Genomic DNA, 461,373 nt, shown 5'->3' with positions numbered 1-461,373 from the left:
GCCCGCCACCGTCCCGGTTCCCGTTGGAGTTGGGGCCGCGCCGGCCGGAGTCGCTCATTCGAATACCACGCTTTCGGGTGTTGCCAAACCGCGGGCCCAATCGGCCGACGGCATCATTTTCTTGCCTGCGGGCTGGATCCTGCCCAGTCGCACGGCATGGGAACCGGTGCCCACCAGGAGAGCTTTGCCTTGCACCGTGACGTGGCCGGGCTCGAGGTCGGTGACGTCCGGGTGGAGTTCCACGGGTTCAAGCTTGACCCGTTGACCATCCAAGGTGGTCCAGGCGCCGGGTTCGGGAGTGACACCCCGGGAGCGCCGGGCCAGGGCCAGGGCGGGCTGCTTCCAGTCCAGGCGCCCGTCATCGAGCGTCAGCTTGGGAGCCAGGGAGACATCGCCCTGCTGCGGTTGGGGTGCTGCATGCCCGGCCTCGATGGCCGAAAGTGTTTGGCTCAGGAGGACGGACCCGCTGAGGGAGAGCCGCTCGAGCAGGTCGCCCGCGGTATCGGAACCGCGGACCGTTTCAGTCACTGTCCCAAAGACAGGACCGGTATCCAGGCCTTCCTCGAGCTGGAAGGTGGCGGCCCCGGTGACATCGTCCCCGGCAATGATCGCCCGTTGGACAGGAGCCGCACCCCGCCATGCGGGCAGCAGGGAAAAGTGGAGGTTGACCCAGCCATGGCGGGGAACATCAAGGGCGGCCCTCGGGACAATTCCGCCGTACGCGACAATGGCAGCGACGTCCGGGGCGACCGCCTCAATCGCAGCGGTTGCTGCAGCGTCCACCCTGGCAGCCTTGATGGTGGGGATGCCCAGTTCCGCCGCGCGGGCAGCAACTGGCGACGGCGTCAGGACACGCTTGCGCCCAAGGGGGGCATCCGGTCTGGTGAGGACGGACGCAACGTCAAAACCGGCTTCCACCAGCGCGTTGAGTGACGGCACGGCCACGGCCGGTGTGCCGGCAAAAAGCACCTTCACGCGGTTGCCCCGAAGCTGCCGCCACCAAAGCTCGAGCCGACTGTCCCGGCACGCTTGGACGTGGTCTGTTCGGTCACCGCATGGTAGTTGGCGTTCCGGATCGCACGCAGGGCCGCCTTGCGGTCTTCGCCCTTTAACCGGTCAGTGAAAAGGATGCCGTCCAGGTGGTCCGTCTCGTGCTGGAAAACCCGTGCAAGCATGCCCTCCGCGTCGACTGACACAGGGTTGCCTTCCACGTCCACCCCCGTAACCCGCGTTGCACGATGCCGGCGGACAGGGAATCCAAGCCCGGGAATGGAAAGGCAACCTTCAACCTCGTCGTCCTGGAAGTCATCACTGTTTTCCAGGACCGGGTTGATGACGTGTCCGTCCACGCCACCGATCCGATAGGTAAAGATGCGCTTGCTGATGCCCACCTGGGGGGCAGCAAGGCCGGCGCCCTCAACGTCCTCCATGGTTTCCATCATGTCGGCAACCAGCTTGGCGAGCTCCGGACCGAATTCGGTCACGGGATCCGCGACGGTGCGCAACACCGGATCCCCGATGATTCGGATACTCAAAATTGCCATCTGGTCTCAGTCCTCACGATCGTCAAAGCCGGCCCGGGCCATGAAGGGGCCTACGCCAGTTTAGTGGAGGCAAAAGACCCGGCGCCCTGAAGGGCAATGGCAGGCTCGGGTGTGTACATGGGCGGCGCCACCGGCAGCAGCGCCTGACCCGCCGCCGTGACATCGGCAGACATCTCCCAGACGCGCCGGAGCGCACAAAACTTCCACCAGTGGTGTTTCAGGACATCAGGATTGGCCCGGTGGGGACGGACTTCGGTTTCGCCGATGGCCACTGCCAGCAGCATGGGGTCCTCCCCGTACTTCCAGGACTCCCATTCCCCGGCGACGGGGTCCACCAGGCTTTCTTCGGCCTTCATGCCAGCCACCAACTGCATGACTACTTTGTTGTCCAGCGCCTTGACCGTGCCATCACGGGTGGTCCCCTTGGTCTTGTAATCGATCAAGCAGATGCGGCCGTTGATGCGGGCCACCAGATCAAGGGTGCCCGCGTAACCCACCGAGGTGTTCCACACCGTGATTTCCGGTGCGAGGGGTTCCACCCTGTAGGTGTCCCACCATTCATCAAAGCGTGCAGCGAACGCTTGCTCGCCGTGGGACGCCAGGTCGTCCCGGCATTCCTGCATGCGGTGCGGCCTGCCCAGGGCACGAAGTGCTACCTGTTCGCAGTAGTTGTGGACGCGGTCTCCGCGAGCCGCCGCCTCGTCCCGGTACTGCTCAGCCGCTTTGGAGGCTTTGTTGACCGCCTGGCGGATCCTGGCCGGGCTGCCGAGAAGGGTCGGAAGCTCAGGATCGGCGGCCAGGCTGCTTGCACCCATGTACGAAAACCAACCATCGAGCGCGTGTGCCTGCTGCCCGATGACTGTTGTGATGGATGGTACGGAGAACTGGTCCGAGGTGGACCGGGCATACATCCGGCCGTACTCGGTGGCGTGGGCAAGCAGTGGAGCAGTCATATAAAAACTTTGGCACAGAGGACCGACAGAATTCGCCCCGGCGTTCCGTCAGGCCCCGCCGGAACCCCCTGGCGGATCATGGAGCGCGGGTTCCTCGGCGGCAGGATCAAGCAAGCGGGCGAGACGGTCCTGCGTCATCCGTGCGAGTTTTCCCGCCAGGACGGGCACCGTCCGGGCCAGTTCCTGCAGGGACTCAGGCAACGCCTGCTCCCCACCCCCGTTGGTACCGGCAGGAGCCGCGGGCAAAGGGGGCAGGAGCGGTAACGGCCTCGTATCGGGTAGTTCTTCCACGTCAGCCCTGTGCCATGGAGTGGAAGTTCGTGACGAAAAAACGCCGTACCGCCAAACAGAAAAACCCCGCCGGGACTGTGTAACCAGTTCCGGCGGGGTTTTACGGTGGGCGATACTGGGTTCGAACCAGTGACCTCTTCGGTGTGAACGAAGCGCGCTACCACTGCGCCAATCGCCCGTGTCATCCCGCGCTGTGCGCCGTCTGCATAAAGAAGACTAGCCCACGCCGTCGTGAATGCAAAACGGGCGGCCACGCCCGAATAACAAGAATGGAATTACACGGTCGTCAGAAGCCGGAACCCGCGTCATTGCTGGGATCCGGACTCATACGCCCTCCGGGGAATCTCACCGATTTGGAGTTTCCCGGAACCTCCTATAGAGTTTTTACTCGTCGGAAAGCGATGGAATGCCTGAATGGCGCTCCGGAGCACGGCACTGCGGACGTAGCTCAGCTGGTAGAGCACCACCTTGCCAAGGTGGATGTCGCGAGTTCGAATCTCGTCGTCCGCTCGCAAGGCACTGTCACAGCATGAATTCCCCGGAATCCTGCTAACACGGTGGGTTGGCCGAGAGGCGAGGCAGCGGCCTGCAAAGCCGTATACACGGGTTCGAATCCCGTACCCACCTCGGTGAAAACCATGCTTTCCGGTTTCGATTGGATGCATGGGCGATTGGCGCAGCGGTAGCGCGCTTCCCTGACACGGAAGAGGTCACTGGTTCGATCCCAGTATCGCCCACCAAAACAAGGAAACTTGTTTGTTGTTGAAGGCCCGGCCCAGCCAGGCAAACAACATCTGCGGACGTAGCTCAGCTGGTAGAGCACCACCTTGCCAAGGTGGATGTCGCGAGTTCGAATCTCGTCGTCCGCTCTCCTCCACGAGGACCCCGGGCGATTGGCGCAGCGGTAGCGCGCTTCCCTGACACGGAAGAGGTCACTGGTTCGATCCCAGTATCGCCCACCAGAACAAGGCAACTTGTTTGTTGTTGAAGGCCCGGCCCAGCCAGGCAAACAACATGTGCGGACGTAGCTCAGCTGGTAGAGCACCACCTTGCCAAGGTGGATGTCGCGAGTTCGAATCTCGTCGTCCGCTCCAACTAAGAAAGCAGCTCTTCGGAGCTGCTTTTTTTATGCCCGTTTGCCGACTGAACCAACCGCGGTTCGATTCATTATGGGATGTGACCAATAACCGTTGGAAGAAGTCGCTTTATCTAATGTGATTCGACTCGCATAATGTACTGCGAGCTCATCACCGTTCCACGCCAATGGCAGGAGTACCCATGAATCAACAGACTGCTTCCCAGTCGGTCATGAGGCGGAAGCCCATCGACGACATTGAGGAAGAAAACAAGCACAGTGGCCTTTTCAAAAGCCTTGGCCTCTGGCAACTCACGGCCATCGGCGTCGGCGGAATCATCGGCGTCGGAATCTTTTCGCTCGCCGGCCTGGTAGCGCACGGCGACGAAACCAACCCCGGTGTTGGACCGGCGGTCCTGGTGTCATTCCTGATCGCCGGCCTGGCCTCGGGCGCGGCCGCGCTTTCCTACGCTGAATTCGCCGGAATGATCCCGCGGGCAGGCTCGGCCTACACCTACGGCTATGTGGCCCTGGGGGAAATCATCGGCTGGTTCATCGGCTGGGATCTGCTGCTGGAGTACATTGCGATCGTAGCTGTGGTGGCGATTGGTATTTCCGGATACTTCGACGCCTTCCTGTCCGGCATCGGCATCAACATGCCCACGTGGATGACCTCCACGGCCGACGAGGGCAAGGGCGGCATCATCAACCTTCCTGCCATTTTGGTCTGTCTCCTGGTGACCTGGATCCTGAGCCGCGGAACCAAAGCGTTCGGGCGGTTCGAGCTCGTCGCAGTAGCCATCAAGGTAATCCTGATTCTGTTCATCATCGGCCTGGGCGTTTTCTACATCAATGCCGAGAACTTCAATCCGTTCATGCCCAGTGGCTTCGGTCCGGTCCTCGCAGGTGCGGCCACGGTCTTCTTCGCAGTCTTTGGATACGACGCCATGAGCACAGCGGCGGAGGAAGCCAAGGACGGCAAGAAGCACATGCCCAAGGCGATCATCCTGTCGCTCATCATCGCCATGCTGCTGTACGTGGCAGCAACCTTGGTCCTGACGGGCATGCAGAACTACAAGGACATCGATCCCGCGGCCGGCTTTGCCTCGGCATTCACCGGGGTTGGCTTGCCTGTGATCGCAACCATCATTTCCGTCTTTGCCGTGCTGTCCATCCTGACCGTCATGCTCACCTTCCTCCTCGGCGTAACCCGCGTATGGTTCTCCATGAGCCGTGACGGCCTCCTTCCCGGCTGGTTTGCCAAGACCGACCGCCACGGAACACCGCAGCGCGTCACCTGGATCGCCGGTGTCGCCTCGGCCTTCCTGGCCGGTGTCTTCCCCATCAAGGAAGTGGCTGACCTCACCAACATCGGTATCCTTGCCGCTTTCGTCGTGGTGTGCATCTCGGTCATCATCTTCCGTTACACCAAGCCCGACGCACCCCGCACTTTCCGCCTGCCGCTGATGCCCGTGGTTCCGGCCTTCGGTGTCCTGGCCTCGGCCTTCCTCATGGTGCAGCTGCACTGGGAAACCTGGGCGCGCTTTGGCGTTTGGCTGGTCATCGGCCTGGTTATCTACTTCTTCTATGGGCGCAAGCACTCCTTGATGAATCCGAACAGCCCACGCCATCTGGAATCCGCTAAGCCCTTGGCGTAGTGCACTTTAATTCCTTGGCTGGCCACCCTTCCGGTGCTAGGGTCGAACGCGGAGGAGCGAACTGGCTCCGCGAAGGGAAGGGAGGTGCCCGTGGGATTAATTGACGACCTGAAGGGCAAGGCTCAGGGTCTCATTCAGGGCAACGAAGACGCCATCAGGAATGGCATCGAGAAGGCCGGAAACTTCGTCGACGAGAAGACCGGCGGCAAGTTCGCCGGACAGGTTGACGCAGTACAGAATGCCGCTTCCAACTTCGTGTCCAAGAACGACGGCGAAGCCGGACAGGCTCCCGCCGCGGATGAGCCAAAGCAGCCGTAGCTGCCTGGGCCGCCATACCAGATACGTCAAGGGGGCACCGGTCCCGCCGAGAGGCGACACCGGTGCCCTTGGCGTTTAACGGGCCGGCCGGTGCCAACGGGACGCTGCCCTGTCAGGTACGTTGGAGGTTATGCCTTCCGCCTCGTCGACTGAACAGAACCAGGCCAACCAGAGGACGCCGGGCCCACCGATCGCCGCCGGGATCGTCACTGCACTGGTCGGCTTCACCTCATCCTTTGCCGTGGTGCTGGCAGGCTTGCAGGCTGTTGGGGCCAACCAGGCACAGGCGTCCAGCGGTCTGCTTGCCCTGACGCTGACGTTCGGCCTGGGCATCCTGTGGCTGGCATGGCGGTCGCGGATGCCGGTAACCCTTGCGTGGTCAACACCCGGCGCTGCGCTCCTCGCCTCAGCGGGAACCGTCGACGGCGGGTGGCCCGCTGCGGTCGGTGCTTTCGTGGTAGTGGGCCTCCTCATTGTCCTGACGGGTTTGCTGCCGGCCCTTGGACGGCTCATGGCCTTGATTCCCACGTCGCTGGCCCAGGCGATGCTGGCCGGCGTCCTGCTCCCCCTCTGCCTGGCACCCTTCGAATCCCTCGGCACAGCGCCGCTGCTGGTGGGCCCGGTAGTCGTGTGTTGGCTGGTCCTGATGAAATGCGCACCGCGTTGGGCCGTTCCCGGCGCACTGGTGGTGGCATTGGCCGTGATCGGGATCCACATCGCGGCCAACGGCACCCGCCTCACCGGAGACAGCCTGCTGCCCCGCCTTGAATGGACCAGTCCTGTGTTCACGGTGGAGGCCACCGTGGGAATCGCGCTCCCGCTGTTCATCGTGACCATGGCTTCGCAGAACATCCCCGGGGTAGCGGTCCTCAAATCCTTCGGGTACACCACGCCCTGGCGTTCTTCGATGCTCGTCACGGGCGCGGGAACCCTCGCCGGGGCGCCTTTCGGAGGCCACGCCATCAACCTGGCGGCACTGAGTGCTGCCCTGGCCGCGGGCGAAGAAGCCGGCAAAGACCACGGGCGCCGCTGGATTGCCGCGTTCGTTTCCGGTCTTGCCTATCTGGTCCTCGCGGCGTTTTCAGCCGCCTTGGTCACCTTGGTGGCGGCAGCACCACCGGGCTTGCTCGAAGCTGTTGCAGGACTGGCGCTGCTGGGAACCCTGGCATCCTCGATCTCCTCGGCACTGGCTGTTGCCGAAGACCGGATTCCTGCCTGCATGACGTTTCTGCTCGCGGCTTCAGGGGTGACCTTCGCTGGCATCGGCGCAGCGTTCTGGGCCCTGGCCGGTGGGATCCTGGTCCGCTGGATCCTCAAGGACAGGGAACCACTGACCCGATCCGCGGCCCGCTGAACCCGGCCGCGGTTTTCAGGACGGTTCGTGGTTCTGGCCCTCGCGAGCCAGGGCAGTCAACCTGGAAACGGCCCGGAAGTACTTCTTCATGTAGCCGCCGGCCATCATCTCATCGGTAAAAAGCTTGTCGAAGGGTACGCCGCTGGCCAGGATCGGCACGTCCTTGTCATAAAGCCGGTCGGCCAGGACCACGAACCGCAGGGCAACAGCCTGTTCCGTGATGGTCTCCACATCCCGCCACACAACAGCTTCGATACCTGAGATGAGCTGGCGGTAGCGGCTGGGGTGCACCCCGGCCAGGTGGTCCACCAAGGTGCGGAAGTCATCCACGGCCACCGTCTTGCCCGCGAATTCCGTGTTCATGCGGTGCTTGAGGTCTGCGGTCTTCAGCGGCGCAGGTGCCGCGGGCAGGCCGCGGTGCCGGAAGTCCTCGCCATCAATGCGGACAACATCGAATTGGTCCGCGAGCACCTGGATTTCCCGCTGGAAGTCAACGGCCGCGAAGCGGCCCTCCCCCAAGGAACCCGGCAGGGTGTTGGACGTGGCAGCCAACTTGACGCCGGCGTCGGCGAGTTCCCGCATGAGCCGGGACATCAGCACGGTATCGCCTGGATCGTCGAGTTCGAACTCGTCGATGCAGACCAGTTTGTAGCCGCTGAGCGCCTCGACTGTCTTGCGGAAAGACAGGGCCCCCACCAGGTTGGTGTATTCGACGAAGGTGCCGAAAGCCTTGGGGCCCGGGGATCGGTGCCACAGCGAAGCCAGGAGGTGGGTCTTGCCGACGCCGAAGCCGCCATCCAGGTAGATACCGGCCCTGGTGGCGGGCTTCTTTGCGAAGAATTTCCTGAACAGTCCCCCGCCATCGTCAGCACCCACGGAGTCGGCGAACCCGGACAGGAGCTTCACGGCGTTGGCTTGGCTGGGCTGGGCGGGATCGGGCCGGTAGCTGTCGAACGAGACCTCGCCGAAGCGTGGTGACGGATAGAACCCCTTGAGGAGTTCCTCGACGGAGACTGCCGGCGTGCGGGCAGCCAGTTGTTCGATCTGTACCACGGTGGTCCATTCTTCCGGTAGTGGGTCCCCAGCAAGAATACCGGCATCACGTGGCCGGGAAGCGGCCACGTGACCAAGGCCATGTTTCACCATATGACCGGCCGGGAAGCATCGGATGCTGCCCATGGTTACTGTTGGAAACACGCCGGCCCGCCGAGTGGAAGCTTCCGGGGTCTGGCTCCGTCCGTTGTCAGTGAAAGGCCATCACCATGTCCTACCCCGTTGAACAAAACGAAAAGTTCGCGTCCTACGCGCACCCCGAACGACTTGTGTCCACCGAATGGCTTGCCGCAGCACTTGCAGACGGCGCTCTTGCCGACGGCAAGCTGGTGGTCGTCGAGTCCGACGAGGACGTCCTCCTCTACGAGACCGGGCATATCCCGGGTGCCGTGAAGATCGACTGGCACACGGACCTGAACGATGAAGTCACGCGCGACTACGTCGACGGTGCCGGTTTCGCCGCACTCGCCGCCGCAAAGGGAATTTCCCGCGACAGCACCGTGGTCATCTACGGCGACAAGTCCAACTGGTGGGCCGCCTACGCCCTGTGGGTCTTCACCCTCTTCGGCCACGAGGACGTCCGGCTGCTGGACGGTGGCCGCGACAAGTGGATTGCCGAGGGCCGCGAACTCACCACCGACGTTCCCCAGCCGGCTGTGGGCAACTACCCCGAGGTAGAGCGCAACGACGCCCCCATCCGCGCCTTCAAGGAAGATGTGCTGGCCCACCTGGGCAACCCGCTCATCGACGTCCGCTCGCCGGAGGAATACACGGGCCAGCGCACGCACATGCCTGCCTACCCGGAGGAAGGGGCCCTGCGTGGCGGCCACATCCCCACCGCGGCGTCGGTTCCGTGGGCACGTGCTGCCGCCGAAGACGGTACCTACCGCTCCCGCGAAGAGCTCGAAGCCCTTTACCTGGGCGAGGCGGGACTGACGGAAGGCGACGACGTGGTGGCCTACTGCCGTATCGGCGAGCGTTCCAGCCACACCTGGTTCGCCCTCAAGTACCTGCTGGGCTTCGACTCGGTCCGCAACTACGACGGTTCCTGGACTGAATGGGGCAACGCCGTCCGCGTCCCCATCGTCAAGGGTGCCGAGCGGGGTTCCGTGCCGGCTGAGCTGGTTCGTAACTAGCGTGAATTCTGCGCCGTTGTGCGTAAGCTGGAAGTGATGAGTACGAATACCTTGCCCGCCGCACTGGCGGAAATAGTGGATGACTTCCAGGCACTGACGGAGCCGGAGCGCCTGCAGTTGCTGCTCGAGTTTTCCCGGGGACTGCCGGAACTTCCCGAACGACTCCAGGATCACCCTGAGCTGCTGGAGCAGGTCGTCGAATGCCAGTCGCCCTTGTTCCTGACGATCGAGTCCGAGAAGAACACAGCCAACCCGGACGCCGGGCGCGCCTACCGTTTGTTCTTCAAGGCGCCGCCGGAAGCTCCCACCACCCGTGGATTCGCAGGGGTGCTGCATGAGGGCCTTGACGGCTTGACGGCGCAGGAAATCCTGTCTGTTCCGGACGACATGCCTGAGCTCCTGGGCTTGACCCGGGCCATCACCCCGTTGCGCATGCGCGGGATGACGGCAATGCTTGGACGGATCAAACGGAAAGTAGCGGCTGCCAGCCGCTTGGAAAACTAAAGCCCCGGCCCCCCCGGGCAGGGCGGTGAAGGCAGGACAGCTTCGGCACCATGGCGAAGAAAACAGCGTCACAGGGAACGCCGGCTACAGCAGCACTGACTGCAGCCGGCGTTCCTTTCGTGCTGCACCCCTATGTTCACGATCCTTCGGCAGCCAGTTACGGCATGGAGGCAGCTGATGCCCTGGGCGTGGACCCCTCCAGGGTCTTCAAGACCCTGATGGTGGAGGTCGAGGGCCGCCTGGCCGTGGGGATCGTTCCCGTTGCCGGCACGCTGGACCTGAAGGCGGTAGCCGCTGCCCTCGGTTCGAAGAAGGCCTCGATGGCGGATCCGAAGGCAGCCGAACGCAGGACCGGCTATGTGCTGGGCGGAATCTCCCCCTTGGGCCAACGACAATCCTCCCCCACGGTTTTGGATGCCACGGCACTGGAGTTCGACACCATCCTGGTCTCCGGCGGCCGGCGCGGGCTCGACATCGAACTCGCACCCGCGGACCTGGTCAGGCTGACCAGCGCCGTGACGGCACCGATCGGCAGTGCCAGGAACTAGGCATCAGGCAGGCTGGCCGGCGCTTCCGGGATTGTTTCGCGGCGCCAACATCCGCTGCAGCCAGGACCGGACCAAACGTTCCCACTTCTCCGGGTCCACATTCCACTCCTTCGTGTGGCGCGCTCCATGGAAGGGTTCGAAAGTCACCATCTCCGGGTTCTTCCCGGCCAGGCTCGCAGACGGTTCAAAGGGCACGTAGTCGTCGTCCACGCTATGGATGACCAGGGTGGGGGTGCGGAGTTCGACTGCCCTGGCTTCCCAGTCCATCGCCTTCAGGTCCACCGGTGCCGATAGTCCCGTCAGCCTGCGCCCCAGCGGATGGGTCAGCATGAGTTGTCCGTACCGGCCCACGTTATAGGGAATCCGGTTCATTTGGGCGTGGTGCGCCATCACATTGACCCAGTTGATCACCGGCGCGTCCAGCACCATGGCCCGGATGAGGTGCCGGTACTTGGAAAGGTCGGCGGTCTGCAGCGCGATCGCGCCGCCCATCGACCAGCCGAAGAGCACTATCTCGCGGGCACCGTGCGCCACGGCGTACTCCATGGCGGCCTCTACGTCCCGCCATTCGGTTGAGCCCAGTCCGTAGCGGCCGTCGAGGGCCGATGGTGCCAGCCCGTCATTGCGGTAGGAAATCAGCAGGCTGTCCATGCCCAGTTCCTTGGCCGTCCGGACTGCCCGCAGCCCTTCCAGCCGCGTAGCTCCACGGCCGTGCACCATGATGGCCCATACCGCTGCGGATGCGGCAGCGTCGGCCCGGACCAGCCAGGCAGGTGCGGTACCGCCGTCGACCTTGATTTCGACGTCGTCAGCGGCCACTCCCAGCGCGGCAGGGTCCGGGTAGGTGGCACCGCTCCACCAACCTCGGCGGGCGTCGGCCAGGTTGCCGCTGTACACCTCTTCCACTTCGCGAAGCACGGTCTGCTCTGCCGGGGAATAGGACACAATCCGGCCGATCCGGGCATGTCCCGCACCACCGGCAAAGAACAGGCTGAAGACCCCGTCCACGGTGGTATCAGGGGTTGCCGCGAGGATGACCTGCCGGCCGGTGTCCGACTGGATCACGGCCAGGACTTCCTGGTCCGCGGGCCGCGCCGCGGGCGTAATGACCCGCCGGGCGAAATAGACAGCGAGCGCGGACGAACCTGCTCCAACGAGACCCGCCAGGGTACCACCGGTCACCATGCCTGCAAGGGCCCATTTGGTTCGTACGGACAGTTTGCCTGTTGCAGCTTCACCGGCTGCCGGGGAGTTGGTTGCCATGGTTCCATTCTGTCCGCTCCTGCTCCATGGATCCTGAACGTGGCCACCGCGTGCCGGAACGGACCCGGAAATCACCCGGCGAAACCCTGTGTGGCCGTGTGGTGCGGGACTACGCTGTAGCCATGAGTGATCCGATCGTCATCCTGACCGAAGAGCCCTTGGGGCCTGAAGACCGAGTCAACATCGCCAAACTGGTGGATGGGGGTGACGCCCCCTTGGTGGTTCTGGTTCCAGCCAACACCGAGCGGCATTTACTGGTCGATTTCCTGGAGAACCTGTCGTTGCTGGATGTCGCCAAGGCGTTCAGGGAACTTGGTGCGCATTCGCCGGATCCGGAGGTGGAACGGGCGGAGGCTGCCGAGGCTTTGGCTGCCTCCCTGGCAGCGTTGGAGGGGCTGGGTGGCGGAGTCACCGGTGAAATCGTCGACGGCGGTGCTGTCGCGGGTTTGGTGGCGAAGGTACGGGCGGTGGATGCGGCCCAGGCGGTGGTGGTGACGCGTCCGCACGCGATTGCCGACACGTTCCACACGGACTGGGCCAACAAGGCCCAGGACCAGCTGGGTCTTCCCGTCCTGCACTTGTATGCGGGGTCGGGATTTATCGGCGACTCCTGAGCGTTGCAGTAGTCATGAGCATTCCTGACAACACCAGCAGCACGTCCAGCCTTTCCGTCGTGAAGTCCGATGCCCAGTGGCGCGAGGAGCTGACGCCCGACGAGTACCGGGTTTTGCGCCAGGCCGGTACCGAACGGCCGTACACGGGCGAGTACTGGGACACCCATACCGAAGGCGTCTACCAGTGCCGTGCCTGTGGCAGCGAATTGTTCACCAGCCAGGAAAAGTTTGATTCGCACTGCGGGTGGCCTTCATTCTGGGCTCCCCTTGCCGAGGGCAAGGTGCGCTACCTGCACGACCGCACGCTGGGCATGGACCGTGTGGAGGTGCGCTGCGGCAACTGCGACTCCCATCTGGGGCATGTCTTTGAAGGCGAGGGGTATGACACGCCCACGGACCAGCGCTATTGCATCAACTCCATCTCCCTCCGCTTGGTGGATAAGAGCGCGGACTGATCCAGTGGTGGGCAGCCTTGAGGGGTTGCCCACCCGGATCGTGCCGGGTGCTGGAGCTTAAGGTGGTACTACGAGCACTTTCCCCAAGAGTTGCTTATGCTCACCTAGGTTTTGAATTAGCGATGCTTCTTCCGTTGCTACGCTCACCTCAGAGGTGAAAGACCTTCTGAAAGGACGAGCACATGACCATCACCACCACCGCTGCCTTCCCGCGTGTCACCGCAGACAACGCCGACTGGTCAGCACTCAAAGCAGCAGCCACCGCCCTCCAGGCGCACCAGGAGCAGGACGGCTCCGTGGCCGACCACGCTCTGCACACTGAAGCTTCCGTACTGGTGGCCACCATCTGTGATTCCATCACGGCGCTGGCACCCTCCTTCCCGCACGATGCCCGTTACCTGGAACTTTTGGTGGCGGACTTCGCACGCTGGGAGCAGAATGGCTTTGGCGTCCCCGACTTCCTCGACTCCCTCCAGGCTTTCCAGCCCCAGGAGCAGCGCGTGGATGGCCTCCAGCACCTGGTGGTCTTCCCCATGTACACCCAGAACGGCAGCAGCAAGCGCCTGGTCGAAGCTGTCCTGACCGAGGTCATCTGGCCTGAGTTCATCGGTGGCCTGGAAGCCGGGGCCTACTCCAACAAGCTGTTTGTGCCCATCCGTTTCGTGGATTTCACCCCGGGCTACGACACCAACTCCGCTGTGCTGTTCCCGGAAACCGTCGCCGTGCGCGAAACCCCGTCCTTCACCTGGGGCGCCATTTTCGCCGACCGTGAAGCCGCACGGTTCCGCCGCGTGCTGGACGCTGCCGCATCCACCACCTCCCTTGAACTGCCGGCTGATGCTGCCGAGCTCCTCCAGGACCAGGAACTGACGCAGCGTACGTTTGTCATGTGGGACCTGATCCACGACCGCACGCACATGCGCGGCGACCTGCCGTTCGATCCCTTCATGATCAAGCAGCGCATGCCCTACTTCCTTTACTCCCTGGAAGAGCTGCGGTGCGACCTCACCGCCTTCCGCGAATCCGTGCGGATCGAGAAGGACGAAGAGGCCGATCCCGATGCCCGCAAGCATGCAAAGCTGGTCCAGTACGCAGTGATCTTCGACCGCATCTTCCGCTTTGCCATCACCGGCAGCCGGGTCCGGAACTACGATGGCCTGGGCGGGCAGCTGCTGTTCGCCTGGATGCACCAGCACCATGTCCTGCACTGGACGGACAGCAAGCTCAGCATCGACTGGGATGAGGCCGCAGACGTCGTAGTGGAACTCGGTGCCCGCATCGAAGAGCTCTACTGGCGCTCCATTGACCGCCCCAAGACAGCCCACTGGCTTGCGGCCTATGAACTCATCTCCGGCACCGTGACTCCCCACCCTGCCTCTGTATGGGCCAAGGGCCCGGACGCTCTGCCGCTCGACGGTGCTCCGCGCGGGCTCACGGACCAGGTTCTTGACGACGAATTCCCCCTGTCCATGTTCTACGAAGCCCTGGAGAAGAAAATGCGTCCCGTGATTGAATCCACCACCGGCATTACGGGAGCGGCGGCCGCCTGATGATGCCTTTGAATGTCCTTGTGACCGGCGGCAGCAGCGCCTCGGGTATCGCCACGGCGCGGGCTTTGGGGGCCGCCGGTCACAGGGTGTTCACGGTTGGTTCCGATGACGTGAGGATCAAGGCGGCAGCGGACGAGGCCGGATACGGCGTTACGCCACTGGTTTGCGACCTCGCGGATCCGGACGCCGTCCGGGAACTTGCCGGGACCGTCCGTGGCCTGGGGGTGGAACGGGTGGACGGAGTCATCCACCTCGTCGGCGGCTGGCGGGGAGCTCCGGGAATCGAGGAACAGTCCGACGACGACTGGGACGCGCTGGTTCAGGGCGCGGTGACGACACTGCGCAACGTTTCCCGGGTGTTCTACCGCCAACTTGCCGATTCACCGCAGGGTCGCCTCGCCGTCGTATCCTCCACGAGCGTTGAGGCTCCCGCGGCCGACTCAGCGAACTACGCTGCCGCCAAAGCGGCGGCGGAAGCCTGGACAATGGCCGTCGCCGACGGATTCCGGCGGGAACAGGCCGGCAACAAGGAAAGCCCAACTCCCCAGCACAGCGCGGCCGTCGTCTTCGTGGTCTCCTCGCTGGTTGACGCCGGCATGCGCCGGAGGCAGCCTGAACGCCGGTTCCCCGGCTCCACCGACGTCGAGGAACTGGCCGCGGCCGCCGTCGGGCTTTTCGACCAACCGGCCGCAAACCTCAACGGCCGCCGCATCCTGCTGGCCAAATAGACTTGAAAGCGTGAATGAACAAGTGACCACAACAACCGAGGCCATCCACACTGCCGATACCGCCCAGGGCCGGGGCCCGCTCCACGATCCAGCGGTCCGCGGCTTCGCATCGGACAACTACTCGGGCGTACATCCCGAGATCCTGTCCGCCCTGGCCACCGCAAACGGCGGTCACCAGGTTTCCTACGGGGAGGACGTGTACACGGCCCGCCTCCAGGAGATCCTGGAGCAGCAGTTCGGTTCCGGCATAGAGTGCTTCCCCGTCTTCAACGGCACCGGTGCCAACGTGCTGTCCCTGCAGGCCCTCCTCCCCCGCTGGGGTGCGGTCATTTGCGCGTCGACGGCCCACATCAACATGGACGAAAACGGCGCACCGGAACGCGTCGGCGGCATCAAGCTCCTCCAGGTTCCCACTGAAGACGGCAAGCTGACGCCCGGGCTCATCGACCGTGAAGCCTGGGGATGGGGCGATGAACACCGCGCCCAACCGTTGGTGGTCTCCATTACCCAGACCACGGAACTGGGAACCTGCTACACCCCTTCAGAGGTGCGCGCCATCGCCGACCACGCCCATGCCAAGGGCATGAAGCTGCACATGGACGGCGCCCGCCTGGCCAATGCCGCCGCCCACCTCGGTGTTCCCCTCAGGGCCTTCACCCGGGACGCCGGCGTGGACATCCTGTCCTTCGGCGGGACCAAGAACGGACTGCTCTTCGGCGAGGTGGTGGTCGCCCTCAACCCGGAAGCCGCCGACGGACTGAAGTACCTCCGCAAAATGAACATGCAGCTGGCATCGAAGATGCGCTTCATTTCGGCCCAGTTCATCGCGCTGCTGGAGGACGGACTGTGGCTCCGGTCCGCCACCCATGCCAATGCCATGGCGACGCGCCTCCGCCGCGCCGTGGAGCAGATCGACGGCGTCCAGCCCACCCAGGAAACGCAGTCCAACGGCGTCTTCGCCATCCTTCCGGCCGGCGTGGCTGACCGGCTCCGGTCCAGCTTCGCGTTCTATGACTGGGACGCCGCCCGCGGCGAAGTGCGGTGGATGTGTTCCTTCGACACCACCGAAGAGGACATTGACGCTTTCGTTTCCGCCATCAAGCGGGAGCTTGCCACCACATAACGGGTGGCTTCCGGGGCGGCGAGCCTGCACACAATCGCCGCCCCGGAAGAATAATCTGCGATGGTGAACGACCTCGCCCAGGTCCCCGCGGATTTCCTGTACGCCTTGGGGACACTACGAAAAGCACAATGCCGCAGTGAACTGCGGCTCGACGAAATACCCGCCCCGGCCCGGCTCGCACCCTATGCAGTGGCCCTCGGCGCCGAAGTCTTCCGCCCTACGGCTTCAACACGCCAGGTACCGGTACACGGCCCCGCTGCGAAGGCCTTCGCCAAGAGCCACGCCCCGGCTCCCGGCGACCAGGACGACGACGACGAACTCGCCACCGGGCGCTTCATCCTGCTCCATGACCCGGAAGGATCCGCAGTCTGGGAAGGGGAATTCAGGATCGTCACCTACATCCGCGCCCAAATGGACGCCGAGATGGGCAACGATGAAATGCTCGGTTCCGTAGCCTGGACCTGGCTCGTGGAGGCGCTGGAGAACCACGCGGCCGTCTATCGCGCCGCCGGCGGAACAGCCACGAGGGTCCTTTCTGAAAGCTTCGGCACGCTGTCCGAACGCCCCGACACCATCGACATCGAACTGCGCGCGTCGTGGACCCCTGCCACTGCCGATATCCAGGCCCACCTCGAAGCGTGGTCGGACATGGTCTGCACGTTCGCCGGGCTGCCACCCCTGCCGCCGGGGGTTACGGGACTGCCGAACAGGAGGCTCACGTGAAGTCATCCAATACGCCCCGCTCCAACCCCTCCAGCGGACCTCGGTAAGCTTAAGCCACCATGACCCCTGAAAACCTGGAAAAAACCACAGCCGGCGATCCGGTTGCTGATCCCGATCAACACATCAACGTGGAGGGCTTCGACAGCCCCGTCCCTGCCGTCATTGATCTCGATACGCCCCGCGAGGGCGTGCCCTTGGTGATCGATACCCTCACTGGCCTTGAACGCTGCGCCGCAGCCATCGCCGCGGGCACAGGCCCGGCCGGCGTGGATGCGGAGCGGGCATCCGGCTTCCGCTACGGACAGCGCGCGTTCCTGGTGCAGATCCGCCGCGAAGGCGCCGGCACTTGGCTGATCGACCCCGAACCCTTCGAAAACCTGAACATCATCCAGGATGCCCTTCGCGGTGTTGAATGGATCCTCCACGCCGCAACCCAGGACCTGCCCTGCTTGTCCGAGCTTGGTATGTGGCCTGACAAGCTGTTCGACACCGAACTCGCGGCCCGCCTCGCCGGCCTCCCCCGGGTGGGCCTTGCCGCCGTCATCGAACAGCTCCTTGGCTTTGGACTGGCCAAGGAACACTCGGCCGCGGACTGGTCAACCAGGCCCTTGCCGGAACCATGGCTGCGCTACGCCGCGCTCGACGTCGAGGTTCTCGCCGAACTCCGTGAAGAGCTGATTGAGTTGCTTGAAGCGGACGGCAAGCTCGAATTCGCCGAGCAGGAGTTCGCCGGAATCCTTGCTGCCGGAATAGCACCGCCCCGGGTGGATCCCTGGCGCAAGACCTCCGGCCTGCACCAGATCCGCGACCGCCGCCAATTGGCCGCAGTCCGGGAGCTGTGGCTTGAGCGGGACCAGCTCGCCCGGAAGCGGGACGTCGCGCCCGGGCGCCTGATTCCTGACTCGGCACTCGTAGCTGCAGCCAAGGCCCTTCCCACGACCGTTCCACAGCTCCTGGCCACCAAGGGCTTCCATGGCCGCTCCGCCCAGCGGGAAGCGCCCAGGTGGGTACGGTGCATCACCGCAGCACGGACGCTGACGGAGCTTCCGCCCCTCCACCTGCCTACCAACGCACCTCCCCCACCGCGGGTCTGGGTGGACCGCGATCCCGAGGCCGCTGCCCGGTTGGCTACCGCACGCCCTGCGTTGCAGGAGAAAGCCGACGAGCTCAAACTCCCGGTCGAAAACCTTCTGACGCCCGACTATCTTCGCCGGGTCATGTGGCGCCCACCCGCGGAGATCTCGCTGGAGTCCATCTCCGCCGAACTCAGGGAACTCGGCGCCAGGGAATGGCAGATTGCCTTTGCCGCTCCACTCCTGGTGGAAGCCTGCCTCAACCCGCAGCCACTTCCACCCAAGGAATCCAAAGCCAAAGAGGACCAGGGGTCCGCGGAAGGCAAATAAATGCCAGGCCCGCCACCCGAAGCAATGCTTCAGGTGGCGGGCTTTTGCGTCACGAGGACATCCGGCGGCGCCGCGGACGATCCGGGCGCTTGCAACTCAAAGTTACCCGTGAGTAACATAGCAGCAATGCCAGCCGGTGTTCCCCTGGGACACCGGCACCATGTCTCAACGAGGAGTAGCACATGAGTCCCTCACGCAGCGCCCAGCGGACCATCCGCGACGTCGTGTTCGTCGATGGCGTCCGTACCCCCTTCGGCAAAGCCGGTGAAAAGGGCATCTACGCCGGAACCCGGGCCGACGACCTCGTGGTCAAGTGCATCCGGGAACTGATGCGGCGCAACCCGTCGCTCCCCGCCGACCGCATCGACGACGTCGCCATAGCCGCCACCACCCAGACCGGCGACCAGGGCCTCACCATCGGGCGTACCGCCGCACTTCTGGCCGGGCTCCCCCGCTCGGTGCCCGGCTTCGCGATCGACCGCATGTGCGCCGGTGCCATGACAGCAGTAACGACGACGGCGAGCGGCATCGGCTTCGGCGCCTACGATGTGGTTATCGCCGGGGGCGTGGAACACATGGGCAACCATCCCATGGGCGACGGCGCCGACCCCAACCCCCGCTTCATGTCCGAACGGCTGGTGGATCCGGCCGCCCTGAATATGGGGAACACGGCCGAAAACCTCCATGACCGCTTCCCCGCCATCACCAAGGACCGCGCCGACGCCTACGCAGCTTCGTCGCAGGCCAAGCTCGCGGCAGCCTATTCGCGTGGACAAATCCAACAGGACCTGGTGCCCGTGGCCGCACGCAAGCCTGGCCAGGGATGGACAGTGCACAGCGTCGACGAGCCTCCCCGCCCCGGCACCACCGTTGAAGATCTGGCCGGCCTCCGCACGCCCTTCAGGGCCCACGGCCGGGTCACCGCCGGAAACGCCGCAGGCCTGAACGACGGCGCCACCGCTGCCGTCCTGGCATCGGCCGATGCAGCGGCCGAGTTGGGCCTGCCGGTCCGGATGCGCCTGGTGTCCTACGCTTTTGCCGGCGTGGAACCTGAGGTCATGGGCATCGGCCCGGTGCCCGCCACCGAAAAGGCCCTCAAGCAGGCCGGACTGACCATCGACGACATCGATCTCTTTGAAATCAACGAGGCCTTCGCCGTCCAGGTACTTGGCTTCCTGGACCACTTCGGCATTCGGGACGACGATCCCCGCGTCAACCGCTATGGCGGGGCGATCGCCGTCGGACATCCTCTTGCCTCCTCCGGCGTGAGGCTGATGACGCAACTGGCCCGCCAGTTCCAAGAAGACCCAACCGCCAGGTACGGCATCACCACCATGTGTATCGGGCTGGGCATGGGCGCCACCGTGGTCTGGGAAAACCCCCACCACCCGGACTATGGGGCTGCAGATGCCTCCGCCGACCAAACCACTGAAGGAGCCGCAGCATGAGCGCCAACGACTTCCACCACCTGGCCTCCCTCTTTCCGGACGAAGTGGTGACCCACTCGCTCGTGCAGGACGTCGAGCTCCCGGGCGGCGCCGGAACCTTCGCCTTGATAACCCTCGACAACGGGCTTGACCACACCAAACCCACCACGCTGGGACCCAACACCCTGGTGGAACTGGGTACTGTCCTTGACGGACTGAAGGAAAGGGCGGCACGCGGAGAGATCGTCGGTGTCGGTGTCACCGGCAAGCCGTACTTCCTCGTGGCAGGCGCCGACCTGTCCGCAGTCAAGACGCTGAAGGAACGCACGCATGGACTGTGGATGGCCCAGCTGGGCCATTCCGTCTACGCCACGCTGGCCAACCTCGGTGTCCCGAGTTTCGCGTTCATCAACGGACTCGCGCTGGGAGGGGGCCTGGAGATCGCATTGCAGTCCACCTACCGGACAGTCTCCACAGGTGCCGGTGCCCTGGCCCTGCCTGAGGCGTTCCTGGGGCTCATTCCGGGCTGGGGCGGCGTCTATATCCTTCCCCGCCTGATCGGTCCCGCGAACGCCGTGAAGGTGATGATCGAGAACCCCCTCAGCAACAACCGCACCCTCACCGGTCCCCAGGCGTTTGAACTCGGCATGGCAGACGCCCTGTTTGAACCGGCCGACTTCCTGGAACAGTCGCTGGCCTGGGCGGCGGACGTCATCACGGGCAAGACCCGCCCTGAACGCAGGAACGCCGTTGACCCGTTGGACGACACCGTGGCGGTCGAATGGGCCTCAGCCGTTTCCGCGGGCCGTGCCTTCGTGGAAAGCAAAACCGCCAACGCCGCACCAGCGCCCGGAAAGGTCCTGGACGTCATGGAAGCCAACCGCACCATGGGTCAGGCCGAAGCCGCAGCCCTCGAATGCGAAACACTGGCAGTGCTGATGCAGACGGACGAGTTCCGGTCGACGGTCTATGCGTTCCTGGACCTTGTCCAAAAACGTTCAAAGCGCCCGGCCGGCGCGCCTGACCGCACGTTGGCCAGGCCCGTCACCAAGGTGGGCGTCGTTGGCGCGGGACTGATGGCCAGCCAACTCGCACTCTTGTTTGCCCGCCAACTCAAGGTGCCTGTGGTCATGACGGACATCGACCAAACCAGGGTGGACAAGGGTGTTGGCTACGTTCACGCCGAGGTGGATAAGCTGCTGGCCAAAAAGCGCATCACTCCCGACGCCGCCAACAGGACCAAGGCCCTGGTGACCGGCTCGGTCAGCAAGGAGCCCTTCTCGGATGCCGACTTTGTCATTGAGGCGGTCTTCGAAGAACTCAACGTCAAAAAGCAGGTCTTCGCGGAACTGGAAGCCATCGTCTCTGCCGAATGCATCCTCGCCACCAATACCTCGTCCCTCTCCGTGACTGCCATGGCCGAAGACCTGCGCCATCCGGAACGACTCGTGGGCTTCCACTTCTTCAACCCTGTGGCAGTCATGCCCCTGCTGGAAATCGTCCGTGCCCCCGGAACCGACGATGCCGTGCTGGCCACGGCCTTTGAGCTCGCCAGGAGCCTCAAGAAAACCGCGGTCCTGGTCAAGGATGCTGCCGCGTTCGTGGTCAACAGGATCCTGCTGCGACTCATGGGCGAAGTCATTGCGGCCTTCGACGAAGGGACCCCCGCTGAGGTGGCGGACAATGCCCTGCGTCCCATGGGCCTGCCGATGTCGCCCTTCACCTTGAGTGCGATGGTCGGCCTGCCGGTGGCCCAGCATGTCCAGGAATCCCTGCACCAAGCCTTCGGCGACCGGTTCCCGGTGTCCAGCAACCTGCAAAAATTGATCGACAACGGTGTGCAGTCACTCTGGGCTCCCGGTCCTGACGGGCAGCAGACCATCCCTGCGGAGACCTTGTCCATCATGTCCTTTGGCGACACCCCGTCCACCGCGGAGGAAGTCCTGCGACGCACGCAGGATGCTTTGGCCGAGGAAATTGGGCTGATGCTCAGCGAGGGTGTTGTAGCCGGCCCTGAAGACATCGACCTGTGCATGATCATGGGCGCCGGCTGGCCCATGTTCCTGGGCGGCATCACGCCGTACCTGGACCGGGCAGGCGCCTCCGAGCGCGTCAACGGCAAGCGCTTCCTGGCCCCGGGTGTTGCTTCGGCACCACAGTAAGCGAGAGGCCCGTGCGCGAAGGAAGTCCGCGCACGGGCCGTCGTGCCCTGTGGCTGGTGGCTGGTGCCTGGTGCCTGGTGGAGAAGGAAACTAGAATAGGGCGACCTTGGCCGCCTTCGGGAAGATCCCGTCCAGTTCATCGCGGTCGGCCTGGGTGGGAACCCAGCACACAGCTTCTGCGTTCTCCCGGATCTGCCCGGGACTCGTTGCCCCGGCAATGACACTGCTGACGCCCGGCTGGGCGGCAAGCCAGGAGAACGCCAACTGCAGTTCCGTGATGCCGCGTTCCTTGGCGAACTGTCCGAACTTGCCCAACTGCGCCCAGTCGGCATCATCCACCAGATGGGTGCGTGTATGGCTCAACCGAGTGCCTTCCGGAGCATGGCCCGCGGAATACTTGCCCGTGAGGAGGCCATTGGCCAGGGGGAAGTACGGCAGCACGCCCAGGGAGAACGCCCCGGCAGCCGGAATCACTTCGAGTTCGGCCCGGCGGTCCAGCAGGTTGTAGTGGTTCTGGGTCGAGACGAACCGCGCACCACCCAACTGCCTGGCCACGTACTCCGCTTCCGCGATCTGCCATCCTGCAAAATTCGAGTGTCCGATGTACCGGACTTTTCCGCTGCGCACCAGGTCGTCGAGGGCCGCCAGGGTCTCATCGATCGGCGTCAGGGGGTCCGGGGTGTGGAACTGGTAGAGATCAATCCATTCGGTGTCCAGGCGGCGCAGCGACGCTTCCACGGATTGGATGATGTAACGGCGGGAGCCGCGCGCCCCAAAATCCTTGCCGTTGGCACCATGCATATCCATACCGAACTTCGTACCGATCACCACGTCATCGCGCCTGCCATGAAGCGCCTTGCCCAGCATGATCTCGCTCAGCCCAGGCTCACGGCCATAGACATCGGCGACATCGAAGAAGGTCACACCGGCATCGATCGCGGCATGGACCACGGCATCGGTTGCCTCCTGGGTTTCGGTCGGCGTGTTGGCCCGGCCAAGGTTGTTGCAGCCCAGCCCGACAGCTGAGACCGTGAGGCCTGAGTGGCCAAGGCGTCGATATTCAGTCATGCAGCCAGCCTACAGCGCACTCAACGGTCGATAGTCACCCAGGGCAACGAACTGCGGCCTCACCTGGGCAGGTAGGAAATCCCGGACTCTTCCATGGCGTCCTCCAGCTGCGCTATGGCCACCGGCCCCAGTCCGTGAAGCCTGGATGCCTTGAGCTCACCGAACTCGGCCAACTGCTCCAGAGTCTCTATTCCTTCGTGTGCGAGGGCGCGTCTGGCCGGCGCGGCGAGTCCCTTGGGAAGCGGTGTGTGCCCGGGCCAATTGCTCTTGGAAGACATGGCAGTTCCCTCCTGGCTGCGTAAGGTGGTACTTAGAGAGTAAAGCCCCCACCCTGCCGGGGCGAGTGTTTGACCTTGAAGGCGTCCGGATCGGACGCCGGGGCAGCAGCGATCGTGAGCTTGGTAAAGTCCAGGTCCTCAGCGCGCGCACAGACCTTGATCGCGTTGACGGCCTTGTTCACGTCCGGGCACAGACAGAAGATATTCAAGCGTGAGTTCCCCATGCCGGAACCCTCCACGACACCCAGTCCGCGCCACGCAAGCTCCGCTGTGATGACCTCCTTGGCCTTCTGTTCCAAGTGCCGGTCCCGTTCCGTGCCGTCCTTGCTCTTCAGCGCGAACTGGGCGACCACCCTGAACTGTTCGGATTCTGGAATGACCGTGTAGCCGTCTTCCTCGCACTGGGCTTCGAAGGCAGCAAGGAGGCCCTCGGCAGAGGTGCCTTCCTCCACGGCAGCGGCGTCAGTGGTGCTTTGGTGCCCCACTACGCCGTAATTGATGACGAAATGCTGGTCTGCGTCGTCGAACCAGGCTTCCCGGAAGTGGAGGACCCCCTCCCCATTCCGTTTGTACATACGGATGATCCCGCTCATGTCCGTCCTTTCCTCAGCCATTCGGCGCTGGTGCTGGTCCCGGAAACGTCAAAGGGCGCTGCCTTGGCCTGGACAGCGTCCAGGAGGCCGGCACACTCTGCCCGCATGCTGCGCACCATATCGTCCGGATACGCCATGGTGGGGGAGTGCTCTTCAAATTCGTCTTCGTCGTCAACAAATACGCCGTGGGTTGTGGAACGGATGACGTCCAGGTCCATGTCAATCATGTGGAACTCCGTGACTCCTGGACGGACGCTGTTCCAGCCATGTGCCGTGGCGAGGTCTACGTAGATCCGGTAGTCGCCCGGGTAGGAGTCATCGTAGAACGTGGCCACGAACTCCCCCTGCCGGGGTACCAGCAGGACGCAGTCCGACGCCGTATAAAAAGCGGCACCCGGACGGGAACAGAACTCTCCTGCGCCCTGGAAGATCCACCAACCGTGGATATCCTCACCAAGGTAGCGCCCGGGGACTACCCAGTGCGCCCTGCCATCCCACTTCCGGTTCCGGGCCACCACAAGGTCGCCGGGCTGCAGAATGCCCGGTGCGCGGTCGGCCGTCACAACGTGGGCAGACTGCCGGTAGTGGGATGCTCCTGCCCGGGGAGGGGCCTGGCAAAGGGCACCTTCGTTCCCAAAACCTGGGCTACGACGTCGTGTGCAATCTTCTGGGCTGTCAGCCCTACGCGCTCCAGAACCTGGCTCCGGGAGCCATGGACGAGGAACTCAACCGGCAAACCGACTTCGTTGAGGGCGGTGTCCACACCTGCAGCCCGCATTTCCTGGCGGATGCGGGACCCGACGCCGCCGGCCCGGACGCCATCCTCGATGCAGATCACCAGGCGATGCCGTGCGGCCAGCGCAACAATGGATTTCCTGACGGGCAGGACCCAGCGCGGATCCACCACGGTGGAACTGATCCCCTGGGCGCCGAGCCTGTCCGCGACGTCCAGCGCCAGCTCGGACATGGCGCCCACGCTGACGATCAGGACATCATTCTCGGTGGAACCTTCCGGACGGCGCGCCAGGACATCCACGCCGTCGTGGAGGCGTTCGAGGGCTTCAATCTCGGTACCGACACTGCCCTTGGAGAACCGGACCACGGTGGGGGCATCGTTGATGGCGACAGCCTCCCGCAGTTCCTCCCGCAGGCGCGTGGCGTCACGGGGCGCAGCCAGGTGCAGGCCGGGAACGATCTGGACCATGGCCATATCCCACATGCCATGGTGGCTGGGACCGTCCGGACCCGTAACACCGGCCCGGTCGAGAACAATGGTGACGCCCGCCTTGTGCAGGGCAACGTCCATGAGGAGCTGGTCGAAGGCGCGGTTGAGGAACGTCGCATAGACCGCGACCACCGGATGCAGGCCGCCGTAGGCCATGCCCGCTGCCGAGGTGAGCGCATGCTGCTCGGCGATGCCGACGTCAATAACCCGTTCGGGGTGGCGTTCGGCGAATTTGTGGAGGCCGACAGGAATCAACATGGCGCCGGTGATCCCCACGATGTCGGTCCGTTCATCGGCGATGTCGGCGATTTCCTCGGCAAAGACAGACGTCCAGGAGCGGGCTCCGGGCATTTCCGTGGGCTCGCCGGTTTCCGGATCGATGATTCCCACGGCATGGAACTGGTCGGCTTCGTTGGCCAGCGCGGGTGCGTAACCGTGACCCTTCTCCGTCATGGCATGCACGATCACGGGGCCGCCGTAGGCCTTGGCGGTACTCAGGGCGTGTTCCATGGCCTGCAGGTTATGCCCGTCCACGGGGCCGATGTACTTCATGCCCAGGTCTTCGAACATGCCTTGGGGCGCCCACCAGTCCTTGATGCCCTTCTTCATGGCGTGAAGGCTCTTGTAGGTGAATTGGCCCGCGGGACCGCCGTTCTGGAGCTTCTTCTTCCACCAGTCGAGCATGCCCTCATACGCTGGTGCGGTCCGGAGGGAATCAATGGTGGGACGCAGGGACGCAAGATAGTCTGCAAGGCCTCCCACGGTAGGGGCGTAGGAACGGCCGTTGTCGTTGACCACGATCACCACACGGCGCTTCTTGTCCGCTGCGATGTTGTTGATCGCTTCCCAGGTCATGCCGCCGGTGAGGGCGCCGTCGCCGACAACCGCGACGACGAAGCGGTCGCCTTCGCCGGTGAGCTGCCTGGCCCGGGAGATCCCGTCAGCCCACGACAGTGACGACGATGCGTGGGAACTCTCCACGATGTCGTGGACGGACTCGCCACGGTCAGGGTAACCGGAGAGGCCGCCCTGCTGGCGCAGCGTCGCGAAGTCCTGGCGCCCTGTCAGGAGCTTGTGGACGTAGGACTGGTGCCCGGTATCGAAGACGACACTGTCGCGGGGCGAGTCAAAGATCCTGTGCACGGCAAGGGTAAGTTCCACGACGCCGAGGTTGGGCCCAAGGTGTCCACCCGTGGCGGCCACGTTGGTGATCAGGAAGTTCCTGATTTCCCCGGCCAGTGTTTCCAACTGTTCGTCAGTCAGTGTGGCCAGGTCCTGTGGATCCTTGATGGTTTCCAAGAGTCCCAACGGCGCTCCTTACGGTGGTGGACGTGCTTGTTAACTTTAGCGCGTTGGCCGGGCGCGCGTTTCCGGGGCGACGTGGCCGTGAAAGCGTGCAGCCCCGGCCGGTCGTGTGACCAGCCGGGGCTGCAGGGGTGGTCTCAGGCCACCTTCAGCTCATCCAGGGAGCCAGGTCCCCTTAGGCGGAGATCTGACGCAGGACGTACTGCAGGATGCCACCGTTGCGGTAGTAGTCCGCTTCACCCGGGGTATCGATGCGCAGAACGGCGTCGAAGGACTTGGCCGTTCCGTCCTCGGCAGTTGCCGTGACCTTCAGGGTCTTGGGCGTGGTGCCGTTGTTCAGCTCGGTGACGCCCTCCACGGAGAAGGTCTCCGTGCCGGTCAGGCCGAGGGTAGCTGCCGATTCGCCCGCCGGGAACTGCAGCGGAAGGACGCCCATGCCGATCAGGTTGGAGCGGTGGATGCGCTCGTAGCTTTCGGCGATGACGGCCTTGACGCCCAGGAGTGCGGTGCCCTTGGCAGCCCAGTCACGCGAAGAACCGGAGCCGTATTCCTTGCCCGCCAGGACGACCAACGGGGTTCCGGCAGCCTGGTAGTTCTGGGCTGCGTCGTAAACGTAGGCCTGGGGTCCGCCTTCCTGGGTGAAGTCGCGGGTGAAGCCACCCTCAACGCCGTCCAGGAGCTGGTTCTTGATACGGATGTTGGCGAACGTACCGCGGATCATGACTTCGTGGTTGCCGCGGCGCGAGCCGTAGGAGTTGAAGTCCTTGCGCTCCACGCCGTTGGCCAGCAGGTACTGGCCGGCCGGGGTGTCCGACTTGAACGAGCCTGCCGGTGAGATGTGGTCCGTGGTCACGGAATCGCCCAGCTTGAGGAGCACGCGTGCGCCCTGGATGTCCTTGACGGGATCCGGCTGGGCCTTCATGCCCTCGAAGTATGGCGGCTTCCGGACGTAGGTGGAGTCCTGGTCCCATGCGAAGGTGTCGCCGGCCGGGGTGTCCAGTGCCTGCCAGCGCTCGTCGCCGTCAAAGACGCCTTCGTAGCCCTTGGCGAACATTCCTTCGTCAATCGAGGAGTCGATGACTTCCTGGACCTCGGTGGGGTTGGGCCAGATGTCCTTGAGGAAGACCTCGTTGCCCTCGGAGTCGGTGCCCAGGGCATCGGTGTCGAAGTCGAAGTCCATGGAACCGGCCAGGGCGTAGGCGATGACCAACGGCGGGGATGCCAGGTAGTTCATCTTGACGTCCGGGTTGATGCGGCCTTCAAAGTTGCGGTTGCCCGAAAGCACGGCGGTGACGGAGAGGTCGTTGGCCTGGATGGCCTCGGAGATCTCCTGCTCCAGCGGACCGGAGTTGCCGATACACGTTGCACAGCCATAGCCGACGATGTAGAAGCCGAGCTTCTCCAGGTACGGGGTCAGGCCGGACTTTTCGTAGTAGTCGGTGACGACCTTGGAGCCCGGGGCAACGGAGGTCTTGACCCACGGCTTGGACGTCAGGCCCTTGTTGACGGCGTTGCGTGCCAGCAGGGCTGCGGCCAGCATCACCGAGGGGTTGGACGTGTTGGTGCACGAGGTGATCGACGCAATGGACACCGCGCCGTGATCGAGTTCGAACTCGCGGCCATCGGCGGTCTTGACGTGGACCGGCGCGGACGGACGTCCGTGCGAACCGTTGGCTGCCGACGCAACACGGGCGGTTTCCGTGATGTGCGAATCCGCGTGCGTGAAGGACGGGGCGTCGGAGGCCGGGAAGGACTCGTCGAGGGCCTCGTCCACGCTGCCGTCTTCGATGGCGACGTAGTTGTGGATGTCCTTGCGGAACTGCTCCTTGGCGTCGGTGAGCTCGATGCGGTCCTGGGGACGCTTCGGACCGGAAATGGACGGCACCACGGTGGAGAGGTCCAGTTCCAGGAACTCGGAGAAGCGCAGTTCACGGGAAGGATCGTGCCAGAGGCCCTGCTCCTTGGAGTAGGCCTCGACCAGGGCAAGGTTCTCTTCGGAACGGCCGGTCAGGCGCAGGTAGTCAAGGGTGACGTCGTCGATCGGGAACATGGCGGCCGTGGAGCCGAACTCGGGGCTCATGTTGCCGATGGTGGCGCGGTTGGCCAGCGGCACAGCCGCTACGCCCTCGCCGTAGAATTCCACGAACTTGCCCACGACACCGTGCTTGCGCAGCATTTCAGTGATGGTCAGCACGACGTCCGTTGCGGTGGCACCGGCAGGGATGCTGCCGCTGAGCTTGAAGCCCACGACGCGCGGAATCAGCATGGAGACCGGCTGGCCGAGCATGGCGGCCTCGGCTTCGATGCCGCCGACGCCCCAGCCGAGCACGCCCAGGCCGTTGACCATGGTGGTGTGGGAGTCGGTACCAACACAGGTGTCCGGGTAGGCGCGCAGCACACCGTCAACCTCGCGGGTCATGACGGTGCGGGCCAGGTATTCGATGTTGACCTGGTGGACGATGCCGGTTCCCGGGGGAACTACCTTGAAGTCGTCGAATGCGGTCTGGCCCCAGCGCAGGAACTGGTAACGCTCACCGTTGCGCTGGTATTCGATCTCCATGTTGCGTTCCAGGGCGCCGGCGTTGCCGAAGGCGTCGATCTGGACGGAGTGGTCGATGACCATTTCGGCAGGTGCCAGCGGATTGACGCGCTTGGGGTCGCCGCCGAGTTCCTTGACGGCCTCGCGCATGGTGGCAAGGTCCACGACGCAGGGCACACCGGTGAAGTCCTGCATGATGACGCGTGCCGGGGTGAACTGGATTTCGGTATCGGGCTCCGCATTGGGGTCCCAACCGGCCAGGGCGCGGACGTGGTCAGCCGTAATATTGGCACCATCTTCGGTCCGCAGGAGGTTTTCAAGCAATACCTTGAGGCTGAACGGAAGGCTGTCTGCGCCTTCAACGGAGTTCAACCGGAAAATTTCATAATCGGTGCCGGCTACATTCAGTACGCCTTTGGAACCGAAGCTGTCCACAGTGCTCATGGCAGGACTCCTCTCGCAACAGTTTCATCTTTGTCGCGTGGCTGGCCGCTAGCCAGTTAGGCGCACCTTACTTAGCCGGGCGGCACTCTTTGTTGGTCATCCCGGCACACAGCAACATGATCGCGGAGCGGGACTACTACGCCCATCGTAGTGGCATCGGTCACTTTTCGGCCTCCTGCCCCGCAGTCCGCGGCGTGCAGGGCAGGACGGGCACTCTCCCCTAACGTCCGGGAACCAGGAGACCTACGGTTTCCAGGTGGTGGGTATGCGGGTAGAGATCAAAGGCCCGCAGGGACTCCAGGCGCCAGCCCCCGTTGTGGAAGTAGCCCAGATCACGTGCAAAAGATGCCGGGTCGCACGACACATACGCGATCGCGCGGGGACCGGAAGCCATCAGCTGCTTCACCACGGCCTTGCCCGCACCGGCTCGCGGCGGATCCAGCACCAGGGAATCGAAGGCACGCGGGCGCTGGTGCAACACGCGCTCCACCCGCCCCTGGACGATCTCGACGTGGGCTTGCCCGTGGAGGTTTTTCCGCGCGTCGCGGCTGGTGCCGGGAGCACCCTCCACCGACAACACCGAGCCGGTGACTCCCACGGCATCCGCCAGCGGAGCGGTGAACAGCCCGGCACCGGCGTAGAGGTCGGCCACCGAGGAGCCCGGATGCAGGTAGCCACCGCCGGCCAGATACCCGGTCACCGCCCCGACCAGGGTGTCCGGTGCATCCTTGTGGATCTGCCAGAACCCTTCACCGGTGACCCTGTAGTCATGCCCTGCGGCGGTCTCCTGCACCCAGGTCCGCCCCCGCAGCTGCAGCACCTGGCCTGTGCCGGGATCGAAGCTCGCCACTGACACATCGTGGGGAAGGTGCGAGAGGATACTGTGCAGCCTCTTGGGCGTGGTCCCTTCTTCCGGTGCAAGCAGGATCAACGGCCGCGAACCATTGGCGGGGACTGCTACTTCCACGCGGGCAATTCCGCTGAGATTGACGTCCCAGAGGGCCAAGTGATTGATACCTGCAAGGGCAAGCGGCATCTCCTTGATGGGAACCACCACATCGGAGCGGTGGGCATGCATCCCGAGCCGCCCGCCCGGCGCCACCGCAAAGCCCGCGCGCGTACGCCAACCGAGCCCGCCGTCGTCGTCGGATCCCACCGGTTCCACGACGGTGGCGAGGTCCAGGCCTGCCAGGCGTTTCAGCTGTTCGGCAAGGACTTCGGCCTTCAGGGCCCGCTGCCGGTCCAGCGTGATGTGTCCGAGTTCCGCGCCGCCCACCGGAGGTGTGCCCCGGCGCCATGATGCGGGTGAATCGGCGGGCTTCCAAAAGTGCGGTACGCGGTCGGGCGAGGCTTCCAGGACCTCGACGACGTCGGCACGCCAGAAGCGCGACGACTCACCGGCGTCCGTCAGACGGACGCGGACCTTCTCCCCCGGGATGCCGTGCCGGACGAAGATGACGCGGCCTTCGTGGCGCGCCACGAAGTGGCCGCCGTGGGCGACGGGCCCGACGTCCACCACGAGTTCGCTGCCCGTAGCGTCAGGAGCCACGGGCCCGGTGGCGGAAATGCTGTTGGAAGTCATTGTGTATCCTGCAGTGCCTTTGCTTCTTCGGACGATTTGAGCTGCCACGGAACGCTGGCAACCATCACGCCTGGCTCAAAGTGGAGCCTCGTTTTAATGCGGAGTGCTGTCTGGTTGTGGACCAACTGCTCCCACCACTTGCCCACGACGTATTCGGGGATGTACACCACGATCAGGTCGCGGGGTGAGTCGCGCCGCATGTTCTTGATGTATTCCATGATGGGCGTCACCGTCTCACGGTAAGGGCTGGCCAGAACCGTCAACGGTACAGGAATTTCCAGCTTCTCCCAGTCCCGGACCGTGTGCTCCGTCTCCTCCGGGTTGATGTCCACGGTGATGGCATCCAGGCGTGATGGACGGGAGGCCCGCGCATAGGCCAGTGCCCGGAGCACGGGTTTGCGGACGTGTGAGACCAGGAGGACTGCGTGGACGCGGGTGGGAAGGGCCCGGGGCGAGGAGTCCTCATCCACGGCGAGCTCCTTGGCCACGTTGTCGTAGTGCGCGCGGATGCTCCACATGATCAGGAAGAGCACCAACATGGCCAGGAGGGCGATCCAGGCGCCCTGTTCGAACTTGGTGATGAGCACGATCACCAGCACCAGCGCGGTCATGCCGAAGCCCACCATGTTGATGGTGCGGGACTTGATGATCCGGCGGCGTGCAGCCTTTTCCCGGGCGAGTTTCAGTTCCCTTCCCCAGTGCCGGATCATTCCGAGTTGGCTTGCCGTAAAGGAGATGAAGACGCCGACGATGTAGAGCTGGATCAGCTTGGTGACATCCGCGTCGAAGGACAGGATGAGGACCAGGGCTCCAGCTGCCAGTGCCAGCACACCGTTGCTGAAGGCCAGCCGGTCACCCCTGGTCCGCAACTGGCGGGGAAGGTACCCGTCCTGCGCCAGGATGGACCCCAGGACCGGGAAGCCGTTGAAAGCGGTGTTGGACGCGAAGACGAGGATGGTGCCCGTCGCCGCCACCACTATGTAGAACGGGATGGAACCGGCGCCGAAGATGGTGTCCGCAATCTGGCTGATGGCCGGGTTCTGGATGTAGTCCTCCGGCAGCGGCTTTCCGTCCACCAGGAATTCGGTGGCGGGATCAAGCACAATGTGGACTTTGGTGGCATTGGCAAGGTAGAGGATGCCGGCCAGCATGGACGCGGCAATGACACCCAGCAGGAGCAAGGTGGTGGCAGCGTTCTTGCTCTTGGGCTTGCGGAAGTTCGGCACGCCGTTGCTGATGGCTTCGACACCCGTCAACGCGGCGGCGCCCGACGAGAACGCGCGGAGCAGGAGGAACGCTCCGGCCAGGCCCACCAGCCCTTCGTCAAAGCCTTCCTCCGGCACGATGGTGAAGTTCGCCGACGCCGCCTCACCCAGTTGCCCGGTGGCCGCCTGGTAGATGCCCACCGCGGTCATGCCCAGGATGGAGGCCATGAAAATGTAGGTGGGGACAGCGAAGAGCGTGCCTGCTTCCTTGACCCCGCGCAGGTTCACAAGTGCCAGGATGACCACGCCGATTGTGGCAATGAGTGCCTGCTGCCCGTGGAGGGAAGGCACAGCGGTGGTGAGGTAGGTGGCTGCGGAAGACATGGACACGGCGACCGTCAGCACGTAGTCCACCAGGAGGGCCGAAGCAACCGTCAGGCCGGCGTACTTTCCGAGGTTGACACTGGCGATCTCATAGTCCCCGCCGCCCGAAGGGTACGCGTGGACGTTCTGGCGGTAAGAGGCCACCACTGTGAGCAAGACCACCATGACGGCAATACCGACCCACGGAGAGAAGGCCACGGCGCTGACCCCGGCCAGCGCGAGCGTCAGGAGGATTTCATCCGGAGCATAGGCGACGGACGACAACGCGTCGGAGGCGAAGATCGGCAGTGCGATGCGCTTGGGCAGGAGGGTATGGGACAGCCGGTCGTTCCGGAACGGCCGGCCCACCAAAACCCGCTTGGCGGCATTCAGAATTGTCAGCACTCCGCAAAGCTACTCTGAATCCCCGGGGATGTCATGACGGCAGTCCGCGCGCTCACCACCGGCCACAGGTAAAGTCTTACGCAGCGGGATCGACAACATACATAAGGAGACACGGTGGCCCACTTCGTGATCATGGGTTGCGGCCGTGTTGGCGCAACCCTTGCACACACCCTGGAAGACGCCGGCCACTCCGTGGCCATTATCGACCAGGATGAACGGGCCTTCCGCCGGTTGCGCCACACCTTCACGGGACGCAAAGTCACGGGCATCGGCTTCGACCGGGAGACCCTGAAGCAGGCGGGCGTCGAGGAAGCCTACGCTTTCGCCGCGGTGTCCAGCGGTGACAACTCCAACATCCTGGCCACCCGAGTGGCCCGCGAGACCTTCCATGTGGCCCACGTCGTTGCCCGCATCTACGACCCCGGACGGGCGGAGATCTACCAGCGGCTGGGGATCCCCACGGTTGCCGCCGTTCGGTGGAGCGCGGATCAAGTGCTGCGCCGCATCCTTCCCGAGCAGCATCTGGCCGGCGACTACCGGGAACCCTCCGGCCGGTTGGTCCTGGCCGAAGTGGAACTCCACGAAGGATGGATCGGCCACCTCCTCAGCTCCGTTGAGGCAGCTGCCGGCATCAGGATAGCGTTCCTGACACGCTTCGGTGAAGGGGTCCTCCCCCACCCCGGAACCGCGTACCAGGAAGGCGACACGGTCCACGCCATGCTGAGCCTGGACCGGACGTCCGAAATCAGCCGTATCCTCGCCAAAGCACCCGCCAAGGAGATGTAGTGAAAGTCGTCATTGTTGGCGCGGGCAGCGTTGGCTCGTCCATTGCCAGGGAACTCCTGGCCCATAACCACCAGATCCTGCTCATTGACTTGAAACCGGAAGTCATTGGCCGCAGCGGCCTCCGTGGCGCCAGGTGGCTGGTGGGCGATGCCTGCGAACTCAGCACCCTGCAGGACGCCAACCTGGAGGATGCCGACGTCGTGGTTTCCGCCACGGGTGACGACAAAGTCAACCTGGTGGTCTCGCTCCTGGCCAAGACGGAATTCGGTGTGGGCCGCACGGTGGGCCGGGTCAACAACCCCAAGAACGACTGGATGTTCAACGACTCATGGGGCGTCGACGTCGCGGTGAACACCCCGCAGTTGATGACGGCACTCGTGGAGGAAGCCGTCGAAATCGGCGATATCGTGCGCCTGTTGACGCTCCAGACCGGTGTAGCGTCGATCGTCGAATTCACCGTGCCCCATGATTCGCACGTGATTGGTCAGGTGGTGGGCGACATCGACTGGCCCGAGGACGCGACGCTGGTGGCCATCCTCCGCGATCAGGCACCCATCACTCCCAGCCGGGATGACGTGCTCGACGGCGGCGACGAACTGTTCTTCGTCACGACCATTGCGGCCGAAGACGGCCTGCGTGCACTGCTCTCACCGGCTTCCATGGAGGGCCATGGACCGCGCGAGAGCGCGGGTGACCTGAGTGATCAGGGCGTCGACGACGACGGTTTCGATGGCTGAGGTGCAGGCTTGGTGACAAGCCAGGCAACCCACAGGCCCAGGATATAGAGCGGCGCGCCCATCAGGAGGCGGGTGGTGGCAAGCGCCGTCAATCCTGCTTCCCCCATGAAGTAAAGCGGCACCTGCACCAGAAGGCGCAAGGCAAGGACGCCGACAACGATCCAGGTGCCCAGCTTGTAGGCACGCAGCCGCTCAGGGTCTTTGCGCCACTCCAGCCCCTCGTTGCGCACGAATCCGAACAGGAGGCCGGCCAGCGGCCACTTCAAGGCAATGGACAGAACCATGCCCGCGATGTAGGCGATGTTGGTGAAGAACCCCAGGACGTAGAAATCCTCGGCTTTGCCCGTGGTGTTGGCCAGCCACGCGGAGATGCCCACTCCAACCACACCGGCCAGCGCCTGGGTCAGGGGCCGCTTCTGTATGAGTCGCACCACGGTGAAAATGGCCGCTGCCGCGAGGGCAGCCACAAGCGATACTGTGAGGTCCCTGCCGATGGTGAATGCCACCAGGAATACCAGGCCGGGAAGAATGCTTTCCGCAATGCCCTGGACGCCGCCGGCGGTCTTGAGCATGTCCACATGCCCGGCGCTGTTGCGGTGCAGGCCCGCTTTTTCGGCATAGCCGGCCGCAAGGTCTGCCAGGGCCGGACCGTTGTCCCCCCGTGGAACGCCCCGGTTGGCGTTCTCCTGGTTTGTGTCTTCCGGTGCAGGCTGACCTGCGTCCTTGGGGTTGGGTCCACCGGACACTGTCATGAATGCTCCTGACGGGAAAGAATTTCGTAACGGGGATTGAACATGGCCGGCAGTCCCTCCAAGCGTGTGACCATGCCGTTGAGGCTCAACTGGACCCCCGCTTCAATGCCGGGAACGCGGTTCCGGCCCAGCCAGATGACCCGCAACCGGGCGGGGTGTCCTTTGGCCGCCGTACCGGCAGGTGCCGGCCTGACGTTGTGCTGCAGATCATCGACGACGATCGCCGAAAAGAAGGGTTGGCCGCTGGGTGGCTGGTGGGTCACCGACTCGATGAAACCGGTGCATGACGCGCGTCCACGGGCGGGAAGATCGGACACCCGCGTGTTATGGGCACCGCCGCCGCCGGGCCGGCGACCCAAGGGACTGTCAGCCAATCTGGGTAATCTCCGGGCCACGCTCCGGCTGCTTCAAGGGGACCTCATCCTGCGGCGGGGCGGACTGCTGCGCCCCGCCCTGCCCTGGAACCGCTGCATCCTTGGGCAGCCGCAACTGCAGGAGTTCGCGCGGAGGCATGGGGTTGTCGCCCCGTACCACCACCACCCTGCGGAAGAGCTCCTCCAGACCGGCTGCTGCCTCCCGGTCCAGGGCCGCTTGTCCCCCAAGGACGCCGCGGAGGAACCACCGGGGACCGTCGACTCCCATGAAGCGCGCCGCCCGGAAACCACGGCTGCCGTCGGATGCTTCAGCCGGGAGCTTGGCCACCAGTTCCGTTCCGAAAGGACCGGAGATTTCCTCGGTTTCGCCGCCCTGGCTGGCCACCGACTGGCCGATCTGCTCCCTGATTTCCTCCCAGAGCCCTTCGGAGCGCGGTGCCGCGAACGCCTGGAGCTGCAGGCTGGAGCCGGCAAGGTCCAAGGTGACGGCAACAACCCGTTGGGTGGCTTCTTCAACTTCGAGCCTCAACTGCAGGCCTTCCGCGGGTGCAATCAGCAGGGCGCCGAGGTCCACGTAGCCGTCACGGTCTTCGATTTCGTCGATGTCCCAAGGACCCTTGGCCAGCCGGAGGTCGCCCTTGGCGGGAGACCCGTCCTCGCCGGAGGGGATTGCGTCCGAGGCTTCAACAACGTCCTGCCCGGAAGCAGCAGACGATTCCGCTTGCCCGGCCTTGGACTTCTTACCGCGCCCAAAAAACATTGGGTTGTCTCCTTAGTAGTGGTCTATCCCCAAGTAAACCGCAACCACGGCGTAGTGCTGCAATGCACCGGACGGGGGCGACCCTGCAGTTCCGTGGTCCGTGGATTGTCAGGCGACCGGCGGGTTGAATCCTCCGGTGGAGCCGAAACCGCCCGAGCCGCGCACGGAGTCGGACAGTTGGTCAACAGCGACGAAGCGCGCATACTCCACGCGCTGAATCACCATTTGGGCAATTCTATCGCCGCGCTTGAGCTCGATGGGGTGCTTTTGGTCCGTATTCAGCAGGGTCACTGCGATCTCGCCCCGGTATCCCGCGTCCACGGTGCCGGGGGCGTTCACCACCGTCAGGCCGAACTTGGTTGCCAGCCCGGAACGGGGGTGGATCAGGGCAACGAATCCATCCGGCAGCGCTACTGAAACGCCGGTGGGCACGAGCTTCCTCTCGCCGGGGGCCAGGTAAACATCCTCCCTGGCACGCAGGTCCGCACCGGCGTCTCCGGGGTGGGCATACGAGGGTGCTTCCAACCCGGGGTCAAGCATCTTCAGTTGGACCTCCAGGGTGGGGCTCCCGTAGGCGGCGGCGCCGCCGGCTGCGCCGGCGTCCTGACTGAATACTGCGGTCTCGTTAGTCACAGTTGTCCATTCTACGGGGCGCCTCCCGGGTGGCCGGAAGGCTTGGGCCTCCGCGTACGGATAAGCTGGATCCATGCCTTCGCCAGACCAGTCCCCATCCCTGCCTGCCCGGAACAACCCCTCCGCCAATGAGGTACTGTTCACGGAAAAACTGTGGCCGACCCCATGGGTCTGGATCGTGGTGGTGGGACTTTCGGGTGCCGGGATCCTGATGTTCTCCCCGATCAGTCCGGCAGCGGGAATCATTGCAGCGCTGGTCCTCCTGGCTATCATGGCCACCCTGCTGGTGCTTTCAACGCCGACCATCACGGTCACCCGGGATACCCTGCGGGTGGGGCGGGCCACCATCGACCGCAGGTTCGTGGGTTCCGTTGAGGCGTTCAGGAAGGACGAGGCGACAGCGGAGCGTGGTCCCCGCCTCAACGGGTTGGCGTACATGTGCTTCCGCGGCTGGATCGACGCGGTCGTGAAGATCGAGATCACGGACCCGGCGGACAAAACACCGTATTGGCTGACGTCGTCCCGCAAACCCGACGAACTCGTGGCCGCATTGGCTTCCGGCCGCGCCTAGCCCTCACATTCCGTGCAGTACAGGTGGCCGTCCCGTTCCGTGGCTATCTGTGAGCGGTGCTTTACCAGGAAGCAGTTGAAACAGGTGAACTCGTCAGCCTGGGGCGGCATGACCTGGATCAACAGTTCTTCTCCGGAAAGGTCCGCTCCGGGCAGCTCAAAACCGTCGGCCAGGTCGGTCTCATCCACATCCACCGCCGAAGACTGCTTCCCCGACTGGCGCGTCTTGAGCTCCTCGATGGAGTCCTCGCTGACGTCCTCCTCGGTCTTTCGAGGGGCATCGTAATCCGTGGCCATGGTCCTTCTTCGTCCTCTGCGCTTGCTCCGGATGGGGCTCCGGCTTCTGCGTGATCGTGCAGAAGCCGGTGTATGGGTGTAACGCCGGGCGCCGGAAATTTGTGCCCGGTACCGGCCAGATTGTCCTCTCTTGAACCAGCGATGTCCATAGCCGCAACAGCGGCCGCTCCCAGGTGCTTTCCCGGCATTTTCAGCGGAATATCACGGCACGCCCTTTCTCCTAGTAGGAAAAGGGCAGCGCGGGTGGCAGAGTTTCGAATGTCAGTTGTGCCATGTGGTGGAGGGTGTTATGCAGGATCTACGGCTGGTTGGCGTCCACGACGACGGCGGGCATCTGCTCTTGAGCGGGCCTGGCGGTGCGATGTTCCAGCTACCGATCGACGAAGCCCTGCGTGCTGCTGCCAGCCGGACGCCCGCCCAGGTGGCCGCCCGTGCCCGGATCACCCCCGTGGCCATGTCCCCCCGGGATATCCAGGCAAGGATCCGCAGCGGTGCCACGGCAGCGGAGGTAGCCGAACTTTCCGGCATCCCCCTGTCCAATGTGCAGCGCTACGAAGGTCCGGTCCTGGCCGAGCGTGAATACGTCGCGCAACAGGCACGCAATGTGGAAGTGGCAGCACCTGCTCCCGGCCAGGACGCCTATCGCTCCGCTTTCGGCGACAACCCTGCGACGCTTGGCGATATGGTCGCCCACCGGCTCTCCGCCCATGGCGTTGACCCGTCCACCGTGGAGTGGGATTCGTGGCGCCGTTCGGACGGTTCCTGGACCGTCGTCGCGCGTTTTGAGGTGGCGGCTGCCGCTCACGGCAGCATCGGCGAGGAACCGCCGGCCATGTGGACTTTCAGTCCCCAGCGGAAGTCGCTGCAGAATGCCAACCGATGGGCGCAGCAACTCAGTGAGCTTGAACCCCTGGACGGTCCTGTGCCGGCCCGTCGTCTGGCTGCGGTATCGGACAGGCCTTTCGACTTCGAAACGGACGCTGAGACGGCCGCGCGGACTTCCAGGGAATCGGACAACCTGTTGGAAATGCTGCGGTCGCGCCGCGGCCAGCGCCTCGGCGTGGACGAAGAAGGTGACGACGCCCTGGCGGTGCTGCTCAGCAACGTCCCCGCAGCCCACCCGCGCCCGGGCGACGACGCCCAGCACGCAGCCGGCATCCCGGACGGCGAGGAAGCGGCCAACACTGCTCCCCCTGAGCCGGAGGCACCGCGCAAGGACGCCCGGCCGTCCATGCTGTCCCGCCTCACCTTGGCGCCGCGGCACGTCGAGCAGGATGACGACGGCGACGACGCCCTCAGGCTGCACGAGGGCGTCAGCACCGAAACCCGCGAGATAACGGTTGTTGCCAGCCCCCTGCGGCCGGTTACGACGCTTGCCGGGCGGAAGCCCGAAGATGCTGTGGCAACACCGAACGAGGACAAGGCCGCTGGCCCGGTCCAACGTCCCGGCCTGGATGAATTGCTGGGCGGGTCGGTGACGCCGGCGCCACGCGGTGAGGGTGACGGCGCAACAACAGGCCCGGCCGGACAAGACGAGTCCGACGCCAGGATGGATTCTCCGGTGAAGGACCATGACGCCCCGGTGGAGCGGCAGCCCTCAAGGCCCAAGCGCTCAAGCATTCCCAGCTGGGACGAGATCGTGTTCGGGGCCCGCGGAGACTAAGAGCGCCGAGCGTCTCCGGCGCCTGGCCAGAGGCAGGCGCCGATATCGAACGGCAGCGTCTGGTCGGCGCCCGCCATCAGGTTGGCACCGTGGGCAGTGACCCTGCGCATGTAATGCCGGCGGCACAGGGTTTCGTAGCCGACGACCCGCGGCGGCTGTGCTTCCCGCCCTGCCTCGCCCTCGGTTTCAGGGGCTGCCGAAGACACATCCCCCACCATGACCTGCTCGCCTTCGACGACCATGATGCCGTCAAGGGTTCGTGCATTCTGCGTGGCCCGCCGGCCGCACCAGCACAGGGCTTCGACCTGGAGTACCTGTACCCGGTCCGCCAGCTCGATCAGGCGCTGCGATCCGGGAAACAGCCGGGTCCGGAAGTCCGAGGTGATGCCGAAGGCGAAGACATCCACCTCCATCTCGTCCACCAGCCGGGCCAGTTGTTCCACTTGATCAGCCGAATAGAACTGGGCTTCATCGCAAATGAGATAGTCCACCCGCAGACCGCTGGTACGGCGGACCACCACTTCGTCCCAAAAGTCGGTATGTGCCTCTACTTCGACAGCATCCGTCTTGAGGCCAAGCCTGCTGGAGATCGTCGATTCGCCGGCGCGGTCGTTGCAGCTGAACCTGACTCCGCCCCGGCCCCTGGCCCGGTGGTTATGGTCCATTTGGAGCGCCAGGGTGGACTTGCCGCAGTCCATGGTCCCCGAGAAGAAGACGAGTTCAGCCACGCTTGCCCTTTTTGCCGCCGGCCGTCAAGCACAGCAGGGGAACTTCCCGCTCTGCCTTGGTGAGCGAGCCGTGCTGGCCGACAACCTCCAGGGACGCGGGCCTGGCCCGCCGCGTGTCGAACAGTGCCAGAGTGTCCCTGGCCGCAACCATGACATCACCGATGCGCGGTCCTACGTGCGGGTGGACGTCACCGAACAATCCCGCCCGGACGGCCTGCTCGCGGGTGAAGACCCAGATCCGTTCCCCGAACCGGCGCCGCCAGGCCGAGACCAAGGCGTTCCGGTGTTCTTCGGTGGCGTCGGGTTCCAGATACAGGTGGACCATGCGGGGCTCTCCAGCTGTATGCCGGACGCCGGCCACGAGGCTTTCGTCGGCCGAGTAATCGATCCGCTGCGATGCCGGAACATCCAGCATGCCGTGGTCCCCGGTCAGCAGGATAGTGGTTCCGGCCGGCAGCGTGGCCGAAAGCCGCTTGACGGTGGCATCAAGTTCCTCGAGCTGATGCTCCCACCGCTCCGACTGGCAACCGTAACGGTGCCCCGCCTTGTCGAGCTCGTTGGCGTAAAAGTACATGAGCGAGCGGCCTCCGCCGGCCATGGCGTCAGCTGCGGCAGTGGTCCGGGCATGCAGGGAGTTGCCGCCCGTGAACCTGCTGCCCCGCAACGCGGCCTGGGTCATGGGCGAGTTGCCGAACTGGGGCAGGCTCACCGTGACGACGTCGATTTCTTCGGCCAACTGTTCAAAGACGGTGGCGTGCGGCTGCCACGCCGCCGGATCAACCGAGGAATCCCAGTTGCCCAGGAGATTGACAACCTTGTCCTGCGCCGGGTCAAGGACGTCGTAGCCCACCATGCCGTGCTGGCCGGCCGGCAGGCCGGTGCCCAGGCTCGCCAGGGAAGCGGCCGTGGTACTCGGAAAAGCTGAATCAATCCACGAGGGGACATTCCCCTGGCCGGCAGCCATCACTGAGCGCAGGAACGGCGTGTGGGGGGCTTTTTGCTTCAGCAGATTCCTGCCCAGGCCATCGGCCAACACCACGCAGACGCGCTGGGCGGGAGGAAGGTTGAGATGGTTGGTGAAGCCGGAAATTCCCATGCTGGCCGCAGCACTCGTGAAAACCTCGGCTATCGACTTGCTGCCGAACAGCGGAGGCGCCGGGAGGTCCTGGGCTGTGTCCGGGGCGTCTGCTCCCGCAGCCCCGCTCAACGCTGGTGTCCGCGGCTCAGGCGGTTGCTGAAGACCCCCGACCGGGGACGGGGAGCCGGAATGCTGGCGTGGGGAACCGGCGTGGGACTTGCCGTATTGACGGCGCGGAGCGCGCGGGCGAAGACCTTGGCGTCCTGGACGGCCTGGAGACCGTCGGCCTCGGCGCTGATCCGCAGGACGATGTCTTCCTGGGCGATGGTTCCCGTGTAACCGTGATCCGCCTCGCACTGGGGATCCCCGCAGCTTGCGGGCCCCATGTCCAGACGCTGTCCGCCGGACCAGGCAATGGACAGCGTCAGTTCGCGCACGGGATCCGATGGCTTGTAGTCCTGGGGCTGCGCGTACATGTAGCTGAGCACGACGGAACGGATCTGGGCCACCGGCACCGACTCCGTGGAGATCTGCGCCACGATTTGCTCGCCGGCCTCGTCCAGCTGCTGGTCGTCCACGTGCGTGATCACCAGCATGTCCTCGGTCAGGACCAGGACGGTGATGTGGCGGCGGACCTCGGCGCGGTCGAAGTGGGTTTCCAGATGCACCAGGTGTGACAGGCAGTCCCGGCCATCCAGGGCGTCATTGACCACATCCGCCACCAGCCGGGGGTAGAAACCGGCCTGCTGAAGGGCCTGGTCGAGGCTCTGTCCCTGCGAGCTGTGGTTGTGGGCTGCGTGGTGCCCTGAAGAAGACGGGCGGGACTGAGGCGTCGGGGACTGGGTGCTCATTCCCCCATTTTCACAGATCGGCGTTCGACTTTCCTAACCGCAGGAATGCCCGCGGCGGCGTTCGGCGGGCTACCCGCGCATGGCCCGGCGTGCGCTGTCCGTCCGCTGGGCGGCGTTGCCGATCCACACCTCCGCGCCCAGGATGGTTGCGCCGGCCGGGCCGGCCAGGACGGGATTGAACTCCACGAGCGCGATGCCGGGGTGGTCGTCCTTGAGCTTGGCGAGACGGGCGGCAATATCTTCCAGGGCCGCGACATCAACGGCCGGCAGCCCTTGGTAGCCGAACAATTTGCGGGAAGCGCGGGGCGAGCGGATGACGTCGTGGAGGTCCGCCGCAAACAGCGGAGGAACCCGGTGCGACCAATCGTCCAGGAGATTGACGGCATCGCCGGCAAGGCCGAAGGACAATACCGGACCCAACAGCGGATCTTCCATGGCCCTGAAAGTGCAGGCCTGGCCCACGGGTGCCATGGCCTGCACTTCCAGGGACGGCGATCCGTAGGGTTCCAAAGCACGGCGCATCCGGGCGATGTTTTGGCGCAGGGATCCGGCGTCCTGGATGTCCAGGCGCACGCCTCCCAGATCCAGCCGGTGCCGCAGGGCAGGGTCCGTGGCCTTGAGCACCACGGGCCACCCCACTTTGTCGGCCGCAGCCACGGCTTCGTCGGCTGTGGCGAAACCAATGCTGGGTACCACGGAAATGCCGTAGCCGGCCAGCAGGGCGGCGGCAGCACCGGCGTCGAGCTTTCGCAGTTTCTCGCCGGTGACGCCGGCAAGCATGGCGGCGAGCGCCTGGCGGGTTCCCTCAACGTCGCATCCTTCGGGTTCCACCACCAGTCCCTGGTCCCGGTCACGCCATTGGGCGTAGCGGACGATGGCCGCGAGGGCATTGACCGCCGCTCCGGCGTTGGAGAAGCACGGCAGGAGCGGGCTGCCGGGTTGCCCCACCATCCCCTCCACCTGGACCGAGGGGTCGAGGATCCCGGTGAACGCTGCGACGACCGGTTTGCCGGCCTGGGCGGCGCATTCTGCCAGGACGCCTGCAAGGGCCTCCACCGTCAACCCCCTGGCAGGCAGCAGGGCTGCCACCACCGCATTGACCGATTCGTCCGCGAGGCTTTCCTGCAGGCTTGCGCGCAGTGCGGGAAGAGCCAAGGACATCCCGGCGTCGAGGTCGACTCCGGTCACGAGCCTGGTGACGTCCAGGCCCAGGGGGCCGGCGCTGTCGGCGACCACTTTCCCGAGGGCGACGGAGTTCGAGTACACCGCCACGCCGGGGCCGGTGGGCAGGGCCTGGGACGATACGATCTGGGCGATGTCCATCAGTTGCTCGATGGTGTCGACGCGGATGACGCCGGCCTGGCGCATCATGGCGTCGACGGCTGCCGCCGGGGCCTGCGTGGTCCGCACTTCGTGCCCTGGCGGCAGCCGTAGGCCGGTGACGTCGGATTTTGCCACGATGACCGGTTTGCTGCGCGACAGCCGGCGGGCCAGCCGGGAGAATTTGCGCGGGTTCCCGATCGATTCGAGGTAGAGCCCCACGGCGGAGGTGTCGGCGTCGTCTTCCCAGTACTGCATGGCGTCGTTGCCGGAGACATCGGCCCGGTTTCCGGCGGAAAGGAAGGACGATAAGCCGAGGCGGCGACGGCTGGCGGCGGCGTAGACCGCCACACCTACCGCGGCGGACTGGCTGAACAGGCCAAGACCGCCGCGGGGCGGCATGGACGGTGCCATGGAAGCGTTCAGGGAGACATCCGGGTGGGTGTTCAGGATGCCCAGCGATTCGGGACCGATGACCCTCATGCCGTTGGCGCGCGCCTGGCGAACCAGTTCATGCTGTCGCGACAGGCCCCGGTCGCCGTCGTCCGCGAACCCGGCGGTGGCCACGACGATTCCCTTGACTCCCGCGGCGGCGCAGTCCTCAACCACCTTGGCGACTTCGTCGTAGGGCACCGCGATGATGGCCAGCTGCACGGGTCCGGGGATCTCAGACAACTTGGCGAAGGAGATCATGCCGGCCAGTTCGAAGGCTTCCGGGTTCACGGCGTACACGGGCCCGTTGAATCCGCCTTCGATGATGTGCTCCAGCAGTTGGTAGCCGACTGTTCCCCACTTGCGGCTGGCACCGATGACGGCGATCGACGACGGCGCCAGCAAGTCGCGCACGCTGCGCGCCTCAGCGCGGTGCTCGCGGGATTCCATGACCGCGCGGGACTTTTCCGTGGGATCGATGTTGAACTCGACGCTCACCACACCGTCGTCGAACTGCCGTTTGAGGTCGTAGCCGGCGTCGGCGAACACCATGAGCATCTTGCGGTTCTCGGGCAGGACTTCTGCCGTGAAACGCCGGATCCCGTTCTCGCGGGCGGCGACGGCCAGGTGTTCGAGCAGGATCGAGCCGATGCCGCGGCCCTGGTGGGCGTCGGAGATGTTGAAGGCAACCTCGGCCTCGGCAGGGTCATCCAGACGGTCATAGCGGCCAACACCCATGATTTCGCCGCCGATGGTGATGACAAAGGCCACGCGGTTAACGTGGTCTACTTCGGTGAAGCGCCTGACTTCCTTGCCGGACAGCTTGGGCTTGAAAGAGAAGAACCGCATGTAGATGGAGGCTTGCGATTGTCCGGCATGGAAGGTTTGCAGGGCATCGGCATCCTGGGGGCGGATGGGCCTCAGGTGGGCAGTTCCGCCGTCGCGCAGGACGACATCGGCCTCCCAATATTCCGGATAAATGCCGACGCCGGGCTGTTCCACCATAGGCTTAGCCTAGCCAAAACATCCGCAGTACAGCTTTAAGGATTCACCGACCCCATGGCCCGCAGCCAAACTTCCGCACGCAAAGGCGAGCCGCTCGGCGATTTCACCGAGACGATCGTCGACATCGATGTCACCTCCGAAATGGAAGGCTCCTTCCTGGAGTACGCCTATTCGGTGATTTATTCGCGTGCCTTGCCAGATGCCCGTGACGGCCTCAAACCTGTTCAACGCCGCATCCTCTACATGATGGCGGACATGGGCCTGCGCCCGGACCGCGGCCACGTCAAGAGCGCCCGTGTAGTGGGCGAGGTCATGGGCAAGCTGCACCCGCACGGTGACGCCGCCATTTACGACGCCATGGTGCGTATGGCGCAGGACTTCTCCCTGCGGCTGCCTTTGATTGACGGCCACGGCAACTTCGGCTCGCTCGACGACGGCCCGGCAGCTCCGCGGTACACCGAAGCCCGCCTTGCGGCGGCCGCCCTCACCATGACCGACCACCTCGATGAAGACGTGGTGGATTTCGTCCCCAATTACGACAACCAGCTGACCCAGCCGGATGTCCTCCCGGCCGCGTTTCCCAACCTGTTGGTCAACGGCACCACGGGGATCGCGGTGGGTATGGCCACCAACATGGCGCCGCACAACCTGGTGGAGGTCATCGCCGCCGCGCGCCACCTGATCGCCAATCCCGAGGCAACCCTGGACGACATCATGAAGTTCGTCCCCGGCCCGGACCTCCCCGCGGGTGGCCGCATCGTCGGCCTGGACGGAATCCGGGACGCCTACGCCACTGGCCGTGGCTCTTTCAAGACCAGGGCCAAGGTTGAGGTGGAACAGCTTTCGGCGCGCCGTACCGGGCTGGTGGTGACGGAACTGCCCTACATGGTGGGACCGGAAAAGGTCATCGAAAAGATCAAGGACGCCGTCAACGCCAAGAAGCTGACCGGTATCAGCGATGTCGTTGACCTGACGGACCGGAACCATGGCCTGCGCCTTGTGATCGAACTCAAGAACGGCTTCAACCCGAACGCAGTCCTCCAGCAGCTCTACCGCTATTCGCCGATGGAGGACTCCTTCGGCATCAACAATGTCACGCTGGTGGACGGCCAGCCCCAGACCCTTGGGCTGTTGCAGCTGCTGCAGGTCTACGTGGACCACCGCCTGAACGTGGTCCGCCGCCGTACCGCGTTCCGGCTTGGGAAGAAGAAGGACCGCCTCCACCTCGTGGAGGGCCTGCTGATCGCGATTGTGGACATTGACGAGGTCATCCAGATCATCCGGTCCTCGGATGAAGCCTCGGCTGCCCGTGAGCGATTGATGTCGATTTACGATCTCACGGAGATCCAGGCCAATTACATCCTGGAGCTGCGCCTGCGGCAGTTGACCAAGTATTCGCGCCTGGAGCTGGAGAAGGAGCAGGACGAGCTGCGCCGCGAGATCGAGGCGCTGGAGGCGATCCTCGGGTCCGACCAGTTGCTGCGGGAACTGGTCTCCGGTGAGCTGGCCGAAATCGCCGAAAAGTACGGCACTCCCCGTCGGACCGTGCTGCTTGAGTCCGAAGCCGTGTCCCCCACCGTGGCTGCTTCCCTCGCCGCGCCGGGCCCCAAGGGCAAGGCGGCGCCGCTTCCGCTGGAGATCCCGGACGACCCCTGCTGGGCCCTGCTCAGCGTGTCCGGACAGATCGCCAGGACATCCAACCAGGAACCGCTGGCTGAAGCGGGACCGCGGGCCAAGCACGATGTCTTCCGGTCCGTCGTCAAGACCACTGCACGCGGTGAGATCGGAGCCGTGACATCGCTGGGCCGCATGCTTCGCCTGCAGGTGATGGACATGCCGGTGCTCCCGCCCGTCAGCGGACTGCCCAACCTCGCCGGCGGGGTTCCTGCCAAGGAGTTCATCACCCTGCTGAAGGGAGAGTCCCTGGTGGCCTTCGTCCCGTTGGATGCCGTGCTGGCACTGGGAACGGCCCAGGGCGTGGTGAAGCGGGTCCAGCCGGATTACCCGCTCAACCGTGAGGACTGGGAGATCATCTCGTTGAAGGACAAGGATTCGGTCCTGGCGGTGGAGCCCGCGCAGGATGACGACGTCGATCTCGTCTTTGTGACCAAGCAGGCGCAGCTGCTTCGGTTCAGTGCCGCCAGCGTCCGTCCCCAAGGCCGGACTGCGGGCGGAATGGCGGGGATTAAACTGGCCGCTGGCGATGAAGTCATCCACTTCGGCGCCGTCCGCGCTGACGATCCTGCCGCCGTCGTGGTCACCATTGCCGGTACCCAGGGGGCTTTGCCGGGAACGGCGCCCGGTACGGCGAAAGTGACCGCCTTCGGTGAGTATCCGTCAAAGGGCCGGGCCACCGGGGGCGTGCGCGTGCACCGCTTCCTGAAGGGTGAGGACACGCTGCTGCTGGCCTGGGCGGGCCATGGGCCTGCCAAAGCGTCATCGGCAGCCGGTGTGGCCAGGGCGTTGCCCCACGAACACGGCCGGAGGGACGGTTCGGGGGTGCCGCTGTCGCAACCAGTGGAAGCCATCGGGCCAAGCATGGCGTGGCCCGGGGAGCCTGCTGACGCCTGAGGATCACGCAGGAGGGCCGGCGACGCAGTAGTCGCCGGCCCTCCTGGTGCGGCAGCCTCTGCCGGCTGCCTGCCGGGCTAGCCGGCCTGGTTGATGCTCAGTATGTTCCCTTCCGTGTCCAGGAACCACGCTGCGGCACTTCCGTCGGGCATCCGGGCGATGCCGTTGTCCGTTTTCAGTCCCGGCTGGTCGTAGTCCTCGAACGTGACACCCTTTTCCCGCAGCTCCGCGACACTGGCAGCGACGTCGTCCACCATCCATCCCATCTGGGTATTTTTGGCGCTGCCCGCGTTCGGCGTTTGGTAGATGAAGAAGCCCGTACCGTTTCCGCATCTGTACTGAAGGTTGTCGTCGGCGTCCGGGTTTTCGGGTTCCAGACCGAGTTTCTCGCTGTAGAACGCGCGGGCCCGGCCAAGATCCAGTGCTGGTAAGACAGCACCCACTTGCTGATCCTTGAGCATGATTTTCTCTTTCCGGCTCTCCCCCCGGGACGAACTCTACTCCGCGGCGGGTGTTCCGTCATGGGAAAAAGCCACCCAATTCAGTACTTCCGTCCGCCCCTTGCGGCGATTCGCCTAGACTGGCCGCATGCCGATCATTCCCGACCAAAAAGACTGGACCTGGGTCCTCTCGAAGCCCTGCCCCGAGTGCGGTTTCGACCCCTCCACGGTGACTCCTGCGACGGTCCCCGGCAGCGTGCTCAGCATGCTCCCCAGGTGGCGCGCGGTCCTGCGCCGGGAGGACGCTTCCGTCCGGCCCAATGACCACACGTGGTCACCCCTGGAGTACGCGTGCCATGTCCGCGACGTTTTCAGCATTTTCGACCAACGGCTGAACCTCATGCTCACCCGGGACGATGCCGCCTTCGATAACTGGGACCAGGACAAGGCCGCCGTGGAGGGCGACTACGGGTCTTCCGACCCGGAGGCCGTTTCCGGGGAACTTACCGTTGAGGGTGAGCAGGTCGCAGCGTCCTTTGCCCGCGTGGTGGAGGACGAATGGAACCGCACGGGAACCCGGAGCAACGGATCGGTCTTTACAGTGCTGACGTTTTCCCGCTACTTCCTTCACGATGTAGTCCACCATCTCCATGATGTGGACGGCTAAAGCATCTTCTCCCACGTCATGCTGCGGTTCACTGCCTGGTACCCCATCCCCACGTACAGCTTGAGCGCTCCGGTGGGGTTGGCCGAATCCACGTCAAGCGAAGCCACATCCATGCCGGCGCCGCTGAAGCGACGGAAGGCATCCGCCAGCAGCGCTTGGGCGATGCCACGGCCACGGTAGCCGCGGCGGACACCCAGCAACTCGGTGTAGCCCTCTTTGAAGCCCCTGTCCGCGGCGGCGTCGGGATCAAAGCTTGCGAGCTGGTACCCGGCCACCTCACCCGTTGCGGCGTCCAGGACCACGGCGCTCAGGTCCGGGCGGGCGGTGGGTTCCTCCAGCGTAAACCGCCATGATTCCTCGTCGCGGGGTTCGCTCCCCCAGTGGTCCCTGAACGCGTCGTTGTGGGCCAGGCGTGCAAGCTCGTGGAAGGCCGGTTCGAAGGTCCGCAGCTCAAGTCCAGTATCGAGCCGGGCCTCCGGTGCGGGACCGGAGAGGGGCCGGTGCATTTCGTTGAACCAGCGGACAATCCCGTAGCCCCGGGCCGTGAACAAGGCCGACTGATGGCCGTGCTGCTCTTCGGTCCTGATCCGCAGGCGGGGCGGGGCGGCCACGTATCCGGCAGCGGCGTCGGCCGCGAACCTGAGCCGGGTCAGTGCTTCCTGCCAGGCCAGGACGGCCGAGCCGATGCCCCGGTGCTGCCAGTCCGGATCAACGCATCCCATGGCATTGGCTTTGTCGCCGTCGGGGTTCTTGGTGATCCGGCCGTAGGCACGGGCTGTCCCGCCCTCGTCCAGGCCAAGCAGTGTGTGGGTGCGCGGATCGTTTTTGCCCGACTCCAGCACGTGGACCAGGTCGCCATGCTTCTCGTACCAGACAGGATGCTCGACGGCGGCAGTCCGGGCGATCAGGTCCGCCCAGTTCCGCAGGTCCCCGGCGGTGGCGGCCCGCCATCGAAGTCCCGTGGCGTCAGTGTCAGGAAGGATCGGTTCGTGGCCGTCTAAGAGCATGCCAACAGGCTACTGAGCGGCCGTCCGCCCGGCCAGTTCCGCCGCGCCGCGCGCCGCTGTGCTGATGAGGCCTGCGAGGTCCAGCCTGGCATCGGCAGGATCGATGTCCTGGGGATTGTGCGTCACCAGCACCACCGTCACCTCCCGCAAACCGCGCCGCAAGGCTGACATCATCTCCCGGGCCGAGTCCGCGTCAAGGTGGGCTGTCGGTTCGTCGAGCAGGAGGACGCGGGCACCTGTCAGCAGGGTCCGGGCCATGGCCAGCCGCTGCCGCTCACCGCCGCTCAGCCGCGAGCCTCCGGGTCCTATGCGCGCATCCAGTCCCCCGGGAAGCTTTGCCACCAGGTCGTCCAGGCCAACGTCGGCCAGTGCCTGATGCATCTCATCATCACCGGGCTTGCTGCCCGCCGGCCTGGCCAGCAACAGGTTTCCACGGATGGTGGAATCAAAAAGGTGCGCTTCCTGGGGGCACCAGGCAGCAGTTCCCGTCAGTTTTACGCTCCCTTCGCTGACGGGGAGGAACCCCAGCAGCACGGACAACAGGGTGGACTTCCCCGCGCCTGACGGCCCTGTCACGGCGAGCCATTGTCCGGGCTGCGCCGTTGCCGAGACGCCCGTGAAGACCAACGGTCCGCCAGGCCAACGTGCACCAAGCCCGCTTAACTCAAGTCCCTCCCGACCATCACGGTCCGGTAAAGCCTGCAACCCGGCGTCGTACTCTTCAGAGGCTTCAGCATGTCCGGCGTCCAGGGCACCGGACCCCGCCACACGTCGCAGGACGGCGGTCAGTGCCGGCGCCTGGCGGAGTGCCGGCACGATTCCGGCGTACGGTTCAACGAGGGCAAGCTGCATCAGCACGATGACAGCCACCAGCTCGGGTGCCATAGAGCCGTTGCGCACATCCGGCGCGGCCAGGACGCCCGCCCAAAGGGCGGCCAGGGAACAGGCAAGGACCGTCACCGCCTGCCCGAGCCCTTCGGCCCACGCCGAGCGTTGGGCCGCGGCGGTGGCAGCCCGGTCCTTCCTTCCCAGGGCAGCCAGCACCGGGGCAGCGACGCCATTGGCGGCCAGCCCCGCGCGGGAATCCAGCACGGATGCGACATCACCCAGGACCTCCTGGTGAAGCTGCTGCGCTGACCGGGCCGCGTTGCGGTCTGCCACGACCGCCGCCAGCGGAGCCACCACAAGGCCTGCGGCGGCGGCCACGGCAACGGCGGGCACAGCGGCCGGAAGAACCAGTGCGGTACTGATCAGGGCCGCAACCGCCACCCCCACGGCGGTCAACGGAGGCAGCACCACCCGGGGCAGGAGGTCCCGCAGGGTATCCACGTCGTCAATGATCGCGCCCAGGACGTTGCCGCCCCGCAGGAGCCGCCGCAGGGATAATGCCCGGCGGCTGAGCGATGCCCAAAGCGTCCCGCGCAGTGTGGTCATGGCGGCAAATACGGCGTCGTGGGTAAGCAGCCGCTCGCAATACCGCAGGACGGCGCGGCCGATTCCAAAGAACCTCACCCCGACGATTGCTCCCAGGAGGTACAGGATAGGGGGCTGCTCACTGGCGCGGATAACGAGCCAACCGGACAAACCGGACAGGGCCACCGCGAACAGCGCTGCCAGGATTCCCACGGAGCAAGCGGCTGCAAACTTCCACCGGACGGGGCGCAGGACAGCCCGAAGGCTGTCCAGGCTCCAGGCCGCGGATGCCACCGGTGCAGCCGCTGCTCCCGGCGCGGTCGGCGTGGTAGTGCCGGGACCCGCCGTTTCCAGCCCGGCGGGGCTCCCCCGGGAGCCGCCGCCGCGGGCACGTCAGGTGAAGAACTCCCGCCGAGGTGGACCACGTGGTCTGCGAGCGCACGGGTTGCCGCGTCATGGGCCACCAGGACCACGGTTGCTGTTCCGCGGACTGACTCAATGGCGCGCCGGACCGCTCCGGCAGTCTGCGGGTCAAGGTGTGCCGTAGGTTCATCGAGGAGCAGGACGGTGGTGCCTGCCTCGATGCGGGCAAGGCCACAGGCCACCGCGACCCTGCGCAGCTCTCCCGGGCTGAGTTCGGCGGGATGCTTTCCGGCGAGGTGGCCGGCGGAGGTCTTGTGCAGCACCCTGTCAGCGGCTGCTGCCTTGTCCGGCGCGGCGAGCCCCTCAAGGTACAGCTCGACTTCTTCCCTGACCGTGGTTGCCACCATGGCAGGATGTTGCGGCACCCAGGCCACGGCGGTACCGGGTCCCGGGAGCTCTACAGAGCCGGTCACGGCAGTTCCGCCGCCGTCGCCGATCAGTCCGGCCAGAACCCCCAGCACGGTGCTCTTGCCGACGCCGCTTGCGCCAGCCAGGGCGGTGACCTGGCCCAGCGGGGCGGTGAAGTCCAAGGGCCCGACGGCGGGAGCTGACCGACCGGCGTATGTCACCGCCAGGCCGCGCACCAGGATTCCGCTGGCGGAGGAGCCGGTTGGGCGTGCCGGGCCGTTACTGGAGGGAAGGGGGCGGGCCGGTGGTGTATCCAGCACGGTGTTGGTTGTTTCGAGCGCGGCCCTGCCGTCGTCGCTGGCGTGGTGCGCTGTGCCCAGCTCCCGCAGGGGCAGGTAGCAGTCCGGGGCAAGGATCAAGGCCAGGAGCCCGGCTTCAAGGGGCATGCTTCCGTCAACAAGCCGAACGCCGATGAACACCGCCACCACTGCCACCGAGATGGTTGCGATCAGTTCCAGGGCGAGGGCCGAGAGGAACGCAACGCGGAGTGTCCCCATCGTTTTGACGCGGTACTGTTCGGAAATTTCCTCCAGCGCGGCGCGCTGTTCGACGGCGCGGCCCAGGCCCACCAGCACCGGAAGCCCCTTGGCCAGCTCGAGGATGTGCCCTGACAATTTCCGCAGTGTCGATTGGGCGTCTTTGACGCTGTCTTCGGTGTGCCGGCCGATGATCACCATGAACAGTGGCACCAGGGGCACCGTCAGGACGATCACCACGGCACTGACCCAGTCGGCGAAGAGGATCCTGGCTCCGATGAGCAGCGGGACGGTGGCGCAGTTGACCAGTGCCGGGAGGTACTGGGTGTAGTAGTCGTCCAGGGCGTCCAGTCCGCGCGTGGCGAGGATGGCCAGGCCGCCGTCGTTGATTCCTCCCACGGGTGCCGGTCCGCCGTTGTCCAGGGCACGTTCCAGGAGCCGTGACCGCAGTTCCTCCTTGACCCCGAGCGCTGCCCGCCGGGCCGCGATCCCCTGCCCCCAGACCGTCAAGGAGCGCAGCAGGGCCCCGCCGGCTCCCCACAACAGGAGGCTGTTCCAGTCGCCCGAACCCTCCGTCAGGCCGGCCAGCATCCCGGCGACGGCCTGCGCCATGAGCACCAGGGACAAGGCTTTCAGTGCGGAGAGCAGCCCGATCACATAAAGGGCAGTCCTGGTGGCCGGACCGGACGGGAAGGCGGGTTTCATGGGTCGCTCAGGCTTCCGGCGTGGAAGGGGCGCCGGGGGTGGTCCCGTCCTTGGAGACCAGTACCTTGGCCGCGATGGCCGGTAGGAAGCCGTGCGCCTCCGGGATGTGGGAGGCACTGACCCTGCGGCGGAACACCCAATAGGTCCAGGCCTGGTAGGCGATGACCAGGGGCAGTCCTACCGCGGCGACGATGCTCATGAGCCCCAGGGTGTAGTCCGAGGATGAGGCGTTGGCGATGGTCAGGTTGAAGGCGGGGTCGATGGTGGACGGAATGACCACCGGGAAGGAAGCACCGAAGATCGATGCCGTGGCGCAGACCACGAAGACACCGGTGGCGGCAAAGGCGCGTCCCTCAAATCCGCTGCGGGCGAGTTGCCAGGCAAGGGCCACGGCCACCACACCCGCCCCGGCAACGATCCAGGTCCAGGCCTCACCGCTGATGAGTTGGACTGCGGCCATCCATCCCAGCATGGGAAGGACCGCCACCGGAAGCAGCCGCACGAACCAGCGCCGGGCGCGGTACCGCACGTCGCCGTCGGTCTTCAGCGCCAGGAAAGCCAGGGCGTGGACCAGGGCGAAGGCCACAACGCCCAGGCCGCCGAGCAAAGCGTAGCCGCTGAACCAGTCCAGGGGGCCGCCATCGCGGTCTCCGTTGGCGTTGATCGGCAGGCCCGTGGTGGTCAACGCCAGGGCAGCGCCGATGCCGAACGCAGCCACGAAGGATCCGAGGGCGATCGCCCAGTCCCAGCCGTTGCGCCAGCGGACCGTGTCCACCTTGCCCCGGTATTCGAAGGCCACCGCACGGAAGATGAGTGCCACGAGGACGCACAGGAGCGGCAGGTACAGGGTGGAGAACAGCGACGCGTACCACAGCGGGAAGGCGGCGAAGGTGGCACCGGCCGCCGTCAGGAGCCACACCTCGTTGCCGTCCCATACCGGGCCGATGGTGTTGAGCAGGACCCTGCGGTCGGTGTTGTTGCGGGCAAAAAGCTTCATGAGCATGCCGACACCGAGGTCGAATCCTTCAAGGAAGAGGTAGCCGGTCCACAACACGGCGATCGCAATGAACCAAAGGGTGGGCAACAGTTCCATGGTGGTTTTCCTTAGCTCCTAGTAGGCAAAGGCCAGGACATCGTCGGCCGTGCCGGCGCCGGGAGTGCCGTCGTCATTCTTGTCGTGTTGCTTGTTTGGGGTGTGGGCGAGTTCCGGCATGGCGGATGCCACGCCTCCCCGCACGTACTTGACCAGCAGCTTTACTTCCACCACAAGGAGGACGGCGTAGATTGCCGTCAGCACCACCAGGGAGCCCAGGAGCTCCCCCGCCGTGACGCCGGGCGAGACTGCTGCGGCGGTGAACATGAAGACCTGGTCGATCCCGTTCATGTCCGGGTTGGGTGCCACCACGAATGGTTGGCGGCCCATCTCGGTAAAGATCCAACCTGCGGCGTTGGCGCCAAAGGGAGCAAGGATGCCAAAGACGGCCAGCCGCATGAGCCACCTGGACGCGGGCACCACTCCCTTGCGCGTCACCCAGAGGGCCAGCAGGGCCGCGAAGGCAGCGATGCCGCCGAACCCGATCATCATGCGGAAGCCCCAGTAGGTGACTTCCATGACGGGAACATACTGGATCTCCTGGCCGGCACGGTCACCGTAGAGGGGGTTGTCGGGCAGGTGCGTGCCGTACTTCTCTTGGTATTCACCCAGCAGGCTGTTGACGCCTTTGACCTCGGTGGTGAAGTCGCCTTTCGCCAGGAAGGAGAGGATGCCCGGAACTTCGATGACGGCCACGATGTCGTCGCAGTTGGTGGCACCAAGGTTGCCCACGCTGAGCACGGAAAACCCGGTGCCGTCATGGCAGGCGGCTTCGGCGGCTGCCATTTTCATGGGCTGCTGTTCGAACATGAGCTTGCCCTGCAGGTCCCCGGTGATGGCGGTGCCGGCGAAGGAAATCATCGCCACGACGGCGCCCAGGCGGAGGGATCGCATCCACACCGAGTAGTCGGCTTTGTCCCGGCCGGGGATGTCAGCTACCCCGGGGACCATCTTGCCGTCGGCGCCGACGGTGTCGATGCCGTCATGGCGGCGGCGCCACAGGTGGTACCAAGCGATGCCGAGCAGGAAGGCCCCTGCCACGCCCAGGGCGCCGAAGAGCGTGTGCGGCACGGCCACCATGGCCGTGTTGTTGGTGAACACAGCCCAGGCATCGGTCATGACAGGCCTGCCATCCACCATCTCCACGCCCACCGGGTGCTGCATCCAGGAGTTGGCCACGATGATGAAGTACGCGGAAAAGACTGACCCGAGCACGGCGATCCAGAGGCACGCAAGGTGCACCCCCCGCTTGAGCTGCTTCCAGCCGAAGATCCAGAGTCCCAGGAACGTGGACTCCACAAAGAAGGCCAGGAGCGCCTCAAGGGCCAGCGGGGCCCCGAAGACATCCCCCACGAACCTGCTGTACTCGCTCCAGGCCATGCCGAACTGGAATTCCTGCACGATGCCCGTGGCAACTCCCATGATGAAGTTGATGAGGAACAGCTTGCCCCAGAACTTGGTCATGCGGAGATACTCGGGCTTTCCCGTCCGGTACCAGATCGTCTGGATGACAGCCACCACCAGCCCAAGGCCGATCGTGAGCGGCACCATCATGAAGTGGTAAACGGTTGTGATCCCGAATTGCCAGCGTGCGATTTCCAAAGCGTCCATGGCTGTCCTTAGTCCGGCGGCCGAAGTGCACCTGCACTTAGTTCTACGTTCTGTAGAAAACTCTCTTCTACACAGTGTAGAACATCAGCAGGGGGCACATGCCCATTCTTCACGTGGCGTTACACACCCGCCAGAGCCACCCTCCCTGCCGCGGCACGCCGATCGTTCTACCTCGCGTAGAATGGAAGGCTGAAACGCGGTAGATTTATCGTGGAATGTTGAATCATCGCCTCCCGCCTGCGGTTCTGCGGCGGGAAGCGGAAGGTAGGGACGGAACAGATGGCAAGTCTTGGGGAACTGGAACGGGCAGTCATGGATCTGCTCTGGGCAAGCCAGGAGGCTGCAACCGCCAACACGCTGCGCGATCTCCTGGCGCAGGATTCCGCTGCCGGTGACGGCTCGGAAGGACACCAGGGCAAGGACCTGGCAGTCACCACCGTGCTCACCGTCCTTTCGCGGCTCGAAAAGAAGGGCCTTGTGGAACGCGAGCGCGGCACCAGGCCGCACCGCTACCAGGCAGTCTCCAGCCGCGCGGACCACACGGCAGAACTCATGCACGAAGTCCTGGGCTCCGCCCCTGACCGGGAGGCAGTCCTGGCCCGCTTCATTGGTTCCGTCTCCGAAAGCGAAGCCGCTACCCTGCGCAAACTGCTCGGCTACAATTAGCCACTATGTTCTGGACCTCATACTTCCTGGCGGTCCTGGCAATCATCCTGGCGTGGCCGGTACCTGTCCTGCTCTCGCGCGCGCAGTGGCCGGCACGCTCCCCCTTCACCGCCATGGTCCTCTGGCAGGCCATAGCACTTGCCGGCGGGCTGTCCATGATCGGCGCCATGCTGGTGTACGGACTGGAGCCCATCGGCGATAACCTGATCGCCGGCCTGAAGAGCCTGGCAGGCATGGTCTTCAACAATGAGCCCACCACGGCGTTGGGTTTCTGGCACTTGTTTGCCCTCTCCGCCGCAGCTCTCCTGACAGCGCACCTGGTGTTCACCCTCCTTCTGACGTATTACAAGATCGAGCGCCAGCGCCGGCGGCACCGTGAACTCCTCACCCTCCTGGCCTCTCCGTCCGACGACGGACCTGGAACCGTGGTCATCAACCACGATTCGCCCGTCGCGTACTGCCTGCCTGGCGGTGCCCGCTCCGTCACCGTCCTGTCCGATGGCCTGATGGCCGCACTGGAACCGGCAGAGCTGCGGGCTGTGCTCATTCACGAAAACGCCCACCTCACCCAGCGTCACGATCTCCTGCTCTGGGCGTTCGCAGCATGGCGCCAGGCCCTGCCCTGGTTTCCCACCACCCGCCTTGCCCAGACGGCCGTCAACTCGCTCATCGAGATGCTGGCAGACGATGTCGCCCTGAGGACGGAAAGCAAGGGCACGCTCATCAAGGCGATCGCCATTGTGTCCAGCGGCAACGCCGCTCCCGCCCCGGACGGCCGGTCAGCCGCCGCGGGCCATGCAGCCTTCAGCGGCCAGGCGGCACTCAGCGGAACCGGCGCCGTCGTGGAGGCTACTTCGGTCAGCGCCACCGGCGGGGCCGATTCACCACGGACGACGGCGTCACGCGTCAGCCGCCTCCTCTCCCCCAAGCCGCCACTCGCCACGGGGCTCCGGGCACTGGTCCTGGCAGTTTCAGCCTTGCTGCTCGCCGTGCCAACGGCCCTGTTGATCGTGCCGGGACTGCTGGGCTGAGCTAGGTGAGGGTAGCTTCGTAGACCTGTTCCGCAAACGTCTCCAGGACATCGCTGCATCCGGCCAGTTGCTGTGCGGCGGCACGCGCTTCCGGAAGGGCAAGAACATCGCGTGCCTTCAAGTCCCGGTACCAGCGACGCAGACGCTCGAGGCTTTGTTCTTCTTCTTCGAGTTCGGCCAGCGTGAACTTGCCAAGCATGGTCTCCTTGGCGATCTCCTCCATGAACTTCCCGCAGTCCTTGGAAAATTCCGCCCATTCTTCGGTGCGGGCGGCAGCAAACGCATCACGAAAGTCCACTCCACCGGTACCACGCGGCCGGGCCTCCACGACTGTCATGGACCCGTTACCCTTCAGCAGTTGATGGATGCGCTCAATCCCGGCCTCGAATGCGGGGTGGGCAGGAAGAATCCACGTGCCCGGAGAGATGGGTACAGCTCCGGATTTCCGCAACCCCCGCCAGACGGCCACCCGGTGCCGGGAGGGCTTTGCCGGAACGTGCACCAACAGCAGCAGCCACTGCAATTCGACATCAACCACAACAGTCAATGTAGCAGCTGTTACATTCAGTGGTGTGACTTCCTCTTCCGGCAGCCAGTTACTGCCCTCCATCGGCGACCACCATCGCTGGCCGCTCTATGCTGCCGGCTTTACCACCGCGTTCGGCGCCCATGCAGTAGCTGCCGGGCTGGGGGCCGAAAGCGCGGACATCGGGTTGAGCCTCCTGGGGCTGGGGCTCCTCCTGGCCCTCTATGACGTTGCTGAAGTTTTCCTGAAACCCCTCTTCGGCGCCCTGAGCGACCGCATCGGTCCCAAACCAGTGATCGTTGGAGGCCTCCTTGCCTTCTCGGCAGCATCACTGGTTGGCCTGTGGGCCGACCAGCCGCTCATGCTGGCCGCGGCCCGGCTCGGACAGGGAATGGCAGCATCAGCCTTCTCACCCGCATCCTCGGCGAGTGTGGCCCGACTCGCCGAGGGCAGGACCGGGCGATACTTCGGCCGCTACGGCTCATGGAAGGGCCTCGGCTATGCGATCGGGCCACTCCTGGGAGCATTGGCCATCGTCCTGGGCGGTTTCAGCCTGCTCTTTGCCGTACTCTCCGGACTTGCACTGGCGGTGTCGGTTTGGGCGGTGGTGGCTGTGCCTAAAATGGCTCCGCTTCCGCGCCCCCGCTACACCCTTTTGGACCTCTGGCAGCAAAGCACGCGATGGTCCTTCCTTGGGCCGACCATCGTCCTGGCAGCCGGCACGGGAGCACTCGGTGCCGCTGTCGGATTCCTGCCGGCCCTGGCTGCCAGGGAAGGCCTGGGAACCGTCGGCAGCGTAGCCGCCGTGAGTGTCCTGGCTGTTGCTTCGTCACTGCTCCAGCCCTACGTCGGCAAGCTCAGGGACCGCGCAGTGATCGGCGACCGGGCAGGCATTGTGGCAGGCCTGCTGGCCATTGCGCTGGGCACGGCACTGGCAGCCATCCTGCCGGGAGGGCCGGGCATCTACACTGCAGCAGTCCTCATTGGAGCAGGCATCGGTGTCGCCACGCCGCTGGCCTTTGCCCACCTGGCGGATGCGACACCACCGGAACGACTGGGCAGGACCATGGGATCGGCGGAGTTGGGCCGTGAGCTCGGTGACGCGGGCGGTCCTCTGCTGGTAGGCGGGGTCGCCGTTGCCGTGGGACTGCCGTGGGGGTTGGGTGCCCTGGCGCTGACCGTGGGGGCTGCAGCACTGGCCGCTCCCGGACATGCCGGGCAGGCGGACCAAAGGACGGGCCCCTAGAAAGTCTTCTCAGGCGTCGATGCGTTCACGATCCAGGGTGGAGGCACCGGCAATGATGAATTCCTTCCGCGGCGCCACATCAGAGCCCATGAGGAGATCGAACACCTCTTCGGCCCGCTGCGCGCTCTCGATTCCCACCTTGCGGAGGGTCCGGTGGCGCGGGTCCATGGTGGTCTCAGCCAGTTGCTGGGCGTCCATCTCGCCCAACCCCTTGTAGCGCTGGATGGGCTCCTTGTAGCGCTTTCCTTCCTTGGCCAGGTTGGACAGCAGGACGTGCAGTTCCGCTTCCGAATAGGTGTAGATCATCTCATTGGCCTTTTGGCCGGGGTTGATCACTTCCACGCGGTGGAGCGGCGGAACGGCAGCGAAAACCCGGCCTGCCTCCACCATCGGGCGCATGTAGCGGAAGAACAGGGTCAGCAACAAGGTGCGGATGTGGGCGCCATCGACGTCGGCATCGGTCATCAAGATGACTTTGCCGTACCGGGCGGCATCGATGTCGAAACTCCTGCCCGAACCGGCCCCCACCACCTGGATGAGGGCTGCGCATTCGGCGTTGGAGAGCATGTCCCCGACGGATGCCTTCTGCACGTTCAGGATCTTGCCACGGATGGGCAGCAGGGCCTGGAAGTCGGAAGAGCGTGCCAGTTTGGCTGTTCCCAGCGCAGAGTCGCCCTCCACGATGAACAGTTCCGAACGCGCCACATCGTCGGTGCGGCAGTCGGCAAGCTTGGTGGGCATCGAAGACGTCTCCAGGGCGTTCTTCCGACGCTGGGTCTCCTTGTGGACACGGGCCGAGATGCGTGACTTCATCTCGCTGACAACCTTTTCCAACAACAGCGCCGACTGGGCTTTGTCGTTACGGTTGGCTGAATTGAGCCGGCTGGTGATTTCCTTCTCCACGACCCGGGCAACAATGGCGCGGACCGCGGAGGTTCCCAGGATCTCCTTGGTCTGGCCCTCGAACTGTGGTTCGGCAAGCCGCACCGTCAACACGGCGGTAAGCCCTGCCAGGACATCGTCCTTTTCAATTTTGTCGTTGCCCGCCTTGAGCTTGCGTGCGTTGGCTTCGATGACCTTGCGGAACGTCTTGAGCAGTGCCGCCTCGAAGCCCGCCTGGTGGGTGCCGCCCTTGGGCGTGGCAATGATGTTAACGAAGCTGCGGACCGTCGTGTCGTAGCCGATTCCCCAGCGGAGGGCTATGTCCACTTCGCAGTCCCGTTCAACGTCAGCGATCTTGCTGTGCCCGTTCTCGTCCAGGACGGGTACGGTCTCCTTGAACTTGCCCGAGCCATGCAGGCGCCAAACATCCGTGACACCGGAATCGGAGGCCAGGAACTCCACGAACTCCGAAATGCCGCCGTCATGATGGAAAACTTCTTCATGGACCCCGTTCTCACCCGGGGTACCGGCGAGCCTGCGCTCGTCACGCACGGTGATTTTCAGTCCCGGAACCAGGAAGGATGTCTGCCTTGCCCTGGCCACAAGATCGTCGTACGAGAAGCGGGCATCAGGGGTGAAGATCTGCCGATCGGCCCAGTAACGGACCCGGGTGCCGGTGACACCCCGTTTGGCTTTCCCGACAACATCCAGGACGGAATTCTCAATGAAGGGTTCGAAGGGGGAATTGGGACCGGGCTTGGCACCTGAATCATTGAAACGGCCGGGCTCGCCGCGGCGGAACGACATCTGGTACGTCTTGCTGCCACGGTCCACCTGGACATCCAGACGGCTGGAGAGCGCATTGACCACGGAGGCGCCAACGCCGTGCAGACCGCCCGAGGCCGTGTAGGAACCACCACCGAACTTGCCGCCGGCATGCAGTTTGGTGAACACGACCTCGACGCCGGACAGGCCTGTCTTCGGTTCGACGTCCACCGGGATGCCCCGTCCGTCGTCGTGGATTTCCACCGAGTTGTCCGCATGGAGGATCACCTTGATGTCGTGCCCGAACCCTGCCAGGGCTTCATCCACGGCGTTGTCGATGATTTCCCAGAGACAATGCATCAGGCCGCGCGAGTCAGTGGAGCCGATGTACATGCCAGGGCGCTTGCGGACAGCTTCCAGCCCTTCCAGAACGGAAAGGTGCCGGGCGTTGTATTCAGAACTAGGTGCCACTCGCAGTGCGCTCCTTCGGGGTCTATCTCAAAGTGATGCCGGGGTGTTTGGCCGTCCGGCACGCCAGTGTTTTCAAGGCAAACACAGCCCATACTAGGGTAGCCGCAGGCCCGGCCCGCGCCCGTGTGCCACTCCAGGGCAGGCGCGGGCTGCGTCGTTACGTTACCCACATGTGATACGCGGACAGCGAAAGTGACCCATCCTTGCCATGGTTCACCAACGAATGCTGGTTATATGGATGTACAGAACTACCAAGGAGGCCGACATGACAACAGCAGTTGCAGACCGCACGCTCAACGCAGCCGACAGGTGCGACCGTTGCGGAGCCCAGGCATACGTCCGCGTTGTACTCGAGTCCTCCGGCGGTGAGCTGCTCTTCTGCGCTCACCACGCACGTGCAGTCGAGGCTACGCTTCGGCCCCTGACCTCGGACTGGCACGACGAGACCGAGCGCCTCAACGAGAAGGCCCCGGTCCCCGTTGACTAACTGAGGCCGGCAGGACCGGATCCATCCGGCTGCAGGGTCACGACGTCGAGGGATCGACTACGCGAGCGACCAACGCTTGACCATGAACGAGGCTCCTCCCACAAAGGGAGGAGCCTCGTTTGCTTGTTTGACCAAACAGTCCCCAGGGCACTGGCCGCTGCGTGGGCTTTAAGTGCCACGGCCCGGCCGGAAGATTCCAGCCGGGCCATGGCACTGACGTGCTCGTATTCCTAGTCCAGGTAGTCCCGCAGAACCTGCGACCGCGAAGGGTGCCGGAGCTTGGACATGGTCTTGGATTCGATCTGGCGGATGCGTTCGCGCGTCACTCCGTAGACCTTGCCGATTTCGTCTAAAGTCTTCGGCTGTCCATCGGTCAACCCGAAGCGCATGGCAACGACCCCTGCTTCCCGCTCGGACAAGGTGTCCAGGACGGAATGAAGCTGTTCCTGGAGCAGCGTAAAGCTGACGGCGTCAGCCGGAACAACGGCTTCCGAGTCTTCGATGAGGTCGCCGAATTCGGAGTCGCCGTCCTCACCCAAGGGGGTGTGCAGGGAGATCGGCTCACGGCCGTACTTCTGGACCTCCACGACTTTCTCGGGAGTCATGTCCAGTTCCAGTGCCAGTTCTTCCGGCGTAGGTTCACGGCCGAGGTCCTGGAGCATCTGGCGCTGGACGCGCGCCAGCTTGTTGATGACTTCCACCATGTGTACCGGAATACGGATGGTGCGTGCCTGGTCGGCCATGGCACGGGTAATGGCCTGGCGGATCCACCATGTGGCATAGGTGGAGAACTTGAAGCCCTTGGTGTAGTCGAACTTCTCCACGGCCCGGATGAGGCCGAGGTTGCCTTCCTGGATCAAATCGAGGAACAGCATGCCGCGACCGGTGTAGCGCTTGGCCAGCGACACCACCAGGCGAAGGTTGGCTTCAAGCAGGTGGTTCTTTGCACGCTTGCCGTCGTGGATCACGAACTCGAGTTCACGGCGCAGCTTCGGATCCATGGAGCCGTCGTCGTTGTTGATCTTCTCTTCGGCGAACAGGCCGGCCTCGATGCGGAGCGCGAGGTCGACTTCCTGCTCGGCGTTCAGCAGCGCAACCTTGCCGATCTGCTTCAGGTAGTCCTTGACGGGGTCAGCGGTAGCGCCGGCTGACATAACCTGCTGGACGGGGGCGTCGTCGTCGTCCGCGTCCGAGTAGACGAATCCGGACCCGGTGGGAGCGGGCTTGTCCTTGGGGGCATCGGAGGTGTCATCGGCGTCGTCGTCGCTTACTTCCACTTCTTCAGCGGCAGCAGGGTCGAAGTCCTCATCCTCGACAGTGACGTCGTCGGTGTCTTCATCGACGTCGCCAGGAGCAGCAGCGGATTCTGCTGCGGCCTTGGCGCCCGGCTTGGGTCCACGCTTCTTGGGAGCCGGCTTGTCGGAATTGCCCTCTCCGGGCTTGTTGGCGGCACGGGTTGCCGCCCGCTTTGCCGAAGTGGCCGCCTTCTTTTCCTCAGCGGACAGTTCGGCCTGGGCGGCAAGTTCCTTCTCGACGGAAGACGGGGTCACAGAAAACCTTTCTAGCGGCGGTCTGTGGAATCACCATGTGGGCAACACCACTATGACCCTGTCAAGTCCGCGATCAATTTCAAATGCGATCGCCACCTGCAGAGTCACTCTGTACAACTGCCGGCGTCACTGAAATGTTCCCGCTCACGGAGCCATTCAACGCATTCAAACGCGGACCCAACCGGGTCTCGGCATCCATTGTCTCACGATTTTGTGAGGAGTACGCCTGTTGAAGAAGTCAGGCTTGTAAGCGGTGTCAGATCCCGCAGCTTTTGTGGGTGCCCCAGGCGGACTCCTGGCGCATTGCCCACGGACAGATCGTTCCCTGGCCCATGATCCCGTTCAGGAGTTCGGCCAGGCGGTAGCCAGGCTCCGCGGCGTCCGCTTTGACGAGGCAGGCATGCGCGTGTGAGCCGCTGCCCTTGCACCACGCAATCCAACCTTGCATGGTCAACGCGGCAGCAGCCACGACCCCCTGTTCTTCATCGGCAATGATGCGGGACAGGAGTTGCTGCAGCGCATCCAAACGAGCCCAGTCTGGAAGGCCGGGCTCGATGCCCAGGAGGACTTCACCGTAGGAGTACACCGTCCCATGCTCCTGTTCAGTGCCGCACGGCGCACCCGACTGGACCAACGCGCGTGCGTCCAAGCCGAAATCCGCCGGATCGACCGGCAGGTCAGCGGAGTCGTCCCCGGGAAACAATCCGAAGGCGACGGCGCCTGCCTCGGCAGTCTCCATTCCGGCCGCGGCCATGACCACTACAGCATCACGCCACGCCGGGCGCCTGAGCGTCGCGCGAAGGAAGCCGGCGAGTTTGACGCCTTCCGCAGTCCCGGCGGCGTCATCCAGTGGGCAGCTTGCCGGAAACGCATCCAGCACCTGCGCCCATATGGAGGTGACGGTCCGGAGGCATTCCAGGCTTGTCCAGGCCTCCTCCAGGCAGCCGGCATAGTACTCTTCGGCAGCGAGAATGGCAGGATCCATGGGTGCGCCGCCGGCCATCGGCATGTCTGCGTCCCCTGTGCCCCGGCGGGACCCCGGCCGCGGGCCCACGGCACTGCCCCGGTAGACCATCTCGGCGCTGAGTTGGCTGCTGCGGATCCGGTCCACAGGCAGACCCGGGAAGGGACAGCAGTCTTCGTCCCCGCAGAAGGCGCCGCGCCAATACTCGCTGCCAACGAGCCAGGCATCCCGCACTTCCAGGCCGGCACGTTCCAGGCAGCCTTGGAGTTCGGACAGCAGTGGAAGCGTGCTGGCCAGCACTGTACCGTCCCCCCAGCCGTCATCCGTATACACGGCCAGGACAACCCCTGTGGCAGCCTTATCAGCCCGCAGGCAACTCCGGACATGTGCCGCAAAACCGGCCAAGGCTGCGTCCGACCGGACAGTGGGGAGGTCTACCCTGAGGGTGGCCCCGAGGATTTTTCCCTGCATGGTGATGGCAACAAGGCTGTCTTCAGGCCAATAACCCAGCAGGTGCGGAATGTAGGCGAGGATGTCTTCAGGCTGGCGGATGCTCAGGATCTCTGTGGTGGTCATGTCCCAAGCTTGGGCAACCGCTGTCCTGACCGGCAGGGACCACTTGCCCTATGTGGATAAAGGCGCGCATCAGCGCTCCTGCGTGGCGTCCGGTCTTGAACGGGCGGACCTTCTGCGTTCCACACGATCCCGGCGCTGTCGTGCCAGCGCCACCATGAGGGGCGCAACATGGACGCCCTGCGCGGCCATCTGCTGCCGGACCTTCCGCCGGGACAGGAGGATCAGGACCGTCCCGATGCCCAACAGCACGAACTGAACACTCAGGGCGATCCGGAAGGGTGCCAGTCCGTACAACTGCCCCTGGGAAAATCCCGTGGAATGGAGGATATCCAGCACGAGGCCAATCAGGTAAATGGCCACCAGGGCTGCAATGAATCCACCCACATTGACGATTCCGGTGGCGGTTCCGATGCGGTGTGAGGGGTTGAAGGTGCGGGCGAAGTCGAAGCCGATCATGGAGCCCGGGCCGCCGACAGCCAGCACCACAACCAGAATGACCAGCAGCCACAGGGGCGCCCGGCCCGGAAGCAGGAGAACAGCCGCCCAGGCCAGGGCCGTTGCCATGGTGATCAGCAGCACCATGGCTGAGCGACGCATGGGATGCCGCGACACAAACCTCCCGAAGCCCGGCCCGGAGAGGATCGCCGTGGCGACAAAGACCGCCATCAGGGCAGAAACCGTACCGGCGTCCAGGCCCTGCGCGGAGAGCAGGAACGGGTAGCCCCAGGACATGGCGAACAGGTTGCCGCTGAACTGCACGGTGAAATGGCTCCACAGCCCAAGGCGGGTGCCCGGCTGCTTCCACGCCCGGGCTACCGATACACCGGTTGCCCGCAGGCCTTGCGCAGTCTGGCGCGGTGGGTGTCCCGGAGGTGCGTCCCGCAGCAGGACCGCCACCAGCACCACAGCCAGCACTGACATGGCGGCCAGGGACAGAAACGCGGGTGTCCATCCTGCCGCGTGCAGGAGAAGCGCGAAGGGCACCACGCTGAACAGCTGCCCCAGCTGCCCGCACATGCCCGTCAACTGCGTGACCAGCGGGGCCCGGGCGGGAGCGAACCACAGCGGCACGAGCCTGATGACGGAGATAAAGGTCATGGCGTCACCGGCCCCGACCAGCACCCGCCCCAGCACGCCGCCAGGGACGCTGTCCGCAAAGGCCAGCTGCAATTGGCCCAGGCCCATGAGCGCAGCTCCGCCAGCCACCATGGCCCGGGAGCCGAACCTGTCTACGAGGATCCCTACGGGAATCTGCAGGCCGGCATAAACCAGCAGTTGGAGCACGGTGAAGAAGGAGATGGCTGCCGCGGTTGCATTGAACCGCTCGGTTGCCTCAAGTCCGGCAACACCAAACGACGTGCGCTGGGCCACTGCCACCAGGTACGCGAAGACGCCGATCGTCCAGATGAGCCAGGCGCGGGGTGCGGTCACCCCACAATTATGCCAGCCCCCGCCTCAAATCAGATTTATTGAGTCGAATCCTTGCGGGCCAAATACGCCTCGACCGCCGCGCCGATGTCCTCCGCGTCCGGAAGCTCGTGGTTCTCGTAGGCAAGGAGGGACCTGCGCACGACGCCCTCTGATTTTTCGTCATAACGCGCCTCAAGATTGGACACCACCGCCTGCACTTCCTCCGACGCCTCGATCTGCTCCGCGATCTGGCGCCCCACCTCGCGGCCGGCTTCCCGGAGCCGGTCCGTTGGCAGCATCAACGAGGTTGCTGCTCCCAGGTACTCCAGCCCGGCAACAGCGGCCGTCGGGTATTCGGCTTCAGCGAGGTAGTGCGGTACGTGGATCACATAGCCGGCCACGTTGTGTCCCGCTTCAGTGAGCCGCAGCTCAAGGATGTGTCCGATCGCAGCAGGAACGTCCACCGTGGGTTTCCAGCTTGAAATACCGTCGATGAGCTCGGGGCGGTTTCCATGGACGGTCACCCCGATCGGGCGCGTGTGCGGTACGGGCATGGGGATGGAATGGATCCAGGTCACCAGGTTGACGTCAAGCTTCTCGACGATCCCGACGACGGCCCGCGAGAAACGCTCCCACTGCAGGTCGGGTTCGAAACCGGCCAGCAGCAGGAAAGGCTGGCCCAGCCCATCCGTGAGCTTATAGAGGGCAAGCCGGGGGGCGTGGTAATCCTGCAGGTGGTCCTGCACGAAGCTGATATGGGGCCTCCGCGATCGGTAATCGATCAACTGGTCGGCATCGAACACGGCCACGACTTCGGAGTCGAGCTGGTCCAGCAACTCGGCATTGATCTGCTTGACCACGTGGCCGGCATCGGCAAAACCGGTAAATCCCATGACCATGTTCAATCCCCGCAACCCGGGACTGTGGAAGGTCTCGATGTTGCTGGCGTAAAGCGCCTCGGGGTCCAGGAGGGAGCCGGAAATCCGTTCAAACACGGCATGATCCTTTCACTGTGGCAAAGTTCGTCGCATTCCTGACATGGAGCGGCAGGCTTTCCATGGTGCTGCGTACTGGGTACAACGCGGCGCGGCCAACGGACATTCCTGTCTGTCGTGTGCCGCAGATCTCATTTAATTGCTGTCCGCAGCCTTCAAGAGACTACGATCGAATCGGGCCGACGTCCTCTTGCGACGCTGGGCCTGCAGACCAAGGCCGCCGTCGCAAGAGGACGTCGGGCGCGTACCGGGGCTGGTCCGCCAAACATGCGGTTCCGCCATGCAATGCAGAGAGAAGTGAGGAAACATCCTCGTGGTCAAGACTACTGACATCATCCTCGGCCTTATCGCCAAGGACCTGAAAAAGTCCCCCAGCGACGCCTTGGTGCTTGGCGTTGCCCAGGGCACGAACGGGCCGGAACTCCTTCCCAACCCGCTGAGCGCCAAGGCCGCCGAATCGCTGGCCGCCTCGCTCAAGCTCCTGGGAATCACCGGCGCCCCGGACCAGGTCCACCGCCTTCCCGGCCTGCCCGAGACCGGCTCAGGAGTGCTGGTGCTGGCCGGAACGGGCAAGCTGCAGGACGGAAGCCTGACCGGCGAGGCCCTGCGCCGCGCGGCCGGCTCGGCAGTGCGGCAACTCGCCGGCATCCCGTCAGTAACTCTTGCGCTCCCGACGGCGACCGTCGCCGAGGTCGCCGCTGTCGCCGAGGGCGCCGCCCTGGGGGCCTATTCCTACACGGAACACCGCTCAAGCAAGGACGGCCTGAAGGCACCTGTCGGCAAGGTCCTGATCTCCACGGACGTCGATCCCAAGGCTGCCCAGCCGGGCCTGGACCGGGCCATCGTCCTGGCCCGCGCGGTGAACGCCACCCGGACACTCGTCAACCAGCCTCCGAGCCACCTTTTCCCGGAGTCCTTTGCAGAGTCCGCCAAGGAACTCTCCAAGGGCCTGCCCGTCAAGATCACGGTGTGGGACGAAAAGCGACTGGAAAAGGAAGGCTTCGGCGGCATCCTCGGGGTTGGCAAGGGTTCCACGCGGCAGCCGCGGCTGGTCAAGGTGGAATATGCGCCCGCAAAGGCAACGCAGAAGATCGCCTTGGTGGGCAAGGGGATCACGTTCGACACCGGTGGCATTTCCATCAAACCGGCCCTTGGCATGGGTGACATGAAGAGCGATATGGCCGGCGCCGCCGTCGTTCTTAACACTGTCCTGGCCATCGCCTCACTGAACCTGCCCATCAAGGCAACCGCCTGGCTGTGCATTGCAGAAAACATGCCTTCAGGTGCCGCCCAGCGGCCCGCCGATGTCCTGACCATTTATGGGGGCAAAACCGTGGAAGTCCTCAACACCGACGCTGAGGGCCGCCTGGTCATGGCCGACGGCATCGTGGCCGCCAGCCTGGAAAAGCCTGACGCCATCATCGACGTGGCGACTCTGACCGGGGCGCAGCTTATCGCCCTGGGCCTGCGCACAGCCGGTGTCATGGGCTCGGACTCCGTCACTGCCGCCCTGAAAACCGCCGCGGACCGGGCCGGTGAACTTCTCTGGCCCATGCCCCTTCCGGAAGAACTGCGCCCAAGCCTGGACTCGCAGGTGGCGGACATCGCCAACATCGGCGAACGCAATGGCGGCATGATGACGGCCGCCGTCTTCCTGCGCGAGTTCGTAGGCAAGGATGGCACCGGGGAACAAATTCCCTGGGCTCACATCGACATTGCGGGTCCGTCGTTCAACAACGGCAGCCCCTACGGCTACACCCCCAAGCAGGGCACCGGCTGCACTGTGCGGACCCTGGTGGCGTACGCGGAGGACCTGTTGGCCTCTGCTTCGTAGTGCGGTCATCCCATGCTGCGGGGGCCTTCGGGCAACCTGGCCAAAGGCCCCCGCAACCCCGGAATTATGCGGAAGGTAGCCCTGTGTCACAAGTGAACGTGAGTCTCGACACAAGCGCTCCACAAACGCCGCGCGAGGGTGGAGCATGGGTAGGTGGTTCGCTAAGGTGAACTCGATAGTCACAAATGCAAGAGAACTTACCGGCTGGCATAATCACGGCAGAGCAAGTTCCAAAGACCCGATGACACGCAGGATCGTGTCATCATTCACGCGAGGGAGCGTTTAAGTGGCCGATCAGGCAACTGCGCAAGAATTCGACATCCTGGTACTCGGTGGCGGCAGCGGCGGCTACGCCACGGCCTTGCGGGCCGTACAGCTTGGGTTCACCGTTGGCCTTGTTGAGAAGGCCAAGCTCGGCGGAACCTGCCTGCACAACGGCTGTATCCCCACCAAGGCCCTCCTGCACTCGGCGGAGCTGGCGGACCACGCCCGCGATTCCGCCAAGTACGGCGTTAACGTCACGCTGGACAGCATCGACATGTCGGCTGTGAACGCGTACAAGGACGGCATCATTGCCGGTAAGTTCAAGGGCCTGCAGGGACTCATCAAGTCCAAGGGCATCACCGTGATCGAAGGCGAAGGCAAGCTCCAGGGCACCAACACGGTCGTCGTCAACGGAACCGCCTACACGGGCAAGAACATCGTCCTCGCCACCGGTTCCTACTCGCGTTCGCTCCCTGGCCTGGAAATCGGCGGCAAGGTCATCACCTCGGACCAGGCCCTGACCATGGACTACATCCCCAAGAGCGCCATTGTCCTGGGCGGCGGCGTCATCGGTGTCGAATTCGCCTCCGTCTGGAAGTCCTTCGGTGTGGACGTGACCATCATCGAAGGCCTCCCGTCCCTCGTTCCCAACGAGGACGCCTCCATCGTCAAGAACCTTGAGCGCGCCTTCAAGAAGCGCGGCATCAAGTTCAGCACCGGCATCTTCTTCCAGGGTGTGGAGCAGGACGACAACGGCGTCAAGGTCACCCTCGTTGACGGCCAGACCTTTGAAGCTGACCTCCTGCTCGTCGCAGTGGGCCGTGGCCCCGTCACGGCAAACCTCGGCTACGAAGAAGCCGGGCTCACCATCGACCGCGGCTTCGTCATCACCAACGAACGCCTCCACACGGGCGTCGGCAACATCTACGCCGTAGGCGACATCGTCCCGGGCGTGCAGCTTGCACACCGCGGCTACCAGCAGGGCATCTTCGTCGCCGAGGAAATCGCCGGCCTGAACCCGGCCATTGTCGAGGACATCAACATCCCCAAGGTCACCTACTGCGAGCCTGAGATCGCCACGGTCGGGTACACGGAGAAGGCCGCCAAGGAAAAGTTCGGCGACGACCAGGTCCAGACGCAGGAATACAACCTGGCCGGAAACGGCAAGAGCTCCATCCTGGGCACCGGCGGCATCGTCAAGCTGGTGCGCCAGAAGGACGGCCCGGTCGTCGGCATCCACATGATCGGCTCCCGCATGGGTGAGCAGATCGGCGAAGCCCAGCTGATCGTGAACTGGGAAGCCTACCCGGAGGACGTGGCCCAGCTGGTCCACGCACACCCCACCCAGAACGAATCCCTGGGCGAAGCCCACCTCGCCCTCGCGGGCAAGCCGCTCCACGGCTAAGTCTTCACCCAAGTCACACGGGTCGGGTGCATGCGGCGGAATCTGCCGGCTGCACCCGGCCCGGACCAGCAGAATTCATCCGCATCAAAGATCAATAAGGAGAACGGGGACGACATGTCTGAATCCGTTAACTTGCCCGCCCTCGGTGAGAGTGTCACCGAAGGAACTGTCACCCGCTGGCTCAAGCAGGTTGGTGACCGGGTGGAGATCGACGAGCCGTTGCTCGAGGTTTCAACCGACAAAGTAGACACTGAAATCCCCTCTCCGGTCGCAGGCGTCATCGAAGAAATCCTCGTCGCTGAGGACGAGACGGCCGAGGTTGGCGCTCCCCTGGTACGCATCGGTGATGGCTCCGGCTCAGCCGGCGCTGCCGAAGAAGCACCCGCACCTGCTGCCGAAGCTCCCGCACAGGAAGCAGCTCCTGCCCAGGAAGCTCCTGCCGAGGCACCGGCTCCCCAGGCCGAAGCACCTGCTGCCTCCAGTGGAGAGACCGCTTCGGGCGGAGAAGGCCACGAGGTCACCCTTCCGGCCCTTGGCGAAAGCGTCACCGAAGGCACCGTGACCCGCTGGCTGAAGGCAGTGGGGGACACCGTAGAGGTAGACGAACCGCTGCTTGAGGTCTCCACCGACAAGGTCGACACCGAAATCCCCTCCCCCGTAGCCGGAACCCTGCAGGAAATCCGCGTCAACGAGGACGAGACAGCTGAGGTCGGCTCCGTTCTGGCCATCATCGGTTCCGGAGCCGCTGCGCCTGCTGCAGCTCCGGCGCAGGCCGCGCCTGCCGAGGAGGCTCCCGCAGCCGAGGCACCCGCCGCCGAAGCACCGGCACCCGCCGCAGCTCCTGCCGCTGCCCCCGCACCCGCAGCTGCGCCCGCAGCAGCACCCGCACCCGCAGCAGCACCCGCACCCGCAGCAGCACCCGCTCCGGCCGCTGAGGCCGGCGGTTCTGCCGAGTCCGGCTATGTCACTCCCCTGGTCCGCAAGCTGGCCAACCAGCATGGTGTTGACATCGCATCCGTTTCCGGCACCGGCGTTGGCGGCCGCATCCGCAAGCAGGACGTCCTGGCCGCTGCCGAGGCCAAGCAGGCAGCCGCAGCTCCGGCAGCAGCACCTGCCGCTGCCGCGGCTCCGAAGGCTGCAGCTCCGGTTGTTGCTTCGTCGCTCCGCGGAACTACGGAAAAGGCGCCGCGCATCCGTCAGGTCATTGCCCGCCGCATGCGCGAGTCGCTTGAGGTCTCCACGCAGCTCACGCAGGTGCACGAAGTGGACATGACCAAGATTGCCAAGCTTCGCCTCAAGGCCAAGAACAACTTCCAGGCACAGAACGGCGTCAAGCTGACGTTCCTGCCGTTCATCGCCAAGGCCGTTGCTGAAGCCCTCAAGCAGCACCCCAAGCTGAACGCCGCCTACGACGAGTCCAAGCAGGAAATCACGTACCACAACGCTGAGCACCTGGCGATTGCCGTGGACACCGACAAGGGCCTCCTGGTTCCGGTCATCTCCGACGCCGGCAACTTGAACCTCGCCGGTCTCGCCAGCAAGATCGCCGACGTCGCAGGCCGTACCCGTGACGGCAAGATCGGTCCGGACGAACTCTCCGGCGGTACGTTCAGCATCACCAACATCGGCTCCGTTGGTGCCCTGTTCGACACTCCGATCATCAACCAGCCGCAGGTGGGCATCCTGGGAACCGGTGCAATCGTCAAGCGCGCCGTTGTGGTAGCTGACGAAAACGGTGACGATTCGATCGCCATCCGCTCCATGATGTACCTGTCCCTCACGTACGATCACCGCTTGGTGGACGGCGCAGACGCAGGCCGCTTCCTGCAGACCCTCAAGGCCCGCCTTGAGGAGGGTGCCTTCGAAGCCGACCTCGGCCTCTAAGGATTACCAGCAGTCCTTCGAAGGGCAGGCGAACCGGGAATTCCGGTCGCCTGCCCTTTGTCTTGCCCGCCAGGCGCGTGGCTTTGCTACAGGACGTAGAACCAACTGGATAAGCTGGGGCCATGAGTATTCTCTTCAGCATCCTGGTGTTCCTGCACATCGTCGGCGCGGCCATGATTGTCGGCTACTGGATCGCCACCCTCAAGGAGCCCACGATCCACCCGCGGCAACGTGACGGCGCCTTCCTCCAACTCCTGACGGGCATCGCCATGATGGGTGTCATTCCCATGCTTCCCGACGCAGACCCCAACTACTTCAAGCTCGGCATCAAGTTCGCCATCGGTGTTGCCGTGGCCGTCCTGGCCGTCATCGGTTCACGCAAGGTGAAGAACGGCGAGCCCGTTTCCACCGGGCTGGCCCACGGTGTGGGTGGCCTCGCGTTGATCAACATCGCCATCGCGACGATCTGGAACTAGGGCCTCAACAGCCGCTGATCCGGGGTCATAATCCACCGACAACGGAATGGCCGTGCGGTGCGGGAGGCAACTCCCTAGGATGGAACCCGGTGGCACCTGCCGGTGGCAGGTGCCGACAAATGACGACCCAAAGGAGTGGACATGGCAGCAACACGTACCGCACACACGGTTTGGAACGGGAACCTCATGGAAGGTTCCGGCAACACCACGCTGGACAGCTCAGGCCTTGGCACCTTCGATGTCACCTGGAAGGCCCGCACGGAGCAGGCCGGCGGAAAGACGAGCCCGGAAGAGCTCATTGCCGCAGCCCATTCAGCATGCTTCTCCATGGCATTCAGCCACGCCCTGGCGCAGGCCGGCTACACGCCTGAAGAGGTCCAGACCAAGGCAGACGTGACGTTCGTGCCCGGCACCGGCATCACCAGCAGCCACCTGACCATGTCCGCGACGATCCCGGGCATCTCCGAGGACGAATTCCGCCGCATCTCCGAAGAAGCCAAGACCGGCTGCCCCGTCTCCGGCGCCTTGGCCAGCATCGAGATCACCCTGGACGCCACGCTTAACGCGTAGCGGACAGTTGCGAAAGGCCCCTCGTTCTCCCCCAATGCCGGGGAGAACGAGGGGCCTTTTCCATGCCTGGGATCAGCTTTGCGGCCTGGCGGGAAGCGCAGACGGCCGGACTTTCCTGTAGCCCTCACGCAGCGGCGGCCGGTCTGTAGGAAGTTCCTGGATCATTTCCTTCAGCGCTCCAATGCCGTATTCCAACTGGGGGTCGGTACCGGCAGCGTAAGCATGCGGCGGAAAGAGGACCTCGATGTCAGGTTCCACGCCCCTGTTTTCCACGTCCCAACCGATACCTCCGCTGAACCATGTTGCATACCGCGGCTGCGTCACTCCCGTACCGTCGGCCAGGGCAAACCGGTTGTCGATGCCGACCACGCCGCCCCACGTCCGGGTGCCAATGACCGGACCGATACCCCGCAATTTGGACACCTGCGTAATGATGTCGCCATCGGAACCGGCGAATTCATCGGCCAGGATAACCACCGGTCCACGCGGTGCGTGATGCGGATAGGTGCGCGGTTTCTCCCCGCGCGGCATGCTCCATCCGGTCACCTTCCGGCCGATGAGTTCAGCGACCAGCTGGGAGGTATGGCCGCCGCGGTTGCGGCGGACATCGACGATCAGTCCGTCCAGGGCTGTCTCGGTATCGAGGTCGCGATGCAGTTGCGCCCAGCCATTAGCCATCATGTCGGGAATGTGGAGGTAGCCAAAGCTGCCGCCGGAAGCTTCCCGGACGGTCCGCCGGTTGCCCCGCACCCAGTCCTGGTAGCGCAGCCTCTCCTCGTCCCGGATCGGAATCACCGCCACCCGCCGCTGGACGCCGGCAGAGCTGCCGTGGGCTTCGCCGTTCAGGAGCGTCAATTCAACGGTCCGGCCCGCGGCATCCACCAGCTGCATGGCCGGCGTGAGTTCCGCGGAAAGTTCGACGCCGTCAATCGCCAACAGGACATCGCCCACCTTTGCGTCCGCACCCGGACGGGTCAGGGGCGACGTTGCCTGCGGATCCGAGGATTCGCCGGCGAGGATCCGGGTGATCTCCCACCCCTGGCCACCCCACTGGAGTTCGGCACCAAGCCGGCCCTGACCATTCCGTCCGGGTTCCTTGTCCGGTGCGGGCCGTACATAGGCATGCGAGGTCCCCAGTTCACCGTGGAGCTCCCACAACAGATCCACCAGGTCATCATGCGAGCCCAGCCGGTCCACCACGGGGCGGTAGCGCTTATGGATGGAATCCCAGTCCAGGCCCGCCATGTCCGAGGCCCAGAAGAAGTCCCGCTGCAGGCCCCACGCCTCATCAAAGGCCTGGCCCCAGGTCGACACGGGGTCGAGCATGACCCGGACCCGGTTCAGATCCACCGTGACCAAGTCGCCGGATTCCTCGTCCACCTTGCTGTCCGATGGCACCGACGTGACCTGCTTATCCAGGACATAGACAACCCGTTTGCCGTCACCGGACAGCCGGTAGCTTTCGGCTGCCTTGACCAGCGTCGACTCTTTGCGCTTGGCGAGGTCGTACCGCATCAGTGCGGGGGCCGTCTTTTTGTCCTGCAGGCTTCCTTTACCCTCTCCGGTGACACCGGAGAGTTCAGTGTCAAGCCACAGGAGCGCACCGTCCACCGCCGTCAGGTCGGAGTAGTTGCCCTGCGGAACGGGAACGCTGATGACCCTGTGGGCCAGGCCGTCCGCGTCCACCCGCACCACCGGAGCATCGCTGTCGTCGGTCGACTCCCCTGCCGCCGAAGCGCCCTCGAGGCTGTCCACGGCCGGGCCGAACGGAGACGGAGTATCCGCGGCAAGGGCAACAAGATAGGGCTTGATGGGGCTGGGAAAGGAAAGATCGAAGGAGTGCCCGTCATAGACGGGATCGAAGCTCCGGTTGGACAGGAACGCCAGGAATTTTCCGTCGGGGGTGAACCGGGGCGACTCGTCGCAGAAACGTCCGTCCGTGACATCAACGATGCCGTCCGCGGGATCCGCCGGCCGGGCGAGGCGTAGCTTGCTGCGGGAACCAAAGGACGTCACCGGCTCGGACCAGACCAGCCACTGGGAGTCACCCGACCACGACAGCTGGTCGACGCTGCCCTCACCGATGCTGACCAGCCGGGTCAACTCTCCGGAGGCTGTGTCCGCCACGAACACGTCGCCAAACGTGGTTCCTACGGCGAGCCAACGCCCATCCGGGCTGGCTTCCAGCGCGCTGGTGCGGGTAGGAGCAGGGAACCCGATGCGGAGCTCTGCAGTGTCCTGGTCGGGGGCGGCAGGCATGGCCACAGCAACGCCTGCCCCCGCGGTGTCCGGAGACGGCTGCTCCCCGGCCGCTTGGTCACCGGCTGCGTCCGACGAAGCGGCGGGAACAGCTTGGTGGGCCGCGGCGCCGGGTCCCACCACGTTGGACACGGACACGGGTTTGGGCAGGACTGCACTGTCCTCGTCAGAACCCGGTGCATCGGCCGTTTGTGGCGCATCGACCGCGGGCAGCGGAGCCGGAGCCAGCCTGGCGGCAATCCGTTTGATGTAGAGGGCTTCCGCTCCCCCGTGGTCCGCCACATAGGCGATCCGGCCGTCCCCCACCGGGCGGGGAAGCCGCGCACGGACCCCGGGAGTCGCCTCCACGATCCGGGATGGCCCGTCTTTATGGCGGAGCCAGTGGACCGTCCCATGCGATTCGATGGCACTGGCTGTGCCGGCCAAGTTGGGAACGACGTCGCCCAGGTGGGCGGAAACCTTCAGCGGTGCGGGGCGGCGGGCGGGCGACGCCGAGCCCAGCGTAATGTCCAACTTGGTGGGCTGCGCATCGGCATCGAGGGAAGGCAGGAGCCACAGCTCACCCGCCGACTCGAACACGACCCGCTTCCCGTCAGTGCTGGCGTGCCGGACGTAGAAGTCCTCATGATCGGTGTGGCGCCGCAACCCGGTTCCGTCGGGAAGCACCGAGTACAGGTTGCCGTAGCCTTCGTGGTCCGAAAGGAAAGCGATCCTGCCTTGGATCCATAGGGGGTCTGTCAGGTTACCGTCGATTTCCGGCACGAGGCGCTCGAACTCGCCGTTGCCGTCCGAGTCGATCCACAACTTGCCGGCGGTTCCTCCCCTGTACCGCTTCCACCACGCGGGTTCCCGGGAGAGGACGCTCGCCAGGACAACAGGCCGCTCATCGCCGACTTCGGGGCCGAAAGCCACGGCCTCGACGGGGCCGAAAGGAAGTTCGACGGCTGAGCCACCGTCGAGAGGGAGGCTGTAGGCGTGCGTGTGGCGGCTCTCCGCCTGCTGGAAAGCACTGGTGACCAGGACGTTTCCGGCGGGTGTAAACCCCTTGACACGCGTGGTGCTGTGGCCAAAGTAGCTCAGCTGCCTGTAGCCGCCACCTTCGATGCCTGCCGTCACGACCTCCGGGGAGGTACCACAGACAACCGTCCATACAAGCCGTTGGCCGTCCGGCGTGAAACGCGGATTCCTGGCCGGGAGCTGCTGGGAGGAGACCCGCCAGGCGCGCCCGCCTGAAACGGGTGCAATCCAGACGTCGTCTTCGGCCACGAACGTGACCAGTTCACCGTGCACATGCGGGAAGCGGAGGTAGCTGGAGGAGGTCATTGTTCGATCATAGTCAAGACCCCCGGCGGGAAACTGCGCCGGCATGGTGTTTCCGCCACCTGCGCCGGACATGGTGAGATGGGTCATGCGAATAGTGATGGCCGGAGCTTCAGGAATGATCGGAACCGCCCTGGCTGATGTACTGGCCCGGCGTGGAGACGAGGTGGTCAGGCTGGTCCGACGGCCTGCCAGGAACACCTCCGAACACAGCTGGGACCCGGCTGAAGGCAGGCTGGACGAAGCCGTACTGGCCACCGCGGACGCCGTGGTTAACCTTTCCGGAGCAGGCATCGGGGACCGGCCCTGGACCAGGCACCGGCTCAGCGTCCTGCGGGATTCCCGGCTTCAAGCCACGCGCACGCTCACTTCCGCAATGCACCGGCTTGGGTCGCCGGAACTCACGTTCGTCAGCCAGTCCGCGTCGGGCTACTACGGCGCCTCCCGGAACGGTGTCCTCCGCGAAGACTCGGGCCCCGGAACAGGAGTCCTTGCCAGGCTGTGCATCGAGTGGGAAAACGCGGCCCGCTCAGCCCCTTCGAGCGTCAGGGTGCTGAACCCCCGGACCGGAGTGGTGCTGAGCACCTCGGGCGGGGCACTTGGCCCGCTTCTTCCCCTGCTCAAACTGGGACTGGGCGGCCCTTTTGGACATGGACGCCAGATCTGGCCGTGGATTACGCTGCCCGACCAAGCTTCCGCACTGGCCTTCCTCATCAACTCCCGGCTCGAAGGGCCAGTCAACGTGTGCGCTCCTGAACGGGCCGACGTCAATGCGATCGTCGCCCGGCTGGCCACGGCATTCCACCGGCCGGCTTTCCTCCGGGTCCCGCGACCGGCCCTGCGCCTGGTCCTCGGCGGGCTCGCAGATGAGCTGGTCCTCGCCGACCAACCGATGGAACCGGCCAGGCTCGCAGCGGCAGGCTTCAACTGGCAGCACCCCCGACTTGAGGATGCAATGGACTGGCTGGCTTCCTAGGCCGGGCCGAGGATCTGGAAAATCTTCCACCGTTCCCCATCCTTCACCAGGACGAGCCGCAGGTCCTGGGGTGATCCTTGAGGCCTCTCCTGCACCACGCTGTTCCAGCCGGCCTGCTCCCCATAAGCGGAGACCGTTGCCCTCAGGCCCACCACCATCCGGCCGCTGCCGACCGCCTCCACCAGCCTTACCTCTCCAAGTTCCGTCCTCAGGCCGGTGAGCCGAAGATCCTCCGCCGCCAACTGTGCTGCCAGGATGCCGTCTGCTGCTTCTGCCGGAGAGCCCTGGGCGTTCACTGTCGAGAGCAACCCGTGATTCTGCTCGCGCAGGGCTGTGTCGCGCACCGCCGACAGCGCCCGGACCGCCACCACGGGGTCGTTGGAAGCGAGGGCCTCCAACACGTCCGGCGGCACCGCACCCGGGCTTCCGCCGTCGTGGTGGATCCCGTGAGTTGATGTCGCAGACGATGTCTGCACAGCTCGCGGCCTCTCCTGACCGACTGCCCAGATGGCCACGGAGACGCTGGTCAGGGCCGCCACCAGCAACGCGCCCACCACCAGCGCCAAGCCCAAACCGGCCGGACGCACCCCTCGTCTTCGGTCCGCCCTGCGACCAGCGGGGCCACGGGAAGCACGGGCCGGCATGGACTTTGGCTTGCTGCGCCCAACCGGATCGGCATAGGAGGGGCGGCGCCACCGATTCACGCGACGCAGGGCCAGGATGACCCGGGCAGGCCGGCGCACACGGCCCTCCGGGTTCCGCTGCGTCAACAATTCCGGGATGACGGACGGATGGACCGAGCCAACCAGGTCCACCGGCTCGGCAGCGGCACTGCGGTAGACCGCCGTCGTGAATTCACGGGCGCTGGGACGGACCGCCGGGTCCGGGTCCAGGCCCGCCTCAAGGACGGTCACCAGACCGCGCGGAACTTCCGGAACCAGCAGGGACAGCGGCGGCCGGACCTCCGGTCCTTCCGGAGGTGAACCTGTGAGGCAAAACCAGCCCACGGCTGCCAGTGCATGAATATCCCGCGAAGGACGCAGGAAGCCCTGCTCTTCCGGTTCGGTAACGGTGGAGTCCGCAAAGCCAGGCGTTCCCACGGCCTGCGACGTTGGAGCGTCGCCCACCATGGCCGCAATTCCGAGGTCGCCAAGAAGCGGCTTGCCCTCGGCAGTGAACAGGATATTTCCGGGTGAGACATCCCCATGCACCGTTCCCTGGCCATGGAGGTACTCAAGAACCTGGGCCATGGGCGTCAGGATCGTGACAGTTTCACCGACCCGAAGGCTTCCGCGGGACTGCACCAGCCCAGCAACGGAACCTCCCGCGGCATAGTCCATGAGGAGGACGGGCTTTTCCGTTTCATCCACCTCCTGCTGCACCAGGCCGTGGACTTTGAGCAGATGGTCGTGCTGCACCAACGACATGATCCCGAACTCACGCAGGGCCGCCGCCTCGGCCCGGTACCCCGCATCCGGCGGCACCGTGGAGCGCTCCTCCAGCAGGCACTTGACGGCGAAGCGTGCTTGGTCGGAGTCCCGGACGGCAAGCCACACCGCCGATGATCCCCCTTGGCCGAGTTTTCGCGACAGGGAGAAACCAGGGATGCACGGAACCGGTTCACGGGAATTGTCCTGACTTGCCATATCCAAGGTCTACCGGATGCCGTGGAATCCTGCAGAAGTTATCCACAGGCCATGCTGACCCGCCCCACCGCGCACGTACGGAGCGGGATGCGACTGAGAGGTTCACCACAAAAGCATGGGACCTGTCCAGCGGGGTCTAAGCTTGAACCCATGACTCTTGAGTTTTCACAAGTGGGTCTCGCCCCGGAGTTCGTTGATTATGTGCAGGGCTGGGACCTGCAGCGCGAAATCCACAACGAGGTTGTTGCAGGCGCAAGGAACAGCACCGTACTCCTTCTCGAACACTCCCCGGTGTACACAGCAGGCAAGTTGACGGAAGACCACGAGCGCCCCTTCGACGGCACACCGGTAGTGCCGGTTGACCGCGGCGGCAAGCTGACCTGGCACGGACCAGGCCAATTGATCGCGTACCCGATCCTGAAACTCAAAAACCGTGCAGGAATCCGCGACTACGTCGAGCGCCTCGAAGCGACCATGATCGCCGTCATGGCCGACTACGGAATCAAGGCCGTCAGCGTCAAGGGCCGGGCCGGCGTCTGGGTGCTTGCTGACGACAAAGGACCGGACCGGAAGATCGCCGCCATCGGCATCCGGGTCCTGGACGGCGTCACCATGCATGGAGTCGCCATCAACTGCAGCAATGACCTTGCACCCTACGCCCAGATCATTGCCTGCGGCATCACAGATGCCAGTGTCACCACCATGACACTGGAGACCGGCCGGACCATCAATCCCGCCGACATTGTTGACCGCTTCGTGGAAGAGTTCCGCAAGCACGAAGAAGCACTTGTTTCCGCCCCGGAAGGAGCACTCCAGTGACCCTGGCACCTGAAGGTCGTAAGTTGCTGCGTATCGAGCAGCGTAACGCTGCGGTCCCTGTTGAGCGTAAGCCGGAGTGGATCAAGGCGAAGGTCCAGATGGGGCCGGAGTTTGTCGGGTTGAAGAACCTGGTGAAGAAGGAAGGCCTGCACACGGTCTGTGAGGAGGCCGGGTGCCCGAACATTTTCGAGTGCTGGGAAGACAAGGAAGCGACGTTCCTGATCGGCGGGTCCGAGTGCACCCGGCGCTGTGATTTCTGCCAGATCGATACCGGCAAGCCCTCCCCGCTGGACCGGTTCGAACCCACCAAGGTGGCCCGGTCCGTGCAGGCCATGCAGCTGCGCTATGCGACCGTGACCGGGGTGGCCCGTGACGACCTCGAGGACGAGGGCGTGTGGCTGTATGCCGAAACGGTCCGCAAGATCCATGAACTGAACCCCGGCACCGGGGTGGAGCTGCTGATCCCGGACTTCTCCGGCAAACCCGAACACATCGCCGCGATCTGCGACTCCAAGCCCGAGGTGTTCGCCCACAACGTGGAGACCGTGCCCCGTATTTTCAAGCGCATCCGGCCCGCGTTCCGCTACGAACGCTCCCTGGATGTCATCACGCAGGGCCGGGACCTGGGCATGGTGACCAAGTCCAACCTGATCCTGGGCATGGGCGAAACCCGCGAGGAAATCTCCGAAGCCCTGCGGGACCTGCACGCCGCCGGGTGTGACCTGATCACGATCACCCAGTACCTGCGCCCGTCCGAACGGCACCTGCCCGTGGACCGGTGGGTCAAGCCCCAGGAATTCGTGGACCTCCAGCACGAGGCCGAGGAGATCGGCTTCCTCGGCGTCATGTCCGGTCCGCTGGTGCGTTCCTCCTACCGCGCCGGCCGGCTCTGGGCCACCGCGATGCGCAAAAAGGGCTGGGCCATCCCCGAAGCCCTGGCCCACATCGAGTCCTCCGGCACCACCCGCCAGGAAGCCTCCACCATCCTCGCCGCCCACAGCTAGGCCACGGAACAAACCAGCAGCGCAGAAGGACCGGATGCCGCCGTCATGGCGTCCGGTCCTTCGACATACATCACGTAGAATTAAGGCACTATGGCGAAATCCCCTGATTCCAGCAATTCGACACCTTCTGCCGACGCTCCCAAGCGTGGGCTGTTCCAACGCAAGCCCAAGGAAGCCAAGGCCAAGAAGCCGAGCCAGCTGAAGCAGATCGCTGAAGTCTTCAAGATGACGCGGCGGAATGATCCCCAGGTTGTGTGGATCATGGTGCTGGCATTCCTGGCCGTGGTCGCTGTGGCGTTCCTGATCGGTTTCCTGCTGGAGAACTGGGTCACCGGCTTGATCATCGGTATTCCGCTGGGCCTCCTGGCCGCCGTCTTCATCCTGTCCCGCCGGGCAGAGAAAGCGGCCTTCGCCCAAATCGAAAACCAACCCGGCGCCTCCGGCGCTGCTTTGGGCACGCTCCGCCGCGGTTGGATCACGCAGGACCAGCCGGTGGCAGTCAACCCGCGCACCCAGGATGCAGTCTTCATGGCCATCGGCCGTCCCGGCGTCGTCCTGGTTACCGAAGGTCCGTCCCACCGCGTCAAGGGCCTGGTTGACGGCGAGCGGAAGCGTTTGGCACGCATCCTCCCCAACGTAACGGTCCACGTCCTGCAGTCCGGCCGCGGTGAGGGCCAGATTCCCCTGAACCAACTGGCAAGGACCATGGGCAAGCTCAAGAAGGAGCTCACCAAGGTGGAGGTCAACGCCGTTTCCAAGCGCATCAACTCGCTGGGGAACCGCCTCCCGATCCCCAAGGGCATCGATCCCTACAAGGCACGTCCGGACCGCAAGGCGGCACGCGGACGCTGACCACGGACTTCCTGTACCAAAGGAAAATGCCTCCTTTGCTCTTCGTCAGAGCATAGGAGGCATTTTTGCGTGCCGCGCGTTCCTGCTGCACGCTCTTGGGCGGGTTTCAGAGGCGGATCAGGATGGTGTTCATGGCTTTGTCGTGGAGGCCCCTCTGGTCGGGATCGAAGACGACGGCCGGTATGACCAGGCATAACAGCAACGTGCGGACGACCGCGGCCAACGGACCCGCCGGGCCGCCGCCGAGACGCACCACGTGGATGCCCGCAATCCTGTGGCCGATGCTGTAGCCGAGGGTCCCGATAAGCAGGATCTGTTCCGCGGCGAAAACCGCGAGGGTGGCCCATTGGTTGCCGCCGAACGCGAAATTGCTGATGACCAGGGCAATGGTCCAGTCGATGACGATGCCCAGGATCCGCCGCCCTGCCCGCGCCATGGACCCCGGTCCGGACTCGGGCAGGCCAAGGCGTTCGCCGGGATACTTGGAAATGCCGGACGTGTCCGGCCCGCTCAACCAGGAGCCTATGTCTTTGCGATCAACCACCCATTAAGCCTAGCGGTTGTTGCCCCGCCTGCCCTCGTCCGGCGGACGGGACGTGTCCAGCGTTGATCGGCCTGTGGACCCACATGGACCTGACACCAACAAGCCAACTACCGTTTACACAACAGATGATTCTGTAACCTGCCCGAAACAATACTGACACTCCCGGGAAATGCCGTCTCCCTAAGGTGGTAGGAGTTGCCAGCCACTGCGGCAAGGGGAGATTTTTGCGTCTCCGGGCCTTGGCTTGGGCTGACCCATGCGGCCTACCGGGCCTGTTACTTGATATGCATAAGGAGCATAGATGTTCAAGACTGCGGACGAAGTCCTCCAGTTCATCAAAGACGAAGACGTCAAATTCGTCGATATCCGCTTCACCGACCTTCCGGGCGTCCAGCAGCACTTCAACGTGCCGGCCAAGAGCGTGGACCTCGACTTCTTCGTGCACGGTCAGCTCTTCGACGGCTCTTCCATCCGCGGTTTCCAGGGCATCGCCGAATCCGACATGCAGCTCATCCCGGATGTCACCTCCGCCTTCATCGACACCTTCCGCATCGAGAAGACGCTGGCCCTGAACTTCTCCATCGTGAACCCGCGCACGGGCGACCCGTACCACCGCGACCCCCGCGGCGTAGCCGAGAAGGCAGAGGCCTACCTGGCCTCCACGGGCATCGCAGACACCGCATTCTTCGCTCCCGAAGCCGAATTCTTCGTCTTCGACAACATCCAGTACGAGTCCTCCCCGCAGGGCAGCTTCTACAAGATCGACTCCGAGGAAGCACACTGGAACACCGGCCGCAAGGAAGAGGGCGGCAACCTCGGCTACAAGACCCCGGTCAAGGGTGGCTACTTCCCGGTGTCCCCCACGGACAAGCAGGCCGACCTCCGTGACGCCATGTGTGTCGAGCTGGACAAGGCCGGCCTTGAGGTTGAGCGCTCCCACCACGAAGTCGGTTCCGCCGGCCAGGCTGAAATCAACTACAAGTTCACCACGCTGACCGCAGCTGCTGACGACCTCCAGAAGTTCAAGTACGTCATCAAGAACACCGCTGACGCCTGGGGCAAGTCGGTCACCTTCATGCCCAAGCCCGTCTTCGGCGACAACGGCTCCGGCATGCACTGCCACCAGTCGCTCTGGAACAACGGCGACCCCCTGTTCTACGACGAGAAGGGCTACGCTGGCCTCTCCGACACCGCCCGCTGGTACATCGGCGGCCTGCTGAAGCACGCTTCGGCAGTCCTGGCCTTCACCAACCCGACGGTCAACTCGTACCGCCGCCTGGTCAAGGGTTTTGAAGCTCCGGTCAACATGGTCTACTCGCAGGGTAACCGCTCCGCCGGTATCCGTATCCCGATCACCGGTTCCAACCCGAAGGCCAAGCGCATCGAGTTCCGCGCACCGGACCCCTCGTCCAACCCCTACCTCGCCTTCGCAGCCCAGCTGATGGCCGGTATCGACGGTATCCGCAACCGCATTGAACCGCCGGCTCCGATCGACAAGGACCTCTACGAGCTCCCGGCCGAGGAAGCCAAGGACATCCCCAAGGCTCCGGGTTCGCTGGAAGAAGCACTCGAAGCCCTGCGTGAGGACAACGAGTTCCTGCAGGCCGGCGGCGTCTTCACCCAGGACCTGATCGACACCTGGATCGAGTACAAGTACGAGAACGAGATCCTGCCGCTGTCGCTGCGTCCGAACCCCTACGAGTTCGAGCTCTACTACGGCGTCTAGCATCCGCGGGTCGGGTGCCCGTCTGACGGGGACCTGCAAACGCTGAACGGCACAGACAAGGGCCGGGTTCCAGGTGTTACCTGGAACCCGGCCCTTTCGTTCATGCTGTGGTGGACTCCCGCAGGACTGCGAACCCGCTACTCCTGGTCCTTGGCCTGATCGCGGTCCCGGATATTCCTGCCAAACTCGTCCAGCTTCTCCCGGACAGCCTTGGCCGCGTCCGCCAGGCCCTTTTCCGCGCTGCTGAGCGGGTCGAGTTGCAGGTATACGTCGTGGTCGACCGTCAGGTCGTACTCGTCCTTCAGATGGGTACCGCCGGAAACCCCGTCCAACGACAGGTACACCAGCGCCTCGGTCCGCGCGATACCCGCGATCGTACCGAAGACCACGGTGAAGTCGTTGGGCTGAAAGCTCACCGTCTGGCCTACATGGCGCCGGTCCAACTCTCCGGCCGGAATGGCTTTTTCGGACGGACTTCCGTTGTATTCCATGAACTTCCCCTTCTCATCGAGAACAACTACACAATGAGTCTATAAGGAGACTTATGGATTCGTTGAGCGGGTCAGTGTTCCGTGACGGGGACTGCTTCCTGCCGGCCAAGGGAAGAGCAGTCGGCGCAGAACACCTGCTCCGTTTCCTCCCCACAGCACTGGCAGCGATGGATCAGTGCGGCTGGTTCAACTACATAGGCTGTCATACCGACCATGGTGCCCAGTGGTCCATATCACACACACGAGTAATGTGTACTCGTTTTTCGCTGGGGCCAGCCGCGGGACTACTTGGTTTTCCCCAAGGGAACGGCCGTCTCAAGAGGCACGAACGGCGACGCGGGAGCTGCGCCGGAGGGATCGGCAACGGTGTCAGGGAATGTAGCGAAGCAGCGGCGGCACGCAAAAATGTCACCCCGTCCATGACGGGAACTCCAGTGCGGCCCGGCCTGGGCACAGCGAAAGCAGCCTGCGTCTGAGAAGGCCGCGCCTTCCGGGTCGAGCCTGATTGTCACGGGAGAATAGTAAGCCCGCGGGCACCCGGGGGAACAGACCCGGCCGGCGTCGCCCTACTGCTTCCCGTATTTCTTATGCACCGCCTGCTTGCTTACGCCCAGACACACTGCGATGGCTTCCCAGGAGAGTCCTGCCTGCCTCGCTGCGCGAACCAGCGAAGCTTCCGCCCGGCCTACCTCCTTTTGCAGTTCCGCTACGGCGTACAACGCCTCAGCCGGCCCCATTCCGTCCATTGACCCTACGAGCGTCTTCATACGACCCACCTCCATGGGGTCAACGCTAGTTGACCCTTTTTCGAGGGTCAACCATTGTTGACGCTTCGTGCCGGAAGCCCCTCAAATGCCTTGAACATGGTCCGCTGCGGACCTGCCTTCCCTCCCAGATACCGACCCGTGTCCACAAATCCGGCCTTCCGGTAAGCGGCCTGGGCGGCAGGATTGCGCTCGTTGACGGAAAGTACGACGCCGGCCTGGCCGCCACCCTGCCGCGCCGTCAGCTTTCGCGCTTCCTCAACTGCCGCCACGGCTGCGAGCGTTCCTATCCCCTTGCCTTGCAGCCGGGAGTCGATGAGGAAGCCGCGGAGCAGCCAGGCGGAATCATCGTCATCCCAGCCGGCCAGTGATGCGGCACCGGCCTGGAGGGTCATCACTCCTGCCCCTTTCCCGTTGGCCTCAATGACGTAGGGGTACCGGCTGGCATCCTCCAGCCCGGCCATCATCATCCGCAGCGGCTCTCCGACGAATTCCTGCTGTGCCGCAGCTATCGCCATGCCTGCGACAGTTCCCAACTGCACCGCCCGGGCGTCGTCATCAAGGAGCTTCAGGGGAATCAGCCACACATGAGTATGATCCTGAACGCGTGAAAAACCACTGTTTGCGTCATAATCACGCACGACGAGCTCTCCTGACAGTAGGGTATGGACCAAAGTTCCCTACAACCCGAGGAACCACCCGATGCCCCAGCCTAACGTTATTTTGATCTGCGTCGACGAGTGGCGGGGTGACTGCCTTTCGGCTGCCGGCCACCCCTCTGTGGAGACTCCGCATTTGGACGACCTGGCCAGGAACGGCGTCCGCTTTACGAAGGGCTACTCGGCCACGCCCTCATGCGTACCTGCCAGGGCAGCCCTCTTCACCGGCCAGTCCCAGGAGCGGCATGGCAGGGTCGGGTACCAGGACGGCGTTCCCTTCCACGTGGCCCATCCCGTCACCGTCCAGGGCGAGTTCAGGAAAGCCGGGTACCACACCCAGGCCATCGGCAAGATGCACGTATGGCCTGAACGGTCCCGGCTCGGATTCGATGACGTCATCCTCCACGACGGCTACCTGCACCATGCCAGGCAAACGCACAGACAACATTTCGCCATGTTCGATGACTACGTTCCGTGGCTGAGGCGCCAACATGGCACGGGCCCGGACGCCGAATACTTCGACCACGGCATCAACTGCAATTCCCTGGTGGCCAGGCCATGGGACAAGCCCGAGCACCTGCACCCGAGCCATTGGATCGGGACGCAGGCCATCGAATGGATGCAGCGCCGGGACCCCGTGAAGCCCTTCTTCCTCTACCTCTCCTTCCACCGACCGCACCCACCCTACGATCCACCGTCGTGGGCTTTCGACCAGTACCTCGGCATCCCGGACTACAAACCGGTGGAAGGCAATTGGGAACATCATTGGAATGAATTCCGGCAGGATGGCGATTATCAGGCGAGCCACGGAATGATTCCGGACAGGGTGGTCCACCGCGCCCGGGCCGGATACTACGGTCTGATGGCCCAGATAGACCTGCAGGTCAACAGGATCAAGGAGGCACTGGCCGACTACGGGCTTCATGAGGACACGGTGTTCGCCTTCACCAGCGACCACGGGGAGATGATGGGCGACCACCACATGTTCCGGAAAGCAGTTCCGTATGAAGGTTCGGCCAGGGTGCCGTTCATCATTGCCGATGCAGCGTCCAGGCGCGGTTCAGTCCGCGGTGCCGTGGTGGACCACGTGGCTGAGTTGCGCGACATCATGCCCACGCTCCTCGATCTGGCCGGCCTGCCCATCCCGGAAACCGTGGACGGTAAGTCACTCGCCCCGATCGTCCGGGGCACCAGCACCGGGCCGGTCCGCGAATACCTCCATGGCGAGCACGTGTACTGGGGCCAGAACCTCCACTGGCTGACCGATGGGCACCATAAATATATCTGGGGTTCCGGCCGTGGCACGGAAGAACTGTTCAACCTCGACGACGACCCCCGGGAATGCAACAACCTCGCCGGGCAAGCATCCCACGCCGTTGACATGGACCGCTGGAGGCAGCGCATGGTGGAGGTCCTCCGGGACAGGGAGGAGGGCTTCGTGGTGGACGGCAGGCTCACCGCAGGCAGGCCGGTGGTGACCATGCTGCGGCATACCCGCGCCACCCTCAAGGCCAACGCCAGCGCAGCCGCCGACGCCTGAACGCCGCGGCTCAGGCGTCGTAGAACCGACGTTCGAAGACGGCGCGGGCATGGCGGCTGAGGCGCAGGTAGTCCTCCTCGAACCGGCCCGCCGCGCCGGGCGGGTAACCGCACCAGCGCGCTACCGCCTCGAGGTCCTTCCGCGAGGACGGCAGGACGTCCGATGCGCGCCCCGTCGCAATGACGTTGGCCGACCGGACGCGGCTGGCGAGCCGCCACGCCTGACGCAGCAGGCCGGCGTCGTTCCTGTCCAGAAAGCCAAGCTCTTCGGCAGCCGCCAGCGCCTCCAGCGTGGACGTTGTCCGCAGTTCCGGGTGCTTGTCCGCATGCTGCAGCTGCAGCAACTGGACGAGCCATTCGACATCACTCAAGCCACCACGACCAAGCTTTACGTGCCTGGCCGGGTCCGCACCCCGCGGCAACCGCTCGGATTCAACGCGCGCCTTGATGCGCCGGATTTCCCGGACATCCTGTGGTGACAGGTCCCGGGGATAGCGGATCGGGTCAATCAGTTCCAGGAAGCCGGCCGCCAGTTCATCCGAGCCCGCCATGGGCCGGGCCCGAAGCAGGGCCTGGGCTTCCCAGATCAAGGACCACCGGCGGTAGTACTCAGCGTAGGACTCCAGGGAACGGACCATGGCACCGTTCTTGCCCTCAGGCCGCAGGTCTGCGTCCACCATGAGCACCCGCTCGGCCATGATCGCTGGCTTCAGGGGCTGGGTCAGGAGGCTGGACACCTTGGCGACGATGGCCGCAGCCTGTTCCTGGGCCTCCGCGTCGCTGAAGCCCTCCCTGGCCTGGTGCACGTACATGACATCGGCGTCCGATCCGTACCCGATCTCCCGGCCACCCTGGCGGCCCATGGCCACCACCAGGACGTCCGTTTTCAAGGGACCGGACTGCGCGGCGATCCCCTCAGCCACATGGAGGGCACCGAGAACAGCCGCACGATCGGCCTCCGCCAGCGCCAGGCCAACAGCTTCCTGGTCGAGCAGGCCGGCGCTGTCCGCAATGGCTGTCCTGAGGATCTCGCGCCGCCGGATCAGACGGATGAGCCGCATGGCGCTTTCCGGATCCGGGTGACGCGACAGCTTGGACTGGATTTCCTGCCACTGGGCCGTAAAACCGATGGGCACCAGGTCCTTGTCGCTGCCCAGCCAGGCCACCGATTCGGGGGAAACCTCCAGCAGGTCCGAGATCAGCCTGGAATTGGATAACACCTGGCACAACCGTTCAGCGGCAGCCTGCGAATCCCGGAGCATGCCCAGATACCAGTGCGTCGTGCCCAGGGCTTCGCTGACACGGCGGAAGGCGAGCAGTCCGGCGTCGGGATCAACACCCTCAGCCAGCCAGCCAAGGAGGATCGGCAGCAACTGCCGTTGGAGCGCAGCACGCCTGCTCACGCCGGCCGTCAACGCCTCGATGTGCCGCATGGCGCCCTGGGGGTCGAGGTAGCCCAGCGCCGCAAGGCGCCCCTGGGCGGCCTCGGGGCTCAACCTCGCGTCCTCGCTGCTCAGCTTGGCGGCAGTGTTCAGCAGCGGCCGGTAGAAGATGCGCTCATGGAGCTCCCGCACGGACCGCTTGGTTTTCTGCCAGGTGCCGATCAGTTGGTCCGGCGTTGGACGCTCCAGCGAAAAAGGCCCCAGGACTGCTTTGGCCAGGAACCGCTGGGCATCTTCCGACTCCGGCATGAGGTGGGTCCTGCGCAGCTGGAACAACTGGATGCGGTGCTCCAGCAACCTGAGGTACCGGTAGGCGCCGTCGAAAGCTGCCGCGTCGGTTCGCCCGATGTAACCGCCGGCTGACAGCGCAGCGATCGCGGATGTCGTGTCGCGGCACCGCAGCGACTCGTCGGACTTGCCGTGGACCAACTGCAGCAACTGGACGGTGAATTCGACGTCCCGCAGGCCGCCCCTGCCAAGTTTGATCTGCCGCTGCTCCTCGGCCGCGGGAATATGTTCGGTGACCCGGCGGCGCATTGCCTGGACCGATTCCACAAAACCGTCACGTCCGGCCGAGGCCCACACCAACGGCTCCACGGCTTTCCCGTACCGGGAGCCCAGCTCCCGATCCCCCGCAATGGTCCGCGCTTTGAGGAGCGCCTGGAACTCCCAGCTGTCAGCCCAGCGGTCGTAGTAGCTCAAGTGCGAGGCGAGGGTCCGAACCAAGGGTCCCGACTTGCCTTCCGGGCGGAGGTTCGCGTCGACTTCCCACAGCCCCGGCTCCGGCGCCGGGGATGAGATGGCCCTCGAGATGCCCGAGGCCAGCGCGGTGCCGATGGTTGCCGCGCGTGCATCGTCGAGGTCTTCGGCTTCAATCACGTAAATGACGTCGACGTCGGAAATATAGTTCAGCTCGCGGGCGCCGCACTTGCCCATGCCAATGACGGCAAGCCCGACGGCGGCAACCTCCGATGCTTCGAACTGCGCTGCCGCTTCAGCCCGGGATACGGCCAGGGCAGCCTCGATCGCTGCACCGGCGAGGTCCGCGAGTTCCGCGCCCACGGAAGGCATGAAATCCTGCGGCGATGCGGCACAGAGGTCCTTGATGGCCAGTTGCGTCAGGCCCCGCCTGTACGCTGTCCGGAGTGCGGCATAGGCCGGAGCTCCGGTCAGCCCGGCCACTGGACGCTGAGCCCCGGGTTCGGCCTTCACCGAACGCAGCAAGGACGCGCGGAGTTCCTCGCTGGAGGCCGGCAACGGCTCCGGACTGACCTTGGCATCGAACACATCCAGATGTTCGGGCCGGCGGATGAGGAACTCCCCCAGCGCCTCTGATGCACCGAGGAGCCGGTACAGCGGCTCACTGGAATCCAGGTCGGCACCAGCCAGCGCCGCGAGCCCGGGTTTTTTCTCGATCAGCCGGACCAGCGACTGCAGGGCGGTGTCGGGACTGGCGGCCAGTGACAGGCCCGCGAAAAGCGCCTCCTGGTCCATGCCGTCCAGTTCGCGGGCAGCGAGGAAGCGTTCGGCCTTTTCAAGGTCGCTGAAACCGGCCGCGATGAGCCGACGTGCCAGGCTCACTGATGCCCCTACAGGATGCCGAGGTTGCGCTGCAGCTCGTAAGGCGTGACCTGGAGACGGTAATCCTGCCACTCCGCACGCTTGTTGCGCAGGAAGTGCTCGAAGACCTGCTCACCCAGGATCTCCGCCACGAGGTCGGACTCCTCCATGGCACGGATGGCGTCGTGCAGGCTCGCAGGCAGCGGGGCGTGGCCCATGGCCTTGCGCTCCGCGGTGGTCAGCGACCAGACGTCGTCCTCCGCAGCCGCCGGGAGATCGTAGCCTTCCTCGATGCCCTTCAAGCCGGCGCCCAGGAGGACGGCATAGGCCAGGTACGGGTTGGTGGCGGAGTCGATGCCCCGGTATTCGATCCTCGCCGACTGGCCCTTGCCGGGCTTGTACAGCGGCACCCGCACCAGGGCAGAGCGGTTGTTGTGCCCCCAGCTCAGGTAGCTCGGAGCCTCGCCGCCGCCCCACAGCCGCTTGTACGAGTTCACGAACTGGTTGGTCACGGCCGTGAATTCCGGGGCGTGCCGGAGGATGCCGGCAATGAACTGGCGGGCGGTCTTGGACAGCTGGAATTCAGCACCGGCTTCGAAGAAGGCATTGGTGTCGCCTTCGAAAAGGGAAAAGTGCGTGTGCATGCCCGAGCCCGGGTGGTCCGTAAACGGCTTGGGCATGAAGGTGGCGTACGTCCCCTGCTGCAGGGCGACTTCCTTGATAACGGTGCGGAACGTCATGATGTTGTCCGCCGTCTGCAGGGCATCGGCGTAACGGAGGTCGATCTCGTTCTGGCCCGGTCCACCCTCATGGTGGCTGAACTCCACGGAGATGCCCACGGATTCGAGCATGGTAACGGCCGTACGGCGGAAGTCCTGGGCCACGCCGCCAGGGACGTGATCGAAGTACCCGCCCTCATCCACCGGAACGGGAGCACCGTCGGGGCCCAGATCCTTGGACTTGAGCAGGTAGAACTCGATCTCAGGGTGGGTGTAGCAGGTAAAGCCCATGTCTGCGGCCTTGGCAAGGGTCCTCTTGAGGACATTGCGCGGGTCGGCAGCAGACGGTTCACCGTCAGGAGTCAGCACATCGCAGAACATCCGTGAGGTCTGCTCCGTTTCACCGCGCCACGGCAGGATCTGGAAGGTGGACGGATCCGGCTGCGCAAGCATATCGGACTCGAAGACACGGGCCAGGCCCTCGATTGCGGAACCGTCAAAGCCCAGGCCTTCCTCAAAGGCCCCTTCGACTTCGGCCGGCGCCAGTGCCACGGACTTCAGCGACCCCACGACGTCGGTGAACCACAAGCGCACGAAGCGCACGTCGCGCTCTTCGATCGTCCGCAGAACGAACTCTTGCTGGCGGTCCATGGGGCCTCATTTCCGGTTGGTGTCCACGCCGCAGGTCCCTTCTCCGAAAGCCGCGGCAGCTCAGCCTTCACTCTACTAAGCATTCCCGTGGAATGCCGCCGCAGGAGGGCCGCGTAACACAGCGTTTACAAACAGTGACGCCTGGCACACTGCTGGCAGCGGTCCGCGGCACGGCTTAGGCTCTATCCATGGCCCCGAGCAACTTTCCTGAGTCCAGCACGCCCGCCGAGGTTTCCGCACCGTACGGCACGGGCCCTTCTCCTGCCACGCCGGCACCTGCGGCCGGGGGCGCCAAGCCGGGCGGTCGGGTCCGTATCCACCACCTCCAGCAGGCCAAAGACAACGGAACACGCTTTGCCATGCTCACCGCCTACGAACAGTACACGGCCGAAATCTTCGACCAGGCAGGAATAGAAGTCCTCCTGGTGGGCGACTCCGCCTCCAACAACGTCTTTGGCAACGAGACAAGCCTTCCTGTCACCGTGGACGAACTCCTCCCGCTGTGCCGCGCGGTCAGCCGGTCAGCCAGAAGATCACTGATCGTGGCCGACCTGCCGTTCGGCAGTTATGAAGTCTCGCCCCAGCAGGCGGTCGCCAGCGGCGTGCGGTTCCTCAAGGAAGGCCTTGCCCATGCCGTGAAAATCGAAGGCAGCGCCTACTACGCCGGGACTGTCAAGGCGATGGTCCAGGCCGGCATCCCTGTCATGGCGCACATCGGCTTCACTCCGCAAAGCGAACACTCCCTGGGCGGCTACCGTGTCCAGGGCCGCGGTGACGACGCGCAGCGGCTCATCGATGATGCCCTCGCCCTCCAGGAAGCCGGCGCTTTCAGTGTGTTGATGGAAATGGTTCCGGCGGAGACGGCGGCGGCCGTTGACGCAGCGCTCCGCGTCCCGACCGTGGGCATCGGGGCCGGCAGGGGGACAACGGGCCAGGTGCTGGTATGGCAGGACATGGCGGGATTGCGCGGCGGAAAGATGGCCAGGTTCGTCAAGCAGTACGCCGATCTCCGGACCACGTTGACCGACGCTGCCGCAGCCTACCGTGAAGATGTGCGCTCCGGGCAGTTCCCTGGTCCGGAGCACTCCTTCTAGTCGTCGTCCTGGGCTTCCCAGGCCTCATTGCGCTGCCGGACCTTCTCCAGGGCATGTTCGGCTTCCTCCCTGGTTTTGTACGGGCCAATCAACTGGGACCAGTCCGACATCGCGTCCTCTTCGATCTCGTGCGTCCTGACGTTGTACCAGTACTCCGTCACGTCTCCTCCTCGGTCTTCGGGGCCGGCCCGTAACGTTCGCGGAGCCACGCAACGGCCGGCCCGCATTGTTACTTGCGTCTCTTGAGTGCCTTATATGATCAATCTATGCCTTCTCTTGCTTCAACTGCACCCATCGGCACGCTCACGCCCGGAACCATCAGCCCGCAGCGGCCGGTACCGGCGTCGATCCCCCGCCCTGAGTACGTGGGCAAGAAGGCGCCTGCCAAATTCACCGGCTCCGAGGTCAAGTCGCCGGAGACCATCGAGAAGATCCGTGTGGCCTCCCGTATTGCTGCCCAGGCCATCGTGGAGGTCGGACAACACATCCAACCCGGTGTTACCACGGACCATCTGGACCGGATCGGCCACGAGTTCCTCCTGGACCACAACGCCTATCCCTCCACTCTCGGCTACAGGGGTTTCCCCAAATCCCTGTGCTCGTCCTTGAACGAGGTCATTTGCCACGGCATCCCCGACTCCACGGTGATCCAGGACGGCGACATCCTGAACATCGACATCACCGCCTTCATCGGCGGGGTGCACGGAGACACCAACTACACTTTCCTGGTGGGCGACGTGGATGAAGAGTCCCGTCTTCTGGTTGAGCGTACGCAGGAGTCGCTCAACCGGGCCATCAAGGCCGTGGCCCCGGGCCGCGAGATCAACGTCATCGGCCGTGCCATCCAGTCCTACGCCAAACGCTTCGGCTACGGCGTGGTACGGGATTTCACGGGACACGGTGTCGGCGAGGCCTTCCATACCGGCCTCATCATTCCGCATTACGACGCAGCCCCGGCGTACAACACCGTGATCGAGGCAGGCATGGTCTTCACCATCGAACCCATGCTGACCCTTGGCACCATCGAATGGGACATGTGGGAGGACGACTGGACGGTCGTCACCAGGGACCACAAACGAACGGCCCAATTCGAACACACCTTGCTGGTCACCGAGACCGGCGCGGAAATCCTGACCCTTCCCTGAACTCTTCGGAAGGTCCACCGCAGCTGCAAAGCTGCGCCATGTTCACCCCTCCTGCCATGAACGGAAAACTGCATTGTCCAAAAAGGATGAGAAGACCCACAAGAACGCCCCGCTGATCGGCATCGACATCGGCGGCACCGGCATCAAGGGCGGCATTGTCGACCTGAAAAAGGGCAAGCTGATCGGCGACCGCTTCCGCGTCCCCACGCCCCAGCCGGCCACTCCGGAAGCCGTAGCGGACGTGGTGGCCCAGATCGTGGAGGAACTCTCCCTCCGCCCTGAGGCCCCGGCCGCCGACTCGCCCGTGGGTGTGACGTTCCCGGGTATCATCCAGCACGGCGTGGTCAACTCTGCAGCCAATGTCGACAAATCATGGCTGGCAACGAACATCGACAAGAAGTTCACCGAGCGGCTGGGCCGGCCCGTCGAGGTCATCAACGACGCCGATGCCGCCGGCCTCGCCGAGGCCCGCTACGGCGCCGGGGAAGGCGTCGACGGCACCGTGCTGGTCATCACGTTGGGAACCGGCATCGGTTCTGCCTTCATCTTCAATGGCCAACTGGTTCCCAACGCCGAACTCGGCCACCTGGAGATTGACGGATTCGATGCCGAGACCAAGGCCTCAGCAGTGGCCCGTGAACGTGATGGCCTGAGCTGGGATGAGTACGGAGTCCTCCTCAACCGCTACCTGCAGCACGTTGAGTTCCTGTTTTCCCCCGAGCTGTTCATCATCGGAGGGGGAATCTCCAAGCGCTCCGACGAGTATTTCCCGCACTTGCAGCTGCGGTCACCCATTGTCACCGCCAAGCTCAAGAACGACGCGGGCATTGTGGGCGCCGCACTGGAAGTGGCGCTGCATCACAACCTCGCCAAGTAAGGGACACAGCCGCTGATTTGACGGTGGCGGCCGCGGCTTCCCCTCCGCTGCCGCCACCAGGCTAGAGCTGGCTTCTCTCGGAGCCCTTGGCTTCCTTGGCCCCGGCTGTGGCCTGCGCGCCGGCTTCCTGGCGCAGCAGCGCAATGGCCGACTCGAAGTCCTCCAGTGACTCAAAGGCCTGATAGACACTGGCGAAACGCAGGTAGGCAACCTCGTCCAACTTGCGCAGCGGGCCAAGGATCGCGAGTCCTACCTCATGGGCGTCGATTTCGGCTGCCCCGGAGGAGCGGATATTCTCCTCGACTTCCTGCGCCAGCATGGCGAGATCGTCCTCGGTGACCGGGCGCCCCTGGCATGCCTTCCGGACTCCGCTGATGACCTTGATGCGGCTGAAGGGCTCCCCCACCCCTGAGCGTTTGATCACGGAGAGGCTGGTGGTTTCCACGGTGGTGAAGCGGCGACCACATTCGGGACATTGGCGGCGGCGCCTGATGGAAGAACCGTCGTCGGCCATCCGGCTGTCCACCACGCGTGAGTCAGGATTCCGGCAAAACGGACAATACACGCTGGGCCTCCCTGAAACTGTTCCGGTGTGTCCGCACCCGCTGGGGTCCACGAACGCAAAAGGTGCCGGATTTTTACTTCCGGCACCAGTTTACGGTTGGTATCCAGCTAATGACAAGCGTGTAACTACTACATGTAGTGGTGGCTACCCGCATATGTAGTGGTTACACCAGGTGATCGCCTAGGCGAAGCGGATCCTCACGGCCTCACCGTGTCCCGGCAGGTCCTCAGCCCCGGCCAAACTCACGATGTGGCCGCTGACCTCCTCCAGCGCAGCGCGGTCGTAGTTGATGACCTGTACCGCCCGCAGGAAGGTTGTGACGTTGAGGCCGGAAGAAAAAGCGGCCGTGCCACTCGTGGGCAGCACATGGTTGGAACCGGCGCAGTAGTCGCCCAGGCTCACCGGGCTGTAGTCGCCGACAAAAATGGCGCCGGCATTGCGGATGCGTGCGGCCACCGCCGCGGCGTCCGCGGTCATGATCTCCAGGTGTTCTGCCGCGTAGGCATTGCACACGGCGATTCCCTGTTCCAGGTCATCAACCAGGACAACACCCGATTGCGGACCCGACAGCGCTTCGAAGACACGCGCGCTGTGCCTGGTGGCCGCTGCCTGCCGCCGGAGTTCATCCACGACGGCGTCCGCCAGGTCCCCGGAGTCCGTCACCAGGACGGAGGCCGCCTTGGGATCGTGCTCCGCCTGGCTGATCAGGTCTGCCGCCACCAGAGCGGGCTTGGCTGTGGAATCGGCAAGAATGGCGATTTCGGTGGTCCCGGCCTCCGAGTCGATGCCCACCACGCCCTTGACCAATCGCTTAGCCGTTGCCACAAAGATGTTCCCCGGGCCGGTGACCACATCAACCGGCTCGATGCGAAGCCCGTCCTGTGACCCGGGAACGCCGTAGGCGAACGAGACAATCGCCTGGGCACCGCCGATAGCGTAAACCTCGTCGATTCCCAGCAGGGCTGCAGCGGCCAGGATCGTCGGGTGCGGCAGGCCACCCCATTCCTTCTGCGGCGGGGACGCCAGCGCAATCGACTCAACGCCGGCAGCCACGGCCGGAACGACGTTCATGATGACCGAGGATGCCAGCGGCGCCAAACCGCCAGGGACATACAGGCCGACCCGGCCCACGGGAATCCAATTCTGGCTGACGGCGGCCCCGTCTGCCAGCGGCACCTCAACATTCGCAGGGCGCTGGCGTTCAGCAAACTGCCGGGCACGCTTGATGGACTCCTCCAACGCTGCCCGCACCTCCGGATCGATCCCGGCCAGGGCTTCGGCGAGTGCCTCTGCGGGGACCCGCGGGTGCGACTGGTCAACGCCGTCGAACTTCCTGGCGAGGTCGGTGAGGGCTGCGAAGCCGCGGTTGCGGACATCGGCGATGATGTCCAGGACCTTGCTTTCGGCATCCGCCATCGTTTGATGCTTCGCCCGGGGAACTGCGGCGCGCAGTTCGGCCAGCGAAAGGTGGCGTCCACGGAAATCGATGCTGCGGAAATCCAGGGACGATGCGGCAGGAACGGAAGTGTCCGAAGAAAGAGTCACGCCGCTATTTTACGGGTTTACCCGTAAGAACCCCGAACAACGCCAGGACGAACGTCACGAAGGCCACGGCACCGGGCCACAAGGGAAGAACGGCGTACGACCTGAGCGTGAACCCGTACTCGGCTCCGAGGGCAGGGTCTGGAGCGACGCCCCACACCACGGCGGCCAGCAGCCCCGTCAACCATGCAAGCACCGCACCGGCGGCACCACCGGCCACCGCAAATCCAAACCGTCGTCCTGCGCCTTGGCCTTCCAGCTTTCCATCCAGGGTGAGTCCGGCTGCACACCCGGCCACCAACATGAGGCCGGCCAGGACCAGATCCCGGGGCAGCCAGGAGTCGGGATTCGATGGGTTGCCCAGGTCAGGGTTTCCGGACACCAGATTCAGTCCACCCGGGGCAAGAACCCACCACAGCAAGCCTGCCATGACTCCTGCCGCGGCTTGGACCACGAGCCACAACATGTCCTTGGAGCGAAGCCTTCCCCACCGCTGTTTGGAATCGAAGGTGTGGGCAGCGGGGGCTACGGACTCGGTCATCACCCCACATTAACAAAGGTTTACGTGCCCAAGGGAAAATGCGCAGCGACGTCCCTTCGAGGCATACGCTGGTTGAAAGACGCGCGATTGCCGCCCCACGCCCAGGAGGTCACCCGTGGACAGCGAAACACCCGGTTTCCAGCAGACGTTCAGGGAAATGTTCCGCCGCCATGCTGCCGGGGTGGCCATCATCACGGCCAACCATGACGGCCACCCCTTCGGCTTCACCGCCACATCCGTCGCGTCGCTCTCCGCGGAACCGCCACGCTTCACTTTCAACATGGCGCGAAGCTCCAGCTCCTGGCCCGCAGTGGCCAATGCCCAGTACATCGGGGTCCACATGCTGGGGTCGGAGAACCAGGCCCTGGCCGACCGGTTCGCCCGCACGCGGGACCGCTTCGACGGCGACCACTGGGAGCCAGGGCCGCACGGCGTCCCCATCCTGAAGGATGTGGCCGGGTGGCTGGTGGGCAAAATCCAGATGCGGCTATCGTTCGAGAACAACGCCGTGGTGGTGGTTGAAGTGGTGGGTGGCCAGGTTGGAGGCGTTGCCGCTCCCCTGCTGTACCACAGCGGCGCCTACAGCCAGCCCGCGCCCCTGGACTACGAGATCTGACCACACGGGGGCTGGCCGGTGTACCGCCCGGTCGCTAGTGGTCCAGGCAGGCCGGGCCCAGCAGGACCTTCAGGTCGCCAAAGAGTGAGGGGCTGGGGTTGACGCGCATGTGCACGGGCAGAGCCATGATCTCCATCTTCGTGTCACCCATGAGCTTGAGCCGGACCTCGGAGTTCCCGCGGTGGGTCCGGAGCACATCACGCAGATCCGTGACCACGGCTTCGGTGGCCTTGAACGTCGGAATGGTGATCACCACAGGTCCGTTGACGCTTTCGCTCAGGTCGGGAACGGACAGCTCCATGCAGTTCAGCGTCACGGCGCCGTCATCCCTGCGCTGCAGACGGCCCTTGACCACCACAATGAGGTCCTCGGCCAGGACCGAGGCTATGGGTCCGTAGACCTGTCCGAAGAACATGACCTCCATCGAGCCGCCCAGATCCTCGATCTCGGCCCGCGCATAGGCGTTGCCGCTTGCCTTGGCGATCCTTCGGCTCAACGAGGTGATCATGCCCGCAATGGTGACGATCGCGCCGTCGTGCGGTCCATCCTCGGCGATGATCGAGGTAATGGACTGTTCCGCATGCTGGCTCAGGACGCCCTCGAGTCCTTGCAGCGGGTGGTCGGACACATACAAACCCAGCATGTCGCGTTCAAACGAGAGTTTGTCCTTCTTCTCCCACTCGGGGAGGTCCGGGATCTCGGTGCTCAGCGAGGCCTCGGGCTCCTGGTCCTCAAACCCGGCGAAGAGGTCGAACTGGCCGATGGCCTCGTTCCGCTTCAGCGTGATGACGGAGTCGATGGCTTCTTCATGGATCATGGCCAGTGCACGGCGGTGGTGGCCCAGCGAATCGAAGGCTCCGGCCTTGATGAGGGATTCAATGGTGCGTTTGTTGCACACGATCGCCGGAACCTTCATCAGGAAGTCCTTGAATGAGGTGTACGCGCCTTCGGTCTGCCGGGCGGAGACCATGGCCTCCACGACGTTAACGCCCACGTTCCGGATGGCACCCATGCCGAAGCGGATGTCGTCGCCCACAGGCGTGAAGTTCAGGGAGGATTCATTGACGTCCGGCGGAAGCACCGTGATGCCCATGCGTCGGCATTCATTGAGGTAGATGGCTGACTTGTCCTTATCATCGCCTACCGACGTCAGCAGCGCGGCCATGTACTCGGGCGCATAGTGTGCCTTCAAATAGGCCGTCCAATAGGAGATCACGCCGTAGGCTGCCGAGTGCGCCTTGTTGAAGGCGTAATCGGAGAACGGCAGCAGGATGTCCCACAGCGTTTTGACGGCTTCCATGGAGTAGCCGTTGTCCTGCATGCCCTGGGAGAAGCCGGCGAACTGCTTGTCCAGCTCGGATTTCTTCTTCTTGCCCATGGCACGGCGGAGAATATCTGCCTGGCCCAGCGAGTAGCCCGCAAGCTTCTGGGCCACGGCCATAACCTGTTCCTGGTACACGATCAGGCCGAACGTCCCGCCGAGGATGTCTTCCAGCGGCTCGGCAAGCTCGGGATGGATCGGGACCACGTCCTGGATCCCGTTCTTGCGCAGCGCATAGTCCGTGTGCGCGTTGGCGCCCATCGGGCCGGGACGGTACAGCGCCAGCACTGCGGAGATGTCTTCGAAGTTGTCCGGCTTCATCAGTTTGAGCAGCGACCGCATGGGTCCGCCGTCCAGCTGGAACACGCCGAGGGTGTCTCCGCGGGCGAGGAGTTCGTAGGACGCCGCGTCATCCAGGGCAAGGTTTTCAAGGTCGATGTCGATACCGCGGTTCATTTTGACGTTTTCCAGGGCGTCGGAAATGATCGTCAGGTTCCGCAGCCCCAGGAAGTCCATCTTGATCAGGCCCAGGCCCTCGGACGTGGGGTAATCGAACTGCGTGATGACCTGGCCGTCCTGGAACCGGCGCATGATCGGAATGACGTCGATGATGGGGTCGGAGGACATGATGACGCCGGCCGCGTGGACACCCCACTGCCGCTTCAGCCCCTCGATGCCAAGCGCGGTTTCGAAGACTTTGGCAGCCTCCGGGTCCGTGGCGATCAGTTGCCGGAAGTCACCGGCCTCGCTGTACCGCTTGGCCTCCGGGTTCTGGATGTCCGCCAACGGAATGTCCTTGGCCATCACTGCAGGCGGCAGCGCCTTGGTGAGCTGCTCCCCCATGCTGAAGGGGTAGCCCAGCACCCTGGAAGAGTCTTTCAGCGCCTGTTTGGTCTTGATGGTGCCGTACGTCACGATCATGGCCACGCGCTCATCACCATATTTCCTGGTGACGTAGTCAATGACTTCCGAGCGCCTGCGATCATCGAAGTCGACGTCGAAGTCAGGCATGGACACACGGTCCGGGTTGAGGAAGCGCTCGAAGATCAGGCCGTGCTGCAGCGGATCAAGATCCGTGATGCGCATGGCGTAGGCAACCATTGAACCGGCACCGGAGCCTCGGCCGGGCCCTACCCGGATGCCGTTGTTCTTTGCCCAGTTGATGAAGTCGGCGACGACCAGGAAGTAGCCCGGGAAGCCCATGGAGGTAATGACCTCGAGCTCGTAGTCCGCCTGCTTGCGGACAGTGTCCGGGACGCCCTGGGGATACCGGTAGGCCAGCCCCTTGTCCACTTCCTTGACCAGCCAGGATGTCTCGTCCTCACCGGGCGGGCAGGGGAAACGGGGCATGTAGTTGGCGTCAGTATTGAAGGACACATCGCAGCGCTCGGCAATGAGCAATGTGTTGTCACAGGCTTCCGGGTGGTCCCTGAAGAGCTCCCGCATTTCCTGCGGCGACTTCAGATAGTAGCCGCTGCCGGAGAAGGCGAACCGCGAACCGCCTTGGTCGTAGGTGGGCTCCAGGAGGGTCGACCCGGACTGGATGGCCAACAGTGCCTCGTGGGCTTTGGCATCGTGCTCGTGGGTGTAATGGAGGTCGTTCGTGGCCACGAGGGGAAGGTTGAGATCCTTGGCGAGCCTCAGGAGGTCGCCGGTGACGCGCCGCTCGATGTCCAGCCCATGGTCCATCAGCTCGCAAAAGTAGTTCTCCGCGCCGAATATGTCCCGGAACTCGGCCGCGGCTTCCAGCGCTTCGCGGTATTGGCCCAGGCGCAGCCGGGTCTGAACCTCCCCTGATGGGCAGCCGGTCGTAGCGATAAGACCCTCGGAGTAGGTGTTGAGGAGTTCCCGGTCCAGCCGCGGCCATTTACCGAAGACCGAGTCGAGCGAGGCAATGGAGGATGCCCGGAACAGGTTCCGCATGCCTACGTTGTTGTAACTGAGCAGGGTCATGTGGGTGTACGAACCACCGCCGGAGACATCGTCCTTGCGCTGGCTTTCATCACCCCAGCGCACACGCTCCTTGTCACCGCGTGCCGTCCCCGGCGTAACGTACGCCTCTACGCCGATGATGGGTTTGATGCCTTTGTCAGTTGCCTTCCGCCAGAAGTCGAAGGCGCCGAAAAGGTAGCCGTGGTCCGTCGTGGCCAAAGCGGGCATGCCCAGGCGCTCAGTCTCATCGAAGAGTTCACCCAGGCGGGCCGCTCCATCCAGCATGGAGTATTCGGTATGGGTGTGCAGATGGACGAACGAATCATTGCTGGAACTCACCACGACAGTCTACCGTCCGGGCAGGACGACGCCGTGGATCGGCAAGCCGCGGGCCAGCTTAGGCGGTACCGCTTGCCAGCAGGTCAAGAGCGTACTGGAGGTCGGCTGGATACCCGCTTGTGACTTCCACCCAATCACCGGTCCGCGGGTGGTTGAAGCCCAACTGCCGGGCATGGAGCCATTGGCGGGTGAGCCCCAGGTTGGCAGCGAGGCGGGGATCCGCGCCATACGTGAGATCGCCGGCACAGGGATGCCTGAGCGCCGAGAAATGAACCCGGATCTGGTGCGTGCGGCCTGTCTCCAGATGGACCTCCACCAGGGTGGCTTTTCCGAACGCCTCCAGGACCTCGTAGTGGGTCACAGAGGGCCGCCCGTCCTCGATGACGGCAAACTTCCAGTCATGCCCGGGGTGGCGGCCGATCGGAGCATCGATGGTTCCAACCAGGGGGTCCGGGAGCCCCTGCACCACCGCATGGTAGACCTTGTCCACCGTACGTTCCTTGAAAGCCCGCTTGAGGACCGTGTACGCATCCTCGGTCTTGGCCACCACCATGACCCCGGACGTCCCGACGTCGAGCCGGTGCACGATGCCTGCGCGCTCCGGTGCGCCGGAGGTGGAAATGCGGTAACCGGCACCGGCAAGGCCGCCCACCACCGTGGGACCAACCCAACCTGGCGAAGGGTGTGCAGCCACTCCCACCGGTTTGTCGATGACCACGAAATCGTCATCGTCCAGCAGGATTTTAAGGCCTTCCACAACTTCCTCCACGACTTCCAAGGGATCCGGCCGCTCGGGAACCGTGACATCCAGCACAGAGCCGGAAACGAGCTTTGCTGACTTGCCCAGGGGAACTCCAGCGCTGGTGACATGTCCCCCGGCAATCAGCAGGGCCGCCGCCGAACGGGAAATATCCAGCAGCTTGGCGAGCCCTGCATCCGCCCGGGAACCGGCGAGGTCCTCCGGCACCACTACCCGGTTACTCACCGGAACGCTCCTCCGTTGCGCCTTTCGCGGTCTTTGGTTCGGCAACATGCCGGGTGCCGTCCATCCCGACCCCGCGCAACGTCAGGAGGCAGATGATCACCACACCGGACACGACGGCGGAGTCGGCGATATTGAAGATCGCGAAGTTGGGCAACTGGATGAAGTCCACCACATGGCCCATGGCGAAGGAGGGTTCACGGAACAGGCGGTCGGTCAGGTTGCCCAGCGCGCCACCCAACAGCAGACCAAGGGACAGCGCCCACCAGGCGGAGCCGAGCTTCCGCAGCTGGAAAAGGATCGCTATGGACACCGTGGCCATGACGATCGTGAAGATCCACGTCACGTCCTCGCCGATGGAGAAGGCGGCACCGGAGTTACGGATGTAGTACCAGTGCAGCAGCGGTGGCAGAACCGGGATCCGTTCACCCTCCGTCATGGTGCTCGTCACCCACAGCTTGGTCACTTGGTCGAACGTGTACGCAAAGACAGCAAAGGCAGCAAAAAGCCAGAGCATGGCCGGGCGCCATTTTCGTTGGGCTGGAGGGACGGGCCGTGGCTCGTGGCCGGAAAGTTCGTCGGTCATGGCGCTTTCATTCGTGGAACCTGAAGACTGCTGCTGGGCATTAACAACAAAAGCCGGTGGCCGAGGAGTCCTCAGCCACCGGCTTTCAGAATACTTGCTAAACGTCCGCGGTTGCTTCGCCCACCTCGGGAGCGGCAACGGAACCACGGGCGTCAAGATCGCGCAGCTGGCCTTCGATGTAGGCCTTGAGGCGGGAGCGGTAGTCACGCTCGAAGCCGCGGAGCTGCTCGACCTTGCGTTCCAGGACGGAGCGCTGCTGCTCCAGGGCGCCGAGGATCTTGCGGGACTTCTCCTGGGCGTCGTTCACCAGGCTGGATGCCTCGATCTGCGCCTCGGCGATGATCTTTTCCTTCTGCTGGGCACCATCGGCCACGTGCTTGTCGTGCATCTGCTGCGCCATGGCCAGCAGACCGGCAGCGGACTCTGCAGAAGCGGTGTGGCCGTTGTTGGCGGCCGGTGCCTTGGCAGCAGCGGCGGCAGCCGCAGCCTGCTCGGCTTCCTTCTTCTTGGCAGCCTCAGCAGCCTTGGCCTCGGCTTCAGCCTTGGCCTCTGCTTCCTTGTCCACCTTGACGGGCGCGGGAACCTTCTCGACGACCGGAGCCGCAGCCGTTGCCGCAGGCACTGCCGAACCGGCTTCGCCGAGCTTCTTGCGAAGTTCGTCGTTCTCCTGGTTCAGGCGGCGCAGTTCAACCACGATCTCATCGAGGAAGTCGTCTACCTCGTCCTGGTCGTAGCCTTCGCGGAACTTGGTCGGCTGAAAGCGCTTGTTGACAACGTCTTCTGGCGTCAAAGCCATCTGGTCACCTCGTTGGTCTAGTTAGTCAGGAGGCCTTCCGGCCGTTCAAAACTACGGTACCTAAATATCATCTGGTTCCTCCAATTCAACACCATCGTGTTGATTTGGAGAATTTGCGGTCCGGGGACCCGTGGATGGTCCCGTTTCCGACGGTGGAGCTAGGCCAGGCTGTTGGTCACAGCCATGGCAATGCTGACGGCAATGATGAGGATCAGGAAGCCCAGATCCAACGAAATCCCACCCAGTTGCAGGGGCGGAATCAGACGCCTTAGCCGCCGAAGGGGCGGATCTGTGACCGAGTAGACCACGTGGGCTGTTACCAAGGCCACACCACGGGGACGCCACTGACGGGCAAACATCTGCACCCATTCAAAGATCAGCCTGATGATCAGAGCAATGAAAAACAGCAACAACACAATATAGATAAGGCCGAAAACAATGCCCACGAGTTAGCTCAGATCTCCCACTTGTTCCGGAATGCCGATCGGTCCCTACTATTGCAACACAGATGCCAGGCGGGTTGGCCCGCCTGGCATCCGTGAAAGATCTTTTCAGCTCTGGTTGAAGAAGCTGGCCTGCGACTCGCTGGCCTTCTTGTCGTCCCCGATGACCTCCACATAGGAGGGAGACAGGAGGAAGACTTTGTTGGTAACGCGCTCGATGCTGCCGTGGAGACCAAACACCAGGCCGGCGGAGAAGTCCACCAGTCGCTTGGCGTCGGCCTCGCCCATGTCCGTGACATTCATGATGACCGGGATTCCGTCGCGGAAGCTCTCGCCGATCAGCTTGGCGTCATTGTAGGACCGGGGGTGAACGGTGGTGATCTGCCTCAGGCCGGAGGCGTCTTCGCGGCTTGACGCCGCACGCTTGATGGGTGTCACGGGAGCGCGGTATTCCTCTTCGGCGTCTACTGTGGGCATTTCACGGACAACTTCCCGGACGGGTGCCGGCGCACGGCGCTCTTCCCGTTCCTGCGTCTGGGGGCGTTCTTCGTCTTGGTGGGCGACAGCCTGCTCAGATTCGTAGTGATCATCGCCATCGGCGAGCCCAAGATAGATCATTGTCTTGCGCAGAGCGCCAGCCATGGTGCACTCCTATCGTTTCTGCAGTAGGCGGGCCGCCATGACTTGACGTGTTGGAACCCCGGCCCGTCATTCCAATACTTTGACGCTACCCCACCGCAGGACGCGAACCGAGAATATCGGAGCCAATTCTCAGGTGTGTCGCTCCGGACCCGATGGCGGCTTCCAGGTCCTGGCTCATGCCGGCGGAGACAGCGTCAGCGGACGGGTACTCAGCTCGCAAATCCGCAGAAATACGGGCCAGTTTCCCGAAGGCCGCCTCGGGATCGCCTCCCAGGGGCGCGACCGCCATCAGGCCGGCAAGCACCAGCCCGTCGGCCGCCGTAATCTTTTCCGCCAGGGCCAAGACCTCGGAAGGCTGCGCCCCGCCCCGATGCGCTCCGGCGGAATCGTCCAGATTCACCTGGATGAAGCAGCGGAGGTCAGCGCGGCCGGTCTCTTCCTTCTCCCGACGCACCGCTTTGGCCAAGGCGTCAACGAGCTGTGGGCGGTCTATGGACTGGACGGAATATGCATACTTGGCGACGGTTTTTGCCTTGTTGGTTTGCAGCTGCCCGATAAAGTGCCACCGCACGTCCAGGTCAGCCAGCTCCACGGATTTCGCGGAGGCCTCCTGATCGCGGTTCTCGCCGACGTCACGGACGCCCAATGCAGCCAGCCTGCGGATATCGGCGGCCGGATGGAACTTGGTGACCACGATGAGGGCGGGGACATCGGAACGTCCCGCTGCGGCGGTGGCAGCGGTGATCCGCTGCCGGACAGCCTCAAGCCGCCCGGCGAGTTCGGCCGTGCGGCCATCGTCCGCCGGGCCGTCCACAAGGGCCCGCGTTGCCTTATCCTTGCCGGTCATGTGTCCATACCAATCCTGCGAACCGACCGGTCCGGGAGTCCCGGCGGTAAGAAAAAAGACCCTCGTGTTCCAGGGTGCACTCCCCTGAGTAAAGAACGTCCACGCCCGAGGCTGCCAGTTGCGCACGCACGCCCGCGGGAAGATCCAACGCAGGGGTTCCCCACGATGTCTCCGCCCAGGATTCAGGCACGGCGGCAGACACCTGCTCCCGCAGGGCTGCAGGAACTTCATAGCACCGCCCGCAAATGGACGGGCCAAGCCAGGCTGTGATGTGCCGCGCTCCGAGGTCCCGCATCCTGTCGACAGTGGCAGTCACCACCGCAGAGGCAACCCCGGGACGTCCGGCATGGGCGACCGCAACAGCCGGGGCATCGGTTTCCGTGGACCCCACAAGGACCACGGGCACGCAGTCCGCAACCATCACCGACAAGGGCTGGACCGACCCGCCCGCCGCATCCGCAACGGACACCATGGCGTCGGAAGTAGGACCGGCACCCCAGTGGTTGATCACGGCCACGCTGTTGCCGTGGACCTGGTTCATGTACTGGAAGGTGCGGCCTCCCAGGCCCGCGGCCTGTTCCACCTGCGCCCTGCGCGATGCTACGTCGTCCGGGTTGTCCCCCACGTGAAGGGCCAGGTTCCCGGCGCGTGCGTCCGTGAAGGCAACAGACACGCCGGGACGAACTTCATTGCGCCACCAAAACACCAGGTACTGACTCTCCGGTTGCTTGCTTACTTGAGGAAGTCGGGAACATCGAGGTCGTCAGAGCGGTTGCCCGTCAGGTCCGGCTCCACGACTGCCGGAAGGTCCACGTCGAACCCCGAATCAGCGGGCAAGGCCGCCGGGCGCTGCTGGCCCCAGTTGCTCAGGCCGGCTGCACCGATGCCCGCGGTGGCGTGCTGGGGAGCTGCGGCATTCGACGGAGCCGACGCCGGCGCTGCGGGACGCTCAGCGGCCGGTACCGGGTTCTGGGCAGGACGCGACTGGTCCATGGACGGTGACGTTGCCTTGACGTCGTCGAATCCGGCCGCGATGACCGTGACCCGGGCTTCATCACCCAGGGCGTCGTCAATGACGGCACCGAAGATGATGTTGGCTTCGGGGTGGGCGACTTCCTGGACCAGGCGGGCGGCTTCGTTGATCTCGAAGAGGCCAAGGTCCGAGCCGCCCTGGATGGACAGCAGCACACCGTGGGCGCCGTCAATGGATGCTTCAAGCAGCGGCGAAGCGATGGCAAGTTCCGCAGCCTTGACGGCACGGTCTTCGCCCCGGGCAGAGCCGATACCCATGAGGGCAGAACCCGCCCCCTGCATGACGGACTTGACGTCGGCAAAGTCAAGGTTGATGAGGCCGGGGGTGGTGATCAGGTCGGTGATGCCCTGCACACCGGAGAGCAGGACCTGGTCAGCGGAGCGGAAGGCGTCCAGGACGGAGACGTTGCGGTCGCTGATGGAAAGGAGCCGGTCGTTGGGGATGACGATCAGGGTATCGACTTCGTCGCGGAGGGCATCGATGCCGGCTTCTGCGGATCCTGCGCGGCGGCGGCCTTCGAAGGTGAAGGGACGGGTGACGACGCCGATGGTCAGGGCACCGAGCGAGCGGGCAATGCGCGCCACGACAGGCGCGCCACCGGTGCCGGTGCCACCACCTTCGCCTGCGGTAACAAAGACCATGTCTGCGCCGCGGAGAACTTCCTCGATCTCATCGGCGTGGTCTTCGGCTGCCTGCTTTCCGACCTCGGGGTTGGCGCCGGCTCCAAGGCCGCGGGTGAGCTCCCGGCCGACGTCGAGCTTGACGTCAGCGTCACTCATGAGCAGCGCCTGCGCGTCGGTGTTGATGGCGATGAACTCGACGCCCCGGAGGCCGACTTCGATCATTCGGTTGACTGCGTTCACGCCACCGCCGCCGATGCCGACGACCTTGATGACGGCCAAGTAATTCTGCGGTGCTGCCACGTTTCGTGCCCCTTGCTTGTGTCCTATTGCGAAACTGATCGAGTCCAACTTGAATCCTTGGACCTTAACCCTCTAGTTGAAGGTTATAGTTATGTCAAGTAACTCTACAGCGACGGTATTTCCTCTGCTTCGCACATGCAATGACCGCTTGCGCGTGTCGCTGGAATCCGCGAAATAAGGCGTCCGCCGCACTGAAGCCACCCTCCACAACCACCTATTTGGTGAACGGATGCCGTGGCACGCTCACGTCGTAAATACTGACGGGAACCTTGGGATCCTGCGGCATCTTCAACAATGCCTCCAGGGCCTTTGCCTTGGTTTCCCTGTCGTCGGCATTGCCCCACACTACCGTCTTTCCATCCACAAGTTTCAGCTCCACGGCATCCGGTGACGCGGCCGAAGCCGTGGACATCCTCGCCAGGACGTCCGCAGGCAAGGTGTGCAGGACGGCTGCAATGGCTTTGAACAGCTCGGTATTGGTTGCTGCCGCGCCATCGTCGATCAGGGGCAGGGCCACCGACGCCTGGTCCTGTGTCACTCCGAGCTGGACGCCGTCGACGTCCACCAGCACAAAGGAGCCGCCCTGCTTGAGCAGCGCCACGGGAACCCGCTCGTGGACATGAACCAGCAACTCCGACGGCGGCCTGGCCTCCATGGTTGCCGACCTCACCTGGACCAGCGGCTTCAGCAGGGTATTGATTTCCTCCTCGGTGACCTGCGGAAGGGGCTTGCCTTCCAGATCGCCGAGCGCTTCCTGGACCGCGTCGGGAGTCAGGAGCTTTGTCCCGTCCACCGTCACCGTCCGGACAGCAAGGACAGGAGAATAGACGGCACCGGTGATCAGCAGGGCAACCAAAGCAGTTACGACCGCGGCCGTCCATACCACCAGCCGCCGCTGCCTGCGCGCCTTCGGCTCGGGAAAGGCTATGACGTTGCCGGCCGGCGGAACCGCAGCTTTGGCGGGTTGTTTCGCCCCGGGACGTGGAAAGGACCTCACGGCCTTCGCTTTTGCCTTGGGCGGAGCCTTCCGTTCCGGTTCAACGGAGCGCTCGGCGCTGATCACCCCCTCCTCGGGGGATCCACCCCCGGGCACGGAACTCCGGGAGGCCTGGCCGGGGGTGCCGGTCTTTCCGCCGCCTGCCGCGGCCCGCGGCTTGAACGTTGGCTTGCGGGTACTAGCCACGAAGGGCCTCCACAATCACCGGCCCGTAGGCGGTCACATCGCCCGCCCCGACAGTCAGGACAACATCGCCATCCCGGGCCGCGGCCACGACGCCGGCTACGGCATCATCGGCAGCCACGAGCCTTCCGTTGGAAAGCCGGTTTGCGATCAGGTCGCTGGTGACCCCCGGGATGGGGTCCTCACGGGCGGGATAAATGTCCAGGACAAGGGCCGTGTCCGCCAGGTCCAAGGCAGATGCGAACTCGGCCGCGAACTCACGCGTCCGGGAAAACAGGTGGGGCTGGAAGAGGACATGGACCTTGTTGCCGCCCGCAACGGACCGCGCTGCCGACAGTGCCGCGCGGACTTCGGTTGGATGGTGCGCATAGTCGTCGTACACGCGCACTCCCCCGGCCTGGCCCTTCAGTTCAAACCGCCGGGATGCCCCGGTGAAGTGGCCGAGCGCGGCCGCAGCCTGGTCCGGGGCCACCCCCAACTCCAAGGCCACGGCGAAAGCAGCCGCCGCATTCAGCGCATTGTGGCGGCCGGGAACCTTCAAGTCCAGTGCGTACCGGCCACCGGCGGCCTCTACCGAGACGGAACCCGGGCCGTCGTCCTTAAGCCGCACGGCGGCGTCGTCCGCTGTCCCATACGTGAGCACACGAGTGGTTTCCTTTGCCGCTGTGCGCTCCGCCAGGGCCCGCGCCCCGGGATCATCGGCGCAGGCAAACAGAACACCGTCGGGCGGCAGGAGCGCTGCGAAGTCATCAAACGAGGCGAACACGGCATCGGCCGTACCGTAGTGGTCGAGGTGGTCCGCTTCGACATTGGTGACCACCGCGATGGACGGTTGGTAATTGAGGAAGGAGCCGTCTGATTCATCGGCTTCAGCCACGAAGATGTCCGAGGCGCCATGGGCGGCGTTGACGCCGAGGGCCGGGACGTTGGCACCGATGGCGAAGGACGGATCAAGCCCCGCCTGCTTGAGGAGGACCGCAACCATGGACGTGGTGGTGGATTTGCCGTGGGTTCCGGCGATGGTCACGACCCTGTGCCCGGCCATGGTGGCAGCCAGTGCCTCTGAGCGGTGCAGGACGGGCAGGCCCGCTGCGCGCGCAGCGGACAGTTCCGGATTGTCATCACGGATGGCCGAACCCGCCACCACGGTTTGGGCGTCCTGCAGGTTGCCGGCGTCGTACCCCACGGCGATCCTTGCCCCGGCCGCGGCAAGGTCCTGCATGACAGGAAGGTCCTTGCCGTCCGAACCGCTGACGGGCACGCCGCGGGCCACCATGATCCGGGCAACGGCAGACATGCCCACACCGCCGATACCGATGAAATGGACCCGCCCCAGCGAGCCGAGGGATGCAGTGTTGTGGTGCGTCATGCTGATACCGCTTCCAGTACAAGATCAGCCATCCGCTGATCGGCGTTTCTGATGCCCAGGGCCTCGGACTTCCGGGCCATGTCCTCGAGTCTGCCCGGGTCCGACAACAGGGGGACCACGTGGGACAGGATCCACCCGGGTCCAAGGTCCTTGTCGTCCACCAGCAGCGCTCCCCCGGCGGCGACGAGGGATGCGGCATTGAGCGCCTGCTCGCCATTGCCGACCGGCAGTGGAACGAAGACTGCCGGTACTCCCACAGCCGCGACCTCGCTGACTGTTGCGGCTCCGGCGCGGGCCAGGAGGACATCCGCAGCGGCGTAGACGGTTTCCATGGCGTCCACGTATTCCACCTGCCGGTAGCCTTCCGCGGCCAGGAGGCCACCTTCGGCGTCGCGGACGGCTTTGCCTGTTCCGGTGATGTGCAGCGTCTGGATGCCTGCTTCGGCCAGCGCGGGGAGCGCTGCAGCTATGGACTTGTTGATGCTCAGGGCACCCGACGATCCGCCCGTGACGATCAACGCAGGACGGTCCGTGCGAAGTCCCAGGGACTCCTTGGCAGCTGCTGCCGCCGTGCGGCGGTCAAGGCCGGATACGGCGCGGCGCATGGGCATGCCGACGTGCCGGGCGCCTTTGAGCCTGGTCTCCTTAAACGCCACGGCCACGTGGCTGCTGAACCTTGCACCGACGCGGTTGGCAAGGCCCGGGCGGATATTGGCCTCGTGGATGACGATCGGGATCCTTCGCTGGCGGGCGGCCAGGTACATGGGTGTGCAAACGTAACCCCCCACGCCCACCAGGACATCCGCGGCGGCATCGTCCAGGATGCGTCCCGACTGCTTGATGGCACCCGCCAGGCGGCCGGGGAGCCGGAGCAGGTCAGCTGAGGGCCGTCGGGGAAAGGGCACCCGGTCGATGGTCGCCAGCTCGTAGCCGGCGGCCGGGACCAAGCGGGCCTCAAGACCCGACGGCGTGCCCACGGCCAGGAGGGCAGCATCCGGGCGCTTGGTCTTGATCGCCTCGGCAATGGCCAGCAGCGGACTGACGTGGCCCGCGGTGCCGCCGCCGGCGAGGACAACCGACAGGGGTGCGGATGGCTGGTGCGGAGTTGAAGTCATGAAGTGCTGTTTACGCTTTCGTGGCGGTCTTGGAGGAACGGCGCGGAAGGAAGCGCGGCCGTTGTTGGGGAGGAAGCTGGGCCCGGGCCAAAGACAACACTACGCCCACGCCGCACAATGACATCACCAGGGCGGACCCGCCGGAAGATATGAAGGGCAGCGGTACCCCGATGACCGGGAGGAGCTGTGTGACCACAGCCATGTTCATGCTGGCCTGGCCGAGCAACCACACCATGATGCCACCGGCAAGTGTCCGCTGGAACGGATCAGTTTGGCGGACCACCACACGGAAAATGGCGATCCCAAGAATCGCGAAGAGGGCCAGCACGACGATCGTGCCCACCAGGCCCAGTTCTTCGCCGATGATCGCGAAAATGAAGTCGTTGTGGGCTTCCGGCAGCCAGTTGTACTTCTGCCTGCTCTGCCCCAGCCCCAACCCTGTCCAGCTGCCCTGGGCCAGTCCGTACATGCCGTTGGTCGACTGGTAGCTGAAGTCCGAATCCGCAGTACACGCATCGTTGTCCACGCCCAACCACGCGGTGACACGGCAAATGCGGTTGGGACTGATCGCTGTCATGGCGGCCGCGCCAACAGCACCCAGCAAACCTGCGACGGCCAGCATTTTGGTGGGAACGCCGGCAAAGTAGAGCGTTGCGGCAACGATGGCGGCGATGACGATGACTGTTCCGAGGTCGTTGCCTGCCATCACCAACCCCATGACCAGTCCCGCGCCGGGTATAACGGGGACGATCACATGCATCCACCGGTGCAGGTAGTTCACTTTCCGGGCCAGGACGGCAGCGATCCAGATACACAGCACCAGCTTGGCGATCTCGGAGGGCTGCAAGGTGATGCCGCCGAAGTCGATCCAGTTCTTGTTGCCGTTGACGCGGCGGCCAAACACCTGGACCATCACCAGCAGCACAATGGTTGCTCCAAGGGCCCACCACGACAATTTCTTCATCCAGTTCACGTTGGTGCGCGAGATGACGTACATGCCCACGAGGCCCACCACACCGAACACCGCCTGCTTCAGGGCATCGGCGTACGGCGACTTGCCTTCGGAAATGGCTTCAACGCTCGATGCCGACAGCACCATCATGACGCCAATGGCAGTCAGGGCCAGCGCACAGCCAAGGATGAGGTAGTACGTGGAGTTGTTGGGGGCCTTGCTCTTGCCCTCAAGGCTCTCCCAAAAGCTCCGGACGTGTCCGCGGAGCCCGCTGCGCTGCGTTCGGGCAGCCGGCGAAGCCTTGGCTTTCCCTCCCCCGGGGTTCTTTCCGCGGGTGCGGGTGGGCGTGCTGACCATTGTTACTCCTCGGTGGTCTGTGCCTGCCCTTCCACGAGCTCGCGAACTGCCTGGATGAAAGCATCGCCACGGTGAGCGTAGGAAGAGAACTGATCCATGGATGCAGCCGCCGGAGCCATAAGCACCGTGTCTCCCGGCGCTGCGACGCTGGCTGCCGCCGCCACGGCCTGGGCCATGACGGTCTCGCCATAAATCGGCGAGGACGCGTCACCGGCTGCGGTCTGCACCTTTTCAGTGTCGCCCTTGGGCTGGGCTATCACGGGGACATCCGGCGCGTGTCGCTGGAGGGCTCCTTCCAGGGCCCCTGTGTCCGTACCAATCAGCACCACGGCTTTGAGCCTTGGGGCGTGTTCCTTGACGAGGTCGTCGTAGTTGACGCCCTTGGACAGGCCGCCGGCTATCCACACCACATTGGTGAAAGCCGAGAGTGCTGCCGAGGCCGCATGCGGATTTGTCGCCTTGGAATCGTTGATCCACAGTACGTCGCGGTGCTTTGCCACGAGCTGGATGCGGTGGGCACCAGGCAGGTAGTTGAGCAGGCCCTGCTTGACGGCGGCCGGCTCCACTCCGTAGGCGCGGACAAGGGCAGCCGCGGCCAAGGCGTTGGCCACCATGTGCCGCGGAGCCACCGGTCCGAGGTCGGACATGGCAGCAAGCTCAGCGGCGGAATCCTTGCGCTCGGCAATGAACGCGCGGTCCACCAGCAGACCTTCCACGACGCCAACCATGCTGATGGCGGGCGTATTGGTGGTGAAGGCGACGGCACGGCAGCCTTCCACGACGTCCGCGTTCTCCACCATCCGTTCGGTTTCGATCTGCTCGGCGTTGTAGATGGCAGCCTTCTGCGTGTTCTCGTAAACCTTGGCCTTGTCCGCCAAGTACGATCCGTAGGAACCATGCCAGTCAACGTGGTCCTCGGCAACGTTAAGGCAGACGCTGGCCACCGGCGACAGGGAATGGCTCCAGTGAAGCTGGAAGCTGGAGAGCTCCACGGCAAAAGCGTCATACTCCACCGGGTCCCGCAAGGCATCCAGGATCGGCGTTCCCACATTCCCCACGGCGATGGCCTTCAGCCCCGCCGCCTGCAGCATGGACTCGGTCATGCCAACCGTGGTTGTTTTGCCATTGGTCCCGGTAATGGCAAGCCAGTCCGCCGTCTTGCGGCCGGCCCGCTGCCGCAACCGCCAGGCCAACTCCACATCTCCCCACACTGCGATGTGCTTTCGCTTCGCCGCGGCGAGCAATGCCTGGTCAGGGCGCCACCCTGGGGAGGTGACCACAAGCTCCGGCAGTTCGCCGTCGATGAGCGGCAAACGGCTAACGGCAGCCTCGCCGAGGAGCACGTCCACCGCACCCACAATTTTCAGGGTGTCGGCCTGGGCTTCAGCCTTGGCCGTGGTGGCGGCATCCACCACCACCACCCTGGCCCCGAGTTCGATCAGGGTGTCGGCAGCGGCGAATCCCGAGACACCGATGCCCGTGACCACCACCCGGAGGCCCCTCCAGTCAGCATCCCAGCTGGTGAGGTCCTTGAGGCGGTCAGTTGAAGGAGACGTCGATTCCGGGCCCTGGTTCACAGCAGCACCACCCATTCAGCGTAGAAGATTCCGAGACCTGCGGCGACGAACAGTCCGGCAAGGATCCAGAAACGGACAACGACCGTGACTTCCGCCCAGCCTTTCAACTCAAAGTGATGCTGGAGGGGAGCCATTTTGAAGACCCGCTTGCCCCCGCTGAGCCTGAAGAAACCTACCTGGATGATCACGGACAGGGTGATCAGGACGAAGAGGCCGCCGATGAAGGCGAGCAGGAGTTCGGTGCGGGACAGAATCGCGAAGGCGGCAACGGCGCCGCCGATGGCCAGCGATCCGGTGTCGCCCATGAAGATCTTTGCCGGTGAAGTGTTCCACCAGAGGAAGCCCACCAGGGCCGCGCTGAGGATGGCTGCCAGCAGCGCCAGGTCCATGGGGTCGCGCACCAGGTAGCAGCCGCTGCCCGCCTCACGGGGTGAGCCACAGGCTTGGTTGTTCTGCCAGATGCCCATGATCGTGTACGCGCCGAACACCATGATGGAGGCACCGGCGGCCAAACCGTCCAGGCCGTCGGTGAGGTTCACGCCGTTGGTGGTTGCCGTAATGATCAGGTTGGACCAGATGACAAACAGGATGGCGCCCAACACGGTCCCGCCGAAGGCGAGGTCAAGCCATGGGATGTCCCGGACCAGGGAGATCTGGGTGGAAGCGGGCCGCAGTCCGTCCTCGTTGGGGAACTGCAGGACCAACACCGCGAAGATGATGCCCACGGCTGCCTGCAGGATGAGCTTGGCCCTGGCGTTCAGGCCCAGGCTGCGTTTGTTGGAGATTTTGATGTAGTCGTCCAGGAACCCTACGAAGCCCATTCCCACCATGAGGAAAAGCAGCAACAGGCCGGAGGCCGACGGCCCCGGAGAGCGCGGGTTCATCATCCACATGATCAGGTGCGTGACGAAGTACGCCACCAGCACCGCGGCGACCACCACCGTTCCGCCCATGGTGGGCGTGCCGCGTTTGGTGTGGTGGGACGTAGGTCCGTCGTCCCGGATGAACTGCCCGTAGCTCTTGGCCACCAGGAACCGGATGAACAATGGCGTGCCGATCAAGGCCACCAACAGGGCGACGCCCGCGCCGATCAAAAGTGCAATCACAGGAGCTCGTTCCCTTCGCCTGCGGCATCTCCAGCCGCGTTTTCCCCGGCGGACTGAGCCCGTGGAGCCAATGCTATCCGATCCCCCAAATGCCTCAGGCCTACGCCGTTGGACGATTTGAAGAGGACAAGGTCACCGGGTTGAAGCTCGCGCTGCAGGAGCTCGTAGGCTTCGTCCGCGGTCTCAGTGAACGAGCATTCATCTCCCCAGGAGCCTTCCTGGACAGCGGAAACGTAAAGTGCCCGTGCCTCGCGTCCCACCACCACTAGCCTGGAGATGTTCAGGCGTACTACCTGCGTCCCCACGGCCGTGTGCTCGCGGATGGAGTCCTCCCCCAGCTCAAGCATGGCGCCAAGGACCGCCCAGGTTCGCCGGCCCTGTCCGAGGTCGGCCAGCGTACGAAGGGCTGCCCGCATCGATTCGGGGTTGGCGTTGTAGGCATCGTTGATGACGGTGACTCCGTCAGGACGTTCCGTACGTTCCATGCGCCACCTGCTGGCGGCCGACTGGGTGCTCAGCGACGCTGCAATATCGGACACGGGGATCCCCGCCGCGAAGGCGGCTGCCGCCGCAGCCAGCAGGTTCGTCACATGGTGTCCCCCGATCAGGCGGCTCCGCACCGGAACAGCCGGGCCGCCGTCGGGAAGTACGAGGTCGAAGTCAGGGTGCCCTTGGGAGTTGACCACCACATTGCGGGCTTCAACGTCCTCGTTGGTTCCCGGTGAGGCGGTGAAGCCCAGCACCCGGGCCTTGGTCCGGGACTGCATGGCTGCCACCCGCGGGTCGTCCATGTTGATGACTGCCGTACCGGTTTCGCTCAACGCTTCCACCAGTTCACCCTTGGCCTTGGCAATGTTCCCGATGCCGCCGAATTCACCGGCATGCGCAGAGCCAACCACCAGCACTACACCGATGTCCGGCTTCACCATGTCGGCCAGGTACTTGATGTGGCCGATTCCGGTGGCGCCCATCTCGATCACCAGGAAACGGGTGTCGGCGTCGGCGGCAAATACGGTGAGGGGAACTCCCACTTCGCCGTTGTAGGAGCCCTGCGGTGCCACGGTGGCGCCAGCAGTGGACAACACCCCGGCCAGGAGATCCTTGGTAGTGGTCTTGCCTGCGGAACCGGTGATCCCCACGACAGTGAATTCTTCACTGCGCCGGGCGCGGTCGGCACGGATCCGACGGACGGCCTCTGCCGCGATGGCTCCCATGGCCAGCACAGCGTCATCGACAATAACGGCCGGATACGGTTGGCCTTCGGCGTCGGTGGCCTCACGCTCGGCCAGGACCAGGACGGCGCCCCGGTGGAAGGCTGCGTCGATGAAGTCGTGGCCGTCGGCGTGTTCGCCGGGCTTGGCCACGTACAGGGACCCGGGAACCGCCTCCCGCGAGTCAGTGACGACGGACGTGGGAACAATATCCCCGGCTCCCGTAAGGCGGCCATGGGTGATGTCGGCGATTTCCGCCGCTGTAAGTGCAATCATCTCGGTTCAGGACTCTATCCGCTGGTCCGGGGAAACGCTGAATCCCTTGGATGTCAAGGCGGCCCGGAGTTCCACCCTGTCGTCGAGGGCCAGGTTGACGCCCTTCACCTCTTGCCACACTTCATGGCCCCTCCCGGCAACAAGAATCGTGTCCTTCCCGGTCGCAAGGTCCACTGCCAACCGAATGGCCGTTTCGCGGGGATATGACTCGATGATGTCGGTGCTGAGGCCGTCGGCCTCACGCGCTGCGTGCGCGCCTTGCAGAACCTCCGCACGGATGGACGCGGCGTCCTCGTCGTGGGGATCGTCATCGCTGACGATGACGACGTCGGCCAGGCGCGCCGCGATCGCCCCCATCGTCGGCCGCTTGCCTTGGTCACGCTGCCCTGTGGCACCAAACACGACAATCACGCGGGACCCTTGTTCGGGTGACCTCACTGCCTCCAGTGCCCGGGCCAGGGCATCGGGATTGTGGGCGAAATCAACCACGGCGGCCGGAGCGGTCGACACAAGCTGCATCCGTCCAGGCACGGCCACAGTGAAGGGATCATGGGCATCGAGGGCGGTCTGCAACTCCTCCACGCCGACACCTGAAGCCAGCACCATGATGGTTGCCAGGGCTGCATTGGCCACGTTGAAGTCGCCGGGAAGACCGGTGTGTACCCGGAGCACAGCGCCGTCGCGGTGCCGAAGCTCAAAATCAGTGCCAAGGCCGTTCGGGGTTGGCACTGCCACCTCCCAGTCCGCGCCGCTGCCCGGCACCGAAGCAAGGGTAGTCAGGGGAATGGTGGCCTCGCCGGCCAGGCGGCGACCCCACTCGTCGTCCACGGTAACCACCGCGTGGCGGGCCCGGGCGGAGGTAAAAAGTTCGGCCTTGGTCCGGAAGTATTCCTCCATGCTGCCGTGCAGGTCCAGGTGGTCCTGGGTCAGGTTGGTGAACCCGGCGACGTCGAACTTCACGCCGTCAACCCTGTGGAAGGAGATCGCGTGGGAGGACACCTCCATGGACGCCGCGTCCAGGCCCCGCTCCCTCATCAGGGACAGGAGGGCGTGCACCTCCGTGGACTCCGGCGTGGTGAGCAGGCTCGGGATCGGCGCCCCGCCGGCCAGGATCTCGATGGTTCCGATCAGCCCCGGCGTCTTGCCCAGCGCCCGCAGCAAGGAATTGATGAAGTAGGTGGTGGTGGTCTTGCCGTTGGTTCCGGTCACACCAAAAAGCGTGGGGGCTCCGCCGTCCTTGGGCTGGCTCCTGTAGATCAAGGCTGCCAGATGCCCGACGGCGGCACGCGGCTTGTCGACGATCAGCACCGGTACGGGCTGGTCACCTGCCAAAGCAAGCTGGCGCGCACCGTCGTCGTCCGTCACCACCGCGACAGCACCGGCGTCGACGGCCTGGGCCACGAAGTCCGCGCCGTGCCGCGATGCGCCCGGAAGGGCCATGTAGAGGTCGCCGGACTCCACTGTCCGGGAGTTCAGGGAGATGCCCGTCACTGCAGTGCTGCCATCGGAATCCGGCAGCATGACGCCAAGGCTCGCGGCAATGTCCGCCAGGGGCACGGCAGCCACGGATTCCGGGCGGAAGCCCGCTCCCTCCGCTTCCGGCTGCATGGAGTTGGAAGCGGCCTCATTGTGCTCTGACACGTGGTTCTCCGTTGATGCTCGGTGGAACGACCGGCCTTGGCCAGCAGCGCCAAGTCGGTAGTAATGGTTCTAAAGATCGGCCGAAACAGACGCCCAAAAAGCTTACTTGACGAACTGCGGCAAGCGCGCGGGCGTCCCGGTGGACGGTGCCACGTTGTAGGTGCGCAGCACTTGGGCCATGACCGAACGGAAAACCGGCCCGTTGGTGATGCCGTAGATGCTCCCCTTGGGCCGCTGCAGCACGACCTCAACGATGAACCGGGGGTCGTCCATGGGAGCCATGCCCACCATGGACGCTGTGTAGCCGTCGAATCCCGGCAGACCATCCTCACGGGGAGCCTGGGATGTTCCCGTCTTGGCCCCCACACGGTATCCCTCGATCGCGGCGTCCTTGATCTGGCCCTCCGTCACCGCGCTCTCCAGGATGTCGCGTACTTGCTGTGCCGTTTCCTGGGAGACCACCTGCCGGCTGTCCTTGGCGGGAACCTTCTGTTCCTCACCCTCGGGTGTGATGTAACTGTCGATCAGCCGCGGTTGGAGCATGACGCCGTCGTTGGCGATGCTTTGGTACGCACGGACCGTCTGCAGGGTGGACTGGGAGACGCCTTGTCCGAACAGCACCGTGTACTGCTGGCGGTCGTCCCATTGATCCGGTTTGGCGAGGATGCCGGTGGCTTCGGCGGGCAGTCCGATGTCGGTCTGCTCGCCGATTCCGAACTTCTTTAACCAGTCGTAGCGCTGCTGCTTGGTGAGCCTGCTGCCTGCCATGACGGTGCCGGTGTTCATGGACCACCCGAGAATGCCCGCGAGGGTCCGTTCCTCCGTGCCGTGCTCAAAGGCGTCCGTGAACGTTTGACCGTCGATGGTGTAGGAAGACGGGATGGTGAAGTGGTCCAGGGGGCTGGACTTGCCTTCTTCGATCACGGCGGCGGCAGTAATCATCTTCTCCACGGAACCGGGCTCGTAGGCAGCGGTCACTGCCCTGACACCGCGGTCCTTGGCATCCACTTTTCCGGGGTCGTTTGGATCCGGTGCATTCGTGTCCGCCAAGGCGATCAAATTGCCGGTCTTGGCGTCCATCACCACAATGACGCCCCACTCGGCGTTCAACTTGTTGACTTGGCTTTGGATTGCCTGCTGGGCGAAATACTGGATGTCCGTGTTGATGGTCAGCTTGACGTCCGTGCCGTCCACGGCGGGTGTCAGTTCGTCAGTGGCCACCGGGATGCGGAGGCCGTCGGCTCCGATCTCAAAAACGCGCTTGCCGTCGACGCCCCGCAGGCGTTCATCCTGTGTCTGTTCAATTCCGGCCTGTCCTGTGGTGCCGTCTTGGAGGAAGCCCACTACACCGCCGGCCACGCTGCCGTTGGGATAAACGCGCTTGCTCACCCCCTCTGCCGAGACGCCCGGTACGTGCAGCTTGGAGATCCGGTCCTCCAGCTCGGGCTTCACGTCCTTGGCAACCACGAAGTACTTCTTGTCGCCGGTCAGTGACTGCCTGATCTGGGCAGCGTCGGCTCCCAGGAGCGCCGCCAGCTCCGTGATGCCCTGGTCCCGCGAAATGGTGTCCACTTCCTCAGTGGCCTCGTTGTAGCGTTTGAACTCCGTTGTAGCTGTGTTGAGGACCTGGTCAACCACAATGTTGTAGCGGATCACGCTGCTGGCAAGCACCGTTCCGTTGGCGTCGACGATCTCTCCGCGCTCTGCCGGAAGGCTCTGGGGCCGCAGGCGGCTTTCGAGCGCAGCTTCAGCCATGCCCCCGACATCCAGCCCCTGGACCATGAAGAGCTTGCCGCCGACCACCAGAAGCAACGTCAGCATGATGCCAAGGCCAACCCGGAGGCGCTTCCTCGCCGCCGGCACCTTCGTTTTCTTCGATTTGCCGGGATTCTGCGCCACAGTGATTCCTTGCTGCTGACCTTGCTTCGGTGGATTGATGAACTACTGCCCCGGCTCCTTTTGGGCGGGCGCCGGAACCGATCCGCCGTGCAGTTCCACCGTGGGAGCTGCCGCCGGAGCCGGAGGTGTTGCCGCGGGAACGGACGGAGCCGACGGTTGGGCCGGTTTAAGGTTTTCCAACGGATCCTTGGTAGTTACCGAGGGAACGACGTCAAGCTGGCCTGCCACGGCCGGCGGGGCAATCAAGGCTGAGGGGTTGTCGCCCTTAACAGCAGGGGTTGCCTTGCCGGTCACCGTCATGGTCTCCAGATCAATCTGGCCCTTGACGGTTGACTGGACCATTCCCAATTCTGCAGCCTTGGCGGCAAGATTCTGGGGAGCCTCAAAGTTCTGCTTTTTCTGTGTCAGGTCCTGGTTCTCCTTGTTGAGCGTTGCTGCCTCGGCTTTCAACTGCACCAATTGGTACTGGGCCGTGGAGACCGAAATATTCAGGACGAGGACTGTCAGCAGGGCAAGCGCCAGCACGGAAAAGCACAACACCACGAACGGTGTGCGCTTGCGTCCGGGAGCCGACCTGACGATCGAGAGCGGGGTGCGCGCCTTCTCCGCGGCCGGCTTGGCCACGGGCGACGGCAAGGCCCTTGCGGTGTTTCCTGCCACGGAGGGCAATGTCTTGGCTGCGGCGGTGCTCATGCGACTCTCCTTGGCTTGATGCGCTCTACGGCCCTGAGTCGGGCAGATGCCGCACGGGGGTTTTCGGCTATTTCTGCTGCCGTAGGCACTTCAGTGCCCTTGGTCAGTGTCTTCAGTTCGGGTTTGTGCTCTTCCAGTTCCACCGGGAATCCCAGGGGAGCCGAGGATTTGGACCCGGTCTGGAAGACGGACTTGACGATCTTGTCCTCCAGCGAGTGGTAGGACATCACCACCACCCGCCCACCGAGTGCTGTGGACGCAACTGCTGCAGGAACCGCGCGCTCCAGCACGTCCAGTTCCTCGTTGACCTCGATCCGCAGGGCCTGGAAGGTGCGCTTTGCCGGATGTCCGCCACTCTTGGCCGCACCGGCGGGCACGACGCTGCGGATTTGTTCCACCAACTCACCCGTGGTGGCGAAGGGCTTCAGGTCTCTGGCGGCAACGATCCTGGCGGCGATCCGGCCCGCGAACTTCTCTTCGCCCCACTTGCGGATGATCCGGACCAGTTCTTCCTCGCTGTAGGTGTTAACGACGTCAGCGGCCGTCTGGCCCCGGCTCGTATCCATCCTCATGTCCAGCGGCGCGTCGTAGGAGTAGGCGAAACCACGCTCCCGTTCGTCCAGTTGCAGGGAGGAGACGCCCAGATCCATGAGGATCCCGTGGACTGCCTTGATGCCGAGGTCGGCCAGGACGTCCTCGATCTCGTCGTAGACGGCGTGGACAAGGTCAGTCCGGTCGGAAAACGGCTCCAGCCGGGCCCCGGCCAGCGCCAGCGCCTCCTCGTCGCGGTCTATGCCCACCAGATGGAGGTCCGGAAATCTCTGAAGCATGGCCTCGGAGTGCCCGCCCATGCCCAGGGTGGCATCGATCGCCACGGGCGTTTCGCCGCGACTGCGTGCAGCTTCGAAGCCGGGTGCGAGGAGATTGATGCAGCGGTCTTTCAGGACGGGCACGTGGCGCTCAGATGTGGGCTTTGCCGGATCCTGCTCTTCCACGCTGCCTCCTCTTTCCTCAATCGCTTGCATGGCGTTCTTGAATCGGATCCCCATCCGCGCCTGTCGTCCTGCCGCCTGGCTCCGGGGAAGGTGAGCCAGGGTGGCAGTCCGATGGGCGGCTGGAGGTCCCATCCAAGAACCGGGGCAGCGCCCCCTCTGTCCGGTTATAGGAACCCGGGCAGATTGTCGTCATCGGTTTCCGAGAAGGCTGCTTCCTTCTCGGCGAGGTACTCGTTCCAGGCCTGGGCGTCCCAGATCTCAGCGCGGGTACCGGCACCAATGACCGCCAATTCCCTGTCAAGACCTGCGTAAGCCCGGAGCGCGGGAGGAATGGTCACGCGCCCCTGCTTGTCAGGTACCTCGTCAGAGGCTCCGGACAGGAAAACCCGGATGTAGTCACGAGCCTGCTTGGAGGACAAAGGAGCCTCCCGCATGGATTCGTGGATACGCTCGAATTCCCGCTGGCTGAAGACGTAGATGCAACGCTCCTGGCCCCTGGTGAGGACCAGCCCCTCGGCAAGCTCCTCGCGGAACTTGGCTGGAAGGATGATGCGGCCCTTCTCATCGAGACGCGGGGAATGGGTGCCAAGAAACACCTGCCCACCGCCCCTCAATCAAGGTGCCCGCACATACCCAACGATGCCACTACCCTCTTATGCGCTCCACTTTACTCCACATTGCCCCACAGTCAACGCAGGATCGGGTGTTTCGCCCCCACTCTTGGTGGCATCAAGCCCGGAATCACGCGGATTGCGGCTGCGGGGAGGAAAGTGGGGCACGGGGAGGGCCGCGGGTGGCGAAAAGCTCCACACTGCGGCCCCGGGGAAGGCCGGCGAGGACGGAGGGCGCAGCCAAGGGAGGGAAGTGGAGCAGGTGGAGGAAGGTGGAGCAGGTGGAGGAAGGTGGAGCAGGTGGAGCAGGTGGAGCAGGTGGAGGAAGGTGGAACAGGTGGAGGGAAGTGGCAGGCTCTGGGGGTGGCGTGGTCAAGGACACTGGAGGCCGGGAACGGCCGACCGGTCACGCCCCGTTCAAGTGCTGCTGCGTGTTAAACAAAAAAGACCCGCCTTAAACACAAAAGACCCGGCGCGGGTCTCCAGGGGCAATCAGATCCGAGCAGGCCAAGCTGAGTGGATGCGGGAAGGCATCTTTACCGACGGTACTTAACCTGCGCACGGAAGAAGTGCCTTCCAGCAATGCATCGGCAGGGCGCCCGGGATGGGCGTTGGAATGGGAGCAGGGGCGCTGGACCTTTTCCAGCTTGGGCATCACCACGTTCTGGCTTGGGCGTCACCACGGAACCGTCACCTCGGAACGGTCACCAGGAACAGAGGCTTCGGGCACGGATGAGGAACCGGGGGCACCGGCGTCCTGTCAGCAGTGGGAGTCCGCGCGCAGGCCTGCACGCCGGCTCCGGAGCTTAGGTGTCGTCCCGGCGGCGTTCGTCCCAGCGTTCTTCAAGGTTGCTCATGAAGGAACTCTTGGTCCGCGCCTTGCCTGGCTTTCCGCCGCCGCGGGACTTGCCAAAGGCCGCGCCGCGGAGAGTGGCGAAGTAGACGCCCGCCCCCATGACAACGAAGCCAAGCACGCCCACGAAGATCTGCTGGATCGAGACTCCGACCAGCAAAAGCAGGATGCCGGCAATAGCGCCCAGCACACCGATGATGACATGCCTGGTGGACCAGCTGCGGATGGGATCCGAACCCATGGTGTTGGCAAACTTCGGATCGTCCTCGTGAAGCTGCTTTTCAAGTTGCTCAAGCAGCTTCTGTTCGTGCTCCGAGAGGGGCATCGCGACCTCCTTTAGTCAGCCAGCGTCTGGACGGAACGCGGCCTGTGCGTCTCTTTCCCAAACGATCGGGCGTTGCCAGACGTTCCCGGAAAATCATGACCTTGTGGCAATCATTTTCCCGGGCCGACTGTTCAGGAAACAGCTGTCCAGACGATCTAAATATCTGTACTAATTAGGATAGTTTGTCGCGGGCGGTTCTGAAAGACAGCCGGAAGGCCCCGAAGGGGTGTTATGGGACACGTCACGGACCCTCCTGTGGCTTGCCCGGCTCCAGCAGCCTGGCCGGAAGGAGCGTTTTGGAGCCAAACCGTTCAGCCACCCGGTCCAGAGCCTGTTCAGCGGCCCTCCAGTTGTCGTCCCTGCGGTCGAGGCTGAGTTGCAGGGATGTCTGTCCTGCGTGCTCCAACTGCTCGGCGCGGACACCCACCAGGCGAACAGCCATGGGCCGCGAACCCAACGACTCCAATAACTGGACAGCAACCTGGTAGATCAGCTGCGCACTGTCCATGGGCGTCTGCACGGTCTTGCTGCGTGTCACGGTGGAGAAATCGGCAAAGCGGAGCTTGAGGGCAACAGTCCTGGCAAGCATTCCGGAGCTCCGCAGCCGTGCGGCCGTCCTGTGCGACAACCTGAGCAACTCCCGGTGCAGCAAAGCGTCGTCTGCGGTGTCCGTGGAGAAGGTCTCTTCCGCACCGATGCTCTTTTCGAGCCGGACGGCGGTGACCGGCCTGGGGTCTATCCCCAAGGAGAGCCGGTGGACATGCTCGCCGCCCGCACCCAGGACTTTCCGCAGGGAAGCTACCGGCGTGGCGGCGACGTCCGCCACGGTGCGGATGCCCAAACGGGCGAGGACCTCCGCGGTCTTTCCACCCACCCCCCAGAGCGCGTTCACCGGCAGGCTGTGCAGGTAGGGAACGGTGTGGTCGGCGTCGATCATGAGGATCCCGTCCGGCTTGCACCTCGTGGAGGCGATCTTCGCCACGAACTTGGTGGCGGCGACGCCGACGGATGCCGTGATGCCAAGCTCCTTCCACACCGTTCGTCTGATCAGGTGGCCTATGTCCAGGGGCGGTCCAAGGCGACGGATGGCTCCGCCCACATCAAGGAAGGCCTCGTCCACGCTCAGGGGTTCCACGAGGTCGGTGATCGAGGAGAAGATCTCCATGATCTGCGCGGAGACCTCGTAGTACAGCTTGTGCCGCGGATTGATGATCACTGCCGAGGGGCACCGCCGCATGGCGATCGACATGGGCATGGCCGACTTGACCCCCGTGGCCCTGGCTTCATAGGAGGCAGACAGGACTACGGAGCGTTCGGCCGGGAAGCCCACGATCACCGGCTTGCCGCGCAGATCCGGGCGGTTCCGGAGCTCGACCGAGACGAAGAAAGCGTCCATGTCCACGTGCAGGATGCTTGTTCGGCGGAGCTTCCGGAGGGCGTCTCCGGAGACGGGTGGCACTCCCTGCGCTCCGCCCGACGCGCCACCTGATGCTTCCTGACTCACAACGGCAATACTATGCCCGGTCACTGACTAAACTGGAGGCACAGTCCGGCGTCAGCCAGAGGAAGGATACCCCTGTGAAGCCCTTTCGAACTCCTCCATCCCGAGGTTTCGCCCTGCTCGCAGTGAGCATCGCGGTCGCAGTTTCCGCATGCACACCCTCGCCGGGCGGTTCGGCTGCACCCAGCCCGTCAGGGACCACCAGCACCAACTCTTCCGTGTCCCCTTCCCCGTCCGGCACTGCAACAACGGCTCAAACCACGCCGCCGGAAGGCTCGGCCTCCCCGGTTCCGGGCGCCACCGCAACCGTGGGCGCCTTGGTGCCGGGATTTCCGGAACAACTGATTCCGGTGATGCCCAAAACGTCGGTCCGCTCCAGCAGCGTGGACAAGAACGCTTCCCCCGCCACCGTTGCCCTCGTGGGTACGGTCAAAGCTCCCCCGGAAGGAGTGGTGGACTACTACAAGGCATCCCTCGAAGCTCAGGGGTTCAAGGTTGTTCCGGGCCAGGAAGCTGTGGGAAACGTCACGTCGATCGATTTCATCAGGGGTGACGGCGAGACCGTCAATCTGTCAGTGCGGCAGAAGGAAGGCGTTTCCACGTTCACCATCGGAGCCAATGTGGCCGCCGGGTCCGTCAAGTGACCCGGAACGAACAACTCCACTCGGAGCAGGGCCGGTTCATTGCCGGCGTCTCGGAGGAACTCACAGGATTCCTTGAGGCGCAGCGGGAGCTCATGGCGACGGTGTCCCCCGACGTCGACCCCCTGGTTACCTCCATTTCCACCTTGGTCACCGGCGGGAAACGGTTGCGCGCCCAGCTTTGCTACTGGGGTTGGAGGGGCGCAGGAGGCGCGGCAGGCGATCCCCGCATCTTCACCGCCGGGTGTGCCCTCGAACTCTTCCAGGCCGCAGCCCTGATCCACGACGACATCATCGACCGCTCCGATACACGCCGTGGCGGACCCAGTGTCCACCGTCGCTTCAGCCAGCTTCACGAGGCCAGCGGCTGGGCACTGGACAATGAGCGTTTTGGCCACGCGGCAGCCATCCTCACCGGCGATCTCTGCCTCTCCTTCAGCGAAGAGGCCTTCACCCGCATTGGCAGCCGTGCCGCCGCAGGAACAGACGCCCGCCGCATCTTCAACCTGATGAGGGCAGAGGTCATGGCAGGGCAGTACCTCGACATCCTGGAGGAAGTGGCCGGACCGGTCCGGGATTCCAAAGGCTCGGTCGACCGGGCCAGATCCATCATCAGGTACAAGTCGGCCAAGTACTCCACCGAACACCCGCTGGGGCTGGGTGGCGCCCTTGCCGGGGCCCCGCACGACCTGCTGGACGCTTACTCGCGGTTCTCACTTCCCCTGGGCGAGGCATTCCAGATGCGGGACGACGTCCTGGGTGTCTTTGGCGATCCTGAAACCACTGGAAAGCCGGCCGGGGACGACCTCCGCGAGGGCAAGCGCACCGTCTTGGTGGGGTTCGCACTGAACATGGCCTCCAACGACCAGGCCGCCTACCTCGATGCTGCCCTGGGCAAGCCGGACCTCAGCGAAGAAGAAGTGGGCGACATCCGGCGCATCATGGTGGACTCGGGAGCACTCGACGCCACCGAGTCGCTCATCGCCGATTTGAGCAACGAGGCCTTTGCGGGACTGGAACAGCTTCCCCTTGAGGAATTGCCTCTGACGGCTTTGCGCCACCTGGCGGAGGCCGCGGTGAGCCGCGCGGCCTAAGCAGGCCAGCATTGGAAACATGACGACGGCGGTCAAGAACCGCCGTCGTGCTTGTTAATTTCGGTGGGAGGAAGACCTGTTACCAGGCCAGGGACTGGGCCCGGCGACGGATTTCTGTCTTACGCCCTTCACGCAGCGCATCAATCGGACGTCCGCGGAGTGATTCATCGGCCGTAAACAGCCAGGTGATGAGTTCTTCGTCGTTATAACCGGCGTCGCTGAGGACGGCGATGGTTCCCTTGAGGCTGTCCACCACGTGCCCGTCCTGCAAAAACAGCGCGGGGATCGAGCGGATATTGCGCTCTCCGCGGCGGATGGCCACCAGGGCCCGCTCGTCCAGCAATCCATGGACTTTGGTGACGGTGACGCCCAGCAGTTCGGCGACATCCGGCAACGGCATCCAGTCAGAAACAAGGCTTTCTACATTACTCACGGATCAAGGTTGCCACGCCTGCCTGCCACTCGCCTAGCCGGACGACGACGGCGGTTTGGGCCCTGGCGCCGAAAAGCGCCTTTTGCATTCGCATAATTACCGCCCGGATTTACGAACATGGCGAATTGTTGTGCCGATGGGATAAGTGTGAGAGATTCACATTGATCACTCTTGCACCATTGATAACATCTGTAACATTGGCAACACTGGTAACAGCGGTATCATCCCAACTCCCCCGCTGCCGAGATGAGGACACAATTCCATGACCACGCCCCCCTCGACGAAACGAACCATGAGCATGCCGGTCATAGCGGCAACCACGGCTGCGCTTCCTGCTGTGGTCCTGTCCTCGCTTGCCTTGGCCCAGCCCGCAACAGCCGCGCCGGCCCCACAGCCGCGGAAGATCCCGGCAACCCTGGCAGCCGCCATCCAGGCGCAGGCAACGCAGGCCGGAACCGTTATTCCGGCTCAGGCAGTTGCCTCCGCCCTTCCCGCCGCCCTGCGACCCATGGCCCCCGCGGTGCCGGATACGTACACGATCGTCCGGGGCGACACGGTCAGCGCCATCGCCAAGCGTTTCAACCTTGATACCGGCGAGGTCCTCCAGCTGAACAAACTGACGCCCACCACCTTGATCTACCCCGGACAAACCCTGAAGCTCAAGGGCTCCGCTCCGGCCGCCCCGCAGCAGCCCGCCGCTCCCGCGCCTGCTCCGGCTACCGGAGCCGCCACCTACACTGTGGTCTCCGGGGACACCCTGGGAGCGATCGCTGCACGCCACGGCGTCCCCCTGTCCAGCATCTTCAGCTGGAATGGACTCAACGGCAGCTCCATCATCTATCCCGGACAAAAGATCAAGGTCAGCGGCGGCTCCTCAACTCCGGCAGCGCCGGCACCTGCACCCGCTCCGGCGCCCGCACCCGCACAGCAGGCCGGCTCCGGGACGTACACCATCAAGGCAGGCGACACCCTGAGCTCCATCGCTTCCCGGCATGGGGTCACTTTGTCCGCCCTGATGGCTGCGAACAACAACGTGACTGCCACGACCGTCATCTACCCGGGCCAAAAACTCACCATTCCGGGGACTTCCTCCATCCAGCCGGCCGGTGAGACCAAGCCACTTGTTCCCAGCTCATTCCTCGGCTTCACCTACCCGCCCGCTGTTGTCAGCTCCGCCAATGAGAACAAGGCCCTGCTGAACGCCTCGCCCGTACCCAGCCGCGCTGAAATGAAGACCATCGTGGCGGACACGGCCCGGCGCATGGGGGTCAGCCCGTCCCTGGCACTGGCCTTTGCCGAACAGGAGTCCGGCTTCGACCAGCGTGCAGTCTCTCCCGCGAACGCCATCGGCACCATGCAGGTCATTCCGTCGTCCGGCCAATGGGCCTCCGATCTGGTGGGCCGCAAGCTCAATCTCCTGGACCCCTATGACAACGTGACTGCGGGGGTGGCCATCATCCGTGCCCTCATCGCCACCAGCAAGGACCTGGATACTGCGATCGCCGGTTACTACCAAGGCCAGTACTCGGTCAGCAAGTACGGCATGTATGACGACACCAAGCGCTACGTCGAATCGATCAAGGCCCGCCAGCGCACCTTTGGCTAAGCCGTTTACCTACCCGTGGACGAGGCCCGGATCCGCCTGTGGATTCGGGCCTCTTCCCTGCCTCGATTAGGATCGTAGGGTGCAAGAACCACTGCAGGACCACCTGATCGGGACCACCGTGGACGGCCGCTACGGTGTCCGTTCCCGTCTCGCGCGGGGTGGCATGTCCACCGTCTACCTGGCGACCGACCAGCGCCTTGAGCGGGACGTTGCGCTCAAGGTCCTGCATCCACACCTTGCCAATGACCACACCTTCCTGGAACGCCTCAGCAGGGAGGCGAAAGCCGCCGCGAGCCTCTCCCACCCCCATGTTGTGGGTGTGCTGGACCAGGGGGAAGACGGCCACATCGCATATCTGGTCATGGAGTACGTCAAAGGCCGGACCCTCCGCGATGTCCTGGATGAGCAGGGTGCGCTCCCCCCGCGCCTGGCGCTGGCGCTGATCGATCCCGTCGTGGAAGGCCTGGCGGCTGCGCATGCGGCCGGACTGATCCACCGGGACGTGAAACCGGAGAACGTCCTCATCGCCGATGACGGCCGTATCAAAGTGGGCGATTTCGGGCTGGCACGTGCCGTCACCGCAACCACCAGCACCGGAGCTTTGATAGGGACCGTGGCGTACCTGGCCCCCGAACTGGTCCTCGGCAAGGCAGCAGATGCCCGCAGCGACATTTACTCCGCCGGCATCATGCTCTTTGAAATGCTGACCGGAAAGCAACCCTATGCCGGCGAAACCCCCATCCAGGTCGCCTACCAGCACGTGAACTCAATGGTGCCCCGCCCGTCGGAGGTGGCGCCCGGCCTGGCGCAGGACCTGGACGAACTGGTCCAGTGGTGCACGGCTTCGGATGCCGAAAACCGGCCCGTGGACGGAGCAGCCCTTCTGTCGGAGCTGCGCCATATCCGGACCACGCTCAGTGACGCCCAGTTGGACCTCCGTCAGCCGTCCTACAAGCCGCTTTCCCCCGCCGGTGCCGGCCCCGTAGGGTTTGCTGCCGCCACTCACACTGGCCATGGCGCCCGGCAGACGCAGGAGCACCCTACCGAGGCAATTGCCACCACCGCGTCACCCACGGAGTTCATTTCCCATCAAAGCAACCCCACCACCGTGATGGGCACGGCCGGCGGGACGGGCTACCGGGAGCCCGGCAACCGCATCGCGCTCCCACCCGCCGCTTATGACGAACGCCAGCCAGGCAAGCGCGAACTCAAAAAACTTGAGCGTCAACGCGCCAAGGACCAGGCCCGCGCCGCGGCGACACCTGTCAGGCCCCTGCGTGAAGGCAACCCCCGCCGGCGGGGCCTTATCTGGACCTTGGTCATCGTCATCCTGGCGCTCCTGGCCGGCTCGGCCGGATGGTTCTTCGGTATGGGGCCGGGATCGCCGGGCACCGTCCCCGAGGTCAAGAACAAGACCGTGGCCGAAGCCCAGCAGTTGCTCCGGACAGCAGGGTTCCAGTCCGAGCCACAGGATGTGTTTGACGACGACGTCGAGGCTGGTCTGACGGTCGGAACCCGGCCGGAAGCAGGATCGGTGGTCAGGAAGTTCCAGCCCATCACCCTGTACGTTTCCAAAGGGGCGCAGCTGTTCCCGTTGCCGGACCTCGCCGGGGTGACCCTCGACCAGGCAAAATCTGCGTTGAACGCCGCCGAAATGGCCTTGGGAAACGTCACTGCGGCGTACGACGACAAAGTACCGGCCGGCGTCGTCCTGTCCCAGGACCCGGCCAAAGGCACGGAGGTACGGCACGGCACCCCGGTGGCGCTGGCGGTGTCCAAGGGACCACAGCCCCTTCCCGTCCCGGACGTGCGGGGCTTGCCGCAGGACGCCGCCGTCAAGGCGATCCAGGATGCCGGGCTCAAGGCTGTCATAGCTCCTGAGACCGTCAACGACAAGTCGGTCCCCAAGGGGTCCGTAGTGTCCCAGACGCCTGCCAATGGAACCTTGGTGCGCGGCGAATCCGTCACCCTGACCCTCTCCAAGGGACCCAGGATGGTGAAGGTGCCCAGCTTCATCGGCAAGCAAGCGGACGACGCCGAAAAGGAACTGAAGAAGCTGGGCTTCGAGGTCAGGCTGAACGAGATCCTGGGCGGATTCTTCGGTACCGTCCGCGACCAAAACCCGGTGGACAAGGAAGTTCCAGAAGGTTCCGTCATCACCCTGACGGTGGTCTAGAACGAGCAAAGAGGCGGCCCGGATATCACCGGGCCGCCTCTTTTTTGCGTGGGCGTTTACCGCTTGGCAAGCGCTCCTGCCACGAGGAACGCCATCTCCAGTGACTGCATGTGGTTCAACCGCGGATCACAGACCGACTCGTAGCGGTCCAGGAACGCGTCCTGGTCGATGGGGTCTGCGCCACCCAGGCACTCGGCGACGTCGTCGCCGGTCATCTCGACGTGCAAGCCGCCCGGAACGGTTCCCAGGGAGTGGTGCACCTCGAAGAAGCCGCGGACTTCGTCAATGACGTCGTCGAAGTTCCTCGTCTTGTAGCCGTTGGGCGACGTGACCGTGTTGCCGTGCATGGGATCGGTGACCCAGAGGATCTGCGCACCGGAGTCCGTGACGCGTTCGACGACGGCGGGCAGCTTCTCGCGGATGTTCCGGGCGCCCATCCGGGTGATGAACGTGAGGCGTCCGGGTTCGCGGTTGGGGTCCAGCTTGTCGATCAGGCGCAGGGCGTCATCGCCCGTGGTGGTGGGGCCGAGCTTGACGCCGATCGGGTTGCGCACGCGGGACAGGAAGTCCACGTGGGCGTGGTCGAGTTCGCGGGTGCGCTCCCCGATCCACAGGAAGTGCGCGGAGGTGTCATAAGGCAGGCCAGTACGGGAGTCGATGCGGGTCAGCGCCCGCTCGTAGTCCAGCAGGAGGGCTTCGTGGCTCGCGAAGAACTCGACGCGCTTGAGGGCTTCAAAGTCCGCCCCGCACGAATCCATGAACGAGATAGCGCGGTCAATATCGCGGGCCAGCGACTCGTAGCGCGCATGGGCCGGGTTCTCAGTGAAGCCCTTGTTCCACTGGTGGACCAGGCGAAGGTCCGCGAAGCCACCCTGCGTGAAGGCGCGGATGAGGTTCAGCGTGGAGGCGGAGGTGTGGTACGCCTGCAGCATCCGGCCGGCATCGTGCGCCCGTGATTCGGGGGTGAAATCGTAGCCGTTGACGATGTCTCCGCGGTAGGCAGGAAGCGTGACGCCGTTGCGGGTTTCATCGTTGGAGGAGCGGGGCTTGGCGAACTGGCCTGCCATGCGTCCCATCTTGATGACGGGCATGGCTGCACCGTAGGTGAGGACGACCGCCATCTGCAGGATGGTTTTGACCCTCGCACTGATTTTGTCGGCCGTGGCGGCCTCAAAGGTTTCCGCGCAGTCGCCTCCCTGGAGCAGGAAGGCCTTTCCCTGTGCTGCAGCGGCCAAGCGCTCACGAAGGACATCCACTTCTCCGGCGAAGACCAGGGGCGGGACCACGGAGAGTTCCTTCACCGAGGCCTTGAAAACTTCGGCGTCAGACCACGTGGGCTGCTGGGAGATCGGCAGGTCGCGCCAGGCATCCAGGCCGGGATAGTTCGCAGCGCCGCTCTGGGCGGTGCTGGCGAGGGGGTCTGCTACGGATGGTGCGGTGTTCGCGGTTAGCTCAGTCACCCTACAAGAGTAGTAGCCCCGGCGCCGGTTGGGGCACTGCGGGCGTAACTGATCCGGCCGCAGGCGTCACAGTCACCCGGCTCTGGTTCCGTTGTCCCGGGGCTCGTCCCTGTCATCGGCGATGTCCGTGGCGGCTTCCTGGGCGGCTTCGATTTTCTCTACCGGTTCCGGGCCCTTGCCGGCCAGCCTGGCCTTGACCACCGCGGCGTATTCGTCCACGTATTCCTGGCCGGACAACCGCATCAGCTCGTACATGATTTCGTCGGTGACGGCACGCTGGATGTGCCTGTCTTCCTCCATCCCGTAATAGCGGCTGAAGTCCAAAGGCTGCCCGAAGATCAGGCCGATGCGCCGGATGTTTGGGAGTCGCTTTCCGATGGGCTGGACTTTTTCGGTTCCGATCATCGCCACGGGAACAACCGGCACCCGCGTCTGGAGGGCAAGCTTGGCCACTCCGACCTTGCCGCGGTAGAGCCGGGCGTCCGGGCTGCGGGTCCCCTCCGGGTAGATCCCCAGGAGCCCCCCGGAGTGCAGGACGTCCTTGCCTGCCTGCAGTGACATCTCGGAGGCCGCGCCGCCGGAACGGTCCATCGGGAGCTGGTTGCTCAGCCTGAAAAAGAGCGCTGTGAGCCTGCCCTTGATGCCCTTGCCGGTGAAGTACTCGGACTTCGCCAGGAAAATCACGGGCCGGTTCACCATCAGGGGCAGGAAGATCGAGTCCGAGAAGGACAAATGGTTGGAGGCGAGGATGGCCGGCCCCTGCCCAGGGACATTGTCCAGTCCCTTGACCCATGGCCGGAACAGCAGTTTGACGATGGGACCAAGGAAGATCCTCTTCATGACCCAATAGAACACGGTGGTCCTCCCACGGCGGAGTGCTGGCATATTCCGGGCTACCGGACAGTATTCACTGCAACCCTACTTCAGTGTGAAATGTCAGGAACAGTGACACGATGGTGCCATGACGGAAAGCACTCCTCCCGCAGCGCCGCTCGCCTTCCACCATCCCGGACACGGCAGCAATGCCTCCACCGGCATCGCCATCTGCCACGGATTCACCGGCAGTCCATTGAGCGTGCTGCCGTGGGCTGAGCATTTGGCTGCGCAGGGTTTCGCCGTCTCCGTCCCCTTGCTCCCCGGACACGGCACCAGCTGGCACGACCTGGCGACAACGCGCTGGCAGGACTGGTACCGGACGTTCGAGCGCAGCTACCTTGAGCTGGCCGGACAGACAGAGCACTGCTTTGTGGCCGGGCTTTCCATGGGCGGCGCGGTAGCACTGCGCACGGCGTCCCTGCACGAGGTTTCCGGCCTGGTCCTGGTCAATCCCGGGCTCAGTTTCTATGACCGCCGGGTCCGGTACGTTGGTGCCCTGAAGTACATCATGCGCACCACAACTCCCATCGAGGAGGAGAAACCGACCGCTGCCCCCACCGAGGACGGGGACTACTCCAAGACACCTTTATCATCCGTGCACGAACTCAAGAAGCTGTTCCGGCACGCTGCCCGTGCCCTGCCAAAGGTCCAGGCGCCGGCGTTGGTCTTCAAGTCGGCCGTGGACGGCGTTATTCCCCCCACCTCCCTGGCCTTGATCAAAAAGCACCTGGACCCCTCCCGCCTGGAGGTGGTCACTCTTCCGGAGAGCGGCCATGTTGCCACGCTGGACGTGGACGCGCCCACGATCTTTACAGAATCCACCCACTTCTTCCGCCGTCACGCCGCAGACAGAGTAGCCTCGGAGTCATCATGAAAACACGTCCTGACCCGTCACCCTTCCTCAGCGCCTGGTCCGGTTCGGGGGCCCGCGTGGGTGTGGTGATGTCGCATGGGTTCACGGGGAGCCCGCACAGCGTGCGGCCCTGGGCCGAACATCTGGCGGCAGCAGGCTATGCGGTCCGGCTTCCGCTGCTGCCGGGGCACGGAACCACGTGGCAGGACATGTCCCGTCGTTCCTGGCGGGAATGGCATCACGCGGTGGATGCTGCCTACCGGGAGCTTGCAGCGGAGTGCGACTACGTCTTCGCTGCCGGCCTGTCCATGGGTGGCACCCTCGCCCTGAGGATCGCCGCGACGCGCCCCGTGGCCGGCACGATCGTGGTGAATCCGGGCCTTGTCCTGGACGATCCCCGTGCCGTGATCGTGGCTGCCCTGAAGTACGTCGTGAAGACCACGCCGGCGATCGCCAACGACATCCTCAAACCGGACCAGGACGAGGGCGCCTATGCACGGACCCCAGTGGCAGCAGCGCACCAGTTGAAGCTGATGTACAAGGACACAGCCGCCATCCTCCCCCGCATCAGCTCTCCGGTCCGCGTCTTCAAGTCCACGGTGGACAACGTCATCTCGCAGGCGAGCCTTGATTTTCTCCGCGCGAAGGTCAACGCGCCGGTTGACATCTCCTACCTGAAGAACAGCCATCACGTGGCAACGCTGGACAACGATGCTCCGGAGATCTTTGCGGGCACCGTCCAGTTCATCCACAAGACCATGGCCGCGCTGACCGGCGTCGAGACCTCCCCCGCAAAGGAAACAGCCAGTGAACAGGCCTGACTCCAACTCACCGGACCAGAGCGCCAACAACGACGACGACGATGCGGTCTGGCTGGACCTGGTGGCACGACTGGAAGCTACGGATTCCGGTCCCGGTCCGGGCTCCGCTCCAGATGACGCCACGGCGTCAGATGCGGACGGCACTCCCTCTGCCCCGACGCCGGCGCCGGGTGCCGGTGACCGGCCCAAAGCCTTTCGGGACTTTGACCCGCTGGGCCTGGCTGCCCCGGCAACCACGCCCGCCTCAGCGGAAGCTGCTGCCGTCCCCGCGGAGGAGCAGGGCCGCCCATCCGGGCCACGGGATTTCGAGGTGGACGACGACGATGACGGGTTCGTCCCGGAAGAGCCCCCGAGCCTGGCCGGCACCGAGCCGCTCACCATGCTCGCCTGGCTGGGCGCTGTGGGGGGTCCGCTTGCTTTGCTGTTCACGGCCATGTTCTGGCGTTCGGCGCCTCTGGCTGCCATCCTCGGGATCGTGGCGGCATTCGTGGCCTCGGTGATCTACCTGATCATGCGCCTCCCGCACGAAAAGGACGAGGACGACGACGGCGCCCGCATCTGAGGCGCGGATCCGCACCCCGGCATACCCTTCCGTAGCAGGACCTCCCGGGGTGCTGCCGGCGGCGCGCTGAGGTGCCAGGCGGCGGGGCGTCAGGCGACGCAGGCGTCAGTTGTGGGCCCGGCCGCTGACGCGCGAGAGGTCGGCGGCACCGATCATGCCCGCCCGGGGACCCAGGGCGGCCAGCTCGATCCTGGCCATGGGACGGAAGCCCCGTCCGGTCAGGTTCTTGGCGAAGGCTTCCCTGGCGGGGCCGGCCAGCAGTTCGCCGGCGTCGCACAGCCCTCCCCCGATCACGAACATGCCGGGGTCCAGGGAGGCTGCGAGATTGGCCAGGCCCAGCCCGAGCCATTCGCCTTGGTCGGCCAGGAGTTCCCGGGAGGTGGCATCTCCCGCCAGGGCTAGTGCCGTCACGGCAGCGCCGGTGATGTTGTCGGCCGTGCCACCGGCCTTGGCAAGTAGTGCCCGGCCTTCAGGGGAGTTGGTCCGTACCAGTTGGCGGGCTTCGCGCCCCAGGGCATTGCCGGAGGCATACTGCTCCCAGCACCCGCGGTTGCCGCATTCACAGCGGTGGCCGCCGGGAAAGATGATCTGGTGCCCGAACTCGCCGGCAACCCCGTACCGGCCACGTTCCACGCGACCGTCCAGAACCATGGCCCCGCCAATGCCGGTGCCCAGCGTGATGCAGACCAGCCGGCTCTCCCCTTGCCCGGCGCCGAAACGCCACTCCGCCCAGGCGGCGGCGTCGGCATCATTGGTCAGGAGGACCGGGCGCCGGAGGAGGTTCTGCAGGTTTTCCCGCAGGGGCTCGTTGCGCCAGGCGAGATGCGGACTGAAAAGCACCGTGCCGCCGTCGAGGTCCATCCACCCGGCGGCACCGATGCCGACCGAAGCGATCCTGTGCACGCTGCTGAGCTCTGCGACAAGTTCCACGATGGTTTGCTCCACGGCGCGGGGATCCGAACCCGGAGTCGAACGCCGGGCCTCCGCCAGGACCCTGCCGTCGGCATCGACCACGCCGGCCGCTACCTTGGTGCCGCCGATGTCGATTCCAATGGCCAGGCCCCTCCGACCGAGATGGCTCCTCCTGGCAGCCCAGGGAACGTCCTTCCGGGCGGCGACGGGAGGCTTGGGCCGGGCGCGGAAAGTGGACCGAAGTGGGGGCATCCCAACATCCTATTCGGACCGCCCGCTCCAGACTTCATCCTCCGGCGAAGATGGCGCCAAGTTGCCCGGAACGCCCGCCAATCCGTAAAGTTACCCGCCAGTAGGTGAAATAGGACACACCTCCGCGAGTGGGCATACTAGAGTGGAAGCAGCCCCCTCGTGGCCCGTGGATATCAAAGGAGCTACCGTGCGTGAAATCAGTGTTCCTCCCCTCGTCAATGTCGCCCCTGAAACCAACATCACGGACCTCCTGGTCCGGGAAGCTGCCAAGCCATCCAACCCGGCGCTCTTTGCCAAACTGGACGCCAACGGCCAGTGGCAGGACATCCGTGCCAGCGATTTCCTGGCCGATGTCACCGCACTCGCCAAGGGCCTGATGGCCCATGGCGTAGGAGCCGGCGATCGGGTGGGCATCATGTCCCGGACCCGCTACGAGTGGTCGTTGGTGGACTTCGCGATCTGGCATGCCGGTGCGGTTTCCGTGCCGATCTATGAAACCTCGTCACCGTCGCAGGTCGCCTGGAACCTCGGCGACTCCGGCGCCGTTGCCGCTTTCGGCGAGGCAGCCCATCACGAGGACATCATCAGGCAGGCCGTGGCCGCCGAAGACATTTCTTCCGTGACCAACGTGTGGCAGTTGGAGGGCGCAGGCCTTGACGCCCTGCGTGCCGCCGGAGCCGGCGTCACGGATGAGGAACTCGAAGCCCGCAGGTCCGCCGCCGGTCTCTCGGACCTGGCCACCATCATCTACACCTCGGGAACCACCGGCCGCCCCAAGGGCTGTGAACTGACGCATGGCAACTTTGTGGAATTGTCAGAGAACGCCAGGGCCGCCCTGGGCGAGATCATCAACGAGTCCGCCAAGACCATCATGTTCCTCCCCCTGGCCCACGTATTCGCACGCTTTATCTCCGTGCTGGCCGTGGCCGGCGGTGTCAAGGTGGCGCACACTCCGGACATCAAGAACCTCCTCGCGGACCTCCAAAGCTTCCAGCCCACGTTCATCCTCGCCGTTCCACGCGTCTTCGAGAAGGTCTACAACTCGGCGTTGACCAAGGCCGAAGACGGCGGCAAGGGTGCAATTTTCCACCGGGCCGTGGACACTGCCATCGCGTATTCCAAGGCACGCCAGGCCGGATCGGTGGGCCTGGGCCTCAAGGTCAAGCATGCACTGTTCGACAAACTGGTCTACAGCAAGCTGCGGGCAGCCATGGGCGGCCATGTAGCCCACGCCGTCTCCGGCGGCGGTCCCCTGGGTGAGCGGCTGGGCCATTTCTTCCAGGGCATCGGTCTCCAGATCCTGGAAGGCTACGGCCTGACCGAAACCACGGCGCCGGTGTCGGTCAACACGCCGTCGATGATCCGGATCGGAACGGTAGGTGCACCGCTTCCGGGCAACGCCGTGAAGATCGCCGACGACGGCGAGATCCTGGCCAAGGGCGTGTGCGTCATGCGCGGCTACTACAAGAGGGAAGACCTTACGGACGAGACATTCATCGATGGTTGGTTCCGCACGGGAGACATCGGCGAACTTGACAGCAACGGCTTCCTCAAGATCACCGGACGCAAGAAGGAAATCATCGTGACTGCCGGGGGCAAGAACGTGGTTCCCGCGCAACTCGAGGACCAGATCCGCGCCGACGCGCTCGTTTCCCAGGTCCTGGTGGTCGGAGACAACCGTCCGTTCATCGGCGCCCTGGTCACCCTCGACGAAGAAGCGCTTCCGGGATGGCTGGAACGGCACGGGTTGCCCGCCGGCACGCCCCTGACGGAAGCCACGGGCCACCCCGTGGTCAAGGCCGCGGTCCAGGACCTCATTACCAAAGCCAACCAGTCAGTGTCACAGGCCGAGGCCATCAAGTCCTTCCGGATCGTGCCGTCGGACTTTACCGAGGCCTCCGGCCACCTCACGCCGTCCCTCAAGGTCAAGCGCGCCCAGGTCATGAAGGATTTCGACACCGTGATCGAGGAAATGTACTCCGCTCCCCGGGCTTCCTAGGCTCCTGCAGCCGGGTACCCGCAGCAACAAAAGAACCCCGCCGGGAAACTTCCCGGCGGGGTTCTTTGAGTTCGATCGCTAGCCGATCACCAGCAGCAAGTCGCCACCTTGGACCTGCTCCACGGCGGAGATAGCCAGGCGCGAAACCGTGCCTGCCACCGGAGTGGTGATGGAGGCTTCCATCTTCATGGCCTCGATCGTGGCCACGGTGTCGCCGGCCTTGACCTCGTCGCCAACCTTCACGGTGACCGTGACGGCTCCGGCGAACGGCGCGGCAACCTGCCCCGGCTGCGCGGGATCGGCCTTCTCTGCCGCCTTGACGTTGCTCACCACGGAGCGGTCGCGGACCACCACCGGGCGGGACTGGCCGTTGAGCGTACACATCACGGTGCGCATGCCCTTTTCATCAGCTTCGGAGACGGCTTCCAGCTGCGCGATGAGCCGGACGCCCTTCTCGAGTTCGATGATGTGCTCGGCACCGCGCTGCAGGCCGTACAGGTAGTCACGGGTGTCCAGCACGGAGATGTTTCCGTAGGTCTCGACACTCTTCTGGTAGTCCTTGGTGGGGCCGGCGAAGAGCAGCCGGTTCAACGTCTGCTGGCGGGTCTTGGAGTCCGCCTTCAGCGCTGCACTGTCCTCGGCACTGATTTCGACGTCGCGCACCTTGATGCTGCGGCCTTGGAGGGCCTTGGTACGGAACGGCTCGGGCCAGCCTCCGGGAGGATCACCCAGCTCGCCGGACAGGAATCCGATCACGGAATCGGGGATGTCGTAGTTCTGCGGATTCTCGTTGAAGTCGGCCGGATCGGCATTGAGGCCCACCAAGTGCAGGGCGAGGTCGCCCACCACCTTGGACGACGGCGTCACCTTGACCAGTCGGCCCAGGATGCGGTCAGCCGCCGTGTACATGTCCTCGATCGCTTCGAACTGCTCCCCCAGGCCGAGGGCAATGGCCTGCTGGCGGAGGTTGGACAGCTGTCCACCGGGAATCTCGTGCTTGTAGACACGGCCTGTCGGGCCCGGAAGACCTGACTCGAACGGCGCGTAGACGCGGCGGACGGCTTCCCAGTACGGCTCAAGGGCGCCTACGTTCTCCAGGCTGAGGCCTGTGTCGCGCGGGGTGTTGGCCAAAGCGGCAACGAGCGCGGAAGCTGCCGGCTGGCTCGTGGTGCCGGCCAGCGACGCTGCGGCGACGTCGACGGCGTCGACCCCCGCCTCAACTGCTGCGAGCAGCGTGGCGAGCTGGCCGCCTGCGGTGTCATGGGTGTGCAGGTGGACAGGCAGGTCGAAGCGCTCACGAAGAGCAGAAACAAGCTTGGCCGCGGCAGCCGGACGCAGGAGGCCTGCCATGTCCTTGATGGCAAGGATGTGGGCTCCGGCGTCCACGATCTTCTGCGCGAGGTCCAGGTAGTAGTCAAGCGTGTACAGCTTCTCTTCCGGGTCAAGCAAGTTGCCCGTGTAGCACAGGGCGACCTCTGCAACAGCAGTCCCCGTAGCACGGACGGCGCGGATGGCCGGGGCCATCTGGTTGACGTCGTTGAGGGCGTCGAAGATACGGAAGATATCGATGCCGGTGGCCGCGGCTTCGTTGACGAAGGCTTCCGTGACCTCTTCCGGGTACGGCGTGTAGCCCACCGTATTGCGGCCGCGGAGAAGCATCTGGATGCAAGTGTTGGGCAGGGCCTGGCGCAAAGCAGCCAAGCGGTCCCAGGGATCCTCGCCCAGGAAGCGGAGCGCGACGTCGTACGTTGCACCACCCCAGGCCTCCACGGACAGCAAATCGGGCAACAAAGCCGTCACGGCCGGGCCGGCGGCCACGAGGTCGCGGGTGCGGACGCGCGTTGCCAGGAGCGACTGGTGCGCATCGCGGAACGTGGTGTCCGTAACAGCCAGGGCATCCTGCTCACGCAGGGCCTTGGCGAATCCCTCCGGACCAAGCTGCTGAAGACGCTGGCGTGAACCCGAGGCGGGCACGGGCCCGTCGATGACGGGCAGCTTGCTGGCGGGGTCCGACTGGACCGTCAGTTCACCGTTGGGCTTGTTCACCGTGACATCGGCAAGCCATGTCAGGAGCTTGGTGCCACGGTCAGCCGAGATATGGGACTTGAGCAGTTCCGGGCGCTTGTCGATGAAGTCCGTTGCCACATTCCCGGCATTGAAGTCCGGATCCGCCAGCACAGCCTGGAGGAAGGGGATGTTCGTGGAGACACCACGGATACGGAACTCCGCGAGGCCACGCCGTGCACGGGCGACCGCGGCCGGGTAATCGCGGCCGCGGCAGGTCAGCTTGACCAGCATGGAGTCGAAGTGCGGGCTGATCTCGGCACCGGAATAGACGGTACCGCCGTCGAGCCGTACACCGGCGCCACCAGCGGATCGGTAACCGGTGATCTTTCCAACATCGGGACGGAAGCCATTGGCGGGGTCTTCCGTGGTGATACGGCATTGGAGAGCGGCGCCCTTGATCGAGACGGTCTCCTGGCTCAGGCCAAGGTCGGCCAGGGTCTCGCCGGAAGCGATGCGCATCTGCGCCTGGACCAGGTCCACATCCGTGATTTCCTCCGTCACGGTGTGCTCGACCTGGATGCGGGGGTTCATTTCGATAAAGACGTGCTGTCCGGCACGGGCGCCCTCGGTGTCCACGAGGAACTCGACGGTCCCGGCGTTGACGTAGTTCAGTGCCTTGGCAAATGCCACCGCGTCCCGGTAAAGGGCTTGGCGGATGTTGTCGTCAAGGTTGGGAGCCGGGGCAATCTCAACCACCTTCTGGTGGCGGCGCTGCAGCGAACAGTCGCGTTCAAACAGATGCATGACGTTGCCTTCGGCGTCGGCCAGGATCTGTACCTCGATGTGGCGGGGACGCAGTACGGCCTGCTCGAGGAACATCGTGGGGTCACCAAAGGCCGCATCAGCCTCGCGCATTGCGGACTGCAGGGCCTCCGGGAGCGCCTCGCGGGTTTCAACGCGGCGCATGCCACGGCCGCCGCCGCCCGCGACGGCCTTGGCGAAAATGGGGAAACCGATCTCGTCCGCGGCAGCGATCAGTTCGTCCAGGTCCTTGGACGGCTTGCTCGACTTCAACACGGGAACGCCGGCCTTGCGGGCCGCCTCCAGGGCAGCAACCTTATTGCCGGCCAGCTCCAGCACCTCGGCCGGCGGACCGACGAAGGTGATGCCTTCGGCTTTGGCGGCACGTGCCAGGTCTGGATTCTCCGAGAGGAACCCGTAGCCGGGGTAAATGGCGTCGGCGCCGGCTTCCTTGGCGACGCGGACTACCTCCTCAACGTCCAGATAAGCGCGGACGGGGTGGCCCACCTCGCCGATCAGGTAAGCTTCGTCGGCCTTCTGCCGGTGGATCGAGTTACGATCCTCGTGCGGAAAGACAGCAACGGTCTTGGCGCCCAGTTCATAACCAGCGCGAAACGCCCTGATCGCGATTTCTCCGCGATTGGCCACCAGAATTTTCGAAAACATACTTCTCCTGCATCATTGCGGGTGGATCGGTCGGTGGTCACAGTGTGTAGTCTCGCCAGCATCAAACACAAATCTTTGTGGCAACCATCACAAAGTAATCGTCATGTGCCTTGTATATGCGTGCGCGCGACCCCTCAGCCGTGCTAATACGCAGCATCTTCCCATCTGACCGTGGCGCGTAGAAAGCGGGAAACCGGGGTGGGGCCACTTATGATGTTGAAGGGGCTTCGGCAAGCCCCTGGCTCCGATCCGGGGCGGAAAACAGCGCGATACGGCAACCGGCGTTAGGTTTTGGGTTTTCAAGTGCAAGTAGTCAGCATCAGCAGCCTCAAAGGTGGAGTGGGAAAGACCTCCGTGACAACGGGTCTGGCGTCCGCGGCCCTCGCAGCCGGAATTCCCACCCTGGTGGTGGATCTCGATCCCCACGCTGATGCAACCACCGCGCTGGGGGTACAGCCCGGCAGCCAGCTGGACATAGGCCGCATGCTCAAGAGCCCCCGGAAGGCCAGGCTGACGGAGAATGTGGCCGGCAGCAGTTGGGTCTCCAACGGCTCCAGCGACGGCAAGCTCGACGTCGCAGTCGGGTCTGCGTTCACCGGCATCTACGACCGCCCGGACCTGGGTCGGAGGGACTTACGGCGCCTTTCCGCCGTCCTGGCAGGCACCACCAGCTACGAGCTCGTCCTGGTGGACTGCCCACCCTCCCTCAATGGCCTGACGCGCATGGCCTGGAGTGCCAGCGACCGCGTGGTCCTGGTAGCGGAGCCCGGACTGTTCTCCGTGGCGGGAACAGAACGGACCATGCGTGCGATCCAGCTGTTCCGCCAGGAGTTCGCCCCCAACCTCGCCCCGGCAGGCATTGTTGCCAACCGCGTGCGCACCGGTTCATCGGAACATGCTTTCCGGCTTGCCGAGATGGAATCGATGTTCGGTGAGCTGCTGCTGTCCCCACACATTCCCGAGCAAGCAAACTGGCAGCAGATCCAGGGGGCAGCCCACTCTGTCCACCACTGGCCCGGGGACTCGGCCAAGAACTCGGCAAAGCTCTTTGACGACCTTCTGCAGAATCTGCTGGGGGGCAAGTCCGCCGTACGGGACCGCCGCCAGCGCTGACATACTGCTCCACCAACAAGGAAGCCGCCCCGGTAAGGAGGCGGCTTCTTCGTTTTATGGGTGACCTTCTACGTTTCCAAGCACCAGGCAGTACCTAGCTGATGCGGCGAGCCACCCGTCGCTTGCTCAGTTCGTCGTCGGGAAAGGACTGTTCGGCCGCGTGTTCACTGGGGAGCTCGGCAAGGCTTCCTTCAACTTCCCGCCATACCCGGCCCACCGCGATGCCGAACACACCCTGGCCGCCTTGGACGAGGTCGATGACCTCATCTGCCGAAGTACATTCATAGACGCTGGCGCCGTCGCTCATGAGGGTGATCTGTGCCAGGTCCTCCACTCCCCGCTCGCGAAGGTGCTCAACAGCGGTGCGGATCTGCTGGAGGGAGACGCCGGTGTCCAGGAGCCGCTTGACCACCTTGAGGACGAGGATGTCCCGGAACCCGTACAGGCGCTGCGAACCGGATCCTGCAGCTCCACGGACGGCCGGCTCCACCAGGCCGGTCCGGGCCCAGTAGTCCAGTTGGCGGTACGTAATGCCGGCGGCTTTGCATGCAGTAGGACCGCGGTAACCCGCGTCCTCGTCCAGCACAGGAAGGTCCTCAGTGAAGAGGAGACCTTGGGCGCCGGTAACGGGCGCAGCAATGCCGGTCGAGGCCTGCTTCAGCTCGCCTGCTTCGCCTTTCGGACTCACGTGACCTCCTTGTTGTCAGTTCCCTTGGGGACGGTGCGTGACCACTGCTTACAACGCCGAAATTCAGGCATGTAATTCCCACAAGTCCGCTTTTTCCAGTGTGACTTGCGTGGGCAGTGTATGCAACGGGAACTCGATATGTTCGACGTTAGGCCCGCACGGCCCCGAGGTCAAAGACGTTGGCGCTGAAAAAGTGGCGTGTCGAAAGTTTCACCCTCAACTTTAGGCTTAGGGTGCGCTCAGCCCTCGAAATCTTCCGGTTCCACGTCGTCCAGAAACTCGCGGAACCGCCGCATTTCGCGCTCTTCGTCCACGCTGGCAGCAGGCTCCGAGTCCTCACCTTCATCGTGCTCGGTGATCCGGACCCCGGCCTCTTCCATCACGGCATTGGCGCACCAGATCCGGCACTTGGCCCGCAAGGCCAGGGCCAGCGCATCCGAAGCCCGGGAACTGACCACCGTGCCGTCGTCGAACTGCAGCTGCCCGTAAAAGATGTTGTCTTCCACGGCCACTATGTTCACACTGATGATCGAGTGGCCCAACGACTCGACCACGTCTACCAGGAGGTCATGGGTCATGGGACGCGGCGGTACGACCCCCTGCTGGGCCAGGGCGATCGCACTGGCCTCCGGTGTGCCGATCCATATGGGCACATGCCGCTCCCCCTTCAGTTCCCTGAGCAGGACCAAAGGCTGGTTGGAGGGCAGTTCTATCCGGACACCCACAATTTCGACTTCAATCATCAGCTGTCCATCCGGGAGATACGGTCGTGGACGAGCGCCCTGTGCAGTGTGAGGCAGAGGTCGCTGATTTCCCGGGCGGCCTCGGCTGCGCGGGATTGTGACGCGGCATCCTTGCGGGACATCAGTGGTGCCACCGCCCGTTCCACCAGGCCGAACTCGCGGTCCGCCGCCGCCTGGAACGGGCGAAGGTGCCGGGGTTCCAGCCCGTGCCCCTCCAACTGGACACAGGCGCGGGCTACCTGGAGGGCATGCTCATCGAACTTGCCACCGACGTGGCTGATCAATCCAAAACTCAGCAGCGACTCCAGCAGCGGGACGCTGGCGCCGGATTCGGCCCGCAGCTGCTCCTCACTCAGGGCCCGTGCACGCCCTTGGATCTCGGCCGCCATTTCGGCGGACACTATCCGCGGTGAAACCGTTACGCCGGGCGGAAGGTTGTCCGGACGCTCCCCCCGGTCTATGGCATCCAGATAGTCCTTGATGACCTTCAACGGCAGGTACTGGTCCCGTTGGAGTGCCAGGACAAAGCGCAGGCGTTCCACATCGCTGTCGACGTACTGCCGGTACCCTGCAGGGGTCCGCTTGGGATTGATCAGGCCTTTTTCTTCCAGAAAGCGGATTTTGGACGCAGTCATTCCGGGGAAGTCATCGCTCAGCTGAGCCAGGACTTCCCCGATATTCAGGACCTGCGGTCCGCGACGGTCGGGCTGGGCCATTGCCACAGGCAAGTACCCCGGGGTCAGGCTTGGCCCGCAGGGCGGCGGGAGCTCAGGTAGTAGGTCAACCGGAACTTGCCGATCTGGACCTCGTTCCCGCTCTTCAGCAGCACGCGGTCGACGCGGTCGTGGTTGACATAGGTGCCGTTGAGGCTGCCCATGTCCACGAGCTCAAAACCCGCCGGAGTACGGTGGAACTGCACATGCTTGCGTGAGACAGTGACGTCGTCCAGGAAGATGTCCGCGTCCGGATGCCTGCCCGCCGTGGTGGTATCCGCGTCCAGCAGGAAGCGGGCTCCCGCGTTGGGTCCGCTGTGGGCGATAAGCAACGCCGACTCAGGGGGCAGCGCATCCACGGAGGCCCGCTCTTCGGGTGCCAGCCGGGGCGCAATGCTGGGCTCGTCCCACGTTGGCGTGATGCTGATCGAGGTGGTCTCCGACGTAGGCTGTTCTTCCGCGCCGTTCCCGATATTGGCTTGGTTCTGTTCGCCGCCAACCATGGAATTTCCTCCTCATCCGCCGGCGGTTCCAAACCCCGCCGGCCACTTCCGCCTCCCGGTACCGCCGGGCAAATCGGTAGCTGGCCCGCCTTTCTGCGCTTCCCGCTCGAGGAATTGCCAGGCCGGGCGGGCCAGATAACTTTAGCCTACCTGCTGTTCGTACTCCGATGCACTGAGCAGGGAATCCACTGCTTCACCATCTGCGAGCTTTACTTCAAAAAGCCAGCCGTCGCCGTACGGGTCGGAGTTGATAAGCGCCGGATCCTGGTCCAATGAGTCATTCCGGTTAATAACCTCGCCCGAAAGGGGCGCATAAATGTCACTGACGCTCTTAGTGGATTCAACCTCGCCCACCACCTCATTGCCGGTGATCCTGGTACCAGGCTCAGGCATTTGCGCGTAAACGACGTCTCCCAGTGCATCCTGCGCGAAATCAGTGATGCCTACGCGGACAACACCGTCGGCATCGGGAGCGGAAACCCATTCGTGCTCTGCGGTGTAGGAAAGATCGGCTGGAATATTGCTCATGGGTGGCCTTTCATCGGAACATTTACGGACCTCGACGGCGGCCCGGGCATCCGGCCACCGCTGAAAGTATAGGCATAATTCCCCACCGTGCCGCAGGGTGTGCCGGCTTATCGCACAACACCGTCAACCGCGCCCCAAAGCCGGCAATTCCCTGGCCGGAATTACCCCGCCGCATGAAGCTTCCGCGGAAAGTACCCTGCGCTGGCGGCGCCGCCCGCTCCGCAGATAAAAAAGGGCACTGCCCGCCATGGATGCTTCCACAGCGGGCAGTGCCCTTTTGCCGGCGTGGCGTCGTCAGGCGACGATTGCCTTGCGGGGTTCGCTGTCGGCGTCGGCCGGTACTGCGGAAGACCGACGCCGGGCTGCGGCAGCTGCGGCCACCATCACCAGGAGCGCGGCGACTGTAATGCCGGCGCCCGCCCAAATGGGCGAGGTGTAGCCCAGCCCTGCCGTGATGGTCACCCCACCCAGCCACGCACCCAGGGCATTACCCAGGTTGAAAGCACCAATGTTGGCACCGGAAGCCAGCGTGGGCGCCGTGGAAGCGAAGTGCATGACACGCATCTGCAGGCCGGGCACGGTGGCGAAACCGAAGCCGCCCATCAGGGCCAGTGAGAACAAGCTGGCAATGCTGCTTGAAGCGGTCAGGGCGAAGAAGACCAGCACAGCAACCAGACCGGCGAGGATGACCACCAGTGAAGTATCGATAGCCTTGTCCGCCGCCTTGCCACCCAGGACGTTGCCCACGAAGAGTCCACCGCCGAACAGCACCAACAACCACGGAACAGCGCCTGCGTCAAAGCCCGATACCTCGGTCAAGGTGAATGCGATGTACGTAAAGGCCCCGAACATTCCGCCGAAACCGAGGATCGTCACCAGGATGGACAGCCACACCTGCCCCGAACGGAAGGCACCAAGCTCGCTGCGCAGGCCCTGTGTGGGAGCAGGCCCCGTCGCGGGAACCATGAGGGCAATCCCCAGCAGGGCTACCACGCCGATCACCGTAATGGCCCAAAAAGTGGAACGCCAGCCAAAGTGCTGCCCCAGGAGCGTTCCGAACGGAACCCCCAGGACGTTGGCGGCAGTGAGCCCGGTGAACATGATGGCAATGGCTCCAGCCTTCTTATGGGCGGGGACCATCCCTGCAGCCACGACCGACCCGATGCCGAAGAAGGCGCCGTGGCACAGGGCGGCGATGATACGGCCGATCAGCATGGCTGAGTAGGTATCGGCAACAGCCGAGAGGAAGTTGCCGGCAATGAACAGGACCAGCAGGCCGATCAGGACGGGCTTCCGGGGAAGCCGGGTCACGGCAGCTGTCACCAGAAGGGCACCGACGGTCACGCTCAAGGCGTAGCCGGAGATGAACCAACCGGCCGAGGCTTCGGATACGCGGAAGTCGGCGGCGACCTCGGGCAACAGGCCCATGATCACGAACTCGGTAAGTCCGATGCCGAATCCGCCGAGGGCAAGGGCAATCAACCCTGCAGGCATGGTGAAACTCCTTGGGATACGGGTTCCTCGAAAACTGGAAGTGCGCCCGCCGGAACCGTAGAATAATAGTTGCAGACGCTGCATATATAGTTGCACACGCGTGGTATTTGCGCAAGCAACTACTTTGCGGTCTGCTCACACCACCCACTGAAGGCAGGAGCACAGCACACATGGGCATCAAGGATGACGCCGTGGAAGTACGGGCACAGGGATGGCGCACCCTCGCTGCCCTGCACGGGAGCATCGAAGCGGAACTGGAGAAGGCCCTCCAGGCGTCCAGTGAGCTCTCGGTTGTTGAGTACACCGTGCTGGATGCGCTGAGCCGGCAGGACGGCTGGCACATGCGCATGCAGCAACTGGCCCGGGCCACCGCACTCTCCAGCAGCGCGACCACGCGGCTGGTCAACCGCTTGGAAGACCGCGGACTCCTGACCCGCATCCTGTGCGCCGACGACAGGCGCGGCATCTATACGGAGCTCACCGCGGCAGGACAGAAGCTTCTCCTCGACACCAGGCCCGTCCACGACGAGACCCTGGCGGGCGCCCTTGCGGCCGCGGAGCAGGTTCCCGAACTGGAGCCACTGGTCCGGGCCCTGGGTGCACTGCAGCATGCCTAGGCGCACCACTGGGGCTTAAACGACCAAAGGCCGGAATTCCGTTTCCACGGAATTCCGGCCTTTATGGTCGGGCTGACAGGATTTGAACCTGCGACCCCTTGACCCCCAGTCAAGTGCGCTACCAAGCTGCGCTACAGCCCGCTGGTTCCGCCGTTCTCCGCCTGGGATTTCCTCCCTAAGCAGTCCGGCCGAACCACCTCCAAAAGCTTACACGACGTTGGAGGGTGCTTGTGCCATCAGAGCAAAAGTCTGCTGTGATGCCCGTCTCACTTAACGTTTGCGGCCCCGCTTTTCGCGGACACGCATGCTGACCTCGATTGGAGTTCCTTCAAACCCGAAGGTCTCGCGGAGGCGGCGGGTGATGAAACGGCGGTATCCGGGATCGAGGAAGCCAGTGGTGAACAGCACAAACTTCGGCGGACGGCTGGAAGCCTGGGTGCCGAACAGGATACGGGGCTGCTTGCCACCACGGACCGGGTGCGGGTGTGCTGCCACCAGTTCGCCCAGGAACGCATTGAGGCGGCCGGTGGGAATCCGGCGGTCCCAGCTTTCCAGCGCCCTGTCCAGGGCGGGAACCAGCCGGTCCTTGTGCCAACCGGTCTTGGCCGAGATGTTGACGCGCGGAGCCCAGTCAACGTGCGCCAGGTCCTGCTCGATCTCACGCTCCAGGTAGCGGCGACGTTCATCGTCCAGGAGGTCCCACTTGTTGAATGCCAGGACCAGCGCGCGGCCGGACTCGATGGCCAGTTGCAGGATGCGGACATCCTGCTCGCTGAGGACCTCGTCGACGGCCAGGAGAACGACGGCGACCTCCGCCTTTTCGAGGGCAGCCTGGGTCCGCAGGGAGGCATAAAAGTCCGCGCCTTGTGCCATGTGCTGGCGGCGGCGGATCCCGGCTGTATCCACGAACCGCCAGGTGCGGCCACCGAGTTCGATGAACTCGTCCACGGGGTCGCGGGTGGTGCCCGCCAAGGGATCCACCACCACGCGCTCAGATCCGGCCAGCTTGTTCAGCAGCGAGGACTTGCCAACGTTGGGGCGGCCGATCAGCGCAATGCGACGCGGGCCGCCGGAACGCTCCACGCCCTCGACCTGGGAAAACTCGGGCAGGGTGTCCATCACCTTGTCCAGAAGGTCCGCCACACCACGCCCATGGAGCGCCGAGACGGGATAGGGCTGGCCGAACCCAAGGCCCCACAGGGTTGCCGAGTCGGCCTCCTGTGCAAAGTCATCGACCTTGTTCGCCACCAGGATGACCGGCTTCTTGCTGCGCCGGAGCATCTTCATGACGGCCTCGTCGGTTGCCGTTGCACCGACCGCGGAATCCACCACGAACAACACCGCATCAGCAAGTTCCACGGCCATCTCGGCCTGGTCAGCCACGCGGGCGTGGATGCCCTTGGCATCGTGTTCCCACCCGCCGGTGTCCACGAGCGTGAAGTTGCGCCCGTTCCACCGCGCCGAATACATGACGCGGTCGCGGGTTACGCCCGGGGTATCCTCCACGACGGCCTCGCGGCGGCCCAGGATGCGGTTGACCAGGGTGGACTTGCCGACGTTGGGCCGGCCGATGATGGCCAGCACGGGATCGAGTTTGAGGGGTCCTTCTTCCCCTTCGTCCTCATAGTCACCGCTGAGCAGCGCTGCGTCGTCTTCGTCAAGTTCGTAGTCGTCCAGGCCCGCCCGGAGGGTGGCAGCGCGGAGTTCGGCTTCTTCGTCGTCCAGGGCAGCCAGGTTTTCAGCCACCTGGTCGGTGCCTGCGGGCGTGTATTCGTCGTCGCCGGCTCCGTGGAAGCCGGACTTTTGAGTCGTATCGCTCATTGCACTTTCCTTAGTGGTGGTCTGCCGGCAACCCGGCTACTGCTGGTGGGCGCTGTTGTTGCGCGGCCTCCGCGGGCGCACCCGTGGAAGGAAGGTTTTGGCCGGTGGCCAGGACAGCGTCCCGGACGTGTCCGGCCAGGGCGTCCCGGATCGCCGCGGACGCCCTGTCCATTGAAGCACGGCCCGGTTCGCCCTTCCGGCGCTGGACGCTGAGGGGTTCACCGAAGCTGACGTACAGCTTCCGGCGGGGCCTGGGAACATGGTCACGGTGCTCGGCGCCCTGGCGGGTGCCCAGGATGGCAACAGGGATGACGGTCGCCCCGGAGTTGAGGGCAAGCCACGCGACCCCCGGGCTGATGCTTTCCGCTGAGCCACTCCCCCGGGTACCTTCGGGCAGGATCCCGACGCAACGGCCGGCGTCCAGCAGTTTCTTGCTGGTATGCAGTGCGGCCCGGTCACCGGAGCGGTCCACCGGGATCTGGCCCGACCCACGCAGCACTTTCCCGAGGAATCCCCTGAACATCTCTTTCTTGACCAGGATGTGCATGGGCCGGGGCGACGCTCCGAACATCACGGGACCGTCCAGGAAGCTGATGTGGTTGCCGGCGAAGATGACGGGGCCTGCTGCGGGGATATTGGCCTTGCCCGTGACCACGGTGCGGTACACCACATGGTCAAGGAACCAGCCGACCGGCCGGCTCCAGACGCGGGTCCATGCCGCGGGCACGGCAGGTGGTGAAACAGCGCCCGCCGGCGTTGTCCTAGTCGCCATAGATGACCTTGCTGACGATCGCGAGGGCCGTTTCCACCGTCTCGTCGAAGGTGAGGTCGGAAGAATCCAGTGTCACTACACCGTCGGCAGCCTGCGTGAAGTTAACGACGGTGGAGTCCTTGGCATCGCGGTGGATGACTTGGGCGGTGAGCTGTTCCTTGCTTTGGGTGCCGCCCAACTGGATACCACGACGGCGGAGCCTGGCTTCCTCGCTGGCGGTCAGCAGGATCCGGACTTCGGCATGCGGGGCGACGACGGTGGTGATGTCCCGTCCCTCCACCACCATGCGGTGGTGGTGCTGGTCGATGAACTGCCGCTGGCGGCGGATCAGTTCCGTCCTGGCACCCAGCGTTGTGGCTACGGCGCTCACGGACGCAGAAATCAACGGATCCCTGATTTCTTCGGTGATATCCGTGCCGTCCACGGCCACGTACTCCACTGCCGTACTGGTGCTGATTTCCAGGGGCATGGTTTTGGAAGCCTGTTCAACAGCGGCACCGTCGTGAAGGTCCACACCAGTCTTGAGGCAGTACCACGTCAGGGCACGGTACATGGCACCGGTATCCAGGTAGGCAAGCTTCAGGCGCCGGGCAACTTCCTTGCTGACACTGGACTTGCCGGATCCGGAAGGACCATCGATCGCGATGACCAACGGCTTACCGGGCCGGGCAACTGTTTCCGGACCAAAAAATTCACGTGTCATTACTGCAGTACCCGCCATCCGCGATCGGTCAAGGCTTCAACAAGGAGGTCGTGCTTGCTGGGCAGCACGGAAAGCTCCACCATGCCCACGTTACGGCCTGAGGAGTGGTCCAGGCGGAGGTCTTCCACATTCACGCCGATTTCACCGATCTCCGTCAACAGCCGCGCAATCTGGCCGGGGCGGTCGTCCACCAGGATCGTGAGCCACGAGTACGCCTGCGGGGGTCCGCCATGCTTGCCGGGAATGCGCGCCTGGCCTGCGTTGCCTTCGCTGATCAGCTGGGCAAGGTCAAGGCGCGCCCCTGGGGCAAGCGGTGCTTCGAGGGTCCCGATCAACCGGTTCAGGTCCTCCCGTACGCCATGCAGGATGGTGACCACCTTCTCCGCGTTGCCGCCCAGGATCTGGACCCAGAGGGTAGGGTCGCTGGCGGCGATGCGGGTGGTGTCACGCAGCCCGTTACCGGCCAACGACAACGCATGCAGCGGCGTCCCCTGCAGCCGGCTGGCCAGGAGGGACGACATGATCTGCGGCAGGTGCGATACCAGGGCCACGGCTTCGTCGTGTTCGTCGGCCGTGAACTGGGAGACAATGGCACCCAGGTCTCCCGCGAGCGACCTGGCAAGCTGCAGGGCATCTGCTCCGGTTTCTTCGGAGGGACAAACCACCCACGGCATGGACGTGAAGAGCTCTCCGCGGGCTGCCACTGGCCCCGACTTTTCGCGGCCTGCCATGGGGTGGGTACCAACGTAGCGGGCAAGGTCCACTCCGCGTTCGCGGAGCTGGCCTTGGATGGCCGCCTTGACACTGGCGATATCCACCACCACCGACGCCGGGTAGTCCGCAAGGGCCTTCTCCACGACGTCGGCTGTAACATCCGGCGGAGCCGCTACGACGACAAGCTGCGGCTCCGCGTCCAGCTCAGCCAACGGACGGCCTGCTCCGATATCCACGGCCACGGCCTGGTTGGTGGGCGAAGGGTCGTAAAGGTATACGGGAACGCCGCGCCCGCGCAGGCCAAGGCCAATGCTGGCACCCAGCAAACCCGTACCGAGAACCACCACCGGGCCATCAAGATGGCCGCGGCCGTGGGTGCGGAATGCCGACATGCCCTAGAGCCCCACAGCTGCCATGAGGTGGCCGATCTCCTGGCGGCCGAGGTTGCGGATGCTGCCCTGGCGCTGGTCGCCCAGGCCGATCGGGCCAACCTTGACGCGGACGAGCCGCTCCACCGGGAAGCCCACGGCGTCGAACATACGGCGTACGATCCGGTTCTTGCCGGAGTGCAGCACGACTTCGATCAGGACGTGGCCGGGCGTGGAATCCACCAACCGGAACGAGTCCACGGCGGCGATTCCGTCGTCAAGCTCGACGCCGGACTTCAGCTTGGCTCCGACGCCGTGCGGGAAGGGTCCACGCACCTGGACGAGGTAAGTCTTGGGCACCTCATACGAGGGATGCGTCAAACGGTTGGCGAGCTCGCCGTCGTTGGTCAGCAGCAGCAGGCCCTCGGTGGCGACGTCGAGACGGCCGACGTGGAACAGCCGCTCGCCCTTGTTCTTGTTGTTCTTGAGGAAGTCGCTGATGCACGGACGGCCCTCGGGGTCCTCCATGGTGGAAACAACGCCCTTGGGCTTGTTGAACACCATGTAGACCAGTGTTTCATCGAGTTGGATACGGATGCCGTCCACGTGGATGACCGCCGTTTTGGGATCCACGCGCATACCGAGTTCCGTGGTGACCTGGCCGTCGACTTCCACCCGGCCTTCAAGGATCATTTCCTCGCAGACGCGCCGCGATGCCACACCCGCCTGGGCCATGACCTTCTGGAGGCGCACGCCGTCGGCGTCGTGGAGGTCCGACTGTGGAACGTCCGGTCGGGGGCCGCGGTTGCGGGCCGGCTTGCGTACGGGACCAAGGTTCTGGCCGAACCGCTCGCTGCCGAAGGCACGGGAACCGTTTTGCTTGGTGGGCTTTGGCTTGGGCTTCAAGGCTCCCGGAGTACCGGGGGCCTTCCCGAATCCAGGCTTGTTGGAGCCGGGCTTGCGGAACGGCTTGGCACTCTGGCCACGGCCCTGGTCACCGGACCGTGTGGGGTTGTCGGGATCGAAAGGACGCTCCTCCCGCGGCTTGGCAGAGCGGAAAGACCGGTGTTCCCCCTGATGGAAAGAGCGCTTGCCGGCACCGGTGCGTCCGCTGCCTCCGCCCTTGGAGCCGCCGAAGCCGCCTCCGGTGGAGCGTCCGCCGCCCCTTGCATCATTGTGCCCGGAGCTGTTGCGTCCCGAACCGTTACGTGGTGAACCCTGGCGTCCCGCCTGTGTCATGACCCGTCCTTGTTAAGTGGTGGCCGGCCCTAAGTGCTGCTGTCAACACCAGCCAGCCAGGCAGACATCGTCTGCCCTTTGTTGCTGCGGCACCACGTCGGTGCCCTGTACCTGTCTTTAATTGTCCGTGGTGCCGGGTGGCTTCCTGATGGCCAGGAGTTACATCCGGCTGGCGTCGTAGTACTCGTCGATCCCTTCCAGGCCTGGAAGGTGCGGTGAGAGCCGCGGCAATTCACCAACTGACCCGATTCCCATGCGTTCGAGGAAGTACGAGGTTGTCCTGTACAGAACCGCCCCCGACTCGGGATCGTTTCCCGAATCCTCGATCAAACCGCGCTGGGTCAGGGTCCGGACCACCGAATCCACATTGACGCCACGAATCGCGGAAACCCGTGCCCTGGAGACGGGCTGCCGGTAGGCAATGACCGCAAGGGTCTCCAGCGCCGCCTGGGTGAGCCTGGTGGTCTGACCCTCCAGCACGAACCTTCCCACGATGTCCGCAAACTCCGGACGTGAGTAGATCCGCCACCCTCCGGCGACGTTCCGCAATTCAAAACCCCGGGGTGCTGTGCTGTCAGCGGCTAAGCCGTCAGCGTCCACGTCCGGGGCTTTAACAGTATAGCCGCTATACTCCCGCTGCAGTTCCCCCAGCAAATCCTCGACTACGGCGACCGTAACCTCCAGCCCTGCAGCCAGCTCCTCAGTGGTGGCAGGCTGGTCAATGACCATGAGCACCGCTTCCAGTGCCGCCCGCGCACCACCGGGCAGCACCTCCAAGGCGGCCAAACCGTCTGCTGCACCTTCCGGCTCAGTCATCGGATGCCCTTTCATCAGTGTCCTCGTACTCTTCACTCAGGTGGGAACTGTCCCAGTGGGCATCGTTCCCCGTCCACCGTACCGTCAGCTCCCCCAGGGCGGCGGGCTGCTCGAAAGCAACCACGCGGTCGCGGAACATTTCAAGGAGCGCCAGGAACCGGGCGACCACCACGAGCGTGGTTTCGGCGTCGGCGACCAGTGCACTGAACGACAGCGGCGCGCCGAGCTGCAAACGGTAGCCGATGATTTCCGCCTGTTCCTTGACACTCACCGGCGGCGCGTGGAGGTGGTCCAGGCCGACTTCCGGTGGAGCCGTGTTTTTGGGCTTGAGCGCTGTGGCCGCGAGCTCCGCGAATTGCTCCGGACTGTGCCGCCAGACCAGTTCCGGAAGGAGCGCTGCGAAGTGGGGCTCCAGGGACACCTGCCGCGGATACCTCCGGGATTCCTCTTCCAGGGTTGTCCCCAGCAGGCCGGCGACCTCCTTGAAGGCCTTGTACTGCAGCAGGCGCGCAAACAGGAGGTCCCTGGCCTCCAGCAAGGCGATGTCCTCGGCGTCCTCGACCTCGCCGGCCGGCAACAGGCGGGCCGCTTTGAGGTCCAACAGGGTAGCCGCGATGACCAGGAATTCGCTGGCCTCATCCAGCGCCCATTCCTCGCCCACTTCCTGCAGGCGCCGGATGTACTTGATGAACTCGTCCGTGACCGTGGCCAGGGCAACTTCGGTGATGTCCAGCTTGTGCTTGGAAATCAGGCCCAGCAGAAGATCGAAGGGCCCGGTGAAGTTGGCCAGCCGTACCTCAAAGCCTGGCTTCCGGGGATCGGAGGCACCGCCGTCGGACTCGTCAGCGGACACGGCAGCACCAGGTTCCTGAACCGCGGCAGGCGCGGTGCTTGTCCCCGCCATGTTCGTCCGCTAGGGTGCGCCGCCGCGCGAAATGAGTTCCTTGGCGAGGCGGCGGTAGGCGTCAGCACCGACGTGGTTGCCGGCGTAGCTGGTGATGGGTTCGGCGGCGACGGTCGCATCCGCAAACTTGATGGAGCGCTTGATGACGGTCTCGAAAACCTTGTCGCCAAAGGCTTCCACCAGCCGCGTGATGACTTCGCGGCTGTGCAAGGTGCGGGCGTCGTACATGGTGGCCAGCACGCCGTCGACCTGCAGACGTGGGTTCAGGCGGTCCTGGACCTTCTCGATGGTTTCCACCAGCAACGCCACCGCCCTGAGCGCAAAGAACTCACAGATCAGGGGGATGATGACGCCGTGGGCTGCGGTCAAGGCGTTGACGGTCAGCAGGCCCAACGATGGCTGGCAGTCGATCAGGACGACATCGTATTCGTCCTCAACACTCTTGAGGGCACGGTCCAGGACCTGCTCCCGCGCGACTTCGTTGACGAGCTGCACCTCGGCGGCAGAGAGGTCAATGTTGGCCGGAAGAAGGTCAACGCCGTCCACTCCTGTTTGGTGGATGGCGTCGCGGATGCTGACTTTCCGGTCCATCAGCACGTTGTAGACAGTCAGGTCCAGTTCATGCGGGTTCACGCCCAGTCCCGCCGACAGCGCACCCTGGGGATCAAAATCAACCAGAAGGACGCGGCGGCCGTATTCAGCCAACGCGGCCGCGAGATTGATGGTGGAGGTGGTTTTGCCGACGCCACCCTTCTGGTTCACCATGGCGATGACCCGGGCGGGCCCATGGGAGTCCAGTGGCGCAGGCTCAGGGAAGTCCCGGTGGGGTCGGCCCGTGGGCCCCATGACGGCGTCTTCCAGATCGAGCCCGGTTCCTGCCAAGATAGCTGTTCCCCGTTCGCTGCTCACGTATCCAACCACTCTTTCGACGACGATCTTCCCCTGCCGCTGCTTCCCCAGCCACAGCGTTGCTACCCGACTAGGCTACAGCGCCCGACACGGTAAACCGGGGAACTTGACTTTGTCCCGGATTTGAGCCTTGACCCTCTAGTTGAACTCGAAGGTTGCTTCCGGTGGACGGCAGGCGGAAGGCCAGCGTCCACACGGGACGCCGGCCTTCTACTGCTGCTTTGGCGGATTCTGTTCCGGGCAGGAGACCTTACACGGTGGCCTTTTCCCGCGTGTCCGCTTCCGGAGCCGGAGTTTCCGCACCATGGGCGATCATGGTCTGCTCGTCGAAGGGCTCCTCGCCGGACAGGACCCGGTTGACCTGGGTGGAGTCGATCTCCTTGACCCAGGTGCCGATCAGGACCGTGGCTACGGCGTTTCCGGTGAAGTTGGTCAGAGCGCGGGCCTCCGACATGAAACGGTCGATGCCGACGATCATGCCCACGCCACCCAGCAGTTCGGGCTTGTGCGCCTGGAGGCCTGCCGCCAGGGTCGCCAGGCCGGCACCGGTCACGCCAGCGGCACCCTTGGAAGCGATGATCATGAAGACCAGCAGGGAGATCTGGGCACCGAGGTCCAGTGGCGTACCCATGGCGTTGGCAACGAACAGCGACGCCATGGTCAGGTAGATGGCAGTTCCATCCAGGTTGAAGGAATAGCCGGTGGGAACCGTCACGCCAACCACGGGCTTGGAGACACCCAGGTGTTCCATCTTGGCAATGAGGCGTGGCAGCGCAGCTTCCGAGGAGGACGTCGAGAAGATCAACAGGTATTCACGGGCCAGGTACTTCATGAGCTTGAAGATGTTGACGCCGGACACTGCACGGAGCAGCGTGCCAAGGATGACAACGATGAACAAGGCGCAGGTGATGTAGAAGGCGGCCATCAGGGTGAACATGCTGAGGATGGCCTGGGCGCCGGTAGCACCAACGACGGCGGCAATCGCACCAAAGGCGCCGACCGGAGCGAGCCACATGATCATGATGAGGATACGGAACACCAGGCGCTGGCCGTGTCCGATCGCGTTCAGGATAGGGGCACCCTGGGCCCCCATCTTCTGCAGGGCGAAGCCAACCAGAATAGCTGCCAGGAGCGTGGGCAGGACCGGGATGTCACCGGGGATGATGCCCAGCAGGAAGTCGACCGTGCTGTCAGTGGCGGCCTTCTTGGAGGGATCGTAGGGAGTCAGCTTCAGGCCTTCGCCCGGGTGGATCAGGTTGCCCACCACCAGGCCAATGGCCAGGGCGAAAGTGGACATGGCCACGAAGTACCCCAGGGCCAGACCGCCGACCTTGCCAACCGTGGCGGCCTTGGCGATGGAACCGATGCCCAGGACGATGGTGCAGAAAATAACGGGCGCGATCATCATCTTGATCAGCTTGATGAAGCCATCACCGAGCGGCTTCAGCGACTTTCCGGCTTCGGGGAACATGAGGCCCACCAAGGCACCCAGTACGACGGCCAGGATGACCGCGATGTACAGATAGTGCGACTTGTCGAGACCCTTGCGTCCGCCGGCGGCAACCGTTGCCGACTCTCCTCGTTGAGAGGTCATGGGATTCTCCTTCTGGATACTGTGTAAGGCGCTGCGGTCCTGTACATGTGTCCATGCCGCTGCCCTGTGTGATATCCATCATTGAGCCGTTGGTGACACGCATCACCCTTGCGGTCATATTGGTCATGGGAGGCCCCGTGTTTCACAGCTGGAGTATCGCCCGGCGATTGTTTGCAGCCAATCTGCTCTTCGTCGTGGTGCTCACTGCCGCCTTCGGGACATTCTCGGTCGTCGAAGCCCGCGACCGCGCGTACGACGAAGCCGGCGAGCGCATGCTGGCCGTTGCCATGTCCATCGCCGACAACCCCCTGGTGGCCGAAGCAGCCTCCAGCACTGATCCTTCGGGGGCGCTGCAGCCGTATGCCGTGGAGGTCATGCGGGACGCGGACCTGGACTTCATTACCATCATGTCTCCGGACCGGACACGGTGGACCCATCCCCGGGAAGACGAACTGGGCAAACCGTACATCGGAACCATCGAGCCTGCCCTCCGGGGCGGGACTTTCACGGAAGTGACGGCCGGAACCCTGGGACCGTCGGTGCGCACCATCGCCCCGGTCACGGATGCGAACGGGTCCGTGATAGCCCTCGTTGCAGCCGGCGTGACAGTGCGGACGGTGGATACGGACGTGGCTGAGCGGCTGGCCGTGATCGGCGGCATCGCCGTGATCGTCCTGTTCTTCGGCTCCATCGCGTCATGGTTCCTGGGCCGGTACCTGCGGTCGGTGACGCGGGGCTGGGGGCCCGAACAACTTGCACAGCTGTTTGCCTACTACGAATCGGTCCTGCACTCCGTCCGTGAAGGCGTCATCCTCATCGACACCCAGGGCAAGGCCGTCATGTACAACGACCAGGCCGCTGAGCTGCTGGGCCTGGAGCCCTCCGAGGCGGACCGCTCCCCCGACGCCGCCCCCAAGCTCTCCGACCTGCCGTTCGACGGGAGCCTCAGGGCGCTGTTTGAATCGGGCAGGCCGGCACATGACGAAATCCATCTCACCGGTGAACGGATCCTGGTGGTGAACCAGGCACCGGCCATTGGCCCGGCCGCCCCCCGCAACCGGCAGAAGCCCGCTGTGTACGGGACGGTGGCCACCCTGCGTGACCGGACGGAAATCGAGTCCCTGGGCACGGAGCTGGAGACCATGAAGACACTGTCGGACGCGCTCCGCGCCCAAACCCATGAACACGCCAATCGCCTGCACATGATCGTTTCGCTCCTTGAACTGGGCAGGACGCCCCAGGCCCTGGAGTTTGCCACCAAGGACCTGGAGCTGAGCCAACAACTCACCGACGACATGCTCGCTTCCGTGGATGAACCGGTCCTCAGCGCCCTGATCATGGGAAAGGCCGCGGAAGCCCACGAGCGTGGCGTTGAACTCGTGGTGCGGACTACGGGAACCTCCGGCGTCAGCGGCCTGGAAATCCAGGACCTCGTGACGATCCTCGGCAACCTGCTGGACAACGCCATCGACGCCGCCGCCGCGGGCGAACCTCCGCGCAAAGTGGAGCTCGCCGTGGGAACGGGAGCGTCCGCCGTCGAATTCACCGTCCGTGATTCAGGACCCGGCATCGATCCCGACGCCATCGACGACGTCCTGCAGTATGGTTTCAGCACCAAGTCCGGAGGGCATGGGCATCGGGGCGACCACGGCCGGGGGGTGGGGCTGGCGTTGGTCCGCCAAGCCGTCCAGCGCCTGGACGGTACGATGTCAGTCAGCAATGAGAGCCCGGACAGCGAGGCCCCGGCCTTTGGCGGGGAGCCCTCCGGTACCGGGGAGGCGCCGGCAGTCCTGCACGGCGCACGGTTCCATGTTGTCCTCCCCGCACCGGTCCCCCAGGAAGGGAAAGCATGACCGACATCCGCGTCCTGGTGGTCGAAGACGAGCCCATCGCTTCCGACGCGCACTCTGTTTACGTGGGCAGGCTGGATGGATTTACCTTGGCAGGCACAGCACCCGACGGGCAGTCCGCGCTGCGCCTGCTGGGTGAGTTTGCGGCATCCGGCTCCCCGGTGGACCTGGTGCTGCTCGACATGAACCTCCCTGACCTCCATGGCCTTGATGTAGCACGCCGCATGAGATCGGCCGGCCTCCTCGCGGACATTATCGCCATCACGGCAGTGCGGGAGTTGGGCATCGTCCGCAGCGCCGTCTCCATCGGCGTCGTACAGTACCTGATCAAGCCCTTCACGTATGCCACGTTCGCGGACAAACTCACCAGCTACCGTTCCTTCCGCAGCCGGCTCGCGGGCGCCGGATCGGGTACCTCCAAGGCCGGGGCGTCGCAGAGCGACGTTGACCAGGCCTTCGCGAGCCTTAGGGCACCGACTGAGCTGCCCCTGCCCAAAGGCCTGTCGCCGTCGTCGCTGGAGATGGTGAAGGACCTTGTCCGCGGCAGGCAGGACCCGGTGTCGGCCAGTGAAGTCATGGATCTGTTGGGGATGTCCCGCGTCACCGCGCGGCGCTACCTTGAGTACCTCGCCGACGCCGGCACCGTCACCCGGGCGCCACGCTACGGCACCCCGGGCCGCCCGGAGAACGAGTACGGCTGGAACCGCGGCTAGCTGGCGCCGATGTCCATCCGCTGTCGCGTCCGCTCCCCTGCCTGACCCGGGCCCTCGGCAGTAAGCTGGTTCAGAACGGTGGGATGCCATGCCGGACGTGCCCGAGCTGCTGACTGAAGCCCGCGAAGCCTTCGCCCGCGGGGAGTGGGATGGTGCGCGCCGCCGCTTGGAAGAGGCGGCCGGGTCCCGTCTCCTGGACCTGGTCGACCGCTCATTGCTGGCACGGGCAAGGTGGTGGCAAGGTGATGTTCAGGGCTCGATGTCGCTCGCAGAGGGAATCTTCCAGGAACTGGCAGGACAAGGATTGTCGGCGGAAGCGGCACGTTCTGCGCTGTTGCTTTCCATGCAGTGGGGCTTGCGGGGAAACATCGCTGTCTCGTCGGCCTGGTTGGCCCGCGCCCGGCGGCTCCTGGAACCCCTGCCCGTATCCGTCGACCACGGCTATCTGCTCTACCTGGAAGGCAGCGACGCACTCTACCTTGACGGAATGCCCGCAGCGGCACAGTCAGCTGCTGCCCGGCTGAAGGATATGGCCGGACAGTTCCAGGCACCTGAGCTGGGAAGCTTCGCCTCGTTGCTGTCCGGCTTGAGCCACGTCCGGAACGGCAACACCGCCCAGGGCTTCGTTGATCTGGATGAGGCCCTCCTCCCCGTACTGGCCGGACAGGTACCTGTGGAATGGGCCGGGGACATCTATTGCTCAGTCATCCACCTTTGTTACGAGATGGAAGACTTTGCGAGGATGAGGGCGTGGACTGACGCCTTGGCTGATTGGTGCGCAGCCCTCTCCACCACCTTCATGTACGCCGGGATTGCCAGTGTCCACCAACTGCAGCTTGCCGCTGCCGAAGGCCACTGGAAGCAGGCGGAAGACGGACTGCTGGCGCTCGGCGGGCGCCTGCGCCACGCCCACGGCTGGATCGCAGCTGAGTGCTTCAGCGAGGCTGGTGAGATCCGCCGGCGCCGGGGAGACGCGGAAGGCGCCCGGGCCGCGTTCGATTCCGCCCGCGGCCTGGGGCATGACGGGCAACCGGGCTCCGCACTTCTTTGGTGGGACGCCGGAAGGACGGACCTGGCGCTGGGCGAACTCCGTGCGGCTTTGGCCGAGCGGGAGACGTTGGGGCGGACGTGTCTGCTGCTTCCGTTGGTGGAGCTGCTTGCACCCCTGGACACCGCGTCTGCTGCCTTGTACTGCCTGGAACTGGAAGAAGCCGCTGCCACTTTCGGCACTCCCGGGTTCGTGGCACGTGCAAGGCGCGCCCGGGGTGCTGTGCTGATGGCCCAGCTGCGCTGGGCCCAGGCCTGCGCGGAATTGGATGCAGCTGCGGAGGCCTACCGTAAGCAGCGCCGACGGTATGAGCTTGCCGAAGTGCATGAACACCTGGCCTTGGCCCGTAGGGGTCTTCGGGACGATGACCTTGCCCGGGCGGAAGAGGCCACGGCAGCGGCGATACGTGCGCAGCTTGGCGCGGCCCCGCCTTCCCGCCTGGGTCTTGACCCTGATGTGGGCGGGTTGACACCCCGGGAACTGGAAGTGCTTGCCTGCGTGCTCTCCGGCGCCAGCAACAGGGACATCGCGCACGCGCTGACCATCAGCGAGAAGACGGCGGGCAGGCACCTGGCCAATATCTTCACTAAGATCGGCGTGACATCCAGGACTGCCGCCGCCGCATGGGCGCGCCACCACGGAATCCGGGAACGGCACGCGCCTGAAAGCCCCCGCCCTGCATGATTTTCCCCATGCCGGCCAACCTGCCGTACACAATGCGCCCGATGCGGCCCGGCCCCTCTCCGCCCTACGGTGAAACCAAGGGTTCCGGACGGAAAGGCCGTCCCCCGCCAGCGGAGAACCAGCCATGGGAAGTACCCAGCCTTTTGAAGCCACCCCCGATGCCCGGCCCCGGCCACAGGAGGAGTCCCCAAAGCCTCCATCAGGACCGGAGGAAGCCGCCGGGAGACTCCTGGACATCCTCAACGATTCATCAGCGGCGCTCCTGGTGGTCCTTGGACACCAGACCGGCTTGTTTGAGGTCATGGCGGCGTTGCCCGCGGCTCCCAGCAGGCTTGTGGCGGACGCGGCCGGGCTCGAGGAGCGGTACGTCAGGGAATGGTTGGGCGGCATGGTGTCGGCCGGCTTCATCGACTACCGGCCCGCAGAAGCCACGTATCATCTTCGCCCTGAGTACATTCCACTGGTGACAGGGACAGGAACGGACAACCTGGCCCGCACGCTCCAGTACGTCCCGCTCCTGGGCGCGGTGGGCCCCCAAATCGTGCAGGCGTTCCGTCATGGCGGCGGAACGCTCTACAGCGACTATCCACAGTTCCATCACGTCATGGCTGCGGAGAGCGCCGCGGTGAACGACGCGGCCCTCCTGGACCGGATCATGCCACTGACCGGCCGGGAGGCTGCACTGCGAACGGGAATCTCCGTGGCGGATATTGGTTGCGGCGAGGGTCATGCCATGAACCTGCTGGCAGCGGCATTCCCTTTGAGTTCGTTCACCGGGTTCGACTTTTCCCATGCTGCTTTGGAAGCGGCCGCTGCAGAAGCCACAACGCTCGGACTCACCAACGTACGCTTCGAATACTGCGATGTCGCACGACTCGGGCGGGATCAGGAGTTCGATCTGATAACGGCCTTTGACGCGATCCACGACCAGGCCCAGCCAGGCACGGTCCTGCAGCAGGTGCGGGCCGCCCTGAAACCCGGAGGGACATTCCTCATGGTGGACATCAATGCTTCGAGCAACCTTGAAGAGAACACTTCCCTGCCGTGGGCCACGTTCCTCTACGCCGTCTCGACCTTCCATTGCATGGCGGTTTCGCTGGGGCAGGGCGGAGTCGGGCTGGGCACCGTATGGGGTCGGGAACTGGCTGCGACCATGCTGGCTGAGGCAGGCTTCGCCAACGTTGCCGCCATGTATCTGGACGAGGATCCCTTCAACGTTTACTTCATCGCCGAGTAGCGTTGTATACATAGAGCCCAATTCAAACGGTATGCTGGCCATAATTGGCACCGTTTGTATACACTGATGGCATGCGCGCCAGTGACCGGGCTTACAACGCCCTCAGGGAGGACATCCTCGAATGGCGCCTCCGCCCGGGTACGGTCCTTGCAGAAGTGGAGCAATCGGCCCGGCTCGGCGTCTCACGCACCCCGGTCAGGGAAGCACTGGGCCGTCTCACCGCCGAAGGATTGACGACGGCGGCAGGTGGCCGGGGCGTTGTGGTCACCGATATATCGCTTGAGAGCATCGATGAACTCTTCGAGTTGCGCGAGACGCTGGAGGTGCGGGCTGCCGCCCTTGCAGCGGAGCGTGGCGAGCCTGGCGTCTTCTCCGAACTTCATGCCCAACTGATCCTGGCTCCCGGGCTGCTCAGCGACAACGACCCTGCACGGCACGACTACTACGCCTTGGTGGGCAAGCTTGATGAGGCAATCGACACTGCCGTAGCCAACACCTACCTCGCCCAGGCCATGCGCAGCCTCCGCGTACATTTAGCCCGGGTCCGGCGCCTGGCTGCCGACGACTCCGCACGGCTGTCGGCAGCAGCTGCCGAGCACGCAGCCATTGCCGAGGCGATAGCGGCCGGCAATCCACGGCTTGCCGAAGCCGCCACAACAGTCCACTTGCACCGCAGCCTTACCCATGTCAAGACTGCCCACTTGGCCACAAGAACGTCCCACTAGAAGGAGAACCATGGTCCGGAACCATCATGTCCGTGTTTACAAATCCGAGGAGAACCTGCCCCGTGAGGAGCAGTTGGCCCATAAGATCGCGGTGGTCGCCGCGGATCCCGTGGACGTCACGCCGGAGGTGACGGACATGGTGATTAACCGGATCATCGACAACGCTTCCGTGGCGGTGGCGTCGTTGAACCGGGCACCGATCGTTGCTGCCCGCGCCCAGGCCCTGACCCACGCTCCGAGCACAGGGGGCAAGGGCGCCTCGGTGTTCGGCATTGAGGAGCGGGTCTCTCCGGAGTGGGCTGCCTGGGCCAATGGTGTGGCGGTCCGCGAACTGGACTACCACGACACGTTCCTGGCCGCGGACTACTCGCACCCGGGCGACAACATCCCCCCGATCCTGGCCGTGGCCCAGCACGTGGGCTCCAACGGCGCCGACCTCGTCAGGGCGATCGCCACCGGCTACGAAATCCAGGTGAACCTGGTCAAGGCGATCTGCCTGCACAAACACAAGATCGACCACGTGGCCCACCTCGGCCCGTCCGCCGCTGCGGGTATCGGCACGCTTCTTGGCCTGGATGTGGAGACCATCTTCCAGTCCGTCGGCCAGGCCCTGCACACCACCACCGCCACCCGCCAGTCCCGCAAGGGCGAGATCTCCACCTGGAAGGCCCACGCCCCGGCCTTTGCAGGCAAGATGGCCGTGGAGGCCGCCGACCGGGCCATGCGTGGCCAGACCTCCCCGGTGCCGATCTATGAAGGCGAAGACGGCGTCATCGCGTGGATGCTGGACGGCCCCGAGGCCTCCTACGAAGTTCCGTTGCCGGAGAAGGGCGAGGCCAAGCGGGCGATCCTGGACACCTACACCAAGGAACACTCCGCCGAATACCAAGCACAGGCCTGGATCGACCTCGCCCGCAAGCTCAACCGCGAGCACCCCGAAACCACCAACCCCGCCAACGTGGCCTCCGTGCTGATCAAGACCAGCCACCACACCCACTACGTGATTGGCTCCGGTGCGAACGACCCGCAGAAATACTCCCCCACCGCATCCCGGGAAACCCTGGACCACTCCATCCCGTACATCTTCACCGTCGCATTGCAGGACGGCGTCTGGCACCACGTGGACTCCTACGCCCCCGAACGCGCCGGCCGTCCGGACACGGTTGAACTCTGGCACAAAGTCACCACGGTCGAAGACCCGGAGTGGACCCGCCGGTACCACTCGCTGGACATCGCGGAGAAGGCCTTCGGCGGTTCCGTGGAAATCACCCTGACCGACGGCACGGTCATCACCGACGAGATCGCCGTAGCTGACGCGCACCCCCTCGGTGCCCGGCCGTTCGCCCGTGAACAGTACGTCAACAAGTTCCGCACCCTCGCCGCCGGGCTCGTGGAAGAGGCCGAGATCGAAAGGTTCCTCACCGCCGTCGAACGCGTCACCGAACTCGGACCCGGGGAACTGGACCAGCTCAACATCACCGCCGCCCCCGGCGTGATCGACCTCATCAGCGCTCCCCAGGGACTGTTCTAGATGCTGTACTCCAAAAGCACACCCGAACAGAAGCGGGTCAAACTACGGGAACTGCTCAGCTCCGGGACTGTGCAGCAGTTCCCCGGCGCGTTCAACCCGCTCTCGGCACGACTCATCGAGGAAAAGGGCTTCGCCGGGGTCTACATCTCCGGCGCCGTCCTGGCCAACGACCTCGGCCTGCCCGACATCGGCCTGACAACCCTCACCGAAGTCGCCACAAGGGCAGGGCAGATCGCCCGCATGACGGACCTGCCCTCGATCGTTGACGCCGACACGGGCTTCGGCGAGCCCATGAACGTGGCCCGCACCATCCAGGAACTCGAAAACGCAGGCCTCGCCGGCTGCCACATCGAGGACCAGTTCAACCCCAAACGCTGCGGCCACCTGGACGGCAAGAACGTCGTGGACCTCGACACCGCCACCAAGCGCATCCGCGCCGCCGCCGACGCCCGCCGGGACCCGAACTTCCTCATCATGGCCCGCACCGACATCCGTGCAGTGGAAGGACTGAAGGCCGCGCAGGATCGCGCCAAAGCCCTGGTGGACGCCGGAGCCGACGCGATCTTCCCCGAAGCCATGGCAACCCTGGAGGAGTTCCAGGCCATCCGTGACGCCGTGGACGTGCCCATCCTGGCCAACATGACCGAGTTCGGAAAGAGCGACCTCTTCACGGTGGATCAGCTCCGGAACGTCGGCGTTAACATGGTCATCTACCCGGTCACCCTCCTGCGCATTGCCATGGGCGCTGCAGAGCGTACTCTGGAAACGATCAAGGCTGCGGGGACCCAGGAGACACACGTGCAGGACATGCTCACGCGCGCACGTCTCTATGAGCTCGTGGATTACGAGGCGTATAACCAGTTCGATACCGGCGTTTTCAACTTCCAGGTTCCTGGCGCCCGCCAGTAACCCAACCAGGGGACGCAGGCAACGGCGCTCCCGTAGCCTGCACAAGAACGAAGGAGTTCAGCATGGCAGCTGAAGACATCAAGAAAGGCCTCGCCGGAGTCGTGGTGGACTACACCGCGGTATCCAAGGTCAACCCGGAGACGAACTCCCTGCTGTACCGCGGCTATCCGGTCCAGGAACTGGCCGCCAAGTGCAGTTTCGAAGAAGTGGCGTACCTGTTGTGGAACGGGGAATTGCCCCATGAGGCACAGTTGGCGGAGTTCACCGCCCGCGAGCGCGCCGGACGTGCGCTGGATCCCGTGGTCAAGTCAGTGATCGACACCCTCCCCACCTCTGCACACCCCATGGACGTGTGCCGGACCGCGGCGTCGGTGTTGGGTGCGAGGCACGAGCTTGCCGAGGACTCATCCGTTGAGGCAAACATGAAGAAGGCCGTGGATCTGTGGGCGGCAATGCCTGCGGTAGTGGCCTACGACCAGCGGCGCCGGCGTGGGCAGGAACCGATCGAACCCCGCGATGACCTTGACTACTCGGCCAACTTCCTCTGGATGACCTTCGGCGAAGATCCCGTGGATGAGGTGGTTGAGGCATTCAACGTCTCGATGATCCTGTACGCAGAGCATTCCTTCAACGCCTCCACTTTCACGGCACGGGTGGTGACGTCCACGTTGTCCGACCTGCACTCGGCAGTGACCGCTGCCATCGGTGCGCTCAAGGGCCCACTGCATGGCGGCGCCAACGAAGCCGTCATGCACACCTTCGACGAGATCGGCATCCGCAGCGAAGAAACGCTTGAGGAAGCCGCTGCGCGGGCACGCACCTGGATGGACAACGCCCTGGCGCAGAAGAAAAAGATCATGGGCTTCGGACACCGGGTCTACAAGCACGGCGACTCCCGTGTTCCCACCATGAAGGCCGCCCTGGACAAGATGATCGCCCACTACGGGCGACCTGAACTCCTGGGGCTGTACAACGGGCTGGAACAGGCCATGGACGAGGCCAAGGCCATCAAGCCGAACCTCGACTACCCGGCCGGGCCCACGTACCACCTCATGGGCTTTGACACCCAAACGTTCACGCCGCTCTTCGTGGCCAGCCGCATCACTGGCTGGACGGCCCACATCATGGAACAACTCGGCGCGAACTCGCTGATCCGTCCACTGAGCGAGTACAACGGGCCGGAGGAACGCCACGTACCGTAGGGCGTCCCTGCCGCACGGCAGTACCCACGACGGCGGGCTGGTCACTTCAGGCGACCAACCCGCCGTCGTGATTTAACCCGGACAGGTCGAAGGACGATCAGGCGTGCTCCACCCACGCCGTTGTCCGGACCCCGGCCACGTTCTGGTTGTCCTCAGCCAGGTCAACCGTGACGGCAATCCTTTGTCCCGAAATCATTGCCGGCAGCCAGTGCTCCGCGTCGGCCCACATACGGTCCACGGGGAGGCTGGACACCGGGTGCCACTCCGGTGCGATCTCGTCGCTCTCGGACGGCTCCCCCTGCCACGCACGCGTCAGAAAGACAGTGGTTGCCATGTTCCACTCCGGCCTGGCCGGGAACATGAAATCGACCGTACCGGCGGGAACCAGGTCCCGCGGCTCGACCACCACATGGATCTCCTCCAGCACTTCCCGGCAAGCGGCCTCGATCGCGGTCTCCCCCACCTCCACGTGGCCGCCGACGCCGACTACCTTGCCCCGGCCGAAGCCCGTCTTCTTGGTACCAAGGAGGACGTGTTCGCCGTCCGCACCGTCGCGGAGGAGGAAACAGAGTGTCACATGGGCTGCAGTCATGCTGCCTACCTTAACCCCAACTCCTCCACCTGGTGCGCCATTGCTACAGTGAGCGCATGACTGAAGTTGGGGGCGAAGCGGGCGCCATGGACGCGGCACCGGCCCAGGCTGCACCTACGCGGGACCGGGACGACGCCTGGCTGCCGGACCGGGTGGTGGCACACCCGCTCTACGCCGGGTGGGCGTGGACGCTGGCCTGGTCAGGGCTGATCGTCCTGGACGAAGTCGTCGACCTGGCCGGATGGACGTGGTATCTGCTGGTCTTCGTTGCGGCTTTGCCCACGTTGGTTGCCACCGTGGCAGTGCTTCACGCGACTCCACGAAGCCACCTGAAAGCCGTGGACGCCACCGTGTTCGGCCACTTCTTCGTCCGGTTCCTGGCCTTGGTGGCGGCCTTCATGGTGTGGGCAGCATCCGTGGTGATGAGCGCCTCCATCTCCACCACGGTCCAGTCCGTCATAGGCGACTCCGAGAAGGAAGTCACCGCACTCGGCTTCAACCTCATGCTGGCCGCCGTCCCGCTGGTCCTGTCTGTCCTCTGGATGGCGTTCATCATCCGCTGTGCATGGTTCCTGCGCAGGCTCCGCGGATGGCGGCAGATCCCGGTGCGAACCCGGGTACCCAGGAAATTCCTCAAGCGCCGGCCCCGGCTCAAGCGGGTCGTCGTGGGACTCGCCCACCCCGGGCTGCTGCTGGTCGCGGGGCTGGGAACATCCCTCCTGGCCGTGTTCGTCGATGCCGTCGAGTTGACCTTCAGCGTGCTGGCCTGACACCGGGCGTGGCTCACGCGCCACTCACCCCAAGGCGCGCGGGTGAGCCGCGGCATAGACCTCGCGAAGGGTGTCGGCCGTCACCAGTGTATAGACCTGCGTGGTGGTGACCGAAGCATGGCCCAGCAACTCCTGGACCACACGCACGTCAGCGCCGCCTTCCAAAAGGTGGGTGGCAAATGAGTGGCGCAGCGTGTGGGGTGACACATCCTTGGTGATCCTGGCTTTCTCCGCCGCTGCCTTCAAGATGGTCCACGCGCTTTGCCTGCTGATCCGCCCTCCCCGGGCGTTCAGGAAGAGGGCAGGGGTGCCCTTGCCCTTGGCAGCCAGCAACGGACGTCCGCGGACCACATAGGCAGCCACCGCACGCGCTCCATAGGAGCCCAGCGGCACCAGCCGCTCCTTGGATCCCTTGCCAAACAGCCGGACGATCGCAGGGCCATCTTCTGTCCCCTCCAGCGTGACGTCGTCCACGTCGAGTCCCACGGCCTCGCTGATACGGGCACCTGTGGAGTAAAGGAACTCCAGCAATGCCCTGTCACGCAGTCCCGTTGCGGAATCGGTGCCCGCTGCCTCGAGGATGCGGGTCACCTCATCGACGCTGATGGCCTTCGGAAGCCGTCTGCCCGGCATCGGCGGGTGGACATCGGTGGCGGGGTCCGCCGTCGTGGTTCCCTCCAAAGCCCAGAACTTGTGAAGGCCGCGGACGGCCACCACGGTGCGCGCAGCGGAACGGACTCCCAGTGCAGCCGCCCCGTCCGAGCCGTCCGAAAGCGCCTGCACGAATCCTGTGACGTGGTGCCGCGTCACATCCCCGGGCCTGACCACGCCGTGGGACGCCAGATAATTGGCGTACCGCGCCAGGTCCCGCTTGTACGCTGCGAGGGTATTGGCGGCCAGGCCACGCTCCACACCGACATGCTGTAGGTAGTCGGTGATCCCGCGGTCAATGGCCGTGGTTGCGCGGGTGGCGGCCTCGGCCATGCTCAGCGCTGGCTCGGGTGCGCGGGCCAGGGCGCGTTGGCGGGCCTGAGTCCGGCGAATCCGTCCGCCTTCGCCGCCGCGGCAGCCAGAATGCCCAGCACGGCCGAGGGGTTGTGGAGCCGGCCTTCCAGCACCGCCCGGACGGCGTCATCCAGCGGCACCCAGCGAAGTTCAATCTCGGCTTCTTCATCAGTCCGGACATGCCGGTCCGCCTCAGGAACATCGGAGAGCCCGCGGGCCAGGTAAATGCGGACCGCCTCGCTGGAAGAACCCGGCGAATTGAAGAAATCGGCCAGCACGTTCCAGGTGGAGGCCACGAGGTCGGCTTCTTCGGCAAGCTCACGGGCCGCGCCGGCCACGAAGTCCTCGCCCTCGACATCCAACAGGCCGGCCGGGATCTCCCACAAGTCCATCCCCACGGGGTGGCGGTACTGCTTCAGCAGCAGGATGTCTCCGTCCACGTTCATGGGCAGGACAGCCACGGCGCCCGGATGGTCGATGTAGTCGCGGACCAGCGTGCCCGTGTCCTCACTTAATTGGAAAGCATCACTGACCACATCCCAGATGCGGCCTTCGTAGACCTTGTTGGAAGACACAAGACGGCGCGGGCTCGGTACGTCCGAAACCTGCCGTGCCGTGCTGGAAGTTTCAGAAATACCGGGCATCGCGCCGTCCTTTTCTCTGGTGGTGTATTTACTTGGCAGCTACCGCGCGGGCACCGGTGTCCGTTGCCACGGCTGCACCCTCACGACGCTCAAGCGCAGCCTTCACGAGGCCTGCAAACAGCGGGTGGGGACGCGTGGGACGGGAGCTAAGCTCCGGGTGTGCCTGCGTAGCGACGTAGTACGGGTGCACCTCGCGGGGAAGTTCCACGTACTCCACCAGCTTGCCGTCAGGAGACGTGCCGGAGAAGACCAGGCCTTCTGCTGCGATCTGGTCACGGTACTTGTTGTTGACCTCGTAGCGGTGGCGGTGGCGTTCGCTGACCGTCGTGGTTCCGTAGGTCTCCGCCACTACCGAGCCCTCATCGAGCTTGGCTTCGTAGAGGCCCAGGCGCATGGTGCCGCCCAGGTCTCCCTTGCCTTCCACGATGTCCAGCTGCTCTTCCATGGTGGCAATGACCGGGAACTTGGAGTCCGGCTCGAATTCGCTGGAGGAGGCACCCTCCAGGCCAACCACATTGCGGGCATATTCGATCACCATGCACTGCAGTCCGAGGCACAGCCCCAGGACCGGAAGCTTGGTTTCGCGGGCGAACTTCAACGCACCCAGCTTGCCCTCAAGACCGCGGATACCGAAGCCGCCGGGCACGCAGATCGCGTCCACGCCGGCCAGGGACTTGGTGGCGCCGGCCAGGGTTTCGCATTCATCCGAGGGGACCCAGCGGATCTTGACCTTGGCCTCGTTGGCGAAGCCGCCGGCACGCAGGGCCTCGGTCACGGAGAGGTACGCATCCGGAAGGTCAATGTACTTGCCCACCAGGGCAATCTCGACCTGGTGCTTGGGGTTGTGCACCGCTTCAAGCAGCTTGTCCCACTTGCTCCAGTCGACATCCTTGAACGGCAGGTCAAGGGCCCGGACGATGTAGGAGTCCAATTGCTGCGAGTGCAGGGTCTTGGGGATGTCGTAAATGCTGGGAGCATCGGCTGCGTTGACCACGGCGTCGATATCGACGTCGCACATGCGTCCGATCTTCTCGCGCATGGCTTCGGGAACCTCGCGGTCCGAACGGATCACGATCGCTTCGGGTTGGATGCCGATGGACCGCAATGCAGCCACGGAGTGCTGCGTTGGTTTGGTCTTCAGCTCCTGCGACGGGCCGATGTACGGTACCAGCGAAACGTGCAGGAAGAACACGTTGCTGCGTCCGATGTCCTGGCGTACCTGGCGGGCCGATTCAAGGAAGGGCTGCGACTCGATGTCGCCCACCGTACCGCCGATTTCAGTGATGATGACGTCAGGAGCGTTCTTGCCCTCGGCAGGAAGACGCATACGGCGCTTGATCTCATCCGTGATGTGCGGGATGACCTGGACGGTGTCTCCAAGGTACTCGCCACGGCGTTCCTTGGCGATCACCGTGGAGTAGATCTGGCCAGTTGTCACGTTGGCCGAACCCTCAAGGTTCTCGTCGAGGAAGCGCTCGTAGTGTCCGATGTCGAGATCGGTCTCGGCGCCGTCGTCCGTCACGAAAACTTCGCCGTGCTGGAAGGGATTCATCGTGCCCGGATCCACATTCAGGTAGGGATCGAGCTTCTGCATAGTTACAGACAAACCGCGTGCCCGCAGCAGGTGGCCGAGGCTGGAAGCCGTCAGACCCTTACCGAGCGAGGACGCCACACCACCGGTGACGAAGATGTGTTTGGTCGTCTTGGACGAACCCGGGAACCGGGAATTTACACGGGAATTTGATCGCTGCACCACGGAATTCGAGCTTATCATCAATTACGCCTTCCAAGCGTCCTGTCCGGATTCCCCAAATGGTCCATAGTGGCCCGTAAGTGCGCATTCAATCAAGAGCGGCAAGGGACCGGCACGCTGGTTGTGATTGTGGTCGCAGCCCGCCGGCCCGCATCAGCGGCATCAGGCACTCTGCGGCAACAGCTTCGCATCGTCCAGGAGCTCCTGGGCATGCGCCCGGGCTGATTCCGAATCCTCCTGGCCCGCGAGCATGCGGGCCAGTTCCCTGACGCGTTCCTCCTCATCGAGCAGCTGGACATCGCTGGACGTGAAGCCCGTGGATGTCTTCCCGTCCTTGCCACGCACCGAGGTCTTGGTTACGCGGATGTGCTGGTCGGCGAAGGCGGCAACCTGCGGCAGGTGCGTGACCACCAGGACCTGGACGTGCCGGGCCAGCATGGCAAGCCTGCGGCCGATTTCGACGGCGGCGCGGCCACCAACACCGGCGTCCACCTCATCGAAAACGAAGGTCGGGACCGGGTCCACAGCAGCCAGGACAACCTCGATGGCAAGCATCACCCGCGAAAGCTCACCACCGGAAGCACCCTTGCCCAGCGGCCTCGCAGGAGCGCCGGAGTGGGGCTGCAGGAGGAAGGCGATGTCGTCGGAACCCCACGGACCCAAGGAGCCGGTGTCCTCGATGGTGATGACCAAGGTGGCGTCGGCCATTGCCAATGCCTTCAGCTCGGCACTGACCCGTGCCGAAAGATCCTTGGCGGCCTTGGTCCTTGCCTTGGTGATGGCCGCAGCTTGCTTGGCAAGCCTCGCTTCCGTCGATGCCACCTCGGCGTCAAGGGCCTCAATCCGGCTGGAGTCGTCCTGCAACTCGTCCAACCGGACCCTGGCGGCGGCCGCCCACTCCAGGACCTCATCGATGCTGGGGGCATACTTCCTGATCAGCTTGGCAAGGGCGGCACGCCGCTCCTCAATCTCCGACAGCCGTTCCGGACCTTCCGTGTCCAGCGAAGCCTGATAGCTGGACAGTTCTCCCGCGATGTCGTTGAGAAGGAAGCCGACTTCCGCCAGACGCGCTGCCGCCGCACCAAGGGCTTCATCATGTTCGGCCACATGCTCCAGCGTCCGCTTGGCGGCGTCCACCAGTGAGGTGGCATCACCGCTCTCGCCAAATTCTTCGGCGATCAGGGACTCATGCGCTGCTGCCGCCGCCAGCCGAAGCTCCTCGACGTTGGCGAGCTTGACGGCCTCGGCCTTGAGGCTTTCATCCTCACCGGGCTGGGGATCGACCGCATCGATTTCGGTCAACGCGGCATCCAGCGATTCAGCCTCGCGAAGCCTCTCCCGGGCTTCACTCCGGAGAGTGTCCAGTTCAGACTGGATGGCATTCCAGTGGGCGTAAAGTTCCTGGTACTCCCCCAACGACTTCGCCAACGAAGCCCCGGCGAACCTGTCCAAGGCGTGGCGCTGCGCGGCGGCGCCCTTCAACCGGATCTGGTCGGTTTGCCCGTGCACCACTACCAGGCTCTCACCCAACTCGCCCAGGACGCCCACAGGCGCGGCCCGGCCACCAACGTAAGCACGGCTGCGCCCGTCGGCACCCACGGTACGGGCCAGCAGGAGTTCGGCGACGCCGTCGAACTCTTCCGCTTCGCCGCCGGCCTCCTTGGTGCGCTCCACGGCACTGTGGTGGGGGTCAAGCTTCAGGACGGCCTCCGCGGAGGCAGACTTGGCACCGCTTCGAACGGCACCGGCGTCCGACCGGGCACCCAGGAGAAGCCCGACGGCGGTCACCACCATGGTCTTGCCGGCGCCGGTCTCACCGGTCACGACGCTGAGGCCGGGGCCCAGTGGCAGGGAGGCATCGGTAATGACGCCCAGATCACGGATTCGGAGTTCTTCAAGCATGCTTCACTTCGCATTCGTGGGGTCGGAGGATTCACCGTGCCCAGGGTCTCCGGACACGCCGGTATCCACGGTGTTGCCGACCGGCCGGTGGGGTTCCGGCGGACTCGGCAAAGGGGCAGGCGAGGGGGTTCTGATGACCGGAATGGGACCGGTGTGGACTTCGCCGCTGCGGGGCGCCGGCCCGCGCCAGCCATGGATGGGCAACTGGAACTTGCGGACCAGGCGGGCGGAGAACGGTGTGTTGTGGGTGCGGGCCAGACGGACCGGACGGGCCGAACGGGTCACTTCCACGCGGGCGCCCGGAGGGAGGTCAACGGAGCGCCTCCCGTCGCACCACAGCACGCCCAGTGCATCCGTTCGGTTCATGATCTCCACGGCCAGCTTGGACCGCGGCGACACCACCAAGGGCTTGGCGAACAGGGCGTGGGCGCTGATCGGCACGATCACCAACGCTTCAACTTCCGGCCAGACCACGGGCCCGCCCGAAGAGAACGCGTAGGCGGTTGACCCCGTGGGCGTCGCCAGCACCACGCCGTCGCAGCCGAAGGATGTCAGGGGGCGCTCATCCACCTCCGTGACGACCTCCAGCATGCGCTCACGGTTGGCTTTCTCGATGGCCGCCTCATTGAGTGCCCACGTGTGCCAGATCTTCCGTCCCTTGATCCACACCTGGACATCGATGGTCATGCGTTCTTCCACGGTGTACTGCCGGCTGGCAATCCACTCCACCGTCTGGGCAAGATCTGCCCGCTCGCTTTCGGCCAGGAAACCGACATGGCCCAGGTTGACGCCCAGCAAGGGAACATCAACCTCGCGGACCAGCTCTGCGGCCCTCAGGATGGTGCCATCGCCACCGAGGACCATGACCAGTTCGACATCTTCAAGGCTGACGTCGTCATGCAGGATCTCAATGGGGGTGTCCAAGGCCCCGAAGAAGCGCTCCACATCAACGAGTTCGGATTTCTGGAGCACCGGCACCAGCCCGGACGTATGCAGCTGCGTACAGGCATCCCACGCCGCGCGGAGCGAATCCTCCCGCCCTGTGTGGGCAAGGACAAGTACATGCCTGCTCATCGGGTTCTGCTTTCTAGTCGTTTGGCCAGAGGTTCTTCATCAGCGCAGCAACGTCCTCGTCCCGCTCTTCGATCTTAGGCAACTCCGCCGACATCCTCCGTGTCATCCACAGGAAGTATTCAACATTTCCGTCCTGCCCCGGCAACGGACTGGCCGCCAGGCCCCGAAGTTCCAGCCCCGCGTCAACCGCGGCCCGGGCCACCTGGGCGACCGCCCGGCGTCGTTCAACCTCCGAGGTAACCACCCCTGTACGGCTCAACCGCTCCCTGCCCACCTCGAACTGCGGCTTGACCATCAGCACCAGGTCACCGCCGCGCTCCGTGCAGGCGGCCAACGGTTCCAGGACGAGGGTCAGGGAGATGAAGGACAGGTCCGCGACTGTCAGGGAGACCTCCCCGCCGATCTGTCCAGGTGCCATGTACCGGACGTTCAGGCCCTCATGGACCTCAACCCGGGCGTCATCGCGCAGGGCGGGCACCAGCTGGCCGTGTCCGACGTCCACCGCCACCACCTGGGCCGCTCCCTGGCGCAGAAGCACGTCCGTAAAACCGCCGGTGGAGGCGCCCGCGTCCAGGCAACGGCGGTCCGCCACCGTAACAGCGGGAAAAGCCGCCAGGGCCCCGGCCAGTTTGTGGCCTGCGCGACTGGCATAGACATCCTCGAGGTGCGACTCAACGTCAAGCCGGACCCCGGCATCGACCTGCAACGCCGCCTTTGCCAGGACCACGCCTTCCGAGCTGACCTTGCCGTCACCGATCAGCTTCGCAGCATGGGTCCGGGACCTCGCCAACCCGCGGGAGACGAGTTCCTGATCAAGTCTTGCCATGCTTCAGCTGTCGCCTTCCAAAGCTCTTTCAGGGTTCATGTGACCGGTCGGAGGCATGCCCGGCTCAGCATCCAGGGCCTCCATCAGGGCATCATGGACAGCCCCGTAAAGACCGGCATGGTCCGCGACCTCCGCAGCAGGTACGGCCCCCAGCAGGCCCAGAACCTGGTCCACGGCAGCGTCACCTGTGGGTTCGGCTCCACCGGGCCACCGCGCCCCATGATCTTCGCCGGCAGAATCCGGGTGGGTGCTGGGCTCGGTCATTGCACCAGTCTAATGACTCCGCCACTCCAGGCGCGGAGCCTTGGCAACAGCAGAGTCCGGTACAGCTGCCCACCAGGCTGCGCAGGCAGCCCGCCATGCATCAAGGTCGCTGTCAGTGCCCGACACCGTCACGGTGCCGTCCGACGCTACAGCCGACGCGTCCCCGCAACGGAACCTGCCGCCGTCGTTGATGACCTCCGGATAGGGCACGTAGAGGTCGCCCAGTCCGGCAATCACGTAATCCGGACGCTCTTCCGTACGGGCGGCCAGGATGCTCTCCCTGGTATCGACGCCGGTGAGGACTGCCGCCGTCGCAAATCCAGCCCGGTTTCCCCCCAGGATGTCCGTGTCCAGGCGGTCACCGACCACCAGGGGGCGGCTGGCTTTAAGGCGCTTGGCGGCAGAGTGGAACAGGGGCGCCTCCGGCTTGCCGGCCACCAGCGGCCGCTTGCCTGTCGCCGCGGCAACGGCTGCCACCAGGGTGCCGTTACCGGGCGCCATGCCACGTGCCTGCGGGATGGACATATCGGTGTTGGTGGCAAACCATTCAGCCCCGCCGGCAACCACATAAGACGCCTCAGCCAGGTCTTTCCAGCCGATATCCGGGTTGAAACCCTGCACCACGGCGACCGGATTTTCGGCGGCGCTGTGCACGGGCTTGAGCCCCACCAGTTCGATTTCGTGGGCCAAGGCGGCACTGCCCGTGATCAGGACGTGCGCTCCGGCAGGCAGCCTGGAAGCCAGGAGCTCACCAGCCGCCTGCGAGGAACTGACCACCTGGTGGTCCTCGGCAGGAGCGCCGAGCTCACGCAAATGGGCAGCTACCTGCGCCGGTGTGCGCGAGGCATTGTTGGTGACATACCCCAGCCCCACGCCCACGCTCTCCAGCCGCTTCAGCGACTCAACAGCGCCCGGGATGGCGTGTGGCCCTGCATACACCACCCCGTCAAGGTCGGACAGGACGGCGTCAAAGGACGCGATCAGTGCATCAGCCATGCCTGGAATCGGTGTCCTCTGCTTCTTCAGCGTCCTCGTCCTCAGCGTCCTCGTCCTCGGCGGAATCGACGTCCGACTCGGGATCGTCGGATTCGAAGTAATCGGACTCGGCGTCGTCGATATTGGCGTCGTCGATGTTGGCGTCATCGTGCTCGACGTCAGCTGCCGCGGCCTCCGCAATCACGGTTTCACTGTCAGGCTGTTCGACGACGGCGTCCCCCGAGTCCTTATTGAAACGCGGTTTGCGCTGGGCTTCCTCTTCTTCCTCGTCCCAGCCGAGATCCACGATTTCGGGCTCTTCGAACTCGCCAATACCCAGCGCGTTCTCGGCCACGACCGCTTGCCGCTCCCACTTCACGGCTTCGTCGGCACGGCCGGCGGCGATGAGGGCTTCGGCATAAGCACGGAACAGGCGGGGGCTGTAGGAGAAGGCGCGGTTGATGTCCAACTGCGGGATTTCCAGCTCAGCGACTGCGGCTTCAACCTGGTTGAGGTCAGAGCGTGCACCCGACGCTACAATGGCCAGTTCCACCTTGCCGGGAGCATCAAGATCCTGCGCTTCCGGGGAACGGACCATGTCCAGGGCGCGGTCAGGCCGCCCCAACCCACGTTCGCAGTCGGCCATGATGGGCAGGTGGACATTGGAACCGCTGATACGACGATAGGTACGGAATTCACGAAGAGCTTCGCCGTAGTGGCCGGCCGCGTAGGCCGTGAGGCCAACAGCTTCACGGACTGCCGACAACCTTCCGCCGCGTCGGCTGGCAGCAAGCGCGTGCTGAAACGCAAGCTCCGGTTCTACATCCACAAGCCGCCCGGCCATGACAAGGTGCTTGGAAACCCACCCTGCACTCTGGTCCTCAAGGGTCTTGACCTGGTGCATGGTGGCGCGATCGAGCTCGCGGCCGGTAACGTCCTCGTCGATTTCGGGGGAACGCTCACGATCCGGGCGGTTCGAGCTCCGGATGTCCTTGGCGTTGTGGATGCGCGCCGGACGTTCCTCCTGGCCCTCCGGACCTTCTCCCCGACCGGCAAACGAGCGTCGGTCTCCACCGCGGCTGAAACGCTCGTCGTCGCGACCGCGGTCCTCATCCCGGGGCCGGTCACGGAACGGCTTGCGGTCACCAAAGGAACGGCGGTCATCGCCGTCACGGCGGGGACGGTCGAAGTTTCGGGGGCCGCGGCCTTCGTTGAACGGCTTGCGGTCACGGTCGCGGTCACCAAACTGACGGCGCTCACCATCGCGGGCAGGACGCTCACCGCGGTCTCCCCGGTCACCGAAGGAACGACGGTCATCGTCGCGGCGGGGGCCAAAGGAACGGCGGTCATCGCCGTCACGGCGGGGACGGTCGAAGTTCCGGGGGCCGCGGCCTTCGTTGAACGGCTTGCGGTCACGGTCGCGGTCACCAAACTGACGGCGCTCACCATCGCGGGCAGGACGCTCACCACGGTCTCCCCGATCACCGAAGGAACGACGGTCGCGGTCACCGAAAGAACGGCCTTGGTCGTTGCCGTCACGCTTGTCCCTGGAGCGGAAGCCCCGGGGATCTCCGCCGGAGTTGTTGTTGGCGCGGAAAGATCCTCGATCCCCGCGGTTGCCACCGAAATCGCCGCGATTACCGCCGCGGTTGCCGCCATTGTGCTCAGCCATGCTGGATTCCTCCTGTTGCGAGCCGACCACTGGCGCGTGCGTAGTCGCTCATAACCCGTATTTCGTTGTTACGCCGCCGGCAGCGCGAAGGACCGGCCCGTTATCTGTATCAATTCTAAGTGAAGGCCCCATGGGACACCGAACGTGGAGGGCCAGAAGGCCGGTGCCCGTGGCAAGTCTCACAGCGGAAGTGCTGCCACGGGATCGGCCGCTTAATGTGGGAGACCCCCCAACGTGGTTGGGGGGTCTCGACCTGAATGGTTGTCCGGCGGTGTCCTACTCTCCCACACCCTCCCGGGTGCAGTACCATCGGCGCTGTGGGTCTTAGCTTCCGGGTTCGGAATGGGACCGGGCGTTTCCCCCACGCTATGACCGCCGTAACCTTGTTACCCGTCCCCCGTGTTGGTGGGGGTGGGAAGTTTGTGGTTACAACTGTGGTGTTGTTATTTGGTTGTGGTTGGTTTTCCTGAACGGTTGTTGTTCGGGAACCACATAGTGGACGCGTGCATGCAAGTGTGTGTGGTGTTAGTTGTTGGCCTATTAGTACCGGTCAGCTTCACGAGTCTTTGGTCCTCGCTTCCACGTCCGGCCTATCAACCCAGTGGTCTGGCTGGGGGCCTCTCACACGCTAGGTGTGTGGAAATCTCATCTTGAAGCGAGCTTCCCGCTTAGATGCTTTCAGCGGTTATCCCATCCGAACGTAGCTAATCAGCGGTGCACTTGGCAGTACAACTGACACACCAGAGGTTCGTCCGTCCCGGTCCTCTCGTACTAAGGACAGCCCTTCTCAAATTTCCTGCGCGCGCAGCGGATAGGGACCGAACTGTCTCACGACGTTCTAAACCCAGCTCGCGTACCGCTTTAATGGGCGAACAGCCCAACCCTTGGGACCTACTCCAGCCCCAGGATGCGACGAGCCGACATCGAGGTGCCAAACCATGCCGTCGATATGGACTCTTGGGCAAGATCAGCCTGTTATCCCCGAGGTACCTTTTATCCGTTGAGCGACGGCCATTCCACAATGTACCGCCGGATCACTAGTCCCGACTTTCGTCCCTGCTTGAGATGTCTCTCTCACAGTCAAGCTCCCTTGTGCACTTACACTCGACACCTGATTGCCAACCAGGCTGAGGGAACCTTTGGGCGCCTCCGTTACTCTTTAGGAGGCAACCGCCCCAGTTAAACTACCCATCAGGCACTGTCCCTGACCCGGATCACGGGCCGAAGTTAGATGTCCAAAGTGACCAGAGTGGTATTTCAACGATGACTCCACCCGAACTGGCGTCCGGGCTTCAACGTCTCCCACCTATCCTACACAAGCCACTCCGAACACCAATACCAAACTATAGTAAAGGTCTCGGGGTCTTTCCGTCCTGCTGCGCGTAACGAGCATCTTTACTCGTACTGCAATTTCGCCGAGTTTATGGTTGAGACAGCGGGGAAGTCGTTACTCCATTCGTGCAGGTCGGAACTTACCCGACAAGGAATTTCGCTACCTTAGGATGGTTATAGTTACCACCGCCGTTTACTGGGGCTTAAATTCTCAGCTTCGCCACGCGAGGTGGCTAACCGGTCCTCTTAACCTTCCAGCACCGGGCAGGAGTCAGTCCGTATACATCGTCTTGCGACTTCGCACGGACCTGTGTTTTTAGTAAACAGTCGCTTCCCCCTGGTCTCTGCGGCCCACACCCGCTCCACAACGCAAGGTCGTTTCACGGGGCAGGCCCCCCTTCTCCCGAAGTTACGGGGGCATTTTGCCGAGTTCCTTAACCATAATTCTCTCGATCGCCTTGGTATTCTCTACCTGATCACCTGTGTCGGTTTGGGGTACGGGCAGCTAAAACCTCGCGTCGATGCTTTTCTAGGCAGCATAGGATCACCGGATCCCCCCGAACGGGGGTCCCATCAGATCTCAGGAGCGTGCTCGAAGCACACAGGAACGGATTTGCCTATCCCTGACCCTACATCCTTGGACCGGGGCTACCATCGCCCGGCCCGGCTACCTTCCTGCGTCACACCTGTTAATACGCTTACCTCCCGGGATCAGGTCCCAGCCACCACCACAACCATCACACCACAAGTGGTGATCCGGGCAGGGTGGGGGGTGGTTAGTATCCCCCGCTCAGTATTGGCGGTTTTTCGCCGGTACGGGAATATCAACCCGTTGTCCATCGACTACGCCTGTCGGCCTCGCCTTAGGTCCCGACTTACCCAGGGCAGATTAGCTTGACCCTGGAACCCTTGATCATTCGGCGGACGGGTTTCCCACCCGTCTTTCGCTACTCATGCCTGCATTCTCACTCGTGTAGGCTCCACCGCTGGTTTCCACCGCGACTTCACCGCCCACACGACGCTCCCCTACCCATCCACACCCCTGAACCACAAAGGGCTGAGGTATATGTGTGAATGCCACAACTTCGGCGGTGTACTTGAGCCCCGCTACATTGTCGGCGCGGAATCACTTGACCAGTGAGCTATTACGCACTCTTTCAAGGATGGCTGCTTCTAAGCCAACCTCCTGGTTGTCTAAGCAACTCCACATCCTTTCCCACTTAGCACACGCTTAGGGGCCTTAGTTGGTGGTCTGGGCTGTTTCCCTCTCGACTATGAAGCTTATCCCCCACAGTCTCACTGCTGCGCTCTGACTTACCGGCATTCGGAGTTTGGCTGACGTCAGTAACCTTGTAGGGCCCATCGGCCATCCAGTAGCTCTACCTCCGGCAAGAAACACGCAACGCTGCACCTAAATGCATTTCGGGGAGAACCAGCTATCACGGAGTTTGATTGGCCTTTCACCCCTACCCACAGCTCATCCCCTCCATTTTCAACTGAAGTGGGTTCGGTCCTCCACGACGTCTTACCGTCGCTTCAACCTGGCCATGGGTAGATCACTCCGCTTCGGGTCTAGATCACGCCACTCAAACGCCCTGTTCAGACTCGCTTTCGCTACGGCTGCCCCACACGGGTTAACCTCGCGACGTAACACTAACTCGCAGGCTCATTCTTCAAAAGGCACGCCATCACAACAACAAGGCTGCTCTGACGGATTGTAAGCACACGGTTTCAGGTACTGTTTCACTCCCCTCCCGGGGTACTTTTCACCTTTCCCTCACGGTACTGGTCCGCTATCGGTCATCAGGAAGTATTTAGGCTTATCAGGTGGTCCTGACAGATTCACACGGGATTTCTCGGGCCCCGTGCTACTTGGGATCCTCACCAAAGGCGGTGCACAACATTACGGTTACGGGACTCACACCCTCTCTGGCCGGCCTTTCAAGACCGTTCACCTATACCTGCACTCTCACCCCACCGGTCCGGCAGAACCAGTACAGCAAGTCCCACAACCCCGCCCACGCAACGCCCGCCGGCTATCACACATGGGTCGGTTTAGCCTCATCCGCGTTCGCTCGCCACTACTAACGGAATCACTCTTGTTTTCTCTTCCTACGGGTACTGAGATGTTTCACTTCCCCGCGTTCCCCCCACGCACCCTATGAGTTCAGGTACGGGTCACACAATCACCTCACAGCGTTGTGCGGGGTTTCCCCATTCGGACATCCTGGGATCACCGCTCGGTTATCAACTCCCCCAGGCTTATCGCAGATTCCTACGTCCTTCTTCGGCTCCTGATGCCAAGGCATCCACCGTGCGCCCTTAAAAACTAGACCACACACACCAAACCCCCTCAAGGGGCCTGGCTGATGCTTGAATCCATTCGAGAGAACCACAGGAAAACCACCACCCACCCAACAGGCAGGCAGCAGTCCCAGGTTCTAAATCAAAGAAATTGCTACGAACACACACACCCAACAGGTGCATGCGTCCAGATGCTCGCGTCCACTATGTAGTTCTCAAACAACAACCCCAACAACCACCCCCACCACACAACCCCCACAAAAAACAGGGGTACCCGTGTGACAAGGAAACGGCCGCAGGAAAACAAAGAAACACCAGAAACGTGTCTCCCCGCAAAAAGCTGCGTGAAGGTCCTGTTGCCTCAGGACCCAACAGTGCGCCAAACACAACCCCCACCACCAACACCCCGGCACCTTCCAAACAACCCCACCACAAAAGGACAGGACCGCCGTACTAACACCAGAACACCAGCAGCAAAAACCATGCCACCACAAAAAATGATTCGTTGATATTCCACCCATGAGCACCCACCGCAGAACATCCGCCTGCGCAATGGGCAACACTGACAACCACCAACACCCCCTACAGGGGCACCGACAGCTGTTAGCAGCTCCTTAGAAAGGAGGTGATCCAGCCGCACCTTCCGGTACGGCTACCTTGTTACGACTTAGTCCCAATCGCCGGTCCCACCTTCGACGGCTCCCCCCACAAGGGTTAGGCCACCGGCTTCGGGTGTTACCAACTTTCGTGACTTGACGGGCGGTGTGTACAAGGCCCGGGAACGTATTCACCGCAGCGTTGCTGATCTGCGATTACTAGCGACTCCGACTTCATGGGGTCGAGTTGCAGACCCCAATCCGAACTGAGACCGGCTTTTTGGGATTAGCTCCACCTCACAGTATCGCAACCCTTTGTACCGGCCATTGTAGCATGCGTGAAGCCCAAGACATAAGGGGCATGATGATTTGACGTCGTCCCCACCTTCCTCCGAGTTGACCCCGGCAGTCTCCTATGAGTCCCCGGCCGAACCGCTGGCAACATAGAACGAGGGTTGCGCTCGTTGCGGGACTTAACCCAACATCTCACGACACGAGCTGACGACAACCATGCACCACCTGTAAACCGGCCGCAAGCGGGGCACCTGTCTCCAGGTCTTTCCGGTCCATGTCAAGCCTTGGTAAGGTTCTTCGCGTTGCATCGAATTAATCCGCATGCTCCGCCGCTTGTGCGGGCCCCCGTCAATTCCTTTGAGTTTTAGCCTTGCGGCCGTACTCCCCAGGCGGGGCACTTAATGCGTTAGCTACGGCGCGGAAAACGTGGAATGTCCCCCACACCTAGTGCCCAACGTTTACGGCATGGACTACCAGGGTATCTAATCCTGTTCGCTCCCCATGCTTTCGCTCCTCAGCGTCAGTTACAGCCCAGAGACCTGCCTTCGCCATCGGTGTTCCTCCTGATATCTGCGCATTTCACCGCTACACCAGGAATTCCAGTCTCCCCTACTGCACTCTAGTCTGCCCGTACCCACTGCAGAACCGGAGTTGAGCCCCGGTCTTTCACAGCAGACGCGACAAACCGCCTACGAGCTCTTTACGCCCAATAATTCCGGATAACGCTTGCGCCCTACGTATTACCGCGGCTGCTGGCACGTAGTTAGCCGGCGCTTCTTCTGCAAGTACCGTCACCCCGAAAGGCTTCTTCCCTACTGAAAGAGGTTTACAACCCGAAGGCCGTCATCCCTCACGCGGCGTCGCTGCATCAGGCTTGCGCCCATTGTGCAATATTCCCCACTGCTGCCTCCCGTAGGAGTCTGGGCCGTGTCTCAGTCCCAGTGTGGCCGGTCACCCTCTCAGGCCGGCTACCCGTCGTCGCCTTGGTAGGCCATTACCCCACCAACAAGCTGATAGGCCGCGAGTCCATCCAAAACCACAAAAGCTTTCCACCACCATGACATGCGCCAGATGGTCATATCCGGTATTAGACCCAGTTTCCCAGGCTTATCCCAGAGTCAAGGGCAGGTTACTCACGTGTTACTCACCCGTTCGCCACTAATCCCCCCAGCAAGCTGGAGATCATCGTTCGACTTGCATGTGTTAAGCACGCCGCCAGCGTTCATCCTGAGCCAGGATCAAACTCTCCGTCAAAGTAAAACAAAAACGAAAACACAACAACCCCCACCGGAAAAAGACAGGAGAAGCCATGCAAAAATCTGAAACCAGCTGAAAACCAAACCACCACACACGGGGGTGCACGGCGGCCCGGCAAAATCCAACCAATCAAAAAACAATCGGTATCAACAAACTTGGCACACTATTGAGTTCTCAAACAACAGGTCACAAACCAGCACCACCACCAACCACACAGGCCAGCAGATCGCTCCGGAGCAACTTTTCAAACTTACCCGAACCAGCCCCACAAAGCAAACCAGCCCAAGCCCCCACCAACCCCGACAGCACACCAAAGCACCACCGGAAACCGGCCATTCAAAAGGGAGATCGTCGCCTTCAAACCCGCATCAGCGGCGGCAACTCGAATAACTTTACACACCCCCAACACCACAAACAAATCCACAACCCGTGAACCCCATCACACCCAAACCACCACAAGTGAGAGAGCGTCAGCCCAAACCGGGACTTACGTGAGAGAGCGTCCGACCTACACGGGCGATAGGTGAGAGAGCGTCCGCGGGGGTGGCTTAAACGCCGAAAAGGCCGGCAACCACGCGGGTTGCCGGCCTACCCGGACACGGAACAACACAGGCGTCCGGAACTACCCAGACACTGGGACTACCTGAGAATCAGGCGGAAACCTCCACCGTCGCCAGATTTTTCTTACCCCGGCGCAGCAGGAGGTACCGTCCATGAAGGAGCTGGTCCTGGCCGATGACGGCGTCGGGATCTGCGACCTTGGTGTTGTTGACGTACGCACCACCTTCGCCCACAGTGCGGCGGGCGGCCGACTTGCTGTCGGAGAGGCCGGAAGCGACCAGGAGGTCGATGATTCCCAGGCCGTCTGCGTCGATCTTCGCGGACGGAAGCTCGGCGGTCGCCGCAGCAAGGGTCTGCTCGTCAAGCACCGTGAGGTCGCCATTGCCGAAGACGGCGGCGGAGGCAGCGATGACCTTTTCCGTGGCTTCGACACCGTGCACCAGGGAGGTGACTTCGAAGGCGAGCTTTTTCTGCCCTTCCCGTGCGAACGGACGTTCCGCCACCGCCTGTCCAAGTGCCTCGATCTCCGCACGGCTGAGGAACGTGAAGACCTTGAGCCGGTCCACCACGTCCGCATCGGCGGTGTTGAGCCAGAACTGGTAGAAGGTGTACGGGCTGCACATCTCGCCGTCCAACCAGACTGCGTTGCCTTCGGACTTGCCGAACTTGGTGCCGTCGGAGTTGGTGATCAACGGAGTACCAAGGGCGTGCACGCTCTTGCCTTCAACTTTGCGGATCAGTTCCGTGCCGCTGGTCAGGTTTCCCCACTGGTCCGAACCGCCGGTCTGCAGGACGCAGCCGTAATCGCGGTACAGCTCCAGGTAATCCATGCCCTGCAGGATCTGGTAGCTGAACTCCGTGTAGCTGATGCCTTCGTCCGAGTTCAGGCGCGAGGCCACGGCATCCTTGCGCAGCATGGTGCCAACACGGAAGTGCTTGCCGATTTCGCGCAGGAAGTCGATCGCGCTTAGCGGCGCCGTCCAGTCCAGGTTGTTGACCATCCGCGCGGCGTTGTCGCCGTCGAAACTCAGGAAACGGCGCACCTGGCCTTGCAGCCGGCCCACCCACTCCGCAACGGTGTCCTTGGTGTTCAAGGTGCGTTCCGCCGTCGGACGCGGGTCTCCGATCAGGCCAGTGGACCCGCCCACCAGACCGAGCGGCTTGTGGCCGGCCAACTGCAGGCGACGCATCAGAAGCAACTGCACCAGGTTGCCAAGGTGCAGGGACGGCGCCGTAGGGTCGAAGCCACAGTAATAGGTGATCGGGTCCCCGGCGAGCAGCTTTTCCAGTTCGGTTTCCTCGGTGGAAACGTGGACCAGGCCGCGCCATTTGAGCTCCTGCCAGATGTTGGCGAAAGCAGGATCGTTCTGTTGGGACTCGAAGTTAATTACGTGTGACACGGGTTCTAAGGTAGCAGGATTGTGGGTGTGGCTTTTCCTACCGTTCAATACCGGCAGGCAATGGCGCCGCAGTGATCAGGCGTAGCCTCTGGGTGGGCCTTGTCATGGCGACGTAAAGATCGCCCACTTTGCCGTGCTCGTGATTGAGCATGGCTGCCGGTTCCAGAACCACTACGCCGTCGAATTCCAGCCCCTTTGCCTCCTTGGGACCGATCACCACGATGTCCTGCTCGTAACTGCCGGCACCTGTGCCGATCCGGCGGCCATAAATGCCGCGCAGCGCCGCGGCGGCTTCCGGCAGGAGTGGGCCGTCGGCAATCACAGCCAGCAGACCGCCGTCGATCGCTTCCAGTTCCTCCGGCAGGACCTCCACCAGGCGGGACAGGATCCCGTCGGCCTCGACCCGGTCGACGATCGGTGACCACTTGCCCTCACGGACGGCCTTCGGTGCAGAGACCACCAGCCCGGCACGGTTGGCCATGCGGACAGCAGCTTCGGCGATCTGGGACGGTGTGCGGTAGTTGACGGTGAGTTCTTCCAGCGTCCAGCGGTCACCGAACGACGGCGCCAGGGCACTTTGCCACGAGTTGGCACCTGCCGCGGCGCTCGTCTGGGCGATGTCGCCAACGATAGTGAAGGACTTCAGCGGGCAGCGGCGAACCAAAAGCCGCCACTGCATGGGCGAGAGTTCCTGTGCCTCGTCAACCACAATGTGCCCGAAGGCCCAGGTGCGGTCGCTCGTGGCACGCTCGGCTGCGGTCAGCCGGTTCTCGCGTTCCTGGTTCTGCTCGGCCAGTTCTTCTGCGGTCATGAGGACATCGACACCCATGGCCTCCATGTTGGCGAGCGTCTGCTTCGCATTGGCCAGGTCACGCGCGCGGTCAGCTTCCTGCTGGGCCAGTCCTCGCCCGGCAGCGGGGTCAAGCTCACCCAGCAGCTCGGCAGCCTCGTCCAGCAGGGGCACGTCGGCCTCGGTCCAAGGCGCGTCAGCCGGGCGTTGAAGCAGCGCACGCTGTTCAGGGGTCAGGTGCGGAGTACAGGCCTCAAGGATGGCGGGCTTGCTGAAAAGCTCGGAGATGAGCTTTTCAGGCGTCATCGGCATCCAGCACAGGTTCAGCATGACGCGCACGTCCCGCGCGGTGCGGACGTCTTCTGCCAGATAGGCGCGGTCGGCGTTGTTGCCGATATTGGCTGCCTCCACCTGTTCCGTCAGTTGTTCCGTGAGTTCACGGAGGAGGATCTTGATGAACGTCAGGCGCGCTTCATTGTGCGGCTTGCCAGTTGCGCGCGCTTTGTCGCGGGCGCGGCGGACCTGGCGCTCCGACAGCGTCAGCTTTCGTGAATCGACTTCAAGGATCCGGTCCTTGCCGGGAGTCCGCTGCCGGTTGGCAACGGCATTGGCCACAACCGCGGCCATGTCCAGCCTGCCCTTCAGTGCGGCAATATCCGGATTCTCTTCCGGGACCGCCTGGATGCCCGGCATCAGCCGTCCGAGGCTCGCCATGACCACGCCTGTTTCACCGAGGGATGGCAGGACCCGCTCGATGTAGTGCATGAACGACGACGACGGACCCACAAGGAGTACACCGGCGCTCTTGAGCCGATCGCGGTGTGTGTACAGGAGATACGCGGCGCGGTGCAGGGCCACTGCCGTCTTTCCGGTACCCGGCCCACCCTGGACCACCAAGGCACCCGAAATGGACGAACGGATGATCCTGTCCTGCTCCGACTGGATGGTGCCCACGATGTCCGACATACGGCCGGTCCGTTTGGAGTTCAGGGCAGCGAGCAATGCACCCTCGCCCTGGAGGGACTCGTTGTCCGCGAGCATACCGGCGTCGAGGACGTCGTCTTCGATCGCCTTGACGTCCCGGCCCTGCAGGATCAGGTGCCGGCGGCGGCGCACACCCTGGCGGTCGAAAGCCGTTGCCTGGTAGAAGTGGCCTGCCTCGGGGGCGCGCCAGTCAACCATGAGCCGCTGCAGGTCCGCGGTGGACAGGCCGATGCGCCCGATGTACTGCGCCTCACCTGAGTCCAGGTCCAGCCGGCCAAAGACCAGCCGGTCGTCGACGGCGTCGAGCTGGGCCAGGCGGTCCTCGTACAGCGCCGCGAACGCGTCCCGTTCCGAAACGTTCTGCATGGTACCCACAGCACCGGCCTTGCGAACCTGCGCCAGCTGGGTGCGCTTTTCCTCGCGCAGCTCGTCGAGCCGGGCATACAGCCCGGCAACGTATTCCTGCTCGTGGACCAAATCAGCGTCGTGCATTCGAACCGTAACCCCTATCGGAAAAGACAGACCGTCCATTCTACAGCGATTTTGGTAAACGTGTGGGGGCATGGGCCGCATCGCGGACGCGGAGGACGCGGCAGGCCCTCCGCGCTACGTGCCCGTGCCGCGGTTGCGGGGTCTTGCCGCCTTGTAGCGGGACACCGTGGGGTCGTCCTCAATCCAAAAGCGCCAGGGATATTCCGTAGTGCCACCCGGCCCGGCGACGCCTACCCGGGGTCCGCTCGCCACGGCCGCCGCCGGTGTCCCGGGCAACCACAAGCTGAACGGTTCCACGAGGGCGTCACGGCCAGTGTCCGCCGTCGTGAGTCCCAACGCTGAAGCGAGACGGGCCGGTCCACTCGCCAGGTCTTTGTGGGTCTTGGACGCCGGTCGCCGCGCGGCGGCCAGCTCCCCGCCGGCCACCACTTCACCGGCGCGCAGCAGCAACGCGGAGGGAGCGCCGTCGGGACCGCAGACAATGTTGGCGCAGTAGTGCATGCCATACGTGAAGTAGACGTAGAGGTAGCCGGCGGGGCCGAACATGGGTGCGTTGCGGGCAGTGCGGCCGCCGTACGTGTGGGATCCGGGATCCGGATGCTCTGAGTCGCGGGGACCCATGTAAGCCTCCACCTCCGTCAGGCGGACCGACACGGGACCCGCCTCCGATTGATGGGTCAGGACCGCCCCGAGGAAAAGGGGCGCTATGGAGCGAGGATCCCCGGTCAGGAAATCGCGGACAGCATCCGGTGCTGTGACGAGGTTTGCGGTCATGACCAGACCTTAGCAACGGCGTAGACGGCCATGTCCGATTTCCGCTGGCAGCGATGACACCCCGGTGAAAGGATGAAGCCATGGACTTCTGGCAGCGCTACAGGGCGATCGACGCACGGGATCCCCGGTTCGACGGCCAGTTCTTCACCGCTGTGCGCTCCACTGGCATCTATTGCCGCCCATCGTGCCCCGCCAGGACCCCCAAAGCCGAGAACGTGACGTTCTACGAGACCTCGGCCGCCGCGCACGAGGCCGGTTACCGGGCCTGCAAGCGCTGCCTGCCCGAAGCCGTGCCCGGGACCCCCGCCTGGAACCTCCGCTCGGACGTCGCCGGCAGGGCGATGCGTCTGATCAACGATGGTGTGATCAGCAGGGAAGGCGTGGAAGGGCTGGCGCGGCGCCTCGGATATTCCTCCCGCCAGCTGAACAGGATCCTGAGCCAGGAATTGGGCGCCGGTCCCCTGGCGTTGGCGCGGGCAAGCCGGGCCCAGACTGCCCGCACCCTGCTGGTTTCCACGGACATGCTGCTTGCCGACGTCGCGTTCGCGTCCGGCTTCAACAGCGTGCGGCAGTTCAACGACACCATCGGTGAAGTTTTCGCCATGACCCCGACGGCGGTCCGCGCCACGGCGCCGACCTCCCGGCAGCGCCGGAATACCGAAAGAGCCCCGGCCAACCTGACGTTGAACCTTCCCTATCGGGAACCGTTCGATCCGGGCATTTTCGACTTCCTGGCGGTCCGCGCCGTACCCGGCGTTGAAGCGTCAGCCGGCGAACCGGGCGGGCGCCGAAAGTACGCCAGGACACTGCTGCTCCCCCGCGGCCAGGCGGCCTTCTCCGTTTCGTTTGATCCTGCCGCCCCCGAAAGCCGGCTGCAGCTAACGGCCACCCTCGCAAATCTCCACGACCTTCCGACCTTGCTGGCCCGGGTCCGCAGGTTGTTCGACCTGGACGCGGACCCCTTGGCGATCGATGAAGCACTGGGTGCGGACGTCCGCCTGCGGGACGCCGTCCAGGCCGTCCCCGGAATCCGGCTGCCAGGAGCCGTGGACCCGCAGGAACTGCTGATCCGCGCCATGATTGGTCAGCAGATCACCGTTGCCGCAGCCCGCACTGCGCTGACACAGCTCTCCGTTCTCGGAACCCCGTCAGCCATCACCGACGGCTCACTTGAGCGGATGTTCCCGACGGCGGTCCAGCTCGCCGAGGGCGGCAGGGCGCTCCTCCGGGGACCACAGCGCCGCATCGACTCTGTGCTTTCCGCGGCAGCAGCGATGGCGGAGGGGTCCCTCGATTTTGGCTATGGCGACGACCACGGGAGCCTTTCCCGGAAGCTGCTCCCACTCCCCGGGGTGGGACCGTGGACGGTCGGATACGTAGCCATGCGGGTTCCGGGGGCGCCAGATATCTTCCTGGGCAACGACGCTGCCGTACGCAACGGACTCAAGGCCGTGCGGGATGGGTCGGGATTGAGCGCCGATTTCCGGGAAGTGAGCCCGTGGCGCTCGTATGCGGTCATGCACCTGTGGCGGGCGGCAGCAGCCTCCAAACGCTGAAGCCCGCTGCCGACGCTCTCTCACCAATCACCACCTTTCCACCGACGCTCTCTCACCAATCACCACCTTTCCACCGACGCTCTCTCACCAATCACCACCTTTCCACCGACGCTCTCTCACCAATCACCACCTTTCCACCGACGCTCTCTCACCAATCACCACCTTTCCACCGACGCTCTCTCACCAATCACCACCTCTTCATCGACGCTCTCTCACCGCTTTGAAGCAAGTGAGAGAGCGTCCGCGGGAAAAGGCCTATCGGTGAGAGAGCGTCCGCGGGAAAAGGCCTATCGGTGAGAGAGCGTCCGGCAGAAAGGGTGTATCGGTGAGAGAGGGTCAGTGGGTTGGCTGGGCGGGGACGCCGGCCGGCCAGGGCAGGAGTTCCGGCAGGTCCACGCCGTCCGCCGCTGCCGTAGCGCGGAGCGAACCGAGGCTCGGCTCACGGCCTGCGAGCCAGGCAGCAATGTCCGTCAGCATGCCAGTGATGGCAATGGACGTGCCGCCGGAGCCCAAGGTCAGCGGAGGCAGTCCGGTGGGCTGCAGGACGAACCTGTACTCCCCCGGCACACGTGCCTCCAGGAAGCCGAAGAGGTGCTCGCAAAACGGACGGCTCCAGGTCTCCGGTCCAAAGCCCAATCCGAAGTCCGCGGCATGGATGGTGAGTTCCCGCCACAACGCCAGGCCGCCGTCGAGCACGGTTCCGTCCCGGTAGCTGATCCGCGCCTGCCAGTCGCCAGGCTCCAACGCATCGAAGGCTGCAACAGCCGATTCCACAGCCGTGGTGACAGAGGCAGTATGTTCAGCAAGGCTGTGGCCCGCCGCGAGGTTGATGGCCTTCGTGCGGCCTTCCATGCCGCCGTCGTACAGTTCGATCTGTTCGCCGCGCCGCGCATACTCCAACTGCCGCGCCATGGCATTGGCGATTCCGGCGAGGTGCGCCAGCACGTGGCCGCGCGTCCAGTCCGGAAGTTTGGAGGGCTCGGTGACGGAGGAATCGTCCATCTTGGCCAAAAGGCGGGTGACGGTGCCGGCGGCTTTGTGAAGCTCTGCGGGCAGCGTCTCAGCTGTGATCGGGGTCATAGCGCCATGCTAACGCAGACAATAAAAAGCAGGACGGGATGGCACCCGTTGGCACCATCCCGCCCAGCTTTCGAACTCCGTTACGCCGCGTACGTGCGCGCAGCCTCCAGTTCCGCTTCAAGCGCCTGGAGTTGGCGTTCGACGGCGGCTGGTGCCGTTCCGCCCTGCGAGTTGCGGCTGTTGAGCGAACCTTCGGTACTGAGGACACTGCGGACTTCGGGAGTCAGGTGCTCCGAAATCGTTGCATACTCTTCGTCCGTCAGGTCCCACAACTCCACGCCGCGGCTCTCGGCCTGCTTCACGGCAGCGCCGGAGAGCTCGTGGGCCTCCCGGAACGGCACGCCTTGGCGGACGAGCCATTCGGCAATGTCGGTGGCCAGGGCGAAGCCCTGCGGTGCCAAGGATTCCAGGCGTTCACGGTTGAACGTCAGCGTGGCGATCATGCCGGACACAGCCGGAAGCAGCAGCTCCAGGGTGTCGGCGGCGTCGAACACCGGTTCCTTGTCCTCCTGCAGGTCGCGGTTGTACGCGAGCGGCAGCCCCTTGAGCGTTGCCAGCAGGCCGGTCAGGTTGCCGATCAGGCGGCCTGCCTTGCCGCGGGCCAACTCGGCAACATCCGGGTTCTTCTTCTGCGGCATGATCGAGGAGCCCGTGGAGTACGAGTCGTGCAGCGTGACGAAGGAGAACTCCTTGGTCGCCCAGAAAATGACTTCCTCGGAGATCCGGGACAAGTCAACGCCGATCATGGAGCACACCCAGGCGAACTCGGCAAAAACATCGCGGGAAGCAGTGCCGTCGATCGAGTTGTGGACCGCCGAGTAGAAGCCCAGATCCGCAGCGACCGCCTCAGGATCCAGTCCCAGCGAGGAACCCGCCAGGGCACCCGAGCCGTACGGTGACACACCGGCACGCTTGTCCCAGTCCTGGAGACGCTGGACGTCGCGCAGCAGAGCCCACGCGTGGGCCAGCAGGTGGTGGCTCAGCAGGACCGGCTGCGCATGCTGCAGATGCGTGCGGCCCGGCATGGCCACGCCCTGGTGGGCCTTGGCCTGCTCCACCAGCGCATCGATGGTCGCGAGGACACCCTGGGCGATGATCCGGGCGTGGTCACGCAGGAACATCCGGCCCAGCGTCGCCACCTGGTCGTTGCGGGAACGGCCTGCACGGAGCTTGCCGCCCAGTTGGGCGCCAGCCCGCTCGATCAGGCCACGTTCCAGCGAGCCGTGTACATCCTCGTCGCTCTCAGCAGGAAGGTAGGCGCCGCTCGCGACGTCTTCATCCAGCTGCGTGAGCGCCGCCAACATGCCTTCGAGCTCGGCGTCATCCAACAAGCCGGCCTTGGCCAGCACACGGGCGTGCGCCTTGGAACCGGCGATGTCGTAGCGGGCCAGCCGCCAATCGAAATGCGTGGACTTGCTCAGTGCGGCCAGCGCGTCCGCAGGGCCACCGGCGAACCGGCCGCCCCAGAGTGCGCCTTCGTTAGTTGCCGACGTCATTATTCCCCAGCAACCCGCAGGTCGCGGCCCGAGGCGACCTTGGACGACATGCCCCACAGCTCGATGAAGCCGCGGGCCATGGACTGGTCGAAGGTGTCGCCGGTGTCGTAGGTGGCGAGGTCGAAGTCGTACAGCGAGGTGTCGGAACGGCGGCCGTTAACGATGGCCTGGCCACCGTGGAGGACCATGCGGATGTCGCCGGAGACGTACTTCTGGGTGTCCTCGATGAAGGCGTCCAGGGAACGCTTTAGCGGGGAGAACCACTGTCCGTCGTAGACAAGCTCGGCCCAGCGCTGGCCGACCGTTGCCTTGAAGCGGGCCTGCTCGCGCTCGATCGTGACATCTTCCAGGTGCTTGTGCGCGGTAATCAGGGCCATGGCACCGGGAGCTTCGTAGATCTCGCGGGACTTGATGCCAACCAGGCGGTCCTCGACGACGTCGATGCGGCCCACGCCCTGGGCGCCGGCACGGCGGTTCAGTTCCTGGATGGCCTGCAGCGGGGTGACCTTCACGCCGTCGATCGCTACCGGGATACCGGCCTGGAAGGAAATGGTGACTTCATCCGGTGCCGGCGGGAATTCCGGGGTGGCGGTGTAGTCGTAGATGTCCTTGGTGGGTGCGTTCCAGATGTCCTCGAGGTAGCCGGTCTCGACGGCGCGTCCCCAGACGTTCTGGTCGATCGAGTACGGGTTCTTCTTGGTGGTCTCGATCGGCAGTCCCTTTTCCTCGGCGAAGGCGATCGCCTTGTCACGGGTGAGGGCGAGGTCGCGGACAGGTGCGATGCACTTCAGGTCCGGGCCGAGGGTCTGGATGCCCACTTCGAAGCGGACCTGGTCGTTGCCCTTGCCCGTGCAGCCGTGTGCGACGGTGGTGGCACCGAATTCGCGGGCAGCCTTGACCAGGTGCTTGACGATGACGGGGCGGGAGATGGCCGAGACCAGCGGGTAGTGTCCCTGGTAGAGGGCATTCGCCTTGAGGGTGGGCATCGCGTATTCGTTGGCGAACTCGTCGCGGGCATCGGCAACGTAAGCCTCGACGGCGCCACAGCCGAGGGCGCGCTGGCGGATGGTCTCCAGGGACTCGCCGCCCTGTCCAACGTCGACGGCCACAGCGATGACCTCGGCGCCGGTGGCTTCACCGATCCAGCCGATGGCTACGGACGTATCGAGGCCACCGGAGTAGGCCAGAACAATGCGCTCAGTCACGAGAGTGCTCCTTTGGTTGTTGCGTGTTGCGTATCTAATGCTTGAAGAAAATCAGTTGGCTGCGGGGCCGGCTTCCTCGGCCAATTGCAGGAAGCGGGCCGCGAGTTCCGCGCCGCCGCCGGGATCCCGGGAAACCAACATCACGGTGTCGTCGCCTGCGATCGTACCCAATACCGACGGCATCACGGAGTGGTCGATCGCAAGCGCCAGGAAGTTTGCAGCCCCCGGCGGTGTCCGGAGCACCACAATGTTGCCCGAGGCCTCCGCAGTCACCAGCAGTTCCCCGCACAGCCTGGTGAGCCGGGCATCGAGGATTTCCTGGGTCACACCGCTCTTGGCGTTGCGGTCTCCCCCTTCGCCGGGAACCGCGTAGACCAGCGCGCCGTCCTTGCCACGGACCCTGACGGCGCCAAGTTCCACGAGGTCACGCGACAGCGTGGCCTGGGTGACCTGGACGCCGTCGTCCGCCAGCAGGGCTGCAAGCTCTGCCTGGGAACGGACGGACTCCCCCGTCAGGATCGCGGTGATGCGCGCCTGACGGGCCGTCTTGGTGGCCGGGCTTACACCCGGAACCGAAGGGTTGGTGGACACTAGAACGTGCTCTCGCCGGTTCCCTCGACGGGTGCAAGGCCGTCGACGAAAGCCAGGCCGGACCTGTGCATGAGCCAGGCCATCAGTGCTTTCTGGGCATGCAGGCGGTTCTCGGCCTCGTCCCAGACGATGGACTGCGGGCCGTCGATAACGCCTGCCGAAATCTCATAACCGCGGTAGGCCGGGAGGCAGTGGAGGACGACCGCGTCCGGCGCTGCCTGTGCCATGGCGGCCTCATCCACGGAGTACTGGCGGAACAACTGAAGGCGGGCTTCTTTCTCCGCTTCCTGGCCCATGGACACCCACGTGTCGGTGGCCACGACGTCGGCACCCTTGAGGGCCTCGGCAGCGTCGCTCGTGATCAGCACGGACCCACCGGTTTCGGCAGCCCGTTCTTCCGCCGCGGCCACGATGTCAGCGGCCGGAAGGTAGCCCTCCGGACCGGAAATCCGGACGTGCATTCCCGCCGTGACGCCGGCCAGCAGGTACGAGTTCGCCATGTTGTTGGCGGCATCGCCCAGGTAGGCCATGGTCAGTCCGGCGAGTTCGCCCTTGTGCTCCTTGACGGTCAGGAGGTCGGCCAGGAGCTGGCAAGGGTGGTAGTCGTCGCACAGCGCGTTGATGACGGGCACCTTGGAGTTCTCCGCCATGGCCACCAGGCCCGCGTGGGCGCCGGTGCGCCACACGATGGTGGAGACCATGCGCTCCAGGACCTTTGCGGTGTCCTCCACGGACTCCTTGTGGCCGATCTGGGCTTCACCGGGGTTGATGATCAGGGCGTTGCCACCCATGTCGGCGATCCCCGTAGCAAATGACACGCGGGTCCGGGTGGAGGTCTTGTCGAAGATGACGGCGACCGTCTGACGCCCTGCGCCCTCCGCGGCGAACGGCTGGACGCTGTACGGGGCAGCCTTCATGCGTACTGCCAGTTCCAGGACCTCAGCCTGCTCGGCCGGAGTGAGGTCTGTGTCTTTCAGGAAGTGCCGGGTGCTGGTGGAAGTTGTCACTGTGCGTCCTTAGCGGTGGTGGCGGTGGCCGTAGCGATCAGGTCAGGCAGGGCTGCCAGGAAACGGTCAGCCTGTTCGGTGGTCAGGATGAGCGGCGGCGCCAGGCGGATGGTCCGGGGACCGGGACTGTTGATGATGAAGCCTGCCTCAAGGCCGGCGGTCACCATGGCGGGGGCGATCTCCGCGTCGACATCGAAGCCGATCAGCAGACCTTCACCGCGGACCTCGGTAACACCCTCGACGGCGGCGATACCGGCACGCAGGTACTCGCCCACGGCTTGCACATGGTGCAGCACGCCCTGGCTTTCGATCGCGTGCAGGGTGGCCAGCGCAGCGGCCGTTGCCACCGGGTTTCCACCGAAAGTGGTGCCGTGTTGCCCGGCGGTGAGCAGGGCCGACGTCGTACTTCCGAACGTCAGCAGGGCGCCGATCGGGAAGCCGCCGCCGAGACCCTTGGCGAGGGTGACGGCGTCGGGAACGATTCCGGCGTCTTCGCTTGCCAGCCACTTGCCGGTCCGGCCAATACCTGTTTGGACTTCGTCGAGGATCAGCAGTGCGCCGGCGGCTGTGGTGGCCTCGCGTGCAGCCTTCAGGTATTCGGCGCTGAGGGGCCGGACGCCCGCTTCACCCTGGATCGGTTCCAGGAACACGGCCGCGGTGGAATCGTCGACGGCGGCACGCAGGGCCTCGATGTCGCCGAACGGGATGTGGACCACGCCACCGGGCAGAGGCTCGAACGGTGCGCGGTACGCCTCCTTGGCTGTCAACGCCAACGCTCCCATGGTCCGGCCGTGGAAAGCACCCTCAAGGGCGATGATCTTGGTCCGCGTGCCGTCGGCGTTATTCCGGCGGGCCAGCTTGAAGGCGGCCTCGTTGGCTTCGGTGCCGGAGTTGGCAAAGAAGACCTTCGAACCTGCCGGGGCGTTGCTGATGGCCAACAGTTTCTCTGCGAGCGCGATCTGCGTTGGGCTCGTGAAGAAATTGGATACGTGCCCCAGCGTGGCCAGTTGGCTGGAAATGACCGAGGTAACGAACGGGTGGGCATGGCCCAGTGCGTTCACTGCGATGCCGCCGAGGAGGTCGAGGTATTCCTTGCCGTCGGCATCCCAAACCAACGAGCCCGCGCCGCGGACCAGGACCCGCTGCGGGGTGCCGAAGACGCCCATGAGGGACGAGGAGTAGCGGGCCAGCCAGTCGGCGCCGGAGCTCTGGGCTACCAGCGCGGTGGCGGCAGACTCGGCTGTATGGCTCAGTTCGGTGCTCATGCGTTCACGTCCTCGTCCGGTACTACCTGGGTGCCGATGCCCGCCGTCGTAAAGGTTTCCAACAGCATGGAGTGCGGCAGGCGGCCGTCCACGATGTGGGCGCGTTCCACGCCTTCGTCGATGGCCTTCAGGCAGGCAGCCATCTTGGGGATCATGCCGGATTCCAGGCGGGGCAGCATGTCACGGAGCTCCGATGCCGTCAGGGAGGAAATCAGCGATGACTTGTCGGGCCAGTTGGCGTAAAGGCCCTCCACGTCGGTGAGGATGACGAGCTTGGAGGCCCCCAAGGCTGACGCAACCGCAGCCGCGGCGGTGTCCGCATTGACGTTGAGGACCTGGCCGGTGGTTTGGAAGCCGTTGCCCTCCTCAGTGATTTCGGGGGCTACCGTGGAAATCACGGGGATGCGGCCGGCGTCGAGGATGTCCTTGATCCCGGCGGGATCAACGCCAACCACTTCGCCAACCAGGCCAAGGTCCACTTCCTCGCCGTCCACCACAGTGCCGGTGCGAACCGCACGGAGAAGCCCACCGTCTTCGCCTGACATGCCCACGGCATACGGACCGTGGGAGTTGATCAAGCCAACCAGCTCGCGGCCAACCTGCCCGGTGAGGACCATCCGGACGACGTCCATGGCTTCGGGTGTGGTGACGCGCAGGCCGCCCTTGAATTCGGATTCGATGCCGAGCCGTCCCAGCATGGAGTTGATCTGCGGTCCTCCGCCGTGGACCACCACGGGGTGGATGCCAACGTGGTGGAGGAACACGATGTCCTCGGCGAAGGCTCGGCGAAGGTCGTCATTCACCATCGCGTTGCCGCCGTACTTGATCACCATGGTGGTTCCGGCAAAGCGCTGGATCCAGGGCAGCGCCTCGATCAAGGTCCCGGCTTTGTCCTGGGCGTCGCTCATGGACGTGTTCTCGCGGGTATGCGCAGTCATCGTCATCCCTTAGCTCGAGTACGCGCTGTTCTCATGCACGTAGTCGTGCGTGAGGTCGTTGGTCCAGATGGTGGCCTCTGCGTCGCCGGCCTGGAGGTCGATTTCCACGAGGACTTCGCGCGGTTCCAGGTCTACAAGGTTGCGGTCGTCGCCGATGCTGCCATTGCGGCAGATCTGGACGCCGTTCATGGATACGTTCAGCTGGTCTGCCTCAAAGATGGCGTCGGTAGTGCCGACTGCAGAGAGCACCCGGCCCCAGTTGGGGTCCTTGCCGAAGATGGCTGCCTTGAAGAGGTTGGAGCGGGCCACGGAGCGCCCGACGATCTCCGCGTCGCGTTCGCTGGCCGCGTTGAAGGTCCGGATGGCGATGTCGTGGCTGGCACCCTCGGCGTCGCCGATCAGCTTGCGCGCCAGTTCGGCACAGACGGAAGTTACGGCCTCGCTCAACTGTTGCGCGGACGGCAGCGCTTCGGACGCGCCCGAGGCGAGCAGCACCACGGTGTCGTTGGTGGACATGCAGCCGTCGGAGTCGGCGCGGTCGAAGGTGACGCGCGTGGCGTCGCGAAGGACGACGTCGAGCTCGTTGGCCGGCACCTCGGCGTCGGTGGTGAGGACCACCAGCATGGTTGCCAAACCGGGAGCGAGCATGCCGGCACCCTTGGCGATACCGCCGACCGTGAATGTCTTGCCTTCGGCGTCCTTTCCGGTGAACACGGCTTCCTTGGAGACGCTGTCGGTGGTCATGATCGCAGTGGCTGCGGCGCTGCCGCCGTCCTCACTGAGCTCCCTGGCGGCCGCCTCGACGCCCGGGAGGATCTTGTCCATGGGCAACTGCTCGCCGATCAGGCCGGTAGAGCAAACCACGACGTCGGAAGCTGAGACTCCCAGCGCTTCTGCCACTTTCTCGGCCGTGGCATGGGTGTTCTGGAAACCCTGCGGACCGGTGCAGGCGTTGGCGCCACCGGAGTTCAGCACGACGGCATCAACGCGGCCATCGGTGACCACCTGGCGGGACCAGTGCACAGGGGCTGCGGCCACCCGGTTGGACGTGAAGACCGCGGCAGCGGCCTTCAGCGGACCGTCATTGACGACGAGGGCGAGGTCAGGGTTGCCGGAAGCCTTGATCCCGGCCTTGATGCCGGCGGCCCTGAATCCCTTGGGGGCGGTAATGGTCACGGTGCAACTCCCTGCAGGTTCAGGCCGGCGGTTTCATCCAGGCCGAGGGCAATGTTCATGGACTGCACGGCACCGCCGGCAGTTCCCTTGGTGAGGTTGTCGATGGCGCACGTAACGATGACGCGACCTGTGTGGCCGTCGAAGGCCAACTGCATCACTGCGTGGTTGGACCCCTGGACCGACTTGGTGGAGGGCCACTGGCCCTCCGGCAGCAGGTGCACGAACGGTTCGTCGTCGTAGGCGTCGGCCCAGGCCTGGCGGAGCTCGGAGGCGGTGACGCCGTGCCCAACCTTGGCAGTGGCCGTCGTAAGGATTCCGCGGCTCATGGGCGCGAGGGTCGGAGTGAAAGACACCGTCACCGGTTCCCCCGCGGCGTTGGACAAACCCTGCTCGATTTCGGGCGTGTGGCGATGCCCGCCACCCACGCCGTACGGGCTCATGGACCCCATGACTTCGGAACCGATCAGGTTGACCTTGGCTGCCTTGCCTGCGCCCGAGGTTCCGGATGCGGAAACAATGACGACGTCGTCGGTCAGCAAAAGGTTGTTGGCGAACCCGGGCGTCAAGGCCAGCAGGGCCGACGTCGGGTAGCAGCCGGGTACGGCGATGCGCTTGGCGCCTTTCAAGGCGTCGCGCTGGCCCGGGAGCTCGGGCAGGCCATAGGGCCAGGTGCCCGCATGGGCGGAGCCGTAGAACTTTTCCCACGCCGCGGCGTCCTGCAGGCGGTGGTCTGCGCCGGCGTCGATGACTACTGTTCCTTCCGGCAACTGCGCGGCGATGTCGGCAGAGGCTCCATGCGGCAAGGCAAGGAAAACGACGTCGTGACCGGACAGGTTCTCAACGGTGGTGTCTTCCAGAATCCGGCTGGCCAAACCATGGAGATGCGGCTGCAACTCCCCTAGTCTGGAACCGGCGTTGCTGTGCGCGGTGATCGCGCCGATGGTGACGTTGGGATGGTTCGCCAGCAGGCGCAGCACTTCTCCCCCGGCGTAGCCGCTGGCACCGGAGACGGCAACAGAAATAGTCATGCCTCCACCATACAGCAAAACTATTCATGGTTGCTGATATTTATGCATTCAGTCATTCGGGCCTACCGCGCCCGTGGGGCGTATGCTGGATACAGGGTGATCCAGACCGTGCAGTCCGAACGTCGGCTGCAACGTTGCCCGTGAGCGATACGGGGCACACCTTCATGGCACCCACATCCATTTCCGATCGCCCCAAGGCGCGCATCATCCAACCCAATCCGGTAGTCCACAGTTATTCAGAACTTCTGAAGAGCGTGAAAGCGGCCGGGCTCCTTGAGCGGCGGACCGGGTTCTATATCTGGCTTTTTGTCGCCCTCATGCTCCTCATGGCCGGCACGTGGCTCGGCTTCGCGCTGATCGGCGACTCCTGGTACCAACTCCTGATCGCTGCTGCGCTGGGGATCTTCTGCACCCAGTTGAGCTTCCTGGCGCACGAGGCGGGCCATAAGCAAATCTTCGCCTCACGCCGCGCCAACGACTGGTCCGCGCGGCTGCTCGCCACAGGCGTTGCCGGCATCAGCTACTCTTGGTGGGAACAGAAGCATGGCGCCCACCATAACCACCCCAATGTCATTTCCAAAGACCCGGACATCCGGAACAACGCCCTGGTCTTCTATCAAGAGGCTGCGGCGGAGCGTAAAGGACGCCTGGCGTTCCTCACCCGCAAGCAGGGTTGGTTCTTCTTCCCCCTCCTTACGCTCCTGGGTCTCAGCCTGCAGTTCGATTCACTGCGCTTTATCTTCGGCAAGCACAAGGTTCGCCACCGCTGGGTGGAAACCCCCATCCTCGTCACCCGCCTCGCCGCATTGCCGGTCCTCGCCTTCACGTTCCTGCCCATCGGCATGGCTTTCGCTTTCCTCGGCGTGCAGATCATGGTGTACGGGTTCTACATGGGCGCCTCCTTCGCCCCCAACCACAAGGGCATGCCCGTTCTGCCGTCAGACAGCCGCGCGGACTTCCTCAGCCGCCAGGTCCTGACATCCCGCAACATCTCCGGCGGACGGTTCATGGACTTCCTGTTGGGCGGCCTCAACCGCCAGGTGGAACACCACCTCTTCCCTGACATGGCCCGGCCGCAGCTTCACCGTGCTGCCGGAATCGTCCGCGCTTTCTGTGGCAAGCACTCGATTCCCTACACGGAGACCACTCTGCCGCAGTCGTACGGAATCGTGGTCAGGTACCTCAATGAGGTGGGCCTCGCCGCCGGGCGCGGCTTCGATTGTCCGGTCGCTGCGACGCACGGACGGCGCTGAGGGTTTCACACTGACGGCTGCCTCCTCCCTAGGATGGAATCTGGAACCGGGCATTGGAAGGACCGTCCCGGAGTGAGGAGCCACCATGACGCACGCCATCGTTGCCCGGCAGCCCGGAGGACCGGAAGTCCTCGAATACGCCTCCGTTGAGCCGCCGAAACCCGGCCCGGGACAATTGCTGGTCAAAGTCGCAGCCGCCGGTGTCAACTTCATCGAGACCTACCAGCGCAGCGGCATCTACAAGGTGGAGTATCCCTTCACTCCGGGAGCAGAAGCCGCGGGGACGGTGGAGGCCCTTGGTGAGGGTGTGGAAGAGTTCGCCGCGGGCGACCGGGTTGCTACCGCCGAGGCCGCCGCGACCTATGCCGACTACATCCTGGTGGACGCGCCCAAGGCACTCCCCGTTCCGGACGGCGTGGACGACCACACCGCCGCAGCCCTGCCCCTGCAGGGAATCACGGCCCACTACCTCATGAACTCCTCATTCCGCGTGGAACCAGGACACTCGGTCCTCCTGCATGCCGGTGCCGGTGGCGTGGGATTGCTGCTGACACAGTTGCTCAAAGCCAGGGGCGCGCGGGTCTTCACCACGGTTTCCTCGGATGAAAAGGCCGCCCTTTCCAAGGAGGCCGGGGCGGATGAAGTCCTCCGTTACGACGGCTTTGCGGACAAAGTCCGCGAACTCACCGACGGAGAAGGTGTCAATGTGGTCTACGACGGCGTGGGCAGGGATACGTTCGACGACTCCCTGAGGAGCCTGAGGATCCGCGGGGCCATGGTCCTGTTCGGGGCAGCCTCGGGCCCCGTTCCGCCCTTCGACCCACAGCGGCTGAATGCCGGCGGCTCCCTGACACTGACCCGGCCCACCATGGGGCACTTCGTGCAGAACACCCATGAGCGGCGTTGGCGTTCCACCGAAATCTTCGAGGCAGCAGCCAACGGCACGCTGTCCGTACGGGTCGGTGCCACGTACCCGCTGGCCGAGGCCGCTCAAGCCCACCGCGATCTCGAGGGCCGCCGCACCACGGGCAAAGTCCTGTTGGTTCCCTGACCGGCCGGGAGCCGAACAATTCGGTCCGGCAGAACACGCGGCAACGGGCCGGTGAACTCAGAAACAACGCAGTATGAAGCGCGGGAAACGTCCGACACCTTTTGTTTACCTTTCGCGGTAAAGCTGTAGTCGTGAGAGTCGAAGAACCTGCCGGGCACGGGTCCGCCCCTGCCCTGGCCACGCACCGGCCCCAGCTTCCCGGTTTGGCCGCAGCCCCGCCCGCGCGCACCCTGGTGGACATCCTTGAGGCAACCGCTGCGTCCTTCCCTGAGGCTTCGGCCCTGGACGATGGCCATGCATCACTGAGTTATGAGCAATTGCTGGCAGCAGTCCGCTCCTTCGCCGGAAAGCTCAACGCCGCAGGGCTGGGCCGGGGCGACAAGGTGGGGGTCCGGATACCGTCCGGCACCAATGAGCTCTATATCGCGATCCTTGGCATCCTGATGGCGGGGGCGGCGTACGTGCCGGTCGACGCCGATGACCCGGACGAACGGGCGCGGTTGGTGTTCGGCGAAGCCAAGGCAGGTGCAGTAGCGGGCCCCGGACTGTCCCTGCAGATGGCCGGCGTTCCGCAGGGAGGTTCACGTCCGCCCATCACCGCAGCTGCTAAGCCGGGGCTGGATGACGACTCCTGGATCATCTTCACATCAGGTTCCACCGGTACACCCAAGGGCGTGGCCGTGACACACCGCTCGTCCGCGGCTTTCGTCGACGCGGAAGCACGAATCTTCCTTCAATCAGAACCCATCGGCCCCCAGGACAGGGTGCTGGCCGGACTTTCCGTCGCCTTTGACGCATCCTGCGAGGAAATGTGGCTGGCGTGGCGTCACGGCGCCTGCCTGGTGCCTGCTCCGCGGGCCTTGGTCCGCACGGGAATGGATTTGGGACCATGGCTGATCAACCACGGCATCACAGTAGTGTCCACGGTGCCTACCCTGGCGGCCCTGTGGCCTGCTGAAGCCCTGGAAAACGTCCGGCTGTTGATTTTCGGCGGGGAGGCGTGCCCTCCCGAACTTGCCGAGCGGCTGGCCGTCGATGGCCGCGAGGTGTGGAACACGTACGGCCCCACGGAGGCAACCGTGGTGGCCTGCGCCGCGCCCTTGGGCGGCTCCGGCCCCGTCAGGATCGGCCTGCCCCTGGACGGCTGGGACCTCGCAGTAGTGGATTCAGCCGGGATGCCCGTGCCTGAAGGCGGGATCGGCGAACTTATCATCGGTGGCGTGGGCCTCGCCCGCTACCTGGACCCGGCCAAAGACGCCGAAAAGTACGCCCCGATGCCCACCCTGGGGTGGAATCGCGCGTACCGTTCCGGCGACCTTGTCCGTTATGAAGCGGAGGGCCTGGTTTTCATGGGCCGCGCTGATGAACAAGTGAAGCTTGGCGGACGACGCATTGAACTCGGCGAGGTGGATGCCGCCTTGCAGTCGCTGCCAGGCATTGCCGGTGCTGCGGCAGCCGTCCAAACGACGGCGGCGGGAAACCAGATCCTGGTCGGTTACCTCGCGCCCTCCGATGGAACGGCGGTGGATCTGGGCGCAGCCCGCGAACTCCTTGCCGACAGCCTTCCGGCCGCACTGATTCCGCTCCTGACGGTGGTGGACAACCTGCCCACCAAGACCAGCGGAAAAGTTGACCGGAACGCCTTGCCATGGCCACTGGCGGATGCGGCTCCCGACGCCGGGAGCGAGCCCCTGGACCTGCCGGAGGACGCCCTATGGGTAGTGGAACAGTGGGAGTCGATCCTTGGGAGCGCCGTGGGATCCCTCGACGCCGACTTCTTTGCCTACGGCGGCGGCTCCCTGGCAGCTGCCCAACTGGTGTCCGCACTGCGTGTCCGGTACCCCACCATCACGGTGGCCGATATCTACGCCACCCCGCGTGTGGGTGCTCTTATCGATGCTGCCCGGCAGTCAGTCCCGGAGGGACAGGTGCCTGGACCCGCAGCCGAACGCTCCGTCCGGCCCACCGCCCGCAAGTCCCAGGTCTTCCAGGTCCTCATGGGCGCACCCCTGCACATTCTGGTGGGCATGCGGTGGCTGACCTACCTCATGGCGGCCAACAGGCTGTTGGCCGACTTCGCAGGATTCATCCTGGCGCCGGCCGTGTCCTGGTGGTGGATCGCGGCGTCCTGGCTGGTGTTCGTCAGCCCGTGGGGCCGGATGGCCATCTCCGTGGCGGCCGCGCGCCTCCTGCTCGGCAAGGTCCGGCCCGGGACGTACCCGCGCTCGGGCAAAACGCATCTGCGCCTCTGGCTGGCGGAGCAGATCCAGGACCTTTCGGGCGCCATTGGCCTGGCCAGCGCTCCCTTCGTCCCGTATTACGCCAGGGCACTCGGTGCCAAGGTGGGCAAAGACGTCCACCTGCACTCCCTGCCGCCGGTTACCGGCTTGCTGTCACTGGGCAGCGGGGCCAACATCGAGCCCGAGGTCGACCTGAGCGGCTGGTGGGTGGATGGCGATTCGGTGCATATCGGCCAGATCCATGTCGGCGCGGGCGCCGTGGTCGGTTCGCGCAGCACCCTCATGCCCGGAGCCACCATTGGCGCCGGAGCCCACGTGGAGGCAGGCTCGGCCGTGCTGGGCAAGGTCAAGGCCGGCCACCTCGTGGCTGGTTCTCCCGCCGGGCGCCGGGGCAAAGCCAAGCAGGAATGGCCGGAGTCTTCCGCGCGCAGCCCGTTCGTGGACAGGTTGTGGTTGTCGGCCTTTGCAGGCGCCTCGGCGTTGCTCGCCCTGATCCCGTACGTCTCAGCCGGCGTTGCCGCCGCTGTGGTGCTCGCTTTCATTCGCGGACGTGCTTCCCTGGGCGATGCGTTGCCCCAGCTTGCCGCGGCACTGCCGTTGGCCGCACTCGTGTGGTTCTTTTCCAACCTCGTCCTCATCCTTGTTTTTGCCCGGCTCCTGGGCCTGGGGCTCAAGGAAGGGTATTTCCGTGTCCGTAGCCGGACCGGCTGGCAGGTCTGGGCCACAGAGCGGTTGCTGGACATGGCCCGCGACCTCCTGTTCCCCATCTACGCCAGTCTTTTCACTCCGGTCTGGCTCCGGCTCCTGGGAGCCAAGGTGGGCAAGAACGTCGAGGCCTCCACGGTGCTGCTGGTCCCACGCATGACCACGATCGGCGACGGAGCTTTCCTGGCCGACGACACCATGGTGGCATCCTACGAACTGGGCGGTGGCTGGATGAAGATCGCGCCCGCCAAGATCGGCAAACGGTCCTTCCTGGGAAATTCCGGCATGACGGCCGCCGGCCGAAACGTGCCCAAGAACTCCCTGGTGGCCGTGCTGTCGGCCACGCCTGCCAAGGCCAAGTCCGGGACGTCATGGCTGGGCAGCCCGCCGGTCAGGTTGCGGCGTACCGCCGTCGACGCTGACCAGTCACGCACCTTCCAGCCGCCACTAAGGCTCAAAGCAGCCAGGGCCCTCTGGGAATTGTGCCGTTTGGTGCCGGTGATCCTCACGGTCGCCATCGCCGCCGGTGTGATGCTTGCCCTCGACTGGCTGGCCCGCGGTTGGGGTTACTGGGTGGCCGCCATCCTGGGTGGTGTGGTGCTGCTGGCAGCCGGGGCTGTGGCGGCGCTCAGTTCCGTCGTGGCCAAATGGGTCCTGGTGGGAACAATCCGCGCCGGCGAACATCCGCTGTGGAGCTCATTCATCTGGCGCAATGAGGTAGTGGACACCTTCGTTGAAATGGTCAGCGCGCCGTGGTTTGCCCGATCGGCCGCGGGAACCCCTGCCCTGGTGTGGTGGCTGCGCGCACTCGGTGCCAAGATAGGCCGCGGAACGTGGTGCGAGAGCTACTGGCTTCCGGAAGCGGACCTGGTGAGCCTCGGCGAAAATTCCACGGTCAACCGGGGCTGCGTGGTCCAGACGCACCTGTTCCACGACCGCGTCATGAGCATCGACTCAGTGACCCTCGGTGCCGGTGCCACCATGGGCCCGCACGGGGTCATCCTGCCCGCAGCGAGCATCGGCGATGGCGGAACCGTAGGCCCGGCGTCGTTGGTGATGCGCGGGGAGACCGTTCCCGCCGGAACGTATTGGATGGGAAATCCCGTGAGCCCGTGGGTGGGTCCTTCGGCTCCGGCCGGCCGGCTGAAGTAGATTGAACGGACCGGAACCCGGCACCGGTCATACGAGCCAGACAGGATTGAGGTCCCCGAATTCCATGACCGCACCCAGTACGACGCCAAGCACAGCCGACCAATACGCCCTGGGTCACGGCAGCACAGGGTACCGCGTGGACCGGTACGAACTGGACCTGGACGTCAGGTTGGCAAGCAACAGGCTGACGGGCCGGGCACTGCTTCACTGCACCGCGCTGGAACCCGGCAATACCCTGCTGGTGGATCTCGTGGGACTGCGGGCTTCCAAGGTGTCGCTTGACGGCCGGAAGGTGCAAAAGTTCTCCCACAGGGCAGAACACCTCGTGGTGACCGCCGGCGCGCCGCTGAAACCGGGACAGACCTTCCTGCTGGACATCAAGTACGACGGCATCCCCCGGCCACGCAAAGGGCTTTGGGGCGAAGTCGGCTGGGAGGAACTCAACGACGGCGTGCTGGTTGCGGGCCAGCCCAATGGTGCCGCATCCTGGTTCCCCTGCAACGACCATCCACGGAGCAAGTCCACGTTCCTCATTTCTGTCACCACGGACGAAAACTACCGGCCCGTCTGCAACGGACAGCTCATCTCCAGGACCCGCAAGTCCAGCCGGGAAACCTGGGTCTACGAACACAACGTTCCCATGGCCACATACCTCGCCACCCTCCAGATCGGCCGCTATGTGATGGTCCCCCTCAACCCGGACGACACCCACCACCGCGTGCCCCAGTTCGCCGCGGTCACGGCCGCCAGGTCGGAAGAAGCACGCCACGGTCTTCGACGCCAGCCTGACATGATGCGGACCTTCGAGGATTGCTTTGGGCCGTATCCGTTCACGGAGTACACGTCAGTTGTCACGGAGGACGAACTCGACATCCCCCTGGAAGCCCAAACCCTGTCCATCTTCGGACGCAACCACATGCGCGACACGTGGGAGGCCCAGCGTCTGATTGCCCACGAGCTGTCCCATCAATGGTTTGGAAACTCCCTGACCGCGGGCACGTGGAAGGACATCTGGCTGCACGAAGGTTTCGCCTGCTACGCCGAGTGGCTCTGGTCCGAAGAGTCCGGAACCATGCCCGTGGCAGAGCGCGCCGCGGCGGCATGGAAGAGGCTGCAAGTGTCCGCGCAGGACCTCCTGGTAGGTGACCCGGGACCGGAACTCATGTTCGACGACCGGGTCTACAAGCGGGGTGCCCTTGCCGTGCACGCCCTGCGGGTCGCTGCAGGGGACGAAGCCTTTTTCGGGTTCCTTCAGCACTGGACTGCCACCAACCGCCATGGCTCAGTTTCCACGGAGGCGTTCGTCACAGCGGCCGGTTCCTTCATCCCGGGAATCAACCCGGAAGCCCTCCTGCAGCCATGGCTCTACGAGGCAGCGCTTCCGCCCCTTCCCTGACACCTTCCGGGGCATGGCTGAGGGCCAGCGCTGCAACGAGCCCTTCCATCCCTGCAGGAAGCACCAGATCACTCAGGCCGTTCCGGTCCAGCACGTCGAGTCCGGCCGGGTCCCGGCGGAGCCCTTCACCGGTCATCTTCAGCCAGGCTTCCTTCCGTGCCCAGAGCCGTGCCCGGCCGGTATTGCGTTCCGCTGCGGGCAACCGGATCACAGCGTCCCGTTCCCGGGGCGTCAGGGCGACGTCGTCAAAGCCCTTGTAAGCGGCAGCAGAGACGCTCTCAAGGTCCACTCCCAGCAGGGTTCCGCAGGGCGGACGTACGACGGCGGCCAGCAGCACCCAGCCCGACGCCCGGGAGGCGCTAAGCACCAAAGGCGCCGGACCGCCGTCGAGCATGAACCCTGGGCGGCCGTGATCCTGCCCGGGTCCGCACTGCGGGCAATCGTATGCCGGCGTGAGCCGGATCGGGTCCACCTCGAGGAGCGACGCGGCGTAGCGCTGCGCGGCGATCCGCCCGGCAATGAACTCTTCACGGTCCTTGGATCCGGCGAACCTGAGGGCACGGCGCCGGGCCGGGGCCCCCAGTCGCTGGAGGCTGTCGCCGGGAACAGACACGTCGCCCAGCCTCTGCAGTTCCAGGACCGGGCTCCCCTTCGTCACCTCGCTGCCCACGCGACCTCCACATTTTCCAGATGGTTCCCACACCAAGGCTATCGGGATCATCCGCGGGGTCCGGTGGCCCATGATGCTTCGCGGAGTGAAGTTTCTGCCGAAAATCGCGTCACGATTCCGGATGTCAACCCACTCAGCTTCATATGACCAATAACAAGGGTGACGTTCCGCAGGTTGTGGAACCGCCGCCCAGGTACTTTCGCTGAGGACTCACATGCCAGTTACGGAACCCCTGCTCACCATCGTTTTGGAGGCTGAGGAGGGCCTCGATCGCGAATCGGTTCTCTACAGGCGCATCGTTGCCGCAAGGCTCAGGTATGAGAACCTGTTCGTACTTCACCACGTCCGGGAGCCGCTGACCACAGGCAGCGTGGCACGTATCTGCGAATCCATCGAGACCAGGTACGTCGTGTTCCTGAAGGCCTCACACCAGGTCTCGGCGTCGTACGTCACCACCATGGTCGAGTATCTCCGTACACGTTCGGTGTATCTTGCTGAGCCCGTGATCTACACCGGAGCCCTGCCAAACAATGTTGAGACAACGAAGATCGACGACGCCTACCAGTACGCCCGCGACACAGACATCTTCGGTATCGCTTTCAACGTCCGCCGCCTCCAGGACGCCTTGGAGGCCGTTGGCGATGTCGACAGGTCGGCACTTTATCTGGCCTACCGGCTGTACTGGTCCATCGCGGAGGTCAAACCTCAAAAAACCGGCTTCTCGGTCGCTTCGGATACCAAGGCAGCGATTGGCCTGCAGGTGGCTCCGGAAACCAGCCGCCTGGTTCCGTTGATTCCTCTTGCTTCCAAGCAAATGCGCCTTCATCTGACCCGCTACCTTGCGCTCTACCTTCGGGGCATGCGCGCCCAAAAAGCCGGGAACGTCAGTTTGGCGCACCTCCGGGACCTCATCCACACGTACCGGCTGGCAGAGCAGCTCACCTGGGTTGAGCCCCTGCAACCCGTCGAAGCCTTATGGATTCAGTGGCTGGTGACGCCGGAGGTCACCTCCTTCCTCTACAAGCAGCTCAGCGAGTGCGACGCCTACCTGGATTTCGCGGAAGGCCGCACCCCACCGGGACCCCGGATCCCCCTGTACAGTTTGCAGTTCGGAGGCGACACCGTAACCATCCACAAGTCCTATAGGCCCAGGGAATCCCGCCCGGGCTATTCCCAGGCAGACAGCTACGACTTCTACAGCCGGCCCATTACGCCGTCGTCCACCATCATCTTCTTCGACCGACCGCTACAGGCCGACGACAACGCCGAGCACCTTTACGAATACTTCACCACGAAGCACCCGGAATTCACCGAAGCCTGCTTTGCGTTGAATCCGAAATCACCGGATTGGGAACGGCTGAGCGGAAAAGGCTTCAAGCTCATCCCGATTTTCACAGCGGAGTTCTATGAGAAGTTCCTGATCTCCGACCTCGTCGTCTCATCGCAAATCTACAACATCAGGTACAAGGGCAAGTCCTTTGCCAATTCACGGTTCATGTATTTGCAGCACGGCATTCAACTCAATGACATGACGGACTGGGTTCTTTCCAAATACTTTGATGTCTTTGTGACCACGGGCCAACTCGAGGCCGACTACATGCGCGGGATAGCGCCGGCCGAAACCCTCAATTCGGGTCTTCCCCGGTTCGAAGCCCTGGCCCGGGAAGGAACGGCGCCCCAACATTTGCTCTTCATGCCGACCTGGCGTTTCAACCTCCACCAGGCATCCACTGAACTTTTCGCCCGCTCCGGGTACTTCCGTGCCATCGATGCTGTCCTGACAGATCCAGCGCTGCTCGAATTCCTTGAGGACACGGGCCGGACCCTGCAGGTGAAACTCCACCCCAACGTGGAAAAGAGGTCCAGCCAGTTCAGCTTCTCGAAGAACGTCATCAGGTCCGGCTTGAGCTACCGGGAAGCGATTGCCTCAGCGGAGATGGTCTTCACTGATTACAGTTCGGCCGTGCTGGATGCAGCCTTCATGGGCACACCCATTGCCTACTATCACTGGGACGCCCCGGAATTTTTCCGCGACCAGCCCTACGAGGGCCGCGTCGATTACCTGCAGGACGGCCTGGGGCCCGTGGTGACGGAGCACGACCAATTGATCACGCATATCGTGCAGGAGCAATACCTTCGCCCGGAAAAGCACTTTGAAAAACGCCGTGAGCGCTTTTTCCAGGGAGTCGACCCCACAAGAATCAATGCGAAGATCGTAGAGAGGATGCTGAGTCTCTAATGAAGGAAATTCGACGCATTAAGCGGACCATCCGCGGATTAATGGTGAAGGCGGCATATTCACCCTCCGGCACGCACATTGCCCGGAAAGTCCTGGCCTCATCAGAAAACGCACCTGTGCGGCGATTGATGGAGGCAAAGAATATGGAAGGCAGCATCCGACGACTTGCCTCGGAAAGCCTTCCACCGGGGACGTACTTCGCCAAGCTGACACTCCCTCAGTGGCAAGAGCACCAGGGCAAGGCCTTCCGGCTGCTCCAGGACCGGGAGGTTGTCTACGGAAACCTCATTGAACCCCCGGCCCGTGGCTTTCCGCTGGAGTATCGGAACATCATTGTCACGTCAAAGGATCCAGCCCGGTTTTCCCTTGACATCGATACCCCGTACCACCTGGCGATCGGGCGGGGAGCCTTCACCACTCCCCAGCAGCTGAAGTACGACCAGCAATACGGAGTGGAACAGCACGGGGACATCTACTACTCGTTGCGTGGAAACAAGGTCAATCCGAAGAAAATACTGATCACCTTCCCCGGTTTCGGTCCTTCCACATCACGGATCTCCTACGCAGTCAGCTATCTCAAGGACCTTACGGCGCACGACCTCAAGGACACCCTTATGGTGTGTTTCCAGGACCGCTACTTGCCGGCCGGGTCCTACATGATGACGGACAATGCCGGCCGCCCGCTTTTCGACCGCATCAACCGCGCCATCGAGGAACTGCGGACGCGCTTCGACATCGACCCTGCGGAGATGCTGTTCTTCGGCGCTTCAAAGGGCGGCAGTATCGCCATCCAGTATGCGCAACACTTTCCGGCGGCCCGCCTGCTGATCGCGGTCCCACAAATGAACCTGCCGTATTACTTCAACAAGCCGTTTTTCCGTAACAACCTTTTCCTCAGCGACCCCCTTCGCCGCATGGTCCAGCCTGAAGACAACCTGCGTCAGTACTTCAGGGAGGGCCGGACCATCGACTACTTCTATACCAACTCGGACGAACTGAGCAATCACTCACTCATCGAACTCGTCAAGGATGTCCCGCACCTCACCAAGTACCGGATTGACGGAGGGCATTCGGAGGTTGCCCGTGCAGCCCTCCCTGCGATGCTCGGCCTCATCCGCGAGTTCCTTCATGGTCCACAACACCGCTCCTTCTCGTGTGAAAACGTGCGGGTCCTTCCCCAGGAGCATGGGGTCCAACTGCAGGCCCGCCTGGACCAGACCGGATCGACAATCGGTACGGCGAACTGGTTCATCGAGGGATGGCTGGGAAAGACACGCTTCCGGCAATTGATGACTGACCACTCCTACAATTTCGTGAAGTACACGAACCACAACCAGCGGCTTTTCCCAGCCTATGATCCCCTCGATGCACTCTCTGCGGTCGTAGCAATTGAACCCACACGAACCACCTGGACGGGTCGCCTTCCGCAGGGTGTCGTGGCTGCAGGGCACGATGACCGCTTGGATCCCTCCTCGACGCCATTGGACCTCGAAGCGAAGCAGACCAGGTCGTATGCGCTCCTGGACGGTGATAAACTCAGCCGCTCCTCGTATCGGAGCACCAAGGCGAACGCGGATGGTGACACCATGGAGCTCCATTTTGTCGCTGACATCGACTCCGACGTCTCCATGATCCCAATCGATCGGGGAACACACAGGGCATCACACATTGCTGTGGTGGAGCTCTTGGATGGGTGGGATTTGGCGGAGCTCCTGGCTTTGAGGTTCGTCATCGCCTCGGGTGCACAGCGGTTGCTCATGGTGCTCCACGACGTTGAGCCCCTCACCGAGGCCGCAGAAGCCCTCCAGCGCGTCGACTGGCCGCATAGCACCGTCATGGCGACCACTGCGGACGACGCGTCGGCCATCGGGGAAATGGCAGCACATGTCTACTAGGGGCGAGGCACCCACCCAAACCACCAGCCAAGGCAGCCAAGTGATCCGCTCCTATGCGGATGTCCCTGGAATCCGACACAACACGGTGCACCTCAACCCGGCGGCCGGATCAGAGTTCCAGGCATCGCTGGTGGAGTTTGTGGGCACGGGAAATACCCTGTATGTCGAAGACGGCGTCAAACTGCGCAATTCCAGGCTGAGATTCCTGGGCAATGACTCCGTCATCCACCTTCGCCGTTCTCCGCGGCACCTGCGAGTGGTGGCGACCGTCTTCGAGGATTCGGTGCTTTACCTCGGCCCGGGAGCCTCGTTCACGTCCGAGGCACGCTTCCTGCCAACCGAACGTAAACACGTCATCATTGGCAGCGATGCCATGTTTTCATCCCGTGTCGTCTTCCGGACTGCCGACCCACACCTCATCTATTCCGTCCACGATCGTCAACGGCTGAATCCCAGCGAATCCATTTGGGTGGGAGACCACGTATGGCTCGGCGAGGATGTGCTGCTGCTCAAAGGTGCCCGGGTCGGGTCGGGCAGCATCCTGGCGGCGCGGGCGCTGGTCACCAAAAGCATGCCATCGAACTCGACCTTGGCCGGCGTCCCCGCCAAAGTCGTAGGCTCCGGCATCTTTTGGACGAGGCCTTCGGTTCACGGGTTCAGCCAGGCGCAAACGGATCGAAGTTCCGTTTTTCCGGACGACCGGTTTGTCTACAGCCACGATCCGGAGGTCCTGGACCCGGACGTCCTCCTGAGCCAATTGGACTCAGCGGCATCAGGAGCCGAACGCTCGGAATGGTGCCATCGGCTCGACAGCATGACTGCCAAAAACCGCTTCTTCATCTAAAGGGGGAAAGAAAATATCCCCGGAACCAGGAGGTTCCGGGGATATTTTCCACACACAGCGTTTGATCAGCGCTGGACGGCTCCGAACCTTTCGGCAGCGACAGCCACAGCCGCCGCCCGGGCTTCGGAGGCTTCGTCCGCCGTCAGGGTGCGGTCCCCTGCCCGGAACCGGAGTCCGAACGCGAGCGACTTCCTGCCCTCTTCAATCCCTGCACCCTGGTAGACATCGAACAAGGCCACGTCTTCCAGCAGTTCCCCCGCACCTTCCCGGAGGGCTGCCAGGACATCGTCTGCCGGCACCTCCTGCGGAACCACCAGGGCGACATCCTGGGTTGCCACGGGGAACCCGGAGATGTGCTTGGCCACAATCACGTCTGCGGCAGCCTGGAAGAGGACGTCGACGTCGACCTCTACGGCAACGGACCGGGCCGGCATGTCCTGCGCGGCCAGCAGCTTCGGGTGCAGTTCACCGGCGTATCCCACCAGTTCCCCACTGCGCAGCGCGAGCTTGGCGGCGCGCCCGGGGTGGAAGGCCTGGTGGCTTCCCTGGCTCACCACGAGCTCCACGCCGAGGACATCGCCAATCAGCCGTGCAATGTCCAGGCCATCTGCCCAATCCCAGGCGCGGGGTGTGTGCGTCGCGGCAGCGGGAGAATCATGGCCCGTCAGGACCGCGGCGATGTGCAGCGGCTGGTGCGGAACGCCGTCGAACAGTCCCTCAAGAACATCATCGGCGGGTTTGACGCCCAACGGCGGGATGGAATCGGTGCCCAGCTTTTCACCGGGCAGGAACACCGACCCGGCTTCATACAGCGCCAGGTCGCGGAAGCCCCGCGAATGGTTACGGCGGGCCACCTCAATCAAGCCCGGGAGGATGGAGGTCCGGAGGTAGCCGTGTTCCTCGCTGATCGGGTTGGCGAGCTTCAGCGCCGGACGCCCGGCGCCTTCCACGGCCACACCAAAGGTGTCGTTGGCTGCCTTGGTAACGAAGGGGTAGGACAGTACCTCGGTCAACCCGGCATCGGCAAGGGCCTGGACGACGCGCCGCTTTTGCTGCTGGGTGCGGCTGAGGCCACGCCCCGGAGGCGCCACCGGCAGGGTGGCAGGGATGTTGTCGTAGCCCACCAGGCGGGCGATTTCCTCGGAGAGGTCCTCCTTGGTTTCGAGGTCGTTGCGCCAGCTCGGTGCCGTGACGATGTAGCCGGCTCCGGACTTCTCTACGACAGCACCGAGGTCCACCAGGGACGTGGTGATCTGTTCTTCGGTGAAGTCGATGCCAATGCGCTTCGAGGCGAAGTCGGCCGGCAACTCGATGGTGACGGCATCGGGCGCGGTACCGACGTCGGTCCCGGTCTCGTCGGCGGTGCCGCCGGCCAGTTCGACCAGCAGGTCGACGACGCGCTGCGCGGCAATGTTCGCCACATGCCAGTCGACGCCACGCTCAAAGCGCTTGGACGCCTCGGACGGCAGCTTGTGGCGGCGGCGCGAGCGGGCAATCGACACCTCGTCGAAGTGGGCAGCCTCCACCAGGATGTTGGTGGTGGAGTCCGACACTTCGGTGTGGGCGCCGCCCATGACGCCGGCAATGCCAATGGCACCGGAGTCGTCGGTGATCAACAGGTCCTCGACGTCGAGAGTGCGCTCTTTGTCGTCCAGGGTAGTGATCTTCTCCCCCGCCACGGCGCGGCGCACCACGATGTCGCCGGAGAGCTTATCGAGGTCGTAGCAGTGGTTGGGCTGGCCGAGCTCCAGCATGACGTAGTTGGAGATATCCACCGGAAGCGAGATGCTCCGGATGCCCGCAAGGCGCAGGCGGGAGGACATCCAGGGCGGCGTGGGGCGCGACGGATCAACGTCACGGACCGTGCGCGCTACGAAGCGGTCACATCCGGGCTTGCCGTAGATGGGAGCGTCGTCGTTGAGCTTGACGCCGTAACCACCCTGCAGGCTGGCCGGTGCAGTGACCTTGGACGCGGGATCAGTGAAGGTGGTGCCGGTGGCATGCGCGTATTCCCGGGCCACACCACGGATGGAGAACGCGTAGCCGCGGTCCGGAGTGACGTTGATTTCCGCGGCCTGGTCGTAGAGGCCCAGCAGTTCCATGGCGTCCGTGCCGATCTCCGGGTCGAGGCCGATGCTGGACAGCACCAGGATGCCGTCGTGGTCCTCGCCGATGCCGAGCTCACGCACGGAAGCGATCATGCCGGCGGAAAGGTGTCCGTAAGTCTTGCGTGCGGAGATGTGGAAGTCTCCGGGCAGCACGGCGCCGGGCAGTGTCACCACTACCTTGTCGCCTTCCACGAAGTTGTGGGCACCGCAAATGATGCCCTGCACACCGGAAGGATCGATGCCCTTGCCGGTCAGCGTCTGTTCCTGTCCTTCCGGAACCACCCGGACCTGGCACCAGTTGATGGTCTTGCCGTTGGTCTGCGGTTCCTTGACCAGGCTCAGCACCTGGCCAACCACGATCGGACCCTGCAGGGTATCGGTGGGCCGGTGGACGGCTTCTTCTTCAAAGCCGACCTTGACCAGGTCCGCCATGACGTCTTCGGCCGTGGCATCGGCCGGTACCTGCGCGAACTCACGCAGCCAGGAAAGTGGGATACGCACTGTTAGATCTCCATCCCGAAGTGCTCGCTGAAACGTACATCGCCCTCGATCATGTCGCGCATGTCGCCGACCTCGTTGCGGAACATGAGCGTGCGCTCGATGCCCATGCCGAAGGCAAAACCTGAATAGACGTCCGGATCGATGCCGGCCGCCCGCAGGACGTTGGGGTTGACCATGCCGCAGCCACCCCATTCGATCCAGCGCGGGCCGCCCTTGGCTCCCGGGTGCCAGATGTCCAGTTCGGCGGACGGCTCCGTGAACGGGAAGTAGTTGGGACGCAGCCGGATCGAAGCTTCCTCGCCGAACATCTGGCGCGCAAAATGTTCCAGCGTGCCACGCAGGTCGGCCATGCTCAGGTTCTTGTCGATGGCGAGGCCCTCGAACTGGTGGAACACAGGCGTGTGGGTGGCATCGAGTTCGTCCGTGCGGAACACCTTGCCCGGGCACAGCACGTAGATGGGCACCTCGCGCTCCAGCATCGAACGGACCTGCACTGGAGAAGTGTGGGTCCGCATCAGCAGGTGGGCCTCGGGGGGTTCGACAAAGAACGTGTCCTGCATTTCGCGGGCCGGGTGGTCCGGTTTGAAGTTCAGGGCATCGAAGTTGAACCATTCGGACTCGACTTCGGGTCCCTCGGCGATCTCCCAGCCCATGCCGACGAAGATGTCCGATACGCGGTCCTGAAGGGTGGACAGCGGGTGGCGGGCACCGGCCCGTCGGCGCCGGGGGGCGGCAGTCACATCGACCGTTTCCTCCACGAGGATGCGGGCGTCGTTCTCCGCCTCAAGAACAGCGGTCCGCGCTGCGAGCGCCTTGTTGACCCGGCCCCGGGAGGAACCCATGAGCTTTCCCGCTGCAGCCTTGTGCTCCTTGGCGAGGCCACCGATTTCACGGTTGGCAAGGCTGAGCGGAGACTTCTCGCCGGTGTGGGCGAGGCGTACGGCCTTGAGTTCATCGAGGGTGGACGCAGCTGCAATGGCAGCGAGCGCGTGCTCTACGGCAGCGGTGATGGCAGCTTCATCCAACGGATTCGGGATGGCAGCGCCTGGCAAAGTGTCAGTCATCTACTGTTCTTAGCTACGAGTCGGGAGCGGCCCTGGCAACGGGCCTTCGATACGAATGGCAGTGTTCGCGCCGAAGCTCACCCCGGACTGCGGACACTCCCTTCAGTCTAATTGAACGTGGTGGGCCGGTTTTAACCCGTTCGGGCGGTAGCGTCGAAGACTGGCGTGGGGTCTAGCATGGCCTCATGACTCCCGGACAGCGCCTGCGCCAGGTCGCCAACGTCCTGAACCTGAGCACGCCCTTGGGCCTCCTGGTTGCGGCCGCGTCCCGGTCGCGCGTGGCCCCCGGCCCCCGCGGGCTGCTGATCGCTTCCGGTTACAGGTGGAGGCTCCCCCACGCCGGTGCATTCACCGTAGGCAACGTCATTCTCTACCGGGCACCCGCAGGCGAGGCAGGACGCAGCGCGCTCCTCCTGGGTCACGAGGAGCGGCACAGCACCCAATATGCCTACTGCCTGGGTCTGCCGTTCCTGCTCGCCTATGGTGTGGCGGCGGCTTGGTCCCTGGCCAGCGCCGGCGATCCGGCGTCGAAGAACTTCTTTGAGCGCCAGGCGGGCCTGGCGGCGGGAGGCTATGTCAGGACAGACATCACCAGGACTGCAGGCACAAAGAACGGGGTTGAGTCATGAAACGCACCATTACCGTCACGGGTACGGCCAGCGCCACAGCGGTTCCGGACCTGGTCACCTTGACCTTGGGGGTGGAGACCCGCAGGGATTCGGCGGCAGCTGCCTATGACGACGCCGGGAGGGCGGCTGCCGCGGTCGGCGACAGCCTGCGCGCGGCCGGCATCCGGGACGCCGACCTCCGTACCAGCGGCCTGAATCTGCGGGCGGACCTCGTGTGGGTGGAAGGGCAAGGCCAAAAGGTCACCGCGTACGTCGCGTCCACCACCCTGCAGGTGGGAATCCGGTCCCACGCCGAGGCCCCGGCCGCCATTGCCGCGGCTGTTGCAGCCGGCGGAAACGATATCCGGATCAACGGGGTTGAACAGGGCTTTGCGGATGCCGCCGAAGTGGAGGCCCGGGCCCGGGAGGCGGCGTGGAAGGACGCTCGACGGCGCGCGGAACAGTACGCGGCTCTGGCCTCCGCAACCTTGGGCCGAGTGGTTGCCATCTCCCAGCAGCCCTCTCATGCTGCGCCCGTCCCCATGGGGGGAATGGTGCGGGCGTACGCGGCAGAGGCATTGCCCCTGGAGGCCGGAGAAACGTCGGTGACTGCGGGCGTGGTGGTGGAGTGGGAACTCCTGGACGGGTAATCGGCGGACGCAGGTCCGGAAGGGCCGTCTTCAGTGGAGGGCGCCGCCGGCGAGGCGCGCATCCACGGGTGTTGCCAGTGTGGTCTTCGCGATAACCGCCAACCCGCGGGCCATCTGGTCCAGTTCCATGGACGGCCCTTGGGTTCCGGCCTGCCCGGGGAGCCACGGGACGTGGACGAAGCCGCCACGCGCCTGTCGGCCCGAGGTGGCCAGGTCGTGCATCAGTCCGTAGAAAACATGGTTGCAAACGTAGGTACCGGCCGATTGTGAAATGTCGGCTTTGATTCCTTCAATCTGAAGATCGCGAAGGGCGGCCTTGATGGGCAGTGTGGTGAAGTAGGCCGCAGGGCCGCCCTCCACGACCGCTTGGTCCACGGGCCGCCTCCCCTTGTTGTCAGGGATGCGCGCGTCATCACAGTTGATCGCCACCCGCTCCAGGGAGATCCGGGCCCGGCCCCCGGCAAGTCCGGCGCTGATGACCAGTTCCGGATCCAGCCGGCCCATGGCTTCGGCCAAGGCCTCCCGTGACTCATTGAAGACGCAGGGCAGCTGGACCGCTTCAACCTCGTGCCCTTCCCCGGCGAGGATGCCCCTCGCTCCCAGCACAGCCTGCCATGACGGATTGAGGGTGTCGCCTCCAAAGGGCTCAAAACCCGTCAGCAGAATCATGAAGCCACCTTAGCAATGGCCGGTCGCAAGCCGCGCCAATCCTTGACTTAACTTAGAACATATATTCGAATGGACTTCATGAGATGGGACGCGCAAGCACTTTCACCAACGCGTGAACCGGATTCCGGGACTGACCGCAATCCTGCTCCTGGCCCTGCCCCGGCCATGGACGCACTGATCCCGCTGGCCGGGCTTGTGCGTTCCATCTCTACACCCGAATTCTCCGGAGTCACCTTCCATGAGGTCACCGCCAAGTCAGTGCTCAACAAGGTGCCACCGGGTTCGAACATGCCTTTCGAATGGACCGTGAATCCCTACCGGGGCTGCAGCCACGCGTGCGTCTACTGTTTTGCCCGGAAGACCCACACCTATCTTGAGTTCGACGCCGGACGGGACTTCGACTCGCAGGTGGTAGTGAAGATCAACGCGGCAGAGGTCCTCCAGAAGGAACTGTCAAAGCCCTCATGGGGCAGGCACCAGGTGGCCTTGGGAACCAACACGGATCCCTACCAACGGGCCGAAGGCCGCTACGCCCTCATGCCGGGCATCATCCGTGCACTGGCAGAGTCAGGGACGCCCTTCTCCATTCTCACCAAGGGCACGTTGCTGACCCGGGATATCCCGTTGCTCAAGCACGCCGCCACGATGGTCCCCGTAGACCTTGGCATCTCCCTGGCCATGACCAACCAGGACCTGGCCGATGCCATCGAACCTGGAACGCCCTCCCCCAAAGCACGGCTGAAGCTCATATCCCGCTTGCGGGACGCAGGTCTGGGCTGCGGTGTCATGGCCATGCCCATCCTCCCTTGGCTGACTGATTCGGATGAAGCCCTGGATGCCCTCTTCGGCGAATTGGCCAAGGCAGGTGCCACCGGCGTCACGGCCGGGGCGCTGTATCTCAAGCCCGGAACCCGCGAGTGGTACATGGACTGGCTCGCTTCGCACCACCCGGAACTCGTGGGCCGCTACCGGAGGCTTTACGGCAAGGGTTCCTACGCGTCCACCGAATACAGGACCTGGCTTGCCGGACGCATCAACTACTTCAAGGGCAAGCATGGTTTTTCAGGTTCTCATGGCTTCAGCCACCGGAACGCGCGCTCTTCGGGGGCGGGTCCGGATGTATCGGCGGATGACCCCCGCGGCACCAGTCCGTCACTGTCCGGGCAGCAACCCCTGTTCTGAGCCGCCAAGAGGCACAGCGGCCCCGGCGTGATCCAGGAGCGCGCGCACTATCGGAAAGTCGGCGGGAATCCAGTCAAGTTCCAAGGCACCGCCGGCCTGGTCCAGCGGCATCCACCGCAGTTCGTCGTGGTCTTCCAAGGGCCGCGGCTCGCCCTCAAGCACCTCGGCGAACCATACCCGCATCACAGCACGCTCATTCAGCGGCCATCCGCGGGGCTCCCCGGACGGCAATTCGACCCCCAACCGGACCTCTACGCCAAGCTCTTCGCTCAGTTCGCGGTGCAAGGCCGCTTCGGGCTGTTCGCCATCCTCAATTTTCCCGCCCGGGAATTCCCACATCCCCGCCAGGTGCGGTGGCGAAGTGCGCCGGGCGGCCAGCAGCATGCGGGGGTTCTCCAGGGAATCGACGATTGCGGCGCCCACGACGTTGATCAATCCAGTCACGGAAACAGTCTAGGTGCGGTGAAGCATGGGCCTCGTCACAAGAGACCCTTCCGGCAGCGTCATCACGACTAAGCTTGTTATCGGATTTCTCCGACTCTCCCAGCCGCCAGGCAACCCAGAAGCAGGCTTATGACTACCACCGTGTCCCCGACCGCCCCAACCGTCCGAAAGAAGCCGCACCTCGGCCTCGCCATCCTGTCCCTGGCCATGGGCGGCTTTGCGATCGGCACCACCGAGTTCGCCATGATGGGCCTGCTCAAGGAAGTGGAGCAGGGCCTGCAGATCAGCACGCCGGAGGCCGGCAACCTGATCTCCGCCTATGCGCTGGGAGTGGTCATCGGAGCACCGGTGTTCGCCGCATTTGGGGCCAAGCTGCCCAGAAAACACCTCGCCCTCGGCCTGATGCTGTTCCTGGCCATCGCCAACCTCACGTCGTTCATCGCGCCTGACTATGGCTTGATGCTGCTCTCACGGTTCGCCTCTGGCCTGCCCCACGGCGCTTTCTTTGGTGTGGCCGCGGTCATCGCCGCAGGGCTGGTGGCCCCCACCAAGCGAGGCTGGGCCATCTCCATGGTCATGGCCGGGCTCACGGTATCCAACGTCATCGGCGTGCCCTTGGCTACGTGGGTGGGCCAAACCTTCGGCTGGCGGCTGCTGTTCGTCATCGTGGGCGCCATCGGGCTGGCAACTGTAGCCATGGTATGGAAATTCGTGCCGTTCGAAGCCGCCCACCCGGAGGCCAGTATCCGCCGGGAGCTTGGCGCACTCAAGCGGCTCCAGGTGTGGTTGGCACTCCTGATCGGCATCATCGGCTTTGGCGGTTTCTTCGCCGTCTACACCTACATTGCCCACACCATGACCGGCGTGGCGGGTATCCCCGAAAGCCTCATCCCGGCCGTGGTGGCGCTGTACGGCCTGGGCATGGTGGTGGGCAACATCATCGGTGGACGCCTCGCGGACCGTTCGGTGATGGGCACCATCTACTGGATCATGCCAGGCATCGCACTTGCCCTGGTCGTTTACGCGGTGGCCGCCCACTGGGCGTGGTCAGCGTTCGCCATGGCCTTCGTCGTAGGTGGCATCGGATCCATGCTGACTCCGGCGTTGCAGACCCGCCTCCTGGATGCGGCACCCGGGGCAGCGTCGCTGGCCTCATCCCTCAACCACTCGGCCTTGAACATCGCCAACGCCCTGGGTGCCTTCCTCGGCGGCACAGTCATCGCCTGGGGCTGGGGGTACGTGGCCCCCGCCCTGGTGGGCGCCGTCCTGGCCGTCCTCGGCCTGGGGGTCGCCGTGGTCAGTGGCCTGCTGGAACGCAGGAGACCGCTCGCGTCCTGAAGGCAGCCCGGTCCAGTCGCAGCCCAAGGCTACGAAAGCCTGGCCCCCTGCAAAGACAAAAGCCATGGGCTCCGCACCTGCGGAGCCCATGGCTTTTCCGGTTTCTTCCTGAACGGACCTGACTACGCCTTCACGCGTTCCAGGTCCGGTTCCAGATAGATGACCCGCGCAATCGGAACCGCCGCACGGATGCGCTGCTCGGCGTCGTCAATTACCTTGGCGATCGACTGGCCGGTATCAGCGGCACCCATGGTGATCTTGGCAGCAACCAGCAACTCATCCGGTCCCAGGTGCAGGGTCTTGAGGTGGATGATGCGTGTTCCGTCAGCCTCAAGGGCTCCCGTGATCCGGGCGACGTCGTCCTTGGTGGCGGACTCCCCCAGCAGCAGCGACTTGGTTTCCAGCGCCAGGACCACGGCGATCGCCACCAGCAGGAGGCCGATCATGGCGGTACCCAGGGCATCCCACACGCCATCGCCGGTAATCAGCGTCAGGCCGACACCGAACAAGGCGAATATGAGGCCCAGGAGTGCACCGAGATCCTCCAGCAGGATGACCGGCAGCTCCGGCTGCTTGGCGTTGCGGACGAACGACACCCAGCCCTGCTTCCCACGGACGTGGTTGGATTCGATGATGGCCGTCCGGAACGAGAACGACTCCGCGATGATGGCACCCACCAGGACAGCCAACGGAACCCACCAGAAGTCACCCTCGATGCCGTGCGGGTGCTGGAACTTCTCCCATGCCTCGTACAACGCAAAAAGGCCACCGACGCTGAAGAGCACAATGGACACGATAAAAGCGTAGATATACCGTTCGCGGCCGTAGCCGAAGGGATGCTCGGCGCTTGCAGCACGCTTGGCGCGCTTGCCGCCCACCAGGAGAAGCACCTGGTTGCCTGAGTCGGCCACCGAGTGGATGGCCTCGGCGAGCATGGACGATGACATCGTCAGGATGAACGCGATGAATTTGAGTACGGCGATGGTCAGGTTCGCGGCAAGGGCCGCCACGATTGCTTTGGTACCGCCACTAGCAGCCACGAAAGCTTCACCTCTTCGGTTTCGGGAAAGTATTGTCTGTGCCAAGAAGAGTCGTCATCGTCTGATCTTGCAAGCAATACCGTACCCGTGTCCGGGGATTTTAAGCATTCACGACCCGGGCGCCCTGCTGCGACCGGGCACTGGCGTAAAGGCATACGGTGGCCGCGGTACCCAGATTGAGGCTTTCGGCCGCCCCGTATACAGGCACAGCAACCCGATGGTCGGCCAACGCCAATTCGGCGTCGGACAGCCCCTGGGCCTCATTCCCGAAGAGCCAGGCCGTGGGATCTTCAAGGGCGTACTCTGAGGGTGCACTGCCCACGCCCATCCGGCGGGCGGCGTTCTGATCCTGCAACTGGTCAAGGTTCACGGATCCGTACCCGTCGGCTGCAAGGACACCAATCCCGCGCTCCTTGCACCGGGCCACCAGGTCTGCCACCTCCACACCGAGCACTACGGGCAGGTGGAACAACGAACCCGCAGTGGAACGGACCGCCTTCGGGTTGTAAATATCCACGCTGGAACCGGTGAGGATGACGGCGTCCGCCCCGGCCGCATCCGCCGCGCGCAGGACCGTCCCCGCATTACCCGGGTCACGGACCTGGCACATCACGGCAAGAAGTTGCGGGCCGGCGTCGAGGACGTCTGCAAGCCCGACGTCAACGAAGGAGCAGACCGCCACGATGCCTTGCGGGTTCACGGTATCCGCCATGGCGGACAAGACGTCGTCTGTAGCCAGGCGCAGCCGGGTACCCCGGGCGAGGTCGTCCAGTTCCGGGAGCCGGTCGAGGCACGCCTGGCTCGCGTACACTTCATGCACGACGGCGGATCCTCCCGCCGCTGTCCGTTCACGGTGAAGGACCAACGCCTCACGTACCGCCTGCGGACCTTCGGCCAGGAAGCGACCACGCTTTAAACGCGCCGGACGCCCGGCAAGCTTTGCGACATCCTTCACCCGATCTGCTCGGGGGTTGGTCATCGGAAAGTCTTGCGGGCGTCCGGTGTTGTTCATATAAAGAACTTTAGCCGCAGGTGCGACTAGTTCTTGATCTGCTGGCGGGCTTCGCCACCTGCGGGCTCGTAGCCTGCAGCCTTGGCAGCCTCAACGGTGGAGAACCAGTACTCAGCAGCGGTGTTCTCGTACCAGGTGGAACCCGGAACGTGGTACTTCTTGGACTCGGCGTTGCCCTTGATGGCAAAGCCCTCCGGAGCACCCTCGCCGTCAACGGCTGCAACAGCGCCATCGATGGCCGGCTTCTCGGAAACAACTGCCTTGACAGCGGTAGCCGTGGCGGCAGCCGGAGCAACCTTGGCAGCCTTGGGAGCTGCAGCGTCGGCCTTGGCCGCCGGAGCGGAGGTGTCGGACGGCAGGGCAGCCTTGGCAACGTTCACCAGGGCAGCGAATGCGTTGGCGTCCGAGACAGCCAGCTCAGCAAGCATGCGGCGGTCAACCTCAACCTCAGCAGCCTTCAGGCCCTGGATCAGGCGGTTGTAGGTGAGGCCGTTGGCGCGGGATGCGGCGTTGATGCGCTGGATCCAGAGGCGGCGGAAGTCGCCCTTGCGCTTGCGGCGGTCGCCGTAGCTGTAAACAAACGAGTGCAGCAGCTGCTCTTTTGCCTTGCGGTAAAGGCGCGAACGCTGACCGCGGTAACCCTTGGCGCGTTCGAGGACAACCCGGCGCTTCTTGTGGGCGTTGACCGCCCGCTTCACACGTGCCACGTGCGTACTCCTTCAGAAATCTTTATCCCAAGCTGCTACTGCCGGGAAACCCGGCGGCCTGAGAAGGCTTTTGGTGTAGTCGGTGTCCGCCGGACGGCGGAAACCAAAGTGCTTGGAACTTAGACGCCCAGCATCTTCTTGATGACCTTGGCATCGCCCTTGAAGACGATCTTGTCGCCGGCGAGGCGGCGGGTCAGGGTGGTGGGCTTGTGCTCCAGGTAGTGGCGGCGGTTGGCCTGCTGGCGCTTCAGCTTGCCGGTGCCGGTCAGCTTGAAGCGCTTCTTAGCACCGCTGTGGGTCTTCATCTTCGGCATGGGAACCGATCTCCTTACGTATCCGCGGACAGTGTCCGCAGTTCTTTCGTGCAGCCGGCCTGCTGGGGCCGGCGTGCTGGTTGCTTGCCGTGGAGGCAGGGCCTCCACGGCGTCGAACTAGTTGGTCTTGCGTGAAGCAGGCTTCGGCGTGGCCTTGGGCGCTGCCGGCCGTGCACCCGGCTTGGGTGCTGCAGGCTTTGCCACTGGCTTCGGAGCCGAAGGAACAGCCGGCTTCGGTGCGGCAGGAACTGCGGGCTTGGGAGCCTGCGCTGCCGGAGCTGCCTCCGCGGCTGCCGGCGCCACAGCTTCAGCCTTGGGTTCCTCGGCCACGGCCCTGGTTTCCTCAACCGGAGCCGGTGCGGCCTCGGCCCGGGTTTCCTCAACCGGAGCCGGTGCGGCTGCGGCCACAGGAGCCTCTGCCTCAGGAGCCTGGGCTTCAGGAGCCTGGGCTTCCTGGGCCGGCGCTTCAACGGCGACGGATGCCTGGGCGTCCTCGGCCACGGGGGCAGCGGTGTCCTGGTCAGGCTCCCCGGCGGAACCCACCAGCCCTGCCGGAAGAAGGTCGCCAAGGGTCTGCGTCATCGGTCCCTGGTCACCCGAGGTGTCCACCCGCGCGGCGGCCTTGGCCTCGTTCTGTGCCTTGGCTTCGGCGCGCTGTGCTGCGCGGCGGGCCTCAGCCTTGGCTTCGGCCTTGTTCTTGAGCGGACCGATCACCATGACCATGTTGCGGCCATCGATACGCGGGCTCGACTCGACAACGCCAACCTCGGCAACATCTTCGGCGAAGCGCTGCAACAGGCGGATGCCCATTTCGGGGCGCTGCTGCTCACGGCCACGGAACTGGATCATGGCCTTGACCTTGTCACCGGCGCCGAGGAAGCGCAGTGCGTGCCCCCGCTTGGTTTCGTAGTCGTGCTTGTCGATCTTCAGGCGGAAACGGATTTCCTTGAGAACCGTGTTGGTCTGGTTCTTCCGGGCTTCCCGGGCCTTGACCGCTGCCTCGTACTTGTACTTGCCAAAGTCCATCAACTTGCACACAGGGGGCTTGGCCTGCGGGGCAACTTCAACGAGATCGAGATCGGATTCGGCAGCAAGACGCAGGGCGTCTTCGATGCGGACAATTCCTACCTGTTCGCCGGCAGGGCCGACCAGCCGCACCTCGGGGACGCGGATACGCTCATTGATTCTTGGCTCGCTAATGTTAAAGCTCCTGTGGTTGTGGTGAGTTCACCGGCAAATAGAGAAGGCCTCCAATTGCAGGTGCAATCGAAGGCCTCAAAGATCGGTTCGGCGGGCCCTGAAACCAGGACCTGCCCACACCCGCACGGCAACCGCCCTGCTTGTGTCCGACCAAGTACCCGGCAACCTCTTGTCCCGGTTGGGATCTGTCCCCGGAGGGAGCGGCTGACGCGGGTGGGAGAGAACTCCGCTTGCAAACTGAAAATCAATTCTACAGAAATAACCCGCCCAGTGCACATTGCACGCGGCGGGACCATCCATGCTGAATAACGACTTCCAGTCGGTCTGTGTCAAGCTTACCAGTATGAGCACTGAAGACAGCAATTCCCGCAACTCCTACAGCGATGACGCTCCCGCCGGTTCCGGAGTTTCCCAGCAGATCCGCGACATCGCAGAAGTCCCCGCCGTAGAGGTCATCACCACCGGCGCCGTGCACCTCATGAGCGCTGCGGCAGTGAAGGTGGGACTTGCCGACGACCCCAACGCGGACGATCTGAAGGATCTCGACGAAGCCCGCAAGCTCATCACCGCCCTGGCTGGACTGGTCACGGCTGCCGCTCCGGAAATCGGCTCGCAGCACGCCGGTCCCTTGCGGGACGGGCTGCGGTCCCTCCAGTTGGCCTTCCGCGAAGCTTCCCTGATTCCGGACGCTCCCGGGAAGGGCCCGGGCGAAAAGTTCACCGGGCCGGTCAACTGACCTCCCCCACGAGCCTGCAATAGCCAAACGGCGGGCCGAACCCACAAGGTTCGGCCCGCCGTCGTGGTTTATCGCCACGTTGTGGCCACCAGCCGGCTGAAGCTCCAACGGTGCGGCCATACCGCCGCCCGGGGATGCCGCGATCAGACCCGGGCGGACCGACGCCGCAGCGACATCAGGACCAGTCCCGCACAGCAGAGCACAACCCCGGCCGAGCCCACGGCAGCGAAACCGCCCCAAGGACCCACGGAGTCGATGAAGACACCGGCCAGGGGCGAACCCAAGGCCACTCCGGCAGTCAGTGCGGAGCCATACCAGCCCATGGCCTCGCCACGGCGTTCCTCATCCACGAGGTCCGCGACCTTCTCCGATGACGCCGACAGGACCGGAGCGCACAATAAACCGGGGAGGATGGACAGCAGTGCGAGCGACCAGGTGTCCTGGGCAAAACCCATGGGAATGGTCAGGGCGGCCATGCCGAGGAGGAGCAGCATGGGCGAAACCTGCCGCTTCATGCCGCCATAGATCAAACCGCCCACCACCGATGCCGCGCACCAGAAGAAGAACACAATGCCGATCTGGTTCTCGTGGCCGCCGCGTTCAAGCAGCCCCACAATGCTCACATCCGAGCCGCTCAGCACCATGCCCGCACCGGCAGCCACGGCGAACAGCGCAGCTACGGAGACCGTGAACCACGTGAAGTTCCGTGCGACCCTGTGGCGCAGGGCCGCCGTCCGCGAGGCCGCGGGAGCCATCTCCGACGCCGCCTCCTGCACGTGGCCAGGCGCCGAGGCCACCATCGCGGCTTCAGCTGCGGCGAGGTCGTCCGCGGCACGTTGCGCGGACTCCTCCGGCGTGCAGGCGTCCTCGCTCCTGGTCGGCGGGTTGAACCACATCAGGAACAAGCCGGCCACCGACACGGAGATTCCCACAGCGGTCAGGCCGAGCGCCGAAAAGCCGCTGGTGGCCACCACCGCGCCAATCGCCGGGCCAATCATGAAGACGAGTTCGGTGGCGATGGAATCGAGTGCGTACGCGGACCGGCGCTGCTCGCCATCCACCATGACGCCAAGCGACTGCCGGACGACGCTGAAAATGGGCAAGGTGAACAGCCCGCCCACAAAGACCAGGGGCAGCAGCCAGGAATATGACACATGCGGAACGATGGACCAGATGACCGTCTCCGACACGACGGAAGGTATCAACGCCTTCCTGAGGCCCACCGTATCGACCCGCCGGCCACGCCACGGGGCACCAACGGCAATGCCGATGGTCATGACCGCGGCGGCGGCGCCGGCGGCGGCGTAGCCTTCTCCCAGCGTCATGACGATATGCAGCGTCAGCAGGACACCGGCCGCCGAGTGCGGAATCCGCGCCACCATGCCCACGAGCAGCAAACGCCTCACCGGACGGATGGCCAGCATCTCTTTGTAGAGAGCGAAGTTCACAGCTTCTTTCCTCTTGTTCCCCCGGGGCAGCCCCGGGATGAACGGGTGCTGCCGTTAGTGCAGCCCGGGCTCCTGCGCCGCACGCTGCAGTTTTACTTCGATGGAGTCCACGCCCTCAGCGAAGGCCTCCATGTTTGCCCAGGCCTCGTTGAGGCCGGACACGAGCTGCTGGACGGCACCGGCGTCCAGCCCGTCTTCGAGGTAGAGCACCACCTGGAGTTCCGGACCCGCACCACCACCGGACACCACCTGTCCATCCGCGGTCCGTGCAGCCACGCCGGCGCCCGGACGCGTTTCCACCCGTCGCACCGCCGGGAAGGCCGTGGCTGCCGAAGCGAGAGCAGACTCCAGTTGATCATCAAGGTATGACGGCGTCCAGTCCCGCTGCTTGGCAAGGGCCCACATCGCCGGGCGCCTTACAACAAACGTGAAGTCCGAGCCCGGATCCAGCACCAGAAGCTGGGCCCCCTCCGAAACCGCTGACAGTGCGGCGCGGGCTGCATAAACAGCCACGGGACGCGCCTCAGCATGCCAGGCCTCCAGGGCGGCAGCGGAGGTAAACACCGGCATCGCCGTGCGGCCATCGGGCGCCTTCAGTGTGACCAATGCCATATCAGCCTGCTTGTCTGCATGCAGCCCGTCGACGCCTTCGGCTTCCTGGGCAAGCTGGGCTACCACCGGAACAAAGACCCTGGCGGTGGCCAGCGAAGCAACTACCCCCGCTTCACCGCCGGTACCGTCCAGCAGGGCGCCAACTGCGGCGAGGTAAGCCGGATCGGCTGTGCCGTCGTCGTCCTCGAAATTGTGGATCCTGGCGTCCTCGCCCTGCAGGCTGCGACCGGCCCACGGCTGGCCTGCAGAGTCCGTGGCTCCCCCGGCGCCTGCCAAGGCAGCGGCGATGTGTCCAGGCAGCTCCCGCCGGCCCTGGCCTTGGTGCTGTTCGTGCGGCATCAGCGTCGGCCGGCTACATCCAGGGCTTCCGGCAGCGTGAACGCACCGGCGTAAAGGGCTTTGCCCACAATCGCGCCCTCGACACCCAGGGGCACCAGTTCACGGAGGACCCGCAGGTCCTCCAGGCTGGAAATTCCACCGGACGCCACCACGGGCTTGCCGGTCCGTTCCACCATCCGGCGCAACAGGTCCACGTTGGGGCCCTGCAGCGTACCGTCCTTGGTCACATCCGTCACCACATAGCGTGCACATCCGGCGTCCTCCAGGCGCGCCAGCACCTCCCAGAGGTCGCCGCCCTCCTTGGTCCAGCCGCGGCCCGCAAGGGTGGTTCCCCGGACATCCAGCCCGACGGCGATCTTGTCACCAAAGCGCTCAATGGCGCGCCGGGTCCACTCCGGGTTCTCCAGTGCCGCGGTACCGAGGTTGACGCGCTCAACGCCCAGCTCCAGGGCGCGTTCCAACGACTCGTCATCACGCAGGCCGCCGGACAACTCCACCTTGACGTTGAGCCGGGACACGACCTCGCTGATCAGCCCGGCGTTGTTTCCACGGCCGAACGCAGCATCGAGATCCACCATATGGACCCACTCGGCACCGGCGTTCTGCCAGTTAAGCGCTGCGTCAAGCGGCGTGCCGTAGCTGGTTTCCGATCCGGCCTCGCCCTGGAGGAGCCGGACTGCCTGGCCATCGACGATATCGACGGCGGGCAGGAGTTCCAAGACGTTTTGCTGCGACGTGGTCATGTGTGTCCTAGGAGTCGTTGGGACGCCGGGCCGGTTACTTGCCTGGCAGGGTGAGGAGATAGGCAGCCAGCAGCGACATGGCCGCCAGCACATAGAAGGAGAGGGATACCCACAACGGCTTCTTCTGCTGGTGGAAGGAAATTCCGCCGCCCACCAAAAGGCCTGCAAGACCCATCAAAACAATGGACCACATGTCAGGCAGCGCCGCCCGCGGGAACCGTGGCGGCATCGGAGCCGGGCCTGCGCAGACTGTCGACCCAGTTCCGCAGCAGGCGCGCCCCGGCATCGCCGGATTTTTCCGGGTGGAACTGAGTTGCGCAGAGCGGGCCGTTTTCCACCGCAGCGATAAAACGTGCACCGTGCTCGGACCACGTCACCTGGGGCGGAGTCATCCGCGGCTGGACGACGTCGAAGTTCCAGTCCTGGACGCCGTAGGAGTGGACGAAGTAGAAGCGTTCATTCTCCACGCCGGCAAAGAGCTTGGAGCCTTCCGGGACATCCACGGTGTTCCACCCCATGTGCGGCACCACGGGCGCGGGCAACAACTCGACCTTGCCAGGCCACTCTGCCATGCCTTCCGATTCGGTGCCGTGTTCCACACCGGCTTCGAAGAGCACCTGCAGGCCCACGCAGATCGCCAGGACAGGACGTCCACCAGCCACCCTGCGGCCGATCATCCGGATCCCGTCTACTGCCTTGAGTTCCCGCATGACCGTCTCAAAGGCGCCCACGCCGGGAACCAGGAGTCCGTCCGCGTTCAACACATCTTCAGGCTTGGCGCTGAGGATGACCTCGGCGCCTGCCCGTTCCAGGGCGCGTACGGCTGACCTGACATTGCCGGAACCGTAGTCCAGCACCGTCACGGTCGGCTTGCCTTCCGGCGACGCCGGCCTCACGGCGGCGGAAGCGTCCGTTACCGCCCCGTCCTTCAGGATCTGGCCGCTCACAATGCCCCCTTGGTGGATGGAATGCCTTCGACGCGCGGATCGGACTCGACAGCCGCCCGGAGCGCCCTGGCGAAGGCCTTGAACTGTGCCTCCACGATGTGGTGCGGGTCCCGGCCGGCAAGGACGTTCATGTGCAGGCAGATGCCGGCGTGCAGGGTAATGGCTTCAAAAACGTGCCGGGTCAGGGAACCCGTGAAGTGTCCACCGATCAAGTGGTACTCCTGGCCTGCGGGCTCACCTCCGTGAACCAGGTAGGGACGGCCGGACACATCCACCACTGCGTGGGCCAAGGCCTCGTCCAAGGGCACAGTCGCCTCACCGAACCTGCGAATGCCGGCCTTGTTGCCCAGCGCAGTGCGAAGCACTTCACCGAACGTGATCGCGACGTCCTCCACCGTGTGGTGCGCGTCGATATGGGTGTCCCCTGTTGCCTTGACGGTCATGTCGATCAGCGAATGCTTGCACAGAGCCGTGAGCATGTGGTCATAGAAGGGAACCGAGGTGCTGATGTCCGAGACACCCGAACCATCCAGGTTGATTTCGACCAGGACGGAGGACTCACTGGTGGTGCGCTCCATGCGTGCAGTGCGGGCAGCGGACGGCGTAGCGCCGATTTCGCTCATTGGGATGTCCTTCTACAACAAGTTTCGGGTGGGTTCTGGTAACAAGTTTAGTTGGCCGGCGGGCCGGCTCAGGCCAGCAGTGCTTCCAGCGCTTCCAGGAAGGCTGTGGTTTCCTTCTCGGTTCCCGCCGTGACGCGCAGGTGCCCCGGGATGCCGACATCACGAATGAGCACACCGGCATCCAGCAAGCCCTGCCAGATGGCATGCGGGTTTTCCAGGCCGCCGAAGAAGACATAGTTGGAGTCCGACGCGGCCGGCTTCAAGCCCAGGCGAAGGAGTTCCGTGACAATCCGGTCGCGCTGGACTTTGATGTCCTCCACATCAGCCATGAGGGCTTCCCGGTGGTGCAGAGCGGCCAGGGCCGTGGCCTGGGTGACAGCCGACAGGTGGTACGGCAGGCGTACCAGTCGAATGGCATCCGTTACCTCGGGAGCGGCTGCCATGTAGCCGATGCGGGCACCGGCAAGGGCGAAAGCCTTGCTCATGGTCCTGGAGACAATGAGGCGCTCCCGGCCCGGCAGCAGCGTCAGTGCGCTGGGCGTGTTGTCGTGGGCGAACTCGTGATAGGCCTCGTCCACGATCACGATTGCCTGGCTGGCCTCACCGGCCTCGTAAACCGCCTCCACGACATCCAGGCCAAGGCCGGTGCCCGTGGGATTGTTCGGGGAACACAGGAACACGATGTTGGCTTCGGTCTCGAGCACCTGGCGGGCCGCAGAAGCGGCATCCAGCCCATAGTTCTCTCCCCGGATACCGCTGATGTACTCGGTGTCCGTGCCGCTGGCCAGGAGGGGGTACATGGAATAGGTGGGCGGGAAGCTCAGTGCTTTGCGTCCCGGGCCGCCGAAAGCCTGCAGGATCTGCTGAAGGACCTCATTGGATCCGTTGGCCGCCCAGATGTTGTCAGCAGACAGGCCGTGCCCGAGGTACTCCGCCAAGGCTACCCGAAGCTCGGTGAACTCACGGTCCGGGTATCGGTTGAGGCTGGTCGCAGCCGCGGCGACGGCCTCGGTGATGGCTGCCTGCACGTCGGCCGGGACGCCATGGGTGTTCTCGTTGACGTTGAGCAGGACGGGGACGTCAAGCTGCGGTGCGCCGTAGGGGCTCAGTCCACGCAGGTTGGTCCGGAGGGGAAGGCGGTCAAGTCGCTCAAGCTGGTCACTCACCACCACAGTTTAAGGGGCCGCGGCGACCCGCCGGTAACTGTGACAGCTGGAAGCACCTCAGCCGGCGGGAACGAAGAGCTGCTGGCCCGGCTGGATGCGTCCGCCCGGGAGGTCGTTGAGCTGGATGATCTCGGCGATGACATCCCGCGGATCGCGGTCCGGGGCGGCGGCCCCGGCAATACCCCAGAGCGATTGGCCGGGCTGGACTGTCACGGAGACAGCCACGGGCGGCTGGAGCTGGGATGGGGAATCCGATGCCTTGGCCGGAGAGGTAATGAAACCGGCCAGGCTCAGGAGGGCTGCTGCCAACAGCATGGCCGGGATTCCGAAGAAGACAATCCTGCCGCGCCGGGTCAGCCGGATACGGGCCGGAACGGGGGTACTGCGGAAATCACTGAACGCGGTGACTGCGGACATGAGCTGAGCCCTTCTAAGCGATTGCCTGGGCCGGATACCGGACAGGCTGCCAATTCTTGTGTCCCCCCGGCCCGAACCAATGTTCGAACGCAGCGTCCGGACATTCCATGCGAGCCAAGGATTTATAGAACACATATTCGAACCTTGCTATGACATTTTTAGCACTTATCAACGAACGATGTCGAGACTCGCTAGAACAAATGTTTGATAAACGCATGCGCCTGACCTACGTTTGACTGAAGGAACAAGCACTGTTCCAGTGGAACAGGAGGGTCTGACATTTTTCGGACCCCCATCCCCGGGCACCTCCTTGTGGAGGCCGGGCGGAGCGGAAGGGCAATGGCGTACATGGCATCCAAGGCCAACGGCGGCGGGGCACCCCTGCGGAGCCAACAGCCCCAGAAAAGTCCCAAAAGCCTGACCGTCCGTCAGAAGAAGATCCTGGAAACCATCCAGCGGTCAGTCAATGACAACGGGTACCCGCCCAGCATGCGTGAGATCGGCGACACTGTCGGCCTGGCAAGCCTGTCCAGCGTCACGCACCAACTGTCCCAGCTGGAGAAACTCGGGTACCTTCGCCGGGACCCCAAGCGTCCAAGGGCAATGGAAGTCCTGATGCCCCTGACGCTTGACAGTGGCGCCGCGATCCCGGGCGTGGAAGCACCCGCAACCCTCCGCACCACCGGCGGGCTGGCCGTCACGGAACTCGCCAGCGCGAGCGACACCGCCATGGTTCCGTTGGTGGGCCGGATTGCTGCCGGCGGTCCGATCCTCGCTGACCAGACCGTAGAGGACGTCCTCGCACTTCCCCGGCAGCTGGTAGGCCACGGCGAGCTGTTCATGCTCAAGGTCGCCGGCGACTCCATGATCGATGCCGCGATCTGCGACGGTGACTGGGTGGTGGTGCGGCGCCAGAACGACGCCGTCAACGGAGACATCGTGGCGGCGCTGCTGGACGACGAAGCTACCGTGAAGACCTTCAGGCAACGCGACGGCCACACATGGCTGCTGCCGCAAAACACCCAGTACGAACCCATCCTTGGAGACCAGGCCACCATCATGGGCAAGGTCGTTTCAGTTCTCCGCTCGCTCTAGCTTCGGCGCTGCGCCCGCGGCGGCTTCAAGGCTGTTCCCGCTCCGGGAGCGTCAGCCCGTGGAGGCACTAAGCCTGCGCAGAACACCCTGGACCACCTTGCTGTCCGTCGTCGCCCAGAACGGCGGGAGGGCAGCACGCAGGAACGCCCCATAGCGTTCCGTGGAAAGCCGCGGGTCCAGGACCGCGACAACCCCCTTGTCCCCTGTGGAACGGATCAGCCGACCGGCGCCCTGCGCCAAACGAACCGCGGCATGCGTGGCCGAGACGGCCATGAAGCCATTGCCGCCGGACTGTGCCACAGCCCGCGACCTTGCCGTCATCAGAGGATCGTCCGGACGGGGGAAAGGTATCCGGTCAATGACCACGAGCCGGCACGAGCCGCCGGGCACGTCTACCCCTTGCCACAGGGACATGGTCCCAAAAAGGCAGGTATCCGGTTCGTCGGCGAACTGCTTCACCAGCGCGGCCATGGTGGATTCACCCTGGCAGAGAATGGTGTCATCGAGTCGCAGGCGCATGGCGTCAGCTGCTTCCTCTGCCGCCCGCCGTGAAGAGAACAGGCACAGTGCTCCGCCGCCGGATGCCCGGATCAGGTCTTCCAGCTCATCGAGCGCTTCCGGGGAGGTTCCGCGCCCGGGCTTGGGCAGGTGCTGCGCAACGTAGAGCACACCCTGCTTTGGATAGTCGAAAGGCGATCCAACATCCAGGCCTGTCCAGCTTGGCGCCCCGTCGCCCACAAGTCCCAGTCCCCCGGCCGCCGGCTCAAATGCGGATCCGATGGCCAAGGTGGCGGAGGTGAGCACCACGGTGTGGCCTGCGAAAAGCCCTTCCCTGAGCCTTCCTGCCACGCTGAGGGGAGCGATGTTTATCAGGGCGGGGGCGGTTTCATCCGGCTGGGAGTAACCCTGCTGCGGATCGAATGTACTGTTCCTGGAGAACCAGACGACTTCGCGGTTTTCCTTCGCAGCGAGCAGCCGCTCTGACAGTTCCAGGATGAGAAGAAGCCGTGACCGCGCGAGCTGCCTGCCGCCGTCGACCGCGTTCTGGCCCGACGAATCCGGCTTGGAGTCCGAGAGCGCGGCACGCGCAGCATCACGCAACTGGTCGATGCAGTCCAGTTGTTCATCGTTCAGGCCGTTCGGCAGCAAGCCGTTGGGAACTCCTGCAATTGCCAGGTCCAGCCTATCGGCCGCGGCGTTGAGGGCATCCACGGTAATCGCCGTGTGCTTCCGGGCACTGGATGCTGCGGCGTGCACCATGGCCACCGACAATTGGCCCGACACAGCACCGGTCACGCGGTCCTGGAGCTCATGGGCTTCATCCACCACCACGACGTCGTACTCGGGAAGGACAGCAAGCCCTTCAAAAGCGCTGACAGCAAGCATCGCATGGTTGGTTACCACGACGTCGGCTTCTGCAGCCCTGGCCCTGGCCTGTTCGCTGAAGCATTCTTCTGCCAGGGGGCATTTCTGCGCTCCCAGGCACTCCATGGACGTGACGGACACCTGCCTCCAGGCCCGGTCCGTGACGCCCGGCATCAATTCGTCCCTGTCACCGGTGGACGTGGTCTCCGCCCACTCCCTCAGGCGCACCACTTCCTTGCCCAACTGCGACGACGGCCCACCCACAGACGCCGCGAAGTGCGGGACACTGGTGTCCTCGCCCAGCGAAAAGAGCTGGCCTTCGGACGGTTCCTCGCTGGGAAAACCACCCTCGAGTTTCTGGAGGCAGACGTAGTTGGCCCTGCCCTTGACCAGCGCCACGTTCACGGGACGGTCCAGGGCAGGGCCAATGGTCTCCAGGAGCCGGGGAAGATCCCGGCCAACAATCTGTGTCTGCAGGGCCAGGGTGGCGGTGGACACGAGCGTGGGTTTGTTGCTGTCCATGGAATGCGCGATCAACGGAATCAGGTACGCCAGTGACTTACCCGTACCCGTCCCCGCCTGCACCAACAGATGTTCCCCGGACTCGATGGCACGGGTCACGTGCTTGGCCATTTCATGCTGCCCGGTACGGCTTTGGCCGCCCATCCCGGCAACAGCCTTTTCCAGCAACCCGAGGGTGAACTTCTCCCCCGGCGACTCGACGACGTCCGCCGCCACCTTTTCAACCATTGGTGACGAATGACTCCAGTTCAGCGGCCAGCCCTTCACGGACCATGGCCACCACGCGCGTGCCGTCTTCCTGGTGCTCAAGGCTCAGGATTTCCGCGTCCGAAGAGTGGAGCTTGCTGATCAGCTCGCCGCGGTTGTAGGGAATGAGCACGTCCAGCCGGACACCGGGCCGCGGGATGGCCTGGCTGATCGTTTCCAGCAGTTCCGCGATGCCCTGCCCTGTGCGGGTGGACACCACGGCATGACGGGGCTCTTTCTGCTTCAGACGCTCCACGACGAAGGGATCGGCGACATCCACCTTGTTCAGGACGATGATCTCCGGCACCTTGCGGGCGTCGACTTCCGTGAACACCGCCCGGACAGCAGCGATCTGCCCTTCCGGGTCCGGATGGGAAGCGTCCACCACATGGAGGATCAGGTCAGCATCGGCAACTTCCTCCAGCGTGGAGCGGAATGCCTCCACCAACTGGGTAGGCAGCGACCGGACGAAGCCCACAGTATCGGCCAGCGTGTAGCCGATCCCGTCGGGCGTCTGCGCCCTGCGGACCGTGGGGTCAAGGGTAGCGAACAGGGCGTTCTCCACCAGGACTCCCGCGTCAGTCAGCCGGTTCAGCAGGGACGACTTACCGGCATTGGTGTAGCCGGCAATCGCAACGGACGGAATGGCATGACGACGGCGGTTGGCCCGCTTGGTCTCGCGCGCCGGCTTCATCGCGGCGATCTCCCGACGCAACTTGGCCATCCGCGTACGGATGCGGCGGCGGTCGAGTTCGATCTTGGTTTCACCCGGACCACGTGAACCCATGCCGGCGCCGGCGCCGCCCACCTGGCCACCGGCCTGCCTAGACATCGACTCACCCCAGCCGCGAAGCCGCGGAAGCAGGTATTCCAGCTGTGCCAGTTCCACTTGGGCCTTGCCCTCGCGGCTCTTGGCATGCTGGGCGAAGATATCAAGGATCAGGGTGGTTCGGTCCACGACCTTGACTTTGACGATGTCTTCAAGGCCACGGCGCTGGGACGGGGACAACTCAGTGTCCACCACCACGGTGTCAGCGCCGGTGGCGGCAACAATGTCCTTGAGCTCCTGCGCCTTGCCGGAACCAAGGAACGTACCGGGATCCGGCTTCATGCGCCGCTGGACAAGCCCGTCCAGGACCTCGGACCCGGCCGTCTCCGCCAGGGCCGCGAGCTCACGGAGCGAGTTCTCCGCATCGGCCAGCGTTCCTTCGGTCCAGAGACCGGCGAGGACCACCCGTTCCAGGCGGAGTTGGCGGTATTCGACTTCGGTGACGTCTTCGAGTTCCGTGGAAAGGCCGGCAACACGGCGCAGTGCGCGACGTTCGGCCAGGTCTTCCTGCTCTCCGTCGTAGACGCTGTGCTCTTCATCAAGGGTGGAGATGGCCTGGGCCTTGCCGAACACGCCTTTGTCCTGGTTGTCCCCGGATGCCTGCGCGGGGACATCCTTGGAAAGAATCCGGTCGATGACGGCCTGGATCTGTTCAGGACTCATGTCCTGGGCGTCGGAATCGGATCCGGAATGGTTCTGGGTGGTCATGGTCTCCTTAGACTGTTCGGCTATTCCAGAATAATGCTGATTGCGTGCGCGTGGGGCAGTATTCGCGCTGGGCTGACGGGATTGGGCCAAAAGGGCCTCCTGTGATCTGAACAGGCAGCCGGGTTTCCCCGTGCGTGCTGTAACAAGCGGGTGCTTTTCATCAAGCGGGAGTCCGCTGCGGAGGACCATCCCGGCGCCGGGAAAATGCCAACTCATGGCAGCCTGCCGACGCGGCGACCGTTTCCTGAACGTAGCGGTATTCGGGCGATGGCAAAGTGCGAAAGAGGTGATCTTTTACTGAGACCGCGGCACCGTGTCCTTGATGGAAAGCGGTGGGCGGATGAGCCGGATGGATCCTGCCTGGCGGAATCGCCGGTGGCTGATGCTGTTCAACGCAGATGCGGTTGAAGCCAGATCAGCCACGGCGTGCGTCGCGGGCGGTGCCGGTGGGACGGCCGGTTACTCAAAGATCAAGAACATGCATCCAACACTATCATCCGGTGTCAAATTGGCCTTCTGTGCTTGCAGTTTCCCAAGCGGCCCCACGGGCAACTACGCTGGCAAATTATGGAGTCTGCACACTATTTCAGCGCCCAACCGGCCGGTCCCTTTATCCGGAAGCCGCTCACGGTGGAACTGGCCGGAGCGACCCGCCACGTGCACACTTCATCCGGGATCTTCAGCCCCGACGGGATCGACAAAGGAACTGCAATACTGCTCGCAGAGGTTCCCCCGCCCTCCCCGCAGGGCAACCTGCTGGACATTGGGTGCGGGTGGGGCCCGATTGCCCTCACCATGGGGCTGATGGCGCCCTCTGCGCAGGTCCATGCCGTGGACGTCAACGAGAGATGCATCGTTCTGACCAACGAGAATGCGCAGTCGCTGGGCCTGCCGAATGTCAAGGCAAGCCTGCCGCATGAGGTGGATCCCGCCGTCGAGTTCGACACTATCTGGTCCAATCCGCCCATCCGCATCGGGAAAGCCGAACTCCACACCTTGCTGCTCACCTGGCTCCCCCGCCTGGCGCCAGGCGGCAGTGCATGGCTGGTGGTTCAGAAGAACCTTGGCTCAGACTCGCTGCAACGGTGGTTGGCCACGGAACTGGACAACACCTTCAGCGTCAGCCGGGAAAGCACGTCCAAGTCGTTCAGGATCCTCCGGGTCAGGAAAGCGTCCCGGTAGCAACGATCACAGCGGGGCCACTCAGTTCGACGTGTTCCCTGCCGTCTTCACCCGGGAAGAACTTGACTCCCACCACTCCCCCCGGAACGTTCACGTTCCAGGCGTTGGGTGCGGTGCTGCCCGCCCAATGCCGGATGGCGACGGCCGCAGCGCATGCACCTGTTCCACAGGACTGCGTCTCGCCCACGCCACGTTCGTGGACCCGCATGGTGATGGTTCCCACGCCATCGTGGACCAGTGGTTCTGCGGGGACAACGAACTCCACATTGGTCCCGTTGACGGGCTTGGGATCCACCACCGGCGCCTTGTACAGCTGGGTGGAGGTCAACTCGGCCATTTCCGCCAGCGCCACCACCGTGTGCGGATTACCCATGCTCACCGACAGTCCTGGCCTGGCAACCTCAAGTCCCTCGGCGCTGACCAAGGCATCCATGGCTTTGCTGGTGGCTTCGGCAGGGAAGATGAACTCCCAAGGGCCCATGTCCACGGCATAACCGTGGTCGGTCCGTACAATCTTCTTGATGCCTCCGCGGGTTCCTATGGTGAGGACCTGGCCGGATGCCAGTTCCACCAGGCCCTCCTCAATCAGGAAATGAACGAAGACCCGGACGCCGTTGCCGCACATCTCCGACAGTGACCCGTCCCCGTTGCGGTAGTCCATGAACCACTCGGCGGCAGGATCCTGTGCCAAGAGTTCCCTGCCCTCCGGCAGGAACCTGGACGGAACGGCACGGATGAGCCCGTCGCCACCAATTCCCCGGTGCCTGTCGCACAACTGAGCGACTTGTTCCGGGGTGATCGTGTGGTTGTCAGCGGGATCTGCGATCAGGACGAAATCGTTGCCGGTTCCATGCCCCTTGGAGAATCGCAGGCCGGAGAGGTTGGCTGCGGGCTGGGAAGCAGTTGCAACCGTGGGCTGCTGGGCGGAAACTGCGGCAGATTGATCCATGAACCTAGGCTACCTGCACGGTGTGTACGGCCAGAAATCAGCCGTTCCCTGCCACTGCTGCAGCCTGGATGGCGAGGTCCGGCAGGTTCCAGTCCAACCAGGTGATCCGCGGATCCGCACGGAACCACGTCAGCTGCCGTTTGGCGAACTGCCTCGTAGCCACGATCGTTTCCTCTGCTGCCTGGTCAACGCCGGATGTGCCGTCCAGGACTTTCAGGAACTGCGAATACCCCAACGCGCGCGACGCCGTCTTGCCCTTGCGGAGTCCCGCCCGGTCCAGTCGCTCGACTTCTGCCTGCAATCCGGCATCCACCATGCGATGCACGCGGGTGGCCAACCGGCTGCGAAGCTCGTCCCGTTCCACGGACAGCCCAATCTGGACCGCCGGCTGGAAGTACTCCCGCTGGGGCATGAACGAACTGAACGGCCGGCCGGTGAGTTCGTGGACTTCCAACGCGCGGATGACACGCCGGGCGTCGGTGAGACGTGCAGCAGACACCGGGTCAACGCCCGCCAGCCGGGCCTGGAGGAACGCAAGGCCGTGGATGGTGAGCTGGTCCTCCAATTGCTTCCTCAGCACCGGGTCCGTTCCCGGAAATTCCAGCACGTCAAGGGCAGCCCGGATGTAGAGCCCTGAGCCGCCCACCAAAATCGCCCGTTTTCCCCTCGAATGGATGTCCCGGATGGCCGCGCGGCACTGATCCTGAAAGGCAGCCACGCTGGCTTCCTCCGTGACATCCATGATGTCCAGAAGGTGGTGCGGCACGCCTTCCCGCTCGGCCTCGGTGATCTTGGCCGTGCCGATGTCCATGCCGCGGTAGAACTGAAGCGCATCACCGTTGATGACCTCCCCGCCAAGAGCACGTGCAAGCTGGACTCCCAGGTCTGACTTGCCTGAACCCGTGGGCCCAACAATGGCGATTACGGGCGGATGGAGCGGCCGTGGGGTCGGTGGAGCCATGGAGTGTCCCCGCCGCCGCTCAGGCGCGGCGGGCAGGCAGCGACGGCATCCCGAGGGATACGCCCGTCTTCCCGGCACCGGCACCTGGGGCGGGCACCCCACACGTCTCCGCCTGGGCACGGTCCCACGCGTCTCCGGCGCGGGACCTCCGCAGGTGATACTCCGCCGGGCCTGCAGGGTCGGCAATGAGGTGGAAAGCTGCGGCTTCAGTGATGGTCACCGTCACGAAATCACCTGGACGGGGTGTCGCGGCTCCTTCCGGCACCGAAAAATGCACCAGGCGCTGGTCCTTGGACCGGCCCGACAGCCTGTGGGTCTCCCCCGCTTTCCGGCCGGACTGGGCGGTCACCAGAATCTCCACCTCCTGGCCGAGTTGCCTGGCGTTCTCCTCAGCAGCGATGCGGTCCTGAAGGGCCGTCAAGCGTTCGAAACGCTCCTGCACCACGGCCTTGGGCAGCTGGTCCGGAAGGTCGGCTGCCGGGGTTCCGGGACGCTTTGAATACTGGAAGGTAAACGCCGAGGAGAACCGTGATTTCCCGACGACGTCCAGGGTCGCCTGGAAGTCTTCTTCGGTCTCTCCCGGGAACCCGACGATGATGTCGGTGGTAATGGCAGCGTTGGGGATGCGCTCCCGCACTTTGTCCAGGATGCCGAGGAACCGGCTGGACCGGTACGAGCGGCGCATGTCCTTGAGGACCTTGTCCGAGCCGGACTGCAGCGGCATGTGCAGTTGCGGCATCACGTTGCGCGTTTCCGCCATGGCGTCGATGACGTCGTCCGTGAAGGCAGCAGGGTGGGGGCTGGTGAAGCGAACGCGTTCCAGGCCTTGGATGTCGCCGCAGGCGCGGAGCAGTTTGGAGAATGCCTGGCGGTCGCCGAACTCCACCCCGTAGGAGTTGACGTTCTGGCCCAGGAGCGTGACTTCCACAGCGCCGTCGTCAACGAGGGCCTGGATTTCGGCCAGGATCTCGCCCGGTCGCCTGTCCTTCTCCTTGCCGCGGAGCGAGGGGACGATGCAGAACGTGCAGGTGTTGTTGCATCCTACCGAGATCGAAACCCAACCCGAGTAGACGGAGTCTCGCTTGGTGGGGAGTGTTGAAGGAAAGACATCCAGCGACTCCAGGATTTCCAGCTGGGCCTCGTTGTTGTGCCTCGCGCGGTTAAGCAGCGCCGGGAGGGCACCAACATTGTGCGTGCCAAACACTGCATCGACCCAGGGCGCCTTGCGGACGATCGTGTCCCGGTCCTTCTGTGCCAGGCAACCGCCTACCGCAATCTGCATGCCCGGGTTGGCAGCCTTCACCTGCCTCAGCTGGCCCAGGTTGCCGTAAAGCTTGTTGTCGGCGTTTTCACGGACGGCGCAGGTATTGAAGACAACGACGTCAGCCAGCTCACCTTCAGCAGGGATGTAACCGGCTTCTTCCAGCAATCCGGCCATGCGCTCGGAATCGTGGACGTTCATCTGGCAACCGAACGTCCGGACCTGATAGGTACGCGGCCCGGATGAAGGCTGAACGGGTTCTGCTGCTGAAGGGGAAGGAATGGTCAAACTCACTACTCAAGGGTACCGGCTTCCGCCAGCACCTCTCCTACGATCCTGAACGCCATGGAGGGCGCGTATCCCTTGCGGGCCAGCATGGATGCCAACCTGCGCGTTTGCTTGTCCCGTTCTGCCCGGTCAGACAGATCCAGCCCCGGCCGCAGCTTGCGCTCCACCAGGTCCCTGGCGGCCGCTTCCTCGTCCTGGTCGGACACCTGGGCCAATGCGTCTTCTGCGTCCTCCGGCTCAATGCCTTTGTCTGCAAGCTCACGACGGAGTGCCCCCTTGGCCAACTTCCTGGTCTGGGAGCGGCTTCGGACCCACATCCGGGCAAACTCTGCATCATCAATCAGCTGGACTTCTTCGAAGCGGTCAAGGACTGCTTCCGCCACGTGCTCCGGGACATGACGTTCAGCCAGCTTCCGGGACAGCTGCAGCCGGCTGCGCGGCGCCATCGTCAACTGTCTCAGGACGATGGCGCGCGCGATGGACTCCGGGTCGGGCTCAGGATCACCGGCAACGGAGGAGTCCGGGTCCGGCCCACGCCTAGCCGTCAACGGCCTTCAGCTTGGGTGAATCTTCCTCAGGCTTGACGCCGACACCGAGCTTCTCCTTGATGAGGCGCTCAAGTTCCTGGGCGAGCTCCGGGTTATCCCGCAGGAAGCGACGGGAGTTCTCCATGCCCTGGCCCAGTTGATCGCCATCATAGGTGAACCAGGAACCGGACTTCTTGATGATGCCGTGCTCCACACCCATGTCAATGATGCCGCCCTCGCGGGAGATGCCCTGCCCGTAGATGATGTCGAACTCGGCCAGCTTGAAGGGAGGGGCCATCTTGTTCTTGACGATCTTGGCCTTGGTCCGGTTGCCGACAGAGTCAGCACCTTCCTTCAGCGTTTGGATACGCCGGACATCGATACGCACTGACGCGTAGAACTTCAAGGCCTTGCCACCGGTAGTTGTTTCCGGTGAACCGAAGAAGACACCGATCTTCTCGCGTAGCTGGTTGATGAAGATGGCCGTGGTCTTGGTTTGGCTCAGCCGGCCGGTGATCTTTCGCAGGGCCTGGCTCATGAGTCGTGCCTGGAGACCGACGTGGGAGTCGCCCATTTCGCCTTCGATTTCGGCGCGTGGAACCAGGGCTGCCACGGAGTCGATGACGATGATATCCAGGGAGCCGGAGCCGACCAGCATGTCCATGATCTCCAGCGCCTGTTCACCCGTATCCGGCTGGGACACCAGGAGCGCGTCCGTGTCCACCCCGAGCTTGGCGGCGTAGTCCGGGTCAAGCGCGTGTTCGGCGTCGATGAAGGCTGCGATGCCTCCATTTCGCTGTGCGTTAGCCACCGCGTGCAGGGCAACCGTGGTCTTACCAGAGGATTCAGGGCCGTAGATTTCCACGACGCGGCCGCGGGGAAGTCCGCCGATGCCCAAGGCGACATCCAAGGCGATGGATCCTGTGGGGATGACCTCGATCGGTGCGCGGGTGTCATCACCCAGCCGCATGATGGAGCCTTTACCGAACTGCTTGTCGATCTGGGCCAGCGCTGCCTCGAGCGCCTTCTCACGATCCGGGGTTGCCGCCATGGTTCACACCTCTGATGCTTTCTCGCTGTGGAGTGGCCTGAACGGCCGCTTTCCTGTCACCTCAGACGCTATTACTGCGCCCTGACATTTTTAGGTGCCGGTGTTGGCTATGTGGATAACAGCGGCCGCCGGATGCCTTGGAATGCGTCGTCCAGGATCATTTTTCCTCTGTGAGGAGCATATCCCCATCCGAACAGATATTCGAACAACGTCACGGCGTGTCACGGAACCGCCGCGTCACGGAACCGCCGTGCCGGCAATCCACGATCCCTTTGCCGGAACCAATGCCGATGGGCCGGCCTTCGCTAGCTGGCGGAGGGCTTGATGTCCCTCCCGAGCCGACGCTCCGGAGGAACGTCCTGGACATCGCAAAGTGCCAGCCAAACATCCCTGGGATCGAAACCGGCGGCGAGGGCATCCACCGCGGTCCGGCCGCCAACGCCCGCCAGCACCAGGGACGATGCAAGGACACGGGAGTAGCCGGCACCGAATTCATCGTCCATCAAACGCCAAAAGTCACTTGCCCTCACGGATAGAGTCTCTCATGCCCTGCGGACTCTAGAATGGTTGCCATGAGCAATCCCCACCAGAGCACGCAGGCGCCCGGCGTGCCGGGCGACGACGTTGATGACGCCCTCCAGCAGGTGGAACACCAGCTGAGCCTGCTCTGGCGCCGCGCGCGCTCGATCTCCCACCAGCTGTCCCGGCAGGTACACCCGGACATGGAACCGGCCGCCTATGGACTGCTGACCATCATCCGCAGGGAAGGTCCCATCCGCCTGACCGACCTTGCCTCTTGTATCGGTGTTGGCAAGCCTTCCGTCAGCCGCCAGATCGCTTTCCTCGAGAGCATCGGACTGGTCTACAAGGAGGCAGACCCTCAGGACGGGAGGGCACAATCGATCCGCCTGACGGAAAAGGGCGAGGAAAAGATGCATCAGGTCCAGGACGCACGCCGACAGGTTTTCAGGGAACGGCTGGGCGAGTGGCCGCTGGAAGACGTCCAGGCCCTGGCTGAGTACATGGGGCGCCTGAACGCCGTCTATGGTGACGGCCTGATGAAGGACGCACCCTTCAAGGACAACGAGGCTGCCAATCCCGGGGACACTGCAGCCTGACCCGGGATACACCTGGAAGACCATCTGCCCAGCCCCGCCACGCCCCGGGTGGGTCAGCCCCGACACCACACACAAAAAGGTCCCTGACCTTGCGGCCAGGGACCTTTTCCATTGGTCTGGTGCGTGGACTCCTAGCGGGCTCCGGAGAGCATGCCCTGCGGGAAGTCATCGGTGAGGTCAAGATCACGACCGTAGCGCTGCGAGAACTCCTGCGGCACGGTGTCCGGAACAGCAACACCTTCAGCAACTGCAACGCGGTCGCTGACCTCGCGCAGCATGCTGGACAGCGGAACGTCCAAGGCGGTGCAGATTGAGGAAAGAAGCTCGGAGGAAGCTTCCTTCTGGCCGCGTTCAACCTCACTCAAGTATCCGAGCGAGACACGGGCGCTGTGCGATACCTCGCGAAGCGTGCGGCCCTGACGCTGGCGGACATCGCGCAGTACATCACCGATTTCGTGGCGTAGTACGACCATTTTGCGCTCCTTCTGTTCGCTCTGTGCCTGATCAGCCAAGCCCACATCCTTCCAGCGGACCACGCCGTTTACGGATACGGGCTGCTTTACCATCTGTATCGCCTTGCTCCCTCATTAGTTCCGGTCCGCTGGCTGGCGGGACCGGGTCGGTTTCTACATCCTAGGCGCCCCGGCCTTTCCGAAGCGACACAATGACACAACTATTGGCAATGAGTTTTTGTTCCCGGTTGCTTTACGCACGGTAACCAAGGCCCTCCAACGTATCGAGCAGCCGCGCCAGTGCGCTGCTGCAGGCTTGTTCCCTGATACTTTGCCTGTCCCCCGAAAATGCGTATTCAAACGCTTCCGCTCCTTCCGGTGCAGCCACTCCGATGAAGACCGTGCCCACCTTCTTGCCGTCGTGGGGTTCGGGTCCTGCCACGCCGGTCGTGGAAATTCCTATGTCAGCCCCGCAGGCCCGCCGGGCGCCCTCCGCCATGGCTGCCGCCACTCCCCCGTCCACGGAACCAACGGCATCGAGCAGCGTGCGGGACACTCCAAGGACATCGGCCTTGACGGAGTTCTGGTAGGCCACCACTCCGCCCTGCAGCATCCCGGATGCCCCTGGCGTGCCGGCCAGGGCCGCCGCGACCATGCCGGCTGTCAGCGACTCGGCCGTGGCAACCGTCAGGTGCTTTCCCAGGGCCAAGGCGACGGCCGCCGTCGCTGTTTGGGCAGCAGGCGGTTCCGCTCCCGGGAGGCCGCTCATGCGCGGCGTCCGGCAGCCCGGAGCTTGAGCGCCTGGACCACGTACTCCACTCCGGTCCACAACGTGATCGCCAACGCCAGCATCATGACGCAGAAGGCAACGATAACCAGCCATGGAGCCATGGCTTCCAAAGGCATGATGTAAAGGAAGATGGCAACGGTCTGGACCACGGTCTTCAGCTTCCCGCCGCGGGACGCCGGCATGACGCCGTAACGGATCACGAAGAAGCGCAGGGCGGTAATGCCCCACTCACGGGCAAGGATGAGGATGGTGACCCACCACGGGAGCTCGCCCAGGAAGGACAGCAGGACGAGTGCCGAGCCAATAAGCAGCTTGTCGGCGATGGGATCGGCGATCTTCCCGAAATTGGTGATGAGGCCACGCGCCCGGGCGATGTCGCCGTCGAGCTTGTCCGTGTAGATCGCCACCGCGAAGGCAACCACTGCCGCCCAGCGCCAGAGACCGTCCTGGCCGTTGTCGGCCAGCAGGAACCATACGAAAAACGGAACAAGGACGATGCGGAGCATCGTGAGGATGTTCGGCAGGTTCCAGACGTCGGAGCTGCTGGAAGTGGCGTTGTCACCCTCGGCTGTAGTCACTCCTCTAGGCTACCGTCTGACGGTGTCCCTCCTGAAAGTCACCTGCCGGTGAGCGACCAGGCATCCTCACCGTCGTCATCGTCCTTGCGTCCGTCAGCGTCGTCGTAGTAGTCGGTGGCCTGGGTCCGGTTGTCGAGGTCTGCGGCGACGACGTCCTCGGCATAACCGCCGACGCCGATGTTCGAGTTTGCGTTATCGCTGAGCGCCGCGGTGTGGGCATCCGGCGCGGCCGGCGCTTCCTGTCCCTTCATGGCGGCCAGGACCGCGGCAAGATCATCCGGCTTCACCAGGACGTCGCGGGCCTTGGAACCCTCGGAGGGTCCCACCACCCCGCGGGACTCCAGCAGGTCCATCAGGCGGCCTGCCTTCGCAAAACCGACGCGGAGCTTGCGCTGCAGCATGGAGGTTGAGCCGAACTGCGTAGTGACCACCAGCTCAGTGGCCTGGAGCAGGACCTCGAGGTCGTCACCAATGTCGTCGTCGATCTGCTTCTTGGGCGCGTCCGCAGCGACGTCGTCGCGGTAGACCGCCTGCAGCTGGCCTTTGACGTGCTCCACGACCTTATGGATTTCCGACTCGGAAACCCAGGCGCCCTGGACGCGCATGGCCTTGGAAGCGCCCATCGGCAGGAAGAGGGCGTCACCCTGGCCGATAAGCTTCTCGGCTCCCGGCTGGTCCAGCACAACCCGTGAGTCCGTGACGGACGAGGTGGCGAAGGCCATGCGGGAGGGCACGTTGGCCTTGATCAGGCCCGTCACGACGTCCACGGACGGACGCTGGGTTGCCAGCACCAGGTGGATGCCGGCGGCGCGGGCCAGCTGCGTGATGCGGACGATGGAATCTTCGACGTCGCGTGGGGCCACCATCATGAGATCGGCGAGTTCGTCCACGATCACCAGGAGATATGGATAGGGCTTGATGACCCGCTTGGAGTCGACCGGTGGCGTGACCTTGCCGGCCCGGACGGCCTTGTTGAAGTCGTCAATGTGCTTGTAGCCGTAGTTGGCGAGGTCGTCGTAGCGGGCATCCATCTCCCGAACCACCCATTGGAGCGCCTCGGCGGCTTTCTTGGGGTTGGTGATGATGGGAGTGATGAGGTGCGGAACGCCCTCGTACGCCGTGAGTTCAACCCGCTTGGGGTCCACCATGACCATGCGGACTTCGTCAGGCGTGGCCCGCATCAGCAGGGAGGTGATCATCGAGTTCACGAAACTCGACTTACCGGCGCCCGTGGCACCTGCCACCAGGAGGTGGGGCATCTTGGCGAGGTTGGCCACCACGTAGCCGCCCTCGACGTCCTTGCCCACGCCCATGACCATCGGATGGTCCGTACGGCGGGCGTTCTGGCTCCGGAGGACGTCGCCCAGCGAGACGGTTTCGCGGTCCGTGTTGGGGATCTCGATGCCGATCGCAGACTTGCCCGGGATGGGGCTCAGGATGCGGACATCGCTTGAAGCGACGGCGTAGGAGATGTTCTTGGACAGTGCCGTGACACGTTCGACCTTGGTGCCGGGCGACAACTCGATCTCGTAGCGCGTGACCGTAGGACCTCGGCTGAAGCCCGTCACGGTGGCGTCGACGTTGAACTGCGTCAAGGTGTCCGTCAGCGCGGCCACGACGGCGTCGTTGGCCTCGGTGCGCTCCTTGGGAATGGACCCGGGTGTCAGGAAGTCGGAGGCGGGCAGGGTGTACGTGACATCGCCGGCCAACGACAGCTGTTCTGTCCGCTGCGGGATCGGGGTGGGCGGAGGCGGCGGCGTGGCAGGCCGGGCAGGCACCTGGGCTGCCGGCTGGGCCACAGTATCCGGCGTGAGCACCGGAATCGCTTCCGTGGGATTGTCCAGGCCGGGAGCGGCTGCAAGGCCCTGGGCGGCCTTGATCTTCCCGACGGCGATCTCGGCCTGCGTAGGCCGGCGCACGCCGGGCGGGACGCGGGGCGCGGACGCGGCAGAGGACTCGTCGTCGTCCACCAAGGCATGCTCAAAGGCTTCGTCGCCAACATAGCCTTCCAGCCCTGCTTCGGTCTCCCCGTCCTTGCCGAAGAGCCGCATGCGCTTCTTTTTGCGGGACTTGGCCGCCGGTTCATCCCCGTACAGATAGCTGCGGTCATGGGCGTCGGCACGGGCTTCCTCGAGATCCACTCCCATGAGGTGGTCGTAGGCGGCGCGGATGCGGGACGGGATGGCACCGAACGGGGTCGCCGTCACGATCAGCAGGGACACGAAAGCCAAAAGGCTGTACAGCAGAACCGGAACGGCCGCGTGGATGGCTGCAAGGGGCGAGGCGGCCAGGAAACCGAGCATGCCACCTGCGCGGCGCAAGCCATCGAAGCCTTCAGACACCGTGGGCTGTCCACCAATGATGTGAGCCAGTCCCGATCCGGCGAGGGTCATGATCATGAAGCCAATGCCAACGCGGTTGTTGCCGCGCCCATCCTGCGGCTTTCGGAAGAGGCGGAAGGCGCAGACAAAGAGCATGAGCGGCAGCAGCAGCGTCATCCAGCCGAAGGTGCCGTTGACCACGCTGTAGACGATGTCGGGAAGCCATCCGGTCAGGCCCCACCAGGCGAAGGTGGCAATGGCGATGCCCAGCACAAGGTTGAAGAGGGCGGCGCCGTCCCTGCGGTCCGCTGGGTCGAGGTCGCTGACATCATGGCCGATCCGGCGGACGCCGGCTCCGACGACGTGGCCCACGCCCTGCCAGGCACCGGACACCATGCGCAACGGCAGCGGAGCCTGGACATCGGCTGTTTGCCTGGCGCGCGGTGAGCTGCCCCTGCCGCCCTTTGCTGCCGACGCACTTTTGGATGCAGCGGTGCCCCGGCCCGAGGTGCCGGATTTACTGCTTGAGCTGCCTCGTGGCGTGGATGAAGTACGGGTCGCCATATCTGCCACGCTACCCCAAGGGGGCCTGAAACCAGCGGATTTCAGGCCCCCTTGGGGTATGCATGTTGCCGGAGCGCTAAGCCTCCAGCACGACGGGGATGATCATGGGCCGCCGGCGAAGTTTCCGGTTCACCCAGGTTCCGATGACCCTCCGCACCACTTGCTGCAACTGGTGGTTGGTGTGGTCCGTGTGGTTGAGGACGGCTTCTTCCAACGCCGCGTTGATCTTGGGGATGATTTCGTCGAAGACGGCGTCATCCTCCGCTACGCCCCGGGCATGGATTTCCGGGCCGGAAACAATCTTCCCGGTAGTGCGGTTGATCACCGTGATCACCGAGATGAAGCCCTCGTCGCCCAGGATGCGCCGGTCCTTGAGGTCCGCGTCGGTGATTTCGCCCACGCTGGAGCCATCCACATAGACAAAGCCAACTTCCACCTGGCCAACGATCCTGGCCTTGTGGTCCTTGAGGTCGATCACGCTGCCGTTGTCGCTAAGGATGATTCCTTCAGACGCCACTCCCGATTCCCGGGCGATATTGCCGTTGGCTATCAGGTGACGCGTTTCACCGTGAACCGGCATGGCATTGAGCGGCTTCAGGATGTTGTAGCAGTACAGCAGCTCACCGGCCGCTGCGTGGCCGGAAACGTGGACCTTGGCCGTGCCTTTGTGGATGACCTCGGCGCCGAGCTTGAGAAGGCCGTTAATGATGCGGAAGACGGCGTTCTCGTTGCCCGGGATGAGGCTGGACGCCAGGATGACGGTGTCACCCGGGCCCACCACCACCCGGTGGTCTCCGTTGGCCATCCGTGACAGGGCAGCCATGGGTTCGCCCTGCGAACCTGTGGACATCAGGACAACACGGTCGTCGGGCAGGTCATCGATGTTCTTGATGTCCACCAGGATGCCGTCGGGAACGTCCAGGTAGCCAAGCTTCGCGGCGATGGCCATGTTGCGCACCATGGAACGGCCCACGAAAGCTACGTAACGGCCGTGCTTGGACGCTGCGTCGAGGACCTGCTGGACCCGGTGGACGTGAGAGGAGAAGGAAGCGACGATCAGGCGCTTTTTGGCCGTGGCGAACAACCGGTCCAGTGTGGGACCGATTTCCTTTTCGGCCGTGGTGAAACCCGGGACATCGGCGTTGGTGGAGTCCGCCATGAAGAGGTCCACGCCCTCTTCTCCGAGGCGGGCAAAATGCCGGAGGTCGGTGATGCGGCCGTCCAGTGGCAACTGGTCCATCTTGAAGTCGCCGGTGTGGAGGACTGTCCCGCCCTCCGTCCGGATGAAGACAGCCAGGGCATCCGGTATGGAGTGGTTGACGGCCACGAATTCACATTCGAACGGACCGAACTGTTCCACCTGGCCCTCGGTGACGGTCAGCGTGTAGGGCTTGATCCGGTGTTCCTGCAGCTTGGCTTCAACAAGCGCCAGGGTCAGCTGGGAGCCGATCAGGGGAATGTCCTGCTTGAGGCGCAGCAAATACGGTACTGCGCCGATGTGGTCTTCGTGGCCGTGGGTCAGCACGACACCGACCACATCGTCCAGGCGGTCCTCGATATAGGAGAAATCGGGCAGGATGAGGTCGACGCCCGGCTGCGTTTCCTCAGGGAAAAGCACGCCGCAGTCAACAACCAGCAGCTTGCCGCCGATCTCGAAGACCGCCATGTTGCGGCCGATCTCCCCCAGCCCGCCGAGCGGAACGATCCGCAGGGTTCCGTTCGGCAGTTTGGGGGGCGTAACCAGGCCGGGAAGGGCGGTTTGGGTCATATTATGCTTCTTTCCGGCAGGCTGTCCTAGACGTTGAAGTCCATCCCAGCTTCTGCCAAATCCCCGCGGATCATGGTGATCTCGGCCTCGTCCGGCTCCACGAGGGGCAAACGGACAACCGAGTTGGGCAGAACTCCCTGCCACTTGAGAATCTGCTTGGCGGCTACGGCGCCCTGGACCCGGGTCATGGTTGCACGCACCACGGGCTCCAGCTCAAAGTTGATGGTCCTCGCCGTGGCGAGGTCGCTGGCGTTCACGGCGTCGATGAGCTCGCGGAAGCGCCTGGTGGCCACATGGGTGGTGACGCCAACCAGGCCAACGGCACCGAGTGCCATCCACTGGAGGGTCAGTCCGTCGTCTCCCGAGTAGAAGAGCAGGTCCGTTTCGGCCATGACACGGGTGGCGGCGGCAAAGTCCGCCTTGGCGTCCTTCACGGCCACGATGTTCTGGTGCCTGGCCAGCCTGATCATGGTTTCGGGCGCAATCTGGATGGACGAACGGCCCGGAATGTCATACAGCATGACCGGCAGGTCCGTGGCTGACGCCACTGTTTCGAAGTGCGCCTGAACGCCCGCCTGGCTCGGCTTGTTGTAGTACGGGGTGACGATCAGGAGACCGTCGACGCCGACCTCCGCCGCACGCTGCGAAAGGTGCACCGAGTGCGCGGTGTCGTTGGTGCCGGTTCCGGCGATGATGGCGGCCTTTCCGCCGACGGCTTCCTTGACCGCGCGGAACATGCCGACGTTTTCCTCGTCAGTGAGGGTGGACGTCTCTCCCGTGGTTCCGGTGACCACGAGGCCGTCGCAGCCATCTGCCACAAGCTTTTCCGCCAATGCCCCGGCCTGGTCGTAGTCGACCTTGCCGTCCTCGCTGAACGGGGTGACCATTGCGGTCAGCAGGGTACCAAGTGCAGGAACAGAGGCGCGGGAGTCAGACATAAGAAAAACGTTACCTTGTGACGGGCGTGTTACGGGAATGGGACTCCCGTGATGGTCATCATCAGGCCGGGCGCCGGAACCTTGAGGGTGCCTCCCCACAGTAGTGCGCCACGGCCCGCTCCTTCAGCTGCTCCGCCCATGCAACAAGCTTCTGCGACGCCCGGACGTACTCGAACAGCTCCAGCGGCGTCAGGGCATCGAGGTCTGTTTCGGCAAGGCGGCGGGCCAGTTCAGCCCCGGGCGCCTGCTCTGAAAGCACTGCGCCTTCCCTGCGCCACTGGACGTCTTCCGGGGGTTCTCCCGCAACCAACTGCCGGAAGAGGAAGTCGACCACGCCGGGACTCATGGCCTTCATGGGCCCGCTGAGACCTTCCAGCGCCTTCGGGTCATCGTTCATGCAGCCATGTTATTCGAACATATATTCGAAGACAAGGAGGAGGGTGGAAGGGGGGCACAGGCTTGCCAGGCTATGCCGCACAGCCGCCACCCAGCACTGCGTGAGAACATCTGAGCATGACTTCACAAGAGACTGCGCCGCCGAACCGGAGGGTCTCTGGAGGTGGGGGTGCCGCACCCCGCCTCACGGGCATCGATGCGGCCCGGGGCGTTGCCTTGCTGGGCATGATGGCCACGCACCTGATGCCGACGTTCGGCCCCTCGCCCGGATGGGAGCCCACCTGGATCGGCCTGACGTTCTCCGGGAGATCGGCGGCCCTGTTTGCTGTGCTGGCAGGCGTGGGACTGGCCCTGGGCACGGGAAAGCAGGACCCCCGGCACGGAAGCAGCCTCCGGGCCGCCCGCGGAGGCGTCGCGATGCGCGCGCTGGTGATTGCCGTCGTCGGGCTTTCCCTGGGCGGGCTCGAAGTGAACATCGCCATCATCCTGGTCCACTACGCGCTGCTGTTCCTGTGCATTCTTCCGTTCCTGGGGTTGCGGGCCAAGGCACTTTGGTGGTGGGCGCTCGGCTGGATCCTGGTGGCACCTTTCCTTGCCTATCTGGTCCGGCCCCTCCTGCTGGACGCGACCCCGCCCCTGCAACTGGGCCACAACCCCATGGGCGAAGACCTTCAGACCCCTGGCCGCCTGCTGGCCGACCTGTTCTTTACCGGGTACTACCCTGTCTTCCAGTGGATTGGCTACCTGCTGCTCGGCCTGGCTGCAGGACGCATGGCCCTGGCCACGGCAAGGGCGCGGTGGCTGCTGCTGGGAGGTGGCGTTGCCGTGGCAGTCGTGGCAAAAACGGCAGGGTTCCTGGCCATGGAACAGTGGGGCGGCAGGCCGGCGCTCGAGGCGATCCCTGGAACCCGCGGGTATCCGCTGGAGAGCATGCTGCAGGTCAACCTGACCGGGCTGAGGCAGGTGGACTCATGGTGGTGGCTCGCTACGGCGGCTCCCCATGCAGGCACCACCCTGGACTTGCTGCACACCGGCGGGGTGGCAGCGGCAGTCATCGGGTTGTTCCTGATCCTTGGTTCCCTGGCAGAGCGCCTCAACGTCAACTTCCTGCTGGTGCTGAGCGGTCCGGGGGCGATGACGCTGACGCTGTACTCCCTGCACGTGTGGATCGTGTCCGGCTTCCATGAGCAGCCCCTGCCGGCAGGATGGACTGCCGAGGGCATGTACTGGGCCCAGGCCTTGGGAGCGGTGGCCATCGGCATGACCTTTGCGCTGCTCAGGCGGCGCGGGCCCCTTGAATGGCTCGCCCACCAGGCCGCAAGCCTGGGCAGTTACCGCCCGGCGGTCGGCTGAGCCCGGAAGAGCTTGACGGCGTCGCGCATGGAGGCCCGTGCCCTCTTGCGGTCCCCGGAAGCGTCATAGGCACAGCTGAGCCGGAACCACGAGCGCCAGTCTTCAGGGGCGGCTTCGGCTTCTGCCCGGTACTTTTCGAATTCCGCGTCGGCTGCAGCCCTGACGATGCGGCCACCGGGCGTGCGTGGCAGGTTGTCCACCGGCAGGCCTCCCTCCGACTCCAGCACCTTCGCCATTTGTTCGGTGCGGGCACCGAACAGCAACTCGCGGATGAGCGCCCACGCGCCGATGATGGGCAGGACCAGGTAGGCAGCACCGATGCCCTTGGCCATCAGGTTGGGGTCGCCCAGCAACAGCAGCGACCGCTGCAGCGACACCACCAGGTACAGCACCAGCAGCAAGGTGATGGCGCCGACCCAGATCTTGGTCCGGTTGCGCTTCAGGGTCTCCCAGGCCGTGGCCATGCTAGAGCCCCAGGTCCAGGTAGCCGTCCAAACCGACCGTCAGGCCAGGATGGGACGCGACCTTGCGCAGGCCAAGCAGGACGCCGGGCATGAAGGACGCCCGGTCGAAGGAGTCGTGGCGCAGGGTGAACTGCTCACCGGGTCCCCCGAGCAGCACTTCCTGGTGTGCCACCAGTCCGCGGAGCCGGACACTGTGGACGCGGACGCCGTCAACATCGCAGCCCCGGGCTCCGTCCAGGGCGGTCTCCGTGGCGTCGGGGCTGGCGGGGACTCCTGCGTCCTTCCGGGCCTCTGCGATCAGCTGCGCCGTGCGCACTGCGGTTCCCGACGGCGCATCCACCTTGTTGGGGTGGTGCAGCTCAATGATTTCCACGGATTCGAAGTATTGGGAGGCCTTGGCGGCGAAGGCAGAAGCAAGGACCGATCCAAGCGCGAAGTTGGGTGCAATCAGGACGCCGGTGTCCGGCTTCTGCTCCAGGAGGCCGGCCAGGGAGGCAAGCTTCCGGGCGTCCCAGCCCGTGGTTCCCACCACGGCGTGAATGCCGTGCTCCACGGCGAACCGGACGTTGGTCTCCGTGGTGTCCGGAACGGTGAGGTCGACAATGTACCGCGCACCTGCATCGAGCAGCGTCTCCAGGGAATCGCCCCGGCCCAGGGAGGCCACGAGCTTCATGTCTTCGGCCGCTTCCACGGCTTTGACGGCTTCGATCCCCATGCGCCCGTGGGCGCCCAGCACTGCTACGGCAAGTTGTTCGGTCATGCCGTTAACCCTACCGCCGGGCCGGGTTCGGGACGGAACCGTTACTCCCCTGCGCCCACCCATTCGACGGTGCCGTCGCTGAAGAACTGTTCCTTCCAGATCGGGACCCGGGCCTTGATCCGGTCCACCAGTTCCGAGCAGACGGCGAACGCCTGTCCGCGGTGTGCAGCAGCCACGGCGCACACCAGCGCAGGATCGCCGATCTCCAGCATGCCGATCCTGTGGGCGGCCCAGATCCGGACCGGCCGTTCTGCTTCGCCCGAGTGCTCGGCGACCAGTTCGGCCACGACCTCGGACATCACAGCGTGCGCTGTGGGGTGCGCGCTGTAGCTCAGCCGGTCCACTGCCTTGCCGGAGTCGTGGTTGCGGACCACGCCGCTGAAGCTGACCACGGCCCCCGACGTATCCGACTCGACGGCGGCAATCGCCTGGTCCACGGAGATGGGCTCAGCGCTGAGGACGGCGCTGACCACTTCAAAATTAGTTTCAGTGCCCATGGCTTCCTTCCAATTGGTCACAAAGATGTCCGATCACGGGATCCAGGACGGCCAGCCCATCCATGACGCCTTTGGGCGACCCCGGAAGATTGATGATAAAAGTCCTGCCGGCCGCACCTGCGTGGCCACGGCTCAACATCGCCATGGGAGTTTTGGCCGCTCCGGCACGGCGGATGCCTTCCATGATGCCCGGAATTTCCCGGTCCAGTAGCGGCAGCGTCATTTCCGGCGTGCGGTCGTCAGGGCTGAGGCCGGTGCCTCCGCTGGTGATCACGACGGCGGGCCGCTGGGTCAGGAGCGCACGCAGCGCGGCTCCGACGGGCTCGCCATCGGGCACCACCATGGCAGGAAACGTCTCGAAGCCGTGCTCCCTCAGCCAGTCCACGATGACCGGCCCGGTGTCGTCGGCATAAATGCCCGCGGCGGCACGCGTCGAGGCAATGACCACCCCTGCCGTGCGGGGGCTGTGTCCCTGGGGTTCACACGCGCTCATTGCCCGGTACCTTCAGACCCGGCGTGTGCGTCCTTGGCTTGGCGGGTCCAGTCCCCGCTCTTGCCGCCGCTCTTGGCCAGCACCTGGATGTCCGTCAGGACAGCGTGCTTGTCCACGGCCTTGATCATGTCGTACACGCTCAGCGCCGCGACCGAAGCAGCCGTCAGCGCCTCCATCTCGACGCCGGTGACTCCCCTGGTCTTGACAGTCGCCAGAATGCCCACTGAATCGGTCCCCAGTTCGAAGTCGATGGTCACTTTGGACAGAGGCAGCGGGTGGCAGAGCGGGATAAGCTCCGGGGTCTTTTTGGCCGCCATGATCCCGGCTACACGGGCGACGGCGAGCGCGTCGCCTTTGGGCAGTTCGCCCGCCCCGAGGAGGGCCAGGACGTCGGGGGTGCTGTGGACTGTGGCAGTGGCGGTGGCTTCACGCGTGGTGACGGCTTTGTCGGAGACATCCACCATCTGCGCCGTGCCGTCGTGCCGGAGGTGGGTGAGGCCGCCGTGGTGGCTGGGGTTGTGGTTCACAGCATCCATACTTCCACTTCCGCGCCTTCCGGCAGTTCCGTGACGTGGGCAGGGATGTGCACCAGTGCATTGGAAGTGGCCAACGCATGGACCAGGTGCGAACCCGGTCCGCCGATCAACCGGACCGTGCCGCCGCCGTCCAGGTATCCCCTGCGCACCTGGTGTTTGCCGGCGGGCGACGTGAGTGGTTCGGCAAGGCAAGCGCGCAGTACGGGCCGCGCCGCCGGCGAGCCATGGACGCTGCCAAGGGCGGGGCGGAGGAACATCTCGAAGGACACGAGGCAGCTGACGGGGTTTCCGGGAAAACCAAGGAAAGGTGTCCCGTGGAAACGGCCGATTCCCTGTGGGCCGCCGGGCTGCATGGCCACGGGGACAAACTCCACGGCGTGGCCGTCCATGGCCTGGCGCACTACCTCGTAGGCCCCTTTGCTGACACCGCCGGTGGTGACGATCAGGTCCACCTGTGCTGCATGTTCTTCCAGGACGGCCAGCAGCTTCCGGGGATCGTCGTCGGCGATCCCCGTGCGCAGGACATGGAGTCCGGCCTGGCGCATGGATGCTTCCAGCAGCGTGCTGTTGGAGTCGTAGATCTTTCCCACGGCGAGGGCCCGGCCCGGTTCCACCACTTCGTCGCCGGTAGTGAGCAGGAGGACGCGCAGGGGCCGGCGGACTTCTACGGTGGCCAGGCCCAGCGCAGCCAGGAGCCCCAGTTGGCCGGGGCCCAGCCGCGTACCTGCGGGAAGGGCCAGCGCGCCGGCAGGGATGTCGCTTCCCGCCTGCCTGATGTAGGTGCCCGGCGCGGTGGCGGGCAGGGCGACCATCGCGTCATCCTGGCCGGGCGGCGGGAAGGAATCGGGCTCGGCGGCCTCGATGGGGACCACGGCGTCAGCACCTTCGGGGATCATGGCCCCGGTCATGATCGGGGCCGCACTTCCGCGTTCCAGGGGTGCCGGCGCCGCCCCGGCGGGGACCGGGTCCGCCACCCTGAGCTCCGCGCCGCCGTCGGGCAGGTCTGATGAGTTGACGGCAAAGCCGTCCATTTGCGAGTTGGCAAAAGGCGGCAGGTCAAGGGGTGCGTAGAGGTCGACGGCGAGTACCCGGCCCAGTGCGTCCAGCAACGGAAGGTGCTCCCCGGCCGGGTGCCCGGCCCCTGTAGTCAGCAGTTCCGCCACTGCTGCCTGGTGGGCAGCAACAGATCTGGGCACGGGCATCCTCCTGTGGTGACTGTCGGTTCCCGGAGTCTACCCGGACGTGGGAGCGGAGAGCCTCATGTGACCTTGATAGTGACGGTGTGGTACCCCGTTGCGCCGTCGGGGGCGACGCGGGCACGCTCTTCCACCTGCGGCCGGCCTGACGCGTCCGTCGCGCGGACCTGCACCTCGTAGTCGCCGGGTGTGAGGTCAACGGCGTGCTGCCACTGGTACCACGTATCCGCGGAGATTCCCGGCGCCAGTGCCGCTTCCTGCCAAGGCCCCCTGTTGACGCGCATTTCCACACGCTCGATGCCACGGTGCTGCGCCCAAGCCACACCACCAAACTGCACCGTGCCGGCCCTGACGGAACGGCCGCTGCGGGGAACGTCGATGCGCGACTGCGTCTTGACTGGGCCACGCTCACTCCAGCCGCGTGTGCTCCAGTAAGCCTTCTCATCCGCGAAACGGGTGACCTTGAGCTCCGTCAACCACTTGGTCGCGGACACAAAACCGTAGAGTCCCGGAACGACCATCCGAACGGGAAAGCCGTGTTCGAGCGGCAAGGGTTCGCCATTCATGCCAACCGCCAGGAGCGCATCCCGGCCGTCCGTGAGGGCCTCCAGCGGAGTGCTGGCCGTCCAGCCGTCGTTGCTGGTGGACAGGACCATATCCGCAGCGGACGTGGGACGCGCCATGGCCAGCAGTTCGCGGACCGGCCAGCCCAACCACAGCGCGTTGCCGATCAGGTCGCCGCCCACTTCGTTGGAAACGCAGGCGATGGTGATGTGGCGCTCTGTCATGGGCTTGGACAGCAGGGCCGCAAAGTCGAGTTCGAGGTCCTGCTCCACCAGGCCGGTGACTTTGAGCTTCCAGGTCGATGGATCAATGGCCGGCACCGCAAGGGCAGTGTCAATGCGGTAGAAGTCCCGATTCGCGGTAACAAGGGGGCTGATTCCGTCGATGGGCAGGGCGGCCCCGTCCGGAACGGTCTGTGGTGGCGTAGACGGCTGTGGCAGGACCATGGAACCCCGGAAGCCGGATGCCACTGAGGCGGCGCGCGTCACCACGGCGGTGGCGGCACCGGCCACGGCGGCTCCCAGCGAGGTGAGGGCTACGGCATTGAGGAACCGCCGTCGGGCCAGCGGAGCAGGCTCCTGGTCCGTTGGCTGCCGGTCCTCCCTTGACCCCGGCGGACGGGCCGGCACCCATTCGGCGAGTTTCCGCACCAGCATCCGCAGGACAACCATGGTGGTGACAGCGGCAATCACCGGGGCCACAGCGGCCTGGGGAACAGCCTGGGCGCGCGTGAGGACGGCAGCAAGGCCTGCAGCGCCCGCCACTGCCGAAAGTGCCAGTCCCAGCCCTGCCCTGCGCCGCTCCATGAGTCCGGCGAGTGCAGCAAGCCCTGCCGCGACCAGGACGATGCACACCACCAGCACCAGCTTGTCGGCGGTCCCGAACCACTGGATGGCCAGATCCTTTGCCCAGGGCGGGACAGCGTCGATGACCACACCACCCAGCGCCGTCACGGGTGAAACGAGCGGGCTGAGCAGTCCTGCCACCAACTCGCCTGCGGCAATACCTATGGCGCCCGCGGCGACACCCGCGGCTGCCGCCCAGCGTCCGGGCATCCTCATCTCTTGTCTCCTTGGTCCGCCTTGGCTGCCGGATCCTGCGGGAAGGCATGCCCCGCTGCCGGGCTGCCGTTGGCCCCGCCCGCCGGAAGGGACAGCGCAAACCGGCATCCGCCGTCGATGTTTTCCACCTGAACTGTGCCCCCGTGGGCCTGGACGATTCCTGCCACCATGCTCAGGCCGATTCCAGCGCCACTGTACGAGCCTCCCCGATCCCCGGGGTTTCCCCTGGCGGGGTCCTTTTGCCAGCCGGTCTCAAACAAATGGGGCAGGTCTTCCCCGGCGATGCCACCGCAGTGGTCCTCCACGGCGACCACCGCGTTACCGCCTTCCGGTCCCACCGTGACGCGCACCTTTGCGGGCGGCCTGCTGTAGAGGACGGCGTTGAGGATGATGTTCCGTACCGCCCGGGCGATGCTCGGGCCGTCGGCCACGGCCATGCACTGCCGGTCTCCCCCGCCCACCAAGGTGATGCCGCGCTGGTCGGCCAGGGGTGCAAGGTCGGAAAGCGCATCACTCACCACGTCGTAGAGATCCAGCGGTTCGGTGCGGAGCCTCAGGCTACCGGCCTGGATTTTGGACAATTCCAGCAGGTCGTTCACCATCACGGTCATCTGTTCGGTTTGTCCGATGATCTTCCGGTAGCCGACGGCGACGTCGGGGACCATGCCGTCCTCCAGCGCCTCCGCCATGGCCCTGATGCTTGCCAGTGGTGTCCGCAGATCGTGCGAGATCCACGAGACGAGCTCGCGGCGTGCCGTTTCCATGGCGGCTTCGCGTTCGCGGGACTCGGCAAGGCTGCGGCTGCTCGCTTCCAGTTCCTTGGCGAGTTCGGCCAGCTCCGACGTCATGGCCGGACCGGCGTTCCTGCCGTGGGATGCACCGTCTGCTGCACTGCCACCGGTATGGACATTCCCCAGGGTCTCACCGCGGCCCAGCCTGCGGGCGGCGTCCACCAGCCGGGCGGCGTTCCGTGACACCCCGGCGCCCAGCATGAGTGCCAGCACCACCGCCACCGCGGAGGCAATGGCGAGGATGTACCACATGACTTCGAGGTCGCGGGCGGAAATGAACATGGCGTTGAAGGCACTCACCATGCCGGTGACCAGCACGGCGACGGTGGCCACCACCACCAGGCAGATCTGGGCGAGTACCGAAGCCCCGCGCAGGACCCGAAGCAACAGCAGCGTCAGGGCACCGATCAGGATGGCCCAAAAGAGGATCCACGCCAGGATGGTGGCCAGGTCAGTGCCCTCCATGCCCGGCTCCCTCCGTGTCGAACCGGTAGCCCACACCCCATACCGTTTTCAACAGGACCGGTTTGGTGGGGTTGTCTTCGATCTTCTCCCGAAGCCTGCGGACGTGGACGGTCACTGTGGACAAGTCGCCGAAATCCCAACCCCATACAGCCTTGATGAGCTGCTCCCGGCTGAAGACCTGGTTGGGCCGCCGCAACAGGAATGCCAGCAGGTCGAACTCGCGCACCGTCAGCGACAACTGCTTTCCGTGGTGGGTCACGGTCCGCGACGCCGGGTTGAGATCGAACCCGGCCAGTTCCACACGCGGTTCAGGGCTGAACTCCCTGATGCTGCGGCGCAGGACCGATTTGACCCGCAGCACGAGTTCACGCGGCGAGAAAGGCTTGGTGAGGTAGTCGTCGGCGCCTACCTCGAGGCCCAGGATCCTGTCGTCCTCCGTCCCGAGGGCAGTGACCATGATGACGGGGACGCTCATCGCGGCGCGCAACCGGCGGCAAACTTCCACACCGTCAAGGCCCGGCAGCATCCGGTCGAGGATCACCAAGTCCGGTTCCCTCTCTGCCGCCAGCTTCAGGGCCGTAAATCCGTCGCCGGCCATATCCACTTGGAAGCCGGCGCCCACCAGGTAGTCCCGGACGACGTCCGCGATCACCTGTTCGTCCTCGACGAGCAGGATCCGGCGGTTCCCGGGTTCGGTGGCAGCAGCGGCAGCTTGGGTGGTCACGCTTTCAGCATAGGTTTGCCGGACGGTGCGGGCACCTGCATCGGCAGCCCAGGAGGCAAGCGTATGGATTCCGTAAGAAGTGGCACGTCCGCTGAGTGGACCGCAGTGTTGCCGATATCACTACCACGGCGTACGTGCCGTAGCCTTAATCCATGAACGTTCAGCTTGGAATGCCCACGATCCCCGCTGTGGGCGATGCGGGCAGCGGGCCGGTTCCGCCGCCTCGTCCGGCTGGTACGCCGGCAGGACTTTGGGACCGGCACGGCCGCCGCGCCACGGACATGCGCCTGTCACTCACGGACAAATGCAACCTGCGCTGCACGTACTGCATGCCCGCCGAGGGGCTGGAGTGGCTCTCGAAGCAGGCCGTGATGACCAAGGACGAGATCATCCGGATCGTGCGCATCGGCGTCAACTCCCTGGGGGTACGCGAACTCCGCCTTACCGGAGGCGAACCCCTGGTCCGCGCCGACCTGGTGGATATCATCGCCGGCATCCGCCGGGAGCATCCTGACCTTCCCATGTCCATGACCACCAACGGTGTGGGACTGGACAAGAAGGCGGCCGCCCTCAAGGCCGCCGGACTCAACAGGATCAACGTCTCCTTGGATTCACTGCACGAGGAAACCTTCACCCAGCTCACCCGGAGGCCATTCCTGGACCGGGTCCTCGCCGGAGTGGACGCTGCCTGGGCCGCCGGGCTCGGTCCCGTCAAACTGAATGCCGTCCTGATGCGCGGCATCAACGACGCCGAGGCACCGTCCCTGCTGGCATGGGCCTTGGATCGTGGTTACGAGCTACGCTTCATCGAGCAAATGCCCCTGGACGCCGATCACGGCTGGACCCGGCGGAACATGATTACCGCTGCCGAAATCCGGGACCTGCTGTCGGCGGACTTCGACCTCGCACCGGATCCCCGCGAACGCGATGGCGCGCCGGCTGAACGCTTCGAAGTACGACGCCGCAGCGACCGCCCGGAAGGCAGCGCACGCCCGGCGCCCGGCACGGTCCTGGGCACGGTGGGCATTATCGCTTCGGTCACCGAGCCGTTCTGCTCCGACTGCCGCCGAACCCGCATCACCGCGGAGGGCAAAATCATGAGCTGCCTTTTCTCCAGGGAAGAATTCGACCTCCTGGGACTCCTGCGCAGCGGCGCTTCGGACCAGCAGCTCGCCGGGCGCTGGCAGGATGCGATGTGGGTCAAGCCGAAGGCCCACGGGATGGACCACACCGGTCTTGGCGCTGCCGACTTCGTGCAGCCGGACCGCAGCATGAGCGCAATCGGAGGCTGAACCAATGCTTGTCCGTTACTTCGCTGCCGCGCGCGCAGCGGCCGGAGTCGAAGAGGAAACCTACCATCTCCCGGCAGGCAGCAGCCTGGAGTCTTTGCTGGAAGCGGCCCTCGCCGTCGAGCGTCCCACTCCGCCGGAAGGCACTCCTGAGCTGTCGAGGATCGTGGCCCGCAGCAGCTTCCTTCGCAATGAGGTGGCTGTCCGCGACCGCTCAGTGCCGCTGGATGCCGGGGATGTCATCGATGTCCTGCCACCCTTTGCCGGCGGCTGATCTTCAAGCCTTCCTGAACACACTCTTCAGCAGAGGAGCAAAACCTGCCCGGCCTTGCAGGCGCAGCTCAACGGTGTGCACCAGGACATCGTCCTCCACCCTGAAGGAGTGCCGGGCCACCCCGTCTGCCGTACGGCGGTCAAAGGTCAGTGTTCCGGAGGTCCACAGCCCCCGGACCGGCGCGGTTGGCGGGTGGCCCAGGCTGTCAACGTAATACCAGAGGGCACCTCCGTGTAAAGCATCCACGGTGAACATCCCGTGCCCCTCCAGGTGCGTGCCGTCGGGTTCACGGTGCCTGTAGCTCTGGACCACGGCATGACCGCCGGCGGCCGGCGTGAAGGCGACTTCGGCGTCAGTCGTATGGGCGGGCCCCCAGGGGGACTGTGCGATCTCGGTGACGCCCCGCCAGTGCCCCAGGAAGGGTTGGAGCATACCGGCCGCGCGGCCGGTATGTGGCTGGTCCATGGCGACTCCAAGGCAACTGGGCAAACACATCAGGGCAGCATGATCGTGTGATCATGCTGCCCTGATGATGTCCGGGAGTCCAGAGTCCCGGACGGAGTTTCAGAGTCCGAACGTCTCGTTTTCCTCGAACGGGCCCACCACTGTGATGGTGCGCGGAGCCGAAGCCAGCTCGCGGGCAAGCTCCTGCACATCCTCTACCGTGACGGCCTTGATGCGGGCCAGGGTCTCGTCAATGTCCTGGAACTCTCCGGAGACAAGTTCCGCCCGGCCCAGGCGCGACATACGGGAGCCGGTGTCCTCCAGGGACAGGACGATGCCACCGCTGAGCTGCCCCACGGCTTTGCGCAGTTCCTCCCCCGTGATGCCGTCGCGGGCCAGCTTGTCCAGCTCGACGCCCAGGAGATCAAGCACCTGGCGCACCTTGGACGGGGTGCACCCCGCGTACATGCCAAAGTATCCGGCGTCCGCATAGGCTGCCGTGAAGGAGTAGGTGGAGTACACCAGCCCACGCTTTTCCCGGATTTCCTGGAACAGCCTGGACGACATGCCGCCGCCCAGCACGGCATTGAGCACGCTCATGACGAAGCGGCGCTCATCCGTTGCCACGATCGTGGGACAACCCATGATGATGTTCGCCTGCTCCACCGGCCGCTTGACCACGTGGAGGCCCGCGGTGCCTGTGATCACGGCGCGGTCCGTGGCCCGGCGCTGTACCGGAGCAGCATCAGGATCGAGATTCCATCCCGCTGCTTCCAGTGATTCCTGCACCAGTCGGCAGACGACATCGTGGTCCAGGCCGCCGGCCGCAGTAATGACAAGCTCCTCGGGCCGGTAGTAGCGCTGGTAATGTGCCCACACGGAATCCCGGGGCACGGCCTTGATGGCGGCGGGTGTCCCGCCGATCGGACGCGCCAGGGGGTGGCGGCCAAGGACGGCTTCCACGAACTTCTCATGCGCCACATCCGTGGGGTCGTCGCTGTCCATGGCGATTTCCTCGAGGATGACGTCGCGTTCCTGTTCCAGTTCGGCCGGGTCCAACACGGCTCCGGTGATCATGTCCGCTATGACATCGATCGCCATCGGCAGGTCGGTGTCGAGGACACGCGCGAAATAGCAGGTGCTCTCCTTGGCGGTCGCGGCGTTGGACTCCCCGCCGACTTCATCGAACGCCGAAGCTATCTCCAAGGCGGTCCGCCGCTTGGTTCCCTTAAAGAGCAGATGTTCCAGGAAATGCGTGGAACCGTGCTGTCCTTCGGCTTCGTCGCGGGACCCTACTGCCACCCAGAATCCGATGGTGGCAGAACGCTGGCCCGGCATGGCCTCGGTCAGGACACGCACACCTCCCGGCAACACGGAACGGCGCACAATGGAACCGCCGTCGGCGCCATGGATCAGGTCACCGCCGGGAAGGGTCTGCTCCAAGGGCAAGGGTACGACAGTCATCTAGTCCTTTCGGGTTAAGGGCGGCGGGGCCGGTGGACTTTCACATCCACCAGCCCCGCCGGGTACTTCTGACAGACTACTCTGCCGAAGCCTCTGCGGCTTCTGCCGGAGCTTCCTCGGAAGCGCCCTCTTCCTCGGCCACAACCGGAGAGAGGGACAGCTTGCCGCGGTCGTCAATCTTGGTGATCTCGACCTGGACCTTCTGGCCCACGGAGACGACGTCATCCACATTGTCCACGCGCTTGCCGTTGGCCAGCTTGCGGAGTTCGGAGATATGCAGCAGGCCGTCCTTGCCCGGGGTGAGGGACACGAAAGCGCCGAAGGTGGTGGTCTTGACGACCGTACCCAGGTAGCGCTCACCGACTTCCGGCACCTGCGGGTTCGCGATGGCGTTGATGGCGGACCGTGCGGCGTCGGCCGACGGGCCGTCGGTGGCACCGATGTAGACCGTGCCGTCGTCCTCGATCGAGATGTCCGCGCCCGTGTCTTCCTGGATCTGGTTGATCATCTTGCCCTTGGGGCCAATGACCTCGCCGATCTTGTCCACGGGGATCTTCACGGCGATGACACGCGGAGCGAACTCGGAGAGCTCGTCCGGGGTGTCGATCGCTGCGTTGATGACCTCGAGGATGTGGAGGCGGGCCTCGCGGGCCTGCTTCAGGGCAGCGGCCAGGACCGAAGCCGGAATGCCGTCAAGCTTGGTGTCCAGCTGGATGGCAGTGACGAACTCGGAGGTACCGGCAACCTTGAAGTCCATGTCGCCGAAGGCGTCTTCGGCACCAAGGATGTCAGTCAGGGCCGCGTAGCGGGTCTGGCCGTCGACCTGGTCGGATACCAGGCCCATGGCGATACCGGCAACGGCAGCCTTCAGCGGAACACCGGCGTTGAGCATGGACAGCGTGGAAGCACAGACCGAGCCCATGGAGGTGGAGCCGTTGGAGCCGAGGGCTTCGGATACCTGGCGGATGGCGTACGGGAATTCCTCGCGGCTCGGCAGGACCGGAACCAGGGCACGCTCAGCGAGGGCACCGTGGCCGATTTCGCGGCGCTTCGGGGAACCGACACGGCCGGTCTCACCGGTGGAGTACGGCGGGAAGTTGTAGTTGTGCATGTAACGCTTGCGCGTGACCGGCGACAGGGAATCGATCTGCTGCTCCATCTTGAGCATGTTCAGCGTGGTGACGCCCATGATCTGGGTTTCACCACGCTCGAAGATGGCAGAACCGTGAACGCGCGGGAGAACCTCGACCTCGGCGGTCAGCTGGCGGATGTCCGTCAGGCCACGGCCGTCGATGCGGATCTGGTCCTTGAGGATGCGCTGGCGGACAACATGCTTGGTGACGGAGCGGAACGCTGCGGAGAGTTCCTTCTCGCGGCCTTCGAAGTCTCCGGCGAGGGCGCCAAGGACCTCGTCCTTGAGTGCATCGGAAGCGTTGTCGCGCTCCTGCTTGTCGGCGATCTGGAAGACAGCAGCAAGCTTGTCTGCAGCAGCAGCCTCCACAGCGGCGTAAGCGTCGTCCTGGTAGTCAAGGAAGACCGGGAACTCGACGGTGGGCTTTGCAGCGCGGGAGGCCAGGTCCGACTGTGCCTCGCACAGGGCGCGGATGAACGGCTTGGCGGCCTCGAGACCCTCGGACACAACCTCTTCGGTGGGAGCGGTGGCGCCCTGTTCCTTGATGAGGTTCCAGGAGTTGTCCGTGGCTTCGGCTTCGACCATCATGATCGCGACGTCGTCGCCTGCGACACGGCCGGCAACCACCATGTTGAACACGGCGTTCTCCAGCTGGGAATGCTTGGGGAACGCAACCCACTGGGAGCCCTGCTCGTCGGCGATGAGGGCGACGCGGACGCCACCGATCGGGCCGGAGAACGGGAGGCCGGAGAGCTGGGTGGACATGGACGAGGCGTTGATCGCAACGACGTCGTACAGTTCGTCCGGGTTGATGGCCAGGACCGTGACGACGATCTGGACTTCGTTGCGCAGGCCCTTGACGAAGGCCGGACGCAGCGGGCGGTCCATGAGGCGGCAGGCCAGGATGGCTTCCGTGGAAGGACGGCCTTCACGGCGGAAGAACGAGCCCGGGATACGGCCGGCAGCGTACATGCGCTCCTCGACGTCCACGGTCAGGGGGAAGAAATCGAAGCCTTCGCGCGGCTGCTTGCCGGCAGTGGTGGCGGAAAGAAGAGCGGTGTCGTCGTCGATGTAGACCATCGAGGCACCGGCGGCCTGCTTGGCAAGGCGGCCGGTTTCAAAGCGGATCACGCGCTTGCCAAAGCGGCCGTTGTCGATGATGGCTTCGGAGAACTGGATTTCGGGACCCTCCATGAGAGTCACCTCCGTTTCTGTTGAGCGGAAGTCCGCCGCATCAACCCAGGCCCCTTCTTCATTACTGGCCTGTACGACACCCGGTCATCGATCGAGATCCACGGGCGCGCCGTCCGTTGACGGCCTTCCCGGGAACCACTACCGAGGACCGCGAATGCGCGATGCGGTTGATTCCTGTTTTTAGTTGTTGTGAAGAAAGCGGCCCGCTCCGTGAAGGACCGGGCCGCCCAGGCAGACTAGCGGCGCAGGCCGAGACGCTCGATGAGCGAACGGTAGCGGGCGATGTCAGTGTCCTTCAGGTAGGAAAGCATGCGCTTGCGGCGACCAACCAGGGCGAGCAGGCCGCGCTGGGTGTGGAAGTCGTGCTTGTGCTGCTTCATGTGCTCAGTCAGATCCTTGATCCGCTGGGTCAGGACGGCAACCTGGACCTCGGGCGAACCGGTGTCGCCTTCGGACGTTGCGTATTCCTTGATGATGGACTGCTTTACAGCGGCGTCAAGTGCCACGTGAACTCCTAGAGTTGTGCCGTGCTTCCCGGATCAGCGCTTCACTGCCGGGTTGCTTCCGGTGCGTCACCGCACACAAAAACAGGTCCAGCTGCCACGGACTGCGGCCGGAACCACTGATCAGTTTACCGGGAGGCCGGCATTGTTGTCGAAAAGGCACCTGCTGCGGTCCTGCCGCGGGCGAGGGGACAAGCACGACGGCGGCCTGCCGCCTACCGTCCGGACAGCAGTTCGTGCGCCTGGGCTACGTCCAGGCACATCTGCTCCACCAGGGCTTCCGGGCCCCGATAGGCCACCATTCCCCGCAGTCGCTGGGTGAATTCCACGGCCACAGTCTGACCGTACAGGTTGAAGTCGTCCACGACCTCCCCTTCCGGGCGGTCGATCACATGCGCCTCCACTTGCCGGCTCACGCCATCGAAGGTGGGATTGGATCCGACGGAGATGGCAGCAGGCCAACGCGTTCCGGCCTGGTCGACAAGCCAGCCCGCATAGATTCCATCAGCCGGCACATATCCTGTGGAGTCATGCGACAAGTTGGCCGTGGGAAACCCGAGGTCGCGTCCCCGGGCTGCGCCATGGACCACTTCACCGCGCATCCGGTGCGGACGGCCGAGGATCGCGGCAGCGGTCACGACGTCGCCCTCGGACAAGGCTTCCCTGACCCAGGTGGACGAACAGCGGCGGTCTTCATCGCCGTCGTGGTGGACGGGGAAGCCGCCCGCGCCGTATTCGTTGACGACCTGGACACCGAAGCCCAATTGGTCACCGAGCTCCTGCATCGTGGCAACGTCACCCGAGTTGCCCGCACCGAACCGGAGATCGTGGCCAACCACCACGTGGCCTGCCTGCAGGGCATCAAGCAGGATCTGCTGGACGAATTCCAGCGGCGTCATGGCGGCCAGGTCCAGGGTGTACTTCATGACAAGAACTGCATCCACGCCGGCGTGTCCCAAGGCGTCGATCTTGTCCTGCAGGCCCATGATCAACTCCGGTGCCGATTCGGGCCGGTGGACCTGGGCAGGGTGTGGATCAAAGGTCACAGCGACGGACGGAATACCTTGGCGCCTGGCCGTATCCGTCAGGAGGGCAAGCACATGCTGGTGGCCACGATGGACGCCGTCGAAGTTTCCGATGGTGACCGCTGTGGGACCAAAGTCCCGCGGGACCTCGGTGGGATCGTTCCAGATGTGGACCATCAACCTCGCCTTTTACTGCAGATAAGTGTTCTGCCCGGCAGCCTCCGGGCCCCGGAACATTCTAAGGTTACCCGCTCCGCAGGACGCTCAGGACGGCCTGCGGCGGTTCAGCCACAGGAGCCCCAGGACGGGAAGCACCAGCGGAACAAACCCGTAACCGCGTCCGAAAAGGGACCACACCGTGTCATGCGGGAAGGCAACCGGGTCGAAAAGGCTGACGGCACCCACCACCAGCACGCCAACCAGTTCCACCAGGACAGCCGCCAGGGAGATCCTGAACCACGTGCGTCCCGGCTTGGCCAGGGAAACGGTAGCCACAATGTAGACTACGGCGGCGAATGCCGACAGGACATGGGCCAGCGGGGCCTCGTTGAATTTGGTGGCGATCTGGTACCCGGCCCTGGCCGTAGCCGACAAGGCAAACACCGCATAAACGGCAATCAGCAGCCGTCCCGGCCCGGTGTTGCGGGTGTCCTTGGCAGCCACCTGCTTCCCGCTGCCGGTGCGGTCTGTCTCGGTTCCAGTCACGTCGTTTTCTTCCTTCACGTCAGTACCAGATCTGGTTCATGCGGGCGGCCATGACAAGGGCGGTGACGCCCACCGCTGCCAGGACGAAGTTGCTCCACCGTGTTTTCTCCAGGATGGACCAGTACACGGCGCCCAGGGGAATCATGAGTGCCGTCACCAGGTAGCCCCAGAATTCCCACGGCTCGCCGGCCATCTGTTCGCCCAGGGCAACGCGGACGATCGAGCCCACCAGGTACACCAGCAGTGCGGCTTCCACCGCAAGGACGGACAGGATGGTGATGTCGTTCGGCGCCTTCTTCAGCACACCTGCCACCATGCACACGATCGAGGAAACCAATCCGATGATGAGGATTGAGTAGAAGTATCCGTCCATGCCTAGTTTTCCTGCCCTGCTGCCGGGGCGAAGACCAAAACCGGTTTGGCGAAGCTTCCGGCGTCGGCAACCAGCGCAACCAGCTCGCCCGACGGCGCAAAGGCTGCGGCCGGATTCTCCGCGGTGGCAGCTCCGGGAGTACCGGACGCAGGCCCGGCAGCGATCCGTCGGCCGAAGGAAATTTCCGTGGCCTCCTGGTCGGTCAACTCGCGGTTGGGCATCAGGGAACGCGCTGCAGCAGACATCTCCAGGACATGGAGCTCGCGGGCGAGTTCATCCAGGGTCCTGGCCTGGTCGATCGAGTACGGGCCTACCTGGGTGCGCCGCAGGGCGGTCAAGTGGCCGCCCACGCCCAAGGCAGCCCCCAGGTCCCTGGCGAGGGCCCTGATATACGTGCCCGAGGAGCATTCAACGGTGACGTCCACGTCCACTGTCCTGCCGCCGTCGTTCCTGGCAACACCATGCATATCGAAACGGTGGATGGTCACGGGACGGGCCGCGAGCTTGACCTCTTCTCCCGAGCGGACGCGCGCATAGGACCGTTCGCCGTTGACCTTGATGGCGCTGACGCTGCTGGGAACCTGCTGGATGGGGCCTTTCAGGGCCTCGATCCCGAGTGCGATATCGGCGTCGCTGACGCCCGCGGCGCTGCGCGCTTCCGTCACGTCGCCCTCGGCGTCGTCCGTAATGGTGCTTTCGCCAAGCCGAATGGTGGCCGTGTAGGTCTTGGAGGTGCCGACGATGTAGGTCAGCAACCTGGTGGCCTTATTGATGCCCAGCACCAGAACACCGGTTGCCATGGGGTCGAGCGTCCCCGCATGGCCGACTTTCCGGGTGCCGGCCAGCCGCCGCATCCGGCCAACCACATCGTGGCTGGTCCATCCCTGCGGTTTGTCAACGATCACCAGTCCAGAAAGCACGCTTATCAGTATATCGGTGGCTAGGATGGCTCCCATGCCCCACCTTGCCGAGCACGTCCGCGACGTCCCCGTGAACCAGATCCGCGAGATCACCGAGGCCGCCTGGAATACCCCGGACGCGATCGTCCTGAGCATCGGCGAACCGGGGTTCCCGCTTCCCCGGCACGTCCTGGACGCAGGGATGGCCTGCCTTGACCGGGACGAAACCAACTACACTCCCAACGCCGGCCTCCCGGCCCTGCGCGAGGCTTTTGCGGCCAGGTTCCGTGAGCAACAGCACCTGGACATCGGACCTGAGCGCGTCTACGTGGTGGACGGAGCGCAGCAGGGCCTCCACTTCGCCATGAGCCTGCTCCTCTCCCCCGGCGATGAAATCCTGATACCCGATCCCGGCTACCCCACGTTCGCGATGACGGGCAGGCTGCTGCACGCTGTACCGGTCCGTTATCCCCTCTACCCCCACCATGGCTTCCAGCCGCACATCGAGGACATCGAGGCCCTCATCACGCCTGCAACCAAGGTGCTGGTGGTGAACTCACCGTCCAACCCACTCGGGGCCGTCATCCAGGAGGACACCGTGCGGCAGTTGGTGGAACTCGCGGTGCGGCATGATCTCTGGATCATCTCCGACGAATGCTATGAGGCTTTCACCTTCGATGTGCCCCATGTCAGCCCCGCCCGCTTCGACAGCGACGTGCCGGGCAAGGCCCGCGTCTTCACATCCCTGACGCTGTCCAAGACCTACGGGCTGACCGGGCTGAGGATCGGAGCCCTGGTTTGCCCGCCGGGACTGGAAAAGACCATGAACAATGTCATGGAGGCGATCGTTTCCTGCGTCGCATCACCCTCGCAGTACGCCGCCCTGGCGGCACTGACAGGCCCCCAGGATTACGTGGCCACCGCGCGCGGCCACTACCGAGGCAATCGTGATGCGGCCTCCCGCGCTTTGGAAGCGAAAGGGATTCCGTTCCTTGGCGCACAGGGTGCGTTCTACCTTTGGGCGGATCTGTCCCACGTCAGCCAGGGCAACATCCGGGCCTGGGTCCGGTCCTTCCTCGCGGATTCAGGCGTCGCTTTCGCTCCCGGCACGGCGTTCGGCCCGATCGGCGAGGGCTGGATACGGATTGCCCTCTGCGGGGAGCAAAAAGACCTGCTCGACGGCGTCAGCCGGCTGCCTGCCCGGGTTTAGGCCCCGTTGGGCGCACGGGAGCGGCAGTCGTCGTCGTGCGTCAGTAGCGGGTGCGGGCGGCGTTGTTCCGCCACGCCTCAAACGGCGTGTCGGCCATGGGCAGCGGCGCATGGTCCACCGGAAGCAGCCCGGGCCGTTGCCCGGCGAAGTACTCGTAGAAGACAGCATCGTCAAAACCTGCACGGGCGGCACCGTGCCTGTCCGCCGCGTACCAGACCCTTCCGATGCGTGCCCACAGGGTGGCCGCAAGGCACAAGGGGCATGGCTCGCAACTGGCGTACAGCACCGAACCACTGAGGTCGAAGCTGCGCGTGCCGGCTGCGGCACGCCGGATGGCGACCACCTCGGCGTGGGCGGTGGGATCGTTGTCCCGGGTGACCCGGTTGACGCCTTCATGGACCGCGCCGTCCGGGGTGACCACTACTGCACCAAACGGGCCGCCGCCGTCGGAAACGTTGTCCACGGCCAGCCTGATGGCGTGCTTGAGGTACTCGTCGCGTTGCTGCTCGTTGTGCTCGGACATGCCACGATCCTAACGGGTCCGTAAACGGCAAAGATGCCCCCGGGACGGCATCCCGGGGGCATCTTTTGAACCAACGTCGAACGGCTAGGAACGGTGGGCGTCCTCGTCGAGGTCGTCATCGTCAGAGAGGTCGATGTCCTCTTCGTCGAAGTCGTCTTCGTCGATGTCCTGGGACGAATCACTCTTGTACGGGTCGGCCTCGCCCGCGTGCTTGGCGCCGGCTGCCAAGGCGGCGACCTCGGCATCGCGGCGCTTTGCCTCGCGCAACAGTTCTTCGAGGTTCGAGGCGTTGACCGGAATCTGGTCTGCCACGAACTCAAGGGTGGGCGTCAGCCGGACGGTGATGTTCCGGCCCACCTCCTGGCGCAGGACACCCTTGGCCTTCTCCAAGGCCTTGGCGGCGTCAGCGTGGGCGGTGTCGTCGCCGAATACGGTGTAGTAGACGGTGGCGTGCTGAAGGTCGTTGGTGACGCGGGCGTCAGTGATGGTGATGGACTCGACGCGCGGGTCCTTGACCCTCCGCCCGAGGGCTTCGGCCACCACTACCTTGATCCGCTGTGCCAGCTTGGCAGCGCGTGCCGGATCAGCCATGGTTTCCTCCTGGAATGGGATTGGGGGTGCGGAACGGGTCCGCCGGAATTTCCCGACGGACCCGTTCCAAACGGAGCCTAGACGCGCGGCTTCTCGCGCATCTCGAAGGTTTCGATGATGTCACCTTCGGCGATGTCGTTGTACGAACCAAGACCGATACCACATTCGAAGTCGGTGCGGACTTCGGTGGCGTCGTCCTTGAACCGCTTGAGGGTCTCGACGGTGAGGTTGTCACCGATGACCTTGCCGTCGCGGCTGACACGGGCCTTGGTGTTACGGCGGATGATGCCGGTACGGACGATCGAGCCGGCGATGTTGCCGAACTTGGACGAACGGAAGACTTCGCGGACCTCGGCGGTACCAAGCTGGACTTCCTCGTACTCCGGCTTGAGCATGCCCTTGAGGGCCATCTCAATGTCATCGATTGCTGCGTAGATGACGGAGTAGAAGCGCATGTCCACGCCTTCGCGGTCGGCCAGTTCGGCCACGCGCTCGGCAGGCTTGACGTTGAAGCCGATGATGATGGCGTTGTCCACCGTTGCCAGGTTGACGTCGTTCTGCGTGATGGCACCCACACCGCGGTGGATGACACGGAGCTGAACGTCGTCGTCTCCGACGTCGATCTTGAGCAAGGCGTCCTCGAGGGCTTCGACGGCACCGGACACGTCACCCTTGAGGATGAGGTTGAGGGTGTCGATCTTGCCTTCGGCAACGGCCTGGTCGAAGTCTTCCAGGCTGATCCGCTTGCGGCGCTTGGCCAGGGCGGCGTTGCGGTCTGCTGCTTCACGCTTCTCAGCGATCTGGCGGGCCGTACGCTCGTCCGGCGTCACCAGGAAGGTGTCACCTGCACGCGGCACGTTGGACAGGCCGAGGACCTGGACCGGACGGGACGGCAGGGCGACATCCAGTGCCTCGCCGTTCTCGTCGAACATGGCACGGACACGGCCGTGGGCCGTACCGGCAACGATCGTGTCGCCGACAGCGAGAGTACCGGACTGCACCAGGACCGTTGCGACCGCACCGCGGCCCTTGTCCAGGTTCGCTTCGATGGCGATGCCTCGAGCGTCCTTGTCCGGGTTGGCGCGCAGGTCCAGTGCCGCATCCGCGGTCAGGAGGACTGCCTCGATGAGCTCGTCGATGTTCAGGTTCTGGCGGGCAGAAACCTCGACGAACATGGTGTCGCCACCGTATTCCTCGGGAACCAGGCCGTACTCGGTCAGCTGGCCCTTGACCTTGTCAGGGTTGGCGCCTTCCTTATCGATCTTGTTCACGGCGACCACGATCGGCACATCGGCCGCCTGGGCGTGGTTGAGCGCTTCAACGGTTTGCGGCATGACGCCGTCGTCGGCTGCAACCACCAGGATCGCGATGTCCGTGACCTTCGCACCACGGGCACGCATGGCGGTGAACGCCTCGTGGCCCGGGGTGTCGATGAAGGTGATGTCGCGGGGCGAACCCTCGTGGATGTGGCTGATCTGGTAAGCACCGATGTGCTGCGTGATGCCGCCGTGCTCGCCTGCCACAACGTTGGAGTTGCGGATGGCGTCAAGCAGGCGGGTCTTACCGTGGTCGACGTGGCCCATGACCGTGACAACCGGTGCACGCGGCTCCAGGACGTCGTCGCCTTCGGCATCCAGTTCGCCCTGGAGGTCGATGTCGAACGAATCGAGCAGTTCGCGCTCTTCGTCTTCGGGGGAAACGACCTGCAGCTTGTAGCCCAGTTCGGCGCCAAGCAGGGCAAAGGTGTCCTCATCGAGGGACTGCGTTGCCGTTGCCATCTCACCGAGGTGGAACAGGACGGTAACGAGCGAGGCGGGGTTCGCATCGATCTTCTCGGCGAAGTCCGTGATGGAGGAGCCACGACGGAGACGGATGATGGTCTCGCCGTCGCCGCGGGGTACGGTTACGCCGCCCAGCGACGGAGCACTCATCTGCTCCAGTTCCTGGCGCTTTGCGCGCTTGGACTTGCGCTGCTTGCCACGGCCGGCGCCGCCCTTGCCGAACGCACCCTGGGTGCCACCGCGACCGCGGCCACCCTTGCCGAAGCCACCGCCGGCGGGAGCTCCGCCACCAGTGCCACCACCGGGTGCGCCACCGGGACGACCGGGACCTCCCGGACGACCCGGACCACCGGGACGGCCTGCGCCGGCAGGTGCCGGGCGCTCAGTACGGTTGGGCATCATGCCCGGAGTAGGACGGGGACCACCGGGGCGCGGTGCACCCGGACGCGGGGCACCGGGGCGCGGTGCACCCGGACGGGGACCACCGGAACCTGCTGCGGGACGGGGACCGCCCGAACCGGCTGCAGGACGCGGGCCACCGGCACCGGCTGCAGGACGCGGACCACCCGGACGCTCACCTTCGTTGCGGCCACCCGGACGGGGCATGCCCTGCGACGTGGCGAACGGGTTGTTGCCCGGACGCGGCGGACGTTCGTTGTCTCCGCCACGACCCCGGGGCATGCCCTGGGAGGTAGCAAAGGGGTTGTTGCCCGGACGCGGACCGCCCGGACGGGGAGCCTGTCCACCGGGACGGGCCGAAGAAGGAGCATCGGCCTTGGGACCGGGGCGGGCGCCGGGCTTGGCCGGCGCCGGAGTCGACGCCGCCGGTGCAGCGGGGGCCGGAGCCGACGGAGCTGCCTGTGCTGCGGGAGCAGCAGGAGCCGGCGCTGCCGGTGCCTTGGGGGCAGCCGGACCGGGTGCAGGTGCTGCCGGGCGTGATGCTGAGGGGGCGGACGGAGCCTTGGGGGCTGCCGCAGGAGCAGCAGACTTGGCAGCGCCTGCCGACGGGTAGGCGTCGCGAAGCTTCTTCACGACGGGGGCCTCAATGGTGGAAGAGGCGGAGCGAACGAATTCGCCCAATTCCTGCAGTTTGGTGACTGCATCTTTGGAAGTAATACCGAGCTCTTTGGCGAGCTCATGTACGCGGACCTTGGCCACTTTTCTCCTGTCTCGGTCCGCACCGAGCCAGGCACGAACCGTCTACTTCTTACTGCGGACCCCTGCCGTACGCACGGCGGAAAGGCCCTTTGCAGAGCGCAACAAAGTTGTCATCGTTACGCACTCATCGCTGGGAACTCATCGGGTTTCCATCAGATTTCTGACCCGCTTTCAGGTTTGGACGGTTTTCCTGCGGAAGCCGGAACCTCCGCAAGTGGCACACCCGGCATCAGGTAGCGTTCCACGGCGCCCGTTTCGGATGCGCCCGCGAGGGCCCTTCCGAAAGCTCGCCGCTTGACCGCCAATGCCAAGCACTTTTCGCTGGGGTGCAGCCACGCACCCCTGCCGGCCATCCGGCGTCGAACATCGACGAGGACTGCGGAAGATCCGCCGCCCTGGGCGACCAGCCGGACAAGCTCGGACCGGAATCCTTGCTTCCGGCATCCGATGCAGGTGCGGACAGGCCCTTGGCCACGTTCAAGCTGTTCAGCCACGACGTGTCCTACCTGCCTCACACTGTTGGCACCCGACAGCCCCGGCCCTGCAGAAGCAGTAGGGGCACGCCCGGGCGCGCGGATACCGGACGAAAGCCCGGTTCCATCCATTCTAGCCCCCCGCTCCCGGACTCCCGAAACCGCCGCTGTGCCAGCGCGGCGCGCAGCACCGCACCAGGACGCCGGCTGCTACTCCTGGCTGCCCTTTCCTGCTGCAGCGTCGGAGACGATATCGATGCGCCAACCGGTCAGCTTTGCCGCCAGCCGGGCATTCTGCCCTTCCTTGCCAATGGCCAGGGACAGTTGGTAGTCGGGAACCACGACACGCGCGGACCTGGTGGCCTCGTCGGTGATGGTGACCGAATTCACCCTCGACGGCGACAGTGAGTTGGCGATGAACGTCGCCGGGTCCTCGCTGAAGTCAACGATGTCGATCTTTTCGTCGTTGAGCTCGTTCATGACAGCACGCACGCGCGAGCCCATTTCACCGATGCAGGCGCCTTTGGCGTTGACGCCGGGAGCGTTGGCCTTGACGGCGATCTTGGTGCGGTGGCCTGCTTCACGGGCCAGCGCAACGATCTCCACGGAACGGTCCGCGATTTCCGGAACTTCCATTTCGAACAGCTTGCGGACCAGGCCGGGGTGCGAACGGGACAACGTGATGGAAGGTCCCTTGGCGCCACGGTGGACATCCACTACGAAGGCGCGGAGCCTGCTGCCGTGGAGGTACTTCTCGCCGGGGACCTGCTCGGGCGGCGGGAGAAGCGCCTCAACGGCGCCCAGGTTGACCTGGATCATGTGCGGGTTGTTGCCCTGCTGGATCATGCCGGCCACGAGTTCGCCTTCGCGTCCCTTGAATTCTCCCAGGACGTTGTCGTCCTCCACGTCCCGCAGGCGTTGCAGGATGATCTGGCGCGCGGTGCTGGCGGCGATCCGGCCGAAACCGGCCGGAGTGTCCTCGAACTCGCCCACGGCCTCGCCGTCGTCGTCAAGTTCAGTGGCCCAGATGGTCACGTGTCCGCTCTTGCGGTCGAGTTCGGCACGGGCCTTCTCGAAGGCGCCGGGCGTCTTGTGGTAGGCCACCAGGAGGGCTTGCTCGATGGTGGGGATCAAGAGGTCCAGCGGGATTTCACGCTCGCGCTCCAGGAGCCTCAGTGCGCTCATGTCAATATCCATTAGGCCTCCTCGGAAGGTCCATTGTTGTCGTCTGCCAGCACTGCCTCATCGAGGTGGCTGAATTCAATCTCGACTTTTCCGTGGCGGATCCTGTCGAAAGGAATGGTCATGGGGTCGCCCTGCTTGGGCTTCATGCCCTTCTTGACCTCGTGTTCGGGAATGATCGTCACGGCGTCGTCCTGCACCGAGGCGATCCGCCCCATGACGTTCTCGCCCTGGATAACGTTCACCTTGACCATCCGACCGCGGGCACGGTGCCAATGGCGTGGCTCCGTCAGGGGCCGGCCCACGCCGGGAGATGACACCTCGAGGTCGTAGGGACGGCCGTCGTCGTGGGGATCGTTGTCCAGAATATCGGAAAGGGATCGAGAGACGTCGGCGATGGCGTCCAGGCTTACCCCGCCGGTTTCCTCCTGGGGCAGGTCCACGACGACGTGGACGGTGCGGTGGGAGCCGGCGACGTGGATGGAAACATCCTCGAGGTAGAGCCTGTTGGCGAGGACGGCCGGTTCGAGCAGCGCCTTGAGCCTGCTCTCTTCCGGGTTGTGGATGGTGGCCGTTGAGTTGGATCCAGTACGGTCTGTTGAAGTCGTGGCTTCCGAGTCACTCACGCTGCCCGCCGCCTCCCGATAGATGTTGTTGTGACTACTAGCCTAGCGATTTTCGGGACCACATGGTGCACGCAGTTCCAGCCGCGCATGACACCATGGTGTGTTGTGAACGGGCAGACAAAGGAAAAACGGCAGGCACCGGCGTGGGGACGGCTCCTGCTTGTTGGCCTGGTGGCCCTGCTCGTTGCCGGCACCGGAATAGTGCTTATTCCGCGCGATTCCGGCGTTCCCGACGACGTTTCCTTCACGGAGGCCGCGCGCCGGGGCGCACTGGACAGCACACTGGAACTGCGCAGCTCGTCCCTTGCCCTGCAGGACGCAGGCTCCCTCCCCGCCCCGGCGGCCGGCAGCCAAGGGATTGTGACATTACTGACAACCCATGCCCGTGCCCTGCAGTCGCCGGCTACTTCCCGGCCCAGTGGCACCGTATCCACCGGTGCGGTTGCTCCTTCCAAGGCCGCTTTCGTCGCCGGACTGTCGGCAAGCGGGCACCAACGGCTGCGGGACGCCCGCGAAGCTGACGGCGGCATCGCACGGCTGCTGGCCGCCGTGGGAACGTCGCAACTGCTGGCCGCAGAGGAACTGGCGACAGCCTGGCAACTTCCCGCGCCTGGTCCGGTACCGGACCAGGGCGGAAGCACGACGGCGGCCGGCCCGGTTTCGTGCCCTTCGGTCAGTCCCACGAGCGAACCCGGTTCGGCCACCACCGATGCAGCCTTGGCAGCTGCAGTACGGTCCGGCCAGGAGGCCGTGTACGTGTACCAGGTTGCGCTTAAGCGGATCGAGGCCGGTTCCGCGGACTCCGCGGCCGCGGCCCTGGCGGCCCATGAACAGCTCCTGCACCAGGCAGAAACACTGACCCGTGCCAATTGCGGGGACGTCCCGGCACCGGAAGCCGGCTACCGCCTCCCCGCGCAATTTGCGCAGTCCCCGGCTGCAGCCCTTGGCGCCCTCGAAGCCGCCAGCCTGCCCCGGTTCGGCGACCTGGTCGCCCTGTCCACCGGCGGAACCCGCGATTGGGCCATCAGCGGCCTGCTGGCAACCGGCCGCCGAAGCGCCCTCTGGGGCGCTCCGTTACCTCCCCTCCCCGGTTTGACGCTCGACGCCGGTAACTTGCCTCCGCTGCCGACGCCAAGCGACAGCAACGCCGGCTGATTCCTGCCGGCCAACCCGCGGTCTCCTGCTGGACCAGCGGGTTCACTGCCGTTAATACGTCGCCGCCGGGGCACGCAGGGATACGCTGATCGCGTGAGCCTTCCTGCCATGATTCCGATTCCGGGCGACCTGCACGCCCGGTACAACCGCCACTCCGCGGGCCGGGACTGGCTGGCCAGCCTGCCCGGGCTTCTTCGGGACGCCCTGGACCTTTGGAATCTCTCCGTGGACCTTGCCCCGGGTGCGGAGCCGTGGAACGGCCATGGCGCTTTGGTGGTTCCCGTCGTACAGGAGGGACGGAGGGCTGCCCTCAAGATCGCCTATCCCCATGATGAGGCGGTGGTCGAGCGGCATGCCCTGACCCTCTGGGACGGGAACGGCGCCGTACGGCTCCTGGCCGCCCACGGTCCCAGCTGCTCCATGCTGCTGGAACGCCTTGATGCCACACGGTGGCTCCAGGACATTCCCTTGGACGAAGCCGCGGAGATCTGGGGCGGCATCATGCGCCGTCTCTCCATCCGTCCGGACGAGCGGCCGGAATGGTGTGAGTTGGAGCACGTGGCGGCCACCGCCGAACGCTGGAGCGACGAACTTCCGGCAGAGTGGGAACGCCTGGACCGGCCATTCCCGAGGTGGCTGTTGGAAGCGGCATTGGAGGTGTGCCAGACCCGCGGAGCAGTCGGCCGCCGATCCGGAACCGACGTCCTGGTGCACACTGACCTTCACTTCATGAACATCCTGGCCATCGATGGCCAGGAGGCCGGCCAGCGGGGCGGGTACCTCGCCATCGATCCGCAACCACAGATCGGTGAAGCGGAATTCGCGGTCGCTCCCGTCCTGTGGAACCGGATCAGGGACCTGCCCGCGGGCGATCCGGCCGCCGGGCTCCAGGAACGGTGCGTGGCCTTCAGCCGGGCTGCAGGCCTGGACGCCGAAGCCGCCCGCGAATGGAGCCTGTTGCGGGAGACAGCCAACGCACTCTGGTATGCGGCGAAGCCTGCACATTCCGGCCACCTTGCCCGCTCGCTGTGGGTGGCCAGCACCCTGGCCGGGAAGACCCTCGGCGGGCTGCCGGCGGTCCGCGACCTTCCTGACCCTGGTGACGGCGTCAGTTGATCCAACGCGCGGCCTGCGCCGCGGAGCAGGTCACTGGAACGAGTCGTTCCAGACATCGACGCCGAGCTTGATGATCAGCGCAGCCACCACGATCAGGAACACGATCCGCACAAACCCGCTTCCCCGGGCAACCGCCGTCCGCGCACCAAGGTAACCACCGGCCATGTTGGCCAGGCCCAGGACCAGGCCAACACCCCAGAGCAGGCTCCCGTGTGGCAGGAAGAACAGCAGGGCACCTGCGTTGGTGGCCATGTTGACGATCTTGGCTTTGGCGCTGGCCTCCAGGAAGGCGTAGCCCATGGCAGAGACCAGGGCGATGACCAGGAACGACCCCGTGCCAGGGCCGATCAACCCGTCATAGAAGCCGATGACCGCTCCGATGAGGCAGGCCACAACGTAATGCTTGTGGCCATCATGCCGGAGTGCGGTCAGCTCTCCCGCACTGGGGCGGAGCGCAGTAAAAACTGCGACCGCGACCAGGGCGACCACGATGATCGGCTTGAAAACGCTCGCGGGCAACGACGCTGCCAGGATGGCTCCCCCGAAGCTGCCGGCCAAGGCTATCACCGCCATGGGGACAGCAGTTTTCAAGTCGGGCCCCACCCGGCGGTAATAGGTGGCGGCACTCGTGGCCGTGCCGAAGATGGAGCCCATCTTGTTGGTGGCCAAAGCCTGGACGGGCGTGATCCCCGGCACCAGCAACAGGGCGGGGAGCTGGATCAGTCCCCCGCCTCCCACCACGGCATCCACCCATCCGGCAGCAAATCCAGCCACCACGATCAGGATGATGGTGGTGAGCTGGATCGACTCGAAGCCGGAGATCAACGGCTGCGGACAGCGTTGACCACGTAGTCGACTGCCTTGTCCACTGCAACGTTCTCGGCGTCGCCGCTGCGGCGGTCCTTGATCTCCACGACGCCGTCAACCAGGCCTCGGCCCACGGCGAGGATAGTGGGTACGCCCACCAGCTCGGCGTCGCCGAACTTTACGCCAGGGGAAACCTTGGGCCGGTCGTCGTAGATGACATCCAGGCCGGCTGCTTCGAGTTCGGCGGAGAGCTTCCCGGCAGCTTCGAAGATTTCGTCACCGCGGCCGACCGCCACTACATGGACGTCAGCCGGCGCGACAGAGCGCGGCCAGACCAGGCCACGGTCATCGTGGTTGGCTTCAGCCAAGGCAGCAACAGCACGCGTCACGCCCACACCGTAGGACCCCATGGTGACCACTACCTGCTTGCCGTTCTGGTCCAGGACCTTGAGGTCGAGGGCTTCGGCATACTTGCGGCCCAACTGGAAGATGTGGCCCATTTCGATGCCCCGGGCGGTTTCCAGCGGACCCGACCCGTCCGGAGAGGGATCCCCGGCACGGACCTCGGTGCACTCAATGACACCGTCCCACGTGAAGTCGCGGCCTGCCACGAGTCCAAAGACGTGCTTGCCCTCGATGTTGGCGCCGGTGACCCAGGCGGTGCCGGACACCACGCGCGGATCCACCAGGAACAGCAGTTTGGAAGAACCTTCAAGGCCCAGGACGGCCTGGTCCAGGGACAGGCCGGGACCGATGTATCCCTTGACGAGCCAGGGCAGCTTCCTGAGGTCTTCCTCGTTGGCGGCTTCCAGGCCGACTTCGCCGCCGATCGGCAGGAAGGCCCCGATGTTCGCCTCGACGCGCTTGAGGTCCACCGCCCGGTCACCGGGAACGCCGATCACTACGATCTGGCGCTCACCCGTGGGCAGCGTCACGGCGAGGACGACGTTCTTGAGGGTGTCCGCGGCCGTCCAGGCGCCGCCGTCGGCTTCGCTGCGTGGCGCCAGCTGGTTGGCAGCGTCCACCAGCGTCTCGATGGTGGGCGTATTCGGTGTGTCCAGGACCTCGGCCGCCGGTGCGGTGGTGAAGTCGATGTCCTCTGGAACCACCGTGGTCACTGCCTCGACGTTGGCTGCGTAACCGCCGGCAGAGCGCACAAACGTGTCCTCCCCGATTTCCGTGGGGAACAGGAATTCCTCGCTCTTGGAACCCCCCATGGCACCGGCGGTTGCCGTGACGGGCACCACTTCCAGGCCGAGCCGTTCGAAGATCTTGAGGTAAGCGGCGCGGTGGGCGGCGTAGCTTGCGTCCAGGCCGGCGTCGTCGACGTCGAATGAGTAGGAATCCTTCATGATGAATTCACGGCCGCGGAGCAGGCCTGCGCGGGGACGGGCTTCATCGCGGTACTTGTTCTGGATCTGGTACAGGCTCAGAGGAAGGTCCTTGTAGGACGAGTAAAGGTCCTTGACCAACAGGGTGAACATTTCCTCGTGGGTCGGAGCAAGCAGGTAGTCGGCGCCCTTGCGGTCCTGCAGGCGGAAGAGGCCTTCGCCGTATTCGGTCCAGCGGTTGGTTGCCTCGTACGGTTCGCGCGGAAGGAGTGCCGGGAAGTGGACTTCCTGGGCCCCGATGGCCGACATCTCCTGGCGGATGATCTCTTCGACCTTCCGGAGCACGCTCAGGCCCAGCGGCAGCCACGTATAGATGCCCGGCGCCGCACGGCGAATGTATCCGGCCCGGACCAGCAGCTTGTGGCTGGCAACCTCGGCGTCGACGGGATCTTCACGCAGGGTGCGCAGGAACAACTGGGAAAGGCGAAGGACCACGGGTTTTATCCGTTTCTCTGGCAGATGTGGCAAAAACAACTGTCTACTAATCTACCGGTTGGCAGCACACCCGTTGGAACGCTGACGACCCGTGGACACCCCGGCACAGAAGAGCCACGCCGCCGCGTCCGGAAGCCCCTGGCCGATATCGGCTGGTCATCCTGCGATGGCGTGGCTCAGCGGCCGGCCGGCCGCAGACTCTGTCCTGGGACTAGATCGCCGTTCCCTCCAACGGAACGGGATCGCCTGCAACTGGGAGGCAATGGTCACTGCCGAGTTTCCGGGCGGTGCGGCTGCTCAACGCATCCGGCAAGGTCAACGTCATGATTCCCCCTGTCACCACCCGGCACCCCAACGGCACGGTTAGGGAAGAATCTATGTGATGGCCGACACGTTTTCAAGAATGTGGGCCCCGCTGCCTGCTTGACCTGGCAGGAACGCAGGAATACCGTGAATTCATCATCTGGTGAATTATCGGCGGAGGGCATCATGACCCAGGCGATAGAGGCTGCGGGGCTCCACATCTCCCGCGGACGGACCAAAATCCTGCGCGGCCTTGACTTCACGGTGGAGACCGGCCGCGTGACAGGCCTGCTGGGACCTTCCGGCAGCGGCAAGACCACGCTCATGCGCGGGATCGTAGGGGTCCAGCGCATCACCAAAGGCGCATTGACGGTCTTTGGCCGTCCGGCAGGCAGCGCACCGCTCAGGCACGACGTCGGCTACGTCACCCAGGGTGCCAGCGTCTACGGCGACCTCAGCGTCGAGGCCAACGTCCGCTACTTCGGCGCCATGCATGGCAGGTCGGCGACGGACGCGGCCTCGGCGATTGCCGCCGTCGGGCTTAAGGACCATGCCCGTCAAAAGGCAGGTGACCTCTCCGGCGGACAGTTCAGCCGCGTTTCCCTCGCCTGTGCGCTGGTAGCGCAGCCCAGGTTGCTGGTGCTGGATGAGCCGACGGTGGGTCTCGACCCTGTCCTTCGCGCCGAACTGTGGGAGCGCTTCACTGCCATGGCGGCGGCAGGAACCACGTTGCTGGTCTCCAGCCACGTCATGGAAGAAGCCGCCCATTGCTCCTCCTTGCTGCTCCTGCGCGACGGACTGCTCCTTGCCCAGCTGACGCCGAAGGAACTGGCCGAACGCGGACGAAGCAGCGACCTCGAACGGGCATTCCTCACCATCATCAGGGACGCGGGGCGCGAGGACTCCCCGGCACACCGGGTGGCATCATGAACCCGCGCATGACACTGGCAACTGCCCGCCGCGTCCTGGGACAGCTCCGGCATGACCGCCGCAGCATTGGGCTGATCCTCGTAGTCCCGGCACTGCTGCTGGCCGCCGTCTACTTTCTCTTCGAGAACGAGTCCCTCCCGCCGGCCATCCCCAGGACGTTCGACCGTGTGGGCCTGATGATGCTGGCCATTTTCCCGTTCGTGGTGATGTTCCTGGTCACCTCCATCACCATGCTGAGGGAGCGCACCTCCGGCACACTGGAACGCCTCCTGACCACGCCCATCCACAAAGCCGACCTCCTCTTCGGCTACGCCATCGCATTCTCCATCATGGCCGCGCTGCAGTCGCTCGTGGCCACTGCGGTGGCGTACTGGATCTTCGAACTGGATATCCAAGGGAGCCCCGGCTACGTGGTGATGATCGCCGTCATCAATGCCGTGCTGGGCGTGGCCTTGGGCCTGCTCTGTTCGGCCTTCGCCCGTACGGAATTCCAGGCCGTCCAGTTCATGCCCGTCGTGGTGGTTCCGCAGATCCTCCTGTGCGGGCTGTTTGTGGCCAGGGACCGGATGAACGATGTCCTTGAGGCAATCTCCGGGGTGCTACCGCTGACGTTCTCCGTGGATGCCCTGCGGGAAATAGCCGGAAACACCGAGCCAACGGACACCATGTGGCAGGACACGATGGTGATGGGCGGGATCGTGGTGGTTGTCCTGGTCCTTGCCTCCTTGACGCTCCGCAGGCGGACTTCATGAGCCTGCAGCCACTGCGGAGAGGACGCAGGAACCTGAGCGGGCACTCCCGTGACGCCATCCTGGCCGCAGCACGGAAACTCTTTGCCGAGCAGGGGTTCGAGGGCACCAGCCTGAGGCAGGTCGCACGGGAAGCCGGAGTGGACCCCGCCATGGTGCACCACTTTTTCCAAGGCAAGGACGACGTCTTCGCCGCCAGTGTGGAGCTTCCTGTAGACCCTGCGGAGGTACTGGCCGGGATCGAAAACCTCGACCCTGAAGAACGGGGCGAAGCCCTGGTCCGTGCCGTCCTGCGACTCTGGGAAGGTCCTTCGCAGCACGCACTGGTGGCCTTCGCCCGGGGCACCATTGGCTCGAAAGCCAAAACGGCCCTGCTCCGGGAAATGGTGGCCCGGGCCATCCTGACCCGGATCGCGGCCGGCCTGGAAGGTTCCGCCCAAGAGGTCCGGATGCGCGGCAACCTGGTGGCCTCGCAAATGGTGGGACTGATGCTGGCGCGCTACGTGATCCGGCTCGAACCCCTGGCCTCGGCCTCCCGGGACGACGTGGCGAGGTATCTCGCCCCCACCATCCAGCGGTACCTCACGGGAGATATGGGCATCCCCGACCAGTAGGGCACAGCCGGCGCCCGAACACGTCAGAACAAAACAGTCGCGAAGGTGCCCACCTGCTTGAAGCCCACGCGTTCGTAGGTCGCCCGGGCTTTGGCGTTGTAGTCGTTGACGTACAGGCTGGTGACCGGCGCGTAGGTGCGGGACAGGTTTACGACGGCGGCCATGTAGCCGGCGCTCTGGTGGTGTCCCCGCATGTCAGGATTCATCCACACACCCTGCACCTGGGTGACCTGGGGGGTGACTGCGCCAAGCTCGGCTTTGAAGACCACGGTCCCGTCGGCATCGATATGGACCAGGGAATGTCCCTGCCGGATCAACCCCGCCACGCGGCGGCTGTAGAAGTCCTGCCCGCCCAAAAAGGGCGAGTAGCCCACTTCTTCCTCGAACATGGCCGCGCAGGCAGGCAGGATCCGCTCGAAGTCGGCCATGGTGCCAAAGGTCAGCCTCGGATCAGCAGCGATCTCCGGAGTGCCTTCAAGGGCAAGGAGTGGCTGGCTCGCGCGGACCTCGTGCGCAAAGTGGCCCAACTGTTCAAAGCGCGCGTAGAGTGCCAGGACAGTCTCCGCCGGGCCGAAGATGGAAGCGTAGCGCTTGCCTGACTGGTGGGCCGCCTCGGCGAGGAAGCCGGCCAGGGAAGCGTCCAGTTGAACAGGCACCAGGTTGGCACCGGCCCAGCAGGCACCCAGCAGGGTCTGGTCATCGAACAATCCGTAGATACTTGCGCCACCGCTGGTGGGCGCAGCCGTCCCCACGCTGTCCAGATGCGCCAGGATGAAGACGTTTGCTACCGGATCCTCGTTCGCAAGCGCGCGAAGGGCCAGGGTGTCGGCACTGCCGAGCACCCTGACGCCCAGGCCAGTCCCGTTACGAGACGCTAACCACGGGGCTACCCTTGACAGCATCTTCGCCATCGGCCTCCCCCATCTCTTCGGCGATCCGCATCGCCTCTTCGATCAGTGTCTCAACAATTTGGCTTTCGGGCACGGTCTTGATGACCTCGCCCTTCACGAAGATCTGCCCCTTGCCGTTGCCGGAGGCGACGCCGAGGTCGGCCTCGCGGGCTTCGCCGGGTCCGTTGACCACGCAGCCCATGACGGCCACGCGAAGGGGAATTTCCATGCCTTCGAGTCCGGCGGTGACCTGCTCGGCCAGCGTGTAGACGTCTACCTGGGCGCGCCCGCACGAGGGGCAGGAAACAATTTCAAGCTTGCGCGGGCGCAGGTTCAGGGACTGCAGGATCTGGTTGCCCACCTTGATCTCCTCCACCGGCGGCGCCGACAGGGAAACACGGATGGTGTCGCCGATGCCCCGTGAGAGCAAGGCGCCGAATGCCGTTGCCGACTTGATGGTCCCCTGGAACGCCGGACCAGCCTCGGTGACGCCGAGGTGCAACGGCCAGTCGCCCTTCTCGGCAAGCATCTCGTAAGCAGCGACCATCACCACGGGGTCGTTGTGCTTTACGGAGATCTTGAAGTCGTGGAAGCCATGTTCTTCGAACAGCGAGGCTTCCCAGACGGCGGACTCCACCAGGGCCTCGGGCGTGGCTTTGCCGTACTTCTTCAGGATGCCCGGCTCCAGCGAGCCGGCATTGACGCCGATGCGGATGGACGTGCCGTGGTCCTTGGCGGCAGCGGCGATTTCCTTGACCTGGTCATCGAACTTGCGGATGTTCCCGGGGTTGACGCGGACGGCAGCGCATCCGGCCTCGATGGCGGCAAAGACGTATTTAGGCTGGAAATGGATGTCTGCGATCACCGGGATCTGGGACTTCCGGGCGATGATCGGCAGGGCCTCGGCGTCGTCCGCCGACGGACACGCAACACGGACAATGTCACAACCGGACGCCGTCAGCTCAGCGATCTGCTGCAGTGTGGCGTTGATGTCCGTGGTGGGCGTGGTGGTCATCGACTGCACGCTGATGGGGTAATCGGAACCAACTCCCACGGACCCAACCTTGATCTGCCGCGTTTTACGACGCGGGGCAAGAACAGGTGGCGGGGCTGCTGGCATTCCCAGGCTGACCGAGGTCACTGTGGACTCCTTGGGTTGGGGTGGTACGTGGTGGTGGGGGTTGCCCGGTTCAGGACGTGTGCGAAGCCAGGAGCCCAATGATGGGCGACCATTCGGTAGTCCGGATGCCGGCGATCGTTCCGGCGTCGGCGAACGGGTCCTGCTTCAGGAGGTCGTTGAGTTCGGCTTCGTCGGCGGACTTGAAGATCAGCAGCGCACCGGCGCCGTCTCCGTAGGGACCGCTGGCCAGCAGCTTGCCCTCCTCTGCGAGGTCGGCCAACCAGGCACGGTGGGCAGGGCGGGCTTCATCGCGGAGGGCGCCGGAATCGGCGGCGTATACGTACTCAACAGCGAAAACAGTCATGGTGATAGCCTATCCCGCCGGCCGGCGTGGTTTGATACGGCAGTGACGCACCGCATGGCGTCCCCGCTAGCCAAAGATGTTCACGGGCTTGACGATGTCGGCGTAGATCAGCAGCGCGCCCATGGCCATCAGCAGCACCGCCACAACGTAGGTGGCCGGGAGCAGCTTGGCGATGTCGAACGCTCCGGGGTCCGGTTTGCCGCGCCACAGGGCAAAGCGCCGCCGAACGGCTTCATAGAGCGCCCCTGCCACATGGCCGCCATCCAGTGGCAGCAGGGGGATGAGGTTGAAAATGGCAAGCGCAAAGTTGAGGCCTGCCAACAGTCCCACCAGCGCCCCGGCGCGCGCCTGCAGCGGAACCTGTTCCATGGCGGCTACTTCGCCGGCCACGCGGCCCACGCCCACCACGCTGATGGGACCGTTGGGATCGCGCGGCTCCTCGCTGAAAGCCGCTTGTGCAACCCCCGCCACGCGGGCAGGCAGGTTAAGGATGACGCCCGAAATCTGCTTGATGTTCTCCCCCGCCATGGGCAGGACAGACGACGCCGGTTGGGGCACCAAAGCGCTTTGGGCACCGATTCCCAGGAAGCCGACCTCCTGGTACTTCAGCACTCCGTTGGCATCCTGCTCAGGGCGGCCATCCGGGCCCGCGACAGGCCGGGACGTCAGGACCGGGGTGACGGTGGTGGACACCGGTTGCCCGTCCCGTTCCACCGTGATGGGCACTTCCCTGCCGGCCGAGGAGCGGATCCACCCGGTCAGCTCCTCCCAACTGGTCACCGCCTTGCCGTCAAAGGAGGTGATGGTGTCGTTGGGCTGCAGTCCGGCCGCCGCGGCCGGCGTTGGTTTGCAATCGGCGGAATCGGGGTCAACCGTTTCGCCCTCTGCAACCTGGCACTTGGAGACATCGGCGATGGTGGTGGTTGCCGTGGCCACGCCAAACCCCATGAGAAGCACCGCCGTCAGCACCAGGCCGATCAGGAGGTTCATGGCGGGCCCTCCGAGCATGATGATGATCTTCTTCCAGACCGGCAGTTTGTAGAACACCCGGTTTTCATCACCCGGGCCTACCTCTTCGTGGGCCACCGAGCGGGCCTCCGAAGCCAGTGTCTGGAACATGCCCGTGCTGGACGGGCGTACGCCGCCGTCGTCCTTATTGGGCGGGTACATGCCGATCATGGAGACGTAACCGCCCAGCGGCAGCGCCTTGAACCCGTACTCCGTTTCGCCCTTTTTCCGGGACCACAGCGTGGGGCCGAAGCCAATCATGTACTTGGTGACCCGCACCTTGAACAGCTTGGCGGGGACCAGATGGCCCACCTCATGCAAGGCGATGGACACGGCAACGCCGATGGCGACGAAGACGACTCCAAGGATGAAAAGTAGGACGGGACTCATGCCGGTGGGACTGCTTCCGTGGGGTTGGGGGATCTACTGGGCGCTGCTGGCTAAACGATCGTGGGTGCGGGCACGTGCCCACCTCTCAGCATCCAGTACGGATTCCACCGTTAGCTCCAAGGAGCCTGAATGTTCGCTGAGGACCGATTCCACCGTGTCCACAATGTCCGTGAAGCGGATGCGGCCGGCGTGGAAAGCCTGGACAGCTTCCTCGTTGGCGGCGTTGAAGACGGCCGGGTAGGTGCTGCCTTGCTTGGCCGCGTCCTTGGCCAAATCCACCGCCGGGAAGGCTGCCGAATCCAAGGGTTCGAACGTCCAGCTGGTGGCCTGTGACCAGTCGCACGGCGTAGCGGCCCTCGGCACGCGGTCCGGCCAGCCCAGGCCCAGCGCTATGGGAAGGCGCATGTCCGGTGGTGATGCCTGGGCGATGATGGACCCATCCACGAACTGGACCATGGAATGGACCACCGACTGGGGATGGACCACGACGTCGATCCTGTCCAGCGGGACGTCGAAAAGCAGGTGCGCTTCGATGACCTCCAGCCCCTTGTTCACCAGGCTGGCGGAGTTGGTGGTAACCATCAGGCCCATGTCCCAGGTGGGGTGAGCCAGCGCTTCCTGCGGCGTGACGGCGTGGAGCTGCTCCCGCGAACGCCCCCGGAAAGGGCCGCCGGAGGCCGTCAGGATCAGCTTTTCCACTTCCTGGGCCGCCCCTGAGCGAAGGCACTGGGCGATGGCCGAATGTTCGGAGTCCACGGGTACGATTTGGCCCGGACGGGCCGCCGCCTTTACCAGGGCGCCGCCGACGATCAACGACTCCTTGTTGGCCAGCGCCAGGGTGGCGCCGGAGGCGAGCGCGGCCAACGTGGGAGCCAGGCCTATGGACCCTGTGATGCCGTTGAGGACAACATCACACGGAACAGCGGCGATACGGGTCGAGGCGTCCGGGCCGGAGAAGATTTCGGGTGAATACGGTGCAGCCCCTGCTTGCTCCACGGCCGCATCCAGCAGCCGGCGCAGCTTGTCCGTATCACCCTGGGCGATGCCAATCGCCTGGGCCCGGGTATGGACGGCCTGCTGGGCCAGGAGTTCCAGGTTTCCGCCTCCGGCGCTGAGGGCCACTGTTTCGAAGCGGTCCGGGGCTGCATTGACGACGTCGATCGCCTGCGTGCCGATGGAACCAGTGGACCCTAGGATGGTGATCTTGCGCGGCTGCATTGCTTAAGTATCCCAGCCTCCCCTGCCGCGCGTAACGTGGACTGCGTGGAGTGGCTCGCATGGTTCGACGCGCGGGACTACGAATTTGCCCGCCAGGTGCTGCAGCGCGGCACAGCAGCGCTCTTCTTTGTGGCCTTTCTCTCCTCCTTGAACCAATTCCCTGCGCTGCTGGGCGAACGCGGCCTCCTTCCCGTTCCCGGGTTCCTGGACCTCGCCCGCCGGTTGGGTCGGCCCAGTGTGTTCCTGTGGCGCTACTCCGATTCCCTGCTCCGGGCAGTCTGCTGGGCGGGCATCACGGTGTCCTTGCTGCTGGTTTTTGGCCTGCCCCAAACCGGGCCGCCCTGGGTACCCATGCTCGCTTTCCTGGCGCTGTGGATCCTCTACATGTCGATCGTGAATGTCGGCCAGACCTTCTACGGCTTCGGGTGGGAGTCCCTCCTGCTCGAAGCGGGGTTCACCGTGGCGTTCCTTGGCTCCGACCGAACCGCTCCCCCTGCCACCATCCTGATCCTTATTGTGTGGCTGGTCTTCAGGCTGGAGTTCGGAGCAGGAATGATCAAGATCCGCGGCGGCCGGGAGTGGAGGGACATGACGGCCATGTTCTACCACCACGAGACACAACCCATGCCCGGCCCCCTGAGCCGTCAGGCCCATCTCCTTCCCCGCCCCCTCCACAAGGTGGAAGTCATCGGCAACCACTTCGCTCAACTGGTGGTTCCCTTCTTCCTGTTCGCTCCCCAGCCGTTGGCCGCCTCCGCCGCGGCGATCATCATTGTGACCCAGCTGTGGCTGGTGGCCACCGGGAATTTTGCCTGGCTCAACTGGGCCGCCATCGTTCTCGCCTTCGCTGCAGTCAGCGACCCCGTGGCGCACGCAGTGTTTCCTGTGATCCCGCTGGATTGGCACCCGGGTGCGGAGTCCCCGGTGTGGTGGACCGGCGTCGTACTGGCCGTTACCGTGCTGCTGCTGGTTCTCAGCTACCGCCCCTTGCTGAACCTCTTCTCGCGACAGCAGCTCATGAACGCCAGCTTCAACAAGTGGCGGCTGGTGAATGCCTATGGGGCCTTCGGGACGGTGACCAAGCAGCGGATCGAGATCGTGGTGGAGGGCACCATGGCCAAGGACCCCGATGCGCCGGATGAGAGCTGGCTGGAGTACGGCTTCAAGGGCAAACCCGGCGATCCCCGGCGTGTGCCCAGCCAGTGGGCACCGTACCACCTCCGCCTCGACTGGCTGATGTGGTTCCTGCCCCTGAGGACCGTCCACGAGGACTGGTTCTACGCGTTCCTCAACAAACTCCTGCAGGCGGACCCGCCAACGCTGCGGCTGCTCCGCCATGACCCGTTCGACGGCGACAAGCCCCGTTGGGTGCGTGCGCGCAGCTATCTTTACCGGTTCGCCAGCCGCGCAGAGTTCCGGGAGACCGGTAACCGCTGGGTTCGCGTTCCCTTGTACGACGCCGTGCCGCCGTTGTCCCTGACGTCGCGTCGGCGGCGCTTGCTGTAGCCGGCAGACGGCCTACAGGGCCGCGGCAGCCAACTCCGGATTTTCCCCGGCAGCGGCCCGCTTGGTGCTGCTCCGTTTTCCGGGAGCCGCGGCGGATGCCGTCACATGCGCCTTGCGTTCCACGGATTCTGCGGCAATGTACAGGCCCTCGCGGTTCAGGTGCCGCGAATAGCTGGAATCCAAGTAGAGGGTGGGGAACGAGTCCTCGCTGTTCATCTCGGCCGCTTTGGCGAGAAGTGCGCTGTACAAGTAGTCCTTCACGGCGCCGGCACCTGCACCACCGCCGTAGACGTACGCCACCTCCGTGGTGGCACCGACAACGGCAAGAACACGGCCAAATTGCTCGGCGACTTCCTTGGCGAAGAACATCGTTTCCTCGTCCACGAACCCCATGACCCGCTCGTAAAAGTTGCGCTTCAGGGGCGACGGTCCTGCGTGCAGGTATTCGGAGAGCTGCTTCCGGGAAGTAAATCCGGACTGGAAACCACGGTCCCGCATGGCCTTCAGGGCATCGGTCAGGACGGTGCCATAGCCTTTCTTGAAGGTCGTTGAGGCATCGGCGTTGAACTGGCCCGCAGTGAACACCGGGAAATTGACGGTGCCCTCGCCGACGTCGATGCCGATCGTGTGCTGGGCAGCCAGGACGTCGCTGGAGGTGATCCCTTCCAGGGCCAGCCCCCTCCTCCTGACATCGGACAGCATGGCATCCATCAGGGGTGCGCCTTGCGCGGTGATGGCATACTGCGCGGATGCACCCTCGGGGATGACCTGGACATCCATGAACCGAAGCTTCACGGTCACCGGGGTTTCGAAGTTGTGGATGGTGGCGGTGTGGACGCCGTTCATGAATTCACCGGCGTAGCTGGTCCGGTGCGAGAGGTACTCATTGATGGGCAAGGCGAGTGCCACCCGGGCGCGGACGCTCAAGGCTTCATCCGCCGGCGGAAGGGATCCGTTGTCGCGGACGTGGTCCTGCAGGGCTTTGGCGGCAAAAGCACCCATGACCAGGATCTTGCTTAATTCCTGTTCGGCTTTGCTCCTGTGGCCTATGACGTCGAACTCTTCGAAAGCCCCGGGCGCGCTCAGGGCCCTGACTCCGAACAACCTGCGGTACTGGTCCCCGATCAGCGGAGAGGAAAAGCTCACGTCCAGTTCATTGCAGAAGTCGCCTGCCATGCGCGCCGGAGCTTCGCGGTCCGGCGTCGGAAGCGCATTGGAGCGGGTGACCAGCGCCACCCCACTGGGAAGGTCGATCACGTCGGCTTCCGCCGGGCCGGTTGCGAGGGTGCCGCGGATCAGTCCCTTGACGTAGCCGTTTCCGACGTCGATGCCTCCGGTGAGGTTTGTTGAAATGGTCATGCATCATCCTTTCGATCTGTGTGCGGAGGTGGCGCAGCGGGTCATCGACGCAGGCGGGTGAAAAGGTCGTTGACATCGACCTCCCCGCCGGGCGCTTCCTGCGGTCCGGGCGACGGCGGTTCCGCGGGTTTGGCGTTGGGCGCAGAAGGGCCCTCCACCTCGGCACGGACCGGAAGCTGCACCACGGGCCTGTTCACGATGTCCACATACCCGTGCCGCTCGATGCTCTCCCGGATCAGCGTCCGCATGGACAGCGATTGGTTGTCCTGCAACTCCATCCACGCCACCACAGCTTCATCTGCCCGGGGCACGTTCAAGCGGTATCTGTGGGGCGGCAGCTTCGCGGACCCCTGGTTCTGCGGATCAGGCACCTGGTTCTCCTTCCCTGGCGTTCCCGCGCAACCGTACGCGGGATGAGACCATCCACCGGACTGTTCACAGCCCGCTGTTGGTCATTTCTGGCCAGGCGCGGACCGCTCACCACCCGTGAGTGGCCGGTACACACCGATCATGACGGAGACAGCAGCATTTTCAGCCGCGGCGCCAGCCTGCTCCGAGCTGCCCGCTGCGCGGAGCTGCGGTCGATTCCCGGACTACAAGGTGCGTAGCCAACTCCACGCGCCGGGAATCCAGTTCCTCGCCGCGGACCTGGCGCAGGATGAAGCTGAGCGCCGAACGCCCCATCTCCTGGAGGGGCTGGGAAACCGAGGTCAGGGGCGGGACGGATTCCGCAGCCTGGTGCGTGCCGTCAAAGCCGACCAGGCTCATCTCCTCCGGTATTCGGATGTTCTGCCTGCGCGCTTCGGCGAGGACTCCCAGCGCAATACTGTCGCTGGCGGCAAAGATCGCCGTGGGCGGGTCTTCCAGCCCCAGCAACGCCTTCATGGCACTGACGCCGTTTTCCGGACGGAAGGCTCCAGCCGATATGTATTCGTGGTCCACGGTGATGCCTTCCGCCATGAGCGCAGCCATGTATCCGTGGAGCCGGGCCTGGCTGCACTCGGCGGTGGAAGGACCGCCGATGTAGGCAATGCGCCGGTGACCCAGTTCCAGCAGGTGTGTGGCGGCAGCCTTCCCGCCTGCCCAGTTACTGGCCCCGACGCTGAACACGTCCAGGGCAGGAGGGTTGAGGGGGTCGATGACCACTATGGGAATACTGCGCCGCTGGAAGGCTTTGAGTTGGGCCGAATCGAACGCAGACGTCACCACGATCATGCCGCTGCGGCCTTCGTCGATCATGCGCTGCGCCCGCTCTTCGGGGCTTGGTGGCGAGCCGGCCTGCCGGCTGGTCACAGAAAGAATCACTTCGATATCGGCCAGGGACGCCTGCTCCAGCACGCCATTGAGGACTTCGACGGCGTAAGCGGAGTTGAGCGAGTCGAAGACTGCCTCTACCGTTTTGGCCGCCGGCAGGCTTCTTCTCTGCAGCGGTGACCTGTAGCCGGTCTTCTCCAGTGCGGCAAGGACCCGGGTGCGGGTTGCCTCCGCCACGTCCTCACGCCCGTTGACCACTTTGGAGACGGTCGGCGTGGAGACGCCTGCCTCCTTGGCTACCGCAGCCAGCGTCAACTTTGACGGGCGGGTTTCTGTTGTCATGGCCCCCACTTTCGAAATATTTCTGTTCACTCATCATGCGGCGATGCCATTTGCTTTGGCAAGTGGCGGTGCCGCTTGTGTCAGTTGGAGGCTTGACGCATCCCGGAATGGGCTTTAGTTTATACCGTGACCTAAATCACCGGAGCGAAATTTTTCGAAATTCTTTGCTCTCGCACTCTGTTCATGCGATTACCCATGGAGAAGCAATGAAGCAATTCCAGTCCTCCCGGCGTTCCTTCCTGGCCCTTGCTGCCCTGACTCCCTTCGCAGCCGTGGCCACCACGGCGTGCGGCACGTCCGGGCCGGGAGGTGGCGGCGCGGGCGGTGGTGCCAGCATGTGGTTCCTGACCGGTGAGCCGAACCAGACCACCATGCAGAAGGCGGTCGATGCCTTCGGCTCCGCGAACCCCGACCACAAGATCACGGTCACGTACTTCCAGAACGATGCCTACAAGACCAAGATCAAGACCGCGATCGGCGCCGGACAGGCTCCCACCATCGTGTACGGCTGGGGCGGTGGCGGATTGAAAACTTATGCCGAAGCCAACCAGGTGGAAGACCTCACGGCCTGGTTCAACGAGAACCCCGACCTGAAGAACAAGTTCTTCCCGTCGTCCTTCGGAGCAGCTACGGTCAACGGCAAGATTTATGCGCTGCCCAACCAGTACGTCGCTCCGATCGTGTTGTTCTACAACAAGGAACTCTTCGATAAGGCCGGGGTCCAGCCGCCCAAGACCTGGGACGACATCATGTCGCTGGTGAAAACCTTCAACGACATGGGTGTGGCGCCGTTCTCCCTCGGTGGACAATCACGGTGGACCTCCATGATGTGGCTTGAGTATCTCCTGGACCGCATCGGCGGGGCCGAAGTCTTCAATGCCATCTTCGAGGGCAAGCCGGACGCCTGGATGCATCCCGCCGTCATTGAGACCGGAACCAAGATCCAGGAACTTGTCTCCGCAGATGGGTTCATCAAGGGTTTCTCCTCCATCACCGCCGATTCCAAGGCCGACCAGGCCCTGCTGTTCACCGGCAAGGCCGCCATGATGCTCCATGGGTCCTGGACCTATGGCGCCATGAAGAAGGAGGGACAGAACTTTGTCCAGGACGGCAAGCTCGGGTTCGTGCAGTTCCCGACCGTTGCCGGAGGCAAGGGCGATCCGAAGAGCGGCGTGGGAAACCCCGCCCAGTACATGTCCATCTCCTCCAAGGCCAGTGACAAGGAGAAGGAAACGGCCAAGAAGTTCTTCAAGGACGGCATCCTCACCGATACCGTCATCGATGCCTACATCAATTCCGGATCCGTGCCGATCGTCAACGGCATCGAAGACAAGCTGGACTCCTCCCCGGACAAGGACTTCCTGACCTTTGTCTACGACCTCGCCAAGAACGCACCGACGTTCCAGCAGTCGTGGGACCAGGCCCTGAGCCCCACTGCGGCCGAGGCGCTCCTGAACAACATCGACCAGCTTTTCCTGATGTCGATCACGCCGCAACAGTTCGCCCAGAACATGAACGCAACCCTGGGCAAATGAGCGCCGCAACGCAAGCGCGGCCCGCCGCTCCTCCGCGCCAGACCACCAAAGCCACACCGGGCCGTTCCTCCTTGGCCTGGCTGACCGTCCCGGCACTGCTGTTCTTCGTGATCTTCGCCGTCGTCCCCCTGGTGGGAGTCCTGCTGTTGAGCTTTGCCAACTGGGACGGCATCGGCGCCATCGGAGCAGCAGGAACGGACAACTGGATCTCGGTTCTTGGCGACCCCGAGTTGTACAACGCCCTGGGGCTGACCTTCCTGATCATGATCATGTCCTGGTTGGTGCAGACCCCGATCAGCCTGTTGCTGGGCGTTTTCACCGCCGGGAGCCAGAAGTACCGGGCAGCACTGGCCGTCCTTTACTTCCTGCCGCTCCTGTTGTCATCGGCTGCCGTTGCGATCGCATACAAGGCCCTCCTTGATCCGAACTTCGGCCTGGCCATGGGCCTCGGCCTGCCCTTCCTGGCACAGGACTGGCTGGGGGTTCCCCAGCTGGCCCTGGGTTTGGTGATCTTCGTGATTGCCTGGCAGTTCGTTCCGTTCCATACGCTCATTTACCAAGGTGGGGTCCGGCAGATTCCCAAGTCCCTGTATGAAGCAGCACAGATCGATGGGGCGGGAACCATCAAGCAGTTCTTCCACATCACGCTCCCGCAGTTGAAATACACCATCATCACTTCCTCCACGCTGATGGTCGTGGGATCGCTGACCTACTTCGACCTCATCTTCGTCCTGACCGGCGGAGGGCCGGGCAACTCCACCCGGATCCTCGCCCTGGACATGTACCTGCGTGGCTTCCGGGCCAACCTCATGGGGCCGGCCAGTGTCATCGCGGTCATTCTGGTGGTCATCGGCCTTGTCCTGGCCTTGTTCCTCCAGCGCCTTGGAGGCAAGGACAAGCAGGGCAGCCAATTGGAAGGAATGTAGGGTGAGCACCGTACTGACAAACCAGCAGGAGACCCCCAGGACGGGAGCTGCAAGCAAGCCCCCGGCACAGCGTCAAGGCCTGGGCACGCGCCTGCGTCGCCTCAACATACCGGGTGGCCTGGGTGGATGGATCTGGTTAGCCGTGATCATCATTCCGGTCTACTACATCGTCATCACCAGCCTGAAGACCTCCGAAGGCTACTTTGGCCAGAACCCCCTGGCACCGCCTCTGGCGCCCACCCTTGAGAACTACCAGTTGGTGCTCGAGTCGAACTTTGCCGCCTACTTCATGAACAGCGTCATGGTCACGTTGGGGGCAGTGGTCCCTACCGTCCTGATCTCGTTCATGGCAGCCTTCGCGATTGTCCGCGGCGGAGGCAGGTTCCTCAAGCTGGTCAACGGCATGTTCCTGATGGGGCTCGCCATTCCGTTGCAGGCAACGATCATTCCCATCTACCTGATGATCATCCGCCTGAACCTGTACGACAGCCTGCTGGCGATCATGCTTCCATCCATCGCCTTCGCCATCCCGCTGACGGTGCTGATCCTGTCCAACTTCATCCGGGACGTACCCAACGAACTCTTCGAATCCATGCGGCTGGACGGGTGCAGTGAATGGCAAACCATGTGGCGCCTTGCCCTGCCTCTCACCCGGCCGGCAATCGTCACGGTGTCCATCTACAACGGCCTGCACGTGTGGAACGGATTCCTGTTGCCGCTGGTCTTGACCCAGAGTCCCGACCTTCGCGTCCTCCCCTTGGCCCTGTGGTCCTTCCAAGGTGAGTACAGCGTCAACATCCCGGCCGTCCTGGCCTCGGTGGTCCTGAGCACCCTGCCCATCCTGGTGCTGTACGTGGTAGGACGCCGCCAACTGCTCAGCGGCTTGACCGCCGGATTCAGCAAGTAGAAAGGAGTCACAGATGACGGAACAGAAACCACTCCGCGTAGGCATGGTGGGCTATGCGTTCATGGGGGCTGCGCACTCCCACGCCTGGCGGACCGCACCACGGTTCTTCGACTTGCCTCTCGCTCCGCAGTTGACCGCGGTTGCCGGCCGGAACGAGGAAGGGGTCCGGGCTGCTGCCGCCAAGTACGGGTGGGACTCCGTGGAAACGGACTGGCGCGCACTGGTCGAACGGGACGACATCGACCTGATCGACATCTGCACCCCTGGCAACACCCACGCCGACATCGCCATCGCCGCCCTCGAAGCCGGCAAGCACGTACTCTGCGAGAAACCCCTCGCCAATTCCGTGGAGGAGGCGGAGAAGATGACTGCCGTGGCGGAGGCCGCAGCTGAGCGTGGCGTACTGTCCATGTGCGGCTTCAGCTACCGGCGCACCCCTGCGCTGGCGTTGGCCAAGCGCATGGTGGAGGATGGGCGGCTGGGCGACATCCGCCACGTGCGGGCCCAATACCTCCAGGACTGGCTTTCCGACGCAGACGCACCATTGACGTGGCGCTTGGACAAGTCGAAGTCCGGGTCAGGTTCCCTGGGCGACATCGGCGCGCACAGCATCGATGCTGCCCAGTGGATCACCGGACGGACCATCACGGGTGTCTCCGCGCTGTTGGAGACCTTCGTCACCGAGCGTCCCCTGGCCGGCGACTTCGTGGGACTGGGCGGCCACGGGGGTTCGGATGGTCCCAAGGGCCCGGTAACTGTGGATGATGCCGCTTTGTTCACCGCGCGCTTCAGCGGAAACCACGACGCCGGCACGGACCAACAGGCGGACGGCACCTCCGGTGGGGACGCCACGGGCCCGATCGGCATCTTCGAAGCAACCAGGTTCGCCCTGGGCCGCAAGAATGCAATGCGCCTGGAACTCAACGGCACCAAGGGCTCCCTGGCGTTCGATTTCGAGGACATGAACTCCCTCCAGTTCTACGACGCTTCCCTGGAGCCGGACGCCGGGTTCCGCAAGATCATGGTCACCGAACCGTCCCACCCCTACACCGCCAACTGGTGGCCTACGGGGCACGGGCTGGGCTATGAGCACGGATTCACCCATCAGGTGGTGGACCTTGTGAATGCCATACACGCTGGCGAGCAGCCCTCGCCGTCGTTCGCTGATGCGTTGCAGGTCCAGAAGGTGCTGGCCGCCGTCGAAGCAAGCGCCGGCAACGCCAGCCGTTGGCAGAACGTCGAGAAGGAGACACCATGAGCCGACCCATCACCCTCTTTACCGGCCAATGGGCCGACCTCCCCTTCGAGGAGGTGGCCCGCCTGGCCGGCGAATGGGGTTTCGACGGATTGGAAATCGCTTGTTGGGGCGATCACCTGGATCCCCAGCGCGTCGTGGAAGACGACGCCTACCTCCAGGGCAAGCTCGACATCCTCGAGAAGCACCAGCTGTCCGTCCACGCCATTGCCAACCATCTCACCGGCCAAGCGGTGTGCGATGACCCCATCGATGAACGGCACCGTGACATCCTGTCCCCCGAGGTCTGGGGCGACGGCAAGGCTGAAGGAGTCCGGGAGCGGGCGGCCGAGGCCATGAAAACCACCGCCCGCGCCGCTGCCCGCCTGGGGGTCAAGACGGTGACAGGCTTTACGGGCTCCTCCATCTGGAAGTGCGTGGCCATGTTCCCCCCGGCTTCGGAGGACATGATCGAGCGGGGCTACCAGGACTTCGCCGACCGCTGGAACCCGATCATGGATGTCTTTGACCAGGTGGGCGTCCGTTTCGCCTTGGAGGTCCACCCGTCCGAGATCGCCTACGACTACTGGACTGCCAAGCGCACCCTGGAAGCCATCGGCCACCGTGAGGGCTTCGGGTTGAACTTCGACCCCTCACACTTCATCTGGCAGGACCTGGACCCCGTGATGTTCCTTCAGGACTTCGCGGACAGGATTTTCCACGTCCATGTGAAGGAATCGGTCCGTCAACTCAACGGTCGCAACGGCCGCCTTGGCTCCCACTTGCCGTGGGCCGATCCTCGGCGCGGCTGGGACTTTGTCACCGCGGGCCACGGCGACGTGGCGTGGGAACCCATTTTCCGCACGCTCAACGCCATCGGCTACGACGGACCCACGAGCATCGAATGGGAGGATGCGGGCATGGACCGCCTGGTGGGCGCCCCGGAGGCCCTTGCCATGGTCCGCAACCTCGCCTCCATCCAGCCACCGGCCGCTGCGTTCGACGCCGCTTTCGCCACACGATAAAACCCCTTGACGGATACGCCCCGAAACGAAGGAAACCATGACAACCAACAACAAGAGCGCACTGGTGGTGCGCGGCGGCTGGGACGGACACCAGCCGGTGGAAGCCACCGAACTCTTCATCCCGTACCTCAAAGCCCAGGGGTTCGAGGTACGGGTCGAAGAGTCCCCCAAGATCTACGCCGATCCCGACTACATGGCCACGGTTGACCTGATCGTGCAGTGCATGACGATGTCCACCATCGAGAAGGACGAATTCGCAGGGCTGCGGACAGCCGTGGAGAACGGCACCGGGTTGGCCGGCTGGCACGGCGGCATCGCCGATTCGTACCGCAACAACTCCGATTACCTTCACCTGATCGGCGGCCAGTTCGCTTGCCACCCGGGCAAACACCCGGATGAACTGATCGGTGAGCAGTCGGACAACTACGTCCCCTACACCGTGAACATGCTTCCCGCCGCCGCGGACCACCCCATCACCGCAGGCCTGGACGACTTCGACCTGGTCACCGAACAGTACTGGGTCCTCGCCGACGACTACATCGACGTCCTGGCAACCACCACGCAGAAGGTGCGCGAATGGGACCCCTGGAACCGGGAAGTCACGTCGCCTGCCATCTGGACCCGGCAGTGGGGCAAAGGCAGGATCTTCGTCTGCACGCCCGGCCATCGTGTGGAAGTCCTGGAGGACTCCAATGTCCGCACCATCATTGAAAGGGGCATGCTGTGGGCAACCCGCTGAACACAACCCGGCGCATGAATGTCGGAATCATCGGCTGCGGCAAGATCGTGGAGCAGTACCTCACCAACTTCCGCCGCCTGGAGTCGGTCAACCTGGTGGCTGTTGCCGACCTCGACCACGCGCGTGCGCAGGCGGTCGCGGACTCCTATGAAGGCGTCCGTGCTGTGACCGTGGACGAGTTGCTGGCGGCCGGCGACGTCGATCTCGTCCTCAACCTCACCATCCCGGCGGCGCACGCCGAAATCGCGCTCAGAGCCATCGGCGAAGGCAAGGCGGTGTACGGAGAGAAGCCACTGGCTGCCACCACCGACGAGGCACGGCATGTGCTTGCAGCCGCGAAGGCTGCGGGTGTGACCGTGGGCTGCGCACCGGACACCGTGCTGGGGACGGGTATCCAGACCGCCCGCAAGGCGATCGACGACGGCTTGATCGGAGCACCGATCTCGGCCACCGCCACCATGGCCACTCCCGGGCATGAACGCTGGCATCCGAACCCGGACTTTTATTACCAGCCCGGAGGCGGACCACTGCTGGATATGGGACCCTACTACGTATCAGCCCTCGTGACCCTGCTGGGGCCGGTGGTTTCGGTGGTGGGCGCAGCGAGCCACACCCGGAATGAGCGGACCATCGGTTCCGGCCCCCGCGAGGGCCAAAAAGTTCCGGTGGACATCGACTCCCACGTCACCGGCGTGCTGGTGCATGCCTCGGGTGCGCTGTCCACGCTGTTCATGAGCTTCGATGCGGTCCAGACCAAGAGCCCCAACATCGAAATCCATGGTGAGAAGGGCTCACTGGTGGTGCCGGATCCCAACCACTTCGACGGGGACGTGCAGCTGTTTGCCCTGGGAGCAGCCGATTGGGAGACACTGCCCGTCTCAGCCGGCTACGTGGATTCGGGCCGTGGATTCGGAATTGCCGACCTTGCCGCCACACCCCCAGGACAGGAGCCGAGGGCCGGTGGGGAACTTGCCTTCCACGCCTTGGAGGTCATGGAATCCGTTCTGGAAAGCGCCAAGACCGGACATGCCGTGGCCATCATGAGCACCGCCCCGCGCCCTGCCGCGGTTCCTCTCACGGAACTTGCGGCGCCCGTGCGCGCCTAGCACCCCAAAAAAACCCCGCCGAGATGGCATTTGATGACAATGTTTGCTCAAAGCATTGGCATCAAATGCCATCTCGCGGGTGGTTATCGGGCGCGGCGGAGGACTGACTGGGCGTGCTTTAGAATGGGGCCGTCGATCATTTTCCCCTTGAACTGGAAGACTCCGGTGCCGGCGGACGTCGCAGCCTCCAACAACTCCCTGGCGGCGGCAACGGCTTCCGGGGCAGGAGCATAGGCCTCCCGTACGGCAGCCACCTGCGAAGGATGGATGCAGGCCTTCGCACCGAAACCACTGGCCACGGCGTCCCGGGACTCTGCACCGAGCCCCTCAAGATCCGGGATGTTTACGTACACGGCGTCAATGGCTTCCTTGCCTGCGGCCTTCGCGGCAAGCAGCACAGCGGACCTCGAGTGGAGCGCCACGGCACGGTAGCCGCCGTCGTCGTTCCTGCTGGAAAGGCCACCCAAGGACGCGAGCAAGTCCTCCGCTCCCCACATCAACGCCACGACGTTCGGCTCGGCGGCGATGGACACCGCGTTGACGACGCCGACGGCCGTTTCGCAGAGAGCGATCACGCGATAGCCATCCAGGGCCTTCAGCTGCGCAGCATCCTCCGCCTTGGCCAGCATGACGGTCCGGTAGGGAGTTTCCGCCAGGCACTCAAGGTCCAGCCGAAACTCCTCCGTGCCCACCGGGTTCACGCGGACAATGGTGGTGTCCGGATCCAGGTGGGCGCCGTCGTCCGCCAGTTGCTCAACGATCGCCCGGCGTGCCCGCTCCTTCCCAGCCGGGGCCACGGCGTCTTCGAGATCCAGGATGACGGCGTCGGCACGGTCAGCGGCCTTGCCGAAGCGCTCGGGACGGTCTGCCGGGCAAAACAGGAGGGCAGGGCCCATGGTGAAGGGAAAGACGTCGGGAGAGGGCATGGACTTCCTTGCTGCTGCGCGTTCTACTGTGCGGTATCGGACGATTGGGCGTTGTGCGCTTCCTTGGTCCACATCAGGCAGGTCCTGGTGGCCAGTGCCACCACCTCGCCGTTCTGGTTGCGTCCCGTGTGCTGCATGGTCACCAGCCCCTGCCCGGGACGCGAGGACGAGAGCCGCTTGCCGGTGATCACCGTTTCCGTGTACAGCGTATCGCCGTGAAAGAGCGGATGCGGGAACGTGACATCCGTGAGCCCCAACTGGGCCACGATGGTGCCCTGGGTCAGCTGGGTCACTGACTGGCCCACCATGGTGGAGAGAGTGAACATCGAGTTCATGAGCCGCTGGCCAAAAGGCTGCCCCGCGCTCCAGGCAGCGTCCAAGTGCAAGGCCTGCGAATTCATGGTGAGGGTGGTGAACAGGACGTTGTCAGTCTCAGTCACCGTCCTGCCCGGCTTGTGGGCGTACACCACGCCTTCTTCCAGTTCGTCGTAATACAGCCCCCGTTGCTCCACAACCCGGCTCATACAGTCAGTTCCTGGTCTTCTTCGAACAACTCAGCACCCGTGGCAGCCAAGACATCCTCCAGGGTCACGTTCGGCGCCAACTCACGGAGCACCAACCGCGGTTCGCCCTGGTCCTTGACGACGTCGATCACCGCGAGGTCCGTAATGATGCGGTCCACGCATCCCTTCCCGGTCAAGGGCAGTGAACACTCCCTGACAATCTTGGGCCGTCCGTTGCGGTCCACGTGCTCCATCATGACGATCACCTTCTTGGCACCGAACACCAGATCCATGGCCCCGCCCATACCCTTGACCATCTTGCCCGGGACCATCCAGTTGGCCAGGTCTCCATTGGCCGCTACTTCCATGGCGCCCAAGACAGCGACATCCACATGGCCGCCGCGGATCATTCCGAAAGATGTCGCGGAGTCGAAAAAAGCAGCACCGGCGTTGGTGGTGACAGTCTCCTTCCCGGCGTTAATGAGGTCAGGATCCACCTTGTCCTCGGCCGGATATGGGCCGACACCCAGGATCCCGTTCTCCGAGTGCAGGATCACCTCCACACCGTCCGGGATGTAATTGGGGATGAGCGTGGGCATTCCGATACCGAGGTTCACATACTGGCCGTTGACCAGTTCCCTGGCTACGCGGGCGGCCAGTTCGTTGCGGGTCCAGCCCTTGGCTTCGTGATGTTCGACGTCGGCACGCCGGTATTCGTGCCGCACGGCTTCCGGACGGGGCGGCACGTCATGATAGGTGTTCGATTCCATGGCTAGGCTCCTCCCGCCTGTTGCGCCCCCGCACCCGGGAGTGACACCGTCCGTTTCTCGATCCGTTTCTCCGCGGACGGCGCCAGCACCACCCGGTGGACGAAGATGCCCGGCGTATGGATGTGCTCCGGGTCAAGCTCACCCGGTTCCACCAGCTCCTCGACTTCGGCGATGGTGGTTCTGGCTGCAGCGGCGCACAACGGGTTGAAATTCATGGCCGCCGCATGGAAAACGAGGTTCCCATGCCGGTCCCCCTTCCAGGCGTGGACCAGGCCAAAGTCGGGAGTGAGCGCCTCCTCAAGCACATAGTCCGCCTCATTGAACGTGCGTACCTCCTTCGGCGCAGAGGCCAGCGCAACGTTCCCGTCGGCGTCGTACTTTTGCGGAAGTCCGCCCTCGGAGACCTGGGTCCCCACACCGGCTTTGGTATAGAAGGCGGGAATTCCGGCGCCACCGGCGCGCAGCTTTTCTGCAAGCGTTCCTTGCGGGGTGAGGACCACTTCAAGTTCCCCGGCGAGGTACTGACGGGCGAATTCCTTGTTCTCGCCCACGTAGGAGCTGATGGTGCGGCGGATGCGGCCATCCTTGAGGAGAATCCCGAGGCCCCAGTCGTCCACGCCGCAGTTGTTGCTCACGGTTTCCAGGTCCGTGGTGCCTTGGCTGTGAAGGGCATTTATCAGGGAGACCGGTATGCCGCATAAGCCGAACCCACCCACGGCGAGCGAGGCACCGTCCGGGATGTCCTTCACCGCTTCCGCGGCGCTGGCAACAACCTTGTCAATCATCGGTGATCCTTCCCCTGCGGTTACAGACCCAACTCGCGGGCGATGAGCATCAGCTGGACCTCCGTGGTGCCCTCCCCGACCTCAAGGATCTTGGAGTCCCGGTAATGCCGGGCCACGGTGAATTCGTTGATGAAGCCATAGCCGCCAAATACCTGGGTGGCATCCCGCGCGTTGTCCATGGCTGCCTCGCCTGCGACCATCTTAGCGATGGCCGCTTCGGTCTTGAACGGCTTGCCCGCCAGCATCCGGGCGGCAGCGTCGTAGTAAGCAAGGCGTGCGGTGTGGGCCCGGGTCTGCATGCGCGCGATCTTGAACTGGATGGCCTGGTACTTGGCGATGTTCTGCCCGAACGCGCTGCGTTCCTTGGCATACTTCACCGAGAGGTCCACGCAGCCCTGGGCTGCCCCGGTAGCAAGCGCGGCAATGGCGATGCGGCCCTCGTCCAAAATGGAGAGGAAGTTGGCGTAGCCGCGGCCGCGCTCACCCAGCAGGTTGGCTTCCGGGACGCGGACGTTGTCCAGTGTCAGCGGGTGGGTGTCGGAGGCGTTCCAGCCCACCTTGTTGTACGGCTTCTCCGCCTTGAAACCGGCGGTGTCCGTGGGAACCAGGATGGTGGAGATCTCCTTCTTAACGGTCCCGTCCGGGCGTTCCTCCTTTCCGGTGACCGCCGTGACCGTTACCAGCCTGGTGATGTCCGTGCCGGAGTTGGTGATGAACTCCTTGTTGCCGTTGATGACCCATTCGCCATCTTCCACATGGGCGTGGGTCTTGGTACCACCGGCGTCCGAGCCTGCTTCCCTCTCGGTCAGTCCGAAGCCTGCGAGCGCCTGGCCTGACGCCAACTGCGGAAGCCACTGTTGTTTCTGCTCGTCCGTGCCGAAGCGGTAGACAGGCATGGCCCCCAGCGATACACCGGCTTCGAGGGTGATGGCCACGGACTGGTCCACCTGGCCCAGTTGTTCCAGGGCCAGGGCGAGGGCGAAGTAGTCCCCGCCCATGCCTCCGTACTCCTCGGGGAAGGGCAAGCCAAAGAGGCCCATCTCCCCCATCTGCTTCACTACCTCGTACGGAAAGCTGTGCTCTTCGTCGTGCTTGGCTGATACGGGAGCCACCACGTCGTCCGCGAATTCGCGGACGGAGTCGCTAAGGTCCTGGTATTCATCCGAAAGGTCGAACGTGCTCATGGCTGGACTTCCTTGTCTGTGGTGGCGTCTGCAACGTGAATGGTGGCCAGGACCTGGTCGGCTTTGACGAGGTCGCCGGTTTTGATGGTCAGGCGAACGGTTCCCGCAACGGTCGCCGCCAACTGGTGTTCCATCTTCATGGCTTCGACGGCCAGCAGTACCTGGCCCTCTTCCACGGGGTCCCCGTCCGCCACGGAGACGGAGACCACCGTTCCCGGCATCGGCGAGCGCACTTCGGGATCGGCTGCGCCTTCCTGGCGTGCGATCCCGGCCAGTATCCGCTTGAGGCGTTCGGCGCGATCCAGGATCCCGAGGCGGCAGGACCACCCGTCGTTGCCCAGGTGCAGGACGCCGGTTTCCTGGCCCACGGCAAAGGTGGCGGGAACGCCGTCGATCTCCAGGACCAGCCGCCCTCCGTCCACGGAGGTCACCGCAACGGGTGCGGCCTCCTGCCTGACGTCCGGTCCGCCGTCGACGACTACCCTCAAACCGTCCTGCTGGTCAGTCACCGCGACGGTCGCCATGCTGCCGTCGGGAAGGCCAAACGTCGTTGTCCATGCAGCCGGCGCCCCTACGCGCCAAGAGTCGGGCGCAGCCCACGCGTCTCCGGCATGCCTGAAACCTTGCCGCTGCAACCACAGGAATACCGCCGCCGCCGTCAGTTCGTTAGCTCCGACGTGCCTGAACGCCATGCCCTGCAGCTTGCGCTCGATCAGCCCCGTGTCCAGATGACCGGCCCGGACGTCGGGGTCGTTGACCAGCAGGCGCAGGTACTCCACGTTGGTATCGAGCCCGAGCAGGGTGTAGTCCGCCAGGGCGGCATCCAGTGTGTCCAGGGCCGTTCGCCGGTCCGGGCCCCAGGCGATGACCTTGGCGAGCATGGGGTCGTAGTCCCCGGTAACCTGCAGGCCTGGCAGAAGCGCTGAATCGATCCGGACGTTGTCGCCGCCGCCGCCTGCTTCGTCGAGGGCGACAACCCGTCCCATGGAGGGCATGAAATTCCGTTCGGGCACCTCCGCGTAAACGCGCGCCTCCACCGCGTGGCCATTAAGCACGACGTCGGACTGCGCCAGCGTGAGCACCTCACCGGCCGCGATGCGCACCTGCCATTCCACGAGGTCGACGCCTGTCACCATTTCGGTGACAGGGTGTTCCACTTGCAGGCGGGTGTTCATCTCCATGAAGAAGAACTCGTCGGGGTGTTCATCGGAGACCAGGAATTCCACAGTTCCGGCGCCACTGTAGTTCACCGATCGTGCGGCGTTGCAGGCCGCCTGCCCAATTTCGGCCCGCCGTGCTTCTCCGTCAGGAAGCGAGGCGAAGAGCGCTGATGGTGCTTCCTCGATGACTTTTTGGTGGCGGCGCTGGAGTGAGCACTCACGCTCGCCGAGATGGATGACGTTTCCATGGTTGTCGGCCAGGATCTGGACCTCGATGTGCCGGGGTGAGCGCACCAGCCGTTCCAGGAAGAGCGTGTCATCGCCGAAAGCGGCGGCGGCAACGCGACGGGCCGTTTTCACCGTGGCGGGGAGGTCTTCCGGGTTCTCCACGACGTGCATGCCCTTGCCCCCGCCTCCTGCTGAGGGCTTGATGAGGAGCGGGAATCCGACGCCCGGGGCTGCTTCGATCAGGTCCTCGTCAGTCAGGCCGGGCTTCGCGATTCCGGGGGTACAGGGCACGCCGTAGCCCATCACGTGGTTCTTGGAGCGGATCTTGTCGCCCATGATGTCCAGCGCTTCAATACCCGGACCGATGAACGTGATCCCTGCCTTGTCCAGGGCCCTGGCGAAGTCAGCGTTTTCGGACAGGAAACCATATCCGGGATGGACGGCCTCGGCACCTGTCCGGCGGCAGGCGTCGATGATCGCCTCGATTTTGAGGTAGCTGTCGCCGGGCGCTGTTCCGCCGATCGCTACTGCGGTGTCCGCGAGCGCCACGTGCTTGGCGTGCTTGTCCGCGTCTGAATAGACGGCGACGGAACGGATGCCGAGGTCTTTCAGCGTAGCGATGACCCTGCAGGCTATCTCACCGCGGTTGGCCACGAGGACAGTCGCGAAAGGCCGCCTGGTGGATTGCTGCAAAGGGATTGTTGTGGTTGCCGGCACGGTCATGGTCACATCCTGAAGAGGCCGAAGGAGGTCGCGGGCAGTTGCCGGCGGGAAACGACATCGAGGGCCATGCCCAGGACGCGGCGGGTGTCCGCGGGATCGATGATTCCGTCGTCCCACAACCGTGCTGTTGAGTAGTAGGGGCTCCCCTGGTCCTCGTATTGCTGCCGGATCGGTGCTTTGAAGGCTTCCTCGTCTTCGGCGGACCAGTCCTCCCCTGCCGCGGCCAGCTGGTCCCGTTTCACAGTTGCCAGGACACTCGATGCCTGGTTGCCGCCCATGACCGAGATGCGGGCCGCCGGCCACATCCACAGGAACCGCGGCGAGTAGGCGCGGCCGCACATGGAGTAGTTCCCCGCACCAAAACTGCCGCCAATGACCACCGTGAGTTTGGGGACCCGCGCGGTCGCCACGGCAGTGACCATCTTGGCGCCGTTCTTGGCGATGCCGCCCTGTTCATAGTCCTTGCCGACCATGAAGCCGGACAGGTTCTGCAGGAAGACCAGCGGGATGCCGCGCTGGTCGCAGAGCTCGATGAAGTGGGCCCCTTTGAGGGAGGATTCGCTGAAGAGCACGCCGTTGTTGGCCACGATGCCCACCGGGTGTCCATGCAGGTGCGCGAAGCCGGTGACCAGTGTGGTGCCGTAATCCTTCTTGAACTCGTGGAACTGCGATCCGTCAACGATCCGTGCGATGACCTCCCGGACGTCGTACTGGGCATTGACGTCCGTGGGAACCACACCGTACATGCCCGCGGGATCGACGACGGGCGGCAGGACGACGTCGAGCACGTCCCAGGCCGGCGGGGCCGGCTTGGGTAACGTCGCCACAATGTCGCGGACGATCTCCAGCGCATGCTGGTCGTTCTCCGCAAGGTGGTCCGCCACGCCGGAGATCTTCGCGTGGACATCGCCGCCACCCAGCTCCTCTGCCGTGACAATCTCGCCAATGGCGGCTTTCACCAGGGGCGGTCCACCCAGGAAGATGGTGCCCTGGTTGCGGACGATCACGGTCTCATCACTCATGGCAGGGACGTATGCACCGCCCGCCGTGCAGGAGCCCATGACGGAGGCAATCTGGGGGATCTTCGCCGCAGACATCCTGGCCTGGTTGTAGAAGATGCGGCCGAAGTGCTCCTTGTCCGGAAACACCTCGTCCTGCTTCGGCAGGAACGCTCCACCGGAGTCCACAAGGTAGATGCACGGAAGATTGTTCTCCAAGGCGATTTCCTGGGCCCGGAGGTGCTTTTTGACGGTCATGGGATAGTAGGTCCCGCCCTTGACCGTGGCATCGTTCGATATGACCAGGACGTGACGGCCGTGGACGAGCCCGATGCCGGCAATTACCCCAGCGCCGGGCGAGTCATCGTTGTACATTCCGTAGGCTGCCAGGGGTGCGATCTCCAGGAAAGGGCTGCCCTCGTCCAGCAGGTAATCGATGCGTTCACGGGGTAGAAGCTTGCCGCGGGCGATGTGCCGCTCCCTCGATTTTTCCGGACCGCCCAGCGCCGCCTTGCCGAGCCGCTCCTTCAATTCCTGGACGAGCGCAAGCTGCTTTTCCATGGTGGCCTCAAAGGAACCGGTGTTGGCTCCTGCCACGCTGGCGATTGTCTCCATCGACCACTGATCCATTCCCGGCCCTGCCGATACCCGCCAAACCATTTCGGTTAGTGCCCCATAACTGAAATTTAGGTTAGTCTGGATTAACTGTGATGTCCAGCACAGTGCGGGTGTGCCAAGGAGGAAGAATGACCGGAGCTCCCCCCACAGATGTGAACGGAACCCGCGCCGATATCCAGGGCGGTCGCAGTGCCACGACCCAGCGCAGCCAGGCCAAGGAGGAACGGCGTGCCGCGCTGTTGTCCGCGGCGGCCGGTCTTTTTGCCGAATACGGCTACAGCCAGGTCTCCCTGGAGGACCTTGGCGCTGCCGCAGGAGTCAGCGGCCCTGCCGTGTACCGGCATTTTTCCGGCAAGCGGGCAGTGTTGGGCGAGCTCCTGTTGAGCGTCAGCCGCGATTTGCTTAGCGGCGGGCGGACCGTCGCAGCTGAGGCGGGAGATTCGTCAAAGGCACTGCGGGACCTCGTTTCCTTCCACGTGGACTTCGCGCTGAGGAATCCTGAGGTCATTCGCGTCCAGGACCGCGACTTTGGGAGCCTCAGCGACCAGGACCAGGCGGAGGTCAGGTCCCTTCAGCGCGCCTATGTGGAAGTGTGGGTGGAGGTCCTGGGCCACATCCATGCCGGGACGGAGGCTGCCGACCTCCGCGTCCGCGCCCACGCAGCTTTTGGCCTGATCAATTCCACTCCGCATTCCGTCCGGCAGCACGGCCGCAGAATCGCTGCAAGCTCCGCCCGCCCGATCCTGGAACACATGGCCGTGGCAGCGTTGCTGGCCAAGCACCCCGGGGGGACTGACATGCCTGGGACTCACAGGGCCAGGTTCAAGGGCTGAAACCCGGTACCGGCGCCCATAGGCTGGATCACACTGCAGTTTTGCAACGGAAAAGCCATGGGTCAGAGCCACATCAAGGAGCGCATCATGAAGATTGCCGTGACGGGCGGAAGCGGGAAACTGGGCAGGAGCGTGGTCCGGCGGTTGACGCAGGATGGCCATCACGTTTTCAACTTGGACCGGGACGGCCGGCGGGGCGCGGGCTTTGTCACCGTAGACCTTCGCGACTATGGGCAGGCAGCAGATGTGATCCTCGGCCTGGACGACCGGCACAGCGGCCTCGACGCGGTGGTCCACTTGGCGGCAATACCCGCACCGGGCCTTGCGCCGGACGCCGCGATCTTCCACAACAACATGCTCTCCACCTACAACGTGTTCCAGGCGGCCCGCCGGGCCGGGATCAAGAAGGTGGTATACGCCTCCAGCGAGACGGTGCTCGGGCTTCCTTTCGACATCGATCCGCCGTACATTCCGGTCGATGAGGAGTATGCCGCCCGGCCGGAAAGCACATATTCCCTGGTCAAGCACCTTGAAGAGCAGATGGCTGTCCAGCTCACCCGCTGGGACCCGGACCTCAGTATCACGGCGTTGCGGTTCTCCAACGTCATGGATCCCGAGGACTACGATGCGTTCCCCTCTTTCGACGCCGACCCGGCCCTCCGCAAGTGGAACCTGTGGGGCTACATCGATGCCAGGGACGGCGCCCAGGCCGTTGCCTTGGCCCTCCAGCACGGCCTGCCAGGGTTCGAGGCCTTCATCATCGCGGCCGCCGACACCGTCATGACCCGAAGCAGCGCCGGGCTGGCGGCGGAAGTGTTTCCCGGCGTCGAGGTTTCGAAGGAACTGGGCCGGCACGAAACCATGCTGTCCATCGACAAGGCCCGAAGGCTCCTGGGTTTCGAGCCGGAACATACGTGGCGGACAGTGCACAGCAACAGGACGACCCCCACCGAGGACTAAAGCCGGGCCTGGGCTGCCACCGCGGTGGGCAGCCCAGGCCCAACCGCTCAGACCATGGTCATGACCATGCCGGGATCGGAGAGAATGGCGCCCACATCGGCGAGGAAGCGGGACCCTTGCTCGCCATCCACCAGGCGGTGGTCAAAGGACAGGCTCAGGGACATGACCTGCCGGACCGCCAGTTCGTCATCCACCACCCAGGGGGCTTTCCTGACCGAACCGAGGGCCAGGATCGCGGCCTCGCCCGGGTTCAGGATCGGTGTCCCGGCATCGATGCCAAAAACACCGATGTTGGTGATGGAGATGGTGCCACCGGAAAGCTCCGCCGGCGTTGTCTTTCCGGCGCGGGCAGTGTCGGTCAGTTCAGCAATGGCCGAGGCCAGTTCCCGCAGCGGCAACTGTTCGGCGTCCTTGATGTTCGGCACCGTCAGTCCCCGCGGCGTGGCCGCCGCAATGCCGAGGTTGACGTAGTTGAATTGAACGATCTCCTGCCGTTCCCCGTCCCAGCGGGAGTTCAGGGTGGGGTTGTTCCGCAGCGCGATCAGGACAGCCTTCGCGGCAAGGGTCAGCGGCGTGAGCTTTAAGCCCTCGAAGGTCTTGCTTCCCTTGAGCCGGGCCAGCAAGTCCATGCCGGCGGTGACGTCGATCGTGAGGAACTCCGTGACGTGTGGTGCCGTGAAGGCACTCTCCACCATGGCGGCCGCGGTGAATTTCCGAACCCCCTTGATGGGGATGCGGGTTTCCCGTCCTTCTGACAGAGCCGGCCCTGCACCAGCGGTTTCCGGCGCGTCGGCGGTGAAACTCCTGACGTCTTCCCTCGTGATGAGGCCTCCGGGCCCGGTGCCGGGTACCGAGGCAAGGTCGATGCCCAGGTCCCGGGCAAGTTTGCGTACCGGCGGGGTGGAGCGCGGCCGTTCGGCCGGCGTTCCGGCCACCCCGGCCTCCTGCGCTTCGGGGCCGGGAAGCGTTGCCCCGGCCTTTCCCAGGACGCGCGCCCGGCGGGTCGGCCGCCCGCCCTGTTCGATCACTGCGCCATAGCCCACCAGGTTCGGCTCGCGCTGCGCGGGGGCACCCACGGGCCGGGTTACCGGGGCCGGGGCTGCTTCAGCTTCCTGGTCCACGACGGCGGATTGGTCGCCGGTGTCTGCCGCCCCGCTGACCGCTGCTGGTGCTGCTCCGCCGGCAGGGCTGCCGCCGTTGGAGGACCCGGCGTCGTCCACTTCAAAAGAGACGATGGGCTTGCCGACTTCCACCACTGTCCCCGGCTGTTCGTGCAACGCCGCGACCTTGCCCGCAAAAGGAGACGGCAGTTCCACCACTGCCTTGGCCGTTTCCACCTCGGCGATCACCTGGTTCAGGGTCACGGTATCCCCCACCGCCACCTTCCAACTCAGGATCTCCGACTCGGTCAGGCCTTCACCAAGGTCCGGCAGCCTGAATTCCTTGATCATGGCGGCGGTCATCCTTCCAGTCCACTCAGCGAGTTGGGGCGGCCAAGGGTGCGGTCCACACCATCCAGGATCCTGTCCAGGTCAGGAAGATGGTGCATTTCCAGCTTGGAGTACGGGTAGGGCACGTCGAAGCCCGTGATCCTGACGGGTGCAGCTTCCAGATAGTTGAAGCAGCGCTCGGTGATGCTGGCGGCGATTTCAGCGCCCAACCCGCCGGACTGGCCGGCTTCATGGGTGATCACCAAACGGCCCGTCTTGCGGACTGATGCCTCCACCGCGGGGTAGTCCACGGGGGCCAGCGAGCGGAGGTCGATGACCTCCACCGACACACCTTCGTCGGCCGCCGCCTGGGCCGCGTCCCGGGCGGTCTTGACCAACGGACCGTATGCCACCAGCGTGACATCGGTCCCCTGGTTCACCACCGCCGCCTTGTCCATCGGCAGGGCAGCGGACAACTCCAGGGACTCGTCCACATCTCCCTTGTCGTGGTAGCGGCGCTTGGGTTCGAAATACAGCACCGGGTCGTCACTGGCGATGGCCTGCTGGATCATGGTGTAGGCATCCTGGGGATTGGAGACCGCCACAACGCGGAGCCCCGAGGTGTGCGTGAAGTACGCCTCCGGGGACTCGGAGTGGTGTTCGGGTGAGCCGATGCCGCCGCCGAACGGGATGCGGATGGTTATGGGCATCTTTACCCGCCCCTGGGTCCTGTAGTGCATCTTGGCGACCTGGCTGACGATCTGGTCGAAAGCGGGATACACGAACCCGTCGAACTGGATCTCGCAGACCGGCCGGTAGCCGCGATAGGCAAGACCCACGGCAGTTCCGACAATTCCCGATTCTGCCAGCGGGGAATCAATGACCCGGTGCTTGCCGAAATCCTTCTGCAGACCGTCGGTGATGCGGAAGACACCGCCCAAAGCGCCGATGTCCTCACCGATCAGGACCACTTTGGGATCGTTCTCCAGCGACTTGCGGAGGCCTGCATTGATGGCCCGGGCAAACGTGAGCTTGGACATCAGCGTGCACCTTCCTCGGCGGTTTCATTGAAGCTGTTCAGGTAACGCGCGTAGTGGTCCTTTTGGCGTTCGATCCAGGAATTGGGCGTGCTGTACACGTGGTTGAAGACGTCCAGGGGCTCCGGGTCCGGCATGTTGATGCAGCCTGACCGCAACTGGGCTGCCACGGCATCGGCGGAAGCCTTGACCTTTGCTTCCAGGTCTTCGGTCAGCAACCCCTTGGCTTCCAGGAGCTTGCGGATCCTGAGAATCGGATCCTTCGCAGCCCAGTCTTCGAGTTCGTTCGCATCCCGGTACCGGGTGGGATCGTCTGCCGTGGTGTGCGGCCCCATCCTGTACGTGACGGCTTCTATGAAGGTCGGGCCGCCGCCGTTGCGTGCCCGGTCAAGCGCCAGGCGGGTCGCGGCCATGACGGCCAGGACGTCGTTGCCGTCAACGCGCATGCTGGGGATGCCGAACCCGTTGGGCCGGTCGGCCAGCTGGACCTGGGACTGCACCCGCACGGGTTCCGAGATGGCCCAATGGTTGTTCTGGCAAAAGAAGACCACGGGTGCCTGGAAGCTGGCGGCGAAGACCATGGCCTCGTTCACGTCACCTTCGCTGGTGGCGCCGTCGCCAAAGTACGCCAGGACAGCGGTGTTTGCACCGTCCAACTGGATGCCCATGCCGTAGCCCGTGGCGTGGAGGCTCTGGGATCCGATGATGATCTGGGGCGTGGCCATGTTGATGCGCTGGGGGTCCCAACTGTAGGACGCGTTGCCGCGCCATACTTTGACAATTTCCTCGACCCGGGCACCCCGGATGTAGGCAACCCCGCTCTCCCGGTAGCTGGGGAACACGAAGTCGTCGTCCCGCAGGGAGCGGCTGGAGCCGATCTGTGCGGCTTCCTGGCCCAGGAGCGGCGGCCACAAAGCCAGTTCTCCTTGCCGCTGCAGAGCGGTGGCCTCCGTGTCAATGCGACGGATAACCACCATGTCCTCGAACAGGGAGGCAAGGTGCTCATCGCCGATGTCTTTGACCCAGAGATCGAATTCGGGGTGGCTGATCCGTTCCCCTTCCGGTGAAACCAGCTGGAGCAGATCGCCTCCAGTCCTGAGTGGACTGTGTGCACTTTGCCCAGGGCCCCGGGCGGCGCTTTGCGCTCCCTTGCCCGCCTTATCCGTCAACACAGGTGATCGCACCCTTCCGGCTCGTTTGTGTCGGCTTCGCTGCACTTGTGGTGCAGCCGCAGACCGACGCCCCGGCTCCTTCGCCGGGGTTATTTGTGACCCTACTCACAAGATGCAGGCGGTACAACTGTCAGGGCTGGAATTGAGCATCGTGCCATGTCACGGACGGCTAGGCCGTGCTAATCTTGCGCATTATGCAACCCTTGGATGGCACTGATACCCGGCTGCTCTCCGCCATGGCCAAGGACCCCCGGGGTACTGTGGTGGCCCTCGCGCAGAAGCTGGGCCTGTCCCGGAACACCGTTCAGGCCCGCATGGCGCAACTGGAAAAGAAGCACGCCTTCCTGTCCTTTGAACGGCGGATCAACCCTGTTGCCCTCGGCTACCCGTTGACAGCGTTCATTACAGTGCATGTGCAACAGCAGAAGCTTGCCTCGCTGGCCCGGGAACTGGCCGACATCCCCGAGATCCTGGAGGGCTTCGGACTGACGGGATCTGCCGACCTGCTCCTCCGCGTCGTCGCGCTGGACGCCGAGGATCTCTTCCGGATCAACGGAAAGATCCTGGCCTGTGACGGCGTGGACCGGACGGATACTGCCCTGGCCATGCGGGAAATGATTCCCTACCGGGTCCAGCCCTTGCTGGGCCGGCACTCAGAGGCCTGAAGAGCGGTGGGTCGTGTTGCCTCCGTGACTCTCCATGCGATTTGATTCAAGGGACGCATCGGGGGCCGGCCAGAGGACCCCGGCTAGGGTGGCGCTGCCGCAGGCCGCCGAAAGGGGCACACAGTGAGCAACCCGCAGGAACCCAACGCGCACCAGGGGCAGCCCGGCCAGAACCCGCCACCCGTTCCACCGGCGCCTGGGTACCCGCCGCACAACGCAGGGGCCCCGCAGTGGCAACAGCCGCCGTCGTCCGCTGCTCCCGGGCAAGGCCCTGCCTACGGCGAGCCGAACGCCGCGCCCTACGCCCAGGGCCAATACCAGCCCGGCCAGTACGGGCAAGCTGGCCAGTACCAGCCCGGGCAGTACGGGCAGCCGCATTATGCGCAGCAACCCCCGTCCGGAAAGAGCCGGAAAGTGCTCTGGATCGTGCTGGGGATCGTGGCCGGCGTTATTGTGCTGGCGGTCGTGGGCGTGCTCCTGCTGGTCAACGTGGTAGGCAACTCGACATCCAAGGCCCGCTCCCTGGCCGATGAGTTCACCACGCTCGTGGTCTCCGGCCAGACCGAAGAAGCCTACGATACCTACCTCCACCAGGCCTTGAAGGACGAGTTGGACAAGCAGTCCTTCATCGACGGCATTGCCAGCCTTGAACTTGATGACTCCTGCAAACCCAATTACAACTCGGTCAGCGTGAACTCCGAGAACGGCAGCAACAAGGCAGACATTGCCGGAACCCTGCAGTGCACGGGCAAGACGATCGATTTGAGGTACGTCTTCGAAGGCACCGACGACCTCAAGATGAGCAGCATCCGCCTGCGCCCGTAGCGTCGTCGCACCACACGACCGGCTAGTGCCGGAAAATAATGAGTAAACTGACCCATCCACGGCAACGCATGATCCGAACCACTGGCTGAGAGCCCCGCCCGGGGCTTTGTTCAAAGGCCGGTCAGACCCCGGCCAGCACCGAAAGGTTCGGACCATGCGCACTTCGCCCAATCGCTTGATCGCCACCATCTTCGGAGCCGTGTACCTCCTGGTAGGCGTGCTCGGATTCTTCGTTACGTCGGGAACCGGGTTCTTCGCCACCGAGGGGGCAACCCTGATCATCTTCGCGGTCAACCCGCTGCACAACATCATCCACCTGGCCATCGGCGCAGCGCTCCTGTACGCCGGACTGAACAGTGTCACGCTGGCCAAGGGAGTCAACACCACGGTTGGCGGTGTCTACCTGCTGGTTGGCGTCCTGGGCCTCTTCCTGGTGGGAAGCCCGCTGAACATCATCGCCCTCAACGGAGCGGACAACGTCCTGCACCTCGCCAGCGCCGTGGTTCTCCTGGGTGTTGCCCTGTCCCAGGACAAGGCCGTCGTCGCTTCTGCCCGCGCCTAGGCAGGACGCAGGTCTGGTGACAGTCGACTCGGGGACCACCACGCGGGAGGACAGGCAGATGACGGAACCACACCATCCAACATTGAAGGCATCGGCGCTGTTGTTCGCCTGTTTCGCTGCCATGGCTGCAGGGATGGTGGAGCTGTCGCTCGCTGCCGGCTACCTGGCCGGCAGCGGCACGTTCCCAGGTGGCGCAGCCAGGCCGGCAGCAGGCGTAGCCACCTTGGCTGCCGGCCTGGGCCTGATGGCCTGGGCCTTGATGGCGCTCCATCGAAACTCCCTCGTTCTTCCCAGGGTGGTCAAGCCCGCCCTGGCAGTGGCCGCGGCAGGACACCTTCTGGTGCTGGCCGTCGGGCCGGAAGCGGGCAGTTCGACAGGAATCAGCCACCTCACCGCGCTCTGCCTGGTTCTTATGGCACTCGCCGGAGCCGGCTGGCTGGACCGGCAGAAAAAGACCAACGACGGCGGCGCCCACGGCCAGCCGAGGACCGGGCGGCTTTTGGCGGCCGCTTTCGGAGCCGCCGTCGTTGTTGCCTCGGTTGCCACCCCGGGCCTGGCCGCGTCGATGGCGGGCCAGTACGCCGTTCCCCACGGGGAACACGGCCAGGCACCGCAACCGGGCAACCAGATACAAATCCCCAGCCACCACCACTAGGTGGTCCGGCCAGGACCGGCGCGCCGTCGGCATTGCCCACTGTTTGATGGCGCGCCGCGTTCGTGGATCATGGAGCCATGGATCCCGTAGAGGCGCTCGATGAGATTTCCTTTTGGCTCGAACGCAGTCTGGCCCCCACGTTCAAAGTCCAGGCTTTTCGAAAAGCGGCCGACGCCGTGCGGCAGCTTTCGCCCGGACAGCTGGCTTCGCTGGTGGCTTCGGGACGGATCACGAGCGTCAAGGGAGTCGGCAACCGCAGCGCAGAGGTCATCACCCAGGCTATGGAAGACCGGGTCCCCGATTACCTTGCCGATCTTCGCCAGCGCGGAGCCGAGCCGTTGGCATCGGGTGGACATGGCCTCCGGGAAAAGCTCCGCGGCGACCTCCACAGCCACAGCAACTGGTCTGACGGCGGATCGCCGATCGAAACCATGGTGGCCGCGGCCAAGACCTTGGGCCGCGAGTACCTGGCCCTCACCGACCACTCCCCCAACCTGACGATCGCCAATGGCCTGAGCGTCGAACGGCTCGAATCCCAGCTTGCCGTGGTGGAAGAGATCAACCAGCAGCATGAGGGTTTCCGTCTGCTCAAAGGCATAGAAGTGGACATCCTGGAAGACGGCACGCTGGACCAGACACCGGAAATGCTGGACCAGCTCGACGTCGTGGTGGCCAGCGTCCATTCGAAGCTCCGCTCGGACCGGAAGACCATGACCGGGCGGATGCTGGGCGGCATCCGGGATCCCCACACCAACGTCCTCGGCCACTGCACCGGCCGCCTCGTGCAGGGCTCCCGCGGGACCCGGCCTGAATCCGAGTTCGACGCCGCCAAGGTGTTTAAGGAATGTGCCGAGTGGGGCGTCGCCGTCGAAATCAACTCACGGCCCGAGCGGCAGGATCCGCCCGATCATCTGATCGCCATGGCCCTTGATGCGGGCTGCCTCTTCAGCATCGACAGTGATGCGCACGCCCCGGGACAGCTCGACTTCCTCCAATACGGGGCCGAACGCGCTGAGGCAGCGGGCGTTCCCCGGGAGAGGATTGTCACCACGTGGCCGCTGGCGCAACTGCGGGAATGGCTCAGCTTGAAGAAGTAGCCGGTCCATGCAGAGGGGCTCCTCCTGCCGTGCGGCAGGAGGAGCCCCTCTGGTGCAGGCTAGTGGTCCACCGCCTTTTCGGCTCCCACACCTGTCAGCGAGCGCACTTCCATCTCGGCCTGTTTGGCCTGGTCCTCGCGCCGCTTGTCCAGGACGGTGCCCAGCCAGCCAAGGAAGAAGGCCAACGGGATGGACACGATGCCGGGGTTGCTGAGCGGGAAGAAGGCGAAGTTGGCGCCCTGGATCATGGACGTCTTGGCGCCGGACACCACGGGCGAGAACGTGATCAGCAGGATCGCCGAGGCCAGGCCGCCGTACATGCTCCAGACCGCTCCCTGCGTGGTGAACTTCCGCCAGAACAGCGAGTAGACGATCGTGGGCAGGTTGGCCGAGGCTGCTACAGCGAAGGCGAGCGCCACCAGGAACGCCACATTTTGTCCGTTGGCGAAAATGCCGCCCAGGATGGCCAGGACGCCGATGACTACCACCGTGCGCCGGGCGACCTTCACTTCCGTGGTGGCGTCGGCCTTGTCCTTGGCGATGACGTTCGCGTAGATGTCGTGGGCAAATGATGCAGCGGCGGTGATGGTCAAGCCGGCTACCACTGCGAGGATGGTGGCAAAGGCTACTGCGGAGATGAAGCCGAGCAGGAGCGGTCCGCCGAGGTGGAAGGCCAGCAGCGGTGCTGCGGAGTTCACACCGCCCGGGGCCGTCCGGATGGTTTCGGCACCAACCAGGGCCGCGGCGCCGTAGCCAAGCACCAGGGTGAACAGGTAGAACAAGCCGATGAGCCAGATGGACCACACCACGGATTTGCGGGCTTCCTTGGCGGTAGGCACGGTGTAGAAGCGCATCAGTACGTGTGGGAGGGCTGCCGTTCCAAGGACCAACGCAAGTCCCAGGGACATGAAGTCCAGCTTGGAAGTCTCGGTCTTTCCGTACTGGAGTCCGGGGTTCAGGACTGCAGGGTTGTTTGCTGCCTCGGCCGCCGACCCCAGGAGACTCGAGAGGTTGAAGCCGTAGATGGCCAGGACCCACGCGGTCATCACCGCAGCGCCAGCGATCAGCAGGATGGCTTTGATGATCTGCACCCAGGTGGTGCCTTTCATGCCGCCGATAAGGACGTACATGATCATGAGGGCGCCGACGACGATGATCACCAGGGCCTGTCCGCCCCAGTCGCTGATGCCCAGCAGGAGTGAAATAAGGCTGCCGGCACCGGCCATCTGGGCGAGAAGGTAGAAGAAGCACACGGCCAGGGTGGACAGTGCGGCCGCGATCCGGACGGGACGCTGGCGAAGGCGGAAGGACAAAACGTCGGCCATGGTGAACTTGCCGGTGTTCCGCAGGAGCTCGGCTACCAGGAGCAGGGCCACCAGCCAGGCCACCAGGAAGCCGATCGAGTAGAGGAAGCCGTCATATCCATTGATGGCGATCGCGCCCGTGATGCCCAGGAATGAGGCTGCTGAAAGGTAGTCGCCGGCGATCGCGGTGCCGTTCTGGGACCCTGTGAAGGAACGGCCTGCTGCGTAGTAGTCCGCCGCCGTCTTGTTGTTCCGGCTGGCCCTGAACACAATAACCATCGTGACCAGGACAAACAGGGCGAAGATGCCCATGTTGAGCAGGGTGGTGTCCTGCAGTGCCGCAACGTTCACGGCAGGGACGAGTGTCTTCATTTCCTGGCTCCCTTGATGGCGTTGCCGTCCTTGTCGAATTCGTGGCCCTCGATCTCGTGCCGGATCTCGGCCGCGATCGGATCAAGCTTCCTGTTGGAGTAGCTCACGTACCATGCCGTGATGCCGAACGTGCTGACGAACTGCAGCAGGCCCAAAATCAGCCCGATGTTGATGTTGCCCCACACTTTGATGGACATGAACTCCACCGCATAGTCGGCCAACAGGACGTAGGCGAAGTACCACAGCAGGAATGCCGCTGCCATGGGGAAGACGAAACTCCGATGCCTCTTGCGCAGTGTCTTGAACCGCTCCGTTTGCTGGACTTCCTGAAAGTCCACCGACGCCGTGGCGTCCTGGGGTTGGGCCTCATTACCCATGGTTCCTCCTGGTTGTGATCTCTCCACATCGGCTCACGCGCCTTGCCAATGTGACTGCAATCACTATCGAACGTGCCCTGCGGAGTGTTCCAGCATCCGGGGCACCACGGTCGCTCAACGGTCGCGATGCTGCGGCAAACGGCAGGGCCGGCGCCCGTTCGCTTGTTGTCCGCGGCTTTTGGCTACTCTGTGTCTATGCCTGACTCCCCGCTTTTCACCGCCGCCGCCATCTCGGTCATCGTGCTGGCCGTGGCCGTCGTCGTCGGGGTCGGCCTCAAGGTGATCCGTTCCTTCCGGGACCTGGGCACCGACGCCGAGCGGGCCACGTACAACACCCTCCATGCCGCCTCGCGCGCAGGCCAGCACCTTCGGAGCGGACTGCAGCCTGCCGGTGCGGCCAAGGCCAGCAAACAGTTGCGGTCGCTCCTGGCATGCGATGCCCTGGCCATAACGGACACCACTTCGGTCCTGGCATGGGATGGAGCGGCGGAAGAACTGCGGCCGGACCTGATGCGCCTGGCCGCAGACGTCCTGGCGACCGGGCGGACCGCAGTCGTCCCCCACGCCGGGGCGCCGGCGGCACCGGGAAGCGGCCATCACGATTTCAGCGCTGTCATTGCACCGATCCGGGCCGGATCCCGGGTGGTGGGCTCGGTCGCCGCCTTGGCCCCTTCCGCGGGCGCCGGGCTCGTCCGGGCCACCAGCGAGGTGGCCGACTGGATCGCTGCCCAGGTGGAACTCGCCGAGCTCGAAGCGTCCCGGACCCTGCTGATGGAGGCGGAAGTCAGGGCACTCCGGGCGCAGATCAGCCCGCACTTCATCTACAACTCATTGAACGCGATCGCCTCCTTCATCAACACCGATCCCGCACGGGCCCGGGAACTTGTGGTGGAGTTCGCTGACTTCACCCGCTATTCGTTCCGCAGGCACGGGGACTTCACCACGCTGGCTGAGGAACTGCGCTGCATTGACCGCTACCTGCTCCTGGAACGGGCACGCTTCGGCGAACGCGTCCAGGTCAGCCTCCGGATCGCCCCGGAAGTCCTGAGTACCGTCATTCCGTTCCTCAGCCTGCAGCCACTGGTGGAGAACGCCGTCCGGCACGGCCTTGAAGCCAAGGAAGGCCCCGGCCATATCACCATTTGCGCCAACGATTCCGGGGCGTTCGCTGAAGTCACCATCGAGGACGACGGCGTGGGCATGGACCCGGAGCATCTGCGCTCGGTGCTCGCCGGACATATGGACGGCGACCATGTTGGCCTGCGCAACGTCGACGCACGCCTCCGCCAGGTGTACGGCGACGACCACGGCCTCGTGATAGAAACCGCACCGGACGAAGGAACGCTGATCACCATGCGGGTCCCCAAGTCCCAGCCCGGCCATGACGCCTGAAGCGCGGGGCTAATCTATAACCATGATCAACGTGCTCGTCGCCGACGACGAACTTCCAGCCGTGGAGGAGCTTGCCTTCCTGCTGGGCAGGGATGAGCGCATCGGCGCCATCCACCGTGCGTCTTCAGGTGCCGAGGCCCTGCGAACGCTGGAATCGGAAACAGTGGACGCCGTGTTCCTGGACATCCACATGCCGGCACTGTCCGGGCTGGACATCGCCCGGGCCATTGCGCGCAGCAGCAACCCGCCCGCCGTCGTGTTCGTCACCGCAGACGAAGACTGTGCCCTGGAAGCTTTCGACCTCGCGGCCATTGACTACCTGCTCAAACCGCTGCGGGCGGAGCGGCTTGCCCGCTCGGTGGACCGGATCAGCGACCTCATCAAGGATGGTACGCCCGCCCCTGAGATGATCACCGTGGATCTGGGAGGAACAACCAGGATGATCCGGCGGGACGATGTCCTTTACGTCCAGGCACAGGGAGACTACGCACGGCTCCATACAGCCGAAGCCAGCTACCTGATCCGAGTTCCCCTCAGCGACCTCGAACAGAAATGGGCCGGGGCGGGCTTCCTCCGCATCCACCGCAGCTACCTCGTGGCGCTGGGCCACGTGGGCCACCTCAAGCTGGCGGCATCGGGCCCGAGCGTGACCGTGGCAGGAGCCGAGCTTCCCATCAGCCGGCGCCACCTGCCATCGGTCCGGGACAAGTTGCAATCCACCCGGATCCGGCCCCAAGGATGACCCGGGTCAGGGTTACTGCCCCGCGGCAGGCGGCCCCGGCGGTTCCCGTCCGTCTCCCGCACGGGAGCGACGTCAGCGAAGATTCGGACGCCGGCCAGGTGTTCATCCGTTCCCTGATCAGGTCGCAGTTGCGGCTCGCCTTGGTGGTCGGGTGCGGCTTCCTGGTCATCCTGGGGGCCTTTGCCCTCATGCTCGTCTACGGTCCGGGCGTCGCGGAGACACGCATCCTGGGCGTACCGCTGGACTGGCTTTTGCTGGGTGCCGGGGTCTATCCCGTGATCGGGATCAGTGCGTGGTTCTTCAACCGCGCCGCCGCGCGGAATGAAGCACGCTACCGCGACCTGGTGGAGGACAAGTGAATCCGGCGGTCGGGTTGACAGCGTTCCTCGCCGTGTCCATCACGACGGCGGTCATCGGCTTTTACGGTCTGCGCATCTCCCGGACAACGGGCGATTTCTATGTTGCCTCGCGGACCGTGCCGCCCTGGTGGAACGCCTCGGCCATCGGCGGTGAGTACTTGTCGGCTGCCAGCTTCCTGGGTGTTGCCGGACTGATCCTGCTGTCCGGGACAGACGCTCTGTGGTTCCCTGTCGGGTACACGGCCGGGTACCTGATGCTGCTCCTCTTCGTCGCTGCCCCCTTGAGACGGTCGGGGGCCTACACGATCCCCGACTTCACAGAGGCCCGTCTCGACTCCCGCGCGGTCCGCCGCATCACCAGCCTGGTCGTGGTGGCCGTCGGTTGGTTGTACATCGTCCCGCAACTCCACGGCGCAGCCTTGACCATCCGGATCACCACGGGTCTGCCCTCCTGGGCAGGTTCGACGGCGGTCGTAGCAGTCGTGTGCCTCACGGTGGTGGCAGGTGGCATGCGCTCGATTACCTTTGTCCAGGCCTTCCAGTATTGGCTGAAGCTCACCGCCTTGGCCGTACCGGTGGTGTTCGTGCTCCTGGTCCTCGCAGGAAACGGCGCACTCCCCCAAGCCGGGCTGCCCGTCAATCCCACCGGCCAACCGGCGGCCAGCGCCTACCAGAACATCTCGCTGATGGTGGCCCTGCTCTTCGGAACGCTGGGCCTGCCCCACGTCCTGGTGCGGTTTTACACAAACCCCGATGGCCAGTCCGCACGGCGCACCACGCTGATCGTCCTGGGACTGTTGTCCGTGTTCTACCTCTTTCCCACCGTGTCGGGGGCTGTTGGCAGGATGTTCGCGCCGGACCTGGCGCAGGCGGGCCAGGCGGATGCCCTGGTCCTGCTGCTGCCCGGGAGGATCGTCGGTGGCGTGGCCGGCGACCTGCTCTCCGCCCTCGTCGTAGCCGGGGCATTCGCAGCCTTCCTGTCCACGACGTCCGGACTCGTCGTCTCACTCTCCGGCGTCATCAGCCAGGACCTCTTTGGAGGAAGCGTCAAAGGTTTCCGGCTCGCGGCGGTGCTTGCAGCCGTCGTGCCTCTGGGCTTTGCGTTCATGACCGACTCGCTGGCCCTGGCCGGAAGCGTGGGCCTGGTCTTTGCCTTCACCGCCTCCACCATCTGCCCGGTCCTCCTGCTGGGAATCTGGTGGCGGGGCCTGACCGACGTGGGGGCAATCAGCGGCATGGTCACGGGCGCCTTGCTCTGCGGCGGCGCCATGGTGGTCGGTACCGTGCTGGGTTCGGTGGCCGCGCCTGCCTGGCTGGCCCAGCCCGCCGCCTGGACCGTACCCGCTGCGTTCGCCGTGACCGTAGCTGTTTCCCTCGCGACCAAGGACAGGATCCCGGGTTCCGTCAACAGGGTCATGTCGAGGCTGCACGTACCGGAGCGGCCGGTCGCCACCGAGAGGTAGCGGGTTAACCGCTTGAACGCCGCCGTGCCTGAACATGTTGTCCGGGCCGGTTGTTTGGCCAGTTGTTTAGGCAGTGCGCAGGGTGGACAATGACGCCATGTCCGAGGAACCGGGAACTACCAGTCCCGAACCACCGGCAATCTCCCCCGGCGTGCGGGCGCAATTGCTGGCCACCGAGCACTGGAGCCTGCTCGCCTCGCGAAGTACCACCCAGGGCGAGGTCCTCACCCGGATCAGCATGTTCCTGACGTTCACCTCGGCGAGCCTTCTGAGCGTGGCTTTGGTAGGCAATGCCACCCAGTTTTCCGAGGCATTCCGGGCCTTTGCGCTGACCATCCTCGGCATCGACGTGGCCGTGGGACTCCTGACCCAGATCAGGGTGATCAATGTGGGCATGGAGGACCTCATGTATGTCCTGGCCATGAACAGGCTGCGGGCGGCCTACGTTGAACTGGACCCTGGAATGGCCCGGTATATGATGGCCGGTTACCACGACGACGAAGCCGGTTCCAACCGAACCTACTACTTCCTGGGAGGACGGACGGCCTTCAGCCAGGTGGCAGGCAGCAGCATGATGTTCATGATGACGGCTAACGCGGCCCTGCTGGCATTGCTGCTCGGTTCGGTACTGACCGTGCTGGGCCTGCCTGCCGCTGCCGCGGTGACCGCCGCGATCCTCGTGGCACTGGGCTTTTTCATGGTGTCGCTGCTGAGAGGCAAGCGCCTGTATGACGGCGTCTGGAAAGCCAACCCGCCAATATCGCCGACTCCGTCCACGCCGACGGAGCGCTCCTAGTCGATCGCGGCCATCAGTTCGACGACCCGGTCCAGGAAGGCGTCCACCTGGGCTTCTTCGTAACCTTCATCGCCCTTGGCCGCACGGAAGACAGCGCGCCTGACGGCGTCGACGCTCAATTGCTGGTCATGCTCAAGGTAGCCGATGAGCTGGCGGCACAGGGCGTCGACCTCTTCAACGTTGTAGCTGCGGGCGCGCTTCCTGGCCGGGCGGCGGAACCGTTCGCCGTCGGGCCGGTGAAGCCGGCCCCGCAGGATGCCCGAAAGCTTGCCGATCTGGCGCAGCCACGCTTCCTCTCCCTGGCTGCTGATGAGGTCGTCCCTCTCACGCCGGGCGAAGGCGTCCTCCAGGCGGTCGAGGGCGGCGTCCACGCTGTGCGCGTCATAGCCGCCTTTGACGGGGTCGAAGGCTACGTCACGGACATCAGTGCTGGCCACAGGGTCCGCCGCACCGGCAGGGTTTTCGAACGATGCCCTGGCACGGCCCAGGAAGGCATCAACCTGCTTGGCGTTGTAGCCGTACTTGCTGCGCTCCACGCGCTCGAACGTTGCCGGAATCTGGCGTCGAATATCCAAAGCCACTACTTATCCTTCATCAGTGTTGTCAGACGCCGCTCAGCAGCGCGAACAGAACATAGGCTACCGGGGCGGCGAACACGATCGAGTCAAGCCGGTCCATGACCCCGCCGTGCCCGGGGAGGATGCTGCTCATGTCCTTCACACCGAGCTCGCGTTTGACCATTGACTCGGCGAGGTCGCCCGCAGTAGCTGCGGCCACCATACCGGTGGCGAGGATCAGGCCCACCCACCACGGTTTGTCCAGGAGGAAGATGCACGCCAGCACCCCGATCACCATGGCCCCGCCCACAGAACCGGCAAACCCTTCCCATGATTTTTTCGGGCTGATTTTCGGTGCCATGGGGTGCTTGCCGAACGACGCACCCACGATGTAGCCGAACGTGTCGTTGGAAACCACCAACAAGAGCATGGCAGCGATCTGCCAGGCACCTTGCGGAATGCCGTCCGGCCAGAAGCCAATCGGTGTAGGACCGGCGCTGGCGTGCAGCGGCAGGGCGGCAAAGCTGATGAGGAACGGCACCCACGCCAAGGTGAATACGCCGGCAAAAACGCTCCGTGGTGCACCGGCGGCGCTCTCGATGGACCGCCACAGCAGGACCGCCACACTGCTGGCCACCATGGTGAACAGCAGTCCTTCCAGCCCGCCGAAGTACGCAGAAACCGGCATCGCCAGGCTGCCGACCATTACAGGAATGATCGGCATCCTGGTGCCCTGGGCCTCGAGTGCGCGGTACACCTCCCAGACGCCGAGAACCGTAAAACACGTGGTGAGCAGGACGAACCCCAGCGGAAGGAACAACAGCCCTCCGAGGACCGCCAGCAGCATGGCCAATCCGACGCCGATTGCTGCGGGAAGATTTCGTCCCGCCCTCGGCGTCGGATTCTCACGGAGTCTTTTGGCGCCCTTGCGGGTTTCCTGCGTCGGTGTGGGTCCCGCAGGCACCGGCTCTGCCTGGCTCATCAGACCTCGAGCAGCTCGGCTTCCTTGCGCTTGAGGAGGTCGTCAATGCTGTCCACGTGCTGCTTGGTGATGGCGTCCAGTTCCTTTTCCGCACGGGCGCCTTCGTCCTCGCCGGCTTCGCCGTCCTTGACGAGCTTGTCCAGCGCATCCTTGGCCTTGCGGCGGATGCTCCTGACGGAAACCTTGGCGTCTTCGCCCTTGCCCTTGACGATCTTCACGTACTCCTTGCGGCGCTCCTTGGTGAGCTCAGGAATCGTGACCCGGATGACGTTGCCGTCGTTGGACGGGTTGGCGCCGACCTCGGAATCGCTCAGGGCCTTTTCAATGTCGCGGAGTGCGCTCTTGTCGTAAGGGGTGATCAGGATCGTGCGGGCATCCGGCACTGCGAAGGAGGCCAGCTGCTGCAGGGGCGTGGGGGTGCCGTAGTATTCCACGATCACCTTGTTGTAGAGCCCGGGGTTGGCACGGCCCGTACGGATCGAGGCGAAGTCCTCCTTGGCTACCTCAACCGCCTTGTCCATCTTCTCGCCGGCTTCGAGCAAGGTCTCTTCGATCACGGGTATCTCCTCAGAAAATAGTCGCTGCCCACGTGCGGGGCCGCACTGCACAGTAAAGATCCGCCCCCAGGGGCGGACGTCCTGCAAATATCCTAGCCGCTGCTACGGCGTGACCAGAGTTCCCAGCGTTTCGCCAAGGATGGCCCGGGTGACGTTGCCCTCGCCCTCCATGCCGAAAACCACCATGGACAGCTTGTTGTCCTTGCACATGGTCATGGCCGTCTGGTCCATGACGCGGATGTCCCGGCGCAGGGCGTCGTCATAGCTGAGGACATCGAGCTTCTCGGCTGCAGCGTCCTTCTTGGGGTCCGCGGTGTAGACACCGTCCACGCCGCTCTTGGCCATCAGTACCACGTCTGCGTGGACTTCGAGGGCGCGTTGGGCAGCCACGGTATCGGTGGAGAAGTACGGCAGGCCGGCACCGGCACCGAAAATGACCACGCGGCCCTTTTCCATGTGGCGGATGGCACGGCGCGGAATGTATGCCTCCGCAACCTGGCCCATGGTGATGGCGCTCTGGACGCGGGTTTCCACGCCGGCCTGCTCCAGGAAGTCCTGCAGGGCCAGGCAGTTCATGACCGTTCCGAGCATGCCCATGTAGTCCGCGCGGGAACGGTCCATGCCGCTCTGGGACAGTTCGGCGCCGCGGAAGAAGTTGCCGCCACCGACCACAATGGCGATTTCGACGTCGGGCACGGCGGCCGCGATCTGCTTGGCGATGGCACGGACGGTCTCAGGATCGACGCCGAGCTTGCCTCCGCCGATGACCTCGCCGGAGAGCTTCAGAAGTACACGGCGGCGGGTCTTCTCGGGCTGGATTGCAGTGTTGTCGGTTTCCATGGTGCCTTCCCATTGATGGACTCTGGCTAGAGTATCGTGCTTGGGTCAGGGCAGGTAACGCCCTGACGAGTGCATGAAAAAGGGGCGGCCACCGAAGTGACCACCCCTCTTCATGAATTGCTAGTTTCCGACGCGGAAACGGGTTACTGCGGTTGCCTTGACGCCGGCTTCCTCGAGGACCTGTGCAACGGTCTTCTTGGAATCCTTGGCAAATGCCTGGTCAACCAGGACTTCACCCTTGTAGAAGCCCGTCACGCGGCCTTCAACGATCTTGGCGAGTGCAGCTTCCGGCTTGCCTTCAGCCTTGGCGGTCTCTTCGGCAATGCGGCGCTCCGACTCAACCAGTTCCGCGGGGACGTCTTCGCGGGTCAGGTAGTTCGGTGCCATGGCTGCAACGTGGACCGCGATGTCGTGCGCTGCGGTGGCAGCGGCTTCGCCTTCACCGTCGACAGCGAACAGAACGCCGACCTGGGCCGGAAGGTCCTTGGACGTCTTGTGCAGGTAAGCGTCGACCGTGGTGCCTTCAACGCGGGAGATACGGCGGACAACAACCTTCTCGCCGAGGACAGCGCCCTCTTCGATGACGACGTCGGCAAGCTTCTTGCCGTCGACCTCGGTGGCCAGCAGGGTGTCGAGGTCGGCAGCGCCGGACTCGACTGCAACGTTGAGGACCTTGTCAGCAAGCTGGATGAACTTATCAGCCTTGGCAACGAAGTCGGTCTCGCAGTTGACCTCGATCATTACGCCCACGCCGCCGTTGACCTTGGCAGCAACCAGGCCTTCTGCGGTGGAGCGGCCTTCGCGCTTGGTAGCACCCTTGAGGCCCTTGATACGGATGATCTCGATGGCCTTCTCGGCGTCACCGTTGGCCTCGTCGAGAGCCTTCTTGACGTCCATCATGCCGGCGCCCGTGCGCTCGCGCAGGGCCTTGATGTCAGCAGCAGTGTAGTTCGCCATGTGAACCCCTCTGTCTAGAAATTTATGTGTTTACGTAACTGAAGGACGGCAGCCCACCTTGTGAGCCGCCATCCCGTCAGTTGCCCCCGACGGTTTTGGCGTCAGGGAAGGTCCAGATTTACTTGGCTGCTTCGGCTTCTGCAGCTGCAGCTTCCGGTGCGGCTTCTGCGGCCGGAGCTTCTTCAGCCTTGCTGCCTTCGAGGAGCTCGCGCTCCCACTCAGCCAAGGGCTCTTCCGGAGCTTCGGTGGTGCCGGTGGAGCGCTGGTTGCGGGCGATCAGGCCCTCAGCAACGGCGTCGGCAACAACGCGGGTGAGCAGGTTGACGGAGCGGATGGCGTCGTCGTTGCCCGGGATCGGGAAGTCGACTTCGTCGGGGTCGCAGTTGGTGTCCAGGATGGCAACAACCGGGATGTTCAGCTTCTTGGCTTCGTCAACAGCAAGGTGTTCCTTCTTGGTGTCAACAACCCACAGAACGGAGGGTGCCTTGGTCAGGTTGCGGATACCACCGAGGTTGGACTCGAGCTTGGTGAGTTCGCGCTTGAGGAGCAGGAGCTCCTTCTTGGTGTAGCCGGAGCCGGCGACGTCCTCGAAGTTGATTTCTTCGAGTTCCTTCATGCGCTGGATACGCTTGGCAACCGTGGAGAAGTTGGTGAGCATACCGCCCAGCCAACGCTGGTTGACGTAGGGCTGGCCAACACGGGTAGCCTGCTCAGCAATTGCTTCCTGGGCCTGCTTCTTGGTGCCGACGAACAGGACGGTGCCGCCGTGGGCGACAGTGGCCTTGACGAACTCGTAGGCGCGGTCGATGTAGGACAGCGACTGCTGGAGGTCAATGATGTAGATGCCGTTGCGCTCGGTGAAGATGAAGCGCTTCATCTTCGGGTTCCAACGACGGGTCTGGTGTCCAAAGTGGACGCCGCTGTCAAGCAGCTGGCGCATGGTTACGACGGGCATGCCGACGCTCCTTCCGGCAGGTCATTCATGAGAGACCCTTGAGGGCCTCTTACCCTGCCAATAGTTGACGGTTATTCAGCCGCGGCCCGGACGGGCTCGGCTCCTGGCATCCATTGCGCTCCCGCCGGAACCGCAGGGGCTCCGGACCGCAGGAGGCACAATCCTCCGCAGCCATAAGCCACGAGGCCTGGCTGGTGGAGGGCTGGATACGCGTAGTCAGTCTGAGCCCCTCGCATATCTGAATGAGACATGCTCCTGAACAAGCTTGAGGGCACAGCAAACTGCTCCATCAAGTGTACTACAGCCAGCCCAGGTGTTTGACCGGCCTTCGGGGTGATTTGTCCACATACCGAACCTTGGGCATGGTTCCCGCGCCCGGCCCCACGGAAGGCTGGAGCCATGGTCTTCGCAAAGCTCATTCCCATTCTCGTTGCCGCGCTGCTGGCCGGCCCTGCCGGCAGCACCGCTCCCCCGTCGGGCCAGGGCCGTTGGTCATGGCCGCTCTCCCCCAAGCCGCACGTCCTCCGGACGTTCGACCCTCCGGACAAACCATGGCTCAGCGGGCATCGCGGGGTGGACTTGGGAGCAGCCCACGACGCCGGCCCGGTCACCGCAGCGCCGGCCGTCGCCTCCCCCGCGGACGGCGTGGTGTCATTTGCCGGCACAGTGGTTGACCGCCCCGTCCTGACCATCGACCACGGCGGCGGTTTGCGCAGCAGCTTTGAGCCGGTGGACACCGGACTTAAGCCCGGAGACCACGTCACCAAAGGGCAAGTCATTGGAAACCTTGCGGCGGCCCCGGCGCACTGTCAGGGTACCTGCCTGCACTGGGGCGTCCGCCGCGGGGACGACTACGTCAATCCCCTGGCCTTCATCCTCGATCTGCGTCCCTCAATCCTGCTGCCCATCCACTGAGAGACCGGGCGCCAAAGGGAACTAGACGATTGCAGACACCCCGGTGATGGCACGGCCGGCCACCAAGGTGTTGATCTCGTACGTTCCTTCGTACGAGTAAATGGCTTCTGCATCGGCGAAGATCTTGGCCATCCCATAGTCCGTCACGATCCCGTTGCCACCCAGGATGTTCCGGCCCAAAGCGACACTTTCGCGCATGCGGGCGGTCGTGAAGGCCTTGGCCAGCGCGGACTGTTCATCTTTGGCCACGCCGGCGTCCTCCAGTTGGGCCAACCGGACCATCATTCCCATGGAGGCCACGGCGTTGCCCAGGATCTGCACCAACTGGTCCTGGACAAGCTGGAAGCGGGCCAAGGGCCGGCCGAACTGCTGACGCTCCACGGCGTAGCTCCGGGCAACATCGAAGGCAGCCAGCTGGAGCCCAACAGCCTGCCACGCAACAGCAAGGCGCGTCACTTTGAGGACTTTGTTGGTATCACGGAAACTGTTCGCGTTGGCAAGCTTGAAGAATTCGGGCACCACCACGTTGTCCAAGGTGATGTCCGCGTTCTGCACCGTACGCAGCGAGATCTTGTTTTCAATCTTCTGCGCCGAGTACCCCGGCAGGGACGTATCCACCAGGAAGGCTTTCACCTGGTTGTCGGCCAGATCCCGGGCATAGATGACTACCCAGTCGGAAAACGTGGCGTTGCCGATCCAGCGCTTGGCGCCGTTAAGGATCCACTTGTCGCCGTCGCGCTGGGCCGTGGTCCGAGTCCCCCCGGCAACATCGGATCCACCCAGCGGCTCAGTCAGCCCAAAGGCGCCGATTTTCTTCAGGGAGTAGATCTCGGGCAGCCAGGCGTCCTTCTGCTCCTGCGAGGCCAGCGCTTCAATGGAGCCTGTGAACAGACCATCGTGCACGCCCATGAAGGTGGCAATGGAGGCATCAGCCCGGGTGACCTCGGCATGCAGGATGCCGGCGAACAAGTTGGAGTAGCCCTGCCTGCGGACAGGGCTCACCAGGTCCAGCTCACCCAGCTTGGGAATGAGCTCCATGGGAAATTCCGCCCGGTTCCACGAGTCCACGGCCACGGGCTTGACTTCGCGGTCCAGGAATTCCCGGACTTCGGCCAGGCGGTCCTGTTCCTTGCCCGTCAGCAGTTGTTCGAAGGCGTAGAAGTCACCGTCTGCATAAGGAAGGCCGGCGGGGTCGAATGCGGCGTTGGACATAGTGTCTCCTTCACGGGTGGTCCTCAACGACCACGGCAGGCAAGTTACCGTCGGGTATGTTACTGGTCAGTAACATACCCGAGGATGGTCCTGCAGCGCAACGGGCAATCGTCGGTATTCCCGCCCCATCAGCGCGTTCGGTAACGTCAACCCTGGGTTAAGACACCGGAACTGGGGGCCAGCATGATTGATCCGTTCAAAGAAGTGATACTCGTCCGCAGCCGCAACCGGCCCGATTTCTTGGATAAGACGAAGGACGTCCTCGCGTACCGCTCCTCCGGGGGTTTCCTCCACGTGACATTGGGAACGGAAGGGCGGTCGAAGGAGTACAAGTACTCACTCAACAACGTACTGATTCTCGGCAATCCAACGAGCGAACTTCCAAGGACCGGGGATACGGTAAGCCATCGTGGGCAGGTCATCGAAGGGGTGCATCAGATTCTGCGCTTTGACAGCGCCCAAGGCAGCTGGCTCCGAATCTTCCACCGGGAGAACGACAAACCGGTCTTCCGGACAGTCCCGGCCCATGAGATCACTATCTCGCGGCCCACTCCCCACGATGTCGCAGCACGCGCGGTTTTCGAGTACTGGCGGAATGCTGCTGCGCAACTGCCTGCCAATGACACCTTGCGGGGCCAGTACGGAAAATTTGACCGCATCCCGCCGGACAGTGTGCTCAACAAGTACCTCACCGGAACGGCTCTCGATGCTGCCGAGGAGGTGCGGGAACCGCTGCTTCCCTTTACTTCCAACCAAAGCCAGCGCGAGGCGATCATCAAGGCCCTTACCCACCCCATTTCAGTGGTCGACGGGCCTCCCGGTACGGGCAAGACCCAAACAATACTCAACCTGGTGGCGAACATCCTGGAACGCAGGGGAACTAGCGTCGGCATTGTCTCGTTCAACAATGCCGCCGCGGAGAACGTGCGGGACAGACTTGTCGAGGAAGGTCTGGGCCACCTCGTTGCGGACCTCCGTCGCAAGGAGATACTTGCTGGCTTCCTGGAGCGGCAGGAGGCAAGAAACAGCGAGGTCGAAGAACTCTGTGCGCGCGAGGTACCGGACGCCCCTCCAGCCCCTGAGCTGGCAGACCTTGGGTTACGCCTTCAGGAACTCCACGGGAAGGACAGGCAACTGGCACTCTGGCGGCATGAACTTGATGCCTATGAGCTGGAGCGCGAGCACTTTGTCCGGCGGTTCGGAGCGGAGGGCGCACCGCTTGACGGCGCGCCGATCCTTCGTTGGTCCGCACGACGGATTTTGCAGTACATGGCCGACACAGCGACCGTGCCTGCCGAAGAAGGACCACTCCGAAGGCTGGGGCGCTGGATCAGGCTGCGCCTTCGGCATGGCCGTGCAGGAAAAATTGATCCGAGGGACACCGGGGTTGTTCTCCGTTTGCAGCGTGCGTATTACGACAACAAAATCCTTGAACTCCAGCGTCACATCCACGATGCCGCCAAGGTATTGGCTGCGGAAAACTTCACTCAGCTCGGCGGGGAACATCGTCGCTTGTCCAGAATGGCCCTGGATGCCAGCCTCCACCGGCGGTACTCCGGAACCCGCCGGCGCGCTTATACCGAACAGTCGATGCGGACGGATTTCAGGAGATTCACCGATGACTATCCAGTGATCCTCAGCACGTGCCACTCGTTGCGGCGCAACGTGCCGGCCGGGCATCTCCTTGACTACCTCATCATCGACGAAGCATCCCAAGTGGATCTTCTTGCCGCAGGCCTTGCCCTGGCTTGTGCCCGGAACGTGACCGTCGTGGGCGACCTGCAACAGCTGCAGCATATCGCTAATCCCGGAGCTGCCAAATCGGGGAAGGCACCCGCCCCCGCGTATGACTACGGCAAGCACAACATCCTGTCCTCCGTCATCGAACGCTTCGGGGCCAGCCTTCCACGCACCATGCTGCGCGAGCACTATCGTTGCCATCCCGCCATCATCGAATTCTGCAACAGGAAGTTCTACGGCGGGCAGCTTGTACCGTACAGGCCCGAAAATGCATCCGGGCAACCATTGGTAGTGGTGCGTACGGTGGCCGGCAATCACATGCGCCGGCATCAAGGCGGAGGACGGACCAACCAGCGCGAGGCTGAGGTCATAGCCGGTGAAGTTCTTCGTGACTTCTGTGCCGACACGAGTCCCAGCGGGATCGGCGTCGTCAGCCCCTACCGGCGGCAGGTGGGAAAGGTAGCGGACGCCCTCAGCGCAGCGATCCACAGCGATACTGTCCATAAATTCCAAGGCCGCGAGAAGGACATCATCGTTATGAGCACAGTCCTTGATGAAAGCGCAGTCGGCCGGGCAGGAATCGAATTCGTTGATGACCCGCACCTGGTGAATGTGGCAGTTTCCCGCGCGGTGAAGCGGTTCGTCCTGGTCACAAACCATGACATGCTGCCTGCCAGCAGGCACCTGCGCGACTTGGTGGACTACATCCGGTACAGGGAGCCGGACCACGGCATACATGACAGCCGGATCGTGTCCGTCTTCGACCTGCTGTACCGCGACTACTCATCAGTGCTGGAACCGCTTGCTCGGCGCGTACGAGGCAGTTCCGCCTTTAACTCCGAGAACATCCTGGGGACGCTGCTCGGTGAGATCCTTGTGGAGGAACCCTACGTAGACCTTCACGCTGTCCCTCAGGTGTTGCTCCGCAACATGCTTCCGGACCTGGACCTGCTGACAGAGGATCAAGCCGGCTACGTCAGGAACCGGGCGTCAATTGACTTTGTGGTGTACAACCGGGTGTCCAACAAACCGCTGCTGTGCATCGAAGTGGACGGATTCGCCTTCCATGAGGACAGCCCCGATCAAAGGGCGCGGGATGCCCTCAAGGACGTTGTATGCCGGGCCTACGGCATTCCCTTGCTCCGGCTGGCCACGACAGGCAGCGCAGAGTCCGACCGCCTCCGGCGCGCGCTGTCGCTGGCCATGGGCGCCACCGCTTGATCCTGGTAACGACAAAGAGCCGTGGTGGATGCATCCAGCGTCCACCACGGCTCCCATGAAGGTAGGGCTACTCGGACTTGAACCGAGGACCTTAGGATTATGAGTCCCGCGCTCTAACCAGCTGAGCTATAGCCCCGTGAAACCTGCAGGAGCCCTGGTCACAGGACTCCTGCAGGAAAGCACTCTAGCAATACTAATGGTTGCCGGAGGGTGCTCCGGTCACACCACCTTGTCTTCGTAAGCGGCACCCCGGTAAAGGTCTTCGAACGTCTGCAGGGTCCCATGGATGCTGTGGGGTTCCACCATCTCGCGGCTGACTTTACCCATGGCCCGCAGCTGGTCTTCGGGAAGCTGCACGAGCTTGGTGATCTTGGCGGCAAGCTCATCGCTGTCATTGGGCGTGAAGAGGTATCCGTTGTCGCCGTCGCGGACCAGGTGTGGCAGTGCCATGGCGTCGGCCAGCAGCACCGGCGTTGAAGCGGACATGGCTTCCAGCGTGACCAGGGATTGAAGTTCCGCGGTGCCGGGCATGCAGAAGATGTCAGCCTTGATGTAGGCCTCGCGGAGCTCCTCATCGGAGGCGAGGCCGAGGAACTTCACGCGGCCACCCAACCCCAGGCGCTCCGCCTGGGCTTCCAAAGCTGCGCGGACTTCACCTCCGCCAACAATCTCCAAGTGGATATTCAGTTCCTGCGGCGTCTTGGCGATGGCGTCAATCAGGACATCAACGTGTTTCTCCTCGGCCAGGCGGCCGGCGAAGAGAACGGTCGGGTGGGCATGGGGCTCAATCGTCTCGCCCGGCTGGAGTTCGTAGGCAGCAGAATCTATGCCGTTGGACAGCGGCAGCACTTTACGCAGGAAGGCGTGCTGGTGCATGGCCTTGGCAGCCAGAGGAGTCGGCGTCGTGACGACGTCGGCCTGGCCCATCACCTTGCCCATGTCCTTCCAGGAGATCTTGCCGATGATGTTCTTGAACCACTGCGGGAAGGGCAGGAACGGGTTCAGGTTCTCAGGCATGAAGTGGTTGGTGGCCACGATCCTGATTCCGCGCTTCACGGCCTCGTACAGGACGTGCTCGCCGATCATGTAGTGGCTTTGGATGTGGACGACATCCGGCTGCACCTTGTCGAACAAGAGGCTGATTTCCTTCTTGATCTCCCAGGGAAAGCAGATGCGGAAGTAGTCGTGGGTGGGCACGCTGTGCGAACGCAGGCGGTGCACGGTGGCTTCACTGCGGAATTCCGTGAAGCTCTTTCCCTTGTCCTGGCGGCATGCCAAAACGTGGACGTTGTGGCCACGGCCCGTCATCCCCTTGGCCAGGCGGTAGCCGAATTGGGCTGCGCCGTTGACGTGCGGCGGGTAGGTATCCGCAGCAATCAGGATGGTGAGGGGTGTGGTGGTGTCGGGAATGGTCACGTGGAGAACTCCTGATGGTCACGGTGCGGACAGCGTTGGCATGCAATGCTGCGGTGTCGCCGGTTTGCCTGTCCGCTGTGGAGCGGACGGCGCAAGGTGCTGCGTCGACCTAAGCCTTCCGGTGCGGAGCCGCCTTGGCATCCTTCTTGCGTTTGGTGACTTCCGGGTGGTGCCGGCTCAGGGCGATTACTCCCACGATAGCAAGGAGAGCCGCCGCAGCCATGGCGATGGCCGTTACGGCGTGGACATCGGGACGCAGCTCACCAAGAATCACGATGCCGATCGCAATACCAACGATGGGATCGATAACGGTCAGGCCGGCGATGACGAGGTCCGGCGGTCCGCCGGAGTACGCGCTCTGCACGAACCAGGATCCCAGTCCGCCGGCCGCAGCGATGGCGATGATGGTGTACCACTGGACGTTAAGCAGGAACAACCCGTTGGGATCCAGCAGGTGCTTGCCGATGATGCGCGTCAGCACGGCGACGAAGCCGAACAGGACTCCGGCACCCAGGATGTAGATGAACGCGCTCATTCGGTGTTTGAAAAGAACGGCGAGCGTGCCGAACAGTCCCACGGCCAAAGCCAGGAGAAGCACGATCGTGAGCTCGTCCTCCGCGTTCACATGATGGTTTTCCTGGGTGACGTTGACGGCCAGGAGCACGAAGAGTGCCGAGCCGGTGACACACGCGGTGATAGCCACCACGGTGGCACGGTTGATGCTGAGGCCTTGATCCTTTGCGTTGACCACAGTGGTGATGACGAGCGCAATCGCCCCGATGGGTTGGACCACTGTGAGCGGCGCGGAGACCAGGGCGATGGCGTTCATGGCCATGCCTACTGCCAGCAACAGCAAGCCGAACATCCACCGGGGGTTGCGCAGGAGCCGCAGGAAGCCGTTCGAGCTGAGTGCGAGCCCACCCGTGTCGGCCTTCACGGCGCTGCCCTGCCGTTGCGCACCAATGGCCAGGCAGAAGGCACCCATGACAGCAAGGAAAACCGCCAACCACACCATCAGCCGCGCCCGCCGTCGCCGTCGCGTAGTTCCTGGCCCTTGCGGACGATCGCCCGGAAGTAGTTGACGGCCGCAACCCAGTGGCCCACCAAACCAAGTCCCAGGAAAACCCAGGCGGAAACGAAGTACACATCGGTGAAAGGCACAGGCAGTTTGGACAGCACAAGCAGCGGTGTCCCGGCCAGGAGGAACGCGGTGCGGATTTTTCCAACGACGCTCACGGGCAGGTCCGGGTGGCCGCGGAAGTACACTAGGGAAGCAGTTGCCAGGATCGCATCCGGAACCACCAGCGCGGCCAGGTACCACCATTGGACGACGCCGGCGATCGCCAGGGTGAAAGCGACTGCTATCAGGGCGGCCCGGTCGGCCATCGGATCCAGGATGCGGCCGAGTTTGGAGGTTTGGTCGAAGCGCCGGGCTATATATCCGTCCACCCAGTCGGTGCTCCCCATGATGACCAGCACCAGGACCGCAAAGCCGTATTCTTTCTGGGAAAGAACCAGCCAGACGAACAACGGAACGCCCATGAACCTCAGGACAGTGAGGATATTGGGGATGGTGAAGACGAGGTCGTGGTCCACCTGGGGTCGACCGGGGCGCGAACCAGCACCGATCAGCCTCATGGTGTCCCCCTTCCCTGTTTCTTGAGTGCCCGGGCGGTCAACGTTCCGGAACCGCGGCGGCCTGCTATTTTTTCAGCAGTTTCCGCAGCGCCACCACGAAGACGACCGTGGCAGCGGCAAACGCAGCGAGGTCCTTCCACCGTGCAGCGATGCGCCCGGCAAGATCCTCCGGAACCGAGTCCGACAGTCCGGCAACGCGGCTTGCCGCAAAATCCTTGCCATCCTGGAACCGGGCGGTGGCCTCCCCGAGCAGAATCCTGCCCTGCTTTTTGACGTCCAGCTGTTCCCCGAGTTCGTCACGGACTCCGGTGAGGTGTTCACGGCGCTTGTCCAGCCGGCGGCGGAGTTCGGCTTCCGTAGGTGCCTTGACCGCGTCGGCTTCCTTTGCAGCTTCCTTGGCGGCCTTTTCTGCCTTGGCTTTTTCGGCTTCGGCTTCCTTGCGGGCCTTGGCGGCCTTGGCGGCAGGTGAGTTCGGATCGAGGATCGATTCGTCGAAGGCCGAACCTTCCTTGGCGATGCCGATATCGTGCTTGATGCCCCTGATGGTGTCTTCGGGAACCAGCGGCATGGCCTTCTTGAATTTGGCGGTTCCGATCAGCGCGCCGATCGCGACGATCAGGAGGAAGACCGCGGCAACAACCAGCGCCGCGAGCCAGCCGGGCATGACTGTGGCAAGCCCAAGGATCGCTGCCACAACAAGCGCGATGACCAGCAACGACATGAAAACCAGGGCTATGCCAAAGAATGCGCCGGCAACACCCACCTGCTTGGCCTTGCGTTGGACTTCGACCTTGGCAAGGGCGATTTCATCGTTGAGTTGCCGGGGGGCCAAACGGGCAACGAGCTTGAGGGTCTTCGGCAAGGCACGGATGGCCGGTCCCTTGCTTGTCCTGCCGGTGTGACGTCCGCTCATGGGTTCCGCCTAACTGCTTCCTCTGGGCTGCGTAGTGGGCTTCCACGGCCGAAAAATGACGTCCGCAGGCGCTTGTCCTCAAAACTATCATTCAGGTTCCCGCCCAACTTCCGCCTGTGCCCACCACGGCGCGCCCGAACACGCTGCATAAATATGATGTGACGGCCATAGGATAGATGATCGTGACCACCCACACTGCTCCGGGCGATTCCCTGAGCCGACGCGAAAAACTTGTCTACATCATCCTTCTGGGTGCCCTGACCGCACTTGGCCCCTTCACAGTGGACCTTTACCTCCCCGCGTTCCCGGCGCTGGAGAAGAGCTTCAACGTGTCCGCTGCAGCCATCCAGCTGACACTGACGGGAACCACGGTGGGCTTCGGCCTGGGGCAACTGGTGGTGGGCCCCTTCAGCGACAAGTTCGGCCGCCGGCTGCCGCTGATCCTGGCCACTGCCCTCCATATTGGTTCGTCCCTCGGCGCTGCGCTGTCCACGGACATCGGGTTGTTGTCCCTGTTCCGTGTCCTGATGGGCATCGGCGCAGCAGGCGGTGGTGTGGTGGCGATGGCCATGGTCCGCGACCTTTTCCACGGCTACTCCATGGTCCGGATGTTTTCGCGCATGTCCTTGGTCAACGGCCTGGCCCCCATCCTGGCGCCCATTATCGGCTCCCAGTTGCTGTTGGTCTTTCCATGGCCCGGCATTTTCTACTTCCTGGCCGCCTACGGACTCCTGGTGATCCTCGCGTCCATCTTCTTCATTAAGGAGACGCTTACGGCGGAGCAGCGCGGCACTTCCGATGTCACTGTCCGGCAGCGATACAAGACCGTGCTGACGGACCGGATCTTCGTGGGCATGCTGATGGTGGGAAGCCTGAACTTCGGTGGACTGTTCGCTTACCTGTCCGCCTCGACCTTCCTCTTCCAGAACGTCTACAACTTTTCGCCGCAGGAGTACGGCATCCTTTTCGGAGTGAACTCCCTGGGCATCGTGGCCGGCGTCCAGATCAGTTCGCGCTTGATCAGGCGGGTGGCGCCACAGTGGATCGTCGCCTGGGCCACGCTCTTCCTGCTGCTGATGGCGGCACTGATCATCGTCATGGATCTCCTCCACGTGGGCCTGTGGGGCATCCTGGTTCCGCTGTGGTTCTACATTTGCGCCACCGGGTTCATGTTCCCCTGCGTCCAGGTCCTGGCCTTGGCCAACCACGGCGCCCAGGCCGGCACGGCGGCGTCCTTGCTGGGCGCTTCCCAGTTCACCATGGCAGGCATCGTTCCCCCGGTGGTTGGCTGGTTGGGTGTCAGCTCCGCTGTCCCCATGGGCATTGTCCAGGTGGTGTGCATCGCCGGTGCCGTGGCGGCCCTGTGGCTGGTGGTACGGCCCCGCACGGTCCCGTCGATCCACTAGCGCACCACCCACCGCGTAGGCTGTGACCATGACCAGGAAACCGCACCGCAACGGCCGGGGACTTTTCCTCGGCGCCGTGCTTGGCGCCGTCGTCGGGGCTTTGCTGGGCAGGGCCGCAGGCAGTGCGCTGTTCGGCGCGATCCTTGGTGCGGTGATCGGCGCCGCTGTCCTGTACCGGGTGAATCCCGGGCCCTGGAACCGCGAATAACGGGTGTCCGGAGAACCCTGCCCCGACCCTGCCGCCGCTACGGCCCATAGGCCCTCCCTTTCCAGCGGCCGGCAGGGCAGAATGGTGGCCAGCCGGGACTAACCCGTGCTCCACCGGTGAAGGGGACAGCACATGAGTGCGGCTGTGGGCTTGAGGGGCAAGATCGGCGGGCTGCCGGGCGTGCGACGCCTCCCGGTCACGCTTGGACTACTGGCGGTGGTGTGGATTTCCGGCCTGGCCACCGGAAGCATCCTCAACGGGCCACGCCAGGACCTGCTGGAGCAGGTAGGGCTGGGGCTCGCCGTCGAACCTGGCCCCTGGTGGTCGGTCCTCAGCTCATCATTCTTCGCCTCGTCCCTGCTCGACTACCTCGCTTGTTCCGCCGCCATCCTGGTGGGCGTGGGCATCGCCGAACGCACCATGGGCGCATTGCCGGCGCTTGCGGCCTTCATTGGCGGCGCCGCCCTCAGCGCCCTGGTCCTGGTGGCCCTGGTGACGTTCGGTACCGACGCCAGCGACCAGTGGCTCAGCTTCCTTGGCGGTGAATACGCGGTGGGCGCCTACGGTGGCGCCGCAGCCGCCCTGGGATGCTCGACGGCGGCACTTGAGGCACTTTGGCGCCGGCGCCTCAGGACGTGGCTGCTGGCCGCCACGTTGATGTTTGCCCTGTTCGTTGGGGTGGCCCAGACGCTCCAGGCCCTTGCCGGAGCTGTGATCGGCATCCTGGCGGGCTGGGCGTTCAGGGTCTGGGTGCTTCGCCGCCGCGCCGCCTCCCTGCATTCCTCCAGCCTGCGGGAAACCCGGTTCCTGGTGGGAACCGTGGTGGGCGTCTTTGCCCTTGGTCCACTGCTTACGCAACTTACGGGGACCCTGGACATCGGTCCGCTGTCCGTGGTCTCGGAGGTCATGCTCCAAGCCAGTCCCGGGGCTGACGAAGTCAGAGAAGCCTGCGACAACGATTCCAGCTGCGTCACGCTGCAAAGCGTGGTGGGCGTCCAGAGCTTTGGCGCTGCCATCCTGACACTGATTCCCGTGCTGTTGCTGCTGGTCTGCGCCGAAGGACTCCGCCGCGGGCGCCGTCTCGCCTACCGGCTGACACTGGTCATTCAGCTTTACCTGGCCGTGGTCACTGTGTTGTCGATCCTGCAATACACCACCGATCCGGGGGTCGAGTTGGGCAGTGACGATCTGGGATACCTGCTGCTGTATGCAGTGCCGGCCCTCCTGGCACCGGTGATTATTGCGGCGCTGCTGGCCGGCAACCGCCACAAGTTCCAGGTCGAGTCCAGCGATGCCGGCTACCGGCTGCTGGGCAGGACGTCCCTGGTCCTGGCCGTCGCAGCGATATTGCTGTATGTCCTCTTCTGGTTCCTGGAGGGGAACCCCGGCCGCTCGTCGCTGTTGGCCCTTGCCGGGCAGCTCACGCACATCCTGGTTCCCTTTCCCGTACCGTTCGTTGTGGAACTGCCGCAGGGCCTGGTGAGTACGGTCATCTACGGCCTGGGCGGGGACGTCATCTGGTTGTGCATCCTGATCTTGGTCCTCAACAACTTCCGCCGGTACCGCTCCAGTGCCACGGATCCCGCCGCCGACCTTGGCCACGCCCGGGAACTGCTCCACGAAGGCGGCGGAACGTTGTCCTGGATGGCCCTCTGGGACAACAACCAGTACTGGTTCACACCGGACCGCTCTGCGGGGGTGGCCTATCAGGTGCACAACGGCGTGGCACTTACGGTGGCCGGCCCATTCGGAGCCCGGGAGCACCACGCAGCCGCGGCCACGGGCTTTCTGGCGCACTGCGCCGCCCTCGGCCTCATTCCCTGCTTCTACTCGGCAACCGCTGACCTGGACGGACCGCTGCTGCCCCGCGGATTCCGCAAACTGGAGGTTGCCGAAGAAACACTGCTGAACGTCCAGTCCATGACCTTCCAGGGCAAGGAATGGCAAAACGTTCGCACGGCCCTGAACCGGGCCGGGAAGTTGTCCATCAGGGACCACTGGTACCGCTACCCGGAGATGCCGCCCGGTGCCAGGGCCCAACTGGCGGAAATTTCCGAGGAGTGGGTGGCTGACAAGGCGCTCCCTGAGATGGGATTTACACTCGGCGGACTCAACGAACTCAAGGACCCGGAAGTACTGTGCTGCGTCGCGGTTGACGACGACGGACTGGTCCACGGGGTCACCAGCTGGCTCCCTGTCTTCACGAACGGCACGGTCACCGGGTGGACTTTGGACTTCATGCGACGGCGCACAACGGGCTTCAAGGGCGTCATGGAGTTTCTGATTGCCTCCGCCGTGAACCGCTTCAAGGAAGAGGTTACCCAAATTTCGCTGTCAGGCTCGCCCCTGGCCGGCTCCGGCCCGGACAGCAGCGACGGTGACCACTCCACCCTGGACAAGGTCCTGGCGCTGCTCGGCAATGCACTGGAGCCCATGTACGGTTTCAAGTCGCTGGCGGCCTTCAAGTCGCGGTTCCAACCCCAGCACCGGACCCTGTTCATGTACTACCAGGACCCGTTGGCGCTTCCCTCCATCGGCCTGGCGGTTGGTTCGGCGTACCTGCCCGGTTTGTCTCCCGCCCAAAGCGCAGGGCTGCTGAGGCAGATGGTGGCCCGGGAGCAGGCCGTGTGAGAACCGGACACTGTGGATTCACCGGCGGGAAACGACCGTGAACGACCTCCTGAAGATCGAGATCAGCGGTCCCGTCGTCATGGGCATCGCCATCGCCGTCGACGCCGGCCTCTTCCTGGTGTTGTTCCTTAGGCCGTCGGCGCGCTGGGTGGTGACAGGCGTCGTCGGAATTACCGTGGCCGCGCTCGTGGGCTGGCTGACCGTCTGGCTCGTGGAAGACGTCTGGGATGTCTTCCACGTAGGGCTGACGCCGAGGGTCTGGTTCTGGGCGATCACGGGGTTTGCGGCCGTCGGCCTCTGCGTGGTCAGCTTCCGCCACAGCCCGCGTTGGCGAAAGCTTGTTGCCGCCATCTCCATCCCGGTGTTCCTGCTGGTGGCCGCCCTGGGGATCAATACGGAATTCGGGCTCAACAAGACCCTGGGTTCGGCGCTTGGAATTTCCACTGAGGATGCCATCCAGTTGAGCAAGCCGAACCCGGATGCCACGATACCTTCCGGCCCCCTCTGGCAGAACTGGCAGCCGCCGGCCAACATGCCCGCCAAAGGTGAAGCAGGCACGCAAGTCATCCCCGCCACGGAGTCTGGTTTCACGGCACGACCGGCCGGCATCTACCTGCCGCCGGCAGCGCTGACCGCCAATCCCCCGCGGCTGCCGCTGTACGTGCTCCTGATGGGCCAACCCGGCTTGCCTGATCCCCAGTATGTTTCGGCAGCGCTGGACGACTTCGCCGCCAGGAACAACGGCCTGGCGCCCATTGCGATCGTGGCAGACCAGATCGGGCCGGACGAAAACGATACGCTCTGCCTGGACACTGCCAAGTACGGAAACGTGGAGAAGTACATCAACGTGGATGTGGTCAACTGGGCCAAGGCCAACCTGAACATCCTCCCCGACCGGGATCACTGGACCATTGCCGGCTACTCAAACGGCGGCCAGTGCGCCATCTCCTTCGCCGTGAAGTATCCGCAGATGTGGGGCAACGTGGTGGACATTTCGGGCGAAGAGTACCCGGGAGCCGAGGACCCGGCCGGGAACCTCCGTGACATCTTCAACGGAAACCAGGCGGCGTACGACGCCCAAAAGCCAATCAACATCATGAAGGGCCGGCAGTTTCCGGACACCACGGCAGTCTTCACCGTGGGATCGGACGACGTCACCTACGTGGCCGCGGCAAAGGCAGTCTCCGCTGCGGCCAGGGAATCCGGGATGAGCGTGACCTACTACGAGGTACCCAACGGGGGTCATGTGGGCATCGCTTTGAACGCCGGGCTGACCAAGGGATTCGAGGTGCTTTACCCGCGGCTTGGCTTGTCCCGATAGCGTACTTCCCCTGTCCGGCAACGCCGCCGGGCGATAAAGTTGAGGTGTGCCACATTGGCAAGACCTGCAGCCGCTTCCGGCACCGTGGCAGCGTCGGGATGACCGCATCCTTCCGCTGTGGTGGGACAGGCTGTGCTCGGTGACCAGCCCCCAGTCGGCGGCCCTCTATGCTGCAGGACTCTTCACGGACGACCGGCGCCGGCCCATCGCCCAGTGGTACAACCAGGAGACCGACGCCGCCCTGCTGGTGGCCCCCGAGACGTCACCTGAATGGCCGGTCCAGCGCTTCGGCATTTTCTACGCTCCGCCCGGCGGTGGCTTCACCCGCGTCTATTCGGCGCCCCACGAATGGCATCCCCGGGAACCCCGAACCCCGCCAACCGAACAGGAAGCCTTTGTGGCCGCGGTAGGCGAGGCCGCCAGGTTCCTCCAGGTTGAGATGGATTTCGTCTGAGCCGGCAGCCGTATGCGGGACGGAGGCGTCCACCAAAAAGTGAACCCCGCACCGGGCAGTGCCGGTACGGGGTTCGATGCGCTCCTCCGACTGGACTTGAACCAGTAACCCTTCGATTAACAGTCGAATGCTCTGCCAATTGAGCTACGGAGGATTGAAGCGGTAATTAGCTTAACAGGCTCCCGCCGGAAAACGAAATCGGTGCGGATACCCCCAGGGGGTATAAAAAATTCCCCCGTTTCGGCGATCCGAAACGGGGGAATTGTGCGCTCCTCCGACTGGACTTGAACCAGTAACCCTTCGATTAACAGTCGAATGCTCTGCCAATTGAGCTACGGAGGATTGAAGCGGTAATTAGCTTAACAGGCTCCCGCCGGAAAACGAAATCGAGGCTCAGGAGTCCTGCCGCAGTGCCCGGCGCTGGATTTCGAGCTCCATCAGTTCGCGGTGCAGCCGCTGTACCTCCTCCGGGAATGCAGCAGCATCCAGTCTCTGCAGCTGGCCCATCTTGTCCGCCTTGATGCGGGTGATCTGCAGCTCAAACAGTCGGGCCAGGATGTCCCGGCAGTACTTCTGCATGGCCTCGGGCGTACTGGCGGGCAGCGGCGTCACAGCGAGCTCGGACACCAACGGACGCAGCGGCTCCGGAACCTCCTGCCGGACCTGCTCAACCCAGGACACCGGATCAGCCGCCTGGGCAATTCCGGTGGCGCGGATCGCCGCGTGCACGGCGGCATAGGCAGGCGTGGAGAAATGCGACGCCTCGAACCGTTCCCATGCTCCCCCACCCAGCACAGCCGGCTCCTGCAGGACAACCTCCAACGCCTGGCGTTCCATCCCTGCCACGGGGTCCCGCGGGTCCGGTCGATGGAAAGAGGGTGCTGCGCCCATCGCTGCCGGCGGCGTCGTTTGTTCCACGGCGCCGGCAGGAGAGCCGGTAGGTGTGCCGCCGGCAGCAGCCCGTTTGGCGGCAGCGCCAACGTACCGGCTGACGTCCTCGATCGGCATGCCCAGCCAGCCGGCCAGTTCCCGCGTGTAGGCCGGCCGGATTGCGGAGTCGCGGATCTGGGCCACCACCGGTGCTGCCTCCCGCAAGGCGGCTACCCTGCCCTCGACGGTGTCAAGATTGTGTTTCCGGAGCGAGGCGCGGATGGCGAATTCGAAGAGTGGTTTCCGGCTCTGGATCAGTTCGCGGACCGCAGCGTCGCCCTTGAGTTGGCGCAGATCACAGGGGTCCGCCCCCGTGGGTTCCACCGCCACGTAGGTCTGCGCCACAAAGCGCTGGTCTTCCTCAAAAGCGCGCAGGGCAGCCTTCTGGCCGGCAGCGTCGCCATCGAAGGTGAAGACCACTTCTCCCCCGGTGCCGTCGTCCGAAAGCAGCCGCCGGGCGATCTTGATGTGCTCGGTGCCGAACGCCGTGCCACAGGTGGCTACCGCCGTCGTGACTCCTGCCAAATGGCAGGCCATGACGTCGGTGTACCCCTCAACCACCACCAGCTGGCGGTCCTTGGCGATGTTCCGCTTGGCGAGGTCGATCCCGTAGAGGACCTGGGACTTCTTGTAGAGCGTCGTCTCCGGCGTATTCAGGTATTTGGGGCCTTGGTCGTCTTCGAAGAGCTTGCGGGCGCCGAAGCCGATGGTGTCTCCGGCAATATCGCGGATGGGCCAGATGAGCCTGCCGCGGAAGCGGTCGTAGATGCCGCGGTTGCCTTCAGAAAACATCCCCGTCAGCCTAAGTTCGGCATCCGTAAAGCCCTGCCCCCGCAGATGCTTCAGCAGCGAATCCCAGCCCTGCGGAGCGTAGCCTACGGCGAAGTGCTCGGCGGCGGCCCGGTCGAAGCCACGGCCATCCAGGAAGTTGCGCGCCTCGGCTGCACCGGGAGTCAGCAGCTGGGCCCTGAAGAATTCGTCAGCGATCTTGTGGGCGTCCAAAAGGCGTTGGCGCTTGCCGACTTCCTCCCGGCTGGGCCCGGTACCGCCGTCCTCGTACCGCAGTTCGTAGCCGATCCGGGCGGCAAGCTTTTCAACGGCCTCATGGAAGGAACTGTGGTCCATCTTCTGAATGAAGGAGATGGCATCCCCGTCCTCGCCACAGCCGAAGCAGTGGTAGCGACCCACCTGGGGGCGGACTGTAAACGAAGGCGACCGCTCGTCATGGAAGGGGCACAGGCCCTTGAAGCTGCCCAGTCCCGCACTCTTGAGCGTGACGTAGCCGTCCACGACTTCCTTGATGTCCGTGCGCTGGCGTACTTCGTCGATATCTTCACGTTTGATCAGGCCAGCCACCAGACCATCCTAATCCGGCGCGGCAGGCGGCTGGTCACCACAGCGACGGCAGGCTGCCCACCAGGCGCTCGTACATGGCCAGGGCGGAGCCGTCCGTGAGTGACGCTACTTGGTCGATCACCACCCGCAGACGGGCCGAATCGTCGACGGCGGCACGCCAGTCAGCAGCGAACATCGGCTCCAGGTGGCGGTCGCCGGTGGCGTTCAGGACACCCACCAGGGCGTGCAGGACTTCGCGCTGCCTTTCGTAGACGGGCTGGCGATGGTCGGTGGAGATCACGAATGTTGTTGCCAGGCCCTTGAGCACGGCGATTTCGGTCACCGTTTCCTCCGGCACCATGAGTTCAGCTTCATAGCGGGTCAGGTTGGCCGGTCCAAAATGCGCCCGGGTGGTTTCCATGGCGCTCTGGCAAAAACGGCCGATCAACTGGCTGGTCATATCCTTCAACGCAGCCATGGACTTCCGGCTTCCGTCCGCTTCCCGCACCCAGACCCGGGTGGCCTCCAGGCGGGCCAGTGCGGCATCGATCTCGGCGGGGTCGTTGTGCGGGAGATACCACTGACGGGTGTACCCCACCACGCGGGCCCTGTGGTCCGGGTTCTCCATCCACTTCAACTGGAAGTGTCCGGCCACGATCGCATCCTCGACGTCATGCACGGAGTAGGAGATGTCATCGGCCAGGTCCATCACCTGTGCCTCGATGCAGGAACGGCTGCCCGGCGCACCTTCGCGCAACCATTCAAACACCGGGAGGTCGTCCTCGTAGGCGCCGAACTTGCTGGTGCGGTGCCCGTGGATGACGGGGGCGTCGACGGCGGACCACGGGTATTTGGAGGCAGCGTCGAGGCTGGCGCGGGTCAGGTTGAGTCCTGCCGGCCTGCCGTCGTCGGCCAGCACTTTGGGTTCCAGCCGGGTCAGCAGGCGGAGGGTTTGGGCATTGCCTTCAAACCCTCCGATCGCATGGGCGACCTCGTTCAGGGCCGACTCGCCGTTGTGGCCGAAGGGCGGGTGGCCGAGGTCGTGGCTCAGGCAGGCGGTATCAACCACGTCAGGATCGCAGCCCAGGGACCGCCCCAGCTCACGGCCCACCTGTGCCACTTCCAGGCTGTGCGTGAGCCGGGTCCGGACGAAGTCGTCAGTATCGGGGGCGACCACCTGGGTCTTGGCACCGAGCCGGCGCAGGGCCGAGGAATGCAGGACGCGTGCCCTGTCCCGTTCGAAATCGGACCGGTACGTGTTCTTGCGCGGCTCCTCAACCCACCGTGCGGAATCTGCTTCCGTGTAGCCGGGAATCGCGTGCACAAAATCGTTGCCGGTATCCTTCCGGCCCAACGTCACTTCTGTTCCCATGGGTTCTGCCTCCTTCAAGCGCCGTGCGTGGTGCTTCCTGAGCCAGTCTTGCACGCGTGCAGCTAGCCGCCCGAAACGTCCAGCTCCGCTGCCGCAATGTCGGCGCTCTGTTCGGCGTTCAGCTGCCGGCTGTCCAGCCAGTCCTTCGGCAGTGCCGGCCGCTTGGGTGACCCGGCCCGGCCCCGGGGACCTTCGGAGTCGACGCCCGGATAGGGCAGGTCAAGGTCGAGCTGATCCAGGAGTTCCCGCAGCACCTCCAGCGTGGGCACGGTAGCGAGTTTGGCCCGCAGTTCGCCACCCACGACGTATCCCTTGAAGTACCAGGCCATGTGCTTGCGGATTTCGCGGAGCGCCTTGTATTCATCGTTGCCGAACGTTTCCACCATGAGCTCTGCATGGCGGTACACGCCTTCTGCCACCTCGCGGAGGCCCGGCCGGTGACGCTGGTCGCTGCCTTCGAACGCCGCCTGCAGGTCACCGAAGAGCCACGGGCGGCCTTGGCAGCCGCGGCCCACCACAACGCCGTCGACGCCGGTCTCCCGCACCATGCGGACTGCGTCCTCGGCAGACCAGATGTCGCCGTTGCCGAGGACCGGAATGTCCGGCAGGGCCTCCCGCAGGCGGGCAATGGAGGACCAGTCCGCCTGGCCGGAGTAGAACTGGGCGGCCGTCCGGCCGTGGAGTGCGACAGCGGCTACGCCTGCGTCGCGGGCAATCCGGCCGGCCTCCAGGTAGGTCAGGTGGTCGTCGTCGATGCCCTTTCGCATCTTGATCGTCAGCGGAATGCCGCCCTTGGAGGCTTCCTTGACCGCCGTCCGGACAATTGAGGTGAAGAGGTCGATCTTCCACGGCAGGGCCGACCCACCGCCACGCCGGGTGACTTTGGGTACGGGGCAGCCGAAATTGAGGTCGATGTGGTCGGCCCGGTCCTCTTCCACGAGCATGCGGACGGCAGCCCCCACCGTCTTGGGGTCGACGCCGTACAGCTGCACTGACCGGACTTTCTCGTCGTCGTCATGCGAAATGATCCGCAGTGATTCGGGTGTCCGTTCCACCAGGGCGCGCGAGGTGACCATCTCCGCCACGTACAGGCCGCCGCCGTATTCACGGCAGAGCCTGCGGAAAGCGGAGTTGGTGATGCCCGCCATGGGAGCGAGGATCACGGGGGTGTCCACGGTGATCCCGCCCAGCTGCAGTGGCGGAAGCTCAAGCTTGGGAGAAGGGGGCGTTGCTACGACAGTCACCTGTCCATTGTCGCAAATGGAGGCAAATCGATATCCGGGGCAACTTCTCAGGTGGTCCCGCTGGGGCCGTGGTTGCGCCGCTCCGCTTCCCGTTGGGCGCGCCGGCTCCCCGGACGGGCCGGTGGCGATGAATCCTGTGGTGACGCCCCGGCGTCGTGCGTTTCCCCGCGGTCCGAACCCACGACGGCGGCCGCTGCGGCAAGTGCGCCGGTATCGTCCACGTCGTCGGGACTGATGCCCGAAGCGCTGTCCCCGGCGTTCCGGATGCCGGTGGCCTTGACCACCAAAACGGCGATCAGGGTGGTGACCGGGATGGCCAGGACCAGTCCAATGGAACCAACCAGGGTGCGGATGACTTCCTCGGACAATTCAGCGCTGGTCAATGCCTCGTCCAGGGGCCGGTCGTAGAGCATCACAATGATGAGGATCGGCAGGGCCGCCCCGGCGTACGCGAAGGCAATGGTGTAGACGGTGGAGGCGATGTGGTCGCGCCCGATCCGCATGGCCGAGGAGAACAGCTTCCGCGCGCTGGTGTTGGGCGCCAGTTCATAGAGTTCCCATACGGCCGACGACTGCGTGATGGTGACGTCGTTGAGGACACCCAGGCCGGAGATGATGAGGCCGCACAAAATGATGCCGGAGATCGAGATGTTGCCGGACATGTTCACCAGCGTTGCGGCATCGTGGTCGCCCACACCGGCCAGGTTGGCTGCATCGGTGGCCCATGCCGCCAGGAGTGCCGTAATGCCGAGCCCGAAGATCGTGCCAAGCAACGCGGTGGAGGTCCGCGCCGAGAATCCATGGGCGAAGTAGAGCACCCCGATCATGATCACGGTGGACCCCACCAAGGCCAGCAGCAGCGGCGGCTTGCCCTCCACCAGGCCGGGAAGGATGAAGCTGACCAGCACGGCGTACGCTCCCACCAGGCCAAGCAGTGCACGGAAGCCGCGCCACCGGGCCACCGCTATGACCACGGCGGCATAGAGCACGGCAAGCAGTGCAATGGGGACGCTGCGCACGAAGTCAACAAACACGTAGGCCGGCGCACCGCTGCCCTGGGAGGCGCCCTGGACCCCGGAGAGATTCAGGTACCGTATGGAATCGCCCACGTCCACGCCATGGGATTTGGCGACATCCGGATTGATGACGACCTTGACGGGATCGCCACCTTTGTCAGGCTCGGTGAAGGCGAACGTACATTCCGAGCCAGCCTGCTGGCCACCCTGGTTTGGGTCGGTCTGTCCAGGAAGCGACTGGCCCGTCTGCATGCAGCTTTCCTGCACTACGCTTTGGATGCGGCCCGTATCAAAGGTCACCCCCGGGGCAGCCTGGTAGGGACTCGCGAACGAGATACCTTCCCGGCTGCCCGAGGGCCACATCAGGATCATGGCAACGAGCGTCAACACGCCCAGCGGGACAAGGACGGCCGCCAACAGCCAGTTGGCGCGTTTCCTTGAAGCCAGCGCCTGTGGTGTTGGCGCGGAGCCTTCCGGCTGTCCGTGTGAGTGACCATGGCCCATCAGCAGCAAAACCTCATGCTTTCAACCCTACGCGGGTCAGTCGCTCACGATCAGCGTGTCAGCACCGCGGACGTGTGCCTTGCCGGACTCCAGCAGCGGAGCCAGGACGGAGCGCAGCGCCGCCATGGACTCATCGACTTCCAACAGCACGGGATGCTGGTAGGCAATGAGCGCCAGCAGGTCCCGCACTGCCGATTCCGCCTCGCCGGGAGCGAGGTCCGGATCATGACCCAGGAAGACATCCGAGGGCTCCTCGGAGTTCCCTTGGGCATAACTGATGGCGAAAGCCTGGATCCTGCCCTTCCGGGACGCCGGCACGCCAGGGCCGAAAGCGCTGGCCTTCAGCGCCCGCAGGACGATCGCACCGTGGGCACCGGTGAGGTCGTGCAGGAACAACCGCTGGACGGTGGCAATGCTGAGCTCGCCGGGGCTGTCCCAATGGTGCACGGCCGAGTAGTACCGGCCCACGACGTCGCTGAGCTCCACCGAGCCGGTAGCCAGGTCCTCCACCCGCTCGGAAGCGGCCTCTTCGGAGCCATCGCCGAACCTCGGAAGCTTCAGTGGCTCGGGATCCACGACCACCAACTGGGAGCGCTGGATGGGGCCCAGGCCGGCTGCCTCGGCGAAGGCGGCACCGGGCGTCCCCGGCTCCACCTTGCTGCGGAGCGCTGAAACGCCCGACGGCGAGTTGGCGGCTTCGCGGCGAAGCATGGTCAGGAGCGTGGCACCGATGCCGCTGCGGCGGTGGTCCTTGGCAACCTCGATGTAGGCCCACAGGCGCTCCGGATGCAGCGACGCCTCGTGGACCACGCCGGCGGCCACCGGAATGCGGACTCCGTCCACGACGTCCTCGGCCACCATGCACCGGCGCCACGGCTGGTTGCCGGAGGGTGCCAATGCGGCGCGGAACTGCTCCGCGGGCAGGGTCTCCGGGTCGCCCCAGATTTCCAGGAGGGCGAGATCGTCGCCCTCCTTCCACTCACGGTATTCGAGGGCCACTGCTAGGCACCGATCAGGCGGGCAGCCAGGTAGGCCTCTACCTTGTCCAGGGAAACACGTTCCTGGCTCATGGTGTCGCGCTCACGGATGGTGACGGCCTGGTCCTCGAGGGTGTCGAAGTCCACGGTGATGCAGAACGGTGTGCCGATCTCGTCCTGGCGACGGTAGCGGCGGCCGATCGCGCCGGCGTCGTCGAAGTCGATGTTCCAGTTCTTCCGCAGCTGCGCGCCGAGGGCCTTGGCCTTCGGGGACAGGTCCTCGTTGCGGCTCAGGGGCAGGACAGCTGCCTTGACCGGGGCCAGGCGCGGGTCGAGCTTGAGGACCGTGCGGACATCGACGCCGCCCTTTGCATTGGGTGCCTCGTCCTCGGTGTAGGAGTCGATCAGGAAGGCCATAAAGGAGCGGGTCAGGCCCGCAGCGGGCTCGATCACGTAAGGGGTGTAGCGCTCGTTGGTGGCCTGGTTGAAGTAGCTCAAGTCCGTGCCGGAGGCCTTGGCGTGCGTGGAGAGGTCGAAGTCCGTGCGGTTGGCGATGCCTTCAAGCTCGCCCCATTCGGAGCCCTGGAAGCCGAAGCGGTACTCGATGTCCGTGGTGCCCTTGGAGTAGTGGCTCAGCTTCTCCAGCGGGTGCTCGAAGAAGCGGAGGTTCTCTTCACGGATGCCCAGGCCGGTGTACCAGGCCATGCGTTCGGTCATCCAGTACTTGTGCCACTCTTCGTCCGTGCCGGGCTCGACGAAGAACTCCATCTCCATCTGTTCGAATTCACGGGTACGGAAGATGAAGTTGCCGGGGGTGATCTCGTTGCGGAAGGACTTGCCGATCTGGCCGATGCCGAACGGCGGCTTCTTGCGGGACGTGGTGAGCACGTTGTTGAAGTTCACGAAGATGCCCTGCGCAGTCTCGGGGCGCAGGTAGTGCAAACCTTCTTCGCTGGCGACCGGGCCGAGGAAGGTCTTCAGGAGGCCGGAGAACTCCTGGGGTTCAGTCCACTGGCCGCGGGTACCGCAGTTGGCGCAGGCGATGTCGGCCAGGCCGTTCTCCGCTGGACGGCCCTTCTTTTCCTCGTACTCTTCCTCGAGGTGGTCTGCACGGTAGCGCTTGTGGCAGGAGAGGCACTCCACCAGGGGGTCGGAGAAGACCTCCACGTGACCGGAGGCTTCCCACACCTGGCGGGGCAGGATCACGGAGGAGTCCAGGCCAACGACGTCCTCGCGGCCACGGACCATGGACTGCCACCACTGGCGCTTGATGTTTTCCTTCAGTTCAGCACCGAGGGGACCGTAATCCCAGGCAGAGCGGGAGCCACCATAGATTTCACCGGCCTGGAACACGAATCCCCTCCGCTTGGAAAGGGAAATGACCTGGTCGAGGACGGATTTTGCTGCCATGGGTACTCCATATTTCTACAGGGCCGCTGGGTGCGGTCCGCGGTGGTTTGAACTGTGCAGGAAGCTGCGTGTCCTAGCCTACCGGCCTTTGGCGGCCGGCCTTCCGGCGAAGGATCCTTTCGGCCATGGAAGAGTGGCCACAACGATCGCCGCAAGGGTCAGCAGCGTACCGAGCACCGTGGGCAAGGCGACCACCGTTCCGGAGGTGGGGATCACGACGTCGAGCGCCAGGGAGCCCACCAGCTGGCCGGCGATCATGCCCAGGCCGGTCACCAGGACACCCAGGCTGCGGACCAGCAGGGCCGCCAGGCCGATCGCCACACAGCCCAACGGCCCGCCCAGGTAGTACCACAGCTCGCCCGGCAAGGGATTCCCGGGACCTGAGACCGCGGCCTTGATGAGCCAGGCGATCCACAACACCACCGAACCAGCGAGGAAGTTGACCAAGGTGGCCGCAATGGGCGTGCCATAGTGCACGGTCGCCGTTCCGTTCATGGCCTGTTGGAAGCTCATCAGGAAACCCGCTGCCAAAGGCAGGATGACCGGCACAAGCAAGGTTCCGACGTCGGACACGCCGCCCAGGCGCGGCGACACGGCCCAGGCGACGGCAGCTACGGTGAGGATGCTGCCAGCCACCCGCATGCCGGTAACGGACCTCTTGCCGCCGGGAGCTATCCCCAACCGGTCCACCAGCAGTCCGCTCAAGGTCTGTCCTGTCACGGTGGCGACAGTGAACACCGCCACACCCAACAGTCCCACGGTGTAGGACTGGGCAAAGACGAAGAACGCCCCCACGGCGCCGGCCATGACATAGAAGGGCGGGAAACTTCGGTTGCGGACCGCCGGGACAATGCGCTGCAGCCCGGCCCTGCCCTTGGGCGTGGCGAGCGATATCGCTGCGATCACCACCAGGCCTATGGTGAAACTCACCACCGAGGCGGTAATACCGTCATGAAGGTTGGTGGCCAGTGCCCCGTTGATGCGTCCCTGCACCGGGAGCACCAGCCCCGTCAGGACGGCCAAAGGCAGGCCAAGGACAAGCGGAAAGCTGGAATGACGGGAAGGCTGCGGCACTGTCACCACACTACTTCAGGCATCATTGCTGTATGAGCAACCCCGAAATCGAAGAAATCCCTATCCGCGACGACATGATCCGCCTGGGCCAGCTTTTGAAGCTCGCCAACCTGGTGGAAGACGGGGTTGAGGCTACGGAGCTCATCAAGAACGGCCTGGTCAAGGTCAACGACGACATCGAGGAACGCCGCGGCCGCCAGCTCCACGCCGGCGACACCGTGAGCGTCAATGGACAGACCGTCCGGATTACCGGCAACTCCTAGCCCGGGATCCCCCTAGCCCAGCACCTTGTGGGTGAGGAACTCCCCCACGTGGCCGATCTCCTGCTGGTTGATGCCGTGCCACATCCCCGTGTACAGGACCTTGGTGAGGTCCACATGCTTGCGCACCCAGCCCATGGTGTATTCGATCTTGTCCTGGGTGATGACCGGGTCCTGCTGGTCCCGGCCCCAGAACATCGGCACACTGCCATCAAGTTGGTCGTCGCGGAAGTCAGGGTCGCCGGCGGCGTCCACCACGAAACCTGAAAGCCCGACGACGGCGGCAAAGTCCGCGGGACGGTAGCGGAGCATGGTGGTGGCCATGGCCATGCCCATGGAGAAGCCGAGCAGTGTCACCGAGGAATGGTTCGCTTTGACGGTATCGAGCCACTCGAGCGCGTATCCGGCGGCCAGCTTGACTGCATCCAGTGAGTACTCGATCGATGCAGTCAGCGGAAACCACGTGTACCCGGGCCCGGTGGGCACGGGGGCCCGCAGCGCTGCCACCACGAATCCCTCAGGCAGCAGCCCGGCCAGGCTGAAGAGGTCCTCCTCATTGGAACCGTAACCGTGCAGCAGGACCAGCAGCGGTTTGCCTTCCCGTTCCGACTCGTCGTGGGACCAGAGAACAACGGGCGCGGGGAATGCAACGGCTTCAGTCATGGGTCTATTCTTGCAGTTACCCGCTGGTAACAACCTACGGTCGCGTAGGTTGGCAGGTTAGAGGCAGGATGAGAAGCGTGAGTGACGTGAATTCATTGGTCCGGCCGGACGACCCGGCCCAAAAGCATCCCTGGAGCCGATACGTAGCGCTGGGAGACTCGTTCACCGAAGGCATCGGCGACCCCGAGCCGCAGAACCCCGGTGGTTTCAGGGGATGGGCTGACCGCGTAGCCGAAGAGCTGGGCCGCGGCCACGAAGACTTCGCCTACGCCAACCTCGCCATCCGGGGCAGGCTTCTGCAGCAGATCATCGACGAGCAAGTGGGCCCCTGCCTGGAGCTGCAGCCCGACCTCGTCTCCATTTCGGCCGGTGGCAACGACCTCATCCGGCCCGGGGGCGATCCCGACCTTTTGGCAGAGAAGCTGGATGCCGCCGTCGGGCAGTTGGGCTCCGGGGGCGCCACCGTGGTGCTGTTCAACGGGCCCGACACCGCGTCGTCCGTACTGGGCCGCATCCGCGGCAAGGTGGCCATCTACAACGAAAACCTCCGCACCGTGGCCGCGCGGCACGACGCCATCATCGCTGACATGTGGTCGCTCAGGCAGCTGGCAGATGTCCGGATGTGGGACGAAGACCGCCTCCACTTCTCGCCCCTGGGGCATCACACCATCGCCATGATGGTCCTCGAAGCACTGAACGTTCCGCACGCCCTGGAGCCGTTGAGCCCCAAGCCACTCCCCCCGCGGACGTGGCGCGAGGCGCGTTCCTCGGATCTGGTGTGGGCCCGGGAGTACTTTGTGCCGTGGGTGATCCGCCGGTTGCGCCACCAGTCTTCAGGGGACGGGATCTCACCCAAGCGCCCGACGCCGGGACCCGTGTTCGGACCCGGCAGCACCATGGTGCCGCGCGGCTAGGCAGGGGCTGGTCGTGCACGGTGTGACAGGCCAGGCAGCTGCCGTCGTCGACGTCCGCCTGCGGCGGCAACGGCTTCGACCGCCCTATGGCGCAGACGTAGCCGGCGTCCTGCGACACCTCCTTGCGGTGCAGTCGCAGGAGTTCGCCTACGCGCGCTGGTCCATTGCCCAGCGCACTCCCGGGGCCACAGCCGACGACGTCGAGCAGGCCGTGGCAGACGGGACGATCCTCCGGACCCACATTCTGCGGCCCACCTGGCATTTCGTCCACCGGGAAGATCTTGGCTGGTTGATGGCGTTGTCCGCCGAACGCCTTCATCAGGGCAACAAGGGAATGTACCGGCAAACCGGCGTGGATACGGAAACCGCCGCCCGCAGCGGACGGATCCTGGCCGAAGCGGTGGCCGGCGGCAAACACAAGACGCGCGAAGAGCTGGGACAGGTGCTGGAGCGCGCCGGGCTGCCGGGAAAGGGTCTGGGCTTCATTTACCACCTGATGCACGCAGAAACCAGCGGAATCCTGGTCAGCGGCGCGCCGGTGCGTTCAACCGGCGGCGCCCTCAAGCAGACCTATGCACTCTTCGAAGAGCGGGTTCCCAACGCCTCCGGTCTTCAGGAAAGGCCGGGCTTCCGGGGTGACGAGCGCGACCACGCACTGGCACGGCTGGTTCTACGCTACTTCGGCAGCCGGGGTCCTGCGACCGTGAAGGACTGTTCTGTGTGGTCCGGACTGACCATGCAGGACATCCGCCGCGGCCTGGATGCTGCCCGTTCCCTGTCCGCGGAACTCACCACGATGGACGTGGACGGCGTGGAATGCCACGTGGCTGCGGAGGAAGTGGAGTCCCTGGCCCGGTCCGGGCAGCCGGCCCGTCCCGGGCAGGCACTCCCCCGGACGCGGCAGGCGGAGCCCAGGATCGACCTTGTCCAGTGCTATGACGAATACATCATGGGCTACTCACAAACCCGGCACTACCTGGGCGGAACAGCACCTTATTTTCCGGAGGACAAGGGTCCCATGCACGCGGTGTTGCTGGACGGCCGGCTGGCCGGTTGGTGGCGACACAGGCTCTCGGGCGGAGTTTGCGGGCTGGAAGTGCGCATGAACCATGAACCCGGGCCGGAGGAACAAGCAGCACTGGACGCCGAGGCCCAACGCTACGGTCAGTTCCTGCGCATGCAGACGTCGCTGGTGTAACCGCCACCCGTGGTTCCAACGGCCACCGCACCGCTACGCGAAGAACGCTTCGCGGAGCTGGGTGGAAAGCTGGCCGATTTCCGTGAGGAAGCCGTCGTGCCCGATCGGCGCTTCAATGACATGAACAGGGACCTGCCCGGGCAGGTGCGCGGCCAGTTGCCGGGACTGCTCCGGAAAGTAGAGCCTGTCCGTGTCCACTGCCGCGACAAAGAACTCGGCGGTGGCCCGTCCGAGGGCTTCCTGGAGGCTGCCGCGACCACGGGAAACATCGTGGGACATCAGCGCTTCAGTGATGGCGATGTAGCTGTTGGCGTCAAAGCGGCGGACCAGCTTGGTGCCTTGGTGGTCCAGGTAGCTCTCCACCTGGTAGCGGCCGCGTTCGCCCAACACAGCGGCGGCCAGGGGCGTCTCCTGGTGCTGGGCTTCCCTGCCGAAGCGGACATCAAGTTCCAGCGCTGACCGGTAGGTGATGTGCGCGATGCGCCTCGCCAGTGCCAGGCCCGCCTCCGGAGCCGGTCCGTCGTAGTAGTCGCCGTTGTTGAAGTGGGGGTCCTGGCGGATGGCCAAGGTCTGCGACTGGGCAAAGGCGATTTGCTCGGCGGTGCTGTAGGCACCGACTGAGATGACTGCGCACCGTTTGACGCGGTCAGGAAGAGTCACGGCCCATTCAAGGGCCCGGGCACCACCCATGGAGCCGCCAAGCACCGCATGCCACTGGCGGATCCCCAGCGTGTCGGCAAGACGGGCTTCGGCTTCGGTGCTGTCCCGCAGGGTGACCAAGGGGAAGCGGGACCCCCAAGGACGTCCGTCCGGGGCCGTCGAGGACGGTCCGGTGCTTCCGTAGCATCCGCCCACAATGTTGATGGAGACCACGAAGAACCGGTCGGTGTCGATCGTGGCGCCGGGACCCACCAACTGCTCCCACCAACCGTCCTCGTCGGTGGCACCCTTGGCTACGTGCGTGCTTCCCGTCAGCGCATGCTGGATCAGGACAGCGTTCGATGCATCGGCATTCAGCCGTCCCCACGTCTCGTAGGCCAGGACGACATCAGGAAGGAAGCCGCCCGCTTCAAGTTTCAGGGAACCGATGCCCGCGTATTTGACGATGCCGTCTTCTTCGCCCGATTTTGGGAGTGCTGCAGCAGTAATGGTCATTCCTTTGACACCTATCGTCGCGCTTGCCCATCGCCATTTCTGCGACAGGCCAGGTCCTCACCCGGGGCACCCCACCGCGGAGGAGGGTTGCCGGCCAGCAAGCCGGGGCTATGCGCTGGCACTCATGACCTAATACGTAGAGTCTAGGAAGAACATGGCGGTTCTGGCGAAGAATGTGACAGCAGTGTGACGGTTTTTCACTGCTTGGTTCGCCAAAGACGCCGCCCGGGCCCCGTCCGGCGAACATTCGACCGGCCGGGGCCCACGCCAGGGTCCTGCAGAGCCTACGCGCCCTTGGCGGCGCGGAAGCCGGCTTCGAGGTCGGCGATGATGTCGTCGACGTGCTCGATGCCCACAGCCAGGCGGACGAGACCCGGGTTCACGCCTGCTGCCACCTGCTGTTCCACGGTCAGTTGGCTGTGGGTAGTCGACGCCGGGTGGATGACCAGGGACCGGACATCGCCGATGTTCGCAACGTGAGAGTGCAGTTCCAGGGCATCCACAAAGCGCTTGCCTGCCTCGACTCCGCCCTTGATGGTGAAGGCCACCACGGCACCGGTACCGCGTGGACCGTACTTCCGGCCGCGTTCGAACCAGGTGCTGGACGGCAGCCCGGCGTAGGCGACGGATTCGACGTCGTCGTGCGCTTCCAGCCATTGCGCCACTGCCGTGGCGTTGGCGACGTGCCGTTCCACCCGGAGGCTCAGGGTTTCCAGGCCCTGCGCAATCAGGAAAGCATTGAACGGAGACACTGCGGAGCCGAGATCGCGGAGCAGCTGGACCCGCGCTTTGAGGATGTAGGAAAGGTTGGCGCCCAGTGCTCCATCCTTCCCGAGGTCACGGGCATAGACGAGGCCGTTGTAGCTGGGATCCGGCGTGTTGAAGTTGGGGAAGCGGTCCGGGTCCTTGCCGAAGTCGAAGTTGCCCGAGTCCACGATCACGCCGGCGATCGCCGCACCGTGACCACCCAGGTACTTGGTGGCTGAGTGCACCACGATGTCCGCACCCCACTCGATGGGACGGATCAGGTAGGGAGTGGACAGCGTGTTGTCCACGATCAGCGGCACGCCGGCATCGTGTGCCACCTGCGCGATCCCCTCGATGTCCAGGACATCCTGGCGCGGGTTGGACACCACCTCGCCAAAGAAGAGCTTGGTGTTGGGCTGGACGGCATTGCGCCACTGATCCAGGTTGTCCGGATCCTCAACGAAGGTCACGGCAATCCCGAACTTCTTCAGCGTGTGCGCCAGGAGGTTGTACGTGCCCCCGTACAGGCTGGGGCTGGCCACCACATGGTCGCCGGCTTCGGCGATGTTCAGGATGGCGAACGTTTCCGCCGCCTGGCCCGAACTCAGCAGGAGGGCGCCGAGCCCACCTTCCAGGCTGGCAACGCGCTGCTCCACGGCATCCTGGGTGGGGTTGCCGATCCGGGTGTAGATGGGCGCAAGCTCAGCCAGGGCAAACCGGTTGGCAGCACTCTCGGCACTGGGGAACACGAACGAGGTGGTCTGGTAGATCGGAAGCGAACGCGCCCCTGTTGCAGCGTCCGGTTCCTGGCCTGCATGGATCTGGCGGGTTTCAAAGGACCATCCCTGTGACATTGCGTTCTCCTCTTCGTAGCGCATGGGTTTTCAGTTGGTGGTGCCGGGTGGGTTGCGGCCAGTCTAGGAACCCGCCCGCGACTTGGACAGCTTTATGACGAAGACAGTATTTTTCGGTCCCCGCGCGTCTGTTCCGGGTCCAGCCATGACGGTTCCGCTACCCGGGCGGCAACATCCCACCTTGGTTAGGCTTGACTTAGCTGAGACCCCGATCACAAAGTGCCAAGATGAAGCCATGCGCATGGATCACGTCTCTTACGCTTGTGAAAAAGATGGCCTTTTGGCCACCACCGAACGAATTTCCGCGGCTCTGGGAGTGGACGCAGTGCGGGGCGGAGTGCACCCGCGCTTCGGCACCCGGAACATGATCATTCCCCTGGCGGACAACAAATACCTGGAAGTCGTGGAGGTCCTGGACCACCCTGCCTCCGACAAGGCACCCTTCGGCCAGGCAGTACGGGCACGTTCGGCTGCCGGCGGTGGCTGGATGGGCTGGTGCGTCGCCGTTGACGACCTCGCCCCCTTTGAAGACCGCCTCGGCCGCTCCGCCGTTCCGGGCAACCGCAAGTTTCCCGATGGCCGGGAACTCGTGTGGCAGCAGATCGGCATCCTCGGCCTGATCGCCGATCCCCAGGTGCCGTACCTGCTGAAGTGGGAAGGTGACCCCTCCCTGCATCCCTCCAAGGTCTACGAGAGCGACGTCAAGATGTCCAGCCTGACCATCGCCGGGTCGGCTCAACGCGTCACCGAGTGGCTGGGCGAGCCCGTGGAGAAGCCCCTGGAAGACGTGGCAGTCCAGTGGATGGCTCCGCACGGAACCCCGGGCATCATGTCGGTGACCTTCGAAACGTCATCGGGAGCCGTCACCATCTGACGCGTTCTGCCAGAAACTTCGGCCGCCATCAGCGGGTGCCAACGACGTCACCCACCGATGGCGGCCGAATACCTTTAAGCTCCTTTAAGCTGCTTTAAGCTCCGAACGCGGCCCAGGCCGCGGCGTTATCCGAGTCCCACGGCCTTGCCGAAGAGGCTGAATCCCACAAAGGCCACAATGTCCAGCAGGGCGTGGGCGATGACCAAAGGCATGACGCGCTTGGTCTTCGTGTACAACCATGCGAACACCAGGCCCATGACCACGTTGCCGATGAACGGCCCAAAGCCCTGGTACAGGTGATAGCTCCCCCGCAGCAACGCACTGGAGATGATCGCCAGGGGCACGCTCCAGCCGAACTTTCCGAAGCGGTCCATCAGGTACCCCACCACGATCACTTCCTCGACGATCGCGTGACGCAGGGCGGAAAGGACCAGGACCGGCACAGTCCACCAATAGGCGTCCAACCCGCTGGGGATGATGGCCGTGGTGATGCCCAGGGCGCGGCCGGCCGCATAGAGCCCCAGCGACGGTATGCCGATCGCCGCAGCGAGGCCCAGCCCCTGCAATGTGTCCTTTCCGGGCCGGGAGAAGTTGAAGCCCAGGCGCGCGAACGCCGAACCGGCGGGGGCGTGAAGGGACAGGAAGTAGAACACCAGGACCACGGGCACCAGGGCGAACATGATGTCCAGCAGCTGGTACGTGAGGTCGAAGTACTCCCGGGTACTTTGGGACCTGTTAAGCGTGGACGTCGCTTCCGACAGCGGAGCGCGGGTCAGTTTATCCAGGAGCTGGACCACCGAATACACGGCGGACTGGCCCAGCGAGAGGCCCAGGACAATCAGGACCTCTGCCCGCAGGCGGCGACGGGAAGCAAGAAGCATGTACCTATCTTGCCTGCAGTTCCTGCGACTTTCCCGAAGGAACCCGGAGGCAGGTCAGGCGGGAGGCGCGACGATGACCTCCGTGCCCTTTGCCTCGAACGCCGCCTTGTCCGCTGCGCTGATGCCGGAGTCCGTGATGAGGTGGCGGAAATCGTAACCGGCCATGGCCGCGAAGGAACGCCGGCCGACCTTGGATGAATCGGCCACCACGTAGGATTCGGTGGCGCGGCGTGCCATGACGGTGTTCACCATGGCTTCGCCCTCGTCCGTGATGGTGGGGCCAAGATCCGGATCCACGCCGTTGACGCCGACGAACGCGATGTCCAGGGCGACTTTCTGCATGATGACGTCCGTGTAGGGTCCCACGAGCTCATAGGAGCGGGTGTTCAGGATGCCGCCCGTGACCATGATCTTGATGTTGGGCCGCACGGCCAGTTGCGAGGCAATGTTGATGGCGTTCGTTACTACTGTCAGCGTGGGCCGGTTGGACGGGGCGTTCAGGTCTTCGCGTGTGGAGAGCAACTGGGCCAGGGCCGTGTTGGTGGTTCCGCCGGTCAGGCCGATCACGGATCCGGGACTGATGAGTGCCGATGCCGCCTGGGCGATGTCCTGCTTGGCCTCGGCGTGGTCGTCGCGGTTGTACCGGCCGGGAAGGTCGTACGCCACGGAGCCGGTGGTGGCACCGCCACGGGTACGGCTCAGGAGGCGCTGTTTGGCGAGGCTGTCCAAGTCCCTGCGGGCGGTGGCAGGCGATACGCCGAGCCGCGTCACGATGTCCTCGACTTCCACATGGCCGGATTCAGCGAGGAGGTCAAGGATAGCGGTCAGCCGATCGGTGCGGGTCATGACAAGCCTTTCGCGGATGTGTCTATTTCGCTTTGGCGAACAGCGTCAGCATACGTGCAGATTCCATCACCAGGGCGTCCCGGCCGGCCGTGATGTACTTCCGCGAATCCACTGCTGCCGGATGGGCGTCGAGGTACTCGCGGACGGCACGGGTGAAGAACCCATTGAAATGTGTGGATACGTTGATCTTAGTCATACCGGCCCCGATAGCGGCTACGAGCATACCGTCTGTGACGCCGGAGGATCCATGGAGGACCAGCGGTTTGCCGACGGCGGCCTTGAGGCTGGCGATCAGGTCCAGGTCCAGCGTGGCGCTCCGCTCCGTCATGGCATGCGAGGAGCCCACGGCCACGGCGAGCGCATCAACGCCCGTGGCTTCAACGAACGCCCGTGCCTCACCCGGGTCGGTGCGGACACCGGGCGCGTGGGCGCCGTCCTTGCCACCGACCTTGCCGAGTTCGGCTTCCACATAGACTCCACGGTCATGGGCGTAGCGGGCCACTCGCCGTGTGACCTCCACGTTCCAGTCGTAGGGCAAATGGGCGCCGTCGAACATTACGGACCCGAATCCGAGGTCCACGGCGGCCAGAGCGAGGTCTTCGGACTCGGCATGGTCCAGGTGCACGGCCACCGGCACCGCTGCGTCCCGGGCAATGGCCAGGGTTGCGGCAGCAAGGGGTTCGAGGCCACCGTGGTACTTGGCGCAGTTCTCCGAAATCTGCAGGATCAGGGGCACCCCTGCCGCTTCGGCACCAGCTACCAGCCCTTCTGCCGTTTCGACATGGAGGACGTTGAACGCGCCTTGTCCGGTGCCCTCCGCCGCGGCCCTGTCCATCAGTTCCCTGGTATTGACCAGCGTCACAGGGTCTCCTTCCATGTCACGATCAGTTGATCTTCAAGTTCCTTGTACTGCGGCGATATCTCGCCCGCCGCTGGCATCAGCACGGCGGCCGCCGACCAGGCCGTGGCGCGTTGGAGTAACAGGCGTGGTTCCGTCACGCCTTCGGCGAGCGCGACGGCGGCAGCCGCCACACCGGCGTCGCCCGCTCCTGTGGGGTTCCCGCTCAATGGAGCCGGCAGCCGCGCACTCCAGTAGCCGCCGGGGGCAGCGTGGTCGAAGGCGAGCATGCCGTCAGCCCCGGCGCTGACGAGTACCGTCCTGGCGCCCAACGAAATCAGCCAGAGGGCGGCCTCCTCCAGGCTCTGCTTCCCCGTCGCTTCGGCGAGTTCATGGTGGTTGGGTTTGAGGACATCGGCACCTGCCCGGGCTGCGGCGATAATCGCCGGACCGGAGGTGTCGATGATGGCTGGTATCCCGGCGTCGTGGGCCAGCTCCACCAGGAAGGGGTAAAAGTCGGCGGGAGCATCCGGCGGCAGGCTGCCGGAACCTACCAGGACGGCGGCAGCTCCGTGGCCGTCACCGCCCTGGACGGCTGTCACGACGGCGGCACGCAGCGAGCGCCAGTCGTCCGGCAGGAGGGCCTGGCCTTCTTCGTTGAAGATGGAGGTCTCCCCTGCAACGGTGTCCACCAAGGCGATACTCCGCCGGGTTTCGGCGGCGACGTTCACGAGGCTGTGCGGCACGCCGCTGGTCCACAGCTCGGCGGCGAGGGTTTGTCCGGCGGCACCTCCTGTCGGGGCAACGGCGAGGACGGGATGCCCTACCTGGTGTGCCACCCTGGCGACATTGAGTCCCTTGCCTCCGGCGCGGCTCAGGGGTGTTGGAACCCGGTGGCTGGCACCCTCGGTGATGCCGTGCACCGTGTAGGTCATGTCGATCGCCGGGTTGGCAGTGACGGTGACGATGCGGTTCATGGGGTGGTCCCCAGCAGTGCCCTCGCGTTCAGGGCGGCTCCGAGCAACCCGGCGTCCTGTCCAAGTTGGGCACGGATCAGTTGGGGCCGGCGCTGGAAGTCCAGGGTCCGGTCCACGCGCGCCCTCAGGGGTTGGAGCAGTTCTTCGCCCGCTTCGGCGAGGCCGCCGCCGATCACCACGGCCTCGGTGCCCATGATGTTGACGCACTGGCAGATGGTAAAGGCGAGGGCATCCAGGGCATCGGACCAGACCCGGGCAGCGAGCTGGTCTCCTGCCTTCGCCCGGAGGAGGACGTCGCGGGCACCGGTGACTGGCGCACCGGATCCGGCGGCATACCGTTTGGCAATGGCACCCGCTGAGCCGACCGCCTCAAGGATGGTGGCCCCGGGAAGGCCTGGACCGGCGTCGGGGTTGGGAACCTGGGCATGGCCCAGTTCGCCGGCGAACCCGCCAGCGGTGACCGGGCTCCCGCCGGAGAACACGGCGGCAGCGATACCAGTGCCCACCACCATGACCACCACGTCTTTGAAGTCCCTGGAGCCGCCGAAGCGGTGCTCCACCGCAGCTGCCGAGCGGACATCGTGGTCGAAGGCCACGGGAATCCCCAGCCGCTTGCTGGCCTCGGCGGTGAAGGGAAAGTCGCGCCATCCCAGGTTGGCCGAATAAACGCCGATGCCCTCCACGGGGTCGACGATGCCGGGCACGATCACGCCGGCCGCCTTGGGCGGGATGCCGGGAAACTCCGCGGCGAGTTCGTCCGCGAGGACTGCGAGGCGGTCGAGGACCGCCTCCCCGGGGTGGGTAGGGTCCACGGGGGTGGGGACGCGCCGCAGTCCGAGGACCGTTCCCTGGGTATCCACGAGTCCTGCCTTGACGTCCGTGCCTCCGACGTCGAAGGCCAGGACTGCCGACTGGGCGGCTCCGAGAACCATGGCGGGGCCTAGGCTGTTGCGTCGAGGATGACGGAGCGGGTCAGGTTGCGGGGCAGGTCCGGATTGAGGCCGCGTGCGCGTGCACGTTCCAGCGTGACTTTGTGGACCCGGGCCAGTTCCGCCAGCGGGTGCTTTTCGGTGTGGAGGTACAGGGCGCCGGTGACGGCCATGTCATTGTCCAGGCCTTCGGGCTGCTGGCCGAACAACCAGGTCACCCGGCCGGGAGCGGCGATGGAGATGGGTCCGTGGCGGTACTCCATGGCCGGGTAGGACTCGGTCCAGCCCTGGACGGCTTCGCGCATTTTGAGGCCTGCCTCGTGGGCGAGGCCGATGGTCCATCCGGTGCCCAGGAAGGTGAACTGCTCGGCGTCCAGCAGTTCCTGCGCCACGGGTTCTGTTACGGCACCGCGGGCGTCGGCAATGGCCGTCGTGAGGTCGACGCCCAGGCTGGCCAGCAGGTACACCAGGGCAGAGGTTGCGAACCGCGTCTGCACCACGGAGCGCTCATCGGCGTAGGGCAGGCCGATCACGGCGTCCGCCAGTTCCACGATGGGCGACGACGTATCACCGATGATCGCTACCGTCGGGACGAGCCCCTTCAGTGCACCCAGAATCTCCAGCACCTCGGTGGTGGTGCCGGAGCGCGTGATGGCCACAACGGCGTCATACTGCCGTTCCGGGCTGTTGTTGTTCAGGAACGCCTCGGAGGCGGCGAAGGCATCGGTCACGCCCTTGCCCGCTGATTCACGTGCTGCGGCGTAGCTCTGTGCCATGAACCAGGACGTGCCGCAGCCGATCACGGCGATGCGCTGGCCGTCGGCGGGGAGGAGGTTTTCCGCAGCGGCTTGTTCGATGGCGCGCTGCCAGACCTCAGGCTGCGATGTGAGTTCTTCTTCCATGAAGGCACCCAGGATGTTGTGGCTCATAGCGTGTTCTGCTCCCGCTCAACTAATGACGTTTCTTGATCTAAGAAAACACTAAACGATCATTTTCAATCTCACAAGGATCATCTACTGGAGTGGATACAGCCATTGACACCCTGGGGACCGACACTTCGCTCAATCGCTCATTCCTGTTCCCCCTTGTTCGCTTTAGTCAATTCGGCGTTAAGTCTTGTCAACTTCTGTGCAATGAAGCAGTCTTAGGAGCGCTAGATAGAAGTTGATTGTTTCGAGCACAAAATGATCATGAAGGAGCACCATGCCCGAGCCTTCCTCCATCAGACGACTAACGGCGCTCAGTCTGGCCTGCGTCGTCGCCTCATCCACGCTGGGACTCTTGGCCCTGCACCCGACGCCTGCGTCAGCGGTGACGGAAACTGCGGGCAGCACCACCCTGCAGTCCGGTCAGCTCAGCGTTGACGTCTCCACCACGTTCCCCCAGGTCCTGAACTACACCGACACTGCCACCAGGGCATCGCTGCCCGGCACGCCCGCTTCGCTGAAGACCATCACCATCAACGGCACCGAATACGAGGTTGAGGGGACATCCACGACGTCCGGCAAGGACACGATCGACTACGTCCTCACCGTGCCCACGTTTGGAAACGCCACCATCAAGGCCCGGCTGTCCGTGAAGAAGAATGTGGTCTCGTTCAACGTCACCGAGATCAAGGATTCCCCGGAATTCCTGGTCAAGACCTTGCAGCTCCCCCGCCTCAACCTCGTCACCGTGGATTCCACGCAGCCCGGGGCCCAGGTCTCCACGGCCAACCTGTCCGTGGACCGCAGCGTCACCGGCGACGAGTTCACGCCCATCACCGCCTCTACCCCCGTGGATACAGCAGCCAAGAGCTCTGCGTACGCACTGGCCAACACCTCCGCGCTGGGGGCCGCGTTGGAATCCAATGCCCTCTATGACACCTCGTCAGGACCGGGTTCCAAGGACCGCGGCCGGTTCTGGCGCCAGGCGGTGTCCAACGGGACCGGCGGAGTCTCCATGGGAATCGCGAGCGGCCAGTGGCTTTACCGTGCCGAGGGATCGGGCACCACGGAGGAACTGCCGTGGACGCGCGTGGCCATCACCCCCGACGCCAACTCTGACGGCATCGTCGACTGGCAGGACGCCGCCATCGCCATGCGCTCCATCCAGGTCAGCGCCAACAAAGGCGAACAGACCCCGGACAATGTGGTCACCCACATTCCCTTCAATTTCGCCTCCCAGGCCACCCACCCCTTCCTCCGCACGCTGGACGACGTCAAGCGGATTTCCCTGGCCACCGACGGGCTGGGGCAGGTTGCCATGCTCAAGGGCTACACCAGCGAGGGCCACGACTCTGCCAACACCGATTACGGTGACAACTTCAACACCCGTGCCGGCGGCCTGGAAGACCTCAACACACTGGTCAAGGAAGGCAAGGACTGGAACGCCAGCTTCGGTGTCCACATCAACGCCACCGAGATCTACCCCGAGGCCAAGTCCTTCAGCGAAGACCTGCTCAGGGCGGACAAGGCCCTCGGGTGGAACTGGCTGGACCAGTCCTACTACATCAACCAAAGGCACGACATTAACTCGGGCAAGCTGGCCCAGCGCATCAAGGAACTGCGCGAGGCCACGGACAAGAACCTGGATTTCGTGTACGTCGATGTCTACTACGAGTACGGCTGGCTGGCCGAACGCCTGCAGCAGGAACTGGTCAAGAACGGCTTCCGCGTAGGTTCCGAGTGGGCTGACCACCTGTCCCTGAACAACACGTGGTCGCACTGGGCCAACGACGAGAAGTACGGCGGTTCCACCAACAAGGGCATCAACTCCCAGATCCTCCGGTTCATCAACAACAGCCAGTCCGACGTCTGGAACCCCGATCCCAAGCTCGGGGTAAGCCACATCGTCGAGTTCGAAGGCTGGACCGGCCAGAACGACTTCAACGCGTTCAGCGAGAACATCTGGACCGCCAACCTGCCGGCCAAGTTCCTCCAGCACCACCCGATCACCAAGTGGACCGCGGACCGCATCGACCTCACTGATGGCGTGGCGGTCACCGGGAATACCGCTGAAGCCCGCAACATCACCGTGGGTGGAGCCTCCGTCCTCTCCGGCGGTTCCTATCTCCTGCCGTGGTCCTCCAAGGAGAACAACACCTTGGACAAGATGTACCACTACAATCCCACGGGCGGCTCCAGCACGTGGACACTGACCAAGGACTTTGCCAACGCCAAGTCCCTGGAACTGTTCAAGCTGACGGACAACGGACGGGTGAAGGTGGCCGACGTCCCCGTGGTCAACGGACAGGTGACCGTCACCGCCGACGCCAAGCAGCCCTACGTGCTGACGGCGAAGAACAACGCGCTTCCCAAGAACGCTTCCTTCGGTTCCGGAACTTCGTTCAACGATCCCGGCTTCAACGGAGCCGACCTCACCGCCTGGAACCCCACCGGAACCGTCACCCAGGTGCGTGACGACAAGGGCCGCCGCTACGCACAATTGGGCGCGTCGCCGTCGTCGATCAGCCAGGACGTAAAGCTCGACGCCGGAACCCAGTCAGTGAGTGCGTGGCTGGAAATCCAGCCGGGCAAAACGCGGCCCACCTCCCTCTCCGTCACTGTCGATGGCAAGACCGAAAGCACCACCATCGATTCCTCGAACGCCGAAAACTTCGTCGCCGGCGACGAAAAGCACGGCACGGCCTTCCAAAGGGTCCGTGTGCTGGTGGACGTGCCGCGCAACGACACCAAGGCAACTGTCACCCTCACAGCGGACGACGGCGACGCCACTGTGCGCGTGGATGACTTCCGGGCGGTGAAAACCTCCCGCGTGGCCACCACCGGCGTGCTCAGCGAAGACTTCGAAAACGTGGATCAGGGTTGGGGACCATTCGTGAAGGGCAACGCCGGAGGGTCCACCGATCCCCGGACGCACATCACCGAACGCAACGAACCCTTCACCCAGAAGGGCTGGCACACCAACGTGATCGACGAAGTCCTGGACGGTCGGTGGTCCTTGATCGCCCACGACGAAAACCGCGCTCCCAATGGAGGACCCGGCATGGTGTACCGCACTACCGAGGCGACAGTTCCGTTCAAGGCCGGTCACAAGTACAAGGTCTCGTTCGACTACCAGAACTCCAAGGCCGGGCAGTACGCCTGGGTTTCGGGTTATGACTCCGCGGCAGGCCCTGCGGTAACAGGCAGCCAGCCGATTGACACCAAGACCTCCACCACGCGGTTCGAGCAGGTCTTCGATACGGGCTTCTGCGGAGACTATTTCGTCGGGCTGCAAAGGACCGGCAGCGCCAACGGCTCCGACTTCACCCTGGACAACCTCCTGGTGGAGGACCTCGGCGCCTCAGATGCCGTCCCGGCATGCGCCCAGCTCACGGCTGCCCTCCAGGGCGACGTCATCCAGCAGGGCCAGGCCCAGGATTTCGTGACGACGTTCGTGTCCGATGAGCCTGCGGCCATCAAGGATTTGGCCGTGGAACTCGCCTTGCCCGAAGGATGGACAGCGAGCCCGGCCACCCCGTCCACTGCCGGGGACCTGCCAGCCGGTGGCCGCCTCACCACCACGTGGAAGGTCACCGCACCCGCTTCAGCCGACGGTGACTACCCCATCACAGCGACGGCAAAGTACACCACCACCACGGAACCCGCAGGCAGCCGCACCATCAGCACCACGGCCAGCGTCCGGACACTGCCCAAACCACCGCAGGCCACCGTCTACGCGAGCGACCACCCCTGGGTGAGTGCCACGAACGGCTGGGGACCAGTGGAGAAGGACATGTCCAATGGAGGAACCGGAGCCGGTGACGGCACGCCGCTCACCTTGAACGGCACCGTCTTTGCCAAAGGTCTCGGCGCCCACGCCAACGGCACCGTCCGCTACTTCCTCGGCGGCCGTTGCAGCACCTTCAATGCCACCGTTGGAATCGACGACGCCCAGCCAACGCGGGGCAGCGTCAAATTCTCGGTGGTGGCCGACGGTACAGCCAAGGCAACCACACCGGTGCTTGGACCCACCAGCGCTCCCCTCCCCCTGACGGTGGATGTCACCGGAGCCCAGTACGTGGAACTCGTCGCCAACGATTCCGGTGACGGCAATGGCAACGACCACGCCGACTGGGCGGACGCCAGGTTCACCTGTTCTTAGGCTGAGGCCCCGCTCCTAGAAAGCCTGCCGGCCGGCCCGCCACACCGAGTGCGTGAGCGGAATTCCCGGCCGGTAGGCCAGGTGCGTCGCTGAGGGCGCCTTGAGCATATGCAGGTCCGCGCGATGACCGACGGCGAGCGAGCCCACCGCCCGTTCGCCGTCGACGTCGTTCCCTGACTCCCGGCCCAACGCCAAGGCGCCGCCGTACGTCGCCGCCCGGACGGCCTCGTGGACGCTCAAGCGCATCTGGAGGACCGCCGTCGTCACGCAAAACGCCATGGAACTCGTGTAGGAGGTACCGGGGTTGCAATTCGCGGCGAGCGCGATCTGGACGCCGGCGTGGATCAGCTCCCGGCCAGGGGCCAGGGGTTGCCGGGTGGACAGGTCGCAGGCGGGCAGGCACGTGGCCACGGTGCCTTTTGCGCCCGTGCCTGACCGGGCGTCCCAACCTGACCAGGTTTCAGCGAGCGCCTTGATGTCTGCTTCGGAAAGATAGTTCACGTGGTCCACGCTCGCGGCGGCAAACTCCACGGCCAACGCAACGCCCGGGCCCTCGCCCAACTGGTTGCCGTGCACGCGCAGTCCCAGCCCTGCGGCCTGGGCCGCCTTGAGCACCCTGCGGGACTGGTCCTCGGTGAAGGCACCGGTCTCGCAAAAGACATCCGCCCAGCGGACGTGCGGCAGGACGGCGTCGAGCATTTCACCGCAAACCAGGTCCGTGTACTCCTCGGGGTCTGCCCCAGCGGGGACGAGGTGGGCGCCAAGGTAGGTGACCTCATCCACCAGCTCGGCCGCGATCCGGGCGCTGCGGGCCTCGTTCTCCACGTCCAGGCCGTATCCGGTCTTGCTCTCCAGATATGTGGTGCCCTGCGAGAGCGCCTCTTCTACGCGGCCCTTGACCAGCCGGGTCAGCTCCTCGTCGCTGACACTTCGTGTGGCGCCCGTGGTCACGGCAATGCCGCCAGCACTGTAGCTCTCCCCGGCCATGCGTGCCTCGAACTCCGCGGTGCGGTCGCCGGCGAAAACGAGATGGGAATGTGAGTCCACCCAGCCCGGCAGGACGGCGCGGCCCTCGGCGTCGATCCTGTCATCAGCCGCCGGGGCGTCGGCGCTGGAACCGATCCAGGAGATGCGCTCGCCTTCGAACACGATCGCGGCGTCTTTCAGGACCCGATGATCCAGGTCCTGGGTCATCAATTCGCCGATGTTGGTGATGAGGGTGCTGGCTGGTGTCATGTCCCTATTGTTCAGCGCCGGATGGACCAGCGGACCGCCGCGAGCTGCTCCGCTGTCCGGGATTCCGGACTGCCGGCTTTTGTTTCGCCCAGGATGAGGCCTGCCGCCAGTTCTGCCACGGCGGAACTCGTCTGGAATCCGTAACCGCCCTGGCCGGCCAGCCAAAAGAAGCCGGGGGCCTCAGCGTCGAACCCCACCACGGGAATCCCGTCCGCGGCTTCGGTCCGCAGGCCCGTCCAGGAACGGTCCACCGAGTCGATGCCCAGGGTGGTCACGGTGTTGAGGGTGTCGATGAGTTTGTCCACGTCTCCGGCGTAGGGCCTGGCATCTTCAGCGCCGCTGGGAACGTGCTCGGACGGCGACACCAGCACCTGGCCGCCTTCGGGCCGGAAGTAGAAGGAATCGTCCGCGGCGCAGACCATGGGCGTTTGCGGGGCGAGAGGCGTTCTGACATTGACGATCGCCGCGGTCCGGCGGTACGGCTGGAGTCCCAATTTCTCGACGCCGCTGATGACGGCCAGTTCATCTGCCCACGCGCCCGCGGCGTTAACCACGACGCCGGTTTGGAAGCCTTCGGTGCCGGCGCCCACCTCCCAGCCGCTGCCGATGCGTTGTGCGGAGTGGACGCGCGCTCCGGTGAAGATGTCGACACCCGCCGCTTCAGCCCGTTTGCGGTGGTCGTCCAGCAACAAGGGTGCGTTGCAGCCATACGATCCACTGTCCAGGCCTGCTGCGGTGAAAGAGTCCGGTTTGAGGACCGGGCAGAGCTGGAGTGCCTCGGCATGCGTGATGGGGTGCATGTTGCCGCTGGCTTCGGCTTTGACCTTTTCTTCGTCACCCACCAGCATGAAACCACGCGGAGTCAGGACCGGTTCGGGGAGGTTTTCGTCTCTTGCCCTCATCAACTCCAAGGTGCGGACGGTCAATTCCTGCACCACGGGCGGACCATAGCTGGGAATCAGCTGGCGGGCTGAACGTGAGGAGGTGTGGAAGGCCAGGGTGTGCTCGGCTTCCACCAGGGCGACTGAGCACTCTTTCCCCAGGGCTGATGCGAGGGACAGTCCCGCGATCCCACCGCCAACGATTACCACGTCATAATTCGAAGCCATGGTTCCATCCTTCCAGACGCTCTCTCACCAAACACCCCCTCCAGGGCGTCCCTCTCTCACCAAACACCCCCCTCCTAAGCATCCCTCTCTCACTTGCCCGAGGGGAGTGAGAGAGCGTTCGGCCAAAGGGGGTTATCGGTGAGAGAGCGTTCGGCCAAAGGGGGTTATCGGTGAGAGAGGGACGCACCAATGGGGGTTATCGGTGAGAGTGGGTGGTGGGGTCCAGCATCGGTTCTGCCCGTGTCAGGCGACGGCGTCGCGGCTCTTGACGAACGCCTGGACGCACGCTTCGACGTCGTCCGTGCTGTGCGCGGCGGAGAGCTGGACGCGGATCCGTGCCGCGCCCTTCGGGACCACGGGGTAGCTGAAGGCGGTGACGAAGACGCCATGGGAAAGCATCTCGTCGGCAATGCGCGCCGCAACCACAGCGTCACCGAACATGACCGGGATGATGGCGTGCTCGCCGTCGAGCAGTTCGAAACCTTCCTCGCTCATCCGGCGACGGAACAGGGCAGCGTTTTCGAACAGGCGCGTCCGCAGCTCACCGGAACCCTGCACGAGTTCCAGGGCCTTAAGAGTGGCAGCCACGATCGCCGGCGCAAGGGAGTTGGAGAACAAATACGGACGGGCCTTCTGGCGCAGCATGGCCACGATCTCGCCGCGGCCGGAAACATAGCCACCGGAAGCGCCGCCCAACGCCTTGCCAAAGGTACCGGTGTAGATGTCCACGCGATCCGAGACTCCGGCGTGCTCGGGCGTCCCGGCACCAGTGGAACCCATGAAGCCCACGGCGTGGGAGTCGTCAACCATGACCAGGGCGTCGTGCTTCTCGGCGAGGTCGCAGATCGCTTCCAAGGGTGCGAGGTAACCGTCCATGGAGAACACACCGTCGGTGACGATGATCTTGCGCCGCGAACCCGAGGCCTCAACGAGCTTGGCTTCGAGGTCTGCCATGTCCTGGTTGGCATAACGGAAGCGCTTGGCCTTGCTCAACCGGATGCCGTCAATGATCGAAGCGTGGTTGAGGGAGTCCGAGATGATGGCATCGTCCGGGCCAAAGAGGGACTCGAAGACTCCCCCGTTGGCATCGAAGCAGCTGGAGAAAAGGATGGTGTCCTCGGTGCCGAGGAACTGCGAAACACGCGCCTCGAGTTCCAGGTGCAGGTCCTGCGTGCCGCAAATGAAACGGACGGAAGCCATGCCGAAACCGCGCTCGTCCATGGCGGACTTGGCGGCGGCGATGATCTCCGGGTGGTCGGCCAGGCCAAGGTAGTTGTTGGCGCAGAAGTTCAGTACCTGGTTGGCCGGCTGCCCCAGCTGGCCCGCGGCGATGTGGCTTGCCTGCGGGGAATCAATGTGGCGTTCGGTCTTGAAGAGCCCGGCGCTGCGGATCTCCTCGAGTTCGCCCTGGAGTTGGTCTTTGATGGCTGAGTACATTGAATTGCTCCTGAAGGTTCTAGAGTTCAGTCCAGTCGAGGACCACTTTGCCGCCCACGCCGTTGCGGGCGATCTCGAAGCCCTTCTCCCACTCGGTGGCAGGAAGCTTGTCGGTGATAACGGCCGAGATGTTGCGGTGCAGCACAGGGTTGGACGACAGCATGGCGCTCATGGCGTACCAGGTTTCGAACATTTCGCGACCGTAGATGCCCTTGAGCGTGAGCATGTGGGTCACCACCTTGCCCCAGTCGATGTCGATGGACTGGCTGGGCAGGCCGAGCATGGCGATGCGTCCGCCGTGGTTCATGTTGTCGATCATCTCAGGCAGCGCCGTGGGGTGTCCCGACATTTCCAGGCCGATGTCGAAGCCTTCGCGCATGCCCAGCTCCTGCTGTGCCTCGCGGACGCGCATCCTGGACACGTCGACGGCGAGGTCCACGCCCAGTTGACGGGCCAGTTCCAGCCGCGGCGCCGAAACGTCGGTGATGGCGATCTTGCGTGCCCCTGCGTGACGCGCCACGGCAATGGCCATGAGGCCGATGGGTCCGGCGCCCGTGATGAGGACATCTTCACCGACCAGCGGGAAGCTCAGCGCCGTGTGCACGGCGTTGCCGAAGGGGTCGAAAATGGCACCGAGCTCGGGGGTGACGGATTCGTCGTGGTGGACCCAGACGTTGGTCTCCGGGATCACGACGTATTCGGCGAACGCACCATCGCGCTGCACGCCCACGGAAACCGTGTGGATGCACATTTGCCGGCGGCCTGCGCGGCAATTCCGGCAGATACCGCACACCACGTGGCCTTCGCCGGAGACGCGGTCGCCGACCTTGACATCGCGCACGTCCTCGCCGATTTCCACCACTTCTCCGTAGAACTCGTGCCCGGCAATGAGCGGAGTCTGGATGATGCTTTGGGCCCAGGCATCCCAACTCTGGATATGGAGATCGGTGCCGCAGATGCCGGTGGTCATGACCCGGATCTTGACGTCGGACGGGCCCGTTGCGGGCTCGGGCCGATCGACGAGTTCGAACCCTTCGTGGGGTCCGGATTTGTAGAGAGCCTTCATGGGGTTCCTCACTGGCTGGGTGCTTCGTTGCTGCTGAGTCCATTGAAGACCCGCGCATGGTTTAGCACAACTAGATTCTTCTCAATCAACGATTTAGCATTTGCTAATGGAAATTCATCAGCTGCAGATGCTCCGCGAACTCGGCGACCTGGGCAGCGTAAAAGCCGTGGCGGAGACCCTCATGGTCACGCCCTCCGCGGTTTCGCAGCAATTGGCCCTGTTGCAGAAATCCGTTGATGTGCCGCTGACCCGCAAGGAAGGCCGCGCCTTGGTGCTCACTGACGCAGGCCGCGTCCTCGCGGAGGCGGGTGCCGCCGTCGTCAATGCCATGGCAGACGCGCGGGCCGCAATCGGCGCGTACCACGAAGCTCCGGACTCGACTGTCAGCGTGAGCGCGTTCCACAGCGCCGGCCAAGCCTTGTTCGCGCCCTTGGCTGCGTTGCTGCGCGCGCAAAAAGCGTCCGACGGCGGTGCGTCGCCGCTGCTGCGACTCTCCGATGAGGATGTGGCCCAGGAGGATTTCCCGGGGTTGGTGGCCCGCTACGATCTTGTCCTGGCCCACAGGATGGACAACAGCTCGCCATGGCCGGAGGACAAGGTGGCGGTGATCCCGTTGGCGGACGAGCCACTGGACATTGCTTTGCCGGCAGGACACCCGCTGGCGTCCCGGCGCGAACTCGAGCCTGCCGACGTCGTCGACGAACCGTGGGTGACCAGCCGCGACGGGTACTCGCCCGCGGACGTGCTGGCCGCCGTCGTGGCTGTCAGCGGACGCCCGGCGGAAGTCCTGCACCGCATCAACGACTATTCAACGGTGGCGGCCCTCGTTTCCGCAGGGGGTTCGATCGGGTTGCTGCCGAGGTTCACCGCGCGGCGGGTGCTGGATGCCGGCGTGGTGCTGCGTCCCCTTGCCGGGGTGAACTCGGTGCGCAAGATCGACATCCTGGCCCGTCCGGAGACCCTTAAGCGGAAATCGGTCATGACGGTGTGCGAGTCACTTCAAACCGTCATGACCGGGCTCTCCTCACCCAACTAGGTCGCATTTGTGCGCGTTTTGAGCGCTCAAAACGCGCTTAACTGCGACCCAGTTGGGTACGCGGGGGTGGTTCAGTCGCGGACCAGGGCGGGCTGGCCGGCGTCGAAATACTCCACCAATCCGGCGGGCAACTCCGGCACCTCCCGAGCGGAGCCATCGCCGCGCAAAGACTCGGCCGCGAGGATGCCGGCGACCACCGCCTGCCGCGCCGCAACGGGGCTGGTCTGGGTGGCGCCGCCCTCCGCAGCAAACCGCAGGAACTCCTCGACCAGGCGCGGATCGGCTCCGCCATGCCCGCCATCGCCGTCCTGGATGGTGATCACCTGGTCAGGCTCCCCGCGCCCGGACGTCCGGGAGGTCCACACATTGATGGTCTCCCCCGGGCCATCGCCGAAGTTCTCGATCCGGCCCTTGGTGCCGATGACGGTGTAGTTCCGCCAATAGTCCGGAGTGAAGTGGCACTGCTGGTAGGAGGCCAGCACGCCGTTGTCCAGGACCATGTTCATCATGGAGATGTCCTCCACATCGATGACCTCGGCCAGGTCCTTCTGCTCTGTCGGCGGCCAATTGTCCAGGGAGAACCAATCCCCCATCCGTTTGCCGTCATTGTTGCCGCGGTTCGGCACCCCGCCGTACACAGCCAGGTCCCCCACCGCGGCGACGCGCTTGGTGTAACCGCCGGCCAGCCAATGGATGACGTCGATGTCGTGGGCACCTTTCTGCAGTAGCAGAGAGGTCACGTTCGCGCGCTGGGCATGCCAGTCCTTGAAGTAGAAATCGCCCCCATGACCCACAAAGTGGCGGCACCAGATCGCCTTGACCTCGCCGATGGCGCCCTCCTCGATGAGCTGCCGCATCTGGACCACCACCGGCATGTGCCGCATGTTGTGCCCGACATAAAGCCGGGTCCCTGTTTCATACGCCGTCTGCAGGACAAGATCTGCAGCTTTGACCGTGACATCCAACGGCTTCTCGCAGAACGTGGGAATTCCCGCCTTCAGCGTGCGGACAGCGACGGCGGCATGCTGGTTGTCGGGTGTCAGCACCATGACGGCGTCCAACCCGGCGGCCAGCAACTCCTCGAGGTCGGCGGTGATGCGGGCCGAGGGGATGCGGTCGGCGGCATCCGCCCGGCCGCGCTCGCTGAGGTCGCACACGATCGTGACCTCAGACCCTTCGCCCGGCTTGTGGGCGTGCTTCCACAGCCCCGAGCGCAGGCCGAAACCTACGATGCCGACCTTCAAATCCTTTTCCATGGTGTACAACGTTCTTTCTGCTGGTTGTTAGTTGTGTCTGTTGGCGGCGCTGCGATGGGGCGCCGATTCCCGCACGAACAGGTGCCAGGGGAAGTCCAGGACGGTGGGTGTTTCCGGGCCGCCCTGGTCTGTGGCCCGCTGCAGGAGCAGGTGGGCCAGTTTGTCGAAGAAGTCCACCGGACCCACCGTGCTCAGGGACGGTGACATCCGCTCCCCCTCCACGGTGTTGCCGACGCCGATGATGTCTACGTCCTTCCCAACAGCGAGCCCGAGTCGTTGGGCGGCGTTGATCGCACTGACGGCGGCATAGTCCGTGGTGGCGTAGATGGCGGTGGGTCGGTCCGGAAGCGCCAGGAGGCGGGTGGTGGCCGCATATGCCCCGGCCGAGGTTCCATCAAAGAGCCCCACGTAATCCCCGCACTCAGCGATCCCGGCGGCAGCCAAGGCCTCGGCGTAGGCGCGGTACCTGGTACCACCGGACGTCCCCGCCGAAGTAGCCGGGGTGAGGCAGGCGACCCTCCGGTGGCCGTGCAGCAGGTGCTCCACCGCCATCCGACAACCCGGCCCGGCGATGGAACGGATGACGTCGAATCCGTCGGCCTCAAGCTCCTCGTCAAAGACCACCAGGGTGGTGCCGTGCTGTGCCAGCTTCCGCAGGGCGTCCCGCTCCCCGGCCCGGACGGCATCCACGAACACCGCGTCGGCATTGTGCGTCCCGAGCACCTTCACCCAGTCCGCGTCGCCGAGGATCATCGGCGTGATGCCCAGCGGCTCCGAGGCACGCTGGACCGCTTCGATGACCGACAGGGACCATGGATCGGACAGCATGGTCAGCGAGAGGATCACGGTGTTGGTGCGTCCGGTGCGGATGGCACGGGCCGCCTGGTTTGGACGGTACCCGAGCCGCTCCGCAGCTGCCTTGACCTTTTCCGCCGTCGGGTCTGAAACACCGGGACCGCCATCACCGCGGCGGCCCGACAACACATACGAAACCGTGGCGGTGGAGACGCCGGCAAGTTCAGCCACCATACGGATGGTGGGCCTGACGCCGGTACTGCTTGTTTTTGCCATGGTTCCCCCTGGTTGAAGATGTGGTGTCCGTTACCCGTGGTGTAGAGGCTAGTCCCTTGACGCGGGCTAGCTCCGGAACACCGGCGCGTTGGGATCCAAGGCGGCCTGGTATTCGTCCCGCATCTTGTCGCCGCCCTCGCTCTTCCAGCGCTTGACCGCGTCCTTGAGCTCGTCGATTTTGGCGCGCCCGGTGAGGATGTCCACCACCTTGTCCCGGAGCTGCTTGGTGATCTTGGCGCCCACCTTGGCGTTGGTGTCCGAGTAGGTACCGTTGGTGGGGTTGCGCCAGGCGATCTCCAGGAGCTTCTGTTCCTGCTGGTTGACGTAGCGCGTGTCATCGTCAAAGCCGGGATTGAAGATGACGTTTTCAGGGCTGGCCATGATGTTCAGGGCCGAAACCAGCCCCGGGGCGTTGGTGGTGCCGGTCTCCGTGCGTACCGGGTTGCCGTTGCCGTCCAGCGTGTAATCCTGGCCGGCCTCGCCGAAGTTCTTCTGCATGTACTCCACCGTGCCGAACGGGGCGGAGAGGTAGTTGATGAGGGCAAGCAGCTCGCGGATCTTGCCTTCGTCGGCCTTCTTGAACGGTGTGAATCCCACGGTGCCGTAGCCCATGTCATATACCGGCTTGACCTTGCCATCCGCGCTGAAGGGGATGAGGATGTCGAACTTTGTATTCTTGCTCAAAGCACGGTAGCTGCGGATGTCGTGGGGGCCGCTGACCACCTGCGCCGCCACGCTGCCATTGGCCACCCTGGTACGGATGTCCGCGGCCTTTGAGTCGGGGTAGAACACGCCTGCCGCGAACATCCTGGCCGTGAACTCCACGCCGGCCAGGTATTCATCGGTCTCATACAGGTGCGTCAGGGTGCGGTCCTTGTTGACGGCCCAGCTGTTGGGGGCTCCGAACCATTCGGTCACCATGTGGAGGGCGTTGATATAGGCAGGCTCCAGGGCGTACTTCTGTTCGCCCGGCCGGGTCAGCTCCTTGGCCTTCTCCAGGAATTCGTCCGCCGAGGCGGCCTCGAACCCGCCCACCTCTTCCCAGACGTTGTGGTTGCCTACGTAGACCTGTCCGAACGGGGTGCTGGGGATGGGAGCACCCCAGATTTTGCCATTCACGACGGCGGTCTTCCAGGAATCCGGCTTAAGTGCGGCCAGGTTGGGGTACTCAAGGACGGCGTCCCCGGAGAGGTAGGGCGTGAGGTCCTGGAACTTGGCCTCCAGCATGGGCCCGACGTTGGGGATGCCCTGGTTGGGGGGAACCCACATCATGTCCGGCAGCTCATTGCTGGCCAGGACCGTAGCGAACTTGGCCGGGTAGCCATCCCCGATGTCCTCGGCGATCTGCAGTTCGAGGTCGCCGCCGAGTTTCGCATTCAGGCGCTGCCAGAAGGGGTTGTCCTTCAAGCCCGGGCTCATCGTGTCGAACGTTTCGGTCAGGCCGCTGACTTTGCCCTTGAGGGGCGGGGTCTTTACTGACTGCACGGCTTCGGGCAGCTTGAAGTATCCGGCCTGGAGACCCTTGGCATTGCCGGGCAGGTCCGGGGTCACGCCGGTGAATTCCTTGTAGGTTGGCAGCTTCACCGAGGCGGAGGCTGCGGCGCCTCCGTTCCCGGCGCCTCCACCGCTGCCGCATGCGGACAATCCAACGGCGGTGACGGCCAGGCCGGCGAGGCCGAGGAAACCGCGGCGGCTGAAGCCCGCCTGTCCTGAGGTAGTGCTGGTCATGGCATGACCCTTTCTGGTGATGTGTTCTTAGGTGATCGTGACGAGTTTGGTGCGGAGAGCTAGCCCTTGACGGCGCCGGTGATGACGCCCTTGGCGAAGTGCTTTTGGAGGAACGGGTAGACCATCAGGATTGGCACCAGCGCCACCACCACCACGGCCATCTGGATGGACTGCGGCGGGGGTGTGGTGGTGATGCCAAGCTGGTCTGCAGCACCGCTGCCCTGCACTACGAAGTTGCGCAGGAGCAATTGAATGGGCCACTTGCTGTGGTCGTTGATGTACAGGAGTGCGTTGAAGAAGGAGTTCCAGAAACCCACGGCGTAAAACAGGCCGACCACTGCGATCACGGCCTTGGACAACGGCATGACGATCCGCCACAGGATCTGCCAGTCGTTGGCGCCGTCGATCCTGGCGCTTTCGATCAGTTCACCGGGGATATTCATGAAGAACGACCGCATCACCACAAAGTTGAAGGCGCCGAAGATGCCCGGCAGGATCAGTGACCACAACGAGTCCAGCAGTCCAAGCTGCCGGATCATGAGGAAGGACGGGATCAGCCCGGGAGCAAACAGGAGCGTGAACAGCACCGCCAGCACTACCGGCCGGCCGAACAGCACCGAACGGCTCGTGGCGTAAGCCATGGTGATCGTGACGAACAGCGCCAGGATGGTGCCCACTGCCGTCACCAGCACACTGACTCCCAGCGACTGCAGCACCATGGGTCCCTTGAAGATGGTGGCGTACGCCTCCAGCGTGGGACGTTCGGGCCACAGGACAAACCCACCGGCCTCCACCAACTGCTGGTTGTCCGCCAGCGAGGTGGAGACCACCAGCAGGATGGGCGTGAGGATGGACAGGCTGAAGGCCACCAGGACCACCGCCTTGACTGTTTGGTACAGGGCGGAGGGGCGCTCCTTCCATACCGGACGCTTGGGGCTGTAGCTCAGCTCCCGTGGTTTCCTGGTGAAAAGTGTTGTTGCCATGAAGTTCTCCTTGTGCGGCAGCTGCGGGCCTGCGTGGCCTTCAGCGCGCTTGTTTTGCGAAAATTCCGTCTTCGCCAAAGCGGTGGGCAAGTTTGTTGGCGCCGTAGATCAGCAGCGCGCTGACGACGCCTTTGGCAAGTCCTGCCGCTGCGCCTGAACTCCAGCCACCACCTACCACGCCGGTGTAATACGTGAAGGTGTCCAGCACTTCGGCTGCCCCGGCTCCCACGGCATCGCGCTGCAGGATGAACTGCTCGAAGCCCACGGAGAGGATGTCTCCGATGCGCAGGATCAGCAGCAGGACGATGACGGGCCGGAGGCCCGGGAGGGTGATGTGCCACATGCGGCGCCAGCGCCCTGCGCCGTCGGCCGCGGCGGCCTCGTAGAGCGAGGCATCAATACTGGCGAGGGCTGCCAGGAAGATGATCATGGCCCATCCGGCGTCCTTCCAGATCATCTGCACTACTACCAGCACGGGGAACGTTTCCGGGTTGGTCATGAACGGGATCGGCTCCATGCCCCAGTCCCGGAGCACGTTGTTGACGAACCCCGCGCCGCCGAGCATCTGCTGGAAGAAGGCGATGACCAGGACCCAGGACAGGAAGTGTGGAAGGTAGGCGATGCTCTGGAAGATCCGCCGCACCCGCGTGCTGATGAGTGAGTCCACGATCAGCGCCAGCACCAGCGGTACCGGGAAGAGGAAGACCAACTGCCACGCGGCCAGGTAAAGGGTGTTCCAGAACGCATGGATGAAGTCCGGGTTGGCAAAGAGATCCGTGAAGTTTTGCCAGCCGACGAACAGGCTGTCCCCGATCCCCAGGTAGGGCTGGTAGTCCTGGAAAGCAATGACGTTCCCCAGGATGGGGATGTAGAAGAAGACGAGCAGGAATGCCACGCCCGGCACCATCATCAGGAGCATCTGCTTGTCGCGCCGGAACCGCGCGCGGAAACTCTGCGCAGGGATCCTGCTGCCCTTGCGCCTGCCCCCTCCGGGCCTTCCCGGCTTGGCCGCCGGGGCACCATTGCCCTGTGCTGCCGCGACCCGGCCGGCAGCCGGCGTGACCGGAGCCTGTTCCGTTGTCGAGTTCATACTGTCTCCTCGTGTGCCGGGCGAAAACCATTAGTGTGATCCGCACCACGCTCGTTAACCGTTTAACAAACCATAAAGGGAGGCACCGTGTGTTTGCAAGATCATGATTGAAACTGGTTCTAAAAATCACTTTTCATCACTTTTGCGCTTCCCCCTGTAGAATTCTCGTCAGCATGCCCCAAGGGATCGCAGCGGGGACCGCACCCGTTTCCGCCCGGCGCGCCCACTGGAACGGGCGCGCGTGGTGGAAAGGGGTGCGCTCCCGCTGTGGATCGGGTGCGCATGGCGGAAAGAGGTGCGCTACCGCTGCGGAACACGCGGGCAGCGCACGGAATCAGACTGAGGATTGACATGGCAGATTGCTGCAGTCCGGGCGCAGGCTCCGGGAAAAGTACGACGCCGGAGCTGACGCCGGCACAGCGCACGGCGGGCGGCCACCCCAAGGCGGGTACCGGCGTCGTACCTTCCGCCTCCGTGAGCGCAAACGACGTCCCTGTCCCCGCTGGAACGTTCGCCATGGGTGACGCCTTCAACGAAGGCAACGCCGGCGACGGCGAGGCCCCGGTCCATCCTGTATCCGTTTCGGCCTTCCGCATCAGCGCCACCACAGTGACCAACCAGCAGTTCGCGGAGTTCGTGGAAGCCACCGGCCACCGAACGGAATCAGAGACCTTCGGGACCTCTGCCGTGTTCCATCTGGCGGTCAAGGCCCAAGAGCAGGACATCCTCAACCGGGTCAACGACGTCCCCTGGTGGCTTAATGTCCGCGGAGCGAACTGGGCCCACCCTGCCGGCCCGCTGTCGCACTGGACCGAAGTCCCGGACCATCCGGTGACCCATGTCTCCCATGACGATGCCCTGGCCTACTGTGCATGGGCTGGCCGGCGGCTCCCTACGGAAGCCGAATGGGAGTACGCAGCACGCGGCGGCGTGGAGGGCCGGCGTTACCCGTGGGGAGATTCCCTCCACAACGGGCACGCCGTCGGAAGCGCGCGCCACCACTGCAACATCTGGCAGGGGGAATTTCCCGTCCGCAACGACCAGGAGGACGGCTACCTCACCACGGCACCGGCCCGCTGGTTTGAACCCAACGGCTACGGCCTTTACCAGACCAGCGGCAACGTCTGGGAGTGGTGCAGCGACTGGTTCCTGCCGAAGTACTACCAGACATGCCTGGCTTCCGGCACCGTCCACGATCCGCAGGGGCCCACCATCGGCCGGGGCAGGGTGATGCGGGGCGGCTCCTATTTGTGCCATGACTCGTACTGCAACCGCTACCGGGTGGCGGCCCGCAGTTCCAACACCCCGGATTCAGCCAGCGGGAACCTGGGCTTCAGGACCGTGGCTCTCTAAGCTACTTGGGGCCGTGCCCGCGTTTGTGGCCTTGGCCGCGGAGCGCGTCCAGATCTCCGGCGATGATCCTGGTGGCGCTGGCAGTCCCGCCGTTCCTGGTTCCGGAGACCTGCACGGTGTCGCCGGTCTTCAGCTCGGCTGCAGTGGCCGAAGGCAGGCCGGGATTGCCACGTCCGTTCCGGGGCCGCACCGTGTCGGCGGGAACCATGGAGATCTTTGTGTCGGAGGTGATGGCGTACCGCTGCGTGAACCCGTCCTCACTCGTCACCGTGATGTCCGTGGAGTTGACCGACTCGATGGTCCCGCGCTGGGTAACAAGCGTCCTGAATGTTCCGTCCGCGTCCTTCACCACGTGCTCGCCATGAAGAGCCTGTCCGCGCTTGGCGGTGGATTTGGGCGGCGCATTGCCGTTGCCCCGGGTTTCGGACGGGCCCGGTGAGGCGGACGTGCCCGACGGCGACGGGCTGGGCTGGGTGCCCGCCCAGACTGCCGCTGTTCCACCGGCGGTCACGGCGACGGCGATGCCGCCTGCGAGGAGGGCCTTGCGAAGGCCTGGAGAAAGGGTGGCCATGGGTTAATTGTGCCCCTTGACCAACAAAAAGTGGGTCGCAGTTGTTGCCGTTCTGAGCGCTCAAAACGGCATCAACTGCGACCCAGTTGGGTGAGAGGGGGGTCTTAGCCCTCTACCCCGAGCTTCTCGAGGATGAGCTCCCGGACACGGCCGGCGTCGGCCTGGCCACGCGTGGCCTTCATGACGCCGCCAACAATGGCGCCGATGGCCTGGATCTTGCCGCCACGGATCTTCTCCGCGACATCCGGCTGCGCAGCCAACGCTGCGTCGATCGCTTCAAGGAGCGGACCGTCGTCGGAAACCACGGCGAGGCCACGCTTTTCGATGATCTCTTCCGGCGTACCTTCACCGGCGAGCACACCGTCAAGGACCTGTCCGGCCATCTTGTTGTTGATCTTGCCCGCTTCCACCAGCTTGTTCAGCTCCACGATGGTCTGCGGGGTGACACCGAGCTCGGCCGGCTCAACATCGGCAACCTTGGCACGGCCCACGATCTCGCCCATCCACCACTTGCGCGCCACGGCGGCGCTGGCACCCGCGGCCACGGTCTCCTCGATGGAGTCCATGACACCGGCGTTCACCACGTCACGGAATTCCAGGTCGGAGTAACCCCAGGCTTCCTTGAGGCGTTTGCGGCGCTCTGCCGGCGGTTCGGGCAACGTGGCACGGAGCTCTTCGACCCATTCGCGCGATGCAACCACGGGGACCAGGTCCGGTTCCGGGAAGTAGCGGTAGTCGTCGGCGTCGGACTTGGCGCGGCCCGAGGTGGTGGACCGGGTGTCCTCGTGCCAGTGCCGGGTCTCCTGGGTTACCGGCTGCCCCGAGTCCAGTACGGCTGCGTGCCGCTGGATCTCGTAGCGGACAGCGTGCTCCACGGCGCGCAGCGAGTTCACGTTCTTGGTCTCGGAGCGGATACCGAAGCGTTCCTGGCCGTGCGGGCGCAGTGACACGTTCGCGTCGCAACGGACGTTGCCCCGTTCCATGCGGGCATCGGAGACGCCCAGGTTCTTCACGATCTCGCGGATGGCGGCGACGTAGGCCTTGGCGAGTTCCGGTGCACGGCTGCCGGCGCCTTCAATCGGCTTGGTCACGATTTCCACCAACGGAACACCGGCCCGGTTGTAGTCCACCAGCGAGTAGTCGGCACCCTGGATGCGACCGGCCGCGCCACCCATGTGGGTCAGCTTGCCGGCGTCTTCTTCCATGTGGGCACGTTCGATTTCCACGCGGAACACCGTGCCGTCTTCGAGTTCTACGTCCAGGTAGCCGTCATAGGCGATCGGCTCGTCGTACTGGGACGTCTGGAAGTTCTTGGGAGTGTCCGGGTAGAAGTAGTTCTTCCGGGCGAAACGGCAGGACTCGGCGATCTTGCAGTTGAGGGCCAGGCCGATCTTGATGGACGACTCAACTGCCGCCTTGTTCACCACGGGCAGGACACCGGGCATGCCGAGGTCGACCTCGTTGACGTTGGTGTTGGGCTCGTCACCGAACACATTGGGGGCGGAGGAGAACATCTTCGTCTTGGTGTTGAGCTCCACGTGGACCTCGAACCCCAGCACGGGATCGTACTTCTCCATGGCCTCTTCGAAGCTGACGATTGCGTCGACGGACATTAGTTGGAACCTCCGGCGGTGGTGGCTGCAGAGCCAAGGGCTGCGGTTTTCAGGTCAGGCGCCTGGGCCAGGATGGGACCGCCCCACTTGTCTTCAAGGATCGATTCGAGCACGGCACCAACCCTGTAAAGGCGGGCGTCCCCGCGGGCCGGGGCCAGGAGCTGGATGCCCACGGGCAGGCCGTCCTCGTCGGCAAGGCCGCCCGGCAAGGAAAGCCCGGGGATGCCTGCCAGGTTGGCGGGAATGGTGGCGACGTCGTTCAGGTACATGGCCAGCGGGTCGTCCAGCTTCTCGCCAAGCTTGAACGCAGTGGTGGGAGAGGTCGGCGAAATGAGGACATCCGCCTGCGCGAACGCGGCATCGAAGTCGCGCTGGACCAGCGTCCGGACCTTCTGGGCGGAACCATAGTAGGCGTCGTAGTAGCCGGCGCTCAGGGCGTAGGTGCCCAGGATGATGCGGCGCTTGGCTTCGTCGCCGAAGCCGGCGGCGCGGGTGGCTGCCATGACGCGTTCAATGGTCATGGGACCGTCGGTGGGCAGAACGCGCAGGCCGTAGCGGACGCCGTCGAACTTGGCCAGGTTGCTGGAAACCTCGGACGGCATGATCAGGTAGTAGGCACCCAGTGCGTATTTGAGGTTGGGGCAGGACACCTCCACGATCTCGGCGCCCGCATCCTTGAGCAGCTGCAGGGATTCCTTGAACCGGTTCTCGACACCGGCCTGGTACCCCTCGCCGTGCAGTTCCTTGATGATGCCGATCTTCAGTCCGGCGACGTTGCCCACGCGGGCAGCCTCCACCAGGTTGTTGAAGGGATCCGTCAGGGAGGTTGAGTCGAAAGGATCGTGCCCGCCGATGACTTCCTGCAACAGTGCGGAGTCCAGCACGGTGCGTGAGACCGGGCCGATCTGGTCCAGGGAGGAGGCCATGGCGATCGCGCCGTATCGGGACACGGCACCGTACGTCGGCTTCATGCCCACGGTTCCGGTGACGGCACCGGGCTGGCGGATGGAACCGCCGGTGTCGGTGCCCAGGGCCAGCGGCGCTTCGAAGGCGGCGACGGCAGCGGCAGAGCCACCACCGGATCCGCCCGGAATGCGGTCGAGATCCCATGGGTTGCGGGTAGGGCCGTAGGCGGAGTGCTCCGTGGAAGACCCCATGGCGAACTCGTCAAGGTTGGTCTTGCCCAGGATCGGCATCTTCGCGGCGCGCAGCTTCTTGATGACCGTGGCATCGTACGGGCTGTGCCAGCCCTCAAGGATCTTCGAGCCGGCAGTCGTGGGCTGGCCGATGGTGACAATCAGGTCCTTCACGGCGATGGGCACGCCGGCCAGGGCATGAAGGTCTTCACCTGCGGCCCGGGCTGCGTCCACCTCAGCTGCGACCGAGAGTGCTTCTTCGGTATTGACGTGCAGGAAAGCGTTGACGTGGCCATCGACGTCGGCGATCCGGTCCAGGTGCGCCTGCGTGACCTCGACGGCGGAGACCTCACGGGCAGCAAGCTTGGCTGCGAGGCCGGCAGCGGAGTGGTGGATGAGTTCGTTCTTCAGCTCAGTCATGGTGTTAGTCCTCATCCAGGATCGCGGGGACCTTGAAGCGGTCTTCGGCAGCATCGGGAGCACCGGACAACGCTTGGCCGGCTGTGAACGTGTGGCCCACGACGTCCTCGCGGAACACGTTGTTCAACGGAATCGGGTGGGACGTGGCCGGGACGTCGTCGCCGGCGGCTTCGCTCACGGACTTCACCGAATCCACGATGACAGCAAGCTCGCCCGCCATCCTGTCCAGTTCTTCGTCACTCATTTCGATGTGAGCCAGACGCGCAAGATGCGCGACATCGTCACGGTTGATCGCAGCCATGGATCTCCCCTGCAAAGTTCAATTGGTTTTCCGGACCAGTCTACTTGGCTTGGGGTCCCCATGAACCAAACGGGGCAGCAGAGCGGACCATGTCCGGCTCTGCTGCCCGTCGGCACCCGGGGGCTCAGCCGATCGCGATCGCTCCGGTCAGCATGCCCACTGCCAGCATGACAACGGAGATGGCTGCCGACCGCCACAGGACCTTCTTGTGGTGGTCGCCCAGGTCCACCTTGGCCAGGGACACCAGCAGCAGGATGGCGGGCACCAGGGGGCTTTGCATGTGGAACGGCTGGCCGGTGATGGATGCGCGGGCCATGTCTGCTGCCCCGACGCCGTAATGGGCGGCGGTTTCGCTCAGGACGGGGAGGACACCGAAGTAGAAGGCGTCGTTGCTCATGAAGAACGTCATGGGGATGCTCAACAGGCCGGTGATGACGGCCATGAAGGGTCCCATGTCGGACGGGATGATCTGGACCAGCCACTCGGACATTGCCTTGACCATGCCGGTGCCGTTGAGGACGCCCGTGAGGACTGCAGCAGCCATGACCATGCTGACCACGGCCACGATCGATGGCGCGTGGGCGATCAGCTGGGCACCCTGGTCCTTCACCTTGGGGAAGTTCACCAGCAGGGCGATCGCGGAGCCGACCATGAACACATACGGCAGGGGGACGATGTTGGCGATCAGCACGCCCATGACGGCCACCGTGAGCCCCAGGTTGAACCAGAAGAGCTTGGGACGGAGGGTGGACCGGTTGGGATCCAGCGCGGTGTCCGCCATTGCGGTATCGTGCTCGTCCACCAACGCAGCGGTGTCCTGGTCGAGGACCGCGACGCCGGCACCTCCACCGGTGCCGGGCTTACCGGCGGTGCGGCCCAAGCCGGAAGCACCCTTGCCGGAGCCGGCGGTGACGGACCCGCCTCCGGTCGTGCCGCCGTCGAACGCGTCCGAGGGATCTGCGACGTCACCCCAGATTTCCGGGGCGGTGGCACGGAGGCGGTTGCGCTCTTGGAGGCCGAGCAGCCAGGCGAAGACGAGGACCACCGCAAGTCCCGCGACCAGGGACGGAACCATGGGGAGGAAGACGTCGTTGACGTCCAGGTGCAGGGCTGTGGCGGCACGGGCAGTGGGGCCGCCCCACGGCAGGATGTTCATGGTGCCGTTGGCAAGGCCTGCAACGCAGGTAAGGACCACGGGGCTCATCTTCAGCCTCAAATAGACCGGGAGCATGGCTGCCGTGGTGAGGATGAAGGTGGTGGAACCGTCGCCGTCCAGGGACACTGCGGCGGCCAGGAGGGCGGTGCCGAGCACCACCTTGGCGGGGTCGTTGCCCAGCTTGCGCAGGATGAACTTGACCAGGGGGTCGAAAAGTCCGACGTCGATCATCAGGCCGAAGTAGATGATGGCGAACATCAGGAGCGCGGCCGTGGACGTCATGGACTTCATCGAGTCCATCACCATGTCGCCGATGCCGAGGCCGGCGCCGGCGAAGAGGCCGAAGACGGTAGGGACGATGATCAGCGCCAGGACCGGCGTCAACTTTTTGGTCATGATCAGGACCATGAAGACCGCAATCATTGCGAATCCAAGCAAAACCAGCACGGCCTGCTCCTTACTTCTCTGTAGGCGCCACTTCAGTGTGATGCGCACAACAGACGCTATAGTGGCGCCGGTCACGGGTGGGGGTTTCGCTCGATTGATGGGAATAGTGATCATTGAGAGCGTTTTGCGCATTCTGCTCAATGCTTCAATGGAAGTGGAGGAAAGGAGCAAGGGTGCCGCGGTTCAACCGGGTGAGCATGCGCTTCTCCACCCAAACACTCCTGCTGCAGTTGGGGGTGGTCCTGTTGGTGGTCCTCCTCAGCGGCACCGTCCACGCCTGGCTCGTGTACGAGCGGATCGGCAACGAGGCCGAGAACCAGGCCCTTACCCTGGCCAGGACCGTGGCCGCGGATCCCGACGTCCGGGCCCAGGTCCAGGACATCAGCAAGGAGCAAGGCACTCCCCCGGCATCGGTGCTCGCCGCCGGGCCGTTGCAACAGGCCGCCGAGGCAGCCCGGGTCCGCACGGGTGCCCTGTTCGTGGTCATCACGGACGAGACCGGGTTGCGCCTGGCCCACCCTGAGCCCGCACGTCTGGGCGAACGCGTGAGCACCGACCCCTCCGCTGCACTGGGCGGCCAGGAAACCACCACCCGAAATACCGGCACCCTGGGTCCGTCCGCGGGGGCGAAAGTTCCCGTCTACGCGCCCGGCACGGGCAGCGCCGGCGGCACTGGCGGGCAGGGCCCGATCGTGGGTGAGGTGAGCGTGGGCTACTCCGTGGAATCGCTCGGCAAGAGCCTGGCCCGCGACATCATCCCGATCGCGGTGACAGCAGGCGGCGCCCTGCTGGCCGGCGTCCTGGCGTCGTTCCTTCTCCGCCGCCGGCTTCAGCGACTCACCCTGGGACTGGAACCGGAAGAAATCAGCACCCTGGTCCACGACCAGGTAGCCGTGCTCCAAGGCGTGGACGAGGGCGTGATCGGCATCGCCGCCGACGGCCGGATCTCCGTCTTCAACGCAGCTGCCGCCCGCCTGCTGGACATGCCCGACGCCACCGGACAGGCATGGAACTCAGCCCCTGTTCCTGCCCCGCTGAAGGAGCTGACCCGACCCGCCGCGCAGGACGCGGAAGCCGTTGAGGTACTGGCCGGCGACCGCGTCCTGGTGGCCAGCGCCCGCAAGGCATGGCACCGCACAGAAGACCTCGGCTGGGTGGTGATGCTCCGCGACCGCACCGAGTTGCAGCAGTTGACGCGCCAGCTCGACGCCGTGGGCACCATGTCCGCAGCCCTCCGTGCCCAGCGGCACGAGTTCGCCAACCAGCTGCACACCATCGCCGGTTTCATGAGCATCGGCCAGCATGAGCAGGCCAAGGAGTACCTGGCAAGGATCTCCGCAACCGGGCCGCTCAAGTTCCCCGTGGAGCAGGCCGAACTCCTCCAGGACACCTACCTCCAGGCCTTCATCGGGGCCAAAGGCGTGGAAGCGTCCGAGCGCGGCGTGGTGTTGAAAATCGGTCCGGAGACGCTGGTGCGCGGGCACGTTGCCGACCCGCAGGATGTCACCACAGTGCTCGGCAACCTGATCGACAACGCCGTGAACGCCGCCGTCGCCGGTTCCGCCGCGGAGCGCTGGGTGGAGGTGGAGCTCCTGGATGACGTCACCGGGAACGGCGGTACCCTCCACCTGGTGGTGGGCGATTCAGGTGACGGACTGGGCGCACTGGATCCCGATGAGGTCTTCACCGAGGGATTCACGACGGCGGAGGCACCGGTGCGTGCCGGTGCCGGACAGGGTCTGGGGTTGGCTTTGGTGCGACAATTGGCGCGGCGCCGGGGCGGAGACGTGCGCATCCTGGACACGGGCACACAAGGTGGGCCGGGCGCCGTCTTCATGGCCTCCATCCCGGGAGTCATGGCAGCGGGCGGCACGGACAACGGAGCCGGCGCAACGCCGGAAAAGGAGAGCGATGGCTGAGGACCTGCGGGTGTTGATCGTTGACGATGACTTCCACGTGGCCAGGCTGCACGCGGCCTACGTGGATTCGGTGGCGGGCTTCATGGCGCTGGCTCCCGCCGGATCCGTATCGCAGGCACTGCAGGCCATCCACAGCCTGAGGCCGGATTTGGTGCTGCTGGACGTCTACCTGCCGGACGGCTCGGGGCTGGATTTGCTGGGCCAACTGGACGTGGATGCGGTGATGCTGACGGCGGCCTCCGATGCCCGGTCCATCAGGGTGGCGCTGCGGCGGGGAGCGCTTGGTTACCTGCTCAAGCCATTTACCGCCGAGTCGCTGTCCCAGCAATTGCGGTCTTATGCCCGGTACCGCAGGATCCTGGGGCAGCAGGCCAGCGTAGACCAGATGAGCATCGAACGCGCCAAGCGGGCGCTCATTCCGGGCGACGTCACGCCGTCGGCCAAACCGCGGTCGGCCACCGAGGCGGCCGTTTTGGAGTCACTGCTGCCGGGAGAGCAGTATTCGGCCGCCGAAGTCGCGGACCGGGTCGGCGTCTCCCGGGCCACGGCGCAAAGATACCTGTCCTCGCTTGCGGACGATGGCGCCGTCGACATCCAGTTACGCTACGGAACCACGGGCCGCCCGGAACACCGTTACGGCATCCCCGGCTAACCCAAGTAGGTCGCATTTGTGCGCGTTTTCAGCGTTCAAAACGCGCACAAATGCGACCCAGTTGGGTGCTTACGCGGGCTTTTGGGCTACGAGTTCGATTTCCACGAGCATCTGCGGGTCGAGGAACGGCAGGACGTGGACCAGCGAAAGGGTGGGGCGGATCTCCCCGAACACCTCACCGTGGGCACGGCCGGCGTCTTCCCACTTGCTGATGTCCGTCAGGTACAGCTTGGACTGGACAACGTCCTCGTAGGAGAAACCGGCTTCTTCCAGGACGGCGCCGAGCTTTTCGAGGATGTACTTCGTCTGCGAGTAGAAGTCGTCACCAACTATCGCCTGTTGGCCATCAACCAGTCCGGAAGCCGCCGTGGCGGAAATGAAAAGAGTGTTGTCCACCTGGACTGCACGTGAGTAGCCAAGGGTCTGCTCCCAGACCGAGCCCGAGCCGTACGTCTTGCGCATTGCGCGCCTTTCCTGTCGCTTCCCGGCCTGTTGCCGGGGTATCCGAGGAAAACTTTAAGGCTGGGAAAGCTCAAGCTTGTAAACGAACAGCTTTATGTCGGTACCCGGAACGAACCAATCACGCTCGGGGGCGCGGTCGAAGCCGGTGCGCTGGTAGAGGGCATTGGCGCTCTCCCACGTGGCACCGGTGGTGAGGCATACGGCGTCGATTCCTTCGGTCGCCCGGGCCTGCTCGACGACGGCCTGCACCAAGGCGCGGCCGGCCCCGGAACGCTGCACGGCCGGGTCCACGACGAGGGTGCGCAGTTCCAGTTCGCCTTCGAGCCCGATGTCCGAGAATCCTCCGCCTGCGGGTGCGGCCGTGACGGAGCCAATGATTTCGCCGTCGCGCTCGGCCACCAGGACATCGGCATGCTTTGCCCTGCCGGCGACGTTCTTCAGTTCCTGAAGGTACGGGTGGTCTGCGCTGCCGTAGTACCCCGCCGTGACGTACGAGTCGAGCGTGATGCGGCCAACGGCGTCGTAGTCTTCGGGCAGGGCGGGGCGGATGGTAATCGGCGAAAGCACCAGTCAATGGTAGTGGCACCTCCGGTGCCGATTGCGCCAAAAGCCGCTTTCCGTGACCGAACTATCAGTCATCTAACGAAAATCCACGACGGCGGGAGGTACCGGCTTGTTGCTTTGCATGGCTTTGCGTTGAGTCCGGTTGCGCCGGGTGAAGCAGGATTTCCCGCCGTTTCAGGCTTGTGTCCCGGCGCTGGCATCTTCCTCGCCGGGCGTGCTTGAGTTGCCACACCGCCGGCCCGGCAATCCCCCACCAAAGCACCCCATCCGACAAATCCGAGGAGAAAACCATGGCTGCTCCCGAACGCCAATTGCACCTCAATGCCTTCCTGATGAGCACAGGACACCACGAAGCCTCCTGGCGCCTGCCGGAAAGCGATCCCCTGGCAGTGACCAGGACCGGGCACTACCAGCACCTGGCCAGGACCGCCGAGCGCGGCAAGCTCGACTCGATCTTCTTCGCCGACTCCCCCGTCCTGTATGGCGAAGTGGGGCGCCGCCCTGCCGGGAAGCTGGAGCCCACCGTGCTGCTGACCGCCCTGGCCGGAGCCACGGAGAAGATCGGCCTCATTGCCACAGCGTCCACAACCTACAACGAGCCCTTCAACCTCGCCCGCCGTTTCGCTTCCGTGGACTGGGTCAGCGGAGGCCGGGCAGGCTGGAATGTCGTCACCACCGCAGGTCCCGACGCCGCCCGGAACTTTGGCGTGGACGACCAGCCCGCCCATGCCGTCCGGTATGAACGCGCGGCCGAGTTCATCGAGGTGGCACAGAAACTCTGGGACAGTTGGCAGGACGACTCGATCCTGGCGGACAAGGAAGCAGGTGTCTGGGGTGACGGCGGGACCATCCGCACCATCGACCACGAAGGCAAGCACTTCCGGGTCCGCGGTCCCCTCAATGTTCCGCGCTCACCGCAAGGCCACCCGCTGATTGTCCAGGCAGGCTCCTCGGAGGATGGACGCAAGCTGGCCGCCCGCTACGCAGAGGCAGTGTTCACGGCCCACCAGACCCTGGCCGATGCACAGGCCTTCTATTCGGACTTGAAAGCCCGGACCCTGGCCGTGGGACGCGATCCTGAGGGCATCAAAATCCTCCCGGGCATCGTCCCCGTGATCGGTTCCACCGAGGCCGAGGCATTGAAATTGGAACGGGAACTCGATGAACTGATCAAGCCCGAATACGCCCGGGAACAACTGGCCAAGACACTCCGGTTGTCCCCCGAGGACCTTCCCCTGGACCGGCAGCTTCCCGCAGACCTCCCGTCCGAGGACGACATCGAAGGCGCCAAGAGCCGCTACACGCTGATCGTGGAGTTGGCCCGGCGCGAACAACTGACGGTGCGGCAACTGATCGGCCGCCTGGGTGGTGGCCGCGGACACCGCACGTTCTCCGGCACCCCCGAGCAGGTCGCGGATGCGATCCAGGACTGGTTCGTGGCCGGCGCGGCGGACGGCTTCAACATCATGCCCCCGGTCCTGCCATCGGGACTGGAAGTATTCGTGGACCAGGTGGTGCCGATCCTCCAGCAGCGAGGCCTGTTCCGTACCGAATACACTGCCTCGACCCTGCGCGGACACTACGGCCTGGAACGCCCCGCAAACCGCTATGAGGGGAAAGAAGGGTCTCGCCTGACGTCCATCGGCTCGGCGTTCTAGGGTCTGGGCTTCAGCGTTTGGGCCACGACCACAGCGGCCCCTCCAGCGACCCGAGCCCTTTGATCCTGGTCTCGCCCAGGTCCTTGTAAAGCTCGTGTTCATGGGCGGCGCCACTGGTCCGCAGGGCAGCCAACAGGGCCTCCGAGTGCGTGACCACAATGATCTGGCTGCTGGCGCTGGCTTGGACAATGAGTCCGGCCAGCGCCGGCATCAGATCCACATGGAGGCTTGTTTCGGGCTCGTTCAGCACCATCAACTCCGGGGGCCTGGGTGTCAGCAACGCCGCGGTAAGGAGCAGGAAACGCAAGGTCCCGTCCGACAGCTCGGCAGCAGACATGGGGCGCAGCATGCCGGGTTGCCGCAACTCAACGCTGAAACGGCCTTCGGCCACCGCCACCGACAACCGGCTGCCGGGAAAGGCGTGCTCGACGGCGGCATCCAGCTTCCGCTCAAAGCCCACCTCGCGAAGGGTTTGGAGGGCCGCGGCGAGGTCCTTGCCGCTGTGGTGGAGCACGGGTGTGCGGGTGCCTATCTGCGCCTGACGCGCGGGGGCGTCGGCGTCCGTACGGAAATGGTCGTAGAAGCGCCAGGACCGCACGGAATCCCGGACCCGCAGCACTTCCGGGGCCCGGTCCTGGTCCGAGACTTCGGTCAGCATGCTCTGGAACGTGTCCAGGCGGCGCGAGAGCTCTGTCCATTGCCCGTCGGCATCGCGGAGCCTGGCCAGGCTCCCCTTCCGGTCCACCAGCAGTGAGCCGGGCCTGGCCACCGGCCCCGAGAAGATCTGCTCGCGCTTAATTTCAGGGTCAAGCATGAACGCGGAGGGCCTGGGCCTGCCAGTGTCCTGGTCAAACCACCCACCGCCCGGTACCGGGAGTCCCAGGTCGACCAAGTAGCCAAAGGAGTCACCGGAGTAGCCCAGCTTGAGGCTGACCGCTTCCCTGCGGACGGCCCCCTGGACGGGCACTTCCCCGCGCCGCATGGCCTCGCTGATGGATTCCGGTCCGGCCCACAAGGTGGACGGAAGCCCGCCGTCCCTGGCCAGCGACCCCACCACGTTGCCGTTGTCACCCCCGGCGCACTCGGCCAGTAGCCGGAGTGCGCGGTACAGCGACGACTTGCCGCTGCCGTTGGCCCCGGTCACCACATCCAAGCCATGGAGTTCGAGGGTGAGGTCCCGGATGGAGCGGTAGTTGGCGATGGCCAGCGTGCGGATCATGGACAGGTCATACGGGGAAGCGGCCGGACAGTTCCAGCGTCGCGGCACAGGTCCACGCCGCCAACCGGTCCTCGGCGCGGGGTCCGCCGTCGAGCGGGCTGTCCAGCTTGGGCCTGCGGACCCAGCACCCGGCTTCCTCGGCAACCAGCGCACCCGCGGCGAAGTCGTGCTCGTTCAGGCCGCGTTCACCAAAAGCATCGAACGTTCCATCGGCCACAAGGCACAGGTCCAGGGCCGCGGAACCCAGCCGCCGCACATCCGCGAAGCCCTCCATCAAACTGGCAAGGCCCGCCACCTGGCTGCCTCGCGTGGCAGGGTCGTAGCTGAAGCCTGTTGCGAGGATGAGTCCGGTCCGCCCCGGAACCGGGCCGGTGAGGCGCGTGGATTGTCCGGCAACGTCCAGCCACGCGCCATGGCCCTTGGCTGCGGAGTACACCCGGCCCAGCGCAGGGGCGTGAACCACGCCGGCCAGCCAGACGCCGTCGGAATCCGCCACGGCTACCGATGTGGCGTAGTAGGCGATGTTCCGGATGAAGTTGGTGGTGCCGTCCAGCGGGTCAATGGACCACCGGTAGCCCGATGGCTCCGACGGCCGGGTGGTGCCGTGTTCCTCTCCCGTGATGAAGTCCCGGGGACGGGCGGCAGTGATGGCCTCACGGACCGCGTTTTCCGCCGCGACATCGAATTCGGTCACCCAGTCACCGGCGTCTCCCTTGTTGGAGACGCCAAGCTCCTCCCCGCCTGTGCCGCCGGCTGATCTGCGGGACAGAACCGCAGCGCCGGCAGCGGCGGCAGATTTTGCCACCGCCAGCAGGTCCCGCACATCCGTGGCCTGGTGGCCGGCGTTGGATCCGTGCGCCGTCATTGGGCTGCAGTTTCCACCGGTTGGGACTCGCCGGCATCGTCTCCGGCCTCCGGGGTGGCTGGCCCGTTGGCGAGGAGGTCGCGGAATCCGTCCTCATCGAGGACCGGGATGCCCAGCTGCTCCGCCTTGTCCAGCTTGCTGCCCGCGCTCTCCCCCGCCACCAGGTAGCTGGTGTTCTTGGAGACGGATCCTGATGCCTTCCCACCGCGGATGATGATGGCTTCCTTGGCTTCGTCGCGGCTGAAATTGGGCAAAGTACCGGTGACCACAATGGTGAGGCCTTCCAAGGTGCGCGGAGTCGCGGTGTCGCGTTCGTCCTCCATGCGCACCCCGGCAGCTGCCCAGCTGTCCACGATCTCGTTATGCCAGTCCACGGCAAACCATTCCTTCAGTGCAGCCGCGATGGTGGGTCCCACACCGTCCACATGGGCCAGCTGCTCTTCCGTGGCATTCCGGATGGCGTCCATGCTGCCGAAGTTGGTGGCCAACGCCCGGGATGCCGTGGGTCCCACATGCCGGATGGAGAGGGCCACGAGGACACGCCACAAGGGCTGCTGCTTTGCTTTCTCCAATTCCGCGAACAGTTTTTCCGTGGTGGCGGTGGGCTTGGACGGGGTCTTGGCACTTCCCCGGGTGTAGAAGTACGGAACGAGCTCGTACTGGCCCGTGCCCACACCCTTGGACTTCTTTTCCCGCCGGATCAGGACGTTGGCAAGGTCTTCCCTGGTCAGGCTGAACAGCGCTGCCTCGCTGGTGAGCGGCGGGGTTTCCGGTTCGGCAGGCTGGGTCAGCGCGACGGCGGCTTCCCACCCCAATGCCTCAATGTCGAAGGCGCCACGGCTGGCCACGTGGAACACGCGCTCACGCAGCTGCGACGGGCACGATTTGGCGTTGGGGCACCGGATATCAACGTCGCTTTCCTTGGCCGGGGCCAGCGGCGTGCCACAGGAGGGACATTCGGTGGGCATCACGAACTCACGCACCGGCGGATCCTGCTTGTCCCTGAGCGCCAGCACCGGGCCAACAATCTCCGGGATGACGTCCCCTGCCTTGCGCAGGATCACGATGTCGCCGATCATGACGCCCTTGGCCTTGACCACATCCTGGTTGTGGAGCGTGGCCATGCCCACGGTCGAGCCTGCCACCTTGACCGGTTCCATCAGTCCGAAGGGCGTGACGCGGCCGGTCCGGCCCACGTTGACGGCGATATCCAACAGCTTGGTGTGGACTTCCTCCGGGGGGTACTTGTAGGCGGCAGCCCAGCGCGGCACGCGCGAGGTGTAACCCAAGGCGCGCTGGGTGGCGAAGTCGTCGATCTTGACCACGATGCCGTCGATTTCGTGCAGGAGGTCATGGCGGTGCTCGCCGTAGTGGGCGATGAATTCCAGGACGCCTTGATATGTATCCAGCACCTTGAAGTACGGGCTCACGGGCAGTCCCCATCCGGCCAGCAACGCATAGGTTTCGGACTGGCTCCTGGCGTCCAGGCCTTCGCGTGCGCCGATGCCGTGGACGAACATGCTCAGCGGGCGCTTGGCTGTTTCCGCAGGGTCCTTCTGCCGCAGCGAGCCTGCAGCGGCGTTGCGGGGATTCGCCAGCGGCGCCTTGCCTGCTGCCACCAGCGCCTCGTTGAATTCGGCAAATGCTTTTGAAGGGATGAAGACTTCGCCGCGGATCTCCACCTCGGAGGGATACCCGGAGCCGCTGAGCCTGCGCGGGATCTCCTTGATGGTGAGGACGTTGTGGGTGATGTCTTCACCGGTAGTGCCGTCGCCGCGCGTGGCGGCACGGACCAGCTGGCCGTCCCGGTACAAGAGATTCACGGCCAGGCCGTCGATCTTCAACTCGGTCAGCCATGCGATGGGTGGAACGCTGTCCCCGAGCTTGGCCGCGGACGCTTCAGCCTTGCGGACCCAGGCTTCGAGTTCATCAAGTGAGAAGACATCGTCCAGGCTGTACATCCGCTGCAGGTGTTGCACGGCCGCGAAGGCGGAAGAGACCTCGCCGCCGACTTCCTGGGTGGGCGAATCATTGGAGACCAGCTCCGGGTGCAGCGCTTCGAGTTCTTCCAGGCGGCGGTAGAGCTCATCGAACTCGGCATCGGAAACGAGCGGCTCGTCTTCCTGATAGTAGGCATACCGGTATTTGCGGACCTGGTCCGCAAGGTGCTCATACTCGTCCCGCAAGGCCTCCGACGGCGTTGCGCCCTCCAGGGCTGCGACGGCTGCGGCGGGTTCCTGGCTGCTGGTGTCGACCGGATCTGTCTTCTCGCGTGTGCTCACAGGTCTATCTTGCCGCACGCCAACGACAATATGTCGGCAGTCAGTGGGACGACAGACGGTTCCTGCTCCAGAGGGCGAACGCCAGTCCGCCCAGGCCCACCAGCAGCACCACACCCATGATGCCGAAAAGCCCCACCATGTTGGGGCCGGTGAAGCTGCCGGAAGCCATCACGGCGGCCTGTGTCTCCTTGCCCTGGTCGATCGGGGTGTTCCAGTTGGAGGACTTCGTCGCAGTTGGCGTCGAGGACGGCGTCGGGCTGGCTGTGGAGGTGGGGCTTGCCGACGGCGTGGGGGACCCCACCGAAGGAGCCGACGACGGCGCCACCACCTCGGGTGCCACCGTTGCCGGAGCCTGGACAACAGCCGGTTGCGGGGCCTGGACGGCAGGTGCGGGCGCTGCAGGGGCAGGCGACGCGGGTGCCGGTGCGGGTTCCCGCACACGCGTGGGTTCCGGCTTGGGTGCGGGCTTCGTCCTGCCTGCCTCGGGCGCCAGGCCCGGCTCCGTCGGAGTGGGCTCGGACGGAGCTGACAGGGTGGGGCAGGGCAGGGCTGACTTCCCGTTGCAGGGGGCTGCCTGTGCAGCCCCCTGCGGGATCAGCAGCGCTCCTGCTGCAAGAAGCACTCCCGCAACAACGGCAGGCAGGCGGCGCCGGGCGGACGGCGTGGCGGCAGGAAGAACAGTGGCATGCATGGGACGTGACCTCGCTGGGGGCGTTGGGGCGCTTAGGCGGTCCGGATGTTTCCGGCATCCTCCTACACGGGGCCGTCCTGAGGCAAATCCTAGCTTCGGTTCTCCGGCGGCATGGCCACTTGGAGTTTCCGAACCTTGCCCCGGCCCACGATGTAGCCACGTCCCGGAATGAAGTCCTTGCTGATGCGCCCCAGGGATGTATTGAGAAGGCTGTCGCCTTCCACGTCCCCGGGGTTGAGCAGCAAGCCGCGACGCCCGGATTTGAAGGGCTGGGCCAGCGACCATGCCTGGGACCAGGTGGAGGTTTCGGATTCGCCCACCACCCATTGGTCGGCCCGGATCGCCGCCGTCACCAGGCGTCCGATGCCGGACTCGGCGAGGGTGTCCGTGAACTCGGTCAGGCCCTCGATGAAGATCGCCATGCTGCCCGGATTATCGGTGGCCTTGTCGATGAGATCGTCCACGACGTCCGAGACCTCATCCGGTCCCACCAGCGAACGGCTCCAGATGTTCAACGTGGCCACGGCGGACCGGCGGGAACCAATGTAGACCAGGTCCGTCTGCGGGTTCGACTTCCGCATGGCGTAAGCCAGCGTGACCAGGGCCACGGTGCGACCGGCGCCCGGAGGGCCGGCCAGCAGCAGCGAACCCTTGGCGGCGATGGAAGCCGGACCAAGGGTCTCGTCATCCACGCCGATCACCGGGTTGTCCAACAAGCCGGCGGGCAGGATATCCAGGTCCACCATGTCCGGCAGGCGCTGGATCTGCGGAGCCTGTTCCAGGCCCTGGCGCAGCATGGCCTGGCTGAGCTTGGATACTTCACGGGCCTGCAAGGCAAGGTTGGAGTTGCCGCCCAGGACTGCCAGTTGGACTTCCAAACCGTCCAGCAACCCACGGCCCGGGGGTGAGGCCGCAGTGAGGACGTCCTTGGGCACGTCCAGTGTCATGTAGTCGTCTTCCGAGCTGAGCCGGAGGACCAACCGTTTCTGGATGGAGGCCAGGAGGGACGCCGGCACGGAGTTGGTGCGGTCACCGCTCACCACCAAATGGATGCCCAGAGGGCGTCCATCGGTAGCCAACTGAAGGAAGATGTCCCACAGCGCGGACAGGTTGCTGTACTCGTAGCCCTCACGGAAGGCGGACATGCCGTCCACCAGGACAAAGATGCGCTTCTCGTCCGGACGGTTGGCGAGTTTCCGGTACTCCACAATGGTGGCGGCCCTGACCTCGGCATACCGGGCGGCGCGATCGTCCGCGATGTCCTTGAGCCAGCGCAGGAGCCGGCCAACACGTTCCACGTCGTCACCGTTGATGACCTCGCCCACGTGCGGGAGGCCGTCGAGCATCTTGAGGCCCGACGAACCACAGTCGATTCCGTACACATGCACGGGACCGCCACGGGGTGTCACGGCAGCAGCAATGGCAATCCCCCGCAGCGCAGCCGACTTACCCGAGCCGCCCGTACCGTAGACAGCCATGTTGCCGTCCTTGTCCGGCTCGTAGAACACCGTGGGCTGGTCCTGGTGGGCAGGGTCGTCCGCCACGCCCAGGAGGAGCCTTTCGTCACTCCTCGGGTTGGGCAGCTTGGAGAAATCGTAGGTGGTGGCGAGCTCGTTGAGCCATGGTTTCCTGGGCGGTTCAATGGCCAGGGCATCGGCCGCCCGGGTGATGTTGGCGGTCATCCTGGCGATGTCGTTGGGACCGGCGGGTTCCTCCACGACGTCGGTAGCAGGTGGCGGCTCCCAGGACGCCCCGGAGCCGAAGGCCATCTCCACGATGTCAATCCGTGGACGCTGGGGCTTGTCCGTGGTCCAGCCGCCCGCGTAGCCGGTCTGGAAGCCTTGGACCCGCCCAGGACCTGTCTTGGCAGCGCCACGCCCGGGAATGGACGGGTCGAAATAGGCTGCGGTGGGAACGCCCAGGATGTCCACGGCGTCCACTTCGTCGGCCATGCGCAGGGCAACGCGAAGGTTGGTGTTGGCCCGCAGGTTGTCTTTGATGACACCGGCCGGGCGCTGTGTGGCCAGGATCAGGTGCAGGCCCAGGGACCGGCCACGCGCGGCAACGTCCACCACGCCGTCGACGAACTCCGGAACCTCCGTGGCCAGCGCGGCGAATTCGTCCACGATGATGATCAGGTAGGGCGGAGCTTCCGGATCCGCTTCCCGCTGCAACGCCAGGAGGTCCTTGGCCTTCTTGCGGTTCAGCAACCGTTCACGGTAGTGGAGTTCGGCGCGGAGCGAGGTCAGCGCCCGCCGCACCAGGTGGGGTGAAAGGTCGGTGACCAGGCCCACGGTGTGGGGCAGGTTGACGCAGTCCGCAAAAGCGGCCCCGCCCTTATAGTCGACAAAGAGGAAGCTGACCCTGTCCGGGCTGTAGGCCGCTGCCATGCCCATGACCCACGACTGCAGGAATTCCGATTTGCCGGCACCTGTAGTACCGCCCACCAGGGCATGCGGGCCCTCGTTCTTGAGGTCCAGGTAAAAGGGTTCGACGCCCTTTGAACCAACCAGGGCGCGCAGGCTGCCGTTGTCTTTGCGGTTTGCCACCGCCGTTGCGTGGACGGAATTGTTCTCCTGCCACCGTTCGGCAACCGCCTGCGGGTTGTCCATGAGTTCCTTGCCCGTCAATGTCGCGTAGGACACCGCACGAGGAAGATCGGAGTCGTCTTCCAGCGGGTTTCCAACGTCCACCAGCGGAGACATCATGCGGGCCAGTTGAGTGGCGAGTTCGGCGTCGAGGCTTTCGCAGCTCACCGGGTAGGTGTGCCGGCCCAGGCGGACCTGTCCCGTGGTGGTGCCGTGGTCGCCGTCGACGGAGAGGAAGTCGCGGCAGGCGGCCGGCAGGGACTGCACGGTGGCGGCCACCCACATCACGTGCACGCCAAAATCGGGTCCGCGTTCCACCAGGCGCGTCAGCCGTCCGCGGTCAACGGGAGCGTCGTCTTCAACCACCACCAGGACGGCAGGAACCACCGGAGCGGGAAGTTCCTCGTGTTCGTCCTTCACACCAGGCCGGGGCTGGGGTCCTGGCTCCTTGGCCAGGGCTTCCCGCTGTTCCACGAGGTCCTCCAGACGGGACAACAGCGAAGCACCGGCCCCGGGACCTGCAGCCAGGTGGTCACCGGACAACGGGCTGTGGCCCGAGCCCACGTGGGGCAGCCACTGCAACCAGTCCCAACGCTCCCGGGACCGGCCGGAAGTCAGGGCGCCCACCGCCAGTTCGGCCGGTGAATGAAGGCCGACGAGCTGCAGGACCATGCCCCGGGCGACGTCGTCAACCACGGAACGCTCCCCCGCCACGCCGAACGAGCCGGACGTACGCAGCTGGGACACGATGGGCACGCCTTCAATGACCCGGACCTGCTGCAGGCACTCCTGGATTTCCTTCATGTACTTCGGTTCGGTGTCGTTGGCTCCGGGCTCGTCGAACTGGATCCGCGACGGCGCGGAGCCCAGCCCGAACCGGACACCCAGGAACTGCTGGTGCTCAGGACGGTTGGTCCACAGCAGGGGTCCGAGCTTGTAGATGGCATCCACCGTGTCACTGACGGACGGTGCTTCCTGCAACCGGACCGCCCGCTCGATGTTCTGCTGGCGGTCGATGTCCTCCCGGAAGGCCAACATCGCCGCCCGGAACTGCTTGAGGCCTTCCTTGGCCTGGCGCTTGCTCTGCATCTTGTGGTCCACATAGTGCCCCACAATGAAGATCGGCATCATGGCCATGAACAGCACGGACAAAAGGTTCTGGGTGACGGCGAAGAGAACGCCACCCATGAGGAGCGGCGCAATCAGCATGATGTACGGGAACGGCTGGTGGTCCGGTCGCTTGGGACCGGCAGGCGGAACGCGCTTGGGCGACTCGAAGCGGGGCAGGACCCGCGGTGAGCGGTTGAAGTCCACCAGGGGTGAGGTCGGGCCGCCACCGTGGTTCCTGGACAGCGCCACGACCCCCACGGTCGTATCACCCAAGGTCACGGTGTCGGACGATTCGAGGGTGGCCCGGGTGACGGGAAGCCCGTCCATGAGGAGTCCGTTGGCGGAGTTCGTGTCCACTATTTCCACGGTCTCGCCGACGGTGATGCGTGCGTGGCGCTTGGACGTCAGCGGGTCCGTGAGGCGGATGTCGGCGTCCCGGTCCCGGCCGATGTAGCTGGTGCCGAACGGCAGCGAAAATTCGCGTCCGACGTCGGGCCCTGACATGACGCGCAACGTGGCGGCCGCGGCTCCACGGTTGCTGCGGTTGTCCGCGAACTGGTCGCTGACCTGCGTCAGCGACACCTTGGAACCGGGCCGCAGACCGGACTCGAGCAGGTTGTCTGCGGGGTTGAGCACGCGCCCGGACAGCCCTCCGCCGACGAACGCCTCGTCCACGCTGATGGAAAGGTTCGACGGCGGTTCGGTCCCCTTCCGTGCGGGGTCGGACACCCAGAGCTCCGTGGCGATGTCCGCCACCGTTGCCCGGCCGTCCACGGTCACGGCCAGGTCCTTCGCTTCCGCGGGGTCCCGGCGCAGGGTCAAACGGAACTTCATCCTTCGTCGGCTCCACTCATGGTCTCAAGGAGGTGCAGGTCTGCCGGTGTCACCAGATGGGACGTGACGGCATGTTCCACCAGGCGTGCTCGTCGGTTGGTGGCCAGTTTTCCGGCCCCACCGCGCAAACCGACCACGCCCACGCGGTCCAGCTTGTCGCACACGTTGTCCAGTTTGCGGTTGAAGCGGGTCAGCGCCCACCCCAGCCGTTTGGCTGCCTCGGCAGAGGACGGGATGGCGCTGAAACCGGTCCCTTCCCTCCGCAGCATGGGCTCGGCCAGGGCCACGATCAGCGCCTTTTGCGAATCGGTGAAGACCACAGGGCCGATGGTGGTGTCCCCGGCTTGGTCCTGGTCCCGGGCTTCATGCCTGAAAGACGGTGTCTTCAGGTGCACGGCGAACTCGTACGTGGTGGGGCCGGCCGTGAAGATGACGTTGGTGTGGCTGAAGACCAACGGAATCCGCGCCCCGGGGGCCAGCCAGGCCTGCATGCCGCCGGAGCCGTCCGCGATGGTCGCCGACAACATGCTGCCGACGTTGCTGAGCCACCAGATGCCGTCGTAGCGGGCAATCTGCAGGAAACGCCGGTGAAGGTACGGGTTGTCGTCGACTTCCAGGTCGCCTTCACGGCCGATATTGAAAATGTCTTCGTCGGATGGTTCGTACCATTCGCCACAGAAATCTATTGCTAGATTTCCCATGATCTGTGCCTCCTGAGTGGAATGTAGATGTGCTTCATTGGGCCGTCAGTCCTCCACGCAGGCGATGGAACCCTCGCCCCCGGGCGAGGCAGTACCGTCAGCGCGGACAATGATCACCTGGATGCAAAGCTCCTTCTCGGTGCCAAACCAGGCCCGGGCACGGGGTTCAGTTTCCGAACTGCTGTACTCACTTTCTGTGAGAAGGACGGTCCGGTAGCGCCACTTATAGGTGTCCCCCTCCTTGGGCTGCGGATTCTTCCACTGGAAATCAGCGAAGTCCGGCTTGTCAGGGTCACGTGTTCCGACCAAAGCCTCGACGTCGGGAACCCCGCCATCACCGATGGCGTCGGCCGGCGGTTTGCTGGCCGTCTCGCTGGGAGCAGCCTTGGGCTGGGCATTGCCGCCGAGGACCACCCCGACGACGATCGCGACGGCCAGGACCGCGGCACCGGTCACGGCAAGCCACAGGTTGCGTTTGCTGTGGTCGGCCACGGCGGGTTCACCGCCGGCGTCTGCCGGGGCCTGTACCGCCGATCGGGCAACCGTGGCGTCCACGTCATGGTGTTTGCCCGAGGGTTGCCAGCCACGCAGCACTGTTGACTCCGCCGGTTCCTGGTCGGCCGGGCCGGTTGCCCCGAAGTTTCCGGTCTCGAACCGGGGTATCGAGGGGGCTGTCTCCGGTCGGAAGGCCGCGGGAGGAAGCTGGGGCGCCGGCCCGGTGCGGGGCGCCTGCCCGGTGCGGGGGGCCGGCCCGGTAAGGGGCGACGCACCCGGCCGCGCCTGACCCGGAAGCGTGGACGGGAAAGTCCTGGCCGGGAAAGTGGGCGCAGACCCGGTGGTTGCCGTTCCGGCGGCGTCGGGGTCGATTGAGGCAATGCTGCGGACGCGCGTTTCCTCGACGTTGTCGTCCGGATGCTGGTCATCCCCGTGGCCCGGTTCCTGCAGTACTTCGAACGGTGTGACGGAAAGGTTCAGTTCCGTCTGGATCCGCTGCAGTGCCAGGGCGAAGGCGTGCGCCGAGGAGTACCGGGACCCCGGCGACTTGGCCATGGCCGTGGCCAAGACGAGTTCCAGTGATTCGGGGACGTCGGCCCGGCCCAGCCGCGGCAGGGGTGAGTTGGTGATCCTGGCGATGAGTTCGCGCTGGGAGTTGTCCTGGCCCGGCAGGACAAAGGGCGAACGCCCGGCCAGCAGTGTGTACAGCGTTGCGCCGAGAGCCCAGATATCCACGGGGACTCCGTCCACCGGTCCCCCGCGGAACTGTTCCGGGGGTGACCACGGGATGGACATGCCGGCGTCGTCCTCAGTGTCGGCCCCGATGGTGCCGGAGATGCCGAAGTCCGTAAGGGCAGGCCGGTTGTAGTCCGTCACCAGGATGTTGGCGGGCTTGATATCGCGGTGCACGATGCCCGCGCGGTGGGCAGTTTCGACGGCGGAAGCCACCTGGATGCCGACGGCCAGGACCTCATCCACACTGAACCGCTGGCGCCGGTACCTGACGTCTAGGCTCGGCCGGGAGCAATACTCCATGGCCAGGTAGGAGTGGCCGTCTTCAGTGATCTCCGCTTCGAAAATCGTCACGATGTAGGGGTGGGACGACAACTGCGCCATGAGGTTCGCTTCGGATTCGAAGCGGCGCCGTGCGCCCTCGGTCTTCAGGTCCGAGAGCAGCACCTTGACGGCTACTTTCCGGCGCGGCCTGTCCTGTTCGTACAGGAAGACGTCGGAAAAACCACCGGATCCCAGCAAGCTGACGTAGGTGAATCCGGGAATGGCGGGAGGCGGCGCGGGGGGCCTCTTGGAACTCAAAGAATCTCCTCGAAACGCAATGAAATGTCGTCACCCAGTTCAGCGATGTCGCCGTCCAGCAGGATGGCCATCTCGTTCTGGGCGAGCCGGCGCGGGGCCTGACCTTCCCTGATCAGGACGGTCCCGTTGGTTGCTTTCAGGTCGCACAGCATGACGTGCCAGCCCTCCAGCCTGACCTCGACGTGGGAGCGGGAAATGTCTCCGCCCGGGCTCTCGACCTGGACCAGCCTGGGCATGGTTCCGCCTTGGACCCTGGAGACCGATGGCTGGCGGCCAATGATGAGCGACTGGTCAAGGTCGATCAGCTCGCCCGTGGACAAGCGCATGCGTCCCAGCCGCGGCCGTGGAACCTGGACTGCATCGCCGGACAGCCCGAGGCCACACGCGGCGCACTGCGGATACGTGGGCGGATTGGCATGCCCTTGGGAACACACCCGTGCCAGGACGCTGGGCCCGTTGCCCGGGAGGGCGGTCGCTGGGTCTTGTCCTGCAGGGGCGGGGGCATCCGCCGTGATGCTGCTCTTCATGACCGTTTGGCCGTCGTGGTCGAAATCGTCGACGGCGGGCGGCTGGTAGGCGTCCCGCGGAGGCACTTGTGGCGGTACAACCGGCGCTTCAGGCGCAGGGACGCTGGCGGCATTGCTGCTGCGCAGCCACGGCACGGAGTCGATCAGTGCCGGCGCGGCCACACTGGACGCTGCGGTTGCGTCCGGCGGTGGGCCTGACGCTGCGGCGTGCGCATTGCCCGACGGCGGGGCTGCCGCTGCCTGGGCGTCCGGATCCTGGGCTTCCCGTTCCCGGGCTGCCGGTTCCTGCCCGGCCGGTCCCTGTGTGGGCGGCTCCTGTCCGGGCGGTTCTTGCGCGGGCGAGGCAGCAGACGGTTCCGGCAACCCCGGAACGGGGACGTCGTGGTCGTCGGCATCGGCATCGATCCTGACTGCCGCGTCCTCGATGTTCCGCATGACCGTCTTGTCCCACAAGTGGTCGTAGTTGGTGGTGGTCTCCAGCGACGGCACGATCGGATCGGTGGTGCTGGTGGCAGCTGACTCGGCATCCTGCACCGAAGCATCGCCGGCTGATCCCTTGGGTTCGGGGTCGGGTTGCCCGGCGCTGCTTTCCGGCACGGCATCAACGGGTTCCACCGGACCGGGAACGATGGTCAGACCCAGGTCGGCGTCGGCGTGCCCTGCAGCATGGTCATGAACTGCGGCATCGGCATCGGCATCGGTGTAACCGATCATCGTCTCGTCCGAGGCCGCCCGGGTTTCCGGAGCGGGCTGGTGGGGCTGTGCCGGAGCAGCGGCGACGACGGGGGGTACCGGTGTCTGGGTCTCCTCCTCCTGCTGCGTGAGGACAACGTCCAGGGAAGCGAGCCGCACGACTCCTTCGTGCAAGGGCAAGCCGCCACCTGTCGGGGCATCGTCCGTAGTTGCTGGTCCGATGCGCAGGCTGTAGGAATCCGGGCCCGGCAAGCGCCGTTCGGTCCACGTAGTGACGTCCCGGCCGGACAGTTCCTGGTCCCCCGCAGGGTTCTGCACGGCCAGGTCCAGGTCACCGCGGAGGAACACCCGGAGCCCGTCCTTGGCGTCGATGATGCCGAAGGGAGGAATCCTGCTGAGGGACACGCCGAAGGCACTGGTGACCTCATGAAGGACCTCATGGGCTTCGGGGGCTGAAGACAGCAGGTCCCATACCGCGTCCAGCAGCGTTGGCGATGTATCCGGGCCCAGCACTACTACTGTGCCCCGGCGGATGACACCGAACCAGTCACCGGCCGCATACCGCATGGCCGGGACGTTGTTACTGCTTGCCATCAACGCCTTCTTCCCCGCCTTCCTGGTTGCCGCCGGCAGCTGCGCCGTTCACCCATGCCCTGGGAAGCGTGTCCTCTTCAACGTCCGTTTCGCTCTCCGGCCGCGGCGCGGTGGTGGCGATTCCGGCGTCGTTAAGCACGTTTTTCGCGTCCACCACAATCACCGTGACGTTGTCCCGCCCGCCGCTGCGGAGGGCCGCCTGGATCAGGGCATCCACCGCGTCCTGTGGGTGGGCGACCGTGCTCAGGATGCGGAACAAGTGCTCATCGGTGAGTTCCCCATTAAGGCCATCGGAGCAAACCATCACGCGGTCGCCCTCCTGGATGGGCAGCAACCAAAAGTCGGCCTCGGTTTCGTCACCCGTGCCCAAAGCCCGGGTGACCACATGGCGGCGCGGGTGGATGGCGGCCTGGTCGATCGTGATGTCGCCTGCATCCACGAGTTCCTGCACCTCCGAATGGTCGACGCTGACCTGCGCGAACTCCCCTTGGCTGAGCCGGTAGGTCCGCGAATCGCCAATGTTCATGACCAGCCAGTACGGCACGCCCATCTGTTCCACCACCACGACGCCGGACAGCGTGGTTCCCGCCCTCCCGCCGGTTGCACCGCGGATGGCGGAGTCCGCCTTCAGCAAGCACGCCTGCAGGTCTGCTGCGGAAGCGGACCGCAGTCCGGCAGCCAGTTCCGGCGCGCTCCCCAGCGAACGGACACAGATCCCGCTGGCGATCTCCCCGGCCTCATGCCCGCCCATGCCGTCGGCAACGGCAAACACGGGGTCCGAGGCGATGAAGGAGTCCTCGTTCAGCTCGCGCCGCAGGCCGCGGTCTGTGCCGTAACCGTAACTCAGCCTGAAAGAGGTACCGCCGGCGGCGGCATCGGCGTCGGCGGGGCTTGCCGGCTGTGAGTTCATGCTTGTCCTAGGTGGAAGGATCGGTCTCCGAAGTGAACCGTCGAGCCGGGGCGAACGAATACCGGCTCGCCCGGAGTCAACCTGGTCTGGATACCATCGGGCGTGGCAACGGCTGTTCCGTTGGTGGAGTTGCGGTCTGTCACCCAGATGCCGTCTCCGTCGACACGGAGATACAAATGCGTTTTCGAGATGGAGCGGCCCGGATCCGGTACGGGCAGCAGTTGTTCAACGCTCTCCCCGGGCTGCGGAGCAGGATTGCGTCCGAGGAGCACGCTCCCCGCCAGCTGGACGTCCTGCCCGTCGTCGATACGGACCCGCAGCACAGCCTGGACACGTGCGGTTCCCGGGCGCAACTGGGTGCGCTCCACATCGTCGTCCGGATGCACCGTCACCGGCGCAGGTGCGGCCGGCTGGAAGGTTGCAGGTGCCGGCGCAGTGTGGCGGGGTGCTGCCGGTGGATGCCACTGGTTGGGGTCGTGGGAGGGCTGCGCCGGCGAAGGTAGGTGCTGTGCCGGGGCAGGCTGGGCATTGAGGATCGCCGGGGACTCCGAGGCTGAAGGCACCGGCGACACCACGGGCTTGACCGGCGGAAGATCGACGGGAGCAAAACTGCAGGGTCCCTGGATGCCGCCTGTCGCTACAGGGTTCCTGCCGGCTTGGACATCGAAAACCAACGTCTTTGCGGCTTTGTCATGCCAGCCACGGAGCTTCCCGTTACTGTCCCACGCGCTGGAAACCACCACCAGGACAGCCCACACCACACCCAGCACCATCAGGGGCAAAGCGATCCAGAGCACCAGGCCCAGCAGCCCGACAGCCAACAAAATGCTCCCGGCCACGACCCCCAGCAACAGGACGCCACCAATGATAAGGCTCCGGACGAACACGGCTCCGGCGCCGGGTGCATATCCATCGGCGTCGGAGCTGCGGATGCCCATCAGCTGGTTGCCGATGGTGTTGCCGGATCGTCCTTCCATGGCAAGCAGGACGAACATGTAAACCAGGGTGACCGCCAGTCCGATGCTGCCCAGCAGCACCAGGAGTCCGGTGTCGTAGACGATGAACCCGTTCCTGCGGGTTTGGGTGATGCCCGCAATCCCGATGGCAAAGGTGGCAGCCAACACGGCAACAGGTCCCACCCAGTCCAGCACTGCCGCGCCCAGCCGTTTGCCGGCAGATGCCGGCACCAGTTCGAGCTTTGTGGTCATGGTCCCTCCCCCTGGCCCCTGATGCGCGCCTGTTGCTGTACTGCGTGCCGGAGTGCCCGTTGGGTGGCCGGCACCCGACGGCATCACCGTGAGCGGCGACGACACTACCGAGATACTACCGGGATCGGGGATGCCCTGCCCGTCAGGGAAAGGCCGGGCTGCTCTCCGGGCATGGTTGACGTTCCGCTCCTTGCGGGCCCCGCGGTTAGTCAGCGGCGACCCGCAATGCGTGCAGAATGTGGCCCCGGACGGAACCTGGTGCCTGCAGGCCGGGCAAACTTCGGCCTCACTGCTCATCCTTGGTGTCTTTCTTGTTCATGCCGGCTTGGCGGCGGTATTCCCGACGGCTCAATGCGGCCCGACCATCGGACAGGAGGGACCGTGGCGAGAAGCGCGCCTGCTGCCGCTTCCAGAACCCCACGCTTCCCGTGATGTCACCCAGCGAGGTATCCACGATCTTCCAATACTCCCTGACCTCCTCCTCGCTGGGCTGGCCGGCACCGAAGACTGCGGCATCGGCCCGGTGGGCCAGGAGGGTGGTGGTGTTTCCTGCCTGGGGGAAAGCGTCAGCAAGGACGGTGGCCGACTCGCGGCGTGTGGACTTGGGGTCGATCGAGGCTCCCATGTCCGTCGCCAGGCTGACAACCTCGTTCCAACCACCGCCAACCCGCTGGGCGGGGTGACCGTCACGGAAACGCGCCTTCCGGCGTCGTGCTTTCAGCAGGAGGATCAGCAGCAGCGGCAACGCGAGAATTCCCAGCGGAATCAGCGCCACACCGATGGCGGCCAGCAGCGGACCCCAGAACAGCCAGGGGTTGTCCTTCTTTTCGTCGGCGTCCAAGGCATCCGGGGTGGAATCCGGCGGGAGGTCCGCCGGCTCCTGCGGCGGGGGCGGCGGCTGGAGCACCTGGGGTTTGGGCTTGGACTTGGTGTCAGGATCCGGAGGAATGGGAACGTTGTCCTTGGGCGGGGTGGGATCGAAGGCCACCCAACCGACGCGGTCGAAGGCCACCTCGACCCAGGCGTGGACGTCCTTGCCCGTGATCTTGATGTCGCCGGCACCGTTTTCCGGGCTCTTTGGATCGGGGTAGAACCCCATCACCACCCTCGACGGAATACCGAGGTGCCGCAGCATCAAGGACATGGCCACTGCGTATTGCTCGTCGTCGCCCAGCATCTGCTTGGCAGAGAGCAGGTTCCTTACGCGGGCGGCGCTGTGTCCGGGCAGGCTGGGCAACTGTCCTTCAGCCACCAGGCCGTTGCTGAAAGCACCGCTCTTCTGGAAATGGGCTTCGATCTGCCGGACGCGGTCAATGGCCGTCGGCGCATCCGCGGAGAGTTCGTTGGCCTGCGAAGCTACGATCGGCGGGACTTCCTGGGCATCAGGCAGGGTGAGCTTGGCAAAGTCGTACTGCGTCAACTGTCCGTGCTCCAGCGTGCCGGGATCCGAAACCTGGACCGTGTAGGTGTCCCCCTTGGACAGGCCCTGGGTGGTGACCGCGGTGTCAGTTCCTGCATTGAAGTACAGACCCGAAGCCGCACCCGAACCCTGCTGGAAGCTCATGCCCGTGGTGTGGCGGCCGCCGGGCACAAAGTAGCCCTGATAGTCCTCCACGCTGATTTGCAGGGTGTAGTTGGTGCCGGCCACCGGACTTCCGGCATCCGCCAATGTGTTCAGCGAACGGGCATCACCGACTTTGCTGAAGTTGCCGGAGCTGTTGGGGTCCATGGTGTAGTTCAGGCCGTTGAAAGCATCCAGGGCAGCCAGGCGCACCCGGGCGTCCTTGGGCAGACCCTTGACCGTGAAAAGCGTGGTGTCTTTTTCATCCTTGACGAAGTTCCGGAAGCTCGCCAGCGGCGTGATGTAGTCCCGCGGATCGAACGGCGGGACGATCGTGTTGCGCAGCACCTTCCGGTCGTCGCTTGCGGTGACCAACGGCGAAGCGATCGCTGTGACGCCCACGGCGACCGCGATAACGCCGGCTGCCGTTCCGAGGCGCCGCAATTTCCCGCGGCGGGCCGCTCCGGCGTCGGAGTCCGGCCGGTTGGCCGACACCGTCCTGGTGCTCGTTTGGCGCAGGGCATCGCGGCGGAAAGTCGCCCACACAATCGACACGACAGCCAGGGACACGCCGCGCTCAACGGTGAGGAAGCCGGCGCTGGTGCTGAAGGCGATTCCGGTGACGAACAGCACCAACACGGGCAGGAGTGGCCAGTACGGGCTCTTCAGGCGCCATGTCAGCAAGCCCGCCGCCAGCGACATCAGCAGGGAGCTCAGGAACGGCACAATGAGCATGCCGTTCGCCGTGCCCACGGGGACACCTACGGTCAGCATGTCCTTCCACGCGAACACGATCCCCAGCAGCAAGGTCCGCAGCGAGTCCAGGCTTGGCAGGAAGCCCAGGACGGCGGTGTCCGGCACGGCCAGGGCAGAGCCGAACAGCATGTAGGCGCCGAAGGCCAAGGCCACGGTGATGAGCAGGCCGAGGCGCAAATGTGCGTTGAGGACGGCGATCCCCAATCCCAGCACAATGCCGCCTACTCCGGCCAGAAGGTAGTAAGGGTCTCCCCCGAAGCTCAGGCTGAAACCCAGGACTCCGAGGAACAACAGGACCACCAGGGCACCGCAGTCTGCGGCAAAATGCCACAGCGGACGGCCGTCGGCGAAGATCGAACCAGCCGGGGTGCGCCTGGCCGCACGGGCACCTCCGGCGCGTTTGCCGCCGTCGGGATGACCGCCTGACCTGCGGGGGCGGACAGAAGGCGCGGTGCTCATGCTGCCGCCTTTCTCAAAACAATGGCGAGGTCGTCGAGGTCCCCTACCGTGAGAACGGTCAGGTCCGCGATGTTGGCCCTCGACGGCGGGGCGCCGGGTTGGACGCGGACGGCAAGGCTGCGCACCCCCGGCGGAACGGACGCCGCTGCCGAGCGCAGCTGGGTCGCAGTCACCAGGCTGCCGACCACGAAGAACACGACGGAGGCGTTGGGAACGGTATCGGCAAGCGTCCGGGCGAGGTCGACGGCGGTCTTCCGCATCGGGGCCCCGACGATCCTGGTCATATCGTCCAGCAGGTTGCGGCCCGTTTCGCAGCGAAGCGGACCTTTCTGCGTCATGACGTCGAGTTCGCGTTGTTCCCGGATGGCCTGCCGTCCAATGGAAGCAGCCACCGAGATGGCAAGCTCGAACCCGGATTCGGAATCGTATTCGTCCGTGTTGATCGAAAGAGAGATGGCAAGGTGGGCACGCCGGGTTTCCTCGAACTGCCGGACCATGAGTTTGTTGGTGCGGGCCGTTGTCTTCCAGTGGATGTGGCGGCGGTCGTCCCCGGGAACGTAATCGCGGAGGGCGTGGAAGGATACGTCAGCACTGGAAAGCTCCGTGGTGGGCATGCCTTCAAGATCGCGGATGAAACCCGCAGCCGAACCACCCAGGGCGGCGGTCCGCGGGTGCACGAACAGGTCCACCGGCTCCGTCCAGAGGACGCGGCGGCGGAGCAGGTGCAGCGGATCGGCACGGACCGAACGGACAGGACCCACCACGATCACCGCACGCCGGGCCGTGGGGATGGTGAAAAGGTCCTCGTGGATCTGGGCAGGCTTCATGCGCGGCAGGTGGAAGACGGCCGTTGCCGCGCCCACGGGAAGCTCCAGCGACGCCGGCAGCAGAGGCCTGGCGGAGACGTTGGACACGGCGATGCTGCCCACGGCGTCATCCCCTACGGCCACGCGGGTACGGGCCAGGTCCAGGACCACGCCGTAGGCCGAGCGCCCGACAATGAAGATGACCGCCAGGAGGAACAGCAGGAAAGCGACCATGGCGGCCGATTTGGCTTCCTGCCAACCCCAGGCCTGACCGGCAACCCATAATCCGACCGCCGTTGCCAGCACCACCCAGCCCAGCACACTGACCACGGAAACAACAGGCCAGACGAACCGGAGCCACAGGCTACGGACCTTGAACCACGCCGGTGCGGCAAACTCGCCGGCAGTGCCCAGGGCTTCGGCCCACACGGCGGAGGGATGCAGTTTGCCTGGCGTGTTCGCCGTTCCGGGGCGCCGGCGGCCGGAGCCTGCAGTCCCTGCGGCGTCCGGGCCGGAACCGCGCAAGTATCGGATCTTGCCGCCAAGCGCCGACGCAGTGCGCTTGAGCGACTCAGCAGCCCTGCTCAGGGGTGTGCTGGAGGACATGTTGGGACCTTTGTTCGAACCGGGTACGGGAATGGATGACTGCGCTGGGCGCTATGCGCTGGCGCGTTGCTGCGGGGCGGCAACTTCAGCCAACACACGGCCCAATACCACCTCGGGAGTCGCGCCCGAGAACTCGGCCTCGGGATCCATCACCAGGCGGTGCGTCCACACCACGGGGGCCAGTTCCTTCACATCATCGGGCAGGACGAAGTTGCGGCCCTGTCCCGCCGCCCATACCTTGGCCGCCCGGACCATGGCGAGGGCGCCACGGACGGACACGCCCAGCCGGGTCTCGGGGGCGTTGCGGGTTTCTTCACACAACCGGGAGATGTATTCCAGCACAGCGGTGTCCACATGCGTGGTGGCTGCGAGGTCCGCCATGTCTGCCACGGCCTGGGTGGTGATGATTGCAGACAGTTCGCGGGACCGGTCCTTCAGGTTGCTGCCGCCCAGCAGGCGCACCGTGGAGGAATGGTCCGGGTAGCCGATGGACGTCTTGATCAGGAAGCGGTCCAGCTGGGCTTCCGGAAGACGGTAGGTACCGGCCTGCTCGATCGGGTTCTGGGTTGCCAGGACCATGAAGGGGCGTCCGGCGTCGTAAGTGGTGCCGTCCACCGTGACCCGGGATTCTTCCATGACTTCCAGCAGCGCGGACTGGGTCTTGGGCGAGGCACGGTTGATTTCGTCCGCGAGCACGATGTTGCTGAAGACCGGGCCTTTGTGGAATTCGAACTTCTGCGTCTTCTGGTCATAGATGGTCACACCGGTCACGTCCGAGGGCAGGAGGTCCGGCGTGAACTGGATGCGGTTGTGCGAACCCTGGACCGTGGCCGCCAGCGCCCGGGCCAATGACGTCTTGCCGGTTCCGGGTGCGTCCTCGAACAGTACGTGGCCCTCGGCCAGCATGGCGGTGAACGTCAGGCGGATGACATGTTCCTTGCCAAGGACCGCCTGGCCGACGTTGGCAACGAGCTTCTCGAACGTCTCTGCAAACCAGGCGGCTTGCTCGTTTGTCATGGTCATGGCGTCAGGGTCCTTTTCTTGTGGTCAAGCTGTGCCCGGGGCCGGTTGGTCCGGCCCCGGTTTTTCGTTCGGGAAGTGTTGCAGTGCTAGCGGTTCGGCATGCCGTTCGGCGGGTTGCAGCCGATGTTGGTGGTATCGCAACGGATCCAGTTACCTGCCGCCATGCCGCTGGTCAGGTGGTACCAGATACCGGACGGGTTGTTGGAGGTCTTGTACCAGACCTGGTAGCGGTCCGACTCCCCCGAAGCCCCGGCATTGAGCCACTTGCCTTCGCCAACACAGGACGACGGGTTGCCTGCCCGGAAGCTGTCAGTGCCCTTGCGGGGCTCCGTGCAGCTTCGTACCGGCGTGGCGGTGACGGTCCAGGACGTGGGCTGTGGCGGCGGTGGTTCGGCCCCGCTGCGCGAGGTGTCACTGCCGATCCGGCCTTCCTGTCCCCCACTGATCGCACGGACACGCAGGGTGTGGGTTTCGCTGTAGCCAACGCTCTTGGAGAAGCTTCGCTCGTTCGTGCCGACCCAGCCGCCGCCGTCCAGGCTGTACTGATACCCCGTCACGGGACGGCCGTTGCCGTTGGGCTGGTTCCAGGTCCAGGACACGGTCTTGTCGCCTGTTCCGCTGCTCTTGCTGCCGCTGACCGTGGGAGCGAAAGCCAGCCCGTAGGGGTTCACCACGTTCGATGAGGGACTCGCATCGCCGGGAGTGGCGTTTTGCGAGGAGACCGCCCACACGACAACACCGGTATCGGTGCCGTTCGGGGCGGGAACAACGCCGCCTCCGGCCGGGATGGCGCCGGTTCCTGCCCCGGAGGTCAGGCGGTACCTGTAACTGATCTCGGCAGCCGTGGCTCCATTGCGCCCGGCAGCAGTGAGCGGATTGAACGCCACCCGGATCTTCCCGCCGTCGGCGTTCGTTTCCACGAGGGACGCTGTCGGGGCGTCAACCATTCCCGGCTTGCCCGCAGCGCGGATGGGTGCCGATTGCTGGCTCACCCCGCTGACCCCGGCCTTGTTCTTCGCGGAGACCGTAAAGGTGTAATTGGCCTCGGCATTGTCCACGGTGACGTTCTGTGAGGTAGCACCCACCGTTTGGGAACCCACGACGGCGCCGCCCCGGTAGGTGGTCAGCGTGTAGGCGGATATGGGGTCACCGTTGTTGTTGGGCGCCACCCAGCTGACCTTCAGCTGGCTTTGGGTACCCACGGAGCCTGCCCCCGAGACGGAGGGCGCGGCCGGCGTCGCTGGAACACCGGCCGGCGTTTCGGCGGCCGAGTACGGGCTCCACTCGGAGGGATCCTTGGCATCGTTCCGTGCCAGCACCCGCACCTTGTAGGCCACGCCGTTGGTCAGGCCGCTCCACGTGTAGCTCGCACCGGTGAGGTTCTGGATCTGCGGGTTCTGCCCGGCCGGGGCCGGTGAGATTTCCAGATCGTAGGACTTGATGGGCGAGCCCTTGCTGGCCGGAGGCACCCACGCGACGGACAGCTGTTTGTCGCCGAACTTCAACGTCGGCGCAACGGGAGTATCCGGCTTAACGTCGGGGCGGACCTCGGCGGAGGCCGGCGAGCGGTCAGACTCCCCGATCGCGTTGGTCGCTGTCACCGCAAAGTGGTACTTCACGTTGTTCGTCAAGCCCGTCAAGGTGCACGTGTTGGCCGGGCAGTCCTGCTTGAAACCGCCCTCCCCGTACACCGTGTACTTGATGATCGGCGAGCCCCTGTCGGCAGGAGCAGTCCAGGTAAGCAGCGCCGTTTGGTCGCCCACACTCTGTGCCAATGGCGTGGTGGGCGCCACGGGCTTGTCCTTGACAGTGAGCCGGACGCGGGCCGTTGCATACCGCGACTTCTCCCCCGTCTTGTCGGCCACGGTGTAGGAGGTCACCAACGTGCCGGTGAAGCCAGGGGCGGGAGTGACGGTGATCGAGTCGCCGTTCACTTCCGTGTTGCCGCTTCCCGTCTCGGTCTGCGCAGCCACGATCTTCAAGGGCGTGTCAGGGAACGGGTTGGAGTCATTGGCCAGCACATTGATCGTGACGGGCTTGCCGGATTGGGCTTCCGGTTCCACGTCGTCGTTGGCCACGGGCTTGGGGCGGGTGGAGGCTGACAGGGAAAGCTTGTAGTTGCCGACTGCTTCCAGGCCCCGGGGATCCTTGGCCTTCACCTGGACGGTGCTGCCCTGCCCGATCTGTACCGAGTCGTCGACAGAGACCTTGAGGGTCTTGCCGTCGATGCTGACCCGGAAGCCGCCGGAGGGGGCGCCAACGAGCTCGTACTTCATGTTCCGCACGTCGTCGGCGTCGGGGTCGGACGTGAGCTTTTCCAGATCCAGGCTGGCAGAGTCCCCTTTGGGAACTTCAACTTCGCTGCCCAGCAGTGTCGGAGGATTGTTCTTGTTGGGGTCCGGAAGCACCTTGGTACGGATGCTCAAAGTGGACTTCAGCCCGTTGGGATCGTCCGGCCCCGTTCCATCTGTTACTTCGAAGCTGATCGAGCCGGGACCGACGTATTCCGCGCCGGCTGTGTACTTCACGGCCGTTCCCCCGTTGGCGATTGGATCGCTGCCGTCGGCGCCGATGAGCTTGATCCGGTCTGCCTGCGTCAGCCGGGGCGAGCGGCCATCACGGACCTTGACCCACTCACGCAGGTCCACGGTAACGGACTGGCCGGACACGAGTTCCACGACGTCGTCCTTGGCCAGGGTAGGAACCTGCTGTCCCAGGCCCGGCACCCAGATGATGGCCGTGGACTTCTGGCCATCCACGTCTTCCACGGTGTACGGCACCAGTTGCGGCTGCTCCGTCAGATCCACCACGACGTTGCCGTCGGTTCCGGGCCGGGCTGTCTCCAGGCCGGTGCTGATCCTAAGGTTCTCCCCCACACCGTCCGGGTCCTCGTCGTTCTTGAGGACCGGTACGTCCACTGCCGTCTTGCCCAGGGTCTGGGCTGACGTCACGCGGTCGTCGCGGGCTATCGGGGCCTGGAGCGGGATGTCGTTGTCCACGATCACCCGGATGGTGGCCTGGCCCACGGCGTCCCGGTCATCGGCCACGGCATACCGCACGTTGACCGTGCCTTCGGTGGCCGGTGCGGTGACCAGGATCCGGCCGCTGGTCTTGCTGACGTGGGCGTCCAGCCCGGCGTCAGCCTCGATGCTGTCGCTGAGGATCCGGATGAGGTCGCCGTCCGGGTCGGAGTCGTTCGCCGTGGCGTCCACGGCGATCTGGCGTCCAGGGCGCACTTTCACTTCGTCATCCACCGGCGCCGGCTTCTGGTTGTCATCGCCGCGGGGCGCGACGCCGACCGTCACGGTACCGGTGTTGACCGCACCTTGGCGGTCGATCACCTTGTATCGGAACGTATCGGTTCCGGCGCCGTCACCGGCGGCAACGAAGTCGATGAAGTTGCTTCCCGCCGTCGCGGTTCCCATGGTGGGCGTGCTGTCGATGCCGGTGAGTTGCACCGAGTCGCCGTCGGGATCGATGCCATCCAACGGGACCGGGATGCGGACGCTGCCGCCTGCAACGACCCGTGCCGTCAGGTTCTGCGGTTGCGGACGCGAGTTCTGAGCACCTTCCAGCGGAAGGATGTGGATGGTGACCGCGGCGGCGCTCTTCTGGCCCTGCGGGTCCACGGCGTTGTAGATGGCCCTGACGGTCTTGGGCGTCGGTCCTGCGATGAAGCGCAGCGTGTTCTCAGAGATGAACGCGGTGCCGTCCTCATCGGCAATGGTTTGGGCCAGCTCCGGGTCAACGGACAGTTCCTCGCCCTGCGGATGGGTGTCGTTGTCCAGGACAGGAATGGTGACGACGTCGTTCACGCGGACGTTGACTTCGTCCGGTTTCGGCTGGGGAGCTTCCACGACGGCGGGCGCCGGCACCGGGACCACGCCCACCGTTCCGGTGGCCGAACCGCGGCCATTGGACATGGTGTAGCTGAAGGTGAACGGCTCCGTGGCGCCCAGGACATCAGTGACGCGCAGGACACTGTGGTCGATGACGCTCACCGACGCGCTGGAGCCCGGCGGGACCGTCACGTTCTGGAGGACGAGGACCCCACCGGAGGGGTCGGAGTCGTTGGCCAGGGGATCCACCAGGACGCTTCCTCCAACGGGCAACAGGGCCACGTCATGGACGGCCACCGGGGCGCCGGCGTCCTTGCCGGATTCAACGTCCACGCGGATCAGGCCCTGGCTGCTCTGTGGGCCGTTGCTGGCGATATAGGTGAGGTACACCGGACCGGGAGTGTTGCTGCGGAAGGTGAACGTCCCGCCGTCGGTCACGGGACCCAATTCGGCTTGGCCGGCCGCCTCCACGTGTGCCACGCGAAGTGCGCCGCCGTTGGGGTCGACGTCGTTCTTCAAGGGCGAAATCACCAGGTCCTGTCCCACCACTGCGGTGACGTGGTCCGCGTTGACCACGGGAGCGAGCGCTCCCGGTGGCTGCACGTTCACCACCACCCGTCCCGTGGTGGTCGCCCGGCCGTCCCAGACGGTGACGGTGACGTTCTTCTTGCCGGCAGCTGCACCGGAATCCTGGTAGGTCAGCATGCCGTCGCGGCGTACCTTGACCTGGTCCTGCTCATTGTCGGCTTTGGCATCGAGCAGGACGAGGTCGTCGCCGTCCGGGTCCATCCAGTCGGTCAGGATGTTCTGGCTGACGGACTTGCCCTGTTCCACCAGCATGGTGGTGGGCTCGGCCCGCTTGAAGAACGGTGGCTTGTTGTCCTCGGGAGCCACCACGTTCAGTGTGACCCGTCCACCCGCGGAAAGCCCACGGCCGTCGGCAGCGTTGTAGTCGAAGGATTCTGTGCCCGGCTTGGCGTCAGCGGGAACCCTGATCTGGAAGGCCGACCCGCCGTAGATGTTCTCCAGGGCACCGGCTTTGGGTCCGTTGGCACCGGCCGCAGCGGTGAGGACGTCGCCGTCGGGGTCGGAATCGTTGTCCAGGACGCTCAGGATGGTGGTCCGGCCCGGCCTCACGCCGTATTCATCGGGTTTGGTTTCCGGCGCCCGGTTGGGCTTGGTACGGTCCGGCAGGACGTTGATGGTGTTGTTGTCCGCTGATTCCTGGTCCTGGTCGTCCGATTGGTTTTTCGGCGGGACGACGTCGTCCCAGTTGTTGACCAGCTGCATGTTCTGGTTAACCATCCACACGCTGCCGGAGTTGACGTCATTGAGGACCACGAGATCGCGGTTCACGCGGAAAACATAGCTGGGCGACGCACTGGCCTTCGGGACATCGTTCTTTTTGTCGTCGGCGTCGTTGTCGCAGTCGCGGACGTACTTGTTGGCACCGGCCCACGCCGAGTGCACGCACTTGCTGACCTGGACAGGAGCCGCGGGGATACCTTCCCCCTCGGCGTCCACCGTAGCGGCAGTGGAACCGTCCAGCGGCTGTTTGAGAAGGGACTTGCGGGTGGCGATGGCCACGAAGCCGCTGTCTTCGCTGCTCTGCTGGAGCTTGGCCTCACGGGCATCCTGGAGCTGGAGCCGACGGCCTCCGGGGAGGAAGAGGTTTCCGGCACCGGCATCGAGTACCACCGGCTTGTCCCCGACCACGGAGATCTGGAGGTCTCCCGCTCCCTTGAGTTCGTCAACCTTGGTGACTTCGGACGCCGTGCGCTCCCCCGTGGCATCGACAGTCGTCACCGTGATCTCACCTTTGCCGGGGTCCGCGGTATAGATGCGGTTGTCGTGCCCGACGGCGGACACCACACCCTGCGAACCGGTCAGGACGGGTTCGGTCCCTTCCTCGTCAAAGCCGTTGACCGTTGACGGCGACAGCGCCCAGACCTTGCCACGGGCGGGGTCAGTGACGGACAGGACTGTGGTGCCATAGCTCACTTGCGACGACGACGGCAGCTGTTTGTCGCCGCCCAGTTTCAGGTTGGCGGCCGAAACCTGGTTAATGGTGGAACCCGTTTCGTCATCCACGAAAACGTTGCCATCATGCTGCAGGACATCGAAGGTGGTGCTGGCGGGCGTCACCGCGCCGTCCAGGACCCGCGACGGGTAATTCAACCGGCCCACGGCGTTCTTGGTCTTGCTGACCACCCACACGCCGCCGTCGTTCAAATCCACTTCGGTGGTCTTGAATCCCGGGTACAGGATGGCGCCGGCGACGAGTACGCCACCGGCCACGGTCACAGCAACGGCCGATACGGCCTTTTGATGTCGACGCTTTTTCAGCCCCAGCTTGCCGAAGAAAGATCTCACAGCCCCAAAATTCCCTTTTCGCACAGCTGCTCCCCAACAGCTCCTGGATCCGCCGACGGCTGTCGGCGGCCGGTCATTCCGCAGTACCCCCATACGGCGGCGGAATTTTCAGTCCATAAGACTATCCCACGCGCCACGCGGCCCGCCAAGGGAACCCGGGAGCGGGCTCTCCATTGGCTTTGACAGCCTAAGGGATCACGGACGCGCCGCGCGATGGGGACAACTGCCCGGCCTTGGACCGGCACCAGGGTCAGCACGGCGGCGCTCCCACTGCGCTGGGCTCACCCATTGTGGTGTGACCTGCGATGATGTAGCGGCCTACGTTGCGGTAGGAACCGTCCTCGATGCGCCACCACGTGAAGGTGAGATTGTCCACGTCCTGCTGGACGATGTAACACTTGACCACCATTTTTTGGCCGGGGTACTCCCACGGGGGTTGGTCGCCGCCCTTTCCGTCACACGTGAAGTCCGGCTTGGGCTGGTAGTTCTTTCCGCCCTGCGTGTAGGTACACGACCTCTGGACCACACCGGTGTTCAGGACGCCCTCCCACACTCCCTGCCTGCCGGACGTGGCACTGGCTGAAGCGATCGGACCGCCAGTTCCCAGGGAATTGAAGGTCTGCACGTTGATGTGGCTGGTCTGCTCCCACCCGCCGGTGTTGACGGTGCGGCTGCCCGACGCTGCCACGGTCTCCCAGGCCCCGCCATTGATGCTGATCTTAGTGGTCTTGACGTCGTTGGTGGCCGCAGACGGTGAAGACCAGCTCAAGGTGACGGACTGGTTGTTCAGACCGCCGTTTTGGCCGGACGCCGACGGCGTTCCCGGCGCCCCGTAGGGGGTAACGGAAGCCCCGCCGCTCGGCGGAGAGCTGGGCGCCACGGACGAATTGGCCGTCACGGTGATGGTACTGGCTTGACCGTTGGCGAAGCCGCCCACGGTCTGGCCCGGCTGGATCGGTCCGCTCTGGCCCGTGCTGGCCCTGTACGTGTAACTGACCTCGCTGGCGCTTGAACCGTTCCGTTGGTCAGCGTTGAGCACGTTGAAGTTGATGGTGACCTGTCCCCCGGCGCCGCCGGTGTTGGCAGGAGTTGCACTGACCCCGGTGACGGCACGAAGCTCGCCGGTGGCACGGCGGGGCGCCGACGGCGCGCTGACCGCGCCCTTTCCTGCCTTGTTCTCCGCCTGGACCGTGAACGTGTAGCCCGACTCGGAGTTGTCGGCCCTGAACGTCGCCGAACGAACATCCCCGGACACGGTCTGCGTCTGGGCCGCTCCGCCGCCGCCGGTCATGGTGACGAAGTAGTTCTTGATCGGGTCACCGTTGATGTTCGGTTCCGCCCACGTCGCCCGGAGCTGGTTCTGCGTTCCGACAGAGGATACGACGGCGGTCGTCGGCGCCGCGGGTGCACCCGGCAAACCGGCAGGGTGGTCTTCGGCGGAGTAGACACTCCAGTCCGATGGACCGAGCTCGTTGACGGCCTGCGCACGCACTTTGTACTTCACGCCGTTGGTCAGTCCGGTCCAGGTGTAGGTCAGGCCCGTCACATCATTTTTTACCGCAACTCCGTTGGCCGGAGGCGGGGATATTTCCAGGTTGTAGTGCTTCACCGGCGAGCCCTCGGTCTTGGCCGGGCTCCACGTGACGGCGAGGTCCTTGTCACCGGCCTTGACCGCCGGCGCGTCAGGCGGCGACGGCTTTTCATCCGGACGGATCTCGTTCGAAGCCACCGACGGTTGGGAGTCCCCGACCTCGTTGGTGGCGACGACGGTGAAGACGTATTTGACGTTGTTGGTCAGGCCCGTCAACGTACACGTGGTGGTGGGGCACTCCTGCTGGAAGCCTGAGGACCTGACCGTGTACTCGGTGATGGGCGCGCCGTTGTCCGACGGCGGCGCCCATTTGAGGACGGCCGTGCGGCTTCGGACGTCCGTGGCCACAGGTGCCGATGGGGCGTCCGGCTTGTCCCGGACGGTGATCCGGATCCGCCCTACGGCCTGCCGGCCGGGATCATCGGTCTTGTCCTTAATGGTGTACCGCACCACGAGGACACCCTTGAACCCCTCGGCAGGGGTCACAGTGACGGAATCACCGGAAACGGAAGGCTGGCCGGAGGCCGACCCCGTCTCCACCACGGCTGACTCGATCTTCAGCGGAGCATCACTGAAGGGGTTGAAATCGTTGGCCAGGACGTTGACGGTTTCCGCCGCGCCGGCGTTGGCCTTGTCCACAGCGTCGTCATTGGCGGCCGGCTTGGGCCTGTTGGATGAGACAACGCTGACGGTGACCGCAGCCTTGACGGCGTCGGACCGGCCGTCGGTAACCCTGAGGGGGATGATCCCCCGGGCTCCCGGGTTGACTGAATTTCCGGGCGTGACCCGCAGGACGGTACCCTCGATCCTTGCTTCGATCCCGCCGGGCAACTGCCCGTCAAGCTCGAACTTCAGCTTTCCTTGGTCTTGCTCGTCAACGTCAGTGGCCAGGTTGGCCAGCTCCAGTTCCGTTGACTCGCCCTTGGGAGCATCGATGGCAGCCCCACTGAAGGTGGGCGGGTGGTTGGCATCCGGATTGGGCAGCACCCGCGTCATGATGGTCAGCGTGGACGTGAGGCCCTCAGGGTCGTCGGGTCCGGATCCATCCGTGACCTCGAACGTGACGGAACCAGGGCCCGTGTAATCTTCCTGGGCCGCGTAGCGGAGCGCCGTTCCGTCGCCGGCAATGACGTCCTGCGGGTCGCCGCCCTGGACCTTGATTTTGTCCGCCACGGTGATCCGCGGTGCCCGGCCGTCCCTGACCCTTACATAGTCCTGCAACGCCAGGGTCACTTGCTGGCTGGCAGTGACCTCCACCACTTCATTCGTGGAAAGAGTGGGGTACTGAAGGCCCTGCCCGGGAATCCACATGAGCGCGGTGGCCGACTGACCGTCGATGTCGGTGACGGTGTAGGGAATCAACTGGTCCTGGGGCGCCAGCGTCACCACAACGTTGCCCGACGTTCCCACCCGCGCATTCGGGTTGCCGTCCGGCAGGGTGATTTTCAGGTCCTCGGCAATGCCATCGGGATCGGAATCGTTCTTCAGTACCGGAACATCAACGGCCGTCTTTCCCAACGTCTCGGCGAGGGTGACGCGGTCGTCCACTGCGACAGGTGCGTGCAGCGGCGCGGTGGGGCTGGTCTGGACCCTGATGACCGCGCTGGCTTCGGCCTTTTTGTCGTCCTGGATCCGGTAACTGACACTGTCGGTTCCGGCAACGCCCGGCGCGGTCAGCAACACCCTTCCGGTGACGGCTTCCACCTGCAGCTCAGGGTTGGCTTCAAACGAATCCACCAATCCGATGGGATCACCGTCAGGATCGGAGTCGTTCTTCAAGGCATCAACGGCAACCCGGCGTCCGGGACGGACGTCAATGGCATCGTCCACTGCGATGGGCTTCTGGTTGTCGGCTTCGGCCGGAGCGATGCCAACGATCACCGTTCCCGTGTTTTCGGCACCAATCCGGTCCCTGACGCGATATCCAAAGGTGTCCGTGCCGAACGATTTTCCGCCGGCAGTGTATTCCAGATAGCCGTCGCGGAGAACAGCTGTGCCGAGTCCGGGCGCCTTGTCTATACCGATGACCTGGACCGAGTCGCCGTCGGCATCGATGCCATCGGTCGGAACCGGAATTTTGACGGTCATGCCGGCCACTGCCCGCGCCGTCAGGTTCCTGGGCTCCGGCCGGGTGTTGGTGGCGTCATCGCGTGCCCGGATCCGGATGGTGACCTGTTGCGAGTCCGTTTGCCCGGACGCGTTGCTGACCTTGTAGATTGCGTAGACGGTCTTCGCTTCCCCGCCGGCGATGAAGCGAAGGGTGTTGCCGGCCACAAACATCCGGCCGTCGGCCTCATCCGGCAGCTGGGCCAGGACAGGATCCAGGGTCAGCTCACCGCCGTTGGGGTCGGTGTCGTTCTCCACCACCGGGATGGTCACCACATCACCGGCCCGTACCGTCACTTCGTCGGGTTTTGCCTGCGGCGCCTGGAGCTTGGTGGGCGCCGGCACCACCTGCACGGAGATGTCGCCCGTGGCAGAGGCCTTGCCGTTGGAGATCGTGTACTTCAGCGACAACTGCTCCTGGGCACGGATGTCCGTAATCTTCACCACGGAGTGGTTGAGGACAGCCACACTCACCGGCAAGCCATCGGCAGCTGTTACCGACTGGACCACCAGGACGCCACCGGCAGGATCGGAATCATTGCCCAGGACATCCACTACCACGCTTCCGCCGCTGGGCAGGAGGGCGACGTCCCGCACGGCCACCGGTGCGCCGTCGCTGTTGCCCGAAACGACATCCACCCTCACCAACTGCTGTGCGCTCGCCGGCCCGTTGGTCACCATATAGGTGACATAGTGGGCGCCCAGCGTGGACGAGGTGAAAGTGAACGTCTGCTGGTCCGGGCCCACCACTGCCGTCGACTGGCCGTCCGGCTGCGCCTGGGCCAGGCGCAGCGTACCGCCCTGCGGATCGGAATCGTTCTTGAGGGGCGCGATCACCGTGTCCTGGCCGGCAACGGCCACCACGTGGTCGGCGTTGGCCACGGGCGGCAACGCACCGTGAGCGCGCACGTCCACGGTGATGCGGCCTTCGGTGGTCAAAGTGCCATCCGAAACACTGACCGTCAAGGTTTTGCGCCCAGGTCCCGCTCCGGAGTCCTGGAATGAGAGCAAACCGTCAGGCCGCACCCGGACCTGGTCAGCGGGATCGCTGCTGGTAGCCGAAACGGCAAAGATGTCGTCACCGTCGGGGTCAAGCCAGTCCGTCAGGACGTACTGGCTTGCTGTTTTGCCGGTTTGGACCACCAGGGTGTTATTGCGGTTGGGTTTCTGCTGAGGTGCGCTGTTCTCTCCCGGGGGCACAATCCGGAGATCGACGTCCGCGGCAGCTGTTCCGCCCCGGCCATCATCCACGGTGTACTTGAATGTCTCTGAGCCGGTGGTGTCCGGTGCCACGGCGATCTGAAAACCGGTACCCCCATACACCTGCGAGAGCGCCCCGGACCTGAGCCGGTCGCCCGTGGACACCGTCAGGACGTCGCCGTCGGCATCGGCGTCATTGTCCAGCACCGGAAGGATGGTGGTCTTGCCTGCCCGGATCCCGAAGGCATCCGGCTTCGCCGCAGGGGGCGTGTTCGGTTTGGTCCGGTCCGGCAGGACTGTTTGCTGGACTTCGTCGGCCGAGTCCTGGTCGGCGTCGTCGGAGGTCTGCTGGGGCGGAATGACGTCGTCCCAGTTGTTGACCAGCTGCATGTTCTGGTTGACCATCCACACGTTGCCGGAGTTGATGTCGTTGAGGACCACGAGGTCGCGGTTCACGCGGAAAACGTACGACGGCGAGGCGCTCGCCTTGGGCACGTCCGCGCGGCGGCTGTCGGCGTCGTTACTGCATTCCCGGAGGTACTTGTTGGCGCCGGACCACGCCGAGTACGTGCACTGGCCAAGCCGGACGGGCGCCGCGGGAACACCGCGGCCGTCTGCTTTCACCACTTTCGCCGTTCCGCCATCCAGTGGCTGCAGGAGCAGGGCTTCCGGGGTGGCAATGGCTACTGCGTCCGCCGCAGGACCGCTCTGCGGCAGTTTGGCTTCGCGGGCATTGTCCAGCTGGACCTTGCCGCCGCCGGGAAGGACGATGGTTCCCGTTGCCGTGTTCAGCAGCACGGCTTTGTCGCCGACAGCGGCGAGCTGGACGTCGCCGTCGGCTTTGAGTGCCTCGTCAGTACGGACCTGCGACTCCACCGGCTTTCCGTCGGCATCAACTTTGGTGACCGTGAGCTTTCCGGTCCTGGGATCAAGGGTGTGGATGGCATCGTCCACGCCCACCACGGACTTGATGCCCGGGGACTGCTCGAACAGGGGCTCCGACTCGTCGCTGAAACCACCGATGGAGGTGGGTGAGACAGCCCAGACTTTGCCTTTGGACGGGTCCGTGACGGCAAGGACTTTGTGTCCGAAGCTGACTTCTGCGGCTCCGGGCAGTTTCTGGTCGCTCCCGAGGCGCATGTTGGCAGCACTCACCGGGTTGAGGGTGGCACCGCTGGAGTCGTCGATGAAGACGTCGCCGGCCTGCTGGAGGATGTCGAAGTCAGTACTGGCAGGCGTTACCGCACCATCCAGCGACTTTGAGGGGTAGTTGAGGCGGCCCGCAGCATTCTTGGACTTGCTGACCACCCACACGCCGCCGTCGTTCAGGTCCACTTCTGTGGTCTTGAATCCCGGGTACAGGATGGCACCGGTGACAAGCACTGCGGCAGCAGCGGTGAAAGCCGTGACCGCCAGGGCCTTGGTGCGGCGTTTCCTGGGCCCCCGTTGGGCAGGCCTCATGGTCGGAGCCATCCACATCCCCCATGCAAATCGGCAGCCGACAGGATCGCGCGGCTGGCTTGACGCGAACAAGCACCAAGCCTACCGGGTTAATCCATCGATTGGCGAAGATGTGACGTGCATCGCCTGTCAGTCCAGGACCAGGCCCCTGCCCCGGCCCCTGGCCAGCATGACGGGATGGATTTCGCCAAAACCACGGACGTTTTCCGACGCCTGCGGTACCAGGACGAACCGGTCATCCTGCCCCAGCGCAGCAGCCGTCATGGCGTCCACCAACACCGTCCCCGGCTGGGCGAGGCTTGTGAGGCGGGCCGCCAGGTTAACCGTCGGGCCATAGATATCACCCAATCGGGAGAGAATGCGGCCCCACACCATGGAGACACGGGCCTGCGGAAGGATCTCGTCCTCGGTGAAGGCGTGGGCCAGGGCCAGCGAAATTTCCGCCCCTGCGGCCGGTGTTTCGGCGATGTACAGGACTTCGTCACCCACGGTCTTGACCAGGCGGCCACCACCCACGGAGATGATTTCGGCACACTTGTTCTCGAAGCGCTGCACCATCTGGGCCAGCGTCTTCTCATTCATGCGGCGCGACAGGCTTGTGTAGGACACGAGGTCCGCGAAGCCCACGGCCCGGGCCAGGGGCAGCGGAGCATCGTCCTCGTCACCTTCGCGTCCTTCCTCGCTGGCCTGCAGGCCGGCTTCGGCCCGGACCGCGAGGCGCTGGACGCCCGCGTTGAGCTGACGGCGGTAGGAGTAGACCAGGATTTCCTCAAGGGAATCCACCAGCGCCGGCAACTGGTTCACCAGCTGCTTCCGGGCCACGGCATCCGGAATACCCTGCTCCTGGACCATGTCCTCCACCAGGGCTTCAACCTGCCACACCACCATCCGGTCCGTCATCTGGCCGATGGACCGGGTAACCGAGATAGCGGCTTCCTCGGTCAGGAGACCGGCGCGGACCAGGTCCAGGATGGTGGTCAGCGCTGCCTGGTCCCGTTCGGTGAAGGCAACATCGTCATCGCCCCAATTGGGGAATCCAAGCGCACGCCACAGCTTCCGGGCGGACAGCACCGAAACGCCTGCCCCGGCAGCAACTTCACGACGGCGGAGCTTGCGTTCGCCGCCGAGGAGCCTCGCCTCGAGCGCTTTGATGGCAAGCCGCTCGGCCGACATCACACCGGTCGGTGGTCCCGTGGCGACGCTTGGCGCAGGCTCGGTGTCCTCGTCCACGGAAGGTTCGGGTACGGCGTCGAACTCTTCGCCCAGGTCCTCGCCGGACTTCTGCCCTTCAACGCTCATCTCTTCCACCTTCTCCCAGCTCCCACGGCACCTCATCGAAGTCCGTCAGGACTTCACCCTCAAAGACCTCACTATTCGGCAGTTCGCCCATTGCATCAAGGACGAACTCCCGGAATTTTCCGGCTTCCGGCACGTCGGCCAGTACAGCCGTACCGGATGGTCCGGTATCCAAGGATATATTCCCGGAGCGCAATGACCGTTGGAGCAGGTTCTGGTGGACACCCACGCTGCGTACCGAGGCCAGCGGCACCTGCCAGTCGGCGCGGTTGAACATCCCGTATTTGGCGATCACCCGGCGGCTGGTCAGGACATAGCGGACCGACCGCCATTTCAGCAGCCTCTTGACGCTGTAGCCAAGGAGCGCCAGAGCCGTCAGCCCGCCGCACGCACCCAACAGCCACGGGGTCCACTCACTGGTGATGAACGGGGCGAGCCGCTGCGGATTGCCTTTGACAATCCATGCGCAGGCATAGGCCGCCACGGCAGGCAGCACGATGAAGGTCACCACAGGAAAAAACAAGGAGCGGGCCTGTTGCCGCGTGATGGTAATGACCTGCTCCCCGGGAAGCAGTTCCTTACGCATAACCGCTTTCTGTGGCGCGCAGATGCACCACGTCTCCTGCCGTCACCACATGCTCCCGCCCACCATGGTCCACCACCAGCAGGGAGCCGTGCTCATCCAACCGTGAGGCATGGCCCACCAGTTCATGGTCCCCCGGCAGGTGGGCGCGGACCTCCCGGCCCAGGGTGACCATGGCGGATTCGACCCTCTTGTGCAGCGAGTGGCCTCCCTCCAGGCCTGCTGACGGGTCCCCTTCCGAATTACAGAAACTCCGGTAAAGCCGGGCGAAACGCCTCAGGTATGCCTGCAGCAGCGAGGTGCGGTCCGTCGTCGTGCTTCCTTCCAGGGCCAACGACGTTGCCGTTGGCACCGGCAGTTCATCTTCCGACAGGGAGACATTCAGGCCCACGCCGAGGATGACGGCAGGAACTGAACCGTCGCCCGGTGAAGTCAGCTGGGCGAGGATGCCCGCTACCTTGCGCCCGTTTACCAGGACGTCGTTGGGCCACTTGATGTCCGCCGTAATGCCCGCCGCCTCCTGCAAGGCCTCGCGCAGTGCCACCGCCGCCAGCAACGAGAGCCAGGAGTAGCTTTGCGTTGGTACCGGCATTCCGTCGGCGGTGACGGGGCGAAGCACCATGGACACGGAAACGGCGGACCGTTCCGGGGATTCCCAGTGGCGGTCCAGGCGCCCGCGGGCGGCCGTCTGGTGCTCAGCGGTCAGGACAGCCAGGTCCGCCCATTTCTTCGGTTCCACTGTGACCGCCCGCACCAGGTCCTGGTTGGTGGATCCCGTGGAGTCGACGATCTTCAGCTGCGAAATGCCCGTAGCCGACAGGAACTCCGGGGCCAGCAGCGCTTCGCGGTCCAACGCAGAACGCTCCCGGGAGTCGTGGCGGTGGCTGGAATCAGGCTGTTCGGCATCCATGGCAGAATCCTATCCAGTCGGGACGCGCGCAAGCGCCCCGGGCGCCTGCGAATCTGCTTAGAGGAAGATGTCCCGGACCAGTTGGTCTTCGGGAGCGCCCAAGCTGTAGGGCGAGAAATCATCAACACCCGCCGCCCGCAGGACGTCCTCATCGGTATGGAAATTCCCGGTCGTCTTCGTGCCGCCTGAAAGGTTGGCGCCGGTGAGGATGGCGTGGGCGGCATCAGCCATGATCTCCGGGCCCCGGGCAGCCTTCACCATCTGCCCGCCTCCGGGCATGTTCCGGATGGCTGCGGTGTCGATCAGCGTGCACGGCCACAGAGAGTTGACGGACACGCCGCGGTCCTTGAACTCTTCTGCGAGCCCGAGGGTGGTCAGGCTCATGCCGTACTTGGCCATGGTGTACGCCAGATGCATCCCGGCCCACTTGGGGTCCAGGTTCAGCGGTGGCGACAGCGTCAGGATGTGGCCACTGCCGGAATCCAGCAGTGCGGGCAGCGCCAGCTTGGACAGCAGGAAGGTTCCCCGGACGTTGATGTCCTGCATGAGGTCGTAGCGTTTCATGTCCACAGCGTCAGTGCGGGACAGATCGATCGCCGAGGCGTTGTTGATGACGACGTCGATGCCTCCAAACCGCTCGACGGCGGCACTCACCGCGGCGGCTACGTCATCGTCATTGCGGACGTCCCCGACGAGGGGCAGCGCCTGCCCGCCGGCGGCCACCAACTGCTCAGCAGCCGTGAAGACCGTGCCTTCCAGCTTCGGGTGCGGCTTGCCGGTCTTGGCCAGCAGGACGATATTGGCTCCGTCCCGGGCGGCCTTGGTGGCAATGGCAAGCCCGATGCCGCGGCTGCCACCGGACATGATGATGGTTTTGCCCTTCAGGGAACCGGTGGCTGCATACGGAGATGCGCCGTGCTGCGGGACCTGGGAAGCGTCGTTGCCTTGAGTCATGGACACACTCTAACCCAGATATGTTACTGACGGGTAACATAGTGGCTTCTTCGGCTTCGCGTCGGAAAATTGTAGGGTTTCTACAGCGGTTCGCGGCAAAGGCGTCACTAGACTGGCCAGCGAGGCCTGTTCTTTGTACGGAAGCTACTTAACGAGCTTTTACCGTAAATGGACTGCGCCAGCGAATATCAGCTACAGAGCCGGAGACACTTGATGAGCCACGATCTGACAACGACAGCGGGAAAGATTGCAGACTTCCGCGACCGCCAGGCACGGGCTGAACAGCCTTCGGGCCCTGAAGCGATCGAGAAGCAGCACGCACGCGGCAAGAACACGGCCCGTGAGCGCATCGACCTGCTGGTTGACCCCGGATCGTTCGTCGAGTTCGACGCCCTGGCAGTGCACCGCTCCACCGCCTTCGGCATGGAAAAGAAGAAGCCCCTCGGCGATGGCGTGGTTTCCGGGTACGGCACCGTGGACGGCCGCCTGATCGCCATCTACAGCCAGGACTTCAGTGTCTATGGCGGTTCCCTGAGCCAGGTCAATGGCGAAAAAATCGTCAAGGTCCAGGAATTCGCCCTCCGCAATGGCTGCCCGGTAGTGGGCATCAACGACGGTGGCGGCGCCCGCATCCAGGAAGGCGTGGCGTCGTTGGCCATGTTCGCGGACATCTTCCGTAACAACGTCCACGCTTCCGGAGTGGTCCCGCAGATCTCCCTCATCATGGGTCCGTGCGCCGGTGGGGCCGCATACTCCCCCGCCCTGACCGACTACGTGGTCATGGTGGACAAGACCTCCCACATGTTCATCACCGGACCAGACGTCATCAAGACCGTCACCGGCGAAGACGTGGACATGGAAACCCTGGGCGGTGCGCGCCAGCACAACGCCACCACAGGAACGTCCACGTACCTGGCCTCCGACGAAGCCGACGCCATCGAGTTCGTCCGTGAACTGCTGGACTTCCTCCCGTCCAACAACCTGTCCGAGGCGCCCGTGGTGGAGCACGACCAGGAACTCGAACTGGACGAGGACGATCTCGCCCTGGACGGCCTGATCCCGGACTCCGCCAACCAGCCCTATGACATGCGCAAGGTCATCGAGCAGATCGTGGACGATGCCCACTTCCTGGAGATGCAGTCCCTGTATGCCCCCAACGTGATCATTGGGTATGGCAGGGTTGAAGGCCACACGGTGGGCATCGTGGCCAACCAGCCCATGCAGTTCGCTGGAACCCTGGACATTTCCGCCTCCGAAAAGGCCGCCCGCTTTGTCCGCCACTGCGACGCCTTCAACATCCCCATCATCACCCTGGTTGACGTTCCGGGCTTCCTTCCCGGCAAGGACCAGGAGTTCCAGGGCATCATCCGCCGCGGTGCCAAGCTCCTCTACGCCTACGCAGAGGCAACTGTTCCCAAGCTCACCGTGATCACCCGTAAGGCCTACGGCGGCGCGTACATCGTAATGGGCTCCAAGAAGCTCGGCGCCGACCTCAACCTCGCGTGGCCCACGGCGCAGATCGGTGTCATGGGTGCCCAGGGCGCAGTCAACATCCTGTACCGACGTGACCTCGCCGCCGTTGCCGAAGCCGGTGGCGATGTTGAAGCCAAGCGGGCCGAAATCATCCAGGGCTACGAGGAAGAACTGCTCAACCCCTACCAGGCCGCCGAACTGGGATACGTTGACGCCGTGATCGCTCCATCCGACACGCGATTGCAGATCATCCGTGGACTGCGCGCTCTCCGGGACAAGCGCGCCAGCCTGCCCACCAAGAAGCACGGGAACATCCCGCTGTGAGCGCGGCACAGAACCCGGTACCGGCCAGCGAGCCGGTGCTGCCCATGTTCTCCGTGGTCAAGGGAGACCCCACGCCCGAAGAGCTCGCGGCGCTGGCCGCCGTCGTCGCTTCCGTTGGAGTACCCCAGGCCCCGGCGCCTTCAAAACCAAACGTGCGCCACTGGGTGCGCCGCCAGCAGTTGCGCCTCGACCCCACCCCGGGTCCCGGCGCCTGGCGGCGCAGCCGCGGCTGATTCCCGACGCACGTTCAGCAACCCTTTCACGTGACGGTGGTGACGGTTAGGCTCTGGGGGTGACTACTGCAAACACCCCTGCACGGCCCAAGTCCGCCATTGACGCCGTCGCCGATGCCTACACAGACAAGCTGATCGAACTCAATCCCAGCTTCGCCACAACGCTGGGATTGCCGGGGCACGAGACGGAATACCAGGACTATTCACCGGCCGGCACCGAGGCACATGCCAAGGCCACGCGGGAGGCCTTGGAGGCGCTGGCTGCCCTGGAGCCTTCCGATGACACCGACGTAGTGACCCTGGATGCCATGCGCGAACGGCTCGGCCTGGAACTGGAGATCCACGCCTCCGGCTGGGATGCTGCCGATCTCAACAACATTGCTTCACCCGCACAGGACATCCGCGCCATCTTCGACCTCATGCCCACGGACACGGTGGAGCAGTGGGGACATATCGCCGGTCGCGCGGCCAATGTTCCCGAGGCGATCGAGGGGTACATCAGCTCGCTGCGCGCTGCTGCGGCTGACGGCAAGGTTTCCGCCGCCCGCCAGGTCCGGATCGTCATCGAACAAACCAGCCGCTACGCCGCCGAAGACGGGTTCTTCGCCAAGCTTGCCGCTGAGGCCACGGTGGGCGGCTCGCCGCTTCCAGCCGACGTGCAGGCCAAACTCGACGACGGATCCTCGGCGGCGCGGGAAGCTTACGGTTCCCTTGCTGCTTTCCTCCGGGACGAACTGCTGCCCGCGGCTCCGGAGAAGGACGCCGTGGGCCGGGAACGTTATGCCCTGGCATCGCGATCCTTCCTGGGCGCCACCGTGGACCTTGAGGAAACGTACGCCTGGGGCGTGCAGGAACTTGAACGGCTCATTGCCGAACAGGAAAAAGTGGCCGGTCAGATCAAGTCCGGTGCCTCGATCGAAGAAGCCAAAAACATCCTGAACAACGATCCCGCCCGGCAGATCAAGGGCACCGACGCCCTCAAGGCCTGGATGCAGGACCTCTCCGACCGTGCCGTATCCGAGCTGGCCGACGTGCATTTCGACATTCCGGACATCATGAAGACCCTCGAATGCATGATCGCCCCCACGGACGAAGGCGGCATCTACTACACGGGCCCCTCCGACGATTTCTCGCGCCCTGGACGCATGTGGTGGTCTGTCCCCGCAGGTGAGGACACGTTCACCACGTGGTCGGAGACCACCACCGTGTTCCACGAGGGCGTTCCCGGCCACCACCTCCAGGTTGCAACGGCAACCTATCGCCGCGAACTGCTCAACAACTGGCGCCGGAACGTCTGCTGGGTGTCGGGGCACGGTGAGGGTTGGGCGCTCTACGCCGAACAACTGATGCTGGAACTCGGTTACCTCAAGGATCCGGGCGACCACATGGGCATGCTGGACGGCCAGCGGATGCGGGCAGCCCGGGTGGTGTTCGATATCGGCGTCCACCTGGAACTGCCCGTTCCCGAACGGTGGGGCAGCGGAACCTGGACGCCGGAGAAGGGCTTCGACTTCCTCAAAGCCAATCTGGACATCAGCGAAGGCCAACTGCAGTTTGAGTTTGCCCGCTACCTCGGCTGGCCCGGGCAAGCACCCTCCTACAAGGTCGGCCAGCGCCTGTGGGAGCAGATCCGGGCGGAGCTGGAATCCCGCGAAGGCTTCGACCTGAAGTCCTTCCACAGCAAAGCGCTGAACATCGGCTCGGTGGGGTTGGACGTGCTGCGCAGGGCGTTGCTGGGCTGATCCGGGGCGCTCACCGGAGACCAACGTCACAAACGCACAAGGAATAACTTTTGCGCACGTAACATTTCTAAACGTCCGTTCGCTATGTTATTTGCGAAGCACCTACCGTGTTCCGGTGAGCACCTCAAACACCATCACTCCCGCATCCGGCACGTCCGGTTCCCGGCTCCCCAAGTGGGCCGGTTCCTTCGGCGTCCAGATCATCGCCGCCCTTATCGTGGGCCTCGTCCTGGGCCTCATCGCCAAGTACACGGGCAGCACCAAAGCAGCCCCCAACGGGCTTGGCGCAACCCTTCAGACGATCGGTTCCAGCTACGTCGCCCTGCTGCAGACGGCCGTCGTTCCACTGATCTTCACCGCCGTGGTGAGCTCCATTGCAAACCTCCGACAGGTCTCCAACGCAGCGAGGCTCGCTTGGAACACGCTGCTGTGGTTCGCCATCACCTCCCTGGTTTCCGTACTTATCGGCATCGGCCTGGGCGTGCTGCTTCAGCCCGGTGCCGCCACCGGCATCACGGAAGAAGCCAAGTACGCGGGCAAGACGGGTGACTGGTGGGCGTTCCTCATCGGGCTGTTCCCCAAGAACTTCCTTGGCCTCGGCGCAAGCTCGACGGTCACCGAAAGCGCCAACGCCGCCACCACCGTCAGCACGTCCGTGAGCTTCAACGTCCTCCAGATCCTGGTGATCGCGATCGCCGTCGGTATCGCTGCACTCAAGGTGGGCAAGCAGGCCGAGGCTTTCCTGACCTTCAACGCTTCAGCCCTGGCCGTCATCCAGAAGGTCTTGTGGTGGATCATCCGCATCGCCCCGATCGGCACCATTGGCCTGATCGGTAACGCCGTGGCCATCTACGGCTGGGACACCATCGGATCGCTGGGCAAATTCACGCTTGCCATCTATGTAGGCCTGGCTCTGGTGCTGTTCGTGCTCTACCCGGTGCTGGTCCGCGCCCACGGTCTGTCCATCAAGCAGTACTTCTCCGGCGTGTGGCCGGCCGTGCAGTTGGCCTTCGTTTCCCGCTCGTCCATCGGCACGCTGCCGCTCACGCAGCGCGTCACCGAGCGCAACCTCGGCGTTCCCTCAGGCTACGCATCCTTCGCCGTGCCGCTCGGAGCCACCACCAAGATGGACGGCTGCGCCGCGATCTACCCGGCCATCGCTGCGATCTTCGTGGCCCAGTTCTTCGGCATCAACCTGGACTTCAGCCAGTATCTGCTCATCGTCCTGGTCTCAGTCCTGGGTTCAGCGGCCACGGCCGGCACCACCGGCGCCGTAGTGATGCTCACCCTGACCCTGTCCACGCTGGGACTGCCGCTGGCCGGCGTCGGTCTTCTCCTGGCCATCGACCCGATCCTGGACATGGGCCGGACCGCCGTCAACGTGGCAGGCCAGGCCCTGGTCCCCGCAATCGTGGCCAAACGCCAAGGCATCCTGGACGAATCGCTGTACAACGCGCCCCGTAACGGCGCTGCATTCAACGACGAGTCCGGCACGGACACCCCTGCGACAGAGGCCGGGAAACCGGAACTGGCTGACACCAAGGCCTGACCGCAGGCTTCCATGCCTCAAGTGAATCCCCGGACTTTCCCCGGGGATTCACCTGCTTAACGGCGACTTCTGGATAGGCTCTGGATCATGCTGATCGTTACCTCGAATGAAATTCCCGGCCACCGCATTGACGCCGTCTTCGGCGAAGTCATGGGCCTCACTGTCCGTTCACGCGACATCGGGTCGCAGATGCTCGCCGGATTCCGCTCCTTGGGTGGCGGCGAACTGCCCGAGATGACCCGTGCCCTGTACGAAAGCCGCCAGGAAGTGATGGCCCGCATGGTCAACGAGGCACAGCAGCGCGGTGCAAATGCGATCGTCGCCATGCGTTTCGACACCTCCGAGATGGGCACCAACTGGACCGAAGTTTGCGCCTACGGAACGGCTGTCTATGTTCTGCCGCTGGGTGAGGGCGAGCCGGGAGCAACCGGGCAGTCGATTTATCTGACCAAGCAGCAGCCACAGCAGGGAGCAGGCCATCCGCAGCAGAGTGCGCCGCAGCAGCCTGGTCAGCAGTTCCCCGGCCAGCCGCAGTTCTAAGAAAGCCCCGGCACAGCCCCGCCCGCGTCAGTGCAGGGCTGTGCCTGGCAAAGGCGGCGCCTTGGACCGGTAGGTGTGTCCTGTCGGAGTCCTGACATCCATGCTGTGCATGGGCAGGGCGGTTACCGTTGTGGACGACCACCCCGGGCTCTCCTTGGTGTGGTTGCACTGCTCGCAGAGTCCGGCACCGTTATTCAGGCTGGTGGGACCGCCTGAATGCCATGGAACGACGTGGTCGATGTGGCGTATGGGCGCGTCACAGTAAGGCGTGCGGCACACGGCGTCCCTGGTTTCGATGAACCGCCGCAGGCCGCCGGGGAAGAGCCTGGACCTGGTATCCATGGCCACAAGTTCTCCGCTGGCCGGCGCTGTGTAGAGCCGGCGCAGGTAGACATCGTAGTTATGACCTTTAGACCCGGATCCCCCTTGTCCGGACGCCGCTTGCAGTTCGCTCGAAGACGGCGACGGCCCGCCCGCATTAATCCCAGCCCCACCACCCTCACCAACAAGAGCACGTGCCCAGCCGCCCGGAACGATGCCATAACCCGATAACCGGGCCGGCTCCGAATCTCCCTGGAACAGCGTACGGTCGGTCATGACGAGCTGTAGTTCGAGCCGGCCTACACCCCCCGACGTTCCAATGAGCCGTTCAACCAGCGTGTCCGCCATAACCTGGCCCCTTGAACGGTCGTCGCCGCCCGAACGGGCAGAATCAGCCGACTGAGCCAATGCCTTGTAGGCGGCAACGCCCTGGGCTACAGGAAGCAGCGCGGTCAGTATCGCCATGGTGTCAGGAGCCGGCCGGAGACTAACATGCCGTTCCGAGGCAGCCCTGGCAGCGCGCTGGGTCACCGAACGAGGATCCCGACGGTAAGCGGCGGCCTTGGCAGCGGCGACGATCGAACGGTCGCCGGCGCCGTCGAAGGTCCCGCTGTCCGCGGCGAGTTCCTCATCTACCGCGCATCGATCCTCAGCGGACAGGCAGGCGGTTTCCCTGACCAGCAGAGTGGCCCGCCACTCATTGAGTTGGCCGGAGTCAAGCGCTGCCAGAGTGCGTGGCATCTCGGTTACCAGCGCCTTCGCGAAGCCCAACAACCGTGAACCCCGGTTGGGCGACTCCCGCCGTGCCAGCGCGACCTGAGCGGCGACTCCCCTGCCACGTTCCGATGCCGGGACGCCGGCTTCTGCTTGGACTTGGCGCTGGGCCTGATCAAAAGCCACAGCGATCTTGGCCTGCAGACCGGAAATGGCGGACTTCATATCCTCCAGAACGCGCAGCTGCTCGATCAGCTGGCCGGCGACGGTCAGTGCCTGAACCGGACCGGCGAGGGCAGGTAGCGGCACATTAGCTGCGCCAGCTTCCTGAGCCCCAATCCGTTCCATTCATTAAGGCTCCCAGAGAGGTCTGACATTTTAGGCTCGCTGCTGGTGGGACGGACCGAAACACTGCTCAGATTGCGCAGAGTGCAAAGTTGCACTTAGTGTAAGTATGTGACCCCCAATCAGCCGCCCGCTCCGCCCGGCACAGCCGAGTCAGGCGCTCCCTCGCGCCGCGAACTCAACAAGGCAGCTACCCGCAGCTCCATCGCAGCAGCCGCCCTTGACCTGCTCCGCAGCCACGGCCCGGGCAACTTCACCGTGGAAGACATCGCCGCCGCCGCAGGTGTATCCCGACGAACCTTTTTCAACTACTTCCCAAGCCTCGAGGCAGCCCTATCGTCCGTGGCCGACGGCTTCATGGATCGTGCCCTGGAGCAGTTCAAGCTGCGGCCCAACGACGAAACCATCCTCGAATCAGCCCAAGCCGCCCTCATGGCCCTCGCCGACCCGATGTCCGTTGCGCCCATGGCGGAACTGTTCAGCCTCACCCAGGACAACCGTTCGCTCGCCCGCTCCGAACTCGAAGCCTGGGACCACTGCACGGGACAAATCATCGACGCAGCCCGTTCCAGGCTGGGCGAGGACGTCAGTGAGCTGTACCTCCACGCACTGGCAGGCTCGGTCATTTCCTGCGGAAAAGCAGCCATGAACGTCTGGTTCGCTGAACGCGGGCCGGATCTCTCCCCCGAATCGCTCGCAGTCCTTCGCCAGCACCTCATCGATGCGATGGGGCTGCTGGGAGCCGGCTTCGCGCCGCCGTCGGACATTAACAACAGTGCGGCAGCCGCCGCGGCGTCCTCCGTTCCAACCACCACAGATCGGTTCTGACATGGCATCGTTCCTCTACCGACTCGGCCGGTTCTCCTACCGCCGCCGTTGGCTGGTCATTTCCCTATGGCTGGCCGTTTTGGTCGCCGTTGGCGGCTCTGCCGCTGCGTTCCACGGCACCATGTCCAACAACTTCACCATCCCCGGCACTGAAACACAGCAGATGGCCGACAAGTTGAAGGAAGCCCTCCCGGAGGCTTCGGGCGGGTCTGCGAGCGTGGCGTTCGAGGCCGGCGCTTCGGGCTTCGACCAAGCGGGCAAGGATGCAGTGGCAGATGCCTTGGCCAAGCTCGAAGAACTTCCTGACGTCCAGGGTGTGGTCAACCCCTTCACCACGCAGGAGCAGTTGGACCAGGCCGCAGCCCAGCTCGCCGACGGTGAGGCAAAGGCCGCTGCCGGGCAGGCGCAGTTGGATGCTGCCCGGGCGCAGCTCACCGCCGGTGAAGCCCAGCTTGCCGGAGCCGAACAGCAGCTTGCTGCAGCAGGATTGACCCCTGCCCAAATTGAAGCGCAGCTTGCACCTCAACGCGCCCAGCTCGCTGCCGGCAAGGAACAGCTCGACGCCGGAACCAAGGAAGCCGCCGACGGCGCCGCGGCGCTGGCCCTCGCCAAGCGCCAGATTGAAGCGTCAGACGGCATGCGGTTCGTCTCCAGCGACAACAAGGCCGCGATCGCGCAGGTCCAGTTCAAGACCTCCATCAATGCCGTGTCACCCGACGTCCGCAAGGAAGTCCAGGACATCGTCCATGGCGTCTCCTCCGCCGGCGTGACCGCGTACGCCAGCAAGGAAATCACGGAAGACGTTTCGCAGATCTTTGGCGTGGCGGAAATCGTGGGCGTAGCAGTGGCAGCCCTTGTCCTGATCCTCATGCTCGGAACCCTCATTGCTGCCGGACTGCCGCTTCTCATGGCCATCATCGGTGTGGCGGTTGGCGTCGGCGGGACCTTCGCCCTCACGAGCGTGATCGACATGAGCTCCATCTCGCCCATGCTTGCCCTGATGCTGGGCCTTGCCGTGGGGATCGACTATTCCCTCTTCATCGTCAACCGCCACCGCAACCAGCTTCTGGCGGGCATGGACGGCGAAGAATCGGCTGCGCTGGCCACAGGAACGTCGGGCAACGCCGTCCTGTTCGCAGGCCTGACGGTCATCATCGCACTGGCTGCACTGGTTGTGCCCGGGCTGCCGTTCCTGGCCGTCATGGGTGTTGCGGCCGCAGCGACAGTTGCGGTCGCCGTCGTCGTCGCCCTGACCCTGACGCCCGCGATCCTCGGCCTGATCGGACGCCGGCTGGTCTCCAAGCGTGCGTGGGCCAAAGCCGCGCGGCACAACGCCGAACCTGACCACGAAGCCGCGGACCGCGAACTCGACGAGAAGCGCAGCACCCGTGGGTGGGGCGGGCTGGTGACCCGCCACCCCTGGGTGGCCCTGATCCTCAGCATCGCGCTGCTGGGCGCGGTTGCGCTGCCCGCCTCACAGCTGCGGCTGGCACTGCCCGACGGCGGGTCCGAACCGGTCGACTCCCAGGCCTTTAAGGCGTACGACCTGACGCGCAGCAGTTTCGGCGAAGGAGTGACCGGACCGATCGTGGTGGTCGGCGAGTTCCCCGACGGCCTCAGCGAAACAGACGCCAGGAACAAGCAGTTTGACGTCGCCGATCAGTTGCGGAGCGTCGAAAACGTTGTCGCAGCCGTGCCCGCCGCGCTGAGCGAGGACCGACGCACCGCCGTCTACCAGGTCATCCCCAAGGAAGGCCCGGCCAGTGCCAGCACGGTGAAAGTGGTGTCCGAACTCCGTGCAAAGGGTGCGGAGATCCGCGAAGAGACAGGTGTCACCATCGGCTTGACCGGACAGACGGCAGGCAACATCGACGTCTCCGAAAAGCTCGGTGCCGCCCTGCCGCCCTACCTGGCAATCGTCGTCGGGCTATCCCTGATCCTCCTGCTGCTGGTGTTCCGCTCCATCGTGGTGCCGCTGCTCGCCACTGGCGGGTTCCTGCTGTCGCTCGCCGCCGCGTTCGGCGCCGTGGTGGCGGTGTATCAGTGGGGCTGGCTGGGCCAGGTGTTCGATGTCGCCAACCCGGGCGCAGTCCTGAGCTTCCTGCCCATCATCCTGATCGGTGTACTGTTCGGTCTGGCCATGGACTACCAGGTGTTCATCACCTCCGGCATGCGTGAGTCCTTCATGCACGGCGAATCGGCCAAGCACGCCGTCCGGACCGGGTTCAGCCATGCCGCTGCCGTGGTGACGGCTGCAGCGATCATCATGGTCAGCGTGTTCGCCGGCTTTATCTTCAGCCACCTGACCATGGTCCGGCCGCTCGGCTTCGCCATGGCGTTCGGTGTGCTGATTGACGCCTTCGTGGTCCGCATGACGATCGTTCCCGCCGTCATGTACCTCCTCGGCGAAAAGGCCTGGTGGCTGCCGAAGTGGCTGGACCGTCTCCTTCCGGACGTCGATGTGGAGGGCGCCAAGCTGAACCGCAGCGACCGTGCCACATCGGGCGCGCAGGAACTGGTCCACTGACCCTTTCTCACCGATTACCCCCTTTTGACGAACGCTCTCTCACCTATCGCTTCCTCCCGGCCATCCACGGCAATGGGTGAGAGAGCGTCAGGCCAACCACGGCAATCGGTGAGAGAGCGTCCGGCCAACCACGGCAATCGGTGAGAGAGCGTCAGGCCAACCACGGCAATCGGTGAGAGAGCGTCCGGCCATCCACGGCAATCGGTGAGAGAGCGTCAGGCCAACCACGGCAATCGGTGAGAGAGCGTCAGGCCAACCACGGCAATCGGTGAGAGAGCGTCCGTATAGGCTTGGGGGCGTGACCAGATTGATCCTTGCTTCCCAGTCCCCTGCCCGCACCAAGCTCCTCACCGAGGCGGGCATCCGGCATGACGTCCTTGTTTCGGACGTGGATGAGGACGCGGTGCAGGCCCGCTACGGAGTGACGGATCCCCACGACACCGCGCTGCTCCTTGCCCGCGCAAAGGCCGAAGCTGTTGCTTCGCTCCCCGAAGCCGAAGGTGCCTTGGTTATCGGCTGCGATTCGGTCTTCGAGTTCGACGGCGAGTCGCACGGCAAGCCGTACACGCCGGATGTCGCCAAGGAGCGTATGCTGCGCATGAGCGGCTCGAAGGGGGTTCTCCACACGGGGCACTGGCTGGTTGACTGCCGCGAGACCGCCGCAGACGTGGACGACGACGAGCCCGCCACCGGGACCGGTGCCACCTTGGGTGCCGTCTCCAGCGCGGAAGTGCACTTTGCCGAGATGTCCACCGAAGACATCGACGCCTACATCGCCACCGGCGAACCGCTCCACTGTGCAGGCTCCTTCACCATAGACGGCTTGGGCGGGGCGTTCATCCGCAAGGTCGACGGCGACCCGCACGCCGTCGTCGGTCTTTCCATCTCCACGCTTCGCGACTTGCTCAGCCATGCGAACGTCAACGTCACAGAGCTGTGGGCCCAGGAAACAGGTTTGTAGCAACCCTACAAAGGAACGCCGGTTCACACACGGAATCCCCCATCAATATGGGCGGAACCCTCACAATCGCGCTACGCTCCTCAAGGACAGAAGGAGTCAACAACTTGTCAGCTAACCCGGCGCAGCCCATTTCCAGCCCTCTTACCAAGGTCTTGATTGCCAACCGCGGCGAGATCGCGGTCCGTATCATCCGAGCCGCCCGGGACGAAGGCATCGCCTCCGTAGCCGTTTACGCAGACCCGGACCGTGATGCCCTGCACGTTCGCCTCGCTGACGAGGCCTACGCACTCGGTGGCAACACGGCAGCGGAGTCGTACCTGGTGATGGACAAGATCATCGAGGTCGCCAAGCAGTCCGGCGCCGACGGCATCCACCCGGGCTACGGATTCCTGGCCGAGAATGCCGAGTTCGCCGCCAAGGTGATCGAAGCCGGGATCAACTGGATCGGCCCCTCCCCTGAGGCCATCTCCGCACTCGGCGACAAGGTCCAGGCCCGCCACATTGCCGAAAAGGTCGGCGCCCCGCTGGTCCCCGGCACTGCCGACCCGGTCAAGGACGCGGACGAAATCCTGAAGTTCGCCGAGGAATTCGGCCTCCCCGTTGCCATCAAGGCAGCGTTCGGTGGTGGTGGCCGCGGCATCAAGGTCGCCCGCACCATGGAAGAGATCCCGGAGCTCTACGAATCCGCTGTCCGTGAAGCCGTCGCAGCATTCGGCCGTGGCGAGTGCTTCATCGAACGCTTCCTGGATTCCCCGCGGCACGTGGAAACCCAGTGCCTGGCGGACGCCTACGGCAATGTTGTTGTGGTCTCCACCCGCGACTGCTCCCTGCAGCGCCGCAACCAGAAGCTCGTGGAAGAGGCTCCCGCACCTTACCTGAGCGAAGAGCAGAACAAGCGCCTCTACGAATCCTCCAAGGCCATCCTCAAGGAGGCCAACTACCTCGGCGCCGGAACGTGCGAGTTCCTGGTAGGCCAGGACGGCACCATCTCCTTCCTCGAGGTCAACACCCGCCTTCAGGTGGAGCACTGCGTGTCCGAGGAAGTCACGGGCATCGACCTGGTCCGCGAGCAGTTCCGGATCGCCCGCGGAGAAGCCCTGGGCTACGAGGACCCCGAAGTCCGCGGCCACTCCTTCGAGTTCCGCATCACGGGCGAGGACCCGGGCCGCAACTTCATGCCTGCACCCGGCACCATCAGCACGCTGAAGAACCCCACCGGCCCCGGCATCCGCGTTGATTCCGGAGTGGAACAGGGCGACATCATCAGCGGCAACTTCGACTCGATGCTGTCCAAGCTGATCGTCACCGGTTCCAGCCGCGAGCAGGCACTCCAGCGTTCGCGCCGTGCCCTGGAGGAAATGGTGGTGGAAGGCATTCCCACCGTTATCCCCTTCGACCTCGCCGTGGTCACGGACCCTGACTTTGCACCGGTCGAAGGCCCCTTCAAGGTCCACACCCGCTGGATCGAGACCGAATTCGTCAACAACATTCCGGCGTGGTCCCCGTCCGGCGCCGGCGCAGAAGGTCCCGACGCCGGTGATCGCCAGCGCGTGGTCGTCGAAGTTGGCGGCAAGCGCCTTGAGGTCGTCCTGCCGTCCGGCCTGGGTGCCGGTGTCGCCGCCGTTTCCAGTGGTTCGGGCGCCAAGGCAGGCAAGTCGAAGAAGCGGTCCCGCTCGGCAGGCGCCACCGCCGCTGCTGCCGGCGGCAACGCCCTGACCTCCCCGATGCAGGGAACCATCGTCAAGATCGCTGCAGCCGATGGCGACGTGGTGGCCGAGGGCGACCTGATCGTGGTCCTCGAAGCCATGAAGATGGAGCAGCCCCTGACCGCGCACAAGGCCGGTACTGTCCGCGGCCTGACGGCTTCCGCAGGGGAAACCGTGTCCGCCGGCGCTGTCATCGCCACCATCGAGGACTAAAGCGAAGTACCCCATCACGACGCCGGCCCCGCACCAAACGGTGCGGGGCCGGCGTCGTTGTTGGGGTACTTAGGCCACGTTGTTCTCGTAGTCCGTGTCCTTGGTTTCGCGGGTAAGCCAGAGCGCGACGAAGGTGATGACGGCGGCAACTGCCATGTAGACCCCCACCAGCCAGGTGCTGCCGTTGGCGGCTGACCACAGGGCGATGGCGATGAAGGACGCAGGAGCTGCACCGATCATGGAGGACAGGTTGTAGGCTACTGCTGATCCCGTGTAGCGGACGTTGGCGGGGAAGAGCTCGGGCAGGATTGCTGCCATGGGGCCGAACGTCAGGCCCATGAGCGTAAAGCCAACAATCAGGCCCACCATCGCGGCTGCCTGGCCCGGTCCGAACATGGTGAACCACAGGGCGCCGAACACGAAGATTCCGGCGGTGACGCCCAGCAGGAACTTGCGGCGGCCCCACTTCTCGGCAAGGGGCCCGGAGACCACCGTAAAGATACCGAAGAAGACGACACCGAGGATCAGCATCCACAGGAAGTCGGACCGCGGAATGCCGAGGCCGGGAACATAGGCCGCGATCTGTTCTGCCGTCATCGCAGTGCCGGTCTTCTCGGCCGCCGCTTGCGCGCCGGCGAGGGTGGGCTTGGTGCCGTAGGACAGCGTGAACGTGGTCATGATGTAGAAGAGCACGTAGGTGGCCAACATGATGAACGTACCGGCAACCACGGGGCGCCAGTGCTTCTTGAACGTGGCGCCCAAGGGCAGCTTCTGGACCTTGTCCTGTTCGATGACCTTAGTGAAGGACGCGCTCTCCACGAGCTTGAGGCGGACGTAGAGGCCAACGATGACCAGCACGGCGCTCAAGAGGAATGGCACTCGCCAGCCCCAGGCCAGGAACTGCTCGGCAGTCAGTGCGGTGTTCATCCAGATGAAGATGACGTTGGCGATGATGAAGCCGATCGGGGCACCCAGTTGCGGGAAGGTTCCGTAAATGGCGCGCTTGCCTTCAGGAGCGTTCTCGGTGGCGAGCAGGGCCGCACCGGACCACTCGCCACCCAAGGCCAGGCCCTGGAAGAACCTCAGGACAACCAGCAGCAGCGGTGCCATGATGGCCCACCCGGGCAGCGAAGCCTCCGGAAGGAGACCGATCAGGAACGTGGCGATACCCATGGTCAGCAGCGAAGCGACCAGGGTGCCCTTGCGGCCGATCTTGTCACCGAAGTGGCCAAAGACCACGGCGCCGATGGGCCGTGCGAAGAACGCAACGCCAAAAATGGCAAAGGCACTGAGAAGGGCGTTGATGTCGGTGGCGTTGGGGAAGAAGAGTTTGGGGAAGACGAGGACCGACGCGGTGGCGTAGGCGTAGAAGTCGTAGAACTCGATCGTCGTGCCGATCAGGCTGGCGAAGATCACCCGGCCCCGCGAGTTCACCGGCTTGGTGGACTCACCTTCCTTGGAGGGTGCAGTGGAAGACATGTGTAGTAGCAGCTTTCGTTCACGCCGGCCGGTGCCCTGCGACCCGGTCGGCGACGGAATATTCGAGAGTTCAATAATAGTTCCCGGAGTCCATTGAATGGACAACAAAGTCCACGATCCGGACTGACAGGAAATTTCCACACTGTGGGCGGCGCCACAACCTCACCATCGTCTCACGTCCCCGTGACCCCGCAGATAGGGAAATGTCACAGCACGTTTACAAACCGCGACGGTCCGCGAAATGAGCGCTACCTACCTTGGGATAACACCGTCCCCCATCAAGGAGGCACTCCCGTGACTGTTGACCGCACCGCAGATGCACTGGCCCCCACCCAGTCCACTGCCACCGCTCCCGCCCTTGAACACCGCCCCGGCCGCTGGATCGCCAACTGGGACGCCGAAGACAAAGGGCAGTGGGAAGCCGAAGGCCGGTCCATCGCCAAGCGCAACCTCTACTGGTCGATCTTCGCCGAGTTTCTGGGCTTTGTTGTCTGGCAGCTCTGGTCCATCGTGGTGGTCCAGCTCCCCGCAGCCGGATTCACCTTCGACACCAACCAAATCTTCTGGCTCATCTCCATCCCCAGCCTGGTAGGCGCCACGCTCCGCATTCCCTATACCTTCATGGTCCCCAAGTTTGGCGGCAGGAACTGGACCATCATCTCGGCCCTGCTGCTGCTCATCCCGTCCACAGGCCTTGCGATCTGCGTCTCCAACCCGGACACGCCCTTTGGCGTCATGCTCCTGATGGCAGCGCTGGCGGGCTTTGGCGGCGGCAACTTCGCCAGCTCCATGGCCAACATCACCTTCTTCTACCCCGCCCGCGAAAAGGGCTGGGCACTGGGACTGAACGCCGCGGGCGGAAACCTGGGTGCCGCCGTCGCGCAGCTGGTTGTTCCCATCGCCGTGACGGTACTTGCCGCTGGAACCGTCAACCTGCCCATGGCCGGCCTCATCTGGATTCCCTTGATCCTGATTGCCGCCTTCGGCGCCTGGAAGTACATGAACAACCTCACCAGCGCCAAGGGTGACGTCGCCGGATCCGTTGCTGCCATCAAGGAGCCCCACCTGTGGATCATGGCCTTCCTGTACATCGGCACGTTCGGCTCGTTCATCGGTTTCGCAGGTGTCTTTCCCAAGCTCATCAAGGACTACTTCCCGGAGTTCTCCTCCATCCATGTCGGCGCCGTGGCCCTGTCCCTGGCCTTCCTGGGTCCGTTGGTCGGTTCCCTGGCCCGGCCGTACGGTGGCCGCATGGCAGACCGCATGGGCGGTGCCCGCATGACCATCACCGCGTTCGCCTCGATGGCAGTCATCACGTTGACCATGATCTGGACCCTGCCGTTGAAGAACTTCTGGCTCTTCCTGGGCCTGTTCCTCCTGCTGTTTGTTTCCAGCGGCTTCGGCAACGGTGCAACGTACCGCATGATCCCGGTGATCTTCGCGACGTCCAGCCGCGCTGCCCGCTCCGGTGCGAGCAGTGCAGCCACGGCCCGGCTCGCGGCCTCATCCCTGGGCCTGATCTCCGCCATCGGTGCCTACGGCGGGTTCGTCATCCCGCAGGTGCTCAATGCTTCCAACTCCGCCGCAGGCTCTTACACCCCGGCCTTCTACGGCTTCGTGGCCGCGTACGTCCTGATGCTCATCGTCTGCTGGGCCTGCTACATCCGCCCCGCCCGGAAGCGCAACACGATCGGACACATCTAGATGCCAAACGGCGCCGATACCCACTGCCCATACTGCGCCCTCCAGTGCGCCATGACGCTGACCCCGGCTGCGGCTTCGGCCCCGGCCGGGGCAGTGCCCGCACGCGCCGGAGAGCCGGACCAGCCCGCCGTTCCCCTTGAGGTTTCCGGGCGCGACTTCCCCACCAACCGTGGCGGGCTGTGCCGCAAAGGCTGGACATCGGCGTCGTTGTTGCGCCACAACGGCCGGGTCACCGAACCGATGTTGAAAGGCTCCGACGGAGTCCACCAGCCGATCTCCTGGGACCAGGCCCTGGCGCTCATCACCGCGGCCGTCAAGGAAACGCAACAGCAGTACGGGAACGACGCCGTGGGAGTTTTCGGCGGCGGTGGCCTCACCAACGAGAAGGCGTACATGCTGGGCAAGTTCGCCCGGCTGGCCCTGCGTACGTCCCGCATCGACTACAACGGCCGGTTCTGCATGTCCTCGGCAGCCGCAGCAGGCAACAGGGCTTTCGGCGTAGACCGCGGGCTCCCGTTCCCGGTGACCGACCTGGACTCGGCATCCGTGATCCTCATGCTCGGCTCGAACGTCGCAGAAACCATGCCTCCCTTTGTCCAGCACCTCCAGGGCGCCCGCGACCGCGGCGGGTTGATCGTGGTGGACCCCCGCCGCTCGGCTACTGCAGCGTTCACGTCCGACGGCGGCGGCCTCCACTTGCAGCCGACGCCCGGTACCGACCTGGCCCTCCTGCTCGGCATCTCCCATGTGGTGGTGCACGAGGGATTTGTCGATGCGCAGTACGTTGCCCAGCGGACTTCCGGCTACCCGGAGTTGGTGCGAAGCCTCGCAGCTTTCTGGCCCGAGCGCGTCCAGTCGATCACCGGCGTGCCTGCCACCCTCATCCGCGAAACCGCACGCCGCCTTGCCCAAGGCGCCCGTGCCGGGGGTAGCTACATCCTCAGCGGCCGGGGCGTGGAACAGCACGTTGACGGCACGGACACAGCAACCGCCGCCATCAACCTGAGCCTCCTGTTGGGCTTGCCCGGATCCGCGCGCAGCGGCTACGGCACGCTGACCGGGCAGGGCAACGGCCAGGGCGGACGCGAACACGGCCAGAAAGCTGACCAGCTCCCCGGCTACCGCAAGATCACCGACCCGGCCGCGCGCGCCCACGTCGCGCAGGTGTGGGGCATCGACGAATCGCTGATCCCCGGACCGGGACTTCCCGCCGTCGAACTCCTCAAGTCCCTCGGAAAGCCCGACGGCGTCCGGTGCCTTTTCGTGCACGGCGCCAATGTGGTGGTGTCGGCACCGGACACCAACGCCGTCACTGCCGGCCTCCGGGACTTGGACTTCCTGGTGGTGTGCGACTTCTTTCTATCCGAGACGGCCTTGGAAGCGGACCTGGTGCTGCCGGTGACGCAGTGGGCGGAAGAGGAAGGCACCCTGACCAACCTGGAAGGCCGGGTGATCCGGCGTCGTCGGGCCATCACTCCCCCGCCGGGCGTTAGAAGTGAACTGTGGCTCATGGCTCGCCTCGCCGGGCTCCTTGGGGCGCCATCCACCTTCAGCGAAGATCCCGAGACCGTGTTCGAGGAACTGCGTCAGGCTTCTGCCGGCGGGCTGGCCGACTACTCCGGCATTGATTACGCCATGCTGGACCGCGGCGAAGCTGCTTACTGGCCGTATCCCGTCGGCAGCGGTGGAACCCCCCGGCTGTTCGCCGATGCCTTTGCCCACCCGGACGGGCGCGCCGTGATGGTTCCGGTGAAGCCGTCGAGGCGGGCTGAACGGTCGTTTGCGGACGACTCGTTGGCACTGGCAACCGGCCGCTTGTTGGAGCACTACCAATCCGGAGCCCAGACCCGGCGCGTTGCCGAACTGCTGGCGGCCCAACCCCAGGTCCGGTTGCTGATCCATCCTGCGACGGCTGCTTCGCGCGGGATATCGGAGGGCGATTACGCCACGGTCACCAATGAGCGCGGCGAAGTGCTGTGCCGCGCTGAACTGAGCAACGCCGTCCGGCCCGACACCGTGTTCCTGCCCTTCCACTTCCCCGGCCAGGAGAACGCCAACCGGCTCACCGAGGCCGCAACCGACCCCATCTCCGGCATGCCGGAGTTCAAGACCAGCCGGGTGTGGGTCCGGCGGGCAGCGTCCACCCCGGTCCCCGCCGTCCCTCAGGATGCGGGCCTGTCATTGCACGCCAAGGAGGCTTCATGAGCGAGCGCATTGTTGTTGTCGGATTCGGACCGGTGGCCGCGAGGTTGGTGGAGGAACTGGCTCCTGCCGTCCGCTCAGGCCTTGTGCAACTGCTGGTTGTGGGGCAGGAAACCGAAGCCGCCTACAACCGGGTGATGGTGGCAGAGCTAGGCGTCGGGCGCACTACTGCTGAGGCCCTGGCGATGGCCGACGCCGCAGAGCTGGAAGCTGCGGGAGTGGAGGTCCGGCTGGGAACCAAGGTCCGGAGGATCGACCGTGCCAGGCAGCAGGTAGTGCTCTCCGATGGGACCCGTGAGCACTATGACCGGCTGGTCTTCGCCACGGGCTCGCGACCCGTCATTCCGAACCTCACGGGACTGAACCCGGACCCCTCCGGCCCGGTTCTTCCCGCGGGCGTGATCACGCTCCGGGACCTGCAGGACGCGGCCGTGCTGCGTTCGGCTGTTGCCGGCCGCAAGCGCGTAGTGGTTCTCGGTGGTGGTGTTCTGGGTCTTGAGACCGCGTTGGCTGCCTCCGAGGAAGGCGCCCGGGCAACCGTGGTGCACAACGGGCCCTTCCCCTTGGGCCGCAGCATCGACCGCGGCAGCGGATCGGTCCTGACCAACAGCCTCCGGGCCAGCGGGGTCCGCATGGCCGGCAACGCCCGGTCCACGGGGGTGGAAACCTCCGGGCCCGGCGGGTCTTTCTCCGCCTTGCTGCTGGACGACGGCTCGGCGATCGACGGCGACCTGCTGGTCTTGTCCTGCGGCGTGCGCCCACGGATTGAGTTGGCCGAAGGGTGCGGGCTGCCCGTTGGCACGGGAATCCTTGTGGACCACCACCTCCGCACCCACCACGAGCCGCACATGTTCGCCATCGGCGATTGCGCGGAGGTGCGGTGCGCCGATGCTTCATGCGTTGAATGCCGGACAGCCAGCGGCCCCTCCGGCTTGGTGGGACCGGGATGGCGCCAGGCCGAGTGGCTGGCCGAATACCTGACGGTCCTGGCCCGCGAGGGACAGGAAACCGCGGATTCGGTGGCGGGCCTGGCTGCCGAGAAACCTGCCGTGATCGTCCTGAAAGCCCGCGGAATCAACCTCGCCCTGGCCGGCGACAATCAAGCTGACCCGTGGGATGAAGAACTCCTGGAAGCCGGAGCCGCAGCAGGACGACCCCGCCGGCAGGTGTCCCAGTGGGCCGACCCCGAGCACGGACGCTACGTCAAGATGACCACGCGGGGCGGAGTGCTGGAAGGGCTGGTCGCCGTTGGTATGCCCAGGACCGCTGCTGAGCTGGTTGTCCTGTTTGAACGGTCCTCCGAGCTTCCTGCAGACCGTTCCCTGTTACTGCGCCTCGACGGGCCGGACCAACTGGACGGGAGCGCCGAGAGCAACGACCCCCAACGCACGGTATGCCGGTGTGCAGGTGTCAGCGCGGCCGCCATCGGGGAATCCGTGGCGGACGGCTGCTCAACCGTGGCCGGGGTTTCCAAGGCCACCCGCGCGGGGACGGGGTGCGGCGGGTGTCACGAGGACATCAAGGGCCTCATCGAGAAGCACTTCCAGGCTGCGGCTGCCTGAACTCCCCCGCCCCTTGGCGCCCAGTTCGCTGGAAAGCTGCGGGAACGCCGGAAGTTTCCGGGCACTCCGGCTGGTTTCCGGCGAACTCGTGGCCTGCGCGCCGAGCCCAGACCAGCCAAGCGCCCTCGAAGCAAGAACTACATGTGCACGTGCAAACGGCGCGCTGCCTCGGAGATGGAGCCGGTCAGCGAGGGGTAGACCGTGAAGGCACTCGCGACGTCGTCCACGTGCAGCTTCTGCGTCACGGCCACGGAGATCGGGAAGATCAGCTCGGAGGCGTTCGGTCCCACCACCACGCCGCCAATCACGGTGCCGGAACCCTTGCGGGCGATGATCTTGACGAAACCGTCCTTGGTATTGCGCATCTTGGCGCGGGCGTTGCTCAGCAGGGACAGCATCACTACATCGCCCTGGTACTTGCCTGAAGCCAGGTCCGCCTCGGACACACCGACGGACGCAATCTCCGGGGAGGTGAAAATGTTGGACGCCACCTGGTTGAGTTTGAGGGGCTTCACGCCATCACCCATGAAGTGCGCAATCGCGATCCGGCCCTGCATGGCGGCAACCGATGCCAGGGCGAACACGCCCGTGCAGTCGCCGGCAGCGTAAATGTTGGGAGCAGTGGTCCGGGAAACGCCGTCCACCTTGATGTGGCCCGACTCCGTCAGCGTCACTCCGGCTTCCTCAAGGCCCAACCCCGCCGTGTTGGGAATCGAGCCGACACACACCAGGCAGTGGGAGCCCGTGACGACCGAGCCGTCACCCAAGGTGACCTTGACGCCGTCGTCCGTCCGCTCAACCGCACTGGCACGGGAGCGGGACAGGACGCGCACGCCTCGACGCTCGAAAACGCCCTCCAGGAGCTTGGCGGCATCGGTGTCCTCGCCGGGGAGGACCTGGTCGCGGCTGGAAATCAGCGTGACTTTGGAACCCAAGCCGTTGTAGGCGGAGGCGAACTCGGCGCCGGTCACACCGGAACCCACCACGATCAGTTCCTCGGGAAGCTCGTCCAGGTTATAGATCTGCGCCCAGTTGAGAATACGTTCCCCGTCCGGCTTGGCCGTGGGCAGTTCCCGCGGGTGGGCGCCGACTGCCAGCAGGATGGCGTCGGCGTCGATGGTGCGGGTGCCCTCGAGGGTGAGGACCTCGATCGTGTTGTTGTCCAGGAGCTTGCCGGAGCCGATGACGATGTCAACGCCCAGGCGTTCGAGGCCGGCACGGATGTCGTTGGACTGGCCGCGGGCAAGATTGAGCACGCGGTCGTTGATGTGTTTGAGGTCGGCGTGCGGCTTGGATGCGGAGTCGTCGAACTTGACGCCCAGCTCATCCGCCTCGGCGACGCGGGTCATGAGGTCCGCCGTGGCGATGAGGGTCTTGGACGGGACGACGTCGGTCAGGACGGCCGATCCGCCCAGGCCCGCCCGTTCGATGATGGTGACTTTGGCGCCGAGCGAGGCGGCCACCATGGCGGCTTCGTACCCGCCGGGACCACCTCCCAGGATCGCGATTCGTGGGGAACTGAAGTCAACTTGGGTGGTCACAATTCTCAATTCTTCCGCATACACGCTTCGGCTGCCAGTCAGCCAAGCCTCACCCGCGTCAGGCCTCCAACGCAAGGTCCGCGCCGCCGTCGGACGCGTCCCTACCGGAACCCGGCAGCCGCACGGTAGCTTGTACCAGTGAGTAACACTGAGCTGATGAACACAGACCCCTTTGAAGCCGCCAAGGATGCCGCGGACTACATCGCCTCGGAGACCGGCGTGGAGTCACATGATGTGGCCCTGGTCCTCGGATCCGGTTGGGCCGAGGCTGCGGACCTGATCGGCGAAACCACCGCGACACTCAGTGCCTCGGAGGTTCCCGGCTTCCACAAGCCCGCCGTGGTGGGGCACGTGGGCACCATCCGCTCCGTATTGACCAGGGAAGGCAAGCGCGCACTGGTCCTGGGTGCCAGGACCCACTACTACGAGGGTCGCGGCGTCCGCTCCGTGGTCCACGGCGTCCGGACGGCGGCCGCGGCCGGGTGCAGGACGCTGGTGCTCACCAACGGTTGCGGCGGCCTCAAGGAGGCCTGGAACCCCGGCACCCCGGTCCTCATCAGCGACCACATCAACCTCACTGCGACGTCACCGCTGGAGGGAGCCACGTTCGTCGATCTCACCGACCTCTACTCGTCGCGGATCCGCCAGCTGGCCCGGGAAGTCGACCCATCCCTCCAGGAGGGTGTCTACGCCCAGTTCACGGGACCGCATTACGAAACGCCGGCCGAAGTGCAGTACGCCAAACGGATCGGTGCGGACCTGGTGGGTATGTCCACAGCGCTTGAAGCCATCGCGGGCCGCCA

The 461,373-nt window shown here is 64.6% G+C and carries 391 protein-coding genes, 11 tRNA genes, 3 rRNA genes and 1 riboswitch (2 of these 406 only partly in view); of the genes, 141 read left to right on the top strand and 264 right to left on the bottom strand.

The genetic code is table 11. The annotated features are described in order from the left end of the window. The 6 genes from ACPFL9_RS08980 to ACPFL9_RS08955 form a co-directional block, all read right to left on the bottom strand. Window positions 1-58: the beginning of an RsmB/NOP family class I SAM-dependent RNA methyltransferase gene (locus ACPFL9_RS08980; protein ID WP_426007158.1), read on the bottom strand. It extends 1,496 nt beyond the left edge of the window; 58 of the gene's 1,554 nt are visible here — the first part of the coding sequence; its start codon is at window positions 56-58; the stop codon falls past the left edge of the window. Next, the gene (gene fmt / locus ACPFL9_RS08975; RefSeq protein ID WP_426007156.1) at window positions 55-975 is read right to left on the bottom strand and encodes a methionyl-tRNA formyltransferase; all 921 of its coding nucleotides are present in this window, start codon (window positions 973-975) and stop codon (window positions 55-57) included. Before fmt ends, ACPFL9_RS08980 begins: the two co-directional genes overlap by 4 nt. Beyond that, window positions 972-1,544 (bottom strand): peptide deformylase, encoded by a 573-nt coding sequence (gene def, locus ACPFL9_RS08970; protein WP_426007154.1) that lies wholly within the window; start codon window positions 1,542-1,544, stop codon window positions 972-974. The genes fmt and def overlap by 4 nt, the downstream gene beginning before the upstream one ends. A gap of 50 nt (window positions 1,545-1,594) precedes the next feature. Further along, window positions 1,595-2,497: a cytochrome gene (locus ACPFL9_RS08965; protein WP_426007152.1), complete on the bottom strand. Its 903-nt coding sequence runs from the start codon at window positions 2,495-2,497 to the stop codon at window positions 1,595-1,597. 48 nt (window positions 2,498-2,545) lie between these two features. Beyond that, a complete protein-coding gene (locus tag ACPFL9_RS08960) occupies window positions 2,546-2,698 on the bottom strand; it encodes a hypothetical protein (RefSeq protein ID WP_426007150.1) in 153 nt (50 codons plus the stop codon). A gap of 196 nt (window positions 2,699-2,894) precedes the next feature. Continuing rightward, window positions 2,895-2,966 (bottom strand) — tRNA-Val (locus tag ACPFL9_RS08955). A 259-nt stretch (window positions 2,967-3,225) separates the two neighbouring features. Here ACPFL9_RS08955 and ACPFL9_RS08950 point away from each other — a divergent pair. The 9 genes from ACPFL9_RS08950 to ACPFL9_RS08910 all read left to right on the top strand — a co-directional run bounded on the left by ACPFL9_RS08950 (window position 3,226) and on the right by ACPFL9_RS08910 (window position 7,193). Next, window positions 3,226-3,298: transfer RNA gene (locus ACPFL9_RS08950), tRNA-Gly, on the top strand. Between the two features lie 46 nt (window positions 3,299-3,344). Then, window positions 3,345-3,415 (top strand) — tRNA-Cys (locus tag ACPFL9_RS08945). Between the two features lie 38 nt (window positions 3,416-3,453). Further along, window positions 3,454-3,528 (top strand) — tRNA-Val (locus ACPFL9_RS08940). Window positions 3,529-3,584: 56 nt separating this feature from the next. Further along, window positions 3,585-3,657: transfer RNA gene (locus tag ACPFL9_RS08935), tRNA-Gly, on the top strand. 18 nt (window positions 3,658-3,675) lie between these two features. After that, window positions 3,676-3,750: transfer RNA gene (locus ACPFL9_RS08930), tRNA-Val, on the top strand. A 56-nt stretch (window positions 3,751-3,806) separates the two neighbouring features. Further along, window positions 3,807-3,882 (top strand) — tRNA-Gly (locus tag ACPFL9_RS08925). Between the two features lie 184 nt (window positions 3,883-4,066). Then, window positions 4,067-5,521, top strand: coding sequence for an amino acid permease (locus tag ACPFL9_RS08920; RefSeq protein WP_426007148.1), 1,455 nt, complete (start codon window positions 4,067-4,069; stop codon window positions 5,519-5,521). A gap of 84 nt (window positions 5,522-5,605) precedes the next feature. Beyond that, window positions 5,606-5,839 (top strand): antitoxin, encoded by a 234-nt coding sequence (locus ACPFL9_RS08915; RefSeq protein ID WP_426007146.1) that lies wholly within the window; start codon window positions 5,606-5,608, stop codon window positions 5,837-5,839. Between the two features lie 130 nt (window positions 5,840-5,969). After that, the gene (locus ACPFL9_RS08910; RefSeq protein WP_426007144.1) at window positions 5,970-7,193 is read left to right on the top strand and encodes a benzoate/H(+) symporter BenE family transporter; all 1,224 of its coding nucleotides are present in this window, start codon (window positions 5,970-5,972) and stop codon (window positions 7,191-7,193) included. Window positions 7,194-7,208: 15 nt separating this feature from the next. On the opposite strand, the gene zapE is transcribed toward ACPFL9_RS08910, so the two are convergent. Next, entirely contained in the window at window positions 7,209-8,246 is a 1,038-nt protein-coding gene (gene zapE, locus ACPFL9_RS08905; protein WP_426007142.1) for a cell division protein ZapE, read from the bottom strand. Window positions 8,247-8,455: 209 nt separating this feature from the next. On the opposite strand from zapE, the gene ACPFL9_RS08900 reads away from it, so the two are divergent. Genes ACPFL9_RS08900 through ybaK form a run of 3 tightly spaced genes read left to right on the top strand, consistent with a single transcriptional unit; the run spans window position 8,456 to window position 10,434 of the window. Continuing rightward, window positions 8,456-9,382, top strand: coding sequence for a sulfurtransferase (locus ACPFL9_RS08900; RefSeq protein WP_426007140.1), 927 nt, complete (start codon window positions 8,456-8,458; stop codon window positions 9,380-9,382). Window positions 9,383-9,418: 36 nt separating this feature from the next. Further along, window positions 9,419-9,886: a SufE family protein gene (locus tag ACPFL9_RS08895; protein WP_426007138.1), complete on the top strand. Its 468-nt coding sequence runs from the start codon at window positions 9,419-9,421 to the stop codon at window positions 9,884-9,886. Window positions 9,887-9,936: 50 nt separating this feature from the next. Beyond that, window positions 9,937-10,434, top strand: a complete 498-nt coding sequence (gene ybaK / locus ACPFL9_RS08890; protein ID WP_426007136.1) for a Cys-tRNA(Pro) deacylase — start codon at window positions 9,937-9,939, stop codon at window positions 10,432-10,434. Window positions 10,435-10,437: 3 nt separating this feature from the next. On the opposite strand, the gene ACPFL9_RS08885 is transcribed toward ybaK, so the two are convergent. After that, on the bottom strand, window positions 10,438-11,697 hold the full coding sequence (locus ACPFL9_RS08885; protein ID WP_426007134.1) for an alpha/beta hydrolase family protein: 1,260 nt from the start codon (window positions 11,695-11,697) through the stop codon (window positions 10,438-10,440). Between the two features lie 122 nt (window positions 11,698-11,819). Here ACPFL9_RS08885 and ACPFL9_RS08880 point away from each other — a divergent pair, with 122 nt between their 5' ends. The 9 genes from ACPFL9_RS08880 (at window position 11,820) to ACPFL9_RS08840 (ending at window position 21,882) form a co-directional block, all read left to right on the top strand. Further along, window positions 11,820-12,311 carry a hypothetical protein gene (locus tag ACPFL9_RS08880; RefSeq protein ID WP_426007132.1) on the top strand — a complete coding sequence of 164 codons (492 nt, stop codon included), beginning with the start codon at window positions 11,820-11,822 and terminating at the stop codon, window positions 12,309-12,311. Between the two features lie 14 nt (window positions 12,312-12,325). Next, window positions 12,326-12,766: a peptide-methionine (R)-S-oxide reductase MsrB gene (gene msrB, locus ACPFL9_RS08875; protein ID WP_426007130.1), complete on the top strand. Its 441-nt coding sequence runs from the start codon at window positions 12,326-12,328 to the stop codon at window positions 12,764-12,766. Between the two features lie 182 nt (window positions 12,767-12,948). Then, complete coding sequence (locus tag ACPFL9_RS08870) at window positions 12,949-14,316, top strand: DUF6421 family protein (protein ID WP_426007128.1); 1,368 nt, start codon at window positions 12,949-12,951, stop codon at window positions 14,314-14,316. Next, on the top strand, window positions 14,316-15,044 hold the full coding sequence (locus tag ACPFL9_RS08865) for an SDR family oxidoreductase (RefSeq protein WP_426007126.1): 729 nt from the start codon (window positions 14,316-14,318) through the stop codon (window positions 15,042-15,044). Before ACPFL9_RS08870 ends, ACPFL9_RS08865 begins: the two co-directional genes overlap by 1 nt. A gap of 10 nt (window positions 15,045-15,054) precedes the next feature. Next, window positions 15,055-16,167 (top strand): threonine aldolase family protein, encoded by a 1,113-nt coding sequence (locus ACPFL9_RS08860; protein WP_426007124.1) that lies wholly within the window; start codon window positions 15,055-15,057, stop codon window positions 16,165-16,167. Between the two features lie 60 nt (window positions 16,168-16,227). Beyond that, window positions 16,228-16,890: a DUF3000 domain-containing protein gene (locus ACPFL9_RS08855; protein ID WP_426007122.1), complete on the top strand. Its 663-nt coding sequence runs from the start codon at window positions 16,228-16,230 to the stop codon at window positions 16,888-16,890. 59 nt (window positions 16,891-16,949) lie between these two features. Continuing rightward, a complete protein-coding gene (locus ACPFL9_RS08850; RefSeq protein WP_426007120.1) occupies window positions 16,950-18,293 on the top strand; it encodes an HRDC domain-containing protein in 1,344 nt (447 codons plus the stop codon). A 182-nt stretch (window positions 18,294-18,475) separates the two neighbouring features. Beyond that, on the top strand, window positions 18,476-19,741 hold the full coding sequence (locus ACPFL9_RS08845; RefSeq protein ID WP_426007118.1) for a thiolase family protein: 1,266 nt from the start codon (window positions 18,476-18,478) through the stop codon (window positions 19,739-19,741). Continuing rightward, the gene (locus ACPFL9_RS08840) at window positions 19,738-21,882 is read left to right on the top strand and encodes a 3-hydroxyacyl-CoA dehydrogenase NAD-binding domain-containing protein (protein WP_426007116.1); all 2,145 of its coding nucleotides are present in this window, start codon (window positions 19,738-19,740) and stop codon (window positions 21,880-21,882) included. Before ACPFL9_RS08845 ends, ACPFL9_RS08840 begins: the two co-directional genes overlap by 4 nt. Before the next feature lie 90 nt (window positions 21,883-21,972). On the opposite strand, the gene ACPFL9_RS08835 is transcribed toward ACPFL9_RS08840, so the two are convergent. From ACPFL9_RS08835 to ACPFL9_RS08800, 8 genes are all read right to left on the bottom strand, one after another. Continuing rightward, a complete protein-coding gene (locus ACPFL9_RS08835) occupies window positions 21,973-22,950 on the bottom strand; it encodes an aldo/keto reductase (protein WP_426007114.1) in 978 nt (325 codons plus the stop codon). A gap of 59 nt (window positions 22,951-23,009) precedes the next feature. Next, window positions 23,010-23,228 carry a hypothetical protein gene (locus ACPFL9_RS08830; RefSeq protein WP_426007112.1) on the bottom strand — a complete coding sequence of 73 codons (219 nt, stop codon included), beginning with the start codon at window positions 23,226-23,228 and terminating at the stop codon, window positions 23,010-23,012. A gap of 32 nt (window positions 23,229-23,260) precedes the next feature. Further along, on the bottom strand, window positions 23,261-23,821 hold the full coding sequence (locus ACPFL9_RS08825) for a hypothetical protein (protein ID WP_426007111.1): 561 nt from the start codon (window positions 23,819-23,821) through the stop codon (window positions 23,261-23,263). Then, complete coding sequence (locus ACPFL9_RS08820; RefSeq protein WP_426007110.1) at window positions 23,818-24,384, bottom strand: DUF402 domain-containing protein; 567 nt, start codon at window positions 24,382-24,384, stop codon at window positions 23,818-23,820. Before ACPFL9_RS08820 ends, ACPFL9_RS08825 begins: the two co-directional genes overlap by 4 nt. After that, the gene (gene dxs / locus ACPFL9_RS08815; protein ID WP_426007109.1) at window positions 24,381-26,354 is read right to left on the bottom strand and encodes a 1-deoxy-D-xylulose-5-phosphate synthase; all 1,974 of its coding nucleotides are present in this window, start codon (window positions 26,352-26,354) and stop codon (window positions 24,381-24,383) included. Before dxs ends, ACPFL9_RS08820 begins: the two co-directional genes overlap by 4 nt. A gap of 172 nt (window positions 26,355-26,526) precedes the next feature. Further along, a complete protein-coding gene (locus ACPFL9_RS08810) occupies window positions 26,527-29,334 on the bottom strand; it encodes an aconitate hydratase (protein ID WP_426007108.1) in 2,808 nt (935 codons plus the stop codon). Window positions 29,335-29,554: 220 nt separating this feature from the next. Next, complete coding sequence (locus ACPFL9_RS08805) at window positions 29,555-30,916, bottom strand: class I SAM-dependent RNA methyltransferase (RefSeq protein ID WP_426007107.1); 1,362 nt, start codon at window positions 30,914-30,916, stop codon at window positions 29,555-29,557. Beyond that, window positions 30,913-32,889, bottom strand: coding sequence for an APC family permease (locus tag ACPFL9_RS08800; protein ID WP_426007106.1), 1,977 nt, complete (start codon window positions 32,887-32,889; stop codon window positions 30,913-30,915). Before ACPFL9_RS08800 ends, ACPFL9_RS08805 begins: the two co-directional genes overlap by 4 nt. Before the next feature lie 114 nt (window positions 32,890-33,003). Here ACPFL9_RS08800 and ACPFL9_RS08795 point away from each other — a divergent pair, with 114 nt between their 5' ends. Both ACPFL9_RS08795 and ACPFL9_RS08790 read left to right on the top strand, forming a co-directional pair. Next, entirely contained in the window at window positions 33,004-33,675 is a 672-nt protein-coding gene (locus ACPFL9_RS08795; RefSeq protein ID WP_426007105.1) for a potassium channel family protein, read from the top strand. Continuing rightward, the gene (locus ACPFL9_RS08790) at window positions 33,675-34,412 is read left to right on the top strand and encodes a potassium channel family protein (protein ID WP_426007104.1); all 738 of its coding nucleotides are present in this window, start codon (window positions 33,675-33,677) and stop codon (window positions 34,410-34,412) included. The genes ACPFL9_RS08795 and ACPFL9_RS08790 overlap by 1 nt, the downstream gene beginning before the upstream one ends. Here the strand turns inward: ACPFL9_RS08790 and ACPFL9_RS08785 are convergent. The 4 genes from ACPFL9_RS08785 to dut all read right to left on the bottom strand — a co-directional run bounded on the left by ACPFL9_RS08785 (window position 34,379) and on the right by dut (window position 36,931). Further along, entirely contained in the window at window positions 34,379-35,164 is a 786-nt protein-coding gene (locus ACPFL9_RS08785) for a DUF3159 domain-containing protein (RefSeq protein ID WP_426007102.1), read from the bottom strand. The two genes, ACPFL9_RS08790 and ACPFL9_RS08785, sit on opposite strands and share 34 nt — an antisense overlap. Continuing rightward, window positions 35,161-35,538 carry a hypothetical protein gene (locus ACPFL9_RS08780; protein ID WP_426007101.1) on the bottom strand — a complete coding sequence of 126 codons (378 nt, stop codon included), beginning with the start codon at window positions 35,536-35,538 and terminating at the stop codon, window positions 35,161-35,163. Before ACPFL9_RS08780 ends, ACPFL9_RS08785 begins: the two co-directional genes overlap by 4 nt. Further along, a complete protein-coding gene (locus ACPFL9_RS08775) occupies window positions 35,531-36,298 on the bottom strand; it encodes a DUF3710 domain-containing protein (RefSeq protein WP_426007100.1) in 768 nt (255 codons plus the stop codon). The genes ACPFL9_RS08780 and ACPFL9_RS08775 overlap by 8 nt, the downstream gene beginning before the upstream one ends. A 108-nt stretch (window positions 36,299-36,406) precedes the next feature. Then, window positions 36,407-36,931, bottom strand: coding sequence for a dUTP diphosphatase (gene dut / locus ACPFL9_RS08770; RefSeq protein ID WP_426007099.1), 525 nt, complete (start codon window positions 36,929-36,931; stop codon window positions 36,407-36,409). A gap of 73 nt (window positions 36,932-37,004) precedes the next feature. Here dut and ACPFL9_RS08765 point away from each other — a divergent pair, with 73 nt between their 5' ends. Then, the gene (locus ACPFL9_RS08765) at window positions 37,005-37,502 is read left to right on the top strand and encodes a DUF3093 domain-containing protein (protein WP_426007098.1); all 498 of its coding nucleotides are present in this window, start codon (window positions 37,005-37,007) and stop codon (window positions 37,500-37,502) included. Here the strand turns inward: ACPFL9_RS08765 and ACPFL9_RS08760 are convergent. After that, window positions 37,499-37,798 carry a DUF4193 domain-containing protein gene (locus tag ACPFL9_RS08760; RefSeq protein ID WP_426007097.1) on the bottom strand — a complete coding sequence of 100 codons (300 nt, stop codon included), beginning with the start codon at window positions 37,796-37,798 and terminating at the stop codon, window positions 37,499-37,501. The genes ACPFL9_RS08765 and ACPFL9_RS08760 overlap by 4 nt on opposite strands. Before the next feature lie 289 nt (window positions 37,799-38,087). Here ACPFL9_RS08760 and sepH point away from each other — a divergent pair, with 289 nt between their 5' ends. Continuing rightward, a complete protein-coding gene (sepH, locus tag ACPFL9_RS08755; protein WP_426007095.1) occupies window positions 38,088-39,461 on the top strand; it encodes a septation protein SepH in 1,374 nt (457 codons plus the stop codon). Here sepH and ACPFL9_RS08750 read toward each other — a convergent pair. The 4 genes from ACPFL9_RS08750 to ACPFL9_RS08735 all read right to left on the bottom strand — a co-directional run bounded on the left by ACPFL9_RS08750 (window position 39,458) and on the right by ACPFL9_RS08735 (window position 44,875). Beyond that, window positions 39,458-40,189: a thymidine kinase gene (locus tag ACPFL9_RS08750; RefSeq protein WP_426007093.1), complete on the bottom strand. Its 732-nt coding sequence runs from the start codon at window positions 40,187-40,189 to the stop codon at window positions 39,458-39,460. The genes sepH and ACPFL9_RS08750 overlap by 4 nt on opposite strands. Further along, window positions 40,182-41,396 carry an alkaline phosphatase family protein gene (locus ACPFL9_RS08745; RefSeq protein WP_426007092.1) on the bottom strand — a complete coding sequence of 405 codons (1,215 nt, stop codon included), beginning with the start codon at window positions 41,394-41,396 and terminating at the stop codon, window positions 40,182-40,184. The genes ACPFL9_RS08750 and ACPFL9_RS08745 overlap by 8 nt, the downstream gene beginning before the upstream one ends. Then, the gene (locus ACPFL9_RS08740; protein WP_426007091.1) at window positions 41,393-42,118 is read right to left on the bottom strand and encodes a DUF5998 family protein; all 726 of its coding nucleotides are present in this window, start codon (window positions 42,116-42,118) and stop codon (window positions 41,393-41,395) included. The genes ACPFL9_RS08745 and ACPFL9_RS08740 overlap by 4 nt, the downstream gene beginning before the upstream one ends. 69 nt (window positions 42,119-42,187) lie before the next feature. After that, a complete protein-coding gene (locus tag ACPFL9_RS08735; RefSeq protein ID WP_426007090.1) occupies window positions 42,188-44,875 on the bottom strand; it encodes a GNAT family N-acetyltransferase in 2,688 nt (895 codons plus the stop codon). A gap of 54 nt (window positions 44,876-44,929) precedes the next feature. Between ACPFL9_RS08735 and ACPFL9_RS08730 the strand changes: the two genes are divergently transcribed. Beyond that, window positions 44,930-47,446 (top strand): DNA gyrase/topoisomerase IV subunit A, encoded by a 2,517-nt coding sequence (locus ACPFL9_RS08730; RefSeq protein WP_426007089.1) that lies wholly within the window; start codon window positions 44,930-44,932, stop codon window positions 47,444-47,446. A 77-nt stretch (window positions 47,447-47,523) separates the two neighbouring features. Here ACPFL9_RS08730 and ACPFL9_RS08725 read toward each other — a convergent pair whose 3' ends face one another. Beyond that, the gene (locus ACPFL9_RS08725; RefSeq protein WP_426007087.1) at window positions 47,524-47,907 is read right to left on the bottom strand and encodes a VOC family protein; all 384 of its coding nucleotides are present in this window, start codon (window positions 47,905-47,907) and stop codon (window positions 47,524-47,526) included. 127 nt (window positions 47,908-48,034) lie between these two features. Here ACPFL9_RS08725 and ACPFL9_RS08720 point away from each other — a divergent pair, with 127 nt between their 5' ends. Next, complete coding sequence (locus ACPFL9_RS08720; protein WP_426007085.1) at window positions 48,035-48,553, top strand: DinB family protein; 519 nt, start codon at window positions 48,035-48,037, stop codon at window positions 48,551-48,553. Here the strand turns inward: ACPFL9_RS08720 and ACPFL9_RS08715 are convergent. Genes ACPFL9_RS08715 through ACPFL9_RS08695 form a run of 5 tightly spaced genes read right to left on the bottom strand, consistent with a single transcriptional unit; the run spans window position 48,550 to window position 55,689 of the window. Continuing rightward, window positions 48,550-49,560 carry a GNAT family N-acetyltransferase gene (locus ACPFL9_RS08715; protein ID WP_426007083.1) on the bottom strand — a complete coding sequence of 337 codons (1,011 nt, stop codon included), beginning with the start codon at window positions 49,558-49,560 and terminating at the stop codon, window positions 48,550-48,552. The genes ACPFL9_RS08720 and ACPFL9_RS08715 overlap by 4 nt on opposite strands. A gap of 9 nt (window positions 49,561-49,569) precedes the next feature. After that, window positions 49,570-51,186: a thiol reductant ABC exporter subunit CydC gene (gene cydC / locus ACPFL9_RS08710; protein WP_426007081.1), complete on the bottom strand. Its 1,617-nt coding sequence runs from the start codon at window positions 51,184-51,186 to the stop codon at window positions 49,570-49,572. Continuing rightward, complete coding sequence (gene cydD / locus ACPFL9_RS08705) at window positions 51,069-52,985, bottom strand: thiol reductant ABC exporter subunit CydD (protein WP_426007079.1); 1,917 nt, start codon at window positions 52,983-52,985, stop codon at window positions 51,069-51,071. Before cydD ends, cydC begins: the two co-directional genes overlap by 118 nt. 7 nt (window positions 52,986-52,992) lie before the next feature. Continuing rightward, window positions 52,993-54,078, bottom strand: a complete 1,086-nt coding sequence (cydB, locus tag ACPFL9_RS08700) for a cytochrome d ubiquinol oxidase subunit II (RefSeq protein WP_426007077.1) — start codon at window positions 54,076-54,078, stop codon at window positions 52,993-52,995. An 18-nt stretch (window positions 54,079-54,096) separates the two neighbouring features. After that, window positions 54,097-55,689 (bottom strand): cytochrome ubiquinol oxidase subunit I, encoded by a 1,593-nt coding sequence (locus ACPFL9_RS08695; RefSeq protein WP_426007075.1) that lies wholly within the window; start codon window positions 55,687-55,689, stop codon window positions 54,097-54,099. A 279-nt stretch (window positions 55,690-55,968) separates the two neighbouring features. Between ACPFL9_RS08695 and ACPFL9_RS08690 the strand changes: the two genes are divergently transcribed. Both ACPFL9_RS08690 and ACPFL9_RS08685 read left to right on the top strand, forming a co-directional pair. Beyond that, window positions 55,969-56,355 carry a BlaI/MecI/CopY family transcriptional regulator gene (locus tag ACPFL9_RS08690; protein WP_426007073.1) on the top strand — a complete coding sequence of 129 codons (387 nt, stop codon included), beginning with the start codon at window positions 55,969-55,971 and terminating at the stop codon, window positions 56,353-56,355. 5 nt (window positions 56,356-56,360) lie between these two features. After that, window positions 56,361-57,386: a M56 family metallopeptidase gene (locus tag ACPFL9_RS08685; RefSeq protein ID WP_426007071.1), complete on the top strand. Its 1,026-nt coding sequence runs from the start codon at window positions 56,361-56,363 to the stop codon at window positions 57,384-57,386. 1 nt (window position 57,387) lies between these two features. Here ACPFL9_RS08685 and ACPFL9_RS08680 read toward each other — a convergent pair whose 3' ends face one another. After that, window positions 57,388-57,924: a Chromate resistance protein ChrB gene (locus ACPFL9_RS08680; RefSeq protein WP_426007070.1), complete on the bottom strand. Its 537-nt coding sequence runs from the start codon at window positions 57,922-57,924 to the stop codon at window positions 57,388-57,390. 34 nt (window positions 57,925-57,958) lie between these two features. Between ACPFL9_RS08680 and ACPFL9_RS08675 the strand changes: the two genes are divergently transcribed. Next, window positions 57,959-59,158 (top strand): MFS transporter, encoded by a 1,200-nt coding sequence (locus ACPFL9_RS08675; protein ID WP_426007068.1) that lies wholly within the window; start codon window positions 57,959-57,961, stop codon window positions 59,156-59,158. Window positions 59,159-59,167: 9 nt separating this feature from the next. On the opposite strand, the gene ACPFL9_RS08670 is transcribed toward ACPFL9_RS08675, so the two are convergent. After that, window positions 59,168-61,276, bottom strand: coding sequence for a DNA gyrase/topoisomerase IV subunit B (locus ACPFL9_RS08670; RefSeq protein ID WP_426007066.1), 2,109 nt, complete (start codon window positions 61,274-61,276; stop codon window positions 59,168-59,170). A 265-nt stretch (window positions 61,277-61,541) separates the two neighbouring features. On the opposite strand from ACPFL9_RS08670, the gene ACPFL9_RS08665 reads away from it, so the two are divergent. After that, window positions 61,542-61,763, top strand: coding sequence for a DUF7455 domain-containing protein (locus ACPFL9_RS08665; RefSeq protein WP_426007065.1), 222 nt, complete (start codon window positions 61,542-61,544; stop codon window positions 61,761-61,763). A gap of 230 nt (window positions 61,764-61,993) precedes the next feature. On the opposite strand, the gene ACPFL9_RS08660 is transcribed toward ACPFL9_RS08665, so the two are convergent. From ACPFL9_RS08660 to ACPFL9_RS08645, 4 genes are all read right to left on the bottom strand, one after another. Then, window positions 61,994-63,313 carry an RNA polymerase sigma factor gene (locus ACPFL9_RS08660; protein ID WP_426007063.1) on the bottom strand — a complete coding sequence of 440 codons (1,320 nt, stop codon included), beginning with the start codon at window positions 63,311-63,313 and terminating at the stop codon, window positions 61,994-61,996. Between the two features lie 256 nt (window positions 63,314-63,569). Further along, window positions 63,570-64,853 (bottom strand): DUF4192 domain-containing protein, encoded by a 1,284-nt coding sequence (locus ACPFL9_RS08655; RefSeq protein WP_426007061.1) that lies wholly within the window; start codon window positions 64,851-64,853, stop codon window positions 63,570-63,572. Window positions 64,854-64,922: 69 nt separating this feature from the next. Beyond that, on the bottom strand, window positions 64,923-66,284 hold the full coding sequence (locus tag ACPFL9_RS08650; RefSeq protein WP_426007059.1) for an MFS transporter: 1,362 nt from the start codon (window positions 66,282-66,284) through the stop codon (window positions 64,923-64,925). A 35-nt stretch (window positions 66,285-66,319) separates the two neighbouring features. Beyond that, window positions 66,320-67,258 (bottom strand): proteasome assembly chaperone family protein, encoded by a 939-nt coding sequence (locus tag ACPFL9_RS08645; protein WP_426007057.1) that lies wholly within the window; start codon window positions 67,256-67,258, stop codon window positions 66,320-66,322. Between the two features lie 313 nt (window positions 67,259-67,571). Here ACPFL9_RS08645 and ACPFL9_RS08640 point away from each other — a divergent pair, with 313 nt between their 5' ends. From ACPFL9_RS08640 to ACPFL9_RS08620, 5 genes are all read left to right on the top strand, one after another. Continuing rightward, window positions 67,572-69,092 (top strand): leucyl aminopeptidase, encoded by a 1,521-nt coding sequence (locus ACPFL9_RS08640; RefSeq protein ID WP_426007055.1) that lies wholly within the window; start codon window positions 67,572-67,574, stop codon window positions 69,090-69,092. A 286-nt stretch (window positions 69,093-69,378) separates the two neighbouring features. Then, window positions 69,379-70,761 (top strand): dihydrolipoyl dehydrogenase, encoded by a 1,383-nt coding sequence (gene lpdA / locus ACPFL9_RS08635; protein ID WP_426007053.1) that lies wholly within the window; start codon window positions 69,379-69,381, stop codon window positions 70,759-70,761. Between the two features lie 114 nt (window positions 70,762-70,875). Beyond that, a complete protein-coding gene (gene sucB / locus ACPFL9_RS08630; protein WP_426007051.1) occupies window positions 70,876-72,645 on the top strand; it encodes a 2-oxoglutarate dehydrogenase, E2 component, dihydrolipoamide succinyltransferase in 1,770 nt (589 codons plus the stop codon). A gap of 122 nt (window positions 72,646-72,767) precedes the next feature. Beyond that, window positions 72,768-73,121, top strand: coding sequence for a hypothetical protein (locus ACPFL9_RS08625; RefSeq protein WP_426007049.1), 354 nt, complete (start codon window positions 72,768-72,770; stop codon window positions 73,119-73,121). 141 nt (window positions 73,122-73,262) lie between these two features. Beyond that, window positions 73,263-73,691, top strand: coding sequence for an OsmC family protein (locus ACPFL9_RS08620; RefSeq protein ID WP_426007047.1), 429 nt, complete (start codon window positions 73,263-73,265; stop codon window positions 73,689-73,691). Window positions 73,692-73,763: 72 nt separating this feature from the next. On the opposite strand, the gene ACPFL9_RS08615 is transcribed toward ACPFL9_RS08620, so the two are convergent. After that, window positions 73,764-77,273 carry a S41 family peptidase gene (locus ACPFL9_RS08615; RefSeq protein WP_426007045.1) on the bottom strand — a complete coding sequence of 1,170 codons (3,510 nt, stop codon included), beginning with the start codon at window positions 77,271-77,273 and terminating at the stop codon, window positions 73,764-73,766. Window positions 77,274-77,358: 85 nt separating this feature from the next. Here ACPFL9_RS08615 and ACPFL9_RS08610 point away from each other — a divergent pair, with 85 nt between their 5' ends. Then, window positions 77,359-78,246, top strand: a complete 888-nt coding sequence (locus ACPFL9_RS08610) for a TIGR01777 family oxidoreductase (RefSeq protein WP_426007043.1) — start codon at window positions 77,359-77,361, stop codon at window positions 78,244-78,246. On the opposite strand, the gene ACPFL9_RS08605 is transcribed toward ACPFL9_RS08610, so the two are convergent. Further along, window positions 78,243-79,892, bottom strand: coding sequence for a serine/threonine protein kinase (locus tag ACPFL9_RS08605; RefSeq protein WP_426007041.1), 1,650 nt, complete (start codon window positions 79,890-79,892; stop codon window positions 78,243-78,245). The genes ACPFL9_RS08610 and ACPFL9_RS08605 overlap by 4 nt on opposite strands. A gap of 150 nt (window positions 79,893-80,042) precedes the next feature. On the opposite strand from ACPFL9_RS08605, the gene lipB reads away from it, so the two are divergent. The 3 genes from lipB to ACPFL9_RS08590 all read left to right on the top strand — a co-directional run bounded on the left by lipB (window position 80,043) and on the right by ACPFL9_RS08590 (window position 82,567). Beyond that, window positions 80,043-80,711 (top strand): lipoyl(octanoyl) transferase LipB, encoded by a 669-nt coding sequence (gene lipB / locus ACPFL9_RS08600; RefSeq protein WP_426007039.1) that lies wholly within the window; start codon window positions 80,043-80,045, stop codon window positions 80,709-80,711. Further along, window positions 80,708-81,715, top strand: coding sequence for a lipoyl synthase (gene lipA, locus ACPFL9_RS08595; RefSeq protein ID WP_426007037.1), 1,008 nt, complete (start codon window positions 80,708-80,710; stop codon window positions 81,713-81,715). Before lipB ends, lipA begins: the two co-directional genes overlap by 4 nt. Window positions 81,716-81,805: 90 nt before the next feature. Continuing rightward, on the top strand, window positions 81,806-82,567 hold the full coding sequence (locus tag ACPFL9_RS08590; RefSeq protein WP_426007035.1) for a DUF4191 domain-containing protein: 762 nt from the start codon (window positions 81,806-81,808) through the stop codon (window positions 82,565-82,567). A 106-nt stretch (window positions 82,568-82,673) separates the two neighbouring features. Here the strand turns inward: ACPFL9_RS08590 and ACPFL9_RS08585 are convergent, their stop codons facing one another. Further along, the gene (locus tag ACPFL9_RS08585) at window positions 82,674-83,111 is read right to left on the bottom strand and encodes an RDD family protein (RefSeq protein WP_426007033.1); all 438 of its coding nucleotides are present in this window, start codon (window positions 83,109-83,111) and stop codon (window positions 82,674-82,676) included. Window positions 83,112-83,412: 301 nt separating this feature from the next. Between ACPFL9_RS08585 and glnA (ACPFL9_RS08580) the strand changes: the two genes are divergently transcribed. Continuing rightward, window positions 83,413-84,837 (top strand): type I glutamate--ammonia ligase, encoded by a 1,425-nt coding sequence (gene glnA, locus ACPFL9_RS08580; protein WP_426007031.1) that lies wholly within the window; start codon window positions 83,413-83,415, stop codon window positions 84,835-84,837. Window positions 84,838-84,974: 137 nt separating this feature from the next. Here the strand turns inward: glnA (ACPFL9_RS08580) and ACPFL9_RS08575 are convergent, their stop codons facing one another. From ACPFL9_RS08575 to ACPFL9_RS08565, 3 genes are all read right to left on the bottom strand, one after another. Beyond that, on the bottom strand, window positions 84,975-85,328 hold the full coding sequence (locus ACPFL9_RS08575; RefSeq protein ID WP_426007030.1) for a hypothetical protein: 354 nt from the start codon (window positions 85,326-85,328) through the stop codon (window positions 84,975-84,977). A gap of 566 nt (window positions 85,329-85,894) precedes the next feature. Further along, window positions 85,895-86,110 (bottom strand): AsnC family protein, encoded by a 216-nt coding sequence (locus ACPFL9_RS08570; RefSeq protein WP_426007028.1) that lies wholly within the window; start codon window positions 86,108-86,110, stop codon window positions 85,895-85,897. 32 nt (window positions 86,111-86,142) lie between these two features. Beyond that, window positions 86,143-86,679: a GNAT family N-acetyltransferase gene (locus tag ACPFL9_RS08565; RefSeq protein WP_426007026.1), complete on the bottom strand. Its 537-nt coding sequence runs from the start codon at window positions 86,677-86,679 to the stop codon at window positions 86,143-86,145. A 115-nt stretch (window positions 86,680-86,794) separates the two neighbouring features. On the opposite strand from ACPFL9_RS08565, the gene ACPFL9_RS08560 reads away from it, so the two are divergent. Continuing rightward, on the top strand, window positions 86,795-88,291 hold the full coding sequence (locus ACPFL9_RS08560) for an arylsulfatase (protein ID WP_426007025.1): 1,497 nt from the start codon (window positions 86,795-86,797) through the stop codon (window positions 88,289-88,291). A 10-nt stretch (window positions 88,292-88,301) separates the two neighbouring features. Here ACPFL9_RS08560 and ACPFL9_RS08555 read toward each other — a convergent pair whose 3' ends face one another. Next, window positions 88,302-91,313, bottom strand: coding sequence for a bifunctional [glutamine synthetase] adenylyltransferase/[glutamine synthetase]-adenylyl-L-tyrosine phosphorylase (locus tag ACPFL9_RS08555; protein ID WP_426007023.1), 3,012 nt, complete (start codon window positions 91,311-91,313; stop codon window positions 88,302-88,304). A gap of 8 nt (window positions 91,314-91,321) precedes the next feature. After that, a complete protein-coding gene (gene glnA, locus ACPFL9_RS08550) occupies window positions 91,322-92,662 on the bottom strand; it encodes a type I glutamate--ammonia ligase (RefSeq protein WP_426007021.1) in 1,341 nt (446 codons plus the stop codon). A 188-nt stretch (window positions 92,663-92,850) separates the two neighbouring features. Here glnA (ACPFL9_RS08550) and panB point away from each other — a divergent pair, with 188 nt between their 5' ends. Further along, window positions 92,851-93,756 (top strand): 3-methyl-2-oxobutanoate hydroxymethyltransferase, encoded by a 906-nt coding sequence (panB, locus tag ACPFL9_RS08545; RefSeq protein ID WP_426007019.1) that lies wholly within the window; start codon window positions 92,851-92,853, stop codon window positions 93,754-93,756. On the opposite strand, the gene ACPFL9_RS08540 is transcribed toward panB, so the two are convergent. Further along, window positions 93,753-93,917 carry an SPOR domain-containing protein gene (locus tag ACPFL9_RS08540; protein WP_426007017.1) on the bottom strand — a complete coding sequence of 55 codons (165 nt, stop codon included), beginning with the start codon at window positions 93,915-93,917 and terminating at the stop codon, window positions 93,753-93,755. The genes panB and ACPFL9_RS08540 overlap by 4 nt on opposite strands. A 105-nt stretch (window positions 93,918-94,022) precedes the next feature. Between ACPFL9_RS08540 and map the strand changes: the two genes are divergently transcribed. Together map and ppgK are read left to right on the top strand one after the other, a co-directional pair. Beyond that, window positions 94,023-94,901, top strand: coding sequence for a type I methionyl aminopeptidase (gene map / locus ACPFL9_RS08535; RefSeq protein ID WP_426007015.1), 879 nt, complete (start codon window positions 94,023-94,025; stop codon window positions 94,899-94,901). A gap of 73 nt (window positions 94,902-94,974) precedes the next feature. After that, window positions 94,975-95,778: a polyphosphate--glucose phosphotransferase gene (ppgK, locus tag ACPFL9_RS08530; RefSeq protein WP_426007013.1), complete on the top strand. Its 804-nt coding sequence runs from the start codon at window positions 94,975-94,977 to the stop codon at window positions 95,776-95,778. Window positions 95,779-95,839: 61 nt separating this feature from the next. Here the strand turns inward: ppgK and nrdR are convergent, their stop codons facing one another. From nrdR to ACPFL9_RS08515, 3 genes are all read right to left on the bottom strand, one after another. Further along, window positions 95,840-96,343, bottom strand: coding sequence for a transcriptional regulator NrdR (nrdR, locus tag ACPFL9_RS08525; RefSeq protein WP_426007011.1), 504 nt, complete (start codon window positions 96,341-96,343; stop codon window positions 95,840-95,842). Window positions 96,344-96,523: 180 nt separating this feature from the next. Further along, window positions 96,524-97,888 (bottom strand): histidinol dehydrogenase, encoded by a 1,365-nt coding sequence (gene hisD, locus ACPFL9_RS08520; protein ID WP_426007010.1) that lies wholly within the window; start codon window positions 97,886-97,888, stop codon window positions 96,524-96,526. Window positions 97,889-97,892: 4 nt separating this feature from the next. Then, window positions 97,893-98,426: a hypothetical protein gene (locus tag ACPFL9_RS08515; RefSeq protein ID WP_426007009.1), complete on the bottom strand. Its 534-nt coding sequence runs from the start codon at window positions 98,424-98,426 to the stop codon at window positions 97,893-97,895. A 115-nt stretch (window positions 98,427-98,541) separates the two neighbouring features. Between ACPFL9_RS08515 and ACPFL9_RS08510 the strand changes: the two genes are divergently transcribed. After that, window positions 98,542-99,042, top strand: coding sequence for a flavin reductase family protein (locus ACPFL9_RS08510; RefSeq protein WP_426007008.1), 501 nt, complete (start codon window positions 98,542-98,544; stop codon window positions 99,040-99,042). 34 nt (window positions 99,043-99,076) lie between these two features. Here the strand turns inward: ACPFL9_RS08510 and dnaE are convergent, their stop codons facing one another. From dnaE to dinB, 23 genes are all read right to left on the bottom strand, one after another. Beyond that, window positions 99,077-102,634: a DNA polymerase III subunit alpha gene (gene dnaE / locus ACPFL9_RS08505; RefSeq protein WP_426007007.1), complete on the bottom strand. Its 3,558-nt coding sequence runs from the start codon at window positions 102,632-102,634 to the stop codon at window positions 99,077-99,079. 58 nt (window positions 102,635-102,692) lie between these two features. Further along, complete coding sequence (locus ACPFL9_RS08500; RefSeq protein ID WP_426007006.1) at window positions 102,693-103,619, bottom strand: RluA family pseudouridine synthase; 927 nt, start codon at window positions 103,617-103,619, stop codon at window positions 102,693-102,695. Then, the gene (lspA, locus tag ACPFL9_RS08495) at window positions 103,612-104,202 is read right to left on the bottom strand and encodes a signal peptidase II (protein ID WP_426007005.1); all 591 of its coding nucleotides are present in this window, start codon (window positions 104,200-104,202) and stop codon (window positions 103,612-103,614) included. Before lspA ends, ACPFL9_RS08500 begins: the two co-directional genes overlap by 8 nt. Before the next feature lie 97 nt (window positions 104,203-104,299). Then, complete coding sequence (locus tag ACPFL9_RS08490) at window positions 104,300-104,998, bottom strand: DivIVA domain-containing protein (RefSeq protein ID WP_426007004.1); 699 nt, start codon at window positions 104,996-104,998, stop codon at window positions 104,300-104,302. 158 nt (window positions 104,999-105,156) lie between these two features. Further along, entirely contained in the window at window positions 105,157-105,444 is a 288-nt protein-coding gene (locus ACPFL9_RS08485; RefSeq protein WP_426007003.1) for a YggT family protein, read from the bottom strand. Window positions 105,445-105,549: 105 nt separating this feature from the next. After that, window positions 105,550-106,083: a cell division protein SepF gene (locus ACPFL9_RS08480; RefSeq protein ID WP_426007002.1), complete on the bottom strand. Its 534-nt coding sequence runs from the start codon at window positions 106,081-106,083 to the stop codon at window positions 105,550-105,552. An 85-nt stretch (window positions 106,084-106,168) separates the two neighbouring features. Beyond that, the gene (locus ACPFL9_RS08475; RefSeq protein ID WP_426007001.1) at window positions 106,169-106,930 is read right to left on the bottom strand and encodes a YggS family pyridoxal phosphate-dependent enzyme; all 762 of its coding nucleotides are present in this window, start codon (window positions 106,928-106,930) and stop codon (window positions 106,169-106,171) included. After that, on the bottom strand, window positions 106,914-107,636 hold the full coding sequence (locus ACPFL9_RS08470) for a polyphenol oxidase family protein (protein WP_426006999.1): 723 nt from the start codon (window positions 107,634-107,636) through the stop codon (window positions 106,914-106,916). Before ACPFL9_RS08470 ends, ACPFL9_RS08475 begins: the two co-directional genes overlap by 17 nt. Window positions 107,637-107,662: 26 nt before the next feature. Further along, window positions 107,663-108,886, bottom strand: coding sequence for a cell division protein FtsZ (gene ftsZ, locus ACPFL9_RS08465; RefSeq protein WP_426006997.1), 1,224 nt, complete (start codon window positions 108,884-108,886; stop codon window positions 107,663-107,665). Between the two features lie 214 nt (window positions 108,887-109,100). Then, a complete protein-coding gene (locus tag ACPFL9_RS08460) occupies window positions 109,101-110,069 on the bottom strand; it encodes an FtsQ-type POTRA domain-containing protein (RefSeq protein WP_426006996.1) in 969 nt (322 codons plus the stop codon). After that, on the bottom strand, window positions 110,062-111,435 hold the full coding sequence (gene murC, locus ACPFL9_RS08455; RefSeq protein WP_426006995.1) for a UDP-N-acetylmuramate--L-alanine ligase: 1,374 nt from the start codon (window positions 111,433-111,435) through the stop codon (window positions 110,062-110,064). Before murC ends, ACPFL9_RS08460 begins: the two co-directional genes overlap by 8 nt. Continuing rightward, on the bottom strand, window positions 111,432-112,550 hold the full coding sequence (murG, locus tag ACPFL9_RS08450) for an undecaprenyldiphospho-muramoylpentapeptide beta-N-acetylglucosaminyltransferase (RefSeq protein ID WP_426006994.1): 1,119 nt from the start codon (window positions 112,548-112,550) through the stop codon (window positions 111,432-111,434). The genes murC and murG overlap by 4 nt, the downstream gene beginning before the upstream one ends. A gap of 10 nt (window positions 112,551-112,560) precedes the next feature. After that, the gene (gene ftsW / locus ACPFL9_RS08445; protein ID WP_426006993.1) at window positions 112,561-113,859 is read right to left on the bottom strand and encodes a putative lipid II flippase FtsW; all 1,299 of its coding nucleotides are present in this window, start codon (window positions 113,857-113,859) and stop codon (window positions 112,561-112,563) included. A gap of 2 nt (window positions 113,860-113,861) precedes the next feature. Beyond that, window positions 113,862-115,451, bottom strand: a complete 1,590-nt coding sequence (gene murD, locus ACPFL9_RS08440; protein ID WP_426006992.1) for a UDP-N-acetylmuramoyl-L-alanine--D-glutamate ligase — start codon at window positions 115,449-115,451, stop codon at window positions 113,862-113,864. Beyond that, the gene (mraY, locus tag ACPFL9_RS08435; RefSeq protein WP_426006991.1) at window positions 115,433-116,542 is read right to left on the bottom strand and encodes a phospho-N-acetylmuramoyl-pentapeptide-transferase; all 1,110 of its coding nucleotides are present in this window, start codon (window positions 116,540-116,542) and stop codon (window positions 115,433-115,435) included. The genes murD and mraY overlap by 19 nt, the downstream gene beginning before the upstream one ends. After that, window positions 116,539-118,029, bottom strand: a complete 1,491-nt coding sequence (locus tag ACPFL9_RS08430; RefSeq protein WP_426006990.1) for a UDP-N-acetylmuramoyl-tripeptide--D-alanyl-D-alanine ligase — start codon at window positions 118,027-118,029, stop codon at window positions 116,539-116,541. Before ACPFL9_RS08430 ends, mraY begins: the two co-directional genes overlap by 4 nt. Window positions 118,030-118,035: 6 nt before the next feature. Further along, complete coding sequence (locus tag ACPFL9_RS08425) at window positions 118,036-119,670, bottom strand: UDP-N-acetylmuramoyl-L-alanyl-D-glutamate--2,6-diaminopimelate ligase (protein ID WP_426006989.1); 1,635 nt, start codon at window positions 119,668-119,670, stop codon at window positions 118,036-118,038. A gap of 102 nt (window positions 119,671-119,772) precedes the next feature. Continuing rightward, on the bottom strand, window positions 119,773-121,569 hold the full coding sequence (locus ACPFL9_RS08420; protein WP_426006988.1) for a peptidoglycan D,D-transpeptidase FtsI family protein: 1,797 nt from the start codon (window positions 121,567-121,569) through the stop codon (window positions 119,773-119,775). A gap of 42 nt (window positions 121,570-121,611) precedes the next feature. Further along, a complete protein-coding gene (locus tag ACPFL9_RS08415) occupies window positions 121,612-122,262 on the bottom strand; it encodes a hypothetical protein (protein ID WP_426006987.1) in 651 nt (216 codons plus the stop codon). Further along, entirely contained in the window at window positions 122,259-123,287 is a 1,029-nt protein-coding gene (gene rsmH, locus ACPFL9_RS08410; protein WP_426007517.1) for a 16S rRNA (cytosine(1402)-N(4))-methyltransferase RsmH, read from the bottom strand. Before rsmH ends, ACPFL9_RS08415 begins: the two co-directional genes overlap by 4 nt. 134 nt (window positions 123,288-123,421) lie before the next feature. After that, complete coding sequence (mraZ, locus tag ACPFL9_RS08405; protein WP_426006986.1) at window positions 123,422-123,853, bottom strand: division/cell wall cluster transcriptional repressor MraZ; 432 nt, start codon at window positions 123,851-123,853, stop codon at window positions 123,422-123,424. Window positions 123,854-124,674: 821 nt separating this feature from the next. After that, window positions 124,675-125,046: a DUF3040 domain-containing protein gene (locus tag ACPFL9_RS08400; RefSeq protein WP_426006984.1), complete on the bottom strand. Its 372-nt coding sequence runs from the start codon at window positions 125,044-125,046 to the stop codon at window positions 124,675-124,677. Between the two features lie 241 nt (window positions 125,047-125,287). Further along, window positions 125,288-126,442 carry a DNA polymerase IV gene (gene dinB, locus ACPFL9_RS08395; RefSeq protein ID WP_426007516.1) on the bottom strand — a complete coding sequence of 385 codons (1,155 nt, stop codon included), beginning with the start codon at window positions 126,440-126,442 and terminating at the stop codon, window positions 125,288-125,290. A gap of 182 nt (window positions 126,443-126,624) precedes the next feature. Here dinB and ACPFL9_RS08390 point away from each other — a divergent pair, with 182 nt between their 5' ends. After that, on the top strand, window positions 126,625-127,191 hold the full coding sequence (locus ACPFL9_RS08390; RefSeq protein WP_426006983.1) for a hypothetical protein: 567 nt from the start codon (window positions 126,625-126,627) through the stop codon (window positions 127,189-127,191). After that, complete coding sequence (locus tag ACPFL9_RS08385) at window positions 127,188-128,282, top strand: polyprenyl synthetase family protein (protein ID WP_426006982.1); 1,095 nt, start codon at window positions 127,188-127,190, stop codon at window positions 128,280-128,282. Before ACPFL9_RS08390 ends, ACPFL9_RS08385 begins: the two co-directional genes overlap by 4 nt. A 79-nt stretch (window positions 128,283-128,361) precedes the next feature. Here the strand turns inward: ACPFL9_RS08385 and ACPFL9_RS08380 are convergent, their stop codons facing one another. Continuing rightward, entirely contained in the window at window positions 128,362-128,715 is a 354-nt protein-coding gene (locus ACPFL9_RS08380; RefSeq protein WP_426006980.1) for an Rv2175c family DNA-binding protein, read from the bottom strand. Window positions 128,716-128,977: 262 nt separating this feature from the next. Here ACPFL9_RS08380 and ACPFL9_RS08375 point away from each other — a divergent pair, with 262 nt between their 5' ends. Then, window positions 128,978-130,321 (top strand): LysM peptidoglycan-binding domain-containing protein, encoded by a 1,344-nt coding sequence (locus tag ACPFL9_RS08375; protein ID WP_426006979.1) that lies wholly within the window; start codon window positions 128,978-128,980, stop codon window positions 130,319-130,321. A 79-nt stretch (window positions 130,322-130,400) separates the two neighbouring features. Then, window positions 130,401-132,497 (top strand): Stk1 family PASTA domain-containing Ser/Thr kinase, encoded by a 2,097-nt coding sequence (gene pknB / locus ACPFL9_RS08370; RefSeq protein ID WP_426006977.1) that lies wholly within the window; start codon window positions 130,401-130,403, stop codon window positions 132,495-132,497. Between the two features lie 56 nt (window positions 132,498-132,553). Here the strand turns inward: pknB and ACPFL9_RS08365 are convergent, their stop codons facing one another. Together ACPFL9_RS08365 and ACPFL9_RS08360 are read right to left on the bottom strand one after the other, a co-directional pair. After that, entirely contained in the window at window positions 132,554-133,957 is a 1,404-nt protein-coding gene (locus ACPFL9_RS08365; protein ID WP_426006976.1) for a class II 3-deoxy-7-phosphoheptulonate synthase, read from the bottom strand. 72 nt (window positions 133,958-134,029) lie between these two features. After that, on the bottom strand, window positions 134,030-134,812 hold the full coding sequence (locus ACPFL9_RS08360; protein WP_426006975.1) for a lysophospholipid acyltransferase family protein: 783 nt from the start codon (window positions 134,810-134,812) through the stop codon (window positions 134,030-134,032). Between the two features lie 106 nt (window positions 134,813-134,918). Here ACPFL9_RS08360 and ACPFL9_RS08355 point away from each other — a divergent pair, with 106 nt between their 5' ends. Genes ACPFL9_RS08355 through ACPFL9_RS08345 form a run of 3 tightly spaced genes read left to right on the top strand, consistent with a single transcriptional unit; the run spans window position 134,919 to window position 137,069 of the window. Further along, a complete protein-coding gene (locus tag ACPFL9_RS08355) occupies window positions 134,919-135,707 on the top strand; it encodes an alpha/beta hydrolase (protein WP_426006973.1) in 789 nt (262 codons plus the stop codon). Next, window positions 135,704-136,507, top strand: coding sequence for an alpha/beta hydrolase (locus ACPFL9_RS08350; RefSeq protein WP_426006972.1), 804 nt, complete (start codon window positions 135,704-135,706; stop codon window positions 136,505-136,507). Before ACPFL9_RS08355 ends, ACPFL9_RS08350 begins: the two co-directional genes overlap by 4 nt. Continuing rightward, window positions 136,494-137,069, top strand: coding sequence for a hypothetical protein (locus ACPFL9_RS08345; RefSeq protein ID WP_426006971.1), 576 nt, complete (start codon window positions 136,494-136,496; stop codon window positions 137,067-137,069). Before ACPFL9_RS08350 ends, ACPFL9_RS08345 begins: the two co-directional genes overlap by 14 nt. Window positions 137,070-137,174: 105 nt before the next feature. Here the strand turns inward: ACPFL9_RS08345 and ACPFL9_RS08340 are convergent, their stop codons facing one another. Continuing rightward, window positions 137,175-138,233 carry an ROK family protein gene (locus ACPFL9_RS08340; RefSeq protein WP_426006969.1) on the bottom strand — a complete coding sequence of 353 codons (1,059 nt, stop codon included), beginning with the start codon at window positions 138,231-138,233 and terminating at the stop codon, window positions 137,175-137,177. Between the two features lie 187 nt (window positions 138,234-138,420). Here ACPFL9_RS08340 and ACPFL9_RS08335 point away from each other — a divergent pair, with 187 nt between their 5' ends. Further along, a complete protein-coding gene (locus ACPFL9_RS08335; RefSeq protein ID WP_426006968.1) occupies window positions 138,421-140,232 on the top strand; it encodes an AMP-dependent synthetase/ligase in 1,812 nt (603 codons plus the stop codon). 78 nt (window positions 140,233-140,310) lie between these two features. Here the strand turns inward: ACPFL9_RS08335 and ACPFL9_RS08330 are convergent, their stop codons facing one another. Then, window positions 140,311-143,706, bottom strand: a complete 3,396-nt coding sequence (locus tag ACPFL9_RS08330) for a pyruvate carboxylase (protein ID WP_426006967.1) — start codon at window positions 143,704-143,706, stop codon at window positions 140,311-140,313. Window positions 143,707-144,009: 303 nt separating this feature from the next. Here ACPFL9_RS08330 and ACPFL9_RS08325 point away from each other — a divergent pair, with 303 nt between their 5' ends. Beyond that, window positions 144,010-144,819: a ParA family protein gene (locus tag ACPFL9_RS08325; protein WP_426006966.1), complete on the top strand. Its 810-nt coding sequence runs from the start codon at window positions 144,010-144,012 to the stop codon at window positions 144,817-144,819. A 94-nt stretch (window positions 144,820-144,913) separates the two neighbouring features. Here ACPFL9_RS08325 and ACPFL9_RS08320 read toward each other — a convergent pair whose 3' ends face one another. From ACPFL9_RS08320 to ACPFL9_RS08295, 6 genes are all read right to left on the bottom strand, one after another. Then, entirely contained in the window at window positions 144,914-145,507 is a 594-nt protein-coding gene (locus ACPFL9_RS08320) for a MerR family transcriptional regulator (protein WP_426006965.1), read from the bottom strand. Between the two features lie 239 nt (window positions 145,508-145,746). After that, window positions 145,747-146,250, bottom strand: coding sequence for a bifunctional nuclease family protein (locus ACPFL9_RS08315; protein ID WP_426006963.1), 504 nt, complete (start codon window positions 146,248-146,250; stop codon window positions 145,747-145,749). Continuing rightward, window positions 146,250-146,966 (bottom strand): MerR family transcriptional regulator, encoded by a 717-nt coding sequence (locus tag ACPFL9_RS08310; RefSeq protein WP_426006961.1) that lies wholly within the window; start codon window positions 146,964-146,966, stop codon window positions 146,250-146,252. The genes ACPFL9_RS08315 and ACPFL9_RS08310 overlap by 1 nt, the downstream gene beginning before the upstream one ends. Window positions 146,967-146,989: 23 nt before the next feature. Then, entirely contained in the window at window positions 146,990-147,466 is a 477-nt protein-coding gene (locus ACPFL9_RS08305) for an FHA domain-containing protein (protein WP_426006960.1), read from the bottom strand. Between the two features lie 141 nt (window positions 147,467-147,607). Next, on the bottom strand, window positions 147,608-147,994 hold the full coding sequence (gcvH, locus tag ACPFL9_RS08300; protein ID WP_426006959.1) for a glycine cleavage system protein GcvH: 387 nt from the start codon (window positions 147,992-147,994) through the stop codon (window positions 147,608-147,610). A gap of 294 nt (window positions 147,995-148,288) precedes the next feature. Next, on the bottom strand, window positions 148,289-149,488 hold the full coding sequence (locus ACPFL9_RS08295; RefSeq protein WP_426006957.1) for an MFS transporter: 1,200 nt from the start codon (window positions 149,486-149,488) through the stop codon (window positions 148,289-148,291). Window positions 149,489-149,658: 170 nt separating this feature from the next. Here ACPFL9_RS08295 and ACPFL9_RS08290 point away from each other — a divergent pair, with 170 nt between their 5' ends. Continuing rightward, window positions 149,659-150,105: a MarR family winged helix-turn-helix transcriptional regulator gene (locus ACPFL9_RS08290; RefSeq protein ID WP_426006955.1), complete on the top strand. Its 447-nt coding sequence runs from the start codon at window positions 149,659-149,661 to the stop codon at window positions 150,103-150,105. A gap of 64 nt (window positions 150,106-150,169) precedes the next feature. Here the strand turns inward: ACPFL9_RS08290 and ACPFL9_RS08285 are convergent. From ACPFL9_RS08285 to ACPFL9_RS08240, 10 genes are all read right to left on the bottom strand, one after another. Then, a tRNA-Pro gene (locus tag ACPFL9_RS08285) sits at window positions 150,170-150,246 on the bottom strand. Window positions 150,247-150,375: 129 nt separating this feature from the next. Then, complete coding sequence (gene der, locus ACPFL9_RS08280) at window positions 150,376-151,926, bottom strand: ribosome biogenesis GTPase Der (protein WP_426006954.1); 1,551 nt, start codon at window positions 151,924-151,926, stop codon at window positions 150,376-150,378. Window positions 151,927-151,936: 10 nt separating this feature from the next. Next, window positions 151,937-152,698, bottom strand: coding sequence for a lysophospholipid acyltransferase family protein (locus tag ACPFL9_RS08275; protein WP_426006953.1), 762 nt, complete (start codon window positions 152,696-152,698; stop codon window positions 151,937-151,939). Next, on the bottom strand, window positions 152,688-153,401 hold the full coding sequence (gene cmk, locus ACPFL9_RS08270; protein ID WP_426006952.1) for a (d)CMP kinase: 714 nt from the start codon (window positions 153,399-153,401) through the stop codon (window positions 152,688-152,690). The genes ACPFL9_RS08275 and cmk overlap by 11 nt, the downstream gene beginning before the upstream one ends. Continuing rightward, window positions 153,401-154,507 carry a prephenate dehydrogenase gene (locus tag ACPFL9_RS08265; RefSeq protein ID WP_426006951.1) on the bottom strand — a complete coding sequence of 369 codons (1,107 nt, stop codon included), beginning with the start codon at window positions 154,505-154,507 and terminating at the stop codon, window positions 153,401-153,403. Before ACPFL9_RS08265 ends, cmk begins: the two co-directional genes overlap by 1 nt. 3 nt (window positions 154,508-154,510) lie before the next feature. Then, window positions 154,511-155,722, bottom strand: a complete 1,212-nt coding sequence (locus tag ACPFL9_RS08260; RefSeq protein ID WP_426006950.1) for a pseudouridine synthase — start codon at window positions 155,720-155,722, stop codon at window positions 154,511-154,513. A gap of 159 nt (window positions 155,723-155,881) precedes the next feature. Continuing rightward, window positions 155,882-156,538: an SMC-Scp complex subunit ScpB gene (scpB, locus tag ACPFL9_RS08255; protein ID WP_426006949.1), complete on the bottom strand. Its 657-nt coding sequence runs from the start codon at window positions 156,536-156,538 to the stop codon at window positions 155,882-155,884. Then, window positions 156,531-157,442, bottom strand: coding sequence for a segregation and condensation protein A (locus ACPFL9_RS08250; RefSeq protein WP_426006948.1), 912 nt, complete (start codon window positions 157,440-157,442; stop codon window positions 156,531-156,533). The genes scpB and ACPFL9_RS08250 overlap by 8 nt, the downstream gene beginning before the upstream one ends. 9 nt (window positions 157,443-157,451) lie before the next feature. Next, window positions 157,452-158,351: a ParA family protein gene (locus ACPFL9_RS08245; RefSeq protein ID WP_426006947.1), complete on the bottom strand. Its 900-nt coding sequence runs from the start codon at window positions 158,349-158,351 to the stop codon at window positions 157,452-157,454. Between the two features lie 250 nt (window positions 158,352-158,601). Continuing rightward, the gene (locus tag ACPFL9_RS08240; RefSeq protein ID WP_426006946.1) at window positions 158,602-159,945 is read right to left on the bottom strand and encodes a cation:dicarboxylate symporter family transporter; all 1,344 of its coding nucleotides are present in this window, start codon (window positions 159,943-159,945) and stop codon (window positions 158,602-158,604) included. A 137-nt stretch (window positions 159,946-160,082) separates the two neighbouring features. Here ACPFL9_RS08240 and ACPFL9_RS08235 point away from each other — a divergent pair, with 137 nt between their 5' ends. The 8 genes from ACPFL9_RS08235 to ACPFL9_RS08200 all read left to right on the top strand — a co-directional run bounded on the left by ACPFL9_RS08235 (window position 160,083) and on the right by ACPFL9_RS08200 (window position 169,844). Beyond that, complete coding sequence (locus ACPFL9_RS08235) at window positions 160,083-161,798, top strand: sensor histidine kinase (protein WP_426007514.1); 1,716 nt, start codon at window positions 160,083-160,085, stop codon at window positions 161,796-161,798. Continuing rightward, window positions 161,795-162,508, top strand: a complete 714-nt coding sequence (locus tag ACPFL9_RS08230; RefSeq protein ID WP_426006945.1) for a response regulator — start codon at window positions 161,795-161,797, stop codon at window positions 162,506-162,508. The genes ACPFL9_RS08235 and ACPFL9_RS08230 overlap by 4 nt, the downstream gene beginning before the upstream one ends. Before the next feature lie 88 nt (window positions 162,509-162,596). Beyond that, entirely contained in the window at window positions 162,597-164,240 is a 1,644-nt protein-coding gene (locus ACPFL9_RS08225; RefSeq protein ID WP_426006944.1) for a LuxR C-terminal-related transcriptional regulator, read from the top strand. Between the two features lie 124 nt (window positions 164,241-164,364). After that, on the top strand, window positions 164,365-165,477 hold the full coding sequence (locus ACPFL9_RS08220; RefSeq protein ID WP_426006943.1) for a class I SAM-dependent methyltransferase: 1,113 nt from the start codon (window positions 164,365-164,367) through the stop codon (window positions 165,475-165,477). Window positions 165,478-165,548: 71 nt separating this feature from the next. Further along, window positions 165,549-166,202, top strand: coding sequence for a GntR family transcriptional regulator (locus ACPFL9_RS08215; protein WP_426006941.1), 654 nt, complete (start codon window positions 165,549-165,551; stop codon window positions 166,200-166,202). 10 nt (window positions 166,203-166,212) lie between these two features. Beyond that, on the top strand, window positions 166,213-167,733 hold the full coding sequence (locus ACPFL9_RS08210; RefSeq protein WP_426006940.1) for an MmgE/PrpD family protein: 1,521 nt from the start codon (window positions 166,213-166,215) through the stop codon (window positions 167,731-167,733). Continuing rightward, window positions 167,734-168,642, top strand: coding sequence for a methylisocitrate lyase (gene prpB / locus ACPFL9_RS08205; RefSeq protein WP_426006939.1), 909 nt, complete (start codon window positions 167,734-167,736; stop codon window positions 168,640-168,642). 62 nt (window positions 168,643-168,704) lie between these two features. Beyond that, window positions 168,705-169,844: a bifunctional 2-methylcitrate synthase/citrate synthase gene (locus tag ACPFL9_RS08200; protein WP_426006938.1), complete on the top strand. Its 1,140-nt coding sequence runs from the start codon at window positions 168,705-168,707 to the stop codon at window positions 169,842-169,844. Window positions 169,845-169,941: 97 nt separating this feature from the next. Here the strand turns inward: ACPFL9_RS08200 and ACPFL9_RS08195 are convergent, their stop codons facing one another. Next, entirely contained in the window at window positions 169,942-170,436 is a 495-nt protein-coding gene (locus tag ACPFL9_RS08195; protein ID WP_426006936.1) for an 8-oxo-dGTP diphosphatase, read from the bottom strand. A 56-nt stretch (window positions 170,437-170,492) separates the two neighbouring features. Between ACPFL9_RS08195 and ACPFL9_RS08190 the strand changes: the two genes are divergently transcribed. Further along, on the top strand, window positions 170,493-171,206 hold the full coding sequence (locus ACPFL9_RS08190; protein WP_426006935.1) for a hypothetical protein: 714 nt from the start codon (window positions 170,493-170,495) through the stop codon (window positions 171,204-171,206). A gap of 24 nt (window positions 171,207-171,230) precedes the next feature. Here the strand turns inward: ACPFL9_RS08190 and xerD are convergent, their stop codons facing one another. The 9 genes from xerD to ACPFL9_RS08145 all read right to left on the bottom strand — a co-directional run bounded on the left by xerD (window position 171,231) and on the right by ACPFL9_RS08145 (window position 180,415). Continuing rightward, entirely contained in the window at window positions 171,231-172,190 is a 960-nt protein-coding gene (xerD, locus tag ACPFL9_RS08185) for a site-specific tyrosine recombinase XerD (protein WP_426006933.1), read from the bottom strand. A gap of 2 nt (window positions 172,191-172,192) precedes the next feature. After that, the gene (locus ACPFL9_RS08180) at window positions 172,193-172,855 is read right to left on the bottom strand and encodes an NUDIX domain-containing protein (RefSeq protein ID WP_426006932.1); all 663 of its coding nucleotides are present in this window, start codon (window positions 172,853-172,855) and stop codon (window positions 172,193-172,195) included. A gap of 28 nt (window positions 172,856-172,883) precedes the next feature. Continuing rightward, window positions 172,884-174,629 (bottom strand): CTP synthase, encoded by a 1,746-nt coding sequence (locus tag ACPFL9_RS08175; protein ID WP_426006931.1) that lies wholly within the window; start codon window positions 174,627-174,629, stop codon window positions 172,884-172,886. 141 nt (window positions 174,630-174,770) lie between these two features. Then, on the bottom strand, window positions 174,771-176,510 hold the full coding sequence (gene recN / locus ACPFL9_RS08170) for a DNA repair protein RecN (RefSeq protein WP_426006930.1): 1,740 nt from the start codon (window positions 176,508-176,510) through the stop codon (window positions 174,771-174,773). A 3-nt stretch (window positions 176,511-176,513) separates the two neighbouring features. Then, complete coding sequence (locus tag ACPFL9_RS08165) at window positions 176,514-177,584, bottom strand: NAD kinase (protein ID WP_426006929.1); 1,071 nt, start codon at window positions 177,582-177,584, stop codon at window positions 176,514-176,516. Window positions 177,585-177,597: 13 nt separating this feature from the next. Then, window positions 177,598-178,410, bottom strand: coding sequence for a TlyA family RNA methyltransferase (locus tag ACPFL9_RS08160; protein WP_426006928.1), 813 nt, complete (start codon window positions 178,408-178,410; stop codon window positions 177,598-177,600). Window positions 178,411-178,413: 3 nt separating this feature from the next. Further along, window positions 178,414-178,674: a hypothetical protein gene (locus ACPFL9_RS08155; RefSeq protein WP_426006927.1), complete on the bottom strand. Its 261-nt coding sequence runs from the start codon at window positions 178,672-178,674 to the stop codon at window positions 178,414-178,416. Between the two features lie 9 nt (window positions 178,675-178,683). Continuing rightward, window positions 178,684-179,670: an HAD-IIA family hydrolase gene (locus ACPFL9_RS08150; RefSeq protein ID WP_426006925.1), complete on the bottom strand. Its 987-nt coding sequence runs from the start codon at window positions 179,668-179,670 to the stop codon at window positions 178,684-178,686. Further along, the gene (locus tag ACPFL9_RS08145) at window positions 179,663-180,415 is read right to left on the bottom strand and encodes a hypothetical protein (protein ID WP_426006923.1); all 753 of its coding nucleotides are present in this window, start codon (window positions 180,413-180,415) and stop codon (window positions 179,663-179,665) included. Before ACPFL9_RS08145 ends, ACPFL9_RS08150 begins: the two co-directional genes overlap by 8 nt. 30 nt (window positions 180,416-180,445) lie before the next feature. Here ACPFL9_RS08145 and ACPFL9_RS08140 point away from each other — a divergent pair, with 30 nt between their 5' ends. Next, complete coding sequence (locus ACPFL9_RS08140; protein ID WP_426006922.1) at window positions 180,446-181,375, top strand: hypothetical protein; 930 nt, start codon at window positions 180,446-180,448, stop codon at window positions 181,373-181,375. Window positions 181,376-181,584: 209 nt separating this feature from the next. Here the strand turns inward: ACPFL9_RS08140 and rrf are convergent. The 6 genes from rrf to ACPFL9_RS08110 all read right to left on the bottom strand — a co-directional run bounded on the left by rrf (window position 181,585) and on the right by ACPFL9_RS08110 (window position 192,105). After that, window positions 181,585-181,701, bottom strand: a 5S ribosomal RNA gene (gene rrf / locus ACPFL9_RS08135). 139 nt (window positions 181,702-181,840) lie between these two features. Continuing rightward, a 23S ribosomal RNA gene (locus ACPFL9_RS08130) occupies window positions 181,841-184,989 on the bottom strand. Between the two features lie 586 nt (window positions 184,990-185,575). Beyond that, window positions 185,576-187,101, bottom strand: a 16S ribosomal RNA gene (locus tag ACPFL9_RS08125). The 16S, 23S and 5S rRNA genes sit together here, the layout of an rRNA operon. A 653-nt stretch (window positions 187,102-187,754) precedes the next feature. Then, window positions 187,755-189,065 (bottom strand): tyrosine--tRNA ligase, encoded by a 1,311-nt coding sequence (gene tyrS, locus ACPFL9_RS08120; protein ID WP_426006921.1) that lies wholly within the window; start codon window positions 189,063-189,065, stop codon window positions 187,755-187,757. Between the two features lie 37 nt (window positions 189,066-189,102). Then, complete coding sequence (locus tag ACPFL9_RS08115) at window positions 189,103-191,331, bottom strand: AAA family ATPase (protein WP_426006920.1); 2,229 nt, start codon at window positions 191,329-191,331, stop codon at window positions 189,103-189,105. A gap of 114 nt (window positions 191,332-191,445) precedes the next feature. Next, complete coding sequence (locus ACPFL9_RS08110; protein ID WP_426006919.1) at window positions 191,446-192,105, bottom strand: DNA-3-methyladenine glycosylase; 660 nt, start codon at window positions 192,103-192,105, stop codon at window positions 191,446-191,448. Between the two features lie 80 nt (window positions 192,106-192,185). Here ACPFL9_RS08110 and ACPFL9_RS08105 point away from each other — a divergent pair, with 80 nt between their 5' ends. Continuing rightward, a complete protein-coding gene (locus ACPFL9_RS08105) occupies window positions 192,186-193,661 on the top strand; it encodes a DNA-3-methyladenine glycosylase 2 family protein (RefSeq protein ID WP_426006918.1) in 1,476 nt (491 codons plus the stop codon). Between the two features lie 336 nt (window positions 193,662-193,997). Here ACPFL9_RS08105 and ACPFL9_RS08100 read toward each other — a convergent pair whose 3' ends face one another. The 9 genes from ACPFL9_RS08100 to argC all read right to left on the bottom strand — a co-directional run bounded on the left by ACPFL9_RS08100 (window position 193,998) and on the right by argC (window position 203,447). Further along, on the bottom strand, window positions 193,998-194,741 hold the full coding sequence (locus tag ACPFL9_RS08100) for a maleylpyruvate isomerase family mycothiol-dependent enzyme (protein WP_426006916.1): 744 nt from the start codon (window positions 194,739-194,741) through the stop codon (window positions 193,998-194,000). A gap of 80 nt (window positions 194,742-194,821) precedes the next feature. Next, window positions 194,822-196,237, bottom strand: a complete 1,416-nt coding sequence (gene argH / locus ACPFL9_RS08095; protein ID WP_426006915.1) for an argininosuccinate lyase — start codon at window positions 196,235-196,237, stop codon at window positions 194,822-194,824. Then, window positions 196,237-197,442 (bottom strand): argininosuccinate synthase, encoded by a 1,206-nt coding sequence (locus ACPFL9_RS08090; RefSeq protein ID WP_144663087.1) that lies wholly within the window; start codon window positions 197,440-197,442, stop codon window positions 196,237-196,239. The genes argH and ACPFL9_RS08090 overlap by 1 nt, the downstream gene beginning before the upstream one ends. 51 nt (window positions 197,443-197,493) lie before the next feature. Further along, window positions 197,494-198,033, bottom strand: a complete 540-nt coding sequence (locus tag ACPFL9_RS08085) for an arginine repressor (RefSeq protein ID WP_426006913.1) — start codon at window positions 198,031-198,033, stop codon at window positions 197,494-197,496. Continuing rightward, window positions 198,033-199,040, bottom strand: a complete 1,008-nt coding sequence (gene argF, locus ACPFL9_RS08080) for an ornithine carbamoyltransferase (protein ID WP_426006912.1) — start codon at window positions 199,038-199,040, stop codon at window positions 198,033-198,035. Before argF ends, ACPFL9_RS08085 begins: the two co-directional genes overlap by 1 nt. Beyond that, the gene (locus tag ACPFL9_RS08075; RefSeq protein WP_426006911.1) at window positions 199,037-200,305 is read right to left on the bottom strand and encodes an acetylornithine transaminase; all 1,269 of its coding nucleotides are present in this window, start codon (window positions 200,303-200,305) and stop codon (window positions 199,037-199,039) included. Before ACPFL9_RS08075 ends, argF begins: the two co-directional genes overlap by 4 nt. Next, window positions 200,302-201,243 carry an acetylglutamate kinase gene (argB, locus tag ACPFL9_RS08070; protein WP_426006910.1) on the bottom strand — a complete coding sequence of 314 codons (942 nt, stop codon included), beginning with the start codon at window positions 201,241-201,243 and terminating at the stop codon, window positions 200,302-200,304. The genes ACPFL9_RS08075 and argB overlap by 4 nt, the downstream gene beginning before the upstream one ends. A 9-nt stretch (window positions 201,244-201,252) precedes the next feature. Next, on the bottom strand, window positions 201,253-202,419 hold the full coding sequence (gene argJ, locus ACPFL9_RS08065) for a bifunctional glutamate N-acetyltransferase/amino-acid acetyltransferase ArgJ (protein WP_426006909.1): 1,167 nt from the start codon (window positions 202,417-202,419) through the stop codon (window positions 201,253-201,255). Beyond that, on the bottom strand, window positions 202,416-203,447 hold the full coding sequence (gene argC / locus ACPFL9_RS08060) for an N-acetyl-gamma-glutamyl-phosphate reductase (RefSeq protein ID WP_426006908.1): 1,032 nt from the start codon (window positions 203,445-203,447) through the stop codon (window positions 202,416-202,418). Before argC ends, argJ begins: the two co-directional genes overlap by 4 nt. Before the next feature lie 164 nt (window positions 203,448-203,611). Between argC and ACPFL9_RS08055 the strand changes: the two genes are divergently transcribed. The 4 genes from ACPFL9_RS08055 to ACPFL9_RS08040 all read left to right on the top strand — a co-directional run bounded on the left by ACPFL9_RS08055 (window position 203,612) and on the right by ACPFL9_RS08040 (window position 211,244). Beyond that, window positions 203,612-204,700, top strand: a complete 1,089-nt coding sequence (locus ACPFL9_RS08055) for a fatty acid desaturase family protein (RefSeq protein WP_426006907.1) — start codon at window positions 203,612-203,614, stop codon at window positions 204,698-204,700. Between the two features lie 85 nt (window positions 204,701-204,785). After that, window positions 204,786-205,751, top strand: coding sequence for a quinone oxidoreductase family protein (locus tag ACPFL9_RS08050; RefSeq protein WP_426006906.1), 966 nt, complete (start codon window positions 204,786-204,788; stop codon window positions 205,749-205,751). A 131-nt stretch (window positions 205,752-205,882) separates the two neighbouring features. After that, window positions 205,883-209,848, top strand: coding sequence for a Pls/PosA family non-ribosomal peptide synthetase (locus ACPFL9_RS08045; protein WP_426006905.1), 3,966 nt, complete (start codon window positions 205,883-205,885; stop codon window positions 209,846-209,848). A gap of 64 nt (window positions 209,849-209,912) precedes the next feature. Then, a complete protein-coding gene (locus ACPFL9_RS08040; RefSeq protein WP_426006903.1) occupies window positions 209,913-211,244 on the top strand; it encodes a M1 family metallopeptidase in 1,332 nt (443 codons plus the stop codon). Here the strand turns inward: ACPFL9_RS08040 and ACPFL9_RS08035 are convergent. Continuing rightward, entirely contained in the window at window positions 211,183-211,914 is a 732-nt protein-coding gene (locus ACPFL9_RS08035) for a 4'-phosphopantetheinyl transferase family protein (protein WP_426006902.1), read from the bottom strand. The genes ACPFL9_RS08040 and ACPFL9_RS08035 overlap by 62 nt on opposite strands. 214 nt (window positions 211,915-212,128) lie before the next feature. On the opposite strand from ACPFL9_RS08035, the gene ACPFL9_RS08030 reads away from it, so the two are divergent. The 3 genes from ACPFL9_RS08030 to ACPFL9_RS08020 all read left to right on the top strand — a co-directional run bounded on the left by ACPFL9_RS08030 (window position 212,129) and on the right by ACPFL9_RS08020 (window position 216,892). Next, window positions 212,129-214,153, top strand: coding sequence for a CDP-glycerol glycerophosphotransferase family protein (locus ACPFL9_RS08030; protein WP_426006900.1), 2,025 nt, complete (start codon window positions 212,129-212,131; stop codon window positions 214,151-214,153). A gap of 143 nt (window positions 214,154-214,296) precedes the next feature. After that, window positions 214,297-216,048 carry a hypothetical protein gene (locus tag ACPFL9_RS08025; RefSeq protein ID WP_426006899.1) on the top strand — a complete coding sequence of 584 codons (1,752 nt, stop codon included), beginning with the start codon at window positions 214,297-214,299 and terminating at the stop codon, window positions 216,046-216,048. Continuing rightward, window positions 216,038-216,892: an acyltransferase gene (locus ACPFL9_RS08020; protein ID WP_426006898.1), complete on the top strand. Its 855-nt coding sequence runs from the start codon at window positions 216,038-216,040 to the stop codon at window positions 216,890-216,892. Before ACPFL9_RS08025 ends, ACPFL9_RS08020 begins: the two co-directional genes overlap by 11 nt. A gap of 65 nt (window positions 216,893-216,957) precedes the next feature. On the opposite strand, the gene pheT is transcribed toward ACPFL9_RS08020, so the two are convergent. Continuing rightward, window positions 216,958-219,501 carry a phenylalanine--tRNA ligase subunit beta gene (gene pheT, locus ACPFL9_RS08015; RefSeq protein ID WP_426006896.1) on the bottom strand — a complete coding sequence of 848 codons (2,544 nt, stop codon included), beginning with the start codon at window positions 219,499-219,501 and terminating at the stop codon, window positions 216,958-216,960. Between the two features lie 2 nt (window positions 219,502-219,503). Next, a complete protein-coding gene (gene pheS, locus ACPFL9_RS08010) occupies window positions 219,504-220,565 on the bottom strand; it encodes a phenylalanine--tRNA ligase subunit alpha (RefSeq protein WP_426006895.1) in 1,062 nt (353 codons plus the stop codon). A gap of 185 nt (window positions 220,566-220,750) precedes the next feature. On the opposite strand from pheS, the gene ACPFL9_RS08005 reads away from it, so the two are divergent. Both ACPFL9_RS08005 and ACPFL9_RS08000 read left to right on the top strand, forming a co-directional pair. Further along, the gene (locus ACPFL9_RS08005) at window positions 220,751-221,194 is read left to right on the top strand and encodes a hypothetical protein (RefSeq protein WP_426006894.1); all 444 of its coding nucleotides are present in this window, start codon (window positions 220,751-220,753) and stop codon (window positions 221,192-221,194) included. Then, window positions 221,191-221,823: an SIMPL domain-containing protein gene (locus ACPFL9_RS08000; RefSeq protein ID WP_426006892.1), complete on the top strand. Its 633-nt coding sequence runs from the start codon at window positions 221,191-221,193 to the stop codon at window positions 221,821-221,823. The genes ACPFL9_RS08005 and ACPFL9_RS08000 overlap by 4 nt, the downstream gene beginning before the upstream one ends. 30 nt (window positions 221,824-221,853) lie before the next feature. Here the strand turns inward: ACPFL9_RS08000 and pcp are convergent, their stop codons facing one another. Then, window positions 221,854-222,492, bottom strand: a complete 639-nt coding sequence (pcp, locus tag ACPFL9_RS07995) for a pyroglutamyl-peptidase I (RefSeq protein WP_426006891.1) — start codon at window positions 222,490-222,492, stop codon at window positions 221,854-221,856. 78 nt (window positions 222,493-222,570) lie between these two features. Between pcp and ACPFL9_RS07990 the strand changes: the two genes are divergently transcribed. Continuing rightward, a complete protein-coding gene (locus tag ACPFL9_RS07990) occupies window positions 222,571-223,674 on the top strand; it encodes an Rv2578c family radical SAM protein (RefSeq protein WP_426007513.1) in 1,104 nt (367 codons plus the stop codon). On the opposite strand, the gene ACPFL9_RS07985 is transcribed toward ACPFL9_RS07990, so the two are convergent. After that, window positions 223,645-224,118, bottom strand: a complete 474-nt coding sequence (locus ACPFL9_RS07985; protein WP_426006889.1) for a (deoxy)nucleoside triphosphate pyrophosphohydrolase — start codon at window positions 224,116-224,118, stop codon at window positions 223,645-223,647. The genes ACPFL9_RS07990 and ACPFL9_RS07985 overlap by 30 nt on opposite strands. A 129-nt stretch (window positions 224,119-224,247) precedes the next feature. Between ACPFL9_RS07985 and ACPFL9_RS07980 the strand changes: the two genes are divergently transcribed. Beyond that, entirely contained in the window at window positions 224,248-225,456 is a 1,209-nt protein-coding gene (locus ACPFL9_RS07980) for an MFS transporter (protein ID WP_426006887.1), read from the top strand. Window positions 225,457-225,578: 122 nt separating this feature from the next. On the opposite strand, the gene ACPFL9_RS07975 is transcribed toward ACPFL9_RS07980, so the two are convergent. From ACPFL9_RS07975 to infC, 5 genes are all read right to left on the bottom strand, one after another. After that, window positions 225,579-226,496 (bottom strand): cation diffusion facilitator family transporter, encoded by a 918-nt coding sequence (locus ACPFL9_RS07975; RefSeq protein ID WP_426006885.1) that lies wholly within the window; start codon window positions 226,494-226,496, stop codon window positions 225,579-225,581. A 100-nt stretch (window positions 226,497-226,596) separates the two neighbouring features. Next, window positions 226,597-227,508, bottom strand: coding sequence for a TrmH family RNA methyltransferase (locus ACPFL9_RS07970; RefSeq protein ID WP_426006883.1), 912 nt, complete (start codon window positions 227,506-227,508; stop codon window positions 226,597-226,599). A 26-nt stretch (window positions 227,509-227,534) separates the two neighbouring features. Continuing rightward, window positions 227,535-228,215, bottom strand: coding sequence for a 50S ribosomal protein L20 (gene rplT / locus ACPFL9_RS07965; RefSeq protein ID WP_426006881.1), 681 nt, complete (start codon window positions 228,213-228,215; stop codon window positions 227,535-227,537). Window positions 228,216-228,334: 119 nt separating this feature from the next. After that, window positions 228,335-228,529 (bottom strand): 50S ribosomal protein L35, encoded by a 195-nt coding sequence (gene rpmI, locus ACPFL9_RS07960; protein WP_347110628.1) that lies wholly within the window; start codon window positions 228,527-228,529, stop codon window positions 228,335-228,337. A gap of 117 nt (window positions 228,530-228,646) precedes the next feature. Further along, entirely contained in the window at window positions 228,647-229,687 is a 1,041-nt protein-coding gene (gene infC / locus ACPFL9_RS07955; RefSeq protein WP_426006879.1) for a translation initiation factor IF-3, read from the bottom strand. A 385-nt stretch (window positions 229,688-230,072) separates the two neighbouring features. Here infC and ACPFL9_RS07950 point away from each other — a divergent pair, with 385 nt between their 5' ends. Continuing rightward, entirely contained in the window at window positions 230,073-230,465 is a 393-nt protein-coding gene (locus ACPFL9_RS07950; RefSeq protein WP_426006877.1) for a DUF1844 domain-containing protein, read from the top strand. Window positions 230,466-230,608: 143 nt separating this feature from the next. Here the strand turns inward: ACPFL9_RS07950 and ACPFL9_RS07945 are convergent, their stop codons facing one another. From ACPFL9_RS07945 to ACPFL9_RS07910, 8 genes are all read right to left on the bottom strand, one after another. Then, complete coding sequence (locus ACPFL9_RS07945; RefSeq protein WP_426006876.1) at window positions 230,609-231,913, bottom strand: MFS transporter; 1,305 nt, start codon at window positions 231,911-231,913, stop codon at window positions 230,609-230,611. A 54-nt stretch (window positions 231,914-231,967) separates the two neighbouring features. After that, window positions 231,968-232,864 carry an SseB family protein gene (locus ACPFL9_RS07940; protein WP_426006874.1) on the bottom strand — a complete coding sequence of 299 codons (897 nt, stop codon included), beginning with the start codon at window positions 232,862-232,864 and terminating at the stop codon, window positions 231,968-231,970. Next, entirely contained in the window at window positions 232,864-233,607 is a 744-nt protein-coding gene (gene priA / locus ACPFL9_RS07935; RefSeq protein WP_426006873.1) for a bifunctional 1-(5-phosphoribosyl)-5-((5-phosphoribosylamino)methylideneamino)imidazole-4-carboxamide isomerase/phosphoribosylanthranilate isomerase PriA, read from the bottom strand. The genes ACPFL9_RS07940 and priA overlap by 1 nt, the downstream gene beginning before the upstream one ends. A 34-nt stretch (window positions 233,608-233,641) precedes the next feature. After that, on the bottom strand, window positions 233,642-233,782 hold the full coding sequence (locus ACPFL9_RS07930; protein WP_426007642.1) for a hypothetical protein: 141 nt from the start codon (window positions 233,780-233,782) through the stop codon (window positions 233,642-233,644). A gap of 19 nt (window positions 233,783-233,801) precedes the next feature. Then, window positions 233,802-234,554 (bottom strand): imidazole glycerol phosphate synthase subunit HisH, encoded by a 753-nt coding sequence (gene hisH / locus ACPFL9_RS07925; RefSeq protein WP_426006872.1) that lies wholly within the window; start codon window positions 234,552-234,554, stop codon window positions 233,802-233,804. Continuing rightward, entirely contained in the window at window positions 234,551-235,177 is a 627-nt protein-coding gene (hisB, locus tag ACPFL9_RS07920) for an imidazoleglycerol-phosphate dehydratase HisB (RefSeq protein WP_426006870.1), read from the bottom strand. The genes hisH and hisB overlap by 4 nt, the downstream gene beginning before the upstream one ends. 68 nt (window positions 235,178-235,245) lie before the next feature. After that, window positions 235,246-236,343, bottom strand: a complete 1,098-nt coding sequence (locus ACPFL9_RS07915; protein ID WP_426006869.1) for a histidinol-phosphate transaminase — start codon at window positions 236,341-236,343, stop codon at window positions 235,246-235,248. Window positions 236,344-236,400: 57 nt separating this feature from the next. Beyond that, window positions 236,401-236,760 (bottom strand): LysM peptidoglycan-binding domain-containing protein, encoded by a 360-nt coding sequence (locus ACPFL9_RS07910; RefSeq protein ID WP_426006868.1) that lies wholly within the window; start codon window positions 236,758-236,760, stop codon window positions 236,401-236,403. A gap of 348 nt (window positions 236,761-237,108) precedes the next feature. Between ACPFL9_RS07910 and lexA the strand changes: the two genes are divergently transcribed. Continuing rightward, a complete protein-coding gene (gene lexA / locus ACPFL9_RS07905; RefSeq protein WP_426007512.1) occupies window positions 237,109-237,855 on the top strand; it encodes a transcriptional repressor LexA in 747 nt (248 codons plus the stop codon). A 51-nt stretch (window positions 237,856-237,906) separates the two neighbouring features. Here lexA and ACPFL9_RS07900 read toward each other — a convergent pair whose 3' ends face one another. Further along, complete coding sequence (locus tag ACPFL9_RS07900) at window positions 237,907-239,970, bottom strand: ATP-dependent DNA helicase (protein ID WP_426006866.1); 2,064 nt, start codon at window positions 239,968-239,970, stop codon at window positions 237,907-237,909. Next, entirely contained in the window at window positions 239,963-241,525 is a 1,563-nt protein-coding gene (gene hflX / locus ACPFL9_RS07895; protein ID WP_426006864.1) for a GTPase HflX, read from the bottom strand. Before hflX ends, ACPFL9_RS07900 begins: the two co-directional genes overlap by 8 nt. A gap of 567 nt (window positions 241,526-242,092) precedes the next feature. On the opposite strand from hflX, the gene ACPFL9_RS07890 reads away from it, so the two are divergent. Further along, window positions 242,093-242,707, top strand: coding sequence for a class I SAM-dependent methyltransferase (locus ACPFL9_RS07890; RefSeq protein WP_426006862.1), 615 nt, complete (start codon window positions 242,093-242,095; stop codon window positions 242,705-242,707). Here ACPFL9_RS07890 and dapF read toward each other — a convergent pair. The 6 genes from dapF to ACPFL9_RS07860 all read right to left on the bottom strand — a co-directional run bounded on the left by dapF (window position 242,688) and on the right by ACPFL9_RS07860 (window position 248,274). Beyond that, window positions 242,688-243,656, bottom strand: a complete 969-nt coding sequence (gene dapF, locus ACPFL9_RS07885; RefSeq protein WP_426006860.1) for a diaminopimelate epimerase — start codon at window positions 243,654-243,656, stop codon at window positions 242,688-242,690. The genes ACPFL9_RS07890 and dapF overlap by 20 nt on opposite strands. Window positions 243,657-243,693: 37 nt before the next feature. Further along, complete coding sequence (gene miaA / locus ACPFL9_RS07880) at window positions 243,694-244,617, bottom strand: tRNA (adenosine(37)-N6)-dimethylallyltransferase MiaA (protein WP_426006858.1); 924 nt, start codon at window positions 244,615-244,617, stop codon at window positions 243,694-243,696. A 19-nt stretch (window positions 244,618-244,636) separates the two neighbouring features. Continuing rightward, a complete protein-coding gene (gene miaB, locus ACPFL9_RS07875) occupies window positions 244,637-246,172 on the bottom strand; it encodes a tRNA (N6-isopentenyl adenosine(37)-C2)-methylthiotransferase MiaB (protein ID WP_426006856.1) in 1,536 nt (511 codons plus the stop codon). Continuing rightward, entirely contained in the window at window positions 246,172-246,714 is a 543-nt protein-coding gene (locus tag ACPFL9_RS07870; RefSeq protein WP_426006854.1) for a regulatory protein RecX, read from the bottom strand. Before ACPFL9_RS07870 ends, miaB begins: the two co-directional genes overlap by 1 nt. Further along, the gene (gene recA, locus ACPFL9_RS07865) at window positions 246,704-247,744 is read right to left on the bottom strand and encodes a recombinase RecA (protein WP_426006852.1); all 1,041 of its coding nucleotides are present in this window, start codon (window positions 247,742-247,744) and stop codon (window positions 246,704-246,706) included. Before recA ends, ACPFL9_RS07870 begins: the two co-directional genes overlap by 11 nt. 305 nt (window positions 247,745-248,049) lie before the next feature. After that, window positions 248,050-248,274 (bottom strand): DUF3046 domain-containing protein, encoded by a 225-nt coding sequence (locus ACPFL9_RS07860; RefSeq protein WP_426006850.1) that lies wholly within the window; start codon window positions 248,272-248,274, stop codon window positions 248,050-248,052. Window positions 248,275-248,316: 42 nt separating this feature from the next. On the opposite strand from ACPFL9_RS07860, the gene ACPFL9_RS07855 reads away from it, so the two are divergent. Further along, window positions 248,317-248,862, top strand: coding sequence for a MarR family winged helix-turn-helix transcriptional regulator (locus ACPFL9_RS07855; RefSeq protein ID WP_426006849.1), 546 nt, complete (start codon window positions 248,317-248,319; stop codon window positions 248,860-248,862). Window positions 248,863-248,993: 131 nt separating this feature from the next. Here the strand turns inward: ACPFL9_RS07855 and ACPFL9_RS07850 are convergent, their stop codons facing one another. From ACPFL9_RS07850 to ACPFL9_RS07820, 7 genes are all read right to left on the bottom strand, one after another. Next, window positions 248,994-249,428 (bottom strand): helix-turn-helix domain-containing protein, encoded by a 435-nt coding sequence (locus tag ACPFL9_RS07850; RefSeq protein WP_223936578.1) that lies wholly within the window; start codon window positions 249,426-249,428, stop codon window positions 248,994-248,996. A gap of 139 nt (window positions 249,429-249,567) precedes the next feature. Then, a complete protein-coding gene (locus ACPFL9_RS07845; RefSeq protein ID WP_426006848.1) occupies window positions 249,568-250,083 on the bottom strand; it encodes a CinA family protein in 516 nt (171 codons plus the stop codon). After that, entirely contained in the window at window positions 250,080-250,682 is a 603-nt protein-coding gene (gene pgsA / locus ACPFL9_RS07840; protein ID WP_426006846.1) for a CDP-diacylglycerol--glycerol-3-phosphate 3-phosphatidyltransferase, read from the bottom strand. Before pgsA ends, ACPFL9_RS07845 begins: the two co-directional genes overlap by 4 nt. Before the next feature lie 38 nt (window positions 250,683-250,720). After that, window positions 250,721-253,567 (bottom strand): DNA translocase FtsK, encoded by a 2,847-nt coding sequence (locus ACPFL9_RS07835; RefSeq protein ID WP_426006844.1) that lies wholly within the window; start codon window positions 253,565-253,567, stop codon window positions 250,721-250,723. Between the two features lie 76 nt (window positions 253,568-253,643). Next, the gene (locus ACPFL9_RS07830; RefSeq protein ID WP_426006842.1) at window positions 253,644-255,335 is read right to left on the bottom strand and encodes a ribonuclease J; all 1,692 of its coding nucleotides are present in this window, start codon (window positions 255,333-255,335) and stop codon (window positions 253,644-253,646) included. A 26-nt stretch (window positions 255,336-255,361) separates the two neighbouring features. Beyond that, entirely contained in the window at window positions 255,362-256,273 is a 912-nt protein-coding gene (gene dapA, locus ACPFL9_RS07825; protein WP_426006840.1) for a 4-hydroxy-tetrahydrodipicolinate synthase, read from the bottom strand. Window positions 256,274-256,334: 61 nt separating this feature from the next. Next, on the bottom strand, window positions 256,335-256,670 hold the full coding sequence (locus ACPFL9_RS07820) for a hypothetical protein (protein WP_426006838.1): 336 nt from the start codon (window positions 256,668-256,670) through the stop codon (window positions 256,335-256,337). 116 nt (window positions 256,671-256,786) lie between these two features. Between ACPFL9_RS07820 and ACPFL9_RS07815 the strand changes: the two genes are divergently transcribed. Next, window positions 256,787-258,022, top strand: coding sequence for a heparan-alpha-glucosaminide N-acetyltransferase domain-containing protein (locus tag ACPFL9_RS07815; protein WP_426006836.1), 1,236 nt, complete (start codon window positions 256,787-256,789; stop codon window positions 258,020-258,022). On the opposite strand, the gene ACPFL9_RS07810 is transcribed toward ACPFL9_RS07815, so the two are convergent. From ACPFL9_RS07810 to ACPFL9_RS07770, 9 genes are read right to left on the bottom strand one after another with little or no spacing between them, the layout of a single operon-like run. After that, window positions 258,001-258,486, bottom strand: coding sequence for a hypothetical protein (locus tag ACPFL9_RS07810; protein WP_426006835.1), 486 nt, complete (start codon window positions 258,484-258,486; stop codon window positions 258,001-258,003). The two genes, ACPFL9_RS07815 and ACPFL9_RS07810, sit on opposite strands and share 22 nt — an antisense overlap. Window position 258,487: 1 nt before the next feature. Beyond that, on the bottom strand, window positions 258,488-259,246 hold the full coding sequence (gene dapB, locus ACPFL9_RS07805) for a 4-hydroxy-tetrahydrodipicolinate reductase (protein ID WP_426006833.1): 759 nt from the start codon (window positions 259,244-259,246) through the stop codon (window positions 258,488-258,490). 41 nt (window positions 259,247-259,287) lie between these two features. Beyond that, window positions 259,288-259,743 (bottom strand): molybdenum cofactor biosynthesis protein MoaE, encoded by a 456-nt coding sequence (locus ACPFL9_RS07800; RefSeq protein WP_426006832.1) that lies wholly within the window; start codon window positions 259,741-259,743, stop codon window positions 259,288-259,290. Next, complete coding sequence (locus ACPFL9_RS07795) at window positions 259,733-260,236, bottom strand: MogA/MoaB family molybdenum cofactor biosynthesis protein (protein ID WP_426006830.1); 504 nt, start codon at window positions 260,234-260,236, stop codon at window positions 259,733-259,735. The genes ACPFL9_RS07800 and ACPFL9_RS07795 overlap by 11 nt, the downstream gene beginning before the upstream one ends. Beyond that, complete coding sequence (gene moaC / locus ACPFL9_RS07790) at window positions 260,233-260,772, bottom strand: cyclic pyranopterin monophosphate synthase MoaC (protein ID WP_426006828.1); 540 nt, start codon at window positions 260,770-260,772, stop codon at window positions 260,233-260,235. The genes ACPFL9_RS07795 and moaC overlap by 4 nt, the downstream gene beginning before the upstream one ends. Beyond that, window positions 260,760-261,974 carry a gephyrin-like molybdotransferase Glp gene (gene glp / locus ACPFL9_RS07785; protein ID WP_426006826.1) on the bottom strand — a complete coding sequence of 405 codons (1,215 nt, stop codon included), beginning with the start codon at window positions 261,972-261,974 and terminating at the stop codon, window positions 260,760-260,762. Before glp ends, moaC begins: the two co-directional genes overlap by 13 nt. Window positions 261,975-262,030: 56 nt before the next feature. After that, window positions 262,031-263,593, bottom strand: a complete 1,563-nt coding sequence (locus ACPFL9_RS07780; RefSeq protein ID WP_426006824.1) for a molybdopterin-dependent oxidoreductase — start codon at window positions 263,591-263,593, stop codon at window positions 262,031-262,033. After that, complete coding sequence (locus tag ACPFL9_RS07775; protein WP_426006822.1) at window positions 263,590-264,849, bottom strand: sensor histidine kinase; 1,260 nt, start codon at window positions 264,847-264,849, stop codon at window positions 263,590-263,592. The genes ACPFL9_RS07780 and ACPFL9_RS07775 overlap by 4 nt, the downstream gene beginning before the upstream one ends. Then, on the bottom strand, window positions 264,836-265,573 hold the full coding sequence (locus ACPFL9_RS07770; protein ID WP_426006821.1) for a response regulator transcription factor: 738 nt from the start codon (window positions 265,571-265,573) through the stop codon (window positions 264,836-264,838). Before ACPFL9_RS07770 ends, ACPFL9_RS07775 begins: the two co-directional genes overlap by 14 nt. Before the next feature lie 152 nt (window positions 265,574-265,725). Here ACPFL9_RS07770 and moaA point away from each other — a divergent pair, with 152 nt between their 5' ends. Then, window positions 265,726-266,865 carry a GTP 3',8-cyclase MoaA gene (gene moaA / locus ACPFL9_RS07765; RefSeq protein WP_426006820.1) on the top strand — a complete coding sequence of 380 codons (1,140 nt, stop codon included), beginning with the start codon at window positions 265,726-265,728 and terminating at the stop codon, window positions 266,863-266,865. A gap of 4 nt (window positions 266,866-266,869) precedes the next feature. After that, window positions 266,870-267,136 carry a MoaD/ThiS family protein gene (locus tag ACPFL9_RS07760; protein ID WP_426006819.1) on the top strand — a complete coding sequence of 89 codons (267 nt, stop codon included), beginning with the start codon at window positions 266,870-266,872 and terminating at the stop codon, window positions 267,134-267,136. A 3-nt stretch (window positions 267,137-267,139) separates the two neighbouring features. Here the strand turns inward: ACPFL9_RS07760 and ACPFL9_RS07755 are convergent, their stop codons facing one another. From ACPFL9_RS07755 to truB, 8 genes are all read right to left on the bottom strand, one after another. Beyond that, window positions 267,140-267,601, bottom strand: coding sequence for a DUF1579 domain-containing protein (locus ACPFL9_RS07755; RefSeq protein ID WP_426006818.1), 462 nt, complete (start codon window positions 267,599-267,601; stop codon window positions 267,140-267,142). 99 nt (window positions 267,602-267,700) lie between these two features. Continuing rightward, window positions 267,701-269,044 carry a M16 family metallopeptidase gene (locus ACPFL9_RS07750; RefSeq protein WP_426006816.1) on the bottom strand — a complete coding sequence of 448 codons (1,344 nt, stop codon included), beginning with the start codon at window positions 269,042-269,044 and terminating at the stop codon, window positions 267,701-267,703. Between the two features lie 76 nt (window positions 269,045-269,120). Then, complete coding sequence (locus ACPFL9_RS07745; RefSeq protein WP_426006815.1) at window positions 269,121-271,370, bottom strand: polyribonucleotide nucleotidyltransferase; 2,250 nt, start codon at window positions 271,368-271,370, stop codon at window positions 269,121-269,123. Between the two features lie 236 nt (window positions 271,371-271,606). After that, window positions 271,607-271,876: a 30S ribosomal protein S15 gene (gene rpsO / locus ACPFL9_RS07740; RefSeq protein WP_021472634.1), complete on the bottom strand. Its 270-nt coding sequence runs from the start codon at window positions 271,874-271,876 to the stop codon at window positions 271,607-271,609. Between the two features lie 212 nt (window positions 271,877-272,088). Next, window positions 272,089-273,075 carry a bifunctional riboflavin kinase/FAD synthetase gene (locus ACPFL9_RS07735; RefSeq protein ID WP_426006814.1) on the bottom strand — a complete coding sequence of 329 codons (987 nt, stop codon included), beginning with the start codon at window positions 273,073-273,075 and terminating at the stop codon, window positions 272,089-272,091. Between the two features lie 87 nt (window positions 273,076-273,162). Continuing rightward, window positions 273,163-273,603, bottom strand: coding sequence for a hypothetical protein (locus ACPFL9_RS07730; protein WP_426006812.1), 441 nt, complete (start codon window positions 273,601-273,603; stop codon window positions 273,163-273,165). A 19-nt stretch (window positions 273,604-273,622) separates the two neighbouring features. Next, window positions 273,623-273,976 (bottom strand): hypothetical protein, encoded by a 354-nt coding sequence (locus ACPFL9_RS07725; RefSeq protein ID WP_426006811.1) that lies wholly within the window; start codon window positions 273,974-273,976, stop codon window positions 273,623-273,625. A gap of 2 nt (window positions 273,977-273,978) precedes the next feature. Further along, complete coding sequence (gene truB / locus ACPFL9_RS07720) at window positions 273,979-274,896, bottom strand: tRNA pseudouridine(55) synthase TruB (RefSeq protein ID WP_426006810.1); 918 nt, start codon at window positions 274,894-274,896, stop codon at window positions 273,979-273,981. A 34-nt stretch (window positions 274,897-274,930) separates the two neighbouring features. Here truB and ACPFL9_RS07715 point away from each other — a divergent pair, with 34 nt between their 5' ends. Continuing rightward, window positions 274,931-276,085, top strand: coding sequence for a pyridoxal phosphate-dependent aminotransferase (locus ACPFL9_RS07715; RefSeq protein ID WP_426006809.1), 1,155 nt, complete (start codon window positions 274,931-274,933; stop codon window positions 276,083-276,085). 40 nt (window positions 276,086-276,125) lie between these two features. Here ACPFL9_RS07715 and ACPFL9_RS07710 read toward each other — a convergent pair whose 3' ends face one another. The 6 genes from ACPFL9_RS07710 to rimP all read right to left on the bottom strand — a co-directional run bounded on the left by ACPFL9_RS07710 (window position 276,126) and on the right by rimP (window position 282,419). Continuing rightward, window positions 276,126-276,608 carry a nucleoside deaminase gene (locus ACPFL9_RS07710; RefSeq protein ID WP_426006808.1) on the bottom strand — a complete coding sequence of 161 codons (483 nt, stop codon included), beginning with the start codon at window positions 276,606-276,608 and terminating at the stop codon, window positions 276,126-276,128. Between the two features lie 84 nt (window positions 276,609-276,692). Then, window positions 276,693-277,199, bottom strand: coding sequence for a 30S ribosome-binding factor RbfA (gene rbfA / locus ACPFL9_RS07705; RefSeq protein ID WP_426006807.1), 507 nt, complete (start codon window positions 277,197-277,199; stop codon window positions 276,693-276,695). Between the two features lie 77 nt (window positions 277,200-277,276). Continuing rightward, on the bottom strand, window positions 277,277-280,138 hold the full coding sequence (infB, locus tag ACPFL9_RS07700; protein ID WP_426006806.1) for a translation initiation factor IF-2: 2,862 nt from the start codon (window positions 280,136-280,138) through the stop codon (window positions 277,277-277,279). Window positions 280,139-280,290: 152 nt separating this feature from the next. Continuing rightward, window positions 280,291-280,632, bottom strand: coding sequence for a YlxR family protein (locus ACPFL9_RS07695; RefSeq protein ID WP_426006805.1), 342 nt, complete (start codon window positions 280,630-280,632; stop codon window positions 280,291-280,293). Between the two features lie 189 nt (window positions 280,633-280,821). Next, complete coding sequence (gene nusA, locus ACPFL9_RS07690) at window positions 280,822-281,808, bottom strand: transcription termination factor NusA (RefSeq protein ID WP_426006804.1); 987 nt, start codon at window positions 281,806-281,808, stop codon at window positions 280,822-280,824. Continuing rightward, window positions 281,808-282,419: a ribosome maturation factor RimP gene (rimP, locus tag ACPFL9_RS07685; protein WP_426006803.1), complete on the bottom strand. Its 612-nt coding sequence runs from the start codon at window positions 282,417-282,419 to the stop codon at window positions 281,808-281,810. Before rimP ends, nusA begins: the two co-directional genes overlap by 1 nt. 105 nt (window positions 282,420-282,524) lie before the next feature. Between rimP and ACPFL9_RS07680 the strand changes: the two genes are divergently transcribed. After that, a complete protein-coding gene (locus ACPFL9_RS07680; protein ID WP_426006802.1) occupies window positions 282,525-283,574 on the top strand; it encodes a DUF4439 domain-containing protein in 1,050 nt (349 codons plus the stop codon). Between the two features lie 93 nt (window positions 283,575-283,667). Then, window positions 283,668-284,690 carry an aminoglycoside phosphotransferase family protein gene (locus ACPFL9_RS07675; protein ID WP_426006801.1) on the top strand — a complete coding sequence of 341 codons (1,023 nt, stop codon included), beginning with the start codon at window positions 283,668-283,670 and terminating at the stop codon, window positions 284,688-284,690. Window positions 284,691-284,720: 30 nt separating this feature from the next. Here ACPFL9_RS07675 and ACPFL9_RS07670 read toward each other — a convergent pair whose 3' ends face one another. Both ACPFL9_RS07670 and ACPFL9_RS07665 read right to left on the bottom strand, forming a co-directional pair. Then, the gene (locus tag ACPFL9_RS07670; protein ID WP_426006800.1) at window positions 284,721-285,515 is read right to left on the bottom strand and encodes a sulfite exporter TauE/SafE family protein; all 795 of its coding nucleotides are present in this window, start codon (window positions 285,513-285,515) and stop codon (window positions 284,721-284,723) included. Beyond that, window positions 285,512-287,323: a proline--tRNA ligase gene (locus ACPFL9_RS07665; RefSeq protein WP_426006799.1), complete on the bottom strand. Its 1,812-nt coding sequence runs from the start codon at window positions 287,321-287,323 to the stop codon at window positions 285,512-285,514. The genes ACPFL9_RS07670 and ACPFL9_RS07665 overlap by 4 nt, the downstream gene beginning before the upstream one ends. A 489-nt stretch (window positions 287,324-287,812) precedes the next feature. On the opposite strand from ACPFL9_RS07665, the gene ACPFL9_RS07660 reads away from it, so the two are divergent. Genes ACPFL9_RS07660 through ACPFL9_RS07650 form a run of 3 tightly spaced genes read left to right on the top strand, consistent with a single transcriptional unit; the run spans window position 287,813 to window position 289,919 of the window. Further along, window positions 287,813-288,556, top strand: coding sequence for an ABC transporter ATP-binding protein (locus ACPFL9_RS07660; protein ID WP_426006798.1), 744 nt, complete (start codon window positions 287,813-287,815; stop codon window positions 288,554-288,556). An 8-nt stretch (window positions 288,557-288,564) separates the two neighbouring features. After that, window positions 288,565-289,308 (top strand): ABC transporter permease, encoded by a 744-nt coding sequence (locus ACPFL9_RS07655; RefSeq protein WP_426006797.1) that lies wholly within the window; start codon window positions 288,565-288,567, stop codon window positions 289,306-289,308. Further along, window positions 289,305-289,919 carry a TetR family transcriptional regulator gene (locus ACPFL9_RS07650; protein ID WP_426006796.1) on the top strand — a complete coding sequence of 205 codons (615 nt, stop codon included), beginning with the start codon at window positions 289,305-289,307 and terminating at the stop codon, window positions 289,917-289,919. The genes ACPFL9_RS07655 and ACPFL9_RS07650 overlap by 4 nt, the downstream gene beginning before the upstream one ends. Window positions 289,920-289,942: 23 nt before the next feature. Here the strand turns inward: ACPFL9_RS07650 and ACPFL9_RS07645 are convergent, their stop codons facing one another. From ACPFL9_RS07645 to dxr, 5 genes are all read right to left on the bottom strand, one after another. Continuing rightward, a complete protein-coding gene (locus ACPFL9_RS07645) occupies window positions 289,943-290,821 on the bottom strand; it encodes a DUF4081 domain-containing protein (protein ID WP_426007511.1) in 879 nt (292 codons plus the stop codon). Next, the gene (gene ispG / locus ACPFL9_RS07640; protein ID WP_387433889.1) at window positions 290,784-291,950 is read right to left on the bottom strand and encodes a flavodoxin-dependent (E)-4-hydroxy-3-methylbut-2-enyl-diphosphate synthase; all 1,167 of its coding nucleotides are present in this window, start codon (window positions 291,948-291,950) and stop codon (window positions 290,784-290,786) included. Before ispG ends, ACPFL9_RS07645 begins: the two co-directional genes overlap by 38 nt. Before the next feature lie 49 nt (window positions 291,951-291,999). Continuing rightward, window positions 292,000-292,293 carry a YciI family protein gene (locus ACPFL9_RS07635; protein ID WP_426006795.1) on the bottom strand — a complete coding sequence of 98 codons (294 nt, stop codon included), beginning with the start codon at window positions 292,291-292,293 and terminating at the stop codon, window positions 292,000-292,002. Between the two features lie 66 nt (window positions 292,294-292,359). Next, window positions 292,360-293,691, bottom strand: a complete 1,332-nt coding sequence (locus tag ACPFL9_RS07630; RefSeq protein WP_426006793.1) for a M50 family metallopeptidase — start codon at window positions 293,689-293,691, stop codon at window positions 292,360-292,362. 33 nt (window positions 293,692-293,724) lie between these two features. Then, the gene (dxr, locus tag ACPFL9_RS07625; protein ID WP_426006792.1) at window positions 293,725-294,909 is read right to left on the bottom strand and encodes a 1-deoxy-D-xylulose-5-phosphate reductoisomerase; all 1,185 of its coding nucleotides are present in this window, start codon (window positions 294,907-294,909) and stop codon (window positions 293,725-293,727) included. A gap of 45 nt (window positions 294,910-294,954) precedes the next feature. Between dxr and ACPFL9_RS07620 the strand changes: the two genes are divergently transcribed. Beyond that, window positions 294,955-296,415, top strand: coding sequence for a lipase maturation factor family protein (locus tag ACPFL9_RS07620; protein ID WP_426006791.1), 1,461 nt, complete (start codon window positions 294,955-294,957; stop codon window positions 296,413-296,415). Between the two features lie 12 nt (window positions 296,416-296,427). On the opposite strand, the gene ACPFL9_RS07615 is transcribed toward ACPFL9_RS07620, so the two are convergent. From ACPFL9_RS07615 to ACPFL9_RS07605, 3 genes are all read right to left on the bottom strand, one after another. Continuing rightward, window positions 296,428-297,774, bottom strand: a complete 1,347-nt coding sequence (locus ACPFL9_RS07615; RefSeq protein WP_426006789.1) for a hypothetical protein — start codon at window positions 297,772-297,774, stop codon at window positions 296,428-296,430. 41 nt (window positions 297,775-297,815) lie between these two features. Then, window positions 297,816-298,145 carry a hypothetical protein gene (locus ACPFL9_RS07610; protein WP_426006788.1) on the bottom strand — a complete coding sequence of 110 codons (330 nt, stop codon included), beginning with the start codon at window positions 298,143-298,145 and terminating at the stop codon, window positions 297,816-297,818. Window positions 298,146-298,305: 160 nt separating this feature from the next. After that, window positions 298,306-299,370, bottom strand: a complete 1,065-nt coding sequence (locus tag ACPFL9_RS07605) for a LacI family DNA-binding transcriptional regulator (RefSeq protein WP_426006787.1) — start codon at window positions 299,368-299,370, stop codon at window positions 298,306-298,308. 206 nt (window positions 299,371-299,576) lie between these two features. Here ACPFL9_RS07605 and ACPFL9_RS07600 point away from each other — a divergent pair, with 206 nt between their 5' ends. The 7 genes from ACPFL9_RS07600 to ACPFL9_RS07570 are packed head-to-tail and all read left to right on the top strand — an operon-like array spanning window position 299,577 to window position 306,842. Continuing rightward, window positions 299,577-300,905, top strand: coding sequence for an extracellular solute-binding protein (locus ACPFL9_RS07600; RefSeq protein ID WP_426006785.1), 1,329 nt, complete (start codon window positions 299,577-299,579; stop codon window positions 300,903-300,905). Beyond that, entirely contained in the window at window positions 300,902-301,831 is a 930-nt protein-coding gene (locus tag ACPFL9_RS07595) for a carbohydrate ABC transporter permease (protein ID WP_426006783.1), read from the top strand. Before ACPFL9_RS07600 ends, ACPFL9_RS07595 begins: the two co-directional genes overlap by 4 nt. Window position 301,832: 1 nt before the next feature. Continuing rightward, a complete protein-coding gene (locus tag ACPFL9_RS07590; RefSeq protein WP_426006781.1) occupies window positions 301,833-302,738 on the top strand; it encodes a carbohydrate ABC transporter permease in 906 nt (301 codons plus the stop codon). Window positions 302,739-302,751: 13 nt separating this feature from the next. Further along, window positions 302,752-303,996: a Gfo/Idh/MocA family protein gene (locus tag ACPFL9_RS07585; protein ID WP_426006780.1), complete on the top strand. Its 1,245-nt coding sequence runs from the start codon at window positions 302,752-302,754 to the stop codon at window positions 303,994-303,996. Further along, window positions 303,993-304,997, top strand: a complete 1,005-nt coding sequence (locus ACPFL9_RS07580) for a sugar phosphate isomerase/epimerase family protein (RefSeq protein WP_426006778.1) — start codon at window positions 303,993-303,995, stop codon at window positions 304,995-304,997. The genes ACPFL9_RS07585 and ACPFL9_RS07580 overlap by 4 nt, the downstream gene beginning before the upstream one ends. A gap of 37 nt (window positions 304,998-305,034) precedes the next feature. Then, window positions 305,035-305,736 carry a ThuA domain-containing protein gene (locus ACPFL9_RS07575; protein WP_426006776.1) on the top strand — a complete coding sequence of 234 codons (702 nt, stop codon included), beginning with the start codon at window positions 305,035-305,037 and terminating at the stop codon, window positions 305,734-305,736. A gap of 14 nt (window positions 305,737-305,750) precedes the next feature. Then, window positions 305,751-306,842: a Gfo/Idh/MocA family protein gene (locus ACPFL9_RS07570; RefSeq protein WP_426006774.1), complete on the top strand. Its 1,092-nt coding sequence runs from the start codon at window positions 305,751-305,753 to the stop codon at window positions 306,840-306,842. An 83-nt stretch (window positions 306,843-306,925) separates the two neighbouring features. On the opposite strand, the gene ACPFL9_RS07565 is transcribed toward ACPFL9_RS07570, so the two are convergent. Genes ACPFL9_RS07565 through ACPFL9_RS07535 form a run of 7 tightly spaced genes read right to left on the bottom strand, consistent with a single transcriptional unit; the run spans window position 306,926 to window position 314,734 of the window. After that, window positions 306,926-307,768 (bottom strand): HpcH/HpaI aldolase/citrate lyase family protein, encoded by an 843-nt coding sequence (locus ACPFL9_RS07565; protein ID WP_426006773.1) that lies wholly within the window; start codon window positions 307,766-307,768, stop codon window positions 306,926-306,928. Between the two features lie 23 nt (window positions 307,769-307,791). After that, entirely contained in the window at window positions 307,792-308,292 is a 501-nt protein-coding gene (locus ACPFL9_RS07560) for a MaoC family dehydratase (protein WP_426006771.1), read from the bottom strand. Then, on the bottom strand, window positions 308,289-309,041 hold the full coding sequence (locus ACPFL9_RS07555) for a CoA transferase subunit B (RefSeq protein ID WP_426006769.1): 753 nt from the start codon (window positions 309,039-309,041) through the stop codon (window positions 308,289-308,291). The genes ACPFL9_RS07560 and ACPFL9_RS07555 overlap by 4 nt, the downstream gene beginning before the upstream one ends. A gap of 2 nt (window positions 309,042-309,043) precedes the next feature. Further along, window positions 309,044-309,826 (bottom strand): CoA transferase subunit A, encoded by a 783-nt coding sequence (locus tag ACPFL9_RS07550; protein WP_426006767.1) that lies wholly within the window; start codon window positions 309,824-309,826, stop codon window positions 309,044-309,046. Window positions 309,827-309,846: 20 nt separating this feature from the next. Next, window positions 309,847-311,010 (bottom strand): acyl-CoA dehydrogenase family protein, encoded by a 1,164-nt coding sequence (locus ACPFL9_RS07545; RefSeq protein WP_426006766.1) that lies wholly within the window; start codon window positions 311,008-311,010, stop codon window positions 309,847-309,849. Beyond that, entirely contained in the window at window positions 311,007-313,121 is a 2,115-nt protein-coding gene (locus ACPFL9_RS07540) for a biotin carboxylase N-terminal domain-containing protein (RefSeq protein ID WP_426006764.1), read from the bottom strand. The genes ACPFL9_RS07545 and ACPFL9_RS07540 overlap by 4 nt, the downstream gene beginning before the upstream one ends. A gap of 2 nt (window positions 313,122-313,123) precedes the next feature. After that, window positions 313,124-314,734, bottom strand: coding sequence for a carboxyl transferase domain-containing protein (locus tag ACPFL9_RS07535; RefSeq protein WP_426006762.1), 1,611 nt, complete (start codon window positions 314,732-314,734; stop codon window positions 313,124-313,126). 131 nt (window positions 314,735-314,865) lie between these two features. Here ACPFL9_RS07535 and ACPFL9_RS07530 point away from each other — a divergent pair, with 131 nt between their 5' ends. Further along, window positions 314,866-315,570, top strand: a complete 705-nt coding sequence (locus ACPFL9_RS07530) for a TetR/AcrR family transcriptional regulator (RefSeq protein ID WP_426006760.1) — start codon at window positions 314,866-314,868, stop codon at window positions 315,568-315,570. 87 nt (window positions 315,571-315,657) lie between these two features. Further along, a complete protein-coding gene (locus ACPFL9_RS07525; RefSeq protein WP_426006758.1) occupies window positions 315,658-316,530 on the top strand; it encodes an NAD-dependent epimerase/dehydratase family protein in 873 nt (290 codons plus the stop codon). 47 nt (window positions 316,531-316,577) lie between these two features. On the opposite strand, the gene ACPFL9_RS07520 is transcribed toward ACPFL9_RS07525, so the two are convergent. Genes ACPFL9_RS07520 through pdhA form a run of 3 tightly spaced genes read right to left on the bottom strand, consistent with a single transcriptional unit; the run spans window position 316,578 to window position 320,169 of the window. Then, window positions 316,578-317,993, bottom strand: a complete 1,416-nt coding sequence (locus ACPFL9_RS07520; protein WP_426006757.1) for a dihydrolipoamide acetyltransferase family protein — start codon at window positions 317,991-317,993, stop codon at window positions 316,578-316,580. Continuing rightward, window positions 317,990-319,000 (bottom strand): alpha-ketoacid dehydrogenase subunit beta, encoded by a 1,011-nt coding sequence (locus ACPFL9_RS07515; RefSeq protein ID WP_426006756.1) that lies wholly within the window; start codon window positions 318,998-319,000, stop codon window positions 317,990-317,992. Before ACPFL9_RS07515 ends, ACPFL9_RS07520 begins: the two co-directional genes overlap by 4 nt. Then, window positions 319,000-320,169 (bottom strand): pyruvate dehydrogenase (acetyl-transferring) E1 component subunit alpha, encoded by a 1,170-nt coding sequence (gene pdhA / locus ACPFL9_RS07510; protein ID WP_426006755.1) that lies wholly within the window; start codon window positions 320,167-320,169, stop codon window positions 319,000-319,002. Before pdhA ends, ACPFL9_RS07515 begins: the two co-directional genes overlap by 1 nt. A 194-nt stretch (window positions 320,170-320,363) precedes the next feature. On the opposite strand from pdhA, the gene ACPFL9_RS07505 reads away from it, so the two are divergent. From ACPFL9_RS07505 to ACPFL9_RS07485, 5 genes are all read left to right on the top strand, one after another. Then, entirely contained in the window at window positions 320,364-320,834 is a 471-nt protein-coding gene (locus ACPFL9_RS07505) for an Lrp/AsnC family transcriptional regulator (protein ID WP_426006754.1), read from the top strand. Window positions 320,835-320,957: 123 nt separating this feature from the next. Beyond that, window positions 320,958-321,659 (top strand): hypothetical protein, encoded by a 702-nt coding sequence (locus tag ACPFL9_RS07500; protein ID WP_426006753.1) that lies wholly within the window; start codon window positions 320,958-320,960, stop codon window positions 321,657-321,659. A gap of 154 nt (window positions 321,660-321,813) precedes the next feature. Beyond that, window positions 321,814-322,221 carry a DUF4383 domain-containing protein gene (locus tag ACPFL9_RS07495; RefSeq protein ID WP_426006752.1) on the top strand — a complete coding sequence of 136 codons (408 nt, stop codon included), beginning with the start codon at window positions 321,814-321,816 and terminating at the stop codon, window positions 322,219-322,221. A 58-nt stretch (window positions 322,222-322,279) separates the two neighbouring features. Next, window positions 322,280-322,876 carry a hypothetical protein gene (locus ACPFL9_RS07490; RefSeq protein WP_426006751.1) on the top strand — a complete coding sequence of 199 codons (597 nt, stop codon included), beginning with the start codon at window positions 322,280-322,282 and terminating at the stop codon, window positions 322,874-322,876. A gap of 77 nt (window positions 322,877-322,953) precedes the next feature. After that, window positions 322,954-323,973, top strand: a complete 1,020-nt coding sequence (locus tag ACPFL9_RS07485) for a PHP domain-containing protein (protein WP_426006750.1) — start codon at window positions 322,954-322,956, stop codon at window positions 323,971-323,973. Window positions 323,974-324,032: 59 nt separating this feature from the next. Here ACPFL9_RS07485 and ACPFL9_RS07480 read toward each other — a convergent pair whose 3' ends face one another. Further along, a complete protein-coding gene (locus ACPFL9_RS07480) occupies window positions 324,033-325,649 on the bottom strand; it encodes a solute symporter family protein (RefSeq protein ID WP_426006749.1) in 1,617 nt (538 codons plus the stop codon). Further along, window positions 325,646-326,026, bottom strand: coding sequence for a DUF485 domain-containing protein (locus ACPFL9_RS07475; protein WP_426006747.1), 381 nt, complete (start codon window positions 326,024-326,026; stop codon window positions 325,646-325,648). The genes ACPFL9_RS07480 and ACPFL9_RS07475 overlap by 4 nt, the downstream gene beginning before the upstream one ends. Window positions 326,027-326,221: 195 nt before the next feature. On the opposite strand from ACPFL9_RS07475, the gene ACPFL9_RS07470 reads away from it, so the two are divergent. From ACPFL9_RS07470 to ACPFL9_RS07450, 5 genes are all read left to right on the top strand, one after another. Continuing rightward, on the top strand, window positions 326,222-327,418 hold the full coding sequence (locus ACPFL9_RS07470) for a sensor histidine kinase (RefSeq protein WP_426006745.1): 1,197 nt from the start codon (window positions 326,222-326,224) through the stop codon (window positions 327,416-327,418). 22 nt (window positions 327,419-327,440) lie between these two features. Next, on the top strand, window positions 327,441-328,160 hold the full coding sequence (locus tag ACPFL9_RS07465) for a LytR/AlgR family response regulator transcription factor (protein ID WP_426006744.1): 720 nt from the start codon (window positions 327,441-327,443) through the stop codon (window positions 328,158-328,160). Next, on the top strand, window positions 328,157-328,519 hold the full coding sequence (locus ACPFL9_RS07460; RefSeq protein ID WP_426006743.1) for a hypothetical protein: 363 nt from the start codon (window positions 328,157-328,159) through the stop codon (window positions 328,517-328,519). The genes ACPFL9_RS07465 and ACPFL9_RS07460 overlap by 4 nt, the downstream gene beginning before the upstream one ends. Then, entirely contained in the window at window positions 328,516-329,982 is a 1,467-nt protein-coding gene (locus ACPFL9_RS07455) for a cation acetate symporter (protein WP_426006742.1), read from the top strand. The genes ACPFL9_RS07460 and ACPFL9_RS07455 overlap by 4 nt, the downstream gene beginning before the upstream one ends. A 97-nt stretch (window positions 329,983-330,079) precedes the next feature. After that, entirely contained in the window at window positions 330,080-330,778 is a 699-nt protein-coding gene (locus tag ACPFL9_RS07450; protein WP_426006740.1) for a hypothetical protein, read from the top strand. Here the strand turns inward: ACPFL9_RS07450 and ACPFL9_RS07445 are convergent. From ACPFL9_RS07445 to rpsB, 6 genes are all read right to left on the bottom strand, one after another. Further along, a complete protein-coding gene (locus tag ACPFL9_RS07445; RefSeq protein WP_426006739.1) occupies window positions 330,775-331,359 on the bottom strand; it encodes a DivIVA domain-containing protein in 585 nt (194 codons plus the stop codon). The two genes, ACPFL9_RS07450 and ACPFL9_RS07445, sit on opposite strands and share 4 nt — an antisense overlap. 22 nt (window positions 331,360-331,381) lie before the next feature. Beyond that, window positions 331,382-332,317, bottom strand: a complete 936-nt coding sequence (locus ACPFL9_RS07440) for a phosphatidate cytidylyltransferase (RefSeq protein ID WP_426006738.1) — start codon at window positions 332,315-332,317, stop codon at window positions 331,382-331,384. Next, window positions 332,317-332,874: a ribosome recycling factor gene (frr, locus tag ACPFL9_RS07435; RefSeq protein WP_021472577.1), complete on the bottom strand. Its 558-nt coding sequence runs from the start codon at window positions 332,872-332,874 to the stop codon at window positions 332,317-332,319. The genes ACPFL9_RS07440 and frr overlap by 1 nt, the downstream gene beginning before the upstream one ends. 102 nt (window positions 332,875-332,976) lie before the next feature. Further along, window positions 332,977-333,714 carry a UMP kinase gene (gene pyrH / locus ACPFL9_RS07430; RefSeq protein ID WP_426006737.1) on the bottom strand — a complete coding sequence of 246 codons (738 nt, stop codon included), beginning with the start codon at window positions 333,712-333,714 and terminating at the stop codon, window positions 332,977-332,979. 120 nt (window positions 333,715-333,834) lie between these two features. After that, on the bottom strand, window positions 333,835-334,671 hold the full coding sequence (gene tsf / locus ACPFL9_RS07425; protein ID WP_364160114.1) for a translation elongation factor Ts: 837 nt from the start codon (window positions 334,669-334,671) through the stop codon (window positions 333,835-333,837). A gap of 118 nt (window positions 334,672-334,789) precedes the next feature. Further along, window positions 334,790-335,626 carry a 30S ribosomal protein S2 gene (gene rpsB / locus ACPFL9_RS07420; RefSeq protein WP_426006735.1) on the bottom strand — a complete coding sequence of 279 codons (837 nt, stop codon included), beginning with the start codon at window positions 335,624-335,626 and terminating at the stop codon, window positions 334,790-334,792. A gap of 399 nt (window positions 335,627-336,025) precedes the next feature. On the opposite strand from rpsB, the gene ACPFL9_RS07415 reads away from it, so the two are divergent. Beyond that, a complete protein-coding gene (locus ACPFL9_RS07415; RefSeq protein ID WP_426006734.1) occupies window positions 336,026-336,541 on the top strand; it encodes a murein hydrolase activator EnvC family protein in 516 nt (171 codons plus the stop codon). 21 nt (window positions 336,542-336,562) lie between these two features. Here the strand turns inward: ACPFL9_RS07415 and ACPFL9_RS07410 are convergent, their stop codons facing one another. Continuing rightward, window positions 336,563-337,753, bottom strand: a complete 1,191-nt coding sequence (locus ACPFL9_RS07410) for an acyl-CoA dehydrogenase family protein (RefSeq protein ID WP_426006733.1) — start codon at window positions 337,751-337,753, stop codon at window positions 336,563-336,565. Between the two features lie 183 nt (window positions 337,754-337,936). Between ACPFL9_RS07410 and ACPFL9_RS07405 the strand changes: the two genes are divergently transcribed. Next, complete coding sequence (locus ACPFL9_RS07405; protein ID WP_426006732.1) at window positions 337,937-340,714, top strand: AAA domain-containing protein; 2,778 nt, start codon at window positions 337,937-337,939, stop codon at window positions 340,712-340,714. A gap of 62 nt (window positions 340,715-340,776) precedes the next feature. Here ACPFL9_RS07405 and ACPFL9_RS07400 read toward each other — a convergent pair. The 5 genes from ACPFL9_RS07400 to ACPFL9_RS07380 all read right to left on the bottom strand — a co-directional run bounded on the left by ACPFL9_RS07400 (window position 340,777) and on the right by ACPFL9_RS07380 (window position 344,681). Further along, window positions 340,777-340,850, bottom strand: a tRNA-Ile gene (locus ACPFL9_RS07400). Between the two features lie 83 nt (window positions 340,851-340,933). Then, on the bottom strand, window positions 340,934-342,130 hold the full coding sequence (locus ACPFL9_RS07395; protein WP_426006731.1) for a glycosyltransferase: 1,197 nt from the start codon (window positions 342,128-342,130) through the stop codon (window positions 340,934-340,936). A gap of 109 nt (window positions 342,131-342,239) precedes the next feature. Then, the gene (locus ACPFL9_RS07390) at window positions 342,240-343,145 is read right to left on the bottom strand and encodes a DMT family transporter (RefSeq protein WP_426006730.1); all 906 of its coding nucleotides are present in this window, start codon (window positions 343,143-343,145) and stop codon (window positions 342,240-342,242) included. Next, window positions 343,145-343,768: a CDP-alcohol phosphatidyltransferase family protein gene (locus ACPFL9_RS07385; RefSeq protein WP_426006729.1), complete on the bottom strand. Its 624-nt coding sequence runs from the start codon at window positions 343,766-343,768 to the stop codon at window positions 343,145-343,147. The genes ACPFL9_RS07390 and ACPFL9_RS07385 overlap by 1 nt, the downstream gene beginning before the upstream one ends. 64 nt (window positions 343,769-343,832) lie before the next feature. Then, on the bottom strand, window positions 343,833-344,681 hold the full coding sequence (locus ACPFL9_RS07380; RefSeq protein ID WP_426006728.1) for a phage holin family protein: 849 nt from the start codon (window positions 344,679-344,681) through the stop codon (window positions 343,833-343,835). A 176-nt stretch (window positions 344,682-344,857) separates the two neighbouring features. Here ACPFL9_RS07380 and ACPFL9_RS07375 point away from each other — a divergent pair, with 176 nt between their 5' ends. The 5 genes from ACPFL9_RS07375 (at window position 344,858) to ACPFL9_RS07355 (ending at window position 350,701) form a co-directional block, all read left to right on the top strand. Further along, entirely contained in the window at window positions 344,858-346,087 is a 1,230-nt protein-coding gene (locus ACPFL9_RS07375; RefSeq protein ID WP_426006727.1) for a multidrug effflux MFS transporter, read from the top strand. Window positions 346,088-346,115: 28 nt separating this feature from the next. Continuing rightward, window positions 346,116-346,295: a hypothetical protein gene (locus ACPFL9_RS07370; protein ID WP_426006726.1), complete on the top strand. Its 180-nt coding sequence runs from the start codon at window positions 346,116-346,118 to the stop codon at window positions 346,293-346,295. A 132-nt stretch (window positions 346,296-346,427) separates the two neighbouring features. Next, the gene (locus ACPFL9_RS07365; RefSeq protein WP_426006724.1) at window positions 346,428-348,926 is read left to right on the top strand and encodes a bifunctional lysylphosphatidylglycerol flippase/synthetase MprF; all 2,499 of its coding nucleotides are present in this window, start codon (window positions 346,428-346,430) and stop codon (window positions 348,924-348,926) included. A gap of 37 nt (window positions 348,927-348,963) precedes the next feature. After that, on the top strand, window positions 348,964-350,247 hold the full coding sequence (locus ACPFL9_RS07360; RefSeq protein WP_426006723.1) for an alpha/beta hydrolase: 1,284 nt from the start codon (window positions 348,964-348,966) through the stop codon (window positions 350,245-350,247). Window positions 350,248-350,293: 46 nt separating this feature from the next. Next, window positions 350,294-350,701 (top strand): hypothetical protein, encoded by a 408-nt coding sequence (locus ACPFL9_RS07355; protein WP_426006722.1) that lies wholly within the window; start codon window positions 350,294-350,296, stop codon window positions 350,699-350,701. Window positions 350,702-350,782: 81 nt separating this feature from the next. Here ACPFL9_RS07355 and ACPFL9_RS07350 read toward each other — a convergent pair. From ACPFL9_RS07350 to ACPFL9_RS07310, 9 genes are all read right to left on the bottom strand, one after another. Further along, window positions 350,783-350,855, bottom strand: a tRNA-Asn gene (locus ACPFL9_RS07350). Window positions 350,856-350,970: 115 nt separating this feature from the next. Beyond that, a tRNA-Asn gene (locus tag ACPFL9_RS07345) sits at window positions 350,971-351,043 on the bottom strand. Window positions 351,044-351,094: 51 nt separating this feature from the next. Further along, window positions 351,095-352,987, bottom strand: coding sequence for a DNA primase (gene dnaG / locus ACPFL9_RS07340; protein WP_426006721.1), 1,893 nt, complete (start codon window positions 352,985-352,987; stop codon window positions 351,095-351,097). A 34-nt stretch (window positions 352,988-353,021) separates the two neighbouring features. Then, window positions 353,022-354,338 (bottom strand): deoxyguanosinetriphosphate triphosphohydrolase, encoded by a 1,317-nt coding sequence (locus tag ACPFL9_RS07335; protein ID WP_426006720.1) that lies wholly within the window; start codon window positions 354,336-354,338, stop codon window positions 353,022-353,024. A 62-nt stretch (window positions 354,339-354,400) separates the two neighbouring features. Beyond that, window positions 354,401-355,582 (bottom strand): tRNA dihydrouridine synthase DusB, encoded by a 1,182-nt coding sequence (gene dusB / locus ACPFL9_RS07330; protein WP_426006718.1) that lies wholly within the window; start codon window positions 355,580-355,582, stop codon window positions 354,401-354,403. Window positions 355,583-355,629: 47 nt separating this feature from the next. Beyond that, window positions 355,630-357,102, bottom strand: a complete 1,473-nt coding sequence (locus ACPFL9_RS07325; RefSeq protein ID WP_426006717.1) for a YibE/F family protein — start codon at window positions 357,100-357,102, stop codon at window positions 355,630-355,632. 36 nt (window positions 357,103-357,138) lie between these two features. Then, window positions 357,139-358,101: a GNAT family N-acetyltransferase gene (locus ACPFL9_RS07320; RefSeq protein ID WP_426006716.1), complete on the bottom strand. Its 963-nt coding sequence runs from the start codon at window positions 358,099-358,101 to the stop codon at window positions 357,139-357,141. A 2-nt stretch (window positions 358,102-358,103) separates the two neighbouring features. Beyond that, window positions 358,104-359,489: a glycine--tRNA ligase gene (locus tag ACPFL9_RS07315; protein WP_426006714.1), complete on the bottom strand. Its 1,386-nt coding sequence runs from the start codon at window positions 359,487-359,489 to the stop codon at window positions 358,104-358,106. A gap of 78 nt (window positions 359,490-359,567) precedes the next feature. Then, entirely contained in the window at window positions 359,568-360,572 is a 1,005-nt protein-coding gene (locus tag ACPFL9_RS07310) for a DMT family transporter (RefSeq protein WP_426006713.1), read from the bottom strand. Window positions 360,573-360,595: 23 nt separating this feature from the next. Between ACPFL9_RS07310 and ACPFL9_RS07305 the strand changes: the two genes are divergently transcribed. Next, window positions 360,596-360,826 carry an RNA-binding S4 domain-containing protein gene (locus ACPFL9_RS07305; RefSeq protein ID WP_426006711.1) on the top strand — a complete coding sequence of 77 codons (231 nt, stop codon included), beginning with the start codon at window positions 360,596-360,598 and terminating at the stop codon, window positions 360,824-360,826. A 12-nt stretch (window positions 360,827-360,838) separates the two neighbouring features. On the opposite strand, the gene ACPFL9_RS07300 is transcribed toward ACPFL9_RS07305, so the two are convergent. Next, the gene (locus tag ACPFL9_RS07300) at window positions 360,839-361,486 is read right to left on the bottom strand and encodes an alpha/beta hydrolase (protein ID WP_426006710.1); all 648 of its coding nucleotides are present in this window, start codon (window positions 361,484-361,486) and stop codon (window positions 360,839-360,841) included. A 77-nt stretch (window positions 361,487-361,563) separates the two neighbouring features. On the opposite strand from ACPFL9_RS07300, the gene ACPFL9_RS07295 reads away from it, so the two are divergent. After that, on the top strand, window positions 361,564-362,400 hold the full coding sequence (locus tag ACPFL9_RS07295; protein WP_426006708.1) for an SGNH/GDSL hydrolase family protein: 837 nt from the start codon (window positions 361,564-361,566) through the stop codon (window positions 362,398-362,400). 13 nt (window positions 362,401-362,413) lie between these two features. Continuing rightward, window positions 362,414-363,598 (top strand): winged helix DNA-binding domain-containing protein, encoded by a 1,185-nt coding sequence (locus ACPFL9_RS07290; RefSeq protein WP_426006706.1) that lies wholly within the window; start codon window positions 362,414-362,416, stop codon window positions 363,596-363,598. A 33-nt stretch (window positions 363,599-363,631) separates the two neighbouring features. Here ACPFL9_RS07290 and metX read toward each other — a convergent pair whose 3' ends face one another. Then, window positions 363,632-364,753, bottom strand: coding sequence for a homoserine O-acetyltransferase MetX (gene metX / locus ACPFL9_RS07285; protein ID WP_426006705.1), 1,122 nt, complete (start codon window positions 364,751-364,753; stop codon window positions 363,632-363,634). A gap of 14 nt (window positions 364,754-364,767) precedes the next feature. Beyond that, window positions 364,768-364,883: riboswitch (SAM riboswitch) on the bottom strand. Window positions 364,884-365,037: 154 nt separating this feature from the next. Further along, entirely contained in the window at window positions 365,038-366,354 is a 1,317-nt protein-coding gene (locus ACPFL9_RS07280; RefSeq protein WP_426006704.1) for a bifunctional o-acetylhomoserine/o-acetylserine sulfhydrylase, read from the bottom strand. Between the two features lie 235 nt (window positions 366,355-366,589). Between ACPFL9_RS07280 and ACPFL9_RS07275 the strand changes: the two genes are divergently transcribed. After that, window positions 366,590-367,228: a VOC family protein gene (locus tag ACPFL9_RS07275; RefSeq protein WP_426006703.1), complete on the top strand. Its 639-nt coding sequence runs from the start codon at window positions 366,590-366,592 to the stop codon at window positions 367,226-367,228. Window positions 367,229-367,353: 125 nt separating this feature from the next. Here ACPFL9_RS07275 and ACPFL9_RS07270 read toward each other — a convergent pair whose 3' ends face one another. Genes ACPFL9_RS07270 through ACPFL9_RS07245 form a run of 6 tightly spaced genes read right to left on the bottom strand, consistent with a single transcriptional unit; the run spans window position 367,354 to window position 372,628 of the window. After that, complete coding sequence (locus ACPFL9_RS07270; protein WP_426006702.1) at window positions 367,354-368,109, bottom strand: CPBP family intramembrane glutamic endopeptidase; 756 nt, start codon at window positions 368,107-368,109, stop codon at window positions 367,354-367,356. Between the two features lie 54 nt (window positions 368,110-368,163). Next, window positions 368,164-368,955 carry a DeoR/GlpR family DNA-binding transcription regulator gene (locus ACPFL9_RS07265; protein ID WP_426006700.1) on the bottom strand — a complete coding sequence of 264 codons (792 nt, stop codon included), beginning with the start codon at window positions 368,953-368,955 and terminating at the stop codon, window positions 368,164-368,166. Window positions 368,956-368,977: 22 nt separating this feature from the next. Continuing rightward, on the bottom strand, window positions 368,978-369,832 hold the full coding sequence (locus ACPFL9_RS07260; RefSeq protein WP_426006699.1) for a class II fructose-bisphosphate aldolase: 855 nt from the start codon (window positions 369,830-369,832) through the stop codon (window positions 368,978-368,980). Then, a complete protein-coding gene (locus ACPFL9_RS07255) occupies window positions 369,814-370,770 on the bottom strand; it encodes a 1-phosphofructokinase family hexose kinase (protein ID WP_426006698.1) in 957 nt (318 codons plus the stop codon). The genes ACPFL9_RS07260 and ACPFL9_RS07255 overlap by 19 nt, the downstream gene beginning before the upstream one ends. Next, a complete protein-coding gene (locus tag ACPFL9_RS07250; protein WP_426006697.1) occupies window positions 370,767-371,702 on the bottom strand; it encodes an ROK family protein in 936 nt (311 codons plus the stop codon). Before ACPFL9_RS07250 ends, ACPFL9_RS07255 begins: the two co-directional genes overlap by 4 nt. A gap of 8 nt (window positions 371,703-371,710) precedes the next feature. Then, window positions 371,711-372,628 carry an SIS domain-containing protein gene (locus ACPFL9_RS07245; RefSeq protein ID WP_426006696.1) on the bottom strand — a complete coding sequence of 306 codons (918 nt, stop codon included), beginning with the start codon at window positions 372,626-372,628 and terminating at the stop codon, window positions 371,711-371,713. A gap of 274 nt (window positions 372,629-372,902) precedes the next feature. Between ACPFL9_RS07245 and ACPFL9_RS07240 the strand changes: the two genes are divergently transcribed. Then, window positions 372,903-376,787 (top strand): endo-alpha-N-acetylgalactosaminidase family protein, encoded by a 3,885-nt coding sequence (locus ACPFL9_RS07240; RefSeq protein WP_426006695.1) that lies wholly within the window; start codon window positions 372,903-372,905, stop codon window positions 376,785-376,787. 15 nt (window positions 376,788-376,802) lie between these two features. Here ACPFL9_RS07240 and hutI read toward each other — a convergent pair whose 3' ends face one another. The 4 genes from hutI to tdh form a co-directional block, all read right to left on the bottom strand. Further along, window positions 376,803-378,023, bottom strand: coding sequence for an imidazolonepropionase (gene hutI, locus ACPFL9_RS07235; protein ID WP_426006694.1), 1,221 nt, complete (start codon window positions 378,021-378,023; stop codon window positions 376,803-376,805). 11 nt (window positions 378,024-378,034) lie between these two features. Further along, complete coding sequence (locus ACPFL9_RS07230; protein WP_426006692.1) at window positions 378,035-379,132, bottom strand: NAD(P)/FAD-dependent oxidoreductase; 1,098 nt, start codon at window positions 379,130-379,132, stop codon at window positions 378,035-378,037. A gap of 243 nt (window positions 379,133-379,375) precedes the next feature. Next, window positions 379,376-380,569, bottom strand: coding sequence for a glycine C-acetyltransferase (locus ACPFL9_RS07225; protein WP_426006691.1), 1,194 nt, complete (start codon window positions 380,567-380,569; stop codon window positions 379,376-379,378). A 19-nt stretch (window positions 380,570-380,588) separates the two neighbouring features. Continuing rightward, complete coding sequence (tdh, locus tag ACPFL9_RS07220) at window positions 380,589-381,635, bottom strand: L-threonine 3-dehydrogenase (RefSeq protein ID WP_426006690.1); 1,047 nt, start codon at window positions 381,633-381,635, stop codon at window positions 380,589-380,591. Window positions 381,636-381,741: 106 nt separating this feature from the next. Between tdh and ACPFL9_RS07215 the strand changes: the two genes are divergently transcribed. Then, window positions 381,742-382,671, top strand: coding sequence for a LysR family transcriptional regulator (locus tag ACPFL9_RS07215; protein WP_426006688.1), 930 nt, complete (start codon window positions 381,742-381,744; stop codon window positions 382,669-382,671). A 71-nt stretch (window positions 382,672-382,742) separates the two neighbouring features. Here the strand turns inward: ACPFL9_RS07215 and ACPFL9_RS07210 are convergent, their stop codons facing one another. The 5 genes from ACPFL9_RS07210 to ACPFL9_RS07190 form a co-directional block, all read right to left on the bottom strand. Further along, window positions 382,743-383,927 carry a Gfo/Idh/MocA family protein gene (locus tag ACPFL9_RS07210; protein ID WP_426006687.1) on the bottom strand — a complete coding sequence of 395 codons (1,185 nt, stop codon included), beginning with the start codon at window positions 383,925-383,927 and terminating at the stop codon, window positions 382,743-382,745. A 27-nt stretch (window positions 383,928-383,954) separates the two neighbouring features. Continuing rightward, the gene (locus ACPFL9_RS07205; protein ID WP_426006686.1) at window positions 383,955-384,998 is read right to left on the bottom strand and encodes a LacI family DNA-binding transcriptional regulator; all 1,044 of its coding nucleotides are present in this window, start codon (window positions 384,996-384,998) and stop codon (window positions 383,955-383,957) included. 66 nt (window positions 384,999-385,064) lie between these two features. Further along, window positions 385,065-386,726, bottom strand: coding sequence for a sugar ABC transporter substrate-binding protein (locus tag ACPFL9_RS07200; protein ID WP_426006684.1), 1,662 nt, complete (start codon window positions 386,724-386,726; stop codon window positions 385,065-385,067). A gap of 59 nt (window positions 386,727-386,785) precedes the next feature. Continuing rightward, window positions 386,786-387,709 (bottom strand): carbohydrate ABC transporter permease, encoded by a 924-nt coding sequence (locus ACPFL9_RS07195; RefSeq protein ID WP_426006683.1) that lies wholly within the window; start codon window positions 387,707-387,709, stop codon window positions 386,786-386,788. A gap of 40 nt (window positions 387,710-387,749) precedes the next feature. Further along, complete coding sequence (locus tag ACPFL9_RS07190; RefSeq protein WP_426006682.1) at window positions 387,750-388,799, bottom strand: ABC transporter permease; 1,050 nt, start codon at window positions 388,797-388,799, stop codon at window positions 387,750-387,752. Window positions 388,800-389,150: 351 nt separating this feature from the next. Here ACPFL9_RS07190 and ACPFL9_RS07185 point away from each other — a divergent pair, with 351 nt between their 5' ends. Then, window positions 389,151-390,152, top strand: coding sequence for a formylglycine-generating enzyme family protein (locus tag ACPFL9_RS07185; protein WP_426006681.1), 1,002 nt, complete (start codon window positions 389,151-389,153; stop codon window positions 390,150-390,152). 1 nt (window position 390,153) lies between these two features. Here ACPFL9_RS07185 and ACPFL9_RS07180 read toward each other — a convergent pair whose 3' ends face one another. From ACPFL9_RS07180 to ACPFL9_RS07160, 5 genes are all read right to left on the bottom strand, one after another. Then, entirely contained in the window at window positions 390,154-390,723 is a 570-nt protein-coding gene (locus ACPFL9_RS07180; protein WP_426006680.1) for a DUF5666 domain-containing protein, read from the bottom strand. Window positions 390,724-390,827: 104 nt separating this feature from the next. Then, window positions 390,828-392,336, bottom strand: a complete 1,509-nt coding sequence (gene gatB / locus ACPFL9_RS07175; protein ID WP_426006678.1) for an Asp-tRNA(Asn)/Glu-tRNA(Gln) amidotransferase subunit GatB — start codon at window positions 392,334-392,336, stop codon at window positions 390,828-390,830. Next, window positions 392,336-393,892, bottom strand: a complete 1,557-nt coding sequence (gene gatA / locus ACPFL9_RS07170; protein ID WP_426006677.1) for an Asp-tRNA(Asn)/Glu-tRNA(Gln) amidotransferase subunit GatA — start codon at window positions 393,890-393,892, stop codon at window positions 392,336-392,338. Before gatA ends, gatB begins: the two co-directional genes overlap by 1 nt. A gap of 4 nt (window positions 393,893-393,896) precedes the next feature. Next, window positions 393,897-394,193: an Asp-tRNA(Asn)/Glu-tRNA(Gln) amidotransferase subunit GatC gene (gene gatC, locus ACPFL9_RS07165; RefSeq protein WP_426006676.1), complete on the bottom strand. Its 297-nt coding sequence runs from the start codon at window positions 394,191-394,193 to the stop codon at window positions 393,897-393,899. 124 nt (window positions 394,194-394,317) lie between these two features. Continuing rightward, on the bottom strand, window positions 394,318-395,796 hold the full coding sequence (locus ACPFL9_RS07160) for a CitMHS family transporter (protein ID WP_426006674.1): 1,479 nt from the start codon (window positions 395,794-395,796) through the stop codon (window positions 394,318-394,320). Between the two features lie 197 nt (window positions 395,797-395,993). On the opposite strand from ACPFL9_RS07160, the gene ACPFL9_RS07155 reads away from it, so the two are divergent. Further along, complete coding sequence (locus ACPFL9_RS07155) at window positions 395,994-397,715, top strand: ATP-binding protein (protein WP_426007510.1); 1,722 nt, start codon at window positions 395,994-395,996, stop codon at window positions 397,713-397,715. Further along, window positions 397,708-398,367, top strand: coding sequence for a response regulator (locus ACPFL9_RS07150; RefSeq protein WP_426006673.1), 660 nt, complete (start codon window positions 397,708-397,710; stop codon window positions 398,365-398,367). Before ACPFL9_RS07155 ends, ACPFL9_RS07150 begins: the two co-directional genes overlap by 8 nt. 69 nt (window positions 398,368-398,436) lie before the next feature. Here ACPFL9_RS07150 and ACPFL9_RS07145 read toward each other — a convergent pair whose 3' ends face one another. Then, window positions 398,437-398,829 carry a RidA family protein gene (locus ACPFL9_RS07145; RefSeq protein ID WP_426006671.1) on the bottom strand — a complete coding sequence of 131 codons (393 nt, stop codon included), beginning with the start codon at window positions 398,827-398,829 and terminating at the stop codon, window positions 398,437-398,439. A 54-nt stretch (window positions 398,830-398,883) separates the two neighbouring features. After that, a complete protein-coding gene (locus ACPFL9_RS07140; protein ID WP_426006669.1) occupies window positions 398,884-399,396 on the bottom strand; it encodes a GNAT family N-acetyltransferase in 513 nt (170 codons plus the stop codon). Window positions 399,397-399,683: 287 nt separating this feature from the next. On the opposite strand from ACPFL9_RS07140, the gene ACPFL9_RS07135 reads away from it, so the two are divergent. Continuing rightward, a complete protein-coding gene (locus ACPFL9_RS07135) occupies window positions 399,684-401,051 on the top strand; it encodes an LLM class flavin-dependent oxidoreductase (RefSeq protein ID WP_426006668.1) in 1,368 nt (455 codons plus the stop codon). Window positions 401,052-401,061: 10 nt separating this feature from the next. Here ACPFL9_RS07135 and ACPFL9_RS07130 read toward each other — a convergent pair whose 3' ends face one another. The 19 genes from ACPFL9_RS07130 to ACPFL9_RS07040 form a co-directional block, all read right to left on the bottom strand. Further along, window positions 401,062-402,270 (bottom strand): AAA family ATPase, encoded by a 1,209-nt coding sequence (locus ACPFL9_RS07130; RefSeq protein WP_426006667.1) that lies wholly within the window; start codon window positions 402,268-402,270, stop codon window positions 401,062-401,064. Window positions 402,271-402,277: 7 nt separating this feature from the next. Further along, window positions 402,278-403,135, bottom strand: coding sequence for an inositol monophosphatase family protein (locus ACPFL9_RS07125; RefSeq protein ID WP_426006665.1), 858 nt, complete (start codon window positions 403,133-403,135; stop codon window positions 402,278-402,280). After that, window positions 403,132-405,417 (bottom strand): NAD-dependent DNA ligase LigA, encoded by a 2,286-nt coding sequence (gene ligA / locus ACPFL9_RS07120; RefSeq protein WP_426006664.1) that lies wholly within the window; start codon window positions 405,415-405,417, stop codon window positions 403,132-403,134. Before ligA ends, ACPFL9_RS07125 begins: the two co-directional genes overlap by 4 nt. 40 nt (window positions 405,418-405,457) lie before the next feature. Continuing rightward, window positions 405,458-406,108, bottom strand: a complete 651-nt coding sequence (locus ACPFL9_RS07115) for a hypothetical protein (protein ID WP_426006662.1) — start codon at window positions 406,106-406,108, stop codon at window positions 405,458-405,460. 89 nt (window positions 406,109-406,197) lie between these two features. Beyond that, window positions 406,198-410,640 carry an FtsK/SpoIIIE domain-containing protein gene (locus ACPFL9_RS07110; protein ID WP_426006661.1) on the bottom strand — a complete coding sequence of 1,481 codons (4,443 nt, stop codon included), beginning with the start codon at window positions 410,638-410,640 and terminating at the stop codon, window positions 406,198-406,200. Further along, entirely contained in the window at window positions 410,637-411,341 is a 705-nt protein-coding gene (locus tag ACPFL9_RS07105; RefSeq protein ID WP_426006660.1) for a hypothetical protein, read from the bottom strand. Before ACPFL9_RS07105 ends, ACPFL9_RS07110 begins: the two co-directional genes overlap by 4 nt. A gap of 45 nt (window positions 411,342-411,386) precedes the next feature. Beyond that, window positions 411,387-413,150: a protein kinase domain-containing protein gene (locus ACPFL9_RS07100; RefSeq protein WP_426006659.1), complete on the bottom strand. Its 1,764-nt coding sequence runs from the start codon at window positions 413,148-413,150 to the stop codon at window positions 411,387-411,389. Next, a complete protein-coding gene (locus ACPFL9_RS07095) occupies window positions 413,147-414,964 on the bottom strand; it encodes a hypothetical protein (protein ID WP_426006658.1) in 1,818 nt (605 codons plus the stop codon). The genes ACPFL9_RS07100 and ACPFL9_RS07095 overlap by 4 nt, the downstream gene beginning before the upstream one ends. Continuing rightward, the gene (locus ACPFL9_RS07090) at window positions 414,951-415,874 is read right to left on the bottom strand and encodes a PP2C family protein-serine/threonine phosphatase (protein WP_426006657.1); all 924 of its coding nucleotides are present in this window, start codon (window positions 415,872-415,874) and stop codon (window positions 414,951-414,953) included. The genes ACPFL9_RS07095 and ACPFL9_RS07090 overlap by 14 nt, the downstream gene beginning before the upstream one ends. Further along, window positions 415,871-417,379 carry an RDD family protein gene (locus ACPFL9_RS07085; protein ID WP_426006655.1) on the bottom strand — a complete coding sequence of 503 codons (1,509 nt, stop codon included), beginning with the start codon at window positions 417,377-417,379 and terminating at the stop codon, window positions 415,871-415,873. Before ACPFL9_RS07085 ends, ACPFL9_RS07090 begins: the two co-directional genes overlap by 4 nt. After that, a complete protein-coding gene (locus ACPFL9_RS07080; protein ID WP_426006654.1) occupies window positions 417,369-419,858 on the bottom strand; it encodes a transglutaminase domain-containing protein in 2,490 nt (829 codons plus the stop codon). The genes ACPFL9_RS07085 and ACPFL9_RS07080 overlap by 11 nt, the downstream gene beginning before the upstream one ends. Then, on the bottom strand, window positions 419,855-421,270 hold the full coding sequence (locus tag ACPFL9_RS07075) for a DUF58 domain-containing protein (protein ID WP_426006653.1): 1,416 nt from the start codon (window positions 421,268-421,270) through the stop codon (window positions 419,855-419,857). Before ACPFL9_RS07075 ends, ACPFL9_RS07080 begins: the two co-directional genes overlap by 4 nt. 51 nt (window positions 421,271-421,321) lie before the next feature. Next, window positions 421,322-422,293 carry an AAA family ATPase gene (locus ACPFL9_RS07070; protein WP_426006652.1) on the bottom strand — a complete coding sequence of 324 codons (972 nt, stop codon included), beginning with the start codon at window positions 422,291-422,293 and terminating at the stop codon, window positions 421,322-421,324. A gap of 86 nt (window positions 422,294-422,379) precedes the next feature. Continuing rightward, the gene (locus tag ACPFL9_RS07065) at window positions 422,380-428,598 is read right to left on the bottom strand and encodes an Ig-like domain-containing protein (RefSeq protein WP_426006651.1); all 6,219 of its coding nucleotides are present in this window, start codon (window positions 428,596-428,598) and stop codon (window positions 422,380-422,382) included. Between the two features lie 157 nt (window positions 428,599-428,755). After that, window positions 428,756-434,875 (bottom strand): Ig-like domain-containing protein, encoded by a 6,120-nt coding sequence (locus ACPFL9_RS07060; RefSeq protein WP_426006650.1) that lies wholly within the window; start codon window positions 434,873-434,875, stop codon window positions 428,756-428,758. A 117-nt stretch (window positions 434,876-434,992) separates the two neighbouring features. Then, on the bottom strand, window positions 434,993-436,162 hold the full coding sequence (locus ACPFL9_RS07055) for an adenylate/guanylate cyclase domain-containing protein (protein ID WP_426006649.1): 1,170 nt from the start codon (window positions 436,160-436,162) through the stop codon (window positions 434,993-434,995). Next, window positions 436,152-436,745 carry a PH domain-containing protein gene (locus ACPFL9_RS07050; RefSeq protein ID WP_426006648.1) on the bottom strand — a complete coding sequence of 198 codons (594 nt, stop codon included), beginning with the start codon at window positions 436,743-436,745 and terminating at the stop codon, window positions 436,152-436,154. Before ACPFL9_RS07050 ends, ACPFL9_RS07055 begins: the two co-directional genes overlap by 11 nt. Then, the gene (locus tag ACPFL9_RS07045; RefSeq protein ID WP_426006647.1) at window positions 436,738-437,652 is read right to left on the bottom strand and encodes a biotin--[acetyl-CoA-carboxylase] ligase; all 915 of its coding nucleotides are present in this window, start codon (window positions 437,650-437,652) and stop codon (window positions 436,738-436,740) included. The genes ACPFL9_RS07050 and ACPFL9_RS07045 overlap by 8 nt, the downstream gene beginning before the upstream one ends. A gap of 57 nt (window positions 437,653-437,709) precedes the next feature. After that, window positions 437,710-438,606, bottom strand: coding sequence for an SDR family oxidoreductase (locus ACPFL9_RS07040; protein WP_426006646.1), 897 nt, complete (start codon window positions 438,604-438,606; stop codon window positions 437,710-437,712). Between the two features lie 213 nt (window positions 438,607-438,819). Between ACPFL9_RS07040 and ACPFL9_RS07035 the strand changes: the two genes are divergently transcribed. The 5 genes from ACPFL9_RS07035 to ACPFL9_RS07015 all read left to right on the top strand — a co-directional run bounded on the left by ACPFL9_RS07035 (window position 438,820) and on the right by ACPFL9_RS07015 (window position 444,467). Further along, window positions 438,820-440,403: an acyl-CoA carboxylase subunit beta gene (locus ACPFL9_RS07035; RefSeq protein ID WP_426006645.1), complete on the top strand. Its 1,584-nt coding sequence runs from the start codon at window positions 438,820-438,822 to the stop codon at window positions 440,401-440,403. A gap of 44 nt (window positions 440,404-440,447) precedes the next feature. After that, window positions 440,448-440,636: an acyl-CoA carboxylase epsilon subunit gene (locus tag ACPFL9_RS07030; RefSeq protein WP_426007508.1), complete on the top strand. Its 189-nt coding sequence runs from the start codon at window positions 440,448-440,450 to the stop codon at window positions 440,634-440,636. 59 nt (window positions 440,637-440,695) lie between these two features. Next, window positions 440,696-442,378, top strand: coding sequence for a DUF885 domain-containing protein (locus tag ACPFL9_RS07025; RefSeq protein WP_426006644.1), 1,683 nt, complete (start codon window positions 440,696-440,698; stop codon window positions 442,376-442,378). 115 nt (window positions 442,379-442,493) lie between these two features. Continuing rightward, on the top strand, window positions 442,494-443,927 hold the full coding sequence (locus ACPFL9_RS07020; protein ID WP_426006643.1) for a dicarboxylate/amino acid:cation symporter: 1,434 nt from the start codon (window positions 442,494-442,496) through the stop codon (window positions 443,925-443,927). 87 nt (window positions 443,928-444,014) lie between these two features. Next, entirely contained in the window at window positions 444,015-444,467 is a 453-nt protein-coding gene (locus tag ACPFL9_RS07015) for a YbjQ family protein (RefSeq protein ID WP_426006642.1), read from the top strand. A gap of 27 nt (window positions 444,468-444,494) precedes the next feature. Here ACPFL9_RS07015 and ACPFL9_RS07010 read toward each other — a convergent pair whose 3' ends face one another. Continuing rightward, window positions 444,495-445,850, bottom strand: a complete 1,356-nt coding sequence (locus ACPFL9_RS07010; protein WP_426006641.1) for an HNH endonuclease — start codon at window positions 445,848-445,850, stop codon at window positions 444,495-444,497. 108 nt (window positions 445,851-445,958) lie between these two features. Here ACPFL9_RS07010 and ACPFL9_RS07005 point away from each other — a divergent pair, with 108 nt between their 5' ends. The 4 genes from ACPFL9_RS07005 to ACPFL9_RS06990 all read left to right on the top strand — a co-directional run bounded on the left by ACPFL9_RS07005 (window position 445,959) and on the right by ACPFL9_RS06990 (window position 452,082). Beyond that, window positions 445,959-446,675 carry a TetR family transcriptional regulator gene (locus ACPFL9_RS07005; RefSeq protein ID WP_426006640.1) on the top strand — a complete coding sequence of 239 codons (717 nt, stop codon included), beginning with the start codon at window positions 445,959-445,961 and terminating at the stop codon, window positions 446,673-446,675. Between the two features lies 1 nt (window position 446,676). Next, the gene (locus tag ACPFL9_RS07000) at window positions 446,677-449,202 is read left to right on the top strand and encodes an MMPL family transporter (RefSeq protein ID WP_426006639.1); all 2,526 of its coding nucleotides are present in this window, start codon (window positions 446,677-446,679) and stop codon (window positions 449,200-449,202) included. A gap of 298 nt (window positions 449,203-449,500) precedes the next feature. Then, a complete protein-coding gene (locus ACPFL9_RS06995) occupies window positions 449,501-450,163 on the top strand; it encodes a Maf family protein (RefSeq protein WP_426006637.1) in 663 nt (220 codons plus the stop codon). A 47-nt stretch (window positions 450,164-450,210) separates the two neighbouring features. Beyond that, window positions 450,211-452,082: an acetyl/propionyl/methylcrotonyl-CoA carboxylase subunit alpha gene (locus ACPFL9_RS06990; RefSeq protein WP_426006636.1), complete on the top strand. Its 1,872-nt coding sequence runs from the start codon at window positions 450,211-450,213 to the stop codon at window positions 452,080-452,082. Window positions 452,083-452,151: 69 nt separating this feature from the next. Here ACPFL9_RS06990 and ACPFL9_RS06985 read toward each other — a convergent pair whose 3' ends face one another. Next, complete coding sequence (locus ACPFL9_RS06985; RefSeq protein ID WP_426006635.1) at window positions 452,152-453,561, bottom strand: MFS transporter; 1,410 nt, start codon at window positions 453,559-453,561, stop codon at window positions 452,152-452,154. A 294-nt stretch (window positions 453,562-453,855) separates the two neighbouring features. On the opposite strand from ACPFL9_RS06985, the gene ACPFL9_RS06980 reads away from it, so the two are divergent. Genes ACPFL9_RS06980 through ACPFL9_RS06970 form a run of 3 tightly spaced genes read left to right on the top strand, consistent with a single transcriptional unit; the run spans window position 453,856 to window position 459,029 of the window. After that, window positions 453,856-455,265: an MFS transporter gene (locus tag ACPFL9_RS06980; protein WP_426006633.1), complete on the top strand. Its 1,410-nt coding sequence runs from the start codon at window positions 453,856-453,858 to the stop codon at window positions 455,263-455,265. After that, window positions 455,266-457,470 (top strand): molybdopterin oxidoreductase family protein, encoded by a 2,205-nt coding sequence (locus ACPFL9_RS06975; RefSeq protein ID WP_426006631.1) that lies wholly within the window; start codon window positions 455,266-455,268, stop codon window positions 457,468-457,470. It begins immediately after the preceding gene. Then, window positions 457,467-459,029 (top strand): FAD-dependent oxidoreductase, encoded by a 1,563-nt coding sequence (locus ACPFL9_RS06970; RefSeq protein WP_426006630.1) that lies wholly within the window; start codon window positions 457,467-457,469, stop codon window positions 459,027-459,029. The genes ACPFL9_RS06975 and ACPFL9_RS06970 overlap by 4 nt, the downstream gene beginning before the upstream one ends. A 137-nt stretch (window positions 459,030-459,166) precedes the next feature. On the opposite strand, the gene ACPFL9_RS06965 is transcribed toward ACPFL9_RS06970, so the two are convergent. Beyond that, on the bottom strand, window positions 459,167-460,570 hold the full coding sequence (locus tag ACPFL9_RS06965; protein ID WP_426006629.1) for an NAD(P)H-quinone dehydrogenase: 1,404 nt from the start codon (window positions 460,568-460,570) through the stop codon (window positions 459,167-459,169). Window positions 460,571-460,726: 156 nt separating this feature from the next. On the opposite strand from ACPFL9_RS06965, the gene ACPFL9_RS06960 reads away from it, so the two are divergent. After that, window positions 460,727-461,373, top strand: partial view of a purine-nucleoside phosphorylase gene (locus ACPFL9_RS06960; protein ID WP_426006628.1) — the 5' portion only. It continues 154 nt past the right edge of the window; the window shows 647 of its 801 coding nt (coding positions 1-647); it begins with the start codon at window positions 460,727-460,729; its stop codon lies beyond the right edge, outside the window.

The organism is Paenarthrobacter sp. NyZ202 (assembly GCF_049860755.1).
Classification (GTDB): Bacteria; Actinomycetota; Actinomycetes; order Actinomycetales; family Micrococcaceae; genus Arthrobacter.
The sequence above is the reverse complement of the archived record's forward strand: the minus strand, read 5'-3'. Positions and strand labels throughout refer to the sequence as shown.

Coding starts and splice junctions, on each gene's coding strand:
- ACPFL9_RS08220 (WP_426006943.1), top strand. CDS start 164,365: ATGGGAAGTACCCAGCCTTTTGAAGCCACCCCCGATGCCCGGCCCCGG.
- ACPFL9_RS07755 (WP_426006818.1), bottom strand. CDS start 267,601: ATGGACCAGCCACATACCGGCCGCGCGGCCGGTATGCTCCAACCCTTC.
- sucB (WP_426007051.1), top strand. CDS start 70,876: ATGTCTGAATCCGTTAACTTGCCCGCCCTCGGTGAGAGTGTCACCGAA.
- ACPFL9_RS08340 (WP_426006969.1), bottom strand. CDS start 138,233: ATGCCCCCACTTCGGTCCACTTTCCGCGCCCGGCCCAAGCCTCCCGTC.
- ACPFL9_RS07460 (WP_426006743.1), top strand. CDS start 328,157: ATGACCCGGGTCAGGGTTACTGCCCCGCGGCAGGCGGCCCCGGCGGTT.
- ACPFL9_RS08775 (WP_426007100.1), bottom strand. CDS start 36,298: ATGTTTTTTGGGCGCGGTAAGAAGTCCAAGGCCGGGCAAGCGGAATCG.
- ACPFL9_RS07135 (WP_426006668.1), top strand. CDS start 399,684: ATGGCTGCTCCCGAACGCCAATTGCACCTCAATGCCTTCCTGATGAGC.
- ACPFL9_RS08175 (WP_426006931.1), bottom strand. CDS start 174,629: ATGATAAGCTCGAATTCCGTGGTGCAGCGATCAAATTCCCGTGTAAAT.
- ACPFL9_RS08230 (WP_426006945.1), top strand. CDS start 161,795: ATGACCGACATCCGCGTCCTGGTGGTCGAAGACGAGCCCATCGCTTCC.
- ACPFL9_RS07265 (WP_426006700.1), bottom strand. CDS start 368,955: ATGACCCGCACCGATCGGCTGACCGCTATCCTTGACCTCCTCGCTGAA.
- ACPFL9_RS08575 (WP_426007030.1), bottom strand. CDS start 85,328: ATGGAATACAACGGAAGTCCGTCCGAAAAAGCCATTCCGGCCGGAGAG.
- ACPFL9_RS08100 (WP_426006916.1), bottom strand. CDS start 194,741: ATGACCCCGATCACAGCTGAGACGCTGCCCGCAGAGCTTCACAAAGCC.
- hutI (WP_426006694.1), bottom strand. CDS start 378,023: ATGACACCAGCCAGCACCCTCATCACCAACATCGGCGAATTGATGACC.
- ACPFL9_RS07835 (WP_426006844.1), bottom strand. CDS start 253,567: ATGGCGACCCGTACTTCATCCACGCCACGAGGCAGCTCAAGCAGTAAA.
- msrB (WP_426007130.1), top strand. CDS start 12,326: ATGAGCATTCCTGACAACACCAGCAGCACGTCCAGCCTTTCCGTCGTG.
- ACPFL9_RS08760 (WP_426007097.1), bottom strand. CDS start 37,798: ATGGCCACGGATTACGATGCCCCTCGAAAGACCGAGGAGGACGTCAGC.
- ACPFL9_RS07010 (WP_426006641.1), bottom strand. CDS start 445,850: ATGGAACGGATTGGGGCTCAGGAAGCTGGCGCAGCTAATGTGCCGCTA.
- ACPFL9_RS08845 (WP_426007118.1), top strand. CDS start 18,476: ATGAGTCCCTCACGCAGCGCCCAGCGGACCATCCGCGACGTCGTGTTC.
- ACPFL9_RS07210 (WP_426006687.1), bottom strand. CDS start 383,927: ATGGAAAAGGATTTGAAGGTCGGCATCGTAGGTTTCGGCCTGCGCTCG.
- ACPFL9_RS08250 (WP_426006948.1), bottom strand. CDS start 157,442: ATGGCGGGGACAAGCACCGCGCCTGCCGCGGTTCAGGAACCTGGTGCT.
- ACPFL9_RS07540 (WP_426006764.1), bottom strand. CDS start 313,121: ATGACCGTGCCGGCAACCACAACAATCCCTTTGCAGCAATCCACCAGG.
- recN (WP_426006930.1), bottom strand. CDS start 176,510: ATGCTTGAAGAACTCCGAATCCGTGATCTGGGCGTCATTACCGATGCC.
- ACPFL9_RS08865 (WP_426007126.1), top strand. CDS start 14,316: ATGATGCCTTTGAATGTCCTTGTGACCGGCGGCAGCAGCGCCTCGGGT.
- ACPFL9_RS08165 (WP_426006929.1), bottom strand. CDS start 177,584: ATGAGCAGGCATGTACTTGTCCTTGCCCACACAGGGCGGGAGGATTCG.
- ACPFL9_RS07255 (WP_426006698.1), bottom strand. CDS start 370,770: ATGAACCGCATCGTCACCGTCACTGCCAACCCGGCGATCGACATGACC.
- ACPFL9_RS08685 (WP_426007071.1), top strand. CDS start 56,361: ATGTTCTGGACCTCATACTTCCTGGCGGTCCTGGCAATCATCCTGGCG.
- ACPFL9_RS07820 (WP_426006838.1), bottom strand. CDS start 256,670: ATGAACGATGACCCGAAGGCGCTGGAAGGTCTCAGCGGGCCCATGAAG.
- ACPFL9_RS07060 (WP_426006650.1), bottom strand. CDS start 434,875: ATGGCTCCGACCATGAGGCCTGCCCAACGGGGGCCCAGGAAACGCCGC.
- ACPFL9_RS07155 (WP_426007510.1), top strand. CDS start 395,994: ATGCGCTTCTCCACCCAAACACTCCTGCTGCAGTTGGGGGTGGTCCTG.
- murD (WP_426006992.1), bottom strand. CDS start 115,451: ATGGGTGGTGCTGCTGTGAACCAGGGCCCGGAATCGACGTCTCCTTCA.
- pyrH (WP_426006737.1), bottom strand. CDS start 333,714: ATGGAAACCGACAACACTGCAATCCAGCCCGAGAAGACCCGCCGCCGT.
- ACPFL9_RS07600 (WP_426006785.1), top strand. CDS start 299,577: ATGAAGCAATTCCAGTCCTCCCGGCGTTCCTTCCTGGCCCTTGCTGCC.
- ACPFL9_RS08225 (WP_426006944.1), top strand. CDS start 162,597: ATGCCGGACGTGCCCGAGCTGCTGACTGAAGCCCGCGAAGCCTTCGCC.
- metX (WP_426006705.1), bottom strand. CDS start 364,753: ATGACCATTACTGCTGCAGCACTCCCAAAATCGGGCGAAGAAGACGGC.
- ACPFL9_RS08810 (WP_426007108.1), bottom strand. CDS start 29,334: ATGAGCACTGTGGACAGCTTCGGTTCCAAAGGCGTACTGAATGTAGCC.
- ACPFL9_RS08105 (WP_426006918.1), top strand. CDS start 192,186: ATGGACTTCTGGCAGCGCTACAGGGCGATCGACGCACGGGATCCCCGG.
- ACPFL9_RS07050 (WP_426006648.1), bottom strand. CDS start 436,745: ATGCGTAAGGAACTGCTTCCCGGGGAGCAGGTCATTACCATCACGCGG.
- ACPFL9_RS07780 (WP_426006824.1), bottom strand. CDS start 263,593: ATGAGGATGCCCGGACGCTGGGCGGCAGCCGCGGGTGTCGCCGCGGGC.
- ACPFL9_RS07655 (WP_426006797.1), top strand. CDS start 288,565: ATGACACTGGCAACTGCCCGCCGCGTCCTGGGACAGCTCCGGCATGAC.
- ACPFL9_RS08055 (WP_426006907.1), top strand. CDS start 203,612: ATGGCACCCACATCCATTTCCGATCGCCCCAAGGCGCGCATCATCCAA.
- ACPFL9_RS08920 (WP_426007148.1), top strand. CDS start 4,067: ATGAATCAACAGACTGCTTCCCAGTCGGTCATGAGGCGGAAGCCCATC.
- ACPFL9_RS07040 (WP_426006646.1), bottom strand. CDS start 438,606: ATGACTCAAGGCAACGACGCTTCCCAGGTCCCGCAGCACGGCGCATCT.
- glp (WP_426006826.1), bottom strand. CDS start 261,974: ATGCCCGTGCCCAGATCTGTTGCTGCCCACCAGGCAGCAGTGGCGGAA.
- ACPFL9_RS08305 (WP_426006960.1), bottom strand. CDS start 147,466: ATGGTTGGCGGCGAACAGAACCAAGCCAATATCGGGAACGGCGCGGAA.
- ACPFL9_RS08115 (WP_426006920.1), bottom strand. CDS start 191,331: ATGCACGACGCTGATTTGGTCCACGAGCAGGAATACGTTGCCGGGCTG.
- ACPFL9_RS07580 (WP_426006778.1), top strand. CDS start 303,993: ATGAGCCGACCCATCACCCTCTTTACCGGCCAATGGGCCGACCTCCCC.
- ACPFL9_RS08265 (WP_426006951.1), bottom strand. CDS start 154,507: ATGTCGGCATTCCGCACCCACGGCCGCGGCCATCTTGATGGCCCGGTG.
- ACPFL9_RS07375 (WP_426006727.1), top strand. CDS start 344,858: ATGATCGTGACCACCCACACTGCTCCGGGCGATTCCCTGAGCCGACGC.
- def (WP_426007154.1), bottom strand. CDS start 1,544: ATGGCAATTTTGAGTATCCGAATCATCGGGGATCCGGTGTTGCGCACC.
- ACPFL9_RS07515 (WP_426006756.1), bottom strand. CDS start 319,000: ATGTCCAAGCTCACGTTTGCCCGGGCCATCAATGCAGGCCTCCGCAAG.
- ACPFL9_RS08180 (WP_426006932.1), bottom strand. CDS start 172,855: ATGCCCGGTATTTCTGAAACTTCCAGCACGGCACGGCAGGTTTCGGAC.
- ACPFL9_RS08665 (WP_426007065.1), top strand. CDS start 61,542: ATGACAACAGCAGTTGCAGACCGCACGCTCAACGCAGCCGACAGGTGC.
- gatC (WP_426006676.1), bottom strand. CDS start 394,193: ATGGCTGCGATCAACCGTGACGATGTCGCGCATCTTGCGCGTCTGGCT.
- ACPFL9_RS08315 (WP_426006963.1), bottom strand. CDS start 146,250: ATGATTGAAGTCGAAATTGTGGGTGTCCGGATAGAACTGCCCTCCAAC.
- ACPFL9_RS07225 (WP_426006691.1), bottom strand. CDS start 380,569: ATGTACTCAGCCATCAAAGACCAACTCCAGGGCGAACTCGAGGAGATC.
- dinB (WP_426007516.1), bottom strand. CDS start 126,442: ATGGACGCTTTCTTCGTCTCGGTCGAGCTCCGGAACCGCCCGGATCTG.
- ACPFL9_RS07325 (WP_426006717.1), bottom strand. CDS start 357,102: ATGGGCCATGGTCACTCACACGGACAGCCGGAAGGCTCCGCGCCAACA.
- ACPFL9_RS07760 (WP_426006819.1), top strand. CDS start 266,870: ATGCTTGTCCGTTACTTCGCTGCCGCGCGCGCAGCGGCCGGAGTCGAA.
- ybaK (WP_426007136.1), top strand. CDS start 9,937: ATGGCGAAGAAAACAGCGTCACAGGGAACGCCGGCTACAGCAGCACTG.
- hisB (WP_426006870.1), bottom strand. CDS start 235,177: ATGAGCGAAATCGGCGCTACGCCGTCCGCTGCCCGCACTGCACGCATG.
- ACPFL9_RS08400 (WP_426006984.1), bottom strand. CDS start 125,046: ATGCCCCTCTCGGAGCACGAACAGAAGCTGCTTGAGCAACTTGAAAAG.
- ACPFL9_RS08720 (WP_426007085.1), top strand. CDS start 48,035: ATGCCGATCATTCCCGACCAAAAAGACTGGACCTGGGTCCTCTCGAAG.
- ACPFL9_RS06990 (WP_426006636.1), top strand. CDS start 450,211: ATGGGCGGAACCCTCACAATCGCGCTACGCTCCTCAAGGACAGAAGGA.
- argH (WP_426006915.1), bottom strand. CDS start 196,237: ATGACGTCGGCAACTAACGAAGGCGCACTCTGGGGCGGCCGGTTCGCC.
- ACPFL9_RS07950 (WP_426006877.1), top strand. CDS start 230,073: ATGAGCACTGAAGACAGCAATTCCCGCAACTCCTACAGCGATGACGCT.
- ACPFL9_RS08765 (WP_426007098.1), top strand. CDS start 37,005: ATGCCTTCGCCAGACCAGTCCCCATCCCTGCCTGCCCGGAACAACCCC.
- ACPFL9_RS07560 (WP_426006771.1), bottom strand. CDS start 308,292: ATGAGCCGGGTTGTGGAGCAACGGGGGCTGTATTACGACGAACTGGAA.
- ACPFL9_RS08590 (WP_426007035.1), top strand. CDS start 81,806: ATGGCGAAATCCCCTGATTCCAGCAATTCGACACCTTCTGCCGACGCT.
- ACPFL9_RS07185 (WP_426006681.1), top strand. CDS start 389,151: ATGGCAGATTGCTGCAGTCCGGGCGCAGGCTCCGGGAAAAGTACGACG.
- ACPFL9_RS07130 (WP_426006667.1), bottom strand. CDS start 402,270: ATGATCCGCACGCTGGCCATCGCCAACTACCGCTCCATCCGGGACCTC.
- ACPFL9_RS08965 (WP_426007152.1), bottom strand. CDS start 2,497: ATGACTGCTCCACTGCTTGCCCACGCCACCGAGTACGGCCGGATGTAT.
- ACPFL9_RS07850 (WP_223936578.1), bottom strand. CDS start 249,428: ATGGTAAAGCAGCCCGTATCCGTAAACGGCGTGGTCCGCTGGAAGGAT.
- ACPFL9_RS07495 (WP_426006752.1), top strand. CDS start 321,814: ATGCGCACTTCGCCCAATCGCTTGATCGCCACCATCTTCGGAGCCGTG.
- prpB (WP_426006939.1), top strand. CDS start 167,734: ATGCTGTACTCCAAAAGCACACCCGAACAGAAGCGGGTCAAACTACGG.
- ACPFL9_RS07530 (WP_426006760.1), top strand. CDS start 314,866: ATGACCGGAGCTCCCCCCACAGATGTGAACGGAACCCGCGCCGATATC.
- ACPFL9_RS07490 (WP_426006751.1), top strand. CDS start 322,280: ATGACGGAACCACACCATCCAACATTGAAGGCATCGGCGCTGTTGTTC.
- ACPFL9_RS08290 (WP_426006955.1), top strand. CDS start 149,659: ATGGGCATCAAGGATGACGCCGTGGAAGTACGGGCACAGGGATGGCGC.
- ACPFL9_RS08260 (WP_426006950.1), bottom strand. CDS start 155,722: ATGACACAGGCGGGACGCCAGGGTTCACCACGTAACGGTTCGGGACGC.
- ACPFL9_RS07015 (WP_426006642.1), top strand. CDS start 444,015: ATGCTGATCGTTACCTCGAATGAAATTCCCGGCCACCGCATTGACGCC.
- ACPFL9_RS08480 (WP_426007002.1), bottom strand. CDS start 106,083: ATGGCTGGCGCTCTGCGCAAGACAATGATCTATCTTGGGCTCGCCGAT.
- panB (WP_426007019.1), top strand. CDS start 92,851: ATGGCCCCGAGCAACTTTCCTGAGTCCAGCACGCCCGCCGAGGTTTCC.
- ACPFL9_RS07480 (WP_426006749.1), bottom strand. CDS start 325,649: ATGAAGACACTCGTCCCTGCCGTGAACGTTGCGGCACTGCAGGACACC.
- ACPFL9_RS08740 (WP_426007091.1), bottom strand. CDS start 42,118: ATGAGCACCCAGTCCCCGACGCCTCAGTCCCGCCCGTCTTCTTCAGGG.
- ACPFL9_RS07145 (WP_426006671.1), bottom strand. CDS start 398,829: ATGCGCAAGACGTACGGCTCGGGCTCGGTCTGGGAGCAGACCCTTGGC.
- ACPFL9_RS07150 (WP_426006673.1), top strand. CDS start 397,708: ATGGCTGAGGACCTGCGGGTGTTGATCGTTGACGATGACTTCCACGTG.
- ACPFL9_RS07940 (WP_426006874.1), bottom strand. CDS start 232,864: ATGCCGCACGAACAGCACCAAGGCCAGGGCCGGCGGGAGCTGCCTGGA.
- ACPFL9_RS08195 (WP_426006936.1), bottom strand. CDS start 170,436: ATGACTGCAGCCCATGTGACACTCTGTTTCCTCCTCCGCGACGGTGCG.
- ACPFL9_RS07630 (WP_426006793.1), bottom strand. CDS start 293,691: ATGAGTCCCGTCCTACTTTTCATCCTTGGAGTCGTCTTCGTCGCCATC.
- ACPFL9_RS07775 (WP_426006822.1), bottom strand. CDS start 264,849: ATGGAGGGCACTGACCTGGCCACCATCCTGGCGTGGATCCTCTTTTGG.
- ACPFL9_RS08840 (WP_426007116.1), top strand. CDS start 19,738: ATGAGCGCCAACGACTTCCACCACCTGGCCTCCCTCTTTCCGGACGAA.
- ACPFL9_RS07275 (WP_426006703.1), top strand. CDS start 366,590: ATGCGCATGGATCACGTCTCTTACGCTTGTGAAAAAGATGGCCTTTTG.
- ACPFL9_RS08735 (WP_426007090.1), bottom strand. CDS start 44,875: ATGGTGGAACAGCCCGGCGTCGGCATTTATCCGGAATATTGGGAGGCC.
- ACPFL9_RS07970 (WP_426006883.1), bottom strand. CDS start 227,508: ATGAACAACACCGGACGCCCGCAAGACTTTCCGATGACCAACCCCCGA.
- hflX (WP_426006864.1), bottom strand. CDS start 241,525: ATGACCACCCAGAACCATTCCGGATCCGATTCCGACGCCCAGGACATG.
- argC (WP_426006908.1), bottom strand. CDS start 203,447: ATGACTATTTCTGTTGCCGTCTCCGGTGCCAGCGGCTACGCCGGGGGA.
- ACPFL9_RS07125 (WP_426006665.1), bottom strand. CDS start 403,135: ATGACGGCGCACGGATCCAACGCCGGCCACCAGGCCACGGATGTGCGG.
- lspA (WP_426007005.1), bottom strand. CDS start 104,202: ATGACCGACGAACTTTCCGGCCACGAGCCACGGCCCGTCCCTCCAGCC.
- ACPFL9_RS07035 (WP_426006645.1), top strand. CDS start 438,820: ATGAGCCACGATCTGACAACGACAGCGGGAAAGATTGCAGACTTCCGC.
- ACPFL9_RS08050 (WP_426006906.1), top strand. CDS start 204,786: ATGACGCACGCCATCGTTGCCCGGCAGCCCGGAGGACCGGAAGTCCTC.
- moaC (WP_426006828.1), bottom strand. CDS start 260,772: ATGGATGCTGTGAACCACAACCCCAGCCACCACGGCGGCCTCACCCAC.
- ACPFL9_RS07525 (WP_426006758.1), top strand. CDS start 315,658: ATGAAGATTGCCGTGACGGGCGGAAGCGGGAAACTGGGCAGGAGCGTG.
- ftsW (WP_426006993.1), bottom strand. CDS start 113,859: ATGGTCAGCACGCCCACCCGCACCCGCGGAAAGAACCCCGGGGGAGGG.
- ACPFL9_RS08475 (WP_426007001.1), bottom strand. CDS start 106,930: ATGACCGGCAAGGATAAGGCAACGCGGGCCCTTGTGGACGGCCCGGCG.
- ACPFL9_RS08160 (WP_426006928.1), bottom strand. CDS start 178,410: ATGGCAAGACTTGATCAGGAACTCGTCTCCCGCGGGTTGGCGAGGTCC.
- ACPFL9_RS07615 (WP_426006789.1), bottom strand. CDS start 297,774: ATGACCATTTCAACAAACCTCACCGGAGGCATCGACGTCGGAAACGGC.
- gatA (WP_426006677.1), bottom strand. CDS start 393,892: ATGACTGAGCTGAAGAACGAACTCATCCACCACTCCGCTGCCGGCCTC.
- ACPFL9_RS08850 (WP_426007120.1), top strand. CDS start 16,950: ATGACCCCTGAAAACCTGGAAAAAACCACAGCCGGCGATCCGGTTGCT.
- ACPFL9_RS07450 (WP_426006740.1), top strand. CDS start 330,080: ATGTCCGAGGAACCGGGAACTACCAGTCCCGAACCACCGGCAATCTCC.
- sepH (WP_426007095.1), top strand. CDS start 38,088: ATGCAGGATCTACGGCTGGTTGGCGTCCACGACGACGGCGGGCATCTG.
- ACPFL9_RS07190 (WP_426006682.1), bottom strand. CDS start 388,799: ATGAACTCGACAACGGAACAGGCTCCGGTCACGCCGGCTGCCGGCCGG.
- ACPFL9_RS08350 (WP_426006972.1), top strand. CDS start 135,704: ATGAAAACACGTCCTGACCCGTCACCCTTCCTCAGCGCCTGGTCCGGT.
- ACPFL9_RS08210 (WP_426006940.1), top strand. CDS start 166,213: ATGGTCCGGAACCATCATGTCCGTGTTTACAAATCCGAGGAGAACCTG.
- glnA (WP_426007031.1), top strand. CDS start 83,413: ATGTTCAAGACTGCGGACGAAGTCCTCCAGTTCATCAAAGACGAAGAC.
- ACPFL9_RS07645 (WP_426007511.1), bottom strand. CDS start 290,821: ATGCTGTCAAGGGTAGCCCCGTGGTTAGCGTCTCGTAACGGGACTGGC.
- dxr (WP_426006792.1), bottom strand. CDS start 294,909: ATGCAGCCGCGCAAGATCACCATCCTAGGGTCCACTGGTTCCATCGGC.
- ACPFL9_RS08900 (WP_426007140.1), top strand. CDS start 8,456: ATGTCCTACCCCGTTGAACAAAACGAAAAGTTCGCGTCCTACGCGCAC.
- ACPFL9_RS07900 (WP_426006866.1), bottom strand. CDS start 239,970: ATGGTTGAAAAGGTGGCGGCGGACGTCGTCGAGTCGCCGGGGGAGAAG.
- ACPFL9_RS08880 (WP_426007132.1), top strand. CDS start 11,820: ATGAGTGATCCGATCGTCATCCTGACCGAAGAGCCCTTGGGGCCTGAA.
- ACPFL9_RS07280 (WP_426006704.1), bottom strand. CDS start 366,354: ATGTCACAGGGATGGTCCTTTGAAACCCGCCAGATCCATGCAGGCCAG.
- ACPFL9_RS07260 (WP_426006699.1), bottom strand. CDS start 369,832: ATGGAAGGAGACCCTGTGACGCTGGTCAATACCAGGGAACTGATGGAC.
- rpmI (WP_347110628.1), bottom strand. CDS start 228,529: ATGCCGAAGATGAAGACCCACAGCGGTGCTAAGAAGCGCTTCAAGCTG.
- ACPFL9_RS07315 (WP_426006714.1), bottom strand. CDS start 359,489: ATGGCAGCAAAATCCGTCCTCGACCAGGTCATTTCCCTTTCCAAGCGG.
- ACPFL9_RS07715 (WP_426006809.1), top strand. CDS start 274,931: ATGCCCCACCTTGCCGAGCACGTCCGCGACGTCCCCGTGAACCAGATC.
- murG (WP_426006994.1), bottom strand. CDS start 112,550: ATGACTTCAACTCCGCACCAGCCATCCGCACCCCTGTCGGTTGTCCTC.
- ACPFL9_RS07305 (WP_426006711.1), top strand. CDS start 360,596: ATGAGCAACCCCGAAATCGAAGAAATCCCTATCCGCGACGACATGATC.
- ACPFL9_RS07930 (WP_426007642.1), bottom strand. CDS start 233,782: ATGGGTCTTGCAGGCCTTTTGGTGGGCGGCGGAATTTCCTTCCACCAG.
- rbfA (WP_426006807.1), bottom strand. CDS start 277,199: ATGGCTGATCCGGCACGCGCTGCCAAGCTGGCACAGCGGATCAAGGTA.
- ACPFL9_RS07545 (WP_426006766.1), bottom strand. CDS start 311,010: ATGAGCACGTTCGACCTTTCGGATGAATACCAGGACCTTAGCGACTCC.
- ACPFL9_RS08885 (WP_426007134.1), bottom strand. CDS start 11,697: ATGGCAACCAACTCCCCGGCAGCCGGTGAAGCTGCAACAGGCAAACTG.
- ACPFL9_RS07725 (WP_426006811.1), bottom strand. CDS start 273,976: ATGGACGGATACTTCTACTCAATCCTCATCATCGGATTGGTTTCCTCG.
- ACPFL9_RS07520 (WP_426006757.1), bottom strand. CDS start 317,993: ATGACCGCCGCCATGATCAAGGAATTCAGGCTGCCGGACCTTGGTGAA.
- ACPFL9_RS07565 (WP_426006773.1), bottom strand. CDS start 307,768: ATGCCCTCTCCCGACGTCTTTCCCTTCACCATGGGCCCTGCCCTCCTG.
- ACPFL9_RS07335 (WP_426006720.1), bottom strand. CDS start 354,338: ATGGGAACAGAAGTGACGTTGGGCCGGAAGGATACCGGCAACGATTTT.
- ACPFL9_RS07110 (WP_426006661.1), bottom strand. CDS start 410,640: ATGAAGTTCCGTTTGACCCTGCGCCGGGACCCCGCGGAAGCGAAGGAC.
- ACPFL9_RS08030 (WP_426006900.1), top strand. CDS start 212,129: ATGCCAGTTACGGAACCCCTGCTCACCATCGTTTTGGAGGCTGAGGAG.
- miaA (WP_426006858.1), bottom strand. CDS start 244,617: ATGGCTCCACCGACCCCACGGCCGCTCCATCCGCCCGTAATCGCCATT.
- rpsB (WP_426006735.1), bottom strand. CDS start 335,626: ATGCCCGTCGTAACCATGCGCCAGCTGCTTGACAGCGGCGTCCACTTT.
- ACPFL9_RS07095 (WP_426006658.1), bottom strand. CDS start 414,964: ATGGCAAGCAGTAACAACGTCCCGGCCATGCGGTATGCGGCCGGTGAC.
- ACPFL9_RS07845 (WP_426006848.1), bottom strand. CDS start 250,083: ATGAGCGGCCTCCCGGGAGCGGAACCGCCTGCTGCCCAAACAGCGACG.
- ACPFL9_RS08870 (WP_426007128.1), top strand. CDS start 12,949: ATGACCATCACCACCACCGCTGCCTTCCCGCGTGTCACCGCAGACAAC.
- ACPFL9_RS07595 (WP_426006783.1), top strand. CDS start 300,902: ATGAGCGCCGCAACGCAAGCGCGGCCCGCCGCTCCTCCGCGCCAGACC.
- ACPFL9_RS07085 (WP_426006655.1), bottom strand. CDS start 417,379: ATGAGCAGTGAGGCCGAAGTTTGCCCGGCCTGCAGGCACCAGGTTCCG.
- ACPFL9_RS08040 (WP_426006903.1), top strand. CDS start 209,913: ATGACCGCACCCAGTACGACGCCAAGCACAGCCGACCAATACGCCCTG.
- ACPFL9_RS07385 (WP_426006729.1), bottom strand. CDS start 343,768: ATGAGGCTGATCGGTGCTGGTTCGCGCCCCGGTCGACCCCAGGTGGAC.
- ACPFL9_RS07365 (WP_426006724.1), top strand. CDS start 346,428: ATGAGTGCGGCTGTGGGCTTGAGGGGCAAGATCGGCGGGCTGCCGGGC.
- ACPFL9_RS07605 (WP_426006787.1), bottom strand. CDS start 299,370: ATGACAACAGAAACCCGCCCGTCAAAGTTGACGCTGGCTGCGGTAGCC.
- ACPFL9_RS07575 (WP_426006776.1), top strand. CDS start 305,035: ATGACAACCAACAACAAGAGCGCACTGGTGGTGCGCGGCGGCTGGGAC.
- ACPFL9_RS08430 (WP_426006990.1), bottom strand. CDS start 118,029: ATGATTGCACTTACAGCGGCGGAAATCGCCGACATCACCCATGGCCGC.
- gatB (WP_426006678.1), bottom strand. CDS start 392,336: ATGTCCGTCGACGCAATCGTCAGCTTCGAAGAGGCCATGGAGAAGTAC.
- ACPFL9_RS07855 (WP_426006849.1), top strand. CDS start 248,317: ATGAGCAATCCCCACCAGAGCACGCAGGCGCCCGGCGTGCCGGGCGAC.
- pcp (WP_426006891.1), bottom strand. CDS start 222,492: ATGATTCTGCTGACGGGTTTTGAGCCCTTTGGAGGCGACACCCTCAAT.
- ACPFL9_RS07475 (WP_426006747.1), bottom strand. CDS start 326,026: ATGGGTAATGAGGCCCAACCCCAGGACGCCACGGCGTCGGTGGACTTT.
- ACPFL9_RS07180 (WP_426006680.1), bottom strand. CDS start 390,723: ATGGCCACCCTTTCTCCAGGCCTTCGCAAGGCCCTCCTCGCAGGCGGC.
- ACPFL9_RS08355 (WP_426006973.1), top strand. CDS start 134,919: ATGACGGAAAGCACTCCTCCCGCAGCGCCGCTCGCCTTCCACCATCCC.
- dapF (WP_426006860.1), bottom strand. CDS start 243,656: ATGGATCAATCTGCCGCAGTTTCCGCCCAGCAGCCCACGGTTGCAACT.
- ACPFL9_RS07195 (WP_426006683.1), bottom strand. CDS start 387,709: ATGGCAACAACACTTTTCACCAGGAAACCACGGGAGCTGAGCTACAGC.
- xerD (WP_426006933.1), bottom strand. CDS start 172,190: ATGGCCGAGGCCGCCACCCGCGCAACCACGGCCATTGACCGCGGGATC.
- ACPFL9_RS07070 (WP_426006652.1), bottom strand. CDS start 422,293: ATGACCATGACAAACGAGCAAGCCGCCTGGTTTGCAGAGACGTTCGAG.
- recA (WP_426006852.1), bottom strand. CDS start 247,744: ATGGCGGCAACCCCGGATCGTGAGAAGGCGCTCGAGGCAGCGCTGGCC.
- ACPFL9_RS08785 (WP_426007102.1), bottom strand. CDS start 35,164: ATGACAGTGTCCGGTGGACCCAACCCCAAGGACGCAGGTCAGCCTGCA.
- ACPFL9_RS08375 (WP_426006979.1), top strand. CDS start 128,978: ATGACCACGCCCCCCTCGACGAAACGAACCATGAGCATGCCGGTCATA.
- ACPFL9_RS07555 (WP_426006769.1), bottom strand. CDS start 309,041: ATGGAATCGAACACCTATCATGACGTGCCGCCCCGTCCGGAAGCCGTG.
- ACPFL9_RS08000 (WP_426006892.1), top strand. CDS start 221,191: ATGAAACGCACCATTACCGTCACGGGTACGGCCAGCGCCACAGCGGTT.
- ACPFL9_RS08715 (WP_426007083.1), bottom strand. CDS start 49,560: ATGCTCTTAGACGGCCACGAACCGATCCTTCCTGACACTGACGCCACG.
- moaA (WP_426006820.1), top strand. CDS start 265,726: ATGAACGTTCAGCTTGGAATGCCCACGATCCCCGCTGTGGGCGATGCG.
- ACPFL9_RS08605 (WP_426007041.1), bottom strand. CDS start 79,892: ATGGCAAGTCAGGACAATTCCCGTGAACCGGTTCCGTGCATCCCTGGT.
- ACPFL9_RS08560 (WP_426007025.1), top strand. CDS start 86,795: ATGCCCCAGCCTAACGTTATTTTGATCTGCGTCGACGAGTGGCGGGGT.
- ACPFL9_RS06985 (WP_426006635.1), bottom strand. CDS start 453,561: ATGTCTTCCACTGCACCCTCCAAGGAAGGTGAGTCCACCAAGCCGGTG.
- ACPFL9_RS07470 (WP_426006745.1), top strand. CDS start 326,222: ATGCCTGACTCCCCGCTTTTCACCGCCGCCGCCATCTCGGTCATCGTG.
- ACPFL9_RS08155 (WP_426006927.1), bottom strand. CDS start 178,674: ATGACCGAGCCCAGCACCCACCCGGATTCTGCCGGCGAAGATCATGGG.
- ACPFL9_RS07535 (WP_426006762.1), bottom strand. CDS start 314,734: ATGGAGACAATCGCCAGCGTGGCAGGAGCCAACACCGGTTCCTTTGAG.
- lexA (WP_426007512.1), top strand. CDS start 237,109: ATGGCATCCAAGGCCAACGGCGGCGGGGCACCCCTGCGGAGCCAACAG.
- ACPFL9_RS08200 (WP_426006938.1), top strand. CDS start 168,705: ATGGCAGCTGAAGACATCAAGAAAGGCCTCGCCGGAGTCGTGGTGGAC.
- ACPFL9_RS08730 (WP_426007089.1), top strand. CDS start 44,930: ATGGCCCGCAGCCAAACTTCCGCACGCAAAGGCGAGCCGCTCGGCGAT.
- ACPFL9_RS08515 (WP_426007009.1), bottom strand. CDS start 98,426: ATGACCGAGTCCGTAGCCCCCGCTGCCCACACCTTCGATTCCAAACAG.
- ACPFL9_RS07065 (WP_426006651.1), bottom strand. CDS start 428,598: ATGGGGGTACTGCGGAATGACCGGCCGCCGACAGCCGTCGGCGGATCC.
- ACPFL9_RS07815 (WP_426006836.1), top strand. CDS start 256,787: ATGACTTCACAAGAGACTGCGCCGCCGAACCGGAGGGTCTCTGGAGGT.
- cydB (WP_426007077.1), bottom strand. CDS start 54,078: ATGGAACTGTTGCCCACCCTTTGGTTCATTGCGATCGCCGTGTTGTGG.
- cydD (WP_426007079.1), bottom strand. CDS start 52,985: ATGAAACCCGCCTTCCCGTCCGGTCCGGCCACCAGGACTGCCCTTTAT.
- ACPFL9_RS07380 (WP_426006728.1), bottom strand. CDS start 344,681: ATGAGCGGACGTCACACCGGCAGGACAAGCAAGGGACCGGCCATCCGT.
- dapB (WP_426006833.1), bottom strand. CDS start 259,246: ATGACCGAACAACTTGCCGTAGCAGTGCTGGGCGCCCACGGGCGCATG.
- ACPFL9_RS08835 (WP_426007114.1), bottom strand. CDS start 22,950: ATGACTGAATATCGACGCCTTGGCCACTCAGGCCTCACGGTCTCAGCT.
- ACPFL9_RS08330 (WP_426006967.1), bottom strand. CDS start 143,706: ATGTTTTCGAAAATTCTGGTGGCCAATCGCGGAGAAATCGCGATCAGG.
- ACPFL9_RS08020 (WP_426006898.1), top strand. CDS start 216,038: ATGTCTACTAGGGGCGAGGCACCCACCCAAACCACCAGCCAAGGCAGC.
- ACPFL9_RS07910 (WP_426006868.1), bottom strand. CDS start 236,760: ATGTCCGCAGTCACCGCGTTCAGTGATTTCCGCAGTACCCCCGTTCCG.
- ACPFL9_RS07055 (WP_426006649.1), bottom strand. CDS start 436,162: ATGAGCGTTGAAGGGCAGAAGTCCGGCGAGGACCTGGGCGAAGAGTTC.
- ACPFL9_RS07505 (WP_426006754.1), top strand. CDS start 320,364: ATGCAACCCTTGGATGGCACTGATACCCGGCTGCTCTCCGCCATGGCC.
- ACPFL9_RS08895 (WP_426007138.1), top strand. CDS start 9,419: ATGAGTACGAATACCTTGCCCGCCGCACTGGCGGAAATAGTGGATGAC.
- ACPFL9_RS08025 (WP_426006899.1), top strand. CDS start 214,297: ATGGAAGGCAGCATCCGACGACTTGCCTCGGAAAGCCTTCCACCGGGG.
- ACPFL9_RS08620 (WP_426007047.1), top strand. CDS start 73,263: ATGGCAGCAACACGTACCGCACACACGGTTTGGAACGGGAACCTCATG.
- ACPFL9_RS07465 (WP_426006744.1), top strand. CDS start 327,441: ATGATCAACGTGCTCGTCGCCGACGACGAACTTCCAGCCGTGGAGGAG.
- ACPFL9_RS07745 (WP_426006815.1), bottom strand. CDS start 271,370: ATGGAGGGTCCCGAAATCCAGTTCTCCGAAGCCATCATCGACAACGGC.
- ACPFL9_RS07245 (WP_426006696.1), bottom strand. CDS start 372,628: ATGAGCCACAACATCCTGGGTGCCTTCATGGAAGAAGAACTCACATCG.
- ACPFL9_RS07390 (WP_426006730.1), bottom strand. CDS start 343,145: ATGGTGTGGTTGGCGGTTTTCCTTGCTGTCATGGGTGCCTTCTGCCTG.
- ACPFL9_RS07990 (WP_426007513.1), top strand. CDS start 222,571: ATGAGATGGGACGCGCAAGCACTTTCACCAACGCGTGAACCGGATTCC.
- ACPFL9_RS07105 (WP_426006660.1), bottom strand. CDS start 411,341: ATGGGAAATCTAGCAATAGATTTCTGTGGCGAATGGTACGAACCATCC.
- ACPFL9_RS08830 (WP_426007112.1), bottom strand. CDS start 23,228: ATGTCTTCCAAGAGCAATTGGCCCGGGCACACACCGCTTCCCAAGGGA.
- ACPFL9_RS08655 (WP_426007061.1), bottom strand. CDS start 64,853: ATGACCACCACAGAGATCCTGAGCATCCGCCAGCCTGAAGACATCCTC.
- ACPFL9_RS07000 (WP_426006639.1), top strand. CDS start 446,677: ATGGCATCGTTCCTCTACCGACTCGGCCGGTTCTCCTACCGCCGCCGT.
- pheS (WP_426006895.1), bottom strand. CDS start 220,565: ATGACTGACACTTTGCCAGGCGCTGCCATCCCGAATCCGTTGGATGAA.
- ACPFL9_RS07205 (WP_426006686.1), bottom strand. CDS start 384,998: ATGGCAAAAACAAGCAGTACCGGCGTCAGGCCCACCATCCGTATGGTG.
- ACPFL9_RS07570 (WP_426006774.1), top strand. CDS start 305,751: ATGAATGTCGGAATCATCGGCTGCGGCAAGATCGTGGAGCAGTACCTC.
- ACPFL9_RS07200 (WP_426006684.1), bottom strand. CDS start 386,726: ATGACCAGCACTACCTCAGGACAGGCGGGCTTCAGCCGCCGCGGTTTC.
- ACPFL9_RS08615 (WP_426007045.1), bottom strand. CDS start 77,273: ATGACCTCCTCCAGCTACCTCCGCTTCCCGCATGTGCACGGTGAACTG.
- ACPFL9_RS08110 (WP_426006919.1), bottom strand. CDS start 192,105: ATGACCGCAAACCTCGTCACAGCACCGGATGCTGTCCGCGATTTCCTG.
- der (WP_426006954.1), bottom strand. CDS start 151,926: ATGAGCGATACGACTCAAAAGTCCGGCTTCCACGGAGCCGGCGACGAC.
- ACPFL9_RS07270 (WP_426006702.1), bottom strand. CDS start 368,109: ATGCTTCTTGCTTCCCGTCGCCGCCTGCGGGCAGAGGTCCTGATTGTC.
- rsmH (WP_426007517.1), bottom strand. CDS start 123,287: ATGCAAGCGATTGAGGAAAGAGGAGGCAGCGTGGAAGAGCAGGATCCG.
- ACPFL9_RS08005 (WP_426006894.1), top strand. CDS start 220,751: ATGACTCCCGGACAGCGCCTGCGCCAGGTCGCCAACGTCCTGAACCTG.
- ACPFL9_RS07045 (WP_426006647.1), bottom strand. CDS start 437,652: ATGGATGCCGAACAGCCTGATTCCAGCCACCGCCACGACTCCCGGGAG.
- tsf (WP_364160114.1), bottom strand. CDS start 334,671: ATGGCGAACTACACTGCTGCTGACATCAAGGCCCTGCGCGAGCGCACG.
- ACPFL9_RS07240 (WP_426006695.1), top strand. CDS start 372,903: ATGCCCGAGCCTTCCTCCATCAGACGACTAACGGCGCTCAGTCTGGCC.
- ACPFL9_RS08805 (WP_426007107.1), bottom strand. CDS start 30,916: ATGACTTCCAACAGCATTTCCGCCACCGGGCCCGTGGCTCCTGACGCT.
- ACPFL9_RS08570 (WP_426007028.1), bottom strand. CDS start 86,110: ATGGAGGTGGGTCGTATGAAGACGCTCGTAGGGTCAATGGACGGAATG.
- ACPFL9_RS08240 (WP_426006946.1), bottom strand. CDS start 159,945: ATGACCTCTCAACGAGGAGAGTCGGCAACGGTTGCCGCCGGCGGACGC.
- ACPFL9_RS08215 (WP_426006941.1), top strand. CDS start 165,549: ATGCGCGCCAGTGACCGGGCTTACAACGCCCTCAGGGAGGACATCCTC.
- ACPFL9_RS07090 (WP_426006657.1), bottom strand. CDS start 415,874: ATGAACTCACAGCCGGCAAGCCCCGCCGACGCCGATGCCGCCGCCGGC.
- ACPFL9_RS07080 (WP_426006654.1), bottom strand. CDS start 419,858: ATGAGCACCGCGCCTTCTGTCCGCCCCCGCAGGTCAGGCGGTCATCCC.
- dapA (WP_426006840.1), bottom strand. CDS start 256,273: ATGTCTGACTCCCGCGCCTCTGTTCCTGCACTTGGTACCCTGCTGACC.
- ACPFL9_RS07410 (WP_426006733.1), bottom strand. CDS start 337,753: ATGTCCAACGCCGCATTCGACCCCGCCGGCCTTCCTTATGCAGACGGT.
- ACPFL9_RS07030 (WP_426007508.1), top strand. CDS start 440,448: ATGTTCTCCGTGGTCAAGGGAGACCCCACGCCCGAAGAGCTCGCGGCG.
- ACPFL9_RS07800 (WP_426006832.1), bottom strand. CDS start 259,743: ATGGGCACTGAAACTAATTTTGAAGTGGTCAGCGCCGTCCTCAGCGCT.
- scpB (WP_426006949.1), bottom strand. CDS start 156,538: ATGACTGAGCCGGAAGGTGCAGCAGACGGTTTGGCCGCCTTGGAGGTG.
- ACPFL9_RS07550 (WP_426006767.1), bottom strand. CDS start 309,826: ATGATTGACAAGGTTGTTGCCAGCGCCGCGGAAGCGGTGAAGGACATC.
- map (WP_426007015.1), top strand. CDS start 94,023: ATGCCTTCTCTTGCTTCAACTGCACCCATCGGCACGCTCACGCCCGGA.
- ACPFL9_RS07370 (WP_426006726.1), top strand. CDS start 346,116: ATGACCAGGAAACCGCACCGCAACGGCCGGGGACTTTTCCTCGGCGCC.
- ACPFL9_RS06970 (WP_426006630.1), top strand. CDS start 457,467: ATGAGCGAGCGCATTGTTGTTGTCGGATTCGGACCGGTGGCCGCGAGG.
- ACPFL9_RS06975 (WP_426006631.1), top strand. CDS start 455,266: ATGCCAAACGGCGCCGATACCCACTGCCCATACTGCGCCCTCCAGTGC.
- ACPFL9_RS08150 (WP_426006925.1), bottom strand. CDS start 179,670: ATGGCTGATGCACTGATCGCGTCCTTTGACGCCGTCCTGTCCGACCTT.
- ACPFL9_RS08190 (WP_426006935.1), top strand. CDS start 170,493: ATGACTGAAGTTGGGGGCGAAGCGGGCGCCATGGACGCGGCACCGGCC.
- ACPFL9_RS07250 (WP_426006697.1), bottom strand. CDS start 371,702: ATGGTTCTCGGAGCCGCCCAGTCGGCAGTCCTGGCCTTCGACGTCGGA.
- cmk (WP_426006952.1), bottom strand. CDS start 153,401: ATGACACGTGAATTTTTTGGTCCGGAAACAGTTGCCCGGCCCGGTAAG.
- ACPFL9_RS08910 (WP_426007144.1), top strand. CDS start 5,970: ATGCCTTCCGCCTCGTCGACTGAACAGAACCAGGCCAACCAGAGGACG.
- ACPFL9_RS07750 (WP_426006816.1), bottom strand. CDS start 269,044: ATGACTGTCGTACCCTTGCCCTTGGAGCAGACCCTTCCCGGCGGTGAC.
- ACPFL9_RS08690 (WP_426007073.1), top strand. CDS start 55,969: ATGGCAAGTCTTGGGGAACTGGAACGGGCAGTCATGGATCTGCTCTGG.
- ACPFL9_RS07635 (WP_426006795.1), bottom strand. CDS start 292,293: ATGACTGTTTTCGCTGTTGAGTACGTATACGCCGCCGATTCCGGCGCC.
- ACPFL9_RS07485 (WP_426006750.1), top strand. CDS start 322,954: ATGGATCCCGTAGAGGCGCTCGATGAGATTTCCTTTTGGCTCGAACGC.
- ACPFL9_RS07810 (WP_426006835.1), bottom strand. CDS start 258,486: ATGGCCACGGCCTGGGAGACCCTGAAGCGCAACCGGACCAAGATCTGG.
- ACPFL9_RS08075 (WP_426006911.1), bottom strand. CDS start 200,305: ATGAGCACCGAACTGAGCCATACAGCCGAGTCTGCCGCCACCGCGCTG.
- ACPFL9_RS08310 (WP_426006961.1), bottom strand. CDS start 146,966: ATGGCCCAGCCCGACCGTCGCGGACCGCAGGTCCTGAATATCGGGGAA.
- tdh (WP_426006690.1), bottom strand. CDS start 381,635: ATGAAGGCTCTCTACAAATCCGGACCCCACGAAGGGTTCGAACTCGTC.
- ACPFL9_RS07215 (WP_426006688.1), top strand. CDS start 381,742: ATGGAAATTCATCAGCTGCAGATGCTCCGCGAACTCGGCGACCTGGGC.
- ACPFL9_RS07650 (WP_426006796.1), top strand. CDS start 289,305: ATGAGCCTGCAGCCACTGCGGAGAGGACGCAGGAACCTGAGCGGGCAC.
- lipB (WP_426007039.1), top strand. CDS start 80,043: ATGACTCTTGAGTTTTCACAAGTGGGTCTCGCCCCGGAGTTCGTTGAT.
- gcvH (WP_426006959.1), bottom strand. CDS start 147,994: ATGAGCAATATTCCAGCCGATCTTTCCTACACCGCAGAGCACGAATGG.
- ACPFL9_RS08855 (WP_426007122.1), top strand. CDS start 16,228: ATGGTGAACGACCTCGCCCAGGTCCCCGCGGATTTCCTGTACGCCTTG.
- ACPFL9_RS07075 (WP_426006653.1), bottom strand. CDS start 421,270: ATGTCCTCCAGCACACCCCTGAGCAGGGCTGCTGAGTCGCTCAAGCGC.
- ACPFL9_RS07115 (WP_426006662.1), bottom strand. CDS start 406,108: ATGCATGCCACTGTTCTTCCTGCCGCCACGCCGTCCGCCCGGCGCCGC.
- ACPFL9_RS08610 (WP_426007043.1), top strand. CDS start 77,359: ATGCGAATAGTGATGGCCGGAGCTTCAGGAATGATCGGAACCGCCCTG.
- ACPFL9_RS07830 (WP_426006842.1), bottom strand. CDS start 255,335: ATGACCCAAACCGCCCTTCCCGGCCTGGTTACGCCCCCCAAACTGCCG.
- ACPFL9_RS07300 (WP_426006710.1), bottom strand. CDS start 361,486: ATGACTGAAGCCGTTGCATTCCCCGCGCCCGTTGTTCTCTGGTCCCAC.
- ACPFL9_RS07710 (WP_426006808.1), bottom strand. CDS start 276,608: ATGTCCGAGCACAACGAGCAGCAACGCGACGAGTACCTCAAGCACGCC.
- ACPFL9_RS07735 (WP_426006814.1), bottom strand. CDS start 273,075: ATGGTCCACATCTGGAACGATCCCACCGAGGTCCCGCGGGACTTTGGT.
- ACPFL9_RS08695 (WP_426007075.1), bottom strand. CDS start 55,689: ATGGACGCTTTGGAAATCGCACGCTGGCAATTCGGGATCACAACCGTT.
- murC (WP_426006995.1), bottom strand. CDS start 111,435: ATGACGCACCACAACACTGCATCCCTCGGCTCGCTGGGGCGGGTCCAT.
- ACPFL9_RS07415 (WP_426006734.1), top strand. CDS start 336,026: ATGGTCTTCGCAAAGCTCATTCCCATTCTCGTTGCCGCGCTGCTGGCC.
- ACPFL9_RS07980 (WP_426006887.1), top strand. CDS start 224,248: ATGACTACCACCGTGTCCCCGACCGCCCCAACCGTCCGAAAGAAGCCG.
- ACPFL9_RS07660 (WP_426006798.1), top strand. CDS start 287,813: ATGACCCAGGCGATAGAGGCTGCGGGGCTCCACATCTCCCGCGGACGG.
- glnA (WP_426007021.1), bottom strand. CDS start 92,662: ATGGACCGCCAGCAAGAGTTCGTTCTGCGGACGATCGAAGAGCGCGAC.
- ACPFL9_RS07890 (WP_426006862.1), top strand. CDS start 242,093: ATGGAGTCTGCACACTATTTCAGCGCCCAACCGGCCGGTCCCTTTATC.
- ACPFL9_RS08415 (WP_426006987.1), bottom strand. CDS start 122,262: ATGAGCACCGCCGCAGCCAAGACATTGCCCTCCGTGGCAGGAAACACC.
- ACPFL9_RS07795 (WP_426006830.1), bottom strand. CDS start 260,236: ATGAGCGCGTGTGAACCCCAGGGACACAGCCCCCGCACGGCAGGGGTG.
- ACPFL9_RS07440 (WP_426006738.1), bottom strand. CDS start 332,317: ATGAGCCAGGCAGAGCCGGTGCCTGCGGGACCCACACCGACGCAGGAA.
- ACPFL9_RS08275 (WP_426006953.1), bottom strand. CDS start 152,698: ATGGCGACTAGGACAACGCCGGCGGGCGCTGTTTCACCACCTGCCGTG.
- ACPFL9_RS08725 (WP_426007087.1), bottom strand. CDS start 47,907: ATGCTCAAGGATCAGCAAGTGGGTGCTGTCTTACCAGCACTGGATCTT.
- argB (WP_426006910.1), bottom strand. CDS start 201,243: ATGACTGCGCATACCCGCGAGAACACGTCCATGAGCGACGCCCAGGAC.
- ACPFL9_RS07230 (WP_426006692.1), bottom strand. CDS start 379,132: ATGGCTTCGAATTATGACGTGGTAATCGTTGGCGGTGGGATCGCGGGA.
- ACPFL9_RS08490 (WP_426007004.1), bottom strand. CDS start 104,998: ATGGCTTTGACGCCAGAAGACGTTGTCAACAAGCGCTTTCAGCCGACC.
- ACPFL9_RS08625 (WP_426007049.1), top strand. CDS start 72,768: ATGAGTATTCTCTTCAGCATCCTGGTGTTCCTGCACATCGTCGGCGCG.
- ACPFL9_RS08295 (WP_426006957.1), bottom strand. CDS start 149,488: ATGCCTGCAGGGTTGATTGCCCTTGCCCTCGGCGGATTCGGCATCGGA.
- ACPFL9_RS07585 (WP_426006780.1), top strand. CDS start 302,752: ATGACGGAACAGAAACCACTCCGCGTAGGCATGGTGGGCTATGCGTTC.
- nusA (WP_426006804.1), bottom strand. CDS start 281,808: ATGGATATTGACATGAGCGCACTGAGGCTCCTGGAGCGCGAGCGTGAA.
- ACPFL9_RS08825 (WP_426007111.1), bottom strand. CDS start 23,821: ATGAGCGGGATCATCCGTATGTACAAACGGAATGGGGAGGGGGTCCTC.
- ACPFL9_RS07405 (WP_426006732.1), top strand. CDS start 337,937: ATGATTGATCCGTTCAAAGAAGTGATACTCGTCCGCAGCCGCAACCGG.
- priA (WP_426006873.1), bottom strand. CDS start 233,607: ATGACCACGTCGCAGCAAAACGTCTTGGAACTCCTGCCCGCCGTCGAT.